The organism is Aquimarina sp. Aq78 (genome assembly GCF_900299525.1).
GTDB lineage: Bacteria > Bacteroidota > Bacteroidia > Flavobacteriales > Flavobacteriaceae > Aquimarina.
Window position 1 is genome coordinate 1 of record NZ_OMKA01000024.1, and the last position, 374,561, is coordinate 374,561.

354 protein-coding genes and 4 tRNA genes are annotated in these 374,561 nt (G+C 32.9%); 197 read left to right on the top strand and 161 right to left on the bottom strand.

Annotated elements, in window-relative coordinates; all coding sequences use genetic code 11:
• The first annotated feature begins 283 nt into the window (after positions 1-283).
• The 5 genes from DG435_RS14525 to DG435_RS14545 all read left to right on the top strand — a co-directional run bounded on the left by DG435_RS14525 (position 284) and on the right by DG435_RS14545 (position 5,828).
• Positions 284-1,651: a Gfo/Idh/MocA family protein gene (locus tag DG435_RS14525; RefSeq protein ID WP_106792471.1), complete on the top strand. Its 1,368-nt coding sequence runs from the start codon at positions 284-286 to the stop codon at positions 1,649-1,651.
• Between the two features lie 58 nt (positions 1,652-1,709).
• On the top strand, positions 1,710-2,783 hold the full coding sequence (locus DG435_RS14530; RefSeq protein WP_106792472.1) for a galactokinase family protein: 1,074 nt from the start codon (positions 1,710-1,712) through the stop codon (positions 2,781-2,783).
• 14 nt (positions 2,784-2,797) lie between these two features.
• On the top strand, positions 2,798-3,670 hold the full coding sequence (locus DG435_RS14535; RefSeq protein WP_106792473.1) for a sugar phosphate nucleotidyltransferase: 873 nt from the start codon (positions 2,798-2,800) through the stop codon (positions 3,668-3,670).
• A gap of 138 nt (positions 3,671-3,808) precedes the next feature.
• Positions 3,809-5,512 (top strand): helix-turn-helix domain-containing protein, encoded by a 1,704-nt coding sequence (locus tag DG435_RS14540; RefSeq protein WP_106792474.1) that lies wholly within the window; start codon positions 3,809-3,811, stop codon positions 5,510-5,512.
• 73 nt (positions 5,513-5,585) lie between these two features.
• The gene (locus DG435_RS14545; protein WP_106792475.1) at positions 5,586-5,828 is read left to right on the top strand and encodes a hypothetical protein; all 243 of its coding nucleotides are present in this window, start codon (positions 5,586-5,588) and stop codon (positions 5,826-5,828) included.
• Between the two features lie 99 nt (positions 5,829-5,927).
• Here the strand turns inward: DG435_RS14545 and DG435_RS14550 are convergent, their stop codons facing one another.
• Positions 5,928-7,070 (bottom strand): acyl-CoA dehydrogenase, encoded by a 1,143-nt coding sequence (locus tag DG435_RS14550; protein ID WP_106792476.1) that lies wholly within the window; start codon positions 7,068-7,070, stop codon positions 5,928-5,930.
• A 468-nt stretch (positions 7,071-7,538) separates the two neighbouring features.
• Between DG435_RS14550 and DG435_RS14555 the strand changes: the two genes are divergently transcribed.
• The 7 genes from DG435_RS14555 (at position 7,539) to DG435_RS14585 (ending at position 13,694) form a co-directional block, all read left to right on the top strand.
• Positions 7,539-8,765 carry a Glu/Leu/Phe/Val dehydrogenase dimerization domain-containing protein gene (locus DG435_RS14555; RefSeq protein ID WP_024772015.1) on the top strand — a complete coding sequence of 409 codons (1,227 nt, stop codon included), beginning with the start codon at positions 7,539-7,541 and terminating at the stop codon, positions 8,763-8,765.
• Positions 8,766-8,792: 27 nt separating this feature from the next.
• The gene (gene nhaB, locus DG435_RS14560; protein WP_106792477.1) at positions 8,793-10,262 is read left to right on the top strand and encodes a sodium/proton antiporter NhaB; all 1,470 of its coding nucleotides are present in this window, start codon (positions 8,793-8,795) and stop codon (positions 10,260-10,262) included.
• A gap of 82 nt (positions 10,263-10,344) precedes the next feature.
• Positions 10,345-11,031 carry a MotA/TolQ/ExbB proton channel family protein gene (locus tag DG435_RS14565; protein WP_234387089.1) on the top strand — a complete coding sequence of 229 codons (687 nt, stop codon included), beginning with the start codon at positions 10,345-10,347 and terminating at the stop codon, positions 11,029-11,031.
• A gap of 1 nt (position 11,032) precedes the next feature.
• Positions 11,033-11,425: a biopolymer transporter ExbD gene (locus tag DG435_RS14570; RefSeq protein WP_024772018.1), complete on the top strand. Its 393-nt coding sequence runs from the start codon at positions 11,033-11,035 to the stop codon at positions 11,423-11,425.
• 2 nt (positions 11,426-11,427) lie between these two features.
• On the top strand, positions 11,428-12,321 hold the full coding sequence (locus DG435_RS14575) for an energy transducer TonB (protein ID WP_108840629.1): 894 nt from the start codon (positions 11,428-11,430) through the stop codon (positions 12,319-12,321).
• 8 nt (positions 12,322-12,329) lie between these two features.
• A complete protein-coding gene (locus tag DG435_RS14580; protein WP_106792480.1) occupies positions 12,330-13,547 on the top strand; it encodes a folylpolyglutamate synthase/dihydrofolate synthase family protein in 1,218 nt (405 codons plus the stop codon).
• Positions 13,548-13,616: 69 nt separating this feature from the next.
• Positions 13,617-13,694, top strand: a tRNA-Val gene (locus DG435_RS14585).
• A gap of 243 nt (positions 13,695-13,937) precedes the next feature.
• On the opposite strand, the gene DG435_RS14590 is transcribed toward DG435_RS14585, so the two are convergent.
• Positions 13,938-14,525, bottom strand: coding sequence for an RNA polymerase sigma factor (locus DG435_RS14590; protein ID WP_159025557.1), 588 nt, complete (start codon positions 14,523-14,525; stop codon positions 13,938-13,940).
• Positions 14,526-14,662: 137 nt separating this feature from the next.
• On the opposite strand from DG435_RS14590, the gene DG435_RS14595 reads away from it, so the two are divergent.
• The 12 genes from DG435_RS14595 to DG435_RS14650 all read left to right on the top strand — a co-directional run bounded on the left by DG435_RS14595 (position 14,663) and on the right by DG435_RS14650 (position 32,957).
• A complete protein-coding gene (locus tag DG435_RS14595; RefSeq protein ID WP_159025558.1) occupies positions 14,663-15,784 on the top strand; it encodes a FecR family protein in 1,122 nt (373 codons plus the stop codon).
• A 289-nt stretch (positions 15,785-16,073) separates the two neighbouring features.
• Positions 16,074-19,505: a SusC/RagA family TonB-linked outer membrane protein gene (locus DG435_RS14600; RefSeq protein ID WP_159025559.1), complete on the top strand. Its 3,432-nt coding sequence runs from the start codon at positions 16,074-16,076 to the stop codon at positions 19,503-19,505.
• A gap of 21 nt (positions 19,506-19,526) precedes the next feature.
• Positions 19,527-21,092, top strand: coding sequence for a SusD/RagB family nutrient-binding outer membrane lipoprotein (locus DG435_RS14605; RefSeq protein ID WP_106792484.1), 1,566 nt, complete (start codon positions 19,527-19,529; stop codon positions 21,090-21,092).
• A gap of 281 nt (positions 21,093-21,373) precedes the next feature.
• Positions 21,374-23,422 (top strand): beta-N-acetylhexosaminidase, encoded by a 2,049-nt coding sequence (locus DG435_RS14610; RefSeq protein ID WP_106792485.1) that lies wholly within the window; start codon positions 21,374-21,376, stop codon positions 23,420-23,422.
• Positions 23,423-23,426: 4 nt separating this feature from the next.
• On the top strand, positions 23,427-24,299 hold the full coding sequence (locus tag DG435_RS14615) for an SMP-30/gluconolactonase/LRE family protein (RefSeq protein WP_234387086.1): 873 nt from the start codon (positions 23,427-23,429) through the stop codon (positions 24,297-24,299).
• A 28-nt stretch (positions 24,300-24,327) separates the two neighbouring features.
• Positions 24,328-25,185: a dienelactone hydrolase family protein gene (locus tag DG435_RS14620; RefSeq protein WP_106792487.1), complete on the top strand. Its 858-nt coding sequence runs from the start codon at positions 24,328-24,330 to the stop codon at positions 25,183-25,185.
• Positions 25,186-25,362: 177 nt separating this feature from the next.
• Complete coding sequence (locus DG435_RS14625) at positions 25,363-28,704, top strand: VCBS repeat-containing protein (RefSeq protein ID WP_106792488.1); 3,342 nt, start codon at positions 25,363-25,365, stop codon at positions 28,702-28,704.
• A 16-nt stretch (positions 28,705-28,720) separates the two neighbouring features.
• On the top strand, positions 28,721-28,993 hold the full coding sequence (locus DG435_RS14630) for a hypothetical protein (protein ID WP_106792489.1): 273 nt from the start codon (positions 28,721-28,723) through the stop codon (positions 28,991-28,993).
• Positions 28,994-29,018: 25 nt separating this feature from the next.
• Entirely contained in the window at positions 29,019-29,990 is a 972-nt protein-coding gene (locus DG435_RS14635; protein WP_106792490.1) for an aldo/keto reductase, read from the top strand.
• An 11-nt stretch (positions 29,991-30,001) separates the two neighbouring features.
• Positions 30,002-30,898 carry a sugar phosphate isomerase/epimerase gene (locus DG435_RS14640; protein ID WP_106792543.1) on the top strand — a complete coding sequence of 299 codons (897 nt, stop codon included), beginning with the start codon at positions 30,002-30,004 and terminating at the stop codon, positions 30,896-30,898.
• A complete protein-coding gene (locus DG435_RS14645; protein ID WP_106792491.1) occupies positions 30,895-31,653 on the top strand; it encodes an SDR family NAD(P)-dependent oxidoreductase in 759 nt (252 codons plus the stop codon). The genes DG435_RS14640 and DG435_RS14645 overlap by 4 nt, the downstream gene beginning before the upstream one ends.
• Positions 31,654-31,874: 221 nt before the next feature.
• A complete protein-coding gene (locus DG435_RS14650; protein ID WP_106792492.1) occupies positions 31,875-32,957 on the top strand; it encodes a DUF2652 domain-containing protein in 1,083 nt (360 codons plus the stop codon).
• Here the strand turns inward: DG435_RS14650 and murF are convergent, their stop codons facing one another.
• Together murF and gldJ are read right to left on the bottom strand one after the other, a co-directional pair.
• The gene (gene murF, locus DG435_RS14655) at positions 32,958-34,235 is read right to left on the bottom strand and encodes a UDP-N-acetylmuramoyl-tripeptide--D-alanyl-D-alanine ligase (protein ID WP_106792493.1); all 1,278 of its coding nucleotides are present in this window, start codon (positions 34,233-34,235) and stop codon (positions 32,958-32,960) included.
• A gap of 82 nt (positions 34,236-34,317) precedes the next feature.
• Complete coding sequence (gene gldJ / locus DG435_RS14660) at positions 34,318-35,994, bottom strand: gliding motility lipoprotein GldJ (protein WP_106792494.1); 1,677 nt, start codon at positions 35,992-35,994, stop codon at positions 34,318-34,320.
• Positions 35,995-36,509: 515 nt separating this feature from the next.
• Between gldJ and porV the strand changes: the two genes are divergently transcribed.
• The 7 genes from porV (at position 36,510) to DG435_RS14700 (ending at position 44,203) form a co-directional block, all read left to right on the top strand.
• Positions 36,510-37,679: a type IX secretion system outer membrane channel protein PorV gene (gene porV / locus DG435_RS14665; protein ID WP_106792495.1), complete on the top strand. Its 1,170-nt coding sequence runs from the start codon at positions 36,510-36,512 to the stop codon at positions 37,677-37,679.
• A 196-nt stretch (positions 37,680-37,875) separates the two neighbouring features.
• On the top strand, positions 37,876-38,358 hold the full coding sequence (locus DG435_RS14670; RefSeq protein ID WP_106792496.1) for a cytidine deaminase: 483 nt from the start codon (positions 37,876-37,878) through the stop codon (positions 38,356-38,358).
• A gap of 150 nt (positions 38,359-38,508) precedes the next feature.
• Complete coding sequence (pdhA, locus tag DG435_RS14675; RefSeq protein ID WP_106792497.1) at positions 38,509-39,510, top strand: pyruvate dehydrogenase (acetyl-transferring) E1 component subunit alpha; 1,002 nt, start codon at positions 38,509-38,511, stop codon at positions 39,508-39,510.
• Positions 39,511-39,513: 3 nt separating this feature from the next.
• Complete coding sequence (locus tag DG435_RS14680) at positions 39,514-41,127, top strand: pyruvate dehydrogenase complex dihydrolipoamide acetyltransferase (protein WP_106792498.1); 1,614 nt, start codon at positions 39,514-39,516, stop codon at positions 41,125-41,127.
• Positions 41,128-41,207: 80 nt separating this feature from the next.
• Entirely contained in the window at positions 41,208-42,179 is a 972-nt protein-coding gene (locus DG435_RS14685; protein WP_106792499.1) for a M20/M25/M40 family metallo-hydrolase, read from the top strand.
• Positions 42,180-42,246: 67 nt separating this feature from the next.
• Positions 42,247-42,927 carry an SDR family oxidoreductase gene (locus DG435_RS14690; protein ID WP_106792500.1) on the top strand — a complete coding sequence of 227 codons (681 nt, stop codon included), beginning with the start codon at positions 42,247-42,249 and terminating at the stop codon, positions 42,925-42,927.
• 484 nt (positions 42,928-43,411) lie between these two features.
• Positions 43,412-44,203: a hypothetical protein gene (locus DG435_RS14700; protein WP_159025560.1), complete on the top strand. Its 792-nt coding sequence runs from the start codon at positions 43,412-43,414 to the stop codon at positions 44,201-44,203.
• A 67-nt stretch (positions 44,204-44,270) separates the two neighbouring features.
• On the opposite strand, the gene DG435_RS14705 is transcribed toward DG435_RS14700, so the two are convergent.
• Together DG435_RS14705 and DG435_RS14710 are read right to left on the bottom strand one after the other, a co-directional pair.
• The gene (locus DG435_RS14705) at positions 44,271-44,729 is read right to left on the bottom strand and encodes a hypothetical protein (protein WP_159025561.1); all 459 of its coding nucleotides are present in this window, start codon (positions 44,727-44,729) and stop codon (positions 44,271-44,273) included.
• A complete protein-coding gene (locus tag DG435_RS14710) occupies positions 44,726-45,268 on the bottom strand; it encodes a hypothetical protein (RefSeq protein WP_106792504.1) in 543 nt (180 codons plus the stop codon). The genes DG435_RS14705 and DG435_RS14710 overlap by 4 nt, the downstream gene beginning before the upstream one ends.
• 498 nt (positions 45,269-45,766) lie before the next feature.
• Between DG435_RS14710 and DG435_RS14715 the strand changes: the two genes are divergently transcribed.
• The 17 genes from DG435_RS14715 to DG435_RS14795 all read left to right on the top strand — a co-directional run bounded on the left by DG435_RS14715 (position 45,767) and on the right by DG435_RS14795 (position 57,984).
• Positions 45,767-46,654, top strand: a complete 888-nt coding sequence (locus DG435_RS14715; protein WP_106792505.1) for a DUF4349 domain-containing protein — start codon at positions 45,767-45,769, stop codon at positions 46,652-46,654.
• 86 nt (positions 46,655-46,740) lie between these two features.
• A complete protein-coding gene (locus DG435_RS14720; protein ID WP_106792544.1) occupies positions 46,741-47,337 on the top strand; it encodes a SprT-like domain-containing protein in 597 nt (198 codons plus the stop codon).
• 2 nt (positions 47,338-47,339) lie between these two features.
• Complete coding sequence (locus DG435_RS14725) at positions 47,340-48,419, top strand: mannose-1-phosphate guanylyltransferase (protein ID WP_106792506.1); 1,080 nt, start codon at positions 47,340-47,342, stop codon at positions 48,417-48,419.
• 6 nt (positions 48,420-48,425) lie between these two features.
• A complete protein-coding gene (locus DG435_RS14730) occupies positions 48,426-49,871 on the top strand; it encodes a DUF389 domain-containing protein (RefSeq protein ID WP_234387087.1) in 1,446 nt (481 codons plus the stop codon).
• 190 nt (positions 49,872-50,061) lie between these two features.
• Positions 50,062-50,508, top strand: a complete 447-nt coding sequence (locus DG435_RS14735; protein WP_106792507.1) for a hypothetical protein — start codon at positions 50,062-50,064, stop codon at positions 50,506-50,508.
• A 1-nt stretch (position 50,509) separates the two neighbouring features.
• On the top strand, positions 50,510-50,722 hold the full coding sequence (locus DG435_RS14740) for a helix-turn-helix transcriptional regulator (RefSeq protein WP_024772044.1): 213 nt from the start codon (positions 50,510-50,512) through the stop codon (positions 50,720-50,722).
• A 5-nt stretch (positions 50,723-50,727) separates the two neighbouring features.
• Positions 50,728-51,426 carry a DUF4386 domain-containing protein gene (locus tag DG435_RS14745; protein WP_106792508.1) on the top strand — a complete coding sequence of 233 codons (699 nt, stop codon included), beginning with the start codon at positions 50,728-50,730 and terminating at the stop codon, positions 51,424-51,426.
• A 100-nt stretch (positions 51,427-51,526) separates the two neighbouring features.
• A complete protein-coding gene (locus DG435_RS14750; protein WP_159025562.1) occupies positions 51,527-51,973 on the top strand; it encodes a hypothetical protein in 447 nt (148 codons plus the stop codon).
• 393 nt (positions 51,974-52,366) lie between these two features.
• Entirely contained in the window at positions 52,367-52,891 is a 525-nt protein-coding gene (locus tag DG435_RS14755; protein ID WP_106792510.1) for a DUF4269 domain-containing protein, read from the top strand.
• Between the two features lie 16 nt (positions 52,892-52,907).
• Positions 52,908-53,393 carry a pyridoxamine 5'-phosphate oxidase gene (locus DG435_RS14760; RefSeq protein ID WP_106792511.1) on the top strand — a complete coding sequence of 162 codons (486 nt, stop codon included), beginning with the start codon at positions 52,908-52,910 and terminating at the stop codon, positions 53,391-53,393.
• Between the two features lie 87 nt (positions 53,394-53,480).
• A complete protein-coding gene (locus tag DG435_RS14765; protein ID WP_106792512.1) occupies positions 53,481-54,248 on the top strand; it encodes an alpha/beta fold hydrolase in 768 nt (255 codons plus the stop codon).
• Between the two features lie 45 nt (positions 54,249-54,293).
• The gene (locus tag DG435_RS14770; RefSeq protein WP_159025563.1) at positions 54,294-55,169 is read left to right on the top strand and encodes an AraC family transcriptional regulator; all 876 of its coding nucleotides are present in this window, start codon (positions 54,294-54,296) and stop codon (positions 55,167-55,169) included.
• A gap of 82 nt (positions 55,170-55,251) precedes the next feature.
• Positions 55,252-55,641 carry a hypothetical protein gene (locus DG435_RS14775; protein WP_234387088.1) on the top strand — a complete coding sequence of 130 codons (390 nt, stop codon included), beginning with the start codon at positions 55,252-55,254 and terminating at the stop codon, positions 55,639-55,641.
• 226 nt (positions 55,642-55,867) lie between these two features.
• Positions 55,868-56,200: a helix-turn-helix domain-containing protein gene (locus DG435_RS14780; protein WP_106792515.1), complete on the top strand. Its 333-nt coding sequence runs from the start codon at positions 55,868-55,870 to the stop codon at positions 56,198-56,200.
• On the top strand, positions 56,197-57,114 hold the full coding sequence (gene nudC, locus DG435_RS14785; RefSeq protein WP_106792516.1) for an NAD(+) diphosphatase: 918 nt from the start codon (positions 56,197-56,199) through the stop codon (positions 57,112-57,114). The genes DG435_RS14780 and nudC overlap by 4 nt, the downstream gene beginning before the upstream one ends.
• Positions 57,111-57,653 (top strand): DinB family protein, encoded by a 543-nt coding sequence (locus DG435_RS14790; RefSeq protein WP_106792517.1) that lies wholly within the window; start codon positions 57,111-57,113, stop codon positions 57,651-57,653. Before nudC ends, DG435_RS14790 begins: the two co-directional genes overlap by 4 nt.
• Before the next feature lie 43 nt (positions 57,654-57,696).
• Positions 57,697-57,984 (top strand): YciI family protein, encoded by a 288-nt coding sequence (locus DG435_RS14795; RefSeq protein ID WP_106792518.1) that lies wholly within the window; start codon positions 57,697-57,699, stop codon positions 57,982-57,984.
• Positions 57,985-58,016: 32 nt separating this feature from the next.
• On the opposite strand, the gene DG435_RS14800 is transcribed toward DG435_RS14795, so the two are convergent.
• Positions 58,017-59,432: a PLP-dependent aminotransferase family protein gene (locus DG435_RS14800; RefSeq protein ID WP_106792519.1), complete on the bottom strand. Its 1,416-nt coding sequence runs from the start codon at positions 59,430-59,432 to the stop codon at positions 58,017-58,019.
• Between the two features lie 99 nt (positions 59,433-59,531).
• On the opposite strand from DG435_RS14800, the gene DG435_RS14805 reads away from it, so the two are divergent.
• The 3 genes from DG435_RS14805 (at position 59,532) to DG435_RS14815 (ending at position 61,735) form a co-directional block, all read left to right on the top strand.
• Positions 59,532-59,993, top strand: a complete 462-nt coding sequence (locus tag DG435_RS14805; protein ID WP_024772055.1) for a cupin domain-containing protein — start codon at positions 59,532-59,534, stop codon at positions 59,991-59,993.
• 18 nt (positions 59,994-60,011) lie between these two features.
• Positions 60,012-60,917 carry a dihydrodipicolinate synthase family protein gene (locus DG435_RS14810; RefSeq protein ID WP_106792520.1) on the top strand — a complete coding sequence of 302 codons (906 nt, stop codon included), beginning with the start codon at positions 60,012-60,014 and terminating at the stop codon, positions 60,915-60,917.
• Positions 60,918-61,105: 188 nt separating this feature from the next.
• Complete coding sequence (locus DG435_RS14815; RefSeq protein ID WP_106792521.1) at positions 61,106-61,735, top strand: LysE family translocator; 630 nt, start codon at positions 61,106-61,108, stop codon at positions 61,733-61,735.
• A 33-nt stretch (positions 61,736-61,768) separates the two neighbouring features.
• On the opposite strand, the gene DG435_RS14820 is transcribed toward DG435_RS14815, so the two are convergent.
• Entirely contained in the window at positions 61,769-62,533 is a 765-nt protein-coding gene (locus DG435_RS14820; RefSeq protein ID WP_106792522.1) for an ABC transporter ATP-binding protein, read from the bottom strand.
• Positions 62,533-63,270 (bottom strand): ABC transporter permease, encoded by a 738-nt coding sequence (locus tag DG435_RS14825; RefSeq protein ID WP_106792523.1) that lies wholly within the window; start codon positions 63,268-63,270, stop codon positions 62,533-62,535. The genes DG435_RS14820 and DG435_RS14825 overlap by 1 nt, the downstream gene beginning before the upstream one ends.
• Before the next feature lie 113 nt (positions 63,271-63,383).
• Here DG435_RS14825 and pafA point away from each other — a divergent pair, with 113 nt between their 5' ends.
• The gene (pafA, locus tag DG435_RS14830; RefSeq protein ID WP_106792524.1) at positions 63,384-65,024 is read left to right on the top strand and encodes an alkaline phosphatase PafA; all 1,641 of its coding nucleotides are present in this window, start codon (positions 63,384-63,386) and stop codon (positions 65,022-65,024) included.
• A 3-nt stretch (positions 65,025-65,027) separates the two neighbouring features.
• Here pafA and DG435_RS14835 read toward each other — a convergent pair whose 3' ends face one another.
• The 9 genes from DG435_RS14835 to gcvP all read right to left on the bottom strand — a co-directional run bounded on the left by DG435_RS14835 (position 65,028) and on the right by gcvP (position 75,313).
• Positions 65,028-66,080 (bottom strand): FAD-dependent oxidoreductase, encoded by a 1,053-nt coding sequence (locus DG435_RS14835; protein ID WP_106792525.1) that lies wholly within the window; start codon positions 66,078-66,080, stop codon positions 65,028-65,030.
• A gap of 57 nt (positions 66,081-66,137) precedes the next feature.
• The gene (locus tag DG435_RS14840) at positions 66,138-66,884 is read right to left on the bottom strand and encodes an SDR family NAD(P)-dependent oxidoreductase (protein WP_106792546.1); all 747 of its coding nucleotides are present in this window, start codon (positions 66,882-66,884) and stop codon (positions 66,138-66,140) included.
• Between the two features lie 62 nt (positions 66,885-66,946).
• Positions 66,947-67,510, bottom strand: coding sequence for a TetR/AcrR family transcriptional regulator (locus DG435_RS14845; protein ID WP_106792526.1), 564 nt, complete (start codon positions 67,508-67,510; stop codon positions 66,947-66,949).
• A 166-nt stretch (positions 67,511-67,676) separates the two neighbouring features.
• Positions 67,677-69,083 (bottom strand): TlpA disulfide reductase family protein, encoded by a 1,407-nt coding sequence (locus tag DG435_RS14850; protein WP_106792527.1) that lies wholly within the window; start codon positions 69,081-69,083, stop codon positions 67,677-67,679.
• 93 nt (positions 69,084-69,176) lie between these two features.
• A complete protein-coding gene (locus DG435_RS14855) occupies positions 69,177-70,028 on the bottom strand; it encodes a glycosyltransferase family 2 protein (RefSeq protein ID WP_106792528.1) in 852 nt (283 codons plus the stop codon).
• 51 nt (positions 70,029-70,079) lie between these two features.
• The gene (locus DG435_RS14860; RefSeq protein ID WP_106792529.1) at positions 70,080-70,610 is read right to left on the bottom strand and encodes a methyltransferase; all 531 of its coding nucleotides are present in this window, start codon (positions 70,608-70,610) and stop codon (positions 70,080-70,082) included.
• A gap of 84 nt (positions 70,611-70,694) precedes the next feature.
• The gene (locus DG435_RS14865; protein WP_106792530.1) at positions 70,695-71,753 is read right to left on the bottom strand and encodes a 3-oxoacyl-ACP synthase III family protein; all 1,059 of its coding nucleotides are present in this window, start codon (positions 71,751-71,753) and stop codon (positions 70,695-70,697) included.
• Between the two features lie 226 nt (positions 71,754-71,979).
• Positions 71,980-72,345, bottom strand: coding sequence for a group III truncated hemoglobin (locus DG435_RS14870; protein ID WP_106792531.1), 366 nt, complete (start codon positions 72,343-72,345; stop codon positions 71,980-71,982).
• Positions 72,346-72,457: 112 nt separating this feature from the next.
• Complete coding sequence (gene gcvP / locus DG435_RS14875) at positions 72,458-75,313, bottom strand: aminomethyl-transferring glycine dehydrogenase (protein ID WP_106792532.1); 2,856 nt, start codon at positions 75,311-75,313, stop codon at positions 72,458-72,460.
• 137 nt (positions 75,314-75,450) lie between these two features.
• On the opposite strand from gcvP, the gene DG435_RS14880 reads away from it, so the two are divergent.
• On the top strand, positions 75,451-76,281 hold the full coding sequence (locus DG435_RS14880; protein ID WP_159025564.1) for a hypothetical protein: 831 nt from the start codon (positions 75,451-75,453) through the stop codon (positions 76,279-76,281).
• Here the strand turns inward: DG435_RS14880 and DG435_RS14885 are convergent.
• The 8 genes from DG435_RS14885 to DG435_RS14920 all read right to left on the bottom strand — a co-directional run bounded on the left by DG435_RS14885 (position 76,270) and on the right by DG435_RS14920 (position 80,834).
• The gene (locus DG435_RS14885) at positions 76,270-76,530 is read right to left on the bottom strand and encodes a hypothetical protein (RefSeq protein ID WP_106792534.1); all 261 of its coding nucleotides are present in this window, start codon (positions 76,528-76,530) and stop codon (positions 76,270-76,272) included. The genes DG435_RS14880 and DG435_RS14885 overlap by 12 nt on opposite strands.
• A 51-nt stretch (positions 76,531-76,581) precedes the next feature.
• Positions 76,582-76,830 carry a hypothetical protein gene (locus DG435_RS14890; RefSeq protein ID WP_106792547.1) on the bottom strand — a complete coding sequence of 83 codons (249 nt, stop codon included), beginning with the start codon at positions 76,828-76,830 and terminating at the stop codon, positions 76,582-76,584.
• A gap of 5 nt (positions 76,831-76,835) precedes the next feature.
• Positions 76,836-77,390, bottom strand: a complete 555-nt coding sequence (locus tag DG435_RS14895; protein ID WP_106792535.1) for a sigma-70 family RNA polymerase sigma factor — start codon at positions 77,388-77,390, stop codon at positions 76,836-76,838.
• A 99-nt stretch (positions 77,391-77,489) separates the two neighbouring features.
• Entirely contained in the window at positions 77,490-77,975 is a 486-nt protein-coding gene (locus DG435_RS14900) for an SRPBCC family protein (RefSeq protein WP_106792536.1), read from the bottom strand.
• A gap of 6 nt (positions 77,976-77,981) precedes the next feature.
• A complete protein-coding gene (locus DG435_RS14905) occupies positions 77,982-78,890 on the bottom strand; it encodes a TIGR01777 family oxidoreductase (RefSeq protein ID WP_106792537.1) in 909 nt (302 codons plus the stop codon).
• Positions 78,891-78,903: 13 nt separating this feature from the next.
• Positions 78,904-79,785 (bottom strand): methyltransferase domain-containing protein, encoded by an 882-nt coding sequence (locus DG435_RS14910; RefSeq protein WP_106792538.1) that lies wholly within the window; start codon positions 79,783-79,785, stop codon positions 78,904-78,906.
• 15 nt (positions 79,786-79,800) lie between these two features.
• On the bottom strand, positions 79,801-80,241 hold the full coding sequence (locus DG435_RS14915) for a hypothetical protein (protein WP_106792539.1): 441 nt from the start codon (positions 80,239-80,241) through the stop codon (positions 79,801-79,803).
• An 89-nt stretch (positions 80,242-80,330) separates the two neighbouring features.
• Positions 80,331-80,834 carry a GbsR/MarR family transcriptional regulator gene (locus tag DG435_RS14920; RefSeq protein ID WP_106792540.1) on the bottom strand — a complete coding sequence of 168 codons (504 nt, stop codon included), beginning with the start codon at positions 80,832-80,834 and terminating at the stop codon, positions 80,331-80,333.
• A 651-nt stretch (positions 80,835-81,485) separates the two neighbouring features.
• On the opposite strand from DG435_RS14920, the gene DG435_RS14925 reads away from it, so the two are divergent.
• Positions 81,486-83,864, top strand: a complete 2,379-nt coding sequence (locus tag DG435_RS14925; RefSeq protein WP_106792541.1) for a M20/M25/M40 family metallo-hydrolase — start codon at positions 81,486-81,488, stop codon at positions 83,862-83,864.
• Positions 83,865-83,940: 76 nt separating this feature from the next.
• Here the strand turns inward: DG435_RS14925 and DG435_RS14930 are convergent, their stop codons facing one another.
• The 3 genes from DG435_RS14930 to DG435_RS14940 all read right to left on the bottom strand — a co-directional run bounded on the left by DG435_RS14930 (position 83,941) and on the right by DG435_RS14940 (position 88,275).
• The gene (locus DG435_RS14930) at positions 83,941-85,962 is read right to left on the bottom strand and encodes a M3 family metallopeptidase (protein ID WP_106792542.1); all 2,022 of its coding nucleotides are present in this window, start codon (positions 85,960-85,962) and stop codon (positions 83,941-83,943) included.
• Positions 85,963-86,543: 581 nt separating this feature from the next.
• Positions 86,544-87,029: a 5-(carboxyamino)imidazole ribonucleotide mutase gene (gene purE, locus DG435_RS14935; protein ID WP_024772081.1), complete on the bottom strand. Its 486-nt coding sequence runs from the start codon at positions 87,027-87,029 to the stop codon at positions 86,544-86,546.
• 91 nt (positions 87,030-87,120) lie between these two features.
• The gene (locus DG435_RS14940; RefSeq protein WP_106795142.1) at positions 87,121-88,275 is read right to left on the bottom strand and encodes a 5-(carboxyamino)imidazole ribonucleotide synthase; all 1,155 of its coding nucleotides are present in this window, start codon (positions 88,273-88,275) and stop codon (positions 87,121-87,123) included.
• A 301-nt stretch (positions 88,276-88,576) separates the two neighbouring features.
• On the opposite strand from DG435_RS14940, the gene DG435_RS14945 reads away from it, so the two are divergent.
• The 7 genes from DG435_RS14945 to DG435_RS14975 all read left to right on the top strand — a co-directional run bounded on the left by DG435_RS14945 (position 88,577) and on the right by DG435_RS14975 (position 94,713).
• Positions 88,577-89,683 (top strand): adenylate kinase, encoded by a 1,107-nt coding sequence (locus DG435_RS14945; protein WP_106795135.1) that lies wholly within the window; start codon positions 88,577-88,579, stop codon positions 89,681-89,683.
• An 86-nt stretch (positions 89,684-89,769) separates the two neighbouring features.
• On the top strand, positions 89,770-90,768 hold the full coding sequence (gene obgE, locus DG435_RS14950; protein ID WP_106795136.1) for a GTPase ObgE: 999 nt from the start codon (positions 89,770-89,772) through the stop codon (positions 90,766-90,768).
• Positions 90,769-91,289: 521 nt separating this feature from the next.
• On the top strand, positions 91,290-92,669 hold the full coding sequence (locus DG435_RS14955) for a hypothetical protein (RefSeq protein ID WP_106795137.1): 1,380 nt from the start codon (positions 91,290-91,292) through the stop codon (positions 92,667-92,669).
• A gap of 94 nt (positions 92,670-92,763) precedes the next feature.
• Complete coding sequence (locus tag DG435_RS14960; protein ID WP_106795138.1) at positions 92,764-93,117, top strand: hypothetical protein; 354 nt, start codon at positions 92,764-92,766, stop codon at positions 93,115-93,117.
• 78 nt (positions 93,118-93,195) lie between these two features.
• On the top strand, positions 93,196-93,540 hold the full coding sequence (locus DG435_RS14965; RefSeq protein WP_106795139.1) for a hypothetical protein: 345 nt from the start codon (positions 93,196-93,198) through the stop codon (positions 93,538-93,540).
• 11 nt (positions 93,541-93,551) lie between these two features.
• Positions 93,552-94,073 (top strand): hypothetical protein, encoded by a 522-nt coding sequence (locus DG435_RS14970; protein WP_159025818.1) that lies wholly within the window; start codon positions 93,552-93,554, stop codon positions 94,071-94,073.
• Between the two features lies 1 nt (position 94,074).
• Positions 94,075-94,713 (top strand): hypothetical protein, encoded by a 639-nt coding sequence (locus DG435_RS14975; RefSeq protein WP_106795141.1) that lies wholly within the window; start codon positions 94,075-94,077, stop codon positions 94,711-94,713.
• A 241-nt stretch (positions 94,714-94,954) separates the two neighbouring features.
• On the opposite strand, the gene DG435_RS14980 is transcribed toward DG435_RS14975, so the two are convergent.
• A complete protein-coding gene (locus DG435_RS14980) occupies positions 94,955-95,407 on the bottom strand; it encodes a carboxymuconolactone decarboxylase family protein (RefSeq protein WP_106795036.1) in 453 nt (150 codons plus the stop codon).
• 313 nt (positions 95,408-95,720) lie between these two features.
• Here DG435_RS14980 and DG435_RS14985 point away from each other — a divergent pair, with 313 nt between their 5' ends.
• Positions 95,721-96,323, top strand: coding sequence for a fasciclin domain-containing protein (locus DG435_RS14985; RefSeq protein ID WP_106795037.1), 603 nt, complete (start codon positions 95,721-95,723; stop codon positions 96,321-96,323).
• A 61-nt stretch (positions 96,324-96,384) separates the two neighbouring features.
• On the opposite strand, the gene DG435_RS14990 is transcribed toward DG435_RS14985, so the two are convergent.
• Together DG435_RS14990 and DG435_RS14995 are read right to left on the bottom strand one after the other, a co-directional pair.
• Entirely contained in the window at positions 96,385-97,044 is a 660-nt protein-coding gene (locus DG435_RS14990; protein WP_106795038.1) for a TIGR02117 family protein, read from the bottom strand.
• 85 nt (positions 97,045-97,129) lie between these two features.
• A complete protein-coding gene (locus DG435_RS14995) occupies positions 97,130-103,186 on the bottom strand; it encodes an alpha-2-macroglobulin (RefSeq protein WP_234387194.1) in 6,057 nt (2,018 codons plus the stop codon).
• Between the two features lie 392 nt (positions 103,187-103,578).
• Here DG435_RS14995 and murC point away from each other — a divergent pair, with 392 nt between their 5' ends.
• Positions 103,579-104,937: a UDP-N-acetylmuramate--L-alanine ligase gene (gene murC / locus DG435_RS15000; protein WP_106795040.1), complete on the top strand. Its 1,359-nt coding sequence runs from the start codon at positions 103,579-103,581 to the stop codon at positions 104,935-104,937.
• A gap of 98 nt (positions 104,938-105,035) precedes the next feature.
• On the opposite strand, the gene DG435_RS15005 is transcribed toward murC, so the two are convergent.
• Positions 105,036-105,479 (bottom strand): DUF1569 domain-containing protein, encoded by a 444-nt coding sequence (locus DG435_RS15005; protein WP_106795041.1) that lies wholly within the window; start codon positions 105,477-105,479, stop codon positions 105,036-105,038.
• A 104-nt stretch (positions 105,480-105,583) separates the two neighbouring features.
• Positions 105,584-106,027, bottom strand: coding sequence for a hypothetical protein (locus DG435_RS15010; protein WP_024772096.1), 444 nt, complete (start codon positions 106,025-106,027; stop codon positions 105,584-105,586).
• A gap of 230 nt (positions 106,028-106,257) precedes the next feature.
• Between DG435_RS15010 and radC the strand changes: the two genes are divergently transcribed.
• The 6 genes from radC (at position 106,258) to DG435_RS15040 (ending at position 112,025) form a co-directional block, all read left to right on the top strand.
• The gene (gene radC, locus DG435_RS15015) at positions 106,258-106,956 is read left to right on the top strand and encodes a DNA repair protein RadC (RefSeq protein ID WP_106795042.1); all 699 of its coding nucleotides are present in this window, start codon (positions 106,258-106,260) and stop codon (positions 106,954-106,956) included.
• A 46-nt stretch (positions 106,957-107,002) separates the two neighbouring features.
• Complete coding sequence (locus tag DG435_RS15020) at positions 107,003-108,307, top strand: hypothetical protein (RefSeq protein WP_108840631.1); 1,305 nt, start codon at positions 107,003-107,005, stop codon at positions 108,305-108,307.
• Positions 108,300-108,986: a YjjG family noncanonical pyrimidine nucleotidase gene (locus DG435_RS15025; protein ID WP_106795044.1), complete on the top strand. Its 687-nt coding sequence runs from the start codon at positions 108,300-108,302 to the stop codon at positions 108,984-108,986. Before DG435_RS15020 ends, DG435_RS15025 begins: the two co-directional genes overlap by 8 nt.
• 269 nt (positions 108,987-109,255) lie before the next feature.
• A complete protein-coding gene (locus DG435_RS15030; protein ID WP_159025619.1) occupies positions 109,256-109,831 on the top strand; it encodes a hypothetical protein in 576 nt (191 codons plus the stop codon).
• Positions 109,828-111,210: a DUF5723 family protein gene (locus DG435_RS15035; protein ID WP_106793112.1), complete on the top strand. Its 1,383-nt coding sequence runs from the start codon at positions 109,828-109,830 to the stop codon at positions 111,208-111,210. Before DG435_RS15030 ends, DG435_RS15035 begins: the two co-directional genes overlap by 4 nt.
• 5 nt (positions 111,211-111,215) lie before the next feature.
• Complete coding sequence (locus tag DG435_RS15040; protein WP_106793111.1) at positions 111,216-112,025, top strand: hypothetical protein; 810 nt, start codon at positions 111,216-111,218, stop codon at positions 112,023-112,025.
• Positions 112,026-112,084: 59 nt separating this feature from the next.
• Here the strand turns inward: DG435_RS15040 and DG435_RS15045 are convergent, their stop codons facing one another.
• Positions 112,085-113,362 (bottom strand): replication-associated recombination protein A, encoded by a 1,278-nt coding sequence (locus DG435_RS15045; RefSeq protein ID WP_106793110.1) that lies wholly within the window; start codon positions 113,360-113,362, stop codon positions 112,085-112,087.
• 162 nt (positions 113,363-113,524) lie between these two features.
• Here DG435_RS15045 and DG435_RS15050 point away from each other — a divergent pair, with 162 nt between their 5' ends.
• On the top strand, positions 113,525-114,607 hold the full coding sequence (locus tag DG435_RS15050; protein ID WP_106793109.1) for a hypothetical protein: 1,083 nt from the start codon (positions 113,525-113,527) through the stop codon (positions 114,605-114,607).
• 71 nt (positions 114,608-114,678) lie between these two features.
• The gene (locus tag DG435_RS15055; RefSeq protein ID WP_106793108.1) at positions 114,679-115,422 is read left to right on the top strand and encodes a rhomboid family intramembrane serine protease; all 744 of its coding nucleotides are present in this window, start codon (positions 114,679-114,681) and stop codon (positions 115,420-115,422) included.
• A 6-nt stretch (positions 115,423-115,428) separates the two neighbouring features.
• On the opposite strand, the gene rlmB is transcribed toward DG435_RS15055, so the two are convergent.
• The 4 genes from rlmB to DG435_RS15075 all read right to left on the bottom strand — a co-directional run bounded on the left by rlmB (position 115,429) and on the right by DG435_RS15075 (position 122,650).
• On the bottom strand, positions 115,429-116,163 hold the full coding sequence (gene rlmB, locus DG435_RS15060; RefSeq protein ID WP_106793107.1) for a 23S rRNA (guanosine(2251)-2'-O)-methyltransferase RlmB: 735 nt from the start codon (positions 116,161-116,163) through the stop codon (positions 115,429-115,431).
• Positions 116,164-116,357: 194 nt separating this feature from the next.
• On the bottom strand, positions 116,358-117,548 hold the full coding sequence (locus DG435_RS15065) for a hypothetical protein (protein WP_159025618.1): 1,191 nt from the start codon (positions 117,546-117,548) through the stop codon (positions 116,358-116,360).
• 516 nt (positions 117,549-118,064) lie between these two features.
• Entirely contained in the window at positions 118,065-119,459 is a 1,395-nt protein-coding gene (locus tag DG435_RS15070) for a SusD/RagB family nutrient-binding outer membrane lipoprotein (RefSeq protein ID WP_106793105.1), read from the bottom strand.
• Between the two features lie 11 nt (positions 119,460-119,470).
• The gene (locus DG435_RS15075; protein ID WP_106793104.1) at positions 119,471-122,650 is read right to left on the bottom strand and encodes a SusC/RagA family TonB-linked outer membrane protein; all 3,180 of its coding nucleotides are present in this window, start codon (positions 122,648-122,650) and stop codon (positions 119,471-119,473) included.
• 1,049 nt (positions 122,651-123,699) lie between these two features.
• Here DG435_RS15075 and rpsL point away from each other — a divergent pair.
• From rpsL to DG435_RS15265, 38 genes are all read left to right on the top strand, one after another.
• A complete protein-coding gene (gene rpsL, locus DG435_RS15080; RefSeq protein WP_024770883.1) occupies positions 123,700-124,074 on the top strand; it encodes a 30S ribosomal protein S12 in 375 nt (124 codons plus the stop codon).
• Positions 124,075-124,097: 23 nt separating this feature from the next.
• On the top strand, positions 124,098-124,574 hold the full coding sequence (gene rpsG, locus DG435_RS15085) for a 30S ribosomal protein S7 (protein ID WP_024770882.1): 477 nt from the start codon (positions 124,098-124,100) through the stop codon (positions 124,572-124,574).
• Positions 124,575-124,584: 10 nt separating this feature from the next.
• The gene (fusA, locus tag DG435_RS15090) at positions 124,585-126,711 is read left to right on the top strand and encodes an elongation factor G (RefSeq protein WP_106793103.1); all 2,127 of its coding nucleotides are present in this window, start codon (positions 124,585-124,587) and stop codon (positions 126,709-126,711) included.
• 11 nt (positions 126,712-126,722) lie between these two features.
• Complete coding sequence (rpsJ, locus tag DG435_RS15095; RefSeq protein ID WP_010181931.1) at positions 126,723-127,028, top strand: 30S ribosomal protein S10; 306 nt, start codon at positions 126,723-126,725, stop codon at positions 127,026-127,028.
• A 179-nt stretch (positions 127,029-127,207) separates the two neighbouring features.
• Positions 127,208-127,825: a 50S ribosomal protein L3 gene (gene rplC / locus DG435_RS15100; RefSeq protein ID WP_024770880.1), complete on the top strand. Its 618-nt coding sequence runs from the start codon at positions 127,208-127,210 to the stop codon at positions 127,823-127,825.
• Positions 127,825-128,454 carry a 50S ribosomal protein L4 gene (gene rplD, locus DG435_RS15105; RefSeq protein ID WP_024770879.1) on the top strand — a complete coding sequence of 210 codons (630 nt, stop codon included), beginning with the start codon at positions 127,825-127,827 and terminating at the stop codon, positions 128,452-128,454. The genes rplC and rplD overlap by 1 nt, the downstream gene beginning before the upstream one ends.
• A 5-nt stretch (positions 128,455-128,459) precedes the next feature.
• On the top strand, positions 128,460-128,750 hold the full coding sequence (gene rplW, locus DG435_RS15110) for a 50S ribosomal protein L23 (protein ID WP_024770878.1): 291 nt from the start codon (positions 128,460-128,462) through the stop codon (positions 128,748-128,750).
• A gap of 9 nt (positions 128,751-128,759) precedes the next feature.
• The gene (rplB, locus tag DG435_RS15115) at positions 128,760-129,584 is read left to right on the top strand and encodes a 50S ribosomal protein L2 (protein ID WP_024770877.1); all 825 of its coding nucleotides are present in this window, start codon (positions 128,760-128,762) and stop codon (positions 129,582-129,584) included.
• 7 nt (positions 129,585-129,591) lie between these two features.
• Positions 129,592-129,870 (top strand): 30S ribosomal protein S19, encoded by a 279-nt coding sequence (gene rpsS / locus DG435_RS15120; RefSeq protein WP_024770876.1) that lies wholly within the window; start codon positions 129,592-129,594, stop codon positions 129,868-129,870.
• Between the two features lie 8 nt (positions 129,871-129,878).
• Entirely contained in the window at positions 129,879-130,286 is a 408-nt protein-coding gene (gene rplV, locus DG435_RS15125; protein ID WP_024770875.1) for a 50S ribosomal protein L22, read from the top strand.
• 8 nt (positions 130,287-130,294) lie between these two features.
• On the top strand, positions 130,295-131,023 hold the full coding sequence (rpsC, locus tag DG435_RS15130) for a 30S ribosomal protein S3 (RefSeq protein WP_024770874.1): 729 nt from the start codon (positions 130,295-130,297) through the stop codon (positions 131,021-131,023).
• A 20-nt stretch (positions 131,024-131,043) separates the two neighbouring features.
• On the top strand, positions 131,044-131,463 hold the full coding sequence (gene rplP / locus DG435_RS15135) for a 50S ribosomal protein L16 (protein ID WP_024770873.1): 420 nt from the start codon (positions 131,044-131,046) through the stop codon (positions 131,461-131,463).
• A 12-nt stretch (positions 131,464-131,475) separates the two neighbouring features.
• The gene (gene rpmC, locus DG435_RS15140; protein ID WP_024770872.1) at positions 131,476-131,670 is read left to right on the top strand and encodes a 50S ribosomal protein L29; all 195 of its coding nucleotides are present in this window, start codon (positions 131,476-131,478) and stop codon (positions 131,668-131,670) included.
• Positions 131,671-131,682: 12 nt separating this feature from the next.
• On the top strand, positions 131,683-131,940 hold the full coding sequence (gene rpsQ / locus DG435_RS15145; protein ID WP_024770871.1) for a 30S ribosomal protein S17: 258 nt from the start codon (positions 131,683-131,685) through the stop codon (positions 131,938-131,940).
• 2 nt (positions 131,941-131,942) lie between these two features.
• Positions 131,943-132,311, top strand: coding sequence for a 50S ribosomal protein L14 (gene rplN, locus DG435_RS15150; RefSeq protein ID WP_024770870.1), 369 nt, complete (start codon positions 131,943-131,945; stop codon positions 132,309-132,311).
• 13 nt (positions 132,312-132,324) lie between these two features.
• Positions 132,325-132,636 (top strand): 50S ribosomal protein L24, encoded by a 312-nt coding sequence (gene rplX, locus DG435_RS15155; RefSeq protein ID WP_024770869.1) that lies wholly within the window; start codon positions 132,325-132,327, stop codon positions 132,634-132,636.
• A 2-nt stretch (positions 132,637-132,638) separates the two neighbouring features.
• The gene (gene rplE / locus DG435_RS15160) at positions 132,639-133,190 is read left to right on the top strand and encodes a 50S ribosomal protein L5 (RefSeq protein WP_101450180.1); all 552 of its coding nucleotides are present in this window, start codon (positions 132,639-132,641) and stop codon (positions 133,188-133,190) included.
• Between the two features lie 2 nt (positions 133,191-133,192).
• Positions 133,193-133,462, top strand: coding sequence for a 30S ribosomal protein S14 (rpsN, locus tag DG435_RS15165; protein WP_024770867.1), 270 nt, complete (start codon positions 133,193-133,195; stop codon positions 133,460-133,462).
• Positions 133,463-133,532: 70 nt separating this feature from the next.
• Positions 133,533-133,931: a 30S ribosomal protein S8 gene (gene rpsH / locus DG435_RS15170; RefSeq protein WP_106793102.1), complete on the top strand. Its 399-nt coding sequence runs from the start codon at positions 133,533-133,535 to the stop codon at positions 133,929-133,931.
• A 20-nt stretch (positions 133,932-133,951) separates the two neighbouring features.
• Entirely contained in the window at positions 133,952-134,494 is a 543-nt protein-coding gene (rplF, locus tag DG435_RS15175) for a 50S ribosomal protein L6 (protein WP_106793101.1), read from the top strand.
• An 11-nt stretch (positions 134,495-134,505) separates the two neighbouring features.
• On the top strand, positions 134,506-134,862 hold the full coding sequence (rplR, locus tag DG435_RS15180; protein ID WP_024770864.1) for a 50S ribosomal protein L18: 357 nt from the start codon (positions 134,506-134,508) through the stop codon (positions 134,860-134,862).
• A 6-nt stretch (positions 134,863-134,868) separates the two neighbouring features.
• On the top strand, positions 134,869-135,393 hold the full coding sequence (rpsE, locus tag DG435_RS15185; RefSeq protein ID WP_024770863.1) for a 30S ribosomal protein S5: 525 nt from the start codon (positions 134,869-134,871) through the stop codon (positions 135,391-135,393).
• Between the two features lie 11 nt (positions 135,394-135,404).
• Positions 135,405-135,584 (top strand): 50S ribosomal protein L30, encoded by a 180-nt coding sequence (gene rpmD, locus DG435_RS15190; protein ID WP_024770862.1) that lies wholly within the window; start codon positions 135,405-135,407, stop codon positions 135,582-135,584.
• A 9-nt stretch (positions 135,585-135,593) separates the two neighbouring features.
• A complete protein-coding gene (gene rplO, locus DG435_RS15195; RefSeq protein WP_024770861.1) occupies positions 135,594-136,046 on the top strand; it encodes a 50S ribosomal protein L15 in 453 nt (150 codons plus the stop codon).
• A 10-nt stretch (positions 136,047-136,056) separates the two neighbouring features.
• Positions 136,057-137,394 carry a preprotein translocase subunit SecY gene (gene secY, locus DG435_RS15200; RefSeq protein WP_106793100.1) on the top strand — a complete coding sequence of 446 codons (1,338 nt, stop codon included), beginning with the start codon at positions 136,057-136,059 and terminating at the stop codon, positions 137,392-137,394.
• Positions 137,394-137,609, top strand: coding sequence for a translation initiation factor IF-1 (infA, locus tag DG435_RS15205; RefSeq protein WP_008613577.1), 216 nt, complete (start codon positions 137,394-137,396; stop codon positions 137,607-137,609). Before secY ends, infA begins: the two co-directional genes overlap by 1 nt.
• Before the next feature lie 117 nt (positions 137,610-137,726).
• A complete protein-coding gene (gene ykgO, locus DG435_RS15210; protein ID WP_013621733.1) occupies positions 137,727-137,843 on the top strand; it encodes a type B 50S ribosomal protein L36 in 117 nt (38 codons plus the stop codon).
• A gap of 2 nt (positions 137,844-137,845) precedes the next feature.
• A complete protein-coding gene (rpsM, locus tag DG435_RS15215; protein WP_024770859.1) occupies positions 137,846-138,220 on the top strand; it encodes a 30S ribosomal protein S13 in 375 nt (124 codons plus the stop codon).
• 8 nt (positions 138,221-138,228) lie between these two features.
• A complete protein-coding gene (gene rpsK / locus DG435_RS15220; protein WP_024770858.1) occupies positions 138,229-138,612 on the top strand; it encodes a 30S ribosomal protein S11 in 384 nt (127 codons plus the stop codon).
• 132 nt (positions 138,613-138,744) lie between these two features.
• Positions 138,745-139,350, top strand: coding sequence for a 30S ribosomal protein S4 (gene rpsD / locus DG435_RS15225; protein ID WP_024770857.1), 606 nt, complete (start codon positions 138,745-138,747; stop codon positions 139,348-139,350).
• A gap of 23 nt (positions 139,351-139,373) precedes the next feature.
• Complete coding sequence (locus DG435_RS15230) at positions 139,374-140,366, top strand: DNA-directed RNA polymerase subunit alpha (RefSeq protein WP_024770856.1); 993 nt, start codon at positions 139,374-139,376, stop codon at positions 140,364-140,366.
• A 63-nt stretch (positions 140,367-140,429) separates the two neighbouring features.
• Entirely contained in the window at positions 140,430-140,909 is a 480-nt protein-coding gene (gene rplQ, locus DG435_RS15235; RefSeq protein ID WP_024770855.1) for a 50S ribosomal protein L17, read from the top strand.
• A gap of 221 nt (positions 140,910-141,130) precedes the next feature.
• Entirely contained in the window at positions 141,131-142,246 is a 1,116-nt protein-coding gene (gene carA / locus DG435_RS15240; protein ID WP_106793099.1) for a glutamine-hydrolyzing carbamoyl-phosphate synthase small subunit, read from the top strand.
• Between the two features lie 186 nt (positions 142,247-142,432).
• Positions 142,433-143,722: a phosphopyruvate hydratase gene (gene eno, locus DG435_RS15245; protein WP_106793098.1), complete on the top strand. Its 1,290-nt coding sequence runs from the start codon at positions 142,433-142,435 to the stop codon at positions 143,720-143,722.
• A 176-nt stretch (positions 143,723-143,898) separates the two neighbouring features.
• Entirely contained in the window at positions 143,899-145,185 is a 1,287-nt protein-coding gene (locus DG435_RS15250; RefSeq protein WP_106793097.1) for a citrate synthase, read from the top strand.
• 184 nt (positions 145,186-145,369) lie between these two features.
• Positions 145,370-146,332, top strand: a complete 963-nt coding sequence (locus DG435_RS15255) for an arginase (protein ID WP_106793096.1) — start codon at positions 145,370-145,372, stop codon at positions 146,330-146,332.
• Between the two features lie 36 nt (positions 146,333-146,368).
• The gene (ctlX, locus tag DG435_RS15260; protein ID WP_106793095.1) at positions 146,369-147,277 is read left to right on the top strand and encodes a citrulline utilization hydrolase CtlX; all 909 of its coding nucleotides are present in this window, start codon (positions 146,369-146,371) and stop codon (positions 147,275-147,277) included.
• A 61-nt stretch (positions 147,278-147,338) separates the two neighbouring features.
• A complete protein-coding gene (locus DG435_RS15265) occupies positions 147,339-147,749 on the top strand; it encodes an Rrf2 family transcriptional regulator (RefSeq protein ID WP_024770849.1) in 411 nt (136 codons plus the stop codon).
• Between the two features lie 14 nt (positions 147,750-147,763).
• On the opposite strand, the gene DG435_RS15270 is transcribed toward DG435_RS15265, so the two are convergent.
• Entirely contained in the window at positions 147,764-148,408 is a 645-nt protein-coding gene (locus DG435_RS15270) for a chromophore lyase CpcT/CpeT (protein WP_106793094.1), read from the bottom strand.
• A 344-nt stretch (positions 148,409-148,752) separates the two neighbouring features.
• Here DG435_RS15270 and argS point away from each other — a divergent pair, with 344 nt between their 5' ends.
• The 4 genes from argS (at position 148,753) to DG435_RS15290 (ending at position 153,737) form a co-directional block, all read left to right on the top strand.
• Positions 148,753-150,531 (top strand): arginine--tRNA ligase, encoded by a 1,779-nt coding sequence (argS, locus tag DG435_RS15275; protein ID WP_106793093.1) that lies wholly within the window; start codon positions 148,753-148,755, stop codon positions 150,529-150,531.
• Positions 150,532-150,680: 149 nt separating this feature from the next.
• Complete coding sequence (locus tag DG435_RS15280; RefSeq protein WP_106793092.1) at positions 150,681-151,148, top strand: GNAT family N-acetyltransferase; 468 nt, start codon at positions 150,681-150,683, stop codon at positions 151,146-151,148.
• Positions 151,149-151,486: 338 nt separating this feature from the next.
• Complete coding sequence (gene ffh, locus DG435_RS15285) at positions 151,487-152,815, top strand: signal recognition particle protein (RefSeq protein ID WP_106793091.1); 1,329 nt, start codon at positions 151,487-151,489, stop codon at positions 152,813-152,815.
• Between the two features lie 37 nt (positions 152,816-152,852).
• Positions 152,853-153,737, top strand: coding sequence for a bifunctional 5,10-methylenetetrahydrofolate dehydrogenase/5,10-methenyltetrahydrofolate cyclohydrolase (locus DG435_RS15290; protein WP_106793090.1), 885 nt, complete (start codon positions 152,853-152,855; stop codon positions 153,735-153,737).
• Positions 153,738-154,105: 368 nt separating this feature from the next.
• Here DG435_RS15290 and DG435_RS15295 read toward each other — a convergent pair whose 3' ends face one another.
• The 3 genes from DG435_RS15295 to rho form a co-directional block, all read right to left on the bottom strand.
• On the bottom strand, positions 154,106-155,257 hold the full coding sequence (locus DG435_RS15295; protein WP_106793089.1) for an SH3 domain-containing protein: 1,152 nt from the start codon (positions 155,255-155,257) through the stop codon (positions 154,106-154,108).
• A 605-nt stretch (positions 155,258-155,862) separates the two neighbouring features.
• Positions 155,863-156,534 (bottom strand): peptide-methionine (S)-S-oxide reductase MsrA, encoded by a 672-nt coding sequence (msrA, locus tag DG435_RS15300; protein WP_106793088.1) that lies wholly within the window; start codon positions 156,532-156,534, stop codon positions 155,863-155,865.
• Positions 156,535-156,677: 143 nt separating this feature from the next.
• The gene (gene rho / locus DG435_RS15305) at positions 156,678-158,330 is read right to left on the bottom strand and encodes a transcription termination factor Rho (RefSeq protein ID WP_106793087.1); all 1,653 of its coding nucleotides are present in this window, start codon (positions 158,328-158,330) and stop codon (positions 156,678-156,680) included.
• Positions 158,331-158,532: 202 nt separating this feature from the next.
• On the opposite strand from rho, the gene DG435_RS15310 reads away from it, so the two are divergent.
• A complete protein-coding gene (locus DG435_RS15310) occupies positions 158,533-158,943 on the top strand; it encodes a DUF4293 domain-containing protein (RefSeq protein ID WP_106793086.1) in 411 nt (136 codons plus the stop codon).
• Between the two features lie 57 nt (positions 158,944-159,000).
• Here DG435_RS15310 and DG435_RS15315 read toward each other — a convergent pair whose 3' ends face one another.
• Positions 159,001-159,495 carry a metallophosphoesterase gene (locus DG435_RS15315; protein ID WP_106793085.1) on the bottom strand — a complete coding sequence of 165 codons (495 nt, stop codon included), beginning with the start codon at positions 159,493-159,495 and terminating at the stop codon, positions 159,001-159,003.
• A gap of 181 nt (positions 159,496-159,676) precedes the next feature.
• Between DG435_RS15315 and truA the strand changes: the two genes are divergently transcribed.
• Positions 159,677-160,441, top strand: a complete 765-nt coding sequence (gene truA / locus DG435_RS15320) for a tRNA pseudouridine(38-40) synthase TruA (RefSeq protein ID WP_106793084.1) — start codon at positions 159,677-159,679, stop codon at positions 160,439-160,441.
• On the top strand, positions 160,422-162,185 hold the full coding sequence (locus tag DG435_RS15325) for an ABC transporter ATP-binding protein (protein ID WP_106793083.1): 1,764 nt from the start codon (positions 160,422-160,424) through the stop codon (positions 162,183-162,185). The genes truA and DG435_RS15325 overlap by 20 nt, the downstream gene beginning before the upstream one ends.
• Positions 162,186-162,199: 14 nt before the next feature.
• Here DG435_RS15325 and DG435_RS15330 read toward each other — a convergent pair whose 3' ends face one another.
• The 3 genes from DG435_RS15330 to folP form a co-directional block, all read right to left on the bottom strand.
• Complete coding sequence (locus DG435_RS15330; protein ID WP_106793082.1) at positions 162,200-162,982, bottom strand: DUF3667 domain-containing protein; 783 nt, start codon at positions 162,980-162,982, stop codon at positions 162,200-162,202.
• Positions 162,982-163,758 carry a diadenylate cyclase CdaA gene (gene cdaA / locus DG435_RS15335; RefSeq protein ID WP_106793081.1) on the bottom strand — a complete coding sequence of 259 codons (777 nt, stop codon included), beginning with the start codon at positions 163,756-163,758 and terminating at the stop codon, positions 162,982-162,984. Before cdaA ends, DG435_RS15330 begins: the two co-directional genes overlap by 1 nt.
• Before the next feature lie 213 nt (positions 163,759-163,971).
• Positions 163,972-164,796, bottom strand: a complete 825-nt coding sequence (gene folP, locus DG435_RS15340; protein WP_106793080.1) for a dihydropteroate synthase — start codon at positions 164,794-164,796, stop codon at positions 163,972-163,974.
• A 169-nt stretch (positions 164,797-164,965) separates the two neighbouring features.
• Between folP and DG435_RS15345 the strand changes: the two genes are divergently transcribed.
• From DG435_RS15345 to DG435_RS15375, 7 genes are all read left to right on the top strand, one after another.
• Positions 164,966-165,511 (top strand): DUF1599 domain-containing protein, encoded by a 546-nt coding sequence (locus DG435_RS15345; RefSeq protein WP_106793079.1) that lies wholly within the window; start codon positions 164,966-164,968, stop codon positions 165,509-165,511.
• Positions 165,512-165,671: 160 nt separating this feature from the next.
• Positions 165,672-167,336 carry a BT_3928 family protein gene (locus tag DG435_RS15350; protein ID WP_106793078.1) on the top strand — a complete coding sequence of 555 codons (1,665 nt, stop codon included), beginning with the start codon at positions 165,672-165,674 and terminating at the stop codon, positions 167,334-167,336.
• Positions 167,336-168,409: an ABC transporter permease gene (locus DG435_RS15355; protein ID WP_106793077.1), complete on the top strand. Its 1,074-nt coding sequence runs from the start codon at positions 167,336-167,338 to the stop codon at positions 168,407-168,409. Before DG435_RS15350 ends, DG435_RS15355 begins: the two co-directional genes overlap by 1 nt.
• A gap of 63 nt (positions 168,410-168,472) precedes the next feature.
• Positions 168,473-169,225, top strand: a complete 753-nt coding sequence (gene tpiA, locus DG435_RS15360) for a triose-phosphate isomerase (protein ID WP_106793076.1) — start codon at positions 168,473-168,475, stop codon at positions 169,223-169,225.
• 118 nt (positions 169,226-169,343) lie between these two features.
• On the top strand, positions 169,344-170,183 hold the full coding sequence (gene prmA, locus DG435_RS15365; RefSeq protein ID WP_106793075.1) for a 50S ribosomal protein L11 methyltransferase: 840 nt from the start codon (positions 169,344-169,346) through the stop codon (positions 170,181-170,183).
• A gap of 62 nt (positions 170,184-170,245) precedes the next feature.
• Complete coding sequence (locus DG435_RS15370) at positions 170,246-170,521, top strand: ATP-dependent Clp protease adaptor ClpS (RefSeq protein ID WP_024770828.1); 276 nt, start codon at positions 170,246-170,248, stop codon at positions 170,519-170,521.
• Between the two features lie 547 nt (positions 170,522-171,068).
• On the top strand, positions 171,069-171,920 hold the full coding sequence (locus DG435_RS15375) for a M57 family metalloprotease (protein WP_106793074.1): 852 nt from the start codon (positions 171,069-171,071) through the stop codon (positions 171,918-171,920).
• A gap of 84 nt (positions 171,921-172,004) precedes the next feature.
• On the opposite strand, the gene DG435_RS15380 is transcribed toward DG435_RS15375, so the two are convergent.
• The 8 genes from DG435_RS15380 to DG435_RS15415 all read right to left on the bottom strand — a co-directional run bounded on the left by DG435_RS15380 (position 172,005) and on the right by DG435_RS15415 (position 179,994).
• A complete protein-coding gene (locus tag DG435_RS15380) occupies positions 172,005-173,213 on the bottom strand; it encodes a hypothetical protein (protein ID WP_159025617.1) in 1,209 nt (402 codons plus the stop codon).
• On the bottom strand, positions 173,203-173,586 hold the full coding sequence (locus tag DG435_RS15385; RefSeq protein WP_159025616.1) for a hypothetical protein: 384 nt from the start codon (positions 173,584-173,586) through the stop codon (positions 173,203-173,205). Before DG435_RS15385 ends, DG435_RS15380 begins: the two co-directional genes overlap by 11 nt.
• A gap of 10 nt (positions 173,587-173,596) precedes the next feature.
• Positions 173,597-174,370 (bottom strand): outer membrane lipoprotein-sorting protein, encoded by a 774-nt coding sequence (locus DG435_RS15390; protein WP_106793071.1) that lies wholly within the window; start codon positions 174,368-174,370, stop codon positions 173,597-173,599.
• 29 nt (positions 174,371-174,399) lie between these two features.
• Entirely contained in the window at positions 174,400-176,787 is a 2,388-nt protein-coding gene (locus DG435_RS15395) for an RND family transporter (RefSeq protein ID WP_106793070.1), read from the bottom strand.
• A gap of 269 nt (positions 176,788-177,056) precedes the next feature.
• Positions 177,057-177,653, bottom strand: coding sequence for a TetR/AcrR family transcriptional regulator (locus tag DG435_RS15400; RefSeq protein WP_159025615.1), 597 nt, complete (start codon positions 177,651-177,653; stop codon positions 177,057-177,059).
• Between the two features lie 294 nt (positions 177,654-177,947).
• Complete coding sequence (locus DG435_RS15405; protein ID WP_106793068.1) at positions 177,948-178,463, bottom strand: cupin domain-containing protein; 516 nt, start codon at positions 178,461-178,463, stop codon at positions 177,948-177,950.
• A 6-nt stretch (positions 178,464-178,469) separates the two neighbouring features.
• Complete coding sequence (locus tag DG435_RS15410; RefSeq protein WP_159025614.1) at positions 178,470-179,084, bottom strand: FMN-dependent NADH-azoreductase; 615 nt, start codon at positions 179,082-179,084, stop codon at positions 178,470-178,472.
• A 55-nt stretch (positions 179,085-179,139) separates the two neighbouring features.
• Positions 179,140-179,994 carry a sigma factor-like helix-turn-helix DNA-binding protein gene (locus tag DG435_RS15415; protein WP_106793066.1) on the bottom strand — a complete coding sequence of 285 codons (855 nt, stop codon included), beginning with the start codon at positions 179,992-179,994 and terminating at the stop codon, positions 179,140-179,142.
• Between the two features lie 173 nt (positions 179,995-180,167).
• Here DG435_RS15415 and DG435_RS15420 point away from each other — a divergent pair, with 173 nt between their 5' ends.
• The gene (locus DG435_RS15420) at positions 180,168-180,965 is read left to right on the top strand and encodes an AraC family transcriptional regulator (protein WP_159025613.1); all 798 of its coding nucleotides are present in this window, start codon (positions 180,168-180,170) and stop codon (positions 180,963-180,965) included.
• A gap of 63 nt (positions 180,966-181,028) precedes the next feature.
• The gene (locus DG435_RS15425) at positions 181,029-182,360 is read left to right on the top strand and encodes a serine hydrolase (RefSeq protein ID WP_106793064.1); all 1,332 of its coding nucleotides are present in this window, start codon (positions 181,029-181,031) and stop codon (positions 182,358-182,360) included.
• Here DG435_RS15425 and DG435_RS15430 read toward each other — a convergent pair.
• On the bottom strand, positions 182,350-186,444 hold the full coding sequence (locus DG435_RS15430) for an ATP-binding protein (protein WP_108840632.1): 4,095 nt from the start codon (positions 186,442-186,444) through the stop codon (positions 182,350-182,352). The genes DG435_RS15425 and DG435_RS15430 overlap by 11 nt on opposite strands.
• A gap of 389 nt (positions 186,445-186,833) precedes the next feature.
• On the opposite strand from DG435_RS15430, the gene DG435_RS15435 reads away from it, so the two are divergent.
• The 9 genes from DG435_RS15435 to nagB all read left to right on the top strand — a co-directional run bounded on the left by DG435_RS15435 (position 186,834) and on the right by nagB (position 203,854).
• Positions 186,834-188,192, top strand: coding sequence for a Gfo/Idh/MocA family protein (locus DG435_RS15435; RefSeq protein ID WP_106795123.1), 1,359 nt, complete (start codon positions 186,834-186,836; stop codon positions 188,190-188,192).
• A gap of 18 nt (positions 188,193-188,210) precedes the next feature.
• Positions 188,211-191,153, top strand: a complete 2,943-nt coding sequence (locus DG435_RS15440) for a TonB-dependent receptor (protein WP_106795122.1) — start codon at positions 188,211-188,213, stop codon at positions 191,151-191,153.
• Positions 191,154-191,174: 21 nt separating this feature from the next.
• Positions 191,175-192,830, top strand: coding sequence for a RagB/SusD family nutrient uptake outer membrane protein (locus DG435_RS15445; protein WP_106795121.1), 1,656 nt, complete (start codon positions 191,175-191,177; stop codon positions 192,828-192,830).
• A gap of 70 nt (positions 192,831-192,900) precedes the next feature.
• Positions 192,901-196,221 (top strand): VCBS repeat-containing protein, encoded by a 3,321-nt coding sequence (locus DG435_RS15450; protein WP_108840633.1) that lies wholly within the window; start codon positions 192,901-192,903, stop codon positions 196,219-196,221.
• Between the two features lie 23 nt (positions 196,222-196,244).
• Positions 196,245-197,624, top strand: coding sequence for a DUF3472 domain-containing protein (locus DG435_RS15455; protein WP_106794007.1), 1,380 nt, complete (start codon positions 196,245-196,247; stop codon positions 197,622-197,624).
• Positions 197,625-197,832: 208 nt separating this feature from the next.
• Positions 197,833-198,933, top strand: coding sequence for a mevalonate kinase (locus DG435_RS15460; protein ID WP_106794011.1), 1,101 nt, complete (start codon positions 197,833-197,835; stop codon positions 198,931-198,933).
• A 28-nt stretch (positions 198,934-198,961) separates the two neighbouring features.
• Positions 198,962-199,834, top strand: coding sequence for a sugar phosphate nucleotidyltransferase (locus tag DG435_RS15465; RefSeq protein ID WP_106794010.1), 873 nt, complete (start codon positions 198,962-198,964; stop codon positions 199,832-199,834).
• 234 nt (positions 199,835-200,068) lie between these two features.
• On the top strand, positions 200,069-201,883 hold the full coding sequence (locus DG435_RS15470; RefSeq protein ID WP_106794006.1) for a sodium:solute symporter family protein: 1,815 nt from the start codon (positions 200,069-200,071) through the stop codon (positions 201,881-201,883).
• A 39-nt stretch (positions 201,884-201,922) separates the two neighbouring features.
• Positions 201,923-203,854, top strand: coding sequence for a glucosamine-6-phosphate deaminase (gene nagB / locus DG435_RS15475; RefSeq protein WP_199852717.1), 1,932 nt, complete (start codon positions 201,923-201,925; stop codon positions 203,852-203,854).
• Between the two features lie 63 nt (positions 203,855-203,917).
• Here nagB and DG435_RS15480 read toward each other — a convergent pair whose 3' ends face one another.
• Positions 203,918-204,601, bottom strand: coding sequence for a LytTR family DNA-binding domain-containing protein (locus DG435_RS15480; protein ID WP_234420910.1), 684 nt, complete (start codon positions 204,599-204,601; stop codon positions 203,918-203,920).
• 14 nt (positions 204,602-204,615) lie between these two features.
• Positions 204,616-205,680, bottom strand: a complete 1,065-nt coding sequence (locus tag DG435_RS15485) for a sensor histidine kinase (RefSeq protein ID WP_106794003.1) — start codon at positions 205,678-205,680, stop codon at positions 204,616-204,618.
• A gap of 198 nt (positions 205,681-205,878) precedes the next feature.
• Here DG435_RS15485 and DG435_RS15490 point away from each other — a divergent pair, with 198 nt between their 5' ends.
• From DG435_RS15490 to DG435_RS15500, 3 genes are all read left to right on the top strand, one after another.
• A complete protein-coding gene (locus DG435_RS15490) occupies positions 205,879-206,748 on the top strand; it encodes a hypothetical protein (RefSeq protein WP_106794002.1) in 870 nt (289 codons plus the stop codon).
• Positions 206,738-208,918, top strand: a complete 2,181-nt coding sequence (locus DG435_RS15495; RefSeq protein ID WP_106794001.1) for a carbohydrate binding family 9 domain-containing protein — start codon at positions 206,738-206,740, stop codon at positions 208,916-208,918. Before DG435_RS15490 ends, DG435_RS15495 begins: the two co-directional genes overlap by 11 nt.
• Positions 208,919-209,008: 90 nt before the next feature.
• Positions 209,009-210,043, top strand: coding sequence for a DUF4405 domain-containing protein (locus DG435_RS15500; RefSeq protein ID WP_106794000.1), 1,035 nt, complete (start codon positions 209,009-209,011; stop codon positions 210,041-210,043).
• Positions 210,044-210,572: 529 nt separating this feature from the next.
• Here the strand turns inward: DG435_RS15500 and DG435_RS15505 are convergent.
• The 48 genes from DG435_RS15505 to DG435_RS15745 form a co-directional block, all read right to left on the bottom strand.
• On the bottom strand, positions 210,573-212,027 hold the full coding sequence (locus tag DG435_RS15505; protein ID WP_106793999.1) for a hypothetical protein: 1,455 nt from the start codon (positions 212,025-212,027) through the stop codon (positions 210,573-210,575).
• Positions 212,028-212,082: 55 nt separating this feature from the next.
• Complete coding sequence (locus DG435_RS15510) at positions 212,083-212,367, bottom strand: hypothetical protein (protein WP_255409745.1); 285 nt, start codon at positions 212,365-212,367, stop codon at positions 212,083-212,085.
• 100 nt (positions 212,368-212,467) lie between these two features.
• Complete coding sequence (locus DG435_RS15515; protein WP_159025690.1) at positions 212,468-213,274, bottom strand: M12 family metallopeptidase; 807 nt, start codon at positions 213,272-213,274, stop codon at positions 212,468-212,470.
• Positions 213,275-213,389: 115 nt separating this feature from the next.
• Positions 213,390-213,719 (bottom strand): hypothetical protein, encoded by a 330-nt coding sequence (locus tag DG435_RS15520; protein WP_106793996.1) that lies wholly within the window; start codon positions 213,717-213,719, stop codon positions 213,390-213,392.
• Positions 213,720-213,771: 52 nt separating this feature from the next.
• Complete coding sequence (locus DG435_RS15525; RefSeq protein ID WP_199852716.1) at positions 213,772-214,710, bottom strand: alpha/beta hydrolase; 939 nt, start codon at positions 214,708-214,710, stop codon at positions 213,772-213,774.
• A 197-nt stretch (positions 214,711-214,907) separates the two neighbouring features.
• Complete coding sequence (locus tag DG435_RS15530) at positions 214,908-218,831, bottom strand: ATP-binding protein (RefSeq protein ID WP_106793995.1); 3,924 nt, start codon at positions 218,829-218,831, stop codon at positions 214,908-214,910.
• 1,008 nt (positions 218,832-219,839) lie between these two features.
• A complete protein-coding gene (locus tag DG435_RS15535; RefSeq protein WP_106793994.1) occupies positions 219,840-220,643 on the bottom strand; it encodes a hypothetical protein in 804 nt (267 codons plus the stop codon).
• 264 nt (positions 220,644-220,907) lie between these two features.
• Entirely contained in the window at positions 220,908-221,978 is a 1,071-nt protein-coding gene (locus DG435_RS15540; protein ID WP_106793993.1) for an HBL/NHE enterotoxin family protein, read from the bottom strand.
• Positions 221,979-222,007: 29 nt separating this feature from the next.
• Positions 222,008-223,096: an HBL/NHE enterotoxin family protein gene (locus tag DG435_RS15545; protein ID WP_106793992.1), complete on the bottom strand. Its 1,089-nt coding sequence runs from the start codon at positions 223,094-223,096 to the stop codon at positions 222,008-222,010.
• A 188-nt stretch (positions 223,097-223,284) separates the two neighbouring features.
• Complete coding sequence (locus tag DG435_RS15550; RefSeq protein WP_106793991.1) at positions 223,285-224,406, bottom strand: LytTR family DNA-binding domain-containing protein; 1,122 nt, start codon at positions 224,404-224,406, stop codon at positions 223,285-223,287.
• 702 nt (positions 224,407-225,108) lie between these two features.
• The gene (locus DG435_RS15555; RefSeq protein ID WP_159025688.1) at positions 225,109-225,510 is read right to left on the bottom strand and encodes a hypothetical protein; all 402 of its coding nucleotides are present in this window, start codon (positions 225,508-225,510) and stop codon (positions 225,109-225,111) included.
• A 204-nt stretch (positions 225,511-225,714) separates the two neighbouring features.
• On the bottom strand, positions 225,715-226,347 hold the full coding sequence (locus DG435_RS15560; RefSeq protein ID WP_106793989.1) for a hypothetical protein: 633 nt from the start codon (positions 226,345-226,347) through the stop codon (positions 225,715-225,717).
• Between the two features lie 615 nt (positions 226,348-226,962).
• Positions 226,963-228,045, bottom strand: a complete 1,083-nt coding sequence (locus DG435_RS15565; RefSeq protein WP_106793988.1) for a hypothetical protein — start codon at positions 228,043-228,045, stop codon at positions 226,963-226,965.
• A gap of 169 nt (positions 228,046-228,214) precedes the next feature.
• Positions 228,215-228,751: a hypothetical protein gene (locus DG435_RS15570; protein ID WP_106793987.1), complete on the bottom strand. Its 537-nt coding sequence runs from the start codon at positions 228,749-228,751 to the stop codon at positions 228,215-228,217.
• Between the two features lie 170 nt (positions 228,752-228,921).
• Positions 228,922-229,410, bottom strand: coding sequence for a hypothetical protein (locus DG435_RS15575; RefSeq protein WP_106793986.1), 489 nt, complete (start codon positions 229,408-229,410; stop codon positions 228,922-228,924).
• Positions 229,394-229,828: a DUF5675 family protein gene (locus DG435_RS15580; protein WP_106793985.1), complete on the bottom strand. Its 435-nt coding sequence runs from the start codon at positions 229,826-229,828 to the stop codon at positions 229,394-229,396. The genes DG435_RS15575 and DG435_RS15580 overlap by 17 nt, the downstream gene beginning before the upstream one ends.
• On the bottom strand, positions 229,821-230,366 hold the full coding sequence (locus DG435_RS15585) for a hypothetical protein (protein ID WP_106793984.1): 546 nt from the start codon (positions 230,364-230,366) through the stop codon (positions 229,821-229,823). Before DG435_RS15585 ends, DG435_RS15580 begins: the two co-directional genes overlap by 8 nt.
• 17 nt (positions 230,367-230,383) lie before the next feature.
• Positions 230,384-231,106: a hypothetical protein gene (locus DG435_RS15590; RefSeq protein ID WP_106793983.1), complete on the bottom strand. Its 723-nt coding sequence runs from the start codon at positions 231,104-231,106 to the stop codon at positions 230,384-230,386.
• Positions 231,107-231,127: 21 nt separating this feature from the next.
• Positions 231,128-231,955, bottom strand: a complete 828-nt coding sequence (locus tag DG435_RS15595) for a hypothetical protein (RefSeq protein ID WP_106793982.1) — start codon at positions 231,953-231,955, stop codon at positions 231,128-231,130.
• Between the two features lie 174 nt (positions 231,956-232,129).
• A complete protein-coding gene (locus tag DG435_RS15600) occupies positions 232,130-234,961 on the bottom strand; it encodes a hypothetical protein (RefSeq protein WP_106793981.1) in 2,832 nt (943 codons plus the stop codon).
• Positions 234,961-237,216 (bottom strand): phage tail length tape measure family protein, encoded by a 2,256-nt coding sequence (locus tag DG435_RS15605; RefSeq protein WP_106793980.1) that lies wholly within the window; start codon positions 237,214-237,216, stop codon positions 234,961-234,963. Before DG435_RS15605 ends, DG435_RS15600 begins: the two co-directional genes overlap by 1 nt.
• The gene (locus DG435_RS15610; RefSeq protein ID WP_106793979.1) at positions 237,197-237,496 is read right to left on the bottom strand and encodes a hypothetical protein; all 300 of its coding nucleotides are present in this window, start codon (positions 237,494-237,496) and stop codon (positions 237,197-237,199) included. Before DG435_RS15610 ends, DG435_RS15605 begins: the two co-directional genes overlap by 20 nt.
• 53 nt (positions 237,497-237,549) lie before the next feature.
• Positions 237,550-237,933 (bottom strand): hypothetical protein, encoded by a 384-nt coding sequence (locus tag DG435_RS15615; protein ID WP_106793978.1) that lies wholly within the window; start codon positions 237,931-237,933, stop codon positions 237,550-237,552.
• Positions 237,934-237,945: 12 nt separating this feature from the next.
• Positions 237,946-238,386: a hypothetical protein gene (locus tag DG435_RS15620; protein WP_106793977.1), complete on the bottom strand. Its 441-nt coding sequence runs from the start codon at positions 238,384-238,386 to the stop codon at positions 237,946-237,948.
• An 11-nt stretch (positions 238,387-238,397) separates the two neighbouring features.
• Positions 238,398-238,757 carry a hypothetical protein gene (locus DG435_RS15625; protein ID WP_106793976.1) on the bottom strand — a complete coding sequence of 120 codons (360 nt, stop codon included), beginning with the start codon at positions 238,755-238,757 and terminating at the stop codon, positions 238,398-238,400.
• Positions 238,757-239,272, bottom strand: coding sequence for an HK97 gp10 family phage protein (locus DG435_RS15630; RefSeq protein WP_159025687.1), 516 nt, complete (start codon positions 239,270-239,272; stop codon positions 238,757-238,759). Before DG435_RS15630 ends, DG435_RS15625 begins: the two co-directional genes overlap by 1 nt.
• Entirely contained in the window at positions 239,265-239,603 is a 339-nt protein-coding gene (locus DG435_RS15635; RefSeq protein WP_106793974.1) for a head-tail adaptor protein, read from the bottom strand. The genes DG435_RS15630 and DG435_RS15635 overlap by 8 nt, the downstream gene beginning before the upstream one ends.
• Entirely contained in the window at positions 239,604-240,164 is a 561-nt protein-coding gene (locus DG435_RS15640) for a head-tail connector protein (protein WP_106793973.1), read from the bottom strand.
• Between the two features lies 1 nt (position 240,165).
• A complete protein-coding gene (locus DG435_RS15645) occupies positions 240,166-240,369 on the bottom strand; it encodes a hypothetical protein (protein ID WP_106793972.1) in 204 nt (67 codons plus the stop codon).
• Positions 240,370-240,426: 57 nt separating this feature from the next.
• The gene (locus DG435_RS15650) at positions 240,427-241,737 is read right to left on the bottom strand and encodes a phage major capsid protein (RefSeq protein WP_106793971.1); all 1,311 of its coding nucleotides are present in this window, start codon (positions 241,735-241,737) and stop codon (positions 240,427-240,429) included.
• A gap of 5 nt (positions 241,738-241,742) precedes the next feature.
• On the bottom strand, positions 241,743-242,387 hold the full coding sequence (locus DG435_RS15655; RefSeq protein WP_106793970.1) for a hypothetical protein: 645 nt from the start codon (positions 242,385-242,387) through the stop codon (positions 241,743-241,745).
• Entirely contained in the window at positions 242,377-243,603 is a 1,227-nt protein-coding gene (locus tag DG435_RS15660) for a phage portal protein (protein ID WP_106793969.1), read from the bottom strand. Before DG435_RS15660 ends, DG435_RS15655 begins: the two co-directional genes overlap by 11 nt.
• A 216-nt stretch (positions 243,604-243,819) precedes the next feature.
• The gene (locus DG435_RS15665) at positions 243,820-244,764 is read right to left on the bottom strand and encodes a hypothetical protein (protein WP_106793968.1); all 945 of its coding nucleotides are present in this window, start codon (positions 244,762-244,764) and stop codon (positions 243,820-243,822) included.
• A gap of 156 nt (positions 244,765-244,920) precedes the next feature.
• On the bottom strand, positions 244,921-245,691 hold the full coding sequence (locus DG435_RS15670) for a hypothetical protein (protein WP_106793967.1): 771 nt from the start codon (positions 245,689-245,691) through the stop codon (positions 244,921-244,923).
• 169 nt (positions 245,692-245,860) lie between these two features.
• Positions 245,861-246,895, bottom strand: coding sequence for an ATP-binding protein (locus DG435_RS15675; RefSeq protein WP_108840634.1), 1,035 nt, complete (start codon positions 246,893-246,895; stop codon positions 245,861-245,863).
• Between the two features lie 189 nt (positions 246,896-247,084).
• Entirely contained in the window at positions 247,085-247,741 is a 657-nt protein-coding gene (locus DG435_RS15680; protein WP_106791672.1) for a hypothetical protein, read from the bottom strand.
• Positions 247,742-247,955: 214 nt separating this feature from the next.
• The gene (locus DG435_RS15685) at positions 247,956-248,522 is read right to left on the bottom strand and encodes a hypothetical protein (protein WP_106791673.1); all 567 of its coding nucleotides are present in this window, start codon (positions 248,520-248,522) and stop codon (positions 247,956-247,958) included.
• 220 nt (positions 248,523-248,742) lie between these two features.
• Positions 248,743-248,979, bottom strand: a complete 237-nt coding sequence (locus tag DG435_RS15690) for a hypothetical protein (RefSeq protein ID WP_106791674.1) — start codon at positions 248,977-248,979, stop codon at positions 248,743-248,745.
• A gap of 16 nt (positions 248,980-248,995) precedes the next feature.
• Positions 248,996-249,760 carry a DNA adenine methylase gene (locus tag DG435_RS15695; RefSeq protein WP_106791675.1) on the bottom strand — a complete coding sequence of 255 codons (765 nt, stop codon included), beginning with the start codon at positions 249,758-249,760 and terminating at the stop codon, positions 248,996-248,998.
• A gap of 3 nt (positions 249,761-249,763) precedes the next feature.
• Entirely contained in the window at positions 249,764-249,949 is a 186-nt protein-coding gene (locus tag DG435_RS15700; RefSeq protein ID WP_106791676.1) for a hypothetical protein, read from the bottom strand.
• 240 nt (positions 249,950-250,189) lie between these two features.
• Positions 250,190-251,908, bottom strand: a complete 1,719-nt coding sequence (locus DG435_RS15710) for a terminase large subunit (protein ID WP_106791678.1) — start codon at positions 251,906-251,908, stop codon at positions 250,190-250,192.
• Positions 251,909-251,912: 4 nt separating this feature from the next.
• Complete coding sequence (locus DG435_RS15715; RefSeq protein ID WP_106791679.1) at positions 251,913-252,350, bottom strand: P27 family phage terminase small subunit; 438 nt, start codon at positions 252,348-252,350, stop codon at positions 251,913-251,915.
• Positions 252,351-252,427: 77 nt separating this feature from the next.
• A complete protein-coding gene (locus DG435_RS15720; protein WP_106791680.1) occupies positions 252,428-252,772 on the bottom strand; it encodes an HNH endonuclease signature motif containing protein in 345 nt (114 codons plus the stop codon).
• A gap of 2 nt (positions 252,773-252,774) precedes the next feature.
• Positions 252,775-254,202: a replicative DNA helicase gene (locus DG435_RS15725; protein ID WP_106791681.1), complete on the bottom strand. Its 1,428-nt coding sequence runs from the start codon at positions 254,200-254,202 to the stop codon at positions 252,775-252,777.
• Complete coding sequence (locus DG435_RS15730; protein ID WP_106791682.1) at positions 254,203-254,889, bottom strand: helix-turn-helix domain-containing protein; 687 nt, start codon at positions 254,887-254,889, stop codon at positions 254,203-254,205. It abuts the gene before it with no gap.
• Between the two features lie 11 nt (positions 254,890-254,900).
• Positions 254,901-255,137, bottom strand: a complete 237-nt coding sequence (locus DG435_RS15735; protein ID WP_106791683.1) for a hypothetical protein — start codon at positions 255,135-255,137, stop codon at positions 254,901-254,903.
• Positions 255,138-255,302: 165 nt separating this feature from the next.
• The gene (locus DG435_RS15740) at positions 255,303-255,629 is read right to left on the bottom strand and encodes a hypothetical protein (protein ID WP_106791684.1); all 327 of its coding nucleotides are present in this window, start codon (positions 255,627-255,629) and stop codon (positions 255,303-255,305) included.
• 159 nt (positions 255,630-255,788) lie between these two features.
• Complete coding sequence (locus DG435_RS15745; RefSeq protein WP_106791685.1) at positions 255,789-255,989, bottom strand: hypothetical protein; 201 nt, start codon at positions 255,987-255,989, stop codon at positions 255,789-255,791.
• Positions 255,990-256,611: 622 nt separating this feature from the next.
• Here DG435_RS15745 and DG435_RS15750 point away from each other — a divergent pair.
• A complete protein-coding gene (locus DG435_RS15750; RefSeq protein ID WP_106791686.1) occupies positions 256,612-257,058 on the top strand; it encodes a helix-turn-helix transcriptional regulator in 447 nt (148 codons plus the stop codon).
• A 10-nt stretch (positions 257,059-257,068) separates the two neighbouring features.
• Here DG435_RS15750 and DG435_RS25585 read toward each other — a convergent pair whose 3' ends face one another.
• Positions 257,069-257,239 carry a hypothetical protein gene (locus DG435_RS25585; RefSeq protein WP_159025489.1) on the bottom strand — a complete coding sequence of 57 codons (171 nt, stop codon included), beginning with the start codon at positions 257,237-257,239 and terminating at the stop codon, positions 257,069-257,071.
• Positions 257,240-257,483: 244 nt separating this feature from the next.
• Here DG435_RS25585 and DG435_RS15755 point away from each other — a divergent pair, with 244 nt between their 5' ends.
• On the top strand, positions 257,484-257,981 hold the full coding sequence (locus DG435_RS15755; protein WP_106791687.1) for a hypothetical protein: 498 nt from the start codon (positions 257,484-257,486) through the stop codon (positions 257,979-257,981).
• Positions 257,982-257,991: 10 nt separating this feature from the next.
• Here DG435_RS15755 and DG435_RS15760 read toward each other — a convergent pair whose 3' ends face one another.
• The 3 genes from DG435_RS15760 to DG435_RS15775 all read right to left on the bottom strand — a co-directional run bounded on the left by DG435_RS15760 (position 257,992) and on the right by DG435_RS15775 (position 260,918).
• The gene (locus DG435_RS15760) at positions 257,992-259,176 is read right to left on the bottom strand and encodes a site-specific integrase (RefSeq protein ID WP_106791688.1); all 1,185 of its coding nucleotides are present in this window, start codon (positions 259,174-259,176) and stop codon (positions 257,992-257,994) included.
• A gap of 155 nt (positions 259,177-259,331) precedes the next feature.
• Positions 259,332-259,405, bottom strand: a tRNA-Arg gene (locus DG435_RS15765).
• Between the two features lie 175 nt (positions 259,406-259,580).
• Positions 259,581-260,918, bottom strand: coding sequence for an SPFH domain-containing protein (locus tag DG435_RS15775; protein WP_106791690.1), 1,338 nt, complete (start codon positions 260,916-260,918; stop codon positions 259,581-259,583).
• A gap of 381 nt (positions 260,919-261,299) precedes the next feature.
• Between DG435_RS15775 and DG435_RS15780 the strand changes: the two genes are divergently transcribed.
• Positions 261,300-261,812 carry an adenine phosphoribosyltransferase gene (locus tag DG435_RS15780; protein ID WP_106791691.1) on the top strand — a complete coding sequence of 171 codons (513 nt, stop codon included), beginning with the start codon at positions 261,300-261,302 and terminating at the stop codon, positions 261,810-261,812.
• 54 nt (positions 261,813-261,866) lie between these two features.
• On the opposite strand, the gene DG435_RS15785 is transcribed toward DG435_RS15780, so the two are convergent.
• From DG435_RS15785 to DG435_RS15800, 4 genes are all read right to left on the bottom strand, one after another.
• Positions 261,867-262,679 carry a hypothetical protein gene (locus tag DG435_RS15785; RefSeq protein ID WP_106791692.1) on the bottom strand — a complete coding sequence of 271 codons (813 nt, stop codon included), beginning with the start codon at positions 262,677-262,679 and terminating at the stop codon, positions 261,867-261,869.
• Positions 262,680-262,791: 112 nt separating this feature from the next.
• The gene (locus tag DG435_RS15790) at positions 262,792-262,944 is read right to left on the bottom strand and encodes an SsrA-binding protein (protein WP_106791693.1); all 153 of its coding nucleotides are present in this window, start codon (positions 262,942-262,944) and stop codon (positions 262,792-262,794) included.
• 65 nt (positions 262,945-263,009) lie between these two features.
• The gene (locus tag DG435_RS15795; RefSeq protein WP_106791694.1) at positions 263,010-264,548 is read right to left on the bottom strand and encodes a M56 family metallopeptidase; all 1,539 of its coding nucleotides are present in this window, start codon (positions 264,546-264,548) and stop codon (positions 263,010-263,012) included.
• 3 nt (positions 264,549-264,551) lie between these two features.
• Complete coding sequence (locus DG435_RS15800) at positions 264,552-264,908, bottom strand: BlaI/MecI/CopY family transcriptional regulator (RefSeq protein WP_024770815.1); 357 nt, start codon at positions 264,906-264,908, stop codon at positions 264,552-264,554.
• Between the two features lie 292 nt (positions 264,909-265,200).
• On the opposite strand from DG435_RS15800, the gene DG435_RS15805 reads away from it, so the two are divergent.
• Positions 265,201-266,061 (top strand): M57 family metalloprotease, encoded by an 861-nt coding sequence (locus DG435_RS15805; RefSeq protein ID WP_106791695.1) that lies wholly within the window; start codon positions 265,201-265,203, stop codon positions 266,059-266,061.
• A 112-nt stretch (positions 266,062-266,173) separates the two neighbouring features.
• Here DG435_RS15805 and DG435_RS15810 read toward each other — a convergent pair whose 3' ends face one another.
• Together DG435_RS15810 and DG435_RS15815 are read right to left on the bottom strand one after the other, a co-directional pair.
• Positions 266,174-266,923, bottom strand: a complete 750-nt coding sequence (locus tag DG435_RS15810) for a LytTR family DNA-binding domain-containing protein (RefSeq protein WP_106791696.1) — start codon at positions 266,921-266,923, stop codon at positions 266,174-266,176.
• A gap of 6 nt (positions 266,924-266,929) precedes the next feature.
• The gene (locus tag DG435_RS15815; protein ID WP_159025490.1) at positions 266,930-268,720 is read right to left on the bottom strand and encodes a histidine kinase; all 1,791 of its coding nucleotides are present in this window, start codon (positions 268,718-268,720) and stop codon (positions 266,930-266,932) included.
• A gap of 419 nt (positions 268,721-269,139) precedes the next feature.
• On the opposite strand from DG435_RS15815, the gene DG435_RS15820 reads away from it, so the two are divergent.
• From DG435_RS15820 to DG435_RS15840, 5 genes are all read left to right on the top strand, one after another.
• Positions 269,140-270,000, top strand: coding sequence for a M57 family metalloprotease (locus tag DG435_RS15820; RefSeq protein ID WP_106791698.1), 861 nt, complete (start codon positions 269,140-269,142; stop codon positions 269,998-270,000).
• Between the two features lie 147 nt (positions 270,001-270,147).
• Positions 270,148-271,101 (top strand): calcium/sodium antiporter, encoded by a 954-nt coding sequence (locus DG435_RS15825; protein ID WP_106791699.1) that lies wholly within the window; start codon positions 270,148-270,150, stop codon positions 271,099-271,101.
• A gap of 163 nt (positions 271,102-271,264) precedes the next feature.
• Positions 271,265-272,668, top strand: coding sequence for a S9 family peptidase (locus DG435_RS15830; RefSeq protein ID WP_106791700.1), 1,404 nt, complete (start codon positions 271,265-271,267; stop codon positions 272,666-272,668).
• A gap of 50 nt (positions 272,669-272,718) precedes the next feature.
• Positions 272,719-273,777, top strand: coding sequence for a sensor histidine kinase (locus DG435_RS15835; protein ID WP_106791701.1), 1,059 nt, complete (start codon positions 272,719-272,721; stop codon positions 273,775-273,777).
• Positions 273,770-274,492, top strand: coding sequence for a LytTR family DNA-binding domain-containing protein (locus tag DG435_RS15840; RefSeq protein WP_106791702.1), 723 nt, complete (start codon positions 273,770-273,772; stop codon positions 274,490-274,492). Before DG435_RS15835 ends, DG435_RS15840 begins: the two co-directional genes overlap by 8 nt.
• 98 nt (positions 274,493-274,590) lie before the next feature.
• On the opposite strand, the gene DG435_RS15845 is transcribed toward DG435_RS15840, so the two are convergent.
• The gene (locus DG435_RS15845) at positions 274,591-275,616 is read right to left on the bottom strand and encodes a glutamine synthetase beta-grasp domain-containing protein (RefSeq protein ID WP_106791703.1); all 1,026 of its coding nucleotides are present in this window, start codon (positions 275,614-275,616) and stop codon (positions 274,591-274,593) included.
• 218 nt (positions 275,617-275,834) lie between these two features.
• On the opposite strand from DG435_RS15845, the gene DG435_RS15850 reads away from it, so the two are divergent.
• The 10 genes from DG435_RS15850 (at position 275,835) to DG435_RS15895 (ending at position 288,255) form a co-directional block, all read left to right on the top strand.
• Entirely contained in the window at positions 275,835-278,021 is a 2,187-nt protein-coding gene (locus DG435_RS15850) for a glutamine synthetase III (protein WP_106791704.1), read from the top strand.
• 345 nt (positions 278,022-278,366) lie between these two features.
• The gene (locus DG435_RS15855; RefSeq protein WP_106791705.1) at positions 278,367-279,890 is read left to right on the top strand and encodes a hypothetical protein; all 1,524 of its coding nucleotides are present in this window, start codon (positions 278,367-278,369) and stop codon (positions 279,888-279,890) included.
• Between the two features lie 434 nt (positions 279,891-280,324).
• The gene (locus tag DG435_RS15860) at positions 280,325-281,848 is read left to right on the top strand and encodes a hypothetical protein (RefSeq protein ID WP_106791706.1); all 1,524 of its coding nucleotides are present in this window, start codon (positions 280,325-280,327) and stop codon (positions 281,846-281,848) included.
• Positions 281,849-281,937: 89 nt separating this feature from the next.
• Positions 281,938-282,459, top strand: a complete 522-nt coding sequence (locus DG435_RS15865; protein WP_106791707.1) for a hypothetical protein — start codon at positions 281,938-281,940, stop codon at positions 282,457-282,459.
• 18 nt (positions 282,460-282,477) lie between these two features.
• Positions 282,478-283,206 carry a CsgE family curli-type amyloid fiber assembly protein gene (locus tag DG435_RS15870; protein ID WP_106791708.1) on the top strand — a complete coding sequence of 243 codons (729 nt, stop codon included), beginning with the start codon at positions 282,478-282,480 and terminating at the stop codon, positions 283,204-283,206.
• A gap of 10 nt (positions 283,207-283,216) precedes the next feature.
• A complete protein-coding gene (locus DG435_RS15875; RefSeq protein ID WP_025666674.1) occupies positions 283,217-283,621 on the top strand; it encodes a curli production assembly/transport component CsgF in 405 nt (134 codons plus the stop codon).
• Between the two features lie 6 nt (positions 283,622-283,627).
• Positions 283,628-285,112: a CsgG/HfaB family protein gene (locus DG435_RS15880; RefSeq protein WP_106791709.1), complete on the top strand. Its 1,485-nt coding sequence runs from the start codon at positions 283,628-283,630 to the stop codon at positions 285,110-285,112.
• A gap of 3 nt (positions 285,113-285,115) precedes the next feature.
• A complete protein-coding gene (locus DG435_RS15885) occupies positions 285,116-286,603 on the top strand; it encodes a carboxypeptidase-like regulatory domain-containing protein (protein ID WP_234387055.1) in 1,488 nt (495 codons plus the stop codon).
• Between the two features lie 137 nt (positions 286,604-286,740).
• Positions 286,741-287,919, top strand: a complete 1,179-nt coding sequence (locus tag DG435_RS15890) for an AIR synthase related protein (RefSeq protein WP_106791710.1) — start codon at positions 286,741-286,743, stop codon at positions 287,917-287,919.
• Between the two features lie 12 nt (positions 287,920-287,931).
• A complete protein-coding gene (locus DG435_RS15895; RefSeq protein ID WP_106791711.1) occupies positions 287,932-288,255 on the top strand; it encodes a cupin domain-containing protein in 324 nt (107 codons plus the stop codon).
• A 119-nt stretch (positions 288,256-288,374) separates the two neighbouring features.
• Here DG435_RS15895 and DG435_RS15900 read toward each other — a convergent pair whose 3' ends face one another.
• Positions 288,375-288,872 (bottom strand): peptide-methionine (S)-S-oxide reductase, encoded by a 498-nt coding sequence (locus tag DG435_RS15900; protein ID WP_234387056.1) that lies wholly within the window; start codon positions 288,870-288,872, stop codon positions 288,375-288,377.
• A gap of 237 nt (positions 288,873-289,109) precedes the next feature.
• Between DG435_RS15900 and DG435_RS15905 the strand changes: the two genes are divergently transcribed.
• Together DG435_RS15905 and DG435_RS15910 are read left to right on the top strand one after the other, a co-directional pair.
• Positions 289,110-290,219: a hypothetical protein gene (locus tag DG435_RS15905; RefSeq protein WP_106791713.1), complete on the top strand. Its 1,110-nt coding sequence runs from the start codon at positions 289,110-289,112 to the stop codon at positions 290,217-290,219.
• A gap of 135 nt (positions 290,220-290,354) precedes the next feature.
• The gene (locus tag DG435_RS15910) at positions 290,355-291,914 is read left to right on the top strand and encodes a peptide MFS transporter (protein ID WP_106791714.1); all 1,560 of its coding nucleotides are present in this window, start codon (positions 290,355-290,357) and stop codon (positions 291,912-291,914) included.
• A gap of 121 nt (positions 291,915-292,035) precedes the next feature.
• On the opposite strand, the gene DG435_RS15915 is transcribed toward DG435_RS15910, so the two are convergent.
• Positions 292,036-292,230, bottom strand: coding sequence for a hypothetical protein (locus DG435_RS15915; protein WP_106791715.1), 195 nt, complete (start codon positions 292,228-292,230; stop codon positions 292,036-292,038).
• A 92-nt stretch (positions 292,231-292,322) separates the two neighbouring features.
• Positions 292,323-292,721: a hypothetical protein gene (locus DG435_RS15920; protein ID WP_106791716.1), complete on the bottom strand. Its 399-nt coding sequence runs from the start codon at positions 292,719-292,721 to the stop codon at positions 292,323-292,325.
• 120 nt (positions 292,722-292,841) lie between these two features.
• Here DG435_RS15920 and DG435_RS15925 point away from each other — a divergent pair, with 120 nt between their 5' ends.
• The 3 genes from DG435_RS15925 to prfA all read left to right on the top strand — a co-directional run bounded on the left by DG435_RS15925 (position 292,842) and on the right by prfA (position 296,630).
• Positions 292,842-293,696, top strand: a complete 855-nt coding sequence (locus DG435_RS15925) for a GyrI-like domain-containing protein (RefSeq protein ID WP_159025491.1) — start codon at positions 292,842-292,844, stop codon at positions 293,694-293,696.
• Positions 293,697-293,722: 26 nt separating this feature from the next.
• Positions 293,723-295,408 (top strand): amidohydrolase, encoded by a 1,686-nt coding sequence (locus DG435_RS15930; RefSeq protein ID WP_199852647.1) that lies wholly within the window; start codon positions 293,723-293,725, stop codon positions 295,406-295,408.
• A 145-nt stretch (positions 295,409-295,553) separates the two neighbouring features.
• Positions 295,554-296,630, top strand: a complete 1,077-nt coding sequence (gene prfA / locus DG435_RS15935; protein ID WP_106791718.1) for a peptide chain release factor 1 — start codon at positions 295,554-295,556, stop codon at positions 296,628-296,630.
• A gap of 69 nt (positions 296,631-296,699) precedes the next feature.
• Here prfA and lgt read toward each other — a convergent pair whose 3' ends face one another.
• The 4 genes from lgt to folE form a co-directional block, all read right to left on the bottom strand.
• Entirely contained in the window at positions 296,700-297,629 is a 930-nt protein-coding gene (gene lgt, locus DG435_RS15940; RefSeq protein WP_106791719.1) for a prolipoprotein diacylglyceryl transferase, read from the bottom strand.
• 124 nt (positions 297,630-297,753) lie between these two features.
• Positions 297,754-298,002 carry a membrane protein insertion efficiency factor YidD gene (gene yidD / locus DG435_RS15945; RefSeq protein WP_106791779.1) on the bottom strand — a complete coding sequence of 83 codons (249 nt, stop codon included), beginning with the start codon at positions 298,000-298,002 and terminating at the stop codon, positions 297,754-297,756.
• A gap of 24 nt (positions 298,003-298,026) precedes the next feature.
• Positions 298,027-299,523, bottom strand: coding sequence for a cysteine--tRNA ligase (cysS, locus tag DG435_RS15950; protein ID WP_106791720.1), 1,497 nt, complete (start codon positions 299,521-299,523; stop codon positions 298,027-298,029).
• Positions 299,524-299,561: 38 nt separating this feature from the next.
• Complete coding sequence (gene folE, locus DG435_RS15955) at positions 299,562-300,239, bottom strand: GTP cyclohydrolase I FolE (protein WP_024770787.1); 678 nt, start codon at positions 300,237-300,239, stop codon at positions 299,562-299,564.
• Positions 300,240-300,536: 297 nt separating this feature from the next.
• On the opposite strand from folE, the gene DG435_RS15960 reads away from it, so the two are divergent.
• A complete protein-coding gene (locus tag DG435_RS15960) occupies positions 300,537-302,024 on the top strand; it encodes a T9SS type B sorting domain-containing protein (protein WP_159025492.1) in 1,488 nt (495 codons plus the stop codon).
• Positions 302,025-302,090: 66 nt separating this feature from the next.
• Here DG435_RS15960 and DG435_RS15965 read toward each other — a convergent pair whose 3' ends face one another.
• Together DG435_RS15965 and DG435_RS15970 are read right to left on the bottom strand one after the other, a co-directional pair.
• The gene (locus DG435_RS15965) at positions 302,091-303,602 is read right to left on the bottom strand and encodes an OmpP1/FadL family transporter (RefSeq protein ID WP_106791722.1); all 1,512 of its coding nucleotides are present in this window, start codon (positions 303,600-303,602) and stop codon (positions 302,091-302,093) included.
• A gap of 98 nt (positions 303,603-303,700) precedes the next feature.
• Complete coding sequence (locus DG435_RS15970) at positions 303,701-304,792, bottom strand: hypothetical protein (RefSeq protein ID WP_106791723.1); 1,092 nt, start codon at positions 304,790-304,792, stop codon at positions 303,701-303,703.
• Positions 304,793-304,891: 99 nt separating this feature from the next.
• Here DG435_RS15970 and proS point away from each other — a divergent pair, with 99 nt between their 5' ends.
• The 4 genes from proS (at position 304,892) to rpsT (ending at position 306,940) form a co-directional block, all read left to right on the top strand.
• On the top strand, positions 304,892-306,370 hold the full coding sequence (gene proS / locus DG435_RS15975) for a proline--tRNA ligase (RefSeq protein WP_106791724.1): 1,479 nt from the start codon (positions 304,892-304,894) through the stop codon (positions 306,368-306,370).
• Between the two features lie 76 nt (positions 306,371-306,446).
• Positions 306,447-306,518, top strand: a tRNA-Glu gene (locus DG435_RS15980).
• A gap of 67 nt (positions 306,519-306,585) precedes the next feature.
• A tRNA-Glu gene (locus DG435_RS15985) sits at positions 306,586-306,657 on the top strand.
• 34 nt (positions 306,658-306,691) lie between these two features.
• Complete coding sequence (rpsT, locus tag DG435_RS15990; protein ID WP_024770782.1) at positions 306,692-306,940, top strand: 30S ribosomal protein S20; 249 nt, start codon at positions 306,692-306,694, stop codon at positions 306,938-306,940.
• Positions 306,941-307,041: 101 nt separating this feature from the next.
• Here rpsT and DG435_RS15995 read toward each other — a convergent pair whose 3' ends face one another.
• The 4 genes from DG435_RS15995 to DG435_RS16010 all read right to left on the bottom strand — a co-directional run bounded on the left by DG435_RS15995 (position 307,042) and on the right by DG435_RS16010 (position 310,934).
• Complete coding sequence (locus DG435_RS15995) at positions 307,042-307,521, bottom strand: hypothetical protein (protein ID WP_159025493.1); 480 nt, start codon at positions 307,519-307,521, stop codon at positions 307,042-307,044.
• 236 nt (positions 307,522-307,757) lie between these two features.
• On the bottom strand, positions 307,758-308,996 hold the full coding sequence (locus DG435_RS16000; protein WP_106791726.1) for a glycosyltransferase family 4 protein: 1,239 nt from the start codon (positions 308,994-308,996) through the stop codon (positions 307,758-307,760).
• 63 nt (positions 308,997-309,059) lie between these two features.
• The gene (locus DG435_RS16005) at positions 309,060-309,836 is read right to left on the bottom strand and encodes a zinc ribbon domain-containing protein (protein WP_106791727.1); all 777 of its coding nucleotides are present in this window, start codon (positions 309,834-309,836) and stop codon (positions 309,060-309,062) included.
• 3 nt (positions 309,837-309,839) lie between these two features.
• The gene (locus DG435_RS16010; RefSeq protein WP_106791728.1) at positions 309,840-310,934 is read right to left on the bottom strand and encodes a Nif3-like dinuclear metal center hexameric protein; all 1,095 of its coding nucleotides are present in this window, start codon (positions 310,932-310,934) and stop codon (positions 309,840-309,842) included.
• A 105-nt stretch (positions 310,935-311,039) separates the two neighbouring features.
• Between DG435_RS16010 and lpxK the strand changes: the two genes are divergently transcribed.
• Positions 311,040-312,050, top strand: a complete 1,011-nt coding sequence (lpxK, locus tag DG435_RS16015; RefSeq protein WP_106791729.1) for a tetraacyldisaccharide 4'-kinase — start codon at positions 311,040-311,042, stop codon at positions 312,048-312,050.
• A 99-nt stretch (positions 312,051-312,149) separates the two neighbouring features.
• On the opposite strand, the gene DG435_RS16020 is transcribed toward lpxK, so the two are convergent.
• The 3 genes from DG435_RS16020 to lipA are packed head-to-tail and all read right to left on the bottom strand — an operon-like array spanning position 312,150 to position 316,307.
• Entirely contained in the window at positions 312,150-314,372 is a 2,223-nt protein-coding gene (locus DG435_RS16020; protein ID WP_159025494.1) for a response regulator, read from the bottom strand.
• Between the two features lie 30 nt (positions 314,373-314,402).
• On the bottom strand, positions 314,403-315,407 hold the full coding sequence (gene gap, locus DG435_RS16025; RefSeq protein ID WP_106791731.1) for a type I glyceraldehyde-3-phosphate dehydrogenase: 1,005 nt from the start codon (positions 315,405-315,407) through the stop codon (positions 314,403-314,405).
• 27 nt (positions 315,408-315,434) lie between these two features.
• The gene (gene lipA, locus DG435_RS16030; protein ID WP_024770775.1) at positions 315,435-316,307 is read right to left on the bottom strand and encodes a lipoyl synthase; all 873 of its coding nucleotides are present in this window, start codon (positions 316,305-316,307) and stop codon (positions 315,435-315,437) included.
• A gap of 276 nt (positions 316,308-316,583) precedes the next feature.
• Between lipA and DG435_RS16035 the strand changes: the two genes are divergently transcribed.
• Positions 316,584-316,814, top strand: a complete 231-nt coding sequence (locus tag DG435_RS16035; protein WP_024770774.1) for a hypothetical protein — start codon at positions 316,584-316,586, stop codon at positions 316,812-316,814.
• A gap of 15 nt (positions 316,815-316,829) precedes the next feature.
• Here the strand turns inward: DG435_RS16035 and DG435_RS16040 are convergent, their stop codons facing one another.
• The 4 genes from DG435_RS16040 to DG435_RS16055 all read right to left on the bottom strand — a co-directional run bounded on the left by DG435_RS16040 (position 316,830) and on the right by DG435_RS16055 (position 320,132).
• Positions 316,830-317,402, bottom strand: coding sequence for an RNA polymerase sigma factor (locus DG435_RS16040; RefSeq protein WP_234387058.1), 573 nt, complete (start codon positions 317,400-317,402; stop codon positions 316,830-316,832).
• Positions 317,403-317,440: 38 nt separating this feature from the next.
• Complete coding sequence (locus DG435_RS16045) at positions 317,441-317,647, bottom strand: hypothetical protein (RefSeq protein WP_024770772.1); 207 nt, start codon at positions 317,645-317,647, stop codon at positions 317,441-317,443.
• 143 nt (positions 317,648-317,790) lie between these two features.
• Positions 317,791-318,804, bottom strand: a complete 1,014-nt coding sequence (gene murB / locus DG435_RS16050) for a UDP-N-acetylmuramate dehydrogenase (protein ID WP_106791781.1) — start codon at positions 318,802-318,804, stop codon at positions 317,791-317,793.
• A gap of 134 nt (positions 318,805-318,938) precedes the next feature.
• Positions 318,939-320,132 (bottom strand): pyridoxal phosphate-dependent aminotransferase, encoded by a 1,194-nt coding sequence (locus tag DG435_RS16055; RefSeq protein ID WP_106791732.1) that lies wholly within the window; start codon positions 320,130-320,132, stop codon positions 318,939-318,941.
• Positions 320,133-320,269: 137 nt separating this feature from the next.
• On the opposite strand from DG435_RS16055, the gene DG435_RS16060 reads away from it, so the two are divergent.
• Positions 320,270-321,616: an aspartyl protease family protein gene (locus DG435_RS16060; protein ID WP_106791733.1), complete on the top strand. Its 1,347-nt coding sequence runs from the start codon at positions 320,270-320,272 to the stop codon at positions 321,614-321,616.
• Positions 321,617-321,695: 79 nt separating this feature from the next.
• The gene (locus DG435_RS16065) at positions 321,696-323,045 is read left to right on the top strand and encodes an aspartyl protease family protein (RefSeq protein WP_106791734.1); all 1,350 of its coding nucleotides are present in this window, start codon (positions 321,696-321,698) and stop codon (positions 323,043-323,045) included.
• A 60-nt stretch (positions 323,046-323,105) separates the two neighbouring features.
• Here the strand turns inward: DG435_RS16065 and DG435_RS16070 are convergent, their stop codons facing one another.
• Positions 323,106-323,510 carry a DUF1573 domain-containing protein gene (locus DG435_RS16070; protein ID WP_074408891.1) on the bottom strand — a complete coding sequence of 135 codons (405 nt, stop codon included), beginning with the start codon at positions 323,508-323,510 and terminating at the stop codon, positions 323,106-323,108.
• A 256-nt stretch (positions 323,511-323,766) separates the two neighbouring features.
• Between DG435_RS16070 and DG435_RS16075 the strand changes: the two genes are divergently transcribed.
• Positions 323,767-326,400, top strand: coding sequence for a valine--tRNA ligase (locus DG435_RS16075; RefSeq protein WP_106791735.1), 2,634 nt, complete (start codon positions 323,767-323,769; stop codon positions 326,398-326,400).
• 67 nt (positions 326,401-326,467) lie between these two features.
• Here DG435_RS16075 and DG435_RS16080 read toward each other — a convergent pair whose 3' ends face one another.
• From DG435_RS16080 to rsfS, 6 genes are all read right to left on the bottom strand, one after another.
• A complete protein-coding gene (locus DG435_RS16080; protein ID WP_106791736.1) occupies positions 326,468-326,734 on the bottom strand; it encodes an acyl-CoA-binding protein in 267 nt (88 codons plus the stop codon).
• Between the two features lie 2 nt (positions 326,735-326,736).
• Positions 326,737-327,384 (bottom strand): phosphatidylserine decarboxylase family protein, encoded by a 648-nt coding sequence (locus DG435_RS16085; protein ID WP_106791737.1) that lies wholly within the window; start codon positions 327,382-327,384, stop codon positions 326,737-326,739.
• The gene (locus DG435_RS16090) at positions 327,374-328,183 is read right to left on the bottom strand and encodes a phosphatidate cytidylyltransferase (RefSeq protein WP_106791738.1); all 810 of its coding nucleotides are present in this window, start codon (positions 328,181-328,183) and stop codon (positions 327,374-327,376) included. The genes DG435_RS16085 and DG435_RS16090 overlap by 11 nt, the downstream gene beginning before the upstream one ends.
• A gap of 1 nt (position 328,184) precedes the next feature.
• Entirely contained in the window at positions 328,185-328,796 is a 612-nt protein-coding gene (locus DG435_RS16095) for an LUD domain-containing protein (RefSeq protein ID WP_106791739.1), read from the bottom strand.
• A gap of 116 nt (positions 328,797-328,912) precedes the next feature.
• On the bottom strand, positions 328,913-330,865 hold the full coding sequence (gene ftsH, locus DG435_RS16100; RefSeq protein ID WP_106791740.1) for an ATP-dependent zinc metalloprotease FtsH: 1,953 nt from the start codon (positions 330,863-330,865) through the stop codon (positions 328,913-328,915).
• A gap of 13 nt (positions 330,866-330,878) precedes the next feature.
• Positions 330,879-331,250 (bottom strand): ribosome silencing factor, encoded by a 372-nt coding sequence (gene rsfS / locus DG435_RS16105; RefSeq protein WP_024770761.1) that lies wholly within the window; start codon positions 331,248-331,250, stop codon positions 330,879-330,881.
• Positions 331,251-331,339: 89 nt separating this feature from the next.
• On the opposite strand from rsfS, the gene DG435_RS16110 reads away from it, so the two are divergent.
• A complete protein-coding gene (locus tag DG435_RS16110) occupies positions 331,340-332,071 on the top strand; it encodes a biotin--[acetyl-CoA-carboxylase] ligase (RefSeq protein ID WP_106791741.1) in 732 nt (243 codons plus the stop codon).
• On the opposite strand, the gene DG435_RS16115 is transcribed toward DG435_RS16110, so the two are convergent.
• Positions 332,072-332,464 (bottom strand): orotate phosphoribosyltransferase, encoded by a 393-nt coding sequence (locus DG435_RS16115; RefSeq protein WP_106791742.1) that lies wholly within the window; start codon positions 332,462-332,464, stop codon positions 332,072-332,074.
• A gap of 15 nt (positions 332,465-332,479) precedes the next feature.
• The gene (gene pyrE, locus DG435_RS16120; protein WP_106791743.1) at positions 332,480-333,121 is read right to left on the bottom strand and encodes an orotate phosphoribosyltransferase; all 642 of its coding nucleotides are present in this window, start codon (positions 333,119-333,121) and stop codon (positions 332,480-332,482) included.
• Positions 333,122-333,129: 8 nt separating this feature from the next.
• Here pyrE and DG435_RS16125 point away from each other — a divergent pair, with 8 nt between their 5' ends.
• From DG435_RS16125 to DG435_RS16135, 3 genes are all read left to right on the top strand, one after another.
• Positions 333,130-333,738 (top strand): NUDIX hydrolase, encoded by a 609-nt coding sequence (locus DG435_RS16125; RefSeq protein WP_106791744.1) that lies wholly within the window; start codon positions 333,130-333,132, stop codon positions 333,736-333,738.
• A 67-nt stretch (positions 333,739-333,805) separates the two neighbouring features.
• Positions 333,806-334,264 (top strand): peptidoglycan-binding protein LysM, encoded by a 459-nt coding sequence (gene lysM, locus DG435_RS16130; protein ID WP_106791745.1) that lies wholly within the window; start codon positions 333,806-333,808, stop codon positions 334,262-334,264.
• Positions 334,265-334,367: 103 nt separating this feature from the next.
• Positions 334,368-335,600, top strand: coding sequence for a glycoside hydrolase family 18 protein (locus tag DG435_RS16135; RefSeq protein WP_106791746.1), 1,233 nt, complete (start codon positions 334,368-334,370; stop codon positions 335,598-335,600).
• Positions 335,601-335,622: 22 nt separating this feature from the next.
• Here DG435_RS16135 and DG435_RS16140 read toward each other — a convergent pair whose 3' ends face one another.
• Complete coding sequence (locus DG435_RS16140) at positions 335,623-337,368, bottom strand: M14 family metallopeptidase (protein WP_106791747.1); 1,746 nt, start codon at positions 337,366-337,368, stop codon at positions 335,623-335,625.
• A 159-nt stretch (positions 337,369-337,527) separates the two neighbouring features.
• Here DG435_RS16140 and DG435_RS16145 point away from each other — a divergent pair, with 159 nt between their 5' ends.
• Entirely contained in the window at positions 337,528-339,369 is a 1,842-nt protein-coding gene (locus DG435_RS16145; protein ID WP_106791748.1) for a SulP family inorganic anion transporter, read from the top strand.
• A 127-nt stretch (positions 339,370-339,496) separates the two neighbouring features.
• Here DG435_RS16145 and DG435_RS16150 read toward each other — a convergent pair whose 3' ends face one another.
• On the bottom strand, positions 339,497-340,630 hold the full coding sequence (locus tag DG435_RS16150; RefSeq protein ID WP_106791749.1) for a hypothetical protein: 1,134 nt from the start codon (positions 340,628-340,630) through the stop codon (positions 339,497-339,499).
• A 312-nt stretch (positions 340,631-340,942) separates the two neighbouring features.
• On the opposite strand from DG435_RS16150, the gene DG435_RS16155 reads away from it, so the two are divergent.
• From DG435_RS16155 to DG435_RS16170, 4 genes are read left to right on the top strand one after another with little or no spacing between them, the layout of a single operon-like run.
• On the top strand, positions 340,943-341,680 hold the full coding sequence (locus DG435_RS16155) for a prolipoprotein diacylglyceryl transferase family protein (RefSeq protein WP_106791750.1): 738 nt from the start codon (positions 340,943-340,945) through the stop codon (positions 341,678-341,680).
• Complete coding sequence (locus tag DG435_RS16160) at positions 341,677-342,132, top strand: lysozyme inhibitor LprI family protein (RefSeq protein ID WP_159025495.1); 456 nt, start codon at positions 341,677-341,679, stop codon at positions 342,130-342,132. The genes DG435_RS16155 and DG435_RS16160 overlap by 4 nt, the downstream gene beginning before the upstream one ends.
• A 57-nt stretch (positions 342,133-342,189) precedes the next feature.
• Positions 342,190-343,584 (top strand): radical SAM protein, encoded by a 1,395-nt coding sequence (locus DG435_RS16165; RefSeq protein ID WP_106791752.1) that lies wholly within the window; start codon positions 342,190-342,192, stop codon positions 343,582-343,584.
• Positions 343,581-343,799 carry a hypothetical protein gene (locus DG435_RS16170; protein ID WP_106791753.1) on the top strand — a complete coding sequence of 73 codons (219 nt, stop codon included), beginning with the start codon at positions 343,581-343,583 and terminating at the stop codon, positions 343,797-343,799. The genes DG435_RS16165 and DG435_RS16170 overlap by 4 nt, the downstream gene beginning before the upstream one ends.
• Before the next feature lie 76 nt (positions 343,800-343,875).
• Here the strand turns inward: DG435_RS16170 and DG435_RS25590 are convergent, their stop codons facing one another.
• Both DG435_RS25590 and DG435_RS16175 read right to left on the bottom strand, forming a co-directional pair.
• The gene (locus tag DG435_RS25590; protein WP_159025496.1) at positions 343,876-344,028 is read right to left on the bottom strand and encodes a hypothetical protein; all 153 of its coding nucleotides are present in this window, start codon (positions 344,026-344,028) and stop codon (positions 343,876-343,878) included.
• A 441-nt stretch (positions 344,029-344,469) separates the two neighbouring features.
• Entirely contained in the window at positions 344,470-344,757 is a 288-nt protein-coding gene (locus tag DG435_RS16175; RefSeq protein ID WP_106791754.1) for a hypothetical protein, read from the bottom strand.
• Between the two features lie 195 nt (positions 344,758-344,952).
• On the opposite strand from DG435_RS16175, the gene DG435_RS16180 reads away from it, so the two are divergent.
• Both DG435_RS16180 and DG435_RS16185 read left to right on the top strand, forming a co-directional pair.
• The gene (locus DG435_RS16180; protein ID WP_159025497.1) at positions 344,953-345,270 is read left to right on the top strand and encodes a roadblock/LC7 domain-containing protein; all 318 of its coding nucleotides are present in this window, start codon (positions 344,953-344,955) and stop codon (positions 345,268-345,270) included.
• A gap of 41 nt (positions 345,271-345,311) precedes the next feature.
• Positions 345,312-345,686, top strand: coding sequence for a hypothetical protein (locus DG435_RS16185; protein ID WP_106791756.1), 375 nt, complete (start codon positions 345,312-345,314; stop codon positions 345,684-345,686).
• An 81-nt stretch (positions 345,687-345,767) separates the two neighbouring features.
• Here the strand turns inward: DG435_RS16185 and DG435_RS16190 are convergent, their stop codons facing one another.
• From DG435_RS16190 to DG435_RS16205, 4 genes are all read right to left on the bottom strand, one after another.
• Positions 345,768-346,226: a GyrI-like domain-containing protein gene (locus DG435_RS16190; protein ID WP_106791757.1), complete on the bottom strand. Its 459-nt coding sequence runs from the start codon at positions 346,224-346,226 to the stop codon at positions 345,768-345,770.
• Positions 346,227-346,312: 86 nt separating this feature from the next.
• Positions 346,313-346,702, bottom strand: coding sequence for a VOC family protein (locus DG435_RS16195; RefSeq protein ID WP_106791758.1), 390 nt, complete (start codon positions 346,700-346,702; stop codon positions 346,313-346,315).
• 9 nt (positions 346,703-346,711) lie between these two features.
• Positions 346,712-347,167 carry a pantetheine-phosphate adenylyltransferase gene (gene coaD / locus DG435_RS16200; protein ID WP_024770742.1) on the bottom strand — a complete coding sequence of 152 codons (456 nt, stop codon included), beginning with the start codon at positions 347,165-347,167 and terminating at the stop codon, positions 346,712-346,714.
• A gap of 63 nt (positions 347,168-347,230) precedes the next feature.
• Complete coding sequence (locus tag DG435_RS16205) at positions 347,231-348,214, bottom strand: D-alanine--D-alanine ligase (RefSeq protein WP_106791759.1); 984 nt, start codon at positions 348,212-348,214, stop codon at positions 347,231-347,233.
• Positions 348,215-348,412: 198 nt separating this feature from the next.
• On the opposite strand from DG435_RS16205, the gene DG435_RS16210 reads away from it, so the two are divergent.
• The 5 genes from DG435_RS16210 (at position 348,413) to DG435_RS16230 (ending at position 352,998) form a co-directional block, all read left to right on the top strand.
• Positions 348,413-349,009, top strand: a complete 597-nt coding sequence (locus tag DG435_RS16210; RefSeq protein WP_106791760.1) for a PASTA domain-containing protein — start codon at positions 348,413-348,415, stop codon at positions 349,007-349,009.
• Positions 349,006-350,061: an RluA family pseudouridine synthase gene (locus tag DG435_RS16215; protein WP_234387059.1), complete on the top strand. Its 1,056-nt coding sequence runs from the start codon at positions 349,006-349,008 to the stop codon at positions 350,059-350,061. The genes DG435_RS16210 and DG435_RS16215 overlap by 4 nt, the downstream gene beginning before the upstream one ends.
• Positions 350,062-350,124: 63 nt before the next feature.
• Positions 350,125-351,216 (top strand): AraC family transcriptional regulator, encoded by a 1,092-nt coding sequence (locus DG435_RS16220; RefSeq protein ID WP_106791762.1) that lies wholly within the window; start codon positions 350,125-350,127, stop codon positions 351,214-351,216.
• Between the two features lie 90 nt (positions 351,217-351,306).
• Complete coding sequence (locus DG435_RS16225; RefSeq protein ID WP_106791763.1) at positions 351,307-352,647, top strand: amidohydrolase family protein; 1,341 nt, start codon at positions 351,307-351,309, stop codon at positions 352,645-352,647.
• Between the two features lie 159 nt (positions 352,648-352,806).
• The gene (locus DG435_RS16230) at positions 352,807-352,998 is read left to right on the top strand and encodes a cold-shock protein (protein WP_024770737.1); all 192 of its coding nucleotides are present in this window, start codon (positions 352,807-352,809) and stop codon (positions 352,996-352,998) included.
• A gap of 76 nt (positions 352,999-353,074) precedes the next feature.
• On the opposite strand, the gene DG435_RS16235 is transcribed toward DG435_RS16230, so the two are convergent.
• On the bottom strand, positions 353,075-354,451 hold the full coding sequence (locus DG435_RS16235; RefSeq protein ID WP_106791764.1) for a glycoside hydrolase family 71/99-like protein: 1,377 nt from the start codon (positions 354,449-354,451) through the stop codon (positions 353,075-353,077).
• Between the two features lie 388 nt (positions 354,452-354,839).
• Between DG435_RS16235 and DG435_RS16240 the strand changes: the two genes are divergently transcribed.
• From DG435_RS16240 to DG435_RS16260, 5 genes are all read left to right on the top strand, one after another.
• Positions 354,840-355,241, top strand: coding sequence for a VOC family protein (locus DG435_RS16240; RefSeq protein WP_106791765.1), 402 nt, complete (start codon positions 354,840-354,842; stop codon positions 355,239-355,241).
• A 93-nt stretch (positions 355,242-355,334) separates the two neighbouring features.
• Positions 355,335-356,096: a peroxide stress protein YaaA gene (gene yaaA, locus DG435_RS16245; protein ID WP_024770734.1), complete on the top strand. Its 762-nt coding sequence runs from the start codon at positions 355,335-355,337 to the stop codon at positions 356,094-356,096.
• 131 nt (positions 356,097-356,227) lie between these two features.
• Positions 356,228-356,728, top strand: coding sequence for a TRAP transporter small permease subunit (locus DG435_RS16250; protein ID WP_106791766.1), 501 nt, complete (start codon positions 356,228-356,230; stop codon positions 356,726-356,728).
• Positions 356,729-356,730: 2 nt separating this feature from the next.
• Positions 356,731-358,077: a TRAP transporter large permease subunit gene (locus DG435_RS16255; RefSeq protein ID WP_074408862.1), complete on the top strand. Its 1,347-nt coding sequence runs from the start codon at positions 356,731-356,733 to the stop codon at positions 358,075-358,077.
• 85 nt (positions 358,078-358,162) lie between these two features.
• Positions 358,163-359,293: a TRAP transporter substrate-binding protein gene (locus DG435_RS16260; RefSeq protein WP_234387060.1), complete on the top strand. Its 1,131-nt coding sequence runs from the start codon at positions 358,163-358,165 to the stop codon at positions 359,291-359,293.
• An 81-nt stretch (positions 359,294-359,374) separates the two neighbouring features.
• Here the strand turns inward: DG435_RS16260 and DG435_RS16265 are convergent, their stop codons facing one another.
• Complete coding sequence (locus DG435_RS16265) at positions 359,375-360,199, bottom strand: hypothetical protein (protein ID WP_074408861.1); 825 nt, start codon at positions 360,197-360,199, stop codon at positions 359,375-359,377.
• Between the two features lie 190 nt (positions 360,200-360,389).
• The gene (locus tag DG435_RS16270) at positions 360,390-361,229 is read right to left on the bottom strand and encodes a hypothetical protein (RefSeq protein ID WP_106791767.1); all 840 of its coding nucleotides are present in this window, start codon (positions 361,227-361,229) and stop codon (positions 360,390-360,392) included.
• A 281-nt stretch (positions 361,230-361,510) separates the two neighbouring features.
• On the opposite strand from DG435_RS16270, the gene DG435_RS16275 reads away from it, so the two are divergent.
• The gene (locus DG435_RS16275; protein WP_106791768.1) at positions 361,511-364,963 is read left to right on the top strand and encodes a pyruvate carboxylase; all 3,453 of its coding nucleotides are present in this window, start codon (positions 361,511-361,513) and stop codon (positions 364,961-364,963) included.
• A 19-nt stretch (positions 364,964-364,982) separates the two neighbouring features.
• On the top strand, positions 364,983-365,705 hold the full coding sequence (locus DG435_RS16280) for a CDC27 family protein (RefSeq protein ID WP_159025498.1): 723 nt from the start codon (positions 364,983-364,985) through the stop codon (positions 365,703-365,705).
• A gap of 139 nt (positions 365,706-365,844) precedes the next feature.
• Here the strand turns inward: DG435_RS16280 and DG435_RS16285 are convergent, their stop codons facing one another.
• Positions 365,845-367,143 (bottom strand): TlpA disulfide reductase family protein, encoded by a 1,299-nt coding sequence (locus tag DG435_RS16285; protein ID WP_106791770.1) that lies wholly within the window; start codon positions 367,141-367,143, stop codon positions 365,845-365,847.
• Between the two features lie 117 nt (positions 367,144-367,260).
• A complete protein-coding gene (locus DG435_RS16290; protein WP_159025499.1) occupies positions 367,261-368,241 on the bottom strand; it encodes a response regulator transcription factor in 981 nt (326 codons plus the stop codon).
• A 322-nt stretch (positions 368,242-368,563) separates the two neighbouring features.
• On the opposite strand from DG435_RS16290, the gene DG435_RS16295 reads away from it, so the two are divergent.
• Genes DG435_RS16295 through DG435_RS16305 form a run of 3 tightly spaced genes read left to right on the top strand, consistent with a single transcriptional unit; the run spans position 368,564 to position 372,945 of the window.
• The gene (locus DG435_RS16295) at positions 368,564-370,027 is read left to right on the top strand and encodes a GDSL-type esterase/lipase family protein (RefSeq protein WP_159025500.1); all 1,464 of its coding nucleotides are present in this window, start codon (positions 368,564-368,566) and stop codon (positions 370,025-370,027) included.
• A complete protein-coding gene (locus DG435_RS16300) occupies positions 370,014-371,294 on the top strand; it encodes a GDSL-type esterase/lipase family protein (protein WP_106791773.1) in 1,281 nt (426 codons plus the stop codon). Before DG435_RS16295 ends, DG435_RS16300 begins: the two co-directional genes overlap by 14 nt.
• Positions 371,287-372,945, top strand: coding sequence for an MBOAT family protein (locus tag DG435_RS16305; protein ID WP_106791774.1), 1,659 nt, complete (start codon positions 371,287-371,289; stop codon positions 372,943-372,945). Before DG435_RS16300 ends, DG435_RS16305 begins: the two co-directional genes overlap by 8 nt.
• Positions 372,946-373,076: 131 nt before the next feature.
• On the opposite strand, the gene DG435_RS16310 is transcribed toward DG435_RS16305, so the two are convergent.
• Together DG435_RS16310 and DG435_RS16315 are read right to left on the bottom strand one after the other, a co-directional pair.
• Positions 373,077-373,457 (bottom strand): VOC family protein, encoded by a 381-nt coding sequence (locus DG435_RS16310; RefSeq protein ID WP_106791775.1) that lies wholly within the window; start codon positions 373,455-373,457, stop codon positions 373,077-373,079.
• A 269-nt stretch (positions 373,458-373,726) separates the two neighbouring features.
• Complete coding sequence (locus DG435_RS16315; protein ID WP_106791776.1) at positions 373,727-374,089, bottom strand: hypothetical protein; 363 nt, start codon at positions 374,087-374,089, stop codon at positions 373,727-373,729.
• Positions 374,090-374,561 lie beyond the last annotated feature (472 nt).

A 374,561-nucleotide genomic window follows, 5' to 3' on the forward strand; every position in this document is an offset into this window, starting at 1 on the left:
CGAACAGAGAAGTTAAGCCCGTTAGCGCCAATGGTACTACAATCGTGGGAGAGTAGGTCGCCGCCTTCCTTGAAAACCCTTCATAATATTATGAAGGGTTTTTTTATGCTTAAAAATCAGCTCAAAATACTTCAGAAAATAGAGTAATCATACAATAGGATAGAGCCATTTGAAAAAATCAAAGTTCGCAGTTCATACAGATAGAAAAAAAGAAATACACAGTCCTTTTTAACTATGAGCTTTTCTGTTATATTTAAAGAATGTAATAGAAAAACTAAACATCATGAATACACACAAGTCTAGACGAAACTTTATTAAAAAAACAGCAATAGCAGGGGCTGGTATTTCTGTACTACCTAACTTAACTTTTGGCAATAAAGGATATAGTCAAAAAGAAAAACTTAAATTAGGATTAATTGGTGTTGGTCTAAGAGGAACAAATCATTTAAGAAATGTTCTTTTAAGAGATGATGTGTTAGTAACAGCAATTTGTGATATTGATCAGACTCGGATAGATCTTTCTTTAGAAGCAATCAATAAAGCAGGGGAAACTAAACCAAAAGTATTCGGTAAAAATGAGTATGACTACAGAAATTTACTAAGCCTAGAGGATGTAGATGCCGTAATTATATCTACTCCCTGGTTATGGCATACCAGAATGGCCAAAGATTCAATGACAGCTGGTAAATACACAGGTCTGGAAGTTTCTGCGGCAAATACTCTTGAAGAATGTTGGGATTTGGTAAATACCCATGAAGCTACTGGTGCACATCTTATGATTTTAGAAAACGTTAATTATAGACGTGATGTCATGGCAGTCTTAAATATGGTTAGACAAAATGTGTTTGGGGAGTTGGTGCATTTTAGATGTGGATATCAGCATGATCTGAGATTTGTGAAATTAAATGATGGAAAAACAGCATATGGAAAAGGAGTAGAGTTTGGTGAAAAAGGTATTTCAGAATCAAAATGGAGAACACAACATTCGGTAGCAAGAAACGCAGATGTATACCCTACTCATGGTGTTGGACCAATGGCTACAATGTGTAATATTAATAGAGGAAATCGTTTTTCATCTATTACATCTAATGCAACCAAAGGCATAGGTTTACACAATTATATTGTAAAAAATGGAGGAGAAAACCATCCAAATGCAAAAGTTAAGTTTAAACAAGGAGATGTTATTACTTCTACTATTGAGACTACAATGGGAGAAACCATTATAGTTACTCATGATTGTAATTTACCTCGCCCTTATTCATTAGGGTTTAGAGTACAGGGAGCCAACGGACTATGGGAGGTTGATGGAAACAGAATATACATAGAAGGAAAATCTGAATCACATAAATGGGACCAGGCAGACGAATGGCTGGCAAAATATGACCACCCTTTATGGAAAAAATATGGAGAACATGCTATGGGTGCCGGTCATGGTGGGATGGATTTTTTTGTGATTAATGCCTTTGTGCAATCTGCAAAACAAAATATTGCACCGCCATTAGATGTTTATGATGCGGCTGCATGGAGTGCAATTACACCATTATCAGAAGTTTCTATAGAGAATAATGGAGAACCGCAGGATTTTCCTGATTTTACAAGAGGAATGTGGCTCAAAAGAAAACCTTACAACTGGATTAAAGACACCTATTAATTTGGGTAGAGATCATGGAGTTGATTTACTGTAAAACACAAAATATTTAAAAGTAATTTTGAAAAAAATAAACATAATATCTCCGGGAAGAACTTGCCTGTTTGGAGATCATCAGGATTATCTCGGATTACCCGTTATTGCATGTGCGATAGATAAATATATCAAACTAAACGCTATTGAAAATACAACCACTCTTTTCAAGATAAAATTACCTGATATTGGAGAAGAAAGAGATATTCTGATACATGAAAAGTTTAAGCACATTGAGCACAGGGATTATTTTGCTTCATCTCTTAGAGTACTTCGACGATATGGGTGTATTCCTAATAAAGGTTATGATGTGAAAATACAAGGAGATTTACCGCTTAATGCTGGAGTTTCTAGTTCTTCTGCACTAATCGTAGCATGGGTAAGGTTTTTGTTGGAAGCATTCGGTGCAAACCAGGAAGTAACCCCAATATTGGTTTCAAGAATAGCGTATGAGGCCGAAGTTCTGGAACATAATGAGCCCGGAGGGTTAATGGATCAGTACTCGATTGGCTTAGGTGGAGTTTTGTTTATTGATACTAGTGAGAAAGCATCATATGAAACGATACAGGATACTGTGCCGGGATTAATCGTGGGAGAATCCGGAGTAAAAAAGGAAACAATCGGTACACTGGGGGATCGAAAAGAAAAAGCACTAAAGGCAATAGAATATGTGACACTTAAAAAACCTGATTTCAGTATAAAATCTACATTGCCTGAAGAGTATGATAAATATGAAAAATATATTCCATCTGATTTGAAGCCATATTTCTTTGCTGCACTAAAAAATCATTCTATAACGCTTGAAGCTTTACAAGAATTTAAAAAGGAAGACCCTGATATGAAGTATTTAGGGAATTTGATGAATCAACATCATCTTATTCTAAAAGATATTCTTAAAATAACTGTTCCTGTAATAGATAAAATGGTAGATAGTGCAATCAAAGCTGGAGCTTATGGAGTTAAAATTGTTGGATCAGGCGGAGGAGGCAGTATTGTGGCTATAGCTCCAAAAGATAAGGAGCAACAAGTTGTAGAAGCTATTAAACGAGAAGGTAAAACAGCTTATATTGTAAATGTAGACTCTGGAGCAAGAGTTGTTTAAAGCAAGGAGAAATTATGCATGAAAATTTAATCATTTTGGCAGGAGGTGCATCCTCGCGAATGAAAAAAGCAATAAAAACCGGATTGAGTACCGACTTAACAGCGCAAGCTAATACGCGATCAAAATCTCTTATTAGTATAGATGCAACGGGGAGACCTGTGATGGATTACCTTTTGTATAATGCTAAACAGGCAGGGTATAAACATATATTTATTGTTATTGGAGAAAAAGAAAACCTCATAAAAGAGTTTTATGGAGATAACTCTGGTGGAAATGGTTTTTACGGCCTCACTATTAACTATGCAATACAATATATCCCAAAAGATAGAGAAAAACCTTTTGGAACAGCAGATGCTCTTCATCAGGCAATCACACAATACCCAGAATTAAATGACCAAACCTATACTGTTTGTAATAGTGATAATTTGTATTCTGAAACTGCTTTAAAAGCTTTACGGAATACCGATCATGCAAATGCTTTTGTGAGTTATGATAGAGATGCATTACAATTTAGTTTGCAACGGATAGCCCGATTTGCCCTGGTATCTTTGGATGAAGAAGGATTTTTGAAAAATATAATAGAAAAACCATCAGTCGAAGACAGTGAATTCTATAAAGATAGATTTGGTAAACTTCGGGTGAGTATGAATATTTTCAAATTTGATGGAGCAACGTTTAAGGAGTATGTAGAGAATTGCCCTGTTAATGAAAAAAGGAATGAAAAAGAACTCCCTACAGCTTTATTAAATATGGTAAAGGAACATCCAACATCAGTTATTGGGATACCAGTATCAGAACATGTGCCGGATCTAACATCAAAAGAGGATATTGCTATCCTTAAAGAATATATAGAGAAACACTATGTCAATATGGATTGGAACCGATAAGACGTTTCGTATAATCTTTAAAAAAAGGTTAATCATAAAAGTTCACCTTATCTAGATGAACCTTTTGATGTTTAATATTCTTTGTATGTTTGTCTAAAATTTTGTTAAAATTGATTCTTATTCCTGATTAGAATACATATGAAAGCCATCTACTCGTTTGTTGTATTCGGATGTTTTATGTCTACTTTGTATTCTATGCAAGAACTAAAAGCAGAACAGAATACCTTTAAAGATTCATTACAAAATAAAACATTAAGAGAATTAGCAATTAAATTTTGGAAAGGGAAAGACCTTGATTCTGTTTATAAGCGAAAACTTGCGGATACTTATATTTCTAAAGCGAAAAAACAGATTAATAAAGAGAGGATAGCCGATGGATATCAAATGTTTCTTTCTATCTACAAAAAGCAACCTGAGATATCATTACAGTACGCAGACTCTATAATAGAAGTAACAAAAAAGTTACAAAATAACCATTATCCTTCCACAGGATATATGATAAAAGGAAATATATTAAGTACAATAGAACAACATGATGCAGCATTAGAAGCATATTTAGTTGCTAAAAAATATGCAGAAAGGAATAGCAATAAACGACAATTAATTGGTTTAAAACATAATATTGCATTGTTAAAAACCATCCTGGGAAAAGAGAAAGAAGCACTATTGGTGTATAAAGAGAATTATAATTATTTAATGAAACAGGAGAATAGTGTTTTAAGACGTAGTCAGATTTATATAGCTACGTTGTATAAATTGTCTGATAGTTATAATCGACTTAAGTACTATGATTCGGCATACTTTTATCTTAAGAAAGGAATAAAAGCTAGTCTGTCTAATACTTATAAGCATCATTACCCGAATCTTTTATTTGCATACGGAATCAATAGTTATTATAGAGAAGAATACCAATCGGCTATCGATAGTTTGGATAAAGCATTGATTTTATCTGAAGAAGATGTTAATGATGTAAATGTAAGAAAAGGGTATCTATATTTGGGGAAAACCTATTTGCAGCTAAAAGAAGAACAAAAAGCATTTCAATATTTAAAAAGAGTAGATGAAATTACTAATGAGTCAAACTATAGATTAGAAATAGGAGAAACATTTACATTATTGCTTGATCATTATAAAAAGAATAAAGATCAAAGGAATCAGTTAGAAATAATGAAAAAACTGTTACGGTATGAAAGCATCTCTAATATAAAATATAGCCGATTAAATAACTCCATTGTAAAAAAGTACGATATACCACAGTTGATCAAAGATAAAGACCACTTGATAAGTGAAATGAGAAATGACAATAAAGTTTTAATTTATAAGTCAATAGCTTTTGGTGTCTTTTTGATCATAATTGTAAGTTCTTTATATATTTATTTTTCTAAGAAAAGAAAAAATAATTACAAAGTTCAATTAAACAAGGAGGTAGAAAAGGTTAAAGTTTTAGAGAATACAGAGGTGAAGATTGTGAAATCAAGTAAGGATTTTTCAACTAAATTGAAAAAAGAAATACTTGAGAAGTTGAACGATTTTGAACATAATAAAGAGTATTTAAAAAACGATCTCACTTTAAACAAGGTTTCGAAAAACTTAAAAACAAATTCTACCTATTTATCCAAGGTGATTAACGTGGAGAAACAAAAGAATTTTGCAAATTATATTAATGATTTACGGATTGAATATTGTATTCAACAGATAGAACAAAATAAAAAATTTAAACATTACTCAATCAGGTCAATGGCAAAAGAAGTTGGTTTTAATAATATACAATCTTTTGCTAAAGCTTTTTCTAAACAAAAAGGATGTAACCCAGCAGAGTTTATGAAAAGGTATGTTAATTAGTTTGGGATACTTGTTTTTGTAGAGAAATAAGGTAAAGATTTATAAATCTTTACCTATAAATGATTTTTAATAGATGCTACAAGATTGTTTCTTCATTACTTTTGATGTATTCATTAATACAAGAGAAACCATGAAAAGAAAGAATAAAATTAAAATCAATCTTCAAAAAATTAAAATAACAAAATTAGATAACCCAATGAAATATGATATAAGGGGCGGTGGTTTTCAAGAAATCGATAAAACGATACATAATCTTTGTAATAGTGATGGTTGTGATTCTATAGTCCCTTGTGAATCTAAAGGACTATTAATTTGAAAATGGTAATGATCAAACTAATCTAAGCTAAAATAAATAACACAAAAGCCCAAACTACAGATCATAGTTTGGGCTTTTTTATTAGAGAGTTTTAACTAATTAATCTCTAAGAATACTTCTTGAAATTACAATTTTTTGTATTTCGCTGGTACCTTCATATATCTGTGTGATTTTTGCATCTCTCATTAATCGCTCTACATGATATTCTTTAACAAAACCATTACCACCATGAATTTGTACAGCTTCTATACTAACATCCATTGCAGCTTGAGACGCAGCTAGTTTTGCCATAGCTCCTGATAAGTCATAGTTTTCGTGGTTGTCTTTATCCATTGCTGCTTTATAAACTAACATACGGGCAGCTTCAATCTGTACATGCATGTCGGCAAGTTTAAAAGCAATGGCCTGATGATTCATGATTTCTGTACCAAAAGCTTTACGAACCTTAGCATATTCTTTTGCTAATTCATACGCTCCAGCCGCAATTCCTAGTGCTTGAGCAGCAATTCCTATACGACCTCCAGCCAATGTTTTCATTGCAAACTTAAATCCAAAACCATCTTCGCCAATTCGGTTTTCCTTAGGAACTTTTACATCATTAAATATAAGCGAATGTGTATCACTACCTCGTATTCCTAATTTATCTTCTTTTGGTCCAACTTCAAATCCTTCCCAACCTTTTTCAACAATAAATGCGTTGATACCTTTATGTCTTTTTTCTCTATCTGTTTGAGCAATAACCAAGTAATAATCAGCAGAATTACCATTAGTAATCCAGTTTTTTGTTCCGTTTAGGATATAGTGATCGCCTTTATCAATGGCAGTAGTTTTTTGAGAAGTAGCATCACTACCAGCTTCAGGTTCAGATAGACAAAAAGCGCCTATTGATTCTCCTGTAGTAAGCTTGGTTAAATATTTTTCTTTTTGCTCAGCATTTCCAAAGGTATCAAGGCCCCAACATACCAAAGAATTGTTTACAGATACAATTACAGAACAAGAAGCATCTACTTTGGATAACTCTTCCATTGCCAAAACATAAGAAATGGTGTCCATTCCGCCACCACCATACTCTGGAGAAGCCATCATTCCTAAAAATCCAAGTTCCCCCATTCTTCTTACTTGTTCTTTAGGGAATTCTTGTTTGTTATCACGTTCGATTACACCGGGTAATAGTTCTGTTTTAGCAAAATCACGAGCTGCGTCGCGTATCATTAACTGCTCTTCGGATAATTTGAAGTCCATAATTTTCTTTATAATTTACTGTGCGTGCATAACACGAAATTTTCACTTTCAATGAAAATAAATCGAGATAATCACGATTTTGTTATTAATACCACAAATATAAGCTATAATATGATAGTTTTACTGTTTTTTTGATTTTTTGAGATAATCATTTTTTAGGATAAAGTTTAAAAGATTTTTATAAGGGATGTAAAAATACCATGGATTATTTTTTTTGAAGTAAAAAAACTGCTGCTTAATTACCATAATTTTATTTTTATTTAAGCTTTTGCATGTTTAGTTTTTTATATTTGTGAAGTCGCATTTTGACTATAATTCGATTTATTGTAATATCTGGTAATATGGCTCAACTCTAACCTCCGTAATGGAGGATTATTTAATTAAAAAGATAGGATAAAATGAGTATGTTGTTTTTTAAAATGGTTTTTTTAAAAACAATTGGTTATTCAATAAATTGAAATTTTAAGAATGAAAGAGTTATTAAATAAATACGAGAATAAAACACCCGAGATAGTTTTTAATTGGAAAGATGCAGAAACTGAAGCAGAAGGGTGGACAGTTATAAATTCATTGAGAGGTGGTGCCGCCGGTGGAGGAACCAGAATGCGCAAAGGATTAGATATGAATGAGGTTCTTTCTTTGGCAAAAACAATGGAGGTCAAATTTACAGTGTCTGGCCCTGCAATAGGAGGAGCCAAGTCAGGTATTAATTTTGATCCAGATGATCCCCGCAAAAAAGGAGTTCTTAAACGATGGTATAAAGCTGTATCTCCTTTATTAAAGAGCTATTATGGTACAGGAGGAGATCTTAATGTAGATGAGATCCATGAGGTTATACCTATAACCGAAGAATGTGGAGTTTGGCACCCTCAAGAAGGAGTATTTAATGGTCATTTTCAACCAACTGAAGCTGATAAAATAAATAGAATAGGACAACTGCGCCAGGGTGTTATTAAAGTATTAGAAAATACTATGTTTTCTCCCGATGTTACCAAAAAATATACTGTGGCAGATATGATTACAGGATATGGGGTTGCAGAAGCTGTGCGACATTATTATACTATTTATGGCGGTGAAGTAAAAGGAAAAAAAGCAGTAGTACAAGGTTTTGGTAATGTAGGATCTGCAGCAGCATATTATCTTTCTGAGATGGGAGCAAAGATTGTTGGGATAATTGATCATGCCGGAGGACTCATAAATGAAGATGGTTTCTCATTTGAAGAAATAAAACAATTGTATTTAAATAAAAGAGGAAATAAGCTGTATAGTGAACAACGTATTCCTTTTGATGAAATGAATGAGAAAATATGGTCTTTACAAACCGAAATCTTTGCTCCTTGTGCAGCATCTAGATTGATTACTAAAGATCAAATTACCAAAATGATTGATTCTGGTTTAGAAGTTATTTCATGTGGAGCCAATGTACCTTTTGCAGATAGCGAAATATTTTTTGGTCCAATAATGGAATATACCGATGAACGAGTAAGCCTGATTCCCGATTTTATTTCTAATTGCGGAATGGCAAGAGTCTTTGCTTATTTTATGGAGCGAAAAGTACAGATGACTGATGAAGCTATTTTTAAAGATACTTCAGAAACCATAAAGAAAGCGATTCAGGATACTTATAACGAAAAACAAACAGAAACTAATATCAGTAAAACAGCGTTTGAGATAGCTCTTAGGCAGCTGATATAATATTAATTGTATTAACCGAGTAAAACTATGTTCAAGTATTTTTTAGGGAGCAGTCCGAAATGGTTTAAAACCGTAATGATCGGATTTTTAATTTTTAATGTATTTTCTTATTTCCTTTTAGGGCCAATGGTAACTGCATGGTTGTTTATTGGGGAGTTTATTTTTACCCTTGCAATGGCACTTAAATGCTACCCGTTACAATCAGGAGGGCTATTGGCAATAGAAATTTTGGCATTAAATCTCACCACACCAAAAAAAGCATATCATGAAATAGATCAGAACTTAGAGGTAGTTTTACTATTAGTTTTTATGGTTGCAGGGATTTATTTTATGAAGCCCTTGCTAATGTATATTTTTAGTAAAGTATTTACTAAAATAAAATCTAAGATGGTATTGTCGCTATTGTTTGTATTTCTGGCGGCAATACTTTCTGCATTTTTAGATGCTTTGACAGTAACGGCTGTTTTAATAAGTGTTACTGTAGGGTTTTATGGAGTATATCACAAAATTCATTCTGGGTCTGGAGATTTTGATGAGAGTGGGGTTTTGGATAGAAAAGAATTAAGTGGAGAAACCTTAGAACAGTTTAGAAGTTTCTTAAGAAGTTTGGTGATGCATGGGGTTGTAGGAACAGCGCTGGGAGGTGTATGTACCTTGGTGGGTGAACCACAAAACTTACTTATCGGAGAACGATTGGGGTGGGATTTTATACAATTCTTTTTGAAAATGGCACCAATTTCAATACCCGTCCTGGGAGCAGGGTTGCTTACAACAATGGTTTTAGAAAGTACAAAATCATTCGGTTTTGGAGCAAAATTACCAGAAGTTGCCAGAAAAATTATAGAAAGCTATACAGAAGATGAAGATGCAAACAGATCTGATAAATCTAAATATGGATTAATCGTTCAAGCAGTATCTGCAGTACTTTTGATTATTGGTTTAGCATTGCATCTGGCACCAGTTGGTCTTATAGGCTTAGCATTAATTATTGTTCAGACTGCCTTTATGGGAATTACAGAAGAACATCAATTAGGAAAAGCTTTTGAAGAAGCACTTCCGTTTACAGGTTTGATTGTGGTTTTCTTTGTTATAGTAGCCATGATACATGACCAACATCTTTTTACACCAATTATTGATTGGGCATTATCCTTAGATCCGGGCCAGCAACCTTCTATGTTTTATGTGGCTAATGGAGTCTTATCAATGATTAGTGATAACGTTTTTGTCGCAACAGTATATATAGGAGAAGTAGAACAAGCGTTTAATAATGGAGCAATATCACGAGAACAGTTCGAAAAATTAGCAATTGCAATTAATACAGGAACAAATTTGCCTAGTGTTGCAACACCTAATGGTCAAGCGGCGTTTTTATTTTTACTAACCTCTTCCTTGGCACCGTTAATTGGATTGTCATATACTAAAATGGTAAAGATGGCTTTTCCATATACAATAGTACTCGGAGGTATTGGTTTATTAGGAATTATATATATATTATAAGAATAAAGAATATACTTAACCTACAGAAATAACGTTAGTATACTAACACTAAATTAACAAAATCAAAATGACATATTTACCAATGTTTGGTGCTTTAGCCCAGAATACCCCAGAAATTGATCCGCAAGTAGAAGAGAATACATTGTCCATCATGGACCTTTTACTTAGTGGTGGAACAGGAGCAATCGTAATCATATCGATTCTTTTTGTATTACTGTTTGTCGCAGTTTATATTTATTTTGAAAGAATTTTTGCAATTAAAGCAGCTTCAAAATATGATGAAAGCTTTATGGATAAGATTAGAGATAGCGTAGTGAGTGGTAAAATTGAAGCCGCAAAAATTTTATGTGCACAGACGAATAATCCTATAGCAAGGTTGACCGAAAAGGGAATTTCGAGAATAGGTCATTCATTAGAAGATATTAATAAAGCAATCGAAAACGCTGGTAGACTTGAAGTATATAAACTAGAAAAAAATGTTAGTATTCTTGCTACAGTAGCAGGAGCTGCTCCTATGATTGGTTTTTTAGGAACAGTAATAGGTATGATTATTGCATTCCATAACTTAGCATCAAGTTCAGGAACAGCAGATATGGGTGTTTTGGCCGAAGGTATTTATACGGCAATGACAACAACTGTTGGTGGATTAGTGGTTGGGATTGTAGCTTATATAGGATATAATCATTTGGTGGTTCGTACAGATAAAGTGATCCACAGTATGGAAGCTAATGCTGTAGATTTCTTAGACTTGTTAAACGAACCTGCGTAATATGAATTTAAGAGGAAGAAATAAAGTTAGTCCAGAGTTTAGTATGTCTTCTATGACAGATATTGTGTTTCTGTTATTAGTTTTCTTTTTACTAACCTCTCCTGCGATTACTCCAGAAGCCTTGGATTTAATATTACCAAAAGCTAAAGGAAAGAGTTCTAATGTTCAGAATATATCGGTAAGTATTACTAATAAATTGCAATACTATATCGATGAAGAACGTATTAGTCAAAGTAGTTTAGAATCTACATTATTATCGCGATTACAAGGAAAAAATGAACCTACTATTATTCTAAGAGCAGAAGAAGGAGTTCCTATAGAAAAGGCAGTTAGTGTAATGGATATTGCAAATAGAAATAAGTTTAAAGTAATATTAGCCGTTAGGCCCGAATAAAAATGATAAAGCTAGATACAAGACATAAAAAGAAATCCTTTGTGCTTACCATACTGGTGCATATTGCGATTATCTTTTTATTGTTTTATCTAAGCTTAAATTATATGGAGCCTGAAGAAGAAAGTGGTATTGCTGTAAACTTTGGTACTACAGCAACTGGTTCGGGTAAAATTCAACCCAACGAACCTATTAAATCATCACCCAGGCAAACGACTCCCGAAACTACGTCGTCAACTCCAGAGCCACAAGAGGAATCTCCTCAAATAAAAGATAAAGTGGTAACTCAGGAACTTGAAGATGCCCCGGTAATAGAAAAAAAGCCAAAAAAGAAACCTAAAAAGAAAACAGAGAAGCCTAAAGAAAAACCTAAACCTTCAGATCAGAAGCCTTCAAAAAATACAACAAAAGAAAAACCAGTTAAAATAGTAGAAGAAAAAAAACCAGATCCAAAACCGGATAAATCTACTCTTGATATCCTAAATAGTTTTTCTAATGGTCCAAAGAATGATGGTAAAGCAAAAGGAGGAGAAGGGGATGATAGATCACCAGGGGATAAAGGAAGCCCGGATGGAGATCCTAATGCCAAATCATACTACGGAACCGGAAAAGGATTAGATGGAGATGGTAACTATCGATTAGGTGGTAGAAAGGCTCTTAATAAAGAGAAATTTGTTCAGGATTGTAATGAGTCGGGTATTGTTGTGGTAAAAATAGAAGTTAATCAAAGTGGAAAAGTGATTAGAGCTACCCCAGGGGTTAAAGGAACTACCAATAGTGCTTCATGTTTAATGGGGCCAGCAAAAAGAGCAGCTTTGGCTACACGATTTAATAGTGACTCTAAGGCTCCGGCAAAACAAGTAGGAACAATTATTTATCAGTTTAAACTTTCTGAATAATACAAAGAATGAACTATAGGGAAACCCTCGATTGGATGTTTACCCAATTACCAATGTATCAACGCCAGGGAGCTAGTGCATACAAAGTAGATCTTCACAATACGATACAATTAGCAGCATATCTAGAAAACCCCGAAACCAAATTTAAGAGCATACATGTGGCCGGAACTAACGGTAAAGGCTCTACTAGTCATATGCTGGCTTCAATACTCCAGGAAGCAGGATATAAAGTAGGATTATATACTTCACCGCATCTAAAAGATTTTAGAGAACGTATCCGAATTAACGGAGCTACCATATCTGAAGAATATGTGATTGATTTTATTTCAAAACATCAATCCTATCTAGAGTCGAATCAACTTTCTTTTTTTGAAATGACCGTAGGAATGGCATTTCAGTGTTTTGCAGAAAATCAGGTAGACATTGCTGTGATAGAAGTAGGGCTTGGAGGGAGATTAGATTCTACAAATATTATTACTCCAGAAATTTCTGTGATTACTAATATTGGATTAGATCATACTCGTTTTCTGGGAGATACTTTAACTGCAATAGCTTCAGAAAAAGCAGGGATCATTAAAGAGGGTATACCAGTCGTTATTGGAAGAAATGAAGAAGAGACTTCAAAAGTTTTTATAGAGGTTGCTAAAGCATCCGGTAGTCCTCTGTATTTTGCTGAAGATTGTAACTGTACAGTATATCCATCTGATCTAAAAGGAAGTTATCAAAGAGAAAATATAAGGACCGTTTTGCAAACCATAGATTTGATCAAATCAAATGGATGGAACATATCTGAAAATGATATTAAAAAAGGACTTCTGGATGTTGTGAAGAATACTCATTTGTTAGGGAGGTGGCAAATATTACAAAAAAGACCTAAAGTGATATGTGATACTGCGCATAACGAGGACGGGTTAAAAATGGTGATAAAACAGTTGGTTGAGGAAGAATGTGATCATCTTCATGTGGTATTAGGAGTGGTTGATGATAAAGATTTAGATATTATTTTACCATTATTTCCTGTACAGGCCAGATATTATTTTTCCCGACCTGATATTGTAAGAGGGCTTGATGAGAAAAAATTAAAAAAAGAAGCTTTAAAATTTAATCTAATAGGTAAAGATTATAAATCGGTGAAAGAAGCGTATGAAGCTGCTTTACAGAAGGCTACAGATAAAGATGTTGTTTATGTAGGAGGAAGCACATTTGTTGTTGCAGAAATAATTTAAATTTTCTTTAAAATTCTTTTGGTAGACTATAAAACTGTCTTATATTTGCATCCGCAATCGCAAGATAGCGGGCGCTTAGCTCAGTTGGTTCAGAGCACTTGGTTTACACCCAAGGGGTCAGGGGTTCGAATCCCTTAGCGCCCACCAAAAAGGAATCTTCATTTTTATAATGTTGATTCCTTTTTTATTTCTTACAAATTATTTGATAAAAACAATCGTACTTAAATATTGTATTTATGTAAATATTCTCGTTAATCTGAATAGGAAGAATTCTGTATTTTGGATTCTTTAGGAAGAACTAAAAGTTTTTGTAGTACTGATTATTTATGATAACAATATATATGAAATAGTAATGGGAAGTAGTAGAAAAACGAGTTTGTATTTAGCTATTTAATCCAAATATTTTAATGAACGTTTTTTAAATATTGAAATAAATAAAATAATTTTCTCATTTTTAAAACTATCTCTAATTTTTTGAAAAGCTATTCGCATTTGAGATTCAACAGTTTTCACAGATACATCTAATTTTTCTGCAATTTCTTTATACTTCACCCCATCTCTTTTATTTAGCAATAAAATCTGTTTGCAACGTGGAGGAAGCTCTTCAATAACTGCTAAAATCTTTTTTATCCTTAACTGTCGTTCAGTAGGATCATTGTGTTCGATTTGATTTTTTAAAACACTTAGTTTTAATTCATCGATTACCTTGTTTCTTATTTGATCTTTACGGTATTGATCAACATACAATCTGTAGCAAACTGTGAAAAGGTAATTTTTTAAAGAAGACTCTTCGGCTAAAATTTCTCGTTTATTCCATAAAATAATAAAAGAATTCTGAACAATATCCTTAGCTCTTTCTGTGTCGTATGTTAAAGTTGTTACATAAGCTAATAAAGGCTTATACAATTCATTGAAAATTAATTTAAATGCATCTTCATCATTTTTCTTAATTTTTAAAACCAAATTACTATCATTCATGCTAAATTCACCGTTATTCCTGAAATGTGAATTACAAATATGCAAAAAAAAAAAAGAATTTTCTTTTAAGGGTTTTTGGTAGACCATACGTTTAATCAATAAAGAATAGTAGTTAGTGTTGAAAAAAAAGCAGAAACTTGAAAAAATTAATTGAAAAATATTTGACCAATACAATTAGCTCATCTGAAATGATGGATTTATCCGATTGGTTAAGAAAAGATGAAAATAAAGAAACTTTTAAAGCACATATACTGCAATATTATGATCTAAATTATGCGTTACAAGATGTAGATGTTGAAAGTGAATATATGACATTGATGAAATCCATTAGTAAACAAAAAAATAGTTATAAAAAGTGGTATAAATGGGCTGCTATTTTTGTCGGTGTGATTGGACTTAGTAGTTTGTATGTCTTAAGCACCCATAATAAGGTGATTACGAAGGATAATGAGATTACTTTAAAATTAGAAAATGGGGATGTTAAAATTATTCGAGAGAATAACAATGAAAGAATAATAAATGAGGAAGGAACAATAGTGGGTGTATATCACGATGATAAACTCGAATATAAGAATACTAAAGTAAATGATAAAGAGCTTGTATATAATGAGCTATCTATTCCTTATGGTAAAAAACTACAACTTGTTTTATCCGATGGAACCATGGTTCATTTAAATGCAGGCAGTACATTAAAATATCCAGTGAAGTTTTTAAAAGGCAAAGATCGAAAAGTATTTTTCAGCGGTGAAGCATATTTTGTAATAGCAAAAGATAAACTACATCCCTTTATTGTAAATACCCAAGATGTAAATATTCAAGCTTTGGGGACTAAATTTAATGTTAATTCTTACAGAGAAGATAATGAAATGAATACTGTTTTGGTAGAAGGATCAGTTGGACTTTATAAAGTAGATGAGAAATTTGATACAAATACTTCTACTGTATTACAGCCAGGTTATAAATTTACCTGGGATAAATCTGAAGAGAGTATTGATGTAAAAGAGGTTGATGTTAGTGAGTACACTGCTTGGACTAAAGGAGAGTTATTATTTAAAATGAAACCATTTTCTGAAATTATTAAAATATTAGAAAGAAATTATGATGTCGTTATTACAAATAATTATAATTCCTTAAATGAAAAACGTTTTTTAGCAAAATTTGATACAGAAACTATAGAACAAATATTAATATCTTTTCAGAGTAGTGAAGATTTTTCTTTTACAATTGAAGAAAATAGAATAACAATAAATAGACGATAAATTTATTAACCAATAAACCAATAAACCAATAAACCAATAAACCAATAAACCAATAAACCAAATTAATGCCTATGATATAAACTTTTAATATAATTTATTAATAGAATAAAAAACGTATTGTAAAAAAAATCGAGAAATAGTGACATATTTCCCGATTATAGAATACGATTTAATCAATATGAATCATTTCGACATGAATCTTTATTATTAACTAAATCATCACAAAAATATGAAAAAATTCTTTACCTCAGGGGCATGTTTATATACCCCCCCTAAATTGAATTTAAAAATGAAACTAACACTGTTATTAACATTCATTTCTCTCTTTAAAATTCAGGCAGAATCATATTCTCAAAATACTAGGATTACCATTAATTTGGAATCTGTAAAAGTTATAGAGGTATTAGAGACTATAGAGTCGTTATCTGAGTTTAAATTTTTGGCAAATGAAAATGTGATAGATCAAAATCGTTTGGTTTCAATAAAAATGAAAAACAAACGAATCTATAAAATATTGAATCAATTATTTGAAAGTCAAGGAGTAACATATAAAGTTATAGATCGACAAATTATTTTAGTCAAAAATAAACTAAACAATAAGGCTGTTAAAAAGTTAATCCCAGAACCAGTTAAGGAAACAAGACAAGAAAAAGAAATCAATGGTACTGTAAAAGATCAACAAGGGATTCCATTAACAGGTGTAAATATAATTATATCAGGTACAACTAGAGGAGTACAAACAGATTTTGATGGAAGATATAGTATAAAAGCTTCAATAGGAGATGTATTAGATTTTTCATTTATAGGAATGAAAACAGTTTCAATTGCAGTAGGAGATTCATCAACTATTGATATCGTTATGGAAGATGACACTGCAAGTTTAGAAGAAGTAGTAGTAACTGCCTTAGGAATTAAAAGGGAGGCCAAAAAATTAGGATACTCAATACAAACGGTAGACGGCGAAGAATTAACAAAAGTTAGAAATGTTAATGTAGTTAATAATCTTGCAGGTAGAGTAACTGGTGTTCAGGTTAATCAAAACGGGACAGGTATAGGAGGATCTGCGTCGGTTACCGTTAGAGGTGTTACTTCATTAGTACCAGGACAAAACTCGGCGTTGATTGTTGTAGATGGTGTTGTTTTGGATGGAGGTAGTTTAGGAGAAGGAAGTTTTTCCGGAGGCCTGGATTATGGAAATGCATTATCCGATATAAATTCTGATGATGTTGAAAGTATTAACATTTTAAAAGGAGGGAATGCCACTGCACTTTATGGTTACAGAGGTTCTGCAGGGGTTATTGTAATTACAACAAAGAAAGGTAAAGCAGGCAGAATTAAAGTTGATCTTTCTTCTTCAGTGACTTTTGATAATGTATTAGTAGCCCCTAAACTACAGAATAGTTATGGGCAAGGTCGTTTTGATGCTGCTACAGGACAGTTGGTTTATGATATTACCAGACCCGGTAGTTGGGGACCTGCACTAGACGGTAGTCAGCAAACACGATTTGACGGTGTAGGTACTGCTCCTTACAGTGGTAATCCCGATGATTTTAAAGATTTTTATGGAACAGGTTTAACCATGATAAATTCTGTAGGCTTATCTGGAGGGTCTGAAATTATAGATTATAGATTGTCTTATTCTAATTTATTTAATAAGCCTGTTTTATCTGGGAGTGATTATAAACGTCAATCTTTGTCGTTAAATACAAATACCAATGTGACAGATAAATTAAAAGTACAAGCTAAAATTGCGTATGTAAAAAATACAGCAATTAATAGAGCTGATATAACAGATGGACAGGCAAATACAGTTCGAAGCTTGATTTTAAAACCTAGAAACATTTCTAATGCAGATTTAGAAGCCAATTATATTAATCCTGATGGTACACCAAATAATTTTGGAGGATCTTCATTTACAATGAATCCTTACTATGCAATCAACACTAAGTTGAATGAAGATACCAAAAACAGGTATACAGGATTAATAAGTGCAACATATAAACTTACCGATGATTTATCTGCTACTGCTAGATATTCTCAGGATCAAAGTAATTATGCAGCTTCTATATTCAAAGGTCGAGGGGTTTTTGATAATGCACCTTCAGGGCAATTAGTAGAAATCACACAGCAAACTACCACATCAAATTATGATTTCTTATTATCATATAATGGGTATTTAACAGAAAAAATATCTGTAAACTCAACTGTAGGATATAGTGGTTTTGAGAACAGAGCAAAATCTACAACTGTGCAAGCATCGGATTTATTAGATCCTTCACTTTTTTCAGTAAATAATTTTGGAACTAAAGGAGCTAGTACGAGATTAAGTAATCTTAAATCTCAATCTTTATTTGGTTCGGTCCAATTTGGATTTAATGATTTTGCATTTGTTGAAGTAACGGGAAGAAATGATTGGAGTTCTACATTACCAGTAGATAGTTTTTCATTTTTTTACCCTTCTGTAGGAACGAGTTTTTTATTGCATGATATTTTTGGTATTGATAGTGATAAGGTTAATCTTATAAAACTTAGAGCAAGTTGGGCAAAAACAGGAAATGCAACACTGCCTTACAGATTGGCTCCCGTATATAATGTATCTTCTGCTCCGTATAATGGACTTACATTATTTTACTTTGGAGACCCTAATTTAACACAGGGACAAGCAGAAGAAGGAGCTGCTCCAGGAACCGTAATACCTAATAAAGATCTAAAAGCCGAATTGTCATCAGAATATGAGTTGGGTATGGATGTTAAACTATTTAATAATCGATTAGGATTAGATGTTACATACTATAATAAGGAAACAAAAAATCAGATATTATCAATCTCATTACCCTCTACTACAGGAGCGCAGAGCAAAATAATTAATGCAGGTTTGGTTTCTAATAAAGGAGTAGAGATCGCTTTAACAGCAACCCCTATAAAATCGACAAATTTTGAATGGAATACAGCTTTTAATTTTAGTAAAAATGAAAATAGAATAGAAAAGCTTGTAGAAGAACTACCCACTGCTATTATAGCAAGACAATTTAATGATGTTATACAATTAACTGCCACCGAAGGGAATGTGTATGGAGATTTGGTTGGTCCATCATTTTCTCGGGATGATCAGGGACGTGTGATTTATGATAGTGATGGTTTGCCAGTTGTTGGAGAAAATAAAATCATAGGAAATGTTACTCCGGATTTCTTACTAGGAATTAATAATTCATTTTCATATAAAAACATAGAACTTGGATTTTTGATTGATATTAAATCAGGAGGAGATGTTTTCTCATTTACTGATTTTGTGGCCAGTACAAATGGTAACGATATTAGAACCTTAGAAGGAAGAGAGTTTTATACAGGAGGTAATGGTATTATGGTACCAAGTAATGCCGTTGTAGATGGTACATTATCTCCAAGTGTTGCTGCTAGAGGAGTTGATCCGGCAACATATTATCAAAGATTAGGTAATATCTCTGAAAATTGGATTTCTGATGGTAGTTATGTTAAACTAAGACAAGTATCGTTAACGTATAATTTCCCTTCTAGTATTTTAGATAGATTTTCGATTGCAAATATGTCTATAAGCTACATTGGTAGAAACTTAGCGATTCTTCATAAGAATACACAAAATTTTGATCCGGAAGTTGGTTTTAATACCTCTATCCAAGGAATTGAAATTTATGATTTTCCTTCTACCTCTAGCCATGGTGTAAAGTTAAACTTGTCATTTTAATACTAAATAATTTAAAATATTATGAAAAATATTAATAATAAAAATTATTCAAACATTAAAAGACAATTTTTTACTGTTGTATTAATGTTTGGTTTCTTAATGTCTTCATGTACTAAAGACTTTGAAGAAATAAATATCAACCCTAATTTGCCTGAAGAAAGCGGAGCAGATAACATTATGGGAGGAGTGCAGTATTTTACCTTTGCAGAGCCTAGATTTGTGGCATGGAGAGGTAATTTATTATATTCATCACAATTTTCTCATCAATTCTCAACAAGTGTTGCAGGAAGCTGGTGGGCTGGTGGTGATATATATGATAATGATCAAGGTTGGACCAATGCTGTATTTGATAAATCATTTACAAAGAGTAGTTTGAATCTACGTAATTTACTAATCAAATTTGGCGAATTAGAGGATGCCAATGGTCAAGCCGCGACTAAAATTATGATGTCTCTTTTTTATCAAAAAATGACTGATATCTTTGGGAATGTCCCTTATACCGAAGTTATACTGCCTGAGTTTGAAGTGAATCCTCCAAAATATGACACTCAAAAAGTTATTTATAGAAGCATTTTAGAAGATCTAAAAGCGCAAATGGATGCCATAGGAAACTCAACAACAACTATTAGTGGTGATACAGGGGATTTTATATATGGAGGAGATCCTCAAAAGTGGAAAACTTTGGCAAATACATTGCGATTGCGCATGGCATTAAGAAGTAGAGATGCATTTACAGCAGATGGAGATGGTGCTTTTATTGATAGTGTTATAGCAGATTGTTTATTAAATTCACTAATAGACGAAACTAATGAGGCTACACTAATTAGATCTCGTGATGCTCTGGTTAATGGTAATCTAGATGGTGGTTTTGAAGACGTTTATTGGGGATTTGGAACTGGTGCAGGAGGTAATGGAGTTACAGGCTCTAAATGGATTTTAACAGATAGACTTGTAAATCTTATGCAAGATAATAATGACCCAAGATTACCAGAAATTGCAACTGAGGCAGAAAACGGAGGGTATGTCGGAGGTATGCCTAATGTAAGAGTTGCCCCAACCTGGGAGGATATGTCTAAACCTGGGCCAAAAATAGTAGGAACATCTTTTTCTGATATTAATGATCAAGTACCTGTAATGGTATTAACAGCAGCTGAGTCTTATTTTTTACAAGCAGAAGCGGCATTGTTAGGGTATGGAGGAGATGCTAATAGTTTATACCAAAGCGGTATATTGGCTAGTATTAATTTTTGGGGAGGTCAAAATGCTGGTGATTTTATAACAAATGAAACTATTGCTACATTAAGCGGTCCTACTCAAGATCAGCTTAATCAGGTTTATAACCAAAGATGGTTAGCATCTTTAACAAACGGATATGAAAGTTGGGCATTGGTAAGAAGAGTAGATTTAATACCACAAATAACCGATAATGTTAATTTTTGGGTAAGTCAACCTAATAATGGTAGCGTTCCTAGAAGATTACGATACTCTAGTACAGAATCAACCTCTAATAGTGTTAATGTACAAGAAGCAATTAATGCTCAAGGTCCTGATATAATGTCTACAGCTCTTTGGTGGGATGTAAATTAATTTACCATTTATAATAGAGTATAAATGAATGCCAGATTAAGTTTTTAAGAATGACTATTTTTCAGAATTAATTTCAGAAAATAGAAAAGTGTTTTTTGTAGTCATGATTATTGCAAATTTTGTATAAGAATAATGATATAAAAAATTACGATATACATGCAATAAACTTAGTCTGGTAATTTATGCTATAATTCATTCTTTTAATGAATATAGAAAGGATTATCGTTTTCACTACTTAATCATCAAACCACAGAAATTTGAAGTAAAATGCAATACGAGTTATGAAAAATATTAAAAAAATTATATTAATTTTTGTTTTTATAGCATCATGTTTTCACACTAACGCGCAAGTTGAACTGTTAGAAAAATATGATTTAATGCCTTGGCCAAAAGAAATTAAAGAGAACGGTCAAAAATTTATCATTAAAGAAGATTTTACGATTGCAGTAAATAAAGATGATATTAATTCTAAAATAGTTAATGCAACAACAAAATTTCTAAGAAGATTGTCTGGTAGAACTGGAGTATTCATTGAAGAAGGGTTTGCGACAACAACTTCTATAACTAAGACCCCATCTTTATTTATAGATTATAATAGAGAAGGTAAATTAGAATTAAATGAAGACGAATCGTATGAACTTTCAATATTAAATAACCAAGTAACCTTAACAGCGATAACAGATATAGGTATAATAAGAGGATTGGAAACCTTATTACAGCTTAATGCTCATACTAAAACCGAATATTTTTTTCATGGAGTTGATATTAAAGATGCGCCCAGATTTCCCTGGAGAGGTTTAATGATAGATGTCGCCAGGCATTATGAACCACTAGAAGTGCTAAAAAATAACTTAGATGCCATGGCTGCTGTAAAAATGAATGTTTTTCATTGGCATTTAACCGAGGATCAGGGTTTTAGAGTAGAGATAAAATCAAGGCCTAAATTTCATCAATTAGCATCAGATGGACAATACTATACCCATGAACAGATAAAAGAATTAGTAGCGTATGCATCCAACTTAGGAATTAGAGTTGTCCCCGAATTTGATATACCAGGTCATGCAACTTCTTGGTTAGTAGCATATCCAGAAATGGCAAGTAAGGATACCATCTATAAAATAGAAAGGTATGCAGGTATTTTTAATCCTACTTTGGATCCTACAAAAGAAGTTACCTACCAAATCATTACTGATGTGTTTTCAGAAATAGCTCCGCTTTTTCCTGATAAATATTTCCATATTGGAGGTGATGAAAATGAAGGTAAGCATTGGGATGAAAACGATAAAATTCAAGAATTTAAGAAGAAGAATAATATAAAGGATAACCATGAATTGCAAGCGTATTTTAATATTAAAATTCAAAAAATATTAAAAGAGCAAGGAAAAATCATGATGGGATGGGACGAAATTTTGCAACCAACTTTGCCCAAAGATGTTGTTATACACTCCTGGAGAGGTAAAGAAGCTATGTTAAAGGCAGCTAAGCAAGGCTATAAAACGGTATTATCCAAAGGGTATTATATAGATTTATTAAAATCTATTAAACATCATTATGCAAATGAACCAATTTCAAAAGATCATGGTTTAACAGAAGAACAACTAAAAAACATTTTGGGAGGAGAAGCAACAATGTGGGGAGAATTAGTTACCCCTGTTTCTATAGATTCTAGAATTTGGCCTAGAACAGCTGCAATTGCAGAAAAACTGTGGTCATCTAATGAGGTTAATGATGCGGATAATATGCTTAAAAGATTAGAGAGTGTTAATTATAGATTAGAAGAATTAGGAATTTCGCATATAAGAAATAGAAATGTAATTTTAAGGAACATTAGTAATAATCAAGACCTAAAATCATTGATTAATCTCACAAAAATTTGTGAACCACTAAAAGCATATCAAAGAAATAAAGGAGGAATCCAGTATAAATCGTATTCACCATTTACGCAATTTGTAGACGCATGTAACACAGATGCTATTGATGCTATACTATTTAATAAAAGTGTAAAAAAATATTTAAAATCTAGAGCAGATAGTGGTAAAAAGGAGGTTATATCGATGCTTGACAAATGGATAACAAATCATACTGATTTCAATGAAATAAATAATAATCCAACATTAGCAAAATTAGAACCTTTATCTTCAAAATTAGCAGAACTATCATCCATTCTAAAAAAAGGAATAGCTAGAGGAAGCATAAACAAAACTGAGCATCAAAAATCAATAGGCATTATTGATTTTCTTAGTAAGCCAATTGTTGACACAGAACTCGTAATAATACCAGCAATTAAAGAACTAATCACAAGTATAGAAATTAAAAATGTAAAACCTTAATATATTGAAAAATACTATAATGTTCACAGTAATACTTTTTGGAGCAATTATTTTTAATTCGTGTAATAAAAAAGAAAAACTTATTGATAATAGTAACGATTTTACTAAAGAATATGAGTTTACCAAAGGTATCGAAGGTCCGGCAGTAGATAGTAAAGGAAATCTATATGCGGTTAATTTTAAAGAAGAAGGCACAATAGGTGTTGTTAATAGCAAAGGAGAAAGCTCCTTATTTGTAAAATTACCTACAGGTAGCATTGGTAACGGAATTCGTTTTGACGAATCCGATAATATGTATATAGCAGATTATACAAATCATAACATACTGTTTTTAAAAAATGGATCAAAAGAAGTTGTTGTTTTTTCTCATGACTCTACAATGAACCAACCAAATGATATTGCTATTTCTTCTAATAGAACCTTGTATGCAAGTGATCCTAACTGGAAAAATGGAACAGGTAATTTATGGATGACCTCTAATCGAAAGCTTGTTTTGGTAGAAAAAAATATGGGAACAACTAATGGTATAGAAGTTAGCCCTGATGGGAAGAGATTGTATGTTAATGAATCTATACAACGAAACATTTGGGTTTATGATATAATGGATAACGGCCAGCCCGTTAATAAAAGAATATTCAAGACATTCAAAGATTTTGGCTTAGACGGTATGAGATGTGATGCTAAAGGAAATTTATATGTGTGTAGATATGATAAAGGAACTGTATTAGTATTATCACCCGAAGGTAAAGAGCTAAGAGAAGTACAACTAAAAGGAAAAAAACCAACTAATATCGCTTTTGGAGGGGAAAATAATACTCAATGTTTTGTAACAATGGCAGATAGAGGATGTTTTGAGACATTCTTTTCTCAAAAATGATTATGCGTTTTTTATAATATAGACCAGTATGGTATATTCTATTATTAAAAAAAAGATTTATTTGTTTTTATTGACTATTCAACTACTAGCCAATTGTAGCTCTAGTGATAGTGTTATAGATACAAATGCAAATGATCTTGTTGAGTTAAGCACTATCCAGTCAGGTGTGCAGAAGGCATATCCAAAAGGATCTACAAAATCCCAATATGGATTCTATGCATATGTTCCTTCTGAATATAATATCGCCAACACAGAAAAATACCCTTTATTGATCCACTTACATGGGGGTGGAGCAAGAGGAGATAGCTCTGTAAACCCAAATGATTTAAATTCTATTTTATTTGACGGTCCTCCGTCATTAATACATAAAAATCAATGGAATCCCAAACATCCTATGATTGTTGTATCACCCCAATCTCCATCTATTTGGAATACGGAAACCTTGCATAATTTTATTACTTTTTTGGTTGACAATCTAAAGATAGATACGCAGCGAATATACATGACAGGATTTAGTATGGGAGGGAAAGGTTGCTATGATTATGTTTCTTCAAAAGGCAATAAATCATATGTAGCGGCCATAGTTCCTATCGCAGGATGGGGAGATGTGTCAATAGGAAATCAATTTACTAATATTCCTGTTTGGGGATTTCATGGAGATGCAGATAGGATTATTTCACATGATAAATCGATTTTAATGGTTAATGCAATTAATGCAGAAAACCCAACAACAAAAGCCAAGATAACCATATACTCTGGTGTCGGTCATGACTCTTGGTCTAGGACTTATGACAATACAGGAAAAGGTAGTGGAAACAGTGCTTATGATCCCTTTGATATTAGCATTTATGAGTGGATGTATTTATACAAAAAGACTGATTTATAAATGATATTGCTAATAAAGAATTATAACCTATACAGAATTAGTTATTTATAGGTTGTTGTTTTTAGCCCCAAGAAGAATTCTTTAGTGAGTAGGTTAATATATATGTTGTAATCCTATCGAAATGATTTAATCGATGAATGTATTTATATAATTAATGATTTCTATAATGATAATTAAATGAATAGAACGGTATTTAAAATAATAACCCATTTTTTACTAGTAGTAGTTATTTTTTCTTGCAGTACTAAAAAAGATGATACTGCTATTATTCTATTTGAAAAAATACCAGGAACCTATTCAGGAATAACATTCAAAAACAATATTTACGAAGACGAATTCATGAATGCGTTTGTTTATGAATATTTTTATAATGGAGGAGGAGTTGCCATCGGTGATATCAATAATGATGGATTAGATGATATTTATTTTACATCCAATTTAGAAACTAATCAATTGTATATTAATAAAGGGAATTTGAAATTTCAAAATATCACAAAAATGTCTAACACGCAAGGTAGTCAAGGGTGGACGACTGGAGCCAATATGGTAGACATAAATAGTGATGGACTGTTAGATATTTATGTATGTAAATCAGGGCCTTTTAAGAAATCAATAATTTTGGAAAATGAGCTTTATGTAAATAAAGGATTGGATGCAAATGGGATTCCGGTTTTCGAAGAAATGGCAGCCAAATATGGACTCAATGATGCTAGTTATTCAATGCAGTCTGTATTTTTTGACTTTGATTTAGATGGTGATCTAGATATGTATCTAATGAATCATAATCCACAACCTCTTCAACCTGAGGTATTAGAGAAAGGAAGGACGGAATTTTCTGAAATTGGAGATAAATTCTATGTAAATGAAAATGGTAAATACATAAATAAAACTCTTGAAGTGGGTATCTTTTCTAATGCAATATCATATGGATTAGGTATAGGAGTAAGCGATTTAAACCAGGACGGTTGGCCAGATTTATATATTTCTAATGATTATGAAGAACATGATTATATGTATATCAATCAACAAAATGGAACTTTTAAGGATGTAATAAAGAAAGCAACAAAACATATTTCAAGTTTTTCTATGGGTAATGATCTGGCCGATTTTGATAATGATGGGTATACAGACATCGTTACTCTGGATATGGTAGCCGAGGATAATTATGGTATTAAAACAAGTATGCCAGGAATGAATCCTCAAAAATTTGATAACCAAGTAAAAGCAGGAAGGCATTTTCAGTATATGTACAATACTTTTCAAAAGCATACTTCATATATTGATTCTACAGGGACTCCTTTTTATTCAGAAATAGGACAAATAGCAGGAATGTCTAATACCGATTGGAGCTGGGCACCATTATTAGCAGATTTTGATAATGATGGGGATAAGGACATATTTATAACAAACGGTATTAAAAGAGACTTTAGAAATAAAGATTTTTTTGCAAAGATGAAAACATTTTCAAAAACAAATAAAGATGCCTACACGAATCCTGAAAAGTTAAAATTTTTGATTTCTAAAATGCCACATCGGGCACATAAAAACTATTTCTACAAAAATTCAGGGAGTTTAAAATTTCAAAACACTTCTGATGAGTGGTTAAAAAATGCTACAAAAGACTATTCTAATGGTGCAGCTTATGCAGATTTGGATAATGATGGTGATTTAGATTTGGTCATAAATAATGTTGATCAAGAAGCGACTATTTTAAAGAATAATTCAGATGTAATTTCTACTAATAAATATCTTAAGCTTGAGTTTAAAGGAGTTGAAAACAACATAAATGGAATTGGAGCTAAAGCTGTTTTATATACAAATAAAGGGCAACAGGTTTATGAAAACTATAGCGTTAGAGGATATCTGTCTTCTGTTCCGTTAAAAATAAATATTGGTCTTGAAGAAAATACTAAAATAGATTCATTATGTATTTTTTGGCCAAACGGAAAAAAACAAAATGTTAGAGTTGATCAATTTAATACAACATATTCTATAGAATTTGATACTTCTGCAAAAGCTTTTGAATCTTCTTTCAAAAAATCGAAGAAATTATTTTCTATACACGACCTGTCTTCTGATTTAAAACATGTTGAGAATGAGTATGACGATTATAAACGGCAATCACTATTACCTCATAAATTATCTCAATTAGGTCCGGCTATTGCAGTTGGAGACATAAATAATGATGGTAAAGATGATATATTTTTAGGACAAAGTACAGGAGAAGCTTCAATAGTATTTATCCAAGATGAAGATGGAAAATTTATTAAAAAACAAACGTTTCATGAAGATGCTATTTTTGAAGACATTGATGCTCAATTTTTAGATTTTGATCAAGATGGAGATTTAGATATATATGTAGCTAGTGGAGGTAATGAATTTAAAGAAAACTCACCCAATTATGCAGATAGATTATATGAAAATAGATCGGGTACGTTTGTGAAACGTACAGAACTTTTACCAAAAAGTATTCACATAAGCAGTTCTAAAATTAGGGTTACAGATATTAATAAAGATGGATATCCCGATTTGTTTATAGGAGGAAGACATAAACCTCATCAATACCCAAGTGCCACAAGTAGCTATGTTTTAATGAACGATAAAGGGAAATATATTGATGTTACCGAAAAAAATGCTTCCGAATTAAAAGATATAGGTATGGTAACAGATGCTACATGGACAGATTATGATACAGATGGAGATTTTGATTTATTAGTAACAGGAGAGTGGATGGCTCCAATTCTTTTTGAGAATGATAATACAATTTTTACAAAAGTAAAATCTACATATTTAGACAGTATCTCTGGTTGGTACTATGCTATTAAATCTGTTGATTTAGATAATGATGGCGATGATGACTACATATTAGGAAATTTAGGGGAGAATTATAAATATAAAGCTAGTACTATAGAACCATTTGAAATATATTATAATGACTTTGATAATAATGGTAAGAATGATATTGTTTTAGGGTATTATAATTTTGGTAAGCTTTTCCCTGTTAGAGGAAAAGAATGTTCGTCTGAACAAATTCCTTTTATAAAAAACAGCATACCTACTTATCATGAATTTGGGAATGCCACTATTGCAGATATATATGGTAAGAATAACCTAAAATCTGCTATGAATTTATCTAGTTATAGTTTTAAAAGCGGTATCCTGAAGAATAACGGAAATGCTAACTTTGAGTTTATACCATTACCAGCAATAGCACAGATTTCTTCTATTAATGATATTTTGATTATTGATATTAATAATGACTCCAAAAAAGATATAATAATCGCGGGAAACCTATTTACTTCAGAAATTGAAACACCAAGAAATGATGCTGGCTACGGAATGGTTTTATTAAATGAAGGAAATTTTAATTTTTCACCAATGCATGCCTCAAAGAGTGGTGTATTTATCCCATATGATTCTAAGAATTTGCATTGGATAGAAATTGATAATAACCCTGCTATGATTTCTGGTAATAATGATGATAAAATATCAGCTTTTACAATAAACAAATACGAATAACTTACCCCTTTTTTATATGCCTTTAGTTATTATTGTTTTAGGAATACTGTTGTTATTTATTTCATTTATCATTGTTTGCATTTTTGTTGGTGTATTACAGAACATGGAATTGCAAAACGTTATTCAATCTATTCAAACAGGAATAGGAAATACACTTGGTTTTTTAGTCATGATTTTAGGGCTTGGAACTATGTTAAGCAAACTCTTTGCAGATAGCGGTGTGGCACAAAGAATCACTTTAAAATTAGTGTCGAGCTTTGGAGTAAAATATATTCAATCAGAAAAGTAACAATTTTGGAAAAGTATAGATAAAAATGAGATATAAAAAATTTGGAAAGTTAGATTGGAATGTAAGTCAGGTAGGATATGGTATGTGGGGTATGGCGGGTTGGTCAGAGTCAGATGATAAAATATCTAATAGATCATTAGATAGAGCTATTGAATTGGGTTGTAATTTTTTTGATACAGCGTGGGGATATGCAGAAGGAAGAAGCGAGCAAATTTTAGCAGGATTATTAAAAAGACATTCAGAAAAAAGACTGCATACAGCAACAAAAATTCCTCCGAAAATTGATGAATGGCCGCCAAGTAAATCATCTACTTTAAAAGATATATACCCGTCAAATCATATCGTAGAGTATACAGAAAAGAGTTTGAAAAATTTAGGGGTTGAAACAATAGATTTACAACAATTTCATGTATGGGAAGATAGTTGGGCAGAACAGGATGAATGGAAAGAAATGATACTAAAACTAAAACAAGAAGGGAAAGTGCAATCTTTTGGGATTAGTGTAAACCGATGGGAACCTGCCAACTGTTTGAAAGCACTAGAGTCTGGGTTAATCGATTCGATACAAGTTATTTATAATATCTTTGATCAATCTCCTGAAGATGTATTATTTCCTTATTGCGAAAAGAATGATATTGCAGTTATAGCCCGTGTTCCATTTGATGAAGGCTCTCTTACCGGAAAACTTACTTTAGAATCTAAATGGGATATTGGCGATTTTAGAAATATTTATTTTGGCTCTGAAAATTTACCACCTACTATAAAACGTATTGAAAAATTAAAAGAACTGGTTCAGAATAAAATGCCATTAGCCGAATTAGCATTGCGTTTTATCGCATCACAACCTGCTGTTACTACGATGATTCCTGGTATGCGTCAACTACGTAATGTAGAAGCCAATATGCGTATAAGTGATGGAAAAGGGCTTTCACAAGAATGGATACATAAGCTAAGAGATCATCGTTGGGATCGTTTACCAACAAGCTGGTCTTGTTAACCGATCAGAATATGCGCAGAAGAACTTTTATAAAGAAAACTTCAAACACAGCTTTAGGTGTGGGATTAACATTATCATTTCCATCGGGTATGATCGTAAAAGAAGACACTTTGTTTTTTAAGATATCACTTGCACAGTGGTCATTACATAGAAGTTTACGTTCGGGGAAACTTTCAACATTCGATTTTCCTGCGAAAGCTAAAAATGATTTTGATATTCATGCTGTGGAATATGTCAATCAGTTTTTTATAGATAGAGCTAAAGATCATAAATACCTTAAAGAATTAAAACAGCGTACATCGGATCTTAATGTAGAAAATGTTCTGATTATGGTCGATGCAGAAGGTGAATTGGGTAATCAAAATAAAGAAGCAAGATTACAAGCAGTAGAAAATCATTATAAATGGGTAGAAGCAGCACAATTTTTAGGATGTAAGTCTATTCGTGTTAATTTACATGGAGAAGGAAGTAGAACCGATGTTGCAAAGGCAGGAAAGGATAGTTTAGTACAATTATCTGATTTTGCTAAAGACTATACTATCAATATAGTAGTCGAAAACCATCAAAGCTATTCTACACATGGAGATTGGCTATCCAAAATCATGAAAAATGTGAATCATAGTAATTGTGGTACGTTACCAGATTTTGGCAATTTTTATGAATATGACAGATATCAAGGTGTAAAGGATATGATGCCTTTTGCCAAAGGAGTTAGTGCCAAATCCAATAATTTTGATAAGCAAGGAAACGAAACAGAAATCGACTATTTGAAAATGCTTCAAATTGTGAAAAATGCTGACTATACAGGTTATATAGGAATTGAATATGAAGGCCCTAATGATGACGAAGATAAAGGTATTCGATTGACAAAAGAGCTATTAATAAAAACTGCAAGAGAGCTAAAATGAAATTAGAAAATCAGGTATTTGTTATTACAGGAGCTACAAGCGGCATGGGAAAAGCTATTGCTATTTTATATGCAAAAGAAGGAGCTAAATTAGTGTTAAGTGGTAGAAACATAGAAAGAGGAAATGCACTTGTAGAAGAGTTAAAATTAACATCTGCAGATGCTATATTTTATGCTGGAGATGTAGGTACTCCTCAAGTAAATAAAGAATTGGTAACCACAGCAATTATCAAGTTTGGAAAACTTACAGGCATAGTAACTAATGCAGGTGTGTTAGGACTAGGAAGTATTCAAGAAATTAGTATTGAAGATTGGCATACAACTCTGAATATAAACTTTAATTCGTTTTTTTATTTATGTAAATATGCCATTCCATACATCCAAAAAGAGAAAGGAATCATTATTGCTAATGCATCAATCGCTGCGTTTAAGAGTTTTCCAAACCATGCTGCCTATTGCGCATCAAAAGCTGCGTTAGTCTCTTTGGTTAAGCAAACAGCATTAGATTATGGCCCTGAAATACGTGTTAATGCTATTTGCCCCGGACCCGTAGATACACCTCTGATCTGGGATTCTGCAAAAGCATTTAAAAACCCTGATGAAGCTGTTGATAATGTAAAAAAGGCTACCATATTAAAACGTTTGGGTACACCAGAAGATATTGCTAAACTAGCATTGTTTTTGGCATCAGAAGATTCTTCGTGGATGACAGGTTCTGCCCTAACTATTGATGGAGGAATTATGACGACCTCTTAAAAGAAAAGAGATATGAAGTTAAAAAGAATCACACCATAAAATAGTAATGAAGGGTTAAATAGATTTATTGATACGTTGATGATCAATAAGGATTTGTATATTGTTAGTTATAAAGAAAAATTCCTACTACCTATACATAAAAATAGTTAGTCCATGATTCGAAAAGTATACAAGGGTTATGCTTTTTATCATTTTAGTCAAAACAAATAGTATATTTTCAGATGGCAAAATCATTACTTTTTATACCAGATATTTCGGGTTTCACGCACTTTGTTCAGAATACCGAGGTAGAACATAGTCAACACGTGATTTCTGAGTTGTTAGAGGTTTTGATTAATGCCAATACACAAGATTTGAAATTAGCGGAAGTAGAAGGGGATGCATTGTTTTTTTATAAAGAAAATGAAATCCCATCGCAAGAAAAACTACTGGCGCAGGTTGAAACAATGTTTACTGCATTTTATAGCCATCTTAAGCTTTTAGAGAAAAATCGTGTTTGCCCTTGTAATGCATGTGCTACAGCGCCTAATTTGCAATTAAAAATAGTAGTGCATTGTGGTGAATTACAGTTTATTACGGTTCAAGAAAAGCGCAAGCCTTTTGGTCAGGTAGTTATTGAGGCTCATAGGTTGCTTAAAAATTCTATTGTAAGTGATAACTATGCTTTATTAAGTGATGAAGTATCAAAAACAATTGGACTTCCTGTTAATTATGAGAGTAAATTATATCATTTTAGAGAAAGTAAAGATACCTATGATACTAAGGAGATTATTTATTTGTTTTCTGAAATAAATAAAAATAAGTTAAAACTTACTCCTTTTGCTATTCCAGAAGTGGTAGATTTTCAATGTTCTCCATCTATAGTTTTAAAGAGAGAGTTTGAAATTCCTGCAGCACAATTATTAGAATATATTACTAATTATAGTTATAGGCATTATTGGGCAAAGGGAGTTGATAAATTCGAATACAACCCAGGGGAAGTTACTCGATTAGGTACCGAACATGTCTGTGTAATTGATGGAAAACGACTCAATTTTACAACAGTGACCAAAAAAGCAAGCCTTGATGAGATTGTATACGGAGAACGTACTACGGATGTTCCTTTGCATGCACTGTATCAGTTTTTTATTATAAAACCATTACCCGGTAATAAATGCTTGCTTACTGTAGAGATCTATCCTAAGGCGAAATCAATCGTGCATAAGCTTATGTTGTTTCTTCTGATAAAAAAAGCCATTAAGAAGTCTATGAAGGCATCTTTGGATAATCTTGAAGCATTTGTAAGAAACGATGCTATAACTTAATTAGAGAAGATCCAGAATTCTTTCTAGTTTCATGCCTCGTGATCCTTTGATAAGAATAACATCTTTTTGATTTTTTAGGCTCCAACTAGTTTCAAGATCTTCATAAGATTTAAATTTTCGAATATTCGGATTAGTGCATTTGGTGGTAAAAAAATGACTCCCGATTAAATATATTTCGTCTGTTTCTGTATCACTTATCTGATCAGCTATTTTTTGATGCTCTAGAGATGCATCATCACCCAATTCAAACATATCTCCTAAAAAGACAATTTTAGTACCGTATTGCAATTGAACCAAATTATTGATGGCGGCTTCCATGCTTGTTGGATTTGCATTATAAGCGTCCAGGATAATTGTATGGTTCCCTTTTTTAATGATTTGCGAACGATTATTTGTAGAGGTGTAGGATTCTATTGCGCCTTTGATCTTATCTAAGCTAATTTTGAAATAGGATCCAATAGCTATAGCCGCAGCAATATTTGTGAAGTTGTACTGACCTATTAGATTGCTGTGTATGGTATCGTCTTGAAAAGAGATAATTACATTAGGATTTGTATCTGTCAATTTAATAATAGCATCACTTGTATTGGATTGTGAAAAACTATATGTCTTTATTTCGGAAGAGGCATTCACTAGTTTTTTATCCTCAAGATTAAGAAAAACTAGTTTATCATGTTTTTTTAAGTAATCATAAAGTTCTGTTTTTCCTTTTAAAACACCTTCAATGCTTCCAAAACCTTCTAGGTGAGCTTTGCCAATATTTGTGATATAACCATAATCTGGAGTAGCAATAGAGCATAAAAATGCTATTTCCCCCAAGTGATTGGCTCCCATTTCTACAATTCCTATTTGAGTTTCCTTGGTCATTGATAAAAGCGTAAGAGGAACGCCTATATGATTATTTAGATTGCCCTTAGTGGCGGTTGTCTTAAAAGAAGACGAGAGAACACTGTTGATTAATTCTTTTGTAGTAGTTTTTCCATTACTTCCTGTTAAAGCAATGATAGGAATATTTAGGTATTGGCGATGAAACGAAGCTAAGTCTTGTAGTGTTTTTAGAACATCATCCACAAGAATATGTTTTTCTGTAGTTTTAAATGTTACTTCATCAATTATTGCATATGCTGCTCCATGTTCCAGGGCTTTTTGGGCATACGTATTTCCATTAAAATTCTCTCCTTTTAAAGCAAAAAATATGACATTATGCTCAATTTTTCGAGTATCTGTACACACGCCACTGCTAGCTAAGAATAATTGATGTATTTGGTTGATGGTCATTAACTAGATGATATTAAAAAGCCCTGACAAATATGTACAGGGCTTTTATATTTATAACGAACTTTAATTAAATTCTAAGCTATTATCCTTTTGGCTTCTGGTGTCTTGGTGTTTTTTTCTTTCTGGCTTTAGTACCAACACGAGACATTGCATTTCTAAAACCAATATAATCTGTGGCCATATCTTGAGGCATAAATCTTCTTTGTGCCGGATCTAACCAATAAGCTCTATCTTTCCAAGAACCACCTTTGTATACACGTACTTCATCATCAACGATAGTAGTTCTCTTACTAGATTCATCATATCTTCTGTCCATTTGTGTGCTATCTTCTGCATCAGGACCTACATAGTGAATAGGTGCGTTATACATTCTTCTGTTAGGAGTGGCTTGATCCTGAAATCCTTCATAGTATCTAGAAGAACTTTTATCACCATCTCTATAGTTTCTGTTGTCACTATCGGTAAAATTAGTTCTCATGTATGTTTCGTTTTCATCAATAGGAACTTGTAAAATTCCGCCAGGTAATACTCGAGCTATAATTTTTCCATTACTAAGTGTATCATATACTATAGAATCTGTCATAACAATTTTTACAGTTCCATCAGGGTTGATAGCGTTTTTGGTATATACGTTCCCTCTATAGTAGTTGAAGTCATTATATTCATCATCTACAATAGGTCTATATACATCAGCTACCCATTCTGCAACATTTCCTGCCATATCATATAAACCATAATCGTTAGGGTTGTAAGATTTTACAGGAGCAGTAATATCTGCACCATCATCACTCCATCCAGCGATTCCACCATAGTCACCATCACCTTGTTTAAAGTTAGCTAATTGATCTCCACGAGTTCTTCTTTTTCCAGAACGTGTGTATTTTCCAGTCCATGGGTATTTTTTTCTACCTCTATAGATGTTGTAACTTCTAATTTCTACTAAACCTAAAGCAGCATATTCCCATTCAGCTTCGGTCGGAAGTCTGTACTTGGGTAAAAGTAATCCGTCTTTACGTTGTATATATAGACCAGTAGAGTCATTTGTTTTTGCGTATTTTTCTGATGCTCTACCACCTCTGATGGCTTCATCATTACCTCCATAAGTTTGAGTAGGAGCGTTTAAGTATGTGTCTGTGTCAAAAGTACTTTCTGCAGAAACATCTTCAAAAGGAGCATTCTTTTTAATTACATCTTCTTCTTCAAGAATTCTTTCATTAACGCGATTAGTCCTCCAATTACTGAATTCTATTGCTTGAATCCAATTTACCCCTACAACAGGATAATTAGCATACGCAGGGTGACGTAAGTAATTATTGGTCATCATTTCATTAAAACCAAGTCGATTTCTCCATACTAAAGTATCAGGAAGAGCTCCATAATATATGTTTCTATATTTTGGTTCTGTAGGAGGATATACTCCTTTTAACCAATCAAGGTATTCCAAATACATCACGTTAGTAACTTCGGTTTCATCCATATAAAAGGATTGAACGTGTTGTTGAGTTGGAGTGTTGTTCCAGTCGTGCATTACATCATCTTGTACACGTCCCATAGTAAATGTACCTCCTTCAATAAATACTAAACCAGGACCAGTCTCTTGCTCTTTGTAATTTGTCTGTACCTGAAATCCACCATCTTTGGAATTGTATTTCCAACCTGTGGCTCTAGAACTGCTCCCATAATCGTTCTTAGAACAACTAAACAGTAAAACACTAATGGAAAGTGCCATTAGCGACTTAAAAATAAACGCGTTTTTCATAATCTTAAGTTCGTTTAAGTAGAAATTAGGGCTTGCAATATAAATAATAAACGTTAAAATTACCCTAATTTTTTCAAAATATTATCAATTCACATTTTTTTATGAATTTATAACGACTCTGGTTTAACGCAATATTCATGAGTTTATTATTTGTGATGTAATAAAAACAAGAAATTTAAAATATTAAAAAAAACATTGCGCTTATTTTTTTTGGAAAAAACATAATTCTTAACAAAACGTTAAATAATGTAATTATTTAACATTATTTTCACTTCTTGTGGTAGGCAAACTTATAAAGAGATAAAATTGCCAATCATTTGAAATTTAAAAGATTACATGGGGATTGAAAGCGTATATTTGAGATGTTTTAATAAAAATTAATCACGGAAACTAAAATGAAATATAAGATATCCTTAAAATCAGCGTTTATAAACCATCAACTTAAAAAAATTAAGAACTCACTATTCTTACTAACTAAATAACTATATATTTGTCAAACTCAATTTTTAAAGGATATGAAAAGATTATTAACCCTTAGCCTATTGTGTGTTACAGTTTTCACTTTTAAAACTCAGGCTCAGGAACAAAACAGAGCAATAACAACTGCTACTCCCTTTTTATTAATAGCTGCAGATGCAAGAGCGGCTGGTTTAGCAGACCAAGGGGTTGCTACTTCTCCAGATGCATTTTCACAACAATGGAATCCAGCTAAATATGCATTCATAAAAAATAAGCAAGGGGTTGGGGTTAACTATACTCCTTATTTAAGTAATCTGGTTAATGACATATTCTTGGGGAATGTAAATTATTATAACCGTATTAATGAACGAAGTGCTGTAGCAGCAAGTTTTAGATATTTTAGCTTAGGGGATATAGAATTTAGACAAGGGCCTAATGATGAGCCTAATGTTCAAAAGCCAAATGAATTAACTCTTGATGTCTCATATGCATTAAAACTTAGTGATAGGTTCTCTATGGCTGTAGCAGGGCGTTATTTGCGTTCAGATCTTAGATTACAAGGCCTGGGAGCAGATGCTAGTGCAGCAGGAAGTTTTGGTGTAGATATCGCCGGTTTTTATAGAAGTGATGAAATTGCTTTTAATTCTTTTAATGGTAGATGGAGAGCGGGAGCAACGATTTCTAATATAGGACCAAAAATAAAATATGATGATGCAGGTCAAGAAAACTTTATACCAACTAATTTTAGATTAGGAGCTGCATTTGATTTTATCCTTAATGAAGATAACCGAATTACTCCTTCAATAGAGTTTAGTAAATTGCTTGTACCTACTCCTTTAAATCCGGATACTAATGGTGATGGTGATATTACTGCAGAGGAACAGCAAGCTGCAAACGATGAGTATAATGATAAAAGTGCATTTGGATCTATCTTTTCTTCTTGGGGAGATGCGCCAGATGGATTTAGTGAAGAATTAAAAGAAATTACTTGGTCATTAGGAGCAGAATATATGTATCGTGATGTATTTGCGTTTAGAGCAGGATACTTTAATGAATCTGAAGAAAAAGGAGCACGTAAATTCTTATCACTGGGTGCTGGTTTTAGATATAATATCGTAAACTTAGATATATCATATTTATTTTCTACTTCTTCTGTTAGAAGTCCACTTGAAGGAACATTACGTTTTGGTCTTTCCTTTAATTTTGGAGACGAATATTACGACTAGAAAATATTGTATAATAATATAAAAAAGTATCGAGCCGAAGGGTTTGATACTTTTTTTGTTTATAGTACATTGTGATACTTTTATTTGTAGTTAAAACTGAAGGAATACGATGTGCACTCTCCGGTATTTAAAAGAAAGCTGTATGAGTATTAATAATACGATATGAAGAGGTGTTAGAAAATAATATAATATACACATGAAAGAAATAGAGATAAAATCTGTCTTACAGGTATATGATTCATTTGATGAATTGCCAGAAGATATTCAGAGGTTGATGCAACAATCGATTGCAATTAGAGATAAGGCATATGCCCCTTATTCTGAGTTTTTGGTGGGTGCAGCACTTTTATTAGAGAATGGAGAGGTGGTTTTAGGAAATAACCAGGAAAATGCTTGTTATCCATCAGGATTGTGTGCAGAACGTACAGCTATATACTATGCTGGGGCTAATTTTCCAGAAGTTCCTATTGTTACCATGGCGCTTTCTGCCAAATCTTTAAAATATCAATTACTAACTCCAACACCTCCTTGCGGTGCCTGTAGACAAGCAATAGCAGAATATGAGGTGAAACAAAATATGCCAATAGCTATTTATTTTATGGGAGAAACAGGAAAAGTGGTTAAGTCATCTTCTTTATCTAATATATTGCCGCTTATTTTTGATAATTCATATTTATAACGTTTTCGTTGATTTTATCAGCAAACTCCTTTCCCTTTAATTTCGAATATGTTATTTTTGTTTTTCGTTCTCTTAAAAAATAAGAGAAAAAAATAAATAATGGCTAGTTTTGTAGCTAGTTTTTTTAGACATACACATCAGTACAACTAAATGAAAAAGATAACCAAAGATGTTTACCTAAATTGGTACGAAGAAATGCTTTTCTGGAGAAAATTCGAGGATAAGTTAGCTCAAGTTTATATTCAGCAAAAAGTAAGAGGTTTTTTACACTTATACAATGGTCAGGAAGCAATTTTGGCGGGAGCTTTACATGCTATGGATCTTACCAAAGATAAAATGATTACAGCATACCGTAATCATGTTCAGCCAATTGGTATGGGCGTTGATCCAAAACGAGTAATGGCAGAGTTGTATGGTAAAGCTACTGGTACTTCTCAAGGTTTAGGAGGATCGATGCATATTTTCTCAAAAGAGCATCGATTTTATGGAGGACACGGGATTGTTGGAGGACAAATACCTTTGGGAGCAGGTTTGGCATTTGCAGATAAATATCATAAAAGAGATGCAGTAACGCTTACGTTTTTTGGTGATGGAGCTGCTCGGCAAGGATCATTACATGAAACTTTTAACCTGGCAATGCTATGGAAATTACCTGTAGTGTTTTGTGTAGAGAATAATGGGTATGCTATGGGAACATCTGTAGAAAGAACAGCAAATCATACAGATATTTGGAAATTAGGACAGGGATATGAAATGCCTTCTGGTCCGGTAGATGCAATGAATCCTATAAAGGTAGCAGAGGCTATGGATGAGGCTATTACTAGAGCAAGAACAGGTGGTGGACCAACATTTTTGGAACTGAAAACATACCGATATAGAGGTCATTCTATGAGTGATGCTCAAAAATACCGTACAAAAGAAGAAGTAGCAGAATATCAAAAAATAGATCCAATAACTCAGATTTTGGATATTATAAAAGAGAAAAAGCATGCTACAGATGAAGAAATTGCAATAATAGACAAACGAGTAAAGGATAGAGTTGCAGAATGTCAAAAATTTGCTGAAGAATCACCATTCCCTGAGAAGAATGTGATGTATGATGTTGTATACGAACAGGATAATTATCCATTTTTATCACACAAACCACAATAAATTATGGCTACAGTAATTAATATGCCGCGATTGAGCGACACCATGGAAGAAGGAGTGGTTGCGAAGTGGCTTGTTAAAAAAGGAGATAAAATTAGTGAAGGAGATATCCTTGCTGAAATAGAAACAGATAAAGCGACAATGGAGTTTGAGTCTTTCTATGAAGGAACATTGCTTCATGTAGGGATTGAAGAAGGAGAGACAGCTCCAGTAGATCAATTGCTTGCTATTATCGGAGAAGAAAATGAAGATATTTCTGATTTATTAAACGGAAATACTACACCAAATACAGAACCGGTAAAAGAAGAAAAAGTAGAAGAACCTGCTCCCGCTTCTAATCAAGTGACTACAATTCCTGATGGCGTAGAGATTATTACTATGCCTCGTCTTAGTGATACAATGGAAGAAGGAACCGTAGCTACCTGGTTGAAAAAAGTAGGAGATACTGTTGAAGAAGGAGATATCCTTGCCGAAATAGAGACAGATAAAGCTACTATGGAGTTTGAGTCATTCTATAACGGGACTTTATTGCATATTGGTATAGAAGAAGGGCAAACTGCTCCGGTGGATGTTTTACTGGCGATAATTGGCCCTGCAGGAACGGATGTGTCCGGACTTAAAGATGGTGTTCCAGCAACAGCTACTGTAACAAAAGACACTGCGCCTGCAAAAGAAGAAAAAATAGAAACAACAGTTGCAAATTCAGGAGGAAATGGTTCATCAGGAGGACGAATATTTGCTTCTCCGTTGGCAAAGAAGATTGCAGCTGATAAAGGAATTGACCTTTCTTTAGTAAAAGGAACAGGTGAAAACGGACGTGTTGTTAAGAAAGATGTAGAATCATTTACACCTTCTTCAGCAGCTGATATTAGTACTTCGCAACCAGCTAAAGAAACAACTTCTGCTCCTGTAGCACAAACGTTTACTCCAGCAGGAGAAGAAAGTTTCGAAGAAGTGAAAAATTCACAAATGCGTAAAGCTATTGCTAAGAGTCTTTCGGCTTCTAAATTTAACGCACCACATTACTATCTTACTATCGAGGTAAACATGGAGAATGCAATGGCCTCACGTAAGAAGATTAATGAATTGCCAGATATCAAAGTATCTTTTAATGATATGGTGGTTAAGGCATGTGCAATGGCACTTCGTAAACACCCACAGGTTAATACACAGTGGACAGACGTAGCAACTAGATATGCTAAACATATTAGTGTTGGGGTCGCTGTAGCGGTACCAGATGGATTGGTAGTTCCTGTTTTGCCTTTTACAGATCATATGTCTCTTACTCAAATAGGATCGAAGGTTAAGGATTTGGCAGGTAGAGCCCGTAATAAAAAATTAACTCCGCAAGAAATGAACGGTAGTACATTTACGGTATCCAATCTTGGTATGTTTGGAATTCAGGAATTTACCTCTATTATTAACCAACCTAATTCATCTATACTTTCAGTTGGTGCTATTGTAGAAAAACCAGTTGTTAAAGATGGTCAAATTGTAGTTGGTAATACAATGAAAGTGACCTTAGCTTGTGACCACAGAACTGTAGATGGAGCAACAGGAGCTCAGTTTTTACAAACATTAAAACAGTATCTTGAAAATCCGGTTACTATGCTTGCGTAGATAACCACCATTATAATATTCATATTCAATCCTGCTTCTAATGAAGCGGGATTTTTTATCTTTATCCAAAACATATTTTTATGACAAAGAACATATTGATCATCCTGATTTCGGTTTTATTTATCAATTGCAAACAAGGAACAATTGCCCAGCCACAAGCTAAGACAACAGAAAATACTTCTGTAGAAAAGACTAAAGTTTCTGATGTTAAGAATATTGTGGATTTTTTAGCTAGTGATGAGTTAGAAGGAAGAGATACTGGAAGTGAAGGTCTAGAAAAAGCCGCAAAATTTATTGAAGAAGAGTTTAAAAAAAATAAAATAGCACCTTATTTTGAAACCTATAGAGACGCTTTTGATGCAAAAGGAACAGCAACATATAATGTTGTTGGATTTCTTAAAGGTACAGATGATGAACTATCAAAAGAATTTATCATATTAGGAGCACATTTTGATCATATAGGTAAAGGAAAAGAAGTTAATGGAGATGTAATTGCTAATGGCGCTAATGATAATGCAGCAGGAAGCAGTGCGGTAATTTCTCTGTCTAAACAATTTGCTCAATTAAAAAATAATAAACGTAGTATTCTTTTTGTGTTGTTTGGAGCAGAAGAAAGAGGGTTACTAGGATCGGCACATCTCGCAGAAGTATTAAAAGAAAAGAATATTAATGTGTATGCCATGGTTAATTTTGAAATGATAGGAGTGCCATTAAATGATAAACCCTATAAAGCCTATATTACTGGGTATGAAATATCTAATATGGCTCAAAAAATGAACGAATATGCAGGTTCGGAGCTGATAGGATATTTACCAAAAGCCAAAGAATTTCAACTGTTTAGAAGAAGTGATAATTATCCATTTTATGAACAATTTAAAGTTCCTTGCCAGACTATTTCTACTTTTGATTTTACAAATTATGACTATTACCATCATGTAGATGATGAAGCATCCGAAATGAATTTTGAATTTATGGCAGAACTCATTAACAGTTGTGTTCCTGTACTTACAAAGATGGCAAATACATCGGATAAAGAAATTAAGTTAAATTAATAAAAAGAGACTGTCTGAAAAGTCAAAAAAACATATGATTTTTTATAGGGCTTAATTTTACAGAAGAATGAAAAATATTATCATAACAGGTGCAAGTAGAGGGATAGGGTATGAAATGGCAAAGCTATTTGCCGATGAAGGTCATCAGGTTTTGGCATTATCAAGAAATGAAAAACCTATCGATGCCCTACAACATAAAAATATACATACATTTTCTTTTGATATCTGTAGTCCGAAGGATCTTAAAAAGATGAGTAGCTACATCTCTTCTTCTTGGAAACAAGTAGATGTCTTGATCAATAACGCTGGTAAATTATTAAATAAACCTTTTAGCGAAATTTCTACTCAGGATTTTGAAGAGGTATATAAAGTAAATGTTTTTGGAGTAGCCGAAATTACGCGTTTGACTTTACCATATATGAAATCAGGAAGCCATGTGGTTACTGTAAGTAGTATGGGAGGTATACAGGGAAGTATGAAGTTTCCAGGATTAGCAGCGTATAGTTCTAGTAAAGGCGCGGTAATTACCTTAAGCGAGTTATTGGCAGAAGAATATAAAGAAAGTGGTATTGCTTTTAATGTTCTTGCTCTTGGAGCTGTGCAAACCGAAATGCTGGAAGAAGCATTCCCGGGATATCAAGCGCCTTTAACAGCTGTAGAAATGGCAAAATATATAAAAGAATTTTCCTTAAACGGAAATAGATTCTATAATGGAAAAGCTCTTCAGGTGTCAAGTAGTACACCATAACCTAGTAAAGTCTCACAGGTTTTTAAAATCTGTGAGACCTATTTTATTATGTAACAACAATCATTTAGAAGTATATTTGAAACCACTTCTATAAAGTGTCAAAGGAATTTCATGTTCCTTTATTAATTGTTTTATTTCAATCCCGATTTCAAAAGTTTTAATATAAGCTACAACATCCGAACACTATAGTATTTACTGCTTAGAACAATAACTTGATTTTTTTTAATAAAAACACATAATGGTTATTCATTAAGTTGGTAATGGATAACCATTATACGCTTTGATGGATGTACACATTATGAGTAAGGTATTCTTTTTTAGAAAAGGGGATATTTCCCCCTTTTTGCTTAAAGGAAAAGGAATACATTTACATATACTATTAAGAGTTTTAAAGGCGCCAAAAATGATTAATAGTATCCTAACCAAAACTATAGGCGAACTCCGAAAAGCCTTAAATAGAGTAGGAATCTTAAAACCATAAAAAATGAAACTAATTATTAAATTCTGTGTAGTGTCAGTTATGATGCTTTTTGTCTTTACGAGTTGTGATAAAGATGAAATAAATATCGAAGAATCTGGTGTTGAATCAATCAAGAGTCTTCAAGATAAAGCCCCAGAACAAGGAATTGTGGAGATCGTTCACAATTATGATTATTATGGAGAGAAATTTAAAGTCCTTTATGTTTTAGATACCAAAGAATCCCAAGTGGTAAAAGTAGACGGAGATGTACAAATGGCAGAGCGTATTTTTGGAAAAAAAGACTCTCCTCAAGGATTGTTTTTTGAAGATCAAAAAGAAGGAGAAACAACCATTAATGTAAAAGTTTTTAACACTAATGATGAGGTGGATGAATATGTTTCTAAACTAGCAGGAGATTTTCCTAAGGAAAGATCAGAACAGCAAATAACTAAGGGAACTTGTGTCGATGGATCGATTAATGGTACCGGAAACTTTTATTTCTATTATCATATAAACTATGTTGCAGAAATGACAGGTATACGAAGAACTAATAAATACTATTATAAAGATTGGAATTTGGGAGGATATAATGACCATATGTCTTCTCTTATATTTACCAAACCATGGGGGAGAAGAGCATATGTGAGATTATACCAGCATAGTTGTTATAACGGTAGAACCTTGAATTTTTATTCTCCATATTTCCAAACTGTTGCCGGAGTAAACGATTTAAGAAATTACACCCTGTCGGGATGGTGGTTCTGGAAAAAATCATGGAATGATAAAACGTCATCATATAGAGTTTGGGCTTGGTAAACAGGTCCTTGACCTTATAAATATTGAATTAGAAAAACCATCGATTACAGCCTAATCGATGGTTTTGTTAATTTTTGACACTTTCTGTCGTTTCGAATTCTATTTTATGTGTTTTAAAAACTTCGTTATCAATAGTAATGATAGACGTTTTAATCAATGTTATAATAGTATCAGTCTGGTGTTCAAGAACAACTTGTGTTGCTACTTTTTGTACAGAATCTGAAACAGTTTCAAAAGGAGTGATAAAATTAATATGTTTGAGCTGGGCTCCTTTTTCTATAGAGAGCAATTCATTTTTATTTGTATCAATAGTAAAATCAGGATTGTCCTTGGCCAATGTCTTTTTGTCCAGATATTCCTGAAGTTTCTGGGAGATTATCAGGGTGTAGGCATCATGCTCAGAAAGCTCAGATTGCTCTTCTACTTTTTCAAAACTCTCTACAGTATCCATTTCCATTGATTTAGATGCATTATTGGCACAGCCAAATGAGAATAAAAGTACTATGATGTATATCAATCTTTTCATGATTTTATCCTGAATTTTAGTTTAACAATCTGTCCATTTAATCTTCGGGATTCTATAATTTCAATATCTTTTAAGCTTTGTGTTGGTGTAGTTAGTTTATTTATAAATTCATCTTTGGCATACATTTCAATACCTAATCGCTGCGGTAGTACCTGAAAAATAGTTGCATCATTAGCAATTATTCTAGACAACTCTTTTCGTCTGTTTTGCCAATCGTTAACTTTTCCGTTAGCATAATAATGAAGCATCAGTGCATAGTCATCTGTCTTAATATGTAAATCTTCACGGCGATCAGAAGAGGTCGTCCGATATATGGTATCAGTTTTATGATAAGGTGACTGGACTACAAAACGAATATAATCATCTTTTGTTTTCCAGGTAAAGCAGCCTATACTGTCACTTTTTGAGTAAAAAGGAGATTCTTCATCGTTTAGTATAATAATATCAATAGGAATCTTAGTAATAGGTAGATTTCTATCTTGATCGATAAAGCAAAAACTAAAAGTGTTTTCAGTAGGAATTAAGAAGTATATTGTCATAAATAGACCAAGACTTAATGGTACAATCCAAAACCATTTAGGGATATCTACTGCCTTTGTAGGGCTTGAAGAAATGGAGTGATTACTTTTAAAATCATTCCAGTTTCTATATTCGCAGTATTGTGAGAGTAGATTAAGGATATCAACACGAGGTAATTTTTCTGAAGAATTTTTAAAATAACTATAGAAAGATTTTTCGCTAATCGAAGCTTTTACTCGTTTTTGTAAATCTTCCTGAAATAATATGATATCCTGCCCTTTCCAATCAGAAATATCATAACTCGAAGCAGTATTTTCCTTTAAAAACTGTTGCGTAACTGCTTTTTTAAGGAGATCGAATAATATTTTTTCTTCAGGAGTTATAGCTTTAATATTTTGATAATGAATGATTTGTGCTTTGTAAAATGTTTTACAATTCCTTTACAAGTATTCTACAATAGATAGATGAGGTTTGGTTTTAAGTTTGTTTTCAGTTTAACAAGATAAAAAATATAAAAAATGAAAACGAACAAATTTAAAATAAGCAGAATAATAATTTTAGTAGGAGTGGCATTGTTAGGATATTCCTGCTCTAATAGAGAAAGTAAATATGCTTTAGACTCAGAGAGTATTATGCTCGAAGATACAGGAGAAACACCTGTGTTAGCAAGTATTGAATCTGAAGAAAAAACAGAAGAAGCAATACTACTAGATAGTGATAGATTGAAAATTAAAAAAAATAATGTTGATACTACTCTAAAGATTATTAAGAATGCTAATTGTCGAATTAAAGTGAAGGATGTTGAAGAAGCAACACTATTGGCTAGAAAAATTGCTTCAAAATACCAAGGATATATTTCTGACGAGCGATTCATAAACACAAATTATACTAAAGAAAATCGTTTTACGATCAGAATTCCTCAAGATCAATTTGATACCGTTTTGGATAGTGTGTGTGGGTTGGCAGAATTCGTGGATTATAAAAATATATCTACAGTAGATGTGACTGAAGAATATATTGATATTACATCACGATTAAAAACAAAGTTGGATGTAAAAGAGCGTTATGAAACCATTTTAAGAACAAGAGCCAAAACGGTAGAAGATATTTTAAAGACCGAAGAAAAGCTTAGTTTACTCCAGGAAGAAATCGAATCTGCTCAGGGAAGATTAAAATATTTAAGTAACAAAGTGTCTTATAGTACAGTTCAGGTCGATGTATATCAAACTATAATCCCAAAAAAAGAGCCTGCAGAATACCAACCTCGTTTTTTAGACAAAGCAAAACAAGGGTTGTCTTTTGGTTGGTCGATTATAGAAAACCTAACATTGTTATTATTTTATATCTGGCCATTACTAGTATTAGGAGGTGTAATCTTTGTGTATTTTGAATGGGTAAAAAAGTAAAAAAAATATTAAATTAAGCGTGCTATTCCCGTGCGCTTAATTTTGTATTTTGCGCAAGTAAAAGGAAGATTAATAATTTTGTGCATTTGAAAGAAATATTAAGGAAATATATTCCAGAACGATCTGTAGATAAGGCATTTGATCTCGTTATAAAATGTAATGTACATCTTAAAATCGTTAATGAGAGAGTTACTCGACATGGAGATTATCGCAAAATGCCGGATGGGAGACACCAGATTACCGTAAATGCATCTCTTAATAAATACCGTTTCCTTATTACATTGATTCATGAAGTAGCACATCTTGTTGCTTTTGAGAAGTATGGACGTTATATAAAACCGCATGGGATAGAATGGAAAAGAACCTTTCAGCAATTAATGTTACCCTATATTAATCCCGAAGTATTTCCAGCCAGATTATTACCTGTTATAGCGCACCATTTTAAAAACCCAAGAGCTAGTAGTGATACCGATGAAAAGTTATCATTGGCATTAAAACAATATGATCCTGCTAATGATAAAAATTATATCTTTGAGTTACCCCTCGGAAGTGTCTTCCGTTTATACAATGGAAAAGTCTTTAAGAAAGGTAATAAGAAAGTAAAACGCTATGAATGCGTAGAACTCAATACAGGCAGAATTTACCTTTTTAACCCAAACGCAGAAGTCGAACTATTAAATTGATTATGAACAAAAATTTTTATGCAATATTGATGGCGGGCGGAGTAGGGTCGAGGTTTTGGCCCGTGAGCACATCAGAATTCCCTAAACAGTTCCACGATATGTTAGGAACAGGAGAAACGTTGATCCAGCGTACATTTTCACGTCTGGCTAAGATCGTTTCCAAAGAAAATATATTTATTCTTACTAACGAACGATATAATGATCTGGTGTTAGAACAGTTACCAGAAGCAGAACAACGACAGGTAGTAACCGAGCCTGCAATGCGTAATACCGCACCATGTATCTTGTATGCGGCATTAAAGATCCAGAAAGATAACCCCGATGCAGTAATGGTAGTTGCTCCTAGTGATCATTGGATCGAGGATGAAAATGCATTTATAGCAAATTTAGAATATAGCTTTAAAGCATGTTTAGAAAATGATATTTTGATGACTTTAGGAATTCAACCCACATTTCCTAATACGGGATATGGTTATATTCAATATAATAAAGAAAGCGAAGACGCTAAGAAAAAAGTAGTTCAGTTTACAGAGAAACCAGATTATGATACTGCCAAAAAGTTTTTAAGTGAAGGAAACTATCTATGGAATGCCGGGATTTTTATTTGGAGTGTGCGAAGTATTATAACTGCTTTCACCAAATTTCAGCAAGAGATGACTGCTTTATTCGAAAAAGGGTCGGTCGTCTATAATACGATGCAGGAGAACGATTTTATACAAGAAAATTATCCGCTGGCAGAGAATATATCTATCGATTATGCTATTTTGGAGAAAGCAGATAATGTATATGTGCTTCCGGCAACTTTTGATTGGAATGACTTAGGAACCTGGGGATCGTTATATGATAAATTGGATAAAACAGAAGCTAATAATGCTGTAGTTAATGCCAGAGTATTACCAGAAGACGCATCTGGTAATATGATTAGAACGTCTGATGATAAAATAGTAGTAGTCGATGGACTACAGGATTATATTATTATAGATAAAGAAGAAGTGCTTTTAATCTATCCCAAAAAGAAAGAACAGGATATTAAAAAGGTGCTTAAAAAAGTAAAAGAAACATACGGAGAACAATACGGATAAAGTACAATGACAGAAAATACAAATCAACCCGTTCCTGATCAGGACGAGATGGCAGAAACAGTAAAGAGAGATGCCAAAGGTCTTTTTGCCAGCGCTAATACATTTGTTAGAGAACTATTAGATATAAGATCAGAAACAGATAAAGATCAAACGATAGAGGATGTTAAAAATGATATCCCTTTTAAAGGGCATAATGCCTGGATTCTTATTTTTTCGGTATTTGTAGCGTCTATTGGCCTTAATGTAAGTTCTACTGCAGTAGTAATAGGAGCGATGTTAATTTCTCCATTAATGGGGCCGATTGTTGGAGTTGGGTTATCCATTGCTATTAATGATATTGATACTTTAAGACGATCCCTGGTTAACCTGGGTGTAATGGTAGGTCTAAGTGTTCTTGCTGCCACTTTATATTTCTGGGCTTCTCCGTTAACAGAATTGACTCCCGAGTTAGAATCCAGGACGGCACCTACTATACTCGATGTATTAGTTGCAGTTTTTGGAGGTTTGGCATTGATTGTCGCCAAGTCGAAAAAAGGAACAATGCCTAATGCCATAGCAGGAGTAGCTATTGCTACTGCGTTAATGCCTCCTCTGTGTACGGTAGGATATGGTATTGCAGAATGGAAATTGGAGTATGCTTTGGGAGCACTGTATTTGTTTTCTATTAATGCCACATTTATTGCATTATCTACTTTTATTGTTTCCAAATTATTGCGTTTTCCTATGTTACGGTACGCTAACTCTGCTAAAAGGAAACGTATTGCACAGTTAGCCTCTTTATTGGCAATATTGGTAATGATACCTGCGAGTTATACATTTTATGTTACTCTTAATGAAAGTAATGCAGATCGGGATTATAAAGCGTTTAAAGCTAATGAAATTGATGCTAATGAAAATTTGTACCTCAGAAAGGATTTTTATGACTATAATAATGAGTCTATAAAATTATATTTTGATGGAGAAATTAATGAGGCAACAGTAAGTGATTTGCAAAATGAAATTAAAAAATATACTAGTATTAGTGATTTTGCACTAGCAATAAATGGTAATAAGTCGAGAGGTATTGATCAGATATCCAAAGCATATGACAGATCTATAGTGCAGTTAAATCGGGTAGAAAAAGAAAACGATAAGCTTCTGGATGAGATTGAAGATCTTAAGATTAAGATGGCAGGTCTGGAAACCCAGCTTAGAGAAGCGAATAAAGTGGTTCCAGTAGCTGTGATGCCATACGCCAGTATAGCAAAAGATGCAAAAATACGATTCCCTGATTTGGCAGAACTAGGATATGGTGAGGTGCAAAAATCAAACTTCTTAAAAGTAGATACCGTGCAAGTTATCTTCCCTAGATGGAAATTTCAGGTATCCGATAGCCTTAATACCATTAGGGTAAACAAACTACAAGAATGGATAACCAAAGAAATGAAAGCAGATACATTGTATGTAGAATAAATTAGTAGTGAGAATTTTTATACTCTTATAGTACTGTAATTCCTTGGTATTCATAATAATCAATTAAAATGTTTTTAAATTTTAATCTTCGTAAAGTGGGTTGAAATAATAAGCAATGTTAAAAATGTTTTACATTAAGTAAAAAATTATTACCTTTGTGTTGTATTTTGTTAACTTAATATGAAAACATATGACAACACAAGAAAAACGACCAATTGTATTTTTGATCATTGATATTATCACATTTCTAAGTTATTATATCATTCTATTAAATGTTTATAATAACAAAGTTTTATCTATGGGAGAATTACCTTTTTGGGGAGCTTCAATACTACTGTTTATTCCTATAATGATTATTTCACGAATTGTTTTGTATGTGCTATACAGCATAATGAATTCTGTTATGACCAAAAAGAGAGAGGAGAAATTTCTTACCGATGAGTTTGGTCAATTGATCAAACTTAGAGCCACTCGAAATTTCAACAACACATTTATGATCGGCTTTGTGATAACAATGGGACTTCTCGTTCTGGGAATATCAATTACGACTATGTTCAAACTTCTATTCCTTTCGATATTTGCTGCTTTTGTAGTCCAGAATCTATCTGAATTTTATTACGCAAAAAAAAGTATTTAAAATGAAAGACATCAAAATAACTAATACCATTAGAACATTGCGCTTTCTCGACAAGGAAATGACACAGCAGGAATTAGCAGAAAAAGTAGGGGTTACAAGGCATACAATAATGGCAATCGAAAAAGGAAAATATTCCCCTACACTAGAGCTAGCTTTCAAGATAGCCGAAGTTTTTAATAAATCTCTAGAAGAGGTATTCACCTATGAAAAATAAATGAAATGAAAAACATCGAAAACATCAAACCGACGAAAAATGCATTAATGGCAGGGCTTTTTTATTTAGCACTTATTATAATAGGTATGTATGGTTTTGTTTATGCTCTGCCTCAAATAGAAATAAAAGGGGATATTGCAAAAACCGTAGAAAACATTAAAAACAATTCATTTATATTTAGAGTAGGGATATTTAGCATTCTTGTTATGAATGTTATTAGTATCCTGCTTGTAATTTACCTCTATAGACTATTATCATCCATTAATAAAACAATGGGATTATCTATGCTAATCTTAATGTTATTTGGAGCAGCCATTTCTTTGGTTAACGAGGTTAATCATTTTGCCATGATAGTAATTAATGGCATGAGTGATCTCTCTGCAACAGAAAGCCAAAATCTAACGGATTTCTTTTCAACTATTCACAATCATGGTGCACATATTGCTGTAATTTTTTGGGGACTTTGGCTTTTTCCACTTGGTATTTTGATCTTTAAATTAGATACTCGAATCTCTGAATTTATCGGAGTGATGTTAGTGATTGCAGGTATTGGTTATATCCTAGATTCAATATTCTTGTTTCTCTATCCAAACCTACAAATACCTACTCTTTCTGACTATACTTTTTTAGGTGAATTTTTATTGACAATATGGCTTTTAATTAAAAGTAGAACCATAGAAAGGTTAGCTCTGAGTAAAATATAAATAAACAGCTAAATATTAGGCAACATTGTTTTTATTCTCGATGTTTGGTAATGGTACACAAGTGTTATTATTTTGTGTGATTTCAAAAAGATATACTCCGATGTTTAAAAAAATAGATACAAAGCTTAGTGCCATTCTTATTTTGATTATGGTAATCACGATTTCATATGGACAAGAAGGAAAAGATGGTAAGGTTGTGAAAGATCAGAATTATACTACTTGTACTAATTTTAAATGCCTTGAAAAAAATAAAAATAAACGAATAATTGTTAAAGGAATACTTAGAACATATACTCCTAATAAAACAGGAAAAGGGGCTGGCCATATGTTCTGGGATTGGGAAATACTGCTAGATGATGAAATAGCAATACCCGTAATGAGCAAAGATCAAAGATTAGATCTATCTACGTACAATAAAAAAAACATATTGATTGATGGTAATGTGTTTTACGGTATAATAATAGGGAGTCCAGATGGACAAAATGCTACTGGATATAGAATAGATATTAATACAATACAAAAACAAACTACATACAACAAAGAATAAATAGTATGTAAACTAATATATTGAAACCAGAGTACCTGATTTATACAATTTCAAATCTTGAATTCGTAAGTAAAGTTAAATCCATCAAGAGGCAAGTAGGATAGTAGTTTGTTTTTCTGAAGAACAAAAAACATATCAGAATCTTTATAAGGTGAATTGCTGATACCATTATTTCACTGAAAACAGGGAGATGAAAAAATGAAGTCTTCTCTATATTTAACAAATTGAACAGAATTAGATATAAGTAACCTTATGAATTAATTTGTAGGTAATACTTTTAAAGCGACGATAAAGGATCAAATGGTTATTTTGAAAGGCATTAACTTAATTTTATAATATACTTTTATAGCTGTTTTATACCTTACACTGATAATAGTTTTTGTTTAATTAGTCATGACAGATTTTAGAAATATAGAGTATTTAAAATTTGGAAATATTCGACAAAGAAAAGCATACGATGTCTTATTGAAGTTAGATGTTATGCAGGTATTGAGAGTATATACCCCAATTCTTACAGGAACTATACCTATTGATATTGATGTGCCGCAAAGTGATCTGGATATCATTTGTGAATGTGAAGATCATACAAGATTTTCAAAGTTAATTATCAAGTCATTTGAAAAAGAAAACGGTTTTGTGATATCGACTCGAATATTTGATGAAATAAAAAGAACGATTTGTCAATTTCGATCCAGTGGTTTTGATATAGAAATTTTTGGGCAAAATATTCCTGTCGAAAAACAAGATGCATATAGGCATATGATCGTAGAATATAAGATTTTGAAGGAAAAAGGAGTTGAATTTCGATCTAAAATAAAAGAATTAAAATCTAACGGAATAAAAACCGAACAGGCGTTTGCTCAACTTTTAGGTTTGAAAGGAGATCCATATAAAGAGCTATTAAATATAGGATACTAAAAAAGTAAGAAACTGTATGGATATACAAACAAATTGGAACGCAATACGACAACATTTTAATAAAAGTTTTAAATCTAACTTTTACGTGTCAATTGCGTCTGTTGACACAAATAATAACCCAACCATAACACCAATAGGATCATTATTTCTGAATGACAATCAAACAGGTTTTTATTTTGAAAAATTCCCTTCAAAATTGCCAGAACATGCCAAAGCAAATAAAAATATATGTGTCCTAGGAGTAAATAGTAGTCGTTTTTTTTGGATCAAATCATTGTTTAAAGGAAAATTCCCTAATTATCCAGCGGTTAAACTCTATGGAGAGCTAGGAGAAAGGAGAAAAGCAACTGCTAAAGAAACAGGACGATTAGACAGAAGGATGAAAGCTACAAAAGGACTAAAAGGTAATGCTTACCTATGGGGAAAAATGGAGTTTGTAAGGGAAATACATTTTACGAAAGCCGAAAAAATAAATCTTGGTAAAATGACTAGCAAATTATAAAAGGTAGAATACATTAATATGTCATGAAAAGCATACAGATTTTTTGAGCACAAATGATAATTTCTACATTTTAAAAAAATAAGATATATGAAAATAAAAGTCGTTGATGGTGTATTTATAAGATGTAATATTGTAGATAGGACTAAACAATCGATTTGGTTTTTACATGGATTTGCTGATTCTGGTTTAGCGTATAAAGAGGTTTTTAACTCTGATCTAGTATCCAAATTTAATCTTTATGTTGTAGATCTTCCTGGGTTTGGAGTTAGCCCTGTGAATTCTGATTATATATCGATTAAAGAGCAAGCAGATTTGCTTTCCAAAGTAATAGAAAAAGAAACAGAGAACAATATAAAAGTAAATATTGTAGCACATTCGATAGGGGCGCTAATAGGTACCTGGGGCTGTCAACAATTAGCAAGTAAGATTAATTATTATATCAATATAGAGGGGAATCTAACAGAAGCAGATAGCTATTTTTCAAGCAAACCTTTGCAGTATACTACAGCAGAAGAATTTATACAATCCTTTGAAAAGGAAGTTTTTGAAAATGCAATAAAAGAAGAACGATATAAAAGATATTATAGTAGTCTTAGGTTTGCTGAGCCTCAGGGAATGCGTAACTGGGCGATTACGAGTCAGGAATATATTAAGGACAATCAATGTGGGTTTGAGTTCAAGAAATTGACTTGTAATAAGGTATATATTTGGGGCGATTTGGATACTCCAAAAGAAACTCAGAAATTTATAAACGAGCAATATATTCCAAATAAACTCTATAAAGGTGTAGGACATTGGCACATGATAGAAAATTCAAAAAATTTCTATGCCTATATAAGCGCAATTATAGAATAGTATATAATTAATCCCATCTACCGAGGATACTATGAATCAAAAATGATGTCAGAAAAAGAAATCGAGAAATATCATTTCCTAAAAGATGAACCCAAAAAGCGACAGTTTGATATTTATGATTTAGCCGAATATCAAAAAGCGAATTCTCAGCATTCTTCAAAACCACATACACATAGTTTTTATCAAATTATTTGGTTCAAAAGCAATAAAGGAAAACATTTTATAGACTTTGAAGAATATGATATAAAAAAAAACAGGATTTTTTTTATTGCTAAAAATCAGGTTCATTTTTTTGAAAAACGTCAGGATTATAATGGTTTACTACTTCATTTTAATGAATCGTTTATATTAAATAATGAAACCGACATCAATTTTTTTCTTACCTACTCCATATTCAATAACCATCAGAAACCCTTTTATCAGGTTTCTAATGAGCAGGAATACGAGATTTTAAGATATTTTGAACAAATAGAAAATGAAACGAATAATAGCGGTGAGTTTGGTAACAAAATGATTCTTTCTAATGTACTAAAAGCTTTTTTGTTGCGTATAGAACGTGAGAAGCGAAAAAATGGTAAAACACTCAAAACCGATTTGAATCGCAATTTTACATATCTTAAGTTTAGAGACCTTTTAGAGCATAATTTTAATCAAAATTGGTCTGTATCGAATTATGCAGATCAACTTTCTATTTCAACAAAAACACTTAATTCGATTATTAAGTCCGAAATGGAGAAAACAGTTTCGCAGGTGATTACCGATAGAGTACTTCTGGAAGCTAAAAGAAAACTGATACACACCAATGCACGAATAAATCAAATAGGATATGATTTAGGATTTCAAGATCCATATTATTTTATTAAGTATTTTAAAAAACATATTAAGATTTCTCCTTCAGAGTTTAGAAAAACAATTTCCTGAATTTACTAATTATAGTAGGTTTTGTCCATTTTATTGGGTTTCGTTGTAGGTTACTTTTGTCCGGTAACAAAATTATTAATGTATGAAATCAAAATTCAAATTTTCGATCAGACTATTGCCAGTATTCGCTACAATAGTGTTATTAACTTTAACATCAATGACAATGGACAAAAAAGTAGAAACAAATGCTTATTTACAAATTACCTTGAAAATCAAGTCGGAAAACCGAGAACTCGCTGCCGGAGTGTATCTTAAATATAAGGAACCATTTTTAAAACAAATTAAAGGAGCGGTATCAAAAGAACTTATCTTAAGAACCGAAGATGTACAAGTGATTCATGGTTTTGAATCAGAAACAGATGCAAAAGCTTATCTGTCATCGAGTCTATTTGAAAAAGATGTGGTTAGAGAATTGAAACCATATTTAGAAAGCAACCCAGATGTTAGAGTTTATTCTGTTTTTAGAAATTAGAACCTATTCTCTTTAAAAAAGAGACACCTACTGAGACTATTTTTATGTTAAATGGAAGACAATTTGAGTTTGGGATCAAATTGTCTTCTGTTTTTTTATAACTAAATACTTATATAATTTATACTGCGCTGTTAATATCGGGATCTGTAAACATATATTTTATTTTTGTTGTTTGATCGCTACACTTTATGTAGCTTTGCTATCAAATATGTAGCAAAAATTTATTATGGCAACACCAAAACCAGGAAAACCAGTTAGAGGATCAAAAACCGGACAACCTATTATGGCTCTTTTTGATCTATTAGGAAGAAGTTGGACTATGGGAGTAATATGGCATTTATATAAAGGTCCAAGTACGTTTAGAAAGTTACAAGAGTATTGCGAATCAATTTCTCCCACTACGTTGAATAAGAGATTAAAGGAGCTTACAGAATCTCATCTTATAGAACGTTCTATTGATGGATACATGTTAACTCAACAAGGAAGAGAGTTATTCGAATTATTATCTCCTCTGGGCAAATGGGCAAAAACCTGGGCAAATAACTATACCTCAAAATGAAAAAACAATACTATAGTAATCCCTTTTTTGATAGAGACGTTGAAAACAGAAGAGTTTCTTCAGCCATTTCTGCAAATGATGTTTTAATTATTTCGTTTCAGCACAAATTTTACTTCTTTCAAGAAAAAAAAAGAAAAAAGTTGGCGTTATTTCCATTAGAACTCTTTAATCAGATTTCGCTTAACAGCTCTTTTTTGGGAGTACAGAAAGACAAAAAAATATGGACAGCCGAGCTAACAGAAGCAAATGTAAAAAGCGTTTCAGAAATTTTAAAAGGAGGTCGGTTTTATGATATTAGAGATTTGGGTAATCAATTAGAAAATGAAGAAGCAGCTCTTCTGGGTTATGCTTTAGGGATTAATAAGTGGCATCAGATCACCAGGTTTTGTGGTGCTTGTGGAGCAGATACTAAAAGTTGGGAAAACGGGCATAGCAAAAAATGTAAAAATCCGAAATGCGCTACTATTTTCTATCCACAAATCTCACCAGCTATCATTGTACTTATTGAATATAAACCGAAAGAAGGGCAACCATTATGTTTATTGAGTAAAAGAAAAATTGATAATGGATATATGTGTTCCACATTTGCAGGATTTGTAGAGATTGGTGAAACCCTTGAAGATGCTGTGGTAAGAGAAATGAAAGAAGAAGTAAATGTGGATGTAACCAATTTACGCTATGTTGATTCGCAACCATGGTCATTTTCATCTTCTTTGATGATGGGGTTTGTCGCCGAGGTAGAACATACGGCATTTCAGGTAGATGGTGAAGAAATTAAAGATGCAGCTTGGTTTTCGCCAGAACAACTATATGAGAGTGTTTCAAAAGAAGAACTAACACTTTCAAGACCAGATTCTATTGCCAGATTTTTAATAGAAAGCTGGGCAAATAACAATATAAATAAAATGATATGAGGAAAATCGATAAGCCTATTTCAGGAGAGTTTCCTGCTTACTCTAGCATATACATAGATTTGTTGCAGGATGACGGAAAGATTTTAAATCATTTGTGGGATAACTTCATTACAATCAAAAATTTTATATACAACTTGCCAGAAGAAAAACTGTACCACAGGTATGCTAAGAATAAGTGGACTATTAAAGAAATCCTGGTGCATATTATTGATGATGAACGTATTTTTTCGTATCGGGCATTACGATATGCAAGAAATGATAAAACGCCTTTACCTGGATTCGAAGAAAAGGACTATGCAGTTTATTCTAAAGCCAATGATCGAAGTTTGGAAAGTATATTTGATGAATATGAGATGGTTAGAAAATCGACCATAGCCCTTTTTAAATATTTACCTGATGATTGTTTTATGAGGAGTGGTATATCTGTCGGAAATATTAATAAAAGAACCGTTAGAGGATTAGCATATCATATAGCGGGACATGAACTAAGGCATTTTAATATCATAAAAGAACGGTATTTGGATATAAAACCAGAATAGTTTAGATGTCAAAATTGTAACTAAGAACTAAAAAAAATACACGATGTTTATTATCAATTTTAATTTTGTTAAACCAATAGAAGAAGTTAATCGTTTTACTGAAGCTCACCGTAGTTATATTTCAGAACAATACAACACAGGGAAATTTATAATAGGAGGGCCCAAATCACCTAGAACAGGGGGAATTGTAATCGCAAATTGCGACTCTGAAGAAGAAGTTTATGAAATCTTAGATAAAGATCCGCTAATACAAAAAGAAGTAGCAGAATATAGTATAATAGAGTTCACTCCTGTAATGAGTACAACAGGTTTAGATCATTATCATAAATAAGAACATAACGATGAGATTTGTGTGGTATATCGTTATAATAACTTAGAAAGTGCAATAACTCCTTTTTTTAAATGCTCTTCAGATAATGATGCATACCCTAAACGGAAACCATGTATAGGGTTGATAAAACTAAATTTATTAGGTGTAATAATATCTATACCTTGCATGTTTAGTTTTTTGGAAATCTGAAAAACATCTACCTCTTTTTTAGGCACCAACCAAAAAGCAAGCCCTCCATCTGGTTTACTAAAAGATACTTTTTCTTTTAGATATGTATGAAGTAAGGTTTCGAAATAGTCTCTTTTGGCTTTGTATATTGTCGAGGTTTTTTTTAGATGACGTTTTACTTCTCCGTCTTTTATTAGTTGTAAAATAGCTTGCTCCATGATATTATCACCTTGTACATCAATAATTTTACGAAGATCTCCTGCCTTTTTTATAAAACTTTGGCTTCCCACCAAATAACCAATACGCAGAGCAGGTGCAATGATCTTACTTAATGTTCCTATGTAAATAAAATGTTGAACGTTATCAAAACTAGAAATCGGTAAAACAGGCCTGTATCCAAAATGGAATTCATTATCATAATCATCCTCAATGATGGTAAACCCATATTGATTAGATAATGAGATTAACTCTAAACGTCTTTGCAGGCTCATTGTTACAGTTGTAGGAAATTGATGATGAGGAGTTGTGTATATTGCTTTTATCTTTTTATGCTTTTTTAAATAATACTTTACATCATCGACACTTAGCCCTTGATCATCTATCGAAACAGGAAGAAGATTGGCTCCAATACTTTCAAAAGCTCGCCATGCTGGTTTATAACCTGGGTTTTCTATTAGTACAAAATCATCTTTTTCTAATAAACAATGACTTGCTAAATACATTGCCATTTGGCTACCTCTTGTGATGCAAATTTCATGAATTGAAATATTCATCCCACGCTTAAAATTTAGCATTTGTACCATTGCATTTCTAAACTCAGAATCCCCTAGTTCACTACTGTACCCCATCATTTGCCAACGAGCTTTGCGATTAAAAATTTGCCTGTATGCTCTTGCTAATGCTATGGTAGGAGCAAGTCTACTATCCGGAAACCCATCATCAAAAACAATTAATGATTTTGATGAATGCTCATCATCAATAGTATTTTGCCTATATACGCTTTTATGTTGGTTCTGTTTAGGAAAAACATTAGCCACAAATGTTCCTTTTCTTTCTTTAGAAACAAGCCACCCTTCTGCGATTAAGACATTTAAACCTTCAACAACCGTATTTCTGTTTACTTTTATTAATTCTGCTAATTGTCTGCTTCCTGGCAAGGCCTGGTTTTTATGTAATTGCTCATTTTTAATTGCATTAATAATAGCATCTGCAATTTGTAGATATATAGCTTTCTTACTAGTAAGATCGATTTTAATTTGAAGTTCCCAAGGTCTAAGCATCTGGACTATCTATTTATGTGTTTTCTGCACCATAAAGATAGTCCAAATATGAAATACTTTTACATTGTAATAATACAATGAACAAAAAATTAGAAAACAATGGAAACTAAAGAAAAAAAATTCAGTTCAAAAGATTTTCATGAAACTTTTGCAAGACCAAAATTTGTAATGCCCGATACATTAATACATAAAAATGTAGAAAATGCAGGGGTACACGATCAGTTCTCTACAGAAAGAAAACATCCTGTTTTTTTTATAGATCTACCTAGTAAAAATGTTAGTATGACTATTGGCGGTTTGTTACCAGACCAAATGACAAATAAACATAGGCATACGTATGAAACATTATTGTATGTAATCGAAGGAGAAGGATATACCGAAATAGAAGGTGTGAGAGTGGATTGGAAAGCAGGAGATGCTGTTTACATTCCCAGTTGGACCTGGCATCGTCATAAAAATTTGAGTAGTACAAAAAATGCAAAATACATTGCCAGCGAAAATGCGCCACAACTTCAAAACTTAGGTGTAGCACTTCGTGAAGAAGAAGGTAGAGATTTATAATCATCAAAAAAATATATTATGAAAAATGTACCATTTAAGGGTGTGATTGCTTATCCAATAACACCATTTGATACTAATGAAAAAGTAGATATTGATTTGTTTAGAAAACTTTTAGAACGATTAATAAGAAATGGATCTCACGGTATTGCTCCTTTAGGAAGTACAGGTGTACTTCCTTATCTTACAGATCAGGAAAAAGAGGCAATAACCGAAGCAACAATTCAACAAGTAAATAAACGACTTCCTGTTTTAGTTGGAGTTTCGAATCTAACAACAGAAAGAACAGTGCATCATGCTAAGTTTGCAGAAAAAGCTGGTGCTACAGCAGTTATGATCATCCCAATGAGTTACTGGAAATTGACAGATGATGAGATCGTTCGGCACTACGACACGGTAGCAAAACAGATTTCTATTCCAATTATGGCCTATAATAATCCAGCTACAAGTGGAGTAGACATGTCACCTGCATTACTAAAACGTTTGCTAGAAATCTCTAATGTTACCATGATTAAAGAAAGCACAGGTGATGTGCAACGTATGCACTATTTAAGAAAAGAATTGGGGGAAGATGTAGCTTTTTATAATGGCTCGAACCCTTTAGCATTAGCCGCTCTTTCTGCAGGAGCAACGGGTTGGTGTACTGCAGCTCCAAACCTTATTCCCGAACTTAATATTGCGTTGTATGATGCCATTCGGGAAAATGATTTACAACATGCGCAGAACATGTTTTATAAACAGATCAATCTTCTGAAATTTATAGTTAACAAAGGACTACCAAGAGCAGTTCAGGCAGGTTTAACTATTTTAGGAGAAGAGGGAGGAAATTTGAGAAGCCCATTAAAGCCTTTGACTGATATAGAAAAGAGTGAACTAAAAATCATTTTAGAAAAATCGAAGCATGGTATTGAAAAAGTAATGGGGTGAAGTAAAAGAAAAATAGAATAACTTTAAACAAAATAAATTAAGAAAGAACAATATTGCTTAGACTAAATTAATAAATAGGTAAGTAGAATATAAAGTTATATTCTACTTACCTATTTATTAATAATACTAGTCTTGGGTTTACAATTGTTATTTTGCTATTTTAGAATAATTTATAGAAAACAATTGATATGAATCTTACACTTTGGATTTCGTTTATAGGAACAGTTTTTATTATTGGAGTAACTCCTGGGCCAAGTGTACTACTTGCTTCTGCTAATAGTATGAATTACGGAACAAAAAAAACAGTTGGAACTATATTAGGAGATTTATCGGCAAACACTATACAGATACTTTTGTCCTCGCTGGGATTAGCATCTATTGTTATTTCTTCAGGAGAAATTTTTAGCCTGATAAAATGGATTGGTGTTGGATATTTGATATATATGGGAGTGACAAAAATTATTTCAAAACCAAATGTCGAAGAATTCAAAAAGAAAAATAGGGAAAAAAGTTTTTTAAAATTATATAGTGAAGGTTTTTTTATGTCGGCATCAAACCCAAAAGCAATTGTTTTTTTTGCTGCATTATTCCCTTTGTTTATTGATGAAAGCCTTGCTTTTGCGCCTCAAGTACTCTTGTTGGGAATAACTTATCTAGTGATTGATGGAATTAGTCTTTTTATGTATGTTAGATTTGCATCAAGGCTAAAAAAATATCTTGAAAATAAAGAAAAGGTTCACTTACAAAATAAAATCATAGGAACTCTATTAATTTTTAGTGGAGTACTATTATCTATGGTAAGGCGAACTAATACTTAATAGATAGCTTTTATTTAAACAGCTAGACTAATGTTATAATCCTTTTAATTGAGCGTCTCGAACTTTTTTAAACAAATTAGAAGAGTACACAAAATCGGTTACTGCCTTATTATCGGTTTTAAATATTTGGGTCTTGTCACCTTCCCATTCTAAATTCCCATTTTTAAGAAAAACGATTTTTTCTCCAATTTCCATTACCGAGTTCATATCATGGGTGTTAATTACAGTAGTGATATTGTATTCTTCGGTAATTTCTTTAATAAGATTATCTATGACAATAGCCGTTCTAGGGTCAAGCCCAGAGTTAGGTTCATCACAGAATAGATATTTTGGCCGTGTTACTATGGCACGTGCAATAGCAACACGTTTTTGCATTCCACCACTAATTTCTGAGGGTAATTTTTTCTCAGCATTTTCAAGATGTACACGATCTAAAACCTCATGAACTCTTTCTAACATTTCTTCCTTTTTCTGTTTGGTAAACATCATTAGAGGAAACATTACATTTTCTTCTACTGTCATAGAATCAAATAGAGCGCTGCCTTGAAAAACCATTCCCATTTGTTCTCTTAGGTCTCTTTGTTGTTGTTCATTGAGTTCAGAATAAGTACTGCCATCATAGCAAATAGAACCTTGCTCTGGAGTAAAAAGCCCAAGTAGACATTTCAAAAACACAGTTTTACCACTACCACTGGTACCGATAATAAGATTGGTCTTGCCTCTATCAAAGGTTGTAGTGATTCCTTTTAAAATCTCTTCTCCATTAAAACCTTTATGTAGATTAGTAACTTCTATCATTAGCTTAGTAATAATTGGGTGAGAATATAATTAGATATAACAATGGACACCGTAGTCCATACAAAGGCAGAAGTACTGGCTTTACCAACCTCTAGTGCGCCACCTTTCATGTAATATCCATGAAATGATGGAATGGTTGCCAATAAAAAAGAATATAAAAAAGTCTTTATAAAAGCATACACCAGATGATAGGGAATAAACTCTTCTCGTAGTCCAGTCAAAAATTCTGCACTAGAAATAAATCCTCCATAAACTCCAGCAACGTATCCTCCAAATACACCTACAAACATGGCTATTGCAATAATAAACGGGTAAGTGAGCATCGCGATGATTTTAGGGAAAACTAAATAATTAAGTGAATTGATACCCATTACTTCTAATGCATCAATCTGCTCGGTTACCCTCATTGTACCAATACTTGAAGTAATAAAAGAACCTACTTTACCCGCCATGATAACTGAAATAAATGTTGGTGCAAATTCAAGTATTACAGATTGTCTTGAAGCAAAAGCAATAAGTTTTTTTGGAATTAAGGGATTAGTAAGATTGAGCGCAGTTTGAATGGCTACAACAGCACCAATAAAAAAGGCTAGAAATACAGTTATTCCTAAAGAACCAATAATTAAATCATCTATCTCTTTAAATATCAGGTTCCGTATTACAGAACCTTTAGTCATTCGACTAAAAACGCCTTTTAACATTAAAAAATAGCGACCAATATCGTCTAAGTAAAACATGCATTATAATTAGAAAGGCTAAAATAGAAAAAAAAATATCCATAGCATTTAACCTTCTATTAAAGTTTTACATTTGTACTAATAGTATTTTAGCTATTTAAATTCAAAATATAATGACAAAAAGAATATTTCTAATCTTATTAGTTGCGTTGTGCTGTATGCCTTGTAAGGCACAAGAAGTTGTTCAGATCAATAACTCACCTAAGCTGGTAGTTGGTATTGTTGTAGACCAAATGCGATATGATTATTTAACCCGTTTCTATAATCGATTCGGAGATAAAGGTTTTAAACGTATGATAAATGAAGGTTTTAATTGCAAAAACAATCATTTTAATTATGTACCTACTTATACAGGCCCTGGTCATGCTTCTGTATATACAGGAACTACACCAAAAAATCATGGGATTATCTCTAATCATTGGTATGACAAATTTGATAAAGCAATGGTATATTGTGCGAGTGATTCTTTAGTTAAGCCTGTAGGATCTGATAGCGAAATGGAGCGAATGTCTCCTCATCGCATGAAAACGTCTACTATAAGCGATCAAAATAGATTACATACACAATTAAAAGGAAAAACAATTGGTATTGCTATAAAGGACCGAGGTGCTATTCTGCCAGCTGGCCATTCTGCGAATGGTGCATATTGGTTTAGAGGTAAAGATGAAGGGAAATGGATTACAAGTACCTATTATCGTAATGAATTGCCAGATTGGGTTAAAAAATTTAATACCTCTAACCAGGCAGAATCTTACTTAAAAGTATGGAATACTCTTTATGATATTAATACATATGCAGAAAGTGGTCCAGATCAGAATGAGTTCGAGGGTGGGTATAAAGGTAAAGAAACAGCTACGTTTCCTTATGATTTAGCAAAGCTAAAAGATCAAAACTCTGGATATGATATTATTAAATCATCAGCTTATGGAAACAGCTTAACCACCGACTTTGCAATTGCTGCAATTGAAGGAGAGCAACTGGGAACAGATAAGATTACTGATTTTCTTACAGTGAGTTTCTCTAGTACAGATTATGTCGGACATAACTTTGGAGTGAATTCTAAAGAAATTCAGGATACATATTTGCGATTAGATAAAGATTTAGAACGCTTTTTTGATGCTTTGGACACTAAAGTGGGTAAGGGGCAATATACTGTTTTTCTTACAGCGGATCATGGAGCTGTACATGTGCCGTCATATTTGAAATCTGTTAAAATTCCTGCAGGTTACTTTGATAGAGATGCATTTACAACCAAAGTTAAAGCATTTGTGAAAACACAATTTAAGGTAGATGGATTGATCGAAAATATATCAAACAATCAAGTATTTTTCAATTATAGCATATTGAAAAAAAATACAATATCTGCTGAAAAGCTAGAGAAAGCACTCGCTCATTATATACTTCAGGAAAACCAAATTGATAAAGTGTTTACCAGAAATCAGTTAGAAACAGGTGAATATGTTACCGGTATAGCTGCATTAATTCAAAAAGGGTATAATCAAAAAAGAAGTGGTGATGTAGTATATGTAATGGACCCTGCTACGATATCTTATTCTAAAACAGGTTCAACTCATGGAAGTGGTTTAACCTATGATACTCATGCTCCTTTATTGTTTTTTGGACAAGGAATACAAAAAGGAAGTACAACTCAAGAAACATATATTCCGGATATTGCACCTACTATCTCGGCTTTATTAGGAATTGCTTTTCCTAACGGAGCCACAGGAAAAGTGCTATCTTTTGTGTTAGAGTAGGGATTATCCTTTTAATTTTTGATATATGGATTGTGCACTTTTAACTGCACCTTCCATATATCCTCCAAATTGGATTGCGGTTTCAGCCCCCGCAATAAATAAGTTATTGTCAAAAAGTTCTTTTTGGTAAACAGAATGGCCATTATTTTGATGAGGAAAGATAAAATGTTGAGAATCCTTAAAGGTATTAGGTTCTTTTCTCCAGATCTTTTCCTTATACTGGGTGTATTCTAAAGCATCATTACCAAAGAGTTTTTGAAGTTGATGTGTTACTTTGGATTTTCTGTTCTTTTCGGTCTCCAGATGCATTTCGTTTTGTAAAAAGCCTTTTAGAGCATATTTGGTGTTTCTATTATCTGAATGATCATATAATTCTGTTATGGGGCCTACATTACTAAATACAGTTCCTGAATATTTGTTTTCCTTCCAAAATGGTCTTTTGTATGAAATCCCGAATTTTATAGCATCGCCCATCCAGGTATGGGTGTTGTTGGCTATTTCAATAGTGTTTTTGGGTAAAGAAGGATTAAATTGTATAGTGTTTACAAGAAGCCTAGGCGGTAATGTAGATACTACTTTATATGCATGATAGTTATGGCTAGCAGTATTGATTTCAAATTGATTTTTAGTATAACTAATGCTCGTTACTTTTTCATTTAAAACAAGCTCTCTATTGGTAAGAGAAGAAGCCAAAGTATTAAGTAATGCAATAGTTCCTCCTTGTATCCGATAACTTGGTTGTTGATTAGGGGGCAATTGTATTTGTTGAGGTGGGGCGGTAGATAGAGGTTCAAACAATGCAGTCCCTTTCATAAATTGTTCAAAAACAGGAAGTTTTAATTCTTCTACTACTTTTAACAACTCCTGGTGCTGGATTCCTATCCATGTAGCTCCCATTTCAATTGGAGTTTCATCATTGGTAAGAACTGTATGAATTCTTCCACCAATTCTACCTCTAGCTTCGATAATTTTAAAAGAAATATTTTGCTTTTTTAATCTATAAGCAAGTAACAATCCTGTTAATCCAGCGCCAATTATAAGTACTTCTGATTTCATTATAGTTAAATGTGAAAAGTAAGGCCTCTTTTTGAGGCCTTACTTTGATGTTGTTTTTTAATTACGTCCGGCAATTACACCACCATCGGTATCCCATATTGCGCCGGTTACCCAGGAAGCTTTATCTGATAATAGAAAAGTTATGCTATTAGCAATATCTTGCGGAGTTCCGTTTCTTCCTATAGGATGAAAATTATTAAACCCTACCAATGCTTTTTTAGCTTCTTCGGTACTTCCAAAGACACTATCATAAACTGGGGTTTCGACTACAGCAGGTGATACTGCATTTACTCTAATCCCGTGATCTGCCAACTCCATTGCCAGGTGTTGAGTAAGAGTGTGTAGCCCTGCTTTCTGCATAGAATAAGCAGAAGAAGGAGTCGCTTTTACAGCTTGTTTTGCCCACATCGAACCGACATTTACAATAGATCCACTATTATTTTCTTTCATTTTTTTAGCGGCAGATTGAGTGATAAAAAAGAAGCCTCTATTAAGGTCTTGGTAAGAATCATAATCCTCTACCGTATGATCTAAAAATGCTTTTGGTCCAAAGATTCCGGATGCATTTACGAGGTAATCTAAACGATCTAATCCAGAAATGATATCGGTTAATTCATTTACACTAGCTGCATTTGTAATATCTACCTGGTGCTTAATTACGTTATCTGCATCTGGTATTTTGGATATATTCCTCCCTACTACATGCACTATTGCACCTCCTTCGATTAGGGTATTTACGGTGGCTTTACCAATTCCACTGGTTCCACCAACAACTAAGGCTGTCTTGTTTTTGAATGTTGTCATTTCTATTTTTTTTAGATTAATAAACATAGACAGACAAGTCTGTCTATGTTTGATAAATTTTTTTAATTCAATATACTTTCACAAAGAGATAAACCCGTATCTATTGGCCATTGATCCTGGTGTAATTTACTTTCAGAAATAGAACTTTCATATATTAAATAAATTCTCTTGGCTAGTGCCTCATTTTCTGAAGTTGTATTTTGACTATAGTTTTGCTCTACCAGTTCTTTTATGAATTCAATAAATTCTTCTTTTTGTTTTTGTATCTCTTTTCTGATCTTTTCGTTTTCTCTTGGGATTTCAGCAATAGTATTTACACACCAGCATCCATTAAAATCTTTTTCGGAAAAGAATTCTACGAGAAAATGAAATAAAGCATAAAGTTGATCCTTTCCTTTTTTGGCGTTGCCTACAAAGGTTTTTATATTTTTTGTAAATAAGTCATTTCTATACCTAAGATAGGCAAGGCAAATATCTTCTTTTGAGGCAAAATGATTGTATAACGTTGCTTTTGCTATACCTGCTTCTTTTATAATTTCATTTATACCAGTACGATTATATCCTTTTTGGTAGAAGAGGTCAGAGGCAGTTTCTATAATATGTTGTCTTACTAAAGAGTGTTTCACGATACAAAACTACAAAATAATTTCAAAAATAGACAAGTCTGTCTGTTTTTAAATCAAAATTATTCTAAAGAGCAGTAAAAACGGATAGTTTATTTAAAGCAAATCCGCAAATTCTACTACTGTAGAATTTGCGGATTTGTATTTTTTAAAGAATAAGAAATTAATCTTAGATACTTAATTCGTTAAAAACCTCTACAAGTTTAGGATCAGATGGCCTGGGTGCGCTTGCACTTACAATTTTACCTTCAGGATCAATTAAGATAAATCTTGGGATTCCTCTTATGCCATAATCTACAATAAATTGAGATCCCCAGTCGTTGTCTGCGAATAATTGAACTCCACCTAATTCTTTTTCTTTAACCATTGCTTTCCAGGCATCGTGTTGCGGTTTTTTATCTATAGAGATACTTACAAATTCGATATTTTTATTGTGATATTGTTTTTCGACTTTCTTTAGATGTGGGATTTCTGCTTTACATGGTCCACACCAGGTAGCCCAAACATCAATGTATATATATTTTCCTTTAAGATCACTTAATGAAGTTGTACCTCCTTTATAATTTTCATAATTATTAAATACAGGAGACTCATTACCTTTAACCAGTACTTTTATTTTTTCGAATTTATTAGTTAATTCACTTTTAAATTCTTCATCGTCTGAGGCGGCCATAAGCATATCATATAATTCTGCTGCATTCTCATTTCTTGGAGATACTTGATATGCCATATTTTTTATAAAAGCATTTCTGATATTTTTACTTTTTATTTGAGCCAAATTCTCCATCATTGCTTTATCCATAGAAATACTATCCTTGGCAGCTTTTTCTTGAGAAATTCTATAAAAAACATCAGAACTTAATCTTTTATATGCGCTAGATTTCTCATAATCTTCTGCATTGTCAATATCAAAACCTTTTAACTCATCCAAAAAGCCTTCTGGAGTTTTATAGTCTTCCTTTTTGGCATAATGACTATGAGTCGATTGATAATTATTTAGCATTGCTAAATATTCATAGTGATTATCCTTAGTTTGAGTAGTTACAAATTCGGGATCTAAATCTTTATATTTTTTAATCGCATCATTTTTAGCTTGTTCATTTTGCGACACTAATTTTTTAAACTCATCTACCTCACTAATAAAGAGTTTTTTATACCCTTCTGGGCCACCAGCAAAAAGGCTTTCCTCTATTAAGGCTCTTTCTGCCAGATAGTTGTTGGCATCTGCAGCAGTACCTGTGTATTTTATGGTTTCATCAAATTGCTTAGTGTCTATTGTTAATTCTAGTTGATCTCCATGATCTAAATACAAGGATGACCTTTCGCGACCAATCATAAAACGATAAGAGCCTTTGGATTCAATCTTTAAAGTATCAGAGAATGTCCCATCTTCATTAATTGAGATAGCTTTTTTGAAATCATTACCATTTCCGAATACATTAATCTCATTTTCTACGGCATTACTTACTTTTCCAGAGAAAAGCACATAGTCTACTTTTTCTGCTTTGCTTTCTTTATTACAAGAAGCTAAGCATAATACGCAACTTAATGCCCAAAGAAGTTGTTTGATTTTCATGAAATTATTTTTTAAAAATTAATGCTTCAATGTAAGAATAATTTATTGTAAAAAAGTTAAAGAAATACTAGTTTTTATAATTGAAGCTATTCGCTATATGAGTTTTTTTTTCATTTTTTTCCAACGAAGTTTACGAATAAAATCTCCTTCTTTTTCAGAAACAAGGAATACTTCTTTTTTTGCTTTTGCTTTATAATACCCTGTTAAATAATCATTGATTAGGCTTGGTCGTTTTTTAAGTAGAGCCAATTTTATTGAGGCAATTAGTGTAATCCATAACCCGTATCTCATTTTATACATGGCTTCTCCATGTACGTATTTTGTGTTTGTATTATAGTTTTTTCCTGTAGGTTTAAGATGTTTTACAATCAAACTATGACAAGTTTTGGTTTTCCATCCATGATATTGAGCTAATAATACATCTAAGGTATCCCAGCCAATTGATTTTTTAAGCCCATTAATGGCTTCAAAACATTCTTTGCGATACGCTTTTATTGGTCCTCGAACATGATTCTTATCTGCAATATGCTCATATATCCATTTTTTCTTTTTTTCGATGTATAGGATACCAGAAGCCATCCCAATTTTTGAATCGGACTCAAAAACTTCGGCGATAGTTTTTAAATAATCTTTTTGAAAAATGAGATCGGCATCAAATTTACAAATGATGTCATAATTGGAGTCCAAAGTTTGAAAACCTTGATAAAAAGCATTAATCACTTTGCTTCCGGGCATATGATCTTTAGAAGAATTAGTGATATTGACCAATGATATAAAATGGTACTTGTCTGTAAATTTATTTATAATATGTACTGTATTATCTGTAGAGTTATCATTTACTACCACTATTTTTTTGGGAAGCAATGTTTGTGAAACCAGAGAATCAAGAGTTTCTTCGATAAATCTTTCCTCATTATGAGCTGGTATGATAATAGATATATTCAAAAAAAATAATTTTAAGTTTCAGAATTCAGGCTTTATTATTATAAAAATTGATTAAGATTTTTTTATCCTTTCTGCATAAACAATATAATATCTGGGAGTGAAAAGTCTTAATAAAGGACGTAATCCAAGTTTTTTAACAGGATGTGTCCACTTGTTTCTTGCTTTAATTTCCCAACCAGCTTTTTCGAGTAACCAATCAAATTGCCAATCTTCAAATTCGTGATAATGTCTGTCCCAGTGATCAGTTTTACTACGATATGCCGAAGAAAACCATAGTTTTAATGGGATAGAGGCAACCAATTTATCAGCTTTGATATCACGTAAAACATTAAAAGGGGCGATAAGGTGCTCAAAAATTTCGAAAGCAGTAACAATTTGGATATTTTCTTTTTGTACAGCTTCTGTGTTGAGATCCAGATCTTCGCCAGAGGTGTTTGATACTGTATATCCTTCTTTTTCCATAAACTCTACAAAAGGATTTCTAACACCCAAATCCAGAACAGTACCTGGGGCTGGGGTATTTTCTCTAAGAAATTCTAAAGTTTTTTGGTATCGTCGGTGAGGAAAATTTCCTTCGTACATAATAGTCAAATCAGTAATTATATTGTAAAAATAGACAATTACCCAGATTACTATCTGTACATCTAAGAGAATTTTACAAAAGGTTTAAAATTGGTATAAAAGAGTATTAATGTTCATCCCTGCGCCTACACTGGCAAATAGCAAAATATCTCCTTCTTTAATGGATTGGTTTTCTACTTTACCATTTAGAATAAGGTCATATAGAGTAGGGACAGTAGCAACACTACTATTTCCTAGTTTTTGAATAGTCATGGGCATAATACCATCGGGTACTTTCTGGTCGTATAGATCATAGAACCTTTTTACAATAGCTTCATCCATTTTCTCATTAGCCTGATGAATGATAATTTTTTTGATATCTGTGATACTAATATCGGTTTTATCAAGGCAAACTTTCATTGCTTTTGGTACTTGATTTAAAGCAAATTCATATATTTTTCTCCCATGCATTTTGATGTATCTCGTATCGTCATTAGAGATGTTATTGTTTGTTTTTCCGAAGAATAGAAAATTACTTTCTTCAAGTGTATAAGAAGCACTTATAGAAGAAATTATCCCTCCTGGTTGTTTTGTTTTTTCTAGTATCACAGCTCCCGATCCATCAGAATAAATCATAGAGTCCCGATCATGCTTATCTATAACACGAGATAAAGTTTCTGCCCCAATAACAAGACATTTTTGAGCCATATTACTTTTTATATATGATTGGGCTTGTATGACTCCTTCTATCCAACCAGGGCACCCAAAAAGCAAATCATATGCGACACAGTATGGGTTTTTTATTTTTAATTTATGTTTTACTCTTGCTGCAAGACTGGGGACAGTATCTGCCTGAGAGGAGTTTTTGTCTACATTACCAAAATTATGAGCTACAATAATGTAATCAAGGGTTTCAGGATCAATTTTTGAGTCTATAATTGCTTTTTTTGCAGAAAGAAATGCTAAATCAGAAGTGTTTTGATGAGCAGAGGCATATCTACGTTCTTCAATACCTGTGATTTTTTTGAATTTATCAATTATAGCGGTAGTGTTATGTTCGATTAGGACCTTGTTTTCAGTAAAGAATTGATGATTGATAAAGTCGTTGTTTTTTTCAATTTCATTAGGTATATAGCTCCCTGTACCCGTTATTTTGATATTCATTGTGCCCAATTATTTATTATGAATGGTAAGGTACATGATAAGAATTATTTTATTATGCATACATAACAGATACTACGACGCCCAACTTTTTTATGGATTTGATTAAACTCTGATTATATATTAGAAAATCTATTATAGTTTGAAACTACTTAGGAATATTTCACTTCACTTATAAACCTTCACAATATAGAGTTTTAATGCATAATCTGGGTTTAGAATCAATAGGCTATTCTATTTTTAATTGCATAATCGTCACAATGGATAAGGCTCTTGTTTTGATAAGGTGTGCTTTTTCTCCTTTAAAATTGCGATCCACTGTTTTGTGAAACAGTGATAGCCAAGTATCGAAATGGATTTTTTCTAGCTTTTTTTTACTGCTTAAATTTTTATGAATCTGCATCACATTCTTTTTGTAATTTCCTGTTCTAAATAATTGCTGTTCCCAAAAATCTGTAATTTCCGGAATATGTTCTTCGAGATTAATTTTTGCAATTTTGGTAAAAAAGATGCCAATTGCAGGATCTGCAAAAGCGTCTTTATAAAAGGCATTCATTAAGAATTCTATGTCTTGTCTTGAAGTGATATCTTTCATAGGTTTACTGTGCAGTTTTAAAAATTACACTTATTTTCTAATCATAGTATGGTTAACGAAAAAGAGGCAACCATAAAGTCACCTCTTCATCATTTATGGGATAATAGATTTTTTAAGCTTCTGTTTCCATATACTCTTCAATAGGAGCACATGTACAAATTAAGTTTCTATCTCCATATGCATCATCTACACGACGAACAGATGGCCAAAACTTATTATCGGCTACATATGATAATGGATATGCTGCCTGTTCTCTCGAATACGGGAAATCCCAAGAGTCAGCTGTAAGCATAGCCATAGTATGTGGCGCGTTTTTCATTACATTATTTGGATTATCAGCTGTGGCTTCGGCTATTTCCTTGCGTATCGAGATCATTGCATCACAAAAACGATCTAATTCTGATTTACTTTCGCTTTCGGTAGGTTCGATCATAATAGTCCCCGCTACCGGGAAAGAAACCGTTGGAGCATGAAATCCATAATCCATAAGTCGTTTTGCAATATCTGTAACCTCTATACCATTTGCTTTAAATGGTCTACAGTCCAGAATCATTTCATGAGCAGCTCTTCCTTTTTCTCCAACATATAATACATTGTAATGCCCATCTAAGCGTTCTTTAATATAATTAGCATTCAAAATAGCATATTGGGTAGATTCTTTTAAACCATTTACTCCAAGCATAGTAATATATCCATAAGAAATCAAACATGCCAGGGCAGATCCCCAAGGAGCCGCAGAAATTGCAGTTATTGCCTGATCTCCTCCGGTAGTGATAATTGGATTACTTGGTAAAAAAGGAACTAGCTGTTGTGCAACACAAATTGGTCCAACACCAGGTCCACCGCCACCGTGTGGTATAGCAAAGGTTTTGTGCAAGTTAAGGTGACATACATCTGCGCCTATTGCACCAGGATTGGTTAAACCAACCTGTGCATTCATATTGGCACCATCCATATATACTTGTCCGCCATTATCATGAATAATTTGAGTGATTTCTCTAATCCCAGATTCATATACTCCATGTGTAGATGGGTAGGTAACCATTAAAGCTGCAAGGTTATCTTTATGTTTTAATGCTTTTTCTCTTAGATCATCTATATCAATATTACCTTCTTCGGTAGCTTTGGTAACGATTACTTTCATTCCCGCCATTACCGCAGAGGCAGGATTAGTGCCATGAGCAGATGAAGGGATCAAGCAAATATTACGATGATGATCTCCATTTGATTCATGATATGCTCTAATTACCATTAACCCGGCAAACTCCCCTTGTGCACCAGAGTTTGGTTGTAGAGAGGTAGCTGCAAATCCTGTGATTTCTGTAAGTTGTTCTTCAAGTTTTTTTAGAACTTCTTGATATCCCTGAGCTTGATATACTGGAGCAAAAGGATGAATGTTTCCCCATTGTGGATCACTAAGAGGTAACATTTCTGCCGCTGCATTAAGTTTCATTGTACAGGATCCCAACGGAATCATAGAATGATTTAATGACAGATCTTTTCGTTCTAATTTTTTAATATAACGCATCAATTCTGTCTCAGAATGGTAAGAATTGAATACTTCATTTGTTAAAAACTCTGTATTACGTTTTAGATTTTTATCTATAGTATTCGAATTATCAATTTCCTGAATAGGAGTATTTTCTTTCCCTGCAACTTTAGCAAAAATTGATAGAATCGTATTTAGATCTTCAATTGTTGTTGCTTCATTTAAAGAAATTGAAACTGTTTCTGAATCTGGATAGAAGAAATTTACTTCACTAGCTTCGGCAATTTCTTTTATTTTGGTTGTGTCACCTTGTATGCGAATGGTATCAAAATAAGCTGTGTTAAGTTGATTGAAACCTAATTTTTCTAATTCTGCACTTAATGTTACTGCCGATGTGTTAACTTTTGAAGCGATATAGCTTAGGCCTTCTGGGCCGTGATATACACTATACATTCCGGCCATAACGGCTAAGAGTACTTGCGCAGTACAGATATTTGAAGTTGCTTTATCTCGTTTAATATGTTGTTCACGGGTTTGCAATGCCATTCGTAATGCACGACTTCCATTTAAATCTTGAGTAACCCCTATAATTCTTCCAGGGATTGTTCTTTTATATGCTTCTCGTGTGGCAAAAAATCCAGCATGAGGTCCACCATATCCAAGAGGGATTCCAAAACGCTGTGTAGTTCCTACGACAACATCTGCATCAAAGCTTCCCGGGGATTTTAATGATACTAAGCTTAATATATCTGCAGCTACAGCAACTTTTATTTCTGCTTGGTGAGCTTTTTCAACAAAATCAGCATAATCATATACTTGACCTGATTTACCAGGGTATTGTAAAATAGCACCATAAAACTCGGTCGAAAAATCAAATTGCTGATGATTTCCTACTACCAATTGAATATCAAGAGGGATTGCTCTTGTTTGTAATAAAGAAAGTGTTTGAGGTAATATTTCTTCGGAAACAAAAAACTTGCTTACATTATTTTTTTTCTGATCTCTGGATCGTACAGCAAATAACATAGTCATTGCTTCTGCAGCAGCTGTACTCTCATCTAATAAAGAGGCATTAGCTAATTCCATACCTGTAAGATCACAGATCATGGTTTGATAATTTAACAAAGCTTCTAATCGGCCTTGTGCAATTTCTGCTTGATAAGGTGTGTATGCGGTATACCATCCTGGATTTTCAAGGATATTACGTTGTATAACCGCAGGTAAACTAGCTTCATGATACCCTAAACCGATGTAGGTTTTGAATACTTTATTTTTTGCAGAAAGCTTTTGTATATGTGCAGAATATTCTTGTTCGCTCAAGGCAAAATCTAGATTTAACGATTTTTTTAAAAGAATATCATCAGGAACAGTTTCATATACTAATTGTTCTAAAGAATCTGCTTTAATTGTGTTTAACATCTCGCCAAGATCTTTTGTTGAAGGACCTATATGACGTAGTTTAAAGGAATCGGTTTTCATAGCGAAAAAAAACAGTTGAAATTGAGATTTCAAAAATACATATTTAATTGCTAAAACTTTCACAATTAATTAACCTAGACCTATCAAGTTTTTAACCAAATTCGGGTTTTGTTAACACATAACCCCTAATAAGTAACGTGAAAACCTTAAAAAGCATATTCAGATTCTATATTAACGGCAGTATTCATGTTGCTTTAGCTATATGTGCTTTGGTGCAAGTTACCTTTATGAAATATGGTATATCAGGTCAATTTACTTATATCCTTTTTTCTTTTTTAGGTGCTATTGTGGCATATAATTTTGTGAAATACTCTAAAGTCTCCAAACTTTACCACAAAAGATTGACCAAATCAATGAAAGGGATTCGTATTTTGACCATTCTGTCTTCCTTGTCTTTTATCTACCTTTCGTTTAAGGTGTCGATTGATACTTGGATATATATGGCTCCATTTATAGCACTTACTGTTTTGTATGTTGTACCTGTTTTTCCTAACAAGAAAAACTTAAGAAGTCTTGCAGGGGTAAAAATCTTTATTATCGGTATGATATGGGCTGGTATGACAGTATTGGTTCCATTAGTACATGTTAATGGAAATTTAGATTCAAATTTTTTAATAGAAATGGTTCAACGGTTTTTGTTTATCGTTGTTATGATGTTACCTTTTGAAGTAAGAGACTTGCAGTATGATAATGCAGAGTTAGAAACTGTTCCACAAAAAATAGGAGTGACAAGAACCAAGCTTTTTGGTAGTATTTTGTTGGTTATCTTTTTATTGTTAACAGCTGCAAAAGATGAGTTGTTATCTTCGATAGAAATTTTGAGTACCATATTGATAACTATAATAAGTCTTTTCTTTTTGTGGGGAACAGAGAAAAAACAATCAGAATACTATTGCTCTTTTTGGGTAGAGAGTGTTCCTATAATGTGGTTACTAATTCTGGTTATTCTGGAATCCTTATTTAGTTAATTCTTTTTGTATTTCTTTTTTCATGGCTTCTTTATCTGAAGCACTGATCGATTGTGTTTTAGATTTATTGATTGTTTTTGTGAGTTTTGCATTTCTTTTAGAATATGCCCGGGTTATTTTGCAATATGCAAGACGAATGTTAAGTTTTATTATTTCTAGAATAGACGCCTCTCCATACTGATTTTTATCACAAATATGTTTTGCTTCTTCGCAGGATACAAATACCTTATTCTTATTCGTAGTTTTCATTATACTATTTGGGTAATTCTTTTATTCGAGGGTAATTATAATTATTTAGGGTTACATTTTTTGCTTTAAACGTTCTTTCATTGCTTCTTTATCAGAATGATTGATACTAATCACTTTTGGGTTTTTTACCAATTTGGTTAATTTCATGTTTTTTGCAGTATACTTTCTACAAGCTCTACAATATATCAAATGTATGTTTAGCTTTACTTTTTCCCAAAAAGTAGCTTCTTTATACTGATTTTTATCACAGAAGTGATTTGCTTCTGAACAACTTACAAATATTCCCTTTTTATTACTCATTTTTCCTAAAACCAATTTTTTTCTAGACATTCAGCCATAGCTGTACGTGCTCTATGGATGATCACCCATAGGTTAGACGCAGTGATATCAAATTCATTACAAATAGCTTCAGTATCGAAACCTTGTATTGTTTTTAATTTAAAAATATGAGCTTGTTTTTGGGGGAGTTTTCCCATACAATCATGTATTGCTAAGCCCAATTCTTCGTTTTCGATCTCGCCTTCTGCATTACCATCAAAGGGATCCGCAACACGTTCTTCTAGCCAGTCACCTTCAGTTTCAGAATCAGAGGTATAGTTCATTCTTACCTCTGCTTTACCTTTATTACTATTGATTTTACGATAGTGATCGATGATTTTTCTTTTCAGAATAGAAATAAGCCAAGTACGCTCACTAGCTTCACCTTTAAAATTTTTCATGGATTTAAGTCCGGCAAAGAATGTTTCTTGTACTAAATCTTGGGCAATTTCTTTATCATCAACTCTTACAATGGTATAGTTGAATAGGTAATCACTGTACTTATCCACCCACGTATTTGGGTCTATGGTATTTGTTGACATTATATTTCCTGTTGTTATATTCACCAAAAATAGGATAAAAAGTTGAATCCTATAAATGCTTTAACGAATCAGTACTTTGTGTCTATTAATATTGAATCTTTATAAATAGCTTTTATGATCTGATTTTACTGTGTTTTTGGATTCTAAATGTAATTTTATAGATTGATTACGAGTGGTAAGAAATTGAGTAAGATGCTTTTTTAGGATTAGATTATCAAAAAAAATGCCTAAAATACCATAAGGGATTTCGTATTTGAGTATATCGATCATTTCTGTACCTGATGGTGTTTTATGAAAAATATGCTGGTGTTTAAAAGTTTTAAAACATCCTTTGATCATTTCATCGGTAAAGTTATTTGGATAGTCATACGCTGTAATTATACTTTTGTGAATGAGATAAATTCCAAAATGTTGCCCTCTCCAGGTAACGGTTTCTCCTAATTCGATTAATCCCGAAGTTCTTCCTGCTATGGCTTTTTCTTTTGTTTTTTCTGCAGATATCATATGAAAATCAATACTTCTAGCCAAATCAAATACTTTTTTGACTGGAGCTTTTATTTGAGTTGTTAGTCGTATTGTTGTCATAATTTTCTAAACAACTGTAATTAATGCTGGTTTAATATCGGGATACAAGAACTGAAATCCATTACTTATAAGTTTTGAAGGAATTACATTTCTGCTTTTGAGTATAAGTTCGGTTTCTGTTTTAATAATTCTTGCTCCAAATTCTAACATAGGTTTTGAAATAGGGATTCCCAAAGGGATTTTTAGAACCCTTCTAAGTGTTTTCATAAAGGTTGAATTGGTTACTGGTTTAGGAGAAACAATATTTACCACCCCTTCAATGCTAGGAGTATTTATAATAAATTCTATACTTCTTGCAAAGTCTTGCTCATGTATCCAACTTAATTTTTGATTTCCATAGCCTTGTTTTCCTCCTAATCCGATTTTGGTTAAATTAAGAATTGATGGCAAAGCTCCTCCTTTTTTGCCTAGGACTATAGAGGTTCTTAATGCAATTTTTCTGGTTTTAGGAGTTTGTTGGTTGAAAAATGTTTTTTCCCATGATGTAGCAACATTAACAGAGAAACCAGTTCCTATTTCTCCATCAATTTCATCCATCTCTTTATCTAAAGAATGTCGATAGATGGTTGCTGTTGATGAATTTAACCAGATTTTAGGAGGGTTTTTGCATTTGCTTATGGCTTCTCCCAAAATAGCTGTAGAGGTTACTCTTGAATTCAGAATAAGGTTTTTATTCTTTTGGGTATACCTACAATCTACCGATTTGCCAGCTAAATTGATTACTATTTCTGCATTCTCTAGTTCATGTATCCAATCTCCAGAGGTTTTTGCATTCCAATGAATAAATTGAATATTATTTTCTATTCTACTTTTTCCACGGGTTAGAATTGTAATAGATTCTGTTTTCGTTTTAAAATATGCTACGAGTACTTTTCCAAGAAAACCTGTCCCTGCCGCTATGACTATTTTTTTCATATGTTTTCTAATTTTATTTTTCTGCAGTGATTAAATAATATCCAAAACTTTTGGTATGTAGACCAGAAAGTAGTGCAAATAGTGATCCTTTTAGGTTTTTCCAACTTTGTGGTTTTAGAGTTTCTTTTCTAAATAGTTTTTTTAACATAAATCCTGTAATTGCAAAAGGAACATGAAGAACAGAGGGCGCAACTCTAAATGATACATCCTCGACATTTACATTCTTAAAACCTATATGTTTTAAAGTCTGTTTTACTTTTTTAATACTTCCTAAACCTTCTAGACTCCACCCTTTGCACAGTTGTTCGTAGCAATAATTACTACCTATACATAATTGTTCTTCATCTTTTTTTAAGAACGCATCGGCAATCACTAATTTAGAGTTTGGTTTTAATATTCTATATGCTTCCTGTAAGGCCTCTTTACTATGCCCAGAATGGCAGAAACTCTCTATAGCATAAGCTCCATCTACACTGTTAGTTTTAAAAGATGTATGACAATAGTTTTCTTCTAAAATTAGTCCATTGTTATGTTGTAATCTTTTATTTCCTTCCCTAACCTGAAAAGAAGAAAGTGTTACACCAATGATATGAAGTAGAGGATACTTTCTTAATCCATATTGTATAGCGCCACCAATACCACATCCCAGATCTGCTACAAGTGAATTTTGTTTAGGAACCTGTAAGCGATCAAAAACCTGCTGATTCATTTCGTTAAGCATTGAGTCTCTTTTTAGAATACTGGTTTTAAAAGGGATATAGTATCCAAAATGCATATTGAAATCGGTACTCCAGAATTCATAATCTTCTGTCGCTTCATCATAAAACCTGATTATTTTTTCTTTTGTAGCAGATTTTTTAAGCTTTAGTTTATGTAATATGGTAAGTGTGCTCATGATGATATAGTTTTATTAAAGGTTAAAAAAACCAATACAATTATAGATTAACAATAAAGTATAGACAGTAGCAAAAAATACAAATAGGCAATTCATAAAATAGCTACCTATTTTAAAGATCTTTTTTTTCGGAATTTCATACATAGGATAATATGCTATTTGGGTTGCAACTTTACCAACCCAATACGCCGCTATTAATCCAGTTAAAGCAATTGCTAATTCAGATTGTCCTTTAAGGTGGGAGGGAAGTAGGATTGCTATTAGTCCAAAAGAAAAATTAAGACCTTGAATGTACCTTCCATACGTTTTTGCAATTTCTTGATTAAGTGGTTTTAATTGCTTTACATCGGTATACCAATCAAATACTTTATGTCTTATGTATGGATATATTAATGCAGTGAATATTTGACCAATACCACCTATAATAATTAACCAGTTTGGAATATTAAATGCCATGTTTTTATAGTATTAAAGTTTCAGAAAAAATTGAAACTAATATTGAAAATAAAAAGGAGATATTCTCCTTTCTTTTGGGCGCTGTTTTTTTATTTAATTAGTTTTACCAATGCCTTTGTGATCCAGTTATGATCCTGACCAATAACTCTATTCATTAAAATATCTAATGTATCCGCCATTTCATGTAATGCTTTGGTTTGCTTTATTAATTCTTTGGTTTTTGCAGTTCCATCTTCATCGATGTTCGAAACATCTTTTAAGATTTTGATAGTTGGTTGTAACTCTCTTCTACTTCTTTCTTTGGCGATTTGCCTTGCCAGCTCTTGTACATCCTTTTCTGAGGTGAAATATTCTTTTCGTTCTCCCATTTTATTTTCTTTAAATACAATACCCCAATCCATCAATTGACGTAAGTTCATACTGGTATTACCTCTGGAGATTTGTAATTGCTCCATGATATCTTCCATAGAAAGAGATTCTGGAGATATTAATAATAAGGCATGAATCTGTGCCATAGCTTTATTGATACCCCATAAGGTCCCTAAAGATCCCCATGTAGAAATAAACTTATTTTTTGCTTCATCGTAATTCATGTTACAAATATATAAAAAATTTCAAACTTTCAAAAAATATTGAAAGATTAATGATGTGATTTTGAAAATAACCTATAATTCGGGTTAGCTGTTTTTTAATATGATTTATTATACATAATATACCTCGTAGGGTGTACTAAATTGTGTTTTAGGACATCTTTTCATTGATTTAGGACATGTATATATTGTCTTGATAAGACTTTTTTGATAGTTTAGTTTTCTTAAACACACAAAAAATCAACTTATGAAACTCAATAACCTACTTAGGGACATTTGTAATATGACCTGGGATTCTTCTCGGTCTTTGCAATTGATCTATAATATCACTTCACAAAAAGAGCTTGGTTACTACAAGCAGTAAGATGTAAATTTTGAGAATAACTTTATTTTCGGGTAAAGCATGTATTAATAAATAGTGTGGTAGAAACAAATTTCTTTTGTTGTTACTATAATCCATGATAATGAGTGAAAGATCTCAAATTTTATGGATGATAATGAATAAAATGTATTCACCTTTTATCTTCTTTCTAATTGACAGATTATTACGGATTTACCTTGATTATTCTATGATAAAACGTCTTTTGTTAGACCTTGATATTATGTACTTTAGCTAAACAAACACAAATATAAACTCAACAAATTAAACTAACGATGAGAAAACTAAATCTATTTATTTTGGCGGTATCGCTAAGTGTATTGACATCATGTTTATACGCGCAGGAGCGATCAAAAATGTTTTATGCAACCATGGATGCTCATGATGCATTGAAACTAAAAGAAAATCACCCAAATGATGTTAAAATCATTAAATCTGTTAATGAATATAGTGCAGTAATGTTAAATGAACATTCGGCAGAAGAATTACATCACACGGGATTAAGACATGGACCAGGATATTTTTATGAAACTTCAGAAAAAGCTGCTATAGAAGCAATAGTAAAAGCTAATTCAATTCAAAAATCAAAAAATAGTTCCTTAGCAAAAGCAGCAGTCGCTTTTGAGATTACCCAGGATCAATTGGTAAATCAAAGTTTGGGGTTGGTAAATAACTCTAATATTGATAGACAAATTAAAGAGCTTGAGAATTATGGTACTCGTTTCCATACTAAAGCTAGTGCAAAAAGAGCTTCTACAGATTTAAAAGCAAAATGGGAAGGACTTGCTGGTAGTCGTAGTGATGTATCTGTTAGGCTTGTAAATCATTCTGGTACCTCTATGCCGTCTGTTGTTATGACTATTACCGGAACAGAAAAACCAAATGAGTATGTGGTTTTAGGAGGGCATTTAGATTCGACATCGCCACGAAATCAGAGTGATGCTCCGGGGGCAGATGATAATGCTTCTGGTATTGCAACAATTACAGAGGTTGCCAGAGTATTGTTTAGTATGAATTACAAACCAAAAAGAACGGTCGAATTTATGGCATTTGCTGCAGAAGAAATCGGTTTGGTAGGGTCTAAAGAAATCGCGAGAGATTATAAAAATCGCAATGTGAATATAGTGAGTTATATGCAATTGGATATGACAAATTATAAAGGTTCTACACAGGATGTCTTTATTACAACAGATTCATATAATAGTACTTCTTTAAATAATTTCTTAAAGAAATTAATGGACCATTATAATGCTTCAGGAACACATAAAATTACATATAGCAATTCTGCATGTAACTATGGGTGTTCTGATCACCATAGTTTTGCACAACAAGGATATGAAACAGCATTTCCTATAGAAGCAAGATTTAGTGAGAGTAACCCTAAGATTCATACTTCAGGAGATACATCATCTAACTTCCCAACTGCGAATGCAACTCATGCTGCCAAATTTGCCAAGTTAGCTTTAGAATACCTTATAGAGATTTCTAATGCGGGTGGAGGAAACCCTCCTACAGGTTATTGTGCTTCTAATGGGAAAAAAACATCAGATGAGTATATTGGTAAAGTTGCTTTAGGAACAATAAATAAAACCTCTGCTGCAGGAAGTGGTGGGTATAGTGATTTTACAGCAGAAACTACTAACCTTTCTAAAGGAGGATCACATACCATTACGGTTACACCAAAATGGTCAGGAAGTACTTATAATGAGGGATATGCGGTATGGATTGATTATAATCAGGATAAAGATTTTGCTGATTCTGGTGAATTGGTTTGGAGTAAAGCAGCTTCAAAAACGACACCAGTGAGCGGTAGTTTTACAGTACCGGCAGGAGCAAAAAATGGAAGCACAAGAATGAGAGTTTCTATGAAATATAATGCAATCCCTACAGCTTGTGAATCTTTCGAATATGGAGAAGTAGAGGATTATACTGTTGTTATCGGGGGATCCGGTGGAGGAGATGCTCAGGCACCTTCTGCTCCAGCAGGATTAGCATCGTCAAATGTAGCTCAAACTACACTAACCCTATCATGGACATCTTCTACAGATAATGTTGGAGTGACTGGATATGATGTGTATAAAGGAAATACGGTTGAAACTTCTGTTTCTGGAACCACAGCTAATATTACTGGATTAACAGCTAGTACCGCCTATACATTTAGTATAAAAGCAAAAGATGCTGCTGGTAATTTATCTGCTGCAAGTAATGTCATAAATGTAACTACCACAGGAGGAAGCAGTGATCCTTGCGCAGGTGTTGCACCATATAACTCTTCTACAAACTACCAACCTGGAGATCGAGTAACGTATCAAGGTAATCTTTATGAAAAAACTAATACAAGTTGGACTCTTATCGGGCCTTGTGGAGCTCTTTTTGCAAGAAGTTCTGCTGTTGATTTATTATCTGATGATAGCTTGTCTTTTGATTTTTATCCTAACCCTGTAACAGAGGGTCATATAGAGCTTACTGTTAATAATGAATTATGGAAATCTGGAAGTGTGTTGGTTGTAGATGTAAAAGGAAATATCGTACAAGAGGTTAAGCTTAAAAGTAAAGCTACACAAATCAATACCTCAAAATTTTCTTCTGGAGTATACTTTTTGACACTTTTTAATGGGGCAAAAAGTGCTACAAAGCAGATGATTATAAAATAATAATAAAGGTGTATTAAATCTTACCATATGAAGTCTGTTGAAGTTTTTTAGCTTCAACAGACTTCAATGGTATTTTTTATTTAATTAATCCTGCTCGTTTTAATAATGCTTCAGGTTTAGGTTCTTGTCCTCTAAAGCGTTTATAAAGAATCATTGGGTTTTCTGTACCTCCTTTAGACAAGACATGATCCTTAAATTTGGTAGCAATCTCACGATTAAAAATTCCATTTTCTTTAAAATATTCAAAAGCATCAGCATCTAATACTTCGGCCCATTTATACGAGTAATATCCTGCAGAATATCCTCCCTGAAAAATATGCGAAAAAGCTGTACTCATACAGTTTTCGTCTACATTAGGATACAAAGATGTTGTAGAAAAAGTCTTTTTCTCGTGATCCTTTACCTTTTTAATAGCAGTAGGATCTTGAGAATGCCAAGACATATCAAGTAACCCAAAACTCAATTGGCGAAGTGTAGTCATACCTTCCATAAAAGTTGCAGATTCTTTAATCTTTTCAACCAATTCCATAGGGATTATTTCACCTGTTTCATAATGTTTGGCAAAAAGCTCCAAAGCTTCTTTTTCATAACACCAGTTTTCCAGAACCTGACTTGGTAATTCTACAAAATCCCAATATACGCTGGTTCCTGATAGGCCAGGATAAGTAGTATTAGCCAACATACCATGCAATGCATGGCCAAACTCATGAAATAGAGTAGTTACTTCATTAAAAGTTAATAGAGAAGGTTTACTAGGTGTAGGTTTTGTAAAATTGCAAACAATAGAAACATGTGGCCTTATATTTTCCTCATTTTTCCTCATTTGTGATTTGTAAGAAGTCATCCATGCTCCATTACGCTTTCCTGGTCTTGGATGAAAATCTGCATAAAACAATGAAACAAAATTACCGTCAAGATCAGTAACACGATACGTTTTTACCTCTTCATGATATGTATCTACATCATTGATTTCTTTAAATTGAAGCCCAAACAGTTTATAAGCTACAGTAAAAACTCCGTCGATTACATTTTCTAACTTGAAATAAGGTTTCAGTTTTTCATCATCAAGATCAAAGAGCTTTTGTTTTAGTTTTTCAGAATAGTAGGCTCCGTCCCATTTTTGTAATTGATCAATCCCATCTAATTCCTTTGCATAAGATTCTAATTGTTCAAATTCTCTTTCTGCTGCAGGCTTAGCTTTCTCCAAAATTTCATTTAGAAAAGAAAATACAGTATCAGGAGTTTCTGCCATTCGTTCTTCCAGGATATAATCGGCATGGTAGGAGTATCCTAAAAGAAGAGCGCGTTGATGTCTAAGGTTTGCAATTTTTAAAACAATATCCTGATTATCAAGATCATCGTTGTGAAATCCTTTAGACCCAAATGCAAGAGCAAGTTTTTTTCGCAATTCGCGATTATCAGCATAAGTGATAAAAGGAATATAACTAGGGTAATCCAAAGTTATTAACCATCCTTTTTTACCTTTTGCTTCTGCCATAGATTTGGCAGCTTCTTTTGCTCCCTCTGGCAAACCAGACACATCAGATTCATCGGTAAGCAACATCTCGAATTTATTAGTTTCGGCGAGGACGTTTTCACCAAACTTTAAACTTAGTGTAGAAAGCTCTTTATCAATCTCTCTAAGTTTCTCTTTTTTTTCATCAGGAAGATTAGCCCCATTTCTCGAGAATGACTTATATCTTTTTTCAAGAAGTCTGGATTGCTCTGGATTAAGATCTAATGATTCTTTTTGTTTGTATACCACTTCGATTCTTTTAAATAAATCCAGATTAAGAGCTATGTCGTTACTGAATTCTGAAAGCAAAGGAGAGGCTTCTTGTGCTATTTTTTGTATTTCTTCGTTGGTCTCAGCACTGTTTAAATTAAAAAAGACACTGGTTACCCGGTCTAATAATTCTCCACAATATTCCAAAGCTTCTATGGTATTAGAAAATGAAGGTAGTTCGGGATTAGAGACTATTGTATCGACTTGTTTTTTGGCGATAGAAATTCCGTTTTTTATAGCGGGTAAAAAATGATCTGACGTTATTTCTGAAAATGGTGCAGCATCAAATGGTTTTAATAGTGGATTGTTCATTGTTGTAATGATAATTTCTTCTTATTTTTTATGTTATATGTCTTTATATCGGAAAAAATAGCCTTTTGTCGAAAAACACTTCCAGGTTATGGATGTTTTTAAGTAAACTAAATTTTATACCAATAGATTTGATCAGGTTTATTAGTATGGTCTAGTATTAAGAATATATGGTTATTTTTATTTGGGGTATGAATATAAATAATTATTCTAATGCAAAGACCAAATATATCGAAAGAGCTGCATTTTTGTGGCTCTTTTGTCTTCTATTTTTTGTCTAAAAACCTGTTTTTTGGCAAAAATCCTGTTTTTCTGTCTGTTTTTTCGATCAAAAAATCTTTAAAAAACGATCAATTATTACCTTTTATCGATTATATAGGTGTTTCATCGAAAATTATGAATATTTTAGCATTACTTTTATTGTGTAATTAAAGTAAGGTTTTACCTTTGTTGTAGGTTTTAAGAGTAATGGTCTTACGATGAATTTTTTGTGTAATATATTTAAGTTGGTTAATAAATATTGTTATATTCTTTTGTAAGGCCTGATATTCAAAAGAGTCACTGAAAAGTGACTCTTTTTTTTGTTATTTTTTGATCTGCTTAGCTCCTTCAATTACTTTTTGCTTTAATCCTTCTTTATAGATTAAGATTTTATCTAAAACACATTTATCATTTGAGCCTATAATTTGTGCTGCCAAAATACCTGCATTTAGAGCTCCGTCTAAAGCTACAGTAGCCACAGGAACTCCACCAGGCATTTGTAAAATAGATAAAACAGAATCCCACCCATCGATAGAATTACGTGACTTAACAGGAACACCAATCACTGGTAAAGGAGATAATGAAGCCACCATCCCAGGAAGATGAGCAGCACCACCAGCGCCAGCTATAATAACTTGTATGCCTCTCGTATGAGCATTTTTGGCATAGTCAAATAATTTTTCCGGGGTACGATGTGCCGAAACAATATCTACTTCGACTTCGATATCAAAACCTTGTAATACTTCGATTGCCTTTTCCATTACTGGCATATCACTAGTACTACCCATTATTATTCCCACCTTGCTCATTATATTGTATGTTATTGTTAGTATTTGTTTGTTAAAAGTTATTAGTCATAATAAGGTATGAAGGTATATAAAATAAGTTTCTAAACCTTTATTAGCTAATTACTTGTATTGTGTTTTTTACTTTTTCAGCTATTTTTCTAGCCTCGTCGATGTTTTCATGAATTATGGTAACATGTCCCATTTTTCTATAAGGCCGTGTTTGCTTTTTACCATAAATATGAGGAGTAACGCCCTTCATTTTCATGATTTCTTCTATGTTTTTATAGATAACATCTCCTGTATATCCTTCTTTACCTACCAGATTCACCATGATACCACCTACTTTACTTTCTGTAGCTCCCAGAGGTAAATCCAAAATGGCTCTTATGTGTTGCTCAAATTGATTAGTATAACTGGCTTCGATACTATAATGCCCGCTGTTATGTGGTCTTGGTGCAACTTCATTTACAAGGATATTATCATCTTGTGTTTGAAACATCTCTACAGCCAGTACCCCTACATGTTCAAAGGCTTTAGATACTTTTTCGGCAATTTTTATTGCTTTTTGAGCAATTTTAGCATCGATTCTTGCAGGGCAAATCACATACTCTACCTGATTGGCTTCTGGATGAAACTCCATTTCTACCACAGGATAAGTTTTGATTTCTCCGCTCGGGTTACGAACAACAATTACAGCTAATTCATTTTTAAAATTAACTAAATGCTCTGCAATACATTCTGTGTCAGGAAGTTTTGCTAGGTCAGCTCCAGATCTAACAATCGAAACACCTTTACCATCATATCCTCCCTGCGTACTTTTCCAGACAAATGGAAGTTTGATTCTATTATTGGTAATACCTTCAGTAAGGTGTGCCTTATTAGAAAATCGGGTAAACTCCGCAGTAGGAATTTTGTTTTCTTCGTAGAAAAGCTTTTGTTTCCCTTTATTTTGTATTTTTTCCAGAGTTTTTGAACTTGGATAGACTTTCTTACCTTCTTTCTCTAGCTGAACTAAAGCTTTTAGATTTACAGTTTCAATTTCAAAAGTAAGTATATCTACCTTTTTTCCAAAACTATAAACAGTGTCATAATCCATCAAATTACCTTGTTGGAAATGATCACATGCAATTTTGCAAGGAGCATCTTGACTTGGGTCGAGGACATATGTTTGGATGTCATATTTTCGAGTATCATAGAGCATCATCTTACCTAATTGACCTCCTCCTAATATTCCTAACTTAAAGTTTGACGAGAAAAAATTTGTCATTTTCGGGGTTTCAAATTTATCATGAAATGCAAAAATAATTTTTTCAGAAGGAATAACCACAATAATGTAAGGTAAATGCAATAAGTAAACTATAAGAAAGCTTATTTGATTGGTATATTTTTTATATGTTGATGATTAAATCTATACCAATCTAGAGCTATATATGATTTATATAACAACGATTTTAGTCTGCCTGGAGTCGTAAGAAGGTTGATGCCGTAATTCTTAGCTATGCTCATTTCTAATCACTATCTTTGCGGCTTTAAATTAAAAAATCAAACCAGAACAAGTATAAAATAGAATGGTAAAGCTGCACGATTTACAGTTTATTCCTTTTATTAACGAGGAAGAAATAGAGACTGCGATAGATAAAGTATCTGATGGATTAAATCAAGATCTGGCTGGTAAAAACCCTTTGTTTATAGGAGTGTTAAATGGTGCTTTTATGTTTGCTTCAGAGGTTTTGAAACGGTTTGATCATGATTGTGAAATTAGCTTTGTAAAATTAGCTTCGTATGAAGGAACAGAAACTACACACAAGGTTAAAGAGTTAGTTGGATTAGGGGAAGAGGTTTCAGGAAGAACAGTAGTGATCTTAGAAGATATTGTAGATACTGGTAATACAATCGAAGTGCTAACAGAAATGTTAGTAGAAAAAGGGTGCTTAACATACAAAATTGCTACTCTGTTTTATAAACCCGAGGCATATACCAAAGAAATTAATATAAATTATATTGGGATAGAGATCCCAAACCGATTTATTGTAGGATACGGACTTGATTATAACGGATTAGGACGTAATCTTACAGAAGTTTATCAATTAAAACCAAACAACATGACAAATTTGGTGTTATTCGGACCTCCAGGAGCGGGAAAAGGAACACAGGCAGAAGTTTTAAAACAAAAATATAATCTTGTACATATCTCTACAGGAGATGTGTTTAGATACAACATAAAAAATGCAACAGAGCTAGGTACTTTGGCAAAATCATATATTGATAAAGGCCAATTGGTACCTGATGAGGTTACAATTAATATGCTTAATGCCGAAGTAGATAAAAATCCAGAGGCTAAAGGCTTTATTTTTGATGGATTTCCCAGAACCGAAGCCCAGGCAGATTCACTAGCCAACTTGCTAGAGTCAAAAGGAGCAATGGTTAGTGCAATGGTTGCTCTAGAGGTAGATGATGAGGTATTGGTACAACGATTACTCGAAAGAGGGAAAACATCAGGGCGACCCGATGATGCAGATGAAAAAGTGATACGTAATCGTATTAAAGTATATTATGAGGAAACAGCCATCTTAAAGAATTACTACCAAAAACAAGATAAGTATTTTGGAGTAGATGGAGTAGGTGGTGTTGATGAGATTACCGAGAGATTGAGTAGCGTGATAGACAAACTTTAGTCTGTGTAAGCAGAATCTAATCCAGGGTAGTAAACGTAAAATTGAAATGTTCCTGATTTTTATTAGGGTGATATAGGAAACGAATTATGACAGAAGGGAATTTTGTAGATTATGTAAAATTACATATAACTTCCGGGAACGGAGGGAAAGGATCTGTACACTTACATCGTGAGAAATACATTACCAAAGGAGGCCCCGATGGTGGTGATGGTGGCCGTGGAGGCCATATTGTTATTCGCGCAAACCCTAATATGTGGACATTACACCATCTTAAATTTAAACGTCATTTAAGAGCTGATCATGGAGGGCATGGTAGTAAAAGCAGGAGTACAGGGGCTGATGGAGAAGATGTTTATGTAGATGTACCTCTGGGGACAGTGATTCGGGATAGCGAGACCCAAAATATTATTAAAGAAATTACCGAAATAGGACAGGAATATGTTGCTGCCGAAGGAGGTATGGGAGGTAGAGGTAACTGGCATTTTAAAAGTCCAACAAACCAAACACCTCGCTATGCCCAACCCGGTGTAGAAGGGCAAGAACACGATATTACTCTAGAACTCAAAGTACTGGCAGATGTAGGATTGGTAGGATTTCCTAATGCAGGAAAATCTACCTTGCTATCGGTTATTACTGCAGCAAAACCGAAAATAGCCGATTATGAGTTTACTACACTTAAACCAAACCTTGGTATTGTAGAGTATAGAGATTTTCAAACCTTTGTGATGGCTGATATTCCGGGTATTATTGAAGGAGCAGCAGAAGGTAAAGGTATAGGTCATCGCTTTTTACGTCATATCGAACGTAATTCTACCTTGTTGTTTTTGGTTCCGGCAGATGCTCCTGATATCAAAGAACAATATGAAATCCTTTTGGATGAACTAAGACGTTACAACCCTGATTTATTAGATAAAGAACGACTTATAGCAATATCAAAATCTGATATGCTGGATGATGAGTTAAAAAAAGAAATGAAGGTTGAGTTAGATCAGCAACTTAACGTTCCTTACTTGTTTATTTCTTCGGTAGCACAACAAGGATTGCAGGGGTTAAAAGATAAACTTTGGCAAATGCTGAATGATTAAAACTTTGATTTCTTAAATTAGAGTGTGTTTCGTATTCGCAAAAAAGGAATCACTGTTTTGTTGTATGAAAAATGGTGATTCATTTATAACATATAGCTTTTCTCTATGCTATAGCAAGTAAAAATCAAATTACAGATACGTTTTGATAAGTTACTATTGGTTTATTTTGTAACGTATCGACTCTACTTCATTATTAAAATTATGGATTAACTTTTTTAGTGTAGCCTTTTTCCGTTTTTACTACACCAGTTATTACTCTAATAAAAAAGCACTCATAATTCTTCAATTTCTTTTTCTGAAAAGTGAAAACCAAAAGAATGAGCATTCTGGGGTTTCTCATTTCATTGTTATATGCAGCTATAATACCATTCAATAAAAAAGCTAAAAAGATTCGTTGTTAATTTTCAAATATCAAATAATGCGTATCGAATATCACTAAAAGTAATGCGAATATGAAGTAAGGCTTTTTTTGTTTTGATCGATATCTATATTTGAGCACGTAAAAAATTACTTTAATAAGGATGAATAAATCTAAGAATATTCTCATTGTCATTTTAGTGTTGTTTTCTGTAAAGGCAAGTGCTCAAAAAATCCCTGATGGACTCTATTTTGTGAGCGGAAATGAAATAAACCAAATCACTATTCTTAATAGAAGAGATGGAAGTATAAAAGCAACATTTGATACATATCGAGGAATTTCAGAGATGGCTTTTTCATCACTAAAAAACTTGCCAGGGAGTTATGAAAGTATTAATACTAAAGAAAATTATGTTCTGACAAAAAGGAATAATCTTTTAACACTTTTGGTATTGGGAGACATGAATCTAATTGCAAAAAAGGAGGTTTTGGCAATTAGTAAAAAAGAACTAAAAGCTGCAAAAAAACAACTAGGTATTAAATCTGAATTATCTAAGGAGCTAGGAAGCCTTTGGGGAAAGAAGAAAAAGAAAGAAGAAGAAAAAAAAGAACCCCTTGAATATTTTGTAAAAGAAGCAACTTCAGATTTTCATCAAAAAAATGTAGGGAAAATAATTTTCTTCTCTAAAGAACCTACCGTTGGAAAAGAAGATATGTCGACAATCAAAACAGATTTTAAAATTGGAGATGAAATTTGGGGAGTGGCTTACTTTTCAACAATAATGAAAGAAAGCTATTATTTGAAACAACTAAGTAATCATTTTCAAGACAATTTTGGACGAAATCACTATTGGATAACTATCGGGATGGATAAAATGGAAAAAGATCTGTTACCAAAAGAAAATGAAATAGTAAATCAATGTACTGTGAAAAGGTTGAAAAAAGCAGATTTGGAAAAAAATTATGTTGTATTTCAAGTAGTGCCTTCTTCTCTGGATAGTATGAAAATAGATAGAGATGGTGCTTCTTTTTTATTAGGGAGAATGGGAGAACGCCTGGACCCTTATAAACACAAATTAAGAATTTCACTTACCGATGGAAAAATGGATCAGGAGGACGAACTCTATTTTGGTACTATAACCTATGACACAACAGAGGGAACAGAAGATTTAACAAGTATGGCTAAAGAAATTGAAGAAGGAGCTTTAAAAGCAAAAAGAGCACCTACTCCTGTAATGCGTAATGCAAATTTGGAAGCAGAAATGATGCAACAAATTGAGCTATGGGCAAATACTAAAGACTGGCCAGGAGTGAAATTTCATAAAGTTATGATCACATTAGATTGGCAAATCTTAAAAGATGGTTATGGAAACATTAAAGGGAATTATGTAGAAGGAGATGTGTTGTATTCTGATAGTGAGGGCTGTGGTTATAGAAATTTCGGGTTTTTAAAAACCTATTTAGGTAATGGAGAATATGATGAAAACATCAAGCAACATACTATTGGTCATAGAGGAGAATTAAGTTGTGACAAAGTGAAATAAATAATACTTGTCTAGCTATATGAAAAGAACGACATGAACTGAATCTGCAGATGTTAATATAGAGACTGTTACTTAGCTGGTAAAAAAAATAGTTATGAAAGAAGAATTAGTAAAAGAAGGAATCCAAAAAGAAGAAAAAGTAGGATACCTCAAATCAAAATTAAACTTGATGCAAGGAACGCTTTATCTAACATCCAATAGACTTGCTTTAGATGCCCATAAGACAGGTGTTAGTGGGTTAGGGGTTTTAGGTGCTTTACTAAAAAAACAGGTTGAAAAGAAAAGCTTTGGATTTAATCTTGAGTTTAAAGACATAGAGAAAATAACCCAAGGAAAACACGGCGTAACAAAAAATGTCCTAGAGATTACGGATAAGCAAAATGAAACATATCGAATCATTGTGAAAAACTATGAAGAGTGGGAAAATGAATTGAAGCAAAAGCTGTAATCTTTAAATCTGAATAACAAAAAAAAGATTGCCAATATTACATTAGATAAACGATTAAAGAACTGTAGGAAATTAGATATGGCAAGAAAAATTGAAATAACCACAAAGGAAACCCTTACCAAGGAAGTATTAAAAGACTATCTAGATACGATTTTTTCTCCTTTCGGATATGAAGCGTATTTAAGTTCTTTGATAGGAGTAGATATTGTCATTAAGAAGAATGATTGGATTGGTGCTACCATTAAATGGAAAACTAAACATGATAAAAATTATTTAACTATAGGTGGGTTTTCACCGTCAACAATGGCAAGACTATTGGTTTATGGTATTCTTCCGATTTTAATATTATTACCAAAATGGTTACGATTTGAGAAAGAAATAGAAAGCACAATTAAAGAGAATCAAGTAATTTTTAATACATGAATAATAGCCAGATGGTTTACAAATTAAACATAAAAGAAGTAAGTGCAGCAAAAGAAGAAATTAAAAAATTTATTTCTGGATTAGGAGCTAAATTAAATAATGATTTTGGAAATGAATATATAGTTTCTTTAGGGAAAGACACCGAAATAGAAGATGATTGGAGTTATGATATAAAAATAAGAAAAGGAAATAAAATTGGAGCTTCTTTGTCTTTAAATTGGAAGAAGCAACATTTTAATGACCTAAATATAGAGGTTTCAGAATCTACCAAGATTGGTGGTTTCCTAATGTATGGTATAGTCTTTCCTTTTATGTTTGTGGGGGCTTATATGGGGGCTAACCGTATAGCACCATTAGACTTTTTACCAGGCTATAAATTGGCAGGAGCTTTGGGAGGTGTTATAGCTTTTGTTCCAGGAATGATTTTGATGACTCTTATTAAATCAATTATACTAAAAAAATATAAAGAGGAAAATGAAACTCTTAGGAAAAAAGTGCTAAGCGCAACAGGTAATACATTTCAGAAAGTTTAATATGAAAACAATTATAAAAGTTTTTCTCGGGTTTGTTGTTTTTTTGATCTTATGTGGAGGTATTCTTAGTATTATAGAAAATGAATATGATGGAGCAAGACAATATTTTAGAATGTTTAATACTAGTGAAGAACAAAAGTCAGTCACTTTTGAGATGATTTATGAAAATGGTAAACCAAGTAATGTTTGGGCAATAAATGAAATAATTAATTCTGGAAATGTTGTAAATGCAAAACTCCTTCCGGGTACTTATTTGGTGAAAATATGGGATCATGAAGATGCGCTGGAAAACGAATTTGAATTTTCATTTAGTCTACCTAATCCAGAAGAGTCAAACTATAATTATTACAGATTTGATATAGCTATGAACAAGGGGTTTAGAGTTGTGGATATGGCAGCAGTTTACGAAGGGAGCTCGTTGACAAATACGATGTCTAAGGCGGTTGGGACATATCAAGATGATATTTTGGTAGTAGAAACTTATAATGGTGATCGACCTTTTTTAATTTCAGAAACTTATACAGATCGTACATTTATTGATATATATGAAGATATGCCTACCCGAATTAGATACGGAGAATTGATTTATAGATTAGAAGTTGTGGATGTCGATAGTGCGGCTAAGGAAATAATAAAATAGTTATGAGTAGGAAGGTAATCATAGAGAGAGCCAAAAAGAAGAAGAAAAAGTGAATTGTATAGAATTATGATGTTTTGATGTAATTCTATACAATTCACTTCTTATTCAATAACATATCAATTTCGAGATGTTTTTCTTTGATCAAACTAAGTCCAAAATAAGCTGCTATAGGATCCCCCAGATCAATACTCGTCCTAAAAAAGAGCTTGATATAGATAGTCTTTATTGATGTAAAAATTAATTATTCTTGAGAAGGTATTGGAGTCATTAAAGTAGCTCTTCCTATTCTGTTCCATACATTGATACAACAAATTGCCATAATAATATCGGCCACTTTTTCTTCACCAAAAAGATGAATGGCTTTTTGATATAATTCGTTATTTAAGCCATTTACAGAAATATGGGTTACCTCTTCTGTTATTTCGAGGATGATTTGTTCTTCTTCTGTGAAATAAGGAGATTCTCTCCAAAAAGGTAAGGCATGTATACGATATTGTTTTTCTCCTAGATTAACAGCTTCCTGTATATGCATTTGCACACAATAAGCACAACCGTTAATTTGTGATGCCCTAATTTCTATCAATAAAAATTCTAAATCAGTTAATGAGCTTTTTTTAATATCATTATAAAGCGCTAAAATGGGCTTATAAGCGTTTGGGTTAACCTCACTAATATTGATTCTATCTGTTTTCATGTCTTTGATTTTAATTACTTAAGACAAAATTCTATATATAAGATGATTAAAAAAATAATCTAGATTAAGAAATTCATTATGAGTACGACTAAAAACGAATACTAGAAGAAACGTTACGGATAATAAGTTGAGGTTTATAATTTTGTTACCTCTGCTACCTTTATAGAGTAATTGTATGGTAGTGTTCTTTGGTTCTTAAAATTTGTTGAATAATGAATTTAGTGTTTTGTTAAGATTTATTTAACCAAAATTTACCAAAGAAAAATGTTTCTGTACCGTTCCCATACAAACAAAAAAACGAAAAATCCTTACAATGAAAATTAGAAATGTATTACCAGTTTTTGCTTTATCCGGATTGTTATTACTGACCGCTTGTAGCGAAACGAAAAATGATAGGACTACACAAGAAGAAAACGATAAATTGATAGCACAGAATGTGGCATCATCGGAAACGATTAAGAAAAAACTACCCACTATACTTGAGTTTGCCTCTATGGATAAAGGGTTTTCTATACTCACATCTGCAATTAAAGTGACCGAATTGGCAAAATCGCTAGAGAATAAAAGTTCGTTTACCATATTTGCCCCAGTAAATTTAGCTTTTGATAAATTAAACCCTACTACTGTAGAAAAGCTATTGAAACCAGAAAATAAAGAGCAGCTAAAGACTATTTTAAATTGTCATATCATACCTAGTGTAATTGCAAAAGAAGATATTGTTATTGCGATTAATGAGGGTAATGGAAGTGTGAAGTTAAAAACAATAGGAGGAGCATTATTGACTGCAACAATGAAAGGAGATAGAGTTTTTCTTATAGACCAAATGGGTAATGGGGGGCACTTAGTAACTACAGATGTTAAAGCATCTAATGGACTTATTCATACTATAGATGCGGTAATGATGCCTAAAAAATAGACCCTATCTTTATAATATTCTCAGACCTGTCGATTTAAAATCAGGCAGGTCTTTTTTTTATCTATCTGGATTGATTTTTATGCATGTTAAGTAATCCAAAATCAAAAGGAGTCCATAAACATGCTTTTATATCACTTTGTTTTAATCCGGTATTTACCCAGCTATTACAGGTGTTAAAGCACGTATAATTTCCTGTAGCTTCATAAAAATCATCATTTTTATAATACCCTAACCCTGGTAGTATTATCTTTTTATTTTCACCATTTAATCTAAAAGTAGCAGATATATATTGATTTATCTTTCTAAGTTGTTTTTGATTGACTTTTAGGGCTACCCAATCCTCCTGCATAGAAGAATGCCTGGTAACATGTAATAAGGTTGGAGTATTAAGAAATAAAGCTTGAAATCCATTAACAAAAGTAAGATCAGCCCATAATGGAGTTTCGACATAAAAGTTTTTATCGCCCCAGCCAAATGAGAAATATTGTGCCTGAGGAGTATCCAACTGATCATCTAAAACAATAGTGTTTAAATCATTTTTGGCAATGATAATTTCTAAATGAACACCGTTAGAGCTTAAATAGAGGGTGTGATTCTTTTCTTCGTTATCTTTTTTTCCGTTTACCGGGATATAGGTTAATACCAGAGATACTATAAGATATAGTGTTGGGAGTATTAAAATGACCCCAATGTATTTCAATATCTTTTTGATTAACCTCATATGATAATGTCTAAATATTAGTTAGCCCTCATCAAGAATAGATATTCTTGGTGAGGGCTAAAATAATTAAAAGAAATTTATTATTCTATTTGATGGTTACTCTAATTCCTTCAGAATGACTAGAGAACTCTGGTGCATACATGCTCTGTATAGTAGTGATACCATTAGAGAAATCCCCTTTGTTATTTACACGAAGGTCATACTCAAAAACATATACTCCTTTTGGTAAATAATCAAAGAAAAAGTTAGTAGAAGCATCTTTAGTACTTTCATAATAGCCTAAACCATCTTGCCATTTATATTGTGAGATTACATTGATTGGTTCCAGGCCAGATGCTCGCATATCTTTCATGTGAACAAACTCCATTGCGCGATCAGATCTCAATTCGATACGCACTCTTATCAGATCACCTAATTCTAGTTTGGTTTTTGAAGTAATTTCTGTAATTTCTTCACCGGTATCTGTATTCTTTTTTAAGAACAATTTTTTCTTTAAAGACAGTGGTGTTTTTGCCGAAGTAATTTTGTCTAGCTCTTCAAAATATTGCCAGTATAAAGCTCCCCAGGCAATACCTTTTCCTTTTTTAGAGATTTTTGCAGTTGCCATATTAGGTTTTATTTCATTACCATTCCAGGAGGTTTTAAAATACCCTGTTCCTGCTTCGACCTTTACATCTTCCATTTTACCTGGATCGATTTTTTGATCTCCCAATACAATGTCTACCATATCTGTTACCGATAGCCAATCACTGCCTTGCAATAATAATGCATATACAGCATCAGAAGTAGCTTTGGTAGTTTTCCAACGATTGGTCTGTTTGTTTTTAAGTAACCAGATTTTTAGATTATCAACAATTTCAGTTCGTTTTGGTTCCGCTTCTACTTCTGAAAAGACTTCAATCATTAGCGATTGAGTTTCGATTGGAGCCTGATACCAGAACCAACTTGCTGTATTTGATTTCCAATACATCCCTAATTCTTCACTAGATACACTTTTTTCATCTAGTGATCTTATGATTTTGTTAGCTGTTGTGCTATCGTCATTTCTGTGTGTTATTAAGGCTAGCATTCCTTGCGCATATAGACTTTGACTTAACCAATATTTTTTAGATTGCCCCAGGTAGTAGTTCCAGGCCTCGTTAGTATTTTTTGGCCTTTTGATATTTGTAAAGAAACTACGCATATACAAATAATGAATCTGAGTATAGCTTAAATGGTTTTTATTGATGTCAATCTTATGTTTCTCACAATATCGCTTAAGCTCCTTGTATTCTTTTACAAATTCTGCATCAAGAAAACGAACTGCATTTTGTAGCATATTTGCGGTATCTCCATCATACTTCGTAACCCCTAACTTTTTTAGATGTCCGAACCCTGTAGTGATATGTTGTGTGATGAATCTATTTTCTCGCCCTCCCTGAAACCACGGGAACCCACCAGAACCATACTGCATTTGTTTTAATTTGTTTAATGCCGATTGTAGTTCATTATTCATCTTATTAAGATCAAACAGTAAAGCGATTCGTTTCTTTTGTTCTGTTTCGCTTTGTGCATCACGTAACCATGGTGTTTCTTGAATCATCAGAGACTTTAACTCCTGGTTTTTTTCAAGATTACTTAGTAGTGCATCACTGGATTTCCATTGATTAAATACTTCCTGGATTCTAGGATTAGAGTTAGCAATATGGCTAGCTAAAGTATTTGCATAGTATCTAGAAAATGTTTGTTCTGCGCACTCATAAGGGTATTCCATAAGGTAGGGCAGTGCCTGTACAGCATACCAAGCCGGGTTAGAAGTCATCTCAAGAGTAAGCTTATGATGTTTTAGTGTGCTAGAGGTGTTATCCTTTAATTTATCTAGTGTAAATGTCTTTGTTTGATCAGAACGAATCCACATTGGTAATGTCTCGGTAACTAGCATTCTATTGCTTAATACTGGAAGTACATTTTGTTCTCCATCAGAAAAATCCCCTGCTTTGGCTATAATTTTATATTGTACAGTCTGTACATCATCAGGAATCTGAAGCTCCCAGGATACATTAGTGTTTCCTTTGGCTTTTACCATAAAATCTAGACGCGCATTATTATTTTGAAGCTTTGTATCTATCACTTTATTGGTTAAAGCATCAAATAGTTGTAACTCTACAATACCATTAAGATCTTTGGTAGCAAGGTTTGATATTTTAGAACTTAGTATTATTCTATCACCTTCTCTTAAGAACCTGGGTGGATTAGGAAGAATCATCAACTCTTTTTGAGTTACTGTTTCTAAAGTTGTTGTTGCTGCGTTTAAACCTTTGGTATGTGACAGTAGCTGTAATTTCCATTTTGTTAATGCTTCGGGAGCAGTGAAATTAAAGCTTACATTGCCGTTTGCATCAGTGGTTAACTGCGGAAAGAAAAAAGCAGTTTCCTGTAGGTTTTTCCGAATTTTAACACCTTCCAGAGATTGCTGTTCTTGTTGCTCTTGTGGTTTTCCTGCTTTGCTTTCCTCTTTGTCTTTATCTTCAACATTACCAAGAGCTCCGGCAACTCCATCATCATTAAATTCTGCTTCTTCCATTGCAACTTCATTAGAAACAGCAGATTTGGCGGCAGATCTTTTCATCATTGGGGCGGGAGCCCCACTTTCCATAATGTCATAATTTTTATTTCGACCTCCAAAATATTGTTGTCCAAAATATAAACCATACCAATTTAATTGATCATACCCTTGGCTGCTATAATGATACGATGGGTTATTATGGTTTTGTAATCTAAATGTGAGTACTCCAAAACTCTGTGTAGCATGTCTTTTACTTTGTGTATAATATGTAGGACGATTGATAGGATCAAAATACCATTGATGAGGTCTGAACTGATCTAAAGAAGCATCATACATACTAGCCAATAGTTCTGCACTAACCTTATCTCCTTTAGGACCTTTGATTGTAAAACTCCAGGTTTCCTGTTGACCAGGAAGTAATTTGTCTCTAAAAGTTTTGGTTTCTATGCTAAGCTCTGTAGGCTCATAAGGAACAGGAATTATCATTGCTCCACTCTGATAACCGTTGTAGTTTAGGTAACTATATCCGATTGAAAATCCTCCCAGATCCTCTTTTGTAACCGGGATTTTGATAGTCTTACTATTTTTTGAGAGTTTAATAAGTTTTGTTTCAATAATTTTATGGTTCTTCTCAATATCAACAGTAATTGTTATGTCTTCTGAAGCAGAGCTAAGCTTTATAATCGCCTCGTCTCCAGTTTTGTAAGTCGATTTATTTGTAGTGATTTCAAACAATTGCTGGTCACTAATATTTTTATCTTCCTGACTGTATAATGTGGTATATTGTATGTCCTTTACATCCTGGCCAAATCGATCTTTGGTATTTAGTTCGATAACATATTTACCAGATTCCCATTTTTTGATAGTGCCTAAAGAAAGCTGTTGTGTTCCTACCTCATTTTCTTTTGTCGATGTAGTATTAAAAGATTTATCTAGAACCATATTTCCTCTATCCCATTTTCGATAATCATGTTCATTTTTAAAAGCATCATGAGGAAATAATGCTGCAAATTTTTCTTCTTTGAAACCTTCATAATCAGGTGCTTTCCATGGTCGGATTCGCATAGGTTTTTTAGGAGCTTTCAACTTATAAACCTTAACTGTTCCTGCTGCTGCAACAGATTCATTATTTAAGTTTATAGTTGTTATAGTAAATGTGTTGTCTTTTTGTGTTTTATCAATCTTATCTTTGATTGCAATATCTGCGGTTAACGCATGATATCCTACATTAACTATCGTTGTGGTACTGCGTGTTTCTCCATTAATATCGATTACATCTACCGTAACCTCGTAATTAAAGATTGGTAAATCCTCTTTAGATACTCCAAGATCAGGGAGTGCTTTAAAACTAATATTGTACTCTCCTTTTTCATCGGTTATGGTCTCTCCATGGGTAATTTCCTGAGGTTCTACTGTGTGTCTTGGATACCAATAGCACCAACGAGGATATTGCACTTTACGGTGTACTCTGTATATTACTTTGGCATCAGTAATTGCACTACCGGCATAAGCCGTTGCAACTCCGGTAAGTTTTATTTCATCATTAACTTTATAGGTCTCTGTAACCGGATTAAATTTGATCTCAAACTTAGGCCGTTTATACTCTTCAACAGAAAAGGAAGTACTATTATAATTATTAGTTTGTATAGTATACACCCCGGTAAGCCCAGAAGATGGAACTATAAACTCACCGCTAAAAGATCCGTAATCATTAGTTGTGAATTGTAAAGTTTTTACATCCTGTCCGTTTACATCTTTTAATGTCGCAAAAGTGGGTTGGTTAGGTACTACTTTAAATTCTTCTTTGCCATCAGAAGACATCATAATCCCTTTAAAATATACAGTTTGTCCAGGCCTATAAATACTACGATCTGTAAAAAGAAAAGTAGTAGTGTTAGTTTTGGTGCTATAATCTGGTTTATGAGATTGATTTAGATAGTACCCCTCAAATCTGGCAGCATCTTTCTCATACGAAACAGTAATGTTAACATCATAGTGATATGTATTTACTGTTAAATATGCCTGACCTTTTTCATCGGTAATTAGTGTTTTATCTAATTTGTTGCCGTATCCTCTTTGATTATTTGTTTTCAAATGTATTTTAGCATTGGTAATAGGAGTTCCATTATTACGATCTAAAACCTGAAAAATTGATTTTTGCGGTGTCCTGTTTTCTGATAATGCTAAATTACTAACTTGAGTGTTTCCATAAGAAAACAAGCTTTTTTGAGAAAGATCTTTTGATATCGTTGCTAAAATAAGATATGAGTCTTGCTCTAGTTCTGGTAATAATACTTCGGTAGTATGTGTTTGATAGTCTTGTTCATCGCAAATTTCTGCTTCCCATGTTTTAGTTACCTTTAAGGAACTCAAGAATTTGATCTGATCTTCAGTTTTATATAACCTATTTAAGTCTTTTAGTTGCTTAGGAGTAATTTTAAAAGCATTAAAATAAAGTTTATTCAGGTTTTTATATGTGATTAGTAATCTACCAGGTTTCTGTATAGGAACATACTTTTCGGTTTTGATGCTTAATTCGGTATGAAGTATCTGACTTTTTAATGCTTTACATTGGTTGGCTCCTCTCGAATCAGGGAATTTCTTAATTGTAGCATTACATATTTCTAAGGCTTCTTTTAATTTCCAGCGATGCGTATCGTTTTCTCCCGGGATATAAGTAGAAGCATATTCTTTATATAAATTCGCAATTTCATAATCGTATAAAGCCGAAGCACTATGGGTGGCAAATTTCTTTTTTTCTGATTGTAAACATTCGAGTAAAACAGTTTTTTTATCACCAAAAACAGCATTTTCTGATACAAATTTTATGCGTTCTATATTTACTTCGATCAAAGCATCTGGAGCTTTGTCTCTTGCATGAAATTTTATTAAATCCTGAAATAGTTTTAAAGCATTAAATTGTAATGATAATGAGTCTTTAGTTTCTATTTTTAAAGATGAAAAAACAGTGTGTTCCTGTAGGTATTTTTTGTCATTTATAGTAAAAGCATATGAAGGTTTGGTGATGTTGGTTTCAGAAGTCTTATAGAAATCCAAGGCATTATGAGTTAAAAAATCATACAGTGTAGGACGATATTTTTTAGAATCAGTACGAGTGTCTAAGATTTGATCAAATGCATTAAGATTTGTTTGTTGGGCTAAAACCCCATTTTTAAGAGATTTTTGATAGTAAAGATGCGTTTCTGCAAATAATGTTTCTAGGTCCCATGTTCTAAAATCTTCGGCATCAACTTTTTCTGAAGTTTGAGTTCTATTATAAAACTTCCATCGATTTTGTTGAAAATACTGCCAGTATAAATTGGCAAGAATGCTTTCTAGAATGTTTCTTTTTGGAAAATTGCTATTATCAATCTCGCTTTTTAAGTTTTTGATAATGGTAAGTTGCGCATTTTCTTCTAGAGTAAGCATATACTTGGCCTTGTGAAGTAGTGCTTTGATTACTTGGTTGTCATTATTTTCTTTTTTGGCTTTACCATATATAGTTTCAACTACTTCCAAAGCAGATTTAGGTAACCCTTCCTGGTTAAAAGCTTCAACTTTTTTCCAATCACTTTGATAGTCATTTTGACCTTTCATAATATACAGGTTTGATATACAGATTATAATAAGGATGATATGCTTTTTCATCATATATATTTTAGGTTGTGAAATAAACGTAAAGAAATGCTGTATTATTTTATATGATAACGCTTCATAATTCATAAATAACATCATAAAACTACGTATTTGAAATGAGCCAAGATAATTTTGTTGCTATAAATCAAAATTTCTGCCACATTTTATTTGAAGACTAAGAAAGGCTTAAAAATGGATAGATAAAATGATAAATGAGGGAAGTCTCTGTTTTGTTTAGGAAACCTTATGATCTAATGAGGAAAATAATAAGAACCGAAATTATTTTTCATTACCTCATTATTTTATTAGCTAATTGTTAATTGTATCTTTACTCTCTTATTTAAGAGTTTACTATGCGTGTACATTTTATAGCTATTGGAGGTAGTGCGATGCATAACCTTGCCATAGCATTACATCAAAAAGGATATCAAATAACAGGAAGTGACGATACTATTTTTGAGCCTTCAAAATCAAGATTAGAACGGTATGAATTATTACCAAATGAATTTGGTTGGTTTCCAGAAAAAATCACTTCTGATCTTGATGCAATTATTTTGGGGATGCATGCCAAAAAAGATAATGAAGAACTTCTTAAGGCTCAGGAATTAGGGTTGAAAATATATTCATATCCAGAATTTTTATATGAACAGTCCAAAAATAAGACACGTGTAGTAATAGGAGGGTCACATGGTAAAACAACGATTACCTCTATGATTTTGCATGTATTGCATTATCATGATAAAGAGGTAGATTATATGGTAGGAGCCCAATTAGAAGGTTTTGATACCATGGTACATCTCACAGAAGAAAATGATTTTATCGTTTTAGAAGGAGATGAGTATTTGTCTTCACCTATTGATCGCAGGCCAAAATTTCATTTATACCACCCTAATATTGCTTTAGTAAGTGGGATTGCCTGGGACCATATCAATGTGTTTCCAACTTTTGATACTTATGTTGATCAGTTTAGAATTTTTATGAATTCTATTGTTAACGGAGGCGCATTGGTGTATAATGAAGAAGACCCTGAGGTAAAAAAACTAGCAGAATTAACAGAAAACCCTATTCGAAAATTTGAATATACCACCCCAGAGTATAGTGTAGAGGATGGAGAAACTTTATTAAATACTCCCGAGGGAGAGATGCCTATTGAAATATTTGGTGCACACAATTTAAATAATCTAGCCGGAGCAAAATGGATTTGCCAGCATATGGGAATCGATGAGGACGATTTTTATGAGGCTATTGCTTCTTTTAAAGGTGCATCAAAACGATTAGAAAAAATTGCAGAGAGTGATAATGCTGTAGCATATAAAGATTTTGCTCATAGTCCATCTAAAGTAAGCGCAACTACAAAGGCAGTAAAAGAACAATATCAAAATAGAAATGTGGTGGCTTGTCTCGAGTTGCACACTTATAGTAGTCTGGATGCTTCTTTTTTAAAAGAATATGAAGGAGCTTTAAACGCAGCCGATGAAGCGGTAGTGTTTTACTCTCCTCATGCAGTAAAAATAAAACAACTTAAAGAAGTCTCTGCTACTCAAATCGCTGAAGCTTTTAATCGTAATGATTTGATTATTTATACTGATCCAGAGAGTTTCCAACAATACTTAAAGCAGAAAGACTTAGCTAATTCAGCATTATTACTTATGAGTAGTGGTAATTATGGCGGATTAGACTTTGATGAAGTGAAACATTGGATTGAAAACTGAAAGTGTTTTTAATAGTCTCTAATTGTAAATTTTCTATACTTATTGGTTAGCTTCGCAGCTTAATATTTCAAAATCCCTCTATATTAATGTTTAGGGGCTTAGGCATTAAATTGTTGAAGATGATGATCCAGATGTTTATATTGTAGTTGTCCCCATTGTTTATTAGTAAATTTCCCGAACATTGGATGAGGTTCCCATTCTTTTTTGTCTTTCTGGTTAGAGAACTCAGCTACAAGATGTAAAAGTTCTTCTTTTTCGGTTTCAAAATCTTTTTGTTCAACTACTTTTAATTTTGAATGCGTTGGTAGATTTTTTCTCCATGGTTTATCATTATACATAGATTTTTTGAAGAGTAATTTGGCAAATAGATTGGGTTTTATTTCTGGGTGTTCTTTTTTTAAAGCAATTTTTAATGGAAATTGACAATGATGAAACATTTGTGAAACATTCATTTTTCCCCAGATGGCATTACTGGTAACAGATAGTTTGTTTATGCGATTTTCTATTTCGTTTTGTACAGCTGGGTCGAGCAGGGATTTCATATCAAGTTTATTAGATGATGTATACTCAAAAATACAGCTTTTATACAAAAAAATAAAGGCTAATCATGTGATTAGCCTTTATAGAATATTATATATATGTTTTTTTAACTTACCTCATCAAAGAAAAGACTTAGAAACCCATCTAGATCATCATTATTTGCAATATCTTTTGGAGTTCCCAGATTGATCATTAACGGTTGATCTTTAATTGTTCCTTTCAAAAAATATTGGAAAGTAGTACCCATTTTAAATTTATATCCTTTTAGTTGAGCACCAAAAGAAGTAAAAGTTACTTCTGTTTTTGAACTATTACTTTCTGCAAATGCAGTTATTGTAGCATCAAAGACTGCAGATAACATGTCATCACTATAATAATCCCATTTTATAGATGTTCCGTCACAAGCCTGCAATTCATATTGAGATTGAGCTTCACATCCTCTAGGGACTTGTATGTTATTTCCTACTAAACTAAGAAACGAAATCTTCTTATCCTGCCCATAGAAACTTATGGTCGCAAGAAGTAAAACGAAAGTAAAAATATTCTTCATAAATAGGTTAATTTGAAGGTGTTAAAATATTCATTTTTGGATTAAGGGTGCCCAAATATAGTAAAACTTTCATTTTCAAACAAATATATGTAGAAAAATAATGTAATTTGATAGTAAATGAAGTGTTAATATAGTGATATTAATTCGGTAATAAGTTGTTGTAATTGAGATAAATAGTTTATACTTACATATAGGATTTACTAGCTATTTTTAATTGTTAAACTTATTATATGAGTGAATTAAATTCTTCATTTTCTATCAAGGAATGGAGTGAAGATGATCGTCCAAGAGAAAAATTAATCGCTAAAGGGAAAAATACACTAACAGATGCAGAATTGATTGCAATACTGATTAGTTCGGGCAATCGTGAAGAAAGTGCTGTTGCATTAAGTAAGCGTATTTTGTCTAGTGTAGATCATGAAATTAATGCGTTGGGAAAATTATCAGTGAAACAATTGATGAATTTTAAAGGAATTGGTGAGGCTAAGGCTATAACTATTGTTGCCGGTTTAGAATTAGGGCGAAGACGAAGAGATGAAAACGTACCCATAGTACCAAAAATTACGTGTAGCAAAGATGCTTTTCATCTTTTTCAGCCTATCATGGGTGATCTGGAGCATGAAGAATTTTGGGTGCTGTTTTTGAATAATGCAAATAAAGTAATTCAGAAAAAGCAGATAAGTGTTGGAGGAAAGACAGGAACTCTGGTAGATGCCCGAATCGTTTTTAGATCTGCACTAGAATATGGAGCAACAGGAATAATACTTGGACATAACCACCCTAGCGGAGTATTAATGCCTAGTCAATCAGATAAAATGTTAACCCAGAAACTAAAACAGGCAGGAGTAACTTTGGATATCAATCTACTGGATCATCTTGTTATTACAGAAAAAAACTATTTTAGCTTTGCAGATGAATCCATATTATAAGAGTGAGACTTACGAAATTATAAATCATAAGTTATAATACAACAATATGCTATTAATTCACGTACAAAAAATTACTCCCAGAGTATCCTACACATTTAAACAAATATGTAAGCGAATATTAGGTTTTGATGTTGATCTGACATCTAAAATAGAGCCTTTTATCGCTCATGATGGTCCTAAGCTTTCCTACGGTAAACAACCATTAGGAAAGGAACTTTATTTTCAGAGTGTTGACTTACTTTTTGAACATGGACTAAATGATATAGATGTTCAGGTTTTTGATTGGGAAGAAACAAAATGTTTTTTTGACGTTAAGCATGCCGACTCTGCATTGCCTTTTGATATTTTTGCGGCTACTTTTTATCTTTTAACACGGTATGAAGAATATTTACCGCATGTGAAAGATGGTATGGGACGTTTTCCAGCTACAGAAAGTATTGGGTATATTCATAATTTTTTACAGGATCCGGTAGTAGATATATGGGCGTATAAATTCAAAAAAGTTCTTTTAGATAAATACCCTAACCTCGAATTTCGAGAAAAGAAATTTACAATTATTCCTGTTGTTTCTGTAGCTCAAACTTTTGTGTATAAAAATAAAGGAGTTTTACGATCTATAGGAGGAGGGATTCGTGATTTGTGGAAATTACAATTTGATAAACTAACAGATAGGATAAAAGTGTTAATTGGATTTAAAAAAGATCCATATGATGTATTTGATTTTATAATTCAACTTCACAAAAAGAAAAAAAGAAAAGCTAAAGCGCTATTTGGATTAGGAGATTACTCTAAATATGAGAAAAATGTAGGTTATAATCGCCCAAAACATCATGCAATCATTAAGCATATTGCAGATTATATCGATGTGGGGTTAAAGGTCTCATATGAAGCTATTTCTGATTTATCACTGTTGAAAAAGGAAAAGTTACGAATAGAGAATATTGTTAATAGAAGACTTCAATATTCACTTTGTTCTTTTTTTAAAATAAAATTACCAGAAGCATATCGCAATTTTATAGAATTAGAGATAGGAGAAGATTACTCTATGGGATATCCTAAGCAATCTGGTTTTAGGGCAGGAACTTGCTCTCCGTTTATGTTCTATGATCTTGATTATGAGGTGCAAACTCCTTTGGTGGTACATTCGTTTTGTTTTGCCAGCCAGGGCGATAGAGAAGATATTAATGACCTGATGTCTGCAAGAAAAGAAATCAGTATATATATGGATAAAGTAAAAAAGGTAAATGGAATTTTTATTCCGGTTTTTTGTAATACATTGTTTAGTGATTTACAAAATGAACCTTTTTGGAAATCAATTTTAGAATTTATTTGGACAGCAGAAGATGAATAATACAATAAAACATATTTTTTTTGATCTAGATCATACTCTTTGGGATTTTGACAGGAATTCATCTTTAGCATTTAAGATGATTTTTGAAAAATTTGATGTTAATACCAGGATAGAAGATTTTCTGGCTATATATCAGCCAATTAATATGAAATATTGGAAATTATACAGAGAAGAGAAAGTTAGCAAAAAACAACTCCGAAGAAGTAGGCTTACAGAAGCTTTTATGCATCTTGATATCGCATTTTCTCTAGAAATCATAGACGCAATGTCTGATGATTATATCAATTTTTTGCCACTTCATAACTACTTGATTGATGGAACCCAGGATTTATTAGAATATCTTAATCCAAAATATAATTTACATATCATTACCAATGGTTTTAGAGAAGTACAAAACAGGAAGCTATCGAATTCTGGAATACTACATTATTTTAAAACAATAACAAATAGTGAAGAAGCAGGAGTTAAAAAACCCAATCCATTTATTTTTGAACAGGCAATACAAAAATCCGGTGCAAAACTCGATAGTAGTATGATGATAGGAGATAACTATGAAGCTGATATAATGGGAGCAGAGGCAGCAGGTTTAAGAACTATATGTTTTAATTATCATAAAGAAGAATTACCGGCACATAATATTCAAGTTTCTGAATTAAAGCAGATTAAAAAGTATCTTTAGTAGATAAATATTTGTAATTTATTTCAATTCATGTACAATTCCAGAGATTTTTTTAGTAGCTTAAACATTGATTATTAAGTGTTCTAAATTAAATTTTTAAAAACACGAAATAAATTAACAATTTGAAAATAGGGTATTTGTAATTTATACTGTTGTTATAATCGAAGATCAAAAGTGAATCTTAGAAGTAAAGGAAATTAACATAAGGTGATGATATGAATAACTAATAATTTAAGAACTCGTCTTAATTTTTTATAATTCCCTACAAAATGAAAACAAAAAAAGTTTCTGTATTGCTATGCGGTATATGCATATTGATGCCATTAATCTCTTGCGTAAAAGACGTAGATTTTGATCAGGCAGAAGACGTGGTGCTTACTCCGGTCTATGAAGTCGATTTTGTGTATTCTCGATTTGATACAAGCCAATTTATAGATTCTAATATAAATCCTGCTATAGTTGTTCCAGAGGTGATTGTAAATGATACTTTAAGCTACGACCTTTTAGGAACCGATTTTGTAGTAGATAATCTGGAAAGAGTAGAATTAACTTTTGAGTTTAGAAATACTATAGAACGTAATTTTGAATTTGATTTTGGATTTCTAAATGATAGTGACCAACGAATTGGTCCGTTATATAGTATGACTGCCAATTCTGGAAATGGAGAAGGTACAGATCCCATTGTTACAACAGAAGTTATCATTCTTGATACTGCCGAAATTGATGTTTTGAGAGATGCTACACGGCTTATTTCTTCAATGAGAGTGCAAAATATTAATAGTAGTTTACGAGGGATTCTTGAATTGCGATCCAAAGGAACTTACTTTTTTAATTACGAACTATGAGAATTGTTATATTCTTTATAGGTCTGTGGGGGTGCTTTGGATATTCTCAAAATAAGGAAACCTTATACGATTTTACAGACCTTCCTCAATCTTTACTGCTTAATCCTGGAACTGATATAAATTTTGATTACCATGTAGGAGTGCCTTTTTTATCACAGTTTCATATAAATGCTGGATTAAGAGGAGCATCCATTTATGATGTTTTTGCAGATGATGACAGAAATGTTAATGATAAAATAGAAACGACACTTAATACGCTTACAAGTAATGATTATTTAACTCTAACTCAGCAATTAGAACTTATTAGTTTTGGATGGGAAAGCAAAAAAAACAAGAATATATATTTCTCTGGTGGAATCTATCAGGAATTAGATGTTATAGGATATTTTCCAAAAGATTTTGTAGTTCTTGCTTATCAAGGGAATCGGGATTTTCTTAACCAACCGTTTCGTTTTTCTACTATAAATGGTTCTGTAGAGCTGTTAACCGCATTTCATTTTGGATACACAAAAAAGGTGAATAAGAAGCTGACTTTTGGAGCCAGAGCCAAATTATATTCAAGTATGTTTCATATTCGTAGTGCTAAAAATAGTGGAACTTTTACTACTGTAGAAACACCACAAGGAAATAATGTTTATCAACATGTGATTAGTAATGCAGATGTTACTGTTAGAACATCTGGGTATGCCTCTCTTAAAGATGCAGAAGGAAAGGAAATTGTTAATAAGCTAATAGGAAGAGCATTTTTGGGAGGAAATCTGGGTGTTGGGGTAGATATAGGGTTTACTCATAAAATAAATGAGCAGCTGGCTATTACAGGAAGTGCAAATGATCTGGGAATGATATTGTATACTAAAGATGTAGAAACCTATAAGGCGAGAGGTAATTATGTTTTTGAAGGATTTGAAACGCCAATTCAGTTTTCTAGCCAGGACGCTCAGAATTTTCTAGATGAACTAGAAGAAGCTGTCCCACTTGATACATTGAGTAAGGCATATGTAACTATGCGTCCTTTAAAATTAAATAGTTCTCTTAGGTATTCATTTAACCGATATGATGATGGTACCTGTGATTGTTATCTTGAAGGGGAGAAACCACCATATATGGATGCAGTGGGATTACAGTTTTTTACCCAGTTTAGGCCAAAAAGACCTCAATATGCGGCTTCATTGTTTTATTATAAGCGTTTTTTTAATTTTTTAAGAACAAAACTTACCTATACCATAGATGATTATTCATATTATAATATAGGATTTCTTACATCTATTCATATTAATAAAATTAATTTTTATATTTCGGCTAATAATTTATTAGAATATACTAACCTTGCAAAAGCAAGAGGTACTTCTGTGCAACTAGGTTTTAATGTTATAATGTGATAGATATGTTACGTATTTTGTTTTTGGGGATTGTTTTAATCTCTACGATAAGTGTTAATGCTCAAAAAGATATTAATGAGTATAAGTATGTGATAGTTCCCAAGAGCTATAATTTTTTAAAGGGAGAGGATACATATCAGCTTAATTCACTTACTAAATTTTTATTGACTAAATATGGTTTTGAAGCCTATATACTGGAAGAAAATTTCCCAGAAGACCTTAAGACTAATGGTTGTAAAGCACTACGAGCTGATTTAAAGCGAAGATCAGGTGTGTTTTTAACAAGACTAACACTGGAATTAACAGATTGTAATGGTAGTGTTGTATTTACATCTTTGGAAGGGAAGAGTAGGGAAAAAGAATTTAAAGCAGCATATCACGATGCGCTTAGAAAAACTTTTACTTCATTAGAAGCACTTAACTATACATATAGTGGTGATAAAGAAGAAAAGGTTGTTAAAAAAGAAGTTGTTAAAACACCAAACGTTAAAAAGGAAGAGCCAGTACAAACTAATGAAGTAAAAGAAACTGTAGAAGTTGCTTCTCCTTCTCCTTCAGAAAATACGATTACATACCTTTTTAATGATGTGAGTTTCCTGTTTAAAAAACAAGATTACGGATATGAGATGTTTAAAAATGAAGAAAAGCAAACATCTGTAGGGAAAATTTTTAAATCAGGAAGCGGGAAAAATTATATAGTTCAGGCAGGAGATCTAAGCGGTAATGGATATTTTGATGGATACGGTAATTTTATATTAGAACGTATTAATCCAGCAACCAATAAACTTATTACAGATACATTTGCAAGACAATAATGAGTTAATCATTCTTTTTTTAAAAGGAAATAATTATAAAGTGGGGAGATAAAAAGAAGTTAATACTCATATTTATCTCCCCATCTTGATTTAAGAAATGTTCTAAATGAGTTTTCGCGCTGGTTATCTCCAGGGTCATATAATTTTGTGTTGGCAATCTCATCAGGAAGAAATTCTTGTTTTACAAAATTATCTTTATGATTATGAGCATATTTATAATCTTCCCCATAGCCTAATTCTTTCATTAATTTGGTAGGTGCATTTCTTATATGTAATGGGATAGATAAATCACCTGTTTGCTTTACCAATTGCTGAGCTTTATTTATAGCCATATATGATGCATTACTTTTTGGCGAAGATGCAAGGTAAACCGTACATTGACTTAGTATAATTCTAGCCTCTGGATAACCAATGGTATTGACTGCCTGAAACGAATTATTTGCTAAAATCAAAGCAGTTGGATTAGCATTTCCGATATCTTCAGAAGCTAGTATGATTAATCTTCTAGCTATAAATTTAAGATCTTCACCACCCTCAATCATCCGTGCAAGCCAGTATACAGAGGCATTAGGGTCACTACCTCGAATAGATTTAATAAAAGCAGAGATGATATCATAATGTTGTTCTCCTGTTTTATCGTATCGTACAGTGTTTTGTTGTACTAATTTTAGAACCAGATCATTAGTGATTGTAATAGGTTCCTGATCCTGACTAGAAACAATTAATTCGAAAATATTTAAGAGCTTACGAGCATCTCCACCGCTTAATCTTAGTAGAGATTCTGTTTCCTTAAGGACTATTTCTTTAGATTTTAAATGCTCATCTTCTTGCATAGCCCTATTGAGCAATGCTTCTAATTCTTTCTTGCCAAAGGGATTAAGTGTATACACCTGGCAACGAGATAAAAGTGCAGGTATTACCTCAAAACTAGGATTTTCTGTAGTAGCCCCGATGAGAGTAATCCACCCTTTCTCTACAGCACCTAATAGGGAGTCTTGCTGCGATTTGCTAAAACGATGAATCTCATCAATAAATAGGATAGGATTTTTAGCAGTAAACAAACCTCCACTTTGTTTAGCTTTATCAATTACTTCTCTTACTTCTTTAACACCACTATTTATAGCACTAAGAGTATAGAAAGGTCTTTCTGATTCGCTAGCAATGATATTAGCTAATGTTGTTTTCCCCACTCCGGGAGGCCCCCAAAGTATTAGAGAGGGGATAAGTCCTTTTTTAATTTGTTGGGTCAGAGAACCATCATCACCAACCAGATGTTCCTGACTAAGGTACTGTTCTAAGGATTTTGGACGTATTCGTTCTGCAAGTGGTTTATTCATAAGTGTAAAAATACAAGCTTTTATAGAATTTTAAGCTCAAATATTGGAATGTAATAGAATAGCTATGTTTTTAAAAAATAGAATATTTTACTCCCATCAGACAATAAGCTTAGTAGGGTTAAGTTATTAGCTCAATATACATACTAGCAAACAACCAAAAAAATGAGAAATATAGATACATACAAGAATATTTTATTACTAATGAGTATTCTCATATTAACTTCTTGTAGTAATGATGATAGTTCAAGTGAGTCAGAAAACACAGAATTTACAGTTAGAGAATATTCTTTTGATACCGATGGTAATTCTAGGCTGATGTTTCAGGATGATGAAACACAGGAATTAATGACTTCGGAAACAAGACGGTATGAAATCGGTAAAATTGTAAGAGTAAGACCGATTGATGCCTTTACCATTGAAGTAGCTAATTTTGCTCCAATTGATATTGAAAATGTTTTTATTATTGCCGATATAGAAGGAGTAGAATCAAAAATTAAATTGTTTAAAATCAGTAAGATAAGAGCGCATGCAAAGCAAGAAATTAAATATTCTTTTCTTAGTGAAGAAACTCAATTTATTGGAGTTGATGGAGCCATGGTAGATTTATCCGATTATAGTACAGAAGGGATTTCAATAGATAAAGTAGTGTTTGATTTTATGGGAGAAAGCGAACTTATCAAAAAGTTAAAAACACTTTCTAAATTGAATTGGGATATTAGATATCATGATTTTGATGAAAACAATAACCCAGATAACAATTGGAGTGATGATATTAGTGCTAAAGATATAAGAAGGTTTTCTGGTATGATAATTAATCTGGGATATATTTTTGCTTCAGAAGCTTTTGAAGAAGGTTTCCTAAAAGAACACTTAGTTAAAAATGATGGTACTACTGCTATGACTAGCGAAGAGAAAAAAGAACTTTATCAAAACCTAATCAATAAAGAGTTTTTAAAATGTGGAAAGGTTGTAAACGTTTCTGGTTTAGGAGGAGGCAGCACATTTGGTGTTGCAGAACATATCTTAAAAGATTTTCTAACTAAGAAAACGGGACATATTACTGCGCATGAATTCGGGCATTGTTTAGGATATAATCATTCTTCTAATATGACATACCCGATAGAAGTGGAAGGGGTTAAAACAGGTATTGCCCCATTAACTAACCGAATAATGGAAGATTTATTTTCGGAAAAAGCTTTTCCTGTAGATAGTGGTAGTTATTATATATCTACAGATTTAGAATAAATTTTATGATGCACCTGACATTTTAACCGGACTTTTTATTTTGGACTTTTTTTTGATACATTCATACTACTATGCAAGAAAAAGAAACTCATTTTAAGTTTAATACCGGAGTAGTAGGATATCCATTGTTGTTTGTACTGCTTATTTGGATAGTATTTTGGTTTGAAATTCGTTTTGATTTGAGTTTCAATCATTTTGGAGTGCACCCCAGAACGATTACCGGGTTAAGAGGAATCATATTCTCTCCTTTTATTCATTCTGATATTACCCATCTATGGCATAATACATTACCACTATTGATTTTATCAGCAGCACTGTTCTTTTTCTATCAAAAGAATGCTTGGAAAGTATTATGTATAGGGGTTTTTCTTACAGGTTTTTTAACCTGGCTATTAGGGCGGCCAGCAAATCATATTGGAGCAAGCGGAGTGATCTATATGCTTTTTGGGTTTTTATTTTTTAAAGGTATTGTAGCAAAACACTTTAGATTAATAGCGCTATCCTTTGTTGTAGTTTTTATTTATGGAAGTATGGTGATGTATGTGTTACCTATAGATCCTAAAATTTCATGGGAAGGTCACTTATCGGGTATAATATCTGGAGCCGTATTAGCATTCTTTATTAAAAAGGGAGTGGTACAGCCAAAAAAATATACCTGGGAATCCGAGCATTATAAACCCGAAGATGATGAATTTTTAAGGCATTTTGATGAGAATGGTAATTTTATCGAAAGCCTTCCTCAAGAAGATTTGGATGAAGAGATTAGTATTATATATGAATATAAATCTAATACAGAGAAACCTGAAGAAGAATAATTAGTATTATAACCTTTGTCTAATAATTTCATATAAAAACACACCACAAGCTACCGATACGTTTAACGAAGCAATATCTCCATACATTGGTAATTTAGCTTGTTGATCTACCAGTTTTAATACAGATTGAGAAATACCTTTACCTTCACTTCCCATAATGATTGCGGTAGGAATAGTTAGATTTGTGTCGTAAATAGTAGTATCGGCTTTTTCTGTAGCGGCTACTATCTGAATACCAGAACCCTGTAGATAAAACATTGCATCTTTTATATGATCTACTTTGCATATTGGGATTTTGAATACTGCACCGGCAGAAGTTTTTACAGTATCTGCATTAACAGGTGCTCCTCCTTTTTTCTGAATGATAATACCATGTACTCCTGTGCACTCTGCAGTTCTGATGATAGCACCAAAATTACGAACGTCAGAAAGTTGATCAAGAATCAAAAATAAAGGAGTTTTTCCAGATTCAATAACATTCATGACAAGGTTTTCAAGGTCATAAAAATCGATAGGAGAGGTATAGGCAACCGCACCTTGATGATTGCTACGGGTCAATCGGTTTAGTTTTTCTACAGGAACATAGTTAATGGTGATATTATTCTTCCTAACTAGATTCATTAATTCTTTGGCCAGGTCACCATGTAATCCTTTTTGAATAAAAAGCTTATCGATGGTTTTGCCAGACGCTATAGCTTCTATAATCGCTCTGATACCAAAAACTAAGGAATCGTTTTTCATCTGTATATAGTATATGTTTTGTAGTCAAGACCATACCTACCATATAGTAAACCGGTATTAACTTAATTGTTTGTAGCTTATTTGTTGTGGGATCAAAGATAGTATAATAGAAATGAGTTTTAGGAATTGTGTGCAAAAAAAGGATGTGATTAATTTGATCACATCCTTTATATAATGTATAGCCAAAGCAAGAACTAATCTATAATACTATTTTCTTTAAATGATAATGCTATGTCAACATTTGTTCCTGCATTTATTACTGTAATATCACCTACAAGAATAGCTCCATAATAATTTTTTAATACAGGAGCATTTGTAGTTCCGATATTTCTAACAATTTTGTATGCGTAAATCTCGTCTTTTACGACTTGAGTAGAGGTAGAAGGTATTCCGGCATCAAAATCAGCTTTTGCTTGCTCTACATCGTTGTATTTGTCGTAAAAAGATGCTCCGGTATCTCCTAGCTTTACAAACTGTATGTCTACAGAGTAATTTTCTCCATTAACGGTATTATTGATAGCTCCAAACCCTTGTGGTCCGACAAAATCAATGTCCCCTGTAAAAGTATCATCTTTAGAAGTAGAACCGGTTAAGAGGTTGATCTGATTTTTAGTAAGATCATTACCTAGATTTCCACTTACACCACTTTTGAATGGCTGAGGTATAATTTCAATTTTAGCTTCTACTTTATCAGTAAGAGCCCCACTGGAGACAGTAAAAGAATAAATGAGTACATCTCCTTTTGTAAAACCATAGGTAATATAATCTTTGTTTTTAAGATCAATTGTCCCTTTGTCAATATTAAAACCGGTAGAAATATCTGTTTCTGTTCCTGTTTCTCCTTTTCTCCAGGTGACTACAATATCATCAATCTTAGCTCCTGTGGTAGAAGTAACATATGTAATCAAATTGGTAGATGCGCTATCTTTAAATTTTATAGATGAAACTTTATCGGTTAAATTAATAGCTTTTGTAACCAATAACTTTTCTGCAGTTATTGCAGAAGGGATATTTCCTCCAGAAATATCGTATACTAAATCTAAATCAAAACTCCCTGATGAAACTGTTTCTCCTTCTTCTTCACCAGGAAAAACAAATGGTAATAGTGATGAAGAATTAAATGTAGCTGTGTTGCCAGAAATCACTGCATCAGCAATTTTGGTAGTACCTTTAAATACATCAAGATTAGTAACCTTTGCATTCGTAAAGCTGTTTAAGTCAATTTTTAAGTCTCTGTTAATATCAAATATTGTTATTTCAGTATCGACTAGTTTAACTGCTACTCCTGCAGATACCCCTGTTACTCCTTGATCATCATCGTCTGAACAAGATATCATTGAAATGATGAATAAAGTAATGAGTATGATTTTTGAAAGTGTTTTCATGTAACTTGATTTTTAATTAGAGTTATTTGTTTAAAGTATTTGTCTTATAGACTGTCTGCTTCTATAAGGTTGCGTAATTTGATTATATAATTGATTGTGTTATTATAAAAATGCTATAGAAAATAAATAAGGCCGACTTTTTAAAAGCTGACCTTGTTTATGCAGGTGCAATGGATGATTGCTGTGTTTTTTTAGAAACCTTATTGATTTTCACCTTAGGATATAGTGATATTCGAATGGCTAATTGTATAAAATATTTTTTGAAAAGAGTTTGTATTCATAATAGAGAAATAGTCTTGATTATGTACTATTTGAATCTATTCTGGTTTTTTGGTTAAAACCAGATAATATTATATAAGAAGAGATTTCATGTGAATAAACACAGGGTACTAATTGGATAAAGGAAGGAGGGAGAGGTGCCTATTAGAGAATTAAAAATATAGATGTGTTTTTTTGGATAAAAAAAAGAGGCTACCCATTGGATAGCCTCTTTCGAATCTTTATTATTTATTTGACTTAATTTTTATAAGCCCACATATCTACATCTAATAAATGACCTCCTTGTGCAGTAATAGCAGCTTGGAAAGAATCTGGATTAGATACTCTTTCAGAAATTGGATATAACCAACGTCTTGGAATAACACCAGAAGGGTTGAAACCATTCACTCCATCTGCATTTGCAGTTAAAGTAGGGAATCCTGTTCTTCTGTAATCATTCCATACTTCGATAGGAGTGTTACCATAAAGAGCTTTGTATTTCTCACCGATAATAGTTTCGATATCAGCATCAAGAGTACCACCTAATGCTAATGCACCAGTATATGTTGCAATATCAGCAGCAGGTACACCAATGAGCTCCATATTTGCAGTTACACCAGCTACTAATGCAGCTGTACCGTCACCACCATTACGCTCAAGAGCTTCAGCTTCGATAAACTTCTGCTCAGCATAAGTCATTAACAAACCTGGAGAATCAAATTGTGCCCAGAATAAGTCTTCATTAGCGCCATCATAAAATAAGAAATCTCCATCATCTTCTGTCATGTATAAATCCTGTCTTGGATCTCCTGTCATAAGCGTAGCAAATTGAGGATCAATGATCATAGTGTTTGGTCTTCCTTGACCAAATAAAGCTAATGCATTACCACCATTTTGAGAATCTTCAAAGTTGAACTGTGCTTGATCTGCATTACTTCCCATTGCGTTAGCTATGGCAGCCAATGCCTTTGTTGATGCTTGTGTATCTCTTTTTGAAAGTTGCATATAGTAACGTGCTTTTAAGGCATTAGCTACTTTAATCCAACCTGCATTACTTAGAGATACTAAACTTCCTTGAACACTTCCAAGAGGATCAGTAGCAGTTAAATCTGCTTCAGCTTCATTTAATAATCTGATTATTTCTGAATATATGAATTCTTGAGTATCATACTTAGGAAATAAATTATCTGCTCCTTGAAAAGCTTCAGAGAAAGGAACGTCACCCCATGAATTGGTTGCCATACCTAAATTAGCTGCAAGATATATTTTTGCAACACCTCTTGTATTTACTCCTTCAACATTGGTAGTTCTGTTTATGATATCTACACAATCTCTCATAGAACCAACATATAGTCCGTTGTTCCAGAAGTTTTCTATATCAGTTTCTCCAATTGCATAACTTGTATATGCTACTTGTTGTGCATCAAAACCGATCCATTGCTGTGTTACGATACCAGACAAACGTCCTAATCCTGCAGTAATATTTCTATGCGATTGTATCTGCATTATTGGCATAATCGCCAGTGTAGGTACCGCGTCTCCACTAATTCTTGTAGGATCATCATTTGTGGTACCATACTCACACGACACCAACATCATTGCTGTTGCCATCATGAGAATAAAAACCTTATTGATTTTATATGTTTTTTTCATTTTTACTTTTTTTAGAAATTAAGTTTAAGTGAAACAGCATAACTTCTTGTATTAGGCTGATTAAAATAATCTAGACCAATACCATTAGAAGCTCCAGTTAAGTTAGTTTCAGGATCAACACCAGGATAGTCGGTGCTTAACCATAGGTTTCTTCCTGATACAGTAACAGAACCAGAAGAAAGAGGTGTTCCATTTAATAACTTTTCTCCAAAGTTATATGTTAATGAAGCTTCTCTTAAACGAACCCAAGATGCATCATAAACACTATCTTCTCCAACTCCACCAAAACCATATCTTACCCATCTGTTACCACCTAAACCGTTAGCAGGATCAGCTAAAGCAACTTGTTGAGTGTTTGTTTGACCAGTAGATTGTACAACTCCATCAAATACGAAGTCAGTAACATTTCTTTGATCAGCAGTTTCTTGACCCACTCCAAAGTAATTAACAATACCACAAGTACCACACCATACATCACCACCTTCTCTGATATCAAATAAGAAACCTAAAGAAAGATTCTTATAAGTAACAGTATTCTTAATACCCATTTGCCAATCTGGAATTGGATCACCAATTACACCAGATGTTGGATCAACTATTGCCCAACCATTATCGTCAATAAGTACTTGACCTGCATCATTTCTTAACCATTTATCTCCAAAGATTGCTCCATAAGATTCTCCAGGAAGTACTCTAGAAGAAACTGAAGTAAATCCAGCTAAAGTAAATGACTCAACTCCAGGAGCAAGTTCAATAACTTCTGAATCATAAGTAGTCCAGTTTACATCAATATTCCATGAGAAATCATCAGTACGAACAGGTACAAAGTTTGCACCGATTTCAATACCCTTGTTTTCTATCTTACCAGCATTAACATTACGACCATTAAATCCAGCAGAAGGAGCTGTATCAACTCCAAATACTTGACCTGTTGTTTCTTTGTCATAATAAGTAATGTCTAATCCTATTCTTGAGTTGAAGAATTTTATTTCTCCACCAAATTCTAATTCTGTAGTTTCCTCAGGCGCTATAGAAGTACTACCAGCTGTTCCAGTTCTTTCGAAACCAACAGATCCAAATAATGGGAAATTGTTGTTTCCTATGAAACCATCACCACCTGCAACACCAGAGTTATAAAAAGTTTGAGTTGCATAGATAGGAGCATCATTACCAGTTCTACCGTAAGAAGCTCTTAATTTTCCGTAGTTTACTAGCTCACTTTCAAAAAGTTCACTGAAAACAAAACTAAGACCAGCACTATAAGATAAGAAATCATTGTTATCCTTAGGAAGTGTAGAAGACCAGTCATTTCTTACAGAACCGTTTATGAAAAACATATCATTGAACCCAAATTTTGCGTCAGCAAAAACTGCGTCTAATTTCTTTCTGAATACACTGTTAGTTGTAATTTGAGCAGCTGTATTTGATACATCAAAGAATCCAGGTACAGTCATACCATCTCCTTGAACACTTCTTCTTAAGTAATCAGTATTATAATTTTCATATCCAAGTATTGCATTAAATGTAATTGTTTCGGATATGTCTTTATTAAATAATGCCATGAAGTTTGTTGTAATATCTTCATTGAAAATATTATCATCAAATACTCTACCTCCAGGATTGTTAGCAGAATTGATATCTTCTCCGGCTTTTCTTATATCGCTATATCTATCATATGCATATCTACCTTGTAATGTTAACCAATCCATTGGTCTATATTCAAAAGATAGTCTACCAGTAAATCTGTTTACATCATCAAATGATGGATTCTTTGCTACGGTCCAATATGGATTATCGTATACACCAGCTCTATAACTTCTTTGAGTTCCGTCTGGTAATTCATACGCAAGTGAGTTTGAAGCGGCATCTCTACCTGTCAACCCGTTACCATTATCAAAAGTAGGAGTAGTTCTTAATAAACCTAACATAATACCAGAGATATTAGAACCTCTTTGTACTCTTTGTCCACCAGAATTTACGAAAGAACCACTTGCAGAGATTTCAAACTTATCAGAAAGATCTGCTGTTATATCTGCTCTAAAAGATTTTTTACCAAAATCTTCAGTAGGAGCAACACCAGTTTGATCTAGTTTTCCTGCAGATAAATAATATCTTACAGTTTCAGTTCCACCTCTTACAGATACATTTAAATCAGTTAATAACCCATTTACAAAAAAGTTATCAACGTTGTCATATGCTTCTGCAGCACGACCATTTCCAGTTCCTGCTGGTACTAATCTACCAAATCTACTAAAAGAGTAAGAAGAATCTCCGTCAAACTCAAGACTAGAAATTGCTGGACCCCAGCTAAATCCTTCACGTGTCTCAGGCCCTCTGTGAGTAGCAACACCACCTACAGGTCTACCTTGAGCATACTGCTTTTGTAAATCAGGTGTTTGAGTAATCTCACTAACCTGTACAGTTGAACTGATAGAAACGGTAGGAGCACCACTTTTTCCTTTTTTGGTAGTAATGATTACAACACCATTTGCAGCTCTTAAACCATATAATGTTTGTGCAGCAATACCTTTAAGGATTGAAATGCTTTCGATATCATTTTGGTTGATATCAATAGCTCTGTTAGAGTTTGCAGTTCCTCCTGTTGCATTACCAACACTTGAGTTGTCAATAGGTACACCATCAACAATAAAAAGAGGAGAGTTACTTCTTGTAATAGAAGTATTACCACGAATTCTGATGTTCGCAGATGCTCCAACGGCACCTGAAGACGAAACAACCGAAACTCCAGGAGCTTTAGCAGTTAAGGAACTTACTAGGTTAACCTCACCAGTGTTTTCGATTTCATCATCTGCTACTGTAGCAATGGCATAACTTAAAGACCTTGGTTTAGCCTTAATACCTCTTGCTGTTACAATAACCTCTTCTAGCTCTGAAGCTGAAGCAGATAGTTGAACATTAATTGAGTTACCGTCCCCAATTATTACATCTTTCGTGTCGAATCCGACATAACTGAAAGAAAGTACTCCTCCCCGATTCGCTTGAAGGGAATAGTTCCCATCAAAATCAGTTTGAGTACCACTTGCTGTATTTTTTACAACAACATTAACCCCAGGAAGAGGTAACCCTTTATCATCGGTCACAGTTCCTGAAACTGTTTTTTCCTGTGCAAAAGTGAATTGCACAACAAACGCTAGTAATAGCGTTAGAATTCCACTAAACTTTGTTCTCATTTTACAATTTATTTGAATTAGCCAGTTCCAAAAATCATAATAATATCTTTATAAAACAACTTTTTGTTATTAAAATTTAAATTGTAGCTGCTGTGATGTATCCAAAATTGTTAGGCGTTGTTGTAGGAGGGGTGTGGGGTGTTTGTAAGATTTTTTATGTTTTTGTGATTATTAAGTATCACATAATGAACAACTTCTTTGATTGTTTGTAGCGTGGTGTTGGTGTGTGCTTCTACAGATTTGAAGCTTGTTTGAATAATGATTTAAAAATATAAGAGCTTTCTGACAAAGGTTTCCTGTTTGTGTTAAATAAGGATTTCTTCTTATTAATTATGATGATAAATGAGTTGTTTTGGTGTGTTGAGATGGTGAGGTATTGGCTGTTTACTACCTTAAAGAGGTCTGGATTATTGTTTTTTGGTGTTTAAATATCATCAAATTCTATATATAGGTTGTTCTTTATTTCTATATGCTTTTATTATATCAATGTGTTTTTATGTGGTAATGTAGTAATGATAAGTAATTGGATTAATCCATACCTTATATATAGGTGTTATTGTTGGAGGATATTTTTTTGAATGAAAAATAACTAAGAATTTGATGATGTGATAAAAGTGTTATTCTTACTCATTAAGTAACAAGCACTTAATTAATGGTAATCTAAAAAGTGTGATTGTAATATGCTTTGGGTTTAGGTTGTTTTCTAAATGATTGTTGTTTGTGCTCTTTAGGTAGGGAGTGAAATGTAGTAATCAAAGATATTATCAGTGTGAAAAGATGAGTGTTGAAAAATTATACAGCTAATATGATACATTATATAGGTATACATTATTTATGTAATATGCTTATTTTCTATTGAAGTTAAAATAAGATGTTTTGTTGTTGGTTTTGTAGTTAGTATGGTTGTTTTACCTCATTTGTTTTGGGGAACATACATAAAGGAATAAAAATTAATCCCTTAGGATTTGATTTGCTGAAAAATAATTCTACCTTTGCAGCCCTTTAAAAGGGATATTTTTTTAAATTTTAATAATAGTGTAAAGCAAATTATGCCAACAATTTCACAATTAGTAAGAAAAGGTAGAGCCAAAATAACTAAGAAGAGTAAATCGGCTGCTTTGGATTCGTGCCCGCAACGCCGCGGTGTTTGTACACGTGTTTATACTACTACACCAAAAAAACCAAATTCAGCTATGCGTAAAGTAGCTCGTGTTAGGTTAACAAATGGTAAAGAAGTAAATGCGTACATCGGTGGTGAAGGTCACAATCTCCAGGAGCACTCGATAGTATTAGTTAGAGGTGGAAGGGTAAAAGATTTACCAGGAGTTAGATATCACATTGTTCGTGGAGCTTTAGACACCGCAGGTGTAGAAGGAAGAACACAACGTAGATCTAAGTATGGTGCTAAACGCCCTAAGAAGTAATTAAAAAACTTTAAGAAGAAGACATGAGAAAAAGAAAGGCTAAAAAAAGACCGATTTTGCCAGATCCACGTTTTAACGATCAATTAGTTACACGTTTTGTGAACATGATGATGTGGGATGGGAAAAAATCGACAGCTTTCAAAATATTCTATGATGCAATCGATATCGTAGAAGAGAAAAAACAAAATGACGAAAAAACGTCTTTAGAAATTTGGAAAGATGCATTATCCAATGTAATGCCTCACGTAGAGGTGAGAAGCCGCCGTGTAGGAGGAGCTACTTTTCAGATTCCTAACCCAATCAGACCAGATCGTAAAATATCTACTGCTATGAAGTGGTTGATTCAATTTTCACGTAAAAGAAATGAGAAATCTATGGCTCAGAAACTTGCTGCAGAGATTATAGCTGCAGAAAAAGAAGAAGGAGCTGCTGTTAAGAAAAGAGTAGATACTCATAAAATGGCTGAAGCAAACAAAGCATTCTCTCACTTTAGATTTTAATCATTAAGAAATGGCTAGAGATTTAAAATATACTAGAAATATAGGAATTGCTGCGCATATTGACGCAGGGAAAACTACAACCACCGAACGTATTCTTTATTATACAGGGGTGAGTCATAAAATAGGTGAAGTGCATGATGGTGCAGCTACTATGGACTGGATGGAGCAAGAGCAAGAACGTGGTATCACGATTACTTCTGCTGCTACAACCTGTGAATGGAGCTTTCCAACAGAAAATGGTAAACCAGTAGATGATACTAAAGGGTATCATTTTAATATAATTGATACTCCGGGTCACGTTGATTTTACCGTAGAGGTAAATCGTTCTTTACGTGTACTAGATGGGTTAGTGTTTTTGTTTAGTGCTGTTGATGGTGTAGAGCCACAATCAGAAACTAACTGGAGACTTGCCGATAACTATAAAGTACCAAGAATCGGTTTTGTAAATAAAATGGACCGTCAAGGATCTAATTTTATGGAAGTATGTCAGCAGGTTAAAGATATGCTAGGTTCTAATGCAGTACCTATTGTATTAAATATTGGTGACGAAGAAGATTTCAAAGGAATTGTTGATTTAGTAAAGAATCGTGCTATTGTATGGCATGAAGAAGGACAAGGGTCAACGTTTGATGTTATTGATATTCCAGATGATCTTAAAGAAGAAGCGAGAATGCTTCGTGGTAAACTTATTGAAGAAGTTGCTGCGTATGATGAAGATCTTCTTGAGAAGTTTATGGAAGATGAAGAATCGATTACAGAAGAAGAAGTGCATGCTGCACTTAGAGCTGCTGTAATGGATATGAGTATTATTCCTATGATCTGTGGATCTGCATTTAAAAATAAAGGTGTTCAGTTTTTATTAGATGCGGTATGTCGTTATTTACCTTCTCCAACAGATAAAGAAGGTATTGCAGGTATAAATCCTAATACGGATCAAGAAGAAATACGTAAACCAGATGTAAAGGAACCTTTTGCGGCTTTAGCTTTTAAAATTGCTACAGATCCTTTTGTAGGACGTTTAGCATTCTTTAGAGCTTATTCTGGTCGTTTAGATGCAGGTTCTTATGTGTTAAACAATCGTTCTGGTAAAAAAGAACGTATTTCTCGTATCTATCAAATGCATGCTAATAAGCAAAATGCAATTGAGTATATAGAAGCTGGAGATATTGGGGCTGCTGTTGGATTTAAATCTATCAAAACAGGAGATACGCTTACAGATGAGAAAAACCCTATTGTTTTAGAATCTATGGACTTTCCGGATCCTGTAATTGGTATTGCGGTTGAGCCTAAGACTAAAGCAGATGTTGATAAATTAGGGATTGGCTTAGGGAAACTGGCTGAAGAAGATCCAACATTTACAGTACGTTCTGACGAAGCTTCAGGACAGACTATTATATCTGGAATGGGTGAACTTCACTTAGATGTTATTGTAGATCGTTTAAAACGAGAATTCAAAGTTGAAGTAAATCAAGGTCAACCACAAGTAGAGTACAAAGAAGCTATTACTGCTGTAGCAGAACATAGAGAAGTGTACAAGAAGCAATCTGGTGGACGAGGAAAATTTGCAGATATTGTATTTACAATTGAACCTGCAGATGAAGGTGTAGTTGGACTTGAGTTTATTAATAAGATAAAAGGTGGAAACGTACCAAAAGAATTTGTTCCTTCTATAGAGAAAGGTTTCAAAATGGCAATGGTAAATGGGCCTTTAGCTGGTTATGAAGTGGATGCTATTAAAGTAACATTGACTGACGGATCTTATCATGATGTGGATTCTGATCAACTATCTTTCGAATTAGCTGCTAAATTAGGTTTTAAAAATTCAGCAAAAGCTGCTAAAGCCGTAATTATGGAGCCAATTATGAAATTAGAGGTTATTACTCCAGAAGAAAATATGGGTGATATCGTAGGTGATCTTAACCGTCGTAGAGGGCAAGTAAGTGATATGGGAGACCGTGCAGGTGCAAAAACTGTAAAAGCAACTGTTCCACTTTCTGAAATGTTTGGATATGTAACAACATTAAGAACATTGTCATCTGGTAGAGCAACGTCTACAATGGAATTTTCTCACTATGCAGAAACTCCTTCTAATATTTCAGAAGAAGTAATTGCTGCAGCAAAAGGAGTTAACGCTTAATTATTACAGAAATGAGTCAAAAAATCAGAATAAAACTAAAATCTTACGATCATAACTTAGTAGATAAGTCTGCTGAGAAAATCGTAAAGACGGTAAAGAGTACAGGAGCTGTAGTAACTGGGCCAATTCCTTTACCAACACATAAGAAAATTTTTACGGTGCTTCGTTCTCCACACGTAAACAAAAAATCCAGAGAGCAATTCCAATTAAGTTCTTATAAAAGACTTTTGGATATCTATAGCTCTTCTTCAAAAACGATTGATGCGTTGATGAAGCTGGAATTACCAAGTGGAGTAGAAGTGGAGATTAAAGTGTGATAAAGCTTTAAGAGTAAGTGCGCTTACAATAAAATGTCCCAAGCTGCATGCAAGGGAAAAACGGCAAAAAAATACATTCAGGGTTGAAAGTATTTTGACCCTGTTTTTTTGTAAAAGAATAATATAAATTGAAAGTAATTTCAATAGAGAATAAGTAAATCATTAATAAATAATTAAATATGTCTGGGTTAATAGGAAAAAAGATCGGCATGACCAGCATCTTCGATGAAAATGGAAAGAATATTCCATGTACAGTAATCGAAGCTGGACCATGTGTGGTAACCCAAGTCAGAACTGAAGAGGTTGACGGTTATGAAGCTGTTCAACTAGGTTTCGATGACAAAGCAGACAAAAATGCTACTAAAGCGGCTTTAGGTCACTTTAAAAAAGCAGGAACTGTTGCTAAACGTAAAGTTGTCGAATTCAAAGGTTTTGATGAGGAGTACAAATTAGGAGATACAGTAACTGTTGAGCACTTTGCCGAAGGAGAATTTGTTGATGTGTCAGCAACCTCAAAAGGAAAAGGTTTTCAAGGGGTTGTGAAGAGACACAATTTTGGTGGTGTTGGTCAAGCAACTCATGGTCAGCATAACCGTTTAAGAGCTCCAGGTTCTATCGGTGCTGCATCATATCCTGCAAGAGTTTTCAAAGGAATGAAAATGGCAGGAAGAATGGGTGGAGAGCAAGTAAAAATTCAAAACTTAAGAGTGTTAAAAGTAGTTCCTGAAAAGAACATACTTGTTGTTAAAGGATGTGTTCCTGGACATAAAAACGCTTATGTAACGATTCAGAAGTAATGAAAGTAGCGGTAATTGATATAAACGGAAAAGAAACAGGAAGAAAGGCAGACCTTTCAGACGCTGTTTTTGGTATAGAACCAAATGATCATGCTGTATACTTAGATGTGAAGCAATACTTGGCTAATCAACGTCAAGGTACTCATAAGGCTAAGGAGCGTGCAGAGATTGTAGGTAGTACTAGAAAAATAAAGAAACAAAAAGGGACAGGTACCGCGAGAGCAGGTAGTATAAAGTCTCCTATATTTAAAGGTGGAGGTAGAGTTTTTGGTCCAAGACCACGTAGCTACTCTTTTAAATTAAATAAGAACTTGAAGAGATTAGCGCGTAGATCTGCGCTAAGCATTAAGGCAAATGACAAAGCAATAACTGTAATCGAAGATTTTACTTTTGATACAGTAAAAACTAAGAATTTTACAGCAGTTTTAAAGTCTTTAGGGCTTGAAAACAAAAAATCTTTGTTTGTGTTGGCAGAGTCGAATAAAAATGTATATTTGTCGTCACGCAATTTGAAAAGTTCAGAAGTCATAACTTCTTCAGAATTAAGTACTTACAAAATACTTAATGCGAATAATGTTGTGTTTTTGGAAAGTTCTTTGAAAGGAATTGAAACGAATTTAAGTAAATAGAAGCCATGAGTATCTTAATAAAACCTATTATTACAGAAAAGGCTACTGCAGATAGTGAAGTGTTTAATCGCTATGGTTTTGTAGTAGACAAGAAAGCGAATAAGGTAGAGATCAAAAAAGCAGTTGAAGCTGCTTATGGTGTATCTGTTACTAAGGTTCGAACAATAAATGTCCGTCCAGACCGTAATACTCGTTATACAAAAACGGGTATGGTTACTGGTAAAACAAGTGCCTATAAAAAGGCAATTGTACAGGTGGCGGAAGGTGAAGTAATTGATTTATATAGTAATCTTTAAGACTAAAAAATGTCAGTAAGAAAATTAAAGCCAATTACCCCAGGTCAGCGTTTTAGAGTAGTAAATGGATATGACGCCATTACTACTGATAAGCCGGAAAAAAGCCTATTGGCTCCGAAAAAAAGATCTGGAGGTAGAAACAGCCAAGGAAAAATGACCATGCGCTACAAAGGTGGTGGTCATAAAAAAAGGTATCGTATCATTGATTTTAAACGTGATAAGCAAGGAATTCCTGCTACCGTTGCTACAATAGAATACGATCCAAACAGAACTGCATTTATAGCGTTGCTAAATTACCAAGATGGTGAAAAGCGCTATGTTATCGCTCAAAATGGTTTACAGGTAGGTCAGAATATCGTTTCTGGTAGTGATATTGCTCCAGAAATCGGTAATGCTATGCCGCTTAGTGATATTCCACTAGGTACAATCATTTCTTGTATAGAGTTACGTCCAGGTCAAGGTGCTGTTATGGCTCGTAGTGCTGGATCATTCGCTCAGCTTATGGCTAGAGATGGTAAGTTTGCTACGGTAAAATTGCCTTCTGGTGAAGTGAGAATGATATTAGTTAACTGTATGGCTACCATTGGTGCTATATCTAATAGTGATCATCAATTGATCGTAGGAGGTAAAGCAGGTAGAACAAGATGGTTAGGTCGTCGTCCTCGTACAAGACCAGTAGCGATGAACCCTGTTGATCACCCAATGGGTGGTGGTGAAGGGCGTTCTTCTGGAGGTCACCCACGTTCTAGAAAAGGTCTTCCTGCAAAAGGATTCAGAACCCGTTCTAAGACGAAAGCGAGTAATAAGTATATTGTAGAACGTAGAAAGAAATAATTAAGATATGGCACGTTCATTAAAAAAAGGACCTTACGTTCACTATAAGTTAGAGAAAAAAGTAGCTGCAAATGTAGAAGCTAATAAGAAGTCTGTTATTAAGACTTGGTCTAGAGCATCTATGATTACTCCTGACTTTGTAGGGCAAACAATTGCAGTTCATAATGGTCGCCAGTTTGTACCGGTATACATTACCGAGAATATGGTAGGTCATAAATTAGGAGAATTTTCGCCAACACGTTCCTTTAGAGGACACGCTGGTGCTAAAAATAAAGGTAAAAAATAATTTAAGTCATGGGAGTTCGTAAAAGAGAAATGGCAGAAAGAATTAAGGAAGAGAAAAAGCAAATTGCTTTTGCTAAACTTAATAACTGCCCTACGTCACCTCGTAAGATGCGTTTAGTCGCAGATTTGGTTCGTGGTGTAAAAGTTGAAAAGGCGCTTCATATTCTTAGATTTAACCCTAAAGAAGCATCACGTCGTTTAGAGAAGTTATTGCTTTCAGCAATAGCAAACTGGCAGGCGAAAAATGAAGACGCTAGCATCGAAGATGCAGATCTTTTTGTAAAAGAGATTCGTGTAGATGGAGGAAGTATGTTAAAAAGACTTCGTCCTGCTCCACAGGGTCGCGCACACAGAATAAGAAAACGCTCTAACCACGTAACAATAGTGGTTGCAGCAAACAATAATACACAAAGCTAATATAAACTATGGGACAGAAGACAAATCCAATCGGAAATCGCCTTGGTATTATCAGAGGATGGGAATCCAACTGGTACGGAGGTAATGACTACGGTGATAAACTTGCCGAAGACGATAAGATTAGAAAGTATGTACACGCACGTTTATCAAAAGCTAGTGTATCTAGAGTAATTATTGAGCGTACGCTTAAACTTGTAACCGTTACTATCACTACTGCCAGACCTGGTATCATTATCGGAAAAGGTGGTCAAGAGGTAGACAAGTTGAAAGAAGAGCTTAAGAAAATTACTGAAAAGGAAGTTCAGATCAATATTTTTGAAATCAAAAGACCAGAACTTGATGCATTTTTGGTAGGATCGAGTGTTGCAAGACAAATCGAAAGCCGTATCTCATATCGTCGTGCTATTAAAATGGCTATCGCGGCAGCAATGAGAATGAATGCAGAAGGTATCAAAATCCAGATTTCAGGACGTTTGAATGGTGCAGAAATGGCACGTACAGAGTCTTATAAAGATGGTCGTATTCCTTTATCAACATTTAGAGCCGATATTGATTATGCTTTAGTAGAATCTCACACTACTTATGGTAGATTGGGTGTTAAAGTATGGATCATGAAAGGTGAAGTATATGGTAAAAGAGAGCTTTCTCCTTTGGTTGGTTTATCCAAAAAACAAGGAAAAGGTGACAGAGGTGGACGAAGTGGTGGAGGTAATAACAAATCACGTCGTAGAAAGTAATTTTTTAAAGTAAATTAACAATGTTACAGCCTAAAAGAACAAAATTCCGTAAGCAACAAAAAGGACGTATGAAAGGTCTTTCTCAAAGAGGACACACACTTTCTAACGGTACTTTCGGAATCAAATCATTAGATTCAAGTTTTGTTACTGCTAGACAAATAGAGGCAGCTCGTATTTCTGCTACTCGTTATATGAAGAGAGAAGGTTCTCTGTGGATTAAAATTTTCCCAGACAAGCCGATAACAAAGAAACCTCTCGAAGTACGTATGGGTAAAGGAAAAGGTGCTGTTGAGTATTGGGCAGCAGTAGTAAGACCAGGAAGAATATTATTTGAAATAAGTGGAGTGCCTTATGACGTAGCTAAAGAAGCTTTACGTCTGGCAGCTCAAAAACTTCCTGTAAAAACTAAGTTTATCGTAGCTAGAGATTATCAAGCTTAATATTTGAGGATTATGAAACAATCAGAAGTAAAAGAATTATCTACAGCTGAATTACAAGAGGAACTTGGTAAAACTCAAAAAGCGTATTCAGATTTAAGAATGGCTCACGCTATGTCTCCGTTAGAAAACCCTTTACAATTACGTAAAGTAAGAAGATCTATTGCAAGAATGGCTACAGAGCTAACAAAAAGAGAATTAAACGGTTAATTCTGCTGAAAGATGGAAAAAAGAAATTTAAGAAAAGAGCGTATAGGAGTTGTTACTAGTAACAAAATGCAGAAATCCATTGTGGTTGCTGAAGTTAAAAAAGTAAAACACCCTATGTACGGAAAGTTCGTGTTAAAAACGAAAAAATACGTTGCACACGACGAGAAAAACGACTGCAATATTGGTGATACTGTAAAGATCATGGAAACAAGACCTATGAGTAAAACCAAATGCTGGAGATTAGTAGAAGTAATTGAAAGAGCGAAGTAATTATGGTACAACAAGAGTCTAGATTAAAAGTAGCCGATAACACAGGTGGAAAAGAAGTTTTAGTCATTCGTGTTTTAGGCGGTACAAAAAGAAGATACGCCTCTGTAGGAGACAAAATCGTTGTCAGTGTAAAAGAAGCAACTCCAAATGGAAACATTAAAAAAGGAGCAGTTTCAACTGCAGTTGTAGTTCGTACCAAAAAAGAAGTGCGCAGACCAGACGGTTCTTATATCCGTTTTGATGATAATGCGTGTGTTCTGTTGACTCCTACAGGAGAAATGAGAGGAACACGTGTATTTGGTCCTGTTGCAAGAGAGCTTCGTGATAAGCAATTCATGAAGATTGTTTCACTAGCGCCAGAAGTGCTTTAAAACATTTGTAAAGATGACAAAGCTAAAAATAAAATCAGGAGATACAGTACGAGTTATCGCTGGAGACAATAAAGGTCAAGAGGGAACAGTACAAAAAGTATTGAAAGATAAAAACAAGGCAATCGTAGAAGGTGTGAACTTAGTGTCAAAACACCAGAAGCCTAGTGCTACAAACCCACAAGGTGGTATTGTAAAACAAGAAGCAGCTATTCATATTTCTAACTTATCATTGTTAACCGCTAAAGGTGAAACTACAAGAGTTGGATATAGAGTAGAAGGAGATAAGAAAGTGAGATTTTCTAAAAAATCTAATGAAGTAATATAATTATGGCTTATATCCCAAGATTAAAACAAGAGTATAAAGACAGAGTAGTGTCAGCTCTTACAGAAGAATTCAGCTATGATAATGTAATGCAGGTACCAAAGCTTAAAAAAATAGTTTTAAGTAGAGGTGTTGGAGCAGCAGTAGCTGATAAGAAGTTAATCGACTATGCAGTAGACGAATTAACAAATATAACAGGTCAGAAAGCTATAGCGACGATTTCTAAAAAAGATGTTGCCTCTTTCAAATTACGTAAAGGAATGCCGATTGGAGCAAAAGTTACGTTAAGAGGAGAAAGAATGTATGAATTTTTAGATCGTCTAATTACTTCAGCTTTGCCACGTGTTAGAGATTTTAACGGAATTAAAGCTACAGGTTTTGACGGTAGAGGTAATTACTCATTAGGAGTTCTGGAACAAATTATTTTCCCTGAAATCGATATCGATAAGGTAAATAAGATTTCTGGAATGAACGTTACCTTCGAAACTTCGGCAAAAACCGATAAAGAAGCAAAATCATTGTTAACCGAACTAGGATTACCTTTTAAAAAGAATTAATTATGGCTAAAGAATCAATGAAAGCCCGCGAGGTGAAGAGAGCTAAGACTGTAGAAAAATATGCAGAGAAACGTAAGGCTTTAAAAGAAGCTGGAGATTATGATGCATTACAGAAATTGCCTAAAAATGCTTCGCCAGTTCGTAAGCATAATCGATGCAAGTTAACAGGAAGACCAAAAGGATATATGCGTCAATTTGGGATTTCTCGTGTAACATTCAGAGAGATGGCGAACAAAGGATTAATTCCGGGAGTAACAAAAGCTAGTTGGTAATAATAAAGTAAATTAATTGGTTTAAGGTTCAATTAAAAAAATTGAAAACCAAAACCATAAATTATAAACAATGAATACAGATCCTATAGCAGATTATTTAACCAGAATTCGTAATGCAAATAGTGCTCAACACAGAGTAGTTGAGATTCCTGCATCGAAGGTTAAAAAAGAGATCACTAAGATATTATTCGATCAAGGATATATTTTAAGTTATAAATTTGAAGATAATACAACACAAGGTACTATCAAAATTGCACTTAAATACGATAAGTTAACTAAAGAACCAGTTATTAAAGAATTACAGAGAATCAGTAAGCCAGGATTACGTAAGTATGCAGGGTCTAATGATATCCCAAGAATTCTTAACGGATTAGGTGTTGCGATAGTCTCTACTTCTCATGGTGTAATGACCGGTAAACGTGCGAAGCATGAGAATGTAGGTGGTGAAGTACTTTGTTACGTATATTAACAGTATAAAAGACAAAAGAAATGTCAAGAATAGGAAAAAATCCAGTAACTATTCCGTCTGGTGTCACTGTTGAAGTGACAGGTAATGTTGTTACTGTTAAAGGAAAATTAGGAGAGCTTTCTCAAGAAATCGATAGTATCGAAGTGAAAGTCGAAGAAGGCCAGGTTGTTTTTGAAAGACCTAGTGAAGCCAAAGATCATAAAGCGAAGCACGGTTTATATAGAGCTTTGATTAATAATATGGTTAATGGTGTTTCTGAAGGATTTACTAAAGAGTTAGAATTGGTAGGAGTTGGTTATAGAGCTTCTAATCAAGGTCAAAAATTAGACTTGGCTTTGGGATTCTCTCATAATATAGTTTTAGATGTAGCACCAGAAGTTAAGGTCGAAACTATTTCAGAAAAAGGTAAAAACCCTATAGTAAAATTAACCTCTCATGATAAGCAATTGGTGGGTCAGGTAGCAGCTAAAATTAGAGGCTTCCGTAAACCAGAGCCTTATAAAGGGAAAGGTATCAAATTCGTAGGAGAACAATTAAGAAGAAAAGCAGGTAAATCTGCATAATAACTAACGTTATGGCATTCTCAAAAGATTTAAGAAGATTAAAGATAAGAAAGCGTATCCGCGGTAATGTAAGCGGTACAGAACAACGTCCTAGATTATCTGTTTTTAGAAGTAATAAAGAAATCTATGCTCAAGTCATAGATGATGTAACTGGTAAAACAATCAGTGCAGCTTCTTCAAGAGATAAAGACATTGCTTCAGCAACAGGAAGTAAGATAGAAAAAGCAAACTTAGTAGGTAAAGCGCTTGCTGAAAAAGCTAAGAAAGCTGGTGTAGAAACAGTATCCTTTGATAGAGGAGGGTATTTGTATCACGGTAGAGTAAAATCATTAGCAGACGGTGCTAGAGAAGCAGGACTTAAATTCTAAGAAAATATGTATCAAAAATATAAAAACGCAGAATTAGTAAAACCAAGCGGGCTTGAACTTAAAGATCGTTTAGTTGGTGTACAACGTGTAACTAAAGTAACTAAAGGTGGTAGAGCATTTGGTTTCTCGGCTATAGTTGTTGTAGGTGACGAAAACGGTGTTGTAGGTCACGGTTTAGGTAAGTCTAAAGAAGTAGCAGAAGCTATCTCTAAGGCAGTAGAAGATGCAAAAAAGAATTTGGTTCGTATTCCATTACATAAAGGTACATTACCTCATGAACAAAAAGGTAAGTACGGTGGTGCAAGAGTTTTACTCTTACCTGCTGCTACAGGTACCGGGGTAATTGCTGGTGGAGCAATCCGTGCAGTATTAGAATCTGTAGGAGTGCATGATGTACTTTCTAAAAACCAAGGATCGTCTAACCCTCACAATGTGGTGAAAGCAACGTTTGATGCTTTGTTACAATTGCGTAGTGCGCAACAAGTAGCAACTCAACGTGGAGTTTCACTAGAGAAAGTGTTTAAAGGATAAATTCAGGAACGATGGCAAAGATTAAAATTACTAAAGTAAAAAGTGCGATTAACCGTACTCAAAGACAGAAGAGAACCCTAGAGGCTCTAGGTCTTAAAAAGATCGGCCAGGTTGTGGAGCATGAAGATACTCCTAATATCCTTGGGATGGTAAATAAAGTTAAACATTTAGTTTCGATAGAAACAAAATAATAAAAGCACATGGATTTAAGTAACTTAAAACCTGCTGCAGGTTCGGTAAAAAACAATAGCAAACGAGTAGGTCGTGGACAAGGTTCTGGAAAGGGAGGAACTGCTACTCGTGGACATAAAGGAGCAAAATCACGTTCTGGATATTCTAAAAAGATAGGTTTTGAAGGTGGGCAAATGCCACTTCAAAGACGTGTGCCAAAATTTGGTTTTAAAAACATTAATAGGAAAGAGTATCAAGGGATTAATTTAGACACACTACAGAAATTAGTAGATGATGGTAAAATTAAAGATACTGTTGATTTAGATGTTATTTTAACTACAGGCTTGGCGGGGAAAAATGATTTGGTTAAAATATTGGGAAGAGGTGAACTGAAAGCAAAATTAAAAGTTTCAGCTCACAAATTTACAGCCACTGCAAAAGCTGCTATAGAAGCAGCAGGTGGTGAAGCAGTAACCTTATAATAGACAATTCATGAAATTTATTGACACAATAAAAAACATTTGGAAAATCGAAGAACTAAAGAATAGAATCTTAGTTACACTGGGATTACTTTTAGTATATCGATTTGGGGCGCAAATAGTACTTCCAGGAATAGATGCTTCAGAATTAGCAAACCTGGGAACACAAACTCAAGATGGTTTGTTGGGGTTACTTAATGCGTTTACAGGAGGAGCTTTCGCTAACGCTTCAGTATTTGCATTAGGTATTATGCCGTATATATCAGCCTCGATTGTAGTTCAGTTAATGGGAATAGCAATTCCTTATTTGCAAAAACTACAAAAAGAAGGAGAAAGTGGTAGAAAAAAGATTAACCAAATTACTCGTTGGTTAACTATCGCTATTACTTTGGTTCAAGGACCAGGATATATTTATAATCTGTTTGCAACACTTCCGGCAGAAGCTTTTGTAGTTCCTAATCAAACAGTTTTCGTTGTGTCTTCTGTAATCATTATATCTACAGGTTGTATTTTTGCAATGTGGTTAGGTGAAAAAATTACAGATAAAGGTATAGGTAATGGTATCTCCCTCTTAATTATGGTTGGTATTATTGCTACGCTGCCACAATCATTTGTGCAAAACTTTGCATCAAGAACTTCAGGAGATGGAGGAGGAATGATTATGGTATTAATAGAACTGGTTATCTGGTTTGTGATTATACTAGCATCAGTGTTATTGGTTATGGCTGTACGTCAAATACCAGTTCAATATGCTAGAAGAACAGCCGGAGGAGGATATGAGAAGAATGTCTTTGGATCTCGTCAGTACATACCTTTAAAATTGAACGCTTCAGGGGTAATGCCTATCATTTTTGCTCAAGCAATTATGTTTGTACCTGCTGCTGTAGCTGGTCTGTCAGATTCAGAAACCTCTCAAGGTATTGCTGCAGCATTTAGTGATATTTTTGGATTTTGGTATAATGTTTTGTTTGCAGTATTGATTATCATATTTACATATTTTTATACTGCTATCACGGTGCCAACTAATAAGATGGCAGATGACTTGAAACGTAGTGGTGGTTTTATTCCGGGTATTCGACCAGGAAGTGAAACATCAGAATATTTAGATAAAATCATGTCTCAGATCACATTACCAGGATCAGTATTCTTAGCGTTAATTGCAGTATTTCCTGCAATAGCAGTTAAGTTATTGAATGTACAACAAGGTTGGGCATTGTTTTTCGGAGGAACTTCTCTACTTATTATGGTAGGTGTAGCGATCGATACAATGCAACAGGTTAATTCATACTTGTTAAACAGGCATTATGATGGATTAATGAAAACTGGTAAAAACCGTAAAGCAGTAGCATAATGGCAAAACAACCAGCAATAGAACAAGACGGAAGTATCATCGAAGCGTTATCAAATGCAATGTTTCGTGTAGAACTGGAAAATGGTCACGTAGTGACAGCTCATATATCTGGTAAAATGCGCATGCATTACATTAAATTATTACCAGGAGATAAGGTGAAGTTAGAAATGAGTCCTTATGATTTAACAAAGGCTCGTATAACATATAGATACTAAATAATTTAAGATTATTGTAAATTAAGATTTTTTGTGTACTTTTGCAGGCCGAAAAATCTTGTTACTGATACCTCCAAAAGATATAATTTGTATGTTTTGGAAACTAAAAACAAAGAGATGAAAGTTAGAGCATCAATAAAAAAGAGAAGTGCCGAGTGCAAGATTGTGCGTAGAAAAGGCCGACTTTACGTAATTAATAAAAAGAATCCTAGATTTAAACAAAGACAAGGGTAATTATGGCAAGAATTGCAGGGGTAGATATACCTAAACAAAAGCGAGGAGTTATAGCATTAACCTATATCTTCGGAATTGGTAGAAGTAGAGCTAAAGAAATTTTAGAAACTGCCAAAGTAGATGAAAGTGTAAAAGTTTCAGACTGGGATGATGATCAAATAGGTCGTATCCGTGAAGCTGTTGGAGTCTATACTATTGAAGGAGAATTACGTTCTGAGGTACAATTAAACATCAAACGTCTTATGGATATTGGGTGTTATAGAGGTATTCGTCATAGAGCTGGTTTGCCACTTAGAGGACAACGCACTAAGAACAATTCTAGAACACGTAAAGGAAGAAGAAAAACAGTTGCTAACAAGAAAAAAGCAACTAAATAATAAGTAGTATGGCAAAGTCAACTTCAAAAAAACGTAAAGTAATTGTTGAATCTGTAGGAGAAGCACATGTAACAGCTTCTTTTAACAACATAATTATTTCGTTAACAAATAAAAAGGGAGACGTTATTTCTTGGTCTTCTGCTGGTAAAATGGGTTTTAGAGGTTCTAAGAAGAATACTCCTTATGCTGCCCAATTAGCTGCAGAAGATGCTTCTAAAGTAGCTATCGAGGCTGGACTTAAGAAGGTGAAAGTATACGTTAAAGGTCCTGGTAATGGTAGAGAATCAGCAATACGTTCTCTTCATAATGCTGGTATAGAGGTTTCAGAAATTATTGATGTTACTCCAATGCCGCATAATGGATGCCGTCCTCCAAAAAGACGTAGAGTATAATTTTTATCCCGAATTTTAATTTCGGGATCTTTTATATATAAACAACAATAAGTAAATCTAAATTAGGAATATTGATTATCGAAGGAAAGAGACCTTAATTCATAATCATCCTAAGTAACTAAATTATTAATAATGGCAAGATATACTGGTCCAAAAACTAAAATCGCTCGTAAATTTGGTGAAGCGATATTCGGAGACGATAAGTCATTCGAAAAAAGAAATTACCCACCGGGACAACACGGAAATAACAGACGTAGAGGAAAGAAAAGTGAATATGCTATCCAGTTAATGGAAAAGCAAAAAGCAAAGTATACGTATGGTGTTTTAGAGCGTCAGTTCCGTAACATGTTCGAAAAAGCAACACGTTCTCAAGGAATTACTGGTGAAGTATTACTTCAACTTTGTGAATCTCGTTTGGATAATGTAGTATTCAGAATGGGATTAGCAAATTCTCGTAGAGGAGCAAGACAATTAGTTTCTCACAGGCATGTAACTGTTAACGGACAACAAGTTAACATCCCTTCTTATCAATTAAAAGCGGGAGATGTTGTTGGAGTAAGAGAAAAATCAAAATCATTAGAAGTAATTCAAAACTCACTAGCTAATAATAGCAAAGTGTATGAGTGGATTACGTTCAATAATGATACTAAAGAAGGTACTTTTGTATCTGTTCCGGCAAGAATTCAGATTCCGGAAAATATCAATGAACAATTCATCGTCGAATTATACTCTAAGTAATAACTCAAAGAAGAAACAATAACATGGCAATATTAAATTTTCAGAAGCCCGATAAAGTTATCATGATCGACTCCACAGAGTTCGATGGTAAATTTGAATTTAGACCATTAGAACCTGGGTACGGATTAACAGTTGGTAACGCTTTGCGAAGAGTTTTGCTATCTTCTTTAGAGGGATTCGCTATAACTTCTCTTAGAATAGAAGGTGTAGATCACGAGTTCTCTACGATCTCTGGAGTAGTAGAAGATGTTACCGAAATTATCTTAAATCTTAAGCAAGTACGTTTTAAGCGTCAAATAGAAGATATAGATAATGAATCTGTTACAATCTCTATTTCGGGTCAAGAGCAATTAACGGCTGGTGATTTTCAGAAATTTATTTCTGGATTCCAGGTGTTAAATCCTGATCTTGTAATCTGTAACATGGATAAAAAAGTAGCACTTAACCTAGAAATTACTATCGAAAAAGGTAGAGGTTATGTTCCTGCTGAAGAAAATAAGAAAGCTAACGCTCCTATTGGAACCATTTTTACAGATTCTATTTACACTCCAATTAAAAATGTTAAGTATAGCATTGAGAACTATCGTGTAGAGCAAAAAACAGATTACGAAAAATTAGTTTTCGAAATTGTAACAGACGGATCTATTCATCCAAAAGACGCATTAACCGAAGCTGCTAAAATATTAATCCATCACTTCATGCTATTCTCTGATGAGCGTATTACATTAGAAGCTGATGAAATTGCACAAACAGAAACTTATGATGAAGAATCACTTCACATGAGACAGTTGTTAAAAACTAAATTGATCGATATGGATCTTTCTGTACGTGCTCTTAATTGTTTAAAAGCTGCAGAGGTAGATACTTTGGGAGATTTGGTATCTTACAATAAAAATGACTTAATGAAGTTCCGTAACTTTGGTAAGAAATCTTTAACAGAGCTTGAAGAATTAGTGAATGTTAAAGGACTTAACTTTGGTATGGACCTTTCAAAATACAAATTAGATAAAGACTAACTCATCATATTTTGCTCTCTGCAAGAGGCGGATTGAGCAAGATGATGATTAAAATAAAATGTCATGAGACACGGAAAAAAAGTAAATCACTTAGGGAGAAAAACAGCACATCGTAAAGCAATGCTTGCGAATATGGCTTGTTCTCTAATTGAGCATAAAAGAATCAATACTACAGTTGCAAAAGCAAAAGCGCTTAAGCAATTTGTAGAGCCATTAGTGACAAAATCTAAAGATGATACTACACATAATCGTCGTATCGTATTCAGTAGATTGCGTAATAAATACGCGGTAACAGAGTTGTTTAGAGATGTTGCTCCTAAAGTAGGAGATAGACCAGGAGGATATACAAGAATTATAAAACTTGGTAACCGTCTTGGGGATAATGCAGATATGGCTATGATCGAATTGGTGGATTACAATGAGCTATACAATGCTGGTAAACCTGCTAAGAAGAAATCAAGAAGAAGAGGTGGTAAAGGAAAGAAAGCTGAGACTGCTCCTGTAGCACCAGTAACCGAAACTGCTAGTTCTGAAGAAGAGTAAATGAAAAATGCGAATCGCACATAATAAAAAAAGGATAAACGTTCGTCGTTTATCCTTTTTTTTTGAATAATTCTAAAAGGTTGGTTTCCGCCAAGACGGAAATTTTATAATCAAATAAAGTTAAAAATGATAAAATAAACATAGTAATAAAGATTGAAATACCAATCAAAATAAATACTATGTGAATTTTGTCAGACCATTAAAAACAATAGGTATAACAAATGAAATATCAATCTCGAAAAAAAGCAGTTCTTTTATTAGCAGACGGTACTATTTTTCATGGCAAAGCCGTGGGAAGAGAAGGTAGTGCTTTTGGTGAAGTATGTTTTAATACTGGTATGACAGGTTACCAGGAAATTTTTACAGATCCTTCGTATTATGGGCAATTAATGGTGGCTACCAATGCACATATCGGTAATTATGGAACTAACGAAAACGAAATAGAATCTGATTCCATCAAAATTGCAGGTTTGATTGTTAAGAATTTTAGTTACGAATATTCACGGGATCTCGCAGATAGTTCGTTACAAGAATTTTTAGAAAAACATAATCTCTTAGCAATTTCTGATGTAGATACCAGAGCATTGGTGAGTTATATTAGAGATAATGGAGCAATGAATGCTGTAATCTCTACAGAGGTAGGTGATATAGATAAACTTAAAAAAGAACTAGCAACAATTCCTGATATGAATGGTTTAGAGCTAGCTTCAAAAGTGTCTACTACAACACCTTATTTTGTAGGTGATCCTAATGCCACTTATAAGATTTCGGCTTTGGATATAGGAATAAAGAAAAATATACTTCGTAATCTGGCTAACAGAGATGCATATATAAAAGTATTCCCTTATAATACTACATTCGAAGAAATGAGTGGATGGGAACCAGATGGATATTTCCTTTCTAATGGTCCTGGAGATCCAGAACCATTAACTCAGGCAATTGCAACAGCAAAAGAGATTCTTGAAAAAGATTTGCCACTATTTGGTATTTGTTTGGGGCACCAGGTAATAGCATTGGCCAATGGGATAAGTACTTATAAAATGCATAATGGGCATAGAGGAATAAACCACCCGGTTAAAAATCTGATTACTGGTAAAGGAGAAATTACTTCACAGAATCATGGTTTTGCAATACATAGAGAAGAAACAGAAAAACATCCTGATGTAGAAATAACTCATGTGCATCTTAATGATGATACCGTTGCAGGAATCAAAATGAAAAATAAAAACTGTTTCTCTGTACAATACCATCCAGAGGCTAGCCCAGGACCCAATGATTCAATCTATTTGTTTGATCAATTTATCGAGAATATTAAGAAAACAAAAATTAAAGCATAATATAACAGTAGTATAGTAAGCTTTTGGCTCTTTTTAGTAAAACTAGAACCTATAACGTTATAGTTGATAACTTGACTGTTATATCATGGTTTCTGTGGTAAATTATGGTTTTTTTGAAGGGCTTAAAGGATACTGGTTTTGTATATTGCGAAGAATTAAAATTATCCAACAAAATAAATTAAAAACATGAGTGTAATTATTAATGTTCACGCTAGACAGATTTTAGATTCACGTGGTAACCCAACTGTAGAAGTAGACGTGATTACCGAAAACGGTGTTTTAGGAAGAGCAGCTGTTCCTTCGGGAGCATCTACAGGAGAACATGAAGCTGTAGAACTACGAGATGGTGGTGCAGCATATATGGGTAAAGGAGTTCTTAAGGCTGTCGAAAATGTAAATACAATAATTACTGAGGAGTTATTAGGATATTCTGTATTTGATCAAAATTTATTAGATCAAACTATGATCCAATTAGATGGCACTTCTAACAAATCAAAACTTGGTGCTAATGCAATATTAGGAGTTTCGTTAGCAGCAGCAAAAGCAGCAGCAAACGAACTAGGTATGCCGCTATATCGTTATGTTGGAGGAGTAAGTGCTAATACGCTACCGGTACCAATGATGAATATTATCAATGGAGGTTCGCATAGTGATGCTCCAATAGCATTTCAGGAATTTATGGTTATGCCAGTAAAAGCCAAAAATTTTACACACGCAATGCAAATGGGGACCGAGATCTTTCATAACCTTAAAAAAGTATTGCATGACCGAGGTCTGAGTACTGCTGTAGGTGATGAAGGAGGGTTTGCTCCAGCATTAGATGGTACAGAAGATGCGTTGGATTCAATTGCTCTTGCAGTAGAGAAAGCTGGATACAAGTTTGGTGATGAAATAATGGTTGCGCTAGACTGTGCAGCAGCAGAGTTTTTTGTTGATGGTAAATATGACTATACAAAATTTGAAGGCGATACAGGAGTAATACGAACCAGTGAAGAGCAAGCAGATTATCTTGCTGAACTAGCTTCAAAATACCCGATTATCTCTATAGAAGATGGTATGGATGAGAACGATTGGGAAGGATGGAAATATCTTACAGATAAGGTAGGAGATAAAGTTCAATTGGTTGGCGATGATTTGTTTGTTACTAATGTGGAACGACTTTCAAGAGGAATTGAAAATGGTATCGCCAATTCAATACTGATTAAAGTTAATCAAATAGGAACGCTTACCGAGACTATTGCAGCAGTAAATATGGCACATAATGCTGGGTATACCTCTGTTATGTCACATCGCTCTGGAGAAACAGAAGATAATACTATTGCTGATCTGGCAGTTGCCTTAAATACAGGGCAAATCAAAACAGGATCCGCTTCTCGTAGTGATAGAATGGCAAAATACAATCAATTACTTCGTATTGAAGAAGAGCTAGGAAGTATTGCGTATTTTCCAAAAGAAAATGCGTTTAAGGTAAAGTAACAAAGGTTATAAATAGAATATAAAGCGACTATCTAAATTAGGTAGTCGCTTTGTTTTTTATATAATTTTGAAAATGAGTTGTAAGGGTGAAAATGATCTTACGATTAATACTATGTTAACACTATATTTCGTAATTTAGCGATCCTACAATAATAGCAAAATTCTAAAATAATCAAATGTCAAAAATAGCAACGTTAGAAATCGACGGTAATAAATATGAGTTTCCAATAATAGAAGGAACAGAGAAAGAATTAGGAATTGATATTAAAACACTTAGAGGAGCAACTGGAGGGGTTACAACCATTGATCCTGGGTATAAAAATACCGGAAGTTGTGAGAGTGGTATTACATTTCTTGATGGAGAAAAAGGAATTTTAAGATACCGAGGATATTCTATTGAAGAATTGGCAGAAAAAGCAGATTTTTTAGAAGTTGCTTATTTATTGATTTTTGGGGAGCTACCTACAAAAGTAGAATTAGAAAAATTTGATAGCGATATAAAAGAAGAATCTCATGTCGATGAGGATATGAAGAAAATCCTTGATGGATTTCCTAAAAGTGCACATCCAATGGGAGTGTTGTCTTCTTTGACTAGCGCATTGATCGCTTTTAATCCAGGATCGGTAGATGTTGATTCTGAAGAAGAAATGTATAATGCTATTGTAAAAATATTAGCAAAATTCCCAGTACTTGCGGCCTGGACAATGAGGAAAAGAAAAAGTCTTCCGTTAGATTATGGAGATAACTCATTAGGATATGTAGAGAATTTACATAAAATGATGTTTGCCAGACCTAATAAGGCTTATGAACCAAATAAACTTGTATATGATGCTTTGGATAAATTGCTAATCCTTCATGCAGATCATGAGCAAAACTGTTCTACATCTACTGTTAGAATCGTAGGATCTTCTCATGCTGGATTGTTTGCATCATTATCAGCAGGAATGTCTGCATTATGGGGTCCACTTCATGGGGGAGCAAACCAGGCAGTTATAGAAATGCTTGAAGCAATCAAAGCAGATGGAGGAGATACGGCTAAGTATATTGCTAAAGCTAAAGATAAGAGTGACCCTTTCCGTTTAATGGGATTTGGTCATAGAGTATATAAAAATTTTGATCCAAGAGCTAATATTATCAAAAAATCGGCAGAAGAAGTACTAGGAGATTTAGGTATTGAAGATCCGGTTCTTGATATTGCCAAAGGATTGGCGAAAGTAGCTCTGGAAGATGAATACTTTGTACAAAGAAAACTATATCCTAATGTAGATTTTTACTCAGGTATTATTTATAGAGCTTTAGGTATACCAACAGAAATGTTTACTGTGATGTTTGCTTTAGGGAGGTTGCCTGGATGGATAGCTCAATGGAAAGAGATGAGACTTCGTAAAGAACCAATCGGAAGACCAAGACAAATATATGTTGGTGAAAACTACAGACCTTTTGTGAAAGTAGAAAATAGATAAGCATTAGATATACAAATAAAAAAGCCTTACATTATAATCAATAGTAGTAAGGCTTTTTTATTTTATCTTTATACCATCTCTAACAAGAGATAAGTTATTAAAATGAGTTCGATAAAATAGATTGAATAATGATGTTTTAATTGTAGAATATTTCTGAAAGCGATTAAAAACAGTAGCATAAGTAATGAAAGAAATTAAATTAGTTAAAAATAGATCAGATATTGGCGCAGGAACAAGAGGTTCTGATCTGGGAGTTGATGCAATTGAAATTGCAGCTATTAATAAAAATGATGATTATTTTAACCTGTATTCCTATGAAAATGTGGAAACAGAAAATGAAACTATATACAATAAAGTAAACAACTCATTCGCTAAGCGAATAGGTAGTGTGCTTAACGTGTGTACTCGATTAAGTGATAGCGTGTCAAGAAACCTTAAAAAAGATATATACCCGATTGTGTTATCGGGAGATCATTCATCAGCCTTGGGTACAATTAGTGGAGTAAAAGCAGCTTTTCCGAACAAAACGTTAGGAGTGGTGTGGATAGATGCTCATGCCGATGTACATTCACCGTATACATCACCATCAGGAAATATTCATGGCATGCCATTGGCAGCAGCGCTTTCTAATGATAATTTGAATTTTAAGATCAATGAGGTGTCAGAAGAGACAGCTGATTTGTGGAACAAGATGAAAAATATTGGCATTGAAGGGCAAAAAATTGAACATCAGAATATTGTGTATTTTGGAGTGAGAGATACAGAAGAACCAGAAGAAGGCGTAATTGCAGAAAATGGAATTAAAAATTATATGGTAGAAGAAATGCGCTACCGTGGATTTGAACAATGCCTTGAAGAAGCAATTCAAAGATTAGAATCCTGCGATATGATATATATATCTTTTGATGTTGATAGTATGGATTGTGATTTGATTTCTAAAGGAACAGGAACACCTGTTTCTAGAGGATTTGATATTAATGAGGCAATTCGTATTATTCAAGCATTTGTAAAAACAAAGAAAACAGTTTGTTTTGAAGTGGTAGAAGTTAACCCCACACTGGATAATAAAGGGAATAAAATGGCAGAAGCTGCTTTTGATGTATTAAAAGCGACAACAGCAACGATTACAGAAAAAATGATAAGCTAAATTTATTTGGAAAAACAGATAACCAATACCATAGTAATGATTCGTCCGATTCAATTTAGGATGAATGAACAAACTGCTGTAAATAATTATTATCAGGAAACTGCAGGTATAGATCCAAAAGCAGCTAATATCAAAGCTCAACAAGAATTTAATCAATTTGTAAAAGTATTAAGAGAAGCTGGAGTACAAGTAATTGTAATCGACGATGATCCTCAAAATGATACTCCTGACTCTATTTTTCCTAATAACTGGGTATCTTTTCATGCAAATGGAGATGTGGGATTATATCCAATGTTTGCAGTAAATAGGAGAAAAGAACGTAGACCCGAAGTTTTGGATCAAATAGAAGTTTCTGGTTTTGAAATAAATAATATTATAGATTATACCAGTGCTGAAGATGAAGAACTATTTCTTGAAGGTACTGGTAGTTTGGTGTTAGATAGGGTAAATAGAAAAGCATATTGCGCATTATCTCCTCGTGCAGATGAAGATTTGTTTATAGAGTTTTGTGAAGATTTTGAATACACACCTGTTATCTTCACCGCTTATCAAACTGTTAATGAAAAACGATTACCAATATATCATACCAATGTTATGATGGGAGTGGGAGAAACATTTGCAGTCATATGTTTGGAATCTATAGATGATAAAAAAGAACGCAAAAACCTTGTTAATCATTTAAAAGATGATGGTAAAGAGATTATTGCAATTACAGAAGATCAAGTAAACAACTTTGCGGGTAATATGCTCCAAGTTGTTGGTTTGGGAGATAAGCGTTATATTGTCATGTCATCCGCAGCATTTAAGAGCCTAACTAAAGATCAAATTGTCAAGATAGAAAAGCATTGCGCAATTCTTCATAGCGATCTGAATACAATTGAAACATTAGGTGGAGGGAGTGCACGTTGCATGATGGCAGAAGTTTTTCTTCCGAAAAGTTTGTAGTTCTATAAGCTGTAGTTAAAACTTCACTAGTAACTATAAATTACAAGAAATCAATTAAAGTATGCTTTCAAAAAAAACTAAATATGGCCTAAAGGCACTTACATATATTGCAAAAAAGAGGTGTGATGACCCCGTACTGATCTCAGAGATTGCATCTAATGAGAATATTTCTCAAAAGTTTTTAGAGAGCATTCTATTAACACTTAGAAAAACAGGTTTTTTAGGATCTAAAAAAGGAAAAGGAGGAGGATATTATTTGATTAAAGAGCCAGAAAATATCACAATGGCATCTGTAATTAGAGTTTTAGAAGGACCTATTGCTATGGTACCTTGTGTGAGCCTTAATTTCTATGAAAAATGCGACGATTGCCCCGATGAAGATAAGTGCGCGGTACATAGTGTTATGATTGAGGTGAGAGATAGTACGTTAAAAGTCCTGGAAAATAAAACTTTAGCAGATTTTGTCAAGTAATCACAAAGTGATCTTTAATTGCTGATTCTTTTGTATTTGTAAGGTCCTTTGATTTTACCCCATACTTGTTTTCCGCTGTTGTTATATCCTTTAGTCCATATAGATATTTTACCTTTACTAACCACATAGGTGCTCATGATATAATCAATATAATCAATATTGTTATTGCAAGATCCTTTACCTGTTTTACCAGAATATATTGTCGAAGTCTTTTTCTTGAAATATACTTGACATCCGGTTTTCATTTCCAGACTATCCAAAGTTAATCTATCAAAGAGTTCGGTTGAAGGTTTGCTAGGAAATTCAGGATTGTCTAAATCTGTGGTATGATCTTTTGTACTAATGATTTTGTAACTTGTGCTTTTAATAGTCGAGGAATCTAATCTCTCATAGTTTAATATAGTTTGATTGTATACGTAATGATCTCCTTTTGCATCTGATACTTCAGAATATATCCAATACCCAGGCTTGTCTTTCCAGATTCTAATATTAATTAAGTTAAGATGAGCGAAGCTAGAATCATTTTCAGCTTGTTCTTTGTTAGAAAATTCACCAATTAATAAAGCTACCAAATTGTGTAATTCAAGATCTTTTACAGGATTAGAATTACAGGATGAAAGTAATGTTGATAGAAAAATAATTAGTAAAAGTTGCCTCATATGATTGTTTTAATAAATATATAAAAACTACGAAAAAAAATGCAATTTATCGATAAAACTTAGCGTTTTATCCTAGTAAATTTGATTTAGCTATGCAATTTTGCAGATCAAAACTTCAAATGCAAAATAATAAATAGACATCATTTGTGTCATAAATAATCAATCTACCTATGCCGATACAAAAGGAAGGATGATTTCTAGATATGTTTTCTAATTTAACTCAGGGGGTTTTTGTGCGAGTTGTTGACTAGTGTTTTTTTATGTACAATATAATGAAATGATGTGAAAACACGTAGTATCGCTGTGTAATTTCTATTATCTTTGCAGCTTAATTTTTTAAGAAGATGAGTTTACAACAAACCATTTCAGAAAAAGTAAAAGAAGCGATACAACAATTGTATAGTGCTGATCTGGAATCTGTAGAATTACAAGCTACCCGAAAAGAGTTTGAGGGAGATGTTACCGTAGTGGTATTTCCTATGCTTCGTGTAGTAAAAGGAAATCCTGTGCAGATAGGAGAATCTATAGGTAAATATTTGATAGATAATGTAAAAGAAATTGACGCTTATAATGTGGTTAAAGGGTTTCTGAATTTAGTAATTTCGGATTCATATTACCTTAATTTTTTTGCAGAAATCAGAAATATTGAGCACTATGGTTTTGTAACCCCTTCAGAAGAGGGTAAGGCAATTATGGTAGAGTATTCCTCACCTAATACAAATAAACCTTTGCACTTAGGTCATGTAAGAAACAACCTTTTGGGGTATGCTGTAGCAGAGATTATCAAAGCTAGTGGTAAAAGAGTGTTTAAGACCCAAATCATTAATGACCGTGGTATACATATCTGTAAATCTATGTTGGCCTGGCAGAAATATGGTGACGGAAAAACACCAGAATCTACTGGGTTAAAAGGAGATAAATTAGTTGGAAATTATTATGTAAAATTTGATCAGGTTTATAAGGATCAAATTGCTCAATTAATTGCTGAGGGTAAAACAGAAGAGGACGCAAAAAAAGAAGCTTCAGTTATAGTAGAAGCTCAGGAAATGCTTCGTAAATGGGAAGCAGGGGATGAAGAAGTGGTGAAGCTATGGAAAATGATGAATGGTTGGGTGTATGAAGGTTTCGACCAGACGTATAAAACTTTGGGAGTAGATTTTGATAGTTATTATTATGAAAGTAATACATATCTTCTGGGTAAAGATAATATCGAAGAAGGGTTGGCTACGGGTGTATTTTTTAAAAAAGAAGATGGGTCGGTATGGTGTGATCTTACAGATGAAGGCCTTGATGAAAAAATAGTACTACGTAGTGATGGAACTGCAGTGTATATGACTCAGGATATAGGAACAGCCATACAACGTGTTAAGGATAATCCTGATATAGGAGGGATGATTTATACTGTGGGGAATGAGCAAGATTACCATTTTAAGGTGTTATTTTTAATTTTGAAAAAATTAGGATATGACTGGGCGCAATACTTGCATCATCTAAGTTACGGTATGGTCGATTTGCCTAGCGGTAAAATGAAAAGTAGAGAAGGAACCGTAGTAGATGCAGATGATTTAATTAATCAAATGGCAGTAACTGCAGGTGAGATTTCTAAAGATCTGGGTAAGTTAGATGGTTATACAGAAGATGAAAAAACAGAAATTTACCGTACTATTGGACTTGGGGCACTAAAATATTTTATTTTGAAAGTAGATCCCAAAAAACGTATTCTTTTTAATCCTGAAGAATCAGTAGATTTTCAAGGAAATACAGGGCCATTTATACAATATACCTATGCACGTATTCAAGCAATTCTACGCAAAGCAGATTTTGATTACAATAGCCCGATTGTCGATATAGCATTACATGAAAAGGAAAAAGAACTCATTAAACAATTAGAGCTTTATCCAGAAGTTATTCAAAATGCTGCAAATGAACTTAGTCCAGCTATAATAAGTAATTATACCTATGACCTGGTGAAGAGTTATAATTCGTTTTTTCAGAATGTATCTATATTTGGAGCAGACACAGATCAGGAAAAAGCATTTAGAGTTCAGATTTCTAGTTTGGTAGGTAACACTATTAAATCGGCATTTAAACTTTTAGGGATTAACGTGCCTAAACGAATGTAGTTTTTGATATAGGTGTAAGACCTTGAGGATCGATATTTTTTGAATAAAAAGGAGAAGAATATCGATTTTTTATTCCTTTTATCTAAATATGTAGTAAAAATCAATAGTAAAATACTAAATTAAATCATCTGTTTTTTTATTTTAGTAATATGAAGTGTCAAATATCAAGAGCAACTGACCAAGATTTACCGTTGATGCAACATTTGTTTTATCAAACGGTTATTACTTATGGTTCTATGGTATTTACAAAATCTGAAATCAAAATTTACTCTCGATTGGCCATAAACAAGGTATACTGGCAAAAGAAATTTAATAAAGACTTTATCTATAATGCTAAGCTAAATGGTGAAATCGTAGGTTCTTTTTCTATGGATTCAAAAGGAAATATTGAATATATATTTGTTCATATGAATTATCATGGACGAGGGATTGCTAGTGAGTTATATCGCACTATTGAAGAGATAGCGCAAAAAACAAATATAAAGACATTAACTACACAGGTGAATATGTTAACCCGTTCGTTTTTTCAGAAAAATGGCTTTGAAATTATAAAAAATGCTTCAAAAGTAGTTGGGGGAGAGGAAATAATAAGTTATAGTGGAGTAAAACATCTCTAAAACCAATATCAAAAATCAAATCGGATGTAAATTTTTAGTTCTACTTCTTCTAGAACACATTTTTCATGAATAATTTTGGCAGAATGCTTTTATTTTGAGGGAATTTTGAAAATAGATTCATGATTTAGATATATAAATGGTCTTCAGTTTTTTATAGTAAAATAATATGCAAAACCTTATGCAGATCTTGTTTTTAGTAAAAAAAATGCATGCGCTGCTATATTGTTTGATAGCGATTCTGTAATTCTATAATTCCATCCTTTATTTATACACTTCAAATCCTTAAATTTGCACCGATCTATCGATAAAGGTAGTGTTTTCAAAATACGAGAAAATATATGTTTGATAATTTAAGTGATAAGCTAGATAAGGCTTTACATATTCTAAAAGGTCACGGGCAGATAACAGAAGTAAATGTTGCAGAGACACTTAAAGAAGTACGAAGAGCATTAGTTGATGCCGATGTAAATTATAAAATTGCCAAAGAATTTACTGCAACTGTAAAAGAAAAAGCATTAGGTCAAAATGTTTTAAAAAGCCTTAAGCCAGGGCAGTTGATGGTAAAACTTGTTAAGGATGAACTGACAGAATTGATGGGTGGTGATGTTGTAGATATTGATTTATCTGGTAAGCCATCTGTTATTTTGATGTCGGGATTACAAGGTTCTGGTAAAACTACTTTTTCGGGAAAACTGGCTAATTTTCTTACCACCAAAAAAACTCAAAAACCACTTCTTGTTGCTTGTGATGTATATAGACCTGCAGCGATTGATCAGTTACATGTAGTTGGAGAACAGATTAATGTAGAGGTTTTTAGTGATAAAGGTAATAATGATCCGGTTGCTATCGCTAAGGCAGGGGTGGCACATGCAAAGGCAAATGGATTTAATGTGGTTATTATTGATACCGCTGGGCGTCTGGCAGTAGATGAAGTGATGATGACAGAGATTGCAAATATCCATAAAGCGGTTACTCCTAATGAAACCCTATTCGTTGTTGATTCTATGACAGGGCAGGATGCGGTTAATACTGCAAAAGCCTTTAATGATGTACTTAATTTTGATGGAGTGATCCTAACCAAACTGGATGGTGATACTCGAGGTGGAGCGGCAATATCTATAAAATCGGTTGTAAATAAACCTATTAAATTTATTGGTACCGGAGAGAAAATGGAAGCTATTGATGTGTTCTATCCTTCTCGTATGGCAGATCGTATTTTGGGAATGGGAGATGTTGTATCCCTGGTAGAACGTGCTCAAGAACAGTTTGATGAAGAAGAGGCAAGAAAACTACAAAAGAAAATTGCCAAAAATCAGTTTGGATTTGATGATTTCCTAAAACAAATTCAGCAGATTAAGAAAATGGGTAATATGAAGGATTTGATCGGAATGATACCAGGAGCAGGAAAAATGATGAAAAATATGGATATCGATGATGATGCGTTTAGACATATTGAGGCTATTATACATTCTATGACGCCAGAAGAACGATCAAAACCACAAATCATAAATTCTAGCAGAAAGAAACGTATTGGTAAAGGTTCGGGGACATCCATACAACAGGTGAATCAATTGCTAAAACAATTTGATCAGATGAGTAAGATGATGAAGATGATGCAAGGTGGTGGCGGAAAACGAATGATGCAGATGATGGGTAAAATGAAATAATTATAATTTTTTTGGAAATAACAGGTAATTTAGGCAAATGGAAATATTAGATGGAAAAAAAATAAGCAACGATATTAAAGATGAAATAGCTGTTGAGGTCCAAAAAATGAAAGAACGTGGTGAAAAAGTACCACATCTTGCAGCAGTTTTGGTAGGTAATGATGGTGCGAGTTTAACCTATGTGGGTAGTAAAGTTAGAGCCTGTGAACGAATAGGTTTTGAGTCTACTTTGGTTAAAATGCCTGATACTACCAGTGAAATAGAATTGTTGGCAAAGATCAAAGGGCTTAATGAAGATGATAATATCGATGGTTTTATAGTACAATTGCCACTACCTCCCCAAATTGATGAACAAAAAATACTCTTAGCTGTACACCCTGATAAGGATGTAGATGGTTTTCATCCTATGAATTTTGGAAAAATGGCATTAGAGATGCCAGCTTTTATTTCTGCTACTCCATTTGGTATTTTAGAATTATTAGAGCGCTACAATGTAGAGACCAAAGGAAAACATACAGTGGTAATTGGTAGAAGTCATATTGTGGGTAGGCCTATTAGTATCTTAATGGGAAGAAAAGGTTCTCCAGGTAATTCTACGGTTACATTAACCCATAGTCATACCAAAAATATTGAACAAATTATTGCTCAGGCAGATATTGTTATTTCTGCATTGGGAGTTCCGAATTTTTTAAAGGCGGAGATGGTGAAGGAAAATGCGGTTGTTATTGATGTTGGGATTACAAGGGTTTCTGATGAGTCTAACCCAAAGGGGTATAGGATTGTCGGGGATGTGGATTTTGAAAATGTAAGCAAAAAAGCATCTTTTATTACTCCTGTGCCTGGAGGAGTGGGGCCAATGACAATAGCGATGTTGCTTAAAAATACATTATTAGCAAGAGAAAGACACCGTAGTAATAAATAGGTATTGGTTGTTTAGATTTAAGAAGAGAGTAGTCAGTTTAAGTTTTTTTACAACAGTAAAGATCTATCAATACTTAGATTCTTTATTAAAAAGAGCTAACTTCGACCTAATTTTTCTGCATTATGTTTGAAATTCTTGATTTGGGAGCTTTTAATCACACTTGAGAATCCTTAGATCTTATTCACTAACTAATAACTAAAAAGCCTGTATATACGATCGTATATACAGGCTTTTTAGTTATGTAAGGATTTCCTTCTGAAAAAAACCTTACTGTATTTATATACAAACGCCAGAACTCAAAAAGTCCTGGCGTTTATTATATGTTACATTTATATTTTGGTGATTATAAAATGTATGTAATCGTATTCTTAGTCTTTGTTAAAGTCAGTTGCAGAGATATCATCTTTATTACCAGTGCTATATCCACCTCCACTAGGAAGAAGGTCTAACGCTAAATTATAAGAAGGAACGTTGATACCCTTAGAAGTTTTAACTGTGTTAAAATCTAAGATTTGTTGACTATGCTCATATAATGCATTCTTAGTAAAAGTTCCGAATTTTTTTCCATTCTTAGTAGTTTCTGCCCACTGCTTACCGTATGCAATTTTCAGGTAGTACTCTCCTTCGGGAACGTTTCTGATAAACTGAGTAGAATTTGAATTGATAAAAGTTACACGTACTAACTGATCATCAGCTTTGGTTTTACCCATTTTGTACATCTTAACAACTACCTCTGTGTTTTTTCCTACTTTAATTTTAAGGTAGTTATCTAGTTTGTAGTCAAACTTACCTTTAAAGTTAAATGATTTTGGAGTAGCACCAGACTTATATGTCTTTTTCTCCCAGCTAGAGTATTTATCCTCTCTAGATACTTCTATAGAAGCAGCTTTAGGAGAACTCGTATTTGAGCTAGAACCATAAGATGGTGTTGTAGATTCGATAGGGTTAGAGGCTACATTCGAACCTCTTGCAGCTCTTTTGTTAGCTTCTTCTACCGCTCTTCTTGTTTCTTCTGTATCTGCAAGAGCTCTTTGTGCAGCAACATCTTTTGATCGTTTTGCTGCTTCTGCATCGGCAATAGCTTTTGCAGCTGTTGCTTCTGCTTCTCTTTTTAGACGTTCTGCATTAGCAATTGCTCTTCTTGCTGCTTCTTCTGCAGCTTTTTTGGCAGCTTCTGCCTGTGCAATCGCTTGTGCCGCAGCTTGTTTTGCTGCTTCTCTTTTTGCTGCTGCTTCTTGAGCAGCTTTTTCTGCATCTGCAATTCGGCTATCCTCGGTTAATAGGCTACTAAGTACAAAACCGTTCATTTTCTTGAACTGTATTGCACTCCACTCTCCATAATTAGAGCTCATTACATACACCTGAGTTCCTTGAGGAACCTCGGCGATGGTATTAAATTGTAGACCTGGACCACTTCGAACTTCTAATTTATTAGAAGACATTAAGTATTGCCCATCCTGAGCATGAGCAGACGAGAAAGTAATCACCAAAAGCAGAATAAATGTAAAAATAGACTTCATATCGCTTGTTTTAAGTAGATTGGGTTATAATTCAAATTTAATATTACTATTTCTTTAATTAAAAACTTATAAAAAAACATAATTTACCGTCAAAAATCGATCTTCAAAAAAGATGCCAAAAATATTTTAGCTCTAATTTCTTCTTTTAAAACGTTCTAATGAACACCAAAAGAATTACAATTTTTTAAAGAACAATCTAATCTGTAATGGCTTGTTTTTCAATAAGTTAAGGTGTTTTTGCTCTAGCAAAACTTCAATACTTTCGATTAAAATACTGAAAAGAAAACCATTAAATCAGACTCAAAAGTAATGTTTTAATATGAAAAACACAACTTGTTTTCATTTTATTTCAATAAAAATAACAATTTATTTTCATCGTTTTGTGTTTTTCAACGATTTTTTTTGGCAATACAACCGATTTAATTATAATTTTTCAATAGCATTGTCGGTTTTGTAAGTCATGTATTAAAGATGTATATAAATGTGAAAAAACCTGATTTTATAGGGGTAAGGGCTATATTTGTTTTAACATAGGTTTAACACGTGGTTTGTGGGCCCTGGTAATATGTCTAAACCCGATCCTTAAATTAAAATGTAAGCAAACTCTAATGTTTCTCTTTAATAAGGTCAGGGAACTTCGCTTGAAATCTTTTTAATCTTGGGACAGATATATTGCGTATGTAGGGATTACCTGGGTTTCTTTTTTCATAATCCTGATGATAAGCTTCTCCTTTCCAGAATTTTTGAAACGGTAAAACTTCTGCCGCTATTCTTCTATTTAGTTTTTTACCTAATGTTTCTTTTTTGTCGTCGACTATTTTTTTCTGTTCTTCATTTTGATAAAAGATAATTGATCTGTATTGCGAACCATGATCTGGGCCTTGTCCGTTAACTTGTGTTGGATTTTGTGATCCAAAATATACATCTACCAAAGTCGAGAAAGAAACAGTTTTTGGGTCATAGATAATCTCTACGGCTTCTGCATGCCCTGTTCGCCCTGTATTGCTGGATTGATATGTTGGATTTGTAGTGTGGCCTCCTGAGTATCCAGAGATGGATTCTTTAACACCTTTTACGCTTTCATAAACAGCTTCGACACACCAAAAACATCCACTGGCAAAATAAGCTCTTTCTAAACCGTTTACAGGTTCAACTCTCACAGGAGTGATGTTTTCATTTTGCGTTACTTCTTTTTTGTTTTTAGTAGATTGACTATTGCTCTGGCAACTTGAAAATAATAAAACGGCACTCCATATTATATATAATATATTTTTCATAATAATTTAAGTTTTAATACTTGGTCAATTTCTTCTCAGAAAACTTTCAGTTAATTTATTAAAAATGATGAAAATTATATGATAAAGCAAAGGCGGCTTATCAATTTTGATAGCCGCCTTCATTATTTATTATAAATGTATTGTTATCCGTTCATCGAAATAAGGAACTCATCATTATTTCTTGTTTGCTTAAAGCGTTCATTAATGAACTCCATTGCTTCTACAGGATTCATGTCTGCAAGATATTTTCGCATTACCCACATTCTTTGAATAGTTGTTTCGTCTAGTAGGATGTCATCTCGACGAGTACTTGAGGATGTAAGATCAATAGCAGGGAAAATTCTACGGTTAGAGATTTTACGATCTAATTGTAGTTCCATATTACCAGTTCCTTTGAACTCTTCAAAGATTACCTCGTCCATTTTAGAACCTGTTTCTGTTAATGCTGTTGCGATAATAGTTAATGAACCTCCATTTTCTATGTTACGCGCAGCACCAAAGAAACGTTTTGGTTTGTGTAAAGCATTAGCATCTACACCACCACTTAATATTTTTCCACTAGCTGGTTGAACAGTGTTGTATGCTCTGGCTAGTCTTGTGATTGAGTCTAATAGGATTACTACATCATGACCACATTCGACCAATCTTTTTGCTTTTTCCAGTACGATGTTAGCTACTTTTACATGTTCGTTAGCTTCTTTGTCAAAAGTAGAGGCAATTACTTCTCCTTTTACATTACGTTGCATGTCGGTAACTTCTTCAGGTCTTTCATCTATAAGAAGAATCATTTGGTATACTTCAGGATGATTAGCAGCAATCGCATTGGCAACATCCTTAAGTAGCATTGTCTTACCGGTTTTAGGTTGTGATACTATCATACCACGTTGTCCTTTTCCGATAGGAGCAAATAAATCCATTATCCTGGTAGAAATTGTACTTTGTCTTTCTGCAATATTGAATTTTTCTTGCGGAAATAAAGGAGTCAAGTGTTCAAAAGAAACTCTATCACGAACTACTTGTGGGTCAAGACCATTAATTTTATTTACCTTAATAAGAGGAAAGTATTTTTCACCTTCTTTAGGAGGTCTTACTTGTCCTAATACTGTATCACCTGTTTTAAGTCCAAAAAGTCTGATTTGTGATTGTGATACATAGATATCATCTGGAGAAGAAAGGTAGTTGTAATCACTAGATCTTAAGAATCCATATCCATCTTGCATAATATCCAATACACCTTCACTTTCGATTATGGCATCAAACTCAAAATCTGGTTCTTTATACCGATTTCTGTTGTCGCGATTTCCGTTCTCTTTTTTATTAGAGTTGTTAGGATTGTTATTTCGAGACTTATTTTGTTGAGACTTATCATTACCTCTGTTTCGATTGTCCTTTTTATCATCTCTATTTTGATGAGGTTTATTTTTTTTATCGCTGCTTTCTTTCTCTTTAGAAACGGTTTCCGCTGAAGGAAGTGGTTTGGTCACTTCGCTTTTCTGTTCTTGAGGAGCTTTATTGTCTTTGTTGTCTTTTTTGGCAGGATTTGTAGGTCCGTCTGGTTTGCGAGCACGAGGTCTTCTTTGACGAACATTGGGTTTTGGTTTTTCAGAATCTGTTTTTTCTGAAGTATCCTCAGCTACCACTTGCTTTACCTTGTTAGGATTTGTGGCTTGATAATCTAGTATTTGATATACTAGATCTAATTTTTTTAAGGTACGAAACTTCGGTACATTAAGGTTTTTTGCAATTTCTTGCAATTCAGGAAGCTTTTTTGCTTTTAATTCGGAAATCTCTAACATTTATATTTGTTATATAATTTTACGTTTTAGGTATAAATTTTCTAAAGAAGAAATCTAGGAAAATTTTATTTTCGAAGGTAAGTAACCTTAGTTGAGAAGGTTACAGGTTTTGTGCTGCAAGTATACGACTTTATTTTTATTTTTTACACATATTTATAAAAAGAAACTCTTATTTTTGCTTTTCTCTAAGGAAAAAAAATTAATGTTACAACGAATTCAAACCATATACCTTTTATTAGCTGCTGCAGTTTCTGGAGGGCTTTGTATGTATTTACCATATGGGATAGATGCTAATGGTGTAGAACTTTATGCTAAGGGAGAATTATTTCTTTTAGGAATGTTTTTGGGATCAGCAGCTTTGTCTCTGATTTCGATTTTTTTATTTAAAAATAGAAAGCTTCAATTTGTATTGGGGCGTATCAATATCTTATTAAACTTTATTTTACTAGGAGTATTTGTTTATTGGTCACTAACGGTATCTGGAGAGACTCAGGTTTCAGAGAAAGGTATTGGGATGATCATTCCTGTTATTTCTATCGTTTTATTAGTAATAGCCAATAAGGCTATTAAGAAGGATGAGAATCTTGTAAAATCTGTAGATCGATTACGATAAACCTAAAATCTTAGTAGTATTAGTGCGTTAAGACCCGGAGTATGCCAACTCCGGGTTTTATTTTTTTCCTAATTCGATCACTTCTAGATTTTCGATATTACCAGAATTCAAAGTAAATCTTAACATTGTTCTTACTTTATGAAACCCATGTTTGCCTGCAGCTCCGGGATTCATATGTAACACTCCGTTTTTTTTATCGGGTATTACTTTTAGAATATGTGAATGGCCACAGATAAATAGTTGAGGAGGGTTTGATTTGATCTCATCTCTGGTGTTAATGTTATATTTAGGAGGATATCCTCCTATGTGAGTGATCCATACAGAAACTCCCTCGCAATCAAATCTTTGGTGTAAAGGGTAAGTGGTCCGAGCTTTATCGTCATCAATATTTCCATATACCGCTCTAAGAGGTTTTAGAGCTTCAATAGTATCGGTAACTTTAAGGTCCCCGATATCTCCGGCATGCCAGATTTCGTCTGCTTCATTAACATAATGCAATATGCGGGAATCAATATAACTATGGGTGTCGCTAAGTAAAAGTATTTTTTTCAAAGTTGAATAATAAAATTGAGTTATCGCACGATAGAAAAACAGGAAGTAAACCATAACTTCTATCTCTGTTTTATAAAGTATATTTGCGCTTAGTTTTTATGCAAAAATAGAATATTGCTTTTGAAATAAGCTACAGAATCTAAGTAAAGAAACGGTATTGAAAATAATAGATACGAGTAGAATGAAATATTTTTTAGAACTTTCATATAACGGAACTCCATATCATGGGTGGCAACGGCAGCCTAATGCAATTTCTGTACAGGAAGTTCTTGAGGGTTCATTATCTACTATTTTAAGAAATAAAATAGATGTAGTTGGAGCAGGAAGAACAGATGCTGGTGTTCATGCAAAACAAATTATGGCTCATTTTGAATGCGAGGATATATTAGATCCAGATCAATTCAAATATAAACTTAATGCAATTTTACCAGCAGAAATTGCAATTCAGAATATACATCATGTGCAAGAAAATGCCCATGCCCGGTTTGATGCGGTAAGTAGGTCATATGAATACCATGTTACTTTAATAAAAGACCCTTTTAGTATTCATAAATCTTATTATTTAAAGAAACCATTGGATGTGGATTTGATGAATGAAGCTGCTAAATTACTGTTAAACTATGCTAATTTTAAATGCTTTAGTAAGTCCAAAACCGATGTAAAAACGTATAATTGTACAATCACAAATGCTACTTGGGAAAATCATGGTAATCAATTAGTTTTTAAGATTTCGGCCAATCGTTTTCTTAGAAATATGGTGAGAGCAATTGTGGGAACACTTATCGAGATTGGAGAACATAAATTAAATAATGAGGATTTAATAGCTATTATTAAAAGTGAAGATCGTGGTCAGGCTGGATATTCGGTTCCTGCTCATGGACTTTACTTAACAGCTGTAGAATATCCTAATGATATATATAATATAGATGGCAGAAAAGAGTGGTAAAGCTTTTGATTTTAAACTTTTCAGACGGTTGATTACATATACTAATCCTTACCGGCTGACTTTTTATTTTGTTGGTTTTTCAGCTATTTTATTAGCTATTTTGTCAATTGTTAACCCTTATTTGCTTAGAGAAACAATAGATAGGACTATTATTCCTCAGGATGGAGAACTATTGATTTATTTCATTTGTCTGATGCTGGGAGTTTTGTTCCTGGATGTGATTACCCAATTCTTATTTATCTATTTTGCTAACTGGTTAGGACAAGAAGTAATTCGAGATATTAGAGTTAAGTTGTTTGAACATATGCTTGGCTTTAAAAAACAATATTATGACCGGTCTTCAGTCGGTAGATTGGTTACCAGAGCTGTAAGTGATATCGAAACTATAGCCAGTATTTTTAGCCAGGGATTGTTTATGATTATGAGTGATCTGTTAAAAATGCTAGCAATTCTATGCTATATGTTGTATCAGAGTTGGCAACTTGCATTACTGGTATTTGTTGTATTGCCCTTAGTTGTCTATGCAACAAGAATTTTTCAAAAGAAAATGAAAGTGGCTTTTGAGGAAGTGAGAACGCAAGTTTCTAATCTTAATTCATTTGTGCAGGAACGAATTACCGGAATGAAGATTGTTCAATTATTTACAAGAGAAGAAACCGAATACTCCAATTTTAAAGAAATTAACGAGAAGCATAAAAAAGGTTGGGTAAAAACAGTTTGGTATAACTCTATATTTTTTCCTATTGCAGAGATGTCTAGTTCTGTAACTATAGGGTTAATAGTTTGGTTCGGAGGACTTAAGGCTGCACAAGGAGATGAGATCACCCTAGGGTTGGTTATCGCATTTATCCAGCTCTCTCAAATCTTGTTTAGACCATTGCGACAGATAGCAGATAAATTCAATACACTGCAAATGGGAATGGTAGCTGCTAATCGTGTTTTTGCCATTCTGGATACAGATTCTAAAATTGAGAATAACGGAGAGCAGTTATTAGAAAAGATAAGAGGTAAAATTACATTTGATGATGTGCGATTTAGTTATGTTGAAAACGAAGAAGTATTAAAAGGAATCTCTTTTAATGTTGAAGTAGGGGAGACAGTAGCAATAGTAGGAGCTACAGGAGCAGGAAAATCTACAATTATTAATTTACTTAGTAGGTTTTATGAAATAGATAGTGGAGTAATTTCTATTGATGATACCGATATTAAAACTATTGAGTTAAAGTCATTACGAAGCCATATTGCAGTGGTGCTTCAAGATGTGTTTTTGTTTGCAGATACTATTTTTAATAATATCACTTTAAATAATGGAGATATTTTGGAAGAACAGGTATATCAAGCTGCAAAAGAGATAGGAATTCATGATTTTATTATGAGTCTTCCGGATGGGTATAACTATAATGTAAAAGAAAGAGGGGCTATGCTTTCTTCGGGACAACGACAGCTTATTTCTTTTTTAAGAGCCTATGTTACTAATCCAGGTATTTTGGTATTAGATGAAGCTACATCATCGATAGATTCGCATAGTGAACAACTAATTCAGAACGCAACAAACAAGATTACCAAAGGAAGAACTTCTATTGTTATTGCTCATCGATTGGCAACCATTAAAAAGGCAGATAAAATTATTGTAATGGATCAAGGTAAGATCGTAGAACAAGGTAACCATAATGAATTACTTCAAATAGAAAATGGGTATTATAGAAATTTATACGAGGTGCAATTCGCTAATGTGATCGAATAAACAGTTTGTTGCTTTTACTTGGTAGGGATTTCTATGGCTCCCGATAGAATCATTATTATAACGACTACTAATCCTGTAATCATATACAGTATTCCACCATAGATAAGAAACAGTAGTGTTTTGATCAGGATTTTCTTCAAGCTAATTTGATAAAGTCTCTTTAAAACATAAGCCATGTAAAATATGTACACTGGAAATTGCACCATACCTACAAACATAAAGTTATCTACCATAAATGTTAATGGGAGTAAAATTAATGTCATGGTTCCCACAATATGGGAGTAGGCGTATAGATAGATTACAAAATGCTCTGTTAGATTATATTTTTTATAATTCAAAAAAACTAGCCGGGATAATAAAGCTAATAGCGGAATCATTAAAAAACTTAATATAGATTGATACTGAAAAGTAGTGTCAAAGATTGAACTTTGCATTTGAGCTTGTTGTTCAGAAAAACCACTAAACGACATAATTTCCTTTAACCTATCTTTTACTAAAAAAGCATAGATTCCTGTGATTGTTATCGTAATGGCAAAATATCCAAAAGCATTTACATAACGTTTTCTAAGTCCATGGATATAACCATTAATTACTTCTTCTGGTTTTGTGAATAAATGAATAAATGTTTTGATGAATGAATTGTCCAGATTAAGAAAACGATCAACAAATTCTGAAATCAAATTTTTAAAAGTAATTCGTTTTGTAATCTTTTTTGCACCGCAATCAGGGCAAAAATTATGAGTTTCAATTTGTTGTCCACAATTTTTGCAGTTGGTAATACTAATTAAATTATTCATTAAACTAAATCCCTTTTTATTTTATCTATTAATTCTTCTTCTGTTTTAAATATCACAAATTCCCCGTTTTTGATATATGATAATTTGCCAGTCTCCTCACTTACTACAAGAGCTAAAGCATCTGTTTTCTCACTAATACCTACAGCTGCACGATGCCTTAGTCCAAAACGTAAAGGCATATTAGTATCGTTGGTAACTGGTAGGATGACTCGTGTTGCTACTATACTATTATCTTCTATTATCATTGCTCCATCATGAAGAGGGCTGTTTTTATAAAAAATACTTTCGATTATAGGAGTATTTACAAGGACATCCATAGGATCTCCAGAGGTTTTAACGAAGTCCAAAGATGTATTTCTTTTAATAATAATAAGTGCCCCGGTATGAGTTTTTGCCATTTCACTACAGGCCGTTACGATAGCAGTAATATTGGTAACACTATCTTCTGGTGCATCTCTAATAAATTTTAATTGCCTTAGAAATTTACGTCTTCTTCCAAAATTAGTAGAACCAATCATTAAAAGGAATTTTCGTATTTCTTGCTGAAAAACTACAATTAGAGCAAACATTCCGACACCAATAAATTCACCCAGAACGCTACTTAACATCTCCATGGCAAGGAACTGTGTGAGTTTCCATACCAGGTAAATCATAACTATTCCTATAAAAATATTGATAGCCGCAGTACCTTTAACTAACTTATAGATATAGTACAATAAGAAGGCAACAAGTACAATATCAAGTATGTCTAATATTCTTAGGTTTATTAAATCCAAATGTCTGGTGTTTTTGTAAAAATAGAAAAATTAGTGAAACCTTGTTTTGAAAAGTGGTATAAAACAGCGTATTCAAAATAACGGGTTGAACTAATCCCGATGTATATCGGGATCCAATTAGTTTTGTACAATAATTATGACCTTGTTTTGAAAAGCTGTATAAAACAATGTATTCAAAATAGTGGTGAGTTAAATTCATCTGTAATAGTTTCTCTAATTAGAATAAGCATCTACCAGATGAATACACTCTACAGCTTCTTTAACATCATGTACTCTTAAAATAGAGGCTCCATTAAGTAAAGCTATAGTATTAAGAGATGTAGTGCCATTTAATGCTTCTTGCGGAGTGTTATTTAATGTTTTGTATATCATTGATTTTCGAGAGATCCCAGCCAGTATAGGTAAATTATGTGCTTCTAAGAGTTTTAGACTTTTTAAAAGATCAAAATTCTGATGTATATCTTTAGCAAACCCAAATCCAGGATCAATGATAATATCATTTACACCATGTTTTCTAGCTTCTGCAATTTTTTCTGCAAAATAAATGTTCATTTCATGAATTAGGTTATCATAATGATTTAATGATTTCATGGTTTGCGGAGTTCCTTTCATGTGCATCATAATGTATGGAACTCTCAATTTTCCTGCCGTTGAGATCATATTTTTATCTAAATTTCCGGCAGAGATATCATTAATTAATGCGGCTCCAGCTTCAATACATAGTTTTGCAATTTCACTTCTAAATGTATCAATAGATATCAGGATTTCAGGAAATTTATTAACCAATAATGATACTATAGGCAGGATTCTTTTTTTCTCTTCTTCGATGGCAATATGATCTGCTTCTGGTCTTGAGGAGTAAGCACCTAAATCAATAAAAGTAGCACCTTCAATGAGCATTTGCTCTGTCTGTTTTAATATCTCGTTTTCATTTTTATAATTTCCCCCATCATAAAAGGAATCAGGAGTCAGGTTAAGGATACCCATTACTTTTGGTGCAGATATATCTATTAATGAGCCTTTACAGTTGATTGTCATTTTTGAGATTTCATTTGTTTGTGGTTGTTGTTTTCAGAGGTAAGCCGATATTTTGGTTAGAATTTATAAAATTGTGATGTCACATTTTGTGTTTTTTATTTTTAAACTTTAGATATGATTTTTTTAATTCCCATATTAAAGCGAAATTTACGCAAAATTCAACAGTTTTATGCAAGATACATCCACACAATATGATACAATAATTAATAATTGTCGAGATCTTTTTAATCAAAAGATGATAGATTATGGCAGTGCGTGGAGAATTCTAAGATTACCATCGTTAACCGATCAAATTTTTATTAAAGCACAACGAATCAGAAGTCTTCAGGAAAATGAAGTGCGTAAGATAAATGAAGGTGAAATTCCCGAATTTATAGGGATTATTAACTATTGCTTAATGGCGTTGATACAATTAGAAAAAGGAGTTGCAGAACAACCCGATTTATCGCCAGAAGATGCAGTCGCTTTGTATGATAAGCATATTGGAATTACCAAAGAATTGATGATGAATAAAAATCATGATTATGGAGAGGCCTGGCGTGATTTAAGGGTGAGTTCTCTTACAGATCTTATTATTCAGAAATTACTTAGAGTAAAACAGATAGAGGATAACAAAGGAAAAACGTTGGTAAGCGAGGGTATCGATGCAAATTATCAGGATATGATCAATTATGCAGTGTTTGCTATGATTCATTTAGGTGAAGCAGGTAATTAGACATATAAAATACTGTTAAACTAAAAGGAACAAGAATTAATCATATTATCTTGTGCAAATTATACTAAAATATTATAGTCAAAATATGAAGAACAGGTAATCAAAATAGTTGTTACATTGATTCTATATTGACTTTTTGAAAAAATAAATATATACGTAGATGAAAATATTGGTTTCTTTCTCAAGAATATTTGTAGCAGCACTTTTTCTGTTTTCTGGGTTTATAAAACTTAACGACCCTGTAGGATTTTCATATAAGCTTCAGGAGTACTTTGGAGAAGGTGTACTTAACTTAGAATTTTTAATTCCCTTTGCATTATTAATTGCGATTTTTTTGGTGATTTTTGAAATCGTATTAGGTATTACATTGTTATTAGGATACTTGCCAAAGTTTACAGTATGGTCATTGTTATTGATGATTGCCTTTTTTACGTTTCTTACTTTTTATTCGGCGTATTTTAATAAAGTTACAGATTGCGGGTGTTTTGGTGATGCATTACCCTTAACTCCTTGGGAATCATTTACCAAAGATGTGATTTTACTAGTTTTAATATTGATATTGTTCTTTGGAAGAAAATATATAACACCGCTTAAACCTTTTGCAACGCATAAATGGATTGTTTTTGCAACTTTTACTGCTTGTTTGGGCTTTGCATATTATGTTTTAATGCATTTACCAGCTTTTGATTTTAGAGCATATAAAGAGGGAGTTAATATCCAGGAAGGGATGGAGGTTCCAGAAGGAGCTCCAAAAGCAGAGTTTGCTTATCACTGGAAATTTGATGTTAACGGAGAGGAGAAAATTATTACTACTAGTGGAGATTACCCCAAAGTAGAAGGTAAATTTATCGAAGTTGAAACCAAGACAGTAGATGAAGGATATGAACCCCCGATTCATGACTTTGCAATAGAAAAAAATGATACGGATTATACAGCAGAATTTCTCGAAAAAGAAAATCTGATATTGATTGTAGCGTATAACTTGTCTAAAAGTGAAGCAGAAGGATTTTATGCAATTAAAGAAATCACCAATAAAGCTATATCTCAAGGATATGATGTAATTGGTCTTACAGCTTCTACACCAAAAGACATAGCACAGGTACAACAACAATATAACCTTGATTTTGATTTTTATACAACCGATGAGACAGCATTAAAAACGATATTGCGATCTAATCCGGGGATTGTAAAACTTAAAAAAGGGACTATAGTAAAAAAGTTACACTGGAATGATGCAGAAAAACTTAACCTGGAAACGGTAGAGCCTTCAAAACCTAAAATTAATGTAATACTAAAAGCACAGTTGGATAGTATTATGAAGTTGGATCAGGAAGGAAGAAGTTCTGGAGAAATTTCCTGGGAAGAACAAAAAATAGTAGATAGTACCAATACAATATTTGTAGAAGAAGTTTTTAAAAAGCATGGTTATCCGGGTAAAACTCTGGTTGGTGAAGAGACAAATATAGCTGCATGGTTGGTAATTCAACATTCAGATAAGATTGGAGAGTATTTACCTCTTATAAAAGAAGCCGGACAAAAAGGTGAACTGGACATGGCATCGGTTGCAATGATGGAAGATCGATATCTAATGCAACAAGAGTTAGAACAGGTTTATGGTACACAAGGGATGACTTTGAATTCAAATAGCAAAAAACCAATTCGATTAATATGGCCGATTAAAGATGCAGAATCTGTAAATAAAAGAAGAAAAGAAGTTGGTTTTACAGAAACAATAGAAGAATACAGCGAACGTCTTTTTGGTGTTCCTTACAAAACATATACACTAGAAGAAGTAAAAAAAATTAAAGAAAACTCGAATCAATAATGGGCAGTTATCTCATTAGTAAAATAGGATATGCTTTGCTTACTTTATTGGGAGTGGTGACTGTTATTTTTTTATTGTTTACAATTCTTCCTGGTGACCCTGCTCAGATGATGCTCGGGCAAAATGAGACCGAAGAGCAATTAAAAAATGTGAGAAAGAAATATGGTTTTGATAAACCATTATCAATGCAATATCTATATTATATCAATGATCTTTCTCCTATATCATTTCATAGTACAAACCCTGACGATTTTTCATATTTTGAGACTAAAAAGCATAAAGGAAATCAATTATTTAAAACAGGAGATGTTGTTACGATACTTAAGTTTCCATATTTAAGAGAATCATTGCAAAAGAATGGTAAAAAGGTAAGTGAAGTAATTAAAGAAACGTTGCCCAATACAGGGATTCTTGCTGTTTTTGCGATATGCATTGCGATAGTTATAGGGATTTTATTAGGAGTTATAAGTGCTATGACCAAAGATCAATGGCCAGATAAGTTGATTCAATTATTGAGTACTTTAGGAATGAGTGTTCCTTCTTTTTTTAGTTCAATTATTTTTGCCTGGTTGTTTGGATATGTATTACAAGAATTTACCAATTTAAATATGACCGGTAGTTTATATGAAGTAGATGATTTTGGTGAAGGGAGTTATATTCAGTGGAAAAACTTAATTCTCCCTGCAGTTGTATTAGGAATACGACCACTTGCAGTTGTGTCCCAGCTAATGCGTAATTCATTGCTAGAGGTGATGGGGCAAGATTATATTCGTACGGCAAAGGCAAAAGGACTTTCGATGTTTCAGGTGATAAGAAAACATGCTTTAAAAAATTCATTAAACCCAGTTGTTACTGCAATTTCAGGTTGGTTTGCATCTATGCTCGCCGGAGCTGTATTTGTAGAATATATATTTGGATGGAACGGATTAGGTAAAGAGATTGTAAACGCCTTAAACACGTCGGATCTTCCCGTAATAATGGGAGCCGTGTTAGTGATAGCAACTATGTTTATACTAATCAATATATTTGTCGATATTATCTATGGATGGCTTGACCCGAGAATTAGGATTTGAGTTATTAATAATTACTAGTAATATATAACCACACTATTAACCAAAAACGTAAATTTTAAATTAATGAGAAAAAAAATTGTAGCCGGAAACTGGAAGATGAATAAGAATCTGGCAGAAACCAAGACATTGCTATCTGAGTTAAAAACCAAACTTAAAGCATCGTCTGAAGCAGAAATTATTGTAGCACCTACATTTACAAACTTGTATAGTGCAACTGAAGTTTTAAAACCCTCTGGGATTACTGTTGCTGCACAAAATATGCATGAAGCAGAAAATGGTGCATATACAGGAGAAATTTCTGCAGATATGCTTAAAAGTATTGGAGTAGAGACTGTAATTTTGGGACATAGTGAGCGTAGAGCTTATTTTGGAGAGACAGATCAATTATTAGCTAAAAAAGTTAATACTGCATTACAACATGAAATGACTATAATTTTCTGTTTTGGAGAAGAATTACAAGATCGAAAAAGTGATAATCATTTCTCTGTTGTAGAACAGCAATTAAAAAACGGTCTTTTTCATATAAATAAAGCAGACTGGAAAAATGTAGTCCTTGCGTATGAACCCGTTTGGGCAATAGGAACCGGAGAAACGGCATCTCCAGAGCAAGCTCAAGAAATGCATGCGTTTATTAGAAAAACTATAGCTAATGCTTTTGATCAGGAAATTGCTGATGAGGTTTCTATCTTATATGGCGGAAGTGTAAAACCTAATAATGCTCAGGAAATTTTTGCAAAAATGGATGTAGATGGAGGGTTAATAGGAGGCGCTTCATTAGATGCAGAAAATTTTACTGCAATAGTAAACGCTATTTAAGAATTAACAGAATATATAAAAGCATCCCAAGACAAGATGGGGTGCTTTTTTATTAAGACTTACTTTGGTACCAGCATTATGGTAAAAGAGTAACTTTGCAAAATAATAAAAGATCAGTATGTCAAATACAAAATACATTGGGTATTATTTTAAAGTTTCACCATTACAACCAGCTACAGAAATATTAATCGCAGAGTTAGGGTATGTTGGATTCGAAAGCTTTGTAGAAACCGAAAACGGAGTTAACGCTTTTATTCAGAGTACAGAGTGGGATGAAAATATTTTGGAAGGTATTTATGTATTAAATTCTGGAGAGTTTGATATACAATATACTATTGAAGAAATAGAGCAAATAAACTGGAACAAAGAATGGGAAAAGAATTTTAACCCTATTGTAGTTGATGATATTTGTAGTGTAAGAGCACCATTTCATGAAAAACCAAATACAAAATATGATATTATTATAGAACCCAAAATGTCTTTTGGTACGGGACATCATGAGACTACACACATGATGATCCAACATATTTTGAAAACAGATCTAAACGATAAAACAGTATTGGATATGGGTTGTGGTACTGGGGTCTTGGCAATTCTTGCTAAAATGAGAGGAGCTGGATCAACAGATGCTATTGATATTGATAATTGGTGTTATTTAAATACCATAGAAAATGTAGAGCGTAATAATTGTGAAGGTATAACTGCATATGAGGGTGATGCCTCACTTTTGTCGGGAAAAAGCTACGATGTTATTATCGCTAATATTAATCGTAATATACTACTAAATGATATTCAACAGTATGTAGAATGCTTAAATCCTAATGGCAAATTATTTTTGAGTGGATTTTATAAAGAAGATTTAAATATAATTACAGAAGAATGTAAAAAGAATCATCTTGATTTTATAGAAAACATCGATAGAAATAATTGGATAGCAGCATCTTATGAGTTAAAATAATCTTTTTATTAATGCATATAATACTCTAAGTTATTATATTTGCATAAAACAATTACCCCCTTATGAGTACCCAAGAGAAAGTTTTAGAAGAAGTTTTAGAAAAATCTGTTGATCAAAGCAATAGTGAGATTGTTTTGTATAATGATGATGTTAATACATTTGATCATGTTATAGAAACTCTGATTTATACTTGTGAACATACACCAGTGCAGGCAGAGCAATGTGCTATGTTAGTTCATTATAAGGGGAAATGTACTGTAAAAACAGGTGTTTATGAAGAATTGGTACCAAGGTGTTCTAAATTATTAGATGCAGGCCTTAGTGCAGAGATTGTGTGACCGAATGTAGATAAAAATTTGCACCATTTATAAGATTATAAGTCCATATCATGGACTTTTTTTATGCCTCAAATTATGTTTTAAGAATGGATTAAGTACTAATGTTGTTTTATATATGTATGTTTTTTTAATTTTTGTTAAATATTTAAAATATTGATTTCTGAAACCTAAACTTTATGATATGTGGGAAAAAACTTTCAACGCCTTGCATTTCTTATACCTAATTAAGTTTTCTTTAACATCCTTAGTAATCTCTTGTTTTAACACTTTATTCACATATTGATTGGATATGAGAATTGTGCATTTTATCGATTTTTTTTGTTATTTTAAAATTGTCTTTTTTGCATTTTCTTTAGAAGAATCTTACGGTTTTACCGTATTTGTAATAAATAGTTTAAAAAATTAACCAATTTTTACAAAAAAATATCATATCTTCAAATCGCAAAAATTTAGAAAAGTTCAAAGCTTTCTACATAATTGTATTTAAAATAGAGCTTAACTACTCTATTTTTAGTTTTAATAACTACACAAATTCAACTTAATTAAAATGAAAAAAATCAAAGTATTAGCGCTTTGCGCTATCGTTGCAGGATTTACTACATCTTGTGAAAAAAAAGAAGTTTCTAACGAAACACAACCAGAAGCTGTTACAGAACAACTTTCAAAAGCTCATATTCAGGCATTACATGATGCAGGAGTTAACGATTTTGGAGCAGAGTACGTAACGGTAAAGCATCCTGACGGATCAGTAGAAGAAGCTATACAATCTAGCGATCTTATTTTAGCAATCAATAAACTGGCAGAACAAAAACTGGCAGAAATAGAAAATGGGAATAAGCAATACAGAACAAATAACCTTGTGTCTAGTGGTAATAGAAATATTAGTATTATAGGATATACAGGATCTGGATATGCTTTAACCAGTAAAATGCGTACAGGACTTCAGTGGGCTGTTAACAATTATAATGCATTAAATAATACGCTAAGTTTCAGTCTATCTTTTGCTGCATCTACCAGTGCTGATATGGTAGTATATAATAATGGTTCTTCGGGTGCAGGAGGATCTGCAGGTTTTCCTAGTGGAGGAAGACCATATAAGTGGATTCAAATTAATGCAGGTAGTAACAGTTTAAGTAATAATGCTATGGAGCATTTAATGGGTCATGAAATGGGACACTGTTTAGGATTCAGACATACTGATTATGCTCGAAGAAGATGTGATAATAGTAATGAAGGATCTGCTGGTATAGGAGCTATCCATATTCCAGGAACTCCTACTGCTAATCAGTGGGGACAAAGTGGTTTAGATACAGATTCTATTATGATCTCTTGTTTTGATGGTAGTGAAGATGGAGAGTTTAGTACTAGAGATAGAACTGCTTTAAACTACCTGTACTAAGAATTAGTTATAGATAAGCTTTGAACTTTTTATAAAAGCCATCCTGTTAACTAGGGATGGCTTTTTCATTTTATATTATTTTTTTTAGAAATATTTAGAAATAGAAATTCTAAAAAAACTATCTTCTCTAAAATTCGATAAGATCAATTCATTATCATCAATTTCATTAAAAATACGGGCTTCAATTGCTGCAGTCCAGCTATTACCAAAACGCCTTGAAGCTTCGAGACTAAAAATTGTAGTGCTAGATTCTAGATCAGCAATTCCTCCAATTAATATTGATGTATCCTGGGTGTCATTAAAAGCAATACGGCTTCCAAAGAATACATCATTTTGCAATGCATTTAGTGTCAATTCGTCTCGTTCATCATACAAATACTCACCCAAAAGACCTATATCAAGTCCGTTTCCATCGATATTAGAGAATGTGTATTCGAGACCAGCTACCATAGCAAAGAAATCCTGGGCATCTGCATTGCGATAAATAGATTCTAGTTTCCATAAAAAAGCATCATGGGTAATTTGCAAATCCAGACCGGTTTGATGTATTACAGGATAAAAGGCATTGATATTTCCTGTGGCATTAAATACAAAAAGAGGCTCTCTACCGGTTCCGTAAAAATGAGAGATGCCAATATCAAGAATATCAAAATAGTGTTTCCAGCGAAAAGCAACATCTTGTCTCCATTCTTCTGCACTACTTTCATATCCCAGGTCATTTTTATCAATTACTACAGGGAACCGCAATCTTCCTTTTTTGCCAGAGAAGGTACGTTTACGATGATAGGGGAGATAAAAGAAATCAAAAGTTCCAAATTTTTCAGTAATCCATGTAAACTGGGCCATAGGCTGACCTAATTTTTCTTCACCGTCAAAAGTCTCAACAGCATCGGTTTGATTAATGATATCCACCAGGTGATTACTTTCGGCTACGCCCCAATAGACCTTTTTAAGTCCGAGGTTAAATTCCCAGTTTTTTTTAGCTTTTTGATAGTATAGTTCACGTATATCCCAATGTGTTCGCTCATTATCAACGTCTAGTCTAAAAAAACCTTTAAAGTTAATACTTTCATATCCGGCATTCCATTCGGCTTTATATTCTGGTCGTATTGCCAGAGAAGGAAAATGATCTTCCTGATCTTCAAAAAGAGCATTATCATAGAAATAGCGATATTCTCCTTCTAATTCTAACTCAAAATCATGATTTACCTTTTTAGGTTTTTCGTTTTGAGCATATATTGTATTACTCATGCATAATAGCAGAATCATACAATAGATAAATTTAATCTTCATGTATTAGTTTTTTTATTTCCTGATCTTTAACCAGACCAAGAACTGTGATCAATACTCCAATAAGGATGATAAAAAGTAAAGCAATAAAAAACGGGTTTTGATACACGTAATACAATCCAATTGAGCAAAGGCTAAAAAAGATTCGTATTACTATGGTCCATTTATATATTTTTTGAACCTGATACTTATAAATAAGAATCATCAAAAACCCAAATCCTAAAAAAATCATTCCCAATAAATTTGCAAGTTCGGATGGGTATGTGGTATTACTTTGCATAAGGGAAAACACAAGGCCAGGTCGTGATAACAATAAAAATCCAGTAACCAAAAGAATTACTATAGGATATAACAAACTGAGCCTTGTGTATTTCATTTATTTAGATTTATCGCCCTGCCCGTTTAAGAGCAACTTGCGTAAAATCTTCATCGGCAAGTGCTGCCTCAAAATTATAGTCACTAAATTTTAATACGGTTTCTTTATTACTTTGGTGATTTACCATATGAAGGGTTAATGCTCTCCAGAATTTTCCTTTATATAATTTATAATCACTGTAATTAAGTGTTTTTAGCAGTGAATTTTTGCGATCGTAGAATTCAACCTTTTCTATTCGATATCTTTTATCTTTATTGTAAGTAACAATTCTTCTTGTGTAACCAGATTTTGGATCAACGGGATCTTGTTCTACCATCAATAAATTTCCTTTTTCTTCCAGAAATTTATAACCGTATTTTTCTACTTCTTGCGAAGAAAGATCCTCGTATGCAAACTCACTACCTACAAAAGGGCCGGATTTATTATTAGAAGATATTCTTTTTACTCTTTTGATTGAAGGTAAGAAAAGCCATTGGTCATCTGCTCCAATTTTATGAGTAAAAGTTAATGTCGAGGTTCCTTTCACGTCTTTTGGACTATTAAAAACAATCAGTGATTTATCTCCGTCTGTTGTTTGTTCTAAAGTTCTGGTGATTAATAACCGTTCACTGGTTTGCCCATTTTTATTTTTCAGGGTCATTTTTAGATTTACAATAGAGCTATTAAAACCTTGATCTGCCTGATCTGCTGCTTTAGCAATTTGTAAACCTCGTTCTTCTGCATTTTGTGCTGTTATAGTTGCGATACTTAGTACTGCAAGTCCAGCTAAAATTAATGTTCTCATATGAATAGATTCTTTGTTGTTTTTATTTATTATTTATCAAGTTGCATTTGTGGTTCTAATTCTTTCACTGGTGTTTCTGATATAACCTTATCTTTTTTACTAATAAGAATTAGTAGTGAAGGAAGTAGTATAAAGTCGATAATTAAGGCCGACAGGATGATGATAACTGTAATTCTTGCCATATAGCTATTTAAAGCGAATGATGAGGTGGATAGTACAGCAAATCCTGCCAGAAGTACAATTGTAGTAGTTACCAATGCTTTTCCAACGGTTTCAAAAGCATAGATAACAGCCTGTTTGGCGTCATAACCTAACTCTCTGCGAGCTCTTAAGAACTTACTCATAAAATGTACAGTATCATCTACTATTATTCCTAAAGTCATTCCGAAAACGATAACCATTCCTGTGTTAATCTGAGCTTTGTACATTGCCCAAAATCCAAATCCAATAAAAACCGGAGTGACATTGGGAATGATACTTAGAAGTCCAAGTTTAAAGTTTCTTAGAGCAAACATTAATACTAGAGAGATCAATATTAGTGCTATTATGTTTCCTTTAAGCATGCTATCGGCTTGTCTAAAACCTAGTTTAGAAAACATTAGGGTAGGACTTACTCCAATAGTATGCATAGGTTTTGGGGTATTATCCTGTAACCATGTTTCGGCTCTTTTTGAAAAAGCAATCATCTCGGCACTAGAGATATTCTGTAATGTTATAGTAACCCTGCTTTCAGATTTATCTACATTAATTTGATTGTTGAGGTCTAACCCGAAGGGTAAAGAAAGTTCATACAACAGTAAATACTGTGCTGCTTCTTCACGATTATTAGGAACCTTATAATAAGATTCATTATCTCCATGCATTGACCGGTTTACTCTTCTGGCAACTTCACTAAATGCATTTACGTGAATCACTTCGGGTTGCTCATTAAGCCAATCTTCAAAATCATTTAATTTCTTTAGATACTCAGGATTATTGATTCCTCCGCTTTCTCCACTTCCAACAGAAAATTCAACATTATAAATTCCTGTTAAGTTTTTACTTATATAATCAGTATCACTTCTAAATTGTACTGTTTCATCAAAATAGTTAATGAACTCATCATTAAACCGATTTTTTGTAGCCATAAATGTGAAGGCACCAATTACTACTAAAGAGATTATCGCGAGTTTTGTAGGTTGTTTTGCCACAAAAACCCCGAGATTAGTATACCAGCTTGATTTTTCTATAGGAGTATCTTTCTTTTCTTTGACCTTTACAGGTAGAACTGCCATAAGTGCTGGTAATGCTGTAGTAGAATAGAAAAAAGCCATTGTCATCCCAAAAGCAGTAATGTTTCCTAAATCCCAAAAAGGAGGTACATCTCCAAAATTCATAGTTAAAAAACCTATAACAGTGGTTAAACTAGTGATGAAAACCGGCATGAAATTAAGACGCATAGATTCGACAAGAGCATCCTTTTTTGTATAACCATCTTTACGCATTTTTTGAAGCATCGTAATCAGGATATGAATACTGTCTGCCACAGCTAATGTTAATATCATTGTTGGAAAAACAGAAGACGGCGGAGTAAGTTTAATCCCCATAATCCCAACAAAGCCAATTGCACTCATAATAGAGAATAGTACAACAATTAGAGTAGCTAGAGTGCTAAAAAAGTTTCTGGTAAGAATTAGTGTGGTTAAGATTACAATAACCAACATGATCAGGGTTAACATCATATCTCTCATTGAAGATTCGAAGAATGCTGTATTAAGAGGTACCAATCCCGATGAGTGTATCTGAAAATTCGGATACTTTTCTTGAAAATCAGAAATTGATTTTCTAACAAAAGCAGTCACTTCTGGTATCTCCTTGGCACTATCTTTTCCTGGCAGTCGTACAGTTACATTAATTGCAGTAACACTTCCTTTTTCATTAAGCAGACGATTTACCAAAAGAGGTTCTTTTAGCGCTTTTTCTTTAATCGCTTTAATTTCTGAATCGGTTTTAGAAGCGGATTCATAAGATAGATCATCTACATATAGATCATCACCTTGGGCACTTGTATGCTGAAAATTTGTTACCGCATCTACACGAGAAGAATAGGGAGTATTCCAGGCTTCAGCAGTAAGTTCTTCAATAGCAATTAAATTCTCTTTGGTAAATATATCACCATTAGAGGGGGAGAGCACTATAACAATATTGTCATCTTTAGTGTATTTATCCTGCAGGGCGTCAAAAGCTTCAAGTTCTGGGTTAGATTCACTGAAAAATACGTGATAATCACCATCAAATTCCATATTACCCTGCGAACCAAGCCCCATCGCAATGACTAATGTGGTAATTAATACGGGCCATTTGAATTTGATTACAAATTCTGCCCATTTTTTTGCAAACGCATTAGTAGCGTTACTTGCTTTTTTTAGTGCATTCATATAATTATTAGTTGTTAGTTGACCAGTCGACTTGTAATGTAATACAAGTTGATATGATACAGATTATTATGAGTTTTTATGTTTAGACGATTTGGATATCGATATTAGGACATGGTCTTTGATAAAAAATTTAAAAATATTGATATTTTATAATTGACCAGTCGACTATTATTTGTTTTTGATTTACTAAATTATGGTTTTACATCATACTTTAAGATTATTTAAATGTTAATAATTGACCGGTCGTCTATATGTAATTCAAAAAAAAATTACTTTAAGAACAACTGCCTGGTCATATTCATTACATTATCCATTGGATAAGCACTTTGAGTTTCTTTCATACTTGTCATTGCTCCTTTACCGGCATCTTCAATAAATTCTACCATGTTTATTACATCAATCGAGGAATCTATTTCTCCTTGTTTTTGAGCTTCTAAAGCAACTTTAATAATTTCTGCTTTTATTGTATCATGTTTTTCTAAGACAGCCTCTCGTATGTTTTCATTATGTTCGGCCATTTCATTACTTAGATTACAGGCCATACATCCATTCTTGCATTCTAATTCTTTTTTTACTACTTCAATTCTATATTCGTAAAAATTGATCAGACGCTGTTTTGCAGAAAATGATTTGTCACGTAAAATCACTAGAGCAGGAGTAACCTGCGTTGTAAAATACTTGTCCAAAGCCTTAATTACAAAATCTTCCTTACTGTCAAAATAAAAATAAAAAGAGCCTTTAGGAACATCAGCAGCCTTTACAATGTCATTTACACTAGTGCCATTATAACCTTTAGACCAAATGATTTCCATCCCTTTCTCTAGAAGGGAATCAGCTTTGATCTCATGTTTTACGGTTTTAGACATTATTTTCATTTTGGGACGACAAAAATATGACCAGTCGTCTATTAAAGCAAGTTTTTCACTGTTAAAGTTTTCCTTATTAGGATTAAATACTTGGTTGTGAGTATGTTAATTTGGTTGAGTGTTAAATGTACACTCAGAAATACTTTTACCGTGTAATATGCAATTAATATTGCACATTCGTACTGTTTGCTATTACAATTTATGAAATAGTATTGATATTTTTATCAAATCCTAATATACTCATCTCTAATAGAGGATAGAAGACAAATGAAAATATGACTAACCATTCTGTAATTAGCGATCTCTAATAGGTAACATATTAGAAGTATCCACAGGAAAACTATCGTATTTGTTGTAAAGTTTTAAATACTTTTCTGGGTCAATAGTGTCTTCGTTAAGAGTTTCATATAATCCTCTAAAAAAACCTTCTCTTTTCTGTGAAGGATTAAAAAGCAGGGTAAGTCGAACTTCTTCATCGGTATCGTTCTGGAACCCGTGTGGAGTAAATCGCGGAGCATAGGCTACTGTACCTGGCTCAATAAGATGTTTATCACCTTTGGTTCCTGTAAAAAGAGTAAGTGTTCCTTTGTTTACAATAAAAGTTTCATCCATAAACCTATGATAATGTAGCTTGGCGCCAATGGCCCTAGGTGCTAAAACTATTTGATAAACTCCTAGTTGATTATTAGATAATTCACTAGTTAGTTTAAAGGTGAAAGAAATGCCATTCATAGTGAATGTTTCTCCTTCATTAGGCAGGATTAATACTTCTTTATTTTCTAAAGTGTCATTAAAAAAATCTTCTTTCATTGTATTTTAGTTTTTAAAAATGGTTTCTATTTGTTTATGGATGTTGATTATATTATTCTGTAGAATATTTGTTTCACTAGTTCCTTCGAGCGAAAAAGTATTTTTCACAACTATACCTATATGATGTAGTATTGCTTTTAGATAGGGTTCTTGAAAATCATAGGCCTCCATTGGAGTACCAGTATAAGTGCCTCCTTTTACCAGTGCGAGGTAAGCATTTTTATTTCTTAATAACCCGTAATAAGAACCATCTTCGCGTATGCCAAAAGTGTGATTTATTCTAACAACATGATCGATATATGCTTTTAGGTTAGAGGGAATATTCAAGTTGTATAATGGACTGCTTATCAATATTTCATCAGCATCACTTAATTCTTTGATTAGTTCATCTGATAGAGCTGTAGATTGTAAGGTTTCCTCAGACATACATTCTTTTGGAGTATAAAACCCTTCAATTGTTGTATTGTGTATGTGCGGAATAACAGAAGTTACAAGATCTCTATAAATAACCTTGCCAGATGGATATAATACTTTCCATTTTGCTTCCAGATAATCTGCCAATTTTCTCGAGTGAGATCCTTGTGTTCTAGAGCTTGTATCAATTCTTAATAATGTTTTCATAGTATATAAATTTGTCATTTACCTGTATGACAAATTGCAATATGAAAACGTGACGTTAACTTATTCTTTTTGCAATATTTTTGAGTTTTTCAGGATCAACTATAGAGCTGATTTCATATATTTTTTGATCTTGATTAATTGAGAAGACTTGACAAGATGATAATATATCATTATCAAAATACGCTATTGCAGGTTGGTGATTAATTTTAATATGTTTAATGCTTTGTTGGGATTGAAATTTATCAAAAACTTTAAAAATGAGCTCAATACAGTTCTGTTTTCCAATAGTCAGATTTCTAAGAACTTTAACTTTGTCACCACCATCAGCTACCATTGTGATATCATTGGTAAAAAGTTGTTCTAACTTTCTCATATCCTTTTCCCGTATTGCAGTACTGTACTTGTTAAGATATTCTTCTGTTTTTTTATTTTTAAAGATCAGATTCGTTTGACTGGGGTTTTTTAATTTAATTTTGGCCCGACTCAATAATTTTCTGGAGCTCTCAGGAGTACTAGAAAGGACTTCAGCAATATCATTATGAGAATAATTAAAAGCTTCTTTCAGTACAAAAACAGCTCTTTCTTTTATAGTTAACTGATCTAATAAAATTAATAATGAGTATGAAACAATATCTTTTAGGTATAAATCATTATCAGCAGTATCTGTAGCAATGGGTTCTGGAAGAGAAATTATTTCTGAAACAAATTTTTTCTGTCGATTTTTTTTATTGATCGAAGTATTAATAACCGATTTGATCAAGTATGCTTTAGGGTTGTCTATATTTTTGTTTTGAAGTGAAATAAAGGTGTTTAAAGTATCCTGAATAGCATCTTTTGCATCATCGGTAGATCCAAGAATATTATAGGCAAATGGAAATAAAAATTCCTGATATGTGTTGAAATCAAACATTGGTTTTTTAATGTATGAATAAATATGTTTCTTTAGTATATAAATACAATTATTATATATGACACATAAGCGACCAAAAATGTGACAGAAAAGGGTAATACTTTTATTTTTTGGTAAAATTTATATGCCATCAGTATTTGGTAGCTATGATGGTTTACAATTATTATAATACTATGATTATTAAAAGCGAACTTGCTGATTTATCCTTACAACACTTGATAAAAGAGTATTATTACTTTTCAAAAAAAATGGATAAAACGGTAAAGTATGTACCTGTGATCGATGATTGTTGTTATGATTTTGTTTTCTTTAAAGAATGTAATAGCGTGTTAACGTATGGAGAGAAACAGTCTTTTTTTTATATTCCTTTTAAGGTATTTACTATTCATGATCTTTCTCCTCCTTATACGTTAAAATTTGAAACATCACTTACTTTTTTTACAATTAAAGTACAACCATGGGCAAATGCACATTTTTTCTCTCACTTAGAGACTTCTGGGGTTATTGATTTAAGTTTGAAAAAGATGGGAATACTAGAAATACATGAACAACTTTTTAAAGATATATTGATAAGTGATAGGTGTATGATAGCAGATGATTTTATAAAAGAACAAAACCTTATCCTAAGCTCTTCTGCCCTTTTTGTAAAAGATATTTGTGAGTATATCTATAGTGTAAAAGGAATGACATCGGTAAATCTATTGAGTGAAAAGTATAAAAAAACCCGCCAATATCTAAATAGAATCTTTAAACAAGAAGTTCTTTATAGTCTGAAGAAGTTTATCATTACTGTACGGATTATGGATTTGGTTAAATTTAGAATTAAGAACAAACATATCTCTATGACAGAATTATGTTATACATATGATTATTTTGATCAATCACATTTTAATCGAGATTTTAAGAAAGTATGTGGCGTAACACCAATGCAATTCTTTAATGACCTACCAGAATTTTTATTCCGTCATTAGATGAGGTTCCATTTTTACAATTTTTAGTACGCTAATTGTACTTGCTTTGCAATAAAAAAGAAAATGATTCGCATTTTATTAAAACTAGTTGTATTAGGAATATTAGTATTGGCATGCTCTAAAAATAAAGAAACAAAAGTTTCAAAAGCTAATCATGAAAAAGAACCCAATGATTCTCTATTTCTTAAAAGTGATACATACTTGACAAAGCTTACCGAGTTAAAGAAATTTAACGGAGTGGTATTACTTAAGAAGGGCAAGAAAACTGTTTTGAGAAAAGCATATAATATCTCCTCGGATACACTGTCTAAATTATATGTAAATGTAGAAAGTCAATTTGATCTTCGTTCTGTCTCTAAATTATTTGCCAAAGTAAGTGTACTTCAACTAGAAAGCGAAGATAAAATTAGCCGTAGAGATACCATAGGTAAATATTTACCTGATTTTCCCAATGGAGGGCGTATTACTATTCAACATCTTATGGATAATAGCTCTGGTCTACCAAGAGAATTTGATACTACAATTTCTAATACATTAGAGCTTTCTCCAGATGAAATAGTGGCTCTGGCTTCAAAAGAGAAATTAGAGTTTGAACCGGGGTCTGAAGAACGATATTCGAATATAGGTTTTCAGTTGTTATATTATATTATAGGTAGAATCAATAAAAGTTCGTACTCTTTATTTTTGAAAGAAAATTTCTTCAAACCATTGAAAATGAAAAGTTCTGGAGGTAATTTTGATGCAGATCTTAGGCACTTAAAAAACTATGCCTATGGGCATTACGTGGATGATGAAAAAAATATTAAAAGAATCGATTCTTTTTTGCAAGATGAAGTGAGAATGGGTAATTTACATTCATCTGTTGATGATTTGGCTCAATTTCTTTCTATCTTAAGCAAAGAAGATCATGCCTCATTAATTCATGATCATAGTATTTCGCATGCGGGTGGTACAAAAGGTAAACGTGCCTATATTCATCGAAATCTTTCACAAGAATATAGTATTGTTTTCTTAACTAATTATGATGAAATTCCTTTCGAACAATTGGTAAGCGATCTAAGAAGTTTACTTGAGGGTGAGGGGGTTAAAATGCCGAAAGCAATACTTCGTAAGTCGATAAACCTTTCTTCTCTCGTACTTAAAAAGTATGAAGGAACTTATGATTTTGTTGATGCTGGACATCTTTTAATTACCCTTAAAGTAGAAAGAGATAGTTTGTTTTTATATCAGAAAGGGCAAAATAATGGAGTACTCTATCCAGAAAGTGAACATGTGTTTTTTGGCGATAAGACTTCTGAGGAATCCATAAAATTTGTGAAAAATGAATCAGGGGATTACTACATTCTTATGGATTTTCAGGGAGTGCAATGGGAAGGAGTAAAGGTTAAAAAGTAACATCAACTCGATGCTTTTTTAAGTATGCAATAGCTCCCATTTCTTTTGCTTCTTTTTTGAATACTGCAGGAGTTTTTTTAAAATATTTTTTAAAGCATTTTGAAAAGTATTTTGGATCATTAAATCCAGTCATAAAGGATGCTTCAGAAATATTATAGCCGTATTTTGTAATTAAAACAGCGGCCTTTTTTAAACGAAGCAATCGTACAAAATCAACTAGACTATTTCCCGTTAGTGCATGGCACTTTCGGTAAAGACTAGAATACCCCATATGTAAGGATTCTGCAAGTTCTTCCATTTTAAAATCAGCATCATCTATCCTTAAATTTATGTTAGATACAAGGTTTTCAAGAAAAATCTCATCTTGTGATTTTTCTAATTTTACTTTCGGACTACTAATGATTTCTTTACGATATTTTGATATTATATGCTCTTTGGATAAAATAATATTTTTCACCTTCAATAATAATTCATTAGTATTAAACGGCTTATTAATATATTCAATAGCACCAGATTTTAGCCCTGATATTTTAGCGTTTGTAGAATTTTTAGCGGTAAGTAATATAATGGGTATATGCATTGTTACCTGATCTTTTTGAAGTTTTTTACACATTTCTATACCATCTAATTTTGGCATCACAATATCGCTTAAAATCAGATCAGGAAAATTGTTTTTAGCGTAATAATAACCTTCTTCGCCATTTTCGGCCATGATAATATTATATTCAAAATGTAAAAGCTCTTTTAGAAAAGTTTGAAGGTCAAAATTGTCTTCTACTATTAAAATAGTTTTCTTTGATAGATCTAATTCATTTTCTTTAATCAAAGTGTCGTTTTCTACTAAAGAAAAATTATTTGATTCTTCATAATCATCGGTTATGATTCTTTCGTTCTCTGTATAGGCATTTTCTGTAATTGGAAACTTAATAGTAAATGTAGTACCTTCTGTAGAGTTAGAATTAACTTTGATTTTACCTTTGTGTAAATCCATTAATTCTTTGGTAAGTGCTAATCCTATCCCTGCACCTTTATTTTTTTTACCGACATCGGATTGATAAAATAGCTTGAAAATATGCTGTAGTTCTTCATCAGGAATCCCTGGCCCAGAATCTATAACCGATAATTTAATAAACTTTTTATTACTGACTGGTACAATATTTAAAAGAATATTGCCTTCTTTAGGAGTAAACTTAAAGGCGTTAGAGAGTAAATTATATATTACATGTTCCAGTTTTTCTTTGTCATACCAAGTTGCAGATAGATTTTTAGGACAATTCACGACAAAATCAATTTTTCTTTTTCTTGCGAGTTCCTTAAACGAGATAGAAATATCCTCTATGTCTTTATATAAATCATTTTTGGTAACAGTTAATCTTAAGGTCCCTAATTCTTTATTCCTAACTAGTGTTAATTCTTGTGCGATTTTAGAAAGGCGTTTGGTATTGTATGCCATGATATCCAAACGCTGTTTTAATAACAGGTTTCCATTCTTTTCGGCTTTTTTCAACATATCATCAATAGGCCCAAGGATTAGTGTAATTGGTGTCTGAATTTCATGAGACATTTTTGCAAAGAAATTCATTTTCAAATCATGCAATTCATTTTCTTTTTTATGACTAACCTTTTCTAGAAATAATTTTTTACGCAAAGAGTACCATCGTCTTACTCCATAAATCATTAATACGAGGATAAGCATATAAAAAATATAAGCCAAAGGTGTATTCCATAAAGGTTGCTGTATTGTAATTGCTATGTTTTTTTCTGGAAGGTCCCAAACTCCTTTTTTTGTTCCTGTTTTTACTTCAAAAGTGTAATTTCCGGGAGGTATATTTGTATATGTAGCTAAGCGTTCTGATTGGCTGGTTATCCAGTTTTCATCGAATCCTTTTAGTCTATATGTATAATAATAACTAGGATTTAGAATATTATCTATTGCATAAAATCTAAATGAAAAATGAGATTGGTTATGTTTTAGTTTTAGAGATTCGATATTAGCTATTCCAGTAGTAGTTTTATGAGGTAATAATGAGTAAACGGGTTGGTTAAGTATTTCTATGCTGTTTATATATAATTTGGTGTCAGATGCTTTCTTATTCAGATGTTTTGGGTCAAAACTATTTAATCCTTTGACACCTCCATAGTACAAGAGGCCTTGCGCATCCTTAAATTTACTTCTTGGCAGAAATATATTGTCTTGAAGACCATCTGTATCATAATACGTTTTTATAATAAGATTCTTAACGTCTAGGTGACTTATACCATTATTTTTGGAACTCAACCATAAATTATTTCTACTATCTTTCAGAATTGCAATAAATATTTTTTCACCAATAGATTCTATATCCTCAAATGTGGTATATGTCTTATCCTTAGTATTAAATTTTAATAACTTACCCAATCTGTTGATTAACCATATTTCATCAAGGTTACCAAGAACCATAGATTTAACAGCATGAATTTCGTCTTTGTAGCCTTTGTTTTTTTGCGAATAATTAATAAATGTAGAACGACTGATATCAGAATGATGTTCATCGAATTGAAATAATCCACCATTATAAAGCCCTAACCAAATTATACCATTTCTATCTTCTAATATACTTTCTGTATTAGTGCCTTTTAGTCCTTTAGAATTATTATCAAAAACAGCTAAAAGCTTTAAGTTAGAAGAGTAGACATTAATTGAAAGGTTTGATCCTATCCAAATACGGCCTTTAGAATCAGAAAATACAGTTCTTACATCTGTCGCTTCCTGTCTATTAGAATTATAAACACTTATCTTTTGAAAAGTATTTTTACTCGTATTGTGATACCATAATCCATTCTTATAGGTTCCAAACCAGATATTTGATAGGTTATCTTCTGCAATAGATTGAATGTATAACCCTCTGTTTAGAGAAATATCATTAAAGTATCGTTTTTCTTTTGTGGTTCCATCGGTAGTATATGTCACCTTTGTTAATCCAGATCCATCTGTCCCGATCCATAAAACATCTTTAGAACTTTTTAAGATGCTTAAAACTCTAAGAGGTGTATTATTATCAGAACCTTCGTGGTATCTAATGTTATTATTTCTGTTAGGAAGAATATTAAGTTTACCATAGTTTGTAGTAATCCATATATTTTTGTGGTTATCTTCATTGATATTCAGAACAGTATTACTACTTAAAGAAAATTCATTGGAATATTGCCGTGTAAATAAATCAATCTCTCCGGTATTTATATTTATTTTGTATAATCCACCTCCGTCTGTTCCTCCCCACATATATCCATCCTTACTGCAAAATAACGATAAGAACATTTCTTTATTAATATTAAACCTTTCTTCTTCAAAAAAAGAATCCTGAATAAATTGTTTGCTGATAGGATCATAGACAAATAGCCCATACGTTTCGGTTCCTACCCAAAGCTTATTATTGATGTCTGTAGCAAGGATGACATCTCCGGGATAGTTAGTAAACGGCCCGACTAATTCGGTTGTCTGTTCTGATTTTAGAGAATAACTATAAATTGTACCATTTTTAGTACTAACATATATCTCTGAAGAATTTAGTACATCAATATCCATGATGTTTTTGATCTCGGATCCCTTGTTTGAAATTGTAGCGACAAAGTTCATTTTGGAGTCGATATATTGGTAAATATTACCAAGTTTAGAAACCAACCAAATACTTTTCTTATTCGCTACAATTGAGCTTGCGATATCATTTTTGGGCAGCAAAAGGGTCATATCTTCAAATTGATTAGCAATCGCTACATATTTTGATATCAATCCAAATTGAGAGGTTATCCATATATTTTTGTTGTGATCTACAAGCATATTGTTTATGAAATCATTATGCTGAATATTGGGGAAAATCATCTTGTTTTTAATTAGCTTATAATCATATCCATTATAAACTAATATCCCATCGGTACATAACATCCAAATATTGCCAAATGAATCCTGTGCAGTTTTAGATGGGATAACAGATTTATTATCATTTACAGGGGAGAGATGCCTAAAACTTGTATGATTTTGACCATGCAAGAAAGAGAAGCACCACATAAAAATGCTTAACAAAAAATAGATCCTTAATCTAAACATAAAATTCTCAATTTTTAGTAAAATATCGTTTAGTATACTACTACAATTATTTAATACTATGGTTCCTGTAATTGTACTAATATGAAATTGTGTATATGAAGTGCTATCAACATAATCACATTTTTATACTGTGATACTATTTTTTTAACAAGTGAAGTTGGTTATCATTTAAAATAATGTTAAAGATATTAATAAAAATTACTAAGAGGAACTTTTAAAGACTAGAAGAATACCCTATAAAGTAGTCTAATTCGTCAAAAAGGAGGATAAAATAAGCATTGATATAATTCAAACCTAAATAGTACTCCTAAATGCTTAAAATATCATCTTCAATAAGAAAAGTATCCGTCATATTTGAATTCTCATAGTTTAACATATAAATAACTTAAATGAATTCTAGACGAAACTTTGTTAAAAAAACAGCACTTGCCAGTGCAGGTGTATCACTACTTTCTAATGTATCTTTTGGAGCGATGACTAACCTAACTGATAAGAAGCTTAGACTAGCTTTTATTGGAGTTGGATTAAGAGGAATGAATCATTTTAAGAATGCTCTTCATAGAAAAGATGTAGATATAACTGCTATCTGCGATATAGATCCTGAGCGAATAAAAATAGCTTTAAAGAAAATAGATGAAGCTAATTTTTCAAAACCAAAAGTTTTTGGAAATAGTGATCACGACTACAGAAACTTACTAGAATTAAATGACGTCGATGCAGTAATAATATCTACTCCATGGTTGTGGCACACTAAAATGGCTGTAGATGCTATGAAAGCTGGGAAATATACTGGTTTAGAGGTTTCTGCTGCCAATACTATTGAAGAATGTTGGGATTTGGTAAATACACATGAAGCAACCGGATCTCATTTAATGATCTTAGAAAACGTAAACTATCGTAGAGATGTCCTTGCTGTTCTTAATATGGTAAAGCAAAATGTTTTTGGAGAATTGGTTCATTTTAGATGTGGCTATCAACACGATCTTCGTTTTGTGAAATTAAATGATGGTAAATCTGCTTATGGTAAAGGTGTTGAATTTGGAGAAAAAGGAATATCAGAATCCAAATGGAGAACCCAACATTCTGTACTAAGAAATGGTGATGTGTATCCAACTCATGGTGCTGGTCCAATTGCTACAATGTGTGATGTTAATAGAGGTAATCGTTTTACTTCATTAAGTTCTAATGCAACAAAAGCTATTGGCTTACATAACTATATAGTAAAGCACGGAGGAAAAGAGCATCCAAATACGAAAGTAAAATTTAAGCAAGGAGATGTTATTACTACTACAATCGAAACCGCTAAAGGAGAAACGATCATTGTAACACATGATTGTAATCTGCCAAGACCATATTCATTAGGGTTTAGAGTGCAAGGAGCCAATGGGTTATGGGAGGTTGATGGTAATCGAATGTATATCGAAGGACAATCAAAACCACATCAATGGGATGAGGCAGATCAATGGCTCAAAAAATATGATCACCCTTTGTGGCAAAAGCACGGTGAATTAGCTACCGGTGCAGGGCATGGAGGAATGGATTTCTTTGTTCTAAACGCGTTTGTAGAATCTGCAAAAGAAAATATTGCTCCACCACTTGATGTTTATGACGCAGCTGCTTGGAGTGCAATTACACCGCTGTCAGAATTATCTATTGAAAATAATGGAGAACCACAAGACTTTCCCGATTTCACAAGAGGTATGTGGGTAAAACGTAAACCTTATAATTGGATAAAAAGTAAGTATTAAATCACTAAATCATAATATATGGAAAAATTAAAAATTATTCTATTGGTCGTCATATGTACTCTCACAAGTAGCATATTAGCTCAAGAAAAAACAATAACAGGAACAATTTATGACACGTCGGGTAGACCTATCGTTGGAGCTTCTATCCTAATCAAAAACACTACCAAAGGAACGTCATCGGATTTTGATGGAAATTATACAATAGGAGCTAACGAAAAAGATGTTCTTGAAATATCTTATGTAGGATTTATTTCACAAGAAATAGTGGTAAATGAGCAAACAAAAATAAATACTACCCTACAAGAAGATGTTAGTCAATTAGAGGAAATTATTGTTGTGGCTTATGGCGCACAAAAGAGAGGAACAATCACCTCATCGATAGTGAATATCAAATCTGAAGAACTAAAAGATATTACAACGCCTGATGTGACAACTATGCTACAAGGAAAAGTTGCAGGGGTGCGTTTGGGTGCTTCTAGTGGTAGTCCGGGATCCGTACCAAATATATTAATAAGAGGTTCTTCATCTTTAGGAGGTAGAGTAACCCCATTATGGGTGATTGATGGTGTAATACAACATAGTATACCTATAGTTAATCCAAATGATGTTCAATCTGTATCGGTACTTAAAGATGCTTCTGCGACGTCACTTTATGGATCTCGTGGAGCAAATGGTGTAGTCATTGTTACTACAAAACGAGGAACTTCAGGTAAGTCAGAAATTAGTGTAAGCTCCAAAGTGGCTATAAATACATTTAATACTGGAAAATTTGAAGTTATGGATTCGCGACAATTATATGAGTATCATACACAATTCGCAAATTCCCAACCCTGGTTTGCTCCAGAATTATTAGATCGAAATTATGATTGGATCGAAAACGGAACTCAAGATGGTTTTGTTAAGGATGTAAACGTATCGTTTACTTCGGGAACCGAAAAACTAAAACTATACATCAATGGAGGTTACTATAATGAAACAGGAACCTTGCGGGGTAATGAATTAGATAGGTATACGTATCGAATGAATTTGGATTATGACATTACAAAACGTTTAAAAGTAAGCCCTAAATTATCGTTTAGCTTTGACAATAGAGATAAAATCGCGGAGGCTCCCTTGTATGAATTGTATTTAAACTTGCCCTGGGATAATCCTTTTGATGCAGAAGGTAAACCAATTAATGCACAAGAAGACTCTAATTGGTTAGGTAGAGACCAAAGAAATTATTTATATGATCAGCAATGGAACTACTCCTCTGATAATACATTTAACCTAAGTTCAAACTTTGATTTTGAGTATCAAGTTGTACCCAACCTGGTTTTTAAATCAGTAAATAATTTTACATATTATCGCTATAAATCAAAAATATACACAGATCCCAGATCAATTTCCGGATTGGCCACAGGTGGTAGTATAAATGATAGAATAGACGAGCGATTTACCAAATTAACAACTCAGATATTACAATATTCAAATATATTCGGAGAACATTCTGTAACTGCTTTAGGAGGATATGAGTATAACAACTATGTGTATGAAAATGTAGACGTTACCGGTAATGGTATTGTTGCAGGAACAGAAGTTTTAAATGTTGCGAGTGAAACTGGAGAGATAAGTGGATTCAAGAATGATTACGCATTACAATCATTTTTTCTCTCTGCAAATTATGGGTTTAGCAATCGATATTATGCAAAAGCTTCTATACGTAGAGATGGAGCTTCAAATTTTGGATTAGATGACCAATACGGTAATTTCTTCTCACTGGGGGCAGGATGGAACATACATAATGAAGCGTTTTTTAATAGTAAGGCTATTAATGAGCTTAAATTACGTGCGAGTTATGGATCTGTAGGAAACAGACCATCATCTTTATACCCATACCAAGGCACATATAGATTAAATACACAATATATTGGGACTCCGGGAGCAGTATTAGATCAATTAGGAAATCCAGATTTAAGTTGGGAAAAATCGTATGAAGCAAATATTGCTATTGACACAAGACTTTTTGATAGGGTAAGCGCAACGTTTGAATATTACAACAAAGACACATCTGATCTGTTGTACTTCGTGAATTTACCTGATGTTACTGGATATAGCGGGTTTTGGGAGAATGTAGGAGGACTTACCAATACAGGATATGAAGCTGCGATTTCAGTCGATGTTATACAAAGTGAAAATTTTGAATGGAATTTAGGGTTTAATATAGGGTTTAATAAAAATGAAATTACAGAGTTGTTTGATGGACAAACAGAAATCCCTAGAGGGTCAAAAATATTTAAAATCGGAGAAGATTCTAGTTCATGGTATATAAGAAAATGGTTAGGTGTTGATCCAGACAATGGAAATCCGCTATGGGAAGTCGTTGACCCTGATACTGGAGCACGAACAGAAACTAGTAATTGGAATGATGCTACTCTACAAATTGTTGATTCATCCTCACCAGATTTTATAGGAGGATTCGATTCTAGATTAAGCTATAAAAATATATCACTTTCTGCCAATTTTAATTTCTCTAAAGGAGGAAAACTATATAATGGCGCCAGAGAATTGTTTGACTCAGACGGATTCTATACTACTTTCAACCAGCAAGTATTAGCCGATGACTGGAACAGATGGGAAAAACCAGGAGATATAGCAACACACCCCTTAGTTGTTGAAGGTGGTAACAATAACTCTAATAAGCGTTCATCTCGTTATTTAGAAGACGCTAGTTATTTAAGAATGACAAATGTTACACTATCATATAATTTGCCACAGGATATCTTAAGTAAAATAGGAATAAGCAACTTTAATGTATATGTAGCCGGAGACAATTTGTTAACATTTACAAAGTATAGTGGTGTTGATCCGGCAGTTACTGGTAATCCAAATGACCCTAATAATATTGGTTTATCAGGAAGTCCTGGATTAACGTATCCGATACCAAAACGCTATGTATTAGGTGTTAACGTGTCATTTTAAAAAACATTTAAAAATAATAGTATGAAAAAATTAATAATACTACTGCCGGTTATTGCATTTATACTGCATTCCTGTGAGTTAGAAAAGAACCCTTATGAACAGATTTCAGTAGATGAATTATTTTCAGATCCAGAATCGATTGAAACAGCTACAATTGGTAATTATGCCTTGTTAAAAGGTGATAAAGGTTTTGATGGTTGGGTAGATGATCTACATAGAATATCAGAATATGCAGGAGATAATATAAGCCTTAGTGGAGGTACAACTGATCATTTATTCTTTTTATATAATTATCAATCCATAAAAACCAATTCTAGAGTAGAACGATTTTGGCGTAATTCTTATAAAATAGCAGTAGGATGTAACGTAATTATTGAAAAAATTATCGAAGGAGAATCTCCTGAAACTGATCAATTATTAGGAGAGAATTATTACCTAAGAGCACTTACATATTTCCAGATGGGAAATGTATTTGGAAGACCTTATAATCAAGGTACTTCGAATTTGTCGGTACCGCTAAAATTAACATCAAATATTACAGATAGACCAGACAGACATACAGTAGAGCAAGTGTATGCTCAGGTCATTAAAGATTTAGAAAAAGCAGAATCTTTAATGACAATGAACAAAGGAGCATCTTTTGCTTCAAAAGAAGCCGCACAAGCATTATTGTCCAGAGTATACTTATATAAAGAAGATAATATAAGAGCAGAAGAATATGCTGATAAGGTTATTGCATCTGGAAATTATGCTTTACTCTCAACAGATCAGTTTTCTAAAATGAATACATTAATACCTGATCAAAATCAGGAGGCTATTTTTGCTGTAACATTAAGTTCTGCTACAGATCTTTTAGGAGGCTCAGATGACTGGTTTACAATAGGATCTTTTTATGCCAATGTCGAAGGTAAAGGCTGGGGAGAGATGTATGCTTCGAGAACATATTTGGACTTAATCGACAAAAACCCTAGCGATGCAAGAAAATCATTTATAGAGCCGCAGCCAGAAAAAGATGGTGATCAAAACGAAATCCCTGCTGTGTATTGGGTAAACGATGAGTATAAATATGAATTTAGAAATACAACCGAAAGCGGAGGAATAACCACGTTTGAAGATAATGGGAATACATACACTGTAGAGTCTGAAATTGTAGATGGTAAAACCATATATTATTTTAATGGTACCGGTGGGAGACAGGATGTTATTAAAGGGGTTGATCTTAAAAAACGTAATGGTCACCCAAAATTCTATATTCTAAAAGCATCATTACAAGAAAATGACATACACCTATGGTCACCAATGGTATCTCGTCTGTCAGAAATGTACTTAAACAAAGCAGAATCCTTAGCAAAAAGAGGTGTGGATCAGTTGGCATTGGATAATATAAATATCATTAGAGAGAGAGCAGGTATCCCTGCATATACATTAGCCAATATCCCAACAGGAAAAACCATATTAGATGTTGTTTTAGAAGAACGTAGATTAGAGTTAGCTTATGAAGGGCATAGAAGGTATGATGTCTATAGAAATGGTCGTACAATGAATAGAAAATACCCTGGGACGCATTTAAATGGAACAAATGCTTTTCTGGAAATACCATCTACACACCCAAGAATTGTAGAGTTTATCCCAGAACAACAGATCATTTTACAGCCATCACTAATTCAAAATGATTAATATATAATAGCATAGGCTTCTTACGAGGTCTATGCTGTTTTACTAGTTAAAATACCCTTATATCATAAACATGCGGATTTATATATATAAAACTTGGATTGTATTTTTTGTGTTTACCTTGTTGTGTTCTTGTAAGAATCCGATAGATAAACTATCATCAGAGAAATTATTTACAAAAATACCAACAGAAATTACAGGAGTAACTTTCGAGAATAAAATATTAGAATCCGAACAACTACATTACTATAAATATTTATATATCTATATCGGCGGTGGAGTAGCCGCTGCCGATTTTAATAATGATGGATTAGAAGACCTTTTCTTTACCTCTAATATCTATCATAATAAACTTTTCTTAAACAAAGGGAATTTTCAATTTGAAGATATTACTATAAAATCCGGGATAAAAAAAAGAGCTGGTTTTGATACCGGAGTATCTGTAGTTGATATCAATAATGATGGTTTTTTAGATATCTACATCAATAGAGCTGGTTGGTACGAAGGAGACCAGAAATTAGCCAATATGCTATACATAAACAATGGAGATCTCACTTTTACAGAACAAGCAAAGCGTCATGGTTTAGCAGATACTAATCGGTCGATCGCATCTACATTTTTTGATTATGATAAAGACGGAGATCTAGATGTTTATATTGCTAATGCTCCAGGCGAGTTTGATTTATCTGGTAAGATAGTAGAGGTAAATAAAATTCAGAATAGCAAAAAAACACAAGCTTTTAGAAGTAGTGATAAGTTATATAATAATGACGGAAAAGGAAACTTTACAGATGTTTCGGTACAAGCAGGAATTTTACCAGATATAGGTTTTGGACTTAATGCGCAGGTAGGAGATCTTAATAATGATGGTTGGCAGGATATTTATGTGTCTAATGATTTTATAGGACCTGATTTTGCATACATAAATAATAAAAATGGAACCTTCTCTGATAAAAAGAGTTCACTTTTTAAGCACATTTCATACTATAGTATGGGAAGCGACATTGGAGATATTAATAACGATGGGTTTAATGATTTAATGGTTTTAGATATGAGCCCAGAAGATCATGTTCGATCCAAGACAACCATGTCTATGATGTCTATTGATCGATTTAATGAAATGGTTAAAAATGATCATCACCATCAGTATATGCATAATGTAATGCAGTTAAATAACAGAAATGGCACCTTTAGTGAGGTTGCACATATGTCTGGTCTTGCTCAAACAGACTGGAGTTGGTCTGTTCTTTTTGCCGATTTTGATTTGGATGGATTAAATGATATTTATGTCACCAATGGTATTTATAGAGATGTTGTTGATCGTGATATGAATATTGAAATTAACAATACTATCAACGATAAAAGAAATACCCTAAAAGAAAAAGACTTTTACGAATTCACCCAAAAATTACCCCAACAAAAACTAACTAATTATTTATTTAAAAATCAAGGAAATCTAAAATTTGATAATATAACTGCAGATTGGTCAGATGAAAAGCCGACGTTTTCAAACGGTGCCGTATATGTTGATTTAGACAATGATGGAGATTTGGATATTGTTACTAATAATTTGGATGAAAATGCAACGATACTAAGAAATAACGCAAGAAGAATTAATAATAATAATTTTTTGCAATTTACTTTTAAAGGGTTGAAAAAGAATGTATTCGGAGTTGGGACAACTGTAAAAATATACCAGAATGATGGAGAAATATTAACTCGACAACTCATAAACGCTAGAGGATATCTTTCTTCTATGTCGAATACATTACATTTTGGATTAGGAAAAGATACTGTAGTTCCCAAAATTGAGATTATTTGGTCTGATGGGAATAGACAACATCTTACTAATGTAAAAACAAACCAATTATTAAGTATTGATTACACTAATAGTGTTAAAACAGTAAAACCAAGTAGTAATACAGCACCTAATACGGTTTTTACAGAAACTTTATTAGATGTTATACATACCGAAATTCCTTTCAATGATTTTGATAAGCAATTATTGTTACCACATAAATTATCGCAAACAGGACCTGCGATAGCAAAAACAGACCTTAATAATGATGGGCTAGAAGATCTTTTTATAGGAGGGGCTCATAATCAAACTGCACAATTATTAATTGCTTCACAAGATGGAAATTTCAAAAAGATACCTGTACAGAATTTTATAAAAGATAGTTTATATGAAGATGTAAGCGCATGTTTTTTTGATGCAGATAATGATGGCGATAAAGATTTATATGTAGCAAGTGGAAGCTATGAGTTTGATCCAGGTTCACCGCTATTACAAGATAGATTATATATTAATGAGGGCGGATATAATTTTAGTAGATCAGAATCAAAATTACCAGCTATTACTACTGCAGGTTCTATTGTAAAAGCTTCAGATTTTGATCAGGATGGAGATATGGACCTATTTATAGGGAGTCGTGTAATTCCAGGAAAATACCCGTATGCACCAGCAAGCTACTTGTTAATTAATGAGGGTGGAAATTTTATAGATAAAACAGATGATTTGGCACCAGAACTAAAAAAGATTGGTATGGTGACTAGTGCAGAATGGAATGACATAGATAACGACAATGATTTGGATCTTATCACGACAGGAGAATGGATGGGTATTGAAGTTTTTATTAATGATAACGGAGCGCTTTCTAAAAAAGAAATGTATAACAATCTATCATCAACCAAGGGTTGGTGGAATAAGATTTTAGTAGTCGATATCGATAATGATGGAGATAAGGATATAATAGCAGGAAATCTAGGGTTAAACTTCAAACATGAAGCATCAAATGAAAAACCGTTTCATGTGTATACAAATGATTTTGATAATAATGGTACAGAAGATATTATGCTAGCCAAGTATTATAAATCTAAGCAAGTTCCTGTGAGAGGAAAACATTGTACAGCAGAACAAATACCATACTTAAAAGAAAGAGTGAAAACGTACAGTGATTTTGCTAATAGTGATATTCAGGAAATAATAGGAGAGACTTTTCAATCTGCTATTCATTATCAAGTTACAGAATTCAGGTCTGGTGTTTTTATGAATAACAGCACTGGTTTTGAATTCACCCCATTTCCATTAGAAGCTCAAATGAGCCCGATTAATAGTATTCTTTATGAAGATTTTGATGGCGATCAGATTAAAGACTTGCTCATGGCAGGAAATAATTATCATACAGAGGTAGAAACAACTCGTGCAGATGCAGGGATAGGCGTTTATCTAAAAGGGATTTCAAAAGGAGAATTTAAGCCTGTAAAAAATACTGAAACTGGATTTTATGCAGATAAAGACGTGAGAAATATGTTGCTGATAACCACTCGAAAAAAGAAAGCTGTTATTGTCGTAAATAATAATAGTAAGCATCAATTATATGAAGTTAACTAAATAAAGATGATGAATATAAAATAATGAAGAATTATAAAAAATCAATTGATAAAATCGTACTCTTATTGGTGAGTACTTGCATACTGGCTTGTAGTTCGGATAAAAAACCTCTTGACGCCAGAAGTAATGATAAGTTAGACCTATCAATAGCTATCCCTTCAGGAGGTAATAGTTGGGCAATAAATAGTACTAAGCAGGATGCCGTTTTAATTCATGATTCGGGTATTCATAATTGGACATCATTAGATGATGTTATTCGCATTTATTTTCATACAAAGTTAACAGGTGAATTACACCTTGGTTTAAATATTAAATCAGAAGTAGGACCATCAACTATTCGAGTAACAGTAGGAGATAAAACAAAAGAAGTAGTTATTGATAATACGTCTTATAAAAATATTGAAATAGGGATGTTTGATATAATTAAATCAGGGTACAACTTTATTGAAATTCAAGGACTTCAAAAAGCAGGTGAATACATTGGTGATATCAACAAAATTCTTATTGGTGGGCCAGCTACAGCTAGTGGTGTTTCTTTTGTACCAGAAGACTTTAGTTTTCATTTTGGAAGAAGAGGCCCTTCTGTTCATTTAACTTATGAAATGCCTAAGGATAAAGAAATAATGTACTTCTATAATGAGATTACAGTACCACAAGGAGAAGATGTGGTTGGGTCTTATTTTATGGCAAATGGTTTTGGTGAAGGATATTTCGGAATACAAGTTAATTCGGATACCGAAAGAAGAATATTATTTTCTGTATGGAGTCCCTTTGTTACCGATGATCCAAGTACAATTCCTGATGACTATAAAGTAATCCTTTTAAGTAAAGGAGAAGGAGTAACAGATGGAAATTTTGGAGGAGAAGGTTCTGGAGGGCAGAGTTATAAAGTGTTTGATTGGAAATCTGAAAACACATATAAGTTTTTATTAAAAGGAGAACCCTCGATCAACAACAGTACAGATTACACGGCATATTTCTATGCACCAGAAGAAAATGAGTGGAAATTAATCGCAAGTTTTAGAAGACCACATACAAATACATATCTAAAAAGATTTCATTCATTTCTAGAAAACTTCAGCACACATACAGGTTTTATTTCAAGAAAGGGTAAATACACGAATCAATGGGTATATGACACACAAGGTCAATGGCACGAATTGGTTAAGGCTAAATTTACTGCAGATGCTACGGCTAGAAATGAGGCTAGACTTGATTATTCGGGTGGTGTAGAAGGAAATTCATTTTACATGAAAAACTGTGGATTCTTTGATGAAAATACAACTATGAATACCGAGTTTTCTCGAACAGCAAATGGTGTAAAACCAAATATAGATTTTTCGCTTTTGCAAAGTTCAGGATCTCTACAAAAAGTAAATGCAATGCATAAAAAAAATAAGTAATGACGGTATAGATTATAAAAGCTTAGAAGTTTTGTTAGAAGATCACAAATATGAAAAGGAAACATTACAAAGCATATAACGTCACTTTATCCAGAACGAAATTTTAATATAGTTTTTTGAATTAGTTAGTTTAAAAGCCTTTGATGATTAAACATTATTCAGAGGCTTTATTTTGCTAAAGCAGATAAAACATATGGAATATAATAGCATGATTTTGAACAAAGTTAACAGAAAAAGTAAATTGATTTCATTTGCTCCGGGGAGAACATGTCTTTTTGGAGACCATCAAGATTATTTAGGTCTTCCAGTTATAGCATGTGCTATAAACAGGCATATTAAATTAACGGCTTTAAAAAATGAAGAAAAAACCTTTAATATCAATAAACCAGATATTGGTAAAAAAAGAAGTATTGATATTTATGATGAAATTGGGAGTGTAGAAAAAGGAGATCATCTACGATCATCACTTAAAGTATTAAGAAGATATGGTTGTATTCCTAATATTGGATATGATATTACGATTTCTGGAAATCTGCCAATAAATGCAGGTACTTCTAGCTCTTCTGCAGTAGTAGTATCATGGGTTCAGTTTTTATTAGAAGCTTTTGGAGCAGATGATAAAATCACACCAGAATTGATTTCACAAATAGCATATGAAGCCGAAGTTTTAGAACACGGAAATCCTGGAGGGAAAATGGACCAATACAGCATTGGTTTGGGAAATATTATGTATTTGGAAACTGGAGAAAATAATTCATATGAATTATTTGATCGCCCAATACCGGGATTAATTATAGGAGAATCTGGTATCCCAAAAGAAACAATAGGTGTTTTAAATGAATTAAAAGAAAACGCTTGGCAAGCTATACATACATTGGCAATGTGTCATGAAAATTTTAATATAGAAAATGTCGAAAAGAGAAATGTGAAAAAATTATCTCATCATCTCCCGGATAGATTAGAACCTTTTTTTTATGCCGCTGTATCAAACCATGATATTACCAAAAAAGCCCTTTCAGAATTTAAGAAAGATCACTTGGATGTAGAAAAAATAGGTGTATTAATGAATGAACATCACGCTATTCTAAGGGATTTTTTAAAAATAACATTACCCAAAATTGATTGTATGATTGAAGGCGCTTTAAAAGTTGGTGCCTATGGAGCAAAGATTGTAGGCTCGGGTAAAGGAGGTAGTATTGTTGCTATTGCTCCAGAAGGAAAAGAACAACAAGTTATTGATGAAATTATAAAAGCCGGAGGAAAAGATGCTTATCTGGTTAAGGTGGATCCCGGCGCAAGAATACTCTAAAAACAGTAAACAAAAAATAAACTATCGAATGCATAGAAATTTAATAATTTTAGCTGGTGGTGCTTCATCCAGAATGAAGAAACAATCTTCACACCAAGGCTTAAGTGATGAGGAAATCGAACAAGCAAATAAAAGAAGTAAAGGCCTTATTGGTGTTGGTCCAAATGGACGCCCTCTTATGGATTATCTATTGTATAATGCAAAACATGCAGGCTACAAAAAGATTTATATCATCATAAGCGAACAAGGTGAATTATTCAAAGAATTTTATGGTAATAGTGATAAGGATAATGATTTTCATGGCCTTAGCATATCTTTTGCAATTCAATACATTCCTGAGGGAAGAATAAAACCATTTGGAACCGCAGATGCATTGTTTCAGGCTGTTGAGCAATATCCCGAATTAAACAAAAGCTATTATACCGTGTGCAATAGTGATAACTTATATTCATCAGACGCATTACATGAATTAAGAGTTACATCAAATAAAAATGCTTTTATTAGTTATAATAGAGATGCAATGGAGTTCCCTTCAGAACGAATTTCACGTTTCGCACTTGCAAAATTGGATGAGGTAAACCATTTGTTAGATATTATAGAGAAACCATCTCAAGAAGAGGTGAATAGCTATAAAGACAAAGAAGGTAAATTACGGGTTAGTATGAATGCTTTTAAATTTGATGGTAGTGCTATTTACCCCTATTTAAAAAACTGTCCTGTTCACCCCGAAAGAAATGAAAAGGAATTACCAACGGTTCTTTTAAACATGTTAAAAGAGCATCCAAATGAAGCTATAGGAATACCTTTTTCAGAACATGTACCAGATTTAACAGCAAAAGAAGATATAGTAGCAGTAAAAGAGTATTTAAACAAACATTACTCTAAATTAAATTGGGAGTAATAAAATGAAGAAAAAGTGTACTTCGGCAAACTCAGTAGAACTATCGAGAATAGCTTTTTGATCCAAAATTCTTGTCATCCTGAGTATATCGAAGGGCTCGATATATTTCTTCCTATAGTCGAAGCACTCGAATTGACGAATTTTAGATCAAAAAATGTCAAAATACGCAACGGCTATGATCATTTAATAAAAGCTGTAGAGTATTACAATAAATTATGAATTTAAAAAAATATAATGGTATCCCTTAGCACTTTTGATTATGTATTGATAATTGCATTTTTTATGATCACCTTATTTATTGGTATATGGGTGTCTAAAAAATCAGGAAAGAATTCATCAGAGTTTTTTTTATCAGGAAGAAATATGCCATGGTGGTTACTGGGATTATCTATGGTTGCCACGACATTTTCTACCGACACTCCTAATTTGGTTACCGATATTGTAAGAACAAATGGAGTATCCGGTAATTGGGTTTGGTGGGCATTTTTAATCACTGGTTTATTAACTGTATTTGTTTACGCCAAATTATGGAGAAAATCAAATGTAAGCACAGACTTAGAGTTTTATGAATTACGGTATGGCGGTAAGCCAGCAAGATTTTTACGAAAATTCAGAGCCATATATCTAGGTGTTATTTTTAATGTTATTACAATGTCTGCGGTAACTTTGGCTGCTATTAAAATAGGAAGTATTATGTTAGGTTTAGAACCCTGGCAAACGGTAATTAGCGCTGGATTGATAACAGTTATATTTAGTGCAATTGGCGGTTTTAAAGGCGTGGTTTATACCGATTTTATACTGTTTTTTGTTGCTATGGGTGGTGCAATTGGAGCTGCATATTATTTGGTTAATTTACCAGAAGTAGGAGGTATAGCAGCTTTAATGACAAATGAGAATGTAGTAGATAAACTTTCGATACTTCCTGATCTTAGTGATAAACGCGCTATAATCACATTACTGATTATACCATTGGCGGTACAATGGTGGAGTTCCTGGTACCCTGGAGCAGAACCGGGCGGTGGCGGTTATATCGCACAACGAATGCTGGCAGCCAAAAATGAAAACCATGCAATAGGAGCGACCTTCTTTTTTAATATAATGCATTATGCATTACGCCCCTGGCCCTGGATTATTGTAGCACTGGCATCATTAGTGGTATTTCCAGATTTAACAAGTATACAAGATGCCTTTCCTAATATTACAAAAGATAAACTAGGTCATGATTTGGCGTATTCTGCAATGCTTACCAAATTACCAAGTGGATTATTGGGTATAGTTTTAGCCTCTTTGATAGCTGCATATATGAGTACCATTTCTACACAATTAAATTGGGGATCTTCGTATATTGTTTATGATTTCTACAAACAACAAATTAATCCAAATGCTTCTGAGAAGCGATTGGTGGCAGTAGGTAGAATTGCAACAGTAGTATTGATGATCTTTAGTGCGCTTTTGGCATTACTTTTACAAAATGCCTTACAGTTATTTGAAGTGTTATTGGTTTTTGGAGCAGGAACAGGCTTAATATTTATTTTACGATGGTTTTGGTGGCGTATTAATGCCTGGAGCGAAATTACGGCAATGTTTGCTTCTGGAATCATTTCTCTAGTGCTAAAACTAACACCGGTCGGAGTCTATTTTTTTGGAGCCGAAGACGGTATATTTCCGGATTGGTCAGAATTCCCTGTAGTCGTTTTTCTAACCACTATTGCTTGGTTGATAGCTACGTATTTAACTCAACCAGAAAGTAAAGAAGTATTACATGATTTTTATAAAAAGACACAACCAGGAGGGCCTGGATGGCGCCCCATAATTGATAAAGCAAAAGATGAAGAAATTACCTTAAAAAACACCTCAAAAGGTTGGAGTGTGCCTGCTGGTATTCTTGCAATGATACTAGGGTGTGTGTTGATATATAGCATCATGTTTGCCACGGGATATTGGATATATGGACACACGACTTATGCGCTGCTATTAACGTTACTAGCTATTGTTTCTGGATACTTTCTTCTGAAAATATGGAGTAGAATAAAAGCTAATATATTATAAAATATAATTAAAAAAATTATTGAAATAACAAAAGGAAAGATGAACATCAATTATAAACCGGCGGGTCAATTTGAGGAAACACGATTCGAGAAAATACATAACGTAATTTTTAAGAATTCTAATGAAGCTTCTGTAGTAGTGGCTAAAGAAATAGCTAATCTTATAAAAGAAAAATCACAAAAAAATGAACACTGTGTTTTAGGATTAGCAACAGGCTCTTCTCCGATTAAGGTATATGAAGAACTAGTACGAATGCATCATGAAGAAGGTTTGAGTTTTAAAAATGTAATAACTTTCAATCTAGATGAGTATTATCCAATGGATATAGAAAATATACAGAGTTATTACTATTTCATGTATGAACATCTCTTTGATCATATTGATATACTTCCTGAGAATGTTCATATCCCTGACGGAAAAATAAATAGCGAAGACCTTTATCAGTATTGTATTGATTATGAAATGAAAATTAAAGAAGCAGGAGGGTTAGATTTTCAGTTATTAGGTATAGGAAGAACAGGTCATATAGGTTTTAATGAACCAGGATCTCATTATAATTCGGGTACACGAATGATAACATTGGATCATATTACCCGTGTAGATGCGACTCCTTCTTTTTTGGGTATAGAAAATGTTCCTAGAAAAGCTATAACTATGGGGATTGCTACCGTAAGAGCAGCAAAGCGTATCGTATTATTAGGATGGGGGCAGCACAAAGCAGCAATTATCAAAGAAACTATAGAAGGAGATGTTTCTTCTCAAGTACCTGCGACATATCTTCAAAATCACCAAAACACAACTTTTGTGTTGGATACCGAGGCAGGCTCAGAATTAACTAGAAATAAAACACCTTGGTTGGTGAGTTCATTAATATGGACAGAAGTATTAAAGAATAAAGCAATTATCTGGTTATGCGAATTAACAAAAAAGAGTATTCTAAGTCTAACAGATAAAGATTATAACGATAATGGGATGTCTGGATTATTGGTGCAAGAAGGTTCTGCTTATGATTTAAATATTAGAATGTTTAATAAATTACAGCATACTATTACGGGGTGGCCTGGAGGTAAACCAGATGCTGATGATAGTAATAGACCAGAGCGAGCTATCCCAACAAAGAAAAGAGTAATCATTTTTAGTCCACATCCAGATGATGATGTGATTTCTATGGGAGGAACTTTTGACAGGTTAGTTGAGCAAGGTCACGAGGTTCATGTGGTTTATCAAACATCTGGTAATATAGCGGTATCAAACCAGGAAGCTTTAAAATTTGTTGAGGTAAGTCAGAGATTAAATTCAGATTCAACAGTAGCCCAAAAAATTATTAATACGCTGTCTGATAAAAACGAATATATTGTTGATACTATAGAAACAATGAAACTGAAAGGGCTTATCAGAAGAAGCGAATCATTTGCAGCAACACGGTATTTGGGATTAAACGATAGTAATGTTCATTTTTTAGATTTGCCATTTTATGAAACTGGTAAAATAAAAAAAGACAAATTATCAGAAGTAGACATTGCCATTATGTGTAAAATAATAAAAGAAATACAACCACATCAGATTTATGCGGCAGGTGATTTGGCAGATCCACACGGGACTCATAAGGTATGTTTGGATGCTTTATTTGCAGCCTTAGAACAATTAAAAACAGAACCGTATATGAAAGATTGCTGGGTTTGGTTATACCGTGGTGCATGGCACGAATGGGATATTCATGAAATTGAAATGGCTGTGCCCATGAGTCCGGATCAGGTGTTAAAAAAACGACATGCTATTTTTTGTCATCAATCACAAAAAGATGGGGTGATGTTTCAGGGAGAAGACTCAAGAGAATTCTGGATGCGGGCAGAAGAACGAAATAGAGATACTGCACAAAAATACAATGCCTTGGGACTAGCCGATTATGCTGCTATAGAAGCTTTTGTAAAATATGATAGTCACAAAAAGAATCAAAAAAAAGAAGTTTAGCTCTGTATAAAAGCATGATTAACAGGTGTTAACCCGTTATTCTGTTCTTTTTTGATGATATAATTATTTTATTTGGGTTAAAATATTTTTATACATCTCTCCAATAGGAATTTCAATAGTACCAATTTCAATATCGTGTTTTGTATAGGCCGTTATTTTATCTTTATTGATAATAAATGAACGATGAACACGAAGAAAACGAGCATCCAACACTTCTTGAAATGAAGAAATACTAAATTTAACAAGGAGTGATTTATTTTCAGTTCTAATTTTAATGTAGTTTTTTACACTTTCTACAAATAGAATATCATCAAACTGTACTTTGACCTGCTTTCTGTCTGCTGTTACAAAAATATAGTTCTTGCTCTGTAATGTTTCTGAAGAAGCTTGTATTTCAATTTTGTGGTATTGTGAAGCTAAAAACTTTTCTATTGCTTTAAAAAACCTGCCGAATGTTATTGGTTTTACTAAATAATCAATAGCATTTAATTCAAATCCTTCAACAGCATACTCTCGGTAGGCAGTGGTGAAAATTACTTTAGGTTTTTGAAAGAGGTTTTTATAAAAATCCGTTCCCAATAAAACAGGCATTTCAACATCTAAAAAAAGTAAATCTATATGTTCTGAATTTAATATATTAATTGCCTCTATGGCGCTTTTACAAGAAAAAACAACTTCAAAATTATCAATTTTTGCAACATGATTTTCAATGAGTTGTCTTGCTAATTTTTCGTCATCAATTATCAAACACTTGTACATTTTTAATGTTTTTTGAGTTTTAAATTTACTGAAAAACTTTTCGACGTTTCTTCAATTTTTAAATCGTAAGCATCAGGATATAATAAATTAAGTTGTTGTTCTACATTGGTTAAACCTATTGATTTTTTTTGAATTAATTTTTCTACTGTTGACAAAGGCTTAGTATTAAAAATATTGAAAATTATGTGCTCTTTTTCAGAAGATAAATCAATTTTTACAGCTGCCATTTTTAGTTCCTGACTTACACCGTGTTTAAAAGAATTTTCTATAAATGTTAATAGTAATAAAGGTGCTATTTTAATATTTTCGATTATTGAGTTATTAAACGACACCAAAACTCTATCTTCATAACGCACTTGTTCTAATGCTAAATAATTTTCAATAAGTTCAATTTCTTTTTGAATATGCACAAATTTTTTATCACTACCATATAACATATAGTCTAATATATCTGAGAGTTTTTCAATGATTTCTGGTGCTTTATCAGATTTTTCTACAGACAACACATACAGGTTATTTAGCGTATTGAATAAAAAATGAGGATTTAGCTGATGCTTCAACGCTTTTAATTCTACTGCCCTTTTCTGTTCTCTAATTTTCGAAAGCTTGTACTGGTTTTCATAAAACCTTAACCCCACCAAAAAGAATAATGGTTGTAAATAAAACAGTGGCAAATGAAAGAAAATAGTTTTTAAATCAAAGACACGTTCCCAAAACGTAAGATATCCGTTTTTATCTAAAAACACTTTATAGCAATCAGGATATGCTTTTTCAAGAAAAGACATTCTTATAGAAACATATAAAAAATTAATAAAGAAAAATAACACTATAATTGAAGCGATAAGTTTAACAATACTCTTGTCTTTTCGATAATTAGATACAATAAAATATAATATTGTATAAGCAATTATAATCTGAAAAACCACGTGAAAAAAATAGGTTACTATAATTTCTTCAGTAGTATTAAATCGTTCTCTTGAGGATGTTGTGTAGAACAAGAAAACAACAATCCAAAATAGAGTGTGTTTATAAACGGGTAGGTTAAATATTTTAAAAAAACGCTTCATTTTCAACTCATAAAAATACAACAAAGCCGCCTATATATAATAATTTGTGTACGAACAAGTAAAATAAGAATACAAACAAGCTTATACGAGTTACAAATATGTTTTGGGGTTTATGTACACTAAAACTCATGTCTTGTCCTCTTTTTAAAATCACTGCTCAATTGGACTGTAGTTTTGAACTACAAAATAAATACAATTATGAAAGCTATTTTAGTTTTAGTAGTAATTACTGCTTTTTCGGTACAATTATGTACTTCACAAAAATCAAGTTTTACAAAGTCATTAAAGAATCCAAAACTGATAAAACTGTGGGAAACCGATACCGTTTTAAATGATTTAGAATCTGCTATTTATGACAAAAGGAATACTATACTTTATGTTACAAGCATTAATGGACATTGGATGAAACCTAACGGAAAAGGGTTTATAAGTAAAGTTGATATAAACGGAAAAATCAAAAACCATAAATGGATTGATAACATCGAAGGACCAACAGGAACAGCTATTTACAAGGATAAGTTATTTGTTGCAGATTTTGATACTGTTTTAGAGATCGATATAAATACATCAAAAATAGTTAAGAGACATAAAATTGAAGGTACAGAACGTATCAATGATTTAACATCAAGCGAAGATGGAGCTATCTATGGAAGTGGAACAAAAAGCGGAAAATTATTCGTCCTAAAAGATGGAATAGTAACCATTTTAAAGAATGATTTAGAATGGCCAAACGGAGTGTTATATGAAAAAGGGAATATCCTCATTGGCCTGGGAGACAAGACAATTAAGAGCTATAACTTAAAAACCAAAACCTCAAAAACAGTAACAAAAGACATATCAAACCCAGATGGAATTATAGCCATTGGTAATGACGATTATTTAATTTCGAGTTGGGAAGGAATGATACATTATGTAACTAAAAATGGTGATAAAACCATGCTTTTGGATACTACGAAAGAAAAAGTTAATTCTGCCGACATTGCCTACATCCCCGAATTAAAAATGGTATTAGTACCTGCTATGTTACAACATAAATTAACTGCTTATCGACTTATAGATGAAAACTAAACTATTCATTTTTTTAACGGTCATCGGTTTCTATTTCTGCGGATATGCTCAAAATAAAACAATTCCTTTTTCTGTAGAATCTGTAAAAATTGACGGAAAATTGAATGAACCTATTTGGCAAAATATTCAAATGTTTACAGATTTTAATAATTATTACCCTAACGATGAAGGTAAAGTATTAAACAAAACAGAAGTGAGGGTATTTCATGATGGTAAAAATCTCTATATAGGTGTTGAATATTACGATACGACATTACAAAGTAAAATTAGCACATTAAAGCGTGATAATCATGGAGATGCTGTTGTAAGTAGTGATGCTTTTGGAATTATACTTGATCCATTCAATAAAGAAAATAACGGCTATTATTTTACACTGAACGCAGCAAATACACAAGTAGATGCGCTGGTAGACTTTAACGGAACAGACTACAATTTTAATGAAAGCTGGAATGCCATTTGGTATTCGCAAACTTCGGTTGAAGGAACTAAAAAAGTATATGAAATAGAAATTCCGTTTAAAGCATTAAATTTTGATATAAATAACAATACTTGGGGAATTCAATTCTTCTATAGAGATTTTAAAACAAATTTATGGATGACATATACCGATATGTCACGTAACTTTTTTCAGTTTGATTTACGTTTTACAGAAGATGTGACTATTGAAAATTTACCCAAAACCAATACTTCAAAATTTATGTTAGTGCCTTCGGTAGCGTATAATTACGAAAAAGATGTCCCTAATAATACAGATGAATCTACCTTTAAACCAAGCATAGATGCACAGTATAATATCACGTCTTCATTACGATTAGATACGACTATTAATCCTGATTTTTCGCAAGTAGATGTTGACCAACAAGTAGTTAATTTAACCCGTTTTGCAGTTAATTTTCCAGAACGAAGAAATTTCTTTTTAGAAAACAGTGATTTGTTTAATAATTTAGGAGCCTTTGGTGTCAATCCATTTTACTCTCGAATAATCGGCGGAACGACCGATATGCAATTTGGATTAAAACTTTCGGGAAATGTTTCGCCTAATACACGTATCGGAATTTTAAATGCTCAAACCGAAAAAGCCGATGGAAACGACGCACAAAATTATGCTGTTGTGGTGGGTCGACAAAAATTATCAAGAGCTTTTACAACCACAGCATATTGGATAAACAGACAACAAACCAACAGATTTGATTTTAAGAACGATTACAACCAAGTTTTTGGCTTGAACTTAAATTACAAATCAAAAAACAATTTATGGTCAGCACAGACGAACTACGGAAAAAGCTTTAGCAATAATATCAATTCAAACAATAACTTTTTCAATATCGAAGGACAATACAACACACGAAAAACTTATGTTAAAGGTGCATTTAAAACGGTAGACAAAAACTTTATAGCCGATGTTGGTTTTACACCAAGACTTTATAATTATGATGCCATAAACAACCTGGTCATTCGGGATTCGTATTTAGATTCTTATTTCGTTTTTCAAAAAAATTATTATCCAATAAAATCTAATTCTATAGATCGTTTTCGTTATTTGTCGGTAGTAAATGATACGTTTTGGAATAGCAAAGGCACACTTACCGAGATGTCTACAGTATTAGGTAATTCAGTCTGGTTTAAGAAGAATTTGTCATCTTTATTTTTCAATTTGACACATAATTACTTCAATCTTCAATACGGATTTGATATTTTAAATAGTGGTAATCCTATTCAACCAGATATTTACAATACTATTGATGCTAAAATTGGATACGATAACCGTTCAAGTAATAAAAACTTCTATTATGCAACGGAAGTTTTTCATGGCGGATATTTTAATGGAAAAAGAAGTGGTTTTGAAACTGTTTTAGGATATCGACTTTTACCTTTTGCGCAGTTAAACATTAATTATTCATTGAATCATATTGATCTTAAACATCTAGGAAAAGACACATTTCATTTAGCGCGTTTTACAGGTGAAGTATTTTTTAGTAATCGTTTGAATTGGACAACCTATGTGCAGTATAATACTCAACAAAATAACTTCAATATCAACAGTCGTTTACAATGGGAATATAAACCTTTATCATATATCTATTTTGTCGTTACCGATAACTTCAATAAACGTATCTCAAGAACAAATTGGGGTGTGGCATTTAAAGCCAATTATCGTTTTGATTTTTAAATTATAAGGCTATAATAATTAGGTTAATACCAACCGATATGATCAATAACAAGTTCTATCTGGCATATAAAGAACAATAAAAAAGAACAGATGAAATCTAGAAAATTAGTAAGTATAAGCATTGCACTAATATTTTTAATAGTAAGCATAACAGGAGTTTTAATGTATATAAAACCTTATTACAAAATTACGGCATCAATGCATACAGTTTTTGGTTTTCTATTTTCGATTTTGGTAGTTTTTCATATCACCAACAATATAAAGCCATTAAAAATGTATAGTATAAATTCAAAGAATAACTTTTTGAATGTTCGTTTTATCACATTACTTTTTATTGCAGGAATTTTGTTCACAGGATTGTTATTTAATGTTTCTGGATTTAACAAAATTTATGATTTCGGAAATGAATATCGTAATAGTCTACAAGGAAAAGAAACGTTAGAAGACGGAACGCAAAGTATTAACATAAAAAATGAAATTAACGAAGTTACGGTAGAGATAGATGTAAAAATAGGGGACGCATTTCGTTATGCAATGATGGTAATTTGGGTAGAAGATATAGACGGAAATTATATTGAAAGTTTATTTGTACCCAAATCTATTGCAACAAGCAAGTATGTAAATGGTAAACCAGACAAAAACGGAATTTGGAAACCCGCTATTGTTCGTCGTCCAGAATCGCTACCATATTGGTCGCACAAAAGAGGCATTAGAGCTTCTGACGGATTATTTATTCCTTTAAGAAAAGCTTACGATATCGATGCTGTTTCTGGTGCAACTCCAACCTATGATTTCATCATTAATTCTAAAGCGAAACTTGGAAAATTGAAAAAGTTTAGAGTTTTAATGGAGGTCAATCAATCATTTAACTGGAACAAATATTATAGTAAAGATCGTTTTCCAAATGATAGTATTTATAGTGGTTCAGGTAGAGTTGGTCAACCTGCTATTGTTTATGCAGTTGATGTAGATTTAGATAAATTTGGGCTGTCTAAGAACTTTTTATTCGAGCCAATTGGGCATAGTCATCATTCAGGAAAAACAGATGAGTTGTTTACTGATATGTCTAACATCACAACAGCATTAGATATTATTGATAGAGGTATTGTAAAAATTGTTAAATAATAAAATTGAAGATATGCTAACTTATCTCGATTCTACTTTAAATTCTCTTGAACCTGAAAAAAGAAGAAATATTAGAAAAAGTAAAGAAGATTTTCAAAAGCAAACCTTTTCCTATATAGCTAAATAACGAATTTAAATTTTTTAATACTGATTATTGGCAATTTATAATCTTAGTATTATTTTACAAAAATCAATAATCCCTTGTAAAAACTAGTTTTCACAAGGGATTTTAATTAGTAGTGACCCCAGAGGGAAAGAATTCAAATTTTTTAGAAGAAGATATTGCCTTAATCATTAGACTATCAGTCAATTTAAAAAATCATTATTTGACATGATATTTATACTTATTCATTAAAAAGCTCTATTCTTTCATTATCATTTATAATAAAATCTGAATCTTAAGACTTATAACCCAAAGGTCACAGATTCGAGTCCTGTTCCTTGATATCGTATAACATCTTGAAATTAAAAAAGTTATTTTGTTTATAGAGATCTCTTTTGCAAAACTATTACGAAAATTGATAGAATTTTATTCTAAAAATATGATTTCTGAATCAAAACTTACACCTTCTATAATAAGTTTTAGAGGTTTTGTAAAAATTGTAGGGCTATTACTATGTGTTAAAGGGAATTTGAAAAACCAATTAGAATTAGCACCTCTACAATTATCTAGTGGACCGATGAATTCAATGCCCTCTAAAGCATAGAGTTCATTGTACTCTCCATAATTATACAAATCATCTACCTTATTAAATACAGTATTATTAACCACATTACCGTTTTTGTCTTGCCACTGAAAGCTGTCCACTTTTCTTATTTTGATCCCACAAAAGTTCTTAGGAAGAATAATATTTCCATTATTATCAAAGTAATGGTACATAGAATCATTACTTCTCAATGCATCTCTATGAATACTTATCCGAGGAGTCTGGATATCATCAGGAGCGTTGGTGAAGTCGACAATGATTCTATTATTATCGTTTATACTTATATAATCAGGGATAACGTCTTCATTTTGGGTAGAACCTCCACCTCCAGTAGAACCTCCAGAAGAATCTGTTCCTGCTTTATCCATCATAAAATCAAATTCATCAAGTTTCATAGCATTTTTTACCCGTATTCTATAAGATCTTTTTTTTGATGCATTTTTATAAAAACTATATGCTTTGGTTTTGTTTGCGGGTATTTCAATACCTTGTTGGATTGACACTTTAATTGGTTTCCAAACACCATCTTTTTTAAATTCGAAATACAATACTGGGCCACGATATGCTGTGCAGGGAGGACTATCACAAATAATATTAGGAAGATAATGATCATTGTTTGAATTCTGAACAGATCTAGCACATATTTTTCCTCTCCATTTTTTAATATTGTTAAAAGTAGCCGAATACCGATATCTCTTCCCTTTTTGACACATATCATCAGAAAGGTTATTGCAGTCATTTGTAAAACTGGAATATGTAAGTGGTTTTTTGTCTAATTTTACAAATTCTGGGTTTCCTAAAAATCCTCCAGCAATAGCACTGGTAAAATTACTGTTTTTGCACGCAATCACAGGGCTAGGCGTAGGGTTTTCGAACCCTTTAGTATATTTTTGAACCTGATTCCTTGCCCATCCCTGAGGTTTGGAAGAGGTTTTGCCCAGAACCTGATTCATCTGTAAAAATGCTGGAACTACATCTTCAGGTTTGGATAATGCCCAAAAAATTTCTGCTTCGGATAATTCTTTTCCCGTAATAGCAATAATGTTTTCGAGAACCGAGCAATTAGAACAATTGCTCTCTTCGAGAATAAAAACCTCATCTATTTCATGTTTGAAGAATGAAATTTTATTTTCGTTTTCTAGAGTTATCGAAACATTTTGATCCCCCTCAAGAGATTGTCGTATAGTATCTTCTCTCATTACATCGGCTTTTTCACATGAAAGGAAACCAAGTATAACTAACATAAAAATAATGTCTATGATTTTAATTGTTTTCATAAGTGTTTGATTTTAAAAGTTAATATTTATAAAAGATTACCGGTAATACGTTTGTTTATTTCCACCATAATGCTGCAAATCGATGCTTAGACCCTTCACCATAACCAGTTATCGATTTTAGATCATAGTCTTTTTTAGTGTTCTTTTCGAAAGTTTCTAAATATTTTATTGGCCCCTTACCAACGACGTACCTGTATTTCTGCTGCTGCTTTATAAAAATGGCAGTACAATAGTTTTTACCTTTATGAGTATAGGCATTCACAGATACAGGAATCATTCCTTTATTTTCCATATCGTCTATTGTTGGTTTCAGATTTGATATAAGTAAAGAATACTTCACTTTCCAATTAGAATTTGGTGCTTTCTTAAATGAGGCTGCAAATATTTCATTTCTGCAATCTTAGCTACAAGTGCTATCTGGGGCAATATTTGTACATAGGTTAATTATAAATTTTATTTACAATTTTAATATCTCTACCACTAAGCGCATCTCTTTGAACAGAAAATGTACTTCCGTCCTTTTTTACAATAGTAGGCAATCCATTTTTAGAAAAGTAATAAGACCCATACATCATAATAGATTTAAAATTAAATTTATTATTTCTTACTGCTGAAGGGGCTTGAGGATAAAAATTACCTAAGGCATATAATTTTATATTTTGATAATTTACAGTGATGTAATCATTATATTTAGGATGCGACTGTTCATGGAATAAACCAATAGCATGCCCTATTTCATGGATAGTATTTCCTCTGGTACAAGCATCAGCTAAAAATATACTTTGGACACCTCCTGTTTTTCCCAATGCTGACTTACATACATCATCGCTTCTACGAAAACGAATATAATCTACTTGATTATCTCTTAAAACAAACCTAAGTTTAGTATAAGTTTCCCAGTGAGCTATAGCTGAAAGAATTCGATTTATATTTGGCAAATTATTGTCAATGGTATAAGGGATTTCATAGCTATTTCCTACTTTAGGCCAATGTTTTGATACCATATTTGTTATGGTTCCTTTAACATTGACATTATTAGATTTTTTTATTTGTTCTTTAGACAATATAATATCTCCTAGTTCATATTGTCCGTCAATTTCTTCGAATGTAACATCTTTACCGAAATATTTCTGAGTAACTTGTTTTCCTCTTAGCGAACCTGTATAGATTTCTGGTGTGGCAGGAGAATTTAATGAGCTTTCAGCCACATCATCGGGTATATGCTCTTTTTGGCAACTTATGTACATAGAAATGAGTATGATTGTTGAGATTATGAGAAGGTATTTGTTCAACTTTGAAATGATTTTTGATTTTTTCATGATTTTTGATTTTATCGTTTATAATCAGTTTGTGGTAATACATTTATTTATGCCTTGGGCTAAAAACAGAACCTATTCCTGAGGCAACATTCGTTTTCATAGGTAGATTTCCATCTCCTGGTATTTTAGCCCAGCCACCAGATACTTTGGCTTGAATCCCTTTCTTATTTCCTACAACCAGAGAATATCCTTTTACTTTATTGAATAGTTTCTGATGAATTATTTCATTAAATAAAGCGTCATTGAATACAAAAGGTACTACTTCAATCTCTCTTGTAGCATTATCCAGACATTTGATGGTTTCTGTATTATATGCATGGGTAAATGCGATACATCCGCATAATAGCGTTAGTATTAGAGTTATTTTTTTCATTTTATTATATTCTTAAAAGTTCTGATTTAATGAAGTTGTTGTAATTGCACTTTCACTCAAAGCAATCTTTAATAAATTCGATTAAGGGTGGAGTAATGATCATTTCATTTTTTTCACCAATAGCACTATTAATTTCAGAATGTGTATAAACACTTCCATCGACTTGAGAAACCGAAATTGAAGCATTTTTCAATGCTTCAATAAACTGATTTGCAACTGCTTTTCTCTCATCAGATCCTCTTTTGGCAATAAAGAAATTTGGGTAAGAAGTATTATGTATCAGATTATGTATGGGTGAGGCATCTATATATTGAGATTGATTTACTCCAAATGCGTTAATATATAGTCTATTTTCATATTTGTTACCCACTATTTGTTCTAAAACATCATACCCTTCTGTGTCTATAGAAGCTACTCCTTTAATAATAGAAGATGATATCCCTTGTTTTTCTAAAAAACTTTTATTTGTACCTGTTAGCGATACCAAATGAGCACCGGCACTATGGCCCAAAAACGCTATCTTCTCAGGATTTCCTCCATATTGATCAATATTATCATAAACCCATTCTATAGCATCTGCTACATCGTTATTGTGGTCTGGATATTTTACTCTGTTTATATTAAATAATTGATAGGGAAATGGGCTAAGTCTATAATTAAGGCTTATAAAAAGCCAATTTTGCGATTGAAACAAGGATACTTTCTTCTCGATGTTATTTTTTTTATCACCTAAACACCAACCGCCACCATGAACATAAATGACAATTGGCTTTTTCTTATCTGTGTCTTTAGTATAATAGATATCCAAGCTTAAAAGATTCGGATCTACCCCATTAATAGATTTGTATTCAATGGTTTTTTCTTTATTTAATGAGTTATCTGCAAAGACATATTTAAATTTTGAAGATTCATCAAATGCAGTATTATCATCCTTATCACAAGAGCATAATAACAGAATACCATAAGCTAATAGTATAAACATTTTTCTCATAATGCTAAATTTTAAAGAGTTATGACTTAATAAAACTGATGGGGATGGGTTATTTCAAAAAAAGAAATCTCAATTTTTATATAAATAATGTACGCAAGCTAGTGAATATGAAGTGTAGTGTATTGTACTCTGGTTACCAAAACCTGTACTGTAGTTACATGTGCAGGAAAGTATAATAAAATAAGGGCGTAAGAGAATTAATTTCTGTATTCTGAAGGGGTTTTTCCGAATTCCTTTCCATAAACTCTGGTAAAATACGCAGGATCTTTAAAGCCAGTTTGATAAGAAATTTCTGCAATGGTTAGTTCCTTTTTACTCAATAACCTCTTAGCTTCTTGTAATCGTACACTTCTAATAAGTTTGGTAGGAGACATATTTGTTATGTTTCTAACCTTTCTGAATAAATGTACCCTGCTGATATTTAATTGATCAGCTAACTGAGGAACACTAAAGTCATCATTATCCATATTTTTATGCACGATCTTAATAACTGATTGTATAAAGGCATCAATATTTTTATGATTAGAATTTGGGCTAAAATCTCCTTGTTGGTATTTTTCTCGTAATTTATTTTGGGTATCAATTAAATGATTTACTCGTATCAACAATTCTTCTCGATCAAATGGTTTAGTAAGATAGGCATCTGCACCAATTTTTAGTCCCTCTAATTGGTTATCCTGACTTGTTTTTGCGGTTAATAAGATAAGAGGGATATGGTTAGTAGCTAGATGTTCTCGAATCGCACTCCCTAATTGTAATCCATTCCATTCTGGCATCATTACATCAGAAATAACTAAGTCTGGGATATGTTTCTGGCACAATTGCCAGGCATCACGGCCATTGGTTGCAGTAAGCAATCGGTACGTCGGTGCTAAACAAAATCTAATATATGCCGTAACCTCCTGATGGTCCTCGGCAATAAGGATTAAGGATTTAGACATTTCTTCTAAGACTTGAACGCTTGTTTTTATTATACCTTCTGGTTCATGAGTTATTTTTGTTCCTGGGATCAGTACCTTAAAGTCGCTTCCCTTCCCTTTTTTACTTTCTACGGTAATTTCTCCACCCATGAGTTCTACCAACTCCTTAGTCAATGCCAATCCTAAACCTATTCCTTTAATTCCACCTGTTCGCTCTTGGGCAAAAGAATCAAATAGATGGGGCATGAATTCAGCAGATATCCCTATTCCTGTATCACTTACACAAAGTTGAATCATAGGTTGTGGCTTAGCATCTATAAAATCAACAGTTACTATTACATTTCCTCCTTTTTTCGTATACTTAATAGCATTAGATATCAAGTTTGCTGTAATTTTCTGCCATTTATCTTCGTCATAGGAAGTATACAGGGTATCCTTGGATGTAAAAAACTGAAGTTGTACTTGATTAGATGCAGCTAACGAAGAAAAAGACTTTAATATATAACGTTGAAAAGCAATAAAATCTCCAACAGTATTTTGTATTGTTAGTCGATTCTTTTTCATTTGGGCAATTTCCAAGATCTGGCCAACCTGTTTTGATAAGTGATTGGTTTGATTTTGTATCTGTGTAAAATGTGTGTCAAGTTGATTATTGAGTCGACCGGGTAATTTATGTTTCATTTGATCTACGGCGCCTAATATAACGGTTAAAGGAGTTCTAAACTCGTGTGCAATCTGAGTAAACCATCGTGTTTTGGTTTGCGATAGCTCTTTAAAATGTATTTTTTCGGAGACTGCTATTTTTCTTCGTAATTGCAAACCATATCCTGTAAATAGTAGTATGGCTATACATAATACATATAATGAGTAGGTTAAATTTGTTTGATACCACGGAGGAATTACCCGAATATGAATTGGATCATGAACGCTACGCCAACTATCATTAACATCAAATGCTTCTGCTAGTAACTTGTAGGTACCTTTAGGCACATTGGATATAATAATTGTCCCACTTTTTTGAATTGGTAGCCAATCTTTATGATACCCCTCTAGTTGAAACCGATATCGAACATTTTGTGGTTCTTTGTATGTTAGTGCAGAAAATTGATACGTAATACTTTGATCTTTTGATGTAACCTTAATAGGGTTCTCTTTTGAAGCTCCTTCTGAAGGGAAACGAAAAACTTGTAGTGTATCGGATTGATGTTTGGTATAGGACAACCACTTTAAATTAGGTTTAATTTTAGGCCGTTGTGTGACTTGATCTGGATGAAAATATTGCACCCCACTAGTACTTCCCATCCAAATATATCCTTTTTCATTCTGAAAAACGGAACTTAATAACATAGAATTATCATACAAACCATCTCTTGTAGTATAGGTGCGATATTCATTGTTCTCCGGTTCAAAAGAAGTAATTCCATTACTGACCGTACTTAACCAAAGAGTTCCATTTTTATCACTGGTTACATTTAGAATTTTATCATCTGGCATTTGATCATTTCTTATAAACCGTTGAAATTGTTCTCGCTGGGGATCAAAACAATTTAACCCTCCATCTGTTCCTATCCACAGTTTTCCATCATTACTCTGATGAATGGATTGTATCAAATTAGAGCTTATACTATAAGGGTCGTCTTTGTCATAAAGAAACTGTTGATATTTAGGGGGTCTGTTTTTATCAAGAGTACTAATATTTGAGATTTTGATAAGCCCTTCACTCATAGTTCCTATCCATAAATTATCAATATTATCTATTAGCATATCTATAATACGAAGACCGAGGTCAACACCGTTCTTTTTTAGAGAGACTGCAAAATAATCCTGATCTTTTAGATCATAGGCCACCATATAATTCCATTCGGCAATCCATAGCCGCTTATTTTTATCTTCTACGATTCGCCAACAGCTAATAGATGGTAATGTTATAGGAATCTTCTCAACAGATTTAGTATTTGTATCTATTTTCAGCAATGATATTATCTTAGCACTTTTAGTGGGAATTGCATAAAGAAAATCATCACTAGTACAGTGCATCGCTATTATTCTGTCTTTGTAGATCAATTGAGGTTTTTCCATGGTTTCTTTTTTCCATACATATAAACCTTCTGAGGTTGCAAACCAAACTTGCTCATTGCACTCCACAATTTCTCGAACCCCTCCTAGAGTTATTCCCAATTTCTCTAACATTGGATGTCTAAAGGTTTTATGTGGAATAAGCTGAAAAACTCCAAGATTAGTCCCTATCCAGTAATTATCTTCCTTATCCTGAAACATACAATGAGCATTTAACCTATCCGAAAGATTAAAATTTAATAAAGAAGATAGTTCAAAAGATTCTTGTAATTGAAGGTCATGAGAAAATCTCCATATCCATTGCCCTCCGTTAACCCAAATCTGATCAGCTTTATCCTGAAAGATAAATGGTTTGCTATATGTAGTGGGAGCAAATGTGGTTTTAAATGACAAATTCTCTTGATACCATGTATTCTTTATTTCTTTGAGAAGATATAAAGTATGATCTGCAAAAGCGAGAATACTATCTTTTTGTATCCTGAAAACAGCTGTAACATTTTTATCTTTTAACAGTGGTAATTGATACGTGCTGTCTTTTTCTACAATGAATATTCCTTTTGGTGTTGTCAGCAAAGGAGTAGCACCGCTAAATACAGAAATATCCGAGACTCTGTATTTATACAACTGTTTTAGATTTTTAGATTCGGGATTATAACAAAAAGCACCGCTTGAAGAAGAAATCCAAAGGTTTTCCCCTTCATCTTTAGCTAATTTATTAATAACAACAATTTCTTCTTCGATTTTAGACTGAGATAATGGACTGGAAAACAGTTCTAAGTACGGATCCATTTGATTTAAACCATTGCCATGAGTACCTAAAAAGAATTGTTTATTCTTAAGTTGAATGACTGACCTCACCCAATTAGCGCCAAGACTCATAGTGTCGCCTGGACGATAGGTATAGGCTGTAAAATCTTCACCGTCAAATCGATTTAATCCGTTCTGAGTAGCACACCAAATGAAACCATCTTGATCTTGAAAAATTTCTGATATCCAGTTATTCGACAAGCCATTGAAAATATCGTAGTGTCTTACATAGTATGAATTTTGCTCTTGAGAAAAAACTTCTGAACAATGCATCAAAAAACATACACTAAGTACTAATAATATATTGATCCATTTCATTTAGTTTAATTAATTATTAGGTATATACGATAAACCCGTTAAATGAAGAGAATAACAATAATTAAATTAATTATTATTTGTTTTATATACAAAACGGTATGAGATCAAATCTAGAAACACTTTTTTTAAATTACAAAGGGTAAATACCCCATATTTATGCGCTCTTTGCCTGTTCAAGAAATTGCAACTTGTGGCCGTGATTGTGAAAATGATCGAGTTCAAACTTCTAAAACAAATCGTGCAATAATGATACCATGCTCTGTTTTTAAGTATAGAAATGTATCAAAAACAAAAAAAATCCTTGCAAACACTAGTATTTACAAGGGACTTTAATTAGTAGTGACCCCCAGAGGGATTAACTAAAGTTGATCCCGTTCAGCTATCCTTTGCAAATACCAAGCTATCTTAAGTGCTCAAATTCAGTAATTTATCCTAATTTTAAAATCAAAAACTATATGTCATACTGTTAAATATTTTTAGTACTATTCTAATGAGTGTCATTTCGTTTGGAACGTGTTTCTAAGAACACATAATTATCAAGGATCATTCCCAAAAAGTTATGTTTAGGCAAAAACCGGAGTTATGTTAGGCATATCTAATGCTATGTATGACGAAAATAAAATGTGATTAATGGAAACGAACATTCATACAGAGCAAGAACATAAAAAAGACTAAATTCTTAATCATACTAATTTTGAAAAAGTATTTGAGTTTTTTCAGGGGTATGTAATTGAGTCGTCACCCTGAACTTGTTTCAGGGTCTTATAAGTTGCTTTTATTCAACAACTCTGAAGCACAGTCTTAGTATAGTTCAAAATAAGAGTTATTTACAAAACCTTATGACTTAACTCAAAATCCCGATGTGGATGGTTGGAAAACTCTGGTATATTTCTGCGCCAACCATTCTTCAGAGTAGAATTTCGCCCTATATTTCTTTCTCCTAGACCCTTCTAGTCTACCCCATTTTTGAATTCCCTTTTGTGAGTATTTATCTCTATGAATTGAGGATTAAGCAATATCCTGCATAAGTATTGTAACTTCGCTAATTGATGCATTTAGGTAAAGTGCTAATAGTGTTGGAGCCTCATTTTCATTCCCATTATTTTGCATAATATTGTGAAGCCCTGATGATAGAAACGCTAAGGTATTTTTTACCCCTGACAATGCGCCTATGCATAACCCAAAACTATCTTGAGTCATTTTAATCTGATCTCGAGATGCTTGTAATCCTTCAAGCTGCGCCTTACTCTTCGATGCCTTTTTACTAGCATTACTTGCTTTGGTACTCCACGACGTAAAAAGTCCTGTTGCAGTGGCCAAGCCTGCTAATCCAAAGGGGCCAAGTGCCAAAAAATAATAGCGTTCCTTTTCATATTTTTTTGCCTTATCCTTGGCTTTTTGAGCTTCGACCCTAATCTTAGCATCTTCAATTTCTAATGCTTTAAAATGCTTATGTAATTCTTGTGAATAAGAAAAAAAATGTTCTTGAATAATGTAATTCTTTTTTAACTCTTCGTTAAGACAATGATTCGCTTCAAATACCATCTTATCAACCCTGGATAGCAATAACAAACATTTTTCTTTATCGGTATAGACCATTGATAATGCTTGTAACAAATCATTATGTATAGATTTTGCTTGTTTTTGTAACAATTTTTGAACATTCTGAATTGAAGAAACGCTTTCATCAATAATGAGCAATGCTTGTTGTTTGATTTTTTCAGATTCAACTGGTAATGTTTCCCCTTTACTAAGTTGAACTTGGTACTCCTTAATTACGTTAACAAGCTGTGATAAATACCCTTTTACCATTTTGATTTCTATGAATAAGTTTAATTATACTAAATTGAGTAAAGAGGTTGCCTAACCTATATGAATTATTTAAGTAGACAACCTCTTTGGGTTAAATCATACCAGTTCTTATATGAAATTACCGAAATATGAATTGAATTATTTTTGGTTCAGACGAAAAAGAAAATTTAGGGATAGCAGCGCTATCGATGCATTTTATTTTGAAGCATGTACTAAAAAGAAACGATTTTAGTCGGTAATTTCATTTGAGAAAAGGTATTATTACTAGCTTACCTTCTCTAGGTAATCAATAACGGTTTCTCCTTCTGGCAAGGTAATGGTCACAACACCCGCCAATTGTTGGGTAATCGTTGTTATAGTGTCTTGTAAATCCGCTATTTCATTATTAGCACTATTTAAAAAGAAAGTTCTAGCCTCATCAGTACTAGTGATACCATTTGTTAAATCATTGATCAAACGGTCTAAATTTACTGATACATCCTTCCAAATAGTCGTCATTCCTTCAGACGCTTCTGCTGCGATTTTAGCTTGATCTGATAGACTGTCCATTACAGATTCGATACCTCCCAATAGCAAGATTTCTTGTTCCAATGTTGCTTTAGATTGAAATAAACCGTTTTTTTGATTGTATAAATCCTTCAATTCTATAATAGAAGCAGCCAGTAAAGCTCCACCTGCAGCTACAGTAACAACCCCTCCAGCAATCAGTTCGGCTCCAACGGGCGAAGCAATAGCACCCATACCAATCATCACGGCTCCCCCTGCAATAGCAATCCCTTCACCAACAATGGCTGAAATTTGCGCATTGATACTACGATCGATAGACTTAAGTTCATCAGATATATCTGCTAGCTCTCCTTGGTCCCCTGAGATCATTTCATTTGCTTTTTGTGCTAATTCATTAAATGCAATGGCATCTGCTTTTAGTCGAATACTTAAATCATTTAACCCTTGTACTATGGTTTCACTATTTCTACGGTTATTCTCAGTGAGGCCTTTAATTACCGTAAGTACAGATAACCATTGATCTACGGTAGCCCCCTCTGGTAAGGTAACAGGTACCACACGATAGACTGTAAAATAACTCTTAAGGTCAGATAGCGAGCTGATGATTTTAGGGTTTATGTCATTTAAGTAACTATTGGCACTTTCTTTAGCGTTCTCAATACTATCATTTATACTATTCTGTATACCTACTAAATCTTCAGATGAAGAAAAGTCTAAGTTCGGTTGCTGTAAAATAGAGTTACAATAACTCTGTAATACAAGACCATTTGTAGTCGTTTCTTTTTGTGAGGTTTCTATATTTTTTATATGATTTCTTAAAATTTCCATGACTTTGTTTTTAGTAATTAAAAAATTCTCTAGGCAGCCGTTGCTTGCTCTGCTAAATGCACTGCATATTCCCCAACATTCATATCTTCAGCACTAACGCTTACATTTACACCTGCCATTTGTTGTTTTATCAAACTAACATCTTCAAGAATGAATGGAATGGTTTCATTTGCAGCTGTTAAAAATAATTGTCTAACACTATCGGTACTAATAATACCATTTTGAAGATTAAGAGACAGATTATCTAAATCACTATTAATAGAAACCCACGCATTTTTCATTTGGCTGGTAGCTGTCACTGCTTCTGAAGCTCCAAAACCTAAAGAACTATAGCCACTTTTAATCCCTTCGGCTAAGTTGACCTCACTTGTTAGTGAAGATTTTTGTTGTAACACTGAAGCTTTTGCATCATAGAGACCTTTAAGCGTAAGAGCACTGGCTACGGTACCTCCTATACCTGTCACTGTAACGGCCACACCACCAGCAATTAATGGGATAGACCCTCCTGCCGAAAAAGGAGTCCCAATGGCTCCTACACCAATCATAACTACTCCACCTACAATGGCTAGTCCGCTAATAACAGTGCCAGCAATGGTGCCTGCAATTTGTTTATCAAGATCTTTAATATTTTTATCTAAAGAGGCTAACATACCGTTGTTACCCCCAACGATAGCGTTGAGGTCATTAATCGTTTTATTAAAAAATGCCACATCTGTATTTATATTCGAATTTAAATTCCCCAAGTCTATGATAACGAGATCACTGGCTTCAATAAAGGTATCTGTTTGACTTTTCATAGCTTGTAAAATACTTAACCATTGTGCTTCGGTAGCATCAGGTGGAAGGACTGTAGGTACCGCTGAATACAAATTATAGAAATTCGAAATACTACTAATATTACTTATAATATTATTCTGGATACCATTAAGATAGGTTTTCGCATTGTCTTTAGCGTTTTGCAACCCATCATTTATATTAGTTTGGATCTTTGATAAATTGGTGAATTCTGAAAAATCAACAAAAGGTTGTTGTAAAATGCTATTACAGTAGCCTTGCAGTACAAGACCTTGAGTTGTTTGTGTTTTTGCGGCTTCAATAGTCGGATCTGAAAATGTCATACTTATAAATATTTAAATTTAAAATCTTAGAGAAGAATATGTGTACCCCTCTAAGAATTGGTTGTTCAATATTATATAAGTTGTTTGTTTTTAGCATCTAAAACCTTCGTGAAAGCGAAAAATAGAGGTTGAATAGGAAATATTAAAGGTGAGTTTCTTGGGTTAAGATTCGTAAAAGACTATTTGTTTCAAGCGTTTAACCATTTTTTAAACTCTGCTGCCTTATTCTTACTAATAAGAATTTCAATTTCAGAAAAATGAATCAAGATTTTTAACTGGCTATTGCCATATTTGATAATCTTCTTTATAGCTGTAATACGAACTATAAATTGACGATTGGCTCTAAAAAAAAGGGTGTCATCTAAATCAGTATAAATCTCATCTAAGCTTAAATTACTTGTCGATCTCTTACCATCGGTATTTACTACGTATGTTATAGAATTTTCTGTGTTTATATATGTGATGTCTTTAGTATTGGTAGGAATTAATTCATTTCGTTTAAAAGTGAGTAACCTTTTTTTATTCGTTTGTTTCAAGTCGGGATTAATCTTTAAAAAAGATGTCTCAATTTTTCGCTCTTCATCAAAAACTCTTTGCTGATAGTTAAACACTCCTAAATTTAATTTAGTAAGATTTATAATATCTTTCTCTAAATCAGAATTCTTTACTTCTAGCTCTTTTTCATAAAAACTACCAATAAAACGAACTGCAAAAAATGAAATGATGATGATTAGAATACCCATCAATATAAAAATCGTATATAAACGTCTTTTTAGCTTTGTAATATGTATTAATAGTTTGTTGAGATTTACAACTGAAACAATACTAATATTCGTTTGTTTTATTGGTATTTCGTAGAGTATCTCAGAATTATTAGGCTGATAAGCACCGTCAAACTTTTTTTCATAGTCCATTAGTATATCATAAATTTCATTGATACTACTGCTTTGACTAATAGAATGCTTTAAACGTCTACTAGCAATAATTTTTTGATGGATTAGTTCTGGTTTTGGATGAGATAAGATTTCATCATTTTTATTGATAGCTACGATAAAGGTAGTTCCGGGCTCTGTTTCGTATAAAGCCTCTTGAATACGATCAATGATATCAACTTCACTTTCTCCGTTTTTTATTTGTAAATACGATAAGCGTGCTATTTCTTTGACTTCTCTCTTACTAGATTCTAACTGTAAATCAACCAGTAGATTAACACAAATCTTTACACTATAATTAACCCCTAGTGAGGCCATGACTAGGAAGATAAGCGCAATAGAAATAAACGTTAAAAAATACAACTTATCTTTTCCCATTATAGTGCTGACTTATTCTGTTAAAAAAGGAAGATTTAAACATTCTTAAAAGTTTAATAAGGAATATCAAAGTAAACGATAACAACTGATTAACACAAAAGTAATATGTCATTTTTTGATGTTGTTGTTCTTGTTGAGGACTCGAGACCGTTGCAAAAGGTTTCAATTCATTATGATTGAACTCTTAAGGATCAACATCATGTCCTTCACGAAAAAGTTCGAATTTTGTCCCTTCGTGGCTATTAACCGTAATTTTTCACATGTATGAGAGTATCAATTCAGAATTCAGTTCTTGTCCCACAATTTGACCCCACTAAAAATGAATGGGAAGTTATGGAGTTGCTCGATATTGTGCCGGTTGGCGCTACTATAATAATGTTTTTAAATTAGTAGTGACCTCGGCAGGATTGATTATAACCTTTCCTGACAAAGCTCTGCTTTGAGAATCACAAAAAGAATCACCTGGCTTTGTTCCAAAAAAGAAGCGAGCTTCATTTCTGAAACTCGCTTTGTAACTCACATTTTTTGTGATTCATTCGTGACCTCGGCAGGATTCAAACCTGCAACCTCTTGAGCCGTAATCAAGTTATTTGATGGTATAGTGATTTGAATTACAGTTGATTATGAATTTGTTTTTGTGTAATCGTAAACTTTTCGTAAAAAAAATATGAAATAACAACAATTGAAGTATACGTATTTTACCTATGATTCATCACTGTTTTGATTTAAATTCTTTTTTTTATTCTTTAAGTATCTTTCGATATCTGCGATCCAATTATTTTCGATCCAGAAATCTTTACCATACTCTTTTATTTGATATAATGAAAACTCAGGAGTTAGTTTCTTTAGAAAAGAGATTCCTTCATTAATAGCAATATTGAGAATAGGTTTAATATAATCTAAAGCTTTTTGTTTTGTTAGTGTTTCAAAATTTAAAGGAGAAACACCTGTATAATAGTCATTTATTTTACCATAATTATAGACGTAGGAGTTAATTCCATTTTTTAATTTCATTAATTCTTTAAGCTCAGATGGAGTAAATACATAAGGTGATATTTGGGCTGCCATTATTTTTTTAGGTGGTTCATTGTTTAGATCATTCATAAATGTATGATAAAAAACAAATGTGAACCCTATGAAATCAGCTCTCACTGTGTTTTTATGTATTATAAAGAACTCCGTATTATTTTGAAGAATATATTGATTATTGTTCCTCCAAAACCCATAATTTCTCAATATTCTATCAGCTTCAATAAAATATATTTTGTTAAATTCAGAGTATGTCATTTTATATCTGTTGTAAAACGTTTATTTTAACCTTTTAGCTACAACCTCATAAGGTTTTTCAGGAAATCCATACAATATCATTTTCTCATCATCAACATTTTTTATAGGTAAAATCAATCCTCTCCTATTGTCATCAATCATTGAAACAAGCAGAGTTTGGTCGAGTTTTTCTAACAAAATTTTCCTTCCTTCCATACCTAACTTTTTATTCAGTTCTTGTATGTAAGGTCTGTCTAAAATCTTATTGAATTCAATTATCAATTTTTCTTTATTATATTTCAATTCGTATTTTAATAACTGAATTCTATTTTGAGAGATATTAGATTTAGTAGGAATTAATTTTACATAATCAGTTTCCAAAATAGCCTCTTTATCTGTAGTCGCTGTTGTTGTATTTTCTCCTATAATCACTTTGCTTTTAAATCCTTTTCTAAAAATTCTGATTCTGTTTGGTTCAATGTCATCTATTTTTATTAATGATGAAATTTTCTCGTCAAATTTTTCTCGTATACATTCAGTTATAACTATGTCTTTTGAAATGTCTTTAATTATAGAGCATTTAATTTTTTCATTATCAAACTCAATTAAATCAGGATAGTAGTGATATCTTGAAACACTAATATTTAACCATTTTCCAATCAATTTATTTTCCATTTGTAATGTTTTATAACAATTATATAAACCTAATAGAATATATTTCTTTTATGTCACTTACAAATCTATTGGGTATTCAATAGATTTCAAATTATTTGTTGAAATCAAGGTATAAATCTCTGTAGATTTTGCTTTTGACTAAAATCATTGACTTGTCTTTTTGAAAATTAACTAATCAAGTTTTTTAGTATTTTAGTTATTTGATTTATAGATATTTATGTGTTTTTATTTGAAAAATCGTAAACTTTTCGTAAAGAAATAAATATAATATGGCTACCAATTCTGTTATAGTCGAAATGTATATAATTAATTAAATTTTCTATTCTTAAAACCATACTTCGACAAGCTCAGCACAGGCTTTAAAATTTGACTGTCTTTGCAAATAAGCCCAAACCTTTTAGTTAAGCTCTAATTAGCTATGTTTTATACACCGTCCCAAATGTTTTGAGGATTAAGATAGGTTTTTAGACAGTCTGACGGTTAGTATATGAAAAGTAACAGTTTTACGTATTAATTTTTCAGTTTATTATCAACCTTTATTTTATGTAAATATTTTTTCTTTTAAGCACTTAAGCAGCTATTTTATATACAATGTTGATCCTTTATTTTTTAACCTTATTTATTTGAAAAACAAGGAATAACATCTTCGTTAAAGTAAGGTTTTTGATTTGCCCAAAATATATAACTAACCTTCAAAAAGTTTCGTGCAAAAGCATTTAACATTGGAACAATATTCTTTCTATCGTTATTACCTTTATCACTATTCTCTTCATAGTCATTATCAGCCCCGGTTTTACTTATGTAATTTCCGTCTTGAATCGCAATTCCAAGTGGAACAGTGAATCTCCCTTCGTGCATTTGTGCAAGTGCGTGATTGAGTTGCCCCTTTCTAGTTACCATTAAATCAGGCCCACCAAGTCCCACACCAATGTCTTCTCCATATTTGTAGATACCTTTTAGATACCCTTTATCGTCAAATGGGAGCCATTCTCCAGGAATAAAATTAGCATATACCATCGTTGTAGCATTTGGAAATGCCTTTTTAAGTGCCAACATATTGCTTTTAATTCCTTGAAGATAAGTTGTTTCGGTAAAACTAAAATCTGTTTTATTACTAACACCAATAGCTGTCTCTTGAAGATTAATCCCTTCTATTTTTTTGTTAAACTCATCTCCTAATGCCCTAAGTAACATCGCAAAGCGTTCTTGCACTTTTTTGTTCCATCTTTTAGCTACCCAGCCTTTGGGTTCTCCATCATCATTGAATTGAAAAACTGCGCCTCCATCATATTCATCAGTCAACAAATAATTTGGAACAGCTTTATACCTTTTATCAAATGTGACATCTTGTAACTGAATGAAAAGTTTTTTTCCATGTTTTTTTAGATAAGCAATATCTTCTTTAATTATAGAAAAATCATACTGCCCTTTTTTTGGTTCTAATTCTTTCCAAGAATACATTATCTGTGCTCCTTGAAACCGATGCATGGATAGTAATGGATGATTTACAATCAACTCTCTATCTCTTGAAAAATATACAAAGTGAAGAATATTATCATGAGGTATTGGACAAGTGAAATTGATATATTTTTTATAAGCATCCTGGTACTTTTCGGACGGATTTTTCCAATTTTGTGCATTTAATGATATACATATAAATAGGAAGAGAAAGGAAGCGAAAACTCGTTTTATTCTCATTTAGATATTCAGTTTTTATATTAGGCGCAACGGTTTGTGTATGATTAGTTGCGAATTTTTTTGTGTAGAAAAAAATAAAATTCTTTACATTGGTTATCTAAGCGAATTATTCCAAAAGAATAAATCAATAAAGCAATGAACTATAGGACACGTTGTTGTAGTACGTTTTTTATTCTACTAATACTTTTACTTCTTTTGTTTCAAAGGGTTTGCCTTCAATTCCATAAACTGTTCTACAGTTTCCTTTAATTAAAATGTTCGGATTTTCAATCAAAGAGGTTTTGTCTATTTTATCCTTTATTTTCAAATCAGATATTTCAAATATTATTTCGTTTTCCGATTCGGTAATTGTTCCCAAAAGCTTTTTTTCAAATGGCTTTTCCTTTGATATAGTAAATTCATCGATATATTCACTGTCGTCTCCAGTTAAACTTGGTCCTTCAATGAAACGTTTTTTTAATTCTTGATGAAATCCAAGTTGTTCTGCTTTTGATAAAAATGAAATCTCAATGTTATTCAGATTTTTATAAAGTCTAATAGTTTTTTCCTCTTCGATTGGCACAATTCGAATGGTCAATTCAAAGTTGTCATTTGACTGATACGTTTCTTTGTCAAATTCCAAATACAGATTGGTGTTTTCAAAATCATTTTTTGAGCAATTTAATGCTAAAATTGAAATCAGGAATATTGTTAAGGTGTTCTTCATTCTCAAAATGTACTACAACAATTATATACCCAATTGGGTATACCTCTCTTATATCACTTACAAATTTAGTGAATATTCAATAGATTTCAAATTATTTGTTTAATCAATGTATAAAATTTTGTAGGCTTTGCTTTTGACTAAGGTTATTGACTTTTTGATTTGAAAACTAATTAATTAAGTTTTTTAAAAAACCTAAATATTTTGATTCGATTTATTAGCAAAATCATCACTATTCCAAAAGCAAGAAATAACCAAAACCATCCCCAAAATCCAAAAGAATTATCCCGATCAACAGTAGTGGTTTTTTCATCTTCTTTTTTATCAATTTCAATAGTTGAGTTATCAGTATGATTTGAAGTGATCTCTGTTTCTGTTTTCGTAGAATCAATTTCGTTTATTGTTTCTTTTTCAATTATGGTGTTAATAGATTCTTGTCCATCCACTATCATAGGTTTTTCACTATCAACAGGTCTATAAACGACCTTATTTACTTCCCGAATTATAAAGGCGTTCGTTTCAATATTGATGTTGTCGTTTTTTACTATATCCTTCTTTTCTATTGCTTTTACAAGACTTGAAGATTTTTGCATTACACGTTTTCGTGTACCACAACTTACTAGTAAAACAGAGACTGCTAATATTTTAATGAATAGTTTCATCTATTATAGTTATTGTAGTTTCTCTAAGCCCTTGCAAAGCTTTGTGAAATAGTTTGGTAGTTCTAACACTTGATGTAACATCATAATAACCGTCTTTATTTAGATCTTTCAGGTTGATACCAGGAGCAATGCAACCATTTAATTTTTTCCAAAAATTTGCAGGATGTATTTTACATTCTGATCTATTTGGTACTTGTTTAATTTCCCATAGTTCCATATCAAATTTGGGTGAGTATTCCAGTACCAGAGGATAAGTTCCTGCTGGTATTCGGCTTACATTCTTTTTATTATTTCGATCACCACGCTCTAGGCATAATGATCCGAAAATGGGTTGACCATTGTTATCAATCACAAGCAACCCACCAGTACTCTGGTTTTTGTCGTTCCAATATCTTGGAAGTATTACACGCTTATCCATTTTTTTTGTTTGAGTTTTTAAAAGGTTCAAGATTCATGTCTTTATTAAACCTAGTTATTTTACTAATCCAAGAAGTAGGAGGGAAGGTGCCTTTGGTAATGATAGAGCAATTCATTAAGGCAGAACCAGCAGGATACACAAAAACCATTAACCGACTGATAACACTAAAATAGTCGGTGATAAAATTCCCACCACCGAGTATGTGTTTAAAACCTTCGATTAAGTATCCTACTGCAATAACAAGAAAACACTTCACTACGAACCCCTTAATGTTTTCTTTCATAGAGAAATCACGTTTTACAAAAGCATGGATGTATGATCCCAACAAATGATCTACTATTATCGCCCCCATAACAAACAGGACATATACAAAGTTGATAGAGAACCATTCCATTATTTTTTCAATCAAAAAAGCGAAAGGAGAGGTAACCAAAGAAATATAAAAGGTTGACTTAACCTTTGTTAATACAGTTCCGGTATGAATATTTATCAGGTTCTTATAGATAAATGTTTTCAAAAGGATTAAAATTGTTTTCATGATGTATGTTTTTTAATTTATAAATCTAAAATTCGGTAAGCCACGTTAACTTTAATTGTTCCTAAACCGCCTGTTGTTGCTGTTAAAAAAGATAGATTAAGAGCTGAGTTCCCTACAGTATCCGCAGTGGTATTTGCATCTCCAGCATCACCATCGTAATCAACTATTGTAAGTTTGTGAATTATGATACCGATGAAATTAAGCCTGAGTTCGTCGTTTCCGGTAGCAGGGATTATTAAACCATTTCCCAAAAAAACATGATAAGCTGGATCAGTACTATAAGCTGTGGTAAGATTCTTAGATATTGACATTGAAACAATATCATATACCTTATCGACTCCCGGGCTAGGTAATATTTGAACAGGAGAAGTTGTGATGGCATGATCGGTAAGTGTCAAAGTAAGATATTGAATTGCTGATGCTTCACCGCCTGCTACATTAATAGTTGCAGATGGAGTTGTACCAGATACAGTTACACCACCTGTAAAAGTGATATCAGTTACTCCGGTTACAGTGTTTGTTCCATCAGTTACATTTACTCCAGATTCACCACCCACTTTATTCCAACTAGTTCCATTGTACACATTAAGATCATGTGTATTATTCATATACATCCACCCGGCCACTGGGCTTGAAGGATCAGTAGGATTTGTGTCAAATCGTATTACATCAACAGCCGGATTTTGAGCAAAAGAAAAGGATGTAATTATAATCGCTAATAATCGAACTAAATTTTTCATAAATACATTGTTTAAAGGATTTTATATTTTAAGACCGTCATAATAGAAGGACAAGTTTTCTTCAGTTGTATAGGGTAGAATAGTGACATCAGCTATGATAAATCTATTTGCAGCATAATTACCCATTATCAGATCCCCGACTTCAATGACCAGCTCATTTGTGCCAACTTTTTTCATCACTTGGTAACCATCAATTACTACCCATTTTGTGATTTTTTTGACTACTGTAATGTTTATGTTTCCTTGATTTGTGGCATCAGCAATGGCATTGCTTTCAATGTTGTGATCACTTACTGAAAATGCAGAATACGTACCATCTAAACCTGTTAAGATTATTCTTTTGGTATTTAAGTAGCCATTAAACTGTGATAACCTCTGTACAGTTCGTTCAGTATTTTCTTTAGAGATAAATAAGTACAATTTGGTGTTTTCCTGACTAAAAAAATTGTTGTAAAAATTTTGGGACAATAAAATATTCTTAACCAGTAGATATTCACTTCCTGCAATATTTGCTGAAATCAAGTCTTTATCATACACCACGGTAGAAGCATCAGTTTGATTACCTAATTGCCTTTTATAGTCTACTGCTGCAAATGGAAGTTGATAAACATTGGTTAGTTGTAACGCTTTAATAACTAAGGATGTGAAAGCAAACTCTGCGAATAATACTTGGTTCTGTACTGCATTAACAGAAGTTTCACTTAAAGCGTTCTCGATAGTAAGACCTTGAGCAATTTGCTGATAAACATCTACAAAGCCCTCATTAATTTTCTGATAAGCCGTTCTTAACGGATCACCGTTATCATCGTTTGGAGTTTGCCCTATATCAATTGGCTGAAATGTTGCCATAATTTTATATTGTTGTTGCGAAATTATCCGCAGTTATTATCGTATTATCAGCTGTAATGAGAGTTGTGTCTGCTGTGAACCTTTCTTTTTGAAAATCGATAAATATGATATCGTTTCCCCCTTCGAGACCGAAGCGTTGTCCATTACAAAATTCTATTTTATGTTTTTCTGCCATTACAATACTCCTATGGTTATTCCTGCTGCTTGTGTACCGCTGATAATTCGTGCGGTACTATCGTTTATATCAAATGTGATATCTAATATTTGCACCCTGATTAATACTCTTGCACCACCTCCAAATAAAGGATCGATGGCAATGTTTCCTGATAAAGCAAATTGTAATGTATCACCTGGGCCTATTCTAATGTCAAATGTTTCAGTAGGATATGATGTTGTTAGTGGTGCTACATACTCCACACCTGGTTTTTCATATTCCTTATGATTAACATTCGTACCATTTTTAAAAACCGTGAAACCCGCTTTAGAAGAAGCCCTAAAACCTTTAGTAGTTAATTCTGCTGAAATTTTATATTTCACTGTCATGAAGTTATTCAAAAGAGAAGGTGATAGGTCAAAATCATAATCACTAAGAATTAGATTTGCCGTTGAAAACTGTCTCGTTTTGATTAACCTAGCAGTATATTCAGTGAGTTTAATAATGCTAACCGTGTCTATTGCGATTTGTCCATAATTATCGGTGATAGTAATCTTTAGTACCGATGTATTCGAACCAATCCTGAATTGAGTATTGAGCGTATTTGTAAAAAACAATAAACCATCTCCAGAGATTTTTTTCCATAGTATTGATACAATAAAAGAATTGGGAGTTGTGGCAGTTGCATTGATGTTGATAAAATCTAAACTATTTCCTGAGATATCTGGGCCCGCATCTACGCTAATCGGTAAAATCTCTATGTCTTCATGCCCATAAAATGTTTCATTATAGAATCCAGTGGTAATACCGTTAGATAAATCCCACTCAATATTCAATGGGTAGTAGTTTTTTTTACCTCGATAAGAAAATGCTATTAAAGTTGAAATCCCGTATAAACCAGTAAATGAAACATCTAAGCTAAGATGAGATTCTCTGTAAAGGTTGCGATAGATATCAGCGATAGTTTTAGCATACCGCTTAGAGTTTATTTGATATATATCATCAGACCAGCTTAAATTATCTGCTCTATCTCCTGAGGGATAGGTATAATCCATAAAATCAACTTTTAGCGTGTCATTTTGTTGAATTTCAAACCCTAATTCATTGATGTCATACGTAAATACATTTTGTTCAGAGTTATTGATGTTGTATACAATTTCGGGGTTGTTAATTTTGATATAGTTACTTTGACCAGATCGCTTAACAAAAACAAAGTTGTTCATATCTTTGATGGGGAAAATGTCAAAGTCGACTAAGACTACATAGTATTTACCTTCAAAGAAATAAGTATTACGGATTGATATTTCCTGACTGTATCGAAATACATTTTGAACTCTTGGCACTTTAGTGCTTAATAATTTTGTAGAAGATTTAAGATCATCAGATAAAGTAATGTCGATTTCTCTGGTTTGAGAATATTCTTCATTTATTTGATTTACATATGTTTCGGTTGATACATAGCCTACTTCCTCAATATTGATGTCGTCAATAGTAATGTTTAAAATACTTTCTTGTTCTGTGCCTCCAATTGGCCTATATAAGCGTACATCTAAAAAACCACTTTGTTTCACAATGAAATCTTTAACAGAGATAGATTTTCTATCTTCATTAAAGCTTAAAGTGTATACTACCTCTTGATCAACTGTAGCCCCATCAAAATCACTTATTAAGATAGATATACGAATAAGATCATTCCATTTCCCTTGATTTGCTAAAGACGTGTCTGAAGTAGCCGAATCAATACTAGATCTGTTGATTGATAGTTTTGAATTGAATTTGAGCTTTTGTCCAGAGGTTACGTAAATTTTATTTCTTAAATATAAATATTGGGTTGGATCAAAAGCTTCGAAATTAAAGAGTAATAACTTATTGGTTTTTACATCAACAGTAACCCAAGTAATTCCATTTTGATCAGGACTATAATTATTAAAAAACAAATTTCTGGGATTGTAATTACCAGAGCTTTGTGCTGTAATTACCCACCCATCACTTTTTTCTTGAAACCAAATAGAAGGTATCTTAACCTCTTCAATGGATTGATTGATTGTTATCTCTTTGAGTGGAGAAATAACTGATATCTGAGGAGCTACTAACGCATTATTGGAACAATCAATAGGTTTTCTGGTAATAAGAACAGTTTCTTCAAATACCCCATTTAAATCATAAACTCTATAGGTGATTTTTTTGCTAATCTTTTTATTATACCCTAAAACAAACCAGTTACCATATTCATGAAAAATAGAGCATAAAGAATCTTGTAAGATGATTTCTAAAATTTGATAAGCATTTTTCTTTTTCTCCTTTTCTTTAAAAACCTTTCCATTAATGTAGATAGAATCCCACTGGGTGGTTTTGTTTTTTATAGCTGGAGAAAAATAAAGTTTTCCCTGATTTCCGGTTAATGAAAGAGAGGCAGTAATAAATTGGATATATGTAAAACTATTCTCATAATACGGGTCTGGTAATGTTTTTCCTTTGAGACGCCCTAAACCACAAGTGGCAATAAAGTTTACAAAGAACTGACCATTTTCATAAGGCTCATTATATTGTTCAGGTAATAAAAATCCTTTCCATAGAAGTATTTCTGTAGCAACATTATTTTGCAATCGTATGGTATACAATTCTACTCGATATCGTGTTTCGTTTCCAGTATATAAATCAAAAAAACGACCATCTTCAGCACGATCATCAAGCATACTGAAATTTAAATTAGACCCAATTATAGGAATATCCTTTTCTTCTCCACCGTTCCATATCAACTGAATAGAATCCTTTTGTGACTGTTCAAGCGTTGTCACTAAACCAGTATTATTGGTATCAAAGATTTTAATATTGAAGCAGTTTTTAGCCATTAGGTCAATCTCTTATTTACATTGTCAGTTCGTTTTAAAAGCAATCTTAGTTTCGTGCCTTCGATCTCAAAACCACCACCTAATACAATAGGTTGAGGGCTACGATTTCCTAGCATACCAGATAAGTTTCTTTGTTGATTTTGGTTTAGTACTAGCTCCCCCGAGTTTAGTCTTGCGAGAATTCTATCTCCATGAAATGAAGAACCCCCAACCACTCCTCCAGTTTCAAATTTTGGAATCGAAGCAAAAGCAGCAATAACACCAGCAATCGCAGCAGCAATAAAAGCAGGTGTTGTAAATATTGCTCCTGGCCCTGTAGCAGTTCCAGAAGATACTGCACCTGCGATAGCACTGGCTAATGCTTGAGCTAAAAACATTGATATTAATTCTGTTACAGTTGCCAATAAAGATTTGGCAAAACCTTCTAGACCATGTTCTGCGAGACCCAAACTATCTACAAAAGCTGAAGAAAAATTTTGAAAAGCACCAGTTAGGCCATCTCCTAAACTAGCTTGTAAAGCCTCAGAGAATTCTTGAGTTTTTTGTCTAATATTCGCTAATCTTATTAAGTAATCGTTTGCGAATTGATCCAATTCTTCATTAAAGCTATCTGTTTCTAATCCAGCTATAGCTAGATCACTAGATGCTAGACCTAATGGTTCTACATTACCAACACTTTCAACATTAGGAGTAGGGTCTGGGCCTGAAAAATTACGAACTGCATTATTAGCCCTATTCAGTGATTCAACGAATTTTTCATTATCCGTAATAAATGAGGTTAGTCGATCTTGAAGTATTTTTAATTGACTCTCTTCTTTAGAAAGGTTTTTTGCAACGCTAGAAGCTGTACTAGCAGCAAATTGAGAAGCATTTCCAGTACTTAAAAGTGCATTACCTAGATTCTGCCAAATAGAGGGTTTAACGGCATCTAGTTGACCCAATTGCAAATCTAATAACCGTTTTTGAACTTCTACCAACTTATCTTGAGCAGCTAATACTTTTGCTTTAATTAGTAAAGATTCTATATAATCATCAGTAGCTTTCTTAGCTTCCTCCGTATTAATTGTTTCTAAAGTTAGATTGCTTAAATATTTAGGAGATAAGTTGTTAAGTTTCTTAATAGCATCCAAACGTTGCTCTTTACTTAACTTATCGTTCTTAGCAACTCTTAAATATCGATCAAGTTGAGATTTCTCTTTTGCAATACTTTTAGTAGCTTTTCCTGTAATTTTATTAAATTCTTCTGTTGCGTTTGTTAGTGGTGATAATCTACTATTCGCAATTAAGAAAGCTCCAGCTAATGCAGTAATTGCTATTGCAAAAGCACCAATAGGATTTGACGCAATGGCAACTGATAAACTTTTTACTAAGGGGATTAAAGTACTTATGTTTCTTATTAGAGTTCCGGTTATTACGATAAGTGGCCCTAGTGCAGCAACAAAACCAGCAATGACTAAAATTGTTTTCTTGGTCTCATCGCTAAACCCTTGAAATGTTTTCGCAGCTTCTTTTAAGTTTTCTATAGTTGGTTTTAGTGCATCTACAATTAAACGTCCGAAATCTTCACTAATATCTCCGATTATGTTTCCTAATTGTTTAAATGAGCCAGTTCCAGCTTCAGCTGCTGCTGCGGCACTACCACCATATTGTTTTTCCAGTTCATCAAGAATTATGGTTTGTGCTTCAGCTAATCGATTTGTTCGTGCTAACGAATTGATGGTTTGTTTTTGAGCTTTAGAAAACTGAATACCACTCCGACTTAATGCAGACAAGTTTGCAACAGGATCATTCAAAGCTTTACCTAACTGAATAGATGCACTTTTTAGATCACCATCTAATCTTGTAGCTAGATCCAATGCAGCTTCTTGCGTTCTTCTAAATTGATCATTTGCGATATTGGTAAACGTCAATAGCTGCGAGGTTACTCCTTTTAGAATTTCTTCATCCCCAAATAGTGAATCATCTTGCAACGAGGAAGCCATTGCCTGAAGCTGTTCCGAAGTGAACCCCGCTGCATTCCCTGTTGTTTTTATACCTCGTTCGACCTGAGCAATGGCTTTTGCTTGTTTGTCAAAGTTTTTAATGGCAGCAAGACCAGAAGCAACTAATGGAGCTGTTAAACTAACAGTTAGTTTTTTTCCTACTTGTTGAAACTTTTTACCTAATCTATCTAGTTTTCTAGATGCATTTTGCATACCAGTTGAAAACTGTACCAAATCAGCTAAAAACTTTATGTTAACTATTGGTGCTCCCATTGTTATCTATTTTTTCCCAAGCTTCCTTTATAGATTTTAATTGTTCTTCAGGTGTACGGTGATCTTTTTTGGCTTCACCATGTTCATCCCAAGGAAAAAGAATGGTGTCTTTTAGCTTATTTATCTTTTTGCTATGTGGCCCAGATGTATAAAAACAGATCCATCTAGTTTGTTCCCATTTTTCCTTGCTAAGGCGTTCTAACTTTCTGGAATACCCATTAGCAATATTTTGAAACTGTCGAGGAGTTAAATTGTAGAAATATGAAATGCTTAAACCCATCTCTCCACAGGCGATCGATTCTAAATCGTCAAAAGTCAAGGAAGAAGAAGGCTCTACTTCCTCGCTTTTGACTTTCCCGAGCCAACGGAATTATTTTTTTTATTCGGTTGTTTTTGCTCTTGGTTTATTTGAAAGTTCTTCATGATCTGGTTGAGCTTAGATTGATCATTCATAAGTTCATCCAGAAGATCGTCTGCTGTAAATTCTAAAGCTTCTTCAGTTTCTGACTGGATTGCAGTACGTAAGAGGTTTGCGAATATGTACCAAGCTGAAAGGCTCATTGATTTACCTTTTTTGGGTATCATTTCTTGTACTTTCTTTTCGTATTCATCCATATATTCAAGACCATACAATTCCATAAAAAGCCGTCTTGCTTTCATTTTGAATTGATATTGATACTGCTTACCCTGAATCTGTATAACTCCTTTGGCTTGCATAATTTTATTGTATTAGGTTATTGTTTCGATTAAAATATCTCCATCCACTAAAAATGAGAATGTTGCAGTTCCAATCTGTTGATTATCTCCTGTTATACCCGAACTTGATACATAGCATTTACCAGAGATTTTGAAGTCTCCTACAACTCCTGTAGTAAATTCCCAGTCTAATAGAGTTTTGTTAATTTGAAATTTCATTAACTCAATGGGATCAACAAAAGGTGTTGGAGGATCTGGTGCTGCCGGATCAGGTACTTTATCTGCCAATAACGCATCTGTTGATAGCGTTCCCGAATAATTACCCATTGATATTTTTGTTCCTGTTATATCTTTACTCGCTAACTCCTCGTTTGCTGTAGATATTTCTAAGCTACATGATGTAGCATGAAAGAGGGGATCACCCTGAAACTTTAATCTTAGATTCTCACCTCTATAAAATTGTCCTCCTGCCATTGTTCTATGTTTTAATTATTCTTAAATAGTTGATATGTTGAAGTCATTATGTATTCCTCAGTCTTATCTGGATTTGCTGCGGATTCTGTGCCTTGATCAAAAAACTCTTTGTACTGTTTAAAATGAATTGTCAACCCATCTATCAAATCACATAATGCATCATAATCAGTGTTTACAATTCGTATTTGTATCTCATATTCATATAGCCCTTGTTTTGAAGAGTTTGGTTTTCGATCTACTCGATAGACACAAAAAGGATACTCATCTTCAATAGGAGCATAAATGGGACTGATTCTTCCATCAAAAGGAGAACTATTTGCCACATCAAAAGCTTTGATATTTGCACTTACTAAATCAGATGTTTGTTTCATCACAGTCGATCAATTAATTTTTGAATGTATTTTTCAGTAGATATCAATGCATCTTTATTCACTTTTCCCTCTGTTTTCTGTTGGGCACGATTCATAAATGGATTTGCCGGAATACTACTTTTTTTCCCTCTGGCATTAAACCTTCTATTTCCTCTTCGATTTCTTTTAAATCCTGTTCTGTATACGTTATGACCAAAAATCACAAATGCACGAGCGTAAAAACCATCATATTTCCCAGAGGATTTAGGCCTTACAACAATCATCGGGTTCTTTGCTTTACGAGCAACTTGAACCCCAATAGACTTTCGAGTATTCCCCGGCTGAATTTCTTTTCCTCCTTTTAAAGTGTGTCTTTTATCACTTTTAGGAGCTTCCTGTCTCGCAACCTTAACTGTTGTTTGTGCTGATCTACGTAAGATTTTAATAATCTCTTTGCGCTTTGCTTTATCAGGTAAGGTTTTGATCTTTCTCACCAATTCATCAAACCCTTTTATTTCAACAATCGATTTACTCACGTTTTTCGCAATCTATTTTAAAGAACTTTTTACGTTGAATTTCTTCAACTCCATAAATTTCAAATTCATCAGTATGATCTCTTATAAACAAGTGTTGTATCTTTTCATTAGCAATTATGGGATCATATCGTATGATATATTGATGCTCATTAATCGTTACTTCTTTATCATCAAGAGCTTCATCACTTTTTAATAGCTTCTTATTTGCCCAGACTGTTGTTAATGCTGTTTCTGTATACGTTTCTGCACCTGTTGAGCTTCTACTTTTGTTACGTTTGATAATTTCAATACGTCTATCCATACTTCCTATATACACCTCTGGCTTATTCATTTAGGTAAATTTTTTATAAGGCCTCATAAGTGCCATTGCTCTGGTATTAATGATTTCTGCACGATCTGTTCTAAATTCATATAGATCAGAAATAATCAGTAAAATGGCTTGATATACAGGTTTAGGAATTGTGGTTAAATCAACACCTGCCACGTAGCTGATTTGAACCGTATTTGATTTTTTTCCTACTTCAGGAAATGGAATATCAGAATCATAATAGAAGACAGGTTTTGCTCCATAAAATTCTTGATATGTATATCCTTCAATTAAGGTTTGTAAAACATTATTTTTATTTAGATACTTTACTGTAAATGCACTTCCTAACAATGGCCCAAATTCTAAAGCGAAATAGTTTAAAAAAGCATTACTGTTAATTACGACATCTCGATTTTTGATAAACCAGCCCAAATAGTTTTCTGCTGTATCTATAGCAGAATCAATCATCCCTTGTATCAATGCATCTTCATATATAAAATCAATCTTGAGATGATTTTTGGCATGCTGAAGGGATACAAATTCAGGTTGCGGGTCTTTAATCGAGATGTTGTAATTCAGATTCATTTTATTCTTCGCTTTCTTCTACTTCTTCATTAGCTAACTCATCCATTTTTTTAGCTTCGGCTTCTGTTATACCATGTCCAGATTTTATGATTTCATTAGCTAGTTTTGCTTCAATTTTTGGAGAATGACCAATGGCATAAGGAAGGTTAAACTTTCCCCAAAGCGGTCGGATTACTCTAATTTGTATTTTATTCGTTTTTGCCATGATTATTGTTTTAGAATTACTTTCCTTTAAAAAGAGAGTGGTAATTAATTTTTATGACTATGCGCTAGTCAAGAAACTATTGATTGCAAATGCTTTCGGATTTGCAATTTGTACATCTGCATGAGTGTTCACAGTAATTCGAACACTATCAGCTAAATCTTCTGAATAAGGATTTACAAGGAAGGATACCGCACCCCATTGCCCAATGTATAATTGTGCGAAATCACCATAAATTAATGGGTAAACATCAACTATTGGAGGCCCTGCAAAAGAACCGACAGGCACTAGTGAGGTCGATTTGTATTTGTAGCCATCTAGCTCATTTTTATCGATAAAAAAAGTATCAGAACTCGATGCCTTTCCTTTGGTTTTTAATGCAGCTTTTAATTTAGGATGCAATACATAGCCTAAACTATTCTCTGTAGCATCATCAGATTCTACTATCCCCTGAAGCTCTACAATCTTAGCATAATCGGCTGCTGTTGCAGCTACTTGTGTGGCAGTACTTACACCGACATAATTTAAAACACCCGTTGGAGCAACCCCTCCAGCTCCGTTTATAGCAGCTACATTAATTGTGTTTTCCCATCCTCTGGACAGTTTTCTACGAACTAATGAATCTACATCTACAGAAGATTGCATTAATAAACGATTAGACATTGAAACAGAAGCTCCAGCTCTTTTAGGATTTAAAACTGGCCCTTGATACTTATTTTTCTGTTGCGTTATATTTGCTCCTTCTGCTAACCATTCGAAGGTATAGTTGCCTGCAACCGGCATTGGGATATCACCTCCAGATAAGCCTGTTAAAACAGTAGCTCCCATTTCTTGAATCCAAAGCTTTGGTTCTAAACCATCAATAACTCTAGGGGCTTGATTTTGAACCAATTCTCCACCATACTCTCCAGCATCTTGAGACACCGTCTGTTGACTTGCTCTAATAAAAGATAAGGGAATCATTACTCTAGCTTTTTTAGAAGTTCCAAAAGAAACGCCTGCTTCGCGGTTTTCTTTTTCTGCAATTTCTTGAGCTTCTTTCTCTGCACCATCTTGTTCTTCTCCCTCTAATGCATTGCGAAGCATACGAGTTATAGAAAAACGCTTTTGTACCTTTTGTTTTTCTTCATCATCACCATCAGTAACAGATTCACCACCCACAGAAGAAGCTAACTGAGTTTCACGTTTTTCGAAGTCCTCCGTTTCTGTGATTTTATCATCAAGAGCATCAATCTCACTACGGAGTGTATCAATTTGGGTTTGTTCGTCTTCTGTGAATTCTCTTTTCTCAGTTTCACACAAGTTTACAAGCTCTCCCCATTTTTTAATTTTGGAAGCTCGCTTTTGTTTTAAGGCATCACTTTTTTTCATTGTTCTTACTTTTTTAGTTTATATAGTTCTAAGCGAGCCCTCGAAACAGAAAGCCCTTTTGTGTTTTCGGTATTTTTAGGATTGATAATTGTATCCTTAGCATCATTTAATTCTGATCTGATCTGCTTAAACACAGCATCATTTCTTTTTACATTGGCATCAGGATTACTTCCTAATGTCACTACACTCCATTCATAAAGCTCTTGCCGTAAGAAATACACATCATCATTGTCTTCTCCTTTCTCTTTATCACCGAAGCGATACTCGTACACATCAGCAGCTATTGAAGCCATACGTAGCGTACCAGCAATAATTTTCTTTCTGATCTTTTCTGCTTTTTTATTTACTTTTTCTTCCTCGAAACGAATACGAGCTAAATGAACATTTGAACCATCAGACAGTGTTTCTTTCCAAGGCCCTTTTACAGTCATTCCGATAAGATTATCAGGATTATCATCGGAGGATCTGTGTTGATAAAACACGACTGGATTCTGTTTATATCTTGTAAAATCCCAACCTTCGGAAGTGAAAATAGTACCATAGCTATCTCTCTTATCACTTGTGATTATAAAATCAAATTCACGTTGATCTTCGGTGAAACCTTCTTCCGACCGAACGTATGCTGGTATGTATATGCGTTTAGTTTCCATTCTCTGAAAATTGTTTTTCGATTTGTTCTTGAGTTAGTGTGTTAGCAGGAGTTAATGGGGTATCTAATCCTTCAAGACTATTGTAATCTTCAAGATTTCTTATTTCGTTTCTGGTGTGCCACCCGAAGTTAATGGCACGACCATAGTATTCTCCTTTGGTTTTAACATCGGTACGAATAAGAGCATTAGTATTAAATTTTACATATAGAGAAGACCTTTCCTCTTCGGTAAAAAGCTTATAGTCATATTCTTCTTCAATCCTTTTGGCCCAAGGAGCAATGGTATCTGATCCGTGTTCTAAAGATTGTTGCTCTATATTGCTTAATGTGGCCTTGTCTAGATGCTTGATCTTATGAGGAGCGATATTAAACCAGCGAGCGATATCTTCAATAGACGTTTTTTTCCAGTCTATTAAAGATGCTTCTTGAGCATTAGCAGTAATACTCATAAAATCCATACCTTCATCTAGAACACCGATGTTATGAGTGCCACCTTTCGATAGTCTTTGCTCCATTGCATCGGCTAGTTTTATTTTTGGTTGAGGATCGAGAGGTTTTGTAGTTTTAAGAATACCAGCGAGAAGACCTTTAGATTTAAAGTTTTCATCTGCAAATGTTTCTGAAGAGAGTGCTGCACCCAAGTTTTGAGCTGCATATTTAAAAATAGAAATACCACTTATCCCATTGAATGAAAACCCAGGGATGTGAATTACTTCTTCAGAATTCAATGATCTTTTATATCCTTTGATATAATAAAAGAGTTGACCATCTTTCTTTCTGATATCGTTTAGATGATCAGGATGTACAAAGTCAAAAGATGTTTGAATACCAGTAAAACTATCTCTAAGAATTACAGCAATACCATTACCTCGTAATAATGCCGAAACCATTAATGCTTTATGAAAACTGAATTGAGTCATCAAAGCATTGGGACGCTTGCTAATTAGATAATCTACCGGATGTTCGGGTTTTCTAAAACGATCTTTTTCAACTTTTTCAAAAACAGATTTAGGGAGTTTTGCAATATCATTTGATATTTGATCAATCGCATTATAGACAGCAGATAAACAAAGAGCAGTTTGATGGTTTACGAATTTTCCGCTTCTGGTTTTAGTGTTGAAAAAACTAAAGATGTCATTAGAGAACTCTTTGATTTCAGCACTCCGTGTTTGCGAGTTGAAAGGAGATTGTAATGCTCTTAATACCAGATTATCCACGAGTACAACTTTTAAGTTGTATCTAAATTAGTACGGTGGTTAAGAAAAAAGAGTCATAATTTATGCCTTTTCGAATTATCTATATAGAAAAAAACATATATGTGTTTAGTAAGTTTGAATGTATTAATATTAATGATTTATTCCATTCAATAAATGATACTGTTGTATTGATCTTTAATCATTACTATAGGGGGAATTTAGATATGACGTATATTCTTAATGAGATTCATCTCCTTCAGCAATTCCTTTACGATCTTCCATAGCTATGTCTTTAATCTTTTCAAATAACAACTTTGGTTCGTTTAATAAACCAGGGTTATCATTGAATAATTTAGCTAATTCCGGAGAGACTGTCTCTACCATTAGATTGGTTGTACCATCTCCATTTGTAGTTTTAATAGCTAATATTTGCCCTAACCTTATTGCTACATTATCATAAGGAGAAATAGCCTGAAGTAATGCAGCTGAACTTGTTGCTAATTTTTCAGTTACTTCAGCAGCTGGCAAATCAACAAAATTATGTTCTAAGGCAGATTTACCTTTTTTATATATATCGTTTATTTCTTTTTTAGAGGAATCTTTTTTAAAAAAATTCAATGATTTAAAAAAAGATCCATAAATTGGTTCTTCTTCTCCTTTATATGAAAATCCAAGTTCCTCCATGAAATTACCGACAGCAATGATTAATCTATCATTTATAAATTCAGGAATATTATCATCAGGGGAAACTATATTGACAGTTGCATTATGATTATAAGTAATCCATGTAGATAAAAACTCTTCATAATATTTATGAAACAAAGTTTTAGATGAATCATAAAGATCATCAACATATTTTTTAGCTAGTTTTTCATGTATCTCTTTGTTAGATTTTGATAGATAGAACCTTAATAATATAGAATAATATCTTTCAGCAATATCTTCAGTAATAGTTAATTTTTGTTTACCCTTTAGATAATCTAATTCTTTCTGATTTTCAATTAAATCTAATAATTCAAAACTTGTCAAAGAAATAGTAAAATCAAGCTCTTCAGTAAAAACATTGAAAGTGTGGAGAGTGCCTGTTTTAGTGGTTGTTATAATTTCTTTTTTTCTAAACCCATCTGAGTAATGAATTTTTAAATTATTACTTTCATAAAAAACAAATATTTCTTTACCCATGGTCTAGTTATTATGTATGTCAAATATAAAAAATAAAACTCTTTTAGTTTTTCATTAGGATCTTAAAATGATTTGCTATAGAGATGAAGGATATGGTTATTCTTTTTTAATCATGAAAGTTGGAGAACAACTAAATTTCTATGATTTTGTATAATATTATATACTACCATTTAATTCATCTTTTGTTCGGTAATCTAGCGGAATAGGGTAATAAGTAGGGTACTTATTTAGAATTATAGGTAATTTATCAACTTTTTTGATTTTGTCATAATGTTTGAAATTAGTTATTTCTGATAATTCCATTATTCTATTTGGATTGTCAATACTTAAAACAAATCCGAACGGCCTAAAAGTAAATTCACATACTGTGCCATATAAGTTAGTAAAGTAAATGTGGCCGTTTCTATTTTGCCCTTCATTATTTAAGTACATATAAAACCTATATCTATTTGGTAATTCTGTCAGATTTTCATCTTTTACAAATTCCAAAAGTTCAGGATAACATTCTGTGAACAAGTGATTATTACAACCAATAAACATTGATATAATTTGTTTAAGAAATTTAAGAAGGTTTATGTCAGAAATATCAAACCCATAAGCTTTAGTATTTTTGTCATTAGACTGAATAATGCTCATAGCAATTTGCGCAAATTTTTTATAGGTTCGAACATATTTAGAGCCTAAAAATCCGTTACAATCTTTGCAGAAACAGTAATCCCCTAGTCCACCTTGTTCCTTTTTAGATTTTGGTTTTAGGTTCCCAAAAACATATTCCTGGGTATTTTGATAATATTCCTTCTGATTTAGAGTATAATATTTGGTTTCTTTATTAAATGCTGAACGTGGAGGAATGTGTTCAAAATTCAATTCTTTAGTTTCTTTGCAAATTTTACATTTTCCGATTTTAGTTTTTTTTATCTTTGACATTGGTTGTACATCATGGTGTTATAAATACGTGTCGTAGCAAAGTAAAATGTTACCTTCTAGCTATTAATAAACCTATATAGATTTTTATATTTTGATTCTAAGTACAAAAAAACATTCGATCAATCACCAAAATCGGCTATAGCATATACTTGATTTCGTAGCACATATTTTATCTTTTCAAAATTTCATCTAATAAACTCTCACGTGTCGTTCCTAATATTTTTTGCTTATCCGAAGCTAGAACATTTTCTTCTAAATTTGTTATCAATTCAACAGGGTTTTGCGCAGTGATTGGTCCATTTCCAAAATTCAATTTATATTCTGAAAATTTTAAAGGTGATTTTTTACCTCCAAAAAAGAGAATCAAATCCATTTCATAATTATGTTCATCTCCTAAAGTTTCCAGATTGAAAATTAACCTTTGAGAAGTTCTTTCTGGGGCTCCAAAATGAAGGATGTCAATTTGATTCCTATTAATATACTGATGTCCTTGCAAAGTATAATTATGTGCTGTTTGAGCGTTCAAACTTCCAGAAAAAACTGCTTGTCCACAAGTTAGTCTATAACTAATATTTTGCTCGTTTTGTAATTCTGAAAAGTTTATAATTATAATTGATATATCTAAAAAAACATTTTCATTATTAAGAGTTCCAAACCTATCGAGATTAATAAAACCTTCTATATTTGGATAACTAATTTTTTTAAATAATGCATCTATTAAATAGTGTGGTGCAGGTTTAGTTTGACCATCCAATCGAGCATAATAAATGCTTTTAAATTGGTGAGGGCTATAATTACTTTTTTGAACCTCAAAAACGTATAAATAATTCCTTCCATTTTCTATAATTTGAACATTTATGTTAACAGGTAAAGGAGTTATTGAGTCAGAAATTTTACTTATCAAAGTATCCTTTTCAATTAATTGATTGACAAGAGACAATGCTCCCTGAAAAACCAATCTGTCATCGATGGATTGTCCCATTGGAGCTCCCCAAATCAGAATTCCTCCATTGGAATTTAGAAATGCACAAATTCCACGAATTACTCCTTCAAGATTCTTGTTAAAGTTTCCATATGTAGGATGATATGTTTTAAATTCAATTTTATCAGACTCCTCTTTTTCGGTATTAAAAAAATCCAATATATCTTGATGCGTAAGTGCATCTAAGTCTTTCCCAAAGTAATGATGTGAATAATTATCCATATATGTTACAACGTTTTGACTATGCGTAGTGTGGGAGTACGAAATTACATGTTTCGAGATAGTGCACTTACCCAAAATCTATATTTTGTTTTAATTTTTTCTCTTTTAAAGTCAAATCAAAAAATTTGACGACTTTGCAAACACACAATAGCCTCTCGATTAAATATTAATCGCCCTATTTACCATGTGTTATATACTTTCTTTTTTATCTTTTTTAATAACTTGAATCAGCATTAATATTGTAAATAAACTTATCAAAATGGGAGCAATAAATAATAGCCAATCAAATATTGATTCAGGTTTTAAAATTTCAAAAACTTTTTTTATCATATAAATTTCAAAAACAAATGGGAGTAATATAAGTATTAACCCAGTTGGGATCCAAAATAAATATGATATACAACCTATCGAATCAATTTTCTTCTGTGAATGATGTTTGTCGATAGAATCTGTTATTGAGAACGGTTTGAGTTTGTCATTTAAAAAGGATTTTAACTCAATATTGAATAATTCCGCCGTTAAAAGCTTAAAAATTCGCTTTTGTCCAATCAAATCAAACCATATCATAAGATACTTATAATATGCAAAAGTAAATATCGTAGGCACTAAACTTAGAGTAATGCTGCTATCTATTATTTTCAGAGGTCCTATTGAAATTTCCGAAATTTTAGTCTCTAACAGGAGAGGAAATGCAAGCCCAGTCAAAAGTAAAATAAGAAAAAGCCTTGCCATAGATTTCCTGTTATCCTCTATTCTGTGATCCAATATATTTAAATATTTTTCTTTAGAATTTTCAGATTTCAACCCTTCTTTGATTAGGGATTTTATTTTCTCTTCTTTATTCAAATCTTGGTAGTTTTAGCTTGCATATAGCGTATAGTATAAGAAACGTAGAACAGGTGATTAGCGATACGTTTAGAGTTGATACTAAGTCAAATATAAATGTTTTGTTTTTATCATTTTAATAAGCCAAATTAAAAATTTGGTGATGTTTGTAAATAGCACTGAACTTTCTTAAACGACCAAATGTCCTATTTACTATATATCATGTTGATGGTAGTTATTTCTTTCTAAGTTTATCCAAGAAATTGTTTAAATTAATTCCAATTCCACCAATATTTGGTTTAAGTTCAAAGTTATCTAAGTCCCAAACTTTTTCCCACAAATTTTCTTTCTCTCCTAAATTTAATTTACGTTCTTTTTTTAGACTCTTTCTTATCTTATCTAGAGCGGCTTTATATTCAGGTGTATAGTTTGGTTTGTTTAAAAACTTTTTTTCGAAGTTTTCCATTTTCCCGACAAATTCTAATGGATTACTCTCAGTGAGTTTTTTTATCATTTCCATATGCAGCCAAATTAATAGATTGTGAAGTCTAGATTGATAACCTGTCAACTTCAAATCGCTATCTTCAATTACAAAATCACCATTTTGTATTTCCAAATCATTTTCGCCTTCCTTGTCAATATCTTTTAGCAAGTAATGAATATCTTTGTATAAGGTTTCAATAAAATTGGGATTTTCATTTCTTAATGGTTCCAAAACAGATTCTATATATTCGTCAATAGATTTCTTTTCTGTATTTCTGATTTCTTCAATAAGTTCTAAATAATCTTTTCTTTTAAGCATTTTTTGTGTTAATTACCATCAACGTAGGGGGATAGCTACCATAATAATTATATAATAAGGATACCCTATGGGAAATATTCCATTTACTAATTATTGATGTCTCAATATATAAAAGTACGAAAAAAGGGGAATTATTAGTCTTTTTGACATTATGATTTATGTCATTAGATTATATTTAATAAATATTTATAAAAAAATGTAATGAATACAGATAGTAAGGTTATTTTGACAAGAATTCAATTTTAAGCCCTCTTCGTAATGAAAAGGTATACTTGTCTAAACCACCTTCTAAAACTTTATTAAAGTGCTTTGTTTTAAGTTGTTCATTTTCTATAACCTTAGAATATTGACCAGCTCCACATAACCTTGTATACTTTTGATTACGATCGGTAATACGTATTATGAAGTTTTGATTTATCAATGCTCGTTTCTGATTATTACTTTTTACTGCTGCCATGTTCTTTTGTTTTAAATTAGAATAAAGTGCCTTGTGCTTTTTTGTAGTTAGTTACCAAGATTTCGATTCTACGATTTTTAAGGTTTCTCCTTTCCCCAATAATATTTATATTCAGGCTTCTTTCTCTTGCTTGTTTCAGTATAAATGGATGATTGAATTCACTCATTGCCCAGTTAACTCCACTTTTATTTAGAACTTCAAAAAGATCGAAACTATCTCTCTCTGTAAAACCTGTTTGATAATTATTATTGGTATCTAAGTAAGGAGGATCGCAATAACAAAATGTTTGTATTTTCTCTTTCTCTCCTTTAAAGCTTATTTTTTTGAAGACATTTCTGAAATCAGTATTCATGAACTCTGATCCAAAAATAAAATCATGTGTTTCATTTATCTTTTTCATAACGAGCTCTAATGTATTTCCATTGTTAAATCGTAATGTTTCAGGTTTACCCATGTATCCGAAGTTTGAGAGAAACAAGAATCGTATTGCTTTTAAAACGGGTTTTATTTCTTGATTCAGTTTCCAATGATTCCATAAATCTTCACTTATAGGCATCTTTTTTAAATATTCTTTTAATTCATCTTGTTTGTGGATCACCACCATAAACAGATTGAAAACATCACTATCATTATCATTTAGAATGTTATACCTCGCTTTTGGTTTGTTAAAAAACATTCCTCCAGCACCGAAAAACGGTTCGATATAGATTTTATGTTCAGGAAAATATCCTTGAATTTTCTTAGCTAATTTTTTCTTGTTTCCAAGTCTCCTTAAAATCATTTTTCATGGTTTCCTTAATAGCTCCCTTGCTACTAAAAATCCGCTGGTTAGTTCTAAAGTCATCAAAATATAGATGATGATTTTTCGTGATATTTCTTTATTGATCCAATATGAATCTAAAGCAATAGAAGTTAAAAGCATCAATAAAAAAGTTACTATAATGGTTGTAAGTAGATATATCAATTTCATTTTCCTAAGTATATTTTTAAACTGTTCCTAAAGCTCCTGATAGAGCTATATTTATATTCGCCAAACAGATCAAAAAATTCATCATTAACCTGATGAAAAGCCTCTATTGTTGTTCGTGATTTTTTTAGCTTTTCAAAATACCGGAGAAAGTAGGCTTTATTGATTCCGTTTTTCCTATAATACCAGTATAGATTGATATCATCTTGCGTAATCTCTTTATGGCTTAGTACATTCATTTTTTTAAATAAAAACTTCTACATCTGGGTCATTATACTGGCTCTTCTCGGTCTCTTCATTGTTAGATAAGCTGCCACCTAAAGCCATAATGGTAGCAACTATACCGTCCACTCGTTTTACTCCTGCATGACTTTGTCCTTTATGTACTTTGATGTTTTCATTAGCATCTTGATAAATAACACATCCTGAAAGCATCCATGTCAATACAGGATTACCGTCATGTTTTATTTTTCCTTCGTATACCAATTTTTCAAACTGCTTTGTGGGGAAACTAATTATTGATATTTGTTGACTGAAAAAAGAAACATCTAAACCTTCTTCTGTTAAATCATTGGCAACCTGAGAAGCATTCCATTGATCAAGCTCTATGCGTTTAACATTATACTTACGGTTTGTGCCAAATACATTATCTTTTATATAGGTATAGTCGACTGTATTGCCAGGCGTAGCAATCAAAAAACCTTGATCTTTCCAGTATCGATAGGGGACTCTGTCTTGTTTACTTCTTCTAGTTATAGTATCCGAAGGACAGAAAAAGAAAGGTTTAATATATCTAATGTCTTCATCATCTGGTTCACTGAGAATAATATCGGCTGTTATATCGGTGGTAGTAGATAAATCAATCGCCCTATAGCTTCCGAATTCTTGGAATTTTTCGAGAGGTATTGTATCTACTTTATTTCTCATCCATATTTCATTTGGAATCCAGATCGATGGAGCGTCAACCCATAGATTAAGGTGTTTTGTTTTGAAATTTGGAATTTTTGAAGGTTGATTTACGGCCTTAGTATATTCTGATCGAATACGATCTAATAAAGCGGACACATTTAAGTTTGGATTGGCTTTTGGCCATACACTTTCATCCTCCCAGTCATCACCTTCATCTAAATCATGAATCATAATCAATGTAGAATCTTCTTCTTTTAAACCTAACAGTACATCTTTACAAGAATCCTCATATAATTTGCATACCGATGATAGATTAAATCCTGCGGTGGTGATGTGGTATACTAAAGGTTGGGGTCTGGAAATAGCAGAGCTTTCAAGGTTTTCTTTTACCGTGTCGTCCTTATGGGCATGATATTCATCAATGATCGATAAATGAGAGTTGATACCATCTTGAGTTTTTGAATCTCCCCCAAGTGGTCTCATAAATGAGTTGTTACGTTTAAAGATGATTTTGTTTTGTAGCGTTCTGAATCCTATTGCGGCTAATTTTTTTGAATTGTTTATAAAGTTTACCGCTTGGTTAAAACAAAGTTTAGCTTGATCTTCTTTTGTTGCTCCGATATATACTTCGGCTTCGGGTTCATCATCAAATGCCATGCAATACAAACCTAATCCAGCCATTTCTGCTGTCTTGCCATTTTTCTTAGCACGTTTATCATATACGGTATTGATAACTCTAAGATTTGAATCTTGATGCTTCCATGCAAAAATGTTGTATAACGTGAATTGTTGAAATGGAGAAAGTACAAATGGTTTCCCTATTTTGGTTTTATCAGGATGTTTTGTGTATACCAGAAATTCTTCAAAGAAATCGATAACATGCATTCCATTAGCATGATCCAGAAAGTATCCTTTTGCTTCGGCATTTTTGATCCATGAATAAAATCGTTCAATGGCAAGTCTAATAAACTTACCAGTCACGATTTTTCCAGAGGATACATTCTTTGAATACAAAAAAGGTACTGTGGATTCTATTTCTTTGGTTATTATCATGAAACTAATTTGAAAGCTTACGTTTACTAAAGCCGTTAAACAAATCTCCTTGATCTGGATCAACAGCTGCTTTAAGTTCTTTCTCACTTTTTGGGTCTAAACCGAATTGTTTGAAACATTGCATGATTGCTTTTTCAGCATCACGTTTTAAGGTTACTTCTACGGAAATGTTTTTTGCTCCAGTAGAGAATCTTTGGATATAACCTGAACCATGTCTTTTTTTATTTTTGTTTCTAATTTCTCTAATGGCCCATTCCCATTGTTCAAAGTTTTCTGCTAATACTGCTAAAGCTGGTATGTGTATTCTTTTCAATTGATTTCCAGAAATTAGGATTTCGCCAAATTTTTTGAAGTGCGCTTTTGCCTTTGTTCCTAAAAAAGTAGGAGCAGAGGGAAGCTGTTTTAAAAACTCAGAACCTTTTCCAATACTAACTACTTCCATAACTTGTTATTTATAAGCCCCCCTTTAAAAAGTTTCACTGAGTAAAATTTTCACTAAGTGGCGATGTTTACATATTTTCATTTAGAGTCTTTTGACCCCTTAACCTCTTTATATCCGTGCGCTTCTTTGCCAGATTTAGAAGCATGGCAAGAATCACATAATCCTTGGAAATCTTCGTCTACAAGATGATCAAGATCAGGTGCGCCACCATCTCTCAATCTTTCAATATGATCTGTGTATGCAGTAGGGGAGATCAGTCCTATTTCATAGCACTTTTTGCACAATGGATATCTCTCTTTAAAACCTAAAGAAAACTTCCTCCATCTGGGATCATTATAATACCAGCTCATATCAACTGATCGTTGATGTTTTATTCGTTCTGGTTTCCAACCTCTTTTTATTTTCTTTGGTCTATTCGGCATAGCTAAAATGGTAAATCATCCTTTTCATTGTTGATTGGATTATTCTCTGTATCTACTGTAACAGGTTCTTCAATTTCTTGTGGATTTACATACTTGGTTTTGTTTTCTATGTAATGCAAACCGACATTACCTAAAGCACCGTTTCTATTCTTGGCAACAATCAAGCATGCGTTTTCATTGTTCTTTAGTTTTAGTGTCTGATAAACATCTTGATTCTGATATCGTGTGTAACCATAATATTTAGGCCGATAGAGTAAGCCAATAATATCTGCTGCTTCCTCAATAGCTGAGGATTCTTTGAGATGATGCTTACTAGGAATCTTGTAGCGTGAATTTTTTACATCACGACTCAATTGTGATAGAGCGATAACAGGAATGTCTAATTCTTTAGCAATATTTTTTAACTCTCTTGCAGCTTCACTGATATTGATGCGAATATCTTTATCTCCGCTAAACATTTGAACAAAATCTATAACTAACAATTTGATGTTATACTTTCGTTTCATGGAACGTGCTTTACGTTTCATTTCAGGAACAGTAAGTGCTGGTTGATCATCGATATGTATTGAGTAATTCTTTACTTCATCTACTACAGAAGTGAGTTTAGGGAAATAGTAATCATGTTCGAATCCGGTACGCATTAGCTGATTCATATGGAATTGACTTTGTGTAGATACTGCTCGAATTGCTAATTGTGTAACACTCATTTCCATACTAAACATACCAACGGGATGGTTAGCTTTAGCAGCAGCAATCATGTTTCCTAGTACAAAAGCAGTTTTACCCATGCCATTATCTGCGCCAATGATAATTAAATCTTGATTTTGCCAACCGTTAAAATGTTTATCGGTAGCAGCTAACCCTGTAGGAATACCAGTAACGATTCCTTGGTTATTTGTTAAGAATTCTACTCGTTTAGGAACACTCGTTACTGCATCATGCCAAGATATAGAAGAATGTCCTTTTGTACTGGTATCGGTTAGATTATCAATATTCGAACTCACTGTATCGATCAAATCAAATACATCTACAGAAGAATCATAAGCCATAGCTATCCCTTGAGTACAAAAGTCTATCATTTTGCGAGCGATATATTTTTGCAAAATGATTCTGGAATGATATGCTACATGTGCTCCAGATGCAGTAATGGTACTTAATTCGATGAGATATGAACTACCTCCGACCTTTGATAGTTTTTTAGCATCGTTTAGTTGTTTAGGAACTGTAAGCAGATCAACAGGTAGAGATCTATTGTAAAGATTTGAAATAGCTTTGAAAATGATATTATGCCTTGGATCATAAAACACATCGGGATTGCTGATAATAGAAAATACATCATCAAGAGCTCTTGAATCAATAAGGCATGCGCCTATCACTGCTTGCTCAATATCAATTGCTTGTGGTGGTATTTTAGATTTTAAAGTTGCCATTTAATCGATTCTTTGTAAATCTGGCCTTGTAAGACCTTGGTTATCATTTCTTGTTTTAAAAATATTTTGATTCTCAATCCAATTACGGGCATATTTGTTAAGCCGTAACCTAATTGTATTTCCGTCATACTCTCTTGATTCGAGATCAAAGGTGTCATTGAAATCCAAGCAGAATTTTTGAAAATTCTTAATTTTCGATTTGTGCTGCATTAAGAAGGTTTCCCATTGAGAAGGATGATACTTTTTGAAAAAATCTAAAGCGCGTGTCTCTCTCTTAGTATTACTTAATTCTTTATTACTTGGATATAGTATTATTAATTCGTCTGGATTTCCCACATGTGGAAAATCCATATGTGGGAAATCCACATGTGGGTTTTCATGATGTGGCTCGATTAAATTTTGATTTTCCTTATCCGGTTGATCATCTAAATAATATTCGCCAGTGCCATCACCACACCGATTGTATTTAACATATCCGAATTGTTTCAGTTCTTTTAAGGCGGTTACTATAGAATTTTGACCATCTTTAAGTTGACTGGACATGCTTTTTATGGTAAAATGCCAATTGTCAGGTTTTGAAAACATGTAACAAAACAATCCAATTGCCTTTAGAGATAAGCGACTATCTGATAACAGCACATTGTGAACTTGTGTAAATTTTGACTTCCTTTTTTTGATAATAGCCATGATCGTTAGATTTAATTCTTCTTACTTGTCACGGCCACTTCTTTTTCATCTATTACATCAATATGATTGATGTTTTTTTTCAATTTTGCCTCTGTGTATGAGTTTCTCTTAAGACCTTCAGCCTTTAGAAAACTTTCAATTTCTTTCACTGTAGAGCCAACAGTTAGGGCAAGTTCCTTGTCAGATTGTTGTAAATAGAATTGTCTAATTATCTGCTTTTGACCATTGGTTAATTTTTGCTTTTTCATGCTATTGAGTTTTTAAATTAATATCAATCAGTTTTATTACACCTGATACAAGTTTCCAATGTGCCACCAAAACCACTAGGTTGTGGATGACACAATTCATGTCCTTTTTTACAGTATTTCAATACAAATTGAATCGTATATGGTCTTTTTATTTTACAGTATTGTTTATTCATAAGTGTTTCTCTGTTTAGCGATACGAATTGCAGCACTTGTTATTATTTTTTCAGCAGAATTATCTTTGTTGCCAGGCTTTATAATTTCTAATGGTTTTGCTAAGGATTTAGCAATCTGATAAGCTCTTTTTTGAGTGATATCTCCCCATAATCCCGAATTGGATATTTCTCGATAGGTGATTGCTCTTTTTGAGAGTATTTTTTTACGTAGTACTGATTTATGAGTTAGTTGATCCATCACTAAATGAGCCGGAGCAACAACCAGATTTTCCTTTTTCAAGTGAGCAAATAATTCTGCTATTGATACATTACCGTTCATCGTTCTACATTTTAATCTGATCAGTTCACTATGTTTCTAATTGAAACTATGTAATCAGAAAGTTTTAATTTTTCATAATCATACATTTCATCGAATGATTTACCGTTCACAAACCATCGTCCATTTTTCCGATATATTCCGGATGAGGTTATAAGTTGTTTATTTTGGAATTGCATATCCAATAAGTTTTTTTCGTTCTAGACTTTTCATTGAAAAAACCTCAAAAAAGTAACTTCTTTTTTTCAAAGCTTCAGAACTTACTTTCTGCCTTGTTTTTGTATCTGTACCAATAAAAAACAATGTCCTTCCATCTTTAATTCTATTAGTGATATCGACACCATGTTCTGTATAATATTTCATGATTTTAGTATTTTACAAGTAAGCTGATTAATGTTATGATTGACCCTATTGATATCGCTGTAAAAAAGGATATGCTTAGGGAGAAATAAATCGGGATAGATGATTTTTGTAATAGCTTATCCAGCTTGATGTTCTCTTTGTATTCTTTGTATAATAAAAAGGTGATCAAACACATGAAAATGGTTAAAAAACCAAATAGTATTATTAAAATTTTTAATAGTTCCATAGCTTTAGTTTTTAATGAAAAATAGCCCAATGAGCAGCTGAAGGAAGCTCTCTTATAAATTCAATGGTTACTTTGAATATTCTTTTAATAGTAGTTTTCATGATACCTGATTTAGATCATGTTTTATGTATTTTACCCACTACGTCAGCGTAGTTATAGTTCTGAAGAGTTCTTTTTTACTATATGCTATATTTAAATGAATGTATTTGATAGATTTTGTAAATCTAATTTTTGATAGACGTGGTTTTCCACATGGATTAATACATTACTTTAATTATATTCGTTTGATAGAATGAACTTTAAAACACAAATATAAGTGTAATATTACACTTTTTTATATAAAATTAATGTAAAATTACATTTTATGTTAATTTTTTAGTATTTAAAATTTGGATAATGAATAGTTTAGAGGTTAAAAATAATAGGAAAAAATACAATCTTACTCAAGGTCAACTTGCTAAAATGATAGGAGTTAGCAAAAAAACAATTGCTAATTATGAAGCTGGAGAAACGATTCCAAATACAAAAAGAGTAATATTACATCGTGTTTTTGATGAGCTAAAACAAAATAAACAGGAAACGGAACACGATGGCGATATTTCTTCTGACAAAGAAATCGAATATTTGAAAAAAATAAATAGCTTCTTAGAGAAGGAAAACAAATATATAAGAGAGAATTTTGGAAAAGAGATTAAAGGCCTTAAAGGGATGGTTGAGACTCTTACCAAGGATAATAGCAAACTGAAAGAAGTCGGTACGAAAATCAATAAGATAATAGAAGAATTATCAATAAAGTACCAAATCGATGATGAAATTAAAAAGGTTAAAAATGATGAAAACTAAGATCGGTAATTTATTGATCAATCATTTTTTTTAATTCTTGTTTTAATTTATTTAAGGTTGCAAATTTTAATTTTTCTTTTAGGTCAGTAAGTTTTTTTAGATATGTGCACTTGCTCATCCCATTGAGCCAATATGCTTTTTTAGAAGCGAGAAATTCGCTTTTAATTGTTTTTAATCCCATTTGACAATTGTTTAGTAAAACTAGATTTATATCAACCTATAAATCAGGGGCTTTTCATAAAAGCCGATTTATTGTTTACATCCGATAAATTTTTGGTGGTTAATAGCTTTTTTTAATCGTTAAAAAGCGGGCAGGACTATGAAATTACAAAAAAAGACAGTACTTTTCTTACATAAATTGTTAAAAAACAGATAGTTACGGTTTAACCGTAAATTGTGTGATTGAAGTTTTAAAAGATATGTTCATGAAAACAATTTTACTCATCATTAGTTTGTGTTTATCTAGCTCCTTTTCTTATGGGCAGTGTGATTATTCGAGAAATGAAGTAGATGAATTTACGAAACTTAAAATATTAGAGACTAATTTTAAAGTACTTAGTTATGCTTCTTTTCAGCGTGAAGTAATTAGAATTCAGGGAGTTAAAATTGGTGATCAGAGGGTTTTAAGATGCTATTTTGTTAGTCAACAAATATTTTCGTTGGATGCAGGATCTAAGCTTATGTTGTTGAACAAGCAAGGTGAAGTTATTACCTTACTTAATCCTAAATATCAGGTTGCAAAAGACAATGGTATGGCCACTTGGCATTGCATTGTAAACTACCCTTTGGATTCAGAAGTGTATCAAAACTTAATGGATTTTATTCCTGTTAAAGTTAGGTATTATACAGATGAAGGATATGTACAGCATGAAGTAAAAAGAAAAAGAAGTAAAAGAATTATGGAGATTTTAAGTTGTCTTTAATAGAAGGTTTTTACATCCTTGCGATTTTGATTTGTGCTTTATCTCTTACTTTTTCCGGAAATTTATCTTTGTAGGCAGTATCGATATCGTTTCTTTCATGCCCCATTAATTCTCGCATAATATCAGGATCAACTCCAGCAAATTTTCCAAGAGTTGCGAAGCTATGTCTTACTACTTTACTTGTTAATTTCCCTCCTTTTGGCATTAGTTCAATTTCTAATTTTTTCTTTACTCGTTCTAACTTTCGGTTATGATTACTTCTGAAAGTTTTGTAACCAGTTTCGTCCTTACGCCAAGGAAAGATATACTCACTGTCATCGTCAGTTTTGTATTTATTAATTATTTCTTCAGCTTCAGGTAAAACCTTTACATCAAATTCATATCCTTTAACACCTAATTTTGCTCTTTTAAAAAATGCTCGTCCCTTAACTATCTGTTTCTTTTTTAAATAATAAACATCCACCAAATCAGCCCCGCAAAAATAGAATTGTAGTAGATTTAAATCGACAGCCATCTGTTGTTCTTTTGAAAGCTCTTCGGCTTCCATTATTTTCTTTATTCCTTTTCGATCTAAATATTCATTTTTGTTTCTTCTTATGCGTACAGGTAAATCTAAAAACAAACCTGTAAACGGTCTTGAATCTTCACAAATACCCATACGTACCGCTTTATTGTATATAGCTCTTATTTCATAAAGGTATGTTCTGATTGAGGTGTTTTTTAGACCGTCTTCTTTTTTATGCTGTTTAAAGTTTTCTAATAATGTTCTTGTAATATCTGTAAAGCTCAATTCGGGTGCGAATTTCTCAAGCTGATCGGTTGCATATTGATATGCATCAGCATTACCATTTCTGTTTAACTTTTTCATTCGTTCAATTTCCTGATCAGCAAACAAATAGAAGTTCGTGATTTTACCCTTACTTCCTTCAAAAAAGGACATTCCAGAAATTACACCTTCTAGTTCTTTAAATTTTAAGGATAAAGCTTTTTTCCTATATTCCATGATTAGACCATATAAGTCTTCGTAGTCATCATGAGAAGTTTTGGGTAATTCATGAAGAGTGTTCCAATCTTCAGCTGATGAATATCCTATTGTTTTACGTTTAATTTTCTTTTGGTGAGTAATAATTAACTTAACAGGATATTGGCCTTTAGACTTTCCGTCATTTTTATATAGTTTTACTGTAGCTTTCATAGTTACATTCTTTAAAAAGGCTGTAATTTTCCGTAAACTTTTCGTAAACTTCTTACAGTAAATGTACTATTTTTTGCTGTTTTTAGCTAAATATTGGAAAGCAAAAAAACTGTTAAAAACCAAAAAACCCCAGTTATACTGGGGTTTTGGCTTTGTGACCTCGGCAAGATTCAAACTTGCAACCTCTTGAGCCGTAATCAAGTGCACTATTCAGTTATGCTACGAGGCCTTTTTGCGGGTGCAAATATAGTTGTTTTTTATATTGCTGGCAAAATTTATGTAGACTTTTTCGCAGACAGAAAAAAGCTACTCGATATGTTTCAGATAAACAATACCCAAAAACACGATTCAAGTAGCCTGATAGTATGTGTGTTAAAGAAATGCTACGCTAGAAACAAGTTGATTTATTGACTTTTTCTAGCCATCATTTTTTTAGCCAGATCTGCGCCAATTAATGATTGTAATAAGTTTCCGTTAGCATCTTGTTTACCACCATCCTGTATATAGATCTCTGGTAGTTTCAATTCTTTAAGCTCTCTGGCTATATTTACAGAGGTCTTATATTCCCACTCGGCACGTTCCTGGGGAGTAAGACCGGCACTTACCAGTTTAGCATTTTCATAAGACTGTGCATCTGCCATTGTTTTTTGTGTTTTAGCCTTAAATTGTGCAACTTCATAATTCTTACGTTCCTCGATAAGGTTAAACTCTGCTACTTTGGCTTTTGTTTCGGCTTCGATAGTTTTTTGAATTTGCTCTTTTTCTAATCGAGCACGTTCTGTTGCTTTCTCTGCTTCACCCTTTGCCGTTTCTTTCTGTGCACGGTAGAATTGACGCTCTGCTTGTTGTTTTTCTAACTGTGTTTGTGCTACCTCTTCTTTTTGTAATTGTAATCGTTTGTCAAAGGTAGTTTCCCAATCAATTTCTGTAACAACAGCTTGTACAACTGTAAGACCATAAGCTTTTAAAGAATTTCCTTTTTCTCGTACAGGTTCTCCGTTTACGTATTTAATTCTAAAACGTTTCTGTTTCGACTCTTTATTAGTGATAGTTCTTATTATGGTACTATCACCAATGATTTCTCTGTTTTCATTGGCAAAATACTCTTCTAGTACATACATTCCGTTTTCTAACTGATCTTTAAAATATCGATCAAAATCAGAAGCTTGTCCAGAGATATAATCCTGAGCATCCATTAACTTACACGTATTCTTAATAGATTGGTCAATATTTGGGATGATACGTGATCGAATAAGGTTTTTCTCGGTTTTATTACGATCTGCGACAGATAAAAATTGTGCTTCATCTGCAGTGTTGATACTAACAACTACAGAAGTTGCAATTCTGGCTTTTACCGCATCGCTAAATGCCCAGTATTTTGCTACATCCACATTTGCATACTTGCTTTGTTCTCCAAGTTCACCATTATCTTTATCTGGGATTACATATTTGATAGGTAGCTCGAATTGTATTGGGATCAAACGTCCCCACATTTTGGTATTGATACCTTGATGTACTACAGCTTTTTGGCTACCCCATGGATACTGTACAGCGTAGGCAGTACCAGGTTCTGCATAAAAAAACATATTAGAGATCACACTTAGCACAAAACCAAACCCAATCAATTTAAAATTACGTGATTTGGTAAACCAGTTTAGAGCTTTTAAAGTTGAAAAAAATGGTTTAATAATGAGCATTATGATTCCTGTCAGAATCATTACGATTCCTATAAATGTTAGCATATTAGGTGGTTTTAAAAAATGATTAATTGATTTAATTTTTAGTCACTGAAGAAAGTAGTTTTGTTTACATGATTTCTAGATTTTATAGTTTAAATTAATTGTATTTGTACATTGTCTTTTTAATATATCTGAAAGAAAATTAAGTGCAAAATATTTAGGCTGAAATCCGTAAAGGTAATTATGAATTTATAACTAAAAAGATGATAAATGTTTTAGAGTGTAACTATGATATCTTAATATTGATTAATGAATGTAGTCATAAATATTAATTTTAATTATAAAATGTAACTTTTGAAGGAATGTTTTGTGTGATCTTTTCATTTTGTAGGCGATTTTCATCTTTTTTTAGCCTCTTTTTGTTATTTTCATTATTTTCGGCGAATGAACATACAAGATTATATCAGGGATATTGCTGACTTTCCCAAGCCTGGAATTTTATTTAAAGACATTACTCCTCTATTAGCAAATCACAAAGCCTTGGTAAGCTGTGCAGATCAATTAGCTGGTTTATGCCCAAGTGATATTAAGATTGATAAGGTGATTGGTATAGAAGCCAGGGGTTTTATTATTGGGACTATGATTGCAGAACGTTTGCAAGCAGGATTTATACCTGTTCGAAAAAAAGGAAAGCTACCGTATGATGTAAAATCAAAGAATTATGGTTTAGAATATGGAGAAGATACATTAGAAATACATATCGATGCTATCAAAGCAGGAGAAAATGTTCTGATTCATGATGATGTGCTGGCTACAGGAGGAACAGCAAAAGCAGTATGTGATTTGGTTAAAGAACTGGGTGGAGTAGTAGTACAATGTAATTTTATCATAGAGCTCGAATTTCTTAACGGAAAAGATAAACTTGATGTTCCTAAATCTGCTCTTTTAAAATATTGATAATAAAAAAAGCCTTCATAAGGATGAAGGCTTATCACATTTTTTACAAGAATTTTATTTTTTTGTAGTTGCTATTATAGCACCGTCTTTCGCCTTGTCACCATAAATACTAATTGCGGTTTCTGGTTTAAGAAAATCTACCTCTGCTAACTTGTCTGACTTAGCAAGATTATCCAGAGTGTCAAAATCAACTTCCTTTCCGTCAATAATAATTAATTTTTCGATATCAGGATTATCTACAAAATTAAATTTTTTGGATTTGAAATTTTGAAAATGTGGCATTTGCTGGCCGTTAAAAAAGAAGTTTCCGTCTTCATCTTCTTCAAAGGTAAAAGACTTCATGATCTGATCCTTTAGCTTATGTGCATCAAAATTACCTTTGAAAAATAAAGAGTCATTCTCTTTATCAAAATCAAAAACAAAATTATGTTTCTTCATAATGCTATCCATATCGATTTGCACATGATTAAATCCAGACTGATTTTTCCAGGCAGCAATGTCAAACATACCAGAGTTTGAGATATACAAATTACCATCTTTGTATCCTAATTCTATTTTAGAAATAGGAGCTTGGGAAGAAGAAGAGTATTGGCTTTTCGAATTTCCTTTTTTAAGAACTATACTAAGGCTGGTAATCTCTTTTTTATCGTTGAATTCTATTTTTTTGATAAGCAGTTCAATACCATTTTCTAGAAAGAATGCTTTTAAATCCTCTAATTCTTTTTCTGAGGTGTCTTTGTTTATTACCGCAGTTATTTCGTTAGGTTGAATGTTATCAATTATCAAATCCTTAGCAGAATTTGTTGTGAATGAGGTTAGGGAAAGCATACCTAGCATGCTGATTCCCATAATGATCCATTTTTTCATACTACATATTTTGGTTATTTATAGATGTTATTGCTTCTTCTTTAATTACGAAAAAGAGTTACTAGTGTTGCAAAAAGAAGTATATTTTTATAGAAAAAGATATGCTATAGTGTTAACCTAGAGCTTTTTTAGTAACATATAACCGCCAACCAAATATGAGGAGTTGTAATTTGGATGCTTTAGCAAGATCCAGGCGTTTTTTGGTAAAACTTGGTAGAATTACTTTATTAAGCTTGGCGATAACCGAAAAGAAATGTTTTTGCATGGTCAAAAATACAAAAAACTCACTTGAAGGAAGTGAGTTTTTTAAAGATTTATATCTGGATTGAGTTAGTTCTTTTTGGTAGTAATTTCAATCACTCCATTTTTTGCCTTATCACCATATTTTTTTATAGCTGTTTTTCCTTTATAGACATTCATCTGTTCTATGGTGTCAGAATCTAATTTTTCCATTTCTTTTTTGGTCGTTTTTTTTCCATCTATATAAATTAATGGCTCACCGTCTCTATCACCAGTAAAGTATGCAAAGGTTTTGTTGTCATTGGTGTGTATCTTATAAGTATCCTTGTGATCTCCATTAGTAAAAATGAACTCATTTTTCTTATCTCCAGAATGGATTTTCATTGTTCCTCCTTTTTTGTGTTTACCATCATTATCAACCACCCATATGTGATTTGAACCATTTCCAGATTGGCCTATTTCGATTTTACCGGTTTCACTATCGTATATAATTGCAAAAGAATTAATAGGAGTGTTATTTGATATAGCATAATTGGTCGTTCCTTTTTTAGAAGATATATCCACTCTAATGCTCAGAATTTCATTAGCATCATTTCGTTTGATACCAGAGAATTTAACCTCGAGACTGTAGTCATCTTTTAAAGTATTTTTTACTTTATTAAGGTCTTCTTTTGAAGAACTTTTGTCGACTATAAATTCAATAATTTTTTTTCCTTTTTCCTGATAGAAGATCTGATCAGAAGCTTTTTGATCAACTTTTGTGTCCTGTTTGATTTTAATAACTTCCTGGGTATTAAAACTCCATAAAAATAGACTTAACAAAGGAAGAATAACGGTGATCTTCCATAACTTTTTACTTTGAGAACTTTGTTTGTTTAACATAACAATTCGTTTTTTGATTAATGATTGATAAAAATTATTAGTAATGGTAGAGTAATTATTTGATGATACTTTTAGTAAAGTTAATTGATACTCTTTTCTGGATGTCATTTGGTTTATAGCCTCCCGATCAGCGATAAACTCCAGATTTTGTTCCATGTTTTTTTTGTATAACCAGGCAAAAGGATTTACCCATAGAAATATGAGAAGAAGATTCATTAGTATTAAATCTAGAGTATGCAATTGCTGAACATGTATTTTTTCATGTTTTAGAATCATATCTAATTCTTCTCGAGAATGTAATGCCGGATTGTATACGATCGTATTAAAAAAAGAAAAAGGAGCAATGTCTTGAGTAACTTCAACGAAGTTGAAGCCATCTTCTTTCCTGCTTTGATGATGAGTTAGTAATTTTTTTAAGGATAACAATTGAAGGCAAAAACGAGATAAAAATATAAGAACTCCCAAACCATAAAGAACAGATCCAATTACCCACCAGTTTATAGTTTCGGGAATTATATTTTTTGAAGGAGATTGATGTGTTTCTGTTATGTAAAAAGTTGGGTTTTCAATAAACTTAATAGTTGTAAACTCTATAAATGGCAATAGTATAGAAGTGATAATACCAACCAACAAAAAATGCCTATTTATAGTAAAAAAAGTATCTTTTCTAAGCAATAAAAAATAAACTCCGTAAAATAACGAAAGTAAAATACTGGCTTTAAAAAGATAAATTAAGAAGGTTTCCATAGCTTATTTTTCTTGTTCTATTACTTTTAAAATTTCTCTTAATTCGTCTGCGGTTATCTTTTCTTCTTTGGCAAAAAAAGAAACCATATTTTTATAAGAATCGTTAAAATATTGTTTCATAGCTGTACTTACAAAATTGCTGCGATATTCTTCTTTTGTAATAATAGGGAAGTACTGATGTGTTTTTCCATAGGCTTGATGACCTACATACTTTTTATCCTCGAGATTACGTATGATGGTAGACACAGTGTTATAATGTACAGCATTGTTTAGTTCGGCCTGAACCTCTTTTGCAAAAGCTTTTTTTAGCTTCCATAATGTCTGCATGATTTCTTCTTCTTTATTAGTAAGTTTTTCCATAAGAGAGTATTAATAATAATCAAATGTATAACTATGATTCTAGTTTAACAACTATTTTTGTAGTTATTTAACTATTTATGTAGTTATTAAGAAGGAAAAGAGATGATACTTTTATGCTTGCTAAGTATGGATATACTTCTTTTGAGCGACTTTTTTACTTTGTATAAAGTACTGTATTACAGTAGGTAAAATATGATTTAGTATCAATTTGTTAATAAAAAAATTTTCCGTTACGTAAATGAAATGTTAAGTTTATCACAACAAAATAACACAAACTTAACTTTTATTTAGAATGAAAAGAGTCAAATCTTTAGTGATAGCCACTGCAATGGGTATTACACTAACGCTGGTGTCTTGCGATAAAGACCAGGTTAATACTCCTGTAGAAGAATCCTCTTTAGTTGTCGAAAAAGATGTTTTAAACAAAATCGTAGAATTACATTTTAATCCAAACGGGGTAGAAAAAGTAATGGTAAGTGATATTGACGGCACCAAAAAAGCAATGTATCGTATTGAAGATGATATAATGTTTTCAAAATCTCAAATAATGGATATGGGGCTTCATGGAGGAATTCAAAACAAGCAGTACAGAACTAATAATTTGGTAACATCGACTAATGTTATTCGTGTAGTGGGATATACGGGTAATAATCAATTTGGATTAAGTTCTACAGCTCAGACCGGCTTGCAGTATGCTGTTAATAACTATAATAACGAAAATCTTAGAATTAGATTTCAATTATCTTTCGGAACAAACTGGGGACCTAATGATATCTTGGTATATGTAGATAATAGCATAAATCCAGATCCAAACAGATCAGCAGGGATTGCGGGTTTTCCTAGTAATGGATATCCTTTTACAAGAGTTAGAATTAATAACGGGGCTAATTTAACACAAACAAATCAGCAACTAGAGCATTTGTTGGCTCACGAAATTGGTCACTGTGTTGGGTTTAGACATACAGATTGGGATACCAGAAAAACTTGTAATGAGAATAGTAATGAAGGAGTAGGTAATGATGGTCTTGTGTATATCCCGGGAACAGCTGGTCCTGGTGGTGATCCAAATTCTATAATGAATGCTTGTTATCCTGCAAATACTGATGGAGAATGGAGTAACCTGGATAAAGTAGCACTAAACTACCTTTACTAATCTAGTAACAATAATAAATTAGAGATATAGATATTGATAAAAGACTGTCTTTTGACAGTCTTTTGTTATTTTGTGATATGCAGTGATATGTTATGAATAAGTGAGGAAATTTCTAGATGCGCTTAAGAAGTTCGCGTTTTTTATCTCTAGATATGGATAGTGTTTTTCCATCACTCATTACGATATGTCCACCATCATCATTGCTTAATAATTTGAGATATTGAATATTAATAAGATTGGATTTATGTATCCTGAAAAAGTTAGATTGTGTTAACTTTTCCTCAAAAAACTTGAGGTTTTTTGATACTACCATCTGCGGTTGGTTATTTAGAATGATAGAGGTGTAGTTACCTTCAGCAATACAATACATGATATCTTCAATTTTGATAACATGCAATCCTCTGGTATCTGATAATATGATCTGCGGTGATTCTCTTAAATTATATAAATTTTTTAAGTTTTCTTCTACACTGCTTTTAGAGGCTGCCTCTTTATTTATATACTGAGTTACCTTACTAACGGCTTCTTTAAGTTTTACTGGATCTACGGGTTTTAAAAGATAATCGATCGCATCATACTTGTACCCTTTTAATGCATATTCATCGTGCGCAGATATGAAAATTATTTTGAAATCCATAAGCTCGTGACTAGGAATCATATCAAAAATAGTACTGTTCCCTAGCTGAATATCTAAAAACACGATATCTGGACTAAATTCTTTGAAAAGTTTTTTCATTGATGATTTGTCCCACCCTTCACCAATTACTTCTACTTCGGGACAATATGTTTGTAGTAACAATTTTAAACTGTTTCTAGCCATTTTTTCATCATCGATAATGATACACTTAAGTGATGTACTCATAAGCTGTTAGTTTATAATTGGTAGATTAACGGTAACTCTGGTACCTTTTGATTTTCCATTATCATCCAATAAATCTGTAATTTTCATAGACGTTTTTTTATACCCTACTTTTTTAAGGAGTTTTATCCTTTCTGCTGTATTTCCCGATGCAATCGATAAATGGGTCGTGTTTTTTGATTTTTTATTTAATTCGGCAGACTTTCTTCTACCAATACCATTGTCCTCAATAATACATTGTATACTATTTTTCTTTTTTTGAAATGATAACTTCAATACTTTTTTGTTTTTAGAACTTAATCCATGTATAACAGCATTTTCGAGATGTGGTTGAATAATCATCGAAGGTATTTTAGGGTTAAGTTCTATTAAATCTTCATCAATCGTTAGACTTAATTCGAATTGATCATCAAATCGTTTGTTTTCTAGAATCATATAGGTCTTGATGATCTCTAATTCTTCCTTAAAACTAATATATAGACTATCCGAGTTGGATAATATTTTTCGAATTAATTGAGAAAGCTCTCTCATATGTTCACTCGCCTCGAACTTATCTTTCTGAAGAATAAAACTTTGTAATGTATTGAATGAATTAAATAAAAAATGTGGATTCATTATTGATCGTAATGATTTTAACCTTACCAAACTTATCTCTTCGTTAAGCTGTGATATTTTTAATCTGCTTTTTTGATAAATAGTTAAAAAAAATAAGATGCATATTATAGTGAGAACTCCCGAACTTAAGGCAAGAATTTTACTGTTGTAAACTTGTTTATTTGTTTTTTGATTTTTTTTCTCCAGGTTAGTGATTAGCTTATTTTTTTCGGATAGTATTTTATTATACTCTGATCGAGCGATCTCTTTTTTAAGATTATGTGCATTAAATTTTTGAAGGTAGTTTTCTTTAGCTTTTAAGTATTGAATAGCCGTTTTTAGTTCTCCTTTGATTTCATAAATCTCTGCCAGGTCATTTAAGCTCATTATATTAGAAGGAGGGTAGGCGTTCTCTGTATAACTTATAGATTTCTTGTAGTAATCAATAGCCTTATCCAGATGACCTAGTTTATAATTTAATTCTCCTACAGTATTAAAAAAAAATGATCCAAACCGTTCTTTTTTGCTGTCTGCAATATTGTTTAAATCAATATACTTATCAATAATTCTCGAAGCTTCTTTTAGTTTATTTTGTTTGATATAACCATAGGCAACATTATTAGCAGCTATTTCAAGAGAGTTGTTCTGACTTGGATTTTTTTCAAGAATACCTATGGCTTTATTAGAAAAATAGGCCATCGAATCAGGATTTGTTTTTTCGAATGTAGAAGAAATATTTAGTAGCGAAATAGCCATCCTTTGATCTTCATTCGGGCTAATATATTTAAACGAAGTCTTAAAATTTTTCCTAGCGAGCTCTGGTTCTAACAACTCATTGAATAATGTTCCTTGATCAATTAAAATATTCCATTTAAAATGTTCTTTTTCAGTAATGTTAGAAAGGTCAATAGCTTTGTTGTAATACTCTAATGCTTGTGAGTATTGATCTTTTTTTTGCATTTGCCAGGCTAGCATAGCGTATACTTCTATACGACAATCAATATTGTTGTTGTCTGTGCAATATTCCAGTAAATGAGATAGCTCATCAGTATCAGTGTTTTTTGATTGATTATAGGTATAAAACTTTAATAAGTTTAAATCACTTTTGATAATACTATCTTTATGATTTGATTGTCTAGCCTGTTCTTGTTTTTGTTTAAGATTCGTAAGTATTGAATCCTGAGATCTTTTTTTTGAATCAATCACTATTGTGTCTTTTGCGAAAACTGACATAATAGAGAACAATCCGAATAGAAAAAACAATACGATTATATATCTGTTTGTTGTCATATCTGTGATCTATGGTAAGTAAAATTACGAAACTAATGAAGTTATGCTGTATGTATTACGATTTTATTGTTTGGAAAAAAAATAAACTGTGATTTGGTGTAAATAAGCCTGTCATTGATGAAATAAGCTTTAGAACTTACCCTGTAAATACCATGTAAAACATTGCTTGCTAATGTGTTATTGTGCTTTTAGCGTTAAAAAAATACGGGTTTATTACTGTTTGTTGTTAAAAAATAACAGTTTATGTAAAGAAATTGACGGTTCATGTAATACGATTGAGTTTTAAGAGAATTTAAGAATATATTGTTAAAGTTTTAACATAAAATACAAACTCAATGAAAAATTTTAAAACCCTTGCAGTAGTGTTCACTGCTGCTACACTATCAGTTTTTACATCTTGTGAAAAAGAATCTCCAGAAAATGCAGAAGATCAGTCTTCACAAGAAATCTCAAAAGATGTTTTAAATAAAATAACAGCATTACATTTTAACCCTAATGGTGTCGAAAAAATTACTTTGAACGATATCGATGGAACCCAAAAAACCGCATATAAGATTGAAGATGATATTCTTTTTACCGAAGATCAACTAATGAATATGCAGCTTCATGGTGGTATTCAAAACAAACAATATAGAACTAACAATATAGTAACTGCCACTAATGTTATTCGTGTTGTTGGGTATACAGGAAACAATCAATATGGGTTAAGTTCTACTGCACAGACAGGTCTTCGATATGCGGTTGACAATTATAATAATGAAAACCTTAGTATTAGATTCGAATTATCCTTCGGAACAAACTGGGGTGCCAGAGATATATTAGTGTATGTAGATAATAGTATAAACCCAGATCCAAACAGATCAGCAGGGATTGCAGGTTTTCCTAGTAACGGATACCCTTTTACAAGAGTAAGAATTAATAACGGAGCAAATTTAACACAAACAAATCAACAACTAGAACACTTATTAGCTCATGAAATTGGTCACTGTGTCGGATTTAGACATACAGATTGGGATACCAGAAAAACATGTGGCGAAAATAGTAACGAAGGAGTAAGTAACGATGGCTTAGTGTTTATTCCAGGAACAGCAGGTCCGGGAGGAGATGCTAATTCTATAATGAACGCTTGTTATCCTGCAAATACCGACGGAGAATGGAGTAATTTGGATAGAGTAGCTCTTAATTTTCTGTATTAGAAAATTTAGCAAGAATAGTTGTATACCCCTTAACTTACTTGCTAATATGTAGAGTTATATTATCAAATAGCATCCTGAAATACGGATGCTATTTTTTTTGAGAAAAGTTTCTATATAATAGTATCTTCGCAAACAAAATTAAAATTTATGGTTGCCAGTATATTGTACGTTATTATAGGACTTATACTTCTTGTTGTGGGAGGAGAATTTTTGGTGAGATCCTCTGTTGCCTTGTCTTTTAGACTTAAATTGTCTCGTATGGTTATTGGGTTAACTGTAGTTTCTTTTGCTACCTCTGCGCCAGAATTGCTTGTGAGTATTCAAGCAGCAATGGATGGATTGTCAGATATATCTTTAGGTAATGTAGTAGGGTCAAACATAGCCAATATTGGTTTGGTATTGGGTATTACTGCAATAATAAGCCCTTTGGCTATTGATAAGGACTTTTATAAATTTAATTGGCCAGTAATGGTACTGTTATCGTTTGTTTTATATCTCTTTTTAGAAAATGATGCAATTTTAACTCAGTTTGAAGGACTTATATTGTTATTGTCTCTAATAGTATACCTGTTCATTTTGATTCGAAGAGCTAGAAAATCTTCAAATGCAACGGCAGAAGAAGTAGATGATTCTCTTCAGAAAACATCTAATTTTAAAATTATAATTTGGCTACTCATAGGTGGGGCTGCATTATATTTCGGTTCAGAATTATTGGTGAGTGGAGCAGAAACTATTGCCAAAAGAATGGGAGTTAGTGAAGGGGTAATAGCAGTTACTCTTATTGCAGTGGGAACTAGTGTGCCAGAGTTAGCTGCTTCTGTTATTGCAGCGCTAAAACAGGAGAAGGCAATCTCACTCGGTAATCTTATAGGATCCAATATTTTCAATATAGCTTCGGTATTAGGGATAACTTCATTAATTCAGCCCATTGCAGTAAAAGATGGAACACTAATGAGTGTAAATATTTATTGGATGCTTGGTTTTGCCATGATTTTACTTCCATTGGCTTTTGTGCCTAAAAAGATGATCCTGGGGCGCCCAAAGGGTCTATTGATTTTTGCAGCATATTGTATTTTTATTGCTATGGTTTTTATAAAATAAAATACGCACGTAGATTGATGTTAAGCATATTTTTTTGTTAAGAAAGCAGATAAATAATAACAGTATTGCCATCTATCATTGCATATTTACCATTCATCATAATTTGAACTATTATCTGTAGATGTTCATATATTTTTGATTGTAAATCAAAAAGAAACTAATTATGATGTCATTAGTTAAATGGATAATCGGGTTATTAATAGCTTTTCTTTCTCATATTATAAATGCGCAGGAAATTACCGGGATTTGGAATGGAGCAATTAAAGTTCAGGGAACCGAACTTCCTATGGTTTTTAAGATTAAAAAAGAAGGAGATGCATATGTGTCTACCTTAAAAAGCCCAAAACAATCAGATCAAGAGATTCCGGTAGATAAAACAACATTTGTAGATCAAAAACTCATTATCGAAGCTAGCGCATTTAAGGTTGTCTACGAAGGGGTGTTAGAAAATCAGGAAATAAAAGGAGTCTTTGATCAAGCAGGGAATAAATTCCCTTTAGACCTAAAGAGAGGTGATGTTGTGACTAAAGTTAGACCGCAAGACCCCAAAAAACCATATCCATATAAATCAATCGATGTTGTTTTTAAGAATACAGAAGCCAGTGGTATTAAGTTATCGGGAACGCTAACTTTGCCAAAAGACAAAAAAAAACCACCAATTGTTGTTTTAATTTCGGGATCCGGTCCACAGAACAGAAATGAAGAAATTAAAGCAGCCAATCACAGACCCTTTTTAGTGCTTTCAGACTTCTTAACTCGCCAGGGAATTGCAGTATTACGATACGATGAAAGAGGTGTGGCAAAAAGTGAAGGAGTTTTTAAAGGAGCAACTTCTGTTGATTTAGCGTCTGATGTCGAAGCTGCAATTAGATTTCTTAAAAGCAGAGATGATGTTGATGTAAATAAGATCGGTCTTGTTGGTCATAGTGAAGGAGGTTTTATAGCACCAATGGTAGCTTCTGAAAATAAGGAGGTGTCGTTTGTTGTGCTTTTGGCAGGAACCGGTGTTGACGGCAAAGATGTATTATTATCACAAATGAAACTTAGTGCCGAATTAGAAGGTATTTCTTCAGAAATAATACAAATCAATAACAAATTTACCGAGATTGTATTAACATCAATTCAAAAAGAAAAGGATGTAGAGGTGATGAAGGCTATGTCTAGAGAAGAGATGACCACATATCACAATACTTTAGATGATAGCATGAAGAAGGCGTATCCTCTGTCAATGTTAGAGCAACAACTTTTTGAATTCATTAAAGATCCCTGGATGCGTTATTTTGTTAGAACAGATCCAAAGCAGTTTTTATCAAATGTAAAAACTCCTATATTAGCAATTAACGGTAGTAAAGATTGTCAGGTAATAACTGATCTTAACTTGTCCAGAATTGAAAAAATTCTAAAAAAATCGGGGAATAAGGATGTAACAATAAGTGAGATTGAAGGTTTGAATCATTTATTTCAGACTGCAAAAACAGGTTCAGAATCTGAGTATCCCAATATTGAAGAAACTTTTGCTCCAGAGGCAATGAAAATGATTAGTGAATGGATTCTGAAACGATTTTAATTCCTTGAAAATCATATAGCCGCTAGAGTTATAATAAACAGTATTACGATTTGAATACACTAAAAATTTCAAAAAAGAACTGGTTTTGGATTTTACAACTTTTAGGTTGGGGGATTCCTGGTTGTCTTATTGTGTATACAAAGTTTAATTATGAAAAAACATTATCTCATACCTATATTGTTTCCGAAGCAATCTTATTTACCGGTGCAGGGATATTGTTCTCTTCGTTGCTATGGTTGTTGATAAGAAATAAAATTCTCATAGAAATTATAAGTGTTAGAGTAATTGTTAGAATACTTCTGACCTACATGCTTATATGCTTGTCAATGACAATATTTGTAGAAGTTTTGGTTTATTTGTTATATGTAAATATTGAGAACAAAGAATTAGATAGATCTTTAAATGATTATATTCTCAATTTTATCAATATCTCTGTGATTTTATTTTTTTGGCTGATTCTTTATTTCTCAATAAATTCAATTCTAAGAGCTCAAAAAGGAAAAGTAGAAGGCTTGCGATTAAAGAGTACATTAAGAGAATCCCAACTTAACACACTCAAAGGTCAAATTAATCCTCATTTTATGTTTAATAGCCTTAATAATATTAGAGCATTAATGTTAGAAGACGTGCATAAATCCCGAGAAATGATTACTAAATTATCAGAATTATTAAGGTATTCATTAAACAGTAACAAAGTAGATAAGATAACTCTTGAAGAAGAAATTGAGATCGTTAATAATTATATCGAATTGTCAAAAATTCAATTAGAAAAGCGATTGCGGTATCATGAAGAAATTGAAGAAGGTATATTAGATATAGAGATTCCTCCTATGTTGATTCAGATGTTAGTAGAAAATGCTATAAAACATGGGGTTTCTAATCAAATTGAAGGAGGGGTAGTATCTTTAAAAATAAGAATAGAAAATAATGATTTGCAAATCGAGGTACATAATACAGGAGAGCTAAAAGAAAGTGGCTCTACTACAAGAATTGGGCTTCAAAATATTTCAGAAAGACTACGGTTGTTGTATGGTGCAACATCTTTTTTCGAATTGAAAGAGGAAGGTAAAGAAGTAATTGCCAGAATAAAAATACCATTAGATGAGTAATACTGCTGTTATTGTCGAAGATTCACGTTTAGCACGTAATGAGTTAAAAGAGTTGCTTAAAAAGTATCCTTTTGTAGAGGTTATTGGTGAAGCCGAAAATGTGGATCAGGGGTATGAACTTATAACAAGTACGGATCCAGATATTTTATTCCTGGATATTAATATGCCAGAAAAAAATGGTTTTGACTTATTAGAAATGCTAGATCAGGTGCCTCTGGTTGTTTTTACAACTGCTTATGATGAATATGCAATTAAGTCGTTTGAGTATAATGCGTTTGATTATTTGTTGAAACCAATTAATGAAGAAAGATTTTCTAGGACGATAGAAAAAATACAAAAAACTATAGAAGAAAGGAAAACTTCAGAATCAAAAGAAAAGTTATCAGAAACCAGCCAGATTTTTATTAAAGAAGGAGAAAAATGTTGGTTGGTAACTATATCAGAGATAAAACTTTTTGAAGTAGTCGGAAATTATACAAGAGTATACGTTGATCAAGAAGCTCCATTAATTTATAAATCTCTAAATCAAATAGAGCAAAAACTTCCCGCAAAAACTTTTTTTAGAGCCAACAGACAACAAATCATTAATCTTAACTTTATAGAAAAGGTTGTTCCTTGGTTTAATGGTAAATTAAAAGTTACCATGGATTCAGATTTAGAAATAGAAATATCGAGAAGACAATCTATCAAGTTTAGAGAGCAATTAGGATTGTAATTTGTATTAATACAATAAAAAAAACACCTTTAGGAATTTTCTAAAGGTGTTTTTGGTGGTTAACCAACTTAGTTAGTTAAATTACATACAATAAATTGTTATGCCATTACAGCTGCAACATCTGCTGTTTTAACAGTGGTTACAATTCTAGCAGCAATTTTATATGGATCACCGTTAGAAGCAGGTCGACGATCTTCTAGCCAACCTTTCCATCCTTTTTCTACGGTAATAATAGGAATTCTTATAGATGCTCCTCTGTCTGATATTCCATAAGAGAATTCATGTATAGACTGTGTTTCATGCTCGCCTGTTAATCGTTGGTCATTAAACTCACCGTATACAGCGATATGTTCTTTGGTAACAGGTCTGAATGCTTCACAAATAGTTTCATAAACTTCTTTAGAACCACAAGTTCTTAATACTTCGTTAGAAAAGTTTGCATGCATACCAGAGCCATTCCAATCACCTTTAATAGGTTTAGGGTGATATTCTATATAATATCCGTAATGTTCGGTAAGACGATCTAATAGATATCGAGCTATCCATATTTCATCTCCGGCTTTTTTAGCTCCTTTAGCAAACAGTTGAAATTCCCATTGCCCACTGGCAACTTCTTGGTTGATTCCTTCAAAGTTAAGTCCGGCAGCAATACACAAATCAGCGTGTTCTTCAACAAAATCTCTTCCATGTGTGTTTCTACCTCCCACTGAGCAGTAGTACATACCTTGTGGACCTGGGTAACCACCAACAGGAAATCCTAATGGTAATTGTGTTTTAGAATCCATAATAAAGTATTCTTGCTCAAAACCAAACCAAAAATCATTATCATCATCATCGATTGTTGCTCTTGCGTTAGATTCGTGGTGAGTTCCATCAGAATTTAAAACTTCTGTCATTACCAGGTATCCATTTTTTCTTGCAGGATCAGGATATATAGCAACAGGTTTTAATAAACAATCAGAAGAACCGCCTTCTGCTTGTCTTGTAGAACTACCATCAAAAGACCACATTGGACAATCTTCTAGCTTTCCGCTAAAGTTTTCTTCAATTTTTGTTTTACTTCTTAAGTTAGCAGTTGGTTTATAACCATCTAGCCAAATGTATTCTAATTTAGCTTTACTCATAATTAATACTTTATAAATTGAATTGTTACAAGGGGTAAAATTAATTTATATTTTGGTATTACCAAAAAAATAGGGGGTATATAATCATATTCATATTAATTTTTATTGATACCCTATTTTTTTAGGGGGTGTTTTTAATAATTATTAATTTTGAAAGAAAATATTTTTTATATTATCAATAGAAACTTCTTATATCTTTGTATAAAACTCACTTAATTATGTCAACACTCAGATTTCAAGCACTAAAAGAAACGTTACATCGTAAACCTGTTATAGTTACAGAAACAGAACGTCGATCTGTATTATTTGGTAACAATGTATTTAATCAAACAACAATGCTACAGTATCTTACCAAAGATGCGTATAGTAGTGTAATGGATGCCATAGAGCATGGTTCTAAAATTGATCGCAAGATTGCTGATCAGATTTCATCTGCGATGAAAGAATGGGCACTTTCTAAGGGTGTGACGCATTATACGCATTGGTTTCAGCCATTAACAGGGGCTACGGCAGAAAAACATGATGCCTTTTTTGAAACCACAGGTAATGGGCAAGCAATCGAAAAATTTGGAGGAGGACAATTGGTACAACAAGAACCAGACGCATCTTCTTTCCCTAATGGAGGTATTCGTAATACTTTTGAAGCTAGAGGATATACGGCATGGGATCCTACTTCTCCTGCTTTTATTTATGGTACCACATTATGTATTCCAACTGTTTTTGTTGCCTATACAGGGGAAGCACTTGATTATAAAACGCCATTATTAAGAGCTTTACAAGCCGTGGATAATGCCGCAACAGGAGTTGCTAAATATTTTGACAAGAATGTAAAGAAAGTTAATGCTTCTTTGGGCTGGGAACAGGAGTATTTTTTGATTGATAGCGCATTGGCATTCTCCAGGCCTGATATCGTTATGACGGGTAGAACACTACTTGGTCACTCTTCTGCAAAGGGACAACAATTAGACGATCACTATTTTGGAAGCATCCCTATCAGGGCTTTGGATTATATGAGGGATTTAGAAACAGAATGTATGCTGCTTGGTATTCCTGTTAAAACACGGCACAATGAGGTAGCTCCTAATCAATTTGAGTTAGCTCCTATATACGAAGAAACGAACCTGGCTGTTGATCATAACTCTTTATTAATGGATGTTATGGATAAAGTGGCAGCGAGACATGACTTAAAAGTATTATTGCATGAAAAGCCGTTTGCAGGAGTAAATGGTTCGGGAAAACATAATAATTGGTCTTTGGCAACAAATACTGGTGTAAATTTATTAGGCCCAGGAAAAACACCGATGAGTAATCTTCAATTTTTGACTTTTTTCATCAATACTATTAAAGCTATTAATGAAAATGAGGAATTAATGAGAGCTGGTATTGCTTCGGCTAGTAATGACCACCGTCTTGGAGCTAATGAAGCTCCACCGGCTATTATGTCTGTATTTATAGGAGAACAATTAACAGCTGTGCTTAAAGAATTAGAAGGAGTTACTAATGGGAAATTATCTCCACAAGAAAAAACAGATCTTAAATTAAACGTAGTAGGAAAAATACCTGAGATTTTATTAGACAATACAGACCGTAATAGAACCTCTCCTTTTGCTTTTACTGGAAATAAATTTGAATTTAGAGCTGTAGGATCCAAAGCAAATTGTGCAAATCCAATGACAATTCTTAATACTATTGTGGCTAAACAGCTAGTAGATTTTAAGAAAGAAGTTGATACATTGATTGATAAAAAAGAACTCAAAAAAGACGAAGCGATATTTAATGTGCTAAGAGAGTACATAAAACAATCCAAAAATATACTTTTTGAAGGAAATGGGTATGGCGATGAATGGGAAAAAGAAGCTAAGAAGAGAGGGTTAAGTAACAATAAAACTACTCCAGAAGCATTAAAAGCTAAGGTTTCTAAGAAAAACCTGAAGCTTTTTGAGGAAATGGGTGTTATGAATAAGGTCGAAGCCGAAGCTCGTTATGAAATTGAAGTCGAAGAATATGTATTAAGAATTCAGATAGAGGGTAGAGTTTTGGGAGATATTGCTCGAAACCATGTGATTCCTACTGCAATACGGTATCAAAATATGTTAATTAATAATGTCTCTGGACTAAAAGCATTATATGATAAAGATTTCAAAAAATATGCTAAGGAGCAAATGGAAATCATAGAAGAGATTTCGGGGCATATTGGGAAAATTAATACCAAGGTTAATGAAATGACCGAAGCGCGTAAAAAAGCAAATAAACTCGTAGATCTAGAGAAAAAAGCTTCCAGTTATTGCGATAAAGTAAAACCTCTATTTGATGAAATCAGATATAGTTGTGATAAATTAGAGTTACTTGTAGATGATGAACTATGGCCGTTAACAAAATATAGAGAGCTACTTTTTACAAGGTAGGTAAGAATTAACTCACAAGTATTGTTTCTGATGAATTAGTTAACTAAAAATTAACATTTTAACAACTCTTTAAAAACCATAGGAATTTATATTTCTATGGTTTTTCCGTATGCATTTCATCGAATGTAAAGCAAGTGTATTGTAAATAGACTTAATATTTTCTTAAATTTGAATAATATCATAATGGTTGTAATTCATTTTGATATTCCCTCCCTTAACCCCAAGCATATATTTTCATGTTAGTCAAAATGTAGATTAGGTTTTTCTAATATTCCTTTATCGTGTAATAGTTTTTATATAAAAATCATATTAATCACTTATTAACCACTTAAATTTATATTATACATGAAAACAACAGTTTTTAGTCTGGTAGCTTTATTAGGCACCACGGCAATGATCGCACAATCGAACAATAGTTCTGTTACACAGACAGGAGAAAAAAATTTTACTAATGTTACTCAAATAGGAGTTTCTAATTCTTCTTTAACTATTCAAAATGGGATAAGCAATAATGCAGAAACTATACAAGGGAGTAAGGAGTTTAACTCTAGTAGTGGGATTGTAAAACAAATTCAAACAGGAAATAAGAACTCTACCTATGCCCAACATGAAGAAAAGAATAATCGAATAAACCAGGTGCAAATTGGTAATCGTAACTCCTTAGATACTAGACAAAATTTAAAATATGAAGGAGGAAATAATATAGCAAGACAACGTCAAAAAGGAAATAGGAATGATGCTATAATATCCCAAGAAGGAATATCTAATTCTGCGTTTCAGGTGCAAATAGGTAAAGGTAACTCTGCTTCTTCGAAGCAATTAGGAAGCAATGACCTTAGTAGGCTTATGCAGGTAGGGAACTTTAATACTGCTTCGGTTTTTCAAGAGGGAGACAACAATAATTCTTTACAGAGACAAACAGGAGTTTCTAATATGGTTAAGGCTAAACAATTGGGTAAAGGTAATCTTCTGCGCCAAATCCAACGAGGAGGTGGGAATGCAGGAACTTCTATGCAAGGAAGTAGTCTTTTTGATTCTAGAGAAGGTAGAATTGAGCAAGTGCAATATGGAAATGAGAATTCAGCTTTTGCAAATCATGAAGAAGATAGAAATACTATTCTTCAAGGACAAGGGGGAGATGGAAATGATGCCAGGGCTGAGCAAAATTTAATTCGTTTTGGAGGTAAGAATTTTACAATTCAAATACAGAATGGTTATGGTAATTCGGCTATAGCAGCACAAGATGGAAATGAAAATCGTTTAAGCCAGTCACAATCTGGTAACGAAAATAGAGTCTCGGCAACGCAATTTGGGGTAAATAATGTGCTTTTTCAAAACCAAACAGGAGTAGATAATGAAGCAATTTCTGAACAAGGAGGATTTTTATTTGCCTCTAGAGGTGGGATGGTGAATCAATTTCAGTATGGTAATAGCAACAAAGCATTTGCTCAGCAAGAGGAAGATAAGAATTCAATACTACAAGCTCAGGTTGGAAACAGGAATAGTGCTTCTGCAACTCAAAACATTTTATTTTTTGGTGGAAAAAATACTGTTAAACAGGCTCAAGTTGGAAATGGAAATATTGCCGAAGCTTATCAGGAAGGAAATTCGGATTTGAATTTAGTAGGAGAGAATAATCTAATTAATCAAATTCAAATTGGAAGTCAAAATAAAGTTACTTCATCTCAAAATGGAATAAATAATGTAAACGATATTTTACAGTCTGGAAACATGAATATAGCAGAGGATACTCAATTTGGTATAAGTAACGATGCATCACTAACTCAGATAGGAGACATGCATATGAGCACAATTCTTCAAACAGGAACTAATAATACTGCTAATGTGACTCAAGGAGGGGCTAATTAGGTAAGGAGGTGATTGCTTTTTTTCCTTGATTTTTTAGACTTGAAAAGGTAATCAAATCTTTTTTGTCATAGAAATGGTGTTGATTTTTATAAGTAAGTAAGAATTAACCTACTATTTTTTTTTCAAGTAAATTTTAGTAAAAAAATGATATTTGATAAACCCTTTAAAAACCATAGAAATCTATTTTTCTATGGTTTTTTTACATGTATTTCATCGAATAGTTGGGAAATTGATAATAATAGCTTTAATATTTTCCTAAATTTGATAATGTCAAAATGGTCGTCATACTTTTGATTATACCCCCCCAGGTCCCAAAATATATTTGTTTTACTGAATAATAATGAAGATTAGATTTTTCTGATCTTTATCGTTCTTGTGCTGTAAAATTTTTAAGTAAAGTAACTCAATTTAATCACTTTTAATATATATTACGTATGAAAAAATTAGTTTTTAGCCTAGCAGCTTTATTAAGCGCTACGGCAATGATCGCACAGTCAAACAACAGTAATGTTACTCAAACCGGGGACGATAATATTGCTAATATTTCTCAGGTAGGAGCAACTAATTCTTCTTTAACAACTCAAGAAGGAAAAGCTAACAATGCAGAAGCCATCCAAGGTACTGCAGCATTTAATTCAACTAATGGAGTTGTAGAACAATCTCAAACAGGAGATAAGAACTCGGCTTTTGCTCATCATGAAGAAGCTGATAATCAGGTGTATCAAATACAGGTAGGTAATGGTAATTCTGCTAGAGCTACTCAAAACTTGGCATTTGAAGGAGGAGGCAACGTAGCTAATCAACTTCAAGAAGGAGATAGAAACGAAGCCACAGTATCTCAAGAAGGATTAACCAATACTGCTATTCAGGTTCAATTTGGAGATGGCAATTCAGGATCTTCAAGTCAAGAAGGAATAGATAACTTTAGTGAACTTAATCAAGAAGGAAACTTTAATACAGCATCTATCACACAAGTAGGACAGAACAATCTTTCTTCACAGTCACAAATAGGAGACGCTAATATAGCTACTGCAGGACAGTGGGGAAATAATAATTCTGTAAGTCAAGACCAAGAAGGTGGAGGTAACACTGCAAATTCTGTTCAAGGTAGTACTCTTTTTGATTCTAGAGGAGGAAGAGTAGAGCAAGTACAAGCAGGTGATGAAAATAACGCGTTTGCTAATCATGAAGAAGATAATAACACTATTCTTCAAAGTCAGACAGGAGACTCTAATGATGCAAGTGCAGAGCAAAACCTAGGATCTTTTGGAGGAGACAACTTAGCTACACAAGTACAAGAAGGTAATAGTAACGTAGCTACAGCATCTCAAAACGGAAGTACTAATATTTCTGATCAATCTCAATCTGGTGATGAAAATGTTGCTTCGACAACACAATCAGGAACAAACAATACAGCTATCCAAAGTCAAACAGGAGTTGGTAACAATGCAACTTCTATACAAGGAGGGACATTCTTTACTTCTAGAGGTGGTCTTGTAGATCAATTCCAGTCTGGTAATGGTAACGAAGCATTTGCTAGACACGAAGAGGATAATAACGTTGTAGTACAGACTCAATTAGGAGATAGAAATAATGCTTCTGCTACTCAGAACCTTATAAACTTTGGAGGAGAAAATACTACAAGACAACTTCAACTAGGAAATGGTAACGTTGCTGAAGCTTCTCAAGAAGGAAGTTCAGATTTAAATTTAGCTGGAGAAAATAACCTTGTTAGCCAAATTCAGTTTGGTGATGAAAATAGAGCTGCTTCAACTCAAAATGGGGCAAGTAATACAAGTGATATTTTCCAATTTGGAAATATGAATGTCGCTACAGATACTCAGGTAGGAACAGGTAACAATACTTTTGTAACTCAGTTAGGAGACATGAACACTAGTGTGATTCTTCAAACTGGAGTGAATAACGATGCTACTGTAACTCAAAATGGTTCGAATTAATTAGATTCGAATAAACTTTAATATCATTATAAGAGTTATACTCAATTTGAGTATAACTCTTATCTTGATTTTTTTAAATTCTGAAAAAGATGAACAAAACCATTCTTATACAGGCATTGGGTTTTTTTATTTTCTTTACTTTTTCTAATGGGTATGCCCAAAATTTAAAGGAAGAAAATCAGCTTTCGATTACTGATCAAGATAAGTTTATTACCCTGTCTCAGGTTAATAATGCATTATCTGTTAGAGCAGAATCGTCATCCCTTTCTAATGGAGTAAATGCAGTTTTTATTCAACAAATAGGAACGAGTAATGCTGTGCTTTCTACTATTATTGCAGAATCTTCAGATATTAAAATAATACAGAATGGAGATCAAAATCTAGTAGAGATAAAGGAATCCGCCAGAGAAATAGAAAAGTCGATTATACAAACAGGAAATAATAATTCTGTAACTGATTTTTCTTTTAACCCTGATATATCAACTAATTTAGAACTTTTACAAGAAGGTAATAATCTAATTTTTGAACGATTTGGTAGTAATGAACTGTCGAAGAATTTGAAATTTAAAATGTCTGGCGATGCCAGAACTATAATTGTTAGAAGTTTTTAATAACAGACATATAAGAGTATGAAGTTTAAACTTGTCATACTTGCAACTCTATTTTTTCAGGTTTCAATTGCACAGTTCACAAATACTGATGTAGTTGCAAAAGTTAAAACAGTAACTATTGATGATATAATTTCTGTGGTTGCTACTGCTACTAATACTACAGAAGTATACAAAAGTTTGCAATATACTATTACCGTTTTTCGAACAGATGCAAATAATAATGTATCTAAAACTAATCAGGAAGGAAGATTTACGCTAGAAGCAAATGAAAATAGAGAGCTCTCACGAGGGGCAATTAGTGTAGATGAGAGCGATAAAATAGTATTGCTCTTATTGATCTATGAGGAAGATAAGATTATAGGCAAAGATAGACTTGCTTTTAATGAAGAAGCTGATCAGGAGTCTAAAACAACAGAAGGTGATGTTTCCTCTGATGATGGAATTGAGCTAAAAGGAATAGTAATAGAAGAGACTAAAACCAAACCAGGAAGAGACTTTTATGAATATTTCTATGCTTCATATACATTAAACCAAATAAATGGTAATAGAGTCGTAGGAGTATATGAAAAATTAAGCTTTGGGCGTAGTACCATTATTCAGGTAAAAATAGAAGATAATGTCATTCATGAATTTATAGGAAAACCAGATTTGGAATATTTAGAACAAATGTCGAAAATTGCAATTCGAAAAGTATATAAATATTTTAAGGATCTAAAAAAACAGAAGAACGATATTTTTCAGTATTAAAACAGTTAAGATGAAATCAATTTTAATAACGCTTTTTCTTGTTTTCTCGATATGTAGCTTTTCTTTTGGACAAGATTTGGTGTATAAGCCTGTAAATCCTGCTTTTGGAGGAGATACATTTAATTATCAATGGCTTCTTAGCTCTGCCGAAGCTCAGAATAAATTTACAGACCCTACTGATTCAAGAGATCAAAGATCGGATGTAGAAAGATTTACAGAAAATCTGAATAACCAGTTATTAAGCCAAATATCAAGAACACTATTTACCGAACAATTTGGAGAAGGAGGTCTTACTGAAGGGACATATAATTTTGGGTCTTTATTCATAGAAATCTTTCCTTCCGGAGAAGGGTTAGTAATCAATATTTTAGATACAAGCACCGGAGACCAATCCCAAGTAATAATTCCTAATTAATTTTTAATGTATCATAAGTTTTATAAAGTAATCGCAGTAATTTCTTGTGCATTTTTATTATACGGATGTGGGACGTATTTCAATCAGCCCATAACTATCGAGAATGCCAGAATAGGTGAAGATACAGAAGTTACAAAAACATTAAGGGATTTTCCGCCACCGGTAGAGCCTGTTGTTGTTGGGGTGTATAAATTTAGAGATCAAACGGGGCAATATAAGCCCACAGAGAATGGAAGCACTTTTAGTACAGCTGTTACTCAAGGAGCAACAACAATTTTGATCAAAGCACTCGAAGATTCTAAGTGGTTTGTGCCTATCGAAAGAGAAAATCTAAGCAACTTGCTTAACGAACGTAATATTATACGTTCTACAAGAAAAGAATATAGAAAAACCAAAAATACCAACGAACCACAATTACCACCATTATTATATGCAGGGATTATCCTCGAAGGAGGTATTGTGTCTTATGATTCTAATATCATTACTGGTGGATTGGGAGCAAGGTATTTTGGTGTAGGAGCTTCTACTCAATATAGACAAGACAGAATTACAATATACTTAAGAGCAGTTTCTACTTCTAGCGGTAAAATCTTAAAAACAGTATATGTGTCTAAAACTATTTTATCACAAGCCTTAGACGCGAATTTCTTTAGGTATATAAAATTTAAGAGACTACTTGAAGCCGAAACTGGTTTTACCAAGAATGAACCTGCTCAAATGGCAGTGTCAGAGGCAATAGAGAAAGCAGTAGAATCTTTAATTGTAGAAGGAATTGAAGATAAATTATGGGCTGTTAATGCAGAATCAGAAGCTGTAAATACATTAATAGAAAAATACAAAGCAGAAAAATATGAAGCTCAAAATACTGCCTTGTATGATCGATATTTTAAAGAAAGAAGAGCTAAGATCTCTGCGTTTTTAAAAGGGGGAACTGCTTTAGTTAGCGGGGATTATAATAATCCAGAGCTTACCTATTCTGCAAAGATTGGAGCCCGATGGTATTTTAATCCATACCTTAATGTTAATGTGAGTATTAATAAATTTGAACTTACTAATCAAAACTCATTCTCTAAGGGGTTTAATGCTTTTGATCTTAATACAGAATTAAATCTTTTACCCTTTGATAAATTATCTCCCTTCTTGTTTGGAGGAGTAGGTATTGTGAATGATGATGATTTTGATACTACATTGTTTAAATTTCAATATGGAGGTGGTGTAGAGTATTTAATTTCTGATAAAATAGGTATTTCTGTTGGAGCTACGCATAACCTGGTTCTTAGCGACGAATTAGATGGCGTAGTTCAAGGAAAACGAGATGATCAATACTTTAATTTTTCTTTTGGACTAAATTGGTATTTTGGAAACCCCGTGAGGGCGAATAAAAAATCAAGATTACAGAAACAAGAGAAAAATATAGAATTGCGTGAGTTAAGAAAAAGAAATAGAAAAATTAGAAAAGAAGGTATAATCCTAGAAGATAAAAACAAATAGGTTGTGAGAAAAATTATCATAAGAATAATAAGTGTTTTTGTAATTATAGCTGCAGCTTCTTGTAGTGAGGATACTATTGATTCTGAAGGTTTAGGGTCTGTTAAAGGAAAAGTAGTTAAAAAAGGAACTAACGAACCTTTAGAAAATGTAAAAATATCAACAAATCCTGCTTCAAGTACTGTTTTTACAGATAAAGATGGAGTCTATCATTTAAAAAATGTACCCTCGGGAGATTACTCTCTTTCGGGTCAACGAGAAGGACTATTAGCGGTTTTTGAAGCGGTTACAGTACTAACAGATAAAGAGCTTGAGGTAGTTCTTGAAATGGATATCGCAACAGCTACAAACCGCCCACCAGAAGCTGCAACTTTAGTAACACCAGTAGATAATGTAGTTGATCTTCCATTAGAAGTTAAATTGGTATGGAGTGCCAAGGATCCTGATAAAGATAAACTTACTTACAAGGTGAGTTTAAGGAACGAAGAAAATTCTAATGTAGAAGTTTTTGAAAATATTACTGATACAACATATACCGTATCCGGACTTTCTTTTAGTACAAAGTATTTTTGGCAAGTAAGCTCTAGTGATGATATTAATGATCCGGTTAATAGTACAACTTTTGCCTTTACGACTGCGGGACCACCAAACAATAGAATTGTATATACAAAACTAGTTGGCGGTAACAGTGTTATTTATTCTGCAGATGAGAGTGGAGGAACAGAAATAGCACTTACTTCGGTATCAAAAAATAGTTTTAGACCTAGAAGAAATGCTACGACCAAAAAGATTGCTTTTTTACAGTCGGTCGGCTCTCAGACTCATTTATTTACAATGAACCAGGATGGTTCACAAATAAAACAAATTACCTCCACGGTTGGAGTATCTGGGTTTAACCTTGAAGAAGTGGATTTTTCATGGGATGCCAATGGAGCAAAATTGTTATTTCCTAATCAGAATAAATTATATTCTATAAATATAGATGGAAGCGGCTTGAGCTTAATATATCAAACCACTGGTGATTTGATTACCGAAGTAGATAAAAATGAAAACACAGGTATAACTGCTATAAAAACAAATAATTTAGATGGATACGGAGTACAAATTTTTACCATTGATGGAGCTGGAGTGGTACAAAACACGGTGCTTACGGGCCAAAATGGTGCTGCAGGTAGTATCAATTTGTCTGTAGATGGCACTAAGTTATTATACAGCCGAGATATGTCTGGAGCAGAAAATCCAAATTATCGTCAATTAGATTCTCGTGTGTTTATCTATGATTTAGGCACTATGGTAAGTACAGATCTATCTACAGATAAAACAGCAGGAACTAATGATCTGGATGCTCGATTTTCACCAAACGAAGCCAGTATAATTTTTGTAAACACCTCGAATGATGGTATTTCTGAAAAAAATATCCTGACTGTACCCATTGCAGATTTAGATGGAAGGGTGACAATATTACAAAAAGCAGCAATGCCCGATTGGGAATAGCTTATTTCTAATTTTTGACTTGCGAATTATGATGCATGTATGATGTTAAGTTTAGTAATTTAGACTTTATAATTCGTACATCGTAATTCGCAATTCGTAATTAATTAAATTATCTTTGCGCTTTAATTTTCAATATAATGAGTCAAGAAGTAAGTAAACGTTATGCGCAACGTGGTGTTTCTGCGTCTAAAGAAGATGTACATAGTGCGATTAAAAACATTGATAAAGGACTTTTTCCAAAAGCATTTTGCAAAATTGTACCAGATCATTTAACCGGTGATCAAGAGTATTGTTTGATCATGCATGCCGATGGAGCAGGAACCAAATCTTCTCTGGCATATATGTATTGGAAAGAAACCGGAGATGTGTCTGTATGGAAAGGAATTGCTCAAGATGCACTAATCATGAATATCGATGATTTATTATGTGTGGGAGCAACCGATAATATAATGTTGTCTTCTACTATCGGAAGAAATAAAAACCTGATCCCAGGCGAAGTGATATCTGCAATCATTAACGGAACCGAAGAATTACTTAAAGAACTTAAAGGTTTTGGAGTTGAAATCCATTCTACAGGTGGAGAAACTGCCGATGTTGGAGATCTGGTACGAACGATTATTGTAGATTCTACAGTAACTGCTCGTATGAAACGTAAAGATGTAATTGATAATGCGAATATAGAGGCAGGTGATGTAATTGTAGGATTGGCTTCTTTTGGGCAGGCAAGCTATGAAAAAGAATATAATGGAGGTATGGGAAGCAATGGCTTAACATCTGCTCGACATGATGTGTTTAGTAAAATTCTTGCAGAAAAATACCCAGAAAGTTTTGATCCCTCTGTACCTTCAGATTTGGTGTACTCTGGTAAAACAAATTTAACCGATGCTGTGGAAAATGCACCGATCGATGCCGGTAAATTAGTATTATCACCTACCAGGACATATGCTCCTATTATTAAAAAAATATTAGCAAAGTTTGATAAAGAAACCATTCACGGAATGGTGCATTGCAGTGGTGGTGCTCAAACTAAGATTCTACATTTTATAGATAATCTGCATATCGTAAAAGATAACTTATTTGATGTTCCTCCGCTATTTAAATTGATTCAGGAAAATTCTGGGACAGATTGGAAAGAAATGTACCAGGTATTTAATATGGGACATCGTATGGAGCTCTATGTTTCTCCAGAAATAGCAGAAGAAATCATATCGATTTCAAAAAGTTTTAATGTAGATGCCCAAATAGTTGGCCGTGTCGAGGCTTCTGAAGAGAAAAAACTTACCATCAAAAGTGAGTTTGGAACTTATATCTATTAAATTGTTTTACCTATGATAGAGATTTCAAAAATCGAAGAGAAAGAGATAATGGAAGGTTTTAAAGGTAAATTTATCCATACCGAAAATTCAACTCTCGCTTTTTGGGAAATAAAGAAAGGGGCGGTTTTACCATTGCACTCTCATATTCATGAACAGACAACACAGGTTTTAGAAGGTAAATTAGAGCTAACAATCGGTGAAGAAACAAATATCTATGAAAAAGGATTTGTCGCCGTAATACCCCCGAATGTAGCTCATAGTGGAACTGCATTGACAGATTGCAGGGTCTTAGATACTTTTAGTCCGGTAAGAGAAGATTATAAAAATTTTGTTTGAGAATAGAATTCCTAAATGATACTTTCGACTGAATTTATGCAGAGCGATCATAATGCCCGAGATGGCTTTTATAAATGATATTTCAAATACCCTTATTGCTAATACTACAAATTAAGCCATTAAGAAAGAGTTGTTAATTCTGTGTATTTTTTTCGTAATATCTCCAATTTTGGATGAATATATTTTCTGCAAAAAGGCTTTTCGGGATTACGTGAATAATAATCGAGAAGCTCAACCCTTGAAGATTTAAATTTCCGAAATGCTAAAGCCTGGGTAATAACCTCATTGTCAAAATCTTTTTGAAGTGTATTAAGAATAATCTGTATGATTTGCTTATCAGATTCTTCAAAATAGTATACCGCACTTCTGTATTTTTCTCTAAAACTATGATTAGATGTGCTTTTGTGAGTGTGTAGATGAATTTCGATAAGATCTTTAAGTAGAATTATTTCTGGATCAAAATACACAAGTATTGCTTCAGAAAAATAAGAATTTTCTTTACAGCCTTTAATATACCCTTGCTCAACTTTTACCACTCCTTTTAAAGATTGAAAAACTGCTTCGGTGCACCAATGACATCCACCACCTAATCCTATTTTTTGAAAATTTGTAATCACTTTATAAAAGTCGTAAAAATATTCAAACTCATACATTAAAAACTATTACCGTATATCTTTCAATAGAAAAATACCATACAGTAATACATAAGGGCCAGTTTTATGATCCAATAAGATTTCAAAATTTGAATGTGTTTCTTTTTAAAGATATATGTAAATTGGTCGAGGATAATTATCGATCTTATTTTTGAAATTACTCTAAATTTCAGGTGAGAAATGATATTACACATAATTTATATGTCAGATATTACTAAGTTTTATAGCCTGGCACACATATGTATCGCTTTGATAGGAGGGATATTGTTATTGGCTATATGGTATAATATAAGGAAACGTTTTAGACAGTTTTTAGAAGAAGATGATTCTCAAAAAAGAATAGATAAAGGCTTGTTGTATTTAAGTCTAGCCCTTTTTGTATGGGTGTTTTCTGGAGGGTGGATTTATATGGGTAACCTCTTCTTATTTACAGATACGATTATCTACGATATAGGATATAGTTTTTTCTCGGTGCTGAATACTCTGGTTTTAATTATGGCACTATTTTATTTTGATTTTGCACCTCAGTTTTTGTCAAAAAACAAAAGAAATACTCTTATCCTTATAGGTATTGCAGTGGTAGTGTCTATTGTAACTTTTGTTTTAATTCAAACATTTAAAGATACACCTGTAGTTAATGGAATACGAATTAGTAGTGTCCCGGATTTGATGTTTTCTTGTCTACTTACTTGGTTACTTATTGTTTCGTTCTATAGGACATTTATGAATCGAGGATTAAAATTAGTAGCAGTAATTTCGGTAGTGGCCTTTTTTTTAATGCTAGTATCACAAATGCCAGATGTTTTTGTGGTAATGAGTAATGAATTGTATGGGCATTTGATAAAGATTATTGCTAAAACAACATTTATTTCAGTTTTCCTGGTGTTAGCAACAAGTTGGGTCATTCAACTGGCATTGACACCTAAGCCTAGTGAAATGACAATTAAATTTATGGATTGGTCATTGGTAAAAATAACAATTCCATCTAAAGAAATTTATGATAAAACCATAGATTTTGGTTCCAAAACAACGCAATACAAAAACTTATTAAAATTTGCCATAAAACGAAAATATGAGGTAGGAGATGGACAGTATTTATTAGTAAATTCTGGAGGAGAAATAAAGAGCCAGACCTATTTAAGCAGAATTATAGAAAATATCAATACAATACTTCAGTTACAGCCTATATCACAATTGGAAAGAAAAGATTTGTTCACATTTATGGGACAGGGAAAATACAGACTTCGAGTTATTCCAGAAAATATTAGCATTGATCAAACACTATTAGAAGAGTTCAATAAAACTTCATAAAACATAGATTGTGATTATTTGTAACTACTTGTAAGAGAATAACAATTTAATATAAATTACTATTTTTTAGAACTTTCCTTTTAGTTAATCATAAAGTATTGATGCTTTGTGTTTAGAATAATTTAAACACATAACATGAATTCAGATCAAACTGAAGTAAATAGGCAGGAAGTATTCGGACACCCCAAAGGATTATTGTATCTGTTTTTTGCAGAATTGTGGGAACGATTTTCTTTTTACGGTATGAAAGCACTTTTGGTGCTGTATATGACCAAACATCTTTTATATTCTGACGACAAATCATTTGGAGTAATGGCTGCATATATGTCATTAGTATATGTCACTCCTATGATTGGTGGTATTATAGCAGATAGGTATATTGGATATAGAAAATCCATCATACTTGGAGGAGTTTTGATGGCGGCAGGACATTTTTTTCTAACTATAGAGACCCCTGTGTTTTTCTACGGTTCACTGGCCTTAATAATCGTTGGGAATGGTTTTTTTAAACCCAATATTTCAACAATGGTAGGTACATTGTATAAAGAAGGAGATGGAAGAAGAGATTCTGGATTTACGATTTTTTATCTGGGAATTAATTTGGGAGGAGCAATAGCTCCATTAATGTGTGCCTGGCTTGCCGAATTATACGGGTGGCATTATGGGTTTCTATTAGCAGGAATAGGAATGTTGGTGGGGCTTGTAGTTTTTAAACGAGGAACACAACTAGCTGTTTTTGGCGATAAGGGACTAGTACCCGATATCAAGAATTATGAAAAGAAAATATATGGGCTTAACAAAGGAGATCGAGTATGGTTTTTGGCGTGGTTATCGGTTCCTGTATTTGCGTTAATCGTACGATTTAATGAATTTGAGCATTACCTGGTTTGGATTGCAACTTTCTTTTTGATAGGATATATATCCTATATTTTAACAAAAGTATCAATCAAAGAACGAAAAAGATTATTGGTTGCAGTGTATTTTACAAGTCTGTATGCTTTGTTTGCAGCAGTATTTGAACAAGCCGGTAGCTCACTTACATTATTTGCAGATAGAAATGTAAATCTTGTCGGTATTAATGCGGCACAAACTAATAGTATTAACTCTACCTGGATAGTAGTATTGGCAATCCCTTTTGCACTGCTATGGACATTTTTGAGTAAGAAAAAAGCAAACCCTAACTCGGCTATTAAATTTGGTTTAGGAATGTTGTTTCTGGGATTAGGGTTTCTAATTTTTGGGATGTCTGCTCAAGAAGTTGATGAATACGCAAGAACACCAATGTTTTATTTGATTTTTGGATACCTTGTGTTAACCGTTGGAGAATTATTTTTATCCCCGATAGGGCTTTCTAAAATAACCGAGTTATCACCGGTAAAATATGTTACCTTCATTATGGGGGTTTGGTTTTCAGCAAATTTCTATGGACATTTTTTTGCAGGAAAAATAGCAAAACTTACCACTGTAAAAGAAGGAGAAGCCAGTATTTTTTCAGAAGGCCTCTCAGGAACCATAAGTGAGACTATTACTGGGTTGTCTAACACGATGGTAGAAGGTAATAATACAGAAGCTTTTCAACAATTATACTCTTATGTGTCTGTATATGCCAATTTTGGTGTTATTACAATGGGAATAGGGGTGGTAGCAATTATGATTTCACCACTTATTAAAAAGTTAATGGTAGGTATACACTAATACATAAACCGGATTAAAGTTTTATTTTAAAATAAAATTCGCAGAAGTTGTTGTGTTGGAAATAGAAAGACCTTCAGGATCATGATCCTGAAGGCTTGTTTTAGTATAGAAACATAAGTCATTATGATTTAAATTTACCGATGATTTTTGTTTCGGCCTCTGTATCATCTTCTTTTGTATCTACAAGTTCAATGATATGATCATCATCAAATTTTCCATCTTTTTTCAGAATAAATACAGGAACAGGAAGTAAAGAGGCCATTATAATAAGTAATACCAAGGCTAAGCGCCTCAATGTTTTTTTAAACTTTTTCATTTCTGGGAATTAATAATACCTATTCGTTTCTTTTTGTAAGAAATAAACAAGTTGTAAATAGATTATTTGTAAATCGATAGGAGGATAAGATGTTATCCTGTAAAATTGAAATGAAAAGAATCTTCTTTATCGTTGTAAGAAGAATTGTATTGAGTGTTGATTATTTTATGTTTGTGAAACAAACGAATAAAAAAAGGTTGATTTTTTTTGATAACTCTGTTAAGCTTAGTGTGGTTTAATGATAAGAGAGTCAGGTGTTTGTGTTCGGTATATGGGGGATCACTGCTTTTTTCTGGATCAATAACATTGCTGAAAAAAATAATGTTTTGAGGCGAAGCAGACTCTTCTGGTGAAACCAGTAATTCAATAGTTTCTTTAAAATCAACAGGTTGAGTATAATTAGAATGCCCTCCAATATGTACTAAAAGAATAAGTATTCCTAACCATTTAGGAGTAAGAAAACTTAAATATGTACCTGTACGATTTTGCATGTCAATACAAATTTACGATTTTTTAACTAGGATAAGATGATACGATATTACAATGATGATTATATATAGTTGTCAATGTAGGACAATACTATAACCTGCTATATTTCATAAATTTGTACTGTGAATAAGAAAGATGCATATGTAAAGAGGATGCAAAGTACAGCCTTGTATCTTAGAGAGAATTTCAATACAACTTTTGAGATTAAAAAACTCGAAGAGGTTTCTAATTTCTCATATCGAAACCTACAACGCATCTTTAAAGGGTATTATAAAGAAACTATTGGAGCTTATATTACCAGACTTAAAATAGAAAGTGGAGCAAAAATGCTCTTATATCAAAACCAGACAATATCACAAATTGCAATAAAAGTGGGGTATTCTGATTTACAAGCATTTAGTAAAGCTTTTAAAAAACACTTTGGAATTTCTCCTCAGAGGTATAAAAGCAAAAAAGAAGACATCCTAACGTCGATAGTAAAGAATACTAAAGTAGCAATGAGTTTTTATGAAGAGAGAATAATCAACTTGCCAGAACAAAAAGTTTTTTATAAAACGATCATGGCAGATTATTATAGTGATAAAATTGAAGAAGTTTGGGATGAGTTACATGAAGAAGTTGTAAGATTAGGGGTGAATATATCCGAATCAGAAAGTATAGGGATTATTTGGGACGAACCATTAATATCAGAAGCAATCCGATGTAACTATGATGCTTGTTTTACATTACCTCAAGACTGTGATTATAAGAATAAGTTCAGTATAAAAGTTTTGCCAGAACAAACATATGCAGTTTTTACACATTATGGGTCTTATGGTTTATTACAAAAGACTTATGATAAGATTTTTGGAAATTGGATATTAAATACAAAGTATGAGGTGTCTGAATCCCCTTTTTTAGAATTATATAAAATAAATAACATGCATAGCGATGATCCCAAAGATTATGTAACAGAAATATATATCCCCATAAAATGATAATACCAAATATTAAAAGCAATCAAATGAAACTTATAACCTTCATTATAACATTAATGCTAAGTACTAATTCTTGTAATAAAGATGATAATTCTATACCAAATCAAAAGCAGGAAATTACAGTTGCATATATCAACGGAACTATTTTTACTGTAAACCCCGAACAGGTATGGGCAGAGGCTATAATTGTTAAAGGAAATAAGATAATCTATGTAGGAAATACTGATAAAGCTTTAGCACAGATAAATAAAGATACAGAAGTAATAGACCTTAAAGGAGCTACAGTAATACCAGGGATACATGATGTACATATGCATCCATTAGAAGCTTCAACAGAAAATTTTAAATTTATTTTAAAAGAAGGTAATGATCCCGAAAATTATGCACCTGCAATTCGTAAAGCATTACTTAATTTTCCTGATGAAGAATGGCTTTTGGGATGGGGAGTAAATTTGTATACTCTTCTTGAAGCTAAACGTTCTCCTATAGATATTCTGGATGATATTAGTAGCATCAGGCCTATTGCAATTATGGAGCGTACTTCTCATTCTATTTGGGTAAATTCTAAAGCATTAGAAATAGCAGGAATAGATATTAATTCAGAAAATCCAACAGGAGGAATTTATATGAGAGATAAAAATGATGAGCTTAATGGAATTCTGATAGATAATGCCGGAAATCTTATTTTAGATTTGGCCCTGACTCCTACAAGTCAAACTAAAGAAAACGATTATAACGGTTTAGTGAATTTCGCATTACCAGAGTTAGCTAAAAATGGAATAACTTCTATTTGCGATGCACGAACCTATTGGAAAAGAGATCATCATGCCATATGGAAACGAGTAGAAAAAGAAGGAGAACTTTCTGCTCGAGTTAATTTAGGATTATGGGCATACCCTATGCAGGATGATGAGTCACAAATATCATCACTAAAATCACTATATGAAAATGATAGTAATAGTCTTTTAAAAATAAACCAAATCAAGCTATACAGTGATGGAATAGTTCATAATACAACGGCGGCAATGCAAGAAGAGTATCGAATAGATCTTTTTCAGGAATCGAAGAATAACGGGTTGAATTATTTTACTCAAAACCGAATAACAAGTTATATTCAACAATTAGAAAATGTAGGGTTTGATTTTCATATTCATGCTATTGGAAATAGGGGAATCAAGGAATCTTTAAATGCAATAGAAACAGCAAGTAACGGCTCAGGAAGACATAGAATTACACATGTTGAAATAGTAACTCCATCAGATTTAACACGTTTTTCTCAATTAAATGTAACAGCAGATTGCCAGGTCGCAGGTGATTTTACACAGCCAGATCAATGGGATGAAAATGTAGAACTTATAGGAAAGGAGAGTTCAAAAAACCTGGTTCCTATAAAGAGTTTAAAAGAGGCTAATGCCAGAATTACATTAAGTAGTGATTGGGATGTGAGTAGTATAAACCCATTTGTAGGAATGCAAAATGCGGTAACGCGTTTTCCGCAAAATATAACCATAGAAGAGGCCGTAAAAGCTTATACACTTAATGGGGCTTATGTTATGCGACAGGAAACAGAGGTGGGCTCTATTGAGGTAGGAAAGAAAGCAGATTTTGTAGTGCTAAATCAGAATATTTTTTCTGTAGATCCTACTAAAATTGCCAATACCAAAGTGGATATGACTGTATTTGATGGAGAGGTAATTTTTGAAAGAAAATAAAAAACCAGGAATAACAGATGTTGTTAGGTCAAATAGTCTCAAATCAGAGGTGTGAATAAAATTGATCTGTATTCTTGTCATGCTGTATGAGCTTATGACAAAAAAGCTTACTTTTGTAAATTCTACAGATTAGGAAGAATACACTATGATTGATAAATTAAATATTGTAAAGCAACGGTTTGAAGAAGTGACTGATTTAATCATTCAGCCGGATATCATTGCAGATCAAAAAAAATACATAAAACTTAATAAAGAATATAAAGATCTTAAAGCACTTATGGATGTAAGAGATTCTTATATTGAACTCACTGATAACCTAAAAGAAGCTGAAGAAATTATTGCTGATGGTAGTGATGCAGAGATGGTAGAAATGGCTAAAATGCAATTAGAAGAAGCCAAAGAAGAATTACCTGATTTGGAAGAAAAGATTCGTTTTATGCTTGTGCCAAAAGACCCTGAAGATGCTAAGAATTGTGTGGTAGAAATTCGTGCAGGAACGGGAGGAGATGAAGCGAGTATTTTTGCAGGAGATTTATTTAGAATGTATACTAAATATTGCGAAGGTAGAGGTTGGAGTACAAGTGTGGTTGATCTTAATGAAGGTACCAGTGGTGGTTACAAAGAAATTATTTTTGAAGTTAATGGTGAAGATGTCTACGGGGTATTAAAGTTTGAAGCAGGTGTGCATCGTGTACAACGGGTTCCCCAGACCGAAACACAAGGTCGAGTACATACCAGTGCTGCAACTGTAATGGTTTTACCTGAAGCTGAAGAATTTGATATCGAGCTGGATATGCAAGAAGTACGTATTGAACGTACTACTTCTACAGGACCAGGAGGACAGTCTGTGAATACCACGTATTCGGCAATTAAATTACATCACGAGCCTACGGGAATGATTGTAAGTTGCCAGGATCAGAAATCATCACATAAAAACCTCGAAAAAGCACTAAAAGTATTGCGTTCTCGATTGTATGATATGGAATTGGAGAAGAAGCAAGCAGCTGATTCTGAGAAACGTAAAAGTATGGTGTCATCTGGAGATCGTTCTGCAAAAATTAGAACTTATAATTACCCACAAGGAAGAGTTACTGATCACCGTATTGGTCTAACGCTATATGATTTAGGTAATATTATAGATGGAGATATTCAAAAAATTATCGATGAGCTTCAGTTGGTAGCAAATACAGAAAAACTAAAAGAATCTAACGAGATTTTTTAAAAATAAAATTGAAGGTATAAAAAAAGCCGATGTATTTTACATCGGCTTTTTTTATGCTGTTTTTTTTATTTAATTAATTCCGGTTCTTTTTCCTGATCGTATTACAAAATATAAACCAATAATAATAAAAGGAATGCTTAGCCATTGACCTGTTGATAGTAAACCTAAGGCACTTTCAAAACCTCCTTGGCTTGATTTAACGTATTCTACAATAAAGCGTACTGTGAATATTAGAATTAAATACATTCCGAAAAGAAACCCACTATTATTTCGTTTATCTGTTTTCCAGTAGATCAACCATAGGATAATGGATACAAATATATATCCAAAAGCTTCATATAATTGGGCAGGATGGCGATATGGAATAGCTTCTAGTAGGTTAGAGAATTTAGGGTTTTCTACGATTGCAGAATACGCTTTATTAACGCTATCCATTCCCGTTTCTTTTAAAGCTTCTCTTTTGCTTAAGCCATCACGTATAAACTTTACTCCGAAAAAAGAATCGCCAGATTCTTTTCCAATAATTTCAGAGTTAAAAAAATTACCTAATCGAACAAAAATACCTCCAAAAGCAGCCGGAATAGTAACTCTGTCTAGAACCCAAAGCGGATGTTTATGTAAGATTTTTTTAGAATAATAATACATTGCAATTATAAAAGCAATAGCAGCTCCATGACTCGCTAATCCTTGAAAACCTATAAATTCAAATGCCGGCTTAAACCTGAAAGGTAAAAGAATTTCTAAAAGGTTGTTCTTGTAATAATCCCAGTCATAAAAAAAGACATGTCCTAATCGGGCACCTAATAATGTACCAATAACAGCATATATAAATACAGAATCTAGTTTTTCCATAGAGATATTCTCTCGGATATAGATTTTCTTCATTAGATACCAGCCTAATGTAAAGGCAATTACAAACATTAAGCTGTAAAAACGAATAACAAAAAAGCCGAGATCTATTCCTTCAACTGGATTCCAGGTAATTTTTGTAAATATCATGCGTGAGTTTTATTTTTTAAAAGTAAATATAAGTATTTATATGAGAAACGTATTACACATTCATATATTGAGAAAATGACCGAACGTTTTATGAATACAATCATTAAGAATGTATCTTTTTCATTCATTTTTTAATTGATTCTTTCTCAACATCAGGAACCGGATCATAGCCACTGCCTCCCCAGGGGTGACAGCTAAAAATACGTTTAATTGAAAGCATCCCTCCTTTAAATAGCCCATGTTTTTGTAATGCTTCAAGAGTATAATGCGAACAAGTAGGCTGATAACGACAGGTCGCAGGAGTTAACGGTGATATCAGGTTTTGATATAGTTTAACCAATACCACAAATGGAAATATTAAAATTTGTTTTATGGTCGTCTTAAAAGCCAAAACGATTTAATTTAATGAAAAGCTTGTGCCATCCCGGCCATCCTTAAGTTGAATGCCAATTTCTATAAGTTCATCCCTTATTTTATCACTAGTAGCAAAATCTTTATTGGCTCTTGCTTCTGCTCTTAGATTAATCAATAATTCTACAGTTCCAGAAAGCTTATCACTTATATCTGAAGCAGTTTCATTTATATTCACTAATCCAAGGACATCAAATACAAAACCATGTATGGTTTTACGTAATAATTCAAGATCTGTTGCAGAAATTGTAGCCTTTTGTTCTTTAATTGTATTAATAAACTTAACAGCATCAAATAATTTAGCAATTAAAATAGGGCTGTTAAAATCATCGTTCATCGCATCATAACATTCCTGTCTCCAGGCTTGTATATTAAACCCTTCGGTAGCAGAACTAGCTGATAGTCCATCGATAGCTTGTATGGCATCTATTAATCTGTAAAATCCTTTTTCTGAAGCTTCTAATGCATCATTAGAAAAATCCAAGATACTTCTGTAATGTGCCTGAAGCATAAAAAACCGAACAACGGAAGGGTCAAATGGTTTATCTAAAAAATCATTGTTTCCCGAAAACAACTCTCCCGGAGAGATAGTGTTTCCAGTTGATTTAGACATCTTTTTGCCATTAAGAGTGAGCATATTGGCGTGCATCCAATAATTTACAGGGGTTTGACCACAAGCAGCTTCACCCTGTGCAATTTCACATTCGTGATGAGGGAATTTTAAATCCATTCCTCCTCCATGAATATCAAATCGTTCACCTAGATATTTGGTACTCATCACAGTACACTCCAGATGCCAGCCTGGGAAACCATCACTCCATGGCGATGGCCAACGCATAATATGTTGAGGTTCTGCTTTTTTCCAAAGTGCAAAATCCTGAGGATTTTTTTTGTCACTTTGAGCAGATAACTCCCGAGTATTTGCAATCATATCCTCTAGATTACGCCCACTTAACTTTCCGTAATTGTTAGTTTCATTAAATTTTTGAACATCAAAATATACAGAACCATTGGATTCATAAGCAAAACCATTATCAATAATTGTTTTGATAATCTCAATTTGTTCTACGATATGCCCCGTTGCTGTAGGTTCTATACTCGGCGATATTGCATTAAATTTGGACATAACATGATGAAAATCTAACGTATATCGTTGAACGATTTCCATAGGTTCTAACTGTTCTAATCGTGCTTTTTTAGCAACTTTATCTTCACCTTCATCTGCATCATTTTCAAGATGACCAGCATCCGTAATATTTCTAACATAGCGAACTTTATACTCCAGATGTCTTAGGTATCTAAATACTAAGTCGAAAGAAATAAATGTACGACAGTTTCCTAAATGTACATTGCTATAAACCGTAGGACCACATACATACATTCCTATATTACCTTCTGTAATAGATTTAAATGTTTCTTTTTGACCTGAAATAGAATTATAAATTTTTAATTCCTGAGTTTTATACAACGAAGTTGCTGCCATAATGTAGAGTGATGCTTATGATTTTGTTGAAAATAAAATTAAAAAGTAGTGTCTAATTTGATATAATCCAAAAATTCTCTTTTTACAGATTGCTCTTTAAATTTACCACCAAATTCACTAGTAACTGTACTGCTTTCTATGTCTCTGATTCCTCGTGAATTTACACATAAATGCTTTGCGTCGATAACACAAGCCACATCCTTTGTCCCCAGGACTACTTGTAAATCCTGAACAATTTGCATAGTCAGACGTTCCTGTACTTGTGGGCGTTTTGCATAATAATCAACAATACGATTCATTTTGGATAACCCAACAACAGTACCATTAGATATATACGCCACATGAGCCCGACCAACTATAGGAAGCAAATGATGTTCGCAAGTAGAATATACAGTAATATTTTTCTCTACCAGCATCTCTCCATATTTGTAATGATTGTCAAATGTAGAGGCGTCAGGTTTTCTTTGTGGATGGAGGCCTGAAAAAATTTCATTTACAAACATTTTTGCTACACGTTGAGGAGTACCTTTAAGACTATCATCGGTTAGATCTAGTCCCAAAGTTTCCATAATATGTTTTACATCTTCTTTAATCAAAGCAATTTTTTCGGTATCACTAAGTTTAAAGGCATCTTCTCTAAGAGGAGTGGTAGCGCTAGTAGCTACATGATTATCACCTAGCGCTTCAATAGCTTCAAGGGCCTTGTCAATTTTCACACTTCAAAATTTTATAATTTATCAAAATTCTCACAAAAAATAATAAAACAAAAAAAGTCATGCATAGAAGTATTTCTTAGCCAATTCTTACTTTATTGTTTTTTTTGTAACATAAATAGAATAGTATTAATTAATACCTTCTATATTATGGTGTGCAAAGATACGATTTTGTTGTTTTACTTAGTAAAAGCTATGTTAAACAATTGTAGATATTAGTTTTCTTGGAGAAGTTCTGTATATTTAAGTCCCAAATTGAACTGTAACACACGAAAAATAAAGTTTTAACGTTATATGAAAATGGCAAAAGGATTACCTCAAATTTTGTTGCTTTTTAGCATTCTTGTTTTTAAAAGTACTTTTTTTTATGCTCAGGACTTTGATGTAGCTTGTAGAGCTGCTCAACCATTTTGTTCTGATGCTTCTTTAGAATTGACCTTCCCTAATGTAACTGGTGATATGGATGGCCTTGGCGAAGTGGGTTGTTTAAATACGACTCCTAATCCAGCATGGTACTTTATTCGTATTGATCAACCAGGAGAATTGATTTTTGATATCCAACAATGGGTTGATGGTAATGATAATAGTAATTTAGATAGAGGAGAAAGGCAACTTGATGTAGATTTTATTGCCTGGGGACCTTTTACCACCTCATTTGTGAATTGTGATATTCTCTCTCAGGGATGTGATAATAATGGGGATGGAGATAATATACGTCCAGCAGAATGTGTAAATAATGTCGATGATCCAGATTATTATGTTAATAATATGGACAATACTAATATTGTGGATTGTAGTTATGCAAGAACGCCAGATGATGATATTTATATAGAAACACTAACGATACCTAATGCTCAATCTGATGAGTACTACATTATTCTAATTACTAATTTTGCGGATGAGGCAGGAGTTATTCAGCTTCAGCAAACCAATCTTAATGAAGATAATGCAGGAACTACAGATTGTAGTATTTTAGAACCAGGTGTAGGACCTGATATTGCTACATGTGGTGAATTTCCGATTACTATAGAAGGAAGATTTCCTAGAGCTGTAACCTATCAATGGGCTAGAGCAGATGTAGGAACTACTAATTTTGTAAATGTTCCGGCCCCTCCTGGGGTAATACCATTTTTAGAAGTTACTACAGAAGGAGTGTACCAATTGAGAGGTTTTGATGAAACGGGAACCGAAGTTCCGGATTCTCCAGATGATTTAGTGGTTCTGGATGTTTCAGATGCTGTTGTCTCTGTAGGGTATTCTATTGCAGAAGAATCTTTTGCAGGGTGGTATACTATAACAGCAGAAGTAGTTGCCGCTCCTGATGTAGAAGCTGCAGGGTTTGATGATTTTGAGTATAGACTTGACCGAGATATAGGGAATGGTTTTTTAGAATATAGACCTTTTCAATCTTCTCCCGTATTTTCTAATGTTCCTCCAGGAGATTATTTTGTTACAGCCAGATATGCAAACTGTCCTGCCAGTGAAGAGATATCTGATGTTATCATGATTTTAGGATATCCTAAATACTTTACACCAAATGGTGATGGTTTTCATGATACCTGGAGCCTGATTAATATCGAAGGCCAGCCTACAGCACAAATCTATATATTTGATAGATATGGCAAATTGCTAAAACAAATAAGACCTGGTGGGCCAGGTTGGGATGGTACCTATAACGGAAAAAATATGCCTTCTTCAGATTATTGGTTTAGAGTAGAGTTTAATGAACCCAGGGATCCAAATATGCGACGGAGAGTTTTTGCTGGTAATTTTTCATTAATACGATAAAATACTGTTATACAAAAAAACCGAGATGTTATAATCTCGGTTTTTTTGTATAAGGTAAATATTATTCTAGAAATTCATGCCAAAAGTAAATGTAAGGTTTTGGGTATGGCTATCTAAAAGGGTTGTGTTATTAAATCCAGAATTAGGATAAAATTGCTCGGTACGTTCTTGTTCACTGTAATCATAAGCAATATCAATTTTAAATTTTCCAAAAGAATACCCTGCTCCAAAAGAATACCCTGTTTTTTCTCCAAGGATCAAATCATTTTTATAAGGGCTCTCTTCAAAACGATATCCACCTCTAATACTCCAGTTTTCAACTCTCCATTCGGTACCAACTCTTATGGTAGAGACGGCTTGTAGATTGTCATTAATCTCTCGATTAAGATTAGAGAAGCTAACATTTTCATCAGAGCTTAGTTTTGTTGTAGAATAATCTTTGTAAGAATAATCAAGGCTGATTAAGCCGTGTTGTTTGAATAATATAGCAATACTACCTGTGGCTTTTGCTGGTGTACGTAATTTATATTCAGGGAAAATGTTGATTACATCAGGATCTACGATAGATCTTCCGTCTGCGTCGCTAAATGTTTCCAGGCGTTGAGTGGTCTCTTCTTCGATATAATACCAGGTAGGAGATTCAAAAGAAGCTCCTAAACGAATCATTTCAGATACTTTGGCAATCCCACCAACTTGAGCAGAAAACCCTCCACCAGTAGTGGATAGTTTATTGGTAAATGTTACTTCATTAACATTACTACCTGCATTGTTATTTCCTTCAAAAAACTCGGTAACTCTATCATAATTAATAAAGTGCGAGTTTATATTGAGTCCTACATAAAAATTTTGATTAATTTGTGCGCCTCCATTTAAGGTGAATTTTCCATTTAGACCAGTACTTTCATAATAATATTCTTGATCAAAAACACCGGGTGCAATATTCGAAAAATAAGAAGTATTGTCAGGGTTATTAACATCGGTTGCTTCTATGACAAAGGCTTCACGGCCTAAGAATGCTTGCTGAGTGGAATACCCTTCAGATTCTCCAAGAAAACTATAAAGTTGATCTACAGATTCTCCTGCTCTTCTTGAAATCAAATCCAGAGGGAGTCCTTGTGCTTCCGAAAGGAAAAAGTTATCGATTGAATTAGAACTTCTTCCTAGAGCAACAAATTCATTAGCATTATTTGCAGTTTGATCATAGGCTAGTCCTAATGAAAGTTTATTAATAATCGATTGATCATTGTAATGATCGAAAACAAAAACAGCTCCTACTTGATTAAAATTTAAATTTCTAGAATCACGATTAGTTAAACGGTCAGAATAGTTTGCGTCATTATCTATATGGCTTGTAGAAAGAGTGACCGAGCCATGAGGATTTAAAAAAACTGCTGATCCTGCCGGGTTAATTTGCAATGCAGATAAATCTCCGCCTAGCGCGCCAAAAGCACCACTCATAGCTCTATAACGTGCGGTACCAAGGATATCTTGTTGTGAATAACGTAATGCATCAGTGATATCTTGAGCACTCAAAAAAGACATAGATAGTATACCTATGAATAAGAATAGCTTTTTCATCAATTTTTTAAATTTTGAATTACAGAATACCTCAAAAATAAATAAGATATTCGGGAAAGTTATCTAACAATTGTTTTTTTAGGTTAGAATTAAGATTTTTAGTTTCTTCCGCGACTTCTGCTTCTACTACCGCCACGACTTCCGCTGCTTCTAGATCTGCTACTGCTTCCTGATCTTGAATATCCACTACTACGAGGTGCACTGCTTCTTGAGTATCCAGAACTTCGACTTCTAGAAGAATTGTTCGATGAAGGAGAATATCCTCTGCTTCTGGTTGAAGAATTACTTCTGGATCTTGTCGTAGTTGTAGGGCTAGAGTATCTTGTGGAATTATTTCTTCCTACAGAAGATGATCGTGAACGAGAATATGTATTATTTGAAGACCTGGATCTGTTATAATAGTTATTTGTTGAAGATCGTGTTCTTCTGGCAGCATTAACTCTTCTGTTAGCATACCCTTGTCTACTTCTGCTATAATTTGATGCTTTTCGTGATCTGGTACTGTAATTTGAATTGTATGCTCTGCGACTTCTAGTAGAATATACATTTCTTGAACCTCTGTTGTAGGCTACATATCTACTTCTTCCATAATATGGATATCTGTTGTAATAAGGGCGATAATAACCTCTGTAGTAACCGGCATAACCTCCATAATAGTAAGGAGGACAATAGTATCCACCATACCAGTATGGGTTGTTCCAGCCAATTCCCCATCCAGGGCCATTCCATCCCCATCCGGCGTTCCATCCCCATCCATTGCCATACCATCCATTCCATCCCCATCCAGGGCCCCAGTTATTCCAACCGGTATTGTAAAGATTAACGCTGATTTCTGTAGGATTGCTGCCCCATGCTGGTTGTCCAACTTCATAGTTTAATGCAGTAGCAGTAGTATCTGCTACGTCATAACCTTCGCTAGAATAAGAATCAATGTCGGTAAAAATTACATCTTGCTCAATTGCTGTATCGATTTGTGCAGATTTTTCAGAAAAATAACTAGAATAATAATTAGATTTTTCATCTGTATTATTAGGTTGAGTCTCAATATTTTTTTGGCTTCCTGTGTCACTATAAATACCATCTCTATAAGGAGTGTATTCATAAGAACCACAAGACGTCAACATAATGATGGCAGCCAAAAGTAAAAAACCTATAGCTCCACTTCTCTGAAAATAATTTTTAAGTCGCATATCTTCTTATTTTATTGTTGAACATTACAAATTTAGTTAGTTTTGCGCTAACTAAATTATATTTAACAGAGCCACAACATTTGTGCCAAATAGAAGTTTATGAGCAAGAATTTAACAAAGCGTAGTGAAGATTATTCAAAATGGTATAACGAATTGGTTGTCAAGGCTGATCTGGCCGAGAATTCAGCAGTAAGAGGATGTATGGTGATTAAGCCATATGGTTATGCTATTTGGGAAAAAATGCAGGCAGAATTAGATAAAAAATTTAAAGAAACGGGGCATCAAAATGCTTATTTTCCATTATTTGTGCCTAAAAGTTTGTTTGAAGCAGAAGAAAAAAATGCAGAAGGGTTTGCTAAAGAATGTGCTGTAGTTACTCATTATAGGTTAAAAACTGATCCTGAAGACAGTTCCAAGCTGGTAGTGGATCCTAAAGCTAAGCTGGAAGAAGAGTTGATTGTACGTCCAACTTCTGAAGCTATTATTTGGAATACCTATAGAGGATGGATACAATCGTATAGAGATTTGCCGCTATTAATTAATCAATGGGCTAATGTGGTGCGATGGGAAATGCGTACCAGGTTGTTTCTTCGAACTGCAGAGTTTTTATGGCAAGAAGGGCATACAGCTCATGCCACAAGACAAGAGGCAATTGCTGAAACAGAGCAGATGAATAATATATATGCAGATTTTGCAGAGCAATTTATGGCTATTCCGGTAATAAGAGGAAGAAAAACAGAGAGTGAGCGTTTTGCAGGAGCAGAAGATACGTATTGTATCGAGGCACTAATGCAGGACGGGAAGGCCTTACAGGCCGGTACTTCACACTTTCTTGGGCAGAATTTCGCAAAGGCTTTTGATGTAAAATTTACTTCGAAAGAAGGTAAGCTAGATTATGTTTGGGCGACTTCGTGGGGAGTTTCTACTCGTTTGATGGGAGCTTTAATTATGACTCATAGTGATGATAATGGTTTGGTGCTACCACCTAATTTGGCTCCTATTCAAGTAGTAATTGTTCCTATATATAAAGGAGAAGAGCAATTAAATCAAATTTCTGAAGTTGCGAATGGGTTGGTTGCTGATTTAAGGTCTAAAGGAGTTTCTGTTAAGTTTGATAATAGAGATACACACAGACCTGGAGCTAAATTTGCTCAATATGAACTACAAGGGGTTCCTCTTAGGATTGCAATTGGGCCTAAGGATTTAGAAAAAGGGACTGTAGAACTTGCTCGACGAGATACATTAACAAAACAGTTTGTTTCTAAAGATGAGGTTGTTGCAACTATAGAGTCGTTACTTGTAGAAATTCAGGAAAGTTTGCATCAAAAAGCGGCTCAATATAGAGATGAACATATTACAGAAGTAAATTCTTTTGATGAATTTAAAGATGTTTTAGAGAGTAAAGGAGGATTCATCTCGGCACATTGGGATGGTTCTGCAGAAACAGAACAAAAGATAAAGGAACTTACTAAGGCTACGATACGATGTATTCCTTTTGATGCAAAAGAAGAAGATGGAGACTGTGTATATAGTGGTAAGCCATCAAAAATCAGAGTGTTATTTGCTAAGGCTTATTAAGGTTTTAGAAAAAAATAAAATAACACTTGCAGCATTAAAAAATAGTTGTATTTTTGCATCCGCAATTAGACAACATGGCCCGTTCGTCTATCGGCTAGGACGCCAGGTTTTCATCCTGGTAAGAGGGGTTCGATTCCCCTACGGGCTACAATAATGAAATTAATTGCAAATTTAAAGTGAAAGCTATAAATTTGCAATCCTTGAAAAGGGAAAATGGCCCGTTCGTCTATCGGCTAGGACGCCAGGTTTTCATCCTGGTAAGAGGGGTTCGATTCCCCTACGGGCTACAAATTTTATAGTAAGAAATTTAATAGAAGAGAGATGGCAAATCATAAGTCAGCATTAAAGAGAATTAGAAGTAACGAGACAAAGCGTCTTAGAAACAGATATCAGCATAAAACGACACGTAATGCTATAAAAAAATTACGTGAGTCTGATAAGAAAGAAGCAGAGACTTTGTTTCCTACAGTTGTTTCTATGCTTGATAAGTTAGCTAAGAATAATGTTATTCATAAGAATAAAGCTGCTAACTTAAAATCACAATTAGCAAAACACGTAGCTGCACTTTAAGTAGTAGTGTTTTTATTATAATATTTAGAATCAGGAGGGATACATCATGGTATCACTCCTGATTTTTTGTTTGTTATTGTTGCAATTACTTTTCAGAAATTTCAGAAAATAATTACAATGACAAGTCCGTTAGAGCAGACGATGATGATGATGATTGTTACCCTTTTACCTTCATGTGTAACTCCTTCAAAAACAGTTACAGGTTCGTTTTTATATTCATGATGCACCTGAATTACCTCTCTGTTTATTCGATGCTCTGCTAGTCCAATTCCAGAAAATCGTCTTTCGGTTATTTTGTAATCAGCAAAATCATCTTTTTTGAGATTTGCTTTTTCTAAAAATGTTTCTAAGGTAATTTCTGTACCTCTGCGTTCCATAGGGTATTCGTCTGCTCGTATGGTGCCGTATTTTTCATGATAATCAAGTTTGATGTCATCAGGTATTTCGGATCTTTTAGTTCCGATGATGTCTTCTTGAGTGATTGTTTCCTGAGTTTCGATTGTAGTGTTGACTTCTTTTTCACAAGAGGAGAATAGTAATAAGACAAAACTCATCAAGATGGTTAGTGTGAACTTTTTCATAAGGTTTTAAGATTTATACTAGCTTCGGTTGGATCTTTATGGTAACAGAAACCAGTAATAGTTGTTCGTACTCTGTTAAAGGATTTTCTGATTCCTCCTAAATCAATTTTGTTGGTAAAGTAAAATTAGAAATATTTTTGCTTAAAAAAAAGGGGGATTTCCCCTATTTTTTCAGTTTATTTGTTGATTTACAGTGTTTTATGGCAAGAAGTTGTTGTCTTTAGGTATTGGGTTTGCTAGGCTTTGTTTTTTTCTTCTATCCAGCGAGACATGAATTCTGTGCTTCGTAGTGTATGATGTTGTAGTAGACTGCCTATGAAGTTTTTTGTACGATGCTTATTAAGGTTTTTTTGAAGCTTGGAAACCTTATCCAGAAATAGATTGCAGAAGATTTTTTCCTGAAATCGCGTATTTGTGATCTCTATTCCGTTTTGTTGTGATTGCTGCCAAAGGGTTTCGTTATTGTGTAATCTTACGGCTGCTTTGGCAAATTCTAAGGGATCATCTGCAACAAAGCCGTTCCAGTCAGATTCTTCATCAAGCATTCCTTCTGCTCCTATAGAGGTTGTTATACTTGGTGTACCACAAAGCATGGCTTCTGCAAGTTTTCCTTTAATTCCTGCTCCAAATCGCAATGGAGCAAGGCAAACACGTGCTTGTGACATTATTTCTTTTGAATTTTTTGCCCACCCTTTGATGTGAAATCCTTCTTTGGGATTGTGCAGCTGTGTTGCCTTTGGAGGGGGGTATGCTCCATAAATATGCAATTCTGATTCTGGAAGCTCTTTTCTGATTAATGGCCAGATGGTCTCTTTAAGGTGTAGGACGCTGTTCCAGTTAGGTTCATGACGAAAGTTTCCTATCGTAACAAAATGTTTCCTGTTTTTGTGCTCAGGCCACCCTTTTTTTGTTTCTGTAGTAATAGGTTTAAATAGAAATGGTAAATAGAATAATAGATCCTCGTCTATTTTAAAGGTTTCTTTAAGAAGTTTTATTTCAAAATCTGAAATAATTAGAGAAAGGTCGCATCGATAGATGCTTGCGATCTCTCGTTTTGTAATGTCGTTTTGTAAAAGTTTATTGCTATTAAAAATCGTATTGCTTTTAAACGATTCTTGCCGTGTTTTTCTAAGACTATGTAGGTCTTCTGTATTTAATATTTTTAAAGCGTCGGGGCAATACTTTGTAACTCTCCATCCAAATTGTTCTTCTGTCATAAATCGATCAAACAGCACTATATTGGGTTGTTGTTCTATGATAAATTCATCAAAACTGGAGTTGTTGAGTTTTATAGTTACTTTAGGGACGTCTATGTTTTCGAAACTAATCATATGCTCTGTTTCTGCGGCGGGACTGGCAAAGGTGATTTTCCAGTCTTGAGTCTTGAATAGTGCTATAAGTTGCATCATTCTGCTCCCTGCTGCCGAAGAGTTGGGTTCTGGCCAAACAAAGCCTATAATGAGGATGTGGTTCATTGTTTGTACAATCAAAAAAGCCTCAGTAAAACTGAGGCTATATATTATTTAACTATCTTTTTGCTATAATTTTGCAAAAAGCGCGTTCATTTTTTCTTTTTCTTCCTTTGCAAGTTCTTGATCTACTAAAATACGACCACTGTGTTCATCTGTAATGATTTTCTTGCGAGAAGCGATTTCCATCTGTACCTGAGGTGGAATAGTGAAAAATGATCCTCCAGAAGCACCACGTTCTATTGGTACAACAGCAAGTCCATTTTTTACATTGCTACGTATTCTTTTATAAGCACTGATTAAGCGATCTTCGATTTCTTTTTGGTAATCTTCAGATTTAGAAATTAAAGCTTGTTCTTCTTTTTCAGTTTCAGCTAAAATAGCATCAAGTTCTCCTTTTTTATGAGAAAGGTGAGAGTTACGTTCACCAAGTTTTCCTTTGGTCTGATCGATAATCTCGTTTTTTTGAATAATCTGAGCTTTGTGCTCTTTGATATGCTTTTCTGCTAATTGAATTTCTAATTCCTGAAATTCAACTTCTTTACTAAGCGAATTGTATTCACGATTATTACGAACGTTTTTTTGTTGCTCTCCGTATTTTTTGATCAGCGCTTTAGCTTCTTCAATTAGATTTTTCTTGCTACTAATACCTTCGGCGATAGTCTCAAGATCATTGTTTAGCTTTTCTAATCTTTTATTTAATCCGGCTACTTCATCTTCAAGATCTTCAACTTCTAATGGTAATTCTCCGCGTACGTTTCTAATCTCATCAACTCTAGAGTCAATTAATTGCAAGTCATATAAAGCTCTTAATTTTTGCTCAACAGTAACTTCTTTCTTTGCCATATTTTATATGTATTGAATTGGATTGGTATTTTTATCCGATAAAATGATTGCAAAATTACTGATTTTTTTTCTAAGATAACTAACAATTAGGTTTTTTGTGTATTGTTCGCTTTCATAATGACCAATATCGGCCAATATTATTCTATCTTCGGCTTCATAAAATTGATGATATTTTAAATCTGCAGTGATAAAAATATCTGCACCTGCACGATGTGCATTAGTAATTGCAAAACTACCACTACCTCCTAGAACAGCTACTTTTTTGATAGGTTTGTTTAGTAATGCCGAGTGTCGGACACATCCTGTTTTGAAAACATTTTTGATATGTTTTAAAAAATCAAGCTCTTCTATTGGATTTGGTAGTTCTCCAATCATGCCCATTCCAATATTTTGATTTTTATTTTCGAGAGTAGTAATTTCATAGGCGACTTCTTCATAAGAATGATTCTCAAAAAGTGTTTTAAGGATTTTACCTTCACAATGTTTGGGGTATGTTACCTGGATTTGAGTTTCTTTTTCGTGATGTGTTTTTCCGATTTCACCAATTGAAGGCTTTGCAGTATCTGAGGCTCTAAATGTTCCTGTTCCTTCAGAAGAAAAACTACAATTGTCATAATTACCAATGGTTCCTGCTCCTGCTTCAAATAGTTTGCTGCGAAGTATTTCAGCTTCTGCAATAGGAGCAAAGGTGACTAGTTTTTTTATATTTCCGCTTTGCGGAATAAGAATTTTACGATTCACAAGCCCTAATTGCTCACAAATCATATCGTTTACACCGTATATCGAATTGTCTAGTGCGGTATGAATGGCAAAAATGGCAATATCATTTTTAATAGCTTTCATTATTACTCGCTCTACATAATTACTACCATTAAACTTTTTGAGTCCCTTAAATACGATTGGATGAAAGCTTATAATCAAATTACAGTTGTTTTCTATAGCTTCATCTACTATGTTTTCCAGAGTATCCAGAGTTACCAGAATTCCTGTTACCACAGTTTCTGGGCTACCAACCAATAAGCCAACATTATCAAAATCTTCTGCGTATGCCATTGGAGCTAAAGTTTCAAGATGCTGTATAACCTCTTTTATTTGCATTATAATATGTTTTTGAATAAAAATTGAATGTAAAAAAACTTTTATCAATAATCAAAGTTTCGTTTTATACTTTTGTTGCAGTGATACATTGAAAATTTTAAACGTGTGAATTTACTGCGAAAAATACTTTTACCATTTGTTCCTTTTTATTTTCTGGCTACCTGGATGAGGAATAAATTGTATGATCTGGGGATTAAAAAATCTACGACATATGACTTTCCGATAATAGCAGTAGGAAATCTTAGTGTAGGAGGAACAGGTAAATCGCCGATGGTGGAATATTTAGTGACTTTGCTTAAAGATAAGATATCATTAGCAACGCTTAGCCGAGGATATAAAAGAGAAACCAAAGGATTTAAGCAGGTTGATACTTCTTCTACTGCAAAACAAGTAGGAGATGAGCCGCTTCAGTTTAAAAGAAAATTTACAGATGTTGTAGTGGCGGTGGATGCGGATAGACGTAGCGGAATTTCTAATTTAAGATCATTAACACCCAAGCCAGAAGTAATTTTACTAGATGATGCTTATCAACATCGTAAGGTAAAAGCAGGGTTCTATATTTTGCTTACTGCATATTATGATCTCTACTGTAATGATATTGTCTTGCCTACAGGAAATTTAAGAGAACCAAAAAAGGGAGCTGATCGGGCTGATATTATTGTAGTTACAAAATGTCCTAATTCGTTGTCTTTTGAAGAAAGGAAAAGGATTACGGATAAATTAGCAATAAAACCCAATCAGGATTTGTTTTTTACCACTATTGATTACGGAAATAATATCGTAAATATTTCTGAAACAAAACCAATCAACTCCTTGCAAAATATCCACTTTACTTTGGTAACCGGTATTGCTAACCCTACTCCTTTGTTAGATCATTATACTTCTTTAGGGTTGAAATTTGATCATATTAATTTTCCCGATCATCATAATTTTACTGACACTGAATTAAAAAAATTGAATACCCTAGAATTTATTATTACTACAGAAAAAGATTATGTGAGGTTGGCTCCGGATATTTCTGAAAAGAAACTATGGTATCAGCCAATAGAAATAAGATTTATAGAAGGAGCTACTTCTTTTGATGATAAAATATTAAAGTTTATTGAAAAAAAATAAGACCCTATTAAAGGGTCTTATTTTTTAATTCTGGCTAACTCAAATAAAGTTTGTATTTATAAACTCGGTTAGCTTTTCTCAAAAGCTGTACCAAATCAACTAGGCAGTGGCTTGTTTTTTTACCAATGCTTTATGAAGTTTTGTAAAGAACTCTTCGGTTTTATATGGTTTTGGTATGATATCATTAAACCCATTATCATAAAATTCATCTAGATTATCATCCAGAGTAACTGCTGTTAATGCTATAATTGGAATTTCTTTATTGAATTTCCTAATTTGTTTTGTAGCTTCAATTCCACTGATTCCTGGCATATGAATATCCATAAGAATAAGGTCGAAGGCGTTTTCTTTTGTTTTATTTACTGCAATATCACCATTATCGGCAACATCACATTTTATCTCATTCTTTTCTAAGATTTTTCTTGTAATTAGTTGATTGATTTTATTGTCTTCTACCACCAATATGCGTTTATCAATCATTATACTGTAATCAATTTTCTTGGCCTCTTCGGTATAATTAGTGCTTTTGTCTTCAAAAATCTCGAATTTAAGATCAAATAAAAATTTTGATCCCTTGCCTAATTCACTTTCTAGTTTGATTTCACTATCCATTAAGGATAACAAATTTTTCACTATCGATAACCCTAGACCAGTACCGCCAAATTTTCTATTAATTTGTACAGAACCTTGAGTAAAGTTTTCAAAAATACTAAGTTGTTTCTTCTCTGATATTCCTACTCCATTATCTTCAATTTCAAAACTAAGTGAGACTTTGTTTTCAATTTGACTAATAGGTTTTACTCGTATCCAAATATCCCCATTTTGCGTAAATTTTATAGAATTTCCGATAAGATTGATTAAGACCTGAGAAACTTTAAGTGGATCTCCTTTAAGTTTAGCAGGGATAGACTCGTCAAACTCGTAATGTAAATTATTGTTTCTGTCTTTGGCAGATTTACCTAGAGCTATTAATACATCATTTATTCGTTTTTTTAGATTAAATGATGTGTTCTCTAATTCTACTTTGTTAGCCTCAAGTTTATTGAGATCCAGAATATTATTAATTAATGACAAGAGATATTCTCCAGAAAATTTGAGAGAATTAAGGTGTTCTTTTTGGTTAGGTGTGGGACTTTCTTCAAGTAACAGATGAGTTAACCCTGTAACGGCATATAATGGTGTTCTTAACTCGTGTGTTATTGTAGAGAGGAATTGAACTTTGGCTTCACTAGCTCTTTCTGCATTCTCTTTTGCTAGTATAAGTTCTGTGTTTTTATTTTGTAATAATTCATTTGCTCTCGCTCTTAGATTGTTGTTTTTATAAAGAGAAAGAGTTAAAAGAGATAATATTGTTATTAAAGCAATACTTAGTATTGTGGTAAGACGTCCTAATTTTAAAGATCTTTGTTGTTGTATGTTTTCTTCTGTTAATTCTTCTATTAGAACATTGTTTTCGTTTAGATTTAATTTTGCACCTGCTTCTTGAGCTATGATTTCTTTGTTGGTATTGAATAGAGCGTCTTTTATTTTTTCGTGTGCCCTAAGGTTTTCAAGAGAAGCGGGATAATCTTCTTTTCGTTCATAAATCTGGCTATACAATTCGAAACATTCTGATCGTATTTCTGCATACCCCATATCTTCACCAATTTGCATAGCCAAATCATTGGTTTTCATGGCTTCATCGGGCTGGTTTATTGATAGTTGTGCTCTAGCTTTATTGGTGTAGAGTTTTGCTTTAAAATAATGCTGATCAAATGAATTTATAATAGGAAGTCCACTATTAAAGTGTTTTATAGCCAATTCGGGTTTTTTCTGAGCAAGTGCTAAAAGTCCAAGATTTAATTTTATAGGCCCTTCCTGACTTTTGAAATCTTTTTTTTTGGCTATTATAAATGCGTCTTCAAGAAATTTTAATGCTGTTTTATATTTTTCAAGCTTTGTAGCAATTGATCCATATATGGTATATGAAGAAACAAGCATAAATTCATCATTGGTTTCATTCTGAAAAGCAATAGCATCAAGAATTTGCTCTTCAGCTTTTTTTAGATCTCCCAATTCCCGGTATAGCTTGGCAAGTACCATATTGGTTTTTGCTATATAAATTTTGTCTTGTTGTTGTAATGCAAGCTCTTTTGCGTTGATAATATTAGAAAGCGCGGGTTCTAATCTAGTTTGATTAATAGATTGCGAAGCATTTTCCAAATAACTCTCAATAGAGTCATTCATTTGATTGTTTTCTGAGAGCTCAGACGTCTGTGCATAACTAAAAAAACAACAAATAAGTAAAAATTGCGCTATAAAGTATTTGATTTGGGTTGGCATTTTTCCTCTGAAATATCTCAACTAAGATAGTTATTTCTTACAAATGTTAATAATTAAATCAATTATTCTATTACTATATCCTATTTCATTGTCATACCAACCTATGATTTTCACCATTTTTCCTATCACAGAAGTCATTAGAGAATCAAATGTGCAAGAGTATGGATTGCCAAGTATATCAACAGATACTATTGGGTCTTCTGTGTATGATAAAATACCTTTTAAGCTAGTTTGGGAAGCTTTTTTAAATTCGTTGTTGATTTCTTGAATAGAAGTTTGTCTTTTTACATTAAAGGTAATATCTGTGAGTGATCCATTAGGAACAGGAACCCTTATACCACATCCACCTATTACATCGCTTAGTTCGGGGAAAATTTTTGTTAATGCTTTTGCTGCACCTGTTGTTGTGGGAACTATAGATTGACTGGCGGCTCGTGCCCGTCTTAAATCTCTATGAGGTTGATCGTGTAAACTTTGATCGGTAGTGTAGCTGTGTACAGTAGTGATGTAGGCTTGTTCGATGCCGCATAAATCATTGATCACCTTGATCATAGGTGCTGCATTGTTTGTAGTGCAAGAAGCATTAGATAAGATAGTTTCTGACCCATCAAGGACATGGTCATTTACACCCATAACAATAGTTTTTATACTATCTTCTATAGATGGAGCAGATAAAATAACTCTTTTTGCACCAGCCTTCAAGTGTTTTTCTGCATCAGGTTTGGTTTTAAATTTCCCTGTTGATTCGATAACAATGTCTACATCATATTTTTTCCAGTTGCAATGTTCTGGATCTTTTTCATTAAGTAATGGGATTGATGTGTCTTGTACTATAATATGATCTTTGGTATGAGATACCTCAAAAGATAAAATACCATGTATGCTATCATATTTAAGAAGGTGGCTTAATGTTTTTGAGTCGGCGAGGTCGTTTATTGCGACAACTTGTATGTTAGGATGATTGATTAATAATCTAAACAAGTTACGGCCTATTCTTCCAAAACCGTTGATAGCAATTCTAATAGGTGTATTCATTAAATCCTTACTACTGTTTTTTTTGGATTAAGTTAAATGCTTTTGAGCTTTATATGAAGATCTTACCAAGGCACTACTTTCTACATGTCTGAATCCCATTTCTAAACCTATTTCTTCATATTTTTTAAACTGATCCGGAGTTATAAATTCTTTTACAGGAAGATGTTTTTTACTTGGTTGTAGGTATTGTCCTATAGTAACAATGTCTAAACCTACTGTTCTAAGGTCACTTAGTGTTTGTATAACTTCATCTTCTTTTTCTCCAAGCCCCAGCATGATTCCGCTTTTTGTACGTTCAATACCATTTTCTTTAAGATATTTCAATACTTGCAAGCTTTGTTCATATTTGGCCTGGATGCGAACTTCTCGAGTCAACCTCTTTACAGTTTCCATATTATGAGAAACCACTTCTGGTTTTACTGTAATAATCCTATCTATATTTTTTGTTTTCCCTTGAAAATCTGGAATTAATGTTTCTAATGTAGTTTCTGGATTCATTCTACGAATAGCCTGAATAGTTTCTGCCCAGATAATTGACCCGCCATCTAACAAATCATCTCTATCTACAGATGTAACAACAGCATGTTTTATATTCATCAATTTTATTGATCGCGCTACTTTTTCGGGTTCTTCCCAATCTACAGTTTCTGGTCGTCCGGTTTTAACGCCACAAAAACCACAGGAACGTGTGCATATATTACCTAATATCATAAAAGTAGCAGTCCCTTCACTCCAGCATTCACCCATATTAGGACAACTCCCAGAAGTACAGATGGTGTGTAGGTTATACTTATCTACTAATCCCCGAAGTTCTGTGTATTTCTTTCCCGTAGGAAGTTTAACACGTAACCATTTTGGTTTTCCTTTAGGAGGTGCTACGCTAGCAACATTATTATTCATACAAGCAATATTTTTAGCAAAAATACAAAGAAAGCTTAGATTAAAATGAAGTTTTGAATAAAGTTAATACATCATTAGAAGAGGTGTCTTAAATTTAAAAAAAGAAGTACGCTATTAAACTACGTTATGTTAAGGGAAATAAGGGTTATAATTTCTAGATATTTCTTCTTACAGTAAAACCATATCTATACAAAGTCTTAACATCAGGTTAAAATTAAGTTAACATAAAATTTTTTTTGAATTTGACAGTTATCTTTTTTGATAAAGAGAAAAATCATGCCCGAAGAATTGGTAAGTCTTAAAAAAACAAAAAACAATCGAAAGCGTGTAGAAAAATGGTTGCTTAATAATCAGAGGTATATTAATATCACTGCTATAGAAAAAGAGATTTCTGCACCAAAAGGATTGATACAAAAGTTTGTGAAATACGATAAAAAAATCAACGACAAATGGATTGATCCATTATATGGCGTTATCAAAAGGTTTACTTCTTTTACCTTGAGATAGTTTTTTGTTTAGAAATTAGTGCTTTGCATTAGTAATTATTTCAGAAAGTAGTTTTCTGGCCCTCAATAACTTTACTTTGACATTGTTTATAGGTTCGTTGAGGTGATCAGCAATTTCTTTATAACTCAATTCCTGAAAATACCTTAAGTTAATTACTTTTTGGTAATTAGGTTTTAATTGTTTAATGTAGAGAAGTAGCTGAGCTAAATTTTGCTCGGTAATTAGTTTATCTTCTGGAGTTGGATTATGATCGATGATCTTATATACAGCATCGTCTACTTGTGTTGTAGTTTTGGATTGTATTGATGCATTTTTTTTTCGCAATAAGTCTATATGGATGTTTTTTGAAATCTGAATCAACCACGTTTTGAAATTATATTCTTCTTTAAACGTGTTAATTTTATCAAATGCTCGAGAAAAACTTTGTATAGTTATGTCTTCAGCTTCATACTCATCTCGAGTTTTTTGCAACTGAAAATTGTAAACATCATTCCAAAAAGTGTCAAGAAGATAATTAAAAGATATTTGTTTCCCTTCTTTAGCTTTTTTTATATGATCTTCTAAGAGGATAAGATTTTCTTTTTTCAATGCATTGTTTTTGAGTGAAATAGATAATCGATAAAAAGCTATTCAGCGTGTTTTTCTTCGTTACAGTTTGAGTACTGATCTGGAGTTTTTCCACAAAGAGAACATGATTCACCATCCTTATTTAAAAATGGACTTTGACTTGCACATGTACCAGCAAATTTACCATCTTTTTTCGCCCATAATTTAATTGCGATACCACCAAATGCTAATAGTAATAAAACAATTGTAAGTAATAAAAGCTTCATAATAATATAAAAATCAAAATTGGTTACAAAGATACAAAGAATGTATGGCTAAGAAGCTATTAAACAAAAAATTAAGAATAATGTGTTAATTCTTGATTGATATCAGCTTTTTTTGATTAGATATACTTATTAATGTTTTAATTTTATATAATATTAACTTCAGTTTCCAGAAGAATATCGAATTTTTCTTTTATATCGGTTAAAATTCTTTTGGATACATTCAAAATTTCATTTCCGGAGGCATTGTTGTAGTTTACCAAAACCAAAGCTTGCTTTTCATGCACTCCTGCATCACCCCAGCGCTTTCCTTTAAAACCAGATTGCTCGATCAACCATCCTGCCGGAATTTTAATATGCTCTTCATCTATTTTATAAAAAGGAATGTTAGGATATGTTTTTTGAAGTCTGGTGAAATGATTAACATCAACAACGGGGTTTTTGAAAAAACTACCGCTATTTCCGATTTGTGAAGGGTCTGGGAGTTTGCTTTTTCGTATCGCAATCACTGCTTCAGAAACATCTTTAATTGTCGGTTTGGTGATTCCCTGATCGATCAAAGCATTTTCTATAGCACCATAGCTTGTATTAAGAGTATGCTCTTTTTTGGTTAATCTAAAGGTAACTTTTGTGATTATATATTCACCTTTTACATCGTTTTTAAAAACAGAGTTACGATATCCAAATTTGCAATCTTTATTTAAAAAAATATGCTTCTTCCGAGTAGTAATATGAATCGCTTCGCAACTCGTCATTGTATCCTTAAGTTCTACACCATAAGCACCAATATTTTGAATTGGAGCACTACCAACATATCCAGGAATTAGAGATAAATTTTCTAACCCACCATAGTTGTTTTTGATACAGTATTGTACAAAATCATGCCAGTTTTCTCCTGCATTTACAGATACAGATACGTAATTATCAGATTCTTCTGTAACTGTAATTCCTTTTATAGCAATATGTAATACTAACATGTCAAGATTTTTTGTTAGTAGCATATTGCTTCCGCCGCTCAAAATAAAAAGAGGATTTTTATTATTTTTTGAGAGTATAGTATTAAGTTCGGATTCTGAAGTAATAGCTGCAAATTCTGCGGCAATGACATCAATTCCGAAAGTGTTGTACTTTTTTAGGGATTTATTATATTCAATTTTCACACGTTTAAATTTCAAGAATTATTTGATGATAAATTAATTATAAAATTGAGAACATGTATAATCACTACGCTCTCTCGTTAAAAATTTTAAACATTTCCTTTTAGGAAAATATGCTTAGTTTTTTAATGTTCGTTTCATCGATCATTATATTTTTCAAGAGCTATTTTTAATATTTCAATTGCCTTTTTAAGATCTCTTCTATTTAGAACATATGCTATTCGTACTTGGTTTTTTCCTTTGTTAGGGCCTGAATAAAACCCAGAGGCCGGTGCCACCATAATAGTTTGCTTATCTAAGTCAAATTCATCCAGAAGCCATTGTGCAAAGTGATCAGCATCTTCGATTGGTAATTCTGCAATACAGTAAAAAGCACCTTTAGGAATTCCTACTTTTACTCCTGGAATTTCTTTAAGACCAGCTACCAGAGTATCTCTTCTGGCTTTATATTTTGCAACAGTTTCTGTATAGTAAGATTCTGGAGCTTCTAATGCTGCTTCACTAGCAATTTGTGCAAGGGTAGGAGGGCTTAGTCTTGCTTGTGCAAATTTCATAGCAGTTTCCATTACACTTTTGTTTTTACTTATCATGCATCCGATACGTGCCCCACACATACTATATCGCTTAGAGACAGAATCTACAATAATGGCGTGTTCGTCAAGACCTTTTTCTTGTAATATAGAGTAATGCTCAGAATCGTCATATACGAATTCTCGATACACTTCATCAGAGATCAAAAATAAGTCATATTTGATAGCAATTTCTGCTAATTGCTTTATTTCTTCTTTGCTGTAAAGGTAACCCGTTGGATTACCGGGATTACAAATCAGTATAGCTTTGGTTTTTTTTGTAATTAATTTTTCGAACTCTGCAATAGATGGCAAGGCGAATCCAGTTTCTATTTTAGAAATAACAGGAACTACTTTAATAGTAGATTGCGTCGAAAAACTATAATAATTTGCATAAAAAGGTTCTGGAACTATAATTTCATCACCAGGATCTGTAATACTACCCATGGTAAAAATTAATGCTTCGCTGCCCCCGGTAGTGACTAAAATGTCATCAGAGGATACATCAATATCATGTTTTGCATAATAACCAGCTAATTTATTTCTAAAACTTTCAAATCCGGCAGAGTGGCTATACGCAAGAATATCTAATTTATGATTTCGTACAGCATCCATGGCTTCAATCGGTGTTTTTATATCTGGTTGACCGATATTTAAACGGTAAATATGTTTACCTTCTTTTGTAGCTTTTTCTGCAAAAGGCACCAGTTTTCGAATTGGTGATTCGGGCATAGCTCTGCCTTTATGCGATATTATTGGCATCTGATTTGATTTTAAAAAATAAAATAGCGGTAAATTTCTTAAATATTTTAAGAAATTGGGGCATACTTGATACTATTTTTTAGCTATTTTTTTATATTTAATGCGATCAAGCTTCTACGACTTAATTTTTTTCTTTTATGAGAGGTAGACTTTTAATGATACTTTTGCTTTTCAATTTTGTTCTTCATGCGCAAAATGATTTCAGATTACCTTTTAGAAAAAACAGTACTAAGATTAAATTCCAATTAATAAATAACCTTATTGTTATTCCCGTTGTTGTAAATGGCGCTAAACTTTCTTTTATCCTGGATACCGGTATTGGGTCTACAATTGTTTTTAGTGTTGATGACACAATTTCTTTGAAACATAAAAATATTTCAAAGATTCAGCTTAGAGGATTAGGTAATGATGACCCAGTAGAAGCAATACGATCTGTTAATAATGTGATGACCATTGGAGAGGCGTTAAGTATTAATCATACCATTTATCAGGTTTTGGATAAATCTATTAATTTTTCACCCAGAATGGGAACTGTCATACATGGAGTTATTGGTTATGATTTTTTTAAAGATTTTGTCTTTGATATTAATTATACAAAAGAATTTATAAAAGTATATAGGCCAGAATCTTATGTTTATAAAAAATGTAGAAAGTGCTATCATGCTAAGCTTGATCTAAGAGATGAAAATAAAAAACCATTTGTAATTGCAAAATATCTATCTGAAGAAAAATTGATTGATGTTAATCTTTTGCTAGATTCGGGTTCTGGATCTTCTCTATGGTTGTTTAAAGATGTGAAAAAAGGTATTAGAATAACAAGAAACTCGTTTAGGGATTTTTTGGGTAAGGGATTTAGCGGAAATGTATACGGCCAAAAAACTAAAATCAAAGAGTTTCATGTTGGTGATTTTATATTGAAAGAAGTAAAAGCTTCTTTTCCAGATTCTATTTATATACAGAGAATGTCTCTTGATGATAGAGAAGGGTCGTTGGGAGGTGATATTTTACATAGATTTAACCTTGTTATAGATTATTCTCGTCAGAAAATATCCTTTAAAAAAAATAATTTCTATAGTAAGCCCTTTTATTACAACATGAGTGGGCTTACTATTCAACATAGAGGTTATACAGCCGTAAATGATTACAATGTTAGTGGTATAAAAAAAGAAGCTTATGCAGAAAAAAATGAAGCTTATTTGGGAGTTGATAATATGGTAAGTGAACAAAGGTTGGTGGTTTCAAATAATTTTGTACTTAAGCCTAAATATGAGATTTCTAATATTAGATGTGGTTCACCGGCAAATCTTGCAGGTTTAAAAAAAGGAGATGTTATTTTGCAGGTGAATGGAAAAAATGCGTATAGGTATAAACTCTCGGATCTTAATAACCTGTTTTCTTCTGAAGAAGGTAAAAAAATTAAGATAAAAATAGAACGATTGGGAGTAGAAATAAAGTGTGAATTCTATCTGAAAAAGATAATCTAATTAAAGAATAACTTATTTGAATTTGTAAATCCTTATTTAGTTTGTAGGTTTTTCAACTATATTTTTTATATTTAGAGTAATGAAGGTTTTTCTACTAGATTTTTGTCATTTTCTTAAAAGTAAGATTTTAGTACTATTCCTAATCTTTAATGTCACTCTTTTTGCTCAAGAAAGCTTTCAGTTGCCTATTGGGAAAAAAAGTGATAAGATTAGATTTGAATTGGCAAATAACCTTATTGTCGTCCCTGTTATTGTAAATGGTGTCGAACTTTCCTTTATTTTAGATACTGGTGTTGGATCAACAATTATTTTTAGTGTAGACAATAAAAGTTCCTTAGAACTTAAGAACGCTTCAAAAATTTACCTTAGAGGGCTAGGTGATAATGAACCAGTAGAAGCCATAAAATCAATCAATAACGAAGTAAGGATAGGTGATGCGGTTAGCACTAATCATAAGGTTTACCTGGTTTTGGATGAGTCAATTAACTTTTCTCCCAGAATGGGATTTCCTGTACATGGGATTATAGGTCATGATTTTATTAAAAATTTCGTTTTAGACATTAATTATGCAAAGCAGTACATAAAAATGTATAATCCAGGGTCATATACATATAAAAAGTGCAAAAAATGTTATCAAACTAAAATTGATTTTAGAGAAAAGAAGAAAAGACCATTTATTACAGCTCAATATGAATCTGCTAATGGATTGATTGATATAAATCTTTTATTAGATTCGGGTTCTGGTTCTTCGTTATGGTTATTTGAGAATAAAGAAAAAGGAATATATGCTGGTGATAATTCCTTTAGAGATTTTTTGGGTAAAGGTTTTAGCGGAGATATATATGGAGAAAAAACTAAAATTAAAGAACTTCATATTGGTGATTTTAAAATGAAGGAGGTAACAGCTTCATTCCCGGATTCTATTTATATACAAGGAATATCTTTAAATAATAGACAAGGATCTTTAGGAGGGAATGTCCTAAGAAGATTTAATCTTATTTTAGATTATACTCGCAAGAAAATATCTTTTAAAAAGAATGCCTTTTTTAATAAGCCTTTTCATTATAACATGAGTGGGCTTACTATTCAACATACTGGTTTTACAGCAGTAAAAAATTATAAAGAGGAAGATAGAGTGTATTTAGGATTAAACAAATTAATAAACCAAAAAACGATTGAGCTCACAAATAACTTTATTCTTCAGCCTAAGTATGAAATTTTAGATGTTAGACCCAATTCGCCTGCCGATCTAGCAGGTCTAAAAAAAGGAGACGTTATTTTACAAGTAAATGGTAAAAATGCATATAGGTATAAACTTTCTGATCTAAATGATATGTTTTATTTTGAAGAGGGAAGGAAAATCAAGATGAAAATAGAACGATTAGGAATAGAAATAAGCTACAATTTCTCTCTTAAAAAAGTAATTTAAAAACAAAAAAAGGATACTCCAGAGTATCCTTTTTTTTGTTACTATTTATTGTATAAGTGTCTAGTTTTTCTTTTCCAAAACACTTTTGTCAAGCACAGTTCCTTTGATTTTTATAGCCATTGTAGGAGTATCTCCTGCGTTGGATGTTACTGTGATAGTTTTACGAATTGGTCCCACTCTTTTGGTATCATATTTAACTTCGATAACACCAGATTCTCCTGGGGCAATTGGTTGCTCTGGTTTTTTAGGAATGGTGCATCCACAGCTTGAATATACTCTGGAGATGACTAAAGGAGCATTTCCTGTATTTGTAAATTCAAATTTGCGTACACCGTCACTGCCTTTGGCGATTTCGCCATAATCAACAACTTCGGATTTAAATTTTATTTGCGCTTTATTAGTGTCTTGTGCATTTAAGGTTGCGCCAAGAACACCAATAAATAAAATTATCATTATTTTTTTCATGATGTAGGTTTTTATTAAACGTAAAAGTACTTACTTTTTATTCAACTGCAAAATGATGACTAAAAGTAAAAGGTCAAAAGCTAGAGGTGTGAGCTTAGAAATTTTAATATAACACAGACTATAAACTATTATATTTTTATAGATGCATTATTTAATTTCATTACTCGGTTTTTTTTAAATTTTCATATTTCTAACTTCGTACTTCATACTTTAATAAGTACTTTTGCACTTCTAAACTCAAAAATTAGACCAAAGTATGTCTTTAGCAGGAAAATATGATGCAAAATCGGTAGAAGAAAAGTGGTATGCCTACTGGATGGAAAATAACTATTTTCATTCAGAGGTTGATGAAAGAGAAGCGTATACTATTGTTATTCCGCCGCCAAATGTTACTGGTGTTTTGCATATGGGGCATATGCTTAACAATACAATTCAGGATGTATTAATCCGTAGAGCTCGTCTAAAGGGGTATAATGCATGCTGGGTACCGGGAACTGACCATGCATCAATAGCAACAGAGGCTAAAGTCGTTGCTAAGTTAAAAGAAGAAGGAGTTAATAAAAACGATCTTACCCGAGAAGAGTTTTTAGAACATGCCTGGGAATGGACCCATAAACATGGAGGGATTATCCTGGAGCAGTTAAAAAAATTAGGAGCATCTTGTGATTGGGAGCGTACTGCTTTTACAATGGATGACAACTTGTCTTCGTCTGTGATTAAGGTTTTTGTAGATCTTTATAATAAAGGATTGATTTATCGTGGCTATAGAATGGTAAATTGGGACCCCCAGGCTAAGACTACTTTATCTGATGAAGAAGTAATTTATGAAGAAAAACAAGGGAATTTATATTACCTGAATTATAAAATAGAGGGAACAGAAGATACGTTAACTATTGCAACCACCCGACCAGAGACAATTATGGGAGATACTGCAATCTGTATTAATCCAAATGATGATCGATTTAAACATCTTAAGGGTAAAAAAGCTATTGTGCCTATCGCTAATCGCGTTATACCTATAATCGAAGATGAATATGTGGATATGGAGTTTGGTACAGGGTGTCTTAAAGTGACACCTGCTCATGATCTTAATGATAAGACTTTGGGAGATAAGCATAATCTAGAAGTTATAGATATCTTTAATGATGATGCTACATTAAACTCTTATGGATTACAGTATGAAGGAAAAGATCGTTTTATAGTTCGTAAAGAGATTGTAAAGGAGCTTGAGCGTATTGGAGTACTAGCAAAAACCGAAACACATCTTAATAAAGTAGGAACTAGTGAGCGTACCAAAGCTGTGATCGAACCAAAATTAAGTGATCAGTGGTTCTTAAAAATGAAAGATCTGGCTCAACCAGCATTAGATGCTGTTTTAGATAAAGAGGTAAACCTGGTTCCCGAAAAATTTATAAATACCTATCGGTACTGGATGGAAAATGTTAGAGATTGGAACATTTCACGCCAGTTATGGTGGGGGCACCAAATACCGGCATATTTCTATGGAGATGGAAAAGAAGATTTTGTAGTAGCAGAAAGTAGAGAAGAGGCGCTGGTTTTGGCTAAAGAAAAGACAGGAAATACCGAGTTGACCAATGCAGATCTTACTCAGGATCCTGATGCTTTGGATACCTGGTTTTCTTCTTGGTTGTGGCCAATGAGTGTTTTTAACGGTATTTTAGAACCAGATAATAAAGAGATCAATTACTATTATCCAACTAATGACCTGGTTACTGCGCCAGAAATCTTATTCTTTTGGGTAGCGCGTATGATTATTGCTGGATATGAGTATCGAGGAGAAAAACCTTTTACTAATGTATATCTTACAGGTATTGTAAGGGATAAGCAACGCCGTAAGATGTCTAAATCTTTAGGTAACTCTCCAAATCCTTTGGACTTAATAGATCAATATGGAGCAGATGGTATTAGGGTAGGAATGTTACTAAGTTCTCCTGCAGGGAATGATTTAATGTTTGATGAAGATTTGTGTAAGCAGGGTAGTGCCTTTGTTAATAAAATATTTAATGCCTCTAGACTTATTCTAGGGTGGGAGATTGATGATGCTATAGATCAACCAGAATCTTCTGCTATGGCGATAGCATGGTATACCTCAAAATTTCAGAAAACACTCTTAGAACTCGAAGATAGTTATGCAAAATATCGTATTAGCGATGCTTTGATGACTACATATAAGTTGGTGTGGGATGATTTCTGTAGTTGGTTATTAGAGATGGTTAAACCTGCATATGGGAGCCCCATTGATGGTAAAACATACCGGGAAGTAATCAAAATTTTAGAAGATAATTTAAAGGTTTTACACCCTTTTGTACCTTTTATTTCTGAAGAAATATGGCAACAGATCACAGGTAGAACACCAGAAGAAGCGTTAATCATTGCCAGTTGGCCAGAACCACAAACAGTTGATGAAAATTTGATTGCAGAATTCGAGATTGCAGCAGAAGTAGTTTCTGGAATTAGAACAATACGAAAAGAGAAAAATATAGCGTTTAAAGAAGCTATCGAATTATCTGTAGTAAATAGTGAAAATAATAGTGCCTCTTTTGATACAGTAATTAGTAAGCTCGGAAACTTGTCGGCATTAAATTATGTAGATGCTAAGGTTGAAGGAGCACTTTCTTTTAGAGTAAAATCTAATGAATATTTCATTCCGATTTCTGGAGCGATCAATGTGGAAGAAGAAATTAAGAAATTAACTGATGAACTATCGTATACAGAAGGTTTCTTGAAATCTGTTCAGAAAAAATTACAAAATGAGCGCTTTGTAAATAATGCACCAGACCAGGTTATTGCTAACGAAAAGAAGAAACAATCTGATGCCGAAGCTAAAATTGCTACTATAAAGTCAAGCCTTAAGAGTTTGAATAATTAGATGATGTAATTAGGTAGTATAATAATTAATAAAAAAGCCTTGATTTATATAAATCAAGGCTTTTTTATTAATCGGTTATATGTTTATTTACCAATTCGATATATTTTTCTTTGGCTTCTTTTGGAGTAAGGTTTTTTGCTTGAAAAAATGCATTTAGTTTAAATGCATTTCTAAGTTCGCTATCCCCTGAAGGGGTGAAAAAACCTTCTGTATGCGTTGCTCTTTTGTAATATGCATAGAAATGAAGCATAACATCGGGTGGCAATTGTATTTTAGTATTGCAGGCACGCTCATATGCGTTATCGAAGGCAATATTTAATTCTTCTTCGGTCATGATTAAAGATTGGCAATAACACTTTCTCCTCCTTTTACTTTTTGGTTTAAAGTAACACTTATATCGGTTCCTATAGGTAAATATACGTCTACTCTGGATCCAAATTTAATAAAACCACTATCAGAGCCCTGAATTACCTTTTCTCCTTCTTTAGCATAATTTACAATTCTTTTTGCAAGAGCTCCTGCTATTTGTCGATAAAGTATTTCTATGCTATTATTTTTTACAACAACGGTAGTTCTTTCATTTTCTTCAGAGGCTTTTGGATGCCAAGCTACAAGATATTTACCAGGATGATATTTGCTAAAAGTAACTTTTCCGTTTATAGGGTGTCTTGTTACATGAACATTTACTGGAGACATAAAAATTGATACCTGTAAACGATTATCTTTAAAATGTTCTTTTTCGTATACTTCTTCGATAACTACTACTTTTCCATCAACGGGGGCCACTACAGTACTATCACTAACTGTTGTGTTTCTTTTAGGGTTTCTGAAAAACTGTAAAATCAAAATCAGAAATACTAATGTGACCGAAAATATAGCAATTTGCCATTGGTCTACCTGAATAGCTACGTAAGAGGCCAAATTAATGCCTAGAAATAATACAAGTGCTACTGATATTATTTTATATCCTTCTTTATGAAACATGCTTTAATATTTGTAAAAATGCATATAAAAATGGGCTGGCAAATATAACACTATCTAATCTGTCATATATGCCACCATGACCTGGCATTATAGTACCACTGTCTTTAACTCCAGCCTGTCTTTTGAACTTAGATTGGATTAAATCTCCCAGTGTGCCAAAAATACTCATAATTATGCTTATAATCAACCAAATGCTTATTGATAAAGTATCAGAGAATATAGCCATTAAATATCCTGCTAGTATAGAGAAAATAAATCCTCCAATAAATCCTTCAATAGTCTTTTTTGGAGATATTCGTTCTAATAGTTTGCGCTTACCAAAATTTTTCCCAACCAAATATGCAAAAGTATCATTAACCCAAGTGATTAAAAATGCTCCTGCAATAATAGAAGGTTGATATTCTCCTGTATAATATGGCACAAGAGTTAAAAACACAATAGATGTGATTAGATAAAAAATACTGGTACGATATTTTCGCTTCTCGAACATTGGGATAATACGAATCGTAACTAAATCTTTTACTAAAAACAATTCTGTAATAATAGTAAGGGCCAAAATAGGAAGTACTAGATAAAAATAAAGTTTATCCTGAAATATGTTTAATACCGCTAAGAGGATAATGAATATTACATACAATCTTTTATTTCTAAGATGGACTAGTTTTTGAAATTCATATATAGTGATTACTCCAAAAACCAAAAATATCCCAATAAAGGTATATCTATTGATACATATTGATAATAGTAAAATAGAGACATATAAAAGCCCCGATAAAGATCTTGTAAGCAGTTCCTTCATATTATAAATCTTCCAGCAGCAGCAAATATAAATTTTTTGAACTATTTCCATAGCTTAAGAAATCCTTTTCTTTTTGCGGTTCAAAATCTTTAATTGTAGTAATGTTTGAAGGAATAGAATTTTTGTTTTTATTTTTTATGCCTTTTAGTCCTTCACCAATATTTTTAACTAGCTGACTGGTAGCTGCTAAAATCACAAAGTTGTCAGGAAGTTCGGTGAGTTTTTTCTCTCTAAGTTGGTTTGAAGACACTAATATAGATCCGTTATCTGCAATTAAATATTCACAAGTAGCAAAAAAGAAAGAGGCAGAAAAGCTTTTAACATAATTTAGATTAAAATCAGAGAATTTATGTTCCAAAGCAATATCAAAACAGCATACATCTTTCTCATACCAATCATTTTCCAAAAGAATCTTGTCAAAAGAATCAGAAACTTCATTTTCATCATCACAATAAAGAAACTTACCACCGTTTCTTTTGAAATTTATCATAAAGCTTTCATCAATCGGTAAATCGATTTCTGGCATATATTTACTGCGATCATCTAAGTGACGTTCCTTACTCTTCTGGTCTGATTTAGATTTTGAGGAAAATATTCTTCTAAATAGACTCATTTTTTAGATTAAGATTGGGAAATTACGGTTTTACATTACCTCCAAAGATAAAAAAAATCTTAACCTAATATTCCGTTAGGTTAAGATTTTTCAATTTACAAGTAAAAATAATATCTTTAAGAAGGTTCTTTAATGATTTCTTCTTCTTTTTTGCCGAATGGCCTTTCGCCAAAAATTTTCTCTAAGTTGTCTTTAAAAATCACTTCTTTTTCTAATAAGACTTCAGCTAATTCTGTTAGCTTGTCTTTATTTTTTTCTAATAACTTAATTGCACGTTGATACTGCTCTTCAATTATATTCGAAATTTCTTTATCAATAAGCTCACTAGTTTGTTCGCTATATGGTTTTGTGAAATTATACTCACTTTGTCCCGAAGAATCATAGTAGGTAAGATTTCCTACTTTGTCATTTAATCCATATACTGTAACCATAGCTCTTGCTTGCTTAGTTACTTTTTCTAAGTCACTTAGAGCGCCTGTAGAGATTTCATTAAATATAACCTTTTCTGCAGCACGACCTCCTAAAGCAGCACACATTTCATCAAGCATTTGATTTGGTCGTACAATTAACCTTTCTTCTGGTAAATACCAAGCAGCACCTAAAGATTGCCCTCTGGGTACAATAGTAACTTTTACCAGTGGAGCAGCATGTTCTAACATCCAACTTACAGTTGCATGACCTGCTTCGTGAAAAGCGATAGCTCGTTTTTCATCAGGGGTAATAATTTTATTCTTTTTCTCTAATCCTCCAACAATTCTATCTACTGCGTCAAGAAAATCTTGTTTCCCTACTGCTTTGTTTCCTTTTCTTGCGGCAATCAAAGCAGCTTCATTACATACATTTGCAATATCAGCACCAGAGAATCCTGGAGTTTGTTTTGCCATGAATTCGGTATCTAATTCATTTTCAACTTTCTTTAACGGCTTTAAATGAACATCAAATATCTCTTTACGCTCACGAATATCCGGAAGATCTACATATATCTGGCGATCAAAACGACCAGCACGTAGTAATGCTTTATCAAGTACATCTGCACGGTTGGTAGCTGCTATAACAATTACATTAGTGTTTGTGCCAAAACCGTCCATTTCTGTGAGTAACTGATTTAGCGTATTTTCTCTTTCATCATTAGATCCCGAAAAATTACTTTTACCTCTGGCTCTACCTACAGCATCAATTTCATCAATAAAAATAATAGCAGGAGATTTCTCTTTTGCTTGTTTAAATAGATCCCGAACACGAGAAGCTCCAACACCCACAAACATTTCTACAAAATCTGATCCAGATAAAGAAAAGAATGGCACTTTTGCTTCACCAGCTACTGCTTTTGCTAATAAAGTTTTACCGGTTCCAGGAGGTCCTACTAGTAAAGCTCCTTTAGGAATTTTACCTCCTAAAGAGGTGTATTTTTCTGGATTTTTTAGAAAATCTACAATTTCTTGCACTTCTTCTTTGGCACCTTCTAATCCAGCTACATTTTCAAAAGAAACTTTAACTTCAGTATTTTGATCAAAAAGCTTAGCCTTAGATTTTCCAATATTAAATATTTGTCCTCCGGCACCACCACCAGAACCACCACTCATTCTTCGCATGATGAATATCCATACTCCGATTATTAGTGCGAATGGTAAGAGAGTGATAAAAATTTCTCCCCATACATTGCTTTCGGTATCATAATTTACCTGAGTTGATAATCCATTCTCTTTTTTTATTGTGGCAATTTTATTCTCAAAATTCTGTAAGTCACCAAATTCAAATTGATAGTCAGGATCATTTGGGCTCGCTGGTAATAGAGATTTATTCTTGTTTTTTTGATGCTTATCTAATGATTTAGCTTCACCGGTAAGAAAGACCTTAGCATTTCGGCGATTTACAATCACTACTTTTTCTACTTCTCCGTTACTTAAAAACTCCTGAAATTCAGAAGGAGAAGTAGTGGGAGCAGATCCTAGTCCACTTCCACCCATAAAATTCAATACTAAAAAACCAATGATAATAATTGCATAAATCCAATATGCACTAAACTTTGGTTTTTTATTCGGTTCTGTTTTTTTATTTTCTTTCGCCATTTACGGTTTTCTTTTAATAATTTGTTTCGATAACTGTAGTTTTTGCATCCCCCCAAAGTCCTTCTATGTCATAGAATTCTCTGATGTGTTTTTGGAAAACGTGCACAACAACATTAACATAATCAATTAATACCCATTCTGCATTTTCACTACCTTCTATATGCCAAGGTTTGTCTTTGAGTTCTTTACTTACCGTTTTTTGGATAGAGCTTACAATTGCATTTACTTGCGTATTAGAAGTTCCGTTGCAGATTACAAAGTAGTTACATACAGTATTTTCAATATCTCTAAGATCTAAAATGTTAATATCTTTACCTTTTACTTCTTCAATACCTTTTAATATTTGAGTAATTAATTGATCGTTACCGATTTCTTTTTTAGTCATGCATTTTTTTAATTTGTGTAAAGTTATTACTTTTTATGATTTTAATGTCTGTATTAGTCGGACATTTGTAAAACTTTTACACCTTATACATGCATATAATCAAAGTTGATGCCATTGACTCGACAAATACTTTTCTAAGAGATCTGAATCGCGAAAAGCATTTCACTACTCCAGTTTGTGTAATAGCAAGAAAGCAACTGTCGGGTAAGGGGCAGATGGGTACGACTTGGCAAAGTAATCCAGGAGAAAACCTCACATGTAGTGTGTTTATGCCTGTTGAGGGGTTGCCGCTAATGGATCAGTTTTATGTTTCTATAGCTACATCACTGGCTGTTTATGATACTTTAAAACGTCTTATAGTTCCTAAATTATCTATAAAATGGCCTAACGACATTCTGTCAGATAAGCAGAAATTGTGTGGTATTTTGATAGAAAATGTGGTAAAGAATGGCAGTATGATTGGAGCTATTATCGGGATTGGAATTAATATCAATCAGACAGAGTTTAATAACCTACCACAAGCTGGGTCTTTAAAACAAGTTTTAGGTCAGAATTTAAATATTGAAGAAATTTTAGAATCCTTATTGATTCAATTAGAAAAACGATTTTCTGAGCTGTGTGTTTCTAGTTTTGTAAAACTTAAAAAAGAATACGAAGCAGTGCTTTTTAGAAAAAACAAACCCTCTACGTTTTTAGATGCAGAGGGTGAATCTTTTGTTGGGATTATTCAAACTATTACCAACGAAGGCAAACTTCAAGTATTAATAGAGGACGAAATTATCTCTGATTTTGATCTCAAAGAAATTAAACTACTTTACTAATTACAGTTTACCGATATTTTCAATTAGTGTATTAATAAAATTCTGGATAGGGTTTTTGATCATCATCGACATCATAGCATTAAACTGACCATCAAAAGTAAGTTTTGCTGTGCTTTTTCCATCTCCAGAGTCAACAATATCAGCAGTTAATGTAAAAGGAAGCTTGTCACTCGCAGCTCCAAGAACTACTTGACTTGGACTCGTATTTTCTTTTTGATCTAATACTAATTCTGGCATTCCTTTCAATTGGAAAAGAAATCTGGAATCATTTATTTTTTCAAATTTTTGCTTGCTTTCTGGCATAAGTTGCTCAAAGTTTTCAACCTTAGTCAAAAATTCGAATACATCTTCTGCTGTTTTATTTACAGTAACAGTAGGGCTTTCTAAGTTCATAATGTTATTAAATTGTTATATGTTCCACTCGGCGGGATTTGTTTTCCAGCTTTGTAATGTTTGTTGTTGTTCTTTTGTAATATATTCAGTATCAACTGCCTGTTCCAAAAGATTCTCATAATTACTTAACGTGTGCAAAGACAATGCCGCTTCTTTAAAATTCTGTACTGCAATATCAAAGCCATAGTTAAATATAGCCACCATTCCTTTTACATTAGCATCAGCTTCTTTTAGTGCTTTTACAGCATTAAGACTACTTTTTCCTGTGCTAATTAAATCTTCGACAACCACAACATTTTTATGGGTTGGGACGACACCTTCGATTTGGTTTTTTCTACCGTGCTTCTTTGCTTCGGGGCGTACATAAATAAAAGGAAGGTCTAATTGTTCTGCAACGAGAATCCCTATACCAATAGCACCAGTAGCAACTCCGGCAATTACATCGGGTTTACCATATTCTTTTTCTATAAACTCAGCAAGGTGCTTACTTAAGAAATTTCGAATTTCTGGATAAGAAAGTGTAATTCGATTATCACAATAGATAGGAGATTTCCATCCAGATGCCCAAGTAAATGGTTCTTGCGGTTTTAATTTAATTGCATTAATTTGCAGTAGTAGTTCAGCAGTTTTTTTTGCTGTATCTTTATCAAAAATCATAGTTGCAAATGTATAAAGTTTTTGTGAATAATACCCCTATTATTCTATCTACAAAAAAGTCGATTGAGGATTATGAAATGATCCCGATAAAAGAAGCTAGCTTTCCGGTAATTATAAGAGATATTCTTAATAAGGAAGCAATACATGAAGAAGCAAAATACCATCTCTATCACAAAAAAGAAGATAAGCTAATAGAGCATTTATATTCTAAATTGCCAGTAGTTGTTGCCGGAGGAGGAAAGGTATATAATGAGAATAAAGAAATCTTGTTTATTCGCCGTAATGGAAAATGGGACCTGCCCAAGGGTAAAGTTGAAAAAAAGGAAGATATGGAAACCGCTGCAATGAGAGAAGTAGAGGAAGAGACAGGGGTTTCGGGATTAGAGATTACCAAATTCTTATATCGAAGCTATCATATCTTTAAAAGAAGTGGTGAGTTTAGACTAAAGGTTACGTACTGGTTTGAGATGAAAACCAACTATGAAGGAGAGTTAGTGCCACAAAAAAACGAAGGAATTACCAAGGTGAAGTGGAAGAATACTAAAAAAGCTAAAAAAGCTTTACAGGATTCTTATTCGAATATTAAGCTATTGTTTTCACATGATTATTTGTCATAATGTTGTTTTTTAATTTTATTAAAAATATTTTTACTACTTAATCAATTACTAACTAAAACAAAACATTATGGGTTTATTTTCATTTATTAAGGGAGCGGGAAAAAAACTATTCGGTATTAAAGATGAGGCCGTTAAAGAAGAAGTAACACCAAAAAGTAAGACAGATTTATTAAAAGCCGAAATTGATCGCTTAGGGATACCTGTTTCTGGTCTTGATGTATCTGTTTCTGAAATGGTAACCGTATCGGGACAGACAGAGACTAATGCAGATAGAGAAAAGATTATTCTGGCAATGGGTAACATCGATTGTATTGGTTGTGTAGAAGATAATATTACAGTAACTAATCCAGAGCCTGAAGCAAAATTTCATGTGGTTAAGAGTGGAGATACACTTTCAAAAATATCTAAGGAAGTTTATGGAGACCCTATGAAATACAATGTTATTTTTGAAGCAAACAGACCAATGTTGGAACATCCTGATAAGATTTACCCTGGACAAACATTACGAATTCCTGTAATGAGTTAATATAATACAGATATAGTGTAAAATAAAAAAAGGGAGATAATATATCTCCCTTTTTTATATAATAAGAAGTAATTAGTTTTAAAATTTGATACTCGATAACAAAATGAAAATTAATGTACACGCACTTTTTTTTCTAATTCTTTTTTTTGTTGCAGCCTGTAATACTAAAGAAAGTAAAGAAAAAACTATTTCTAGTGATCTCGATTCTACTAACGTATATACAGGTCCAAATCATTCACATTACACACAATTTTCTGACTATAATTTCACAACAGAGGGGCAATGGGATAGTCTAAATAATATGACTCATCATTTTAAATCTGCGTCCGGATACAGTATTCATAAAGACTATAAAACTTTTGGATGGCATATATTTTCTAGAGGATCTGCTTATAAAAGTTATAATTTCTCATTATTATGGGGTGTTTCATATTTTTCATACATAGTTAATGCCAAGACAGGAAGCTATGATAACATTCATCAATGGAAAACAACTGCTATGGTGGATAGTGCAAAAGTGAATAATTGTAAAGTATTTCTTAGTGTATCTAATTTTGGTGAAAAAAGAAATGCTCAGTTTTTAAAGAATCCAAAAGCCCAGAAAACCCTTGCAGATAGTTTAAGTGTGTTGCTGGAGCTTAGAAAAGCAAATGGTATAAACATAGATTTTGAAGGAGTCTCATCAAAAAACAAAAAAGAATTTAATCAATTCATTGTTACATTATCAGATCGGTTGCACAAGGTAAATCCTGATTATATGGTTTCGGTAGCATTATATTCAGTCGATTATCACAAAATATTTGATATAAAAACAATTGATTCTTCTATCGATTTTTATACACTAATGGGGTATGATTATTATGGAGGATTTAGTAAACATGCGGGACCAGTTTCTCCATTAAAAAGCAGTAAACGATGGGGGATACATAGTGTTGAGTCTTCTGTTGATTATTATATGAATGAGGGTGTTAACCCAAGTAAACTAATAGTAGGGTTACCCTATTATGGAGGTAAATGGAAAACAGAAGATACTCCTATACCAAGCAGAGCCGAAAAATTTCTTTCTCATGATATGTATAGCACAACTCGAGAATTGCTTGATACAAAAAAATATAAAGTAAGTTTTGATACCATAAGTTCTACGCAGTATGGTATATATGAAGAAAAAGGAGTGACAAAACAACTTTGGTTTGATGATAGTCTTTCGTTATCCTATAAATATGATTGGATTAAACATAAAAAGCTAGCAGGAGTAGGAATATGGGCTTTAGGTTATGATCATGGTTATACCGAATTATGGGAGCTCATGGCTAATAAATTTGGACAAAAACAATAGACTACACTGGTCTTGTCTTATTTTATTTCAAAATTCGATATATCGGATATCTCATATGTGCCTTTTCATAATTATTTGATTGTTTATGTATCCAATCTAGTTGCGCATACCAATTATTGGCAAAAGCCGTATCTTTTTTCTTATTCTGAAATTGTACTCGCAATTCATTATTGTTTCTTAACAATTCTGCAGCTTTGTCTTCCCATACATAAGGAGAAAACCCTTCTTTTTGTTGTAAAATAGTATCAAAAAAATTCCAATTAAAGAAAGAATCCGGAGCTTCTGGTTCTAAAGTTTCCATAAGGTACCTAAATGCTTTTTGATCCGTCTTAACAATGATATCCCCTTTTTTTAGAGTGATTTTCTCAGTATTCTTTTTAATTGAAACCTGGTAGTGTAAATAATGCCCTTCATAAGGTGATGTTCTTGTTTTATAATCTTTAATATGATATACTTCGGCAGTAATTGTAGAGTCTTTTTCCAAGTGCATAAACTCTACTTGATTAAGAGTTAATAATTCAATTACTCTCCACTGACTCTGAGGGATAATATAGGCTTTCGGAATACTAATTTTGGTTGTAGAGGTAAAATAGTTTTTGTAAGTTACTTCTTTTGTATAAGGTTTGTCCTGATGATATTTTAATCGTTTTGCTCCAGTGATCTCGCTATCAATAAATTCTCCTTCATACCCTTTAAAATTAAAAGTAGTGACCTGGGTAGTATCAACTTTCCAGTGTGTTGGATATGTTTCTTGTTTAGCTTGTTTGGCAAAGGTTTTTTCTCGTAATGAACGAATTTTAGCACCATCCTTTTCTGTAATTTCAATCATGGATTTCATAAGCTCATAAGTGCCTTCAACTCTTGGTTTATAGGGTTTTAACATATGCGTTTCTACCATCATTCCCAGAGTATTCCAAAGCGTCGTATATCCTGTAGAATATCGTGGAGAGTCCATAAATTGAGTCCAGCCTTTTTCGGGAGTAGTCCCCCATACATTGACATATGGGGTGATATCCCATTTTTTAGCTTCGAGCGATGCTTCTAGTTGTGGGTGCATTTCTTTATGCAAATAACTTCCTAATTCGTTACCTAATTTATTATGCTGAGTAAATAAATGTGTAAGTGTATATTGATAATCTGCGCCATTGCTTACATGGTTATCAATAAAAACATCAGGTTTTATTAAGTGAAATACTTTGGCAAAAGCTTGTGCGTTTTTAGTATCATTTTTTATAAAATCCCGATTCAAATCATAATTACGGGCATTGCCTCTAAAACCATATGCTTTAGGACCATTCTGATTGGTTCTCGTTCCCGAATTTCGGTTTAAAGCTCCACCAATATTATATATGGGAATGGTAGCCAAAACTGTAGCTAAAGGAGCATTAATTTTACCCTGAACAATATCTCTAAATAACAGCATTGTGGCGTCAATACCGTCACTCTCCCCAGGATGAATTCCATTATTAATTAAAAGCACGCGTTTTGTTTGTCTTATTTTTTCAAAATCAAAAATTGCATCAGGATTTAATGTCACAATATGCAGTGGGTTTCCACTATCGGTCATTCCGATTTCCTGTATATGAATTGAAGGATAGGTTTCTGCCAAATTTTTATAATATGTAATAACTTCTGAATATGTAGAAGTTTCGGTTCCGTTACTTTTTTCAAAAGTAGTGGTGAAATCAAAATTTTGAGAATTTTGTTTTTCAGTGGTATTACAAGAAATAATGCTTAGAAAGCTAACAATGAGAGTGATTTTTCGCATCTGTACTATATATAAGAAGGCTAAATATACTAAAGATTTCAAGTTTTAAAATTCTGTACAAGGTTTTAGCACAATTTTATGAGATATAAGATAAGAACCTTGTTTTACTTGTAGAGCTATAAAATAACTGTATTTTTGCAGCCTCAAAATATCACAACTATGACTGAGTTTGTAAGAAAAAGAGTAGCGAATGCTAAAAATGATATTTTATCCGGGTTAACGGTAGCGTTAGCTTTGGTTCCCGAAGCGGTTGCCTTTGCCTTTGTGGCGGGAGTAGATCCTTTAGTTGGATTATATGCTGCGTTTATGATCGGATTGATCACTTCTGTTTTTGGAGGACGCCCAGGCATGATCTCTGGTGCCACAGGAGCATTAGCGGTTGTTATGGTTAGTCTTGTCGCAGAAGGAAATGAAATGGGAGCCCCCGGAGAAGAATTAGGGCTATATTATCTTTTTGCAACTGTTATCCTTATGGGAATTATACAAATGTTTGCCGGAGCTTTTAAGCTGGGTAAATTTGTACGTTTGATTCCACATCCTGTTATGATGGGGTTTGTAAATGGTTTGGCGATTGTGATCTTTCTTTCGCAATTAGGAATGTTTAAGGAAGCAGAGAAAGACGTATTTAATAATAACAAATATGTTACAGAATCTCTCGAGAAAAAATTTGAAATTAGAGAAGATAACATCGCTTATGATATAGCAACAAATAAAGCTCTGTTTAGTTTTGAAAACAATAGGTTATCAGATGTAGATTCTAAAGAAGGAAAATATATTATGTATGAAGGACAGGTTTTTGACCTGGATACCAAAGAAGTAGTTTTTAATTATGAAGATAATGTGATTTATAGTATTGCCAAAAAAGGAAAAGCAAAATCCTGGCTACCTACAAATCAATTATTATTAATGTTAGGACTGGTATTACTTACAATATTAATCATGTGGGGATTACCTAAATTAACAAATAAACTTCCAGAAGCATTATTGGCTATTATTGTGGTTTCTGCTATAGTGATTTTAGGAAAGTTGGATGTGGCTACAGTGGGTAGTTTTATTAGAGATGGAGGAGGAGAAGGTCTTAAAGGAGGTTTACCACAGTTTCAACTTGATATTTTTAGAAAAATCCCGTTTACCTGGGAGACATTTCGATTTATAGCACCATATTCGGTAATTCTTGCAGCAATTGGATTGATAGAGTCATTAATGACTTTAAATCTGATTGATGAATTAACCGAAACCAGAGGTAGTTCTAATAGAGAATGTATGGCCCAGGGAGGTGCTAATATTATTACTGGGCTTTTTGGAGGAATGGGAGGTTGTGCAATGATCGGTCAATCAATTATTAATATTAAAGGAGGTGGTCGAACCCGACTTTCGGGTATTGTTGCTGCAGTAACGTTACTGTTATTTATTTTGTTCGCTTCTGGATTAATAGAACAAGTTCCTATCGCAGCACTAGTTGGTGTGATGTTTATGGTAGTAATAGGAACCTTTGCATGGTCCAGTTTTAGAATCCTCAATAAAATTCCTTTGGCAGATGCTATTGTATTGATAGCAGTTTCTTCATTAACTGTATTTTTTGATTTGGCAATAGCAGTAATAGCTGGTGTTATTATGTCCGCCTTGGTATTTGCCTGGGAAAATGCAAGACGTATTCGAGCAAGAAAACATATACTCGAAAATGGAACCAAAGTTTATGAAATATGGGGCCCGCTTTTCTTTGGAAGTATTCAAGCATTCAATAATAAATTTGATGTAGCAAATGATCCCGAAAATGTAGAGATTGATTTTATAGAATCACGTGTTAGTGATCACTCGGCATTAGAAGCTATTTTTAATCTTGTCGGAAAATATGAAGATGCAGGGAAAAAGGTAAAAATTAAACACCTTAGTGAAGAATGCCAAGCGCTTATGATTAAAGCTTCACCTAGATTAGCCAGTGTTATAGAACACGATATTGATGATCCAAGATATCATGTAATGGCTGAAGCTATGGAGTAAATCCTGACTTTATACCAATAGACAAACTAATAAATGAAAACAGGGTTATAATTTTTAAATCATAACCCTGTTTTTTTATATACCGGTGTCTTTGTAGACACAACTGTCTATGTTTTTATAGCTATTCTTAATTACTTGGAGTAACTTCTGCTTTGCTAATCATGTAAATATTTGCACTTAGAGGCTTGTCAATTTCAAAACTATGAGCTGTAGTAGAAGCATCAAATTGTTTAGAATACTCGCTAGTAATGCTAGTTTTAGAAGTACCGTAGTTAAAACTTAATCCGCACATCTCATAACCTGTACTTAATTGATACTCAATTTTTAATTTCGTATCGCTTATTGATGATATATTTATGTGTCCGACATCTGAACTATTTGTGATATCACATCCATCAGGGTTAATAAGAAGTTCTATATCAACTCCTTCATCACCTTTACTATTGATAAAAGTATGAGCTAGGAAAGTAGTGAAAACATTGTTTTCGCAAAATCCACAAGCCGCATGAAATCCATATGCTTGGATACATTCAACTTTACATTCTTGTTTGCAATAACTAAATGATCTTACCCAATCACCATAATAAACACAACTCCACCATCCGTAATAGCTATATTGCTGATCTAAAGTTTGATCGTAAGCAAAAGATGTATAGTAACAACGACTATCTTTGTTGTATACTTTAGAATATGCTACGATTTCAAAACAATCAAGATCTATTGAAGATAATGGAATAACATAAGTAGCTTTCTTCATTCCTCCATAGTAATAAGGAAAAGCTTTGTAATTAAATTTACGAAGATTAGGAAACCCATTAGAGTAAAATGGTATATTTTCTTTTGCTCCAATATAAAGGTATACCTTCTTCATAAGGTTACGATCGTTGGCCTCAAAGTTAAGATATAGATTTTCACCATCATTAGATACGGTAACATTACCAACTTGTAGTTTTCTAGATCCAACTAATAGAGGCATAGTTGTAGTGTCACCACAAGCTTCAATATCAACGTCAGATGGTGTAAGTAACGTGTAGTTACAATGTCTGTAACTTTTAGAATTAGTGTCTGTTGTAAGGATAGGTTCTTCTTCATCCAGTTGTAATTCGTCTTCGATACCTTCAGAACCGTCATTTTTAATAAAATCTGGTTCAACAGTAGTTTTTTCAGATTCAACAATAACTTCATTTTCTTCTTTGCTACAAGAAGAGAAAATTAAAAATAAGGCAATAAACCAATACCCCAATGTGTAATTTGTTTTCATATAAAGTGTTTTAATTAATTAGTGCGGCAAAACTAACAAAAAAGTGTATTTCTGATGCTAAAAAAAACAAATAAATAAATAGAATTTTTATTGTATATTACTGAAAATTAAATAAATAGGTTTATTCTTACACACGATCTTTATGAGTTTTGATGAAGTGCAAAATTAATCGTTAGAAGTATGTGTTTTAGGGGAAATTTCTCCTAAATGGTTTTATCGCATATGATGAATTTATCGCTTAGAATTGATTTTAACGATTCGAATTCTATAAATAAACTTATATTTCGGTGATAAAATCGAATTAAATACTACATGGATATCCCTTTTGAACCTATTGTCTTTGGCTATAAAGTAAATATCCATTTGATTTTAGAATACGCAGCTTTCTTTATTGGGTTTCGATATTATATATATCTTAAAAAGCATACTCAGGATCCTATTTCGTCATCAAATAGGTTATCTATAATCATTGGTGCAGTATTTGGGGCATTCTTTGGCTCTCGTTTTTTTGGTTTTTTAGAAAACCCGATCTTTTCTTTCAGCCCAGAATATATAGTTCGGTTATTAAGTATAAAAACCATAATGGGAGGTCTTTTTGGAGGTTTGCTCGGAGTAGAGTTGGCTAAGAAGATAATCGGTGAGAAACATTCTTCGGGTGATTTATTTACATTTCCCATTATATTGGGAATCATCATAGGAAGAATAGGTTGCTTTTTGGCTGGAGTTAAAGAATTTACTTATGGTAAACAAACCACTTCATTTTTAGGAATGGATTTAGGAGATGGCCTGTATAGGTACCCGATAGCATTATTTGAAGTTGTTTTTCTATTCGCTTTATGGGGAATTTTAAAACGTTTTAAAACAAAATTTAAAATAGAAAGCGGTTTACTATTCAAATATTTTATGATTTCTTATTTTCTATTTAGATTTTGTATTGAATTTCTGAAACCTAATACTTTTTTTATACTAGGTCTTAGTAGTATTCAGTATTTATGTATCTTATGCATGATTTATTATCAAAAAACTTTACGACAAATAGTTTTCAAATGAGCAAAATCAGGATAATCATAATTATATGGTTTTTAATCTGCCTAAATGTTATAAACCTATCTGCTCAGGATATATCTGATGCTTTGCGATTAAAAGAACTATCATATATGAAATATGCTAAAAGAACAGATTGTAATAATACTATGGGGACTACTCTTGGGGACAGAATTTGTTTGAATCTAAAGTTTCAACAGACTGATTCTATTATGAATGTGAAACTCAAAAAGATGTTGCATACTATTACTAATGACACGATCAAAACCACCATCAAAACCTATCAAAATGCTTGGGTACATCATAGAAGAATGAAAAGTGAAATTGTTTCAGAAGGATACAGAGGTCACATGCTTGGGATCATATATCTGGGGTGTATGGTAGAAACAACAATGCAGCGTATTAAAGAAATTGAGGAGTTATCGGGTAAAATGATTGATTATGAAACAGATAATTAAAATAATTCTTCAATATCCATTTGTTTTGGTATATGAATTTCAAAAAAAAACAGATAAATGCCCACTAGAAATTATACGTATTACGATTTTACACTAAGTTTATGTCCTACTTGTCTAAAAAGAATTGAAGCCAAAATTGTTTTTGAAGAAGATAAAGTATTTATGCTCAAGCGATGCCCAGAACATGGTAGATCTAAAGTTTTGATTGCAGATGATATAGCCTATTATAAGAATATTAGAAATTACAACAAACCGTCTGAGTTTCCTTATAAATTTAATACAGCTACAGATTATGGATGTCCTTATGATTGCGGATTATGCCCGGATCATGAGCAGCACTCATGTTTGTCGATTATCGAGGTAACAGATCGCTGTAATTTGACTTGTCCTACCTGTTATGCTTCTTCGTCTCCGCATTATGGCAGACATCGATCATTAGATGAAATAAAGAAAATGCTGGATACAATAGTCAAAAACGAAAAAGAACCAGATGTAGTACAAATAAGTGGAGGAGAACCCACAATACATCCTCAGTTTTTTGAAATTCTGGACTATGCCAAACAATTACCTATTAGGCACTTAATGGTAAATACGAATGGAATTCGTATTGCTAAGGATATTAAATTTACCCAGCAGTTGGCTAGCTATATGCCGGATTTTGAAATCTATCTTCAGTTTGATGCTTTGGATGCCGAAGTATTACAAAAATTAAGAGGAGAGGACCTTACCAAAATTAGAAAACAAGCCATCGAGAACCTCAATAGTGTAAACCTGTCCACTACTCTGGTGGTTACATTAGAAAAAGGATTAAATGATACTCTAATTGGTGATATACTAACATTTGCAACACAACAAAAATGTGTGAGAGGGGTTACATTTCAACCCACTCAAATAGCAGGGAGACTAGAAGATTTTGATACTCAAACCGATAGGATAACATTGACCGAGGTGCGAAGAAAAATTTTAGAACAATTTCCTGTTTTTGAATCTGATGACCTTATCCCTGTGCCTTGTAACCCAGATGCTTTGGTTATGGGGTACGCACTAAAAAATGAAGATGGACTTCTACCGCTTACCCGGTATATTAATCCGGCAGATCTGTTGGATAATGGTAAAAATACGATTGTCTATGAACAGGATGAAGAGTTGCATGGTAAAGTCTTGGAGTTATTCAGTACCGGAAATTCTGTAGAAACAGCTTCAGAAAATCTAAAATCTATAATGTGTTGTTTGCCAGAGATCGATGCTCCGGATTTGGGATACGATAATCTGTTTAGAATCATAATTATGCAATTTATTGATGCTTATAATTTTGATGTGCGAGCGATTAAAAAATCTTGTGTGCATATTGTAAATAAAGATTACAAAATCATTCCTTTTGAAACGATGAACTTATTTTATAGGGATGATAAACAGGAGTATTTAGAACAATTAAGAAAAGAAACGATATGATAGCAAATACCATTTTTTTGGAAGTAGGGAACCTCGATGGATTGGTGTATTTAATTCTTTTGATCCTCTTAGGACCTCCAATATTTCTTTCGATTATTGGTCTAATTTTATTTAAAACTAAAAACCGAAAAGCAGGAAAAATTTTCTTTATCCTTGCCGGGATATACCTTGTTGTAGGACTGGGGATCTGTGGTGCTCTTATGGCAGGGTTTTAATTTTTAAAATTACTACTAATAAAATACCTGCCAAAGTATGCTTTGGCAGGTAAAAAAACTTGACATAACTTCTTAATTAATCATTATCCTGTGGTACGGCATCAGGATCGTTACATTTGTCATCATCTCTCTCACAAGGTTCGTCACCAGTAGTATTACCACCACCACTAATAGTTTGTAATTGAGCTCTGTTTAGAGTTACCCCTAATTCTAAGATTTGTTTTAACATAATATAAAAAATAATAAATTAAGTATTCCTGAACCTTTATAGACATTCAGGATTTATGTCTGTTATAAGGTTAATGTTTAGTATTTGGATAATGTTACCTATACAACAATTGTTTTTTTGTACGTTTTGTAATATTATTCCCTAAAAGATGTTATTAGAGACTTTTCTCGTATGAAAATAGCCCTCTTTGGGTGTTGAATCTCGGGTATTATGGGAAGCGTGATTCGGGTAAGCTGTTATTATGTTACTACAGCTGGTAAGTATGGAAATGAGAAGGTGAAAGGAAATATCTACCAAGTCAATATAAATCAGGTTGTGAGAAAATGCATTCGAATTAACTTCGATTATTTTAAAAAAAAGATACCTCGATGATTTTGTCTCAAGTTAGCTCACATAATCTTAAACTATAATAAAATTAATATTGTAAAGTAGAAATCATAATTAAAAACGGCTTCTTCTTTTTCCAAAATAACCTCCTTTTATTTTTTCGGTATATGTTTTTGTAGCTTTAGTAGTGTCGTTTGAACTCATAAGATCATCTGTGCCAGACTTTTTTTTCTTTTTAGCGGAAATCTCTGCCTCCTTTTTGGTTAATCGTTCTATTACCTCAGAAATATCCTCAGCTTTATCTGAAACTTGCTCTTTTCCTACCCTGAAGGAATTAAATTTATCTTTTCGGGTTTTTAAAATTGTTTTTAATTCAGAGTTTGGCAGATTAATTAGGGTCATAATTTAGATATCGTTTTATTGTTAGGTTTCTTTTAAATCAATTTGGAATTTGTAGGAATTTTTCTACAAAAATGATTTAATGCAATATAGTAATAATCGTTTAAAAGTAAAAAAAAACGATGAAAGAATTTTTTTAAATAATTATTGTTTCTATATTTACAAAATAAAGAACAAAAATATCCAAACTTTATACCTATGATTGATCTGAAAAAGATTAAAGAAGATACCGAAGTTGATAGTGTAATTATTGCTGATAAAAATGGAAATGTAATAGATGCATTGGATACAAAACATGATACTAATATTGCCTTGATGGTAGAAACAGCATTTTCGATGTGTGATGATATGATTAAGGATTTACTTAATGGAGATCTTGATCAATTGATGGCAAAATCTTCAAAAGGTTTTCTTATTGCAAATAGGATTAAATCTGATTCAATAATATTGGTGGTATCTAAAAAAATGTCAAAACTGGGACTACTTCTTAAGTATATGAGCTCTTTAGAAAAATAATTTTATAGAAAATATTATTAATAATTAAATTAAATTAAACTATGTCAAATTTTTTAGAACAATTCATCGAAGATATTAAATCTAATGTACCGGGCTATATTGCAGTTACTGTTACAGAAGTAAGTACAGGTGTATGCTATGCATCTAATTCTGATAAAAAAGATTTTGATCCTGAAACTGCTTCTGCTTATAATTTGGAAGTTGTAAAAGCTAAGAAAAATGCTATCGAGGCATTAGGTCTGAAATCGAAAATTCAAGATATCATAATTACTCTTGATGGTCAAATTCATATGATCGATGTTTCTGAAAACGGTGAATACTTTATTTATTTGGCTGTTGATTCTACAAAAGCAAATCTCGGAATGACACGTGCACTCTTGAAAAAATATAAGAAAGATGTGGTATCACAACTATAATTAAAAAGCTTTTTTATGTAAATAATATTACTTTTATAAAACCTCACAAGTTTAAACTTGTGAGGTTTTTTTATGGTAATTTTATTCAATTGCTACAAAAATATCCACTTCGGCATTTGTTGGGTTTACCGCATCTTCCCCGTATACTTCAAAATCAGTGGTGTATGTTCTATCCAGGTCTATTTCCCATATATTGACCCACTTGTCATAAATCACACCTTTAGTAATATCTCCTTTGGCAGTAAATCTAGAATAGACGCTTCTTTCGATTTTTACACTGGTCATTCCCAGAGGGATATTATCTAAGTTTGCAACTTTACATCCTATGATGGTAGTATATCCTTCGGTATGGTCACTTTCATAATCAGTGTACACAGCATAAATAGAATCTTCAAGTTTATTAGGGATCTTATGCATTGTACCTTCAGACATAAAAGTATTCCATAAATTAGGGATATCGTTTGCAAATTGTTCGTTTTTTTTAGTTGTACGTACCGAAATCCCAACGATCCAAAAAGGTTCAATTTTTGTTTTTATCATAATTTTTAATATTAGAAATTAATGGTATGACAAAACTAAATACAGGTAGTGACAAAGGTATGTCAGGAAGGGTTTGGGAATTTATATTATTTTAATTCGAGCAAGTCCCATTTAGTGCCATATAAATCTTCAAAAACAACAACGGTTCCGTAGGGTTCTTCTCGTGGTTGTTCCAGAAATGAAACTCCTTTAGATTTCATGATATGATAATCTCTCCAAAAATCATCGGTATGAAGAAATAGAAAAACCCGTCCGCCTGTTTGATTTCCAATTGCTTTTTCCTGTTCGGGAGTGGCTGCTTGAGCCAGGAGAATGGTAGTTTCTGTTTGGTTATTAGGAGCAATGAGAACCCATCGTTTTTTGTCATCAAGTCTGGTGTCTTCTATAAGTTTGAAATTAAGCTTTTCTATATAAAATTGAATAGCTTCATCATAATCCTTTACAACCAGAGCAATAGCGCCTATTTTTCTTTTCATAGTAACGTGTTATTTTACACGAACTGTATCCGGGACTAATCCTGAAACATCTCCACCATTACGAATTACATCACGAACAATAGAAGAAGAGATATAACTTTTACCAGAAGAGGTTAATAAAAACACTGTTTCGATATCCGACATTTTTCTGTTGGTATGTGCGATGGCTTTTTCGAACTCAAAATCACCTGGATTGCGAAGGCCTCTTAATATAAATTCGGCATTTTGTTGTTTGCAAAAATCAACAGTTAGCCCTTTGTAAGTCATTACTTTAATTTTAGGCTCATTCTTAAAAGCTTCTTCGATAAATTGCTTTCGTTCTTCAAGAGAAAACATATATTTCTTCTCAGAATTTACGCCTATGGCAAGGATAACTTCATCAAATAGGGTAAGACCTCTTTCGATAATGTCATAATGTCCTAATGTAATTGGGTCAAATGATCCAGGAAAAACAGCTCTTCTCATTGGTGATTATTAATTATTGTATTTACAAAGATAATTCAAATTATAAATTTATAGATTGAACTTCTATTTTTGTAAACGTATACAAGATTCTATAGCGTTAGAAAATAATTCTTTTAAGCTAATCCCAGCTTTTTCTGCTTGTTGAGGTAAGATACTAGCTTCACTTAATCCGGGATTAGTGTTTATTTCTACAAAATATGGCTCTCCGTGATGGAAAATATATTCGCTTCTTGAAAACCCTTTCATTTTTAAAATCTGATATACTTTTAAAGCCAGATTTTTGACTTTTTGAGTATCCTCATCAGATAAACGAGCTGGAGTGATTTCTTCAGACTTCCCCATGTATTTAGCTTCGTAGTCAAAAAACTCATTTTCGGATACAATTTCTGTTATTGGTAATACTGTATCTTTTCCATTATGTTGGATAACTCCTACAGATACTTCGGTCCCGCTTAAAAAAGATTCAATAATAATCTCATCATCTTCTTTGTAAGCCACTTCTATTGCGGGTAAAAGATCTTCTATAGTTTTAACTTTAGAAACTCCATAGCTACTACCAGCTTTATTTGCTTTTACAAAGCAGGGTAATCCTACTGTATTCACAATGGTTTTGCTATCTATAGCATCGCCTTTATTTAAAAAATAGTTGGTGGCAGTAGGGATCCCATAAGGTTTTAAAGTACTAATACAATCTCGTTTATTAAAAGTAAGTGCTGCAGGGTAAAAATCACAAGCTGTTTGAGGAATCTCGATCAATTCAAAATATGCCTGTAGCAAACCATCTTCACCAGGAGTACCATGCACAGTATTAAAAGCTGCATCAAAAGTGATTTTAGTGCTTTCTAATGTTAATGAAAAATCGTTTTTATCAATACCATACTTCTGGTCGTTATCATCCACATAATACCAGCCGCCTTTAGTAATATGAACACGAAATGGAACATATAAATCTCTATCCAGATATTTATATACTACATTTCCACTTTGAATCGAGATTTCAAACTCGCTAGAATATCCTCCCATTAAAATGGCAATGTTTTTCTTCATAAAGTGACTTTTGAAAACAAAAATATCATTTATCTTATAAGAAAAGCTTAAAACTTTCCGTTTTTATATATTTGTCCAAATTATGAAATAAGCGATTACAATAAAGTTAATACTAATAATTAGAAAGATTATTGGTAAATTTTGTTTACATAATCAAGAAGGTTATGTTTGACTATAATAATAACAGGTATAAAACAGATGAGTGTATTTATAAATTTCTTCAGAGATCTATTCAAATTTATTTATAGTAAAATATTTTTGATACAATTGGTTATAGCGGTAGCAATGCTTGCTATCTTATCTTATGTTGCACTAGAATGGTTAGAAAGTACAACAAATCATCATCAACGTATTGTAGTACCCAGCTTAAGTAAAAAGACATTGGATGAGGTGGGGAAGGTACTAGAAGAAAAAGAGCTGAGATATGAAGTTCAGGATTCTGCAAACTTTAACCCTGATTATCCAAGGTATTCTGTATTAGAACAGAACCCTGTTGCTGGTAGTGAGGTAAAAGAAAATCGTAAAATATATGTAACCTTAAATCCATCGGGTTACCGTAAAATAGAAGTTCCTAATGTAGTGCAGAGAACCAGAAGACAGGCAGAACCAAAATTGGTTGCTCTTGGATTTAAAATAGGTTCTGTTACATATCAGCCCAATATCGCAAGAGATATGGTGTTAGAATTAAGACATAATGGTAAACGATTAAAACCAGGAACAAAATTAATGAAAACTTCTGTTATAGATTTGGTTCTGGGGAATGGAGAAGGAGGAACGATAAACTTATCTAATTGATTTTGAAAGAAAACGAAGATACAGGAGATTATGATGCTAATGAGGGCGACCTCTATGAACATCATCGTTTTGTGGCCGGAGCTGGCCAGGTACCCTTAAGGGTGGATAAGTTTTTAATGAATTTTGTAGAGAATGCAACCCGTAATAAAATACAACAGGCTGCAAAAAATGGAAGCGTTTTTGTAAATGATATTCCGGTAAAATCAAATCATAAGGTAAAACCAAATGATATTGTACGGGTATTGTTCTCTCATCCTCCTTATGAAAACTTACTAACTCCAGAGAACATTCCTTTAGATATTGTATATGAAGATGATGTATTACTAGTTGTTAATAAACCAGCAGGGATGGTGGTACATCCTGGCCATGGTAACTATTCGGGAACCTTAATTAATGCTCTGATTTATCATTTTGATAACCTTCCAAATAATAGTAGTGATCGACCAGGATTAGTACATCGCATTGATAAGGATACCAGTGGACTGTTAGTGATTGCCAAAACGGAAGAAGCAATGACTCATCTGGCAAAACAATTTTTTGATAAAACCAGTCAACGTGAATATGTAGCAATTGTATGGGGGAATGTGGATGAGGATGAAGGAACAATAGAAGGTAATATAGGACGACATCCTAAAAACAGACTACAAAACACTGTTTTTGAAGGTGATGAAGCCGATAAAGGAAAGCCAGCAATCACACATTATAAAGTTATAGAGCGACTAGGATATGTTACCTTGGTTTCTTGCAGATTAGAAACCGGAAGAACGCATCAGATTCGGGTACATATGAAATATATTGGTCATACTTTATTTAATGACGAACGCTATGGCGGAGAGAAAATATTAAAAGGAACTACGTTTACCAAATACAAGCAATTTGTAGAAAACTGCTTTAAAATTTTACCTCGACAAGCTTTACATGCCAGAACCCTCGGTTTTGAGCATCCTGTGACTAAAGAGCATATGCATTTTGAAACTCAAATCCCAGAAGATATACAACAATGTATAGAACGTTGGAGAAAATATGCTAAAAATCAATTGTCAGAAGAATAAAGGTTTAATACCTAAATTTGAGATATATTCAAATAGAAATTTAGCTTTTAAAATACCGAATTAATGGAAATTTCTTTTTTAGAAATCTTTATTCTTATAGGAGTTATTCATGGTTTTGTCTTGGGAGTAATAGTTCTGTTTTCTAGGTTTTTTAAAAATGAAGACAACACATATTTAGCATACACCCTAATTATATTATCTGTTATAGGTTTAAATAATTGGTTTTGGGATTTGGGAAAAAACCCAGTGTTGATTTCAATATTGGATCTGTTTTTATGGCAATTCTTATATCCAGTTACGTTATTTGTATTTTTTATAAAAAAAATAAAGCACCCTCTGGCAAAAAGAAATACAACTTTTTTTCTATATACTCCCTTTTTTATCTTAAGTGCACTTAATTGCATTATATCTTTAGATACGATTTTTGGCCTCTATGAAATCACAATACCTAATAAAGAAGAAATCATTTTTTTCTTTTATAAAACGGTAAGCATATTATCTGTTGTTTTTCCAATTGTTTTTATGGTTATATCGTTTAGATATTTGTTCTATTCAAACACAGAATTTAGTATAAAATGGGTGAAGAGAATTTGGATTTTTGTTTCCCTTTTAGAAATTTATGGTGTTGTTTTAGAAGTGTATAGGTTTATGTATGATTATAAAATGCCATTAACTTATTTATGGGTAGGGGTTTCTGTTTTTATGTACTGGCTTATTTATAAAGGACTTTATCAGTTTAAACTATCTAATGATCAGTATGAGATTAGAAATCACCTAAAACGATCTAAAATCAATAAAAAAGTACCTAAAGACGAAGTTAATCCTTATTTACAAGAATTGCTGGTATTGATAGAACGTGAAAATATCCATCATAACCCAGATATTAACCGCGATAGTGTAGCTCAAAAACTTGGAATAAGTAGCGGATATCTTTCAGAACAAATCAAAAAATCAAGTAATAAAAATTTTTCAGAATTTATAAATAGTTACCGGGTAAAAGATATACAACAAATGATTCTGGATCCAGAGTTTGATAAATATAGTATTCTAGCTATTGGTTTGGAAGCAGGGTTTAATTCTAAAACCACTTTTTATACTGCTTTTAAAAAGGAAACAGGATTATCCCCCAACGAGTTTAAAAAACAAAATCAATAGGTTCGGATTTCTCATATTCTGACAATATAGAACATTAAAAATATACCATCTAGATAGGTTTGCAACATATAAATTAAAACAAAAATAGATATGTGTAAATCAAGTCATAAAATATTTTCTTTATTATGTTGCTTTTACTTTGTTATTGCTGGCAAAGCCCAAACAGAAACGATCTCTTTTGAGAATGTAAATGTAATTCCAATGCATAAAGAGATTGTATTACTCAACCAAAGAGTGATTATTGCAGATGGGAAAATAGCTATAATCGAACCAGCTTCTCAAAAAGCTTCAAAAAAAATCAATATAACCATTAATGCTAAAGGTAAATATTTGATTCCTGGTTTAGCAGAAATGCATTATCACCTGGAAAATAATGCAAAAAATGAGTTTAAGCTTTTAATAGCTAATGGGGTTACAACTGCTAGAAATATGGCAGAGTATGAAGGGCAAGATCAAACTGCTATTCGTAAAAAAGCAAATAGAGATGAAATATTAGCACCTTACTATGTCACTACTGGACCTTATTTAAAAGCTAACCATTTGCAAACCATTGATGATGTAATTAGGATAGTGAAAAAACATCATGAAAAAGGGTATGATTTTTTAAAAATCGCAGATAATTTTCCTAAAGAAATATATCTGAAATTATTAGAAGAGACTTATAAATATAATATCCCTGTTATTGGTCATGGTCAAAGAAAACTACCATTAGAATATTCTCTTAGAATGAAATCTATTGCTCATATAGAAGAATTTATGAATATATTTAATACAGCACAAAAAGCTGATCCTGCGTATCTAAGAGAAGCAGCTGTTCAAATCAAAACAAGTGGGGTATATGTGTCCCCCACTTTGGGCGTTTTTGAAATGATTAGTCGATATGCAGATGATAAAAGATTTGAAATACTTAAAAAAAGCAATGAATTAAAATATCTTCCAAAGTCATATGCTGCATATTGTACTTCTGATAGTATACATTATCGAACCAATACTTGGTTTACCGCACCAGAATCTCTTATTCGCCTCAATAAAGAATTACAATGGCAGAAGGAATTCACAAAAATATTAAACGATGAAGAGGTGTTTTTGCTCGCCGGAAGTGATACTTACGGCCTTTTTTTACCTGGATTTTCATTGCATAGAGAATTAGAATTAATCTGTAGTGCCGGACTTTCGCCTTATGAAACCTTAAAAACAGCGACAGTGAACCCTGCTCGATATTTGAATCGAATTGCTGTAAGTGGTACAATTACCGAAGGTAAATTAGCAGATTTGGTATTACTTAATAAAAACCCATTCGAAGATATTCGAAATACAAGAGCTATTGAAGGTGTGATGATTAAAGGGAAATGGTTGATGAAAAATGAATTAAATATGATGCTGAAAGAAGTAGAAGATGAGTATATATCTGAAAAGAAAAAAGAAAAGTAACTCCTTGTATTTTAATTAATAAATAATGGCTAATACAGCTATTTTGTTCATTATCATCATGTTTAGAGAGTATTAAATAAAGGTTATTAAAAACTTTATTTTAAAATAAATATGGATTACTGATCAAATAATAGTACCTTTGCGTTTTAATAAATTATAATGAACAAAGGAACAGTAAAATTTTTTAATGACTCCAAAGGATTTGGATTCATAACAGAAGAAGGATCAAACAAAGATCATTTTGTACACATTTCAGGTTTAATCGACGAAGTGCGTGAAGGTGATGAAGTAGAATTTGATCTACAAGAAGGTAAAAAAGGATTGAACGCGGTAAACGTGAAAGTATTATAATATACATTTGACTTTTTTAAAACACAAGCCTGTCGATTAGACAGGCTTTTTCTATTTTAAAACTTAATGTGATCGATCAATAAAATCTTTTAATAGCTTTTAAAACCTTATCAGCACGTCCTAACCTTAGTTTTTTTATGTACCTATAGGATCGGTTTAAGATATTCTGTACCTCCGCATTTTTTTTATATTGCTTCCTGATATGATACAGATCCAGGGCTACCTGTAGATCATTGGGAGAAAAAGAAACTCCTGTATATTGTTGTAAAAGTTGTAAGTAGGTAAAACCAAACTCTTGTGTGGGTTCTATCATAGTACCTTCACCAAAATCATTCCAGGTAATGATTTGAATAAAGTCTGAAAGTTCATGATGCGTATAATTAAGAGTTTCTGCAAAAGTATGACCAGAATTAAGGTCAATACTCCAATCATTACTACCATCAGACCATCCACCTTCTGTATAAAAACTACTAAAACCGGGATAAGAAGATCCCACGGTTATTGCATTAGATGCTTGGTAAGTATCATAATAATTTTGATGAGCGAGTAAATGATCTTTATCTACCCATAAAAACTCTCCAGAAGCATTCACTCCAACACGATCACTTGCTGCCCATAATGTTAAAAAGCTAGGCTGATTTTCTGTAGGTAATACATCAAATACCTGATTCCATTCGGTTTCTGTGGTTATATGATGAGGACCAAATACAAATAACATATTTTTACCATTATATTGCATGTATTCGGGGCTAGAGAAATAGGTGTCATTAATGTATGTAAAATCCTCTTGCGCTGCCTCTATGATACCTGTGGTAAGAGATTGCTCTGTGGCTTGGGCAGCTACACGATCCTCATACATAATTGAAAATTCAAGCCCCAAATCCTCTAGGACGTTAATAAAGGTTTCTGTTGATTTTTTTATTAATCCATAATCGTGTAAATTTCTACTGCCATACCAGTCAAAAATTACTCCATCAATTCCAGAGAGTTTCATCATTAAAAAATGATATTCATGCAAATCGGGATCACTAGAAGAATATGGGCCGATTAGAGGATAATAGTACGAAGCGATTTGTCGTTTACCATTTTCGTCCTTGATTTCAGGGTCTTGATTACTCATTGTCCAATGCTGGCCCCAGTATCCATCAAAATCTTTATTCTGAAACCAGGGCAAATAGTGTACATATACTTTTTTTGGATTTTCTTTAACGACATCCATACCAGAGATATCAACGATATACCCTTCTTTTTCAAGTTTTATAAACTCTATTTCTTCTTCCAGAACTTTTAATAATTCGGCGTCAGTGTATGTTGTGTCTTGAACAACTTCTGCTGCAGATTGTTCTTCAACCTGTTGTTGTTCAATTGAAATAATATCTTCTTTTTCACAAGAATAAAAGAAAATAATAAAAAGAAAAATGAAAAAAATAAAAGTACTCGAAGATCGTAACATATCACAAATATTAAATTAAACGTCAAACAAAATGTCTAAAGAGCTTTTATGTTTAGAAGAAAATTTGTGAATAATCAGACAATGTGCTCTAATGTTTAATACATCAGAATTCATGCTTTTGTGACGAAAATGAGGGTTTCCCCTCTTTGTAATACGTTATTTGCACTAAAATTAGTTAATTTCTTTTTTTCTAAAAAGGAATATGCTGTTTTTTTTATTCTCTATTGTTTGAAAATCAATTATTTATATTTATTTCAAATAAGGTGTAATAACTATTGTTGATTTTAACTATAAGATAGAGATAGTCAATAATTCAATAGATAAGAAATACTAAAATCAATTTATGATTTTAAGATACAATCGTACTTTAATCACAAAACCTTTCAGTATGAAAATTAAAAGAACAGGGCTTATTTTATATGTCAAAAAATATGAAGAATCTATTGTGTTTTATGAAACTATTTTAGGATTAACTATTTTATTTAAAAATGATGAATTAACGTGTTTTGATTTGTATGGTACTTATTTAATGGTTGAAAAAGAAGACAGGGAGGATTATCTGATAATGGATGAAATGAATGCAAAAACATTTAGCTGTATACGAATGAATGTAGATAATGTACAAAACCTGGCAAACGATTTAAAGAAAAAAGGAGTAGCCGTTGATTACCAGGAACACCATTGGGGAAAAGTAGCAAAATTCTATGATCCCGATAGAAATTTGATAGCGTTTAAAGATGAAGAAACTTTCACTAAACAAATAGAAGAATATACCCTAAAATCAAAATAACTTTTACAAATACCCAAATAGAGAATAAATACAGGTATAGATTTTAATTGTCCATAGACAATTGTATTTTTGAATAACAAAAAAGTCACCTACATGAAAATTGTAATATCTCCAGCTAAATCATTAGATTTTGAAACAGCATTACCAACTCAGCAGTATACAACTCCAGCTTTTCTTGCAGAAATCGAAAAGTTGAATGGTGTATTAAAGAAAAAGACACCCAAAAAACTTTCTGAGCTAATGAGTATAAGTGATAAGTTAGCCCAACTTAATTGGCAACGTAATCAGGAGTTTCACCTTCCGTTTACAAAGGAAAATGCAAGGCCTGCAGTATATTCGTTTAATGGAGATGTGTATATCGGATTAGATGCGTATACTATTCCCGAAAAAAAGTTAGACACATTACAAGATCAATTAAGAATACTTTCTGGATTGTATGGAGTTCTTAAACCTTTGGACCTAATGCAACCTTACCGTCTTGAGATGGGAACTAAATTAAAAATGGGGCGAAAAAATAACTTATATGAGTTTTGGAAAAAAACGGTTACCCAGCACTTAAATGATGAATTGCAAGACGATGAATTATTTATCAACTTGGCAAGTAATGAATATTTTAGTGTAATTGATAAAAAAGCATTAAAAGTACCTGTGATTACTCCACAATTTAAAGATTGGAAAGGAGATAAACTTAAAATGATAAGCTTCTTTGCCAAAAAAGCCAGAGGTATGATGGCTCGCTATATTATCGATACTGGTGCAGAAACTATTGAAGATTTAAAAGGATTTAATTACGAAGGATATGGGTTTAGTGAAGAATATACTACCAAACCTAATGAATTGGTTTTTGTGAGATAACTTAATAAGATAATTGTTAATGTGTGGGTATTGAAAATCTTCGATACGCTTTTGACAATTACTAACTTCCGTTTTCAAATGCATCTAATTTTAGTATCTTCAACCCAGATATTAGTAACACAAATCACTAGATGCAAAAAATTATCAATTTTCTCGACAGAGTTGGTGAGAAAATAGGGGTATTGGTTAGTTGGGTAGCAACACTACTGGCAATAATCATTGGCCTTGATGTAATTATTCGCTATGTCTTTAAATTCACATATGTTTGGATGATCGAAATAGAGATTTATCTCTTCGGGATGATATTTCTACTAGCGTCTGGGTATACATTTAAATACGAGAAACATGTACGGGTAGATGTTTTTTATACCAAACTTTCTAGAAAAGGAAAAGCGTGGGTGGACCTGTTAGGGGGAGCTCTTTTGCTTATTCCCTGGTGTTATGTAGTTATTGTTTCTTCCTGGTATTATGGGTTATCTTCTTTTATGATAGGAGAGAGTTCTCCTCAACCGGGAGGCTTACCTGCCCTATACATACTTAAATTTTGTATTACTCTGGGTTTTGTTTTTCTGTTACTTCAAGGAATATCCCATATGTTGAAATCAATTCAAATTATTTTTAATAAGAATTAGAAATGGAATACCTGGCAATACTACTATTTGTAATTATCTTCATTCTGATTCTAAGAGGATATCCAGTTGCTTTTACGTTAGGAGGGATTTCGGTAGCCTTTGCCTTTGGGGTATCTATTTTTGCTCCAGAAGTGTTTCAGATGTCTACATTTTATTTGCTTCCGGCAAGAATTATGGGAGTAGTTAATAACTATGTGCTAATGGCGGTTCCTCTATTTATTTTTATGGGGATAATGTTAGAAAAATCAGGTCTTGCAGAGAGCTTATTAGAAACTATGGCAATGATGTTTGGGCGTGTACGTGGTGGTTTGGCAATTTCTGTAGTGATTGTTGGTGCTTTACTTGCAGCATCTACCGGGATTGTGGGAGCAACAGTTGTGACAATGGGATTAATAAGCCTACCTACAATGCTTAAACGAGGATACAAAACAGAGCTTGCAACCGGAGTGATAGCATCGTCAGGAACATTAGGGCAAATCATTCCACCATCGATTGTATTGGTATTATTAGCAGACACAATCAATAGCTCATCAAGAGGAGCAGCCTCTGTAGATGTAGGAGCGTTATTTTCTGCAGCACTATTGCCAGGCTTGATATTGGTAGGATTATATATTGCCTATATTTTAATAAAATCTTTCGTTCATAAAGAAGATGCTCCCAGTATTCCTGCAGAAGAGATTGCAGCATTTAGAGGAGCTAATTTTACTTCAAAAATTCTAAAAGTACTCTTCTTGCCAATACTTTTAATAGTATTGGTATTGGGCTCTATTTTTACGGGTATAGCTTCTCCTACAGAAGCCTCTGCTATCGGAGCTCTTGGTGCAACCGTATTAACTGTAATTCAAAAAAAGTTTTCGTTTAAAATTCTAAAAGAAGTAGCTCAGGAAACTACAAAATTAACATCGATGGTGTTTTTTATTCTTTTAGGAGCAACTACATTTACCTTAGTGTTCAGAACACTGGGAGGAGATGCATATTTACAAGAATTGATTATGTCATCTAATTTAACACCTCTTATGTTTTTGCTATTGGTGATGGTAGTGATTTTTATTGCAGGCTTTTTTATTGATTTTATTGAAATCGTTTTTATTATAGTACCGGTAGTAACTCCAATTTTTAATGCTTTTGATATGGATATGTTGTGGGTCGGGATTTTAATAGCATTAAATCTGCAAACGTCCTTTTTAACACCACCATTTGGCTTTGCTTTGTTTTATCTTAAAGGTGTTGCGCCAGATCATGTAAAAACCAGTCAGATTTATAAAGGAATTATACCTTTTATCATTATTCAATTAATTATTGTTGGTGTAGTTGTATTTTTTCCTGAAATTATTTTTATATCAAAATAGAATACTAAAATGTATCCTTTAGAAACGATAAAAGAATACCCTTTTTTTATTTCTAAAGATGTTTAATAATATAGTACTAAGTCTTATGAAGTTTGTTATCATCCAAAAACATAAAATTTTAAGGTATTTGACCTTAGTAGCCACTGTAGTGTTATTTCTTTCTTGTTTGGGAGATCCACCGGCAAGTATGCGTACTACTTCGTATGATATGACTAAACCAGACAAAGTGTTTTATTGGAAAATGACGACCACCTGGCCGCCAAACTTTCCGGTAGTAGGTGAAGTTGCAGAGAAATACTCAGAATGGGTAGAGGAATTGTCTAATGGGCAGATAAAAATAAAAGTATACGGCGGAGGAGAATTAGTACCTCCGTTAGAAGCTTTTGATGTAGTATCCCAGGGAACTATTGAGATGGGATGTGGAGCAGCATATTATTGGGCAGGAAAAACCCCGGCAGCACAGTTTTTTGCGGCCGTACCATTTGGGATGAATAGTCAACAAATTACCTCCTGGCTAGAAACAGGAGGAGGATATGAATTATGGAAAAAGACATATGCCAAATTTAACCTCGTACCATTTATGGGAGGAAATACAGGTGTACAGATGGGAGGATGGTTTAACCGGGAAATCAATTCTGTAGAAGATTTTAAAGGATTAAAAATGCGCTTACCAGGAATTGGAGGAAAAGTATTAGAAAAAGCCGGTGGAGCAGCAGTTTTGGTTGCAGGTAGCGAGGTGTATACAAGTTTAGAAAGAGGAGTTATTGATGCTACAGAATGGATTGGCCCGTATCACGATTATAAAATGGGGTTTCATAAAATTGCAAAATATTATTATACACCAGGATGGCATGAGACCGGTTCACAACTTGAGTTTTTTATTAATAAGAACTTGTATGATGGTTTGCCCCTACATCTACAAGCCGTTTTAGAAGCAGCTTCTAAACGAGCACAAGTATGGGTTTTGGCAGAGTTCGATAGACAAAATGGGATTTATCTCGATAAATTAATACATGAAGAAGGTGTCGAGATTCGTGAATTTTCTAAAGGAACTCTAGATGCTCTGCGAGGATTTACCGATGAAGCCATCCAGGAAATGATAGGAGATGATCCACTTTCTAAGGAAGTATATGAGAGCTATTCAAGCTTTCAGAAAAGGATCTCCAAATGGTCCGAAGTAACAGAAAAAGCTTATTATAATAAGATACAGAAGTAATCAAAAAAAACCGTTTCAGAAGAAATTTTCTTTGAAACGGTTTTTCTTATCGATTATAATAGATAAGACACAAAATGATTATTAAAGCGTGAAGTTTTCTTCTACGTCCAAATCTATTGTGGTAACAGTTCCATCAGAATCAGTTTGCGTTGCAACATTATCACAAGTTCCATCACCATAATCTAAAGTAATGGTTGATGCATTTTCATTGGTTACAAGAACACCGCTTACAACATATTTACAGTCGTTTTCTACTCTCAAAGGAGTGGTAGTTTTAGAAGTATATAATTCTCCACTACTAAACTCAGCTTTAGTATCCATATTAATAAGAGTATATGACTCGGCAGATTCTTCATTAATTACGATTTCAACTGAAGTAGTATTCTTACTTAGTACAGAAAGCCCATCGTCCCAGGTAAACTTAAAGTTAGAATCTGTAACAAATTTTTTGTCTAGTATATTGTATGTGGCAATAGAGCTTCCACTTACCGTTATACCATTAAAAGAAAAGTTCTCTAAGGTGTATGTTATATCGAATGCTAACACTCCAGAAGCTTCTTTCATCTTATAGCTTAATAAAATTGTCCCCGAAATAGCTTTTCCATCAGGAGATGTACAATTTTCACCAAAAGTGATAGTAGCGGTTCCTCCGGTATCTGTTAATTCAGAAGTAAGGGTGATACAATCATTAGATCTATTCTTTAAACTACGATTCGCATTAGATGGATTGTTCATAGAACCTTGTACTGCAGCGTTAATTTCTCGATTTGCAGACCTCACATCTTTATATTTAGCCGAGGCGGTAATCGGATTTGTTTCATTTGTGTTGTCATCGTCACTGCTACAACTAAACAAAAAAGTGGTAGCTACCAAAATACTTGCAAAAGCAATAATTCTGTTTTTCATAAGAAAATAATTAAAAAATAAAGGTTTATATATAAGTTAACTGCGGGGTATTGGGCGGCAAACTTAACTAATACAGTCAATGAGAGGTACTAATCCTTTGTTAAAGTTTATTAGATTATTTTCATGGTATAACAAAAAAAACGTTTCAGAAATTTTTTCTAAAACGTTTTAATTATTTTGAAAGATCGTACTACAATTCGATAGTAGTTTCATTACCATCAGCATCAGTCTGAGTTGCAATATTATCGCATTCCCCATCACCATAGTTTAAAGTAATAACAGCACTATTCTCTGTAGTTACTATAATACCACTCACAGTGTATTGACATGAACTTTCATTACGTAGAGGAGTTGTGATCTCCACAGCAAATCGATCACCATTACTAAACTGAGTGAGGCTATTACCTGTAGTTAAACTATAAAAAATTAGATTAGGCGGTGTGTCTGGATTACTATTTCCTGGGAAAGACTCTGTTGCAAAATTAGTTTTACTTGTTGCAGTAACACCGTCTGTCCATGCAAATGTGAAATCAGAATTTGTAGTGAATTTAGTATTTCCTGTGTCACTGTTAAAAGAAAATATAGTAGTGGCAGTTCCACTCACAGTAATATCTTTATAAACAATCTTATCTAGGCTATAACTAATCTCAATTTTACTTTCTGTATCTAGTTTAAGACTAAAACTCATCTGAATTCTACCAGAAATTACTTCACCATTAGGTAACTCGCAATTATCCCCAAAATCGATAGTAACTGTTTTGGTTTGATCAGTTACTTCAGAAGTGATCGTTGCACACTCAGGTGTTTTTACATTAGAAAAAGACTTATTACCAATATTAGTTTCGGTATTAAAAACATTTTCTACTACAGAATTTATTTCTTTGTTAGCAGATGTGATGTCTTTATATTGTTTTGAAGTCGTAACCGCAGTAGTTGGTATTTGTGTTGCGTCATCGTCATTACTACAGCTTAGCAAGAAGCTACAGGTTATGAATAACAGGCCTGTGTAGGCAAAAATTCTTTTTTTCATTGTTAAAAGCTTTAATTAATAAATTGAAAAATGTTATGGGACGTATGATCAGTAAACGATTATAACTCACAGAATCTTATAAAGAGTGTAGTTAATTTGTGTTAAGATTATGTTATAAGATGTTATTGTAAGATGCTGAATTGGAGACAGAAGATTGTTAAGCATATCACAGATTAATTTTATTTATACCAATTTTAACATTACTGTTGCACAGCATTTTTGTTATGAATATCTTCGTAGCGAATGTTCGCTAAAAATGGTTTTAACTCATAATTTATATCATGCAAATCAAAAAAGTTTTAGTAGCTAATCGGGGGGAAATTGCAATCCGTATTTTTAGAGCTTGTACAGAAATTGGATTAGAAACAGTAGGAGTATATACCTATGAAGATCGATATTCTTTACACAGGTACAAGGCGGATGAAGCATATCAGATTGGCGAAAATAATGAACCATTAAAGCCCTATTTAAATGTAGAGGCCATTATAAAGGTTGCCAAAAGCAATAATGTAGATGCAATTCATCCAGGGTATGGATTTCTTTCTGAGAATGCAGAGTTTGCACAACAATGTTTAGAAAATGATATTATATTCATTGGCCCCAAAGTATCGGTTTTACGTTCTCTGGGAGATAAGATTACGGCTAAAAAGGTAGCGATCGAGAATGATATTCCTATCATAGAGAGTAATAAAGAGGATCTTACAGATGTAAAAATTGCTTTAAAAGAAGCGAAGCGTATTGGGTATCCGGTAATGCTTAAAGCTGCTTCTGGAGGAGGAGGCCGAGGGATGCGAGTGATTCGAAATGATGAAGAACTAGAAAAAGCATACCCAGAATCACGAAGAGAAGCCTTAAATGCCTTTGGAGATGATACCGTATTTCTAGAGAAGTTTGTAGAGAACCCAAAACATATCGAAATACAAATCGTAGCAGATCATCACGGTAATATGGTGCATCTTTTTGAACGCGATTGTTCGGTACAACGACGGTATCAAAAAGTAATCGAATATGCTCCTTCTTTTGGAGTATCCGAACATATAAAACAGGATTTATACAATTATGCTCTTGCTATTTGTAAAGCAGTAGATTATAATAATATCGGTACTGTAGAATTTTTGGTTGATGAAGACCAAAGTATTTATTTTATTGAAGTAAATCCACGTGTACAGGTAGAACACACGGTGACAGAGATTGTAACAGGAATAGACCTGATCAAAGCTCAGGTATTTATTGCAGGAGGATATAAATTATCTGATAAACAGATTAAAATTGAAAGTCAGGAGAGTATAAAAACAACGGGGTTTGCATTACAATGTAGGATTACAACAGAAGATCCCGAAAATGATTTTAAACCTGATTATGGTACTATTACAACCTATCGTAGTGCTTCGGGGTTTGGGATTCGGTTAGATGCTGGTAGTGTGTATCAGGGAGTAACCATTTCGCCATTCTTTGACTCGATGTTGGTTAAAATTTCGGCAAATAGTAGAACTCTGGATGGTGCATGTAGAAAAATGTTAAGAGCGCTGTCTGAGTTTAGAATACGTGGTGTAAAAACCAATATGCCATTTTTGGCTAATATCCTAAGGCACGATACGTTCAGAAAAGGAGAGGTAACTGTTAATTTTATTCAGAATACAAAATCATTATTTACGATTAAAGAGCCTCGTAATCGAGCTACCAAATTGGCCAATTTCTTAGGAGATATTATCGTTAATGGTAATTCTGATGTTAAAAAGATTGACGATACAAAAACTTTTGTAGTACCTACGGTTCCAAAATTTGACGAAACCTCGGGATATACAAAAGGAACCAAAGATTTACTTACCGAATTAGGACCAGAGAAATTTGCAACATGGCTCAAGAATGAAAAGAAAATTCATTTTACAGATACTACGATGCGTGATGCACATCAAAGTTTGTTAGCAACCAGAATGCGTACCTATGATATGATTAAAGTGGCAGAAGGATTTGCTAAAAACCATCCCGAAATCTTTAGTATGGAAGTTTGGGGAGGAGCTACTTTTGATGTCTGCCTTCGTTTCCTTAAAGAAAATCCTTGGGAAAGACTTCGCTCGCTACGAGAAGCAATGCCCAATATATTACTTCAAATGCTGATTCGTGGCTCTAATGGTGTAGGATATACAGCATATCCTGATAATTTGATAGGGAAATTTGTAGAACAATCCTGGGAGAATGGAGTAGATGTATTTCGAATTTTTGATTCCCTAAACTGGATGAAATCTATAGCCCCATGTATCGAACATGTACGTACAAGAACACAAGGACTTGCCGAAGGTTCCTTATGCTATACAGGAGATATTTTAGATCCAAACCGAACGAAGTATACTCTCGATTATTATATTCAACTGGCCAAAGATATCGAAAATGCAGGAGCGCATATTCTGGGAATCAAAGATATGGCAGGATTGCTAAAACCATATGCGGCGTATGAATTGGTTTCGGCATTAAAATCCGAAATTAATATTCCTATACATCTGCATACGCATGATACTTCTTCGGTACAATCAGCAACATATCTCAAAGCAATTGAAGCGGGTGTAGATGTTGTAGATGTTGCTTTAGGTGGGCTATCTGGATTAACAGCACAACCTAATTTTAATGCGATAACAGAAATGATGAGATTTCATGAGCGTGAGAATGTAATGGATACCTCTAAATTAAATGAGTATTCTAATTACTGGGAGGCTGTACGCGAATACTATTATGTTTTCGAGTCTGGACTAAAAGCAGGAACAGGAGAAGTATATCAACACGAAATCCCAGGAGGACAATATTCTAACTTAAAACCACAAGCGCAGGGATTAGGATTAGCAGATCGCTTTCATGAAATTACTAAAATGTATGGAGAAGTAAATGAGCTTTTCGGAGATATTGTGAAGGTAACGCCAAGCTCTAAAGTAGTGGGGGATATGGCACAATATCTGGTGAGTAATAACCTAACCATAGAAGATGTAAAAGAGCGGGGAGATACTATTTCATATCCACAATCGGTGGTTAGTTTGTTTAAAGGAGAATTAGGGCAGCCCGTTGGCGAATTCCCAAAAGATCTTCAGAAATCAATACTAAAAGATCAAAAACCATTTACAAACAGACCTAATGCACATCTGGAACCTGTTGATTTTGAAACCGAATTTACAGAGTTTGTCAAAATATTCAAAAAAGGTATGGGAAGAGAACTGGATATTACAGATTTCCTTTCCTATAAGCTGTATCCAAAAGTTTTTACAGGAGCCTATAATCATCACTTAAAATATGGTAATGTGATGACTATTCCTACCAAAAACTTTTTTTATGGAATGGTCCCTGGAGAGGAGATCATTATAAAACTTGATAAAGGAAAAATACTGTTAATAGAATTGATATCGGTAGGAGAGCCTCATGATGATGGTAAAGTCACTGTATTCTTTAAAGTAAACGGTCAAACCAGAAATGTAGAGATACAAGATAATTCTATTAAAGTAGATAAAGTAATACATGCAAAAGTGGATAAGGCCGATGCTAAACAGATAGGAGCTCCTTTACAAGGATCATTATCCTCTGTATTGGTAAAAACAGGCCAGGAAGTAAAGAAGAATGATCCACTATTTGTCATCGAAGCCATGAAAATGGAAACGACCATTACAGCTAATGAAGATGCAGTGATTAAGAAAATTGTTCTCAAATCTGGTACGATGGTAAATGCAGATGATTTGGTGGTCATGCTTAAATAGTTTTGTCTATTTTTACATCATGCCATATTTTTTAATTATTGCCTTACAAGGCTTTTGTGTTTACCATGCTATCAAGAATAAAAACAATTACTATTGGTTTTTTGTAATTATATTTTTGCCAGTGTTGGGGAGTGTTATCTATCTTTTGACACAGGTATTTAATAAGAAAGATTTGGATGTGGTTCAGAATGAAATTGTAAACGTGATTAATCCCACTAAGAAGATTGATGATTTACAAAAACAACTAGATTTTGCTGAAACATTTCAGAATCGAGTGAATTTGGCAGATGCTTTATTAGAAATAAAAGATTATACTAATGCTATAAACGAATACGAAGTGGCACTTAGTGCTAATTATGATGAAGATGCCGGTGTTATCAAAAAAATGATCGAAGGGTATTATCAAACCAAAAACTATGATAAAGTTATCTTTTGTGCCGAGAAGATAAATACTAAATCTGATTTTAAAGGATCCAGAAGTCAGTTTTTATATGGTTTGGCATTAGAAGAAATAGGGCAGTCAGAAAAAGCAGAAAAGCAACTAAAACAAATTGATCAACGATATTCTAATTATGAGGAACGATATACATTTGCTCAGTTTTTGGTAGAAAAAGGGAAAATTGATGATGCCAAAGAAATTTTGTCTGAAATCCTGATAGAATCTAGGCATATGTCAAAACCTAATCGAAACAAATATCGGGCAGTTGTAAATGATGTAAAGAAATTAATTTCTTCTCTTTAGATATACTTTAGATTGTAATATAAAAATATATAACCTCACAGATTTTGAAAACCTGTGAGGTTATAAAGTTTAATAGGTTGGTGTGTTATGAGTTACTTTTTGAGCGCTCACTTAAATTTTCTTTTGAAGAAAAAATGAATTATTGCGAGTCGATAATCTCAAAAGTCTCAATAGGCTCTTTTACTTTTGTTATCATAATTCCTTTTTCTTGAAGAAGTAGTTTAATTTCTTGAATAGGATCGGTAGCTTTTTTGATTTCGTTTAATTTCATGCCGTACGTGTACACTAATTTATCTTTTAAGGTAGTATCAGAAGTGAAAAACTCTTTAGATGTATTTTCGAAAAGCGGTATGAGTCTTTTAATTGGAGTATAAAGTGTTGAAGTTCCTTCCTCTAATTCATTTCTTGCGATGATATATTTATTTGGAAGAGTAACGGATAATTTGTTTACTAAATGTTCGTTTTTAACATTTTTAAATTTGATGTCTAAATAACTCAATAGCTCTTCGTGTATTTCTTTAAATGCTTTTTTTAAATCATTTCCTTTCTCGTTTTTAGAATATATGATGTCATAAGCAAAAGTGTCCTTGGAATTATTTTTTATTCGTATTTCTGAAGGAATTTTATTAATTATTTTGAAAATATTAATTAACTCATTACCTATAATTGTAATTCCAACAGAATTATTCTGCGAGCCATATCCAGCAATGTTACTTTTTTGATATGGTGATTTGCGTATTACAAAACTTCTAATATTTGCTTTGTCAACTAATTTTCGGGATTCTTCAGGTTTGTTTGAGCTTATGTTTTTCATTAAATCAATATAAACAGGATCTTCACCTGGATAATATCCACCAGAAAATGGTATTCCCGACACTTTAGAATCGTTCTTCATTTCTGGTTCGGCTAGTTTTTTAAGAGTGATTGTATCAGTTGTTAAAACCTCTTCTATTAATTTTTCAGTAAGACGATTACCTCTGTAAACGATTTCACCTTTTTTATTGATAATTACAATACTTGGGAAAGATTGAATCTCATAATCCTTAAGGGTTTGTTTGCCTTCTATTCGGCCGATCCAGAAATCAAGATCAATATTTTTTAGAAAATTCTCTAACTTTTCTTTTGGATCATTTGTAATGGCAATAATGTTTACTCCTTTGCCTTTGTATTTATTGTATAATACATTGTTCTTAGGAAACTCTGCAATGCATGGACTACACCAGGTAGCCCAAAAATCTAAAATTACAACCTCTCCTCTAAGAGATGCAATTGTAGGTATTTCAAGATCAGGCTTGTTATAAATGTCTTTTAATGTGATTTCGATAGCCTTTCTCGTAGAGGTTTTGCTAGTATCTTGGGGCAAAGTTTTAGTGCTATCATCAGTACAGCTTAAGCTTAGTGTGATAATGAAGCTAAAAAGGATTGTGATTTTTTTCATTAATCTTATTTTTTGAAGTCGAAACAAAAGTATAGTTTCACCTATAGCTCAAACATTTAAATAAGACTAAAAAAGAACTAATACCAGTATGAAAAAAGTACTAGTAACCTTTGATAATTAAGAAGCTAATAATATTTTAAGTTCATTTCTATTTTTAACATTAAGCTTGGTGTAAATCTTTGATAGGTGAGATTTAATAGTAGAAACCTCTAAATGAAGTTGGATGGCAATTTCTTTATTTTGATACTCTTGTATTATAAGCTCTAAGATTTCTTTTTCACGTCTGGTAAGTGATTTAATTAATTGATTATAATCTGTGAACTCATATTTTTCTGATTGAATATGAGTAGATGATATTGAGGTAATTTTCTTTTTCAGACTAAAAATGTAGACAATTAGGATTATTACAAACAAGCAAAGAAGAATAATCGCAATATCCTTAAGTAGGGAAAAATTGTACTTATCAACTTTAGATTCATTCTTATTAACCTTATATCCAATTACATCTATTTTTTTACTAAATGCTTCAACATATGCAAATGTTTCTTCGTTACTTTTCTTTAATTTGAAAAGAAGCTCTTTGTAAAAATCAGAATCATTTGAATACTCTTTTTCAATATTTAATTTTTGAACTGCAAATATGATTACAAGTGGATACGTGTTTGATTTACAAAACTCTTTAATAATATTTTTTCTCTTTTTTGCAATTAGCTTTTGTCCTTTTTCTGATTTTAGATAAGGACTAGAATCTTGATTGTTTAAATTGTAGAGCGATAATTCTAACTCTTTAATTTTATTATTTTGTTTTTCAAAATCCCCTGTGATTATATAATCAAGAGGGTTAGTACTAAAATCTGAAGATTTTATATGTATTTTAGATTTGTCGTTAAGAACAAGTAAAATATGATTTCTGGGTTTGTGGGAAAACATTACCTGAAATTTTTCACTTTCTACCAGATAAATTCTTACCATGCTATTTCCGGGCGGTAAATTATTCCCTTTAAAAATAAAATTTCCATCCATATCAAGTGTTGTAGAATTAATAATTTGACGAGAAGATGCAATATTGTGGTTTTCACCTGGCTCTATGTATGCCATATAAATTTTATCATGCCAAAGCTCATTATAATTTGATAGTTGACCAGAAATTTCATATTGAGCACAGATAAATTGGCTTGAAAAAAGTAGTATGATGTAAACAAGATGTCTGCTCTTCATGCTGAGGTAATTATAAAAAGTTATAAGATATTTAGTTTTCTTAACGTTTTATTGTCATAAATGTATACAATTAGAGTCATCTTTATATATCTATCACCTTGGTAGTTTCTAAAATCTTTCTATTTTTACTAAAAAGTAGAAATATCCCCGGGAAACATTGAGAGTCAGGCCTATTCAAATATCATTATTTATCCTATTCGTATTGGGAGTATTATTTGGACTCATGTTTTTGAGTCAAAAAGGAGGAGTTCAAAAAGCTCAAACACAAGATGATGGATTCTCGTATGAAGGGGTTTCGGTTAAATACCCTACATATACTACATTTTTGGGATTAGAAAAAGACTCATCACTTACAAGGCAAGATATTCTAGAGGTTACTCAGATTGTAACTCCTCTGGATATCGAAACCGATGAAAGTAAAAAAGATATTGCCTTAACAGAGGAAATCAAAAAGCTTCCTGACTTCTCAAAAATTGATACAACTCGCATTGTTAGGATCAAATATCCCGAGAGTAATCCCGATTTTGCAGATGAGTTGAGAGAAAAACTATCTTCCAGATCGTGTAGAATTATACATTATGGTGATTCTCAGATCGAAGGAGATCGTATTACAGGATATCTTCGTAACAGGCTTCAGGGGATGTATGGGGGTAGCGGTCCCGGGTTTCTTCCTGTGTTACCTGTGTATAATCAAATAAGTGCTATTATAGAACCAAGCGAAAATTGGCAACGTTATGCACTTTTTGATCCAACCCAAAAAAAGTTTTCACAGCGAAAATATGGTGCATATCTTTCTGCTTCTCGTTTTACAGCATATCAAAAAGAGCTTCCGGATAGTACTATGGTTGATTCTTTACCAATCATCAAAGCTTCTGTAAAAATAGGGAAGTCTAAGAAAGCATATGCAAAATTCAGGTATTTTACCAATATTGGTTTGCATTATGGTAATTGTAACTTTCCGATCAAAGTATCGGTATATAATGGTGGAGTTTTAATTCAGCAAGACGATTTGATTGCAGATGGTAAATACCATCAATATAAAATAAGAACAGCGACTGCACCTACAGATCTTAAAATTGAACTGGAAGGCAAGGTGAGCGCAGATTTTTATGGATTAACGTTGGATGGAGGATCTAGAGTGCAAATTGATAATGTAGCGATGCGTGGTGCTTCGGGAACTGTTTTTACAAGCTCTAATGCGACTATCTATAGCCAGATGATGAGGCAATTAAGACCCAAAATTGTCATTATGCAATATGGGGGTAATACGATGCCATATCTCAAAGATTCTACCGATGTAACCAAGTATACTAAACGAATTGCCAGACAAATAAATTGGATTAGAAGACGAGCAAAAAATACCAACGTTTTATTTATAGGACCAACAGATATGTGTCTTCCGGTAAACGGTAAAATGGAAACCTACCCATTATTGCCGTATCTTAATGCTGAATTAATGAAAACTTGCCTGGAAAATAATGTAGCCTACTGGAGTATGTATGATGCTATGGGGGGAAAAGGAGCAATGAAATTATGGGTAGACGAAAAATTAACTGCCAAAGATTATATGCATTTTACCTGGAAAGGAACCAAAATAATTTCAGAACTATTTTTTACAGCCCTATACCTTGACCTCAAAGAACCTAATAACCATGATGACACGTAACAAATTATTCTTTTATGTATGGCTTTTAACATTGCCCTTGATGGCACAAACCTATGTTATAGATACCATACAAAATAAATACCCTTTTGTGAATTGGAAAGCCAATACCATAAAAATGGCAGAAAATTCACCGGCATTTAAAACACTTTTCCGCAAATTAGACACCATTGCAAAAGGTGGAAAAGAAGATTTGCACGTTTTTCATATCGGGGGATCTCATATACAAGCAGATATTTATTCGAATCGTCTGCGATCATACCTTCAGATGATGAGCCCCACTGCAAAAGGACAACGAGGGTTTATTTATCCGTTTAGTATTGCCAAAACGAATAATCCTGGTAATTATAGAGTAAAGTATGATGGCGAATGGAAAGGATATCGATGTTCGGTTCGAAAAGATAGTGTAGCCTGGGGATTATCGGGAGTAACAGCCGTTTTTAAAGACAGTATATCCAATGTGAAAATAATAGCGAATGGAAATAATTATCATGAAAAGATGTATGATTTTAATAAAATCAGAATTTTTTATGATAATTGGAGTGATGACTATGAAATATCTTTCAAACAAGATTCGCTAGTATCAGCAATTACAGAAAATAAAGAGGCACATTTTATAGAATATACATTACATAAAAGTGTTGAAGAAATTGAGTTTTGTATTCGCAAAATTAAAGATGAAGAAAAAGCCGAGTTTTTGATGATGGGTATCGAATTGATGAACGATAATAATGGAATTCAATATACTTCTATTGGGGTAAATGGGGGTAGTTTTTCATATTATAAAAGATGTCGCTTTTTTGATGATCAGTTATTGCTCTATAAACCAGATTTATTTATAGTATCTATTGGTACCAATGATGCATATCACCCCGATTTTAATCCAGACGCATACAAAGCATATTATACAGATTTAATCAAATTAGTCCAAAAAGCAAACCCTAATTGCGCTGTATTACTTACTGTGCCTAATGATTCGTATTACAAAAAGAAATTTCCAAACCCAAGGACCAGAATTGCTCAAAAAATTATCTATGAAGTGGCAAAAGAACAAAAAATGGCGGTTTGGGATTTTTATGAAATTATGGGCGGTTTTAATTCTTCAAAAGATTGGTATGCAAATAAACTAATGCCTAGAGATCGTATTCATTTTACGGTTATGGGATATCGTATAAAAGCAGATCTTTTGTTACAGGCACTAACGCATTCATGGGAAAACGAATTGCAATTAGAGCCAGACTCTATTTTGAATCAAGTAATTAATGAATAGACTTATTGACATATTTTCTTTCTCAGAAGATTTTCCGTTGATCTTTACACAAGCGAACTTCTGGGTTTTCTTTGCAGTAGTATATTTTATTTATGCTATAGTATATAGCAAAAAAAATCTACGAAGTGCTTACCTCTTTGCGATTAGTCTTCTTTTCTATTATAAAACCAGTGGTCTTTTTATAGGGATTTTACTATTTAGCACAGTTAACGATTTCTTTTTGGGTAGGGCTATTTATAATAGTAGGTCGGTTTTATTACAAAAAACATTGGTCGCTATAAGTGTGGTTATTAATCTTGGAACACTCTGTTATTTTAAATATGCCTATTTCTTTACAGATTCATATAATTTCCTTTTTCAAACCGATTACGAAGTTATTAATTACCTGGCACAATGGGCTAATACCTGGGGTACGGTAGATTACTTTACAGTAGATAAAATTATTCTTCCTGTGGGGATTTCTTTTTACACATTTCAGACGATTAGCTACAGTGTAGACATTTATAGAAAGCAAATCAAACCTTTAAAATCGATTATTGATTTTGGGTTTTTTGTTAGTTTTTTCCCGCAGTTGGTTGCAGGGCCAATAGTAAGGGCTGCCGATTTTGTACCACAAATCAGAAAAGAGATTAGGATTACCAAACAAGAATTTGGCCAGGCAACTTTTATGATTTTAAAAGGGTTGATCAAAAAAATGTTATTTGCCGATTATATTGCAGCCAATTTTATGGATCGGGTATTTGATGTGCCCGAGATGTTTTCTGGTTTTACTAATATCATGGCTATGTTTGGGTATTCATTACAAATCTATGGTGATTTTTCTGGGTATACCGATATTGCTATTGGATTAGCATTGCTTATGGGGTATAAACTACCGGTTAATTTTAATTCGCCGTATAAAGCCATTCATTGTGGTGATTTCTGGAGACGTTGGCATATTTCATTATCGAGCTGGCTTAAAGATTATCTATATATCCCTATAGGAGGTAATCGTAATGGAACTATTTTTTCTTACACATTTATATTGATTTTTACATTTTTAGGAGTTTTTGCTGTATCTGATTATGCTATAGCACTGTTGGCTGCTTCGGGAATTGGTGCTATACTTATTATTACGCTTTTCTCACCCAGGTTGGCTTGGCATTTTAATAGAAATGTTAATATTATGATTACCATGTTGGTCGGTGGATTATGGCACGGTGCCTCATGGAAATTTGTAATCTGGGGTGGACTTAACGGTATCGGAATTGTAGTATACAAATATTGGCGTAAGATAAGCCCATACGAAGAATCTAAGGCCTGGTATGTCTTGCTATGGAGAATAGCACTGACTTTTGTATTTATTACGTTTACCCGTATCTATTTTAGAGGGAACAGTATGGATCATATTGATCGCTTTTATCAGCAAGTGGTCACTAATATGGATTGGCAGAATGCCTTGGCTGTACTGTGGGAGTATCGCATTGTATTTATTGTTATGCTTTTGGGGTATATTACTCACTGGTTACCGTATCGTACCAAAGGTTGGATAGAAAACGCATTTATTAAAAGCAATATGCTTGTTAAAGCAGTAGTTGTGATATCGGTAGCGATTGTCTGTTATCAAACCTATGCAGCCGATTTTCAACCCTTTATTTATTTCCAGTTTTAGGCAGTAAAGCGTTAGAGTAGAGAGAGGGTTTGAGTTTTTATTCCTATATTCTCTGAACCACTACTTGTATCCAGCACAGAAAATATTTCTATGCTATCATATCCGAGCGATCAGATTGTTTTTTTCTCACATCAATTTAATGGTTGATGTAAAGCAATTCTATTTCCTTCACTATCTTCAAATTCTGCAACAAAACCTAAGTCTCCATTTGATGTTTTTGGATATAACATTTGTCCACCGCTTTCAATCGCTATTTTTAAGGTCTTGTCTATGTTTTCTGTATTGAAGTAAATTACAACTCCGTCATGTGTGGGGTTATAGATTTCTCCCATTGCTAATGCTCCCGAAATCCCGGTGTTTTCTTCTGCAAATGGAAACAAAGCCATTTCATTTTTATCAATTATTTCTCTTCCAAATGTGAAGTTAAATACAGATTTGTAAAATTTAATTGCCCTATCAATATCTATAACAGGAATTTCAAAATAAACAACTGGATTACATTTCTTTGTCATCTCATTATTTTATAATTGGTTAACGATATCTTTCGATTTATTAGAACAAGAAGTTATCGTTAGTACAAAAGTAATATATAGAATAGTGCTATCGAGTCTTTTTTATATGATATATATTTAGATCTTAAACCTCTAATTTTTTGAAATTTTGTATTACAAAATTTCAAAAAATCCACAACAGTAATGCTGTGGATTTTTATATTAATCATACTGCTTTAAGCATCACGCTAAGTCAGGAGACTTTGCGCAACTAGGGGGATTTCTAATTTTTATTGCATTCTTCTGTCTAGTTCTTCAATATATTTAGTAATATTTCTTGAAAAATGCATAGACGTTTCTTTCTTTAAAAGAGTATCTACTTCGGCATAAACCCATATAGTATCTTTTCTATGAACATAATACCACCCATATACTTTGTATCCTGGGTCTGCTTTAAAATTCTCAACCCTATCTTTAATAATTGGCCCTTTAAAAGGCAATCTGTCCATACCCCTATCAAAAGTAGTATTTTCAAAATTAAATCTTGCTTCATCTAGTAAATCCTGTTCTTTAGGAGGTTGGTAAGATGTTAAAATAACACATAATAATAGTAGACCTAAAGCTTTTTTAATTTGATATATTTCCTTTGCCATAAAAATTTATTTTAAACTCTTTATTGTGTAAATTAAAAGGACTTCTATCTGCAACTATTCTTCCCCCGCTCCCGCTAGCGTCTCGCTAGTGACACTACAGTTTAGATAACCCAAAAAATATCAATCTCTACACTGTATTATGGTTATCCTAATAATTTTTTACACTACTATATTTACAATACACCATAGCGAAACTAAACACATATAACCAGATGTATTATAAAATTTATAACTCCTGTTCATCTGACCAAAATACAATATTAGAGTTTCATTTTTTGATACTAGTATAAGGGATTTTAAATAAAAGAAGTCACAATCTTTTTATCAATTGTGACTTCTTTTATTTATTACTCTTACCCATCAATCTTGTCTTGTCCTGAAATAGGTTTACACAAAAGTGTAATATAATGGATAGATATTCAAAAACTTATTCAACAAAATGGCAGAATAGGTATAGTGAAGAATTTAAGCA

Coding starts and splice junctions, on each gene's coding strand:
- DG435_RS14525 (WP_106792471.1), top strand. CDS start 284: ATGAATACACACAAGTCTAGACGAAACTTTATTAAAAAAACAGCAATA.
- DG435_RS14535 (WP_106792473.1), top strand. CDS start 2,798: ATGCATGAAAATTTAATCATTTTGGCAGGAGGTGCATCCTCGCGAATG.
- DG435_RS14540 (WP_106792474.1), top strand. CDS start 3,809: ATGAAAGCCATCTACTCGTTTGTTGTATTCGGATGTTTTATGTCTACT.
- DG435_RS14545 (WP_106792475.1), top strand. CDS start 5,586: ATGCTACAAGATTGTTTCTTCATTACTTTTGATGTATTCATTAATACA.
- DG435_RS14550 (WP_106792476.1), bottom strand. CDS start 7,070: ATGGACTTCAAATTATCCGAAGAGCAGTTAATGATACGCGACGCAGCT.
- DG435_RS14555 (WP_024772015.1), top strand. CDS start 7,539: ATGAAAGAGTTATTAAATAAATACGAGAATAAAACACCCGAGATAGTT.
- nhaB (WP_106792477.1), top strand. CDS start 8,793: ATGTTCAAGTATTTTTTAGGGAGCAGTCCGAAATGGTTTAAAACCGTA.
- DG435_RS14565 (WP_234387089.1), top strand. CDS start 10,345: ATGTTTGGTGCTTTAGCCCAGAATACCCCAGAAATTGATCCGCAAGTA.
- DG435_RS14570 (WP_024772018.1), top strand. CDS start 11,033: ATGAATTTAAGAGGAAGAAATAAAGTTAGTCCAGAGTTTAGTATGTCT.
- DG435_RS14575 (WP_108840629.1), top strand. CDS start 11,428: ATGATAAAGCTAGATACAAGACATAAAAAGAAATCCTTTGTGCTTACC.
- DG435_RS14580 (WP_106792480.1), top strand. CDS start 12,330: ATGAACTATAGGGAAACCCTCGATTGGATGTTTACCCAATTACCAATG.
- DG435_RS14590 (WP_159025557.1), bottom strand. CDS start 14,525: ATGAATGATAGTAATTTGGTTTTAAAAATTAAGAAAAATGATGAAGAT.
- DG435_RS14600 (WP_159025559.1), top strand. CDS start 16,074: ATGAAACTAACACTGTTATTAACATTCATTTCTCTCTTTAAAATTCAG.
- DG435_RS14605 (WP_106792484.1), top strand. CDS start 19,527: ATGAAAAATATTAATAATAAAAATTATTCAAACATTAAAAGACAATTT.
- DG435_RS14610 (WP_106792485.1), top strand. CDS start 21,374: ATGAAAAATATTAAAAAAATTATATTAATTTTTGTTTTTATAGCATCA.
- DG435_RS14620 (WP_106792487.1), top strand. CDS start 24,328: ATGGTATATTCTATTATTAAAAAAAAGATTTATTTGTTTTTATTGACT.
- DG435_RS14625 (WP_106792488.1), top strand. CDS start 25,363: ATGAATAGAACGGTATTTAAAATAATAACCCATTTTTTACTAGTAGTA.
- DG435_RS14630 (WP_106792489.1), top strand. CDS start 28,721: ATGCCTTTAGTTATTATTGTTTTAGGAATACTGTTGTTATTTATTTCA.
- DG435_RS14635 (WP_106792490.1), top strand. CDS start 29,019: ATGAGATATAAAAAATTTGGAAAGTTAGATTGGAATGTAAGTCAGGTA.
- DG435_RS14640 (WP_106792543.1), top strand. CDS start 30,002: ATGCGCAGAAGAACTTTTATAAAGAAAACTTCAAACACAGCTTTAGGT.
- DG435_RS14645 (WP_106792491.1), top strand. CDS start 30,895: ATGAAATTAGAAAATCAGGTATTTGTTATTACAGGAGCTACAAGCGGC.
- DG435_RS14650 (WP_106792492.1), top strand. CDS start 31,875: ATGGCAAAATCATTACTTTTTATACCAGATATTTCGGGTTTCACGCAC.
- murF (WP_106792493.1), bottom strand. CDS start 34,235: ATGACCATCAACCAAATACATCAATTATTCTTAGCTAGCAGTGGCGTG.
- gldJ (WP_106792494.1), bottom strand. CDS start 35,994: ATGAAAAACGCGTTTATTTTTAAGTCGCTAATGGCACTTTCCATTAGT.
- porV (WP_106792495.1), top strand. CDS start 36,510: ATGAAAAGATTATTAACCCTTAGCCTATTGTGTGTTACAGTTTTCACT.
- DG435_RS14670 (WP_106792496.1), top strand. CDS start 37,876: ATGAAAGAAATAGAGATAAAATCTGTCTTACAGGTATATGATTCATTT.
- pdhA (WP_106792497.1), top strand. CDS start 38,509: ATGAAAAAGATAACCAAAGATGTTTACCTAAATTGGTACGAAGAAATG.
- DG435_RS14680 (WP_106792498.1), top strand. CDS start 39,514: ATGGCTACAGTAATTAATATGCCGCGATTGAGCGACACCATGGAAGAA.
- DG435_RS14685 (WP_106792499.1), top strand. CDS start 41,208: ATGACAAAGAACATATTGATCATCCTGATTTCGGTTTTATTTATCAAT.
- DG435_RS14690 (WP_106792500.1), top strand. CDS start 42,247: ATGAAAAATATTATCATAACAGGTGCAAGTAGAGGGATAGGGTATGAA.
- DG435_RS14700 (WP_159025560.1), top strand. CDS start 43,412: ATGAAACTAATTATTAAATTCTGTGTAGTGTCAGTTATGATGCTTTTT.
- DG435_RS14705 (WP_159025561.1), bottom strand. CDS start 44,729: ATGAAAAGATTGATATACATCATAGTACTTTTATTCTCATTTGGCTGT.
- DG435_RS14710 (WP_106792504.1), bottom strand. CDS start 45,268: ATGACAATATACTTCTTAATTCCTACTGAAAACACTTTTAGTTTTTGC.
- DG435_RS14715 (WP_106792505.1), top strand. CDS start 45,767: ATGAAAACGAACAAATTTAAAATAAGCAGAATAATAATTTTAGTAGGA.
- DG435_RS14725 (WP_106792506.1), top strand. CDS start 47,340: ATGAACAAAAATTTTTATGCAATATTGATGGCGGGCGGAGTAGGGTCG.
- DG435_RS14730 (WP_234387087.1), top strand. CDS start 48,426: ATGACAGAAAATACAAATCAACCCGTTCCTGATCAGGACGAGATGGCA.
- DG435_RS14735 (WP_106792507.1), top strand. CDS start 50,062: ATGACAACACAAGAAAAACGACCAATTGTATTTTTGATCATTGATATT.
- DG435_RS14740 (WP_024772044.1), top strand. CDS start 50,510: ATGAAAGACATCAAAATAACTAATACCATTAGAACATTGCGCTTTCTC.
- DG435_RS14745 (WP_106792508.1), top strand. CDS start 50,728: ATGAAAAACATCGAAAACATCAAACCGACGAAAAATGCATTAATGGCA.
- DG435_RS14750 (WP_159025562.1), top strand. CDS start 51,527: ATGTTTAAAAAAATAGATACAAAGCTTAGTGCCATTCTTATTTTGATT.
- DG435_RS14755 (WP_106792510.1), top strand. CDS start 52,367: ATGACAGATTTTAGAAATATAGAGTATTTAAAATTTGGAAATATTCGA.
- DG435_RS14760 (WP_106792511.1), top strand. CDS start 52,908: ATGGATATACAAACAAATTGGAACGCAATACGACAACATTTTAATAAA.
- DG435_RS14765 (WP_106792512.1), top strand. CDS start 53,481: ATGAAAATAAAAGTCGTTGATGGTGTATTTATAAGATGTAATATTGTA.
- DG435_RS14770 (WP_159025563.1), top strand. CDS start 54,294: ATGTCAGAAAAAGAAATCGAGAAATATCATTTCCTAAAAGATGAACCC.
- DG435_RS14775 (WP_234387088.1), top strand. CDS start 55,252: ATGAAATCAAAATTCAAATTTTCGATCAGACTATTGCCAGTATTCGCT.
- DG435_RS14780 (WP_106792515.1), top strand. CDS start 55,868: ATGGCAACACCAAAACCAGGAAAACCAGTTAGAGGATCAAAAACCGGA.
- nudC (WP_106792516.1), top strand. CDS start 56,197: ATGAAAAAACAATACTATAGTAATCCCTTTTTTGATAGAGACGTTGAA.
- DG435_RS14790 (WP_106792517.1), top strand. CDS start 57,111: ATGAGGAAAATCGATAAGCCTATTTCAGGAGAGTTTCCTGCTTACTCT.
- DG435_RS14795 (WP_106792518.1), top strand. CDS start 57,697: ATGTTTATTATCAATTTTAATTTTGTTAAACCAATAGAAGAAGTTAAT.
- DG435_RS14800 (WP_106792519.1), bottom strand. CDS start 59,432: ATGCTTAGACCTTGGGAACTTCAAATTAAAATCGATCTTACTAGTAAG.
- DG435_RS14805 (WP_024772055.1), top strand. CDS start 59,532: ATGGAAACTAAAGAAAAAAAATTCAGTTCAAAAGATTTTCATGAAACT.
- DG435_RS14810 (WP_106792520.1), top strand. CDS start 60,012: ATGAAAAATGTACCATTTAAGGGTGTGATTGCTTATCCAATAACACCA.
- DG435_RS14815 (WP_106792521.1), top strand. CDS start 61,106: ATGAATCTTACACTTTGGATTTCGTTTATAGGAACAGTTTTTATTATT.
- DG435_RS14820 (WP_106792522.1), bottom strand. CDS start 62,533: ATGATAGAAGTTACTAATCTACATAAAGGTTTTAATGGAGAAGAGATT.
- DG435_RS14825 (WP_106792523.1), bottom strand. CDS start 63,270: ATGTTTTACTTAGACGATATTGGTCGCTATTTTTTAATGTTAAAAGGC.
- pafA (WP_106792524.1), top strand. CDS start 63,384: ATGACAAAAAGAATATTTCTAATCTTATTAGTTGCGTTGTGCTGTATG.
- DG435_RS14835 (WP_106792525.1), bottom strand. CDS start 66,080: ATGAAATCAGAAGTACTTATAATTGGCGCTGGATTAACAGGATTGTTA.
- DG435_RS14840 (WP_106792546.1), bottom strand. CDS start 66,884: ATGACAACATTCAAAAACAAGACAGCCTTAGTTGTTGGTGGAACCAGT.
- DG435_RS14850 (WP_106792527.1), bottom strand. CDS start 69,083: ATGAAAATCAAACAACTTCTTTGGGCATTAAGTTGCGTATTATGCTTA.
- DG435_RS14860 (WP_106792529.1), bottom strand. CDS start 70,610: ATGTACGAAGGAAATTTTCCTCACCGACGATACCAAAAAACTTTAGAA.
- DG435_RS14865 (WP_106792530.1), bottom strand. CDS start 71,753: ATGAATATCAAAATAACGGGTACAGGGAGCTATATACCTAATGAAATT.
- DG435_RS14870 (WP_106792531.1), bottom strand. CDS start 72,345: ATGAAAGATATCACTTCAAGACAAGACATAGAATTCTTAATGAATGCC.
- gcvP (WP_106792532.1), bottom strand. CDS start 75,313: ATGAAAACCGATTCCTTTAAACTACGTCATATAGGTCCTTCAACAAAA.
- DG435_RS14885 (WP_106792534.1), bottom strand. CDS start 76,530: ATGAAAACTACGAATAAGAATAAGGTATTTGTATCCTGCGAAGAAGCA.
- DG435_RS14890 (WP_106792547.1), bottom strand. CDS start 76,830: ATGAGTAATAAAAAGGGAATATTTGTAAGTTGTTCAGAAGCAAATCAC.
- DG435_RS14895 (WP_106792535.1), bottom strand. CDS start 77,390: ATGTCAACAAATACCATAGACCCAAATACGTGGGTGGATAAGTACAGT.
- DG435_RS14900 (WP_106792536.1), bottom strand. CDS start 77,975: ATGACAACAATACGACTAACAACTCAAATAAAAGCTCCAGTCAAAAAA.
- DG435_RS14905 (WP_106792537.1), bottom strand. CDS start 78,890: ATGAAAAAAATAGTCATAGCGGCAGGGACAGGTTTTCTTGGAAAAGTA.
- DG435_RS14910 (WP_106792538.1), bottom strand. CDS start 79,785: ATGAGCACACTTACCATATTACATAAACTAAAGCTTAAAAAATCTGCT.
- DG435_RS14915 (WP_106792539.1), bottom strand. CDS start 80,241: ATGGCATTTAATATTCCAAACTGGTTAATTATTATAGGTGGTATTGGT.
- DG435_RS14920 (WP_106792540.1), bottom strand. CDS start 80,834: ATGAATTACGATGAAGCAAAAAATAAGTTTATTTCTACATGGGGATCT.
- DG435_RS14925 (WP_106792541.1), top strand. CDS start 81,486: ATGAGAAAACTAAATCTATTTATTTTGGCGGTATCGCTAAGTGTATTG.
- DG435_RS14930 (WP_106792542.1), bottom strand. CDS start 85,962: ATGAACAATCCACTATTAAAACCATTTGATGCTGCACCATTTTCAGAA.
- purE (WP_024772081.1), bottom strand. CDS start 87,029: ATGAGCAAGGTGGGAATAATAATGGGTAGTACTAGTGATATGCCAGTA.
- DG435_RS14940 (WP_106795142.1), bottom strand. CDS start 88,275: ATGACAAATTTTTTCTCGTCAAACTTTAAGTTAGGAATATTAGGAGGA.
- DG435_RS14945 (WP_106795135.1), top strand. CDS start 88,577: ATGGTAAAGCTGCACGATTTACAGTTTATTCCTTTTATTAACGAGGAA.
- obgE (WP_106795136.1), top strand. CDS start 89,770: ATGACAGAAGGGAATTTTGTAGATTATGTAAAATTACATATAACTTCC.
- DG435_RS14955 (WP_106795137.1), top strand. CDS start 91,290: ATGAATAAATCTAAGAATATTCTCATTGTCATTTTAGTGTTGTTTTCT.
- DG435_RS14960 (WP_106795138.1), top strand. CDS start 92,764: ATGAAAGAAGAATTAGTAAAAGAAGGAATCCAAAAAGAAGAAAAAGTA.
- DG435_RS14965 (WP_106795139.1), top strand. CDS start 93,196: ATGGCAAGAAAAATTGAAATAACCACAAAGGAAACCCTTACCAAGGAA.
- DG435_RS14970 (WP_159025818.1), top strand. CDS start 93,552: ATGGTTTACAAATTAAACATAAAAGAAGTAAGTGCAGCAAAAGAAGAA.
- DG435_RS14975 (WP_106795141.1), top strand. CDS start 94,075: ATGAAAACAATTATAAAAGTTTTTCTCGGGTTTGTTGTTTTTTTGATC.
- DG435_RS14980 (WP_106795036.1), bottom strand. CDS start 95,407: ATGAAAACAGATAGAATCAATATTAGTGAGGTTAACCCAAACGCTTAT.
- DG435_RS14985 (WP_106795037.1), top strand. CDS start 95,721: ATGAAAATTAGAAATGTATTACCAGTTTTTGCTTTATCCGGATTGTTA.
- DG435_RS14990 (WP_106795038.1), bottom strand. CDS start 97,044: ATGAGGTTAATCAAAAAGATATTGAAATACATTGGGGTCATTTTAATA.
- DG435_RS14995 (WP_234387194.1), bottom strand. CDS start 103,186: ATGAAAGGTCAAAATGACTATCAAAGTGATTGGAAAAAAGTTGAAGCT.
- murC (WP_106795040.1), top strand. CDS start 103,579: ATGCGTGTACATTTTATAGCTATTGGAGGTAGTGCGATGCATAACCTT.
- DG435_RS15005 (WP_106795041.1), bottom strand. CDS start 105,479: ATGAAATCCCTGCTCGACCCAGCTGTACAAAACGAAATAGAAAATCGC.
- DG435_RS15010 (WP_024772096.1), bottom strand. CDS start 106,027: ATGAAGAATATTTTTACTTTCGTTTTACTTCTTGCGACCATAAGTTTC.
- radC (WP_106795042.1), top strand. CDS start 106,258: ATGAGTGAATTAAATTCTTCATTTTCTATCAAGGAATGGAGTGAAGAT.
- DG435_RS15020 (WP_108840631.1), top strand. CDS start 107,003: ATGCTATTAATTCACGTACAAAAAATTACTCCCAGAGTATCCTACACA.
- DG435_RS15025 (WP_106795044.1), top strand. CDS start 108,300: ATGAATAATACAATAAAACATATTTTTTTTGATCTAGATCATACTCTT.
- DG435_RS15030 (WP_159025619.1), top strand. CDS start 109,256: ATGAAAACAAAAAAAGTTTCTGTATTGCTATGCGGTATATGCATATTG.
- DG435_RS15035 (WP_106793112.1), top strand. CDS start 109,828: ATGAGAATTGTTATATTCTTTATAGGTCTGTGGGGGTGCTTTGGATAT.
- DG435_RS15040 (WP_106793111.1), top strand. CDS start 111,216: ATGTTACGTATTTTGTTTTTGGGGATTGTTTTAATCTCTACGATAAGT.
- DG435_RS15045 (WP_106793110.1), bottom strand. CDS start 113,362: ATGAATAAACCACTTGCAGAACGAATACGTCCAAAATCCTTAGAACAG.
- DG435_RS15050 (WP_106793109.1), top strand. CDS start 113,525: ATGAGAAATATAGATACATACAAGAATATTTTATTACTAATGAGTATT.
- DG435_RS15055 (WP_106793108.1), top strand. CDS start 114,679: ATGCAAGAAAAAGAAACTCATTTTAAGTTTAATACCGGAGTAGTAGGA.
- rlmB (WP_106793107.1), bottom strand. CDS start 116,163: ATGAAAAACGATTCCTTAGTTTTTGGTATCAGAGCGATTATAGAAGCT.
- DG435_RS15065 (WP_159025618.1), bottom strand. CDS start 117,548: ATGAAAACACTTTCAAAAATCATACTCATTACTTTATTCATCATTTCA.
- DG435_RS15070 (WP_106793105.1), bottom strand. CDS start 119,459: ATGAAAAAAACATATAAAATCAATAAGGTTTTTATTCTCATGATGGCA.
- DG435_RS15075 (WP_106793104.1), bottom strand. CDS start 122,650: ATGAGAACAAAGTTTAGTGGAATTCTAACGCTATTACTAGCGTTTGTT.
- rpsL (WP_024770883.1), top strand. CDS start 123,700: ATGCCAACAATTTCACAATTAGTAAGAAAAGGTAGAGCCAAAATAACT.
- rpsG (WP_024770882.1), top strand. CDS start 124,098: ATGAGAAAAAGAAAGGCTAAAAAAAGACCGATTTTGCCAGATCCACGT.
- fusA (WP_106793103.1), top strand. CDS start 124,585: ATGGCTAGAGATTTAAAATATACTAGAAATATAGGAATTGCTGCGCAT.
- rpsJ (WP_010181931.1), top strand. CDS start 126,723: ATGAGTCAAAAAATCAGAATAAAACTAAAATCTTACGATCATAACTTA.
- rplC (WP_024770880.1), top strand. CDS start 127,208: ATGTCTGGGTTAATAGGAAAAAAGATCGGCATGACCAGCATCTTCGAT.
- rplD (WP_024770879.1), top strand. CDS start 127,825: ATGAAAGTAGCGGTAATTGATATAAACGGAAAAGAAACAGGAAGAAAG.
- rplW (WP_024770878.1), top strand. CDS start 128,460: ATGAGTATCTTAATAAAACCTATTATTACAGAAAAGGCTACTGCAGAT.
- rplB (WP_024770877.1), top strand. CDS start 128,760: ATGTCAGTAAGAAAATTAAAGCCAATTACCCCAGGTCAGCGTTTTAGA.
- rpsS (WP_024770876.1), top strand. CDS start 129,592: ATGGCACGTTCATTAAAAAAAGGACCTTACGTTCACTATAAGTTAGAG.
- rplV (WP_024770875.1), top strand. CDS start 129,879: ATGGGAGTTCGTAAAAGAGAAATGGCAGAAAGAATTAAGGAAGAGAAA.
- rpsC (WP_024770874.1), top strand. CDS start 130,295: ATGGGACAGAAGACAAATCCAATCGGAAATCGCCTTGGTATTATCAGA.
- rplP (WP_024770873.1), top strand. CDS start 131,044: ATGTTACAGCCTAAAAGAACAAAATTCCGTAAGCAACAAAAAGGACGT.
- rpmC (WP_024770872.1), top strand. CDS start 131,476: ATGAAACAATCAGAAGTAAAAGAATTATCTACAGCTGAATTACAAGAG.
- rpsQ (WP_024770871.1), top strand. CDS start 131,683: ATGGAAAAAAGAAATTTAAGAAAAGAGCGTATAGGAGTTGTTACTAGT.
- rplN (WP_024770870.1), top strand. CDS start 131,943: ATGGTACAACAAGAGTCTAGATTAAAAGTAGCCGATAACACAGGTGGA.
- rplX (WP_024770869.1), top strand. CDS start 132,325: ATGACAAAGCTAAAAATAAAATCAGGAGATACAGTACGAGTTATCGCT.
- rplE (WP_101450180.1), top strand. CDS start 132,639: ATGGCTTATATCCCAAGATTAAAACAAGAGTATAAAGACAGAGTAGTG.
- rpsN (WP_024770867.1), top strand. CDS start 133,193: ATGGCTAAAGAATCAATGAAAGCCCGCGAGGTGAAGAGAGCTAAGACT.
- rpsH (WP_106793102.1), top strand. CDS start 133,533: ATGAATACAGATCCTATAGCAGATTATTTAACCAGAATTCGTAATGCA.
- rplF (WP_106793101.1), top strand. CDS start 133,952: ATGTCAAGAATAGGAAAAAATCCAGTAACTATTCCGTCTGGTGTCACT.
- rplR (WP_024770864.1), top strand. CDS start 134,506: ATGGCATTCTCAAAAGATTTAAGAAGATTAAAGATAAGAAAGCGTATC.
- rpsE (WP_024770863.1), top strand. CDS start 134,869: ATGTATCAAAAATATAAAAACGCAGAATTAGTAAAACCAAGCGGGCTT.
- rpmD (WP_024770862.1), top strand. CDS start 135,405: ATGGCAAAGATTAAAATTACTAAAGTAAAAAGTGCGATTAACCGTACT.
- rplO (WP_024770861.1), top strand. CDS start 135,594: ATGGATTTAAGTAACTTAAAACCTGCTGCAGGTTCGGTAAAAAACAAT.
- secY (WP_106793100.1), top strand. CDS start 136,057: ATGAAATTTATTGACACAATAAAAAACATTTGGAAAATCGAAGAACTA.
- infA (WP_008613577.1), top strand. CDS start 137,394: ATGGCAAAACAACCAGCAATAGAACAAGACGGAAGTATCATCGAAGCG.
- ykgO (WP_013621733.1), top strand. CDS start 137,727: ATGAAAGTTAGAGCATCAATAAAAAAGAGAAGTGCCGAGTGCAAGATT.
- rpsM (WP_024770859.1), top strand. CDS start 137,846: ATGGCAAGAATTGCAGGGGTAGATATACCTAAACAAAAGCGAGGAGTT.
- rpsK (WP_024770858.1), top strand. CDS start 138,229: ATGGCAAAGTCAACTTCAAAAAAACGTAAAGTAATTGTTGAATCTGTA.
- rpsD (WP_024770857.1), top strand. CDS start 138,745: ATGGCAAGATATACTGGTCCAAAAACTAAAATCGCTCGTAAATTTGGT.
- DG435_RS15230 (WP_024770856.1), top strand. CDS start 139,374: ATGGCAATATTAAATTTTCAGAAGCCCGATAAAGTTATCATGATCGAC.
- rplQ (WP_024770855.1), top strand. CDS start 140,430: ATGAGACACGGAAAAAAAGTAAATCACTTAGGGAGAAAAACAGCACAT.
- carA (WP_106793099.1), top strand. CDS start 141,131: ATGAAATATCAATCTCGAAAAAAAGCAGTTCTTTTATTAGCAGACGGT.
- eno (WP_106793098.1), top strand. CDS start 142,433: ATGAGTGTAATTATTAATGTTCACGCTAGACAGATTTTAGATTCACGT.
- DG435_RS15250 (WP_106793097.1), top strand. CDS start 143,899: ATGTCAAAAATAGCAACGTTAGAAATCGACGGTAATAAATATGAGTTT.
- DG435_RS15255 (WP_106793096.1), top strand. CDS start 145,370: ATGAAAGAAATTAAATTAGTTAAAAATAGATCAGATATTGGCGCAGGA.
- ctlX (WP_106793095.1), top strand. CDS start 146,369: ATGATTCGTCCGATTCAATTTAGGATGAATGAACAAACTGCTGTAAAT.
- DG435_RS15265 (WP_024770849.1), top strand. CDS start 147,339: ATGCTTTCAAAAAAAACTAAATATGGCCTAAAGGCACTTACATATATT.
- DG435_RS15270 (WP_106793094.1), bottom strand. CDS start 148,408: ATGAGGCAACTTTTACTAATTATTTTTCTATCAACATTACTTTCATCC.
- argS (WP_106793093.1), top strand. CDS start 148,753: ATGAGTTTACAACAAACCATTTCAGAAAAAGTAAAAGAAGCGATACAA.
- DG435_RS15280 (WP_106793092.1), top strand. CDS start 150,681: ATGAAGTGTCAAATATCAAGAGCAACTGACCAAGATTTACCGTTGATG.
- ffh (WP_106793091.1), top strand. CDS start 151,487: ATGTTTGATAATTTAAGTGATAAGCTAGATAAGGCTTTACATATTCTA.
- DG435_RS15290 (WP_106793090.1), top strand. CDS start 152,853: ATGGAAATATTAGATGGAAAAAAAATAAGCAACGATATTAAAGATGAA.
- DG435_RS15295 (WP_106793089.1), bottom strand. CDS start 155,257: ATGAAGTCTATTTTTACATTTATTCTGCTTTTGGTGATTACTTTCTCG.
- msrA (WP_106793088.1), bottom strand. CDS start 156,534: ATGAAAAATATATTATATATAATATGGAGTGCCGTTTTATTATTTTCA.
- rho (WP_106793087.1), bottom strand. CDS start 158,330: ATGTTAGAGATTTCCGAATTAAAAGCAAAAAAGCTTCCTGAATTGCAA.
- DG435_RS15310 (WP_106793086.1), top strand. CDS start 158,533: ATGTTACAACGAATTCAAACCATATACCTTTTATTAGCTGCTGCAGTT.
- truA (WP_106793084.1), top strand. CDS start 159,677: ATGAAATATTTTTTAGAACTTTCATATAACGGAACTCCATATCATGGG.
- DG435_RS15325 (WP_106793083.1), top strand. CDS start 160,422: ATGGCAGAAAAGAGTGGTAAAGCTTTTGATTTTAAACTTTTCAGACGG.
- DG435_RS15330 (WP_106793082.1), bottom strand. CDS start 162,982: ATGAATAATTTAATTAGTATTACCAACTGCAAAAATTGTGGACAACAA.
- folP (WP_106793080.1), bottom strand. CDS start 164,796: ATGACAATCAACTGTAAAGGCTCATTAATAGATATATCTGCACCAAAA.
- DG435_RS15345 (WP_106793079.1), top strand. CDS start 164,966: ATGCAAGATACATCCACACAATATGATACAATAATTAATAATTGTCGA.
- DG435_RS15350 (WP_106793078.1), top strand. CDS start 165,672: ATGAAAATATTGGTTTCTTTCTCAAGAATATTTGTAGCAGCACTTTTT.
- DG435_RS15355 (WP_106793077.1), top strand. CDS start 167,336: ATGGGCAGTTATCTCATTAGTAAAATAGGATATGCTTTGCTTACTTTA.
- tpiA (WP_106793076.1), top strand. CDS start 168,473: ATGAGAAAAAAAATTGTAGCCGGAAACTGGAAGATGAATAAGAATCTG.
- prmA (WP_106793075.1), top strand. CDS start 169,344: ATGTCAAATACAAAATACATTGGGTATTATTTTAAAGTTTCACCATTA.
- DG435_RS15370 (WP_024770828.1), top strand. CDS start 170,246: ATGAGTACCCAAGAGAAAGTTTTAGAAGAAGTTTTAGAAAAATCTGTT.
- DG435_RS15375 (WP_106793074.1), top strand. CDS start 171,069: ATGAAAAAAATCAAAGTATTAGCGCTTTGCGCTATCGTTGCAGGATTT.
- DG435_RS15380 (WP_159025617.1), bottom strand. CDS start 173,213: ATGAAGATTAAATTTATCTATTGTATGATTCTGCTATTATGCATGAGT.
- DG435_RS15385 (WP_159025616.1), bottom strand. CDS start 173,586: ATGAAATACACAAGGCTCAGTTTGTTATATCCTATAGTAATTCTTTTG.
- DG435_RS15390 (WP_106793071.1), bottom strand. CDS start 174,370: ATGAGAACATTAATTTTAGCTGGACTTGCAGTACTAAGTATCGCAACT.
- DG435_RS15395 (WP_106793070.1), bottom strand. CDS start 176,787: ATGAATGCACTAAAAAAAGCAAGTAACGCTACTAATGCGTTTGCAAAA.
- DG435_RS15400 (WP_159025615.1), bottom strand. CDS start 177,653: ATGTCTAAAACCGTAAAACATGAGATCAAAGCTGATTCCCTTCTAGAG.
- DG435_RS15405 (WP_106793068.1), bottom strand. CDS start 178,463: ATGAAAGAAGATTTTTTTAATGACACTTTAGAAAATAAAGAAGTATTA.
- DG435_RS15410 (WP_159025614.1), bottom strand. CDS start 179,084: ATGAAAACATTATTAAGAATTGATACAAGCTCTAGAACACAAGGATCT.
- DG435_RS15415 (WP_106793066.1), bottom strand. CDS start 179,994: ATGTTTGATTTCAACACATATCAGGAATTTTTATTTCCATTTGCCTAT.
- DG435_RS15420 (WP_159025613.1), top strand. CDS start 180,168: ATGATTATTAAAAGCGAACTTGCTGATTTATCCTTACAACACTTGATA.
- DG435_RS15425 (WP_106793064.1), top strand. CDS start 181,029: ATGATTCGCATTTTATTAAAACTAGTTGTATTAGGAATATTAGTATTG.
- DG435_RS15430 (WP_108840632.1), bottom strand. CDS start 186,444: ATGTTTAGATTAAGGATCTATTTTTTGTTAAGCATTTTTATGTGGTGC.
- DG435_RS15435 (WP_106795123.1), top strand. CDS start 186,834: ATGAATTCTAGACGAAACTTTGTTAAAAAAACAGCACTTGCCAGTGCA.
- DG435_RS15440 (WP_106795122.1), top strand. CDS start 188,211: ATGGAAAAATTAAAAATTATTCTATTGGTCGTCATATGTACTCTCACA.
- DG435_RS15445 (WP_106795121.1), top strand. CDS start 191,175: ATGAAAAAATTAATAATACTACTGCCGGTTATTGCATTTATACTGCAT.
- DG435_RS15450 (WP_108840633.1), top strand. CDS start 192,901: ATGCGGATTTATATATATAAAACTTGGATTGTATTTTTTGTGTTTACC.
- DG435_RS15455 (WP_106794007.1), top strand. CDS start 196,245: ATGAAGAATTATAAAAAATCAATTGATAAAATCGTACTCTTATTGGTG.
- DG435_RS15460 (WP_106794011.1), top strand. CDS start 197,833: ATGATTTTGAACAAAGTTAACAGAAAAAGTAAATTGATTTCATTTGCT.
- DG435_RS15465 (WP_106794010.1), top strand. CDS start 198,962: ATGCATAGAAATTTAATAATTTTAGCTGGTGGTGCTTCATCCAGAATG.
- DG435_RS15470 (WP_106794006.1), top strand. CDS start 200,069: ATGGTATCCCTTAGCACTTTTGATTATGTATTGATAATTGCATTTTTT.
- nagB (WP_199852717.1), top strand. CDS start 201,923: ATGAACATCAATTATAAACCGGCGGGTCAATTTGAGGAAACACGATTC.
- DG435_RS15485 (WP_106794003.1), bottom strand. CDS start 205,680: ATGAAGCGTTTTTTTAAAATATTTAACCTACCCGTTTATAAACACACT.
- DG435_RS15490 (WP_106794002.1), top strand. CDS start 205,879: ATGAAAGCTATTTTAGTTTTAGTAGTAATTACTGCTTTTTCGGTACAA.
- DG435_RS15495 (WP_106794001.1), top strand. CDS start 206,738: ATGAAAACTAAACTATTCATTTTTTTAACGGTCATCGGTTTCTATTTC.
- DG435_RS15500 (WP_106794000.1), top strand. CDS start 209,009: ATGAAATCTAGAAAATTAGTAAGTATAAGCATTGCACTAATATTTTTA.
- DG435_RS15505 (WP_106793999.1), bottom strand. CDS start 212,027: ATGAAAACAATTAAAATCATAGACATTATTTTTATGTTAGTTATACTT.
- DG435_RS15515 (WP_159025690.1), bottom strand. CDS start 213,274: ATGTACATAAGTTGCCAAAAAGAGCATATACCCGATGATGTGGCTGAA.
- DG435_RS15520 (WP_106793996.1), bottom strand. CDS start 213,719: ATGAAAAAAATAACTCTAATACTAACGCTATTATGCGGATGTATCGCA.
- DG435_RS15525 (WP_199852716.1), bottom strand. CDS start 214,710: ATGAGAAAAATGTTTATACTATTAGCTTATGGTATTCTGTTATTATGC.
- DG435_RS15530 (WP_106793995.1), bottom strand. CDS start 218,831: ATGAAATGGATCAATATATTATTAGTACTTAGTGTATGTTTTTTGATG.
- DG435_RS15535 (WP_106793994.1), bottom strand. CDS start 220,643: ATGGTAAAAGGGTATTTATCACAGCTTGTTAACGTAATTAAGGAGTAC.
- DG435_RS15540 (WP_106793993.1), bottom strand. CDS start 221,978: ATGGAAATTTTAAGAAATCATATAAAAAATATAGAAACCTCACAAAAA.
- DG435_RS15545 (WP_106793992.1), bottom strand. CDS start 223,096: ATGACATTTTCAGATCCGACTATTGAAGCCGCAAAAACACAAACAACT.
- DG435_RS15550 (WP_106793991.1), bottom strand. CDS start 224,406: ATGGGAAAAGATAAGTTGTATTTTTTAACGTTTATTTCTATTGCGCTT.
- DG435_RS15555 (WP_159025688.1), bottom strand. CDS start 225,510: ATGAATGATCTAAACAATGAACCACCTAAAAAAATAATGGCAGCCCAA.
- DG435_RS15560 (WP_106793989.1), bottom strand. CDS start 226,347: ATGGAAAATAAATTGATTGGAAAATGGTTAAATATTAGTGTTTCAAGA.
- DG435_RS15565 (WP_106793988.1), bottom strand. CDS start 228,045: ATGAGAATAAAACGAGTTTTCGCTTCCTTTCTCTTCCTATTTATATGT.
- DG435_RS15570 (WP_106793987.1), bottom strand. CDS start 228,751: ATGAAGAACACCTTAACAATATTCCTGATTTCAATTTTAGCATTAAAT.
- DG435_RS15575 (WP_106793986.1), bottom strand. CDS start 229,410: ATGAAACTATTCATTAAAATATTAGCAGTCTCTGTTTTACTAGTAAGT.
- DG435_RS15580 (WP_106793985.1), bottom strand. CDS start 229,828: ATGGATAAGCGTGTAATACTTCCAAGATATTGGAACGACAAAAACCAG.
- DG435_RS15585 (WP_106793984.1), bottom strand. CDS start 230,366: ATGAAAACAATTTTAATCCTTTTGAAAACATTTATCTATAAGAACCTG.
- DG435_RS15590 (WP_106793983.1), bottom strand. CDS start 231,106: ATGAAAAATTTAGTTCGATTATTAGCGATTATAATTACATCCTTTTCT.
- DG435_RS15595 (WP_106793982.1), bottom strand. CDS start 231,955: ATGGCAACATTTCAGCCAATTGATATAGGGCAAACTCCAAACGATGAT.
- DG435_RS15600 (WP_106793981.1), bottom strand. CDS start 234,961: ATGGCTAAAAACTGCTTCAATATTAAAATCTTTGATACCAATAATACT.
- DG435_RS15605 (WP_106793980.1), bottom strand. CDS start 237,216: ATGGGAGCACCAATAGTTAACATAAAGTTTTTAGCTGATTTGGTACAG.
- DG435_RS15610 (WP_106793979.1), bottom strand. CDS start 237,496: ATGGGTTTAAGCATTTCATATTTCTACAATTTAACTCCTCGACAGTTT.
- DG435_RS15615 (WP_106793978.1), bottom strand. CDS start 237,933: ATGCAAGCCAAAGGAGTTATACAGATTCAGGGTAAGCAGTATCAATAT.
- DG435_RS15620 (WP_106793977.1), bottom strand. CDS start 238,386: ATGGCAGGAGGACAATTTTATAGAGGTGAGAATCTAAGATTAAAGTTT.
- DG435_RS15625 (WP_106793976.1), bottom strand. CDS start 238,757: ATGAAACAAACATCTGATTTAGTAAGTGCAAATATCAAAGCTTTTGAT.
- DG435_RS15635 (WP_106793974.1), bottom strand. CDS start 239,603: ATGAATAAGCCAGAGGTGTATATAGGAAGTATGGATAGACGTATTGAA.
- DG435_RS15640 (WP_106793973.1), bottom strand. CDS start 240,164: ATGAATCTGAATTACAACATCTCGATTAAAGACCCGCAACCTGAATTT.
- DG435_RS15645 (WP_106793972.1), bottom strand. CDS start 240,369: ATGGCAAAAACGAATAAAATACAAATTAGAGTAATCCGACCGCTTTGG.
- DG435_RS15650 (WP_106793971.1), bottom strand. CDS start 241,737: ATGAAAAAAAGTGATGCCTTAAAACAAAAGCGAGCTTCCAAAATTAAA.
- DG435_RS15655 (WP_106793970.1), bottom strand. CDS start 242,387: ATGGAAACTAAACGCATATACATACCAGCATACGTTCGGTCGGAAGAA.
- DG435_RS15665 (WP_106793968.1), bottom strand. CDS start 244,764: ATGGGTAAAGAAATATTTGTTTTTTATGAAAGTAATAATTTAAAAATT.
- DG435_RS15670 (WP_106793967.1), bottom strand. CDS start 245,691: ATGTCAAAGATAAAAAAAACTAAAATCGGAAAATGTAAAATTTGCAAA.
- DG435_RS15675 (WP_108840634.1), bottom strand. CDS start 246,895: ATGGATAATTATTCACATCATTACTTTGGGAAAGACTTAGATGCACTT.
- DG435_RS15685 (WP_106791673.1), bottom strand. CDS start 248,522: ATGCTTAAAAGAAAAGATTATTTAGAACTTATTGAAGAAATCAGAAAT.
- DG435_RS15690 (WP_106791674.1), bottom strand. CDS start 248,979: ATGGCAGCAGTAAAAAGTAATAATCAGAAACGAGCATTGATAAATCAA.
- DG435_RS15695 (WP_106791675.1), bottom strand. CDS start 249,760: ATGATTTTAAGGAGACTTGGAAACAAGAAAAAATTAGCTAAGAAAATT.
- DG435_RS15700 (WP_106791676.1), bottom strand. CDS start 249,949: ATGAAATTGATATATCTACTTACAACCATTATAGTAACTTTTTTATTG.
- DG435_RS15710 (WP_106791678.1), bottom strand. CDS start 251,908: ATGATAATAACCAAAGAAATAGAATCCACAGTACCTTTTTTGTATTCA.
- DG435_RS15715 (WP_106791679.1), bottom strand. CDS start 252,350: ATGGAAGTAGTTAGTATTGGAAAAGGTTCTGAGTTTTTAAAACAGCTT.
- DG435_RS15720 (WP_106791680.1), bottom strand. CDS start 252,772: ATGCCGAATAGACCAAAGAAAATAAAAAGAGGTTGGAAACCAGAACGA.
- DG435_RS15725 (WP_106791681.1), bottom strand. CDS start 254,202: ATGGCAACTTTAAAATCTAAAATACCACCACAAGCAATTGATATTGAG.
- DG435_RS15730 (WP_106791682.1), bottom strand. CDS start 254,889: ATGGCTATTATCAAAAAAAGGAAGTCAAAATTTACACAAGTTCACAAT.
- DG435_RS15735 (WP_106791683.1), bottom strand. CDS start 255,137: ATGAAAAAGCAAAAATTAACCAATGGTCAAAAGCAGATAATTAGACAA.
- DG435_RS15740 (WP_106791684.1), bottom strand. CDS start 255,629: ATGAACGGTAATGTATCAATAGCAGAATTATTTGCTCACTTGAAAAAG.
- DG435_RS15745 (WP_106791685.1), bottom strand. CDS start 255,989: ATGAAATATTATACAGAACATGGTGTCGATATCACTAATAGAATTAAA.
- DG435_RS15750 (WP_106791686.1), top strand. CDS start 256,612: ATGAATAGTTTAGAGGTTAAAAATAATAGGAAAAAATACAATCTTACT.
- DG435_RS25585 (WP_159025489.1), bottom strand. CDS start 257,239: ATGGGATTAAAAACAATTAAAAGCGAATTTCTCGCTTCTAAAAAAGCA.
- DG435_RS15755 (WP_106791687.1), top strand. CDS start 257,484: ATGAAAACAATTTTACTCATCATTAGTTTGTGTTTATCTAGCTCCTTT.
- DG435_RS15760 (WP_106791688.1), bottom strand. CDS start 259,176: ATGAAAGCTACAGTAAAACTATATAAAAATGACGGAAAGTCTAAAGGC.
- DG435_RS15775 (WP_106791690.1), bottom strand. CDS start 260,918: ATGCTAACATTTATAGGAATCGTAATGATTCTGACAGGAATCATAATG.
- DG435_RS15780 (WP_106791691.1), top strand. CDS start 261,300: ATGAACATACAAGATTATATCAGGGATATTGCTGACTTTCCCAAGCCT.
- DG435_RS15785 (WP_106791692.1), bottom strand. CDS start 262,679: ATGAAAAAATGGATCATTATGGGAATCAGCATGCTAGGTATGCTTTCC.
- DG435_RS15790 (WP_106791693.1), bottom strand. CDS start 262,944: ATGCAAAAACATTTCTTTTCGGTTATCGCCAAGCTTAATAAAGTAATT.
- DG435_RS15795 (WP_106791694.1), bottom strand. CDS start 264,548: ATGGAAACCTTCTTAATTTATCTTTTTAAAGCCAGTATTTTACTTTCG.
- DG435_RS15800 (WP_024770815.1), bottom strand. CDS start 264,908: ATGGAAAAACTTACTAATAAAGAAGAAGAAATCATGCAGACATTATGG.
- DG435_RS15805 (WP_106791695.1), top strand. CDS start 265,201: ATGAAAAGAGTCAAATCTTTAGTGATAGCCACTGCAATGGGTATTACA.
- DG435_RS15810 (WP_106791696.1), bottom strand. CDS start 266,923: ATGAGTACATCACTTAAGTGTATCATTATCGATGATGAAAAAATGGCT.
- DG435_RS15820 (WP_106791698.1), top strand. CDS start 269,140: ATGAAAAATTTTAAAACCCTTGCAGTAGTGTTCACTGCTGCTACACTA.
- DG435_RS15825 (WP_106791699.1), top strand. CDS start 270,148: ATGGTTGCCAGTATATTGTACGTTATTATAGGACTTATACTTCTTGTT.
- DG435_RS15830 (WP_106791700.1), top strand. CDS start 271,265: ATGATGTCATTAGTTAAATGGATAATCGGGTTATTAATAGCTTTTCTT.
- DG435_RS15840 (WP_106791702.1), top strand. CDS start 273,770: ATGAGTAATACTGCTGTTATTGTCGAAGATTCACGTTTAGCACGTAAT.
- DG435_RS15845 (WP_106791703.1), bottom strand. CDS start 275,616: ATGAGTAAAGCTAAATTAGAATACATTTGGCTAGATGGTTATAAACCA.
- DG435_RS15850 (WP_106791704.1), top strand. CDS start 275,835: ATGTCAACACTCAGATTTCAAGCACTAAAAGAAACGTTACATCGTAAA.
- DG435_RS15855 (WP_106791705.1), top strand. CDS start 278,367: ATGAAAACAACAGTTTTTAGTCTGGTAGCTTTATTAGGCACCACGGCA.
- DG435_RS15860 (WP_106791706.1), top strand. CDS start 280,325: ATGAAAAAATTAGTTTTTAGCCTAGCAGCTTTATTAAGCGCTACGGCA.
- DG435_RS15865 (WP_106791707.1), top strand. CDS start 281,938: ATGAACAAAACCATTCTTATACAGGCATTGGGTTTTTTTATTTTCTTT.
- DG435_RS15870 (WP_106791708.1), top strand. CDS start 282,478: ATGAAGTTTAAACTTGTCATACTTGCAACTCTATTTTTTCAGGTTTCA.
- DG435_RS15875 (WP_025666674.1), top strand. CDS start 283,217: ATGAAATCAATTTTAATAACGCTTTTTCTTGTTTTCTCGATATGTAGC.
- DG435_RS15880 (WP_106791709.1), top strand. CDS start 283,628: ATGTATCATAAGTTTTATAAAGTAATCGCAGTAATTTCTTGTGCATTT.
- DG435_RS15890 (WP_106791710.1), top strand. CDS start 286,741: ATGAGTCAAGAAGTAAGTAAACGTTATGCGCAACGTGGTGTTTCTGCG.
- DG435_RS15895 (WP_106791711.1), top strand. CDS start 287,932: ATGATAGAGATTTCAAAAATCGAAGAGAAAGAGATAATGGAAGGTTTT.
- DG435_RS15905 (WP_106791713.1), top strand. CDS start 289,110: ATGTCAGATATTACTAAGTTTTATAGCCTGGCACACATATGTATCGCT.
- DG435_RS15910 (WP_106791714.1), top strand. CDS start 290,355: ATGAATTCAGATCAAACTGAAGTAAATAGGCAGGAAGTATTCGGACAC.
- DG435_RS15915 (WP_106791715.1), bottom strand. CDS start 292,230: ATGAAAAAGTTTAAAAAAACATTGAGGCGCTTAGCCTTGGTATTACTT.
- DG435_RS15920 (WP_106791716.1), bottom strand. CDS start 292,721: ATGCAAAATCGTACAGGTACATATTTAAGTTTTCTTACTCCTAAATGG.
- DG435_RS15930 (WP_199852647.1), top strand. CDS start 293,723: ATGAAACTTATAACCTTCATTATAACATTAATGCTAAGTACTAATTCT.
- prfA (WP_106791718.1), top strand. CDS start 295,554: ATGATTGATAAATTAAATATTGTAAAGCAACGGTTTGAAGAAGTGACT.
- lgt (WP_106791719.1), bottom strand. CDS start 297,629: ATGATATTTACAAAAATTACCTGGAATCCAGTTGAAGGAATAGATCTC.
- cysS (WP_106791720.1), bottom strand. CDS start 299,523: ATGGCAGCAACTTCGTTGTATAAAACTCAGGAATTAAAAATTTATAAT.
- DG435_RS15960 (WP_159025492.1), top strand. CDS start 300,537: ATGGCAAAAGGATTACCTCAAATTTTGTTGCTTTTTAGCATTCTTGTT.
- DG435_RS15965 (WP_106791722.1), bottom strand. CDS start 303,602: ATGAAAAAGCTATTCTTATTCATAGGTATACTATCTATGTCTTTTTTG.
- DG435_RS15970 (WP_106791723.1), bottom strand. CDS start 304,792: ATGCGACTTAAAAATTATTTTCAGAGAAGTGGAGCTATAGGTTTTTTA.
- proS (WP_106791724.1), top strand. CDS start 304,892: ATGAGCAAGAATTTAACAAAGCGTAGTGAAGATTATTCAAAATGGTAT.
- rpsT (WP_024770782.1), top strand. CDS start 306,692: ATGGCAAATCATAAGTCAGCATTAAAGAGAATTAGAAGTAACGAGACA.
- DG435_RS15995 (WP_159025493.1), bottom strand. CDS start 307,521: ATGAAAAAGTTCACACTAACCATCTTGATGAGTTTTGTCTTATTACTA.
- DG435_RS16000 (WP_106791726.1), bottom strand. CDS start 308,996: ATGAACCACATCCTCATTATAGGCTTTGTTTGGCCAGAACCCAACTCT.
- DG435_RS16005 (WP_106791727.1), bottom strand. CDS start 309,836: ATGGCAAAGAAAGAAGTTACTGTTGAGCAAAAATTAAGAGCTTTATAT.
- DG435_RS16010 (WP_106791728.1), bottom strand. CDS start 310,934: ATGCAAATAAAAGAGGTTATACAGCATCTTGAAACTTTAGCTCCAATG.
- DG435_RS16020 (WP_159025494.1), bottom strand. CDS start 314,372: ATGCCAACCCAAATCAAATACTTTATAGCGCAATTTTTACTTATTTGT.
- gap (WP_106791731.1), bottom strand. CDS start 315,407: ATGAATACACCTATTAGAATTGCTATCAACGGTTTTGGAAGAATAGGC.
- lipA (WP_024770775.1), bottom strand. CDS start 316,307: ATGAATAATAATGTTGCTAGCGTAGCACCTCCTAAAGGAAAACCAAAA.
- DG435_RS16035 (WP_024770774.1), top strand. CDS start 316,584: ATGCCCGAAGAATTGGTAAGTCTTAAAAAAACAAAAAACAATCGAAAG.
- DG435_RS16045 (WP_024770772.1), bottom strand. CDS start 317,647: ATGAAGCTTTTATTACTTACAATTGTTTTATTACTATTAGCATTTGGT.
- DG435_RS16055 (WP_106791732.1), bottom strand. CDS start 320,132: ATGCCAATAATATCGCATAAAGGCAGAGCTATGCCCGAATCACCAATT.
- DG435_RS16060 (WP_106791733.1), top strand. CDS start 320,270: ATGAGAGGTAGACTTTTAATGATACTTTTGCTTTTCAATTTTGTTCTT.
- DG435_RS16065 (WP_106791734.1), top strand. CDS start 321,696: ATGAAGGTTTTTCTACTAGATTTTTGTCATTTTCTTAAAAGTAAGATT.
- DG435_RS16070 (WP_074408891.1), bottom strand. CDS start 323,510: ATGAAAAAAATAATGATAATTTTATTTATTGGTGTTCTTGGCGCAACC.
- DG435_RS16075 (WP_106791735.1), top strand. CDS start 323,767: ATGTCTTTAGCAGGAAAATATGATGCAAAATCGGTAGAAGAAAAGTGG.
- DG435_RS16080 (WP_106791736.1), bottom strand. CDS start 326,734: ATGACCGAAGAAGAATTAAATATTGCCTTCGATAACGCATATGAGCGT.
- DG435_RS16085 (WP_106791737.1), bottom strand. CDS start 327,384: ATGTTTCATAAAGAAGGATATAAAATAATATCAGTAGCACTTGTATTA.
- DG435_RS16090 (WP_106791738.1), bottom strand. CDS start 328,183: ATGAAGGAACTGCTTACAAGATCTTTATCGGGGCTTTTATATGTCTCT.
- DG435_RS16095 (WP_106791739.1), bottom strand. CDS start 328,796: ATGAGTCTATTTAGAAGAATATTTTCCTCAAAATCTAAATCAGACCAG.
- ftsH (WP_106791740.1), bottom strand. CDS start 330,865: ATGGCGAAAGAAAATAAAAAAACAGAACCGAATAAAAAACCAAAGTTT.
- rsfS (WP_024770761.1), bottom strand. CDS start 331,250: ATGACTAAAAAAGAAATCGGTAACGATCAATTAATTACTCAAATATTA.
- DG435_RS16110 (WP_106791741.1), top strand. CDS start 331,340: ATGCATATAATCAAAGTTGATGCCATTGACTCGACAAATACTTTTCTA.
- DG435_RS16115 (WP_106791742.1), bottom strand. CDS start 332,464: ATGAACTTAGAAAGCCCTACTGTTACTGTAAATAAAACAGCAGAAGAT.
- pyrE (WP_106791743.1), bottom strand. CDS start 333,121: ATGATTTTTGATAAAGATACAGCAAAAAAAACTGCTGAACTACTACTG.
- DG435_RS16125 (WP_106791744.1), top strand. CDS start 333,130: ATGTATAAAGTTTTTGTGAATAATACCCCTATTATTCTATCTACAAAA.
- lysM (WP_106791745.1), top strand. CDS start 333,806: ATGGGTTTATTTTCATTTATTAAGGGAGCGGGAAAAAAACTATTCGGT.
- DG435_RS16135 (WP_106791746.1), top strand. CDS start 334,368: ATGAAAATTAATGTACACGCACTTTTTTTTCTAATTCTTTTTTTTGTT.
- DG435_RS16140 (WP_106791747.1), bottom strand. CDS start 337,368: ATGCGAAAAATCACTCTCATTGTTAGCTTTCTAAGCATTATTTCTTGT.
- DG435_RS16145 (WP_106791748.1), top strand. CDS start 337,528: ATGACTGAGTTTGTAAGAAAAAGAGTAGCGAATGCTAAAAATGATATT.
- DG435_RS16150 (WP_106791749.1), bottom strand. CDS start 340,630: ATGAAAACAAATTACACATTGGGGTATTGGTTTATTGCCTTATTTTTA.
- DG435_RS16155 (WP_106791750.1), top strand. CDS start 340,943: ATGGATATCCCTTTTGAACCTATTGTCTTTGGCTATAAAGTAAATATC.
- DG435_RS16160 (WP_159025495.1), top strand. CDS start 341,677: ATGAGCAAAATCAGGATAATCATAATTATATGGTTTTTAATCTGCCTA.
- DG435_RS16165 (WP_106791752.1), top strand. CDS start 342,190: ATGCCCACTAGAAATTATACGTATTACGATTTTACACTAAGTTTATGT.
- DG435_RS16170 (WP_106791753.1), top strand. CDS start 343,581: ATGATAGCAAATACCATTTTTTTGGAAGTAGGGAACCTCGATGGATTG.
- DG435_RS25590 (WP_159025496.1), bottom strand. CDS start 344,028: ATGTTAAAACAAATCTTAGAATTAGGGGTAACTCTAAACAGAGCTCAA.
- DG435_RS16175 (WP_106791754.1), bottom strand. CDS start 344,757: ATGACCCTAATTAATCTGCCAAACTCTGAATTAAAAACAATTTTAAAA.
- DG435_RS16180 (WP_159025497.1), top strand. CDS start 344,953: ATGATTGATCTGAAAAAGATTAAAGAAGATACCGAAGTTGATAGTGTA.
- DG435_RS16185 (WP_106791756.1), top strand. CDS start 345,312: ATGTCAAATTTTTTAGAACAATTCATCGAAGATATTAAATCTAATGTA.
- DG435_RS16190 (WP_106791757.1), bottom strand. CDS start 346,226: ATGATAAAAACAAAAATTGAACCTTTTTGGATCGTTGGGATTTCGGTA.
- DG435_RS16195 (WP_106791758.1), bottom strand. CDS start 346,702: ATGAAAAGAAAAATAGGCGCTATTGCTCTGGTTGTAAAGGATTATGAT.
- coaD (WP_024770742.1), bottom strand. CDS start 347,167: ATGAGAAGAGCTGTTTTTCCTGGATCATTTGACCCAATTACATTAGGA.
- DG435_RS16205 (WP_106791759.1), bottom strand. CDS start 348,214: ATGAAGAAAAACATTGCCATTTTAATGGGAGGATATTCTAGCGAGTTT.
- DG435_RS16210 (WP_106791760.1), top strand. CDS start 348,413: ATGAGTGTATTTATAAATTTCTTCAGAGATCTATTCAAATTTATTTAT.
- DG435_RS16220 (WP_106791762.1), top strand. CDS start 350,125: ATGGAAATTTCTTTTTTAGAAATCTTTATTCTTATAGGAGTTATTCAT.
- DG435_RS16225 (WP_106791763.1), top strand. CDS start 351,307: ATGTGTAAATCAAGTCATAAAATATTTTCTTTATTATGTTGCTTTTAC.
- DG435_RS16230 (WP_024770737.1), top strand. CDS start 352,807: ATGAACAAAGGAACAGTAAAATTTTTTAATGACTCCAAAGGATTTGGA.
- DG435_RS16235 (WP_106791764.1), bottom strand. CDS start 354,451: ATGTTACGATCTTCGAGTACTTTTATTTTTTTCATTTTTCTTTTTATT.
- DG435_RS16240 (WP_106791765.1), top strand. CDS start 354,840: ATGAAAATTAAAAGAACAGGGCTTATTTTATATGTCAAAAAATATGAA.
- yaaA (WP_024770734.1), top strand. CDS start 355,335: ATGAAAATTGTAATATCTCCAGCTAAATCATTAGATTTTGAAACAGCA.
- DG435_RS16250 (WP_106791766.1), top strand. CDS start 356,228: ATGCAAAAAATTATCAATTTTCTCGACAGAGTTGGTGAGAAAATAGGG.
- DG435_RS16255 (WP_074408862.1), top strand. CDS start 356,731: ATGGAATACCTGGCAATACTACTATTTGTAATTATCTTCATTCTGATT.
- DG435_RS16260 (WP_234387060.1), top strand. CDS start 358,163: ATGAAGTTTGTTATCATCCAAAAACATAAAATTTTAAGGTATTTGACC.
- DG435_RS16265 (WP_074408861.1), bottom strand. CDS start 360,199: ATGAAAAACAGAATTATTGCTTTTGCAAGTATTTTGGTAGCTACCACT.
- DG435_RS16270 (WP_106791767.1), bottom strand. CDS start 361,229: ATGAAAAAAAGAATTTTTGCCTACACAGGCCTGTTATTCATAACCTGT.
- DG435_RS16275 (WP_106791768.1), top strand. CDS start 361,511: ATGCAAATCAAAAAAGTTTTAGTAGCTAATCGGGGGGAAATTGCAATC.
- DG435_RS16280 (WP_159025498.1), top strand. CDS start 364,983: ATGCCATATTTTTTAATTATTGCCTTACAAGGCTTTTGTGTTTACCAT.
- DG435_RS16285 (WP_106791770.1), bottom strand. CDS start 367,143: ATGAAAAAAATCACAATCCTTTTTAGCTTCATTATCACACTAAGCTTA.
- DG435_RS16290 (WP_159025499.1), bottom strand. CDS start 368,241: ATGGCATACATAGAGCCAGGTGAAAACCACAATATTGCATCTTCTCGT.
- DG435_RS16300 (WP_106791773.1), top strand. CDS start 370,014: ATGATGACACGTAACAAATTATTCTTTTATGTATGGCTTTTAACATTG.
- DG435_RS16305 (WP_106791774.1), top strand. CDS start 371,287: ATGAATAGACTTATTGACATATTTTCTTTCTCAGAAGATTTTCCGTTG.
- DG435_RS16310 (WP_106791775.1), bottom strand. CDS start 373,457: ATGACAAAGAAATGTAATCCAGTTGTTTATTTTGAAATTCCTGTTATA.
- DG435_RS16315 (WP_106791776.1), bottom strand. CDS start 374,089: ATGGCAAAGGAAATATATCAAATTAAAAAAGCTTTAGGTCTACTATTA.